Origin of the sequence: Nonomuraea sp. NPDC050478 (assembly GCF_044458265.1) — a bacterium.
Taxonomy (GTDB): Bacteria; Actinomycetota; Actinomycetes; order Streptosporangiales; family Streptosporangiaceae; genus Nonomuraea; species Nonomuraea ferruginea.
Genome location: NZ_JBITHT010000003.1, coordinates 57,279 through 509,872, shown reverse-complemented (window position 1 = coordinate 509,872; position 452,594 = coordinate 57,279). Strand labels below are relative to the sequence as shown.

At 71.6% G+C, this 452,594-nt stretch carries 424 protein-coding genes, 11 tRNA genes, 2 pseudogenes and 1 riboswitch (2 of these 438 cut by a window edge); of the genes and pseudogenes, 234 read left to right on the top strand and 203 right to left on the bottom strand.

The features are described from left to right. Both ACIBF7_RS16790 and ACIBF7_RS16785 read left to right on the top strand, forming a co-directional pair. On the top strand, positions 1-3,211 hold the 3' portion of the coding sequence (locus ACIBF7_RS16790) for an AAA family ATPase (protein ID WP_397197493.1). 653 nt of this gene lie to the left of the window's left edge; only the last 3,211 of its 3,864 coding nucleotides appear in the window; its start codon lies off the left edge, out of view; it ends in the stop codon at positions 3,209-3,211. Between the two features lie 195 nt (positions 3,212-3,406). After that, positions 3,407-4,966, top strand: coding sequence for an OmpA family protein (locus ACIBF7_RS16785; protein WP_397197803.1), 1,560 nt, complete (start codon positions 3,407-3,409; stop codon positions 4,964-4,966). Between the two features lie 3 nt (positions 4,967-4,969). On the opposite strand, the gene ACIBF7_RS16780 is transcribed toward ACIBF7_RS16785, so the two are convergent. Further along, the gene (locus ACIBF7_RS16780) at positions 4,970-6,184 is read right to left on the bottom strand and encodes a LeuA family protein (protein ID WP_397197492.1); all 1,215 of its coding nucleotides are present in this window, start codon (positions 6,182-6,184) and stop codon (positions 4,970-4,972) included. Positions 6,185-6,239: 55 nt separating this feature from the next. Between ACIBF7_RS16780 and ACIBF7_RS16775 the strand changes: the two genes are divergently transcribed. Then, complete coding sequence (locus tag ACIBF7_RS16775; RefSeq protein WP_397197491.1) at positions 6,240-7,841, top strand: citrate synthase; 1,602 nt, start codon at positions 6,240-6,242, stop codon at positions 7,839-7,841. Between the two features lie 9 nt (positions 7,842-7,850). Here ACIBF7_RS16775 and ACIBF7_RS16770 read toward each other — a convergent pair whose 3' ends face one another. Genes ACIBF7_RS16770 through ACIBF7_RS16760 form a run of 3 tightly spaced genes read right to left on the bottom strand, consistent with a single transcriptional unit; the run spans position 7,851 to position 13,394 of the window. Next, positions 7,851-10,934, bottom strand: a complete 3,084-nt coding sequence (locus ACIBF7_RS16770) for a chromosome partitioning protein ParA (protein WP_397197490.1) — start codon at positions 10,932-10,934, stop codon at positions 7,851-7,853. Positions 10,935-10,977: 43 nt separating this feature from the next. After that, entirely contained in the window at positions 10,978-12,198 is a 1,221-nt protein-coding gene (locus ACIBF7_RS16765) for a helix-turn-helix domain-containing protein (RefSeq protein ID WP_364232566.1), read from the bottom strand. After that, on the bottom strand, positions 12,195-13,394 hold the full coding sequence (locus ACIBF7_RS16760; RefSeq protein ID WP_364232564.1) for a hypothetical protein: 1,200 nt from the start codon (positions 13,392-13,394) through the stop codon (positions 12,195-12,197). The genes ACIBF7_RS16765 and ACIBF7_RS16760 overlap by 4 nt, the downstream gene beginning before the upstream one ends. Positions 13,395-13,482: 88 nt before the next feature. Between ACIBF7_RS16760 and ACIBF7_RS16755 the strand changes: the two genes are divergently transcribed. Continuing rightward, positions 13,483-14,205 carry a hypothetical protein gene (locus tag ACIBF7_RS16755; protein ID WP_364232561.1) on the top strand — a complete coding sequence of 241 codons (723 nt, stop codon included), beginning with the start codon at positions 13,483-13,485 and terminating at the stop codon, positions 14,203-14,205. 222 nt (positions 14,206-14,427) lie between these two features. Next, positions 14,428-14,859, top strand: coding sequence for a PPOX class F420-dependent oxidoreductase (locus ACIBF7_RS16750; RefSeq protein ID WP_364232559.1), 432 nt, complete (start codon positions 14,428-14,430; stop codon positions 14,857-14,859). A 9-nt stretch (positions 14,860-14,868) separates the two neighbouring features. Here ACIBF7_RS16750 and ACIBF7_RS16745 read toward each other — a convergent pair whose 3' ends face one another. After that, entirely contained in the window at positions 14,869-15,570 is a 702-nt protein-coding gene (locus tag ACIBF7_RS16745) for a M50 family metallopeptidase (protein ID WP_148030547.1), read from the bottom strand. 34 nt (positions 15,571-15,604) lie between these two features. Between ACIBF7_RS16745 and ACIBF7_RS16740 the strand changes: the two genes are divergently transcribed. From ACIBF7_RS16740 to ACIBF7_RS16730, 3 genes are read left to right on the top strand one after another with little or no spacing between them, the layout of a single operon-like run. Next, positions 15,605-16,492 (top strand): amidohydrolase family protein, encoded by an 888-nt coding sequence (locus ACIBF7_RS16740; protein WP_364232554.1) that lies wholly within the window; start codon positions 15,605-15,607, stop codon positions 16,490-16,492. A 19-nt stretch (positions 16,493-16,511) separates the two neighbouring features. Next, on the top strand, positions 16,512-16,967 hold the full coding sequence (locus ACIBF7_RS16735) for a nuclear transport factor 2 family protein (RefSeq protein ID WP_261808437.1): 456 nt from the start codon (positions 16,512-16,514) through the stop codon (positions 16,965-16,967). A 45-nt stretch (positions 16,968-17,012) separates the two neighbouring features. Beyond that, positions 17,013-18,131, top strand: coding sequence for a magnesium and cobalt transport protein CorA (locus tag ACIBF7_RS16730; protein ID WP_364232551.1), 1,119 nt, complete (start codon positions 17,013-17,015; stop codon positions 18,129-18,131). 12 nt (positions 18,132-18,143) lie between these two features. Here the strand turns inward: ACIBF7_RS16730 and ACIBF7_RS16725 are convergent, their stop codons facing one another. Further along, on the bottom strand, positions 18,144-20,351 hold the full coding sequence (locus tag ACIBF7_RS16725; protein ID WP_397197489.1) for a dehydrogenase E1 component subunit alpha/beta: 2,208 nt from the start codon (positions 20,349-20,351) through the stop codon (positions 18,144-18,146). Positions 20,352-20,561: 210 nt separating this feature from the next. On the opposite strand from ACIBF7_RS16725, the gene ACIBF7_RS16720 reads away from it, so the two are divergent. Next, complete coding sequence (locus ACIBF7_RS16720; protein ID WP_271279048.1) at positions 20,562-21,896, top strand: hypothetical protein; 1,335 nt, start codon at positions 20,562-20,564, stop codon at positions 21,894-21,896. Between the two features lie 51 nt (positions 21,897-21,947). On the opposite strand, the gene ACIBF7_RS16715 is transcribed toward ACIBF7_RS16720, so the two are convergent. From ACIBF7_RS16715 to ACIBF7_RS16695, 5 genes are all read right to left on the bottom strand, one after another. Further along, complete coding sequence (locus tag ACIBF7_RS16715; protein WP_271279049.1) at positions 21,948-22,262, bottom strand: hypothetical protein; 315 nt, start codon at positions 22,260-22,262, stop codon at positions 21,948-21,950. Positions 22,263-22,434: 172 nt separating this feature from the next. After that, on the bottom strand, positions 22,435-23,289 hold the full coding sequence (locus ACIBF7_RS16710) for an ABC transporter permease (RefSeq protein WP_148030553.1): 855 nt from the start codon (positions 23,287-23,289) through the stop codon (positions 22,435-22,437). Positions 23,290-23,292: 3 nt separating this feature from the next. Beyond that, positions 23,293-24,270 carry an ATP-binding cassette domain-containing protein gene (locus ACIBF7_RS16705; protein ID WP_397197488.1) on the bottom strand — a complete coding sequence of 326 codons (978 nt, stop codon included), beginning with the start codon at positions 24,268-24,270 and terminating at the stop codon, positions 23,293-23,295. Then, complete coding sequence (locus ACIBF7_RS16700) at positions 24,270-24,797, bottom strand: PadR family transcriptional regulator (RefSeq protein WP_148030555.1); 528 nt, start codon at positions 24,795-24,797, stop codon at positions 24,270-24,272. The genes ACIBF7_RS16705 and ACIBF7_RS16700 overlap by 1 nt, the downstream gene beginning before the upstream one ends. An 84-nt stretch (positions 24,798-24,881) precedes the next feature. After that, positions 24,882-25,478 (bottom strand): TetR/AcrR family transcriptional regulator, encoded by a 597-nt coding sequence (locus ACIBF7_RS16695; protein WP_397197487.1) that lies wholly within the window; start codon positions 25,476-25,478, stop codon positions 24,882-24,884. Positions 25,479-25,544: 66 nt separating this feature from the next. On the opposite strand from ACIBF7_RS16695, the gene ACIBF7_RS16690 reads away from it, so the two are divergent. The 7 genes from ACIBF7_RS16690 (at position 25,545) to ACIBF7_RS16660 (ending at position 35,840) form a co-directional block, all read left to right on the top strand. Further along, positions 25,545-27,125 (top strand): carboxyl transferase domain-containing protein, encoded by a 1,581-nt coding sequence (locus ACIBF7_RS16690; protein ID WP_148030557.1) that lies wholly within the window; start codon positions 25,545-25,547, stop codon positions 27,123-27,125. A gap of 2 nt (positions 27,126-27,127) precedes the next feature. Continuing rightward, a complete protein-coding gene (locus ACIBF7_RS16685) occupies positions 27,128-29,323 on the top strand; it encodes an acetyl/propionyl/methylcrotonyl-CoA carboxylase subunit alpha (RefSeq protein ID WP_397197486.1) in 2,196 nt (731 codons plus the stop codon). Beyond that, a complete protein-coding gene (locus tag ACIBF7_RS16680; RefSeq protein WP_397197485.1) occupies positions 29,320-30,234 on the top strand; it encodes a hydroxymethylglutaryl-CoA lyase in 915 nt (304 codons plus the stop codon). The genes ACIBF7_RS16685 and ACIBF7_RS16680 overlap by 4 nt, the downstream gene beginning before the upstream one ends. A gap of 3 nt (positions 30,235-30,237) precedes the next feature. Then, the gene (locus ACIBF7_RS16675; protein ID WP_397197484.1) at positions 30,238-31,374 is read left to right on the top strand and encodes an acyl-CoA dehydrogenase family protein; all 1,137 of its coding nucleotides are present in this window, start codon (positions 30,238-30,240) and stop codon (positions 31,372-31,374) included. 157 nt (positions 31,375-31,531) lie between these two features. Continuing rightward, positions 31,532-31,753: a hypothetical protein gene (locus ACIBF7_RS16670; protein WP_148030560.1), complete on the top strand. Its 222-nt coding sequence runs from the start codon at positions 31,532-31,534 to the stop codon at positions 31,751-31,753. 777 nt (positions 31,754-32,530) lie between these two features. Continuing rightward, on the top strand, positions 32,531-32,935 hold the full coding sequence (locus tag ACIBF7_RS16665) for a GNAT family N-acetyltransferase (RefSeq protein ID WP_261808438.1): 405 nt from the start codon (positions 32,531-32,533) through the stop codon (positions 32,933-32,935). A gap of 31 nt (positions 32,936-32,966) precedes the next feature. Beyond that, positions 32,967-35,840, top strand: a complete 2,874-nt coding sequence (locus ACIBF7_RS16660; RefSeq protein ID WP_397197483.1) for a helix-turn-helix transcriptional regulator — start codon at positions 32,967-32,969, stop codon at positions 35,838-35,840. Positions 35,841-35,846: 6 nt separating this feature from the next. Here the strand turns inward: ACIBF7_RS16660 and ACIBF7_RS16655 are convergent, their stop codons facing one another. From ACIBF7_RS16655 to ACIBF7_RS16640, 4 genes are all read right to left on the bottom strand, one after another. Further along, on the bottom strand, positions 35,847-38,018 hold the full coding sequence (locus tag ACIBF7_RS16655; protein ID WP_397197482.1) for a hypothetical protein: 2,172 nt from the start codon (positions 38,016-38,018) through the stop codon (positions 35,847-35,849). Between the two features lie 72 nt (positions 38,019-38,090). Beyond that, positions 38,091-39,032, bottom strand: a complete 942-nt coding sequence (locus ACIBF7_RS16650; protein WP_364232525.1) for a PfkB family carbohydrate kinase — start codon at positions 39,030-39,032, stop codon at positions 38,091-38,093. Further along, the gene (locus ACIBF7_RS16645) at positions 39,029-39,955 is read right to left on the bottom strand and encodes a pseudouridine-5'-phosphate glycosidase (protein WP_271280260.1); all 927 of its coding nucleotides are present in this window, start codon (positions 39,953-39,955) and stop codon (positions 39,029-39,031) included. The genes ACIBF7_RS16650 and ACIBF7_RS16645 overlap by 4 nt, the downstream gene beginning before the upstream one ends. A gap of 159 nt (positions 39,956-40,114) precedes the next feature. Continuing rightward, positions 40,115-41,179 carry a YeiH family protein gene (locus tag ACIBF7_RS16640; RefSeq protein WP_271280261.1) on the bottom strand — a complete coding sequence of 355 codons (1,065 nt, stop codon included), beginning with the start codon at positions 41,177-41,179 and terminating at the stop codon, positions 40,115-40,117. Between the two features lie 71 nt (positions 41,180-41,250). Between ACIBF7_RS16640 and ACIBF7_RS16635 the strand changes: the two genes are divergently transcribed. From ACIBF7_RS16635 to ACIBF7_RS16620, 4 genes are read left to right on the top strand one after another with little or no spacing between them, the layout of a single operon-like run. Beyond that, a complete protein-coding gene (locus ACIBF7_RS16635) occupies positions 41,251-42,144 on the top strand; it encodes a LysR family transcriptional regulator (protein ID WP_219545403.1) in 894 nt (297 codons plus the stop codon). Positions 42,145-42,203: 59 nt separating this feature from the next. Then, positions 42,204-43,709 carry an NAD(P)/FAD-dependent oxidoreductase gene (locus ACIBF7_RS16630; RefSeq protein ID WP_271280262.1) on the top strand — a complete coding sequence of 502 codons (1,506 nt, stop codon included), beginning with the start codon at positions 42,204-42,206 and terminating at the stop codon, positions 43,707-43,709. Positions 43,710-43,754: 45 nt separating this feature from the next. Continuing rightward, positions 43,755-44,453 (top strand): response regulator transcription factor, encoded by a 699-nt coding sequence (locus ACIBF7_RS16625; protein WP_345482535.1) that lies wholly within the window; start codon positions 43,755-43,757, stop codon positions 44,451-44,453. Next, complete coding sequence (locus tag ACIBF7_RS16620) at positions 44,450-45,814, top strand: HAMP domain-containing sensor histidine kinase (RefSeq protein WP_271278315.1); 1,365 nt, start codon at positions 44,450-44,452, stop codon at positions 45,812-45,814. The genes ACIBF7_RS16625 and ACIBF7_RS16620 overlap by 4 nt, the downstream gene beginning before the upstream one ends. Before the next feature lie 2 nt (positions 45,815-45,816). On the opposite strand, the gene ACIBF7_RS16615 is transcribed toward ACIBF7_RS16620, so the two are convergent. The 12 genes from ACIBF7_RS16615 to ACIBF7_RS16560 form a co-directional block, all read right to left on the bottom strand. Further along, the gene (locus ACIBF7_RS16615) at positions 45,817-46,083 is read right to left on the bottom strand and encodes a hypothetical protein (RefSeq protein ID WP_148030571.1); all 267 of its coding nucleotides are present in this window, start codon (positions 46,081-46,083) and stop codon (positions 45,817-45,819) included. A 69-nt stretch (positions 46,084-46,152) separates the two neighbouring features. Next, positions 46,153-47,004, bottom strand: coding sequence for a helix-turn-helix transcriptional regulator (locus tag ACIBF7_RS16610; protein ID WP_271278314.1), 852 nt, complete (start codon positions 47,002-47,004; stop codon positions 46,153-46,155). Positions 47,005-47,063: 59 nt separating this feature from the next. Continuing rightward, a complete protein-coding gene (locus ACIBF7_RS16605) occupies positions 47,064-47,324 on the bottom strand; it encodes a hypothetical protein (RefSeq protein WP_271278313.1) in 261 nt (86 codons plus the stop codon). Positions 47,325-47,420: 96 nt separating this feature from the next. Continuing rightward, positions 47,421-48,443 (bottom strand): phosphotransferase family protein, encoded by a 1,023-nt coding sequence (locus ACIBF7_RS16600; RefSeq protein WP_271278312.1) that lies wholly within the window; start codon positions 48,441-48,443, stop codon positions 47,421-47,423. 55 nt (positions 48,444-48,498) lie between these two features. Continuing rightward, positions 48,499-49,305, bottom strand: a complete 807-nt coding sequence (locus tag ACIBF7_RS16595) for a GNAT family N-acetyltransferase (protein ID WP_271278311.1) — start codon at positions 49,303-49,305, stop codon at positions 48,499-48,501. 42 nt (positions 49,306-49,347) lie between these two features. After that, the gene (locus ACIBF7_RS16590; protein ID WP_271278310.1) at positions 49,348-51,054 is read right to left on the bottom strand and encodes an acyclic terpene utilization AtuA family protein; all 1,707 of its coding nucleotides are present in this window, start codon (positions 51,052-51,054) and stop codon (positions 49,348-49,350) included. Next, complete coding sequence (locus tag ACIBF7_RS16585) at positions 51,051-51,812, bottom strand: enoyl-CoA hydratase/isomerase family protein (protein WP_271278309.1); 762 nt, start codon at positions 51,810-51,812, stop codon at positions 51,051-51,053. The genes ACIBF7_RS16590 and ACIBF7_RS16585 overlap by 4 nt, the downstream gene beginning before the upstream one ends. Beyond that, positions 51,784-53,706 (bottom strand): biotin carboxylase N-terminal domain-containing protein, encoded by a 1,923-nt coding sequence (locus ACIBF7_RS16580; RefSeq protein ID WP_397197481.1) that lies wholly within the window; start codon positions 53,704-53,706, stop codon positions 51,784-51,786. Before ACIBF7_RS16580 ends, ACIBF7_RS16585 begins: the two co-directional genes overlap by 29 nt. Then, positions 53,703-55,235, bottom strand: a complete 1,533-nt coding sequence (locus ACIBF7_RS16575; protein ID WP_364232647.1) for a carboxyl transferase domain-containing protein — start codon at positions 55,233-55,235, stop codon at positions 53,703-53,705. Before ACIBF7_RS16575 ends, ACIBF7_RS16580 begins: the two co-directional genes overlap by 4 nt. Positions 55,236-55,288: 53 nt before the next feature. Beyond that, the gene (locus ACIBF7_RS16570) at positions 55,289-55,915 is read right to left on the bottom strand and encodes a TetR/AcrR family transcriptional regulator (protein ID WP_187281064.1); all 627 of its coding nucleotides are present in this window, start codon (positions 55,913-55,915) and stop codon (positions 55,289-55,291) included. A gap of 79 nt (positions 55,916-55,994) precedes the next feature. Continuing rightward, a complete protein-coding gene (locus ACIBF7_RS16565) occupies positions 55,995-58,382 on the bottom strand; it encodes a protein kinase (RefSeq protein ID WP_397197480.1) in 2,388 nt (795 codons plus the stop codon). Between the two features lie 173 nt (positions 58,383-58,555). Then, on the bottom strand, positions 58,556-59,914 hold the full coding sequence (locus ACIBF7_RS16560; protein WP_364232506.1) for an FAD-linked oxidase C-terminal domain-containing protein: 1,359 nt from the start codon (positions 59,912-59,914) through the stop codon (positions 58,556-58,558). A gap of 54 nt (positions 59,915-59,968) precedes the next feature. Here ACIBF7_RS16560 and ACIBF7_RS16555 point away from each other — a divergent pair, with 54 nt between their 5' ends. Then, entirely contained in the window at positions 59,969-60,547 is a 579-nt protein-coding gene (locus ACIBF7_RS16555; RefSeq protein ID WP_148030579.1) for a hypothetical protein, read from the top strand. Here ACIBF7_RS16555 and ACIBF7_RS16550 read toward each other — a convergent pair whose 3' ends face one another. Further along, a complete protein-coding gene (locus ACIBF7_RS16550) occupies positions 60,548-61,753 on the bottom strand; it encodes an aminotransferase class I/II-fold pyridoxal phosphate-dependent enzyme (protein ID WP_271278305.1) in 1,206 nt (401 codons plus the stop codon). Between the two features lie 175 nt (positions 61,754-61,928). On the opposite strand from ACIBF7_RS16550, the gene ctaD reads away from it, so the two are divergent. The 8 genes from ctaD (at position 61,929) to ACIBF7_RS16510 (ending at position 70,990) form a co-directional block, all read left to right on the top strand. Then, a complete protein-coding gene (gene ctaD / locus ACIBF7_RS16545) occupies positions 61,929-63,617 on the top strand; it encodes a cytochrome c oxidase subunit I (protein ID WP_271278304.1) in 1,689 nt (562 codons plus the stop codon). 80 nt (positions 63,618-63,697) lie between these two features. Continuing rightward, complete coding sequence (locus tag ACIBF7_RS16540; protein WP_271278303.1) at positions 63,698-63,931, top strand: hypothetical protein; 234 nt, start codon at positions 63,698-63,700, stop codon at positions 63,929-63,931. A 4-nt stretch (positions 63,932-63,935) separates the two neighbouring features. After that, the gene (frdA, locus tag ACIBF7_RS16535; protein WP_397197479.1) at positions 63,936-65,669 is read left to right on the top strand and encodes a fumarate reductase (quinol) flavoprotein subunit; all 1,734 of its coding nucleotides are present in this window, start codon (positions 63,936-63,938) and stop codon (positions 65,667-65,669) included. Continuing rightward, a complete protein-coding gene (sdhB, locus tag ACIBF7_RS16530; protein WP_148030584.1) occupies positions 65,662-66,387 on the top strand; it encodes a succinate dehydrogenase iron-sulfur subunit in 726 nt (241 codons plus the stop codon). The genes frdA and sdhB overlap by 8 nt, the downstream gene beginning before the upstream one ends. Then, the gene (locus ACIBF7_RS16525; RefSeq protein ID WP_271278301.1) at positions 66,384-66,767 is read left to right on the top strand and encodes a hypothetical protein; all 384 of its coding nucleotides are present in this window, start codon (positions 66,384-66,386) and stop codon (positions 66,765-66,767) included. The genes sdhB and ACIBF7_RS16525 overlap by 4 nt, the downstream gene beginning before the upstream one ends. Beyond that, complete coding sequence (locus ACIBF7_RS16520) at positions 66,764-67,105, top strand: hypothetical protein (protein ID WP_219545417.1); 342 nt, start codon at positions 66,764-66,766, stop codon at positions 67,103-67,105. Before ACIBF7_RS16525 ends, ACIBF7_RS16520 begins: the two co-directional genes overlap by 4 nt. Positions 67,106-67,225: 120 nt before the next feature. Further along, a complete protein-coding gene (locus ACIBF7_RS16515) occupies positions 67,226-69,973 on the top strand; it encodes an immune inhibitor A domain-containing protein (RefSeq protein WP_271278300.1) in 2,748 nt (915 codons plus the stop codon). 78 nt (positions 69,974-70,051) lie between these two features. Further along, the gene (locus ACIBF7_RS16510) at positions 70,052-70,990 is read left to right on the top strand and encodes a diacylglycerol kinase family protein (RefSeq protein ID WP_148030588.1); all 939 of its coding nucleotides are present in this window, start codon (positions 70,052-70,054) and stop codon (positions 70,988-70,990) included. Positions 70,991-70,997: 7 nt separating this feature from the next. Here the strand turns inward: ACIBF7_RS16510 and ACIBF7_RS16505 are convergent, their stop codons facing one another. Both ACIBF7_RS16505 and ACIBF7_RS16500 read right to left on the bottom strand, forming a co-directional pair. Beyond that, on the bottom strand, positions 70,998-71,747 hold the full coding sequence (locus ACIBF7_RS16505; protein WP_397197478.1) for an SWIM zinc finger family protein: 750 nt from the start codon (positions 71,745-71,747) through the stop codon (positions 70,998-71,000). A gap of 1 nt (position 71,748) precedes the next feature. Continuing rightward, the gene (locus ACIBF7_RS16500) at positions 71,749-74,649 is read right to left on the bottom strand and encodes a DEAD/DEAH box helicase (protein ID WP_271278298.1); all 2,901 of its coding nucleotides are present in this window, start codon (positions 74,647-74,649) and stop codon (positions 71,749-71,751) included. 113 nt (positions 74,650-74,762) lie between these two features. Between ACIBF7_RS16500 and ACIBF7_RS16495 the strand changes: the two genes are divergently transcribed. The 13 genes from ACIBF7_RS16495 (at position 74,763) to ACIBF7_RS16435 (ending at position 85,805) form a co-directional block, all read left to right on the top strand. Beyond that, the gene (locus tag ACIBF7_RS16495; protein ID WP_219545421.1) at positions 74,763-75,806 is read left to right on the top strand and encodes a questin oxidase family protein; all 1,044 of its coding nucleotides are present in this window, start codon (positions 74,763-74,765) and stop codon (positions 75,804-75,806) included. A gap of 22 nt (positions 75,807-75,828) precedes the next feature. Continuing rightward, the gene (locus ACIBF7_RS16490; protein ID WP_187281066.1) at positions 75,829-75,993 is read left to right on the top strand and encodes a hypothetical protein; all 165 of its coding nucleotides are present in this window, start codon (positions 75,829-75,831) and stop codon (positions 75,991-75,993) included. A gap of 132 nt (positions 75,994-76,125) precedes the next feature. After that, on the top strand, positions 76,126-76,506 hold the full coding sequence (locus ACIBF7_RS16485; RefSeq protein WP_148030592.1) for a phage holin family protein: 381 nt from the start codon (positions 76,126-76,128) through the stop codon (positions 76,504-76,506). After that, positions 76,503-77,279 carry a DUF3618 domain-containing protein gene (locus ACIBF7_RS16480; RefSeq protein WP_148030593.1) on the top strand — a complete coding sequence of 259 codons (777 nt, stop codon included), beginning with the start codon at positions 76,503-76,505 and terminating at the stop codon, positions 77,277-77,279. Before ACIBF7_RS16485 ends, ACIBF7_RS16480 begins: the two co-directional genes overlap by 4 nt. Position 77,280: 1 nt before the next feature. Continuing rightward, complete coding sequence (locus ACIBF7_RS16475; protein ID WP_397197476.1) at positions 77,281-78,216, top strand: YihY/virulence factor BrkB family protein; 936 nt, start codon at positions 77,281-77,283, stop codon at positions 78,214-78,216. Positions 78,217-78,266: 50 nt separating this feature from the next. After that, a complete protein-coding gene (locus tag ACIBF7_RS16470; protein WP_148030595.1) occupies positions 78,267-78,680 on the top strand; it encodes an HIT family protein in 414 nt (137 codons plus the stop codon). A gap of 3 nt (positions 78,681-78,683) precedes the next feature. Beyond that, positions 78,684-79,862 (top strand): sensor histidine kinase, encoded by a 1,179-nt coding sequence (locus ACIBF7_RS16465; RefSeq protein WP_271280225.1) that lies wholly within the window; start codon positions 78,684-78,686, stop codon positions 79,860-79,862. A 33-nt stretch (positions 79,863-79,895) separates the two neighbouring features. Then, positions 79,896-80,645, top strand: a complete 750-nt coding sequence (locus ACIBF7_RS16460; RefSeq protein WP_148030597.1) for a LytTR family DNA-binding domain-containing protein — start codon at positions 79,896-79,898, stop codon at positions 80,643-80,645. Between the two features lie 57 nt (positions 80,646-80,702). Next, entirely contained in the window at positions 80,703-81,083 is a 381-nt protein-coding gene (locus ACIBF7_RS16455) for a hypothetical protein (protein WP_148030598.1), read from the top strand. Continuing rightward, positions 81,080-82,567 carry a cation acetate symporter gene (locus ACIBF7_RS16450; RefSeq protein WP_397197475.1) on the top strand — a complete coding sequence of 496 codons (1,488 nt, stop codon included), beginning with the start codon at positions 81,080-81,082 and terminating at the stop codon, positions 82,565-82,567. Before ACIBF7_RS16455 ends, ACIBF7_RS16450 begins: the two co-directional genes overlap by 4 nt. Before the next feature lie 38 nt (positions 82,568-82,605). Beyond that, on the top strand, positions 82,606-83,040 hold the full coding sequence (locus ACIBF7_RS16445; RefSeq protein ID WP_397197474.1) for a GNAT family N-acetyltransferase: 435 nt from the start codon (positions 82,606-82,608) through the stop codon (positions 83,038-83,040). A 64-nt stretch (positions 83,041-83,104) separates the two neighbouring features. After that, positions 83,105-84,799, top strand: a complete 1,695-nt coding sequence (locus ACIBF7_RS16440; protein ID WP_397197473.1) for a hypothetical protein — start codon at positions 83,105-83,107, stop codon at positions 84,797-84,799. Beyond that, complete coding sequence (locus ACIBF7_RS16435; RefSeq protein WP_397197471.1) at positions 84,792-85,805, top strand: SseB family protein; 1,014 nt, start codon at positions 84,792-84,794, stop codon at positions 85,803-85,805. The genes ACIBF7_RS16440 and ACIBF7_RS16435 overlap by 8 nt, the downstream gene beginning before the upstream one ends. Here ACIBF7_RS16435 and ACIBF7_RS16430 read toward each other — a convergent pair. Further along, the gene (locus ACIBF7_RS16430; protein ID WP_397197470.1) at positions 85,802-86,791 is read right to left on the bottom strand and encodes a LacI family DNA-binding transcriptional regulator; all 990 of its coding nucleotides are present in this window, start codon (positions 86,789-86,791) and stop codon (positions 85,802-85,804) included. The genes ACIBF7_RS16435 and ACIBF7_RS16430 overlap by 4 nt on opposite strands. A gap of 11 nt (positions 86,792-86,802) precedes the next feature. Between ACIBF7_RS16430 and ACIBF7_RS16425 the strand changes: the two genes are divergently transcribed. The 3 genes from ACIBF7_RS16425 to ACIBF7_RS16415 all read left to right on the top strand — a co-directional run bounded on the left by ACIBF7_RS16425 (position 86,803) and on the right by ACIBF7_RS16415 (position 90,123). Beyond that, entirely contained in the window at positions 86,803-87,963 is a 1,161-nt protein-coding gene (locus ACIBF7_RS16425; protein WP_397197469.1) for a trans-sulfuration enzyme family protein, read from the top strand. Positions 87,964-88,177: 214 nt separating this feature from the next. After that, positions 88,178-88,507: a DUF485 domain-containing protein gene (locus ACIBF7_RS16420; RefSeq protein WP_261808443.1), complete on the top strand. Its 330-nt coding sequence runs from the start codon at positions 88,178-88,180 to the stop codon at positions 88,505-88,507. Continuing rightward, positions 88,504-90,123 (top strand): cation acetate symporter, encoded by a 1,620-nt coding sequence (locus ACIBF7_RS16415; protein ID WP_148030603.1) that lies wholly within the window; start codon positions 88,504-88,506, stop codon positions 90,121-90,123. The genes ACIBF7_RS16420 and ACIBF7_RS16415 overlap by 4 nt, the downstream gene beginning before the upstream one ends. A gap of 58 nt (positions 90,124-90,181) precedes the next feature. Here the strand turns inward: ACIBF7_RS16415 and ACIBF7_RS16410 are convergent, their stop codons facing one another. From ACIBF7_RS16410 to ACIBF7_RS16380, 7 genes are all read right to left on the bottom strand, one after another. Next, positions 90,182-90,766 (bottom strand): ATP/GTP-binding protein, encoded by a 585-nt coding sequence (locus tag ACIBF7_RS16410; protein WP_148030604.1) that lies wholly within the window; start codon positions 90,764-90,766, stop codon positions 90,182-90,184. Further along, positions 90,747-91,124 (bottom strand): DUF742 domain-containing protein, encoded by a 378-nt coding sequence (locus tag ACIBF7_RS16405; RefSeq protein WP_148030605.1) that lies wholly within the window; start codon positions 91,122-91,124, stop codon positions 90,747-90,749. The genes ACIBF7_RS16410 and ACIBF7_RS16405 overlap by 20 nt, the downstream gene beginning before the upstream one ends. Then, complete coding sequence (locus tag ACIBF7_RS16400) at positions 91,121-91,540, bottom strand: roadblock/LC7 domain-containing protein (protein ID WP_148030606.1); 420 nt, start codon at positions 91,538-91,540, stop codon at positions 91,121-91,123. The genes ACIBF7_RS16405 and ACIBF7_RS16400 overlap by 4 nt, the downstream gene beginning before the upstream one ends. Then, positions 91,537-93,885: a nitrate- and nitrite sensing domain-containing protein gene (locus tag ACIBF7_RS16395; protein WP_148030607.1), complete on the bottom strand. Its 2,349-nt coding sequence runs from the start codon at positions 93,883-93,885 to the stop codon at positions 91,537-91,539. Before ACIBF7_RS16395 ends, ACIBF7_RS16400 begins: the two co-directional genes overlap by 4 nt. 135 nt (positions 93,886-94,020) lie before the next feature. Continuing rightward, a complete protein-coding gene (locus tag ACIBF7_RS16390; protein ID WP_397197468.1) occupies positions 94,021-95,538 on the bottom strand; it encodes a prenyltransferase/squalene oxidase repeat-containing protein in 1,518 nt (505 codons plus the stop codon). Next, on the bottom strand, positions 95,535-96,401 hold the full coding sequence (locus ACIBF7_RS16385; RefSeq protein ID WP_397197467.1) for a terpene synthase family protein: 867 nt from the start codon (positions 96,399-96,401) through the stop codon (positions 95,535-95,537). The genes ACIBF7_RS16390 and ACIBF7_RS16385 overlap by 4 nt, the downstream gene beginning before the upstream one ends. Then, positions 96,398-97,756, bottom strand: a complete 1,359-nt coding sequence (locus tag ACIBF7_RS16380) for a cytochrome P450 (protein ID WP_397197466.1) — start codon at positions 97,754-97,756, stop codon at positions 96,398-96,400. Before ACIBF7_RS16380 ends, ACIBF7_RS16385 begins: the two co-directional genes overlap by 4 nt. Before the next feature lie 245 nt (positions 97,757-98,001). Between ACIBF7_RS16380 and ACIBF7_RS16375 the strand changes: the two genes are divergently transcribed. Continuing rightward, positions 98,002-98,904, top strand: coding sequence for a polyprenyl synthetase family protein (locus ACIBF7_RS16375; protein WP_397197465.1), 903 nt, complete (start codon positions 98,002-98,004; stop codon positions 98,902-98,904). A 50-nt stretch (positions 98,905-98,954) separates the two neighbouring features. Here ACIBF7_RS16375 and ACIBF7_RS16370 read toward each other — a convergent pair whose 3' ends face one another. The 8 genes from ACIBF7_RS16370 to ACIBF7_RS16335 all read right to left on the bottom strand — a co-directional run bounded on the left by ACIBF7_RS16370 (position 98,955) and on the right by ACIBF7_RS16335 (position 108,778). Continuing rightward, entirely contained in the window at positions 98,955-99,884 is a 930-nt protein-coding gene (locus tag ACIBF7_RS16370) for an aldo/keto reductase (protein ID WP_397197464.1), read from the bottom strand. Between the two features lie 50 nt (positions 99,885-99,934). After that, positions 99,935-101,491: an MFS transporter gene (locus tag ACIBF7_RS16365; RefSeq protein ID WP_397197463.1), complete on the bottom strand. Its 1,557-nt coding sequence runs from the start codon at positions 101,489-101,491 to the stop codon at positions 99,935-99,937. Next, positions 101,488-102,063 carry a TetR/AcrR family transcriptional regulator gene (locus ACIBF7_RS16360; protein WP_397197462.1) on the bottom strand — a complete coding sequence of 192 codons (576 nt, stop codon included), beginning with the start codon at positions 102,061-102,063 and terminating at the stop codon, positions 101,488-101,490. Before ACIBF7_RS16360 ends, ACIBF7_RS16365 begins: the two co-directional genes overlap by 4 nt. Before the next feature lie 56 nt (positions 102,064-102,119). Further along, a complete protein-coding gene (locus ACIBF7_RS16355) occupies positions 102,120-103,679 on the bottom strand; it encodes a wax ester/triacylglycerol synthase family O-acyltransferase (RefSeq protein WP_219547643.1) in 1,560 nt (519 codons plus the stop codon). A gap of 144 nt (positions 103,680-103,823) precedes the next feature. Further along, on the bottom strand, positions 103,824-104,933 hold the full coding sequence (locus tag ACIBF7_RS16350) for a sulfite oxidase (RefSeq protein ID WP_246640623.1): 1,110 nt from the start codon (positions 104,931-104,933) through the stop codon (positions 103,824-103,826). A gap of 225 nt (positions 104,934-105,158) precedes the next feature. After that, positions 105,159-106,841 carry a DNA polymerase/3'-5' exonuclease PolX gene (gene polX, locus ACIBF7_RS16345; protein ID WP_397197461.1) on the bottom strand — a complete coding sequence of 561 codons (1,683 nt, stop codon included), beginning with the start codon at positions 106,839-106,841 and terminating at the stop codon, positions 105,159-105,161. Positions 106,842-106,872: 31 nt separating this feature from the next. Next, positions 106,873-107,757 carry a hypothetical protein gene (locus tag ACIBF7_RS16340; RefSeq protein WP_397197460.1) on the bottom strand — a complete coding sequence of 295 codons (885 nt, stop codon included), beginning with the start codon at positions 107,755-107,757 and terminating at the stop codon, positions 106,873-106,875. Between the two features lie 52 nt (positions 107,758-107,809). Continuing rightward, the gene (locus ACIBF7_RS16335) at positions 107,810-108,778 is read right to left on the bottom strand and encodes an aldo/keto reductase (RefSeq protein WP_397197459.1); all 969 of its coding nucleotides are present in this window, start codon (positions 108,776-108,778) and stop codon (positions 107,810-107,812) included. 170 nt (positions 108,779-108,948) lie between these two features. On the opposite strand from ACIBF7_RS16335, the gene ACIBF7_RS16330 reads away from it, so the two are divergent. The 6 genes from ACIBF7_RS16330 (at position 108,949) to ACIBF7_RS16305 (ending at position 119,105) form a co-directional block, all read left to right on the top strand. Then, positions 108,949-110,058 carry a sensor histidine kinase gene (locus ACIBF7_RS16330; RefSeq protein WP_397197458.1) on the top strand — a complete coding sequence of 370 codons (1,110 nt, stop codon included), beginning with the start codon at positions 108,949-108,951 and terminating at the stop codon, positions 110,056-110,058. Positions 110,059-110,178: 120 nt separating this feature from the next. Next, positions 110,179-112,719, top strand: coding sequence for a class III lanthionine synthetase LanKC (gene lanKC / locus ACIBF7_RS16325; RefSeq protein WP_219547633.1), 2,541 nt, complete (start codon positions 110,179-110,181; stop codon positions 112,717-112,719). Between the two features lie 4 nt (positions 112,720-112,723). Further along, the gene (locus tag ACIBF7_RS16320) at positions 112,724-112,855 is read left to right on the top strand and encodes a SapB/AmfS family lanthipeptide (protein WP_148030620.1); all 132 of its coding nucleotides are present in this window, start codon (positions 112,724-112,726) and stop codon (positions 112,853-112,855) included. Positions 112,856-112,952: 97 nt separating this feature from the next. Continuing rightward, on the top strand, positions 112,953-114,821 hold the full coding sequence (locus ACIBF7_RS16315; RefSeq protein ID WP_397197457.1) for an ATP-binding cassette domain-containing protein: 1,869 nt from the start codon (positions 112,953-112,955) through the stop codon (positions 114,819-114,821). 556 nt (positions 114,822-115,377) lie between these two features. Further along, entirely contained in the window at positions 115,378-117,024 is a 1,647-nt protein-coding gene (locus ACIBF7_RS16310; RefSeq protein ID WP_397197802.1) for an ATP-binding cassette domain-containing protein, read from the top strand. 17 nt (positions 117,025-117,041) lie between these two features. After that, the gene (locus ACIBF7_RS16305; RefSeq protein WP_397197456.1) at positions 117,042-119,105 is read left to right on the top strand and encodes a prolyl oligopeptidase family protein; all 2,064 of its coding nucleotides are present in this window, start codon (positions 117,042-117,044) and stop codon (positions 119,103-119,105) included. Here the strand turns inward: ACIBF7_RS16305 and ACIBF7_RS16300 are convergent. After that, complete coding sequence (locus ACIBF7_RS16300) at positions 118,998-119,591, bottom strand: response regulator (RefSeq protein ID WP_372452489.1); 594 nt, start codon at positions 119,589-119,591, stop codon at positions 118,998-119,000. The genes ACIBF7_RS16305 and ACIBF7_RS16300 overlap by 108 nt on opposite strands. 90 nt (positions 119,592-119,681) lie before the next feature. After that, entirely contained in the window at positions 119,682-120,719 is a 1,038-nt protein-coding gene (locus ACIBF7_RS16295) for a zinc-dependent alcohol dehydrogenase family protein (RefSeq protein WP_271278061.1), read from the bottom strand. A gap of 124 nt (positions 120,720-120,843) precedes the next feature. Here ACIBF7_RS16295 and ACIBF7_RS16290 point away from each other — a divergent pair, with 124 nt between their 5' ends. Both ACIBF7_RS16290 and ACIBF7_RS16285 read left to right on the top strand, forming a co-directional pair. Continuing rightward, on the top strand, positions 120,844-122,241 hold the full coding sequence (locus ACIBF7_RS16290) for a glutamate--cysteine ligase (protein ID WP_148030625.1): 1,398 nt from the start codon (positions 120,844-120,846) through the stop codon (positions 122,239-122,241). Positions 122,242-122,307: 66 nt separating this feature from the next. Beyond that, positions 122,308-123,330 carry a hypothetical protein gene (locus ACIBF7_RS16285; protein WP_397197455.1) on the top strand — a complete coding sequence of 341 codons (1,023 nt, stop codon included), beginning with the start codon at positions 122,308-122,310 and terminating at the stop codon, positions 123,328-123,330. On the opposite strand, the gene ACIBF7_RS16280 is transcribed toward ACIBF7_RS16285, so the two are convergent. Further along, a complete protein-coding gene (locus ACIBF7_RS16280; RefSeq protein ID WP_148030627.1) occupies positions 123,320-124,039 on the bottom strand; it encodes a PaaX family transcriptional regulator C-terminal domain-containing protein in 720 nt (239 codons plus the stop codon). The two genes, ACIBF7_RS16285 and ACIBF7_RS16280, sit on opposite strands and share 11 nt — an antisense overlap. A 31-nt stretch (positions 124,040-124,070) precedes the next feature. Between ACIBF7_RS16280 and ACIBF7_RS16275 the strand changes: the two genes are divergently transcribed. After that, positions 124,071-125,756 (top strand): acyl-CoA dehydrogenase family protein, encoded by a 1,686-nt coding sequence (locus ACIBF7_RS16275; protein ID WP_397197454.1) that lies wholly within the window; start codon positions 124,071-124,073, stop codon positions 125,754-125,756. Between the two features lie 24 nt (positions 125,757-125,780). Here the strand turns inward: ACIBF7_RS16275 and ACIBF7_RS16270 are convergent, their stop codons facing one another. Further along, positions 125,781-126,509: a LysR substrate-binding domain-containing protein gene (locus ACIBF7_RS16270; protein WP_397197453.1), complete on the bottom strand. Its 729-nt coding sequence runs from the start codon at positions 126,507-126,509 to the stop codon at positions 125,781-125,783. A gap of 55 nt (positions 126,510-126,564) precedes the next feature. On the opposite strand from ACIBF7_RS16270, the gene ACIBF7_RS16265 reads away from it, so the two are divergent. The 3 genes from ACIBF7_RS16265 (at position 126,565) to ACIBF7_RS16255 (ending at position 128,598) form a co-directional block, all read left to right on the top strand. Further along, entirely contained in the window at positions 126,565-126,936 is a 372-nt protein-coding gene (locus tag ACIBF7_RS16265) for a DUF5997 family protein (RefSeq protein ID WP_397197452.1), read from the top strand. Positions 126,937-127,016: 80 nt separating this feature from the next. Beyond that, positions 127,017-128,072, top strand: a complete 1,056-nt coding sequence (locus tag ACIBF7_RS16260; RefSeq protein ID WP_397197451.1) for a DUF6183 family protein — start codon at positions 127,017-127,019, stop codon at positions 128,070-128,072. Between the two features lie 232 nt (positions 128,073-128,304). Beyond that, entirely contained in the window at positions 128,305-128,598 is a 294-nt protein-coding gene (locus tag ACIBF7_RS16255) for an antibiotic biosynthesis monooxygenase (RefSeq protein ID WP_261808446.1), read from the top strand. A 48-nt stretch (positions 128,599-128,646) separates the two neighbouring features. Here the strand turns inward: ACIBF7_RS16255 and ACIBF7_RS16250 are convergent, their stop codons facing one another. Next, on the bottom strand, positions 128,647-129,054 hold the full coding sequence (locus ACIBF7_RS16250; RefSeq protein ID WP_397197801.1) for a MerR family transcriptional regulator: 408 nt from the start codon (positions 129,052-129,054) through the stop codon (positions 128,647-128,649). 58 nt (positions 129,055-129,112) lie between these two features. On the opposite strand from ACIBF7_RS16250, the gene ACIBF7_RS16245 reads away from it, so the two are divergent. Then, a complete protein-coding gene (locus ACIBF7_RS16245; RefSeq protein ID WP_397197450.1) occupies positions 129,113-129,820 on the top strand; it encodes an SDR family oxidoreductase in 708 nt (235 codons plus the stop codon). A gap of 147 nt (positions 129,821-129,967) precedes the next feature. Further along, positions 129,968-130,393: a DUF5980 family protein gene (locus tag ACIBF7_RS16240; protein ID WP_148030634.1), complete on the top strand. Its 426-nt coding sequence runs from the start codon at positions 129,968-129,970 to the stop codon at positions 130,391-130,393. 346 nt (positions 130,394-130,739) lie between these two features. On the opposite strand, the gene ACIBF7_RS16235 is transcribed toward ACIBF7_RS16240, so the two are convergent. From ACIBF7_RS16235 to ACIBF7_RS16220, 4 genes are all read right to left on the bottom strand, one after another. Further along, positions 130,740-131,177 (bottom strand): hypothetical protein, encoded by a 438-nt coding sequence (locus ACIBF7_RS16235; RefSeq protein ID WP_148030635.1) that lies wholly within the window; start codon positions 131,175-131,177, stop codon positions 130,740-130,742. 116 nt (positions 131,178-131,293) lie between these two features. Then, entirely contained in the window at positions 131,294-131,536 is a 243-nt protein-coding gene (locus ACIBF7_RS16230; RefSeq protein ID WP_148030636.1) for a hypothetical protein, read from the bottom strand. A 125-nt stretch (positions 131,537-131,661) separates the two neighbouring features. Continuing rightward, positions 131,662-132,063, bottom strand: coding sequence for a DNA-binding protein (locus ACIBF7_RS16225; protein ID WP_397197449.1), 402 nt, complete (start codon positions 132,061-132,063; stop codon positions 131,662-131,664). Beyond that, entirely contained in the window at positions 132,060-132,263 is a 204-nt protein-coding gene (locus tag ACIBF7_RS16220) for a hypothetical protein (RefSeq protein ID WP_397197448.1), read from the bottom strand. Before ACIBF7_RS16220 ends, ACIBF7_RS16225 begins: the two co-directional genes overlap by 4 nt. 247 nt (positions 132,264-132,510) lie before the next feature. Here ACIBF7_RS16220 and ACIBF7_RS16215 point away from each other — a divergent pair, with 247 nt between their 5' ends. The 3 genes from ACIBF7_RS16215 to ACIBF7_RS16205 are packed head-to-tail and all read left to right on the top strand — an operon-like array spanning position 132,511 to position 135,462. Continuing rightward, positions 132,511-134,562: a hypothetical protein gene (locus tag ACIBF7_RS16215; RefSeq protein WP_397197447.1), complete on the top strand. Its 2,052-nt coding sequence runs from the start codon at positions 132,511-132,513 to the stop codon at positions 134,560-134,562. A gap of 44 nt (positions 134,563-134,606) precedes the next feature. Next, entirely contained in the window at positions 134,607-135,155 is a 549-nt protein-coding gene (locus ACIBF7_RS16210; RefSeq protein ID WP_148030640.1) for a hypothetical protein, read from the top strand. Between the two features lie 4 nt (positions 135,156-135,159). Further along, the gene (locus ACIBF7_RS16205) at positions 135,160-135,462 is read left to right on the top strand and encodes a hypothetical protein (RefSeq protein WP_148030641.1); all 303 of its coding nucleotides are present in this window, start codon (positions 135,160-135,162) and stop codon (positions 135,460-135,462) included. 43 nt (positions 135,463-135,505) lie between these two features. Here the strand turns inward: ACIBF7_RS16205 and ACIBF7_RS16200 are convergent, their stop codons facing one another. Further along, the gene (locus tag ACIBF7_RS16200) at positions 135,506-135,727 is read right to left on the bottom strand and encodes a DUF397 domain-containing protein (protein ID WP_397197446.1); all 222 of its coding nucleotides are present in this window, start codon (positions 135,725-135,727) and stop codon (positions 135,506-135,508) included. After that, positions 135,724-136,539 carry a Scr1 family TA system antitoxin-like transcriptional regulator gene (locus ACIBF7_RS16195; RefSeq protein ID WP_397197444.1) on the bottom strand — a complete coding sequence of 272 codons (816 nt, stop codon included), beginning with the start codon at positions 136,537-136,539 and terminating at the stop codon, positions 135,724-135,726. The genes ACIBF7_RS16200 and ACIBF7_RS16195 overlap by 4 nt, the downstream gene beginning before the upstream one ends. 231 nt (positions 136,540-136,770) lie before the next feature. Between ACIBF7_RS16195 and ACIBF7_RS16190 the strand changes: the two genes are divergently transcribed. Next, on the top strand, positions 136,771-137,331 hold the full coding sequence (locus tag ACIBF7_RS16190) for an ATP-binding protein (RefSeq protein ID WP_397197442.1): 561 nt from the start codon (positions 136,771-136,773) through the stop codon (positions 137,329-137,331). A gap of 1 nt (position 137,332) precedes the next feature. Continuing rightward, entirely contained in the window at positions 137,333-137,614 is a 282-nt protein-coding gene (locus ACIBF7_RS16185; protein WP_397197441.1) for a hypothetical protein, read from the top strand. Between the two features lie 30 nt (positions 137,615-137,644). Here ACIBF7_RS16185 and ACIBF7_RS16180 read toward each other — a convergent pair whose 3' ends face one another. Next, positions 137,645-138,166: a tol-pal system YbgF family protein gene (locus tag ACIBF7_RS16180; RefSeq protein WP_397197440.1), complete on the bottom strand. Its 522-nt coding sequence runs from the start codon at positions 138,164-138,166 to the stop codon at positions 137,645-137,647. A gap of 16 nt (positions 138,167-138,182) precedes the next feature. Here ACIBF7_RS16180 and ACIBF7_RS16175 point away from each other — a divergent pair, with 16 nt between their 5' ends. Then, complete coding sequence (locus ACIBF7_RS16175) at positions 138,183-139,394, top strand: DUF6119 family protein (RefSeq protein WP_397197439.1); 1,212 nt, start codon at positions 138,183-138,185, stop codon at positions 139,392-139,394. 155 nt (positions 139,395-139,549) lie between these two features. Here ACIBF7_RS16175 and ACIBF7_RS16170 read toward each other — a convergent pair whose 3' ends face one another. After that, on the bottom strand, positions 139,550-140,473 hold the full coding sequence (locus ACIBF7_RS16170) for an NADP-dependent oxidoreductase (RefSeq protein ID WP_397197438.1): 924 nt from the start codon (positions 140,471-140,473) through the stop codon (positions 139,550-139,552). A 114-nt stretch (positions 140,474-140,587) separates the two neighbouring features. Here ACIBF7_RS16170 and ACIBF7_RS16165 point away from each other — a divergent pair, with 114 nt between their 5' ends. Both ACIBF7_RS16165 and ACIBF7_RS16160 read left to right on the top strand, forming a co-directional pair. Beyond that, positions 140,588-141,028, top strand: a complete 441-nt coding sequence (locus ACIBF7_RS16165) for a winged helix-turn-helix transcriptional regulator (protein ID WP_397197437.1) — start codon at positions 140,588-140,590, stop codon at positions 141,026-141,028. Positions 141,029-141,389: 361 nt separating this feature from the next. Further along, positions 141,390-141,734 carry a hypothetical protein gene (locus tag ACIBF7_RS16160; RefSeq protein ID WP_397197436.1) on the top strand — a complete coding sequence of 115 codons (345 nt, stop codon included), beginning with the start codon at positions 141,390-141,392 and terminating at the stop codon, positions 141,732-141,734. A 57-nt stretch (positions 141,735-141,791) separates the two neighbouring features. Here the strand turns inward: ACIBF7_RS16160 and ACIBF7_RS16155 are convergent, their stop codons facing one another. Further along, entirely contained in the window at positions 141,792-142,178 is a 387-nt protein-coding gene (locus ACIBF7_RS16155; protein WP_187281070.1) for a type II toxin-antitoxin system VapC family toxin, read from the bottom strand. Then, positions 142,175-142,411 (bottom strand): FitA-like ribbon-helix-helix domain-containing protein, encoded by a 237-nt coding sequence (locus tag ACIBF7_RS16150; RefSeq protein WP_397197435.1) that lies wholly within the window; start codon positions 142,409-142,411, stop codon positions 142,175-142,177. The genes ACIBF7_RS16155 and ACIBF7_RS16150 overlap by 4 nt, the downstream gene beginning before the upstream one ends. A gap of 85 nt (positions 142,412-142,496) precedes the next feature. Between ACIBF7_RS16150 and ACIBF7_RS16145 the strand changes: the two genes are divergently transcribed. Together ACIBF7_RS16145 and ACIBF7_RS16140 are read left to right on the top strand one after the other, a co-directional pair. Further along, entirely contained in the window at positions 142,497-143,129 is a 633-nt protein-coding gene (locus tag ACIBF7_RS16145; protein WP_397197434.1) for a TetR/AcrR family transcriptional regulator, read from the top strand. 42 nt (positions 143,130-143,171) lie between these two features. Then, positions 143,172-143,744, top strand: a complete 573-nt coding sequence (locus tag ACIBF7_RS16140) for a DUF1707 domain-containing protein (RefSeq protein ID WP_148030646.1) — start codon at positions 143,172-143,174, stop codon at positions 143,742-143,744. On the opposite strand, the gene ACIBF7_RS16135 is transcribed toward ACIBF7_RS16140, so the two are convergent. The 3 genes from ACIBF7_RS16135 to ACIBF7_RS16125 form a co-directional block, all read right to left on the bottom strand. After that, on the bottom strand, positions 143,722-146,133 hold the full coding sequence (locus ACIBF7_RS16135) for a DUF4132 domain-containing protein (protein WP_397197433.1): 2,412 nt from the start codon (positions 146,131-146,133) through the stop codon (positions 143,722-143,724). The two genes, ACIBF7_RS16140 and ACIBF7_RS16135, sit on opposite strands and share 23 nt — an antisense overlap. 1 nt (position 146,134) lies before the next feature. Further along, entirely contained in the window at positions 146,135-146,527 is a 393-nt protein-coding gene (locus tag ACIBF7_RS16130; protein WP_271278089.1) for a hypothetical protein, read from the bottom strand. Positions 146,528-146,602: 75 nt separating this feature from the next. Then, positions 146,603-147,262, bottom strand: coding sequence for a trimeric intracellular cation channel family protein (locus tag ACIBF7_RS16125; protein WP_148034449.1), 660 nt, complete (start codon positions 147,260-147,262; stop codon positions 146,603-146,605). 135 nt (positions 147,263-147,397) lie between these two features. Between ACIBF7_RS16125 and ACIBF7_RS16120 the strand changes: the two genes are divergently transcribed. Next, positions 147,398-148,660, top strand: coding sequence for an amidohydrolase (locus ACIBF7_RS16120; protein ID WP_397197432.1), 1,263 nt, complete (start codon positions 147,398-147,400; stop codon positions 148,658-148,660). A gap of 30 nt (positions 148,661-148,690) precedes the next feature. Beyond that, positions 148,691-149,440 (top strand): crotonase/enoyl-CoA hydratase family protein, encoded by a 750-nt coding sequence (locus tag ACIBF7_RS16115; protein ID WP_148030650.1) that lies wholly within the window; start codon positions 148,691-148,693, stop codon positions 149,438-149,440. 10 nt (positions 149,441-149,450) lie between these two features. Here ACIBF7_RS16115 and ACIBF7_RS16110 read toward each other — a convergent pair whose 3' ends face one another. Beyond that, positions 149,451-150,728, bottom strand: coding sequence for an FAD-binding oxidoreductase (locus ACIBF7_RS16110; protein WP_397197431.1), 1,278 nt, complete (start codon positions 150,726-150,728; stop codon positions 149,451-149,453). A gap of 55 nt (positions 150,729-150,783) precedes the next feature. Between ACIBF7_RS16110 and ACIBF7_RS16105 the strand changes: the two genes are divergently transcribed. After that, positions 150,784-154,200, top strand: a complete 3,417-nt coding sequence (locus tag ACIBF7_RS16105; protein WP_397197430.1) for a BTAD domain-containing putative transcriptional regulator — start codon at positions 150,784-150,786, stop codon at positions 154,198-154,200. Between the two features lie 131 nt (positions 154,201-154,331). Further along, positions 154,332-155,513, top strand: coding sequence for a non-homologous end-joining DNA ligase (ligD, locus tag ACIBF7_RS16100; RefSeq protein ID WP_271278173.1), 1,182 nt, complete (start codon positions 154,332-154,334; stop codon positions 155,511-155,513). On the opposite strand, the gene ACIBF7_RS16095 is transcribed toward ligD, so the two are convergent. The 4 genes from ACIBF7_RS16095 to ACIBF7_RS16080 all read right to left on the bottom strand — a co-directional run bounded on the left by ACIBF7_RS16095 (position 155,510) and on the right by ACIBF7_RS16080 (position 159,293). Further along, positions 155,510-156,925: an FAD-binding oxidoreductase gene (locus tag ACIBF7_RS16095; protein WP_148030654.1), complete on the bottom strand. Its 1,416-nt coding sequence runs from the start codon at positions 156,923-156,925 to the stop codon at positions 155,510-155,512. The two genes, ligD and ACIBF7_RS16095, sit on opposite strands and share 4 nt — an antisense overlap. 77 nt (positions 156,926-157,002) lie before the next feature. Then, positions 157,003-157,578 carry a cupin domain-containing protein gene (locus tag ACIBF7_RS16090; RefSeq protein ID WP_364232363.1) on the bottom strand — a complete coding sequence of 192 codons (576 nt, stop codon included), beginning with the start codon at positions 157,576-157,578 and terminating at the stop codon, positions 157,003-157,005. Between the two features lie 88 nt (positions 157,579-157,666). Continuing rightward, positions 157,667-158,509 carry an SDR family oxidoreductase gene (locus ACIBF7_RS16085; RefSeq protein WP_148030656.1) on the bottom strand — a complete coding sequence of 281 codons (843 nt, stop codon included), beginning with the start codon at positions 158,507-158,509 and terminating at the stop codon, positions 157,667-157,669. A 28-nt stretch (positions 158,510-158,537) separates the two neighbouring features. After that, positions 158,538-159,293 (bottom strand): IclR family transcriptional regulator, encoded by a 756-nt coding sequence (locus tag ACIBF7_RS16080; RefSeq protein ID WP_148030657.1) that lies wholly within the window; start codon positions 159,291-159,293, stop codon positions 158,538-158,540. Positions 159,294-159,373: 80 nt separating this feature from the next. Between ACIBF7_RS16080 and ACIBF7_RS16075 the strand changes: the two genes are divergently transcribed. The 6 genes from ACIBF7_RS16075 to ACIBF7_RS16050 all read left to right on the top strand — a co-directional run bounded on the left by ACIBF7_RS16075 (position 159,374) and on the right by ACIBF7_RS16050 (position 164,948). Further along, complete coding sequence (locus tag ACIBF7_RS16075) at positions 159,374-160,531, top strand: 4-hydroxybenzoate 3-monooxygenase (protein ID WP_148030658.1); 1,158 nt, start codon at positions 159,374-159,376, stop codon at positions 160,529-160,531. A gap of 14 nt (positions 160,532-160,545) precedes the next feature. Then, the gene (gene pcaH / locus ACIBF7_RS16070; RefSeq protein WP_148030659.1) at positions 160,546-161,211 is read left to right on the top strand and encodes a protocatechuate 3,4-dioxygenase subunit beta; all 666 of its coding nucleotides are present in this window, start codon (positions 160,546-160,548) and stop codon (positions 161,209-161,211) included. Beyond that, complete coding sequence (locus ACIBF7_RS16065; protein ID WP_148030660.1) at positions 161,211-161,702, top strand: protocatechuate 3,4-dioxygenase subunit alpha; 492 nt, start codon at positions 161,211-161,213, stop codon at positions 161,700-161,702. Before pcaH ends, ACIBF7_RS16065 begins: the two co-directional genes overlap by 1 nt. Positions 161,703-161,991: 289 nt before the next feature. Further along, positions 161,992-163,476 (top strand): lyase family protein, encoded by a 1,485-nt coding sequence (locus tag ACIBF7_RS16060; RefSeq protein WP_397197429.1) that lies wholly within the window; start codon positions 161,992-161,994, stop codon positions 163,474-163,476. Beyond that, the gene (pcaC, locus tag ACIBF7_RS16055; protein WP_219547589.1) at positions 163,473-164,606 is read left to right on the top strand and encodes a 4-carboxymuconolactone decarboxylase; all 1,134 of its coding nucleotides are present in this window, start codon (positions 163,473-163,475) and stop codon (positions 164,604-164,606) included. Before ACIBF7_RS16060 ends, pcaC begins: the two co-directional genes overlap by 4 nt. Positions 164,607-164,636: 30 nt before the next feature. Next, complete coding sequence (locus ACIBF7_RS16050) at positions 164,637-164,948, top strand: DUF6401 family natural product biosynthesis protein (RefSeq protein WP_219547587.1); 312 nt, start codon at positions 164,637-164,639, stop codon at positions 164,946-164,948. Positions 164,949-164,964: 16 nt separating this feature from the next. Here ACIBF7_RS16050 and ACIBF7_RS16045 read toward each other — a convergent pair whose 3' ends face one another. The 8 genes from ACIBF7_RS16045 to ACIBF7_RS16010 all read right to left on the bottom strand — a co-directional run bounded on the left by ACIBF7_RS16045 (position 164,965) and on the right by ACIBF7_RS16010 (position 170,919). Further along, positions 164,965-165,885: a ribose-phosphate diphosphokinase gene (locus tag ACIBF7_RS16045; RefSeq protein ID WP_397197428.1), complete on the bottom strand. Its 921-nt coding sequence runs from the start codon at positions 165,883-165,885 to the stop codon at positions 164,965-164,967. A 48-nt stretch (positions 165,886-165,933) separates the two neighbouring features. Next, entirely contained in the window at positions 165,934-166,203 is a 270-nt protein-coding gene (locus ACIBF7_RS16040; RefSeq protein ID WP_219547583.1) for a hypothetical protein, read from the bottom strand. 272 nt (positions 166,204-166,475) lie between these two features. Continuing rightward, positions 166,476-167,291, bottom strand: coding sequence for a hypothetical protein (locus ACIBF7_RS16035; protein ID WP_148034451.1), 816 nt, complete (start codon positions 167,289-167,291; stop codon positions 166,476-166,478). Between the two features lie 221 nt (positions 167,292-167,512). Further along, positions 167,513-167,584, bottom strand: a tRNA-Val gene (locus ACIBF7_RS16030). Between the two features lie 19 nt (positions 167,585-167,603). Beyond that, positions 167,604-167,675 (bottom strand) — tRNA-Gly (locus tag ACIBF7_RS16025). A gap of 51 nt (positions 167,676-167,726) precedes the next feature. Continuing rightward, positions 167,727-167,797 (bottom strand) — tRNA-Cys (locus ACIBF7_RS16020). 15 nt (positions 167,798-167,812) lie between these two features. Then, positions 167,813-167,884 (bottom strand) — tRNA-Gly (locus tag ACIBF7_RS16015). A gap of 86 nt (positions 167,885-167,970) precedes the next feature. Continuing rightward, positions 167,971-170,919 carry an N-acetylmuramoyl-L-alanine amidase gene (locus tag ACIBF7_RS16010; RefSeq protein ID WP_397197427.1) on the bottom strand — a complete coding sequence of 983 codons (2,949 nt, stop codon included), beginning with the start codon at positions 170,917-170,919 and terminating at the stop codon, positions 167,971-167,973. 170 nt (positions 170,920-171,089) lie between these two features. Between ACIBF7_RS16010 and ACIBF7_RS16005 the strand changes: the two genes are divergently transcribed. The 8 genes from ACIBF7_RS16005 to ACIBF7_RS15970 all read left to right on the top strand — a co-directional run bounded on the left by ACIBF7_RS16005 (position 171,090) and on the right by ACIBF7_RS15970 (position 179,868). Then, the gene (locus ACIBF7_RS16005) at positions 171,090-171,377 is read left to right on the top strand and encodes a hypothetical protein (RefSeq protein WP_148030665.1); all 288 of its coding nucleotides are present in this window, start codon (positions 171,090-171,092) and stop codon (positions 171,375-171,377) included. Positions 171,378-171,386: 9 nt separating this feature from the next. Continuing rightward, positions 171,387-173,207 (top strand): glutamine--fructose-6-phosphate transaminase (isomerizing), encoded by a 1,821-nt coding sequence (gene glmS, locus ACIBF7_RS16000; protein WP_219547579.1) that lies wholly within the window; start codon positions 171,387-171,389, stop codon positions 173,205-173,207. A gap of 97 nt (positions 173,208-173,304) precedes the next feature. Then, positions 173,305-174,027 carry an SAM-dependent methyltransferase gene (locus tag ACIBF7_RS15995; RefSeq protein ID WP_397197426.1) on the top strand — a complete coding sequence of 241 codons (723 nt, stop codon included), beginning with the start codon at positions 173,305-173,307 and terminating at the stop codon, positions 174,025-174,027. Positions 174,028-174,102: 75 nt separating this feature from the next. Further along, positions 174,103-175,020: a tripartite tricarboxylate transporter substrate-binding protein gene (locus ACIBF7_RS15990; RefSeq protein ID WP_397197425.1), complete on the top strand. Its 918-nt coding sequence runs from the start codon at positions 174,103-174,105 to the stop codon at positions 175,018-175,020. Between the two features lie 32 nt (positions 175,021-175,052). Continuing rightward, positions 175,053-175,250: riboswitch (cobalamin riboswitch) on the top strand. A gap of 90 nt (positions 175,251-175,340) precedes the next feature. After that, entirely contained in the window at positions 175,341-177,506 is a 2,166-nt protein-coding gene (locus tag ACIBF7_RS15985) for a ribonucleoside-diphosphate reductase subunit alpha (protein ID WP_397197424.1), read from the top strand. Positions 177,507-177,518: 12 nt separating this feature from the next. Continuing rightward, positions 177,519-178,514: a ribonucleotide-diphosphate reductase subunit beta gene (locus ACIBF7_RS15980; protein ID WP_148030669.1), complete on the top strand. Its 996-nt coding sequence runs from the start codon at positions 177,519-177,521 to the stop codon at positions 178,512-178,514. Between the two features lie 20 nt (positions 178,515-178,534). Further along, positions 178,535-179,617, top strand: coding sequence for a mechanosensitive ion channel family protein (locus ACIBF7_RS15975; protein WP_397197423.1), 1,083 nt, complete (start codon positions 178,535-178,537; stop codon positions 179,615-179,617). 176 nt (positions 179,618-179,793) lie between these two features. Next, a tRNA-Pro gene (locus ACIBF7_RS15970) sits at positions 179,794-179,868 on the top strand. A 125-nt stretch (positions 179,869-179,993) separates the two neighbouring features. Here the strand turns inward: ACIBF7_RS15970 and cysC are convergent. After that, complete coding sequence (cysC, locus tag ACIBF7_RS15965) at positions 179,994-181,829, bottom strand: adenylyl-sulfate kinase (RefSeq protein WP_397197422.1); 1,836 nt, start codon at positions 181,827-181,829, stop codon at positions 179,994-179,996. An 8-nt stretch (positions 181,830-181,837) separates the two neighbouring features. Then, complete coding sequence (gene cysD, locus ACIBF7_RS15960) at positions 181,838-182,728, bottom strand: sulfate adenylyltransferase subunit CysD (protein ID WP_148030671.1); 891 nt, start codon at positions 182,726-182,728, stop codon at positions 181,838-181,840. Positions 182,729-182,954: 226 nt separating this feature from the next. Here cysD and ACIBF7_RS15955 point away from each other — a divergent pair, with 226 nt between their 5' ends. Next, the gene (locus tag ACIBF7_RS15955) at positions 182,955-183,515 is read left to right on the top strand and encodes a GNAT family N-acetyltransferase (RefSeq protein WP_364232344.1); all 561 of its coding nucleotides are present in this window, start codon (positions 182,955-182,957) and stop codon (positions 183,513-183,515) included. Between the two features lie 20 nt (positions 183,516-183,535). On the opposite strand, the gene ACIBF7_RS15950 is transcribed toward ACIBF7_RS15955, so the two are convergent. Genes ACIBF7_RS15950 through ACIBF7_RS15910 form a run of 9 tightly spaced genes read right to left on the bottom strand, consistent with a single transcriptional unit; the run spans position 183,536 to position 196,429 of the window. Next, complete coding sequence (locus tag ACIBF7_RS15950; RefSeq protein ID WP_397197421.1) at positions 183,536-184,138, bottom strand: CGNR zinc finger domain-containing protein; 603 nt, start codon at positions 184,136-184,138, stop codon at positions 183,536-183,538. A gap of 40 nt (positions 184,139-184,178) precedes the next feature. Continuing rightward, positions 184,179-185,609 (bottom strand): MFS transporter, encoded by a 1,431-nt coding sequence (locus ACIBF7_RS15945; protein ID WP_364232339.1) that lies wholly within the window; start codon positions 185,607-185,609, stop codon positions 184,179-184,181. After that, the gene (locus ACIBF7_RS15940) at positions 185,572-186,939 is read right to left on the bottom strand and encodes an aspartate kinase (RefSeq protein ID WP_148030675.1); all 1,368 of its coding nucleotides are present in this window, start codon (positions 186,937-186,939) and stop codon (positions 185,572-185,574) included. Before ACIBF7_RS15940 ends, ACIBF7_RS15945 begins: the two co-directional genes overlap by 38 nt. 30 nt (positions 186,940-186,969) lie before the next feature. Continuing rightward, positions 186,970-187,905, bottom strand: a complete 936-nt coding sequence (locus ACIBF7_RS15935) for an acyl-CoA dehydrogenase family protein (protein WP_397197420.1) — start codon at positions 187,903-187,905, stop codon at positions 186,970-186,972. Further along, positions 187,902-189,038 carry an acyl-CoA dehydrogenase family protein gene (locus tag ACIBF7_RS15930; protein ID WP_364232334.1) on the bottom strand — a complete coding sequence of 379 codons (1,137 nt, stop codon included), beginning with the start codon at positions 189,036-189,038 and terminating at the stop codon, positions 187,902-187,904. The genes ACIBF7_RS15935 and ACIBF7_RS15930 overlap by 4 nt, the downstream gene beginning before the upstream one ends. Further along, complete coding sequence (locus ACIBF7_RS15925) at positions 189,035-189,856, bottom strand: alpha/beta fold hydrolase (RefSeq protein WP_397197419.1); 822 nt, start codon at positions 189,854-189,856, stop codon at positions 189,035-189,037. Before ACIBF7_RS15925 ends, ACIBF7_RS15930 begins: the two co-directional genes overlap by 4 nt. Then, entirely contained in the window at positions 189,856-193,149 is a 3,294-nt protein-coding gene (locus ACIBF7_RS15920) for an amino acid adenylation domain-containing protein (protein WP_397197418.1), read from the bottom strand. The genes ACIBF7_RS15925 and ACIBF7_RS15920 overlap by 1 nt, the downstream gene beginning before the upstream one ends. Positions 193,150-193,166: 17 nt before the next feature. After that, entirely contained in the window at positions 193,167-193,343 is a 177-nt protein-coding gene (locus ACIBF7_RS15915) for an MbtH family protein (protein ID WP_397197417.1), read from the bottom strand. Between the two features lie 5 nt (positions 193,344-193,348). Next, positions 193,349-196,429, bottom strand: a complete 3,081-nt coding sequence (locus ACIBF7_RS15910) for an amino acid adenylation domain-containing protein (RefSeq protein ID WP_397197416.1) — start codon at positions 196,427-196,429, stop codon at positions 193,349-193,351. A gap of 872 nt (positions 196,430-197,301) precedes the next feature. Between ACIBF7_RS15910 and ACIBF7_RS15905 the strand changes: the two genes are divergently transcribed. The 8 genes from ACIBF7_RS15905 (at position 197,302) to ACIBF7_RS15870 (ending at position 203,201) form a co-directional block, all read left to right on the top strand. After that, positions 197,302-198,447, top strand: coding sequence for an argininosuccinate synthase domain-containing protein (locus ACIBF7_RS15905; protein ID WP_271277417.1), 1,146 nt, complete (start codon positions 197,302-197,304; stop codon positions 198,445-198,447). 39 nt (positions 198,448-198,486) lie between these two features. Further along, positions 198,487-199,470 carry an aldo/keto reductase gene (locus tag ACIBF7_RS15900; RefSeq protein ID WP_219547545.1) on the top strand — a complete coding sequence of 328 codons (984 nt, stop codon included), beginning with the start codon at positions 198,487-198,489 and terminating at the stop codon, positions 199,468-199,470. After that, on the top strand, positions 199,467-200,195 hold the full coding sequence (locus ACIBF7_RS15895; RefSeq protein ID WP_271277416.1) for a sulfotransferase family protein: 729 nt from the start codon (positions 199,467-199,469) through the stop codon (positions 200,193-200,195). Before ACIBF7_RS15900 ends, ACIBF7_RS15895 begins: the two co-directional genes overlap by 4 nt. A 588-nt stretch (positions 200,196-200,783) precedes the next feature. Beyond that, positions 200,784-201,068, top strand: coding sequence for a hypothetical protein (locus tag ACIBF7_RS15890; protein WP_148030685.1), 285 nt, complete (start codon positions 200,784-200,786; stop codon positions 201,066-201,068). 6 nt (positions 201,069-201,074) lie between these two features. After that, complete coding sequence (locus tag ACIBF7_RS15885) at positions 201,075-201,599, top strand: MauE/DoxX family redox-associated membrane protein (protein WP_271277415.1); 525 nt, start codon at positions 201,075-201,077, stop codon at positions 201,597-201,599. Beyond that, positions 201,596-202,183 (top strand): hypothetical protein, encoded by a 588-nt coding sequence (locus ACIBF7_RS15880; protein ID WP_271277414.1) that lies wholly within the window; start codon positions 201,596-201,598, stop codon positions 202,181-202,183. Before ACIBF7_RS15885 ends, ACIBF7_RS15880 begins: the two co-directional genes overlap by 4 nt. Positions 202,184-202,338: 155 nt before the next feature. Continuing rightward, positions 202,339-202,821, top strand: coding sequence for a hypothetical protein (locus ACIBF7_RS15875; protein ID WP_148030688.1), 483 nt, complete (start codon positions 202,339-202,341; stop codon positions 202,819-202,821). Positions 202,822-202,874: 53 nt separating this feature from the next. Next, positions 202,875-203,201 (top strand): hypothetical protein, encoded by a 327-nt coding sequence (locus ACIBF7_RS15870; protein ID WP_148030689.1) that lies wholly within the window; start codon positions 202,875-202,877, stop codon positions 203,199-203,201. On the opposite strand, the gene ACIBF7_RS15865 is transcribed toward ACIBF7_RS15870, so the two are convergent. Together ACIBF7_RS15865 and ACIBF7_RS15860 are read right to left on the bottom strand one after the other, a co-directional pair. Then, positions 203,191-203,730, bottom strand: coding sequence for a hypothetical protein (locus ACIBF7_RS15865; RefSeq protein ID WP_271277413.1), 540 nt, complete (start codon positions 203,728-203,730; stop codon positions 203,191-203,193). The two genes, ACIBF7_RS15870 and ACIBF7_RS15865, sit on opposite strands and share 11 nt — an antisense overlap. Before the next feature lie 62 nt (positions 203,731-203,792). Further along, positions 203,793-204,071: a DUF3040 domain-containing protein gene (locus ACIBF7_RS15860; protein WP_271277412.1), complete on the bottom strand. Its 279-nt coding sequence runs from the start codon at positions 204,069-204,071 to the stop codon at positions 203,793-203,795. Between the two features lie 91 nt (positions 204,072-204,162). Between ACIBF7_RS15860 and ACIBF7_RS15855 the strand changes: the two genes are divergently transcribed. Beyond that, a complete protein-coding gene (locus tag ACIBF7_RS15855) occupies positions 204,163-204,609 on the top strand; it encodes a MarR family winged helix-turn-helix transcriptional regulator (protein WP_271277411.1) in 447 nt (148 codons plus the stop codon). Between the two features lie 36 nt (positions 204,610-204,645). On the opposite strand, the gene ACIBF7_RS15850 is transcribed toward ACIBF7_RS15855, so the two are convergent. Together ACIBF7_RS15850 and glgC are read right to left on the bottom strand one after the other, a co-directional pair. Beyond that, positions 204,646-204,945, bottom strand: a complete 300-nt coding sequence (locus ACIBF7_RS15850; protein ID WP_271277410.1) for a hypothetical protein — start codon at positions 204,943-204,945, stop codon at positions 204,646-204,648. A 24-nt stretch (positions 204,946-204,969) separates the two neighbouring features. Then, the gene (gene glgC / locus ACIBF7_RS15845) at positions 204,970-206,205 is read right to left on the bottom strand and encodes a glucose-1-phosphate adenylyltransferase (RefSeq protein ID WP_271277409.1); all 1,236 of its coding nucleotides are present in this window, start codon (positions 206,203-206,205) and stop codon (positions 204,970-204,972) included. A gap of 170 nt (positions 206,206-206,375) precedes the next feature. Between glgC and glgA the strand changes: the two genes are divergently transcribed. Then, complete coding sequence (gene glgA, locus ACIBF7_RS15840; protein WP_271277408.1) at positions 206,376-207,545, top strand: glycogen synthase; 1,170 nt, start codon at positions 206,376-206,378, stop codon at positions 207,543-207,545. Positions 207,546-207,611: 66 nt separating this feature from the next. Then, complete coding sequence (locus tag ACIBF7_RS15835; RefSeq protein ID WP_219547525.1) at positions 207,612-209,090, top strand: Nramp family divalent metal transporter; 1,479 nt, start codon at positions 207,612-207,614, stop codon at positions 209,088-209,090. On the opposite strand, the gene ACIBF7_RS15830 is transcribed toward ACIBF7_RS15835, so the two are convergent. Continuing rightward, positions 209,091-209,495, bottom strand: a complete 405-nt coding sequence (locus tag ACIBF7_RS15830; RefSeq protein ID WP_397197415.1) for a nitroreductase family deazaflavin-dependent oxidoreductase — start codon at positions 209,493-209,495, stop codon at positions 209,091-209,093. 152 nt (positions 209,496-209,647) lie between these two features. Between ACIBF7_RS15830 and ACIBF7_RS15825 the strand changes: the two genes are divergently transcribed. Further along, positions 209,648-217,435 (top strand): CHAT domain-containing protein, encoded by a 7,788-nt coding sequence (locus tag ACIBF7_RS15825; RefSeq protein ID WP_397197414.1) that lies wholly within the window; start codon positions 209,648-209,650, stop codon positions 217,433-217,435. Positions 217,436-217,461: 26 nt separating this feature from the next. Here the strand turns inward: ACIBF7_RS15825 and ACIBF7_RS15820 are convergent, their stop codons facing one another. Further along, the gene (locus ACIBF7_RS15820; protein WP_397197413.1) at positions 217,462-217,902 is read right to left on the bottom strand and encodes a hypothetical protein; all 441 of its coding nucleotides are present in this window, start codon (positions 217,900-217,902) and stop codon (positions 217,462-217,464) included. Positions 217,903-217,974: 72 nt separating this feature from the next. Beyond that, positions 217,975-218,929, bottom strand: a pseudogene (locus ACIBF7_RS15815) (helix-turn-helix transcriptional regulator). A gap of 44 nt (positions 218,930-218,973) precedes the next feature. On the opposite strand from ACIBF7_RS15815, the gene ACIBF7_RS15810 reads away from it, so the two are divergent. After that, positions 218,974-220,113: an epoxide hydrolase family protein gene (locus tag ACIBF7_RS15810; protein WP_397197412.1), complete on the top strand. Its 1,140-nt coding sequence runs from the start codon at positions 218,974-218,976 to the stop codon at positions 220,111-220,113. Position 220,114: 1 nt separating this feature from the next. On the opposite strand, the gene ACIBF7_RS15805 is transcribed toward ACIBF7_RS15810, so the two are convergent. Together ACIBF7_RS15805 and ACIBF7_RS15800 are read right to left on the bottom strand one after the other, a co-directional pair. Beyond that, the gene (locus ACIBF7_RS15805; protein WP_271280357.1) at positions 220,115-220,633 is read right to left on the bottom strand and encodes a GNAT family N-acetyltransferase; all 519 of its coding nucleotides are present in this window, start codon (positions 220,631-220,633) and stop codon (positions 220,115-220,117) included. A 73-nt stretch (positions 220,634-220,706) separates the two neighbouring features. Beyond that, entirely contained in the window at positions 220,707-221,474 is a 768-nt protein-coding gene (locus ACIBF7_RS15800; protein ID WP_148030703.1) for a sirohydrochlorin chelatase, read from the bottom strand. A gap of 200 nt (positions 221,475-221,674) precedes the next feature. On the opposite strand from ACIBF7_RS15800, the gene ACIBF7_RS15795 reads away from it, so the two are divergent. Further along, the gene (locus ACIBF7_RS15795; RefSeq protein WP_397197411.1) at positions 221,675-222,970 is read left to right on the top strand and encodes an MFS transporter; all 1,296 of its coding nucleotides are present in this window, start codon (positions 221,675-221,677) and stop codon (positions 222,968-222,970) included. Here ACIBF7_RS15795 and ACIBF7_RS15790 read toward each other — a convergent pair. Both ACIBF7_RS15790 and ACIBF7_RS15785 read right to left on the bottom strand, forming a co-directional pair. Further along, the gene (locus ACIBF7_RS15790) at positions 222,967-223,899 is read right to left on the bottom strand and encodes an SPFH domain-containing protein (protein ID WP_397197410.1); all 933 of its coding nucleotides are present in this window, start codon (positions 223,897-223,899) and stop codon (positions 222,967-222,969) included. The genes ACIBF7_RS15795 and ACIBF7_RS15790 overlap by 4 nt on opposite strands. Before the next feature lie 75 nt (positions 223,900-223,974). After that, positions 223,975-225,276, bottom strand: coding sequence for an MFS transporter (locus ACIBF7_RS15785; protein WP_397197409.1), 1,302 nt, complete (start codon positions 225,274-225,276; stop codon positions 223,975-223,977). Between the two features lie 91 nt (positions 225,277-225,367). Here ACIBF7_RS15785 and ACIBF7_RS15780 point away from each other — a divergent pair, with 91 nt between their 5' ends. Genes ACIBF7_RS15780 through ACIBF7_RS15760 form a run of 5 tightly spaced genes read left to right on the top strand, consistent with a single transcriptional unit; the run spans position 225,368 to position 228,965 of the window. Next, a complete protein-coding gene (locus tag ACIBF7_RS15780; protein WP_315970604.1) occupies positions 225,368-226,048 on the top strand; it encodes a GntR family transcriptional regulator in 681 nt (226 codons plus the stop codon). Between the two features lie 11 nt (positions 226,049-226,059). Beyond that, entirely contained in the window at positions 226,060-226,428 is a 369-nt protein-coding gene (locus tag ACIBF7_RS15775; protein WP_148030708.1) for a DUF2203 domain-containing protein, read from the top strand. 46 nt (positions 226,429-226,474) lie between these two features. Continuing rightward, positions 226,475-227,464 (top strand): hypothetical protein, encoded by a 990-nt coding sequence (locus ACIBF7_RS15770; protein ID WP_397197408.1) that lies wholly within the window; start codon positions 226,475-226,477, stop codon positions 227,462-227,464. Between the two features lies 1 nt (position 227,465). Then, entirely contained in the window at positions 227,466-228,413 is a 948-nt protein-coding gene (locus ACIBF7_RS15765) for a hypothetical protein (protein ID WP_397197407.1), read from the top strand. Between the two features lie 18 nt (positions 228,414-228,431). Beyond that, entirely contained in the window at positions 228,432-228,965 is a 534-nt protein-coding gene (locus ACIBF7_RS15760) for a CGNR zinc finger domain-containing protein (RefSeq protein WP_148030711.1), read from the top strand. On the opposite strand, the gene ACIBF7_RS15755 is transcribed toward ACIBF7_RS15760, so the two are convergent. Then, on the bottom strand, positions 228,966-230,339 hold the full coding sequence (locus ACIBF7_RS15755) for an MFS transporter (protein WP_397197406.1): 1,374 nt from the start codon (positions 230,337-230,339) through the stop codon (positions 228,966-228,968). 24 nt (positions 230,340-230,363) lie between these two features. After that, positions 230,364-231,122, bottom strand: coding sequence for a VOC family protein (locus ACIBF7_RS15750; RefSeq protein ID WP_148030712.1), 759 nt, complete (start codon positions 231,120-231,122; stop codon positions 230,364-230,366). A gap of 138 nt (positions 231,123-231,260) precedes the next feature. On the opposite strand from ACIBF7_RS15750, the gene ACIBF7_RS15745 reads away from it, so the two are divergent. Then, positions 231,261-231,890 (top strand): alpha-ketoglutarate-dependent dioxygenase AlkB, encoded by a 630-nt coding sequence (locus ACIBF7_RS15745; protein ID WP_148030713.1) that lies wholly within the window; start codon positions 231,261-231,263, stop codon positions 231,888-231,890. An 82-nt stretch (positions 231,891-231,972) separates the two neighbouring features. On the opposite strand, the gene ACIBF7_RS15740 is transcribed toward ACIBF7_RS15745, so the two are convergent. From ACIBF7_RS15740 to ACIBF7_RS15725, 4 genes are all read right to left on the bottom strand, one after another. Further along, a complete protein-coding gene (locus ACIBF7_RS15740; protein WP_397197405.1) occupies positions 231,973-234,726 on the bottom strand; it encodes a heparinase II/III family protein in 2,754 nt (917 codons plus the stop codon). A 173-nt stretch (positions 234,727-234,899) separates the two neighbouring features. Continuing rightward, positions 234,900-234,974, bottom strand: a tRNA-Val gene (locus ACIBF7_RS15735). Between the two features lie 4 nt (positions 234,975-234,978). Further along, positions 234,979-235,049: transfer RNA gene (locus ACIBF7_RS15730), tRNA-Cys, on the bottom strand. Between the two features lie 14 nt (positions 235,050-235,063). Further along, positions 235,064-235,135, bottom strand: a tRNA-Gly gene (locus tag ACIBF7_RS15725). An 89-nt stretch (positions 235,136-235,224) separates the two neighbouring features. Here ACIBF7_RS15725 and dusB point away from each other — a divergent pair. From dusB to ACIBF7_RS15710, 3 genes are all read left to right on the top strand, one after another. After that, positions 235,225-236,334, top strand: coding sequence for a tRNA dihydrouridine synthase DusB (gene dusB / locus ACIBF7_RS15720; RefSeq protein ID WP_271279275.1), 1,110 nt, complete (start codon positions 235,225-235,227; stop codon positions 236,332-236,334). 51 nt (positions 236,335-236,385) lie between these two features. Further along, positions 236,386-236,949, top strand: a complete 564-nt coding sequence (locus ACIBF7_RS15715) for a hypothetical protein (protein WP_219548271.1) — start codon at positions 236,386-236,388, stop codon at positions 236,947-236,949. 276 nt (positions 236,950-237,225) lie between these two features. After that, positions 237,226-237,687: a GNAT family N-acetyltransferase gene (locus ACIBF7_RS15710; protein ID WP_148030717.1), complete on the top strand. Its 462-nt coding sequence runs from the start codon at positions 237,226-237,228 to the stop codon at positions 237,685-237,687. Here the strand turns inward: ACIBF7_RS15710 and ACIBF7_RS15705 are convergent. From ACIBF7_RS15705 to ACIBF7_RS15695, 3 genes are read right to left on the bottom strand one after another with little or no spacing between them, the layout of a single operon-like run. After that, the gene (locus ACIBF7_RS15705) at positions 237,684-240,182 is read right to left on the bottom strand and encodes an RNA helicase (RefSeq protein WP_148030718.1); all 2,499 of its coding nucleotides are present in this window, start codon (positions 240,180-240,182) and stop codon (positions 237,684-237,686) included. The two genes, ACIBF7_RS15710 and ACIBF7_RS15705, sit on opposite strands and share 4 nt — an antisense overlap. Before the next feature lie 29 nt (positions 240,183-240,211). Next, entirely contained in the window at positions 240,212-240,715 is a 504-nt protein-coding gene (locus ACIBF7_RS15700) for a GNAT family N-acetyltransferase (RefSeq protein ID WP_271279276.1), read from the bottom strand. 6 nt (positions 240,716-240,721) lie between these two features. Then, positions 240,722-241,993: an acyltransferase gene (locus ACIBF7_RS15695; protein ID WP_397197404.1), complete on the bottom strand. Its 1,272-nt coding sequence runs from the start codon at positions 241,991-241,993 to the stop codon at positions 240,722-240,724. 187 nt (positions 241,994-242,180) lie between these two features. On the opposite strand from ACIBF7_RS15695, the gene ACIBF7_RS15690 reads away from it, so the two are divergent. Further along, on the top strand, positions 242,181-243,428 hold the full coding sequence (locus ACIBF7_RS15690) for a sensor domain-containing protein (RefSeq protein ID WP_148030721.1): 1,248 nt from the start codon (positions 242,181-242,183) through the stop codon (positions 243,426-243,428). Beyond that, positions 243,419-244,066, top strand: coding sequence for a response regulator transcription factor (locus ACIBF7_RS15685; protein ID WP_148030722.1), 648 nt, complete (start codon positions 243,419-243,421; stop codon positions 244,064-244,066). Before ACIBF7_RS15690 ends, ACIBF7_RS15685 begins: the two co-directional genes overlap by 10 nt. 350 nt (positions 244,067-244,416) lie before the next feature. On the opposite strand, the gene mihF is transcribed toward ACIBF7_RS15685, so the two are convergent. Beyond that, positions 244,417-244,722 (bottom strand): integration host factor, actinobacterial type, encoded by a 306-nt coding sequence (mihF, locus tag ACIBF7_RS15680; protein ID WP_101784984.1) that lies wholly within the window; start codon positions 244,720-244,722, stop codon positions 244,417-244,419. 563 nt (positions 244,723-245,285) lie between these two features. Between mihF and ACIBF7_RS15675 the strand changes: the two genes are divergently transcribed. The 10 genes from ACIBF7_RS15675 to ACIBF7_RS15630 all read left to right on the top strand — a co-directional run bounded on the left by ACIBF7_RS15675 (position 245,286) and on the right by ACIBF7_RS15630 (position 255,187). Beyond that, positions 245,286-246,335, top strand: coding sequence for a LacI family DNA-binding transcriptional regulator (locus tag ACIBF7_RS15675; protein WP_397197402.1), 1,050 nt, complete (start codon positions 245,286-245,288; stop codon positions 246,333-246,335). After that, positions 246,332-247,243, top strand: coding sequence for a carbohydrate ABC transporter permease (locus ACIBF7_RS15670; protein WP_397197401.1), 912 nt, complete (start codon positions 246,332-246,334; stop codon positions 247,241-247,243). The genes ACIBF7_RS15675 and ACIBF7_RS15670 overlap by 4 nt, the downstream gene beginning before the upstream one ends. Then, positions 247,240-248,058 carry a carbohydrate ABC transporter permease gene (locus ACIBF7_RS15665; protein ID WP_397197400.1) on the top strand — a complete coding sequence of 273 codons (819 nt, stop codon included), beginning with the start codon at positions 247,240-247,242 and terminating at the stop codon, positions 248,056-248,058. The genes ACIBF7_RS15670 and ACIBF7_RS15665 overlap by 4 nt, the downstream gene beginning before the upstream one ends. A 9-nt stretch (positions 248,059-248,067) precedes the next feature. Continuing rightward, a complete protein-coding gene (locus ACIBF7_RS15660; RefSeq protein WP_148030725.1) occupies positions 248,068-249,378 on the top strand; it encodes a sugar ABC transporter substrate-binding protein in 1,311 nt (436 codons plus the stop codon). After that, a complete protein-coding gene (locus ACIBF7_RS15655; RefSeq protein WP_261808457.1) occupies positions 249,375-250,565 on the top strand; it encodes an ADP-ribosylglycohydrolase family protein in 1,191 nt (396 codons plus the stop codon). The genes ACIBF7_RS15660 and ACIBF7_RS15655 overlap by 4 nt, the downstream gene beginning before the upstream one ends. Before the next feature lie 5 nt (positions 250,566-250,570). Next, entirely contained in the window at positions 250,571-251,539 is a 969-nt protein-coding gene (locus ACIBF7_RS15650; RefSeq protein WP_148030726.1) for an ADP-ribosylglycohydrolase family protein, read from the top strand. Further along, positions 251,536-252,678, top strand: a complete 1,143-nt coding sequence (locus tag ACIBF7_RS15645; protein ID WP_345482695.1) for an ADP-ribosylglycohydrolase family protein — start codon at positions 251,536-251,538, stop codon at positions 252,676-252,678. The genes ACIBF7_RS15650 and ACIBF7_RS15645 overlap by 4 nt, the downstream gene beginning before the upstream one ends. Continuing rightward, positions 252,675-254,003 carry an ADP-ribosylglycohydrolase family protein gene (locus ACIBF7_RS15640; protein WP_397197399.1) on the top strand — a complete coding sequence of 443 codons (1,329 nt, stop codon included), beginning with the start codon at positions 252,675-252,677 and terminating at the stop codon, positions 254,001-254,003. Before ACIBF7_RS15645 ends, ACIBF7_RS15640 begins: the two co-directional genes overlap by 4 nt. Continuing rightward, positions 254,000-254,896, top strand: a complete 897-nt coding sequence (gene rbsK / locus ACIBF7_RS15635) for a ribokinase (protein WP_397197398.1) — start codon at positions 254,000-254,002, stop codon at positions 254,894-254,896. The genes ACIBF7_RS15640 and rbsK overlap by 4 nt, the downstream gene beginning before the upstream one ends. Positions 254,897-254,959: 63 nt before the next feature. Further along, entirely contained in the window at positions 254,960-255,187 is a 228-nt protein-coding gene (locus ACIBF7_RS15630) for a hypothetical protein (protein WP_148030730.1), read from the top strand. Between the two features lie 181 nt (positions 255,188-255,368). Here ACIBF7_RS15630 and ACIBF7_RS15625 read toward each other — a convergent pair whose 3' ends face one another. The 5 genes and pseudogenes from ACIBF7_RS15625 to ACIBF7_RS15605 all read right to left on the bottom strand — a co-directional run bounded on the left by ACIBF7_RS15625 (position 255,369) and on the right by ACIBF7_RS15605 (position 260,691). Then, positions 255,369-255,626: a hypothetical protein gene (locus ACIBF7_RS15625; protein ID WP_261808458.1), complete on the bottom strand. Its 258-nt coding sequence runs from the start codon at positions 255,624-255,626 to the stop codon at positions 255,369-255,371. 388 nt (positions 255,627-256,014) lie between these two features. Next, positions 256,015-256,083: pseudogene (locus tag ACIBF7_RS15620) on the bottom strand (hypothetical protein); the annotation flags it as partial. A 467-nt stretch (positions 256,084-256,550) separates the two neighbouring features. Next, positions 256,551-258,191 carry an OmpA family protein gene (locus ACIBF7_RS15615; protein WP_397197397.1) on the bottom strand — a complete coding sequence of 547 codons (1,641 nt, stop codon included), beginning with the start codon at positions 258,189-258,191 and terminating at the stop codon, positions 256,551-256,553. A 106-nt stretch (positions 258,192-258,297) separates the two neighbouring features. After that, positions 258,298-258,432, bottom strand: a complete 135-nt coding sequence (locus ACIBF7_RS15610; protein WP_261808460.1) for a hypothetical protein — start codon at positions 258,430-258,432, stop codon at positions 258,298-258,300. A 138-nt stretch (positions 258,433-258,570) separates the two neighbouring features. After that, positions 258,571-260,691, bottom strand: a complete 2,121-nt coding sequence (locus tag ACIBF7_RS15605) for a hypothetical protein (protein ID WP_397197396.1) — start codon at positions 260,689-260,691, stop codon at positions 258,571-258,573. A gap of 168 nt (positions 260,692-260,859) precedes the next feature. Here ACIBF7_RS15605 and bla point away from each other — a divergent pair, with 168 nt between their 5' ends. Then, complete coding sequence (gene bla, locus ACIBF7_RS15600; protein ID WP_397197395.1) at positions 260,860-261,765, top strand: class A beta-lactamase; 906 nt, start codon at positions 260,860-260,862, stop codon at positions 261,763-261,765. 124 nt (positions 261,766-261,889) lie between these two features. Here bla and ACIBF7_RS15595 read toward each other — a convergent pair whose 3' ends face one another. After that, positions 261,890-262,105, bottom strand: coding sequence for a hypothetical protein (locus ACIBF7_RS15595; protein ID WP_148030734.1), 216 nt, complete (start codon positions 262,103-262,105; stop codon positions 261,890-261,892). 287 nt (positions 262,106-262,392) lie between these two features. On the opposite strand from ACIBF7_RS15595, the gene ACIBF7_RS15590 reads away from it, so the two are divergent. After that, positions 262,393-263,004 (top strand): hypothetical protein, encoded by a 612-nt coding sequence (locus ACIBF7_RS15590; protein WP_397197394.1) that lies wholly within the window; start codon positions 262,393-262,395, stop codon positions 263,002-263,004. Positions 263,005-263,143: 139 nt separating this feature from the next. On the opposite strand, the gene pyrF is transcribed toward ACIBF7_RS15590, so the two are convergent. After that, the gene (pyrF, locus tag ACIBF7_RS15585) at positions 263,144-263,950 is read right to left on the bottom strand and encodes an orotidine-5'-phosphate decarboxylase (protein WP_148030735.1); all 807 of its coding nucleotides are present in this window, start codon (positions 263,948-263,950) and stop codon (positions 263,144-263,146) included. A 68-nt stretch (positions 263,951-264,018) separates the two neighbouring features. Between pyrF and ACIBF7_RS15580 the strand changes: the two genes are divergently transcribed. The 6 genes from ACIBF7_RS15580 (at position 264,019) to ACIBF7_RS15555 (ending at position 270,267) form a co-directional block, all read left to right on the top strand. Beyond that, positions 264,019-264,495 (top strand): DUF6968 family protein, encoded by a 477-nt coding sequence (locus ACIBF7_RS15580; RefSeq protein ID WP_397197393.1) that lies wholly within the window; start codon positions 264,019-264,021, stop codon positions 264,493-264,495. 106 nt (positions 264,496-264,601) lie between these two features. Continuing rightward, positions 264,602-265,615 (top strand): LacI family DNA-binding transcriptional regulator, encoded by a 1,014-nt coding sequence (locus ACIBF7_RS15575; RefSeq protein WP_397197392.1) that lies wholly within the window; start codon positions 264,602-264,604, stop codon positions 265,613-265,615. An 8-nt stretch (positions 265,616-265,623) separates the two neighbouring features. Continuing rightward, entirely contained in the window at positions 265,624-267,228 is a 1,605-nt protein-coding gene (locus tag ACIBF7_RS15570; protein WP_397197391.1) for an FAD-dependent oxidoreductase, read from the top strand. Between the two features lie 16 nt (positions 267,229-267,244). Continuing rightward, entirely contained in the window at positions 267,245-268,504 is a 1,260-nt protein-coding gene (locus tag ACIBF7_RS15565; RefSeq protein WP_364232243.1) for a sugar ABC transporter substrate-binding protein, read from the top strand. A 1-nt stretch (position 268,505) separates the two neighbouring features. Then, entirely contained in the window at positions 268,506-269,447 is a 942-nt protein-coding gene (locus ACIBF7_RS15560; RefSeq protein WP_271279792.1) for a carbohydrate ABC transporter permease, read from the top strand. Continuing rightward, entirely contained in the window at positions 269,437-270,267 is an 831-nt protein-coding gene (locus ACIBF7_RS15555) for a carbohydrate ABC transporter permease (protein WP_397197390.1), read from the top strand. The genes ACIBF7_RS15560 and ACIBF7_RS15555 overlap by 11 nt, the downstream gene beginning before the upstream one ends. 5 nt (positions 270,268-270,272) lie before the next feature. Here ACIBF7_RS15555 and ACIBF7_RS15550 read toward each other — a convergent pair whose 3' ends face one another. Beyond that, positions 270,273-270,611 (bottom strand): helix-turn-helix domain-containing protein, encoded by a 339-nt coding sequence (locus ACIBF7_RS15550; protein ID WP_246640733.1) that lies wholly within the window; start codon positions 270,609-270,611, stop codon positions 270,273-270,275. Between the two features lie 82 nt (positions 270,612-270,693). Between ACIBF7_RS15550 and ACIBF7_RS15545 the strand changes: the two genes are divergently transcribed. Together ACIBF7_RS15545 and ACIBF7_RS15540 are read left to right on the top strand one after the other, a co-directional pair. Next, entirely contained in the window at positions 270,694-271,317 is a 624-nt protein-coding gene (locus tag ACIBF7_RS15545; protein WP_397197389.1) for an NADPH-dependent F420 reductase, read from the top strand. Between the two features lie 111 nt (positions 271,318-271,428). After that, positions 271,429-271,800 (top strand): hypothetical protein, encoded by a 372-nt coding sequence (locus tag ACIBF7_RS15540; protein WP_397197388.1) that lies wholly within the window; start codon positions 271,429-271,431, stop codon positions 271,798-271,800. Here the strand turns inward: ACIBF7_RS15540 and ACIBF7_RS15535 are convergent. Continuing rightward, positions 271,763-272,464 (bottom strand): endonuclease V, encoded by a 702-nt coding sequence (locus tag ACIBF7_RS15535; protein WP_397197387.1) that lies wholly within the window; start codon positions 272,462-272,464, stop codon positions 271,763-271,765. The genes ACIBF7_RS15540 and ACIBF7_RS15535 overlap by 38 nt on opposite strands. 86 nt (positions 272,465-272,550) lie before the next feature. Here ACIBF7_RS15535 and ACIBF7_RS15530 point away from each other — a divergent pair, with 86 nt between their 5' ends. From ACIBF7_RS15530 to ACIBF7_RS15520, 3 genes are all read left to right on the top strand, one after another. Beyond that, positions 272,551-273,984, top strand: coding sequence for an alpha/beta hydrolase fold domain-containing protein (locus ACIBF7_RS15530; protein ID WP_397197386.1), 1,434 nt, complete (start codon positions 272,551-272,553; stop codon positions 273,982-273,984). 38 nt (positions 273,985-274,022) lie between these two features. Continuing rightward, positions 274,023-275,321, top strand: a complete 1,299-nt coding sequence (locus ACIBF7_RS15525) for an FAD-dependent oxidoreductase (protein ID WP_397197385.1) — start codon at positions 274,023-274,025, stop codon at positions 275,319-275,321. 163 nt (positions 275,322-275,484) lie between these two features. Continuing rightward, a complete protein-coding gene (locus ACIBF7_RS15520; protein WP_397197384.1) occupies positions 275,485-276,225 on the top strand; it encodes a sulfite exporter TauE/SafE family protein in 741 nt (246 codons plus the stop codon). A 7-nt stretch (positions 276,226-276,232) separates the two neighbouring features. On the opposite strand, the gene ACIBF7_RS15515 is transcribed toward ACIBF7_RS15520, so the two are convergent. From ACIBF7_RS15515 to ACIBF7_RS15490, 6 genes are all read right to left on the bottom strand, one after another. Continuing rightward, complete coding sequence (locus ACIBF7_RS15515; RefSeq protein WP_148030746.1) at positions 276,233-276,910, bottom strand: type 1 glutamine amidotransferase; 678 nt, start codon at positions 276,908-276,910, stop codon at positions 276,233-276,235. 81 nt (positions 276,911-276,991) lie between these two features. Continuing rightward, positions 276,992-277,819 carry a bifunctional 5,10-methylenetetrahydrofolate dehydrogenase/5,10-methenyltetrahydrofolate cyclohydrolase gene (locus ACIBF7_RS15510; RefSeq protein WP_219548216.1) on the bottom strand — a complete coding sequence of 276 codons (828 nt, stop codon included), beginning with the start codon at positions 277,817-277,819 and terminating at the stop codon, positions 276,992-276,994. Between the two features lie 78 nt (positions 277,820-277,897). Further along, entirely contained in the window at positions 277,898-278,503 is a 606-nt protein-coding gene (locus ACIBF7_RS15505; RefSeq protein WP_364232235.1) for a cyclodeaminase/cyclohydrolase family protein, read from the bottom strand. A gap of 35 nt (positions 278,504-278,538) precedes the next feature. After that, positions 278,539-279,108: a hypothetical protein gene (locus ACIBF7_RS15500; protein WP_148030749.1), complete on the bottom strand. Its 570-nt coding sequence runs from the start codon at positions 279,106-279,108 to the stop codon at positions 278,539-278,541. A gap of 32 nt (positions 279,109-279,140) precedes the next feature. Beyond that, positions 279,141-280,187, bottom strand: a complete 1,047-nt coding sequence (locus tag ACIBF7_RS15495; protein ID WP_219548214.1) for a LacI family DNA-binding transcriptional regulator — start codon at positions 280,185-280,187, stop codon at positions 279,141-279,143. Continuing rightward, positions 280,184-281,482 carry a rhamnulokinase family protein gene (locus ACIBF7_RS15490; protein ID WP_364232640.1) on the bottom strand — a complete coding sequence of 433 codons (1,299 nt, stop codon included), beginning with the start codon at positions 281,480-281,482 and terminating at the stop codon, positions 280,184-280,186. Before ACIBF7_RS15490 ends, ACIBF7_RS15495 begins: the two co-directional genes overlap by 4 nt. 168 nt (positions 281,483-281,650) lie before the next feature. On the opposite strand from ACIBF7_RS15490, the gene ACIBF7_RS15485 reads away from it, so the two are divergent. From ACIBF7_RS15485 to ACIBF7_RS15440, 10 genes are all read left to right on the top strand, one after another. Then, positions 281,651-283,147: a sugar ABC transporter ATP-binding protein gene (locus ACIBF7_RS15485; protein ID WP_271279359.1), complete on the top strand. Its 1,497-nt coding sequence runs from the start codon at positions 281,651-281,653 to the stop codon at positions 283,145-283,147. After that, positions 283,144-284,175, top strand: coding sequence for an ABC transporter permease (locus ACIBF7_RS15480; protein ID WP_271279358.1), 1,032 nt, complete (start codon positions 283,144-283,146; stop codon positions 284,173-284,175). Before ACIBF7_RS15485 ends, ACIBF7_RS15480 begins: the two co-directional genes overlap by 4 nt. Next, positions 284,168-285,142, top strand: coding sequence for an ABC transporter permease (locus tag ACIBF7_RS15475; RefSeq protein ID WP_148030753.1), 975 nt, complete (start codon positions 284,168-284,170; stop codon positions 285,140-285,142). Before ACIBF7_RS15480 ends, ACIBF7_RS15475 begins: the two co-directional genes overlap by 8 nt. Then, the gene (gene rhaS / locus ACIBF7_RS15470; RefSeq protein WP_397197383.1) at positions 285,139-286,209 is read left to right on the top strand and encodes a rhamnose ABC transporter substrate-binding protein; all 1,071 of its coding nucleotides are present in this window, start codon (positions 285,139-285,141) and stop codon (positions 286,207-286,209) included. Before ACIBF7_RS15475 ends, rhaS begins: the two co-directional genes overlap by 4 nt. A 76-nt stretch (positions 286,210-286,285) precedes the next feature. After that, positions 286,286-286,597: an L-rhamnose mutarotase gene (locus ACIBF7_RS15465; RefSeq protein ID WP_148030755.1), complete on the top strand. Its 312-nt coding sequence runs from the start codon at positions 286,286-286,288 to the stop codon at positions 286,595-286,597. Between the two features lie 9 nt (positions 286,598-286,606). Then, on the top strand, positions 286,607-287,758 hold the full coding sequence (gene rhaI, locus ACIBF7_RS15460; RefSeq protein WP_397197382.1) for an L-rhamnose isomerase: 1,152 nt from the start codon (positions 286,607-286,609) through the stop codon (positions 287,756-287,758). After that, on the top strand, positions 287,758-289,797 hold the full coding sequence (locus tag ACIBF7_RS15455) for a bifunctional aldolase/short-chain dehydrogenase (RefSeq protein WP_148030757.1): 2,040 nt from the start codon (positions 287,758-287,760) through the stop codon (positions 289,795-289,797). The genes rhaI and ACIBF7_RS15455 overlap by 1 nt, the downstream gene beginning before the upstream one ends. A gap of 76 nt (positions 289,798-289,873) precedes the next feature. Continuing rightward, complete coding sequence (locus tag ACIBF7_RS15450) at positions 289,874-292,132, top strand: DUF4132 domain-containing protein (RefSeq protein ID WP_397197381.1); 2,259 nt, start codon at positions 289,874-289,876, stop codon at positions 292,130-292,132. A 46-nt stretch (positions 292,133-292,178) separates the two neighbouring features. Then, positions 292,179-292,775, top strand: a complete 597-nt coding sequence (locus ACIBF7_RS15445; protein ID WP_397197380.1) for a DUF1349 domain-containing protein — start codon at positions 292,179-292,181, stop codon at positions 292,773-292,775. Positions 292,776-292,850: 75 nt separating this feature from the next. Then, entirely contained in the window at positions 292,851-293,768 is a 918-nt protein-coding gene (locus ACIBF7_RS15440) for a superoxide dismutase (RefSeq protein WP_397197379.1), read from the top strand. A gap of 3 nt (positions 293,769-293,771) precedes the next feature. Here the strand turns inward: ACIBF7_RS15440 and ACIBF7_RS15435 are convergent, their stop codons facing one another. The 5 genes from ACIBF7_RS15435 to ACIBF7_RS15415 form a co-directional block, all read right to left on the bottom strand. Continuing rightward, positions 293,772-294,419, bottom strand: coding sequence for an FMN reductase (locus ACIBF7_RS15435; RefSeq protein WP_397197378.1), 648 nt, complete (start codon positions 294,417-294,419; stop codon positions 293,772-293,774). Beyond that, the gene (locus tag ACIBF7_RS15430; RefSeq protein ID WP_148030762.1) at positions 294,416-295,516 is read right to left on the bottom strand and encodes an LLM class flavin-dependent oxidoreductase; all 1,101 of its coding nucleotides are present in this window, start codon (positions 295,514-295,516) and stop codon (positions 294,416-294,418) included. Before ACIBF7_RS15430 ends, ACIBF7_RS15435 begins: the two co-directional genes overlap by 4 nt. A gap of 75 nt (positions 295,517-295,591) precedes the next feature. Then, positions 295,592-296,242: an epimerase gene (locus ACIBF7_RS15425; RefSeq protein WP_397197377.1), complete on the bottom strand. Its 651-nt coding sequence runs from the start codon at positions 296,240-296,242 to the stop codon at positions 295,592-295,594. Between the two features lie 9 nt (positions 296,243-296,251). Next, positions 296,252-296,962, bottom strand: coding sequence for an IclR family transcriptional regulator (locus ACIBF7_RS15420; protein ID WP_397197376.1), 711 nt, complete (start codon positions 296,960-296,962; stop codon positions 296,252-296,254). A 116-nt stretch (positions 296,963-297,078) separates the two neighbouring features. Beyond that, positions 297,079-297,723, bottom strand: a complete 645-nt coding sequence (locus ACIBF7_RS15415; protein ID WP_397197375.1) for a hypothetical protein — start codon at positions 297,721-297,723, stop codon at positions 297,079-297,081. Between the two features lie 259 nt (positions 297,724-297,982). On the opposite strand from ACIBF7_RS15415, the gene ACIBF7_RS15410 reads away from it, so the two are divergent. Next, positions 297,983-298,219: a hypothetical protein gene (locus ACIBF7_RS15410; protein ID WP_397197374.1), complete on the top strand. Its 237-nt coding sequence runs from the start codon at positions 297,983-297,985 to the stop codon at positions 298,217-298,219. A 352-nt stretch (positions 298,220-298,571) separates the two neighbouring features. Here the strand turns inward: ACIBF7_RS15410 and ACIBF7_RS15405 are convergent. From ACIBF7_RS15405 to ACIBF7_RS15395, 3 genes are all read right to left on the bottom strand, one after another. Further along, positions 298,572-298,646: transfer RNA gene (locus ACIBF7_RS15405), tRNA-Val, on the bottom strand. 14 nt (positions 298,647-298,660) lie between these two features. Beyond that, a tRNA-Gly gene (locus tag ACIBF7_RS15400) sits at positions 298,661-298,732 on the bottom strand. Between the two features lie 74 nt (positions 298,733-298,806). Further along, a complete protein-coding gene (locus ACIBF7_RS15395; protein ID WP_271278681.1) occupies positions 298,807-299,553 on the bottom strand; it encodes an SDR family oxidoreductase in 747 nt (248 codons plus the stop codon). Between the two features lie 86 nt (positions 299,554-299,639). On the opposite strand from ACIBF7_RS15395, the gene ACIBF7_RS15390 reads away from it, so the two are divergent. Genes ACIBF7_RS15390 through hutH form a run of 3 tightly spaced genes read left to right on the top strand, consistent with a single transcriptional unit; the run spans position 299,640 to position 302,410 of the window. Continuing rightward, complete coding sequence (locus ACIBF7_RS15390; RefSeq protein WP_148030770.1) at positions 299,640-300,095, top strand: DUF4383 domain-containing protein; 456 nt, start codon at positions 299,640-299,642, stop codon at positions 300,093-300,095. 43 nt (positions 300,096-300,138) lie between these two features. Next, the gene (locus ACIBF7_RS15385) at positions 300,139-300,843 is read left to right on the top strand and encodes an ArsR/SmtB family transcription factor (protein WP_397197373.1); all 705 of its coding nucleotides are present in this window, start codon (positions 300,139-300,141) and stop codon (positions 300,841-300,843) included. Between the two features lie 16 nt (positions 300,844-300,859). Then, positions 300,860-302,410: a histidine ammonia-lyase gene (gene hutH, locus ACIBF7_RS15380; RefSeq protein ID WP_397197372.1), complete on the top strand. Its 1,551-nt coding sequence runs from the start codon at positions 300,860-300,862 to the stop codon at positions 302,408-302,410. Here the strand turns inward: hutH and ACIBF7_RS15375 are convergent. Beyond that, on the bottom strand, positions 302,407-303,579 hold the full coding sequence (locus ACIBF7_RS15375) for a Rid family hydrolase (protein WP_397197371.1): 1,173 nt from the start codon (positions 303,577-303,579) through the stop codon (positions 302,407-302,409). The genes hutH and ACIBF7_RS15375 overlap by 4 nt on opposite strands. Positions 303,580-303,637: 58 nt before the next feature. Here ACIBF7_RS15375 and ACIBF7_RS15370 point away from each other — a divergent pair, with 58 nt between their 5' ends. From ACIBF7_RS15370 to ACIBF7_RS15360, 3 genes are read left to right on the top strand one after another with little or no spacing between them, the layout of a single operon-like run. Beyond that, entirely contained in the window at positions 303,638-304,552 is a 915-nt protein-coding gene (locus tag ACIBF7_RS15370) for a LysR family transcriptional regulator (RefSeq protein WP_261808465.1), read from the top strand. Continuing rightward, on the top strand, positions 304,528-305,532 hold the full coding sequence (locus tag ACIBF7_RS15365) for a chorismate-binding protein (protein WP_372452499.1): 1,005 nt from the start codon (positions 304,528-304,530) through the stop codon (positions 305,530-305,532). The genes ACIBF7_RS15370 and ACIBF7_RS15365 overlap by 25 nt, the downstream gene beginning before the upstream one ends. Next, positions 305,529-306,359 carry an aminotransferase class IV gene (locus ACIBF7_RS15360; RefSeq protein WP_148030776.1) on the top strand — a complete coding sequence of 277 codons (831 nt, stop codon included), beginning with the start codon at positions 305,529-305,531 and terminating at the stop codon, positions 306,357-306,359. The genes ACIBF7_RS15365 and ACIBF7_RS15360 overlap by 4 nt, the downstream gene beginning before the upstream one ends. A 41-nt stretch (positions 306,360-306,400) precedes the next feature. Here the strand turns inward: ACIBF7_RS15360 and ACIBF7_RS15355 are convergent, their stop codons facing one another. After that, positions 306,401-307,768: an LVIVD repeat-containing protein gene (locus ACIBF7_RS15355; protein WP_397197370.1), complete on the bottom strand. Its 1,368-nt coding sequence runs from the start codon at positions 307,766-307,768 to the stop codon at positions 306,401-306,403. Between the two features lie 55 nt (positions 307,769-307,823). Between ACIBF7_RS15355 and ACIBF7_RS15350 the strand changes: the two genes are divergently transcribed. Then, positions 307,824-308,465: a DUF305 domain-containing protein gene (locus ACIBF7_RS15350; protein ID WP_261808466.1), complete on the top strand. Its 642-nt coding sequence runs from the start codon at positions 307,824-307,826 to the stop codon at positions 308,463-308,465. Between the two features lie 5 nt (positions 308,466-308,470). Here the strand turns inward: ACIBF7_RS15350 and ACIBF7_RS15345 are convergent, their stop codons facing one another. Further along, entirely contained in the window at positions 308,471-308,887 is a 417-nt protein-coding gene (locus ACIBF7_RS15345; RefSeq protein WP_148030778.1) for an SsgA family sporulation/cell division regulator, read from the bottom strand. A 434-nt stretch (positions 308,888-309,321) separates the two neighbouring features. Between ACIBF7_RS15345 and ACIBF7_RS15340 the strand changes: the two genes are divergently transcribed. After that, positions 309,322-309,396, top strand: a tRNA-Val gene (locus ACIBF7_RS15340). A 401-nt stretch (positions 309,397-309,797) separates the two neighbouring features. Here ACIBF7_RS15340 and ACIBF7_RS15335 read toward each other — a convergent pair. From ACIBF7_RS15335 to ACIBF7_RS15315, 5 genes are all read right to left on the bottom strand, one after another. Further along, positions 309,798-310,208: a hypothetical protein gene (locus ACIBF7_RS15335; RefSeq protein ID WP_397197369.1), complete on the bottom strand. Its 411-nt coding sequence runs from the start codon at positions 310,206-310,208 to the stop codon at positions 309,798-309,800. Positions 310,209-310,607: 399 nt separating this feature from the next. Further along, positions 310,608-311,339 (bottom strand): rRNA methyltransferase, encoded by a 732-nt coding sequence (locus ACIBF7_RS15330; protein ID WP_397197368.1) that lies wholly within the window; start codon positions 311,337-311,339, stop codon positions 310,608-310,610. Next, a complete protein-coding gene (locus ACIBF7_RS15325) occupies positions 311,336-312,145 on the bottom strand; it encodes a TrmH family RNA methyltransferase (protein WP_397197367.1) in 810 nt (269 codons plus the stop codon). The genes ACIBF7_RS15330 and ACIBF7_RS15325 overlap by 4 nt, the downstream gene beginning before the upstream one ends. A 275-nt stretch (positions 312,146-312,420) precedes the next feature. Next, positions 312,421-312,618, bottom strand: a complete 198-nt coding sequence (locus ACIBF7_RS15320) for a hypothetical protein (protein ID WP_397197366.1) — start codon at positions 312,616-312,618, stop codon at positions 312,421-312,423. A 251-nt stretch (positions 312,619-312,869) separates the two neighbouring features. Continuing rightward, positions 312,870-313,769 (bottom strand): LysR family transcriptional regulator, encoded by a 900-nt coding sequence (locus ACIBF7_RS15315; RefSeq protein ID WP_397197365.1) that lies wholly within the window; start codon positions 313,767-313,769, stop codon positions 312,870-312,872. Between the two features lie 119 nt (positions 313,770-313,888). Here ACIBF7_RS15315 and ACIBF7_RS15310 point away from each other — a divergent pair, with 119 nt between their 5' ends. From ACIBF7_RS15310 to ACIBF7_RS15290, 5 genes are read left to right on the top strand one after another with little or no spacing between them, the layout of a single operon-like run. Further along, positions 313,889-314,425, top strand: a complete 537-nt coding sequence (locus ACIBF7_RS15310) for an FAD-dependent monooxygenase (protein ID WP_397197364.1) — start codon at positions 313,889-313,891, stop codon at positions 314,423-314,425. 57 nt (positions 314,426-314,482) lie between these two features. After that, positions 314,483-316,132 carry a serine hydrolase gene (locus tag ACIBF7_RS15305; protein ID WP_397197363.1) on the top strand — a complete coding sequence of 550 codons (1,650 nt, stop codon included), beginning with the start codon at positions 314,483-314,485 and terminating at the stop codon, positions 316,130-316,132. 17 nt (positions 316,133-316,149) lie between these two features. Continuing rightward, positions 316,150-316,962 carry an SDR family NAD(P)-dependent oxidoreductase gene (locus tag ACIBF7_RS15300; protein ID WP_148030813.1) on the top strand — a complete coding sequence of 271 codons (813 nt, stop codon included), beginning with the start codon at positions 316,150-316,152 and terminating at the stop codon, positions 316,960-316,962. 59 nt (positions 316,963-317,021) lie between these two features. Continuing rightward, a complete protein-coding gene (locus tag ACIBF7_RS15295; protein WP_397197362.1) occupies positions 317,022-318,611 on the top strand; it encodes an FAD-dependent monooxygenase in 1,590 nt (529 codons plus the stop codon). Positions 318,612-318,629: 18 nt separating this feature from the next. Next, the gene (locus tag ACIBF7_RS15290; protein WP_397197361.1) at positions 318,630-319,031 is read left to right on the top strand and encodes a VOC family protein; all 402 of its coding nucleotides are present in this window, start codon (positions 318,630-318,632) and stop codon (positions 319,029-319,031) included. Positions 319,032-319,298: 267 nt separating this feature from the next. Here the strand turns inward: ACIBF7_RS15290 and ACIBF7_RS15285 are convergent, their stop codons facing one another. Beyond that, a complete protein-coding gene (locus ACIBF7_RS15285) occupies positions 319,299-319,508 on the bottom strand; it encodes a hypothetical protein (RefSeq protein ID WP_364235730.1) in 210 nt (69 codons plus the stop codon). Between the two features lie 199 nt (positions 319,509-319,707). On the opposite strand from ACIBF7_RS15285, the gene ACIBF7_RS15280 reads away from it, so the two are divergent. After that, a complete protein-coding gene (locus ACIBF7_RS15280) occupies positions 319,708-320,379 on the top strand; it encodes a TetR/AcrR family transcriptional regulator (RefSeq protein ID WP_187281084.1) in 672 nt (223 codons plus the stop codon). Between the two features lie 12 nt (positions 320,380-320,391). Continuing rightward, the gene (locus ACIBF7_RS15275; protein ID WP_397197360.1) at positions 320,392-320,838 is read left to right on the top strand and encodes a hypothetical protein; all 447 of its coding nucleotides are present in this window, start codon (positions 320,392-320,394) and stop codon (positions 320,836-320,838) included. A gap of 57 nt (positions 320,839-320,895) precedes the next feature. Here the strand turns inward: ACIBF7_RS15275 and ACIBF7_RS15270 are convergent, their stop codons facing one another. Next, positions 320,896-321,561 (bottom strand): DUF998 domain-containing protein, encoded by a 666-nt coding sequence (locus tag ACIBF7_RS15270; protein WP_397197359.1) that lies wholly within the window; start codon positions 321,559-321,561, stop codon positions 320,896-320,898. Positions 321,562-321,703: 142 nt separating this feature from the next. Between ACIBF7_RS15270 and ACIBF7_RS15265 the strand changes: the two genes are divergently transcribed. Together ACIBF7_RS15265 and ACIBF7_RS15260 are read left to right on the top strand one after the other, a co-directional pair. After that, positions 321,704-322,201, top strand: coding sequence for a GbsR/MarR family transcriptional regulator (locus ACIBF7_RS15265; protein WP_397197358.1), 498 nt, complete (start codon positions 321,704-321,706; stop codon positions 322,199-322,201). Continuing rightward, on the top strand, positions 322,198-323,094 hold the full coding sequence (locus ACIBF7_RS15260; RefSeq protein ID WP_397197357.1) for an SAM-dependent methyltransferase: 897 nt from the start codon (positions 322,198-322,200) through the stop codon (positions 323,092-323,094). Before ACIBF7_RS15265 ends, ACIBF7_RS15260 begins: the two co-directional genes overlap by 4 nt. A gap of 238 nt (positions 323,095-323,332) precedes the next feature. On the opposite strand, the gene ACIBF7_RS15255 is transcribed toward ACIBF7_RS15260, so the two are convergent. Next, entirely contained in the window at positions 323,333-323,944 is a 612-nt protein-coding gene (locus ACIBF7_RS15255; protein ID WP_397197356.1) for a methyltransferase domain-containing protein, read from the bottom strand. A gap of 333 nt (positions 323,945-324,277) precedes the next feature. Here ACIBF7_RS15255 and ACIBF7_RS15250 point away from each other — a divergent pair, with 333 nt between their 5' ends. The 8 genes from ACIBF7_RS15250 to ACIBF7_RS15215 all read left to right on the top strand — a co-directional run bounded on the left by ACIBF7_RS15250 (position 324,278) and on the right by ACIBF7_RS15215 (position 332,238). Beyond that, positions 324,278-324,937, top strand: a complete 660-nt coding sequence (locus tag ACIBF7_RS15250; protein ID WP_364235718.1) for a glycosyltransferase family 2 protein — start codon at positions 324,278-324,280, stop codon at positions 324,935-324,937. A gap of 1 nt (position 324,938) precedes the next feature. Beyond that, positions 324,939-325,589 (top strand): TIGR04282 family arsenosugar biosynthesis glycosyltransferase, encoded by a 651-nt coding sequence (locus tag ACIBF7_RS15245; RefSeq protein WP_397197355.1) that lies wholly within the window; start codon positions 324,939-324,941, stop codon positions 325,587-325,589. After that, entirely contained in the window at positions 325,589-326,602 is a 1,014-nt protein-coding gene (locus ACIBF7_RS15240) for an NAD-dependent epimerase/dehydratase family protein (RefSeq protein ID WP_148030824.1), read from the top strand. Before ACIBF7_RS15245 ends, ACIBF7_RS15240 begins: the two co-directional genes overlap by 1 nt. Then, positions 326,599-327,993 (top strand): glycosyltransferase 87 family protein, encoded by a 1,395-nt coding sequence (locus ACIBF7_RS15235; protein ID WP_397197354.1) that lies wholly within the window; start codon positions 326,599-326,601, stop codon positions 327,991-327,993. The genes ACIBF7_RS15240 and ACIBF7_RS15235 overlap by 4 nt, the downstream gene beginning before the upstream one ends. 89 nt (positions 327,994-328,082) lie before the next feature. Continuing rightward, entirely contained in the window at positions 328,083-329,417 is a 1,335-nt protein-coding gene (locus ACIBF7_RS15230) for a molybdopterin-dependent oxidoreductase (protein ID WP_261808471.1), read from the top strand. Further along, the gene (locus ACIBF7_RS15225) at positions 329,414-329,923 is read left to right on the top strand and encodes a hypothetical protein (protein WP_397197353.1); all 510 of its coding nucleotides are present in this window, start codon (positions 329,414-329,416) and stop codon (positions 329,921-329,923) included. The genes ACIBF7_RS15230 and ACIBF7_RS15225 overlap by 4 nt, the downstream gene beginning before the upstream one ends. Continuing rightward, positions 329,920-331,758 carry a glycoside hydrolase family 15 protein gene (locus ACIBF7_RS15220; protein WP_397197352.1) on the top strand — a complete coding sequence of 613 codons (1,839 nt, stop codon included), beginning with the start codon at positions 329,920-329,922 and terminating at the stop codon, positions 331,756-331,758. Before ACIBF7_RS15225 ends, ACIBF7_RS15220 begins: the two co-directional genes overlap by 4 nt. Before the next feature lie 219 nt (positions 331,759-331,977). Next, positions 331,978-332,238, top strand: a complete 261-nt coding sequence (locus tag ACIBF7_RS15215) for a hypothetical protein (protein ID WP_397197351.1) — start codon at positions 331,978-331,980, stop codon at positions 332,236-332,238. 57 nt (positions 332,239-332,295) lie between these two features. Here ACIBF7_RS15215 and ACIBF7_RS15210 read toward each other — a convergent pair whose 3' ends face one another. Then, positions 332,296-333,618, bottom strand: coding sequence for a DUF2254 domain-containing protein (locus ACIBF7_RS15210; RefSeq protein ID WP_397197350.1), 1,323 nt, complete (start codon positions 333,616-333,618; stop codon positions 332,296-332,298). 259 nt (positions 333,619-333,877) lie between these two features. After that, a complete protein-coding gene (locus ACIBF7_RS15205; protein ID WP_397197349.1) occupies positions 333,878-334,327 on the bottom strand; it encodes a universal stress protein in 450 nt (149 codons plus the stop codon). A gap of 152 nt (positions 334,328-334,479) precedes the next feature. On the opposite strand from ACIBF7_RS15205, the gene ACIBF7_RS15200 reads away from it, so the two are divergent. Both ACIBF7_RS15200 and ACIBF7_RS15195 read left to right on the top strand, forming a co-directional pair. Continuing rightward, complete coding sequence (locus tag ACIBF7_RS15200; protein WP_397197348.1) at positions 334,480-335,115, top strand: TetR/AcrR family transcriptional regulator; 636 nt, start codon at positions 334,480-334,482, stop codon at positions 335,113-335,115. Beyond that, positions 335,093-335,620 (top strand): nitroreductase family deazaflavin-dependent oxidoreductase, encoded by a 528-nt coding sequence (locus ACIBF7_RS15195; protein WP_397197347.1) that lies wholly within the window; start codon positions 335,093-335,095, stop codon positions 335,618-335,620. Before ACIBF7_RS15200 ends, ACIBF7_RS15195 begins: the two co-directional genes overlap by 23 nt. Before the next feature lie 259 nt (positions 335,621-335,879). Here ACIBF7_RS15195 and ACIBF7_RS15190 read toward each other — a convergent pair whose 3' ends face one another. Further along, positions 335,880-336,797 (bottom strand): glycosyltransferase, encoded by a 918-nt coding sequence (locus tag ACIBF7_RS15190; protein WP_397197346.1) that lies wholly within the window; start codon positions 336,795-336,797, stop codon positions 335,880-335,882. Positions 336,798-337,216: 419 nt separating this feature from the next. On the opposite strand from ACIBF7_RS15190, the gene ACIBF7_RS15185 reads away from it, so the two are divergent. Both ACIBF7_RS15185 and ACIBF7_RS15180 read left to right on the top strand, forming a co-directional pair. Beyond that, a complete protein-coding gene (locus ACIBF7_RS15185) occupies positions 337,217-338,035 on the top strand; it encodes a DUF4259 domain-containing protein (RefSeq protein WP_397197345.1) in 819 nt (272 codons plus the stop codon). 490 nt (positions 338,036-338,525) lie between these two features. Beyond that, on the top strand, positions 338,526-338,954 hold the full coding sequence (locus ACIBF7_RS15180) for a hypothetical protein (protein ID WP_148030836.1): 429 nt from the start codon (positions 338,526-338,528) through the stop codon (positions 338,952-338,954). Between the two features lie 128 nt (positions 338,955-339,082). Here the strand turns inward: ACIBF7_RS15180 and fmdA are convergent, their stop codons facing one another. From fmdA to ACIBF7_RS15130, 10 genes are all read right to left on the bottom strand, one after another. Next, positions 339,083-340,330 carry a formamidase gene (fmdA, locus tag ACIBF7_RS15175; RefSeq protein WP_148030837.1) on the bottom strand — a complete coding sequence of 416 codons (1,248 nt, stop codon included), beginning with the start codon at positions 340,328-340,330 and terminating at the stop codon, positions 339,083-339,085. A gap of 70 nt (positions 340,331-340,400) precedes the next feature. After that, positions 340,401-341,051, bottom strand: a complete 651-nt coding sequence (locus tag ACIBF7_RS15170; protein ID WP_148030838.1) for an AmiS/UreI family transporter — start codon at positions 341,049-341,051, stop codon at positions 340,401-340,403. A gap of 94 nt (positions 341,052-341,145) precedes the next feature. Beyond that, entirely contained in the window at positions 341,146-341,421 is a 276-nt protein-coding gene (locus ACIBF7_RS15165; RefSeq protein ID WP_148030839.1) for an FmdB family zinc ribbon protein, read from the bottom strand. A gap of 269 nt (positions 341,422-341,690) precedes the next feature. Continuing rightward, the gene (locus ACIBF7_RS15160; protein WP_397197344.1) at positions 341,691-342,929 is read right to left on the bottom strand and encodes a GNAT family N-acetyltransferase; all 1,239 of its coding nucleotides are present in this window, start codon (positions 342,927-342,929) and stop codon (positions 341,691-341,693) included. A gap of 12 nt (positions 342,930-342,941) precedes the next feature. Then, positions 342,942-343,277 carry an ArsR/SmtB family transcription factor gene (locus tag ACIBF7_RS15155; protein WP_397197343.1) on the bottom strand — a complete coding sequence of 112 codons (336 nt, stop codon included), beginning with the start codon at positions 343,275-343,277 and terminating at the stop codon, positions 342,942-342,944. Between the two features lie 306 nt (positions 343,278-343,583). Then, entirely contained in the window at positions 343,584-344,810 is a 1,227-nt protein-coding gene (locus tag ACIBF7_RS15150) for a TetR/AcrR family transcriptional regulator (protein WP_397197342.1), read from the bottom strand. Between the two features lie 22 nt (positions 344,811-344,832). Then, positions 344,833-345,657: an SDR family NAD(P)-dependent oxidoreductase gene (locus ACIBF7_RS15145; protein WP_397197341.1), complete on the bottom strand. Its 825-nt coding sequence runs from the start codon at positions 345,655-345,657 to the stop codon at positions 344,833-344,835. A gap of 18 nt (positions 345,658-345,675) precedes the next feature. Next, a complete protein-coding gene (locus ACIBF7_RS15140) occupies positions 345,676-346,089 on the bottom strand; it encodes a MaoC family dehydratase (RefSeq protein WP_397197340.1) in 414 nt (137 codons plus the stop codon). Then, positions 346,086-346,523 (bottom strand): MaoC family dehydratase N-terminal domain-containing protein, encoded by a 438-nt coding sequence (locus ACIBF7_RS15135; RefSeq protein WP_397197339.1) that lies wholly within the window; start codon positions 346,521-346,523, stop codon positions 346,086-346,088. The genes ACIBF7_RS15140 and ACIBF7_RS15135 overlap by 4 nt, the downstream gene beginning before the upstream one ends. A 1-nt stretch (position 346,524) precedes the next feature. Further along, positions 346,525-347,712, bottom strand: coding sequence for a lipid-transfer protein (locus ACIBF7_RS15130; protein ID WP_397197338.1), 1,188 nt, complete (start codon positions 347,710-347,712; stop codon positions 346,525-346,527). Between the two features lie 145 nt (positions 347,713-347,857). On the opposite strand from ACIBF7_RS15130, the gene ACIBF7_RS15125 reads away from it, so the two are divergent. Genes ACIBF7_RS15125 through ACIBF7_RS15115 form a run of 3 tightly spaced genes read left to right on the top strand, consistent with a single transcriptional unit; the run spans position 347,858 to position 352,087 of the window. Beyond that, positions 347,858-348,793: an NAD(P)H-dependent flavin oxidoreductase gene (locus ACIBF7_RS15125; protein ID WP_397197337.1), complete on the top strand. Its 936-nt coding sequence runs from the start codon at positions 347,858-347,860 to the stop codon at positions 348,791-348,793. A 5-nt stretch (positions 348,794-348,798) separates the two neighbouring features. Then, positions 348,799-350,361, top strand: coding sequence for a long-chain fatty acid--CoA ligase (locus ACIBF7_RS15120; RefSeq protein WP_397197336.1), 1,563 nt, complete (start codon positions 348,799-348,801; stop codon positions 350,359-350,361). Between the two features lie 25 nt (positions 350,362-350,386). Then, complete coding sequence (locus ACIBF7_RS15115) at positions 350,387-352,087, top strand: tannase/feruloyl esterase family alpha/beta hydrolase (protein WP_397197335.1); 1,701 nt, start codon at positions 350,387-350,389, stop codon at positions 352,085-352,087. 423 nt (positions 352,088-352,510) lie between these two features. On the opposite strand, the gene ACIBF7_RS15110 is transcribed toward ACIBF7_RS15115, so the two are convergent. The 5 genes from ACIBF7_RS15110 to ACIBF7_RS15090 form a co-directional block, all read right to left on the bottom strand. Next, positions 352,511-353,122 carry a sigma-70 family RNA polymerase sigma factor gene (locus ACIBF7_RS15110; RefSeq protein ID WP_397197334.1) on the bottom strand — a complete coding sequence of 204 codons (612 nt, stop codon included), beginning with the start codon at positions 353,120-353,122 and terminating at the stop codon, positions 352,511-352,513. A 57-nt stretch (positions 353,123-353,179) separates the two neighbouring features. Continuing rightward, positions 353,180-353,317: a hypothetical protein gene (locus tag ACIBF7_RS15105; protein ID WP_397197333.1), complete on the bottom strand. Its 138-nt coding sequence runs from the start codon at positions 353,315-353,317 to the stop codon at positions 353,180-353,182. A 48-nt stretch (positions 353,318-353,365) separates the two neighbouring features. Then, entirely contained in the window at positions 353,366-353,767 is a 402-nt protein-coding gene (locus ACIBF7_RS15100) for a hypothetical protein (protein ID WP_397197332.1), read from the bottom strand. Then, positions 353,745-354,455, bottom strand: a complete 711-nt coding sequence (locus tag ACIBF7_RS15095; RefSeq protein WP_397197331.1) for a hypothetical protein — start codon at positions 354,453-354,455, stop codon at positions 353,745-353,747. Before ACIBF7_RS15095 ends, ACIBF7_RS15100 begins: the two co-directional genes overlap by 23 nt. A 144-nt stretch (positions 354,456-354,599) precedes the next feature. Continuing rightward, positions 354,600-355,661 carry a flavin-containing monooxygenase gene (locus ACIBF7_RS15090; RefSeq protein ID WP_397197330.1) on the bottom strand — a complete coding sequence of 354 codons (1,062 nt, stop codon included), beginning with the start codon at positions 355,659-355,661 and terminating at the stop codon, positions 354,600-354,602. 65 nt (positions 355,662-355,726) lie between these two features. On the opposite strand from ACIBF7_RS15090, the gene ACIBF7_RS15085 reads away from it, so the two are divergent. The 6 genes from ACIBF7_RS15085 to ACIBF7_RS15060 all read left to right on the top strand — a co-directional run bounded on the left by ACIBF7_RS15085 (position 355,727) and on the right by ACIBF7_RS15060 (position 359,969). Further along, on the top strand, positions 355,727-356,050 hold the full coding sequence (locus tag ACIBF7_RS15085; RefSeq protein WP_397197329.1) for an ArsR/SmtB family transcription factor: 324 nt from the start codon (positions 355,727-355,729) through the stop codon (positions 356,048-356,050). Positions 356,051-356,121: 71 nt separating this feature from the next. Then, positions 356,122-357,501 (top strand): FAD-dependent oxidoreductase, encoded by a 1,380-nt coding sequence (locus tag ACIBF7_RS15080; protein WP_397197328.1) that lies wholly within the window; start codon positions 356,122-356,124, stop codon positions 357,499-357,501. Positions 357,502-357,513: 12 nt separating this feature from the next. Next, the gene (locus ACIBF7_RS15075; RefSeq protein WP_397197327.1) at positions 357,514-357,777 is read left to right on the top strand and encodes a hypothetical protein; all 264 of its coding nucleotides are present in this window, start codon (positions 357,514-357,516) and stop codon (positions 357,775-357,777) included. Next, positions 357,774-358,550 (top strand): hypothetical protein, encoded by a 777-nt coding sequence (locus ACIBF7_RS15070; protein ID WP_397197326.1) that lies wholly within the window; start codon positions 357,774-357,776, stop codon positions 358,548-358,550. Before ACIBF7_RS15075 ends, ACIBF7_RS15070 begins: the two co-directional genes overlap by 4 nt. Before the next feature lie 28 nt (positions 358,551-358,578). Further along, positions 358,579-358,929 (top strand): metalloregulator ArsR/SmtB family transcription factor, encoded by a 351-nt coding sequence (locus ACIBF7_RS15065; RefSeq protein WP_397197325.1) that lies wholly within the window; start codon positions 358,579-358,581, stop codon positions 358,927-358,929. After that, positions 358,926-359,969, top strand: a complete 1,044-nt coding sequence (locus ACIBF7_RS15060; RefSeq protein WP_148030857.1) for an ArsO family NAD(P)H-dependent flavin-containing monooxygenase — start codon at positions 358,926-358,928, stop codon at positions 359,967-359,969. Before ACIBF7_RS15065 ends, ACIBF7_RS15060 begins: the two co-directional genes overlap by 4 nt. On the opposite strand, the gene ACIBF7_RS15055 is transcribed toward ACIBF7_RS15060, so the two are convergent. From ACIBF7_RS15055 to ACIBF7_RS15035, 5 genes are all read right to left on the bottom strand, one after another. Next, a complete protein-coding gene (locus ACIBF7_RS15055; protein ID WP_148030858.1) occupies positions 359,959-360,351 on the bottom strand; it encodes an arsenate reductase ArsC in 393 nt (130 codons plus the stop codon). The genes ACIBF7_RS15060 and ACIBF7_RS15055 overlap by 11 nt on opposite strands. Then, on the bottom strand, positions 360,344-361,414 hold the full coding sequence (gene arsB, locus ACIBF7_RS15050; RefSeq protein ID WP_315970609.1) for an ACR3 family arsenite efflux transporter: 1,071 nt from the start codon (positions 361,412-361,414) through the stop codon (positions 360,344-360,346). Before arsB ends, ACIBF7_RS15055 begins: the two co-directional genes overlap by 8 nt. 30 nt (positions 361,415-361,444) lie before the next feature. After that, positions 361,445-361,786: a metalloregulator ArsR/SmtB family transcription factor gene (locus ACIBF7_RS15045; RefSeq protein ID WP_148030859.1), complete on the bottom strand. Its 342-nt coding sequence runs from the start codon at positions 361,784-361,786 to the stop codon at positions 361,445-361,447. A gap of 48 nt (positions 361,787-361,834) precedes the next feature. Continuing rightward, positions 361,835-362,269, bottom strand: a complete 435-nt coding sequence (locus tag ACIBF7_RS15040) for a three-helix bundle dimerization domain-containing protein (RefSeq protein WP_397197324.1) — start codon at positions 362,267-362,269, stop codon at positions 361,835-361,837. A 456-nt stretch (positions 362,270-362,725) separates the two neighbouring features. Beyond that, positions 362,726-363,712, bottom strand: a complete 987-nt coding sequence (locus ACIBF7_RS15035; RefSeq protein WP_397197323.1) for an NAD-dependent epimerase/dehydratase family protein — start codon at positions 363,710-363,712, stop codon at positions 362,726-362,728. A gap of 161 nt (positions 363,713-363,873) precedes the next feature. Between ACIBF7_RS15035 and ACIBF7_RS15030 the strand changes: the two genes are divergently transcribed. Further along, positions 363,874-364,326 carry a MarR family winged helix-turn-helix transcriptional regulator gene (locus ACIBF7_RS15030; protein ID WP_219547281.1) on the top strand — a complete coding sequence of 151 codons (453 nt, stop codon included), beginning with the start codon at positions 363,874-363,876 and terminating at the stop codon, positions 364,324-364,326. A gap of 112 nt (positions 364,327-364,438) precedes the next feature. Here ACIBF7_RS15030 and ACIBF7_RS15025 read toward each other — a convergent pair whose 3' ends face one another. Both ACIBF7_RS15025 and ACIBF7_RS15020 read right to left on the bottom strand, forming a co-directional pair. Continuing rightward, positions 364,439-366,844 (bottom strand): ABC transporter permease, encoded by a 2,406-nt coding sequence (locus tag ACIBF7_RS15025; protein WP_397197322.1) that lies wholly within the window; start codon positions 366,842-366,844, stop codon positions 364,439-364,441. Then, positions 366,844-367,575: an ABC transporter ATP-binding protein gene (locus ACIBF7_RS15020; RefSeq protein WP_378525290.1), complete on the bottom strand. Its 732-nt coding sequence runs from the start codon at positions 367,573-367,575 to the stop codon at positions 366,844-366,846. Before ACIBF7_RS15020 ends, ACIBF7_RS15025 begins: the two co-directional genes overlap by 1 nt. Positions 367,576-367,691: 116 nt before the next feature. Between ACIBF7_RS15020 and ACIBF7_RS15015 the strand changes: the two genes are divergently transcribed. Together ACIBF7_RS15015 and ACIBF7_RS15010 are read left to right on the top strand one after the other, a co-directional pair. Then, the gene (locus ACIBF7_RS15015) at positions 367,692-368,366 is read left to right on the top strand and encodes a response regulator transcription factor (protein ID WP_271275056.1); all 675 of its coding nucleotides are present in this window, start codon (positions 367,692-367,694) and stop codon (positions 368,364-368,366) included. After that, the gene (locus tag ACIBF7_RS15010) at positions 368,359-369,432 is read left to right on the top strand and encodes a sensor histidine kinase (RefSeq protein ID WP_397197321.1); all 1,074 of its coding nucleotides are present in this window, start codon (positions 368,359-368,361) and stop codon (positions 369,430-369,432) included. Before ACIBF7_RS15015 ends, ACIBF7_RS15010 begins: the two co-directional genes overlap by 8 nt. Before the next feature lie 170 nt (positions 369,433-369,602). Here ACIBF7_RS15010 and ACIBF7_RS15005 read toward each other — a convergent pair whose 3' ends face one another. Next, positions 369,603-370,367, bottom strand: a complete 765-nt coding sequence (locus ACIBF7_RS15005) for a VOC family protein (protein ID WP_397197320.1) — start codon at positions 370,365-370,367, stop codon at positions 369,603-369,605. Positions 370,368-370,680: 313 nt separating this feature from the next. Between ACIBF7_RS15005 and ACIBF7_RS15000 the strand changes: the two genes are divergently transcribed. Continuing rightward, positions 370,681-371,169, top strand: a complete 489-nt coding sequence (locus ACIBF7_RS15000) for a hypothetical protein (RefSeq protein WP_397197318.1) — start codon at positions 370,681-370,683, stop codon at positions 371,167-371,169. A 169-nt stretch (positions 371,170-371,338) separates the two neighbouring features. Here the strand turns inward: ACIBF7_RS15000 and ACIBF7_RS14995 are convergent, their stop codons facing one another. Further along, positions 371,339-374,905 carry a hypothetical protein gene (locus tag ACIBF7_RS14995; protein ID WP_271275060.1) on the bottom strand — a complete coding sequence of 1,189 codons (3,567 nt, stop codon included), beginning with the start codon at positions 374,903-374,905 and terminating at the stop codon, positions 371,339-371,341. Positions 374,906-375,315: 410 nt separating this feature from the next. Between ACIBF7_RS14995 and ACIBF7_RS14990 the strand changes: the two genes are divergently transcribed. Both ACIBF7_RS14990 and ACIBF7_RS14985 read left to right on the top strand, forming a co-directional pair. Further along, positions 375,316-375,783 (top strand): hypothetical protein, encoded by a 468-nt coding sequence (locus tag ACIBF7_RS14990; RefSeq protein ID WP_271275061.1) that lies wholly within the window; start codon positions 375,316-375,318, stop codon positions 375,781-375,783. A gap of 100 nt (positions 375,784-375,883) precedes the next feature. Next, positions 375,884-376,408, top strand: a complete 525-nt coding sequence (locus ACIBF7_RS14985) for an RICIN domain-containing protein (protein WP_364235667.1) — start codon at positions 375,884-375,886, stop codon at positions 376,406-376,408. Positions 376,409-377,322: 914 nt separating this feature from the next. On the opposite strand, the gene ACIBF7_RS14980 is transcribed toward ACIBF7_RS14985, so the two are convergent. Next, on the bottom strand, positions 377,323-377,586 hold the full coding sequence (locus tag ACIBF7_RS14980; RefSeq protein ID WP_397197317.1) for a hypothetical protein: 264 nt from the start codon (positions 377,584-377,586) through the stop codon (positions 377,323-377,325). Positions 377,587-378,147: 561 nt separating this feature from the next. On the opposite strand from ACIBF7_RS14980, the gene ACIBF7_RS14975 reads away from it, so the two are divergent. The 3 genes from ACIBF7_RS14975 (at position 378,148) to ACIBF7_RS14965 (ending at position 383,107) form a co-directional block, all read left to right on the top strand. Continuing rightward, positions 378,148-378,699, top strand: coding sequence for an RNA polymerase sigma factor (locus tag ACIBF7_RS14975; protein ID WP_397197316.1), 552 nt, complete (start codon positions 378,148-378,150; stop codon positions 378,697-378,699). Next, entirely contained in the window at positions 378,692-379,864 is a 1,173-nt protein-coding gene (locus tag ACIBF7_RS14970; protein ID WP_397197315.1) for a CU044_5270 family protein, read from the top strand. The genes ACIBF7_RS14975 and ACIBF7_RS14970 overlap by 8 nt, the downstream gene beginning before the upstream one ends. 552 nt (positions 379,865-380,416) lie before the next feature. Continuing rightward, entirely contained in the window at positions 380,417-383,107 is a 2,691-nt protein-coding gene (locus ACIBF7_RS14965; protein WP_397197314.1) for an endonuclease/exonuclease/phosphatase family protein, read from the top strand. Between the two features lie 44 nt (positions 383,108-383,151). On the opposite strand, the gene ACIBF7_RS14960 is transcribed toward ACIBF7_RS14965, so the two are convergent. The 3 genes from ACIBF7_RS14960 to ACIBF7_RS14950 are packed head-to-tail and all read right to left on the bottom strand — an operon-like array spanning position 383,152 to position 385,800. After that, on the bottom strand, positions 383,152-383,643 hold the full coding sequence (locus tag ACIBF7_RS14960; protein ID WP_222708893.1) for a hypothetical protein: 492 nt from the start codon (positions 383,641-383,643) through the stop codon (positions 383,152-383,154). Beyond that, positions 383,640-385,118, bottom strand: a complete 1,479-nt coding sequence (locus ACIBF7_RS14955; RefSeq protein WP_148030870.1) for a HAMP domain-containing sensor histidine kinase — start codon at positions 385,116-385,118, stop codon at positions 383,640-383,642. Before ACIBF7_RS14955 ends, ACIBF7_RS14960 begins: the two co-directional genes overlap by 4 nt. Before the next feature lie 7 nt (positions 385,119-385,125). Then, positions 385,126-385,800 (bottom strand): response regulator transcription factor, encoded by a 675-nt coding sequence (locus tag ACIBF7_RS14950; protein WP_187281087.1) that lies wholly within the window; start codon positions 385,798-385,800, stop codon positions 385,126-385,128. 191 nt (positions 385,801-385,991) lie between these two features. On the opposite strand from ACIBF7_RS14950, the gene vanY-N reads away from it, so the two are divergent. Continuing rightward, positions 385,992-386,564, top strand: a complete 573-nt coding sequence (gene vanY-N / locus ACIBF7_RS14945) for a D,D-peptidase/D,D-carboxypeptidase VanY-N (RefSeq protein ID WP_397197313.1) — start codon at positions 385,992-385,994, stop codon at positions 386,562-386,564. A gap of 19 nt (positions 386,565-386,583) precedes the next feature. Here vanY-N and ACIBF7_RS14940 read toward each other — a convergent pair whose 3' ends face one another. After that, positions 386,584-386,823 carry a hypothetical protein gene (locus tag ACIBF7_RS14940; protein WP_397197312.1) on the bottom strand — a complete coding sequence of 80 codons (240 nt, stop codon included), beginning with the start codon at positions 386,821-386,823 and terminating at the stop codon, positions 386,584-386,586. Positions 386,824-387,427: 604 nt separating this feature from the next. Here ACIBF7_RS14940 and ACIBF7_RS14935 point away from each other — a divergent pair. The 3 genes from ACIBF7_RS14935 (at position 387,428) to ACIBF7_RS14925 (ending at position 389,469) form a co-directional block, all read left to right on the top strand. Beyond that, positions 387,428-388,030, top strand: coding sequence for a superoxide dismutase family protein (locus ACIBF7_RS14935; RefSeq protein ID WP_148030873.1), 603 nt, complete (start codon positions 387,428-387,430; stop codon positions 388,028-388,030). 168 nt (positions 388,031-388,198) lie between these two features. Then, on the top strand, positions 388,199-388,582 hold the full coding sequence (locus ACIBF7_RS14930; RefSeq protein ID WP_397197311.1) for a DUF3592 domain-containing protein: 384 nt from the start codon (positions 388,199-388,201) through the stop codon (positions 388,580-388,582). Between the two features lie 50 nt (positions 388,583-388,632). Next, positions 388,633-389,469 carry an alpha/beta fold hydrolase gene (locus ACIBF7_RS14925; protein WP_148030874.1) on the top strand — a complete coding sequence of 279 codons (837 nt, stop codon included), beginning with the start codon at positions 388,633-388,635 and terminating at the stop codon, positions 389,467-389,469. A gap of 82 nt (positions 389,470-389,551) precedes the next feature. Here ACIBF7_RS14925 and ACIBF7_RS14920 read toward each other — a convergent pair whose 3' ends face one another. Genes ACIBF7_RS14920 through ACIBF7_RS14910 form a run of 3 tightly spaced genes read right to left on the bottom strand, consistent with a single transcriptional unit; the run spans position 389,552 to position 393,158 of the window. Further along, positions 389,552-391,729 carry a xanthine dehydrogenase family protein molybdopterin-binding subunit gene (locus ACIBF7_RS14920; protein WP_397197310.1) on the bottom strand — a complete coding sequence of 726 codons (2,178 nt, stop codon included), beginning with the start codon at positions 391,727-391,729 and terminating at the stop codon, positions 389,552-389,554. Further along, the gene (locus ACIBF7_RS14915) at positions 391,726-392,709 is read right to left on the bottom strand and encodes an FAD binding domain-containing protein (RefSeq protein WP_397197309.1); all 984 of its coding nucleotides are present in this window, start codon (positions 392,707-392,709) and stop codon (positions 391,726-391,728) included. The genes ACIBF7_RS14920 and ACIBF7_RS14915 overlap by 4 nt, the downstream gene beginning before the upstream one ends. Further along, positions 392,706-393,158, bottom strand: coding sequence for a (2Fe-2S)-binding protein (locus ACIBF7_RS14910; protein ID WP_397197800.1), 453 nt, complete (start codon positions 393,156-393,158; stop codon positions 392,706-392,708). Before ACIBF7_RS14910 ends, ACIBF7_RS14915 begins: the two co-directional genes overlap by 4 nt. 501 nt (positions 393,159-393,659) lie before the next feature. On the opposite strand from ACIBF7_RS14910, the gene ACIBF7_RS14905 reads away from it, so the two are divergent. After that, positions 393,660-394,877: a pentapeptide repeat-containing protein gene (locus tag ACIBF7_RS14905; RefSeq protein ID WP_397197308.1), complete on the top strand. Its 1,218-nt coding sequence runs from the start codon at positions 393,660-393,662 to the stop codon at positions 394,875-394,877. A 72-nt stretch (positions 394,878-394,949) separates the two neighbouring features. Here ACIBF7_RS14905 and ACIBF7_RS14900 read toward each other — a convergent pair whose 3' ends face one another. Beyond that, on the bottom strand, positions 394,950-395,444 hold the full coding sequence (locus tag ACIBF7_RS14900) for a hypothetical protein (protein ID WP_397197307.1): 495 nt from the start codon (positions 395,442-395,444) through the stop codon (positions 394,950-394,952). A gap of 284 nt (positions 395,445-395,728) precedes the next feature. On the opposite strand from ACIBF7_RS14900, the gene ACIBF7_RS14895 reads away from it, so the two are divergent. The 4 genes from ACIBF7_RS14895 (at position 395,729) to ACIBF7_RS14880 (ending at position 400,130) form a co-directional block, all read left to right on the top strand. Then, positions 395,729-397,519 (top strand): AMP-dependent synthetase/ligase, encoded by a 1,791-nt coding sequence (locus ACIBF7_RS14895; protein WP_397197799.1) that lies wholly within the window; start codon positions 395,729-395,731, stop codon positions 397,517-397,519. 62 nt (positions 397,520-397,581) lie between these two features. After that, positions 397,582-398,697 carry an acyltransferase gene (locus ACIBF7_RS14890; RefSeq protein WP_397197306.1) on the top strand — a complete coding sequence of 372 codons (1,116 nt, stop codon included), beginning with the start codon at positions 397,582-397,584 and terminating at the stop codon, positions 398,695-398,697. Between the two features lie 168 nt (positions 398,698-398,865). Next, a complete protein-coding gene (locus ACIBF7_RS14885; protein WP_271275077.1) occupies positions 398,866-399,414 on the top strand; it encodes a hypothetical protein in 549 nt (182 codons plus the stop codon). Positions 399,415-399,449: 35 nt separating this feature from the next. Further along, positions 399,450-400,130: a hypothetical protein gene (locus tag ACIBF7_RS14880; protein WP_397197305.1), complete on the top strand. Its 681-nt coding sequence runs from the start codon at positions 399,450-399,452 to the stop codon at positions 400,128-400,130. 64 nt (positions 400,131-400,194) lie between these two features. Here ACIBF7_RS14880 and ACIBF7_RS14875 read toward each other — a convergent pair whose 3' ends face one another. Both ACIBF7_RS14875 and ACIBF7_RS14870 read right to left on the bottom strand, forming a co-directional pair. Further along, positions 400,195-401,031 carry an MBL fold metallo-hydrolase gene (locus ACIBF7_RS14875; RefSeq protein WP_397197304.1) on the bottom strand — a complete coding sequence of 279 codons (837 nt, stop codon included), beginning with the start codon at positions 401,029-401,031 and terminating at the stop codon, positions 400,195-400,197. Further along, positions 401,025-401,621 (bottom strand): dihydrofolate reductase family protein, encoded by a 597-nt coding sequence (locus ACIBF7_RS14870; RefSeq protein ID WP_397197303.1) that lies wholly within the window; start codon positions 401,619-401,621, stop codon positions 401,025-401,027. Before ACIBF7_RS14870 ends, ACIBF7_RS14875 begins: the two co-directional genes overlap by 7 nt. Before the next feature lie 73 nt (positions 401,622-401,694). On the opposite strand from ACIBF7_RS14870, the gene ACIBF7_RS14865 reads away from it, so the two are divergent. Then, a complete protein-coding gene (locus ACIBF7_RS14865; protein WP_397197302.1) occupies positions 401,695-402,189 on the top strand; it encodes a winged helix-turn-helix transcriptional regulator in 495 nt (164 codons plus the stop codon). A 90-nt stretch (positions 402,190-402,279) separates the two neighbouring features. On the opposite strand, the gene ACIBF7_RS14860 is transcribed toward ACIBF7_RS14865, so the two are convergent. The 4 genes from ACIBF7_RS14860 to ACIBF7_RS14845 form a co-directional block, all read right to left on the bottom strand. After that, complete coding sequence (locus ACIBF7_RS14860; RefSeq protein ID WP_397197301.1) at positions 402,280-402,792, bottom strand: hypothetical protein; 513 nt, start codon at positions 402,790-402,792, stop codon at positions 402,280-402,282. Between the two features lie 71 nt (positions 402,793-402,863). Further along, a complete protein-coding gene (locus ACIBF7_RS14855; RefSeq protein ID WP_397197300.1) occupies positions 402,864-403,175 on the bottom strand; it encodes a hypothetical protein in 312 nt (103 codons plus the stop codon). A gap of 38 nt (positions 403,176-403,213) precedes the next feature. Then, positions 403,214-403,408, bottom strand: coding sequence for a hypothetical protein (locus tag ACIBF7_RS14850; RefSeq protein ID WP_397197299.1), 195 nt, complete (start codon positions 403,406-403,408; stop codon positions 403,214-403,216). 169 nt (positions 403,409-403,577) lie between these two features. After that, positions 403,578-404,315 (bottom strand): aminoglycoside phosphotransferase family protein, encoded by a 738-nt coding sequence (locus tag ACIBF7_RS14845; protein ID WP_397197298.1) that lies wholly within the window; start codon positions 404,313-404,315, stop codon positions 403,578-403,580. 86 nt (positions 404,316-404,401) lie between these two features. On the opposite strand from ACIBF7_RS14845, the gene ACIBF7_RS14840 reads away from it, so the two are divergent. Continuing rightward, entirely contained in the window at positions 404,402-404,953 is a 552-nt protein-coding gene (locus ACIBF7_RS14840) for a DUF664 domain-containing protein (protein WP_364235614.1), read from the top strand. A 321-nt stretch (positions 404,954-405,274) separates the two neighbouring features. On the opposite strand, the gene ACIBF7_RS14835 is transcribed toward ACIBF7_RS14840, so the two are convergent. Then, positions 405,275-405,571, bottom strand: a complete 297-nt coding sequence (locus ACIBF7_RS14835) for a sigma factor (protein ID WP_187281091.1) — start codon at positions 405,569-405,571, stop codon at positions 405,275-405,277. Positions 405,572-405,786: 215 nt separating this feature from the next. Here ACIBF7_RS14835 and ACIBF7_RS14830 point away from each other — a divergent pair, with 215 nt between their 5' ends. The 3 genes from ACIBF7_RS14830 to ACIBF7_RS14820 are packed head-to-tail and all read left to right on the top strand — an operon-like array spanning position 405,787 to position 409,440. Next, positions 405,787-406,257, top strand: a complete 471-nt coding sequence (locus tag ACIBF7_RS14830) for a (2Fe-2S)-binding protein (protein WP_148030888.1) — start codon at positions 405,787-405,789, stop codon at positions 406,255-406,257. Next, positions 406,250-407,239, top strand: a complete 990-nt coding sequence (locus tag ACIBF7_RS14825) for a xanthine dehydrogenase family protein subunit M (RefSeq protein WP_148030889.1) — start codon at positions 406,250-406,252, stop codon at positions 407,237-407,239. Before ACIBF7_RS14830 ends, ACIBF7_RS14825 begins: the two co-directional genes overlap by 8 nt. After that, positions 407,236-409,440, top strand: a complete 2,205-nt coding sequence (locus tag ACIBF7_RS14820; protein ID WP_397197297.1) for a xanthine dehydrogenase family protein molybdopterin-binding subunit — start codon at positions 407,236-407,238, stop codon at positions 409,438-409,440. The genes ACIBF7_RS14825 and ACIBF7_RS14820 overlap by 4 nt, the downstream gene beginning before the upstream one ends. A 26-nt stretch (positions 409,441-409,466) precedes the next feature. On the opposite strand, the gene ACIBF7_RS14815 is transcribed toward ACIBF7_RS14820, so the two are convergent. Both ACIBF7_RS14815 and ACIBF7_RS14810 read right to left on the bottom strand, forming a co-directional pair. Then, positions 409,467-411,095 (bottom strand): ABC-F family ATP-binding cassette domain-containing protein, encoded by a 1,629-nt coding sequence (locus ACIBF7_RS14815; protein ID WP_397197296.1) that lies wholly within the window; start codon positions 411,093-411,095, stop codon positions 409,467-409,469. A 318-nt stretch (positions 411,096-411,413) separates the two neighbouring features. After that, a complete protein-coding gene (locus tag ACIBF7_RS14810) occupies positions 411,414-411,983 on the bottom strand; it encodes a MarR family winged helix-turn-helix transcriptional regulator (RefSeq protein ID WP_397197295.1) in 570 nt (189 codons plus the stop codon). An 89-nt stretch (positions 411,984-412,072) separates the two neighbouring features. Between ACIBF7_RS14810 and ACIBF7_RS14805 the strand changes: the two genes are divergently transcribed. The 3 genes from ACIBF7_RS14805 (at position 412,073) to ACIBF7_RS14795 (ending at position 414,929) form a co-directional block, all read left to right on the top strand. Continuing rightward, positions 412,073-412,648 carry an NADPH-dependent F420 reductase gene (locus tag ACIBF7_RS14805; protein ID WP_219547208.1) on the top strand — a complete coding sequence of 192 codons (576 nt, stop codon included), beginning with the start codon at positions 412,073-412,075 and terminating at the stop codon, positions 412,646-412,648. A gap of 98 nt (positions 412,649-412,746) precedes the next feature. Then, the gene (locus tag ACIBF7_RS14800; protein ID WP_397197294.1) at positions 412,747-413,646 is read left to right on the top strand and encodes a dioxygenase; all 900 of its coding nucleotides are present in this window, start codon (positions 412,747-412,749) and stop codon (positions 413,644-413,646) included. A gap of 113 nt (positions 413,647-413,759) precedes the next feature. Further along, on the top strand, positions 413,760-414,929 hold the full coding sequence (locus ACIBF7_RS14795; RefSeq protein WP_397197293.1) for an ArgE/DapE family deacylase: 1,170 nt from the start codon (positions 413,760-413,762) through the stop codon (positions 414,927-414,929). Positions 414,930-414,939: 10 nt separating this feature from the next. Here the strand turns inward: ACIBF7_RS14795 and ACIBF7_RS14790 are convergent, their stop codons facing one another. The 6 genes from ACIBF7_RS14790 to ACIBF7_RS14765 all read right to left on the bottom strand — a co-directional run bounded on the left by ACIBF7_RS14790 (position 414,940) and on the right by ACIBF7_RS14765 (position 418,838). Beyond that, positions 414,940-415,512 carry a TetR/AcrR family transcriptional regulator gene (locus tag ACIBF7_RS14790; RefSeq protein WP_397197292.1) on the bottom strand — a complete coding sequence of 191 codons (573 nt, stop codon included), beginning with the start codon at positions 415,510-415,512 and terminating at the stop codon, positions 414,940-414,942. A gap of 47 nt (positions 415,513-415,559) precedes the next feature. Further along, positions 415,560-415,919 (bottom strand): DoxX family protein, encoded by a 360-nt coding sequence (locus ACIBF7_RS14785; protein WP_148030899.1) that lies wholly within the window; start codon positions 415,917-415,919, stop codon positions 415,560-415,562. A 121-nt stretch (positions 415,920-416,040) separates the two neighbouring features. Beyond that, on the bottom strand, positions 416,041-416,646 hold the full coding sequence (locus ACIBF7_RS14780; RefSeq protein WP_271275098.1) for a helix-turn-helix domain-containing protein: 606 nt from the start codon (positions 416,644-416,646) through the stop codon (positions 416,041-416,043). Between the two features lie 41 nt (positions 416,647-416,687). Beyond that, a complete protein-coding gene (locus ACIBF7_RS14775) occupies positions 416,688-416,984 on the bottom strand; it encodes a hypothetical protein (protein ID WP_397197291.1) in 297 nt (98 codons plus the stop codon). A gap of 118 nt (positions 416,985-417,102) precedes the next feature. Further along, the gene (locus ACIBF7_RS14770) at positions 417,103-417,669 is read right to left on the bottom strand and encodes an SRPBCC domain-containing protein (RefSeq protein WP_271275100.1); all 567 of its coding nucleotides are present in this window, start codon (positions 417,667-417,669) and stop codon (positions 417,103-417,105) included. After that, positions 417,666-418,838 (bottom strand): MaoC family dehydratase N-terminal domain-containing protein, encoded by a 1,173-nt coding sequence (locus ACIBF7_RS14765; RefSeq protein WP_148030903.1) that lies wholly within the window; start codon positions 418,836-418,838, stop codon positions 417,666-417,668. The genes ACIBF7_RS14770 and ACIBF7_RS14765 overlap by 4 nt, the downstream gene beginning before the upstream one ends. Positions 418,839-419,103: 265 nt before the next feature. On the opposite strand from ACIBF7_RS14765, the gene ACIBF7_RS14760 reads away from it, so the two are divergent. From ACIBF7_RS14760 to ACIBF7_RS14705, 12 genes are all read left to right on the top strand, one after another. Beyond that, entirely contained in the window at positions 419,104-420,780 is a 1,677-nt protein-coding gene (locus tag ACIBF7_RS14760) for a thiamine pyrophosphate-binding protein (protein ID WP_397197290.1), read from the top strand. After that, entirely contained in the window at positions 420,777-422,858 is a 2,082-nt protein-coding gene (locus ACIBF7_RS14755) for an acetate--CoA ligase family protein (RefSeq protein WP_397197289.1), read from the top strand. Before ACIBF7_RS14760 ends, ACIBF7_RS14755 begins: the two co-directional genes overlap by 4 nt. A 29-nt stretch (positions 422,859-422,887) precedes the next feature. Next, positions 422,888-424,198, top strand: coding sequence for a M24 family metallopeptidase (locus tag ACIBF7_RS14750; protein ID WP_148030906.1), 1,311 nt, complete (start codon positions 422,888-422,890; stop codon positions 424,196-424,198). Positions 424,199-424,237: 39 nt separating this feature from the next. Then, entirely contained in the window at positions 424,238-425,209 is a 972-nt protein-coding gene (locus ACIBF7_RS14745; protein ID WP_397197288.1) for an LLM class flavin-dependent oxidoreductase, read from the top strand. Positions 425,210-425,619: 410 nt separating this feature from the next. Beyond that, positions 425,620-426,852, top strand: a complete 1,233-nt coding sequence (locus tag ACIBF7_RS14740; RefSeq protein ID WP_397197287.1) for a M24 family metallopeptidase — start codon at positions 425,620-425,622, stop codon at positions 426,850-426,852. Positions 426,853-426,854: 2 nt separating this feature from the next. Continuing rightward, complete coding sequence (locus tag ACIBF7_RS14735; RefSeq protein ID WP_148030909.1) at positions 426,855-428,141, top strand: Nramp family divalent metal transporter; 1,287 nt, start codon at positions 426,855-426,857, stop codon at positions 428,139-428,141. A gap of 37 nt (positions 428,142-428,178) precedes the next feature. Further along, positions 428,179-429,354 (top strand): ABC transporter substrate-binding protein, encoded by a 1,176-nt coding sequence (locus ACIBF7_RS14730; protein ID WP_271275108.1) that lies wholly within the window; start codon positions 428,179-428,181, stop codon positions 429,352-429,354. Between the two features lie 15 nt (positions 429,355-429,369). Then, on the top strand, positions 429,370-430,254 hold the full coding sequence (locus ACIBF7_RS14725; protein ID WP_397197286.1) for a branched-chain amino acid ABC transporter permease: 885 nt from the start codon (positions 429,370-429,372) through the stop codon (positions 430,252-430,254). Between the two features lie 33 nt (positions 430,255-430,287). Then, on the top strand, positions 430,288-431,244 hold the full coding sequence (locus ACIBF7_RS14720) for a branched-chain amino acid ABC transporter permease (protein WP_148030912.1): 957 nt from the start codon (positions 430,288-430,290) through the stop codon (positions 431,242-431,244). After that, positions 431,244-432,014, top strand: a complete 771-nt coding sequence (locus ACIBF7_RS14715; RefSeq protein ID WP_397197285.1) for an ABC transporter ATP-binding protein — start codon at positions 431,244-431,246, stop codon at positions 432,012-432,014. Before ACIBF7_RS14720 ends, ACIBF7_RS14715 begins: the two co-directional genes overlap by 1 nt. Beyond that, a complete protein-coding gene (locus ACIBF7_RS14710; protein ID WP_187281094.1) occupies positions 432,011-432,727 on the top strand; it encodes an ABC transporter ATP-binding protein in 717 nt (238 codons plus the stop codon). Before ACIBF7_RS14715 ends, ACIBF7_RS14710 begins: the two co-directional genes overlap by 4 nt. Before the next feature lie 33 nt (positions 432,728-432,760). Continuing rightward, positions 432,761-434,074: a Xaa-Pro peptidase family protein gene (locus ACIBF7_RS14705; RefSeq protein ID WP_271275111.1), complete on the top strand. Its 1,314-nt coding sequence runs from the start codon at positions 432,761-432,763 to the stop codon at positions 434,072-434,074. A gap of 49 nt (positions 434,075-434,123) precedes the next feature. Here the strand turns inward: ACIBF7_RS14705 and ACIBF7_RS14700 are convergent, their stop codons facing one another. Then, a complete protein-coding gene (locus ACIBF7_RS14700) occupies positions 434,124-434,294 on the bottom strand; it encodes a hypothetical protein (RefSeq protein ID WP_271275112.1) in 171 nt (56 codons plus the stop codon). A 143-nt stretch (positions 434,295-434,437) separates the two neighbouring features. On the opposite strand from ACIBF7_RS14700, the gene ACIBF7_RS14695 reads away from it, so the two are divergent. Next, positions 434,438-434,881, top strand: coding sequence for a CBS domain-containing protein (locus tag ACIBF7_RS14695; protein ID WP_187281095.1), 444 nt, complete (start codon positions 434,438-434,440; stop codon positions 434,879-434,881). 6 nt (positions 434,882-434,887) lie between these two features. Here ACIBF7_RS14695 and nhaA read toward each other — a convergent pair whose 3' ends face one another. After that, a complete protein-coding gene (nhaA, locus tag ACIBF7_RS14690; RefSeq protein WP_148030916.1) occupies positions 434,888-436,204 on the bottom strand; it encodes a Na+/H+ antiporter NhaA in 1,317 nt (438 codons plus the stop codon). 222 nt (positions 436,205-436,426) lie between these two features. On the opposite strand from nhaA, the gene ACIBF7_RS14685 reads away from it, so the two are divergent. From ACIBF7_RS14685 to ACIBF7_RS14670, 4 genes are all read left to right on the top strand, one after another. After that, positions 436,427-437,350: an NADP-dependent oxidoreductase gene (locus ACIBF7_RS14685; RefSeq protein ID WP_397197284.1), complete on the top strand. Its 924-nt coding sequence runs from the start codon at positions 436,427-436,429 to the stop codon at positions 437,348-437,350. A 100-nt stretch (positions 437,351-437,450) separates the two neighbouring features. Then, positions 437,451-438,761 carry an RNA-guided endonuclease InsQ/TnpB family protein gene (locus ACIBF7_RS14680; RefSeq protein ID WP_397197283.1) on the top strand — a complete coding sequence of 437 codons (1,311 nt, stop codon included), beginning with the start codon at positions 437,451-437,453 and terminating at the stop codon, positions 438,759-438,761. Next, entirely contained in the window at positions 438,761-439,210 is a 450-nt protein-coding gene (locus ACIBF7_RS14675; RefSeq protein ID WP_397197282.1) for a cupin domain-containing protein, read from the top strand. Before ACIBF7_RS14680 ends, ACIBF7_RS14675 begins: the two co-directional genes overlap by 1 nt. A gap of 424 nt (positions 439,211-439,634) precedes the next feature. Continuing rightward, entirely contained in the window at positions 439,635-439,913 is a 279-nt protein-coding gene (locus ACIBF7_RS14670) for a hypothetical protein (RefSeq protein WP_397197281.1), read from the top strand. Positions 439,914-439,921: 8 nt separating this feature from the next. Here the strand turns inward: ACIBF7_RS14670 and ACIBF7_RS14665 are convergent, their stop codons facing one another. Beyond that, entirely contained in the window at positions 439,922-441,751 is a 1,830-nt protein-coding gene (locus ACIBF7_RS14665; RefSeq protein WP_397197280.1) for a glycoside hydrolase family 15 protein, read from the bottom strand. Positions 441,752-441,969: 218 nt separating this feature from the next. Here ACIBF7_RS14665 and ACIBF7_RS14660 point away from each other — a divergent pair, with 218 nt between their 5' ends. The 4 genes from ACIBF7_RS14660 to ACIBF7_RS14645 are packed head-to-tail and all read left to right on the top strand — an operon-like array spanning position 441,970 to position 445,052. After that, positions 441,970-442,383, top strand: a complete 414-nt coding sequence (locus ACIBF7_RS14660; protein ID WP_148030920.1) for a molybdopterin-binding protein — start codon at positions 441,970-441,972, stop codon at positions 442,381-442,383. A gap of 9 nt (positions 442,384-442,392) precedes the next feature. Next, positions 442,393-443,184 (top strand): molybdate ABC transporter substrate-binding protein, encoded by a 792-nt coding sequence (gene modA / locus ACIBF7_RS14655; protein WP_397197279.1) that lies wholly within the window; start codon positions 442,393-442,395, stop codon positions 443,182-443,184. Between the two features lie 6 nt (positions 443,185-443,190). Beyond that, positions 443,191-444,024 (top strand): ABC transporter permease, encoded by an 834-nt coding sequence (locus ACIBF7_RS14650; RefSeq protein WP_148030922.1) that lies wholly within the window; start codon positions 443,191-443,193, stop codon positions 444,022-444,024. Continuing rightward, positions 444,021-445,052 (top strand): ABC transporter ATP-binding protein, encoded by a 1,032-nt coding sequence (locus ACIBF7_RS14645; protein WP_397197798.1) that lies wholly within the window; start codon positions 444,021-444,023, stop codon positions 445,050-445,052. The genes ACIBF7_RS14650 and ACIBF7_RS14645 overlap by 4 nt, the downstream gene beginning before the upstream one ends. A gap of 82 nt (positions 445,053-445,134) precedes the next feature. Here the strand turns inward: ACIBF7_RS14645 and ACIBF7_RS14640 are convergent, their stop codons facing one another. The 4 genes from ACIBF7_RS14640 to ACIBF7_RS14625 form a co-directional block, all read right to left on the bottom strand. After that, positions 445,135-445,890 (bottom strand): hemerythrin domain-containing protein, encoded by a 756-nt coding sequence (locus ACIBF7_RS14640; RefSeq protein ID WP_397197278.1) that lies wholly within the window; start codon positions 445,888-445,890, stop codon positions 445,135-445,137. A 152-nt stretch (positions 445,891-446,042) separates the two neighbouring features. Continuing rightward, complete coding sequence (locus ACIBF7_RS14635) at positions 446,043-447,284, bottom strand: MFS transporter (RefSeq protein ID WP_397197277.1); 1,242 nt, start codon at positions 447,282-447,284, stop codon at positions 446,043-446,045. Beyond that, a complete protein-coding gene (locus ACIBF7_RS14630; protein ID WP_271275124.1) occupies positions 447,281-448,372 on the bottom strand; it encodes a PLP-dependent cysteine synthase family protein in 1,092 nt (363 codons plus the stop codon). Before ACIBF7_RS14630 ends, ACIBF7_RS14635 begins: the two co-directional genes overlap by 4 nt. A gap of 67 nt (positions 448,373-448,439) precedes the next feature. Further along, positions 448,440-448,877, bottom strand: a complete 438-nt coding sequence (locus ACIBF7_RS14625) for a hypothetical protein (RefSeq protein WP_397197276.1) — start codon at positions 448,875-448,877, stop codon at positions 448,440-448,442. A 243-nt stretch (positions 448,878-449,120) separates the two neighbouring features. Between ACIBF7_RS14625 and ACIBF7_RS14620 the strand changes: the two genes are divergently transcribed. Then, positions 449,121-450,431, top strand: a complete 1,311-nt coding sequence (locus ACIBF7_RS14620) for an aminotransferase class V-fold PLP-dependent enzyme (protein WP_271275126.1) — start codon at positions 449,121-449,123, stop codon at positions 450,429-450,431. 80 nt (positions 450,432-450,511) lie between these two features. On the opposite strand, the gene ACIBF7_RS14615 is transcribed toward ACIBF7_RS14620, so the two are convergent. Together ACIBF7_RS14615 and fdhF are read right to left on the bottom strand one after the other, a co-directional pair. Beyond that, a complete protein-coding gene (locus ACIBF7_RS14615) occupies positions 450,512-451,390 on the bottom strand; it encodes a universal stress protein (RefSeq protein ID WP_148030927.1) in 879 nt (292 codons plus the stop codon). Further along, on the bottom strand, positions 451,387-452,594 hold the end of the coding sequence (gene fdhF, locus ACIBF7_RS14610) for a formate dehydrogenase subunit alpha (protein WP_397197275.1). It continues 1,489 nt past the right edge of the window; 1,208 of the gene's 2,697 nt are visible here — the last part of the coding sequence; its start codon lies off the right edge, out of view; its stop codon occupies positions 451,387-451,389. The genes ACIBF7_RS14615 and fdhF overlap by 4 nt, the downstream gene beginning before the upstream one ends.

Here is a 452,594-nt window from a genome sequence, read left to right as displayed (position 1 = left end):
CGAAGCCGCCGGCCCCGCCCTCCTCCACCCCACCCCTCCGGAGCCCACCCCCGCCCCTGCCGGCTTCCACCTCACCTCGGCGGAGAACGCGACCGGTTCCACTCCGCCGGGCGTCAGGTCCGTTCCGACGGAGAGGGCCGCTTCGCTGGAGGCCGGTGTCGCTCCTGAGCCGCCTGCTCCGGAGGAGGACCCCGTGTCCTGGGCGGGTCTCCTTCTGAAGGCCGCCGAGGCCGCCGTCTCCCGCGGCGCCGATGACCAGGCCGAGGCCGAGGAGGCGTGGCGGGCCGCGACCGGGCGGTTCGACCGGGCGTCCGCTCTCGCCGAACGGCAGCGCCGCCACGCCGAGGCCCTGACCCTGCGCCGCACCCTCGACGAGCGGGCCGAGGAACGCGCCGAGCTTCAGGCCATCCTCGACGACGCCCACCGCGCCGGCTCCGTCGTCCCGCTCATCGCCGCCGTCCGCCAGCGCACGGAAGCCGCGGCCAAGGCCCGCGCCCTCGCCGCCGACGCCCTGGCCCGCGCGCGGCCGATCCTCCTCCGTACCCCCGGAGGCCTCGACGAGCCGTCGGAAGTGGCCGGGTGGGTGGCTCCCGAGCGGCTCGCCGTCCTCGAAAGGGAACGCCGGAGCGAGATCGCCCGCCTGTCCGAGCTGCTCACCGAGGAAGCACGGCTGCTCGTCGTACGGCGGGACCGCGCCCGGGTGGAGGAGGAACTGACCGCTCTCGGACGCGAGGACGTGCAGGTGGGTGAGCGGCTGGCCGCCCTGCCGGCGCTCATCGAGGAGGGCGAGCGGAGGCTGGCCGGGGCGCGCGCCGCCGCCGCCCGGATCCCGGCGGTCGAGGCCGTACGAGAGGTCGCGGCCCGCCTGATCGAGACCGATCGGGAGCTCGCCCGGCTGGCCACCGAGCTGGAGGCGCTGGGGGAGCAGGAGGCGGAGGTCGCGGCCGCCGAGGCGGAGCTGCCCGAGCGGGTCGCCGAGGCCGCCGCCCGGCTGGCGGAGGTACGCGCCGAGGCAGCGGGCATCCCGGCGGCGGCCGCCGTCCTGGACTCGGCCCGCACGACGCTCGACCAGGCCCGCCGCCGCGACGCGCTCGCCGCCGAGCTGGAGGACGCTCGGGCCGTGCACCAGGAGGTCGTCGACCGGGCACAGAACCTGCGCGAGCGCTGGCTCGACATCCGTCAGGCCCGCATCGACGGGATGGCCGCCGAGCTGGCCCGCGACCTCGCCGACGGGCGGCCGTGCACGGTCTGCGGCTCCGACCACCACCCGCACCCGGCGTCCCCTGCGCCCAGCGCGCCCTCACCGGACGACGAGCTCGACGCCGAGCGCGAGCACGAGGCGGCGGTCGCCGAGCGCGAGTCCGCCGAGCGGGTGCTCGCCTCCCTGGACTCCCGCCACGCCGACGCGCTGGCCGCCACGGCGGGGCTGGCCGTCGAGGACGCCGAGGCCGGAGTGGAGGAGGCCGAACGGGAGCTGACCCGCCTCCGCGAGGTCGCCGACCGCGAGCCGCGCCTGGCGGCCGAGCTGGAGCGGGCGGAGGCGGAGCGCGAACAGGTCCGCGACCGCGCCCGCGAACTGGGCGAGACCCTCGCCGCCCACCGCACCCACACCACCCACCTGCGAGCCGAACGCGCCCGCCTCCACACCCGCCTCACCCTGCGCGACGTCATCGAGAACGCCGCCCCACGGCACCTTGAGAACGCGACACAGGCCCCGGACACCTCCGACGAGGCAAGAGGCCTCGATCAGGAGGACCTGCGTGGGTTGGCGGATGGCGAGGATGTCCGGCGGGAGAGCGTGCGTGAGTCGGGTCTGCTGGACGGTGAGAGCGCCCAGCGGGAGAAGGTCCGGCGGGAGAGCGTGCGCGAGTCGTCGCATCTGCTGGACGGTGAGAGCGCCCTGCGGGAGGGCGTGCGCGGGTCGGCGGACGGTGAGGAGGTCCGGCAGGAGGACGTGCGTGAGGCGTTGCGCCTGCTGGATCGGGAGGTCGCCCGGTTGCGGGAGGTCGCAGGGGAGGAGGGCGCGCTGGTCGCGGAGGTGACGCGGCGCGGGCGTGAGAGGGAGGCGCTCCAGGAGGAGGCGCGGCGGGTGGCCACGAGGCTGGCCACCCGCCGGACCCGCCAGGAGGAGCTGAGCGCCGATGCCGCGCGGCTGGGCGCCAGGCTGGACGAGGCGCGCGGCGACGACCCCACGATCACGGCCCGGCTGACCAGGCTCACCGACGAGGCCGAACTCCTGGGGGAGGCGCTGGAGGCGACCAGGGCGGCCGTGGCCGCGGAAGGCGAGCGGGTCACGGCACACGACGCCGCTCAGGAGGCAGCGCGTGAGGCCGGGTTCGCCGACACCGCCGACGCCTCGGCCGCCGCCAGGAGCGCCGCCGAGCTGGAGAGCAAGGCCGAGACGCTGCGCAGGCTGGACGACCAGCTCGCCGCCGTCACCGCCGTACTCGAGGACCCGGAGCTGATAGCGGCGGCCGCGGAGCCGGCGCCTGACCTGGCGCGGCTCTCTGCCGAGAGGGACGAGGCCGAGCGGGCCCGCACCGCCCTGGCCTCCGCCCGCGACCGGGCCGAAGCCAGGGCCGACCGGCTGGCCGAGCTGCGCGAGGAACTGGCCGGATGCGTGGCCCGGTGGCGGCCCGCCGCCGAGCGCCACAAGCTGGCCGAGCAACTGGCCGCGCTGGCCGCCGGCACGTCCGGCGACAACCAGTGGAGCATGAGCCTGTCCTCCTACGTGCTCGGCGAACGCCTCCGCCAGGTCGTGGACGCCGCCAACGACCGCCTCGACCACATGTCCGGCGGGCGCTACCTGCTCCGCCACGACCTGGCCAAGACCGCCGGGTCCCGGTCGCGCTCCGGCGGCGGCCTGGGTCTCCGGGTGTTCGACGGGTGGACCGGGGTCGAGCGTGATCCGGCCACGCTGTCCGGCGGGGAAAGCTTCATCACCTCTCTGGCGCTGGCTCTCGGCCTGGCCGACGTGGTGACGGCCGAGGCGGGCGGCGCCGAGATCGGCACGCTCTTCGTCGACGAGGGGTTCGGCACCTTGGACGAGGACACCCTCGACGGCGTGCTCGACATCCTCGACGGTCTGCGTGACGGCGGCCGCGCGGTGGGCATCGTCAGCCACGTGGCCGAGCTGCGCTCGCGCGTCCCCGCCCAGCTCAAGGTGACCAAGACCCGCACCGGCTCCACCTTGGCGGCGACCACCGGTTAGGCCCCGTTCCCGCGGATCACCGTAATCGCTGATCTGCGACGATGTGGCACGTGCGGAAACGCGGCAGGCCAGATGGGGCGGCCTGGACCCCGCGAATACCGCCGAATGCGACGTAACGGCCCAGGCGGCTCCGTATACTCCCGCACGTCGTCGATCGGGAGGTCTGATCGTATGCGTGGCGCCGGGTTGACAGCCGTGCTCCTGGTCACCGCGGTCGCGGGATGCGGCGGTGCCCCCGAGCGGGCCGGCCCGCCGTCGCCCTCTCCCGCCGCCGCGTCGCCCACTGCGGCGTCGCCCTCCGCCGCGCCTTCGGCCTCCGTTTCCGGAGCCGGTTACGTGCGCGAGGGCCTGGTCGGGTTCCACGCGTCCAACCCGTTCCGGGTCGAGGTCCGTGCGGTCGAACGGCACGAGGAATTGACCGTGCTGAGGATGGAGATCTCGACCACGGAGGACACCAAGACGCCAGGCGGGTTCGGGTACGACGGGCTCCCCGGACAGAGCGTCACCTTCGGCAGGTTCCGGCTGCTCGACCCCGTGGGCGGGAAGATGTACCTCACGTTGCGGGAGAAGTCCGGGGAGCGGGCGTTCGGCACCCGCCACGGCGACGGGTATCCCGAGGATTTCCAGCCGGGCGTGCGCTATCCGGTCGAGGTGTACTTCCCGCCGCTGCCCGGCGGCGTGAAGAGCGTCTCGCTCGTACCCGATCTGGCGATGGCCCCCACCACCGGCATCCCCGTCACCGACGGAGCCCCGCCGCCCGTGGCCAGGAAGCGCGGCGAGGGCGGGGAACATCAGTGGCCGGTGGTGCTCCCCGAGGGCGACCACTGGTCCGGGGTGTCCGGGCTGAACGAGCTGGTCGAGACCCCGGAGAAGACCACGTTCCAGGAAGGCGGCCAGGAGACCGTGGCGCTCCGTACCGACGTGCTCTTCGCCTTCGACAAGGCGACGCTGTCGGACAAGGCCGCGGCCATCCTGGACGAGGCCGTCGCGGAGACCCGCGAGCGCGCCGACCCGGACAAGCCGCCCATCCTCATCGAAGGGCACACCGACAGCAAGGGCGGCGGCACCTACAACCAGCGGCTGTCGGTCGAGCGTGCCGAGGCCGTCCGCGACTACCTGGTGGCCGAGCTCGGCGGTGACTACACGTACAAGGCCGAAGGCAAGGGTGAGAACGAGCCGATCGCCAGGAACGAGAAGCGGGACGGCGGCGACGACCCCGAGGGCCGGGCCCGCAACCGGCGGGTCGAGATCTCGTACACGATCAAGCGGGATCGGCCCGACGTCGCGGTCACCACGGGGACGGCGACGGACGTCAGGGGCTCCACCCGCGAGCCCGCCCCTTACCGGGCCGGGGCGGGGCCGGTCGTCGGTTCGCTGGAGTGGCCGCGCTCCGGGGGCCGGCTGCGGGTGGACTTCCACCCCTTCTACCGTGACGGGGCCTATTTGGTGGCGGTGTTCGACGTGGTGTCGGTGAAGGACCACTACATCCCGATACCCGACCCGTTCAAGGGGTTCGCCCACAACTTCTCGGCCGCGTCCGACTACGGGGCGTTCATCCTGGTGGATCCGGAGACCCAGGCGCGCTACCACCCGCTCAAGATGCACACCGAGTTCGTCGAGAACTCCGTGCTCGCCCTGGAGAAGGGTGAGGTCAACCGCTCGTACGTCTACTATCCGGCGCCCGCCGACGACGTCACGTCCATCACCCTGGAGGCGGCCGACCTGGGCGAGGTGAAGGACATCCCCGTGTCGTGACCGTCACAACTGGCCGGGGAAGAGCAGGGACAGCTCGCGCGGGTAGGCCGCGATCAGGCGCAGCTCGTCGTCCGTGAGCGGCCTGCCCGTCATCGCGTTGCAGAGTTGCACCAGCTTGAAGCTCAGGTCCTCGTCCGCCACCTCCGCCCCGAGCCCGTCCATCACGTGCCGGAACCCGGCCTTCCCGCCGTACTCGCCCGTCAGCACCACCCGGCCGTCGCGCGCGTGCCAGTCCTCCGGGAACGGGCCCAGCGTCGCCTCGTCGTACAGCTCGTAGTTGCCGTGGTCCTTCAGCGCCCCGTCGGCGTGGATGCCGCTCTCGTGCGCGAACGCGTTCCGCCCCACCCCGACCTGGTGGTACGGGAGAGGCTGGCCGAAGGCGTGGGCCGCCCACAGCCCGAACCTCCTGGCCCACGTCAGGTCCAGCGCGTCGCCCATCTCCGCGGCCAGCCCGAAGCCGTGCCGGAACGCCAGGATCGTCGACAGCAGGTCGGCGTTGCCGGAGCGCTCGCCGATGCCGTTGACGCAGGTGTTGATCCACGCGTCCTGGCCCGCGTCGAGGTCGCCGAGCGCGCCCGACACCGAGTTGGCCACCGCCATGCCGAGGTCGTTGTGGCAGTGCGTCTCCACCGGCAGCCCCACCGCCGAGGCCAGCTTGGCGAACCGCTCCCTGATCCGGTCAGGCGTGTCGCCGCCGATCGTGTCGCAGTAGCGGATCCGGTCCGCGCCCGCCTCCTTCGCCGCCAGCGCGAACTCCACCAGGAACCCGTCGTCGGTCCGCGACCCGTCCTCGGCGTTCACCCCCACGGTCCGCGCGCCCGCCGTCTTGGCGGCGCGCACCGCGGCGGTCATCTCCCGGATGATCGCGCCCCGGTCGAGCCGGCCGCGGAACTTGTTCTGGATCATGTAGTCGCTGGTGGAGATCGACAGGTTGTAGTGCCTGAGACCGAGCGGCGCCGCCTTCTCCACGTCCGCCGCCACGCCCCGGCACCACCCGGACAGCCGCAGCTCGCCGAACGCCCCCGCCTCGGCCAGCGCCACCTGCGCCCGCACGTACGGGACCTCGTGGAACAGGAAGGGGAACCCGATCTCGGACTGCGCCACGCCGAGCCTGGCCAAATAGAAGTTGACCATGGTCTTGCCGAACTTCGACAGGCCGGTGCGCGCGGTCTGCACGCCGTCCCGGTTCGTCACGTCAAGGAAGTGAACTTTGGGCATGCAGCAACGTTGACATGTTCCTTCAATGTGTATCAATATTGATTTTCATCAACATGTGGAGCTGGGTGTGGAGTGGATCGACGCGGCCACCGCCGCCGACCGGCTGGGCGTCAAACCGGCCACCCTGTACGCGTACGTGAGCCGGGGGGTGCTCAAGCGGCGCCACGAGGGCCGCCGCAGCCTCTTCGACGCCGCCGAGATCGAGACCCTGGCCCGGCGGGGCAGGCCCCGGGGCCAGCCGCCCGAGCTGGTCATCGAGTCCGCCGTCACCGCTCTGGGGGCCGACCGGCCCTACTACCGTGGCCACGACGCCCTCACCCTCGCCCGCACCGCCGGCTTCGAGGCGACGGCCGAATGGCTCTGGACCGAGCACGCCTCCCCGGCCGGCCCAGATAGCCACCCCGGCCCCTCGGCCGACAGCCCCGGCACGGTCACGAAGGATCGTTCCGGGGTCGGAAGGGACGATCCCCCCGACCGGGAGCCCGGGACGGCGCCCACCTGGCAGGCCGACGCGGACGCCGTCCAGGCCGCCGTCGCCGCGCAACGCGACCTCCCCGAGTCGCTCCTTCCGCTCGACCGCCTCCAGGTCATCACCACCGTCCTCGGCGCCACCGACCTGCTCCGCTTCCAGCTCGACCCGGCCTCGGTCACCGCCACCGCCCGCCGCCTCATCACCGGCCTCGTCGATGCCCTCCCGGTACTGGGCCCACCAGACGCCCATGACCCATCCAGGCCAGAGCCCGACGATGAGTTCAGCCGGCCCGCACCGGGATGGGCAGATGAGCCGGGACGGCCCGCACCGAGGTCGGGAGACGCGCCGGGACGGCTCAGACCCGGGGCGGGCGATGAGTCCGGCGGGTTCGGACCGGGACGCCGTGACGAGGGCGGGCGGCTCAGACCCGAGGTCGAGTGGCTCGGTGACGACGCTGGGCAGGCCGTGCCGGAACGCGGGCGGGGGGCCGGGCAGCGAGAGCCGGAAGCAGGCACTGCCGCGGAGAGCAGCAGTCCCGTGCCTCGCTCGATCGCCGAGCGGCTGTGGCCCCGCCTGACGCCGCACCCCCCGAGCCCGTCCCTGCTCCGGGCACTGGAAGCCGCGCTCGTGCTGCTCGCCGACCACGAGCTGGCCGCCTCCACGCTGGCCGCGCGGGTCGCCGCCTCCGCCAAGGCCGACCCGTACGCCGTCGTCATCACCGGTCTGGGCGTGCTGGGCGGCCCCCTGCACGGTGGCGCCTCCTACGCCGCAGAACGCCTCCTCGCCGAGGTCACCCGCCCCTCCGACGCGCCCCGCGTGATCGCCGACCGGATCCGCCGCGGCGAGCGCATCCCCGGCTTCGGCCACACCGTCTACAAGAACGGCGACGCCCGCGCCACCACGCTCCTCGACCTGGTGACGGAGGCCGCCCCCGGCCATGACCGGCTCGCCGCCGCCCGAGCCGTCCTGGCCGAGGCGCGCCGGCGACGGCTCCCCGAGCCCAACGTCGACTTCGGCCTCGCCACCCTCGCCGCCGTCGCCGGCATGACCCCCGGCGCGGGCGAGGCCATCTTCGCCGTCGCCAGGACCGCCGGCTGGCTCGCCCACGCCATGGAGGAATACGCCCGAGGTTCCCTCCTGCGGCTGCGCGCCTCCTACACCGGCCCGCCGATCCCCAGACCCTGAATCCGGCGCTCAGCCGGGCTGTTCGCCGGACCTGTCGACGTAGGCCGCCAGGGCCTTGACCCGGTCAGCGTGCTGGTCGTGGCCGACGATCACCGGGGGCTCGTTGTAGGGCATCGCGTCGGAGGAACGGCGCAGCTTGACGTACTGGCCGCAGGCGTCGATGGCGTACGGCTCCATGTCGTCCTGCAGCGCCCCGATCACCGTGATGCCGTAGGTCTCGCCGATCCGCCGGAACAGCGACACCGCCTCCCGCCGGTGCTCCTTGCCCAGGTTGCGGCCCAGCTCGTCGAGCACCAGGCACAGGTGGCCGCCTCCGGACGAGGCGATGGCCGCCGCGCACACCAGCTTGACCGCCTTCTCGTCCATCAGGGCGGTGTTGGCCCGCCGGTTGTAGGGCACGAAGCCCTGGCCCTCGCCGCGCCGCCACTTCGGCGTCACCCGCCACTGCCAGCGCTGCTCCGGGTCCGCGGGCGCGGGCGGCACCGGGAACTCCAGCGTCGCCCCGTAGCCGCCGTACGAGACGTCGAGCTTCTCGAACTCCTCGGCCACCCGCTCCAGCCTGGCCTTGATCGCGGCCGAGAGCGCCGCCCGGTGCACGGCCGTCGACTGCGCCGCCTCCTCCGCGCCCTTGTCGGCCGCCGCGAGGTCGCGCTGCCGCGACACCAGCTGCGCCTCGATCTGCCTGCGCTGGTGCTTCTCGTACTCCTCCTGGCCGCGCAGGTAGGAGGCGAGCGCGCCGCACACGCCCGCGAACGTCGCCTGCTCCCGCGCCGCGCTGCCGCCCCGCTCGGCCAGCAGGAACCGCAGCTCCTCCGGCACCTCCGCGTCCTCCTCGGGGAACGTGTCGCGCAGGGCCTGGTCGAGCCGGCGCTCGGCGACCCGCCACCACTCGTCGGTGGTGCGCGGGCGCTCCTCCTCGGGCAGCTCGCCCAGCCACTCGGCGGCCGACTCGGCGGTGCCGCCCCATTCGGCGGCCAGCGCGCCGAGCTTCAGCGCCTCCCGCTCGGCCGTGACCCGCGTCTCCTGCTCGCGGGCGCGCGCCCGCTCGCCGTCGAGCTGCCGGCGGCGGCTCTCCAGCCGCTCGATCTCCAGGTCTCTGGTGCGGGCGCGGAAGTCGAGCGCGGCGGTCTCCCGCTCGGCCTCCGCGACCCGCGGAGCCAGCTCCTCCAGGGCGGCGGCCAGCTCGCCGAGCCTGGCCCGCTGGCCGGTCAGCCGCCGCTCCAGCTCCTCCAGCCGCACGCCCGCCTTGGCCCCGTCGAGCCTGCGCTGGGCCAGCGTCACCGTCTCCTCGGCGTCGCGCACGGCCTCGGCGGCGGTGTCCTGAGAGTCGACGGCGCGGTTGAGGCGGTGCTCGGCGGCCTTGATGCGGGCCTCCCTGCCGGTCGCCACCCCCTCGAACGCCCCCACCACGCTCACTCCGGCCGCGCTGACCAGCACGGACCCGGGCAGCTCGCGCAGCGCCTCGGCCGCTTCCGCCAGCCGGCCGGCGTCGACGATCACGGCGTGCTCGCCGGGCCAGTTGCGCAGCTCGTCCAGCGCCAGCCCGCCTCCCGCCGCGCCGCCGGTGACGCCGGCGGCATCCGCCAGGCTGCCGGTCCTGCCGCCGGCGGACGCACGGCCGGAGGTCGAAGGCGGGGCGCTCGTGGCGTGGTCGCGCGCCTGTTCGGCGACGTCGAGGGCGTCCAGCAGGCCGGACGCCGGGACACCCGCCCCGGCGAGTGCGTCGAGCTGGGCGGCGGCAGGGCCGCCCTCGGCGTCGTCCAGCGCCGCGCGGGCCGAGGCCACCTCCTGGTCGGCCACGCCCAGCGCCTTGAGCGCCTCGTTGAGCCGCAGCCGGGACTCGCGCAGCTCGCCCTCCGCCGCGGGCACGTCGCGCCCGTCGGCGAACCTGCGTGTCTCCTCCAGCGCCGGGATCCGCCCGCGCAGCTCGTCGGCGGAGTTCTCCGCGACCGCACGGTCGGCGTCGAGCTTGGCCGCGCGCGCCTGGAGGGCGGCCAGCTCCTTGCGCGCCTCGGTGACGCGCCGGTCGAGCGTGTCGTCCTTGAGCGTGGCGATCTCCGCCTTGACCTCGGCGATCGCCTCGGCCGCCGTCTCTCCCGCCGCTTGGTGCCCGGCCAGCTCGGCGGCCAGCGCGGAGTCCTTGGCCGCCGCGTCGGCCAGCTTGCGCGCCTGGCGTCCCTGCCAGCACCGCAACGCCCCGGCCAGGCCCACCCTCGCCTGGTCGCGCCGGTCGAACGTGGACAGCAGCGCCCGCGACTCGGTCTCGAACTCGGCCAGCCGCTCCGCCGCCTGCGCCGCCCGCACCCGCTTGGCGTGCTCGTCGCGCCGCGCCTCCCGCTCCTGCTCCAGCTCCGCGTCGAGCCCGGTCAGCGCCGCGATCGCCTCGAACACCCGCTCCGGCGAGATCTCGTTGAGCGGCTGGGACAGGAGGTTGGTGGCCACCTTGCTGCGCACGCTCGTCGACAGGAACGACACGCACCGAACCCGGTCGCCGTAGAGGACCTTGGTGAGGTCGCGGGCCACGACGTCGCGCCGGCCCGCCGAACGGGGCAGCGACGCCCAGATCTCGTCGGCCCGCGCCACGCGTTCGGCCTCCGACGGCGCCGCCGCCAGCCGGACCCCCTCCCGCCAGCGGATCTCCAGATGCGGAGCCTCCTGGTTGACCCGCAGCCAGACGGTCAGCGGCGCGTCGGGCCGCCCGGCCACCCCGAACAGCTCGCCGTCGTCGTCGCCCGGATCGACCGTGTAGGCGTCGAGGCTCTCGCTGCCGGCGGCGGGCGCGAACACGCCCACGATGTAGCCGTGGCCGGCGCTCGCCCACTGACGCGCGCCCGCCCCGCTGGCCAGCTCCGCGTTGAACAGCAGCTCCGACACCGTCTTGGCGCCCGAGGCGAACCGCCACTGCTCGTCGCCGAGCAGCGCGGTGATCGACGCGATGAACGACGACTTGCCGGCGCCGTTGGAGTCCTTGGGGCCCGCTCCCGCCACGACGATCAGCGTGCCGGGCACGACGGGCACCGGATGGGTGGACAGCCGGGAGATGTTGACCGCCTGCACGGCGACCAGCACCCGATCTCCCACGACGTTCTCCACCTGCGCCACCACTACCCCCGTTTCCTTCGGTCGGCCGCCCCGGTCATCGGGCTGCCCTGCGTGCTCGTACGGCCACCGCCAGCGGCGTGTCGGGACCCGCCGCGAGGATCAGCTCCTCCTGCAGCCGCCTGCGCGCCTCCGGCGTGAGGCGGTGGAACTGCGGGCCGGGGACGTAACCCCCGGCCTCCTCGCCCGCCTTGACCTGGGTCACCAGCCCCGCGTGGCGCAGCGCGCGCAGCGCCGACTCCAGCTCGCCTATCGGGAGCTGGGTATGGCGGCGCAACTCGTCGACCGGTGCCGGGTGCGGCGACAGCCACGAGTCTTCGGGCAGGAGGCCCTCGGCGCGGGGGATGGCCACCGAGTGGACCAGCACCAGGGTCAGCACCGCCCGCTCGCTCTCGCCCGGCCCTCCTCCCGGCGGCTCGTCGCGTACGAGCTCGTCGGCGTAACCCGAGATCCAGCGCTCGCGCTGCTGGACGAGCGTGCGCCCGCGGCGGGCGAGCATCTCGGCGAGGGTGCGCCGCAGCGCCGGGTCGCGCAGCGCGGCGAACCTCGCCTCCTGCACGGGCTCGGCGGCGTGCTCCACCACCATGAAGGCGGACACCAGCTCGGCCCTGCGACGCTCGTCGTAGCCGCTCAGCAGGTCGTCGAACTCGGCCACGCCCGGCTCCGCCCGGCTCCCCGCGCCTTGGTCGGGAGCGGCGGGCTCCGGAAGGGCGGCGGCGACCAGGCCCGCGTCGGGGACCACCGGCACGGCGCGGCGCTCCGGCTCGGGGATGCGGCGCACCAGGTCTTTCAGCACCGCGTGGGACTCCACGGGCCACAGCGCGCACCGCGGGCCGAGCGAGACGATGCCGCCGGCCACCACCACCCACGCCGAGTCGTGCAGCCGGCGCAGCGCCCCGATGGCCCAGTTGCGCATGAGGTCGTCGGTGCGGCCGATCAGCGCGCGGTAGGTGTCGAGCACCCGCTCCAGCGGCGCCGGCTCGCCCGGCCACGGGTCGGCCGACTGGTCGGCCCAGCAGCACTTGAGCACCGCCGCCAGCACCCGACGGGTCTCGCCGGCCCGCTCCACCGGCATGGGCGGCACCTGGTGCTCCTCCAGCAGCGACGGCGTCACCCCGTCGGGCCACACGGGCAGCGCCACCCCCGAGGAGTCCGGGCCGCTCAGCCTGGTCATGCCCGCGGGGGCCGGCGCGCCGGGCCCGAGCCGCAGCGGGCCCTGCGCGCGCGCCCGCGCGTGCGCGGCCTGATCGGCGGTCACGGCGTACGCTCCAGGTGGCCGTGGGAGAGCCAGGACGGCTCGCGGGACGGGTCGATCGTCAGCCCGTCCGACCAGGTCAGCCGGTAGGGCAGCTCCGGCCGCAGGTCGACGGTCGTCAGGTCGGCGAGCACCCGCCGGGCCGTGGCCCAGTCGGGGCCGAGCACGTCGGCCAGCGCCACCCGCGACTCCCCGCCCAGCAGGGACTCGGCCAGCTCGCGCAGCCGCTCGACGGCCGCCTCCCGCGCGGCGCCGAGCGAGCCGTCGGGGCCCGGGTCGGGCAGCGTGGAGCGCGGCGGCGTGGGCTGGGCGGGCGCCGGCCGCGGCGCCTCGTCGACGGCGCGGGCGATCGCCGCCGGATCGTGCCACGGCGCCGGGGCGTCGAACACGAACCCGTCGAGCACCGCGGCCAGCCGCTCCTTGGTCGCCGTCTGGGCGAACGTGCGCCATGTCTCCGTCGGCAGCAGCGTCAGGTTGCGGGTGGTGCCGGCCGAGTCGGCCAGCCGCCCGGCCGCGCGGCGGGAGGCGTCGCTGTAGGCGTAGATCGCCGCCCGCAGGTCGGTGCAGACCCGGTCGAGCTCGGGCCAGCGGGTCAGGATCGTGCCGTGGACGCTCTGCGCGCGGCGGGCGATCTCCTCGGTGCCCCACAGCTTGGGGGCCTGCTCGCGCAGCTCCTCGATGGTGCCGGTGGTGAGCGTGATCAGCTCCAGCGCCCACAGCCGGAACGCCCGCGCCAGACCGGCCGCGCTCTGCCGGGCCTCCTCCATCGTGGTGCGCGGGTCGGCGACGTTGAGATCTTCGAGGGCGAGCAGCCGGTGCATCTCCGACTGGCCGCCGTCGTCCATCATCCGCCGGATGAACATCAGGCCGACCACGCTGGTGAACGACGCGCGGTAACGGAGCTGGTTGGGCTTGGGGAACACCTCGCGGATCGCGCCCAGCCCCTTGAGCACCCGCAGCCGGTTGTCGAACTGGTCGGCCGGATAGGCCCCGCAGGCCAGGCGCATCTGCTCGTGCGTCAGCCACTCCTCGCCCGCGTCGGCGAACGCGGCGAACAGCGTCTCGGCGATGTCGACCAGCACGGGGTCGTCGACCACCGCGCCGCTGTCGCGGGCCAGCGCCGCGAACATCCGGCGGTAGGTCGACAGCACCGCCTCATCGCTGAGCGCGGCGTCGAGGGTCAAGGGCTGCTCGGGCACGCGCACTAAGGTACGGCCTCCGGCCGACATTCTCCGCCGCGACCGGTCCGCCGCGCGCCGGGGGAGCGGGATGAGAGGGTGTGAGGTCGTGGGGGAACGGAAGAGCTGGGGCGTCGACCAGGTGCGGGCGCTGCTCGACATCGCCGAGGGCAAGGGATCCGACCGCGAGGAGGCCGAGAGCGCGGCCGCGCTGGCGGCCAAGATCCTTTACCGGATGGGGCTGGACGCGGACACCGTGCGCCGCGACGCCGCGAGCCCCGTCGGCACGTGGCGGCTGCCGATCGACACCAGCGGCGGTCACCACGTCGAGCGGGCCGAGGCCGTCTGGCTGGTGATCAGCGCGCTCGGCTGCATGGGCTGCCACGAGGGCGGACGCCGGCGCGACCGGGTGTCGCACGTGCGGCTCGTCGGCCCCGTGGAGGTGCTGAAGTCGCTGAAGATCCTGCTGCCCTCGGTGCTGATCCAGATGGAGCTGCGATTCGGTCTCGCCTGGCGGGCCGAGCGGGCCAGGCACCCCGGCCTGCCCGCGCAGCAGCTGCGCCGCAAGCGGACGCTGTACCAGCGGGGCTTCTACCGCGGCTTCGGCAAGGGACTGGCCGACAAGATGCGGGCCCGGGTGCGGGAGGTCGCCGACGAGGTCTCCGGCGGCGCGGGGGAGCTGGTGCTGGCCGGGCGCGAGGCGGCGGTGCGCGCGGAGTTCGAGCGCTGGGACACCAAGCCAGGCGGGTCCTCCTTCTACGACGAGACCGGGTTCGAGCGCGGCCGGGAGGCGGCCATGACAGCCGACCTCGGTGACAGGTCGATCAGCTGAGCAGGATGGGCGGGTGCGCGGCGTTGAGGGTCAGTTCCCCCCGGGCTGAGCGCCGGCGACGTCGTGCGGCGTCTCCTGAACCGGTGGTACGGCTCGCGCCCGCGTTCGACGAGCACGCCGGCGCAGTCCTGCTTCATGACCTGAGGGACACGAGGGTGGCCCTGACAGGGCCAGTCCTGACGTGGTCTCCCTCCCCATGAGCGCAGGGCCGAGACTCGGGGCATGAGCATGACGACCAACGAGATCGCCTACCTGAACGGCCAGCTGCTGGGCCGCCTCGCCACCGTGGGCCCCGGCGGGCGGCCGCACCTGGTCACCGTGGGCGTCTTCTACGACCCGGAGTCCGGCTGCGTCGTGATCGGGGGGCACGCCGGCACCGGCATGTCCGAGAGCAAGAAGTTCCGCGACGCGCGGCGGCATCCCGACGTGGCGTTCCTCGTGGACGACCTGGCCTCCGTCGACCCGTGGACGCCGCGCGGCATCGAGATCCGAGGGCTGGCGGAGACGCACACCACCGGCGGCGCCGAGCTGGGCGAGCGCATCGGCGCGAACATGCCGTTCGACCCGGCCTGGATCCGTATCCGTGCGCGCCGCGTCCGCAGCTGGGGGATCGACACCGGGCCGTTCGAGCTGTCCACCCGGGACGTGGTCTGACCGGCTTACTTACGCGAGCGGGTTCATCAGGTAGGCGCCCCCGACCACGGACGCCCCCGCCACCAGCAGGAAGAAGAACACGTAGAACCCGCCGGGCAGGAGGGTCAGCCGGGCCAGCTGGTCGGCGTCGGAGTCGCGCGCCTGGCGCCTGCGCCGCTTGCGCTGCAGCTCCAGGATCGGCCGGACGCCGCCGAACAGCAGGAACCACACCACCAGGAAAGCCACGATCTGCTGCACCTCGCCGGGCGCGTACATCGACAGCGCGAACACCGCCCCGCCCGACGCCAGCAGGATGAGCGCGCCGTACAGGTTGCGGATCAGCAGGAGCATGCACACCAGGAAGAGCAGCATCCCCCAGATCAGCAGCGTGATGTGACCCTGGTCGGTCAGCCAGGCGGCGGCCAGCCCGAGCAGCGACGGCGCCAGGTAGCCCGCCAGCGCGGTCAGCACCATGCCGGGCCCGGTGGGCCTGCCCCTGGTCAGCGTCACGCCCGAGGTGTCGGAGTGCAGCCGGATGCCCTCCAGCTTGCGCCGGGTGAGCAACGCCATGACGGCGTGGCCGCCCTCGTGGGCGATCGTGATCAGCCCTCTGGTGAGCTGCCAGGGCACGGTGAAGGTGACGATCGCCAGCGCGACCAGCGCGGAGACGACCACGACCCAGGGGTCGGGGTCAGGTTGCGCCTCGATCAGCTGAGCCCAGAGCTTGTCCATCGATTAGGAACCCTATCCGGGTAAAGTCACGGTCGTGGCCACAGAACTTGATTCTGATGAAGGGGTGCGCGCCTGGTGGGCGGCGCTCGGACTGCCCGGCCTGGTGGACCTGCACGTGCATTTCCTGCCCGAGCGGATGGAGCGCCGGGTCTGGCACCATTTCCACCACGGCGGCCCCCTCATGGGCAGCGGCTGGAAGATCGAGTACGAGTGGCCGGTCGCCGATCGCGTGACCCGGCTGCGGGAGCTGGGGGTGACGGCCTTCCCCGCGCTCGCGTACGCGCACAAGCCCGGCATGGCGGCCGACCTCAACGCCTGGACACTCGGCTTCGCCGGCCGCACGCCCGGCTGCCTGCCCTCGGCCACCTTCTATCCCGAGCCCGCCGCCCCCGCCTACGTCCGGCAGGCCCTCGACCAGGGGGCCAAGATCTTCAAGGTGCACCTCCAGGTGGGCGACTTCGACCCGCGCCTGCCCGAGCTGGACGGCATCTGGGGGCTGCTGGCCGAGGCCGGCGTCCCCGTGGTGGTGCACGCCAGCTCGGTGCCCGTGCCCGGCGGGTACGTCGGCGCCGAGCCGATCGGCGAGGTGCTGCGCGCACATCCCCGGCTGCGCGTGATCATCGCCCATCTCGGCATGCCGGAGTACGATCCGTTCTTCGCGCTGGCCGAGCGCTACGAGCGGGTGGCGCTGGACACCACGATGGCTTTCACCGACTTCGCCGAGCTCGGCATGCCCTTTCCCGCCCGGCTCCGTCCCGCCCTGCGTGAACTCGGGCTGGCGGGGAAGGTGGTCCTCGGCAGTGACTTCCCGACGATCCCCCACCCGTACGCACACCAGCTGCACGCCCTCGACCGGCTCGGCCTCGGCGACGACTGGCTCAGGGCCGTGTGCTGGGACAACGGCCTGACCATGATTCGATAGCAGAGTGAACGATCGGCACGTGGCGCTGATAAGCGCCTTCTACGAGGCACTCGGCCGTGCTGATGCGGCGGCCATGGAGAGCTGTTACCACCCCGAGGTCAGCTTCGGCGATCCCGTCTTCCAGGAGCTGGAGGGCCGCGACAGGGTGATGGCGATGTGGCGGCTCCAGCTCAGCCGGGGCGTCGGCATGAAGGCCGAGTTCCACGGGGCGACGGCCGACGACTTCTCCGGCACCGCCCGCTGGACGGCCCGCTACCGCATGCCCAGCACGGGCCGGCAGGTGGTCAACGAGATAGAGGCGATGTTCCGGTTCGAGGACGACCTGATCATCAGGCACCACGAGGAGTTCGACTTCAAACGCTGGTCCAAGATGGCGCTGGGCCGCCCGCACGGGTTGTTGTTCGGGTGGACGCCGAGATGGCGGCAGATGATCCGCGAGCGCGCCATGGCACAGCTCGACGACTTCGCGACCTAGGAGCGACACGGGGGGCGACACGGGGAGCGACACACAGGAGGTGGCATGACCAGGGCGAGAGGGCGCCGGCGCGGCAGGCTGACACGCGAGCCGGCTCCCGAGAAGTCGATGGACCCCCGGCCCAGCGAGGATCAGCCCTACCGTCCGACGGTCATCAACAACACGATCTACCAGGACGGCCGCGCCGTCGACAACCCCGGTTCGCTGGCCGACGCCTTCCAGTGCCTGAAGGACAAACCTGGCGCGCTCGCCTGGATCGGCCTGTACCGGCCGAAGGAGTGGGAGCTGGTCAAGCTCGCGGAGGAGTTCCAGCTGCACGAGCTGGCCGTCGAGGACGCCATCGTCGGCTCCCAGCGGCCCAAGGCCGACCGCTACGGCGAGACCCTGTTCGTGGTGCTGCGCGCGGCCACCTACCGGGACGAGGTGGAGGAGGTGGCCTTCGGCGAGCTGAACGTGTTCGTCGGCCCCGACTTCGTGCTGACCGTCCGCCACTCCGAGGCGCCCGACCTTCAGGTGGTGCGCAGGCGTATGGAGTCAGAGCCCGACCTGCTGCGCAAGGGCCCGCAGGCGGTGCTGTACGCGATCCTGGACGCGGTGGTCGACGACTACGCGCCGGTCGTGAAAGGGCTGCAGGAGGACATCGAGGAGATCGAGGTCCAGGTGTTCGGCGGCGACCCGGCCGTGTCCCGCCGCGTCTACGAGCTGTCGCGCGAGGTGATCGAGTTCCAGCGGGCCACCGCGCCGCTGGTGCGGCTGATCGACGGGTTCATCGCCGGCGCCGACAAGTACGGCGTCGACGAGGAGCTGCAGAGCTACCTGCGCGACGTGGCCGACCACGCCATCACGGTCAACGAGCGGGTGGCCTCCTTCCGCCAGCAGCTCCAGGACATCCTGGTGGTCAACTCCACCCTGGTCACCCAGGCGCAGAACGCCGAGATGGCCAGGATGACCGAGGTCAGCATCCAGCAGGGCGAGGAGGTCAAGAAGATCTCCGCCTGGGCGGCCATCCTCTTCGCGCCGACCGTGGTGGGCGGCATCTACGGGATGAACTTCGACCACATGCCCGAGTATCACTGGGCCCTGGGCTACCCGTTCGCGATCTCCCTCATGGCGGGGGTGTGCGTCATCCTGTACGTGATCTTCAAACGGCGCGGCTGGCTGTAGCGCAGGGCCAGGTCAGGAGAGCAGCTTGCGGGCGGCCTGCTCGATCTCCTCCTCCGACAGCAGCACGTGGTCGGCCGCCCCGCCCAGCGGGACGAAGCTGTCGGCCGAGGTCACCCGGGCCACCTGACCCTGGTAGCCGGCGTCGAGCAGCTCGGCCATGACGCCCTCGGACACGCCGCCCGAGTGGCGCGTCTCGTCCGCGATCAGCACCTTGCCCGTCAGCTCCGCCGCGCGCAGCAGGTCGGCCACCGGCAGCGGCGCCAGCCAGCGCAGGTCCAGCACCCGGCAGCTGAAGCCCTCCTGGGTGAGCCGCACCGCCGCCCGCAGGCTCATCCGCACCCCGTTGCCGAACGTCACGATCGTCAGGTCGCGCCCGTCGCCGTAGGAGCGGGCGCCGCCGATCGGCACGTGCGTCTCCGCCCAGCGCGACGGCGGGGCGTACGGGGACAGCCAGCCGCCGTCGCCCTCCTCGAACAGGTCTCTGGTGTGGTAGAGCGCGATCGGCTCCAGGAACACGCACACCGACCCCTGCGTGCGCGCGGCCGCCAGGCACGTGCGGAGCATGGCGGAGGCGTCGTCGGGCCGGGACGGCGAGGCGATGATCAGGCCGGGGATGTCGCGCAGCGCCGCGATCGCGTTGTCGTTGTGGAAGTGCCCGCCGAACCCCTTCTGGTAGGCGTAGCCCGCGATCCGCACCACCATCGGGTTCGGGTAGGCGCCCTGCGAGAAGAACGACAGCGTGGCGGCCTCGCCCCTGATCTGGTCGATCGCGTTGTGCAGGTAGGCCAGATACTGGATCTCCGGCACCGGCAGCAGCCTGGACACCCCCGCGCCCAGGGCCAGCCCGAGGATGGCCTGCTCGTCCAGATGGGTGTCGAACACCCGGGCGGGGCCGAACCTCTTCTGCAGCCCGCGGGTCACCCCGTAGACGCCGCCCTTCTTGGCGACGTCCTCGCCGAAGACCATCATCTCCGGGTAGACCGCGAGCGCGTCGGCGAGCGTGCGGTTGATCGACTGCGAGAGCGTCAGCGGCTTCTCCGACTCCGGCAGCGTCCCGGCGAACGTCCGCTCCCGCACCGCGCTCTCCGCCGCCACCGGGCTGATCTTGGCGACCAGGTCGGCGTCGTGCGGCGCGATCGGCTCCATGACCTCCTTCGCCGAGCGGAGCCGGGGCAGCCGGGTGGTCTCCAGCGCGATGCGCAGCACGTGCTCGCGGGCGAGCTCGTACCGTCTGAGCAGCTCCTCCGGTGTGGTCAGGCCCGCCTCGACGAGCAGCCGCGCGGTGCGCAGCAGCGGGTCGCGCGCCAGGTCGGCGCGGAGCTCGCGCTGGGTGCGGTACGCGGACTCGACGTCGGAGCCGGCGTGCCCCATCAGCCGCACCGTCGACAGATGCAGGAACGCGGGGGTGCGGTGGGAGCGCACGTGCTCCACCGCCCGCACCGCCGTGTCGTACGCGGAAGCCAGGTCACAGCCGTCGGCCGCGAAGTACTCGATGCCGGGCCGCCTGGCGGACGCCTCCACCCAGCCTCTGGGGGTCCTGACGCTGATGCCGATGCCGTTGTCCTCGCACACGAACAGGATCGGCACCCGCTGCCCCTGGTAGGTGGCGTAGGCGGCGGTGTTGAAGCCCGACAGGGCCGTGGCGTGGTTGACCGAGGCGTCGCCGAAACTGCACACGGCGATCGCGTCGTCGGGCCACAGGCCCGCCGTGTCGAGCGCGCGGGCCCGCTCGATGGCGAACGCCACGCCCACCGCCCTCGGCAGGTGGCTGGCGATCGTGGACGTCTGGGGGATGACGGCCAGCTCGGGATGGCCGAACACCTTGTGCCTGCCGCCCGCGATCGGCTCCTCGGCGGCCGCCGTCAGGCCCATCAGGACGTCCCTGATGCCCTGTTCGGGCAGCCGCCCGGCCTGCTCGGACCTGGTCAGGTAGAACGCGCCGGAGCGGTAGTGGAGCAGCGCGGGGTCGTCCGGGCGCAGCGCGGCGGCCACGGCCGCGTTGCCCTCGTGACCGGCCGAGCCGATCGTGTAGAAGCCCTCGTCCTGCTCGCGCAGCCAGCGGGCGGCGATGTCGAGCAGCCGGCTGTCGAGCTGGCGCTGGTAGAGCGTCCGGCACTGCTCTCCGGTGAGCGTGGCGCCCTCCCGCACCGGATCGCCGGGACCGCGGGCCGGGCCCGTCTGGAGGGTCTCCACTGCCTGGACGAAATGAGTCTCAACCATGTCGCGCGCCACATGCCGATTATGGCCGCTGAGCACCGTGTTCGTCTGCCAGTCACGGGCGACATGTGTTGGACCGGTCCTTTTGACATAGATCTATAACAGCTTGTCAGAATGGTGAACTTCGCCATTCGCCACCACGTCTACTGGTTTGACACGTGGCGCCCTCAAAGCCGCGTTGAAACCAACTGGGTATCCAGGAAAGGAACCCGAATGTCGTTACAACGCATCCGTACGATCGCCGTCGCGATGGCGGTGGGGGCCGGTGCGCTGGTCCTTACGCCACCCGCGTCAGCGCAGGTCAGCACTGCAGCAGCGCCGGCCGTCACCAAGGTGACGCTCAACCCGGCATCCCCGGTCGTGCTCTTCGAAAGCACCGCCAAGGTGACCTTCACGATCCAGGCGAAGGACGCCGAAAAGGCCACCATGGTCTTCACTCCGCCGGGTGTCAGCACCCAGCCGATCATCGAGGCCAAGAAAGTCGGGACGGACACCTTCCAGGTCGAGCACTCCGTCGGCACGGTGGGCACGTGGAACTACACCGCCACCGCCGTCAAGGGTGACGAGACGGGCCAGCTGAAGGGCACGTTCGACGTCAAGAAGGCGCTCGAGACCAAGATCGTCAGGTTCGACGCCAACCCCGACAGGGTCACGAAGGGCGACCGGGTCCGGCTCTCCGGCCAGCTCAGGGCCGGCGACCAGGGCTACGGCGGCCAGGAGGTCGCGATCAGCTTCCGCTCCCGCGGCTCCGACGACTTCCGCAAGGTCACCACGGACAAGACCAGCCGCAACGGCTGGTTCTCCGCGAGCGTGAAGCCGTGGCGCAGCGGCGAGTGGCGGGCCGAGTTCGCCGGCAACGCCGAGGCCAAGGCGTCGGTCAGCGACAGCGACGGCGTCCGCGTCCGCTCCCGGACCATCGACACCAGGATCGTCGGCTTCGACGCCTACTCGGAGCCCGTCGTCAAGGGCGACAAGCTGCGCTTCAAGGGCACCCTGCAGGCCGACGACCGGCGGGCGCTGCGCGGTGAGCGCGTGACCATCCAGTTCAGGGCCGTGACCTCCCGCCAGTGGACGGACGTCACCGGCGACCGCACCAGCCGGCACGGCCGCTTCCACGCCTCCACCACCGCCGAGCAGAGCGGCTGGTGGCGCGCGGTGTACGCGGGCGACCGCCGGGTCGACGGCTCGGTCAGCGGCCCCGACTTCGTGCGGGTCACCGAGCCGGTCGAGAAGGCCGACACCCGGGTCCTCGGCTTCAACGCCTACCCCGAGCCGGTCAAGCGCGGCCGTGACCTGAAGATCTGGGCCCAGCTCCAGGTCGACGACGACGGCACCTGGAAGGGCTACAAGGGCAAGGTGGACCTGTACTTCAAGTCCAACCGGTCCGACGAGTACAGGCTCGTGAAGTCCGCCTGGTCCAGCGACAGCGGCAGGCTGTTCACCGAGGTCCGCGCCTGGACCTCCGGCCGCTGGCGTTTCGTCTACGAGGGCGACGACAGGACGAACGGCGACACCAGTCGCTCCGACTACGTCCGCGTGCGGCGCTGACATCGACGAGGCCCGGGGCGCCGCATCAGCGCCCCGGGCCTCACCATGTCCTCAGTTGACCCGTCGCTCCGGCGCGGTCGCCCCCAGGCTCGCGAGCATGGACATGATGTCGACCATGCCCAGCTTGAGCTCGCCGACGTCCTGCTTGAGCTGGCTCACGTCCTGCTTGAGCAGGTTGACGTCTTGCTGGAGGTCGTCGAGACGCCGCTCGAACCCGTCCATACGTCGTTCGAACCCGTCCATGCGCTGGTCGAACTTGTCCATGCGCTTGTCCAGCTTGTCGATCTTGTTGAGAACGTTGCGCCCGACGTCGTCGACACGGTCGTGCAGGGCGGAGAAGCGCTGTTCGATGCTCAGGTTGGGCACACCGCTCACTGTAGACCGTTCGAGAGCCGAGAACCTGATTTCCAGGTCATCGAATTTCGCCTGCAGATCCAACATGGAGTGATCCTCTCGAGGGGGCGACGTCGCTCCTTGCATCGAAAAGAATACTCTCCGTGAAGGGTGCTTGTGTTCGAACCCGAGAGGGCCGCCCCGGCTAGTCGGCCCGCTTGAACTGGGCGATGCCCACCGCCAGCAGCCCCAGCCCCAGCGCCGCCACCAGCCCGAGCTCCACCGGCACGGGCACCTGCCAGCCGAACCACTGCACCCCCGGGTTCAGGGTCGCGTTCACCTCCGGCGGCACGTCCAGGTGGGAGAAGACGGCCTGGCGCATCGGGTCGACCGCGTACGTCATGGGGTTGACCACCGTCAGGGCGTGCAGCCACGACGGCAGGTTGGCCAGCGGGAACATGGCACCCGACAGGAACATCATCGGCATGATCGCCATCTGCATGAGCCCGAAGAACGACTGCATGTTCTTCATCCGCGCCGCCAGCATCACCCCGAAGGCGGTGATCGTGAAGGCCGCCAGGAACATCTCCGCCAGCAGCGTGAGCATCAGCGTGGGCGAGTACGGCACCCCCACCATCCCCGCCATGGCCAGGATGACGATGCCCTGGCCCGTGGCCACGATCGCGCCGCCGAGACACTTGCCCACGACGATGGCCGTGCGCGACACCGGCGCGACCAGCATCTCGCGCAGGAACCCGAACTCGCGGTCCCACACGATGGACCCCGCCGAGAACATGCCCGTCATGATCACCGTCATGGAGATCATGCCGGGATACATGAAGGTGCGGAAGTCCACGCCCGGGATCGACGCCTGGACCAGCGACCCCAGGCCGGTGCCCATGACGAACAGCCACAGCACCGGCTGCAGCAGCATCGAGAGCATGCGGGTGCGGTCGTTGAGGAAGCGCAGCATCTCACGGTGCAGGACCACCTTGATGGCCCGCAGGTCGTGCGCGGCGCTGCGGGCCGGCACCCGCACGCGGATCGCCTGTGTCGTCATCGTTCACCGCCTCGCCATCGCGCGCATGAAGGCCATCTGGTCGTCTCCGGACTCGGCGTCGCGGATCGTGGAGCCGGTGTAGTTCATGAACACGTCGTCCAGCGACGGCCGCGACACGCTCACCGACGTGATCGGCATGCCGAGCTCGGCGAACAGCCGCGGCACGAACTCCTCGCCCGAGGCCACGGCGAACGTCACCGCCCCCTCGTGCACCGCCGCCTCCAGCCCGAACCGCTCATGCAGCGCCTTGATCGCGGCCTCGTCGTCACGGGTGTGGATCTGCACCCGGTCCTTGCCGACGCTGGCCTTGAGCCGCTCGGGAGAGTCGATCACCACGATCTCGCCGTGGTCGATGATCGCGATCCGGTCGCAGTACTCGGCCTCGTCCATGTAGTGGGTGGTCATGAAGATCGTGATGTCCTCGCTGACCCGCAGCTCGTTGATGTAGCCCCAGATGGCCGACCGGGTCTGCGGGTCGAGCCCGACCGTCGGCTCGTCCAGGAACAGCACCCGCGGCGAGTGGAGCAGGCCGCGGGCGATCTCCAGCCGCCGCTTCATGCCGCCGGAGAACGTCATCACCTTGGCGTCCTTGCGGTCCCAGAGCGCCACCATCTCCATGACGCGTTTGATCCGCTCGTCGACCACGCTCTTGTGCACCCCGTACAGCTCGGCGTGGAAGCGCAGGTTCTGCTCGGCGGTCAGGTAGCCGTCGAGGGTGGGGTCCTGGAAGACCAGGCCGATGTTCCTGCGCACCTCGTCGCGCTCCCTGACCACGTCGTGGCCGGCGACGGAGGCGGTGCCGCCCGTCGGGTTCGCGAGCGTGCAGAGCATGCTGATCGTGGTGGTCTTGCCGGCGCCGTTGGGGCCGAGGAATCCGAAGACCTCGCCCGGCGACACCTCGAAGTCGACGCCCTTGACGGCCTCGACCTTCCCGTACGTCTTGGTCAGCCCTCGTACGACGACGGCCGCGTCCTCGCTCATCAATCCTCCGCCAGAATCTGGAACACGGACTTGCGCGTCTGCCTGAGCAGCTTCTTGGCCTCGGCGACCTGGCGGTCGTTGGCCGTCCTCGTCAGGTGGACGAACGCCTCGCCGAGCTGCCCCCACAGCAGGCGCAGCTCGTGCCGGTCCTCCGGCACGGTGCTCGCCACCTCGTCCCACGGCGCGGGGGCGGCGCTCAGGCGTCCCGCCTCGTCGCGGCCCTCCTCCGTCAGGCGGTAGGTGCGGCTGCCGCCGGCCTCGCCGCCGGTGACCAGGCACTCGTCCTCCAACTGCTGGAGCGCGGGGTAGACCGAGCCGGGGCTGGGCCGCCACACGCCGCGGCTGCGCGCCTCGATGTCCTGGATCATCTGGTAGCCGTTCTTGGGCTCCTCGCCGAGCAGCAGGAGCAGTGCCGCCCGGACGTCGCCGCGCCGCACCCGCGGCCCCGCCTCCATGCCGGGGGTGCCCGGCGGGGGCGGCGGCATCGGCGGGTGCGGGAATCCGTGTCGTCCATGTGGATCAATCATCACATCTCCCAACTATCGAGATGTTCTGACGATATATCTAGATAGTTGAGGCGGCAATGCCCTTTCTGGCGACTCTCGTCTGTGTTAGCGCTCGTTAACAGCTGCCCGGAGCGCAGCCCCGGCCATGGCGTGCAGCAGCGGGCGCATCGCCCCGGGCGCGAGCTCGCCCGCGCTGTGCGGCGTCGAGTTCAGCAGGCCGAAGACCGCGTGCGTGGCGGCCCGCAGCCGGGACGCCGGGCACGACGGGTGGAGCTCGGCCAGCACCCCCACCCACTCCTCGACGTAGAGCCGCTGCAGCCGCCGGATCTGGCGCCGCTCCGGCTCCGGCACGTTGCCCAGCTCGCGGTCGTGCACGGTGATCAGCGCCGGCTGCTCGAGCGCGAACGTGATGTGCGCGTCGAGCAGCGCGTCCAGGATCTCGGCCGGGCCGGCGGAGGCCGTGACGACCGCGACCGCCGACTCGCGCAGCCGCGAGCTGATGTCGAGCAGCAGCTCCGCCAGCAGCGCCTCCTTGCCGCTGAAGTGGCGGTAGAGCGCCGGCCCCGAGACGCCCACCGCGCCGCCGATGTCCTCGATCGGCACGCCATGGAAACCGCGCGCCGCGAACAGCCTCGCGGCGGCGTCAAGGATCTCGGCACGCCTGTTGCCGCGATTGCGGGTAGGTGTCGGGGCAGTCGTCACAGTCACATCATGCTAGACGGTTGAGTTAATGGCCACTAACATCACGACCATGACGAGAGGGCAGAGATGAGCGACTGGCCGATACTCAAGTCGGCCGCCGACCCCGGGAGCGAGGCGTACAGGAGCAACGCCGAGCTCAACGAGCGGCTCGCCGCAGAGCTCCGCGACCGCCTCGCCACCGCCGCGCTCGGCGGGCCCGAACGGTCGCGCAGCCGCCACGTCGAGCGCGGCAAGCTGCTGCCCCGTGAGCGCGTCGACGGCCTGCTCGACCCGGGCTCGCGGTTCCTGGAGCTGTCGCCGCTGGCCGCGAACGGTCTCTACGACGACCAGGCGCCCGCCGCCGGCATCATCACCGGCGTCGGCCGGGTCTCCGGCCGCGAGTGCGTGGTCGTGGCCAACGACGCCACCGTCAAGGGCGGCACCTACTACCCCATGACCGTCAAGAAGCACCTGCGCGCGCAGGAGGTGGCGCTGCACAACCACCTGCCGTGCGTCTACCTCGTCGACTCCGGCGGCGCGTTCCTGCCGAAACAGGACGAGGTGTTCCCGGACCGCGAGCACTTCGGCCGCATCTTCTACAACCAGGCCACGATGTCCGCGCGGGGCATCCCGCAGATCGCCGCCGTGCTCGGCTCCTGCACCGCGGGCGGCGCGTACGTGCCCGCCATGAGCGACGAGGCCGTCATCGTACGGAACCAGGGCACGATCTTCCTGGGCGGCCCGCCTCTGGTGAAGGCGGCCACCGGCGAGGAGGTCACGGCCGAGGAGCTCGGCGGCGGCGACCTGCACGCGCGCGTCAGCGGCGTCACCGACCACCTCGCCGAGGACGACGCGCACGCGCTGGCGATCGTCCGCGACATCGTCTCCACGCTCGCGCCGCGCGCCCCGCGCCCGTGGCCGGTGGCCGCGCCGGAGCCGCCCGCCCACGATCCGCGCGACCTCTACGGGATCGTCCCCGCCGACACGCGCCGGCCGTACGAGGTGCGCGAGGTGATCGCGCGGCTGGTGGACGGGTCGCGGTTCCTGGAGTTCAAGGCCGAGTACGGGCCCACGCTGGTCACCGGGTTCGCCCATGTCCACGGCCACCCGGTGGGCATCCTGGCCAACAACGGCATCCTGTTCGCCGAGTCCGCCCTCAAGGGCGCGCACTTCATCGAGCTGTGCGACCAGCGGCGGATCCCGCTGCTGTTCCTGCAGAACATCAGCGGGTTCATGGTCGGCAAGGCGTACGAGGCGGGCGGCATCGCCAAGCACGGCGCCAAGATGGTCACGGCCGTGTCGTGCGCCCGGGTGCCCAAGTTCACGGTGGTCATCGGAGGCTCGTTCGGGGCCGGCAACTACGCGATGGCCGGGCGGGCGTACGCGCCGCGCTTCCTGTGGATGTGGCCGAACGCCCGCATCTCGGTCATGGGCGGTGAGCAGGCGGCGAACGTGCTCACCACGGTGGGCTCCTCTGCGGGCGGGGCCGACCCCGAGGCGATCCGGGCCCAGTACGAACACCAGGGCAACCCGTACTACTCCACCGCCAGGCTGTGGGACGACGGCGTGATCGACCCCGTCGACACCCGCACCGTGCTCGGCCTGGCCCTGTCCGCGGCGGCCAACGCCCCGCTCGAACCCGCCGGCTACGGCGTCTTCCGGATGTGATCATGACTGATTCCCTGTTCGGCCGGGTGCTGGTCGCCAACCGGGGCGAGATCGCCGTCCGGGTCATCCGCACCCTGCGCGCGCTCGGCATCGGCGCGGTCGCCGTGCACACGGCCGCCGACGCGGGCGCGCGCCACGTGATCGAGGCTGACGAGGCCCACCAGATCCCGAAATATCTGGATATCGAGGCGATCGTGGAGGTGGCCCGGCGCTCCGGTGCGGCGGCCGTCCACCCCGGCTACGGCTTCCTGGCCGAGAACGCCGCCTTCGCCCGCCGCTGCGCGGAGACTGGGCTGGTGTTCGTCGGGCCGCCGGCGGACGCCATCGAGGCGATGGGCGACAAGATCCGCGCCAAGCGCACCGTGTCGGACGCCGGAGTGCCCGTGGTGCCGGGCGCGGCCGAACCCGGCGACGAGCTCTCGGCCTGGTCCGCCTTCCCCGCCCTGATCAAGCCGTCGGCGGGCGGCGGCGGCAAGGGCATGGTGCTGGTCAGGTCGGCGGCGGAGCTGCCTGACGCCCTGGAGTCCGCCCGGCGCACGGCCACGGCCGCCTTCGGCGACGGCACCCTCCTGATCGAGCGCTACGTGGAGCGGCCCCGGCACATCGAGATCCAGGTCCTCGCCGACGGCCACGGCACCGTCGTCCACCTGGGCGAACGCGAGTGCAGCCTGCAGCGCAGGCACCAGAAGATCGTCGAAGAGGCCCCGTCGCCCTTCGTCGACGCGGAGACCAGGGCCCGCATGGGCGCCGCCGCCGTGGAGGCCGCCCGCGCGGTCGGCTACGTCGGCGCGGGCACCGTCGAGTTCATCGTCGACGGCGCCACGGGCGCCTACCACTTCATGGAGATGAACACCCGTCTCCAGGTCGAGCACCCCGTCACCGAGCTGGTCACCGGCCTCGACCTGGTGGAGCTGCAGCTCCGGGTGGCGGCCGGCGAGCCTCTCCCGTTCACCCAGGACGAGGTGCGGCTCGACGGCCACGCGGTCGAGGCGCGCGTCTACGCCGAGGACCCGGCGCGCGGCTTCCTGCCCACCGGCGGCCGCGTCCTCGCCCTGCGCGAGCCCTCCGGCCCGGGGGTACGGGTCGACTCCGGGCTGCTGGAGGGCGGAGTGGTCGGCAGCGAGTTCGACCCGATGCTGTCCAAGGTCATCGCCTGGGCCCCGGACCGGGCGGGAGCGCTCCGTGCCCTCGACCGCGCCCTGAGCGAGACCGTGGTGCTCGGGGTCACCACCAACGTGCCGTTCCTGCGAGCCCTGCTCGCCCACGAAACCGTCCGCGCCGGCGACCTGGACACCGGCCTGGTCGAACGAGCCCTCCCAGACCTCCTCCTCACCGACCCAACCCGCGCAGAAGCGGCCCGCACGGACCAGACCCGCGAGGACGGGGGTCGTGCGGATGCGGCTCGCACGAACGCGGGTGGTGCGGATCAGGCCCGCGAGGACGGGGACCGTACAGATGCGGCTCACGCGGACGTGGCTGGGGTCGCCTTGCCTCGTATGGGGCGCGGGGTGCCCTTGGATGCGCTGGCGGCCGCCGCGCTCGTGTTTCACGATCAGCCGGTGGGGCGTGACCCGTGGGAGGTCATGGACGGCTGGCGGGTCGGGGAGCGGGCGTGGACGACGTGGCGGCTGGAGACGCGTGACGGCGTGCACGCCGTCCACGTGCGCGGCCTGCCCCGGGAGGGCGCCGAGGTCAGGGTGGCGGACGGCCCGCCCGTTCCGGCCGTACTCCGCACGTACGCGGACGGTCCCGGATCGCCGGGCGGACCTGCCGTCCGGCCGTATGGAGACAGGCCGGCGGGTGGAGCGGTCGGGCCGTACGGGGGTGGGGTCGTCGTCACTGTGGACGGTCGTACGACGCACTACGTGTGCGCCCGGGACGGTGAGACGGTCTGGCTCGGCCGGGACGGGCACGCCTGGCCCGTCACCCGCCATCTGATCGGCGACCCGGGCGACCGTGCCGGCGCCGCGGGGAGCGGCGACGGCGTGGTCAGGAGCCCGATGCCCGGCACCGTCCTGGTGGTCAAGGCCCAGGTCGGCGACCAGGTCAAGGAAGGCCAGCCGCTGGTGATCGTGGAGGCGATGAAGATGGAGCACACCGTCACCGCCCCACGGGACGGCCGCGTCGCCGAGCTGCCGGCGCAGGCCGGCCGGCCCGTCGACATGGACGCCGTGCTGGCCGTGGTGGAGGAGGGATGATGGCGCGCGCGTACCCGATGGAGGGCCTGCCGCAGCAGGTCACCGTCTACGAGGTCGGCCCCCGCGACGGCCTGCAGAACGAAGCCGCGATCGTGCCCGTCGAGGTCAAGGCCGAGTTCATCGACCGGCTCGCCGACGCCGGGCACAAGGTGATCGAGGCGACCAGCTTCGTGCACCCGAAGTGGGTGCCCCAGCTCGCGGACGCGGAGCAGCTGCTCGACCGGCTGCACCGCAGGCCCGGCGTCCGCTACCCGGTGCTGGTGCCGAACGAGCGCGGCCTGGACCGGGCGCTGGAGCGGGGCGTCGACGAGATCGCCGTCTTCGCCAGCGCCACCGAGACGTTCGCCGCCAAGAACCTCAACCGGAGCCTGGAGAGCCAGTTCGAGATGTTCGAGCCGGTGGTCGCCCGGGCGCTGGAGAACGGCGTGCGGGTGCGCGCGTACGTGTCGATGTGCTTCGGCGACCCGTGGGAGGGCCCCACGCCCGTCTCCCAGGTGGTCGCGGTCGGGGAGCGGCTGCTCGGGCTGGGCTGCTACGAGCTGTCGCTGGGCGACACGATCGGCGTCGGCACGCCCGGCCACGTCACCGCGCTCATCGAGGCGTTCACCTCGCCGGAAAAGCTCGCCGTCCACTTCCACGACACCTACGGGCAGGCGCTCGGCAACACCCTGGCCGCGCTCAGGGCGGGCGTCACCACCGTGGACGCCTCCACCGGCGGCATCGGCGGCTGCCCGTACGCCGAGTCCGCCACCGGCAACCTGGCCACCGAGGACCTCGTCTGGATGCTGCGCGGGCTCGGCATCGAGACCGGCCTCGACCTGGACAAACTCGTGGCCACCAGCACCTGGCTGGCCGCCCGGCTGGGCCGGCCCAGCCCCTCCCGCGTCGTCCAGGCCCTCGCGAAAGGCTGACCCATGCTGACACCCGAACACGAAGAGCTGCGCAAGACCGTCGAGGCCTTCGCCCGCGAGGTGGTCGCCCCCGTCATCGGCGGCTACTACGAGCGCGAGGAGTTCCCGTACGACATCGTCCGCCAGATGGGCGCGATGGGCCTGTTCGGCCTGCCCATCCCCGAGCAGTACGGCGGCATGGGCGGCGACTACTTCGCCCTCTGCCTGGCGCTGGAGGAGCTGGCCAGGGTCGACTCCAGTGTGTCGATCACCCTGGAGGCGGCGGTGTCGCTCGGCGCGATGCCCATCCTCCGGTTCGGCACCGGGGAGCAGCGCGAATACTGGCTGCCGAAGCTGGCCGCGGGGGAGATGCTGGGCGCGTTCGGCCTGACCGAGCCGGGCGGCGGCTCGGACGTGCCGGGCGGCATGCGCACCACCGCCGTGCTCGACGGCGACGAGTGGGTGATCAACGGGACGAAGGCGTTCATCACCAACTCCGGCACCGACATCACCGGCGTCGTCGGCGTCGCCGCGCTGACCGGCGAGCGGGAGATCTCGACCATCCTCGTCCCCTCGGGCACGCCGGGCTTCACCGTGTCGAAGAAGTACTCCAAGGTCGGCTGGAACGCCTCGGACACGCGCGAGCTGTCGTTCTCCGACTGCCGGGTGCCCGCCGCCAACCTGCTCGGCGAGCGCGGCCGCGGCTACGCCCAGTTCCTGCAGACGCTGGACGAGGGCCGCATCGCGATCGCCGCCCTCAGCGTCGGCCTGTCGCAGGGCTGCGTGGACGAGTGCCTGAAGTACGTGCGCGAGCGCCGCGCCTTCGGCCACCCGATCGGCCATTACCAGGCCATCCAGTTCAAGATCGCCGACATGGAGGCCCGCGCCCACACCGCCCGCCTGGCCTATTACCACGCGGCCGAGAAGATGCTCGCGGGCGTCCCGTTCAAGAAGGAAGCGGCGATCGCCAAGCTCGTCTCGTCCAACGCGGCCATGGACAACTCCCGCGACGCGACGCAGATCTTCGGCGGGTACGGATTCATGAACGAGTTTCCGGTGGGCCGTTTCTACCGCGACGCGAAGATCCTGGAGATCGGCGAAGGAACGTCCGAGGTGCAGCGCATGCTGATCGCCCGCCAGCTGGGATTGGGTGATCTGTGAATTGGCGGATGTCCTTCGCCGCAGGGCACTAGGATTCGGCGCATCGCACTCGATCGGCGGAGGGCGGACTCTGGGGTGAGCCCACAAGGAGCACACTGGTCCATCTCCGGCGCGGTGATGACGGACTGCCTCGTTTCCCCTTAACCATGAGGATGAAATGCTGGATCCGTCACAGGATCACCTGCGATGGTGGTTCCTGAAAATCTATATGATCATTCTGTCCGGTTTGATCATGGTCACGGTGCTCGCCGGGGCTTTCCTGGACGAGAAGGCATGGGCCCAGGTCAAGCCGGAGCTCGCGGATATCAGGCTCTGGACCTTCCAGATAGGCATGATCATCGTCGGGAGCTATCTGTTCTCCGACGGTAGAAGGAGTTGAACGCGCCCCGGTCGCCCGCAATCGGCGGGTGGCCGGGGCGTTCTCGTCGTGCCGGCGGGTTCGACCCGTCACTCTGCTGCTTGTCATAGGGGACATATCGCTCGAATGTCGTCAGAGTGGCGACATATGCGAATTTACGGGTAAGTAGGAACAATGCCCGTAGTGTGATTTTATGTACCCGAGTTGTACCTTTTTCTAGCTGACCCCGAAAGTCGCCACTTGTGGTGGCTGGGGCTTTTCTTCTACGCTGGGTTTGACGAAGACGGTCGCCAGGCGCGACTAATGTCGTTCTTGTGAAACCGCCGTCAGCGTCAGGGTATGAGTCCGTACAGCCGTATCCATCGAGTGCAACTGTCTCGGGGTGATCCTCCGAGCCGTACGGTTGTGTGTCTGTTTCAACCCATCCCTCCCGTAGCGAGGGAGGAGGGGCCTCCTGTCGGCCGACGTCGCATTGTGCGGACAGGAGGCCCTTTCTCATGAAAGCTTAGGCGAGGCAGAGGGAATATGAAAGAGTCTAGCTTTTCTTATGTTCTACCTCGGAGGGGCTATGCGTACCGGAGTGGTAAATCCTTGCCACCCCGGCCCGCCCGCGTTCCGTCGAAGGTGTCGCGGCACTTCTTCGTGTATGGTATGAATGTCGTTTTTGTGCCGCGCACCCTGTCGCCACCCTCGGCAGGCCGGGTCCGGGCGATCCGCGACTCATGAGTGTTGGACTCGGGAACGGGGCGCGATCTAGTGTCATACGTCATGACGGCTGACGATCTTCTTATCCGGAGGGTGGAGAAGTCCGACGCGGACGACGTGTTCGCGCTGGCGCGCGAGTTCGGTCTCACCTTCCGGCCCGAGCGCGAGGCCTTCGACGCCGCGCTGCCGCTCCTGCTGAAGGACGAAGACACCCTGCTGCTCGCCGCCGTCGTCGACGGGCGCGTCCACGGCTATCTGCTCGGCTACGTCCATCTGACGCTCTTCGCCAACGGGCCCGTCGCCTGGGTGGAGGAGGCGATGGTGCAGTCGGGGTCGCGCCGGCAGGGCATCGGGCGCGGCCTGCTCGTGGAGTTCGAGAAGTGGGCGCGCGACCGCGGCGCCCGCTACGTGGCGATGGCGACCCGGCGCGCGCCGGAGTTCTACCACGCGCTCGGTTACGAGGCTTCTGCCACTTTCTACCGTAAGGTGCTGCGCTGACCTTGTCGTAGGGGGATGGCATGCTTGGTGCGTGACCATCCACCAGGTGAGCCCCCTGTTCGTCGGCCGTGCCGGCGAGCTCGACCTGCTCCTGGGTGTGCTGGGTGAGACGCGCGGCGGCGCCGCGGCCACCGTGCTGGTCGGCGGCGAGGCCGGGGTGGGCAAGACCCGGCTCATGGGGGAGTTCACCGACCGGGCCGGCGACGCGCTGGTGCTCGTCGGCGGCTGCCTGGAGCTCGGCACCGAGGGCCTGCCGTTCGCCCCGTTCACCGCCGTGCTGCGCTCCCTGGTGCGCACGCTCGGCCGCGACCGGGTCGCGGAGCTGGTGCCCGGCGGCACGACCCGAGGACTGGCGCGGCTGCTGCCCGAGTTCGGCGAGCCCGACCGCGACGGCGCCGAGGCCAGGGCGCGGCTGTTCGAGCAGCTGCTCGGCCTGCTGGAGCGGCTGGCCGAGGACCGGCCGGTCATCCTGGTCGTGGAGGACGCCCACTGGGCCGACCGCTCCACCCGCGACCTGCTCTCCTTCCTGGTGCGCTACCAGCGCGGCACCGGCCGCCTGATGATCGTCGTCACCTACCGTTCCGACGAGCTCCACCGCGCCCACCCGCTGCGCCCGCTCCTCGCCGAGCTGTCCAGGGTCGCGTGGGTGACCCGGGTGGAGCTGAGCCGGCTCAGCCGCCGCGAGGTCGCCGCCCAGGCGGCGGGCATCCTCGCCCGCGAGCCGTCGCCCGCCGACATCGAGCGGGTCTACTCGCGCAGCGAGGGCAACCCGCTGTTCGTCGAGGCGCTGCTGAGCGAGGACGGCTCCGGCGGCCTGCTCCCGGAGTCACTGCGCGACCTGCTGCTGGCGAGCGTGGAGCGGCTGCCCGACGAGACGCAGGAGCTGCTGCGCATGGCCAGCGCCGGCGGCCAGCGCATCGAGCACGACCTGCTGGCCGCCGTCACCGGGTTCGACGAGGCGGCGCTCGCCGCCCGGCTGCGCCCCGCCGTGGCGGGCAACGTGCTCGCCGTCGACGGCGAGGGCTACGCCTTCCGCCACGCGCTGATCCGCGAGGCGCTCCACGACGACCTGCTGCCCGGCGAGCACACCCGGCTCCACACCCGCTTCGCCGAGGCGCTGGAGCGCGACCTGTCGGTCCTGCCCGCGCCGCGCGGCGCTATCGAGCTGGCCCACCACTGGCACGCCGCCCGCGACACCACCTGGGCGCTCACCAGCGCCTGGCACGCCGCCGCCGCGGCCCGTCGCTCCACCGCCTACGACGAGCAGCTGCGCATGCTCTCGCGGGTGCTGGAGCTGTGGGACCACGTGCCCGACGCGGCGGAGCGCACCGGCCGCGGCCACGCCGACGTGCTGCGCCAGACGGCCGTCGTGGCCCACCTCGCGGGCGAGTACGACCGCGCCGCCGCGCTCGCCTCGGCCGCGCTCGGCGAGATCGACCGCGCCGCCGACCCGGTGGCGGCCGCCCGCGTGCTGCGGCTGCGCGGCCTCATCCGCTACGACCTGAGCCGCCCCGGCCACATCGACGACCTGTACGAGGCGGCCGCCCTGGTCCCCGCCGAGCCGCCGAGCAGGTTGCGCGGCCAGGTGCTGGAGTCGCTGGCCCGCATGCTCCACCGGCCGGACCGGCGCGCGGAGCGGATCGCCACCGCCGAGCAGGCCATCGAGATCGGCCGCCGGGCCGGCGACGACACCGTCCAGGCGCAGGCCCTGATCAGCCTCACCTGGACCAGATGCCTGCGCTTCGCCGAGATCGACGAGCACCACGGCGGCTACGCCGAGGCACGCCGGCTGGCGGTCCGCGCCGACGCCTACAACGCGCTCATGCGCGTGGCCATCTCCGAGTCCGACAGCCTGGAGGGCGCCGGACGCCACGAGGAGGCGGCCCAGGTCGCCCGCGACGGCATCGCGCTGGCCGAGCGCTACGGGCTGGCCCGCACGTCCGGCACGTTCCTGTCGATCAACCTGGCCGAGCCGCTGATGTCGCTCGGCCGCTGGGACGAGGCGCTGGAGGTGATCGAGCACGCCCTGGAGCTGGTGCCGCCCCCGCCCCACCAGACCGGGCTGCGCGGCTTCGCCACCGACATCGCGCTGGCCCGCGGCCGGCTCGACCAGGCCGCGGAGCTGCTGGCGGCCATCGAGCGCATCGTGGTGCGCGGCTCGTTCCGCGAGCAGACCGTGCTGCCCCACGGCCGCCGCGAGGCGGAGCTCCTGCTGGCCCGCGGCCGGGTCGACGAGGCGCGGGAGGCGGGCCTGCGCCTGCTGCGCTCCCACGACCTGAGGGCCGAGCCGCGCTACTCGTGGGGGCTGCTGGCGTCGCTGGCAGAGCTGGGCGGCCCGGTGGTGGCCGAGGTCCGCGCCCTCGCCGAGCGGCTGCCCGCCGACGGCGATCTGCAGCAGGCCCAGCGGCTCACCGTCACCGCCATGACCGTGACGGAGGACGACCCCGAGGCCCGGCTCAAGGCCTGGGACGCGGCCGTGGCCGCCTGGGAGGCGCTGCGCAACCCGTACGCGCGAGCCCGGGTGTGCGAGGGGGCCGCGCACGCCGCGCTGGCGTGCGGCGACCGCGAGCACGCGGCGGCGCGGCTGGCCACGGCGGACGAGCTGGCGCGGCGGCTCGGCGCGCGGCCGCTGCTGGCGCGGGTCGACGCGCTGGCCAGGCGGGCCGGGATCGCCCTGGCGGACCAGTCCGCGCCCGGCGGGCCGCCGCTCGGCCTGACCGCCCGCGAGCTGGAGGTGCTGCGCCACGTCGCCAGGGGCCGGAGCAACCGCGAGATCGCCGCCGAGCTGTTCATCGCCGTCAAGACGGTCAGCGTGCACGTGTCCAACATCCTCGCCAAGCTCGGCGTCGCCTCCCGGGGCGAGGCCGCAGCCAAGGCCCACGCGCTGCGCCTGTTCGGCGAGTGAGCGGCCTCAGCCCGTGAGCTGGGCCTCCAGGCGGTAGCCGTCGACCGTCACGTACACCTGGTCGCCGGGGCGGGCGTTGAGCCTCATCAGCACCGGCTGGAGAGAGTCGAACACCGGCTGCTGACCCTGCCACACCAGCACGATCGCGTTGTCGCCCGGGCCGGTGACCGACAGCAGCGTGCCGGGGCGCATGCCGAGCTGGGCCGCGTAGTTCTGCGGCACCGGCACCGGGCCGCCGCGCAGGTGCTCGGGCTTGACCTCGATGCGCTGCCAGCGGCGCGGATCCGACGACGGGCTCGGAGGCGGCGGCGGGGGAGTGGCCGGGGTGCCGGCCAGGTGGCCCTGGAGCATCGGCGAGCGGCCGTTGGAGAGGGCCGACAGCGTCGCGAGCGCGGCCGACGGGTCGATGGAGTTGGCCGCGGCGGCGGGGATCGGCTGGCCGCCCCTGTGGTGGTGCCCGTTGGCGCCGGGGGTGCGGCGCGGCAGCGGCTGCGGCGGGCCCTCGGACGCGGCGACCGGGTCGTGGACCTGCTCGGGCGGCAGCGCGTCCAGCCACGCCTTGGCCGAGTGGGCGCGGATGCCCAGTTCCGCCATCAGCTCCACCATGTCCGCGTCCGGCTGGGCCGAGGCCAGCAGCCTGCGGGTACGGGCCTGCAGTCCCTGGATGTCGCCGACGACCAGCCAGCCGTCCTGGAGGCGGCGGTCCGGCATCAGCGTGACCAGCACCCGCCACAGCGGGGTGCGCAGGGACGGCACGGTCGCGGGATGGGCGGGGTCCGCGCCGATCAGCTGATCCTCGGTCGCGGCGGCGCCCAGCCACTCGGTGAGCCGGAACATGTGCCCGGTGATCGGGGCCGACTCCGACGAGCGCAGCCAGGTGAGCACCCGCTCCTCGGCGGTGCGCTGCGCCTGGGAGAGGATCTCGCGCTCGACGAGCATCTTGTGCGCGAGCGTGCGCAGGCTGACCGGGTCCTCGGCGAACAGGCGGTGCTCGGCCACGGCCAGCTCCAGCTTGTTCAGGCCGCGGAACAGGCTGTCGACCACTCTGACCATCGCGTGGTCGGTGTCGGACGGCACAGGGGCGGGCTGGGAGCCGTACGAGGCGGACCCGCCGGGGAGGCTCGGCAGGGAGCCGGTGTGCGGGCCGGAGGAGTCGGCCGCGGCGGGGCGCTGCGGCAGCGGGCTCTGGCCCCCGCCCACGGCGGGGAAGGAACCGGTGGACCGCTGGTCCCGGCCGACGGCGGGAAAAGAGCCCGTGGAGCGCTGGTCGCGGCCGACGGCGGGGAAGGATCCGGTGGAGCGCCGGCCCTCGTCCGGGGACGAGCTCTGCGACCGCTGGGGGTCGCCGGGGAACGAGCCGGGAGCGCGCCGGCTGTCGCCGGGGAAGGACCCGGGGGACCGCTGTTCCTCGGGTGGAAAGGAGGCCGCCGGACGCCGGGGTTCGCCGCCCGGCCGCGCGTCGTCGCCCACCCTGGGGAAGGAGCCGGTGTTCCGGCGCTCGTCGGCGGGGGCGGGGAAGGAGCCGGTGTTGCGGCGCTCGTCGGCGGGGGCGGGGAAGGCTCCGGTGTTGCGGCGCTCGTCGGCGCGCTGCGGCAGCGGCTCGCCCTTGGCGGGGCCGCCGTTCGGGCCGGCGAAGGCGCCGGTGCCCTCGAACGCGGCCGCCGGACGCTCGCCCGCGGCGGGGAAGGAACCGGTGCCGGACGCGCCGCGCTGGACCGGCCTGGTGACCTCGGGATGCCCGGCCACGGCTTCCGGCCGGGCCGCCAGCCTGCCGAGCACCTCGCGGAAGACCGTACCCATCACCGTCTCGGGGGTGGACCCCGGCGCCTTCAGGTCGGCCGGCGTCAGGCGGCGCAGGCGGTGCCAGCCGCCCAGGCCCACGATCGCCGTCCGGGCGGGCTCGGGATAGCCCGGCAGCGTCGGATCGATCGGATGCAGCGCCATGGCCGGCAGCACGTCGCCCAGCGGCAGATGATCCCAGCGCGAGGAGGCGAGGAGCGCGAGCCGCTCGCACACCCAGTCGAGACCGGTCGCGGCGAAGGCCCTCTGCAGCGGCATCGACGACCACCACGCGGACGGCAGGCGCGGATCGGACAGCGCCTCCGCGACCTGTTGCGGCCGACTCCAGCGCAGGGCAGGGACCAGGTCGCTCAGGCAGATCGATGACTCGACGTCCATCGGCGGGACCTTATCCTCCCCAGTGTGCCGCGATACGCATGTGACTGATGGTGCAGCCTACGCGGCAAGCTATCAATCGGTGTGAATAGGGTAAAGACGCTTCATGTCCAAACCGTACCGTGGACGACCCCCTACGAGGGCCACACACTCGGCACCCGCACGGCAACCTGACTCCAGAGCCTCCCTCTCGCCCGCCCCCGACAGGGCGGCGGCGAGGTAGCCGGCGGCGAACGCGTCACCGGCTCCCGTGGAGTCCACGGCCTCCGCGGGCACCGCGTCCGCCTTCGCCACGACCTGCCCGCCTACCGCCACGAGACCGCCCTGGGGCCCCAGCTTCACGACCGCTGTCCCGTAATGCTCGCTGAGCGTCTCGGCCGCCCGCTCGGGCGTGGCGGCGCCGCTGAGAAGGAGAGCTTCGTCACGATTGGGAAAGATCAATCCGGCGAGCGCCGTCTCGCCGAGGAACCGCGTCACGCCGAACCCGGCGAGCGGGCCCGTCGAGGCCGGGTCGACGCTGATCGAGGCCCCCGCGCCGGTCGCCTTCGCCATGGCCAGCCTGCTCAGGGCCAGGCCGGGCTCGCTGAACAGGGTGTAACCGGAGACGTGCAGGTGCGTCACGCCGTCGAGGAGCGCGTCGTCCCAGTCGAGGGGGGAGATCAGCTCGCCGGCCCCCCGGTTCGTCAGCATGGAGCGCTCGCCGGTGCTGTCGACCATCGAGATGACCACGGCGGTCGGGTTGGCGGCGTCGATCCGGATGTGCGGGCGCACCCCGGTCTTGGTCAGCTCGGTGATGTGCCACTCGCTGCTGTCGTATCCGCAGCGGGCCAGCAGGCTCGCGTCGGCGCCCAGGAAGGCCGCCCACGCGGCGGTGTTCGCGCCGGAGCCGCCGGGGCGCAGCGCGATGTCGGCGGCGATGTCAGAAGGGATGTCGGGGCCCGACATGACCGGGGCGCCGTGCATGGCCACCACGTCGGTGACCACGTCGCCGATGACCAGCAGGCCCTGGCCGTTCACGATCGTGACCAGGCCAGCGCGACACGGGCCGCGAGCGCGACGTTGCCGCGGACCGCGGCCAGGTTGGCCTCCAGGGAGGCCCCGCCGGTGCCGCGCACCAGGTAGCCCAGCAGGAACGGGGTGATCGCCTGGCCGGTGACGCCCTCGCGCTCGGCGGTGGCCAGGGCCTCGGCGAGCACGCGGTCGTGCAGCGCCGGGTCGAGCTGCTGGTCCTCCGGGATCGGGTTGGCCACGATCAGCGCCGTCTCCTGGCCGCCGAACGCGTCCTGGCCGCGCATGACCGCGGCCGCCTCCTCGGGCGTCTCGATCCGCCACTCCACGGGACGGCCGGAGGAACGCAGGTAGAAGCCGGGGAACTCGTCGGTCCGATAGCCGGCCACGGTCACGCCGCGCGTCTCCAGGCGCTGCAGCGTGGCGGGCACGTCCAGGATGGACTTGACGCCCGCGCACACCACGGTGACGCGGGTCCTGGACAGGGTGTCCAGGTCGGCGGACTCGTCCTGGTCGTCCGTCCAGCCGCGGTGCACGCCGCCCAGGCCGCCGGTGGCGAACAGGCGGATGCCCGCCCGGGCCGCCAGGAACGACGTCGCCGCCACCGTGGTCGCGCCGCTCACCTTCAGCGCGGCGGCGAGCGGGAGGTCGCGCTGGCTCAGCTTGCGCAGCCCCGGCTCCATCGCGACGCGCTCCAGCGAGGCCTCGTCCAGGCCGATCCTGGCCACTCCGTCCAGCACCGCGATCGTGGCGGGGACCGCGCCCTCGCGCCGTACGATCTCCTCCAGCTCGCGCGCGACCTCGAGGTTGCGGGGCCGGGGCAGGCCGTGCGAGATGATCGTGGACTCCAGCGCGACGACCGGTGCGCCCGAGTCGAGAGCCTCGGCGACCTCGTCGGACGGCTGGAGAAGGGAGTCGGTGGTGCGGCGCATGTGTGTTTCGTACTCCTTGAGTGGTCTTGTGGCGCATTGTCGGAACGGAGTGTTTCGAGGAAATTGTTCCGAACCGAGCAGCGTACGGGGGGACCGCGTCCGCGTCCACCCGTGCTCACCCGGACGGCGACACCCCCGCGCCGCCGTCCGCCCGGGGGATCACACGAGCAGCAGCACACCCGCGAGCGACACCCCGCCGACGAGCCCGGTGGCGATCCCGCCGAGCAGCACGGTCCGCCCCCCGCGCAGCAGTCTCCGCACGTCGATCCCGGTGCCGAGGCCGAACATCGCGGCAGCCAACAGGATATTCGCCGCCTGCCCCGCCACCGCGACGACCCCGTCCGGCACCATCCCCGTGCCGCGCACGCATGCCATGACGACGAACCCGGCCACGAACAGCGGCACCCCCGCCACCCGCCCCGCCTTCCCGCGCGGTGCCCGTGCGGGACGAACCGGTGGACCCGCGGGCAGGCCCACCCGTCCGGCATGCGCGTCCTGGAGCCGCCTCCCGGGCGTGGCGTGAGACCCCGTGTACGAGACGAGGGCGACCAGGGGAGCCAGGAGGAGGACCCGGCCGAGCTTGACCGTCACGGCCGTCGTCAGGACGCCCGTGGCGGCCCCGATGGCCGCCACCTGAGCCACCTCGTGAACCGCCGCGCCCGTCCAGACGGCGAGCTGCGAGGGGGAGAGACCGAGCCAGGAGGCGGCGAGGGGGATCGCGAGCAGGGCGCCCGTGCCGTACAGGACCACCACCGCCAGCGCGGCGGCCGCCTCGTCGTCCTCGGTGCCCGCGCTGTCGTGCATGGCCGCGATCGCCGCCGCCCCGCAGACGGCCACCCCCGTCGCCACCAGCAGCGAGGCGCCCGGCGGGACGCCGAGCCTGCGGCCGGCCACCGGCGTCACCGCGAACGTCACCCCGGTGGCCACCACCACGACCACCACCGTCTGCCAGCCCAGCCCCAGGATCTGCGGCACCGAGACCTGCAGCCCGAGCAGCACCACCGCCGCCCGCAGCACCGGCCTCGACACGAACCGCAGCCCCGGCAGCAGCCGCCGGCCGGCACCCCCGAAGCCCGCCAGCGCCGCCCCCAGCACCACCGCGACCACCGCCGCGCTCACCGCGGGCACCGCCGCGTTCACCGCCAGCGCGACCCCCAGCGCGGCAGCCGACACGAGCACCCCGGGCAGCAGGGCGGGCAGGGACCGGAGAGCAGGCAGGGGCACGGCATCCAGTCTTCGGCGGGACCGGGAACGCCGGTAGCCGCTCGCCGGATGGCAGGCCATAGCCTGGGGCTATGAGTGAATTGCCCGATCTCGTCTCGCTCAAGCTGCTGGTCGACGTCGGCGAGCTGGGCAGCCTCGGGCAGGCGGCCAGGGCGGCCGGGATCGCGCAGCCGTCGGCCAGCAAGCGCATCGCCCGGCTCGAACGCCGCCTCGGCCTGCCCCTGCTGGAGCGCACCCCGCGCGGGTCGGCGCTCACCGGCGAAGGGAAGATCGTGGCCGGCTGGGCCGCGCAGGTCGTCGGCGCCGCCCAGGAGCTCGTGCGCGCCGCCGAGGCCGTCCGGCGCGGCGGGGCCGGGCACCTCAGGGTCGCGGCGAGCATGACCGTGGCCGAGTACCTGCTGCCGCGCTGGCTGGGCGAGCTGCAGAGCCGGGAGCCGGACGTCGAGGCCGGGCTGGACGTGATGAACTCCGCCGACGTGGCGGCCCGGGTGCTGGCCGGGGAGGTGGAACTCGGGTTCGTGGAAGGGCCGGCCGTGCCTGACGGGCTGGCCGAGCGGGTGGTGGGCGGCGACCGGCTGGTGGTCGTGGTCGCGCCCGGCCATCCGTGGGCGCGCCGCCGCACCCTCCTGCGAGGTCCCGAGCTGGCTGCCACCCCGCTGGTGGTACGGGAGCGCGGGTCGGGCACCAGGGAGACGCTGGACGTGGTGTTCAGCGCGCTGCACCGGGCCAGGCCGAGGCTGGAGCTGGGGTCCAACGCGGCGGTCAAGGGCGCCGCCCAGGCGGGGGTGGCCCCCGCCGTGCTCAGCGCCTACGCGGTGGAGGCGGAGCTGACCACCGGGCGGCTGGTCGAAGTGCCGCTCTACGGGCTGGACCTGGCGCGCACCCTGCGGGCCGTCTGGCGCAGGGGCCGCCCCCTCACCGGCTCCGCCGCCACCCTCCTCTCCATCGCCGCCCGCCCGGCCTGACGGAAGAGAGGCCCGGGTCCGATGGCGGGGCCGGGATCGGAGGTCCTAGAGTGCGGAGAATGGGGACTTTCGACGTGGTCATCGCCGGAGGCGGGCACAACGGGCTGGTCGCCGCCGCCTATCTCGCCCGGGCCGGGCGGCGGGTGCTGGTGCTGGAGCGGCAGGACCACACGGGCGGCCTGGCGATCTCGGCCCGGCCGTTCCCGGGCGTGGACGTGCGGCTGTCACGCTACTCCTACCTGGTCAGCCTGCTGCCGACGAAGATCGTCAAGGATCTGGGCCTGAAGCTGGAGCTGCGCCGCCGCCGCTACTCCTCGTACACGCCCGTCGGCGACACCGGGCTGCTCGTCGACGGCGAGGACGCGGACCGCACCAGGGCCTCGTTCCGGGCCGTCACCGGCGGCGAGGCCGACCACGCCGCCTGGGAGGCGTTCTACGGCATGACCGCGACGGCCGCGCGGGCGCTGGCGCCGACGCTGCTGGAGCCGCTGCGGCCGGCGGCGGAGGTCGAGAAGCTGGTCGGCGCCGAGGCGTGGCGCGACCTGTTCGCCCGCCCCATCGGCGAGGCGGTGGACGAGCGGTTCGCCGACGACGTCGTGCGCGGCGTGGTGCTCACCGACGCGCTGATCGGCACGTTCGCCGACCCGGCCACCGACCTGCGGGCCAACCGCTGCTTCCTCTACCACGTGATCGGCGACGGCACCGGCGAGTGGAACGTCCCGGTGGGCGGCATGGGCGCCGTCTCCGGCGCGCTGGAGACCGCCGCCCGCGCGGCCGGCGCGGAGATCAGGACCGGCGCCGAGATCGTCGGCATCGCGCCGTCCGGCGAGGTGACGTTCCGTACGGACGACGGCGAGCACACGGTCACCGGCGGGCACGTGCTGGTCAACCTGCCGCCCACAGTGCTCGACCGGGTGCTCGGCCGCACGCCGGGCCTGCCCGAGGGGGCGCAGCTCAAGGTCAACATGGTGCTCTCCCGGCTGCCCCGGCTCAAGGACGCCGGCGTGGACCCGAAGGCGGCCTTCAGCGGGACGTTCCACATCAACGAGAGCGGCGGCCAGCTCGCCCGCGCCCACGCCCAGGCGGCCGGGGGCGACATCCCGGACCTGCCGCCCGCCGAGGTCTACTGCCACTCGCTCACCGACCCGTCCATCCTCGGCCCCGGCCTGCGCGGCAAGGCCGAGACGATGACGCTGTTCGGCCTGCACATGCCCGCCCGCCTGTTCCGCCAGGACCCGGACGGGGCCAGGGAGCGCGCGCTGCGCGCCACCCTCGCCTCGATCGACTCGGTGCTGGCCGAGCCGATCGGGGACTGCCTGCTGCGCGCCCCCGACGGCACCCCGTGCATCGAGGCCAAGTCCCCCGTCGACCTGGAGAACGAGGCCGGCCTGCCGGGCGGTCACATCTTCCACCGTGACCTGAGCTGGCCGTACGGGGAGGAAGGCGGCTGGGGCGTCGAGACCGAGCACGAGCGCATCCTGCTGTGCGGGGCCGGCGCCCGGCGCGGCGGCGGGGTGAGCGGCATCCCCGGCCACAACGCGGCCATGGCGGTCCTGGGGCGCTGACCTGCCTTCATCGGGTTCTCAGAATGTTCCTCTAGCGTGGTGCGCATGAACGAGGCTGCCCGGTTGCTGGTGGTGGACGACGAGCCCGCCTTGCGCGAGGCGTTGCAGTCGAGCCTGGAGTTCGAGGGCTACAAGGTCACCACCGCCGACGACGGGCAGGAGGCCCTGGACGAGCTGGCCGGCAGCCCGTACGACGCCGTGCTGCTCGACGTCATGATGCCCCGGCTCGACGGGCTGACCGCCTGCCGCCGGCTGCGGGCCGGCGGCAACCACATCCCCGTGCTCATGCTCACCGCCCGCGACGCCGTCGGCGACCGCGTGTCCGGACTGGACGCGGGCGCCGACGACTACCTGGTCAAGCCGTTCGAGCTGGACGAGCTGCTGGCCCGGGTGCGCGCGCTGCTCCGGCGCGGCGCGCTCAGCGGCCCGAACGCGCCCGGGGACGCGCTGTCCTTCGCCGACCTGCGGATGGACCCGGTGACCCGCGAGGTCACCAGGGGCGCGCGGCGGCTCGACCTGACCAGGACCGAGTACCTGCTGATGGAGCTGTTCCTGACGCACCCGCGCCAGGTCCTGACCCGCGACCAGATCCTGGCCGAGGTGTGGGGGTTCGACTTCGAGCCCACCTCCAACTCGCTCGACGTGTACGTGATGTACCTGCGGCGCAAGACCGAGGCCGGCGGCGAGCCGCGCGTCATCCAGACCGTGCGCGGCGTCGGCTACGTGCTCAGAGGCTCGCCATGAGGAAACGCAGTCTTCGCTCGCGGCTGACGCTCCTGGTCGCCGCGGCGGTGGCGATAGCCGTCGCGGTCTCCGCCGTGGGCTGCTGGTACTTCGTCCGGCGGGAGCTGTCCTGGCAGCTCAACCAGTCGCTGCGGGACATCGCCGTGCCGGTCAAGGCCATGCAGGGGGCGGTGCGCAACTGCTCTTCCGAGCCGGCGGCCGCGCTCGACGGGCACCCGGCGTTCACCGAGCCGATGCAGATCGTCTTCCCCGGCGGCGAGCGCTGCGTCATGGGCAACACCGCGATCAAGGTCACCCCCCACGAGAGGCGGATCGCGGCCGGCTACTACGGCCAGTGGGAGTTCTACGACGGCCGCGCCGACGACGGCACCCCGCTGCGCGTCTACGTCAGGAACGTGGACGAGAACGCCGCGTTCGTCGTCGGCAGGCCGGTGGAGGAGATCAACGACACCCTGCGCAGGGTGACGGTCCTGCTGGCCGGCGTCGCCGCGCTCGGCGTGCTGGTCGCCGCCTCGGTCGGGCTGCTCGTCTCCCGCGCCGCGCTGCGCCCTGTCGGCCGCCTGACCAGGGCCGTCGAGCACATCGCGCAGACCGAGGACCTCGACACCCGGATCCCGGTCGAGGGCGGCGACGAGATCGCCCGCCTGAGCGCCTCCTTCAACGCGATGACGGCCGCGCTGGCCGGCTCCCGCGACCGGCAGCGGCAGCTCGTCGCCGACGCCGGCCACGAGCTGCGCACCCCGCTCACCACCCTGCGCACCAACATCGACCTGCTGCTGCGCAGCGAGCAGACCGGCCGCAGCCTCGACCCCGGCGCCAAGGAGCGGCTGCTGGTCAACGTCAAGGCGCAGTTCGCCGAGCTGACCACGCTGGTCGGCGACCTGCTACAGCTCGCCCGCGGCGACACCGACCACGAGCCGCACGCCGAGCTCGCCTTCCAGCAGGTGGTCACCGCCGCGGTGGAGCGGGCGCGGCTGCGCGGCGCCGAGATCGCCGCCGACCTGGAGCCGTGGTACGTGGTCGGCGGGGCCGCCTCGCTGGAGCGGGCGGTGCTCAACCTGCTCGACAACGCCGCCAAGTTCAGCCCTGACAGCGAGGTGGAGGTCACCCTCCGGGACGGCGAGCTGACCGTACGGGACCACGGGCCGGGCATTCCTGAGGAGGAGCTGCCGCACGTGTTCGACCGGTTCTGGCGCTCGCCCTCGGCCCGGTCGCTGCCGGGCTCCGGGCTGGGCCTGGCCATCGTCCACCAGGCCGTCAAGGAGGTGGGAGGAGAGATCAGGCTCCACAATGCGGCCGACGGCGGCGTGGTCGCGACGATGACCCTGCCGGGCACGCCTGCCCCCGGCGCGCGGGCGTGAGCTCAGGCGGGCAGCGCGGCCAGGAGGAAGGCGAGGCGGGCAGCGGCGGCCTCCACGTCGTCGGCGGTGCCGAGACGGTAACCCCACGAGGTGATGAAACTTCCATCCTCGGAACAGGTGACGCTCTCGGCGAGCGTGGCCGAGAAGCGGTTGCGCACCGAGACGTAGGCGGGGTCGCTGGCCAGCGAGACATGCTGAACCGACAGGTCAGCGTGACGACCCGCATGCCAAGCGAATTGCTCGAGGCAGAGCGCGGAATCCAGCATCATGCATCACCTCCGCAACGTCTCGGGCAAAGAATTGCACGATCTTGATAGGAGGGCAAGCAATTGCGCCGGTTAATGTGATGAATGTTTTCGATACTGGTCAAGAACCTTGATGATGATGTCACGGCCAGGTTCGTCGAATTGCGCCGCCTCGGCGAAGTCCTCGAAGGCGTTGGTGTAGAAGGCGACGTCGTCCGGATCGCGGAAGAGCAGGTCCTTCGTCAGGGTGCCGACGGTGACCAGGGCCTCGTTGAAGATCCAGAAACCGTGCACCGGATTGGCCGGCAGCTCCCGGGTGAACGGGACGACGCCGAACTCGACGTTGGGCAGCGTGCTGACGGCGAGCAGCCGGTCGAGCTGGCCGCGCATGACGTCGGCCGGGGCGAGCCGGGTGTGCAGGGCGGCCTCCAGCATGACGAAGCGGAACGTGCGTGAGCGGTCGTAGAGGATCTCCTGGCGCTGCATGCGCACCCGCACCGCCGCGTCGATCTGGTCGGGCGCGCTGTAGAGGCGCTTGACCTTGCTGAACACGTGGCGCGCGTACTCGGCCGTCTGCAGCAGGCCGACCAGGATGCCCGGCTCGAAGGCGCGGAACAGCTTGGTGCGCGCCTCCAGGTCGCGCAGGTCCTCCTGGATGGCGGCCAGGCCGCTGCGGTGGCGCTGCTTCCAGCCGTCGTGCCGCTCCAGCAGCGCGATGGCCTGCGTGATGAGCTCGTCGGTGGTCTCCGGAGAGGCGGACACCGCCTGGGCCCACACCACCACGTCGTCCTCCGTCGCCGTCTGGCGGGCGTTCTCCAGGCGGGAGACCTTGGACGGCTGCCAGCGCAGCCGCTCGGCCAGCTCCTTGCCGGACAGGTGCGCCGACTCGCGCAACTGGCGGAGCTGGCTGCCGAGGTCGATGCGCGCCTGCTGAAACGAGCTCACGTCGCTAGAGGCTAGACCTGTGATCCCGGATCATGCCAGGCCTGTTCGCGCAATTGTGATCAGCCGGTCGCTGGTTGTGCGGGGGCACTGCCCTGGAAAGCGGTTGCCGTGATTTCGGGCAGGACCCGGGCCGCGATTTCGGTGAGCAGCTCGCGCGGCACCTCGACCGCCGTCTCGCCGTCGAGCACGTCACGCAGGTCCGCGAGCGCCTCGGGGTCCGAGACCTGAAGTCCCTGGACGACGATCGTGCCGCGATCCGTCTCGTAGAGGGTGGGGCAGGCGCCCGCCTCCGACGTGGACCCAAGGAACCGCATCCGCATGACGACCCTTCCCCGAACTACGCGGCAATTGCGCGCAATTGTACGGTCCATGGGCTGCCCTGTGATCGTTTTTCGGGAAAATCAGGATATTGGATGTTATGTGGGTGATTCGAGAGAGTTGCGCATGATGTGCCCTGCACGGGCGAAGAGGTCGAGTGTGGCGGCGTGCAGCAGGTCACCGATGTCCTTGGGGGCTTTCCCGGCGAATGCCCTCGCATGGGTGCCTTCGAGCACGATGCCCAGCTTGAAGCACGCCATGACCGCGTACCAGTCGATGGCGGACAGATCGCGGTCGGACAGCGCCGCGTAGCAGTCGACGATCTCGCGCGGCGAGGCCAGTCCGGGGACGTAGCCGTCGGCCATCGGCCACATCGCCACCAGCCACCCGAGGTCGAGCAGCGGATCGCCGATCGTGCACATCTCCCAGTCGACGATGGCCGCCACGCGCGGGCCGTCGGGCGCGAACATCAGGTTCGCGAAGTGGAAGTCGCCGTGCATGATCCCCGGCCGGAACGAGGCGGGCCGGTTGCTCTCAAGCCAGCGCGCCGTCTCCTCCAGGCCGGGGATGTCCGGCCCCGGATAGCCGGCGAGCTCGCCGTAGGAGTCGAGCTCGCGCATCCAGCGCGGCACCTGGCGCTCCAGGAACCCTTCAGGCCGGCCGAAGCCCGGCAGCAGGCCCGGGTCCACCCGGCCCAGCTCGGCCAGCGCCGAGGCCGCCTCCAGCGCCATCCGGTGGCGGATGGCGGCGTCGCTCGCGTGCGGCTCCGGCAGCCCGGTCGAGGGGTTGAACCCGTCGACCGGCTCCATCAGGTAGAAGACCGGCTCCCGCACGGTCTGCGCGGCCACCAGCCGGGGCGCCGCGACCGGCGTGTCGCGCAGCGCGGCCAGCACGCGGGCCTCGCGCCGCAGCACCTCGTTGCTCTTGGCCCGCGCGTGCTGCGGCGGCCTGCGCAGGATGTACGGGACCCCGCCGCGCTCGAAGCGGACCATCACGTTCTGGGTGCCGCCGGAGACCGGCGCGACCGCCGTGATCGGGCCTCCGGGCAGGCCCTGCTCGTCCATCCAGGCGCCGAGCTCATCGAGGTCGACGGCGCTGACGTCGATATGGGTGGAGGACATGGCCGCCTTTCGACCCGAATCACATTCTGGAACGCCTCATCCTAACGCTGCGGAGTCAGCCGAGCGCTTGCATGAACGGCAGGAACTGCCGCGACCGGTCGCCGGGCAGGTCGCCGCCCCGCACCATCAGCGACACCTCCCACGGAGCGCCGACGCCGTGCTCGCCGGCCCACCGCGTCAGGCCGTCCTGTGCCAGGTCGAGGTCCATCCGCACCTCGCCGCCCGCGTCCAGGGCCAGGTCGCCGATCAGGGCGCGGGCGGTCTCCTCGTCGCGGGCCACGACCGGGCCGATCACCACGTTGTCGTCGTTGCGCCAGCAGTGGCCGAACCCGCCCTCGGCCACCCGGACCCGCTCCCCGAACCCGTCCATGCGGCGCAGCAGCGCCGACCGGTCCGTGCCGAACACCTCCGCGTCCAGCGCCAGGATCGCGCCGAGATCCGCCTCCGTGGCGACCCGGGTGCGGCCCGAGGGCGCGCCGCGGAAGACGCCGGTGCGCTTGGCCACCCGGCCGGCCGTGCGGAACCCTAGGCTCTCGTACAGCGGTCTGCCGTACTCGGTGGCGTGCAGCGACACGACGCGGTCGCCCGCCCGCGCGAGCACGTGCTCCATCAGCCCGCGGGCCATCCCCTTGCGGGCGTACCTGGCGGCGGTGAGCACCATGCTGACGACCGCGTGGCCGTCGCCGTAACGGGTCAGGACGGTCGTGGAGGCCAGGCCGTCGCCGTCGGGCGCGTCGATCCCGTACACCTCGCCGACCTCGAACAGCAGCGTCCACTTGTGCCGCTCCGGCAGCCAGCCGCGGTCCTCGGCCAACCGGCCGCAGTCGTCCAGGTCGTCGAGGGTCAATCGGCGCATCGGCATGCCGGTCATCCTCGTGTACGGGGACATACCGGCTCAAATGGTTTACACGAGGCGCGCGGGCACCTCCACCGGGCAGGCACGCAGCTCCTCGCCGAGCGCCTTGGCCTGGGGGTCCATGCGCGGGCTGGCGGCCACGCCGCGGCCGAGCAGCCCGTGGATCACGAAGTTCAGCGCGTTGAGGTTGGGCAGCGCGTGGCGGTCGACTCGGTACGGGGCCAGCTCGGGCAGCAGGGACTTCAGGCGCTCGGTGGTGAGCTGGGCGGCCAGCCAGGCGTAGCGCTCGGGAGTGGTGGTCCACACGCCCAGGTTGGCGTTGCCGCCCTTGTCACCCGACCGCGCCCCGGCGATCCGCCCCAGCGGCATCCGCACACTCGCCCCGCCTTCCAGACGTTCGGGCGTCTCCGGCTCCCGGGGTGGCGGCGGCGCGTCCGTGGGCTCGCCGACGTCCTCGGGGGCGTCCAGCGGGACCCGCTCGCCGTCCACGTACACCTCCGGGCGGACCTCCGACGCCGGCACCAGGACCGGCCAGTAGACGCCGTACGGGGACGCCGGGCCTGGAGGGGTGAGACCGTAGAAGCCGGGGTAGCCGGCGAGCCCCGTCTCCACCACGGCGGAGGAGAACGCCCGGCCCGCCTTGCGCTGGTCGGCGTCCATGACCGTGATCCTGAGCAGGCCGTGGCCGGTGAGCGTGACGTCCACCTGGTCGAAGGAGTCCTTCGGGATCCGCGCCCAGATCGTCTCCTCCGCCACCCGGGCCTTGTCCTCGATGTCGAGCCCGGTGAGCACGAGGGTCATCGTGTTGCGGTAACCGGCCAGGTAGTTGACCGCGACCTTGAGCGTGTCAGGCGGCGGCTCGCCGCGGGCGCCCGTGACGCGGACCCGGTCGGGGCCGTCGGACGACAGGGCGACGGTGTCGAACCGGGCCACCACGTCGGGGCCGGGGTAGCGCGGGCCCGCGATCTCGTACAGCAGCTGCGCCGTGACCGTGCCCACCGAGACCAGCCCGCCCGTGCCGGGGTGCTTGGTGATCACGCACGAGCCGTCGGCGTGCAGCTCGGCGATCGGGAAGCCGCAGCGGGCCAGGTCAGGGACGTCCTGGAAGAACGCGTAGTTGCCGCCCGTCGCCTGGCAGCCGCACTCGATGATGTGGCCGGCGACCACCGATCCCGCCAGCGGGTCGAGATCGGCGGGCCCCCACCCGTACCGCCAGATGCCCGGACCCGTCACCAGGGCCGCGTCCGTGACGCGGCCGGTCACCACGACGTCGGCGCCCGCCGACAGGGCGGCGGCGATCGGCCGGCCGCCCAGGTAGGCGTTGGCCGTGAGCGGGGTGGCCGTCAGCCGCTCGCCGGTGTCGGCGTTGACCAGGTCCAGGTCGCGGCCGGTGAGATCGTCGCCGGTGACGTGCGCGACCCTGGGGGAGAGGCCGAGCCTGGCGGCGAGCTCGCGCACGGCGTCGGCGCAGCCCGCCGGGTCGAGGCCGCCCGCGTTGGACACGATCTTGATGCCGCGCTTCAGGCAGGTGCCGAGGACGTCCTCCAGCTGACGCAGGAACGTCGGCGCGTAGCCGGGCCGGCCCTTGAGCCGGTTGCCGGCCAGGATGAGCATGGTCAGCTCGGCCAGCCAGTCGCCGGTGAGCACGTCGATCGGGCCGCCCTCGACCATCTCGCGGGCCGCCGACAGCCGGTCGCCGTAGAAGCCGCTGCAGTTGGCCACCCGGAGCACGGCGCGGTCCACCGGGTGACTCACGGGACCCAGCGGGGCGGGCGCTTGTCCATGAAGGCGGCGATGCCCTCCTGCCCCTCCTCGGAGGTGAACCGCTCGGCCGACAGGGCGGCCATCCGGCGCACGCCCTCCTCGAACGACACCCCCGGCAGCTCGCAGAGCAGCATCTTGGTGATCGCCAGAGACTCGGGACCGCCCTTGACCAGCATGCCGGTGTAGTGGCGCACGGTCGCGTCCAGCTCCGCCTCGGGCACCGCCCGGTTGAGCAGGCCGATCTCCACGGCCCTGGCCGCGTCGAACACCTCGCCGGTCAAGAGGTACTCCGACGCCGCCCGCGGGTTCACCTTGCGCAGCACCGGCACCGCGATCATGGCGGGCACCACGCCGAGCCGCACCTCCGAGAACGCGAACGACGCCGTGTCGGGCGCGATCGCGACGTCGCACGCCGTCACCAGGCCGATGCCGCCCGCGCGGGCGGTGCCGTTGAGGCGGCAGACCACCGGCTTCGGGCTGTGCCAGATCATGGTCAGGATGTCCGGCAGCGACGTGGTCACCGGCGCGGCGGCCGGGTCGCGCTGCTCCTTCAGGTCCGCGCCCGAGCAGAACACCGGACCCGTGCCCGTCAGCACGATCACCCGCGCCGCGTCGTCGGCGATCGCCTGCTTCAGGTGGGACTCCAGGTCGCCCAGCAGCCTGGTGGACAACGCGTTGCGGTTCTTCGGCGAGTCCAGGGTCACGGTCGCGACCCCGTGCTCAAGGTCGCTGTGCACCAGCTCCGTCATCGTCACTCTCCCTGATCACCGCCAGCACGGCGCCCGCGTCGACCTGCCGGCCCTTCTCCACGTGCACGGTCGCGACCACGCCCGCCGCGGGGGCGGTGACCGCGTGTTCCATTTTCATCGCTTCGAGCACCAGGATCGGGGCGCCCTTCGCCACCCGGTCACCCGGCTCCACCTCCACCCGCAGCACGCTGCCCGGCATCGGGGCCAGCAGCGAGCCCGGGGCGACGTGCTCCACCGGCTCCGGCAGGCGTGGCACGGGCGTCAGCACGGCGGCGCCCTCCGGCCCGTCGGCGTAGACCTTCCCGTCCCCGTACCAGCACACCTCGAACGCCCGCCGCACCCCGTCCGTCTCCAGGACCACTCGATACGCCCCGCCGTCGGAGCCGGTCCGGACAGCGGGCAGAGGGCTCACCGCGACCACGGCGGTGCCGGGCGGGAGGGGGTCGTAGGTGGCCTCGGTCTCCTCGAAGCGGGCCGTACGAGGCTGCGAGCGGACGTTGCGCCAGCCGGAGGGAAGGCTGCGCAGGACCGGGGCGCGGTCGCGGCCGGCGCGGGCCATGGCCAGGGCGGCGGCCAGCGCCTCCCGGGCGCCGGGAGGCGGGGGAGGCACGGGCGGATGCTCGTCGAGGAAGCCGGTGTGGGTGTCGCCTCGCTCGAAAGCAGGATTTTTCAGGATTTGGAGGAGCATGTCCCGGTTGGTGGTGACCCCGTGGAGGCGGGCGCCCCGCAGGGCGGAGGCCAGCTTGCGCACCGCCTCGCCGCGCGTCGCCCCGTACCCGACGATCTTGGCCAGCATGGGGTCGTAGTGCGGGGACACCACCGACCCGCTCTCCACCCCCGCGTCCACCCGCACCACGCCGGTCACCTCGAACCGGTGCAGCACCCCCGACTGCGGCAGGTACGCGAGGTCCTCGGCGTACAGCCGGGCCTCCACCGCGTGCCCGCGCGGCTCGGGCGGCGCCTCCGGCAGGCGGGCGCCCTCGGCCACCTCCAGTTGCAGGCGGACCAGGTCGACCCCGTAGACCAGCTCGGTCACCGGATGCTCGACCTGCAGCCGGGTGTTCACCTCCAGGAACGCCACCCGCTCGCCCGCGACCAGGAACTCGACCGTCCCCGCCCCGGTGTACCCGATGGCGCGGGCGGCGCGCACGGCCGCGTCCGCCAGCCGGGCCCGCAGCTCCGGCGTCACCGCCGGCGACGGGCACTCCTCGACGACCTTCTGGTGCCTGCGCTGGACGCTGCACTCCCGCTCGCCCAGCGCCCACACGGTGCCGTGGCCGTCGGCCAGCACCTGCACCTCGACGTGCCTGGCCCGCTCCAGCAGCGGCTCGACGAACACGCCGCCGTCGCCGAACGCCGCCTCCGCCTCCCGCCGCGCCGACTCCACCTGCCGAACCAGGTCCGCGGGGTCGCGCACCACCCGCATGCCGCGCCCGCCGCCGCCCGCCGACGCCTTCACCAGCACCGGGAACTCCCCGGGCGCGGCCGGGTCGAGCGTCGGCAGCACCGGCACCCCGGCCTCCGCCATCAGCCGCTTGGCCCCGGTCTTCGAGCCCATCGCCGCGATGGCGTCCGGCGGCGGCCCGACCCAGGTCAGGCCCGCGTCCAGCACGGCACGGGCGAAGGCCGCGTTCTCCGACAGGAACCCGTATCCGGGATGGACCGCGTCCGCCCCCGACACCCGGCACGCCTCGATCACCCGGTCGATCGCCAGATACGTCCCGGCGGGCTTCACCCCGCTCAGCCGCACCGCGAGATCGGCCTCCGCCACGTGCGGCGCGTCCGCGTCCGCGTCGGAGTAGAGCGCCACGGTCTCGACGCCCAGCTCACGGCAGGTACGGAAGACGCGGCGGGCGATCTCGCCCCGGTTCGCCACCAGCAGACGTCTGATCATGGCCGGAACACCCCGAACCCGGCCGGCTCCGGCACCGGCGCGCTGTTGACCGCCGACAGGCACAGGCCGAGGACCGTCCGGGTGTCGCGCGGGTCGATCACCCCGTCGTCGTAGAGCCGGCCCGACAGGAAGAACGGCAGCGACTCGGCCTCCACCTGCGCCTCCACCATCGCCCGCATCGCCGCGTCGGCCTCCTCGTCGTACACCTGGCCGCGCGCCCCGGCCGCGGCGCGGCCGACGATCGACAGCACCCCGGCGAGCTGCGCCGGCCCCATCACCGCCGACTTCGCGCTCGGCCAGCTGAACAGGAACCTGGGCCCGTACGCGCGACCGCACATGCCGTAGTTGCCCGCCCCGTACGAGGCGCCCATGACCACGGTCAGGTGCGGCACGGTCGAGTTGGACACCGCGTTGATCATCATCGCGCCGTGCTTGATGATGCCGCCCTGCTCGTACTCCTTGCCGACCATGTAGCCGGTGGTGTTCTGCAGGAAGACCAGCGGGGTGCGGGTCTGGTTGGCGAGCTGGATGAACTGGGTGGCCTTCTGCGCCTCCTCGCTGAACAGCACCCCGCGGGCGTTGGCCAGAATGCCCACCGGATAGCCGTGCAGCCGGGCCCAGCCCGTCACCAGCGACGCCCCGTACAGCGGCTTGAACTCCTCGAACGCGCTGCCGTCGACCACCCGGGCGATCACCTCGCGCGGGTCGAACGGCACCTTCAGGTCCTCCGGCACGATCCCCAGCAGCTCCTCCGCCGGGTACGCGGGCTCCCGCACGGGGTACGGTTCGGCGCCCTGCTTGCGCCAGTGGAGCGAGCCGACGACGCGGCGGCCGATGCGCAGCGCGTCGTGCTCGTCGGCGGCGAGGTAGTCGGCCAGGCCGCTCACCCGGGCGTGCATCTCGGCCCCGCCCAGCGACTCGTCGTCGGACTCCTCGCCGGTCGCCATCTTCACCAGCGGCGGCCCGCCCAGGAACACCTTGGCCCGCTCGCGCACCATCACCGTGTAGTCGCTCATCCCCGGGACGTACGCGCCGCCGGCCGTGGAGTTGCCGAACACCAGCGCGATCGTCGGGATCCCGGCGGCCGACAGCCGCGTCAGGTCGCGGAAGATCCGGCCGCCCGGGATGAAGATCTCCTTCTGGGTCGGCAGGTCGGCGCCGCCGCTCTCCACGAGGTTCACGTACGGCAGGCGGTTCTCGAAGGCGATGTCGGCGGCCCGCAGCGTCTTGCGCAGCGTCCACGGGTTGGACGCGCCGCCCCTGACCGTCGGGTCGTTCGCGCTGATCAGGCACTCGACGCCCTCGATCACCCCGATGCCGGTCACCACGCTCGCCCCCACCGGGAAGTCGCTGCCCCAGGCGGCCAGCGGCGACAGCTCCAGGAACGGCGAGTCCGGGTCGACGAGCAGCTCGATCCGCTCGCGGGCGAGCAGCTTGCCGCGCCGGCGGTGGCGCTCGACGTACTTGGCGCCGCCGCCCGCGACCGCCTTGGCGTGCTCGGCGTCCAGCTCCGCCAGCTTGGCGAGCATCGCCTCGCGGCGGCGCGCGTAGTCGTCCGCGCCGGGGTCGAGCCTGCTGATGATCACGCTTCCTCCCCGGAACCTGACGGCGGCGTCAGCCCGATGGCCCGCGCCCACAGCCGCGTGAGATGGTCCACGGCGGCCTCCTCGCTCGCCCGCTCGCCGAGGTCCAGCCAGACGTGCGCGAACTGCTCCACCATGCCGCCCAGCATGATCGCCGTCAGCCTGGGGTCGAGCGACGCGTCGGCCAGGCCCTGCTGCTGCAGCCGCCGCAGCCCCTCCTCACCGCGCCGTACGAACACCTCGCGCAGCTCCAGCAGCAGGCCGCCGAACCGGTCGTCGACGGTGGCCGCGTGCTCCAGCATCCGCACCAGGCGCGAGTTCGCCGACCAGGCCCGCAGGTAGAGCCGGTTCGCGGCGGCTATCCGCGCGTACGGGTCGGCGGGCGCGGACGGGCCGACCACGTTCGCCGCGAACATCTCGCCCACCACCGCCTCCGCGACCTCGGCGAACAGCGCCTCCTTGGAGTCGAAGTACGTGTAGAACGTGCCATGGGAGACCCCGGCCCGCGCGCACACGTCGTCGACCCGTACCCCGTCGTACCCGCACTCCTCGAACGCGTCCCGCCCCGCCGTCAGGAGAGCGGCGCGGGTCCGCTTCCCCCGCTGGGTCAGAGACTTGACGATCACGTCAGGAACGGTAGCGCCATCCTGCCCGCATGAGAAGGGCCGCACTCCCTGAGGGAGCGCGGCCCGCGAGGCTCGCGGCTCAGCCGCAGTGGCTCCAGCCGGACTTCCAGCTCACGCCCTCGAAGGTGCCGCCCCAGATGACGCACTTCTTCTTGGCGGCCAGCCGGATCGGGCCGGCGTGCCGGGTGAAGCGGCCCGGGTCGTCGGCCTGCGCGCCGCCCTTGACCTGGAGGTGGGCGCTCATCGCGACCTTGTCGGTGTGCACGTAGAGCGACTTGGTCACCACGCAGTTCTTGCCCTGGCCGGTGTGGTAGAGCAGGTAGATCATGGCGGTGTCCCGGCCGGACTTGTCGGCGAGCTTGCGCTGGTTGATCACCTTGTAGCCGGTGCCGCAGAGGGCGACCACGTTCGTGGTGTTCTTGACCAGCGGCTTGGGTCGCGGCTTGGTCGGCAGGTCCGTCTGCTCGCCGCCGCTCGTGGGCTGCGTCGTCGGCTCCAGGTCCGGCTCGACGAGGGTGTTCCGCTTCTTCTTCTTTTTCGTGGGCGACGGCGACGGTGACGGCTTGGTGGTCGTCGGGCGGGTGGTGGGGACCGTGATCGTGTCGGGCCTGGCGGTGGCCTCGTCGGTCTTCTTCTTCCGGGTCTTGGTCGGCTTCGGCTCCTCCAGGTCCGGGGTGGGGACCGGGGAGTACGTGTCCGGGGTGGGCGGGGGCTGGGACGCGGGGGCGGTGGAGGCGGTGGCGTTGTCCACGTTCATCACGGGCGTGGACTTGGCGTTGGCCTGCACCACGACGGCGCCGACCACCACGAGCAGCGCCGCGGCCGCGGCTCCGGAGAGCGCGAACGTGAGCGACCGCCGCTGCTTGGACATCGGCTCACGCGGCGCCCGCCCAGGACCTTGCTGACCGGGGCCTTGCTGCCCGGGGCCTTGCTGACCGGGGCCGAAAGGCCCGCCCTGCCCCGGTCCACCTTGGCCCGCGGATCCCGGGTGCCCCGGTCCGCCCTGGCCCGCGGATCCCGGTCCGCCTTGCGCGACGGGACCGGCGTGTCCGGGGCCGCCCTGGCCGTGGGCGGCGGGTCCCGCCTGGCCGGGATGCTGCGCGCCCGGGAACGGAGGCTGCGCGCCCATGCCGGGCGACCCGTGCATCGCCGGGTGCCCGCCGGGAGCGCCGCCGCCGGTGGTCTCGGGCGCGCCTCCGGGCGGGCCGTACGCGCCCGTGTGCGGCATGGCGTCGGCCGCGGCCCCAGGCATCCACGGATTCTGCGGACCGCCAGGTCCGGGCTGCACGCCCGGCTGGCCCGTCCCGGGCTGACCGGCCGGGTATCCCGTGCCAGGCTGAGCGCCCGGCTGGCCTGTCCCAGGCTGGGCGCCCGGCTGGCCCGCTCCGGGCTGGGCGCCCGGCTGGCCCGCTCCGGGCTGGGCGGCCAGGTGGCCCGACCCAGGTTGGCCCGGTCCGGGTTGGTTCGTGCCGGGATGGGCGGCCAGGTGGGCTGCTGCCGCGTGGCCTGGGTGTGCGGGGGGCTGCCGCGTTCCAAGGCCCTCGGAGGGGCCCGCGCCGAAGGGGGTGGCTCCTTCGGGGGAGGGGTACGGGGCGGGCTCGTAGGGGCGCTGGGCCTGGGGGCCCGAGACCGGTTCGATGGCCGCGTTGGGCGCCGGCTGGCCCGTCAGCTCGACGATCAGCCGGTCGGCCGACGGCCGCTGGCCGGGGTCCTTCGACAGGCAGAGCGCCACCAGTTCGGCCAGCCGCCCCTCCATGCCGCCGAGCTGCGGCTCCTGGTGGAGGATGCGGTTCATCACCACCGGGATCGAGTCGGCGCCGAAGGCCGGCTTGCCGGTGGCGGCGTACACCATGGTGACGCCCCACGCGAACACGTCCGCCGCCTCCGACACCGGCGCGGTGCCGGTGAGCTGCTCGGGCGCGAGATAGGACGGGGTGCCCATGGCCATGCCGGTCGCGGTCGCGCCGGGCGCGTCGAGGGCGCGGGCGATGCCGAAGTCGATCACCACGGGCCCTTCGGGACCCATGAGCACGTTGGCGGGCTTGAAGTCGCGGTGCAGGATGCCCGCCCGGTGGATGGCCGCCAGGGCGGTCGCGGTGCTGATCGCGAGCCGTTCGAGCGCCGCCCCCCGGCGCGGGCCCTCGTTGATCACCAGCTCACGCAGCGACGGCCCCTGCACGAACTCGCTGACGATGTACGGCCGGCTGCCCTCCAGGTCGGCGTGGAGCACCGGCGCGGTGCAGAACCGGGCGACCCGCTGGGCCACCGCCACCTCGCGCAGGAAGCGGCTCCTGGCTTCCGGGTCGGCCGCCAGGGCATTGTGCAGAAGCTTGACGGCGACCTGCTCGCCGGACGCCGTCCGGCCAAGGTAGACCACCCCCTGGCCACCCTCGCCTAGCCGGGCGACGATCTCGAACGCGCCCAGCCGTTGCGGGTCGTCCGCCATCAACGGCTGGAACTGACTCACCCCGGACCCCCATACAGAACGATCGCTGGGGCAAAACGCTACCAGCGTGACTATTGGTATGAGTCGCTACCTGGAATATCTTCTCTGTCTGACGCTCGCGTGTCAGCGTTTTCACGCAGGTCGTTACGGGATTCGCGGCCGAGGTCACGTCTTGGTGAACAACCGGCCACCGGTCAGATCGCCTTGCCCGGGTTGAGGATGTTCAGCGGGTCGAAGACGGCCTTGATGCCGTGCTGCACCTCCCGCGCCACCGGCCCCGTCTCCAACGCCAGCCAGCGCCGCTTGAGCACGCCGACCCCGTGCTCGCCGGTGAGCGTGCCGCCCAGCTCCAGGGCCCGCGTGAACACCTCGTCCGCCGCGGCCCACACCTCGGGCGGCGGCTCGCTCGTACCGTGCTCGAAGACGAACACCGGGTGCAGGTTGCCGTCGCCGGCGTGCGCGACGGTGCAGATGCGCACGCCGTGCCGGGCGGCGGCGGCCTCGATCGCGCCGATCATGTCGGGCAGCACCGAGCGGGGCACGCACACGTCCTCGACCAGGCACGCGCCGAGCCGCTCCTTGGCCTGGTAGGCCATCCGGCGCAGCCCGATCAGTTCCTCGGTCTCCTGCGGGCTGGAGGAGACGGCCACGAACGTGGCGCCGTTGTCGAGGCAGAGCCGCTCCATGCGGGCGGCGGCGGCCTGGCCGTCGGAGGCGTCGGACTGGCCGATGAGCATGGCCATCGTGCCCGCCTCCAGGCCGATGTTGCGCCAGTCGTCGATGGCCTCCAGCGTGGCCCGGTCGAGCAGCTCCATCAGCGACGGCTGGCACCCCGCCGCCATGATCGCCGACACCGCCGCGCCCGCGTCGCGCAGCGAGCCGAACTCGGCCGCGAACGTCGCCGGAGCCGCCGGGACCGGCCGCAGCCGCACGGTGGCGGCGGTGATCACGCCCAGCGTGCCCTCGGAGCCGACGAACAGGCCGGTCAGGTCGTAGCCGGTGACGCCCTTCATGGTGCGCCGCCCGGTGTTCAGGATCCGCCCGTCGGCCAGCACCACCTCCAGCCCGAGCGCCGAGTCGCGGGTGACGCCGTACTTGACGCAGCGCAGCCCGCCCGCGTTCGTCGCCAGGTTGCCGCCGATCGTGGAGATCTCGTACGAGGAAGGGTCCGGCGCGTACATCAGCCCGTGCTGCCTGGCGGCCCGGTCGAGGTCGGCGGTGATCACGCCGGGCTCGGCCACGGCGATCTCGTCGGCGGGAGCGAGCTCCCTGATCTGGTCCATCCTGGCCAGGGAGAGGATGACCGCGCCGTCGCCCGCGGTCGCGCCGCCGGCGAGCCCGGTGCCCGCGCCGCGCGGCACGACCGGCACCCGGTGCTCGCTCGCCCAGCGCAGCGTGGCCACCACGTCGTCGCGCGAGCCGGCCAGCACCGCGGCGAGCGGTTTGCCGGGCTCCACGAACGTGCGGTCGCGGGCGTAGGAGTCGATCACGTCGGGGTCGGTCACGACCCGGCCGTCGGGCAGGGAACTCACCAGGGCGTCAATGGGTCTCACATGAAGAACCTTACGGTTTGCATGGAGTGTCGTTTTACGGAGAGACTGCGGCGGGTGGAAGTGAAGTGTCCGGCATGCGGGCTGGTAGATCAGGTCATCGCGGTGCCGGGGGTCGTGGCGGCGGGCACGACGTATCGGATCGGGCGGGTCAGGCTGCCCGGCGATCGTGAGGTCGCCGACCTGCCCTCGCGAGCCGCGCTGGGCGCGTCCAAACACCAGATGAGCCGTACGCAGCTCGCGGTCTGGTTGTCGTTCCCCAGCCGCCACTACACGCCCTGGACCAGGAACCAGGGGTACGTCCTGCTCGGCGTGGCGGCCCTGCTGCACCTGGTCGTGTCGCTGGTGATCGCGATGGGCAAGTTCTCCGGCTGGGCGGAGGTGCTGCTCGCGCCGTTCTGCCTGACCGGCGTGTTCTGGGGGGTCGGGCTGCTGCTCGTGCTCGGCGCGTACGGGGCGCGCAAGCGCGACGAGGCCGAGGGGCCCGCCCGGGAGAAGGCGTACGCCGTCTGGGAGAGCCTCTGCTACTGCTCCCGCGACAACGTCGCCTTCGAGCCCGGGGTCGACGTCACCTTCCACCCGCACGAGACGCGTCAGTACATCTTCGGCTTCCGGCCCCCCGCCGGGAAGCTCTGATCAGGCGCGCTCTTCCGCCACCAGCCGCACGCACACGGTCAGGCCGAGGATGGCCTGCTCCAGCTCGTCCAGCTCGGGGTAGGTGGGGGCGATCCGGATCACGCGGTCGTCCGGGTCCTCGCCGTACGGGTGGGTGGCCCCGGCGGGCGTGAGCGCGATGCCCGCCGCCTTGGCCCTGGCCACCACCTCGGCGGCGTGCGGCACCTCCAGGCTGATGAAGTAGCCGCCCCGCGGGCTGGTCCAGGTGGCGAGGCCGCCGAGCTCCTTGGTCAGCACCCGGTCGACCAGCTCGAACTTGGGCGCGATCAGCTCGGCGTGGCGGCGCATGTGGGCGGCCACCCCGTCGGCGTCGCGCAGGAACTCGACGTGGCGCAGCTGGTTGAGCTTGTCGGGCCCGATGGACTGCTTGCGGGTGTTGGCCAGGAACCACTCCACGTTCGCCGGGGACGAGCCGAAGAACGACACGCCCGCGCCGGCCAGCGTCACCTTGGAGGTGGAGCCGTACACGAGGGCCCGGTCGGGGTTGCCGTGGGCGGCGCAGAGCGCGAGCAGGTCGGCCAGCTCGGCCGGGGTGTCGGTGAGGTGGTGGACGGCGTAGGCGTTGTCCCAGAAGATCCGGAAGTCGGGGGCGGCCGCCGGCATGGCGGCGAGCCGGCGCACGGTCTCGTCGCTGTAGACGACGCCGGACGGGTTGCTGTACTTGGGCACGCACCACATGCCCTTGACCTTCGGGTCGCTCGCCACGAGCCGCTCGACGACGTCCATGTCGGGGCCGTCAGGGCCCATCGGGACGGCCACCATCGTGATGCCGAGCCGCTCGCAGATCGTGAAGTGGCGGTCGTAGCCGGGCACCGGGCACAGGAAGGTGATCTCCGGCTCCTCCACCCACCGCCGCTCGGCGCCCGGCACCTTGCCGAGCAGCGCGTGCACGACCGTGTCGTGCATGAGCGCGAGGCTGGCGTTGCCGCCCACCACGACCTGCGCCGGCGGCACCTGCAGCAGCGGGCCGAACAGCTCGCGCAGCTCGGGCAGGCCCTGCAGGTCGCCGTAGTTGCGGGCGTCGGTGCCGTCGGCCGCGTGGTAGGACTCCGGCAGCCTCAGCATGTCGTTGGAGAGGTCGAGCTGACGCGGCGACGGCTTCCCCCTGGTGAGGTCGAGCGAGAGCCCACGCTGGGCGAGGGCGGCGTAGTCACGCGAAGCGGTCACGAAATCTCTCCTCCGATCGGGTTGACACGAAGGATAGAAGATCCTGGGGCCGGTCCTGGCCCGCGTCCGCCATCCGAGAAGGGGACATATCGGCAATCTTCGAAAAACTCCTTCACGCACGTCGATCGTTGGCGTGGAATGGGTAGGCACGCCACCTCTACTGGAGGGAGCAGCCGTGACCACCGTTCGCGAGACCTCGATCGAACAGGTCAGGCGACGGCGCACCGGGACGGTCATCGCGTCCTGGCTGTCGACCACCGATCACAAGGTGATCGGCTACCTGTATCTGATCTCCTCGTTCGGGTTCTTCCTGATCGGCGGGGTCATGGCGATGATCATCCGGGCCGAGCTGGCGGCGCCGGGACTGCAGGTCGTCGACGCCGAGACCTACAACCAGATGTTCACCATGCACGGCACGATCATGCTGCTGCTGTTCGCCACCCCGCTGTTCGCCGGGTTCGCCAACGCGGTCATGCCGTTGCAGATCGGCGCGCCCGACGTGGCCTTCCCGCGGCTCAACGCGGTCAGCTTCTGGCTGTTCCTGTTCGGCGGCCTGATCGCGGTGGCCGGCTTCTTCACCCCGGGCGGGGCGGCGAGCTTCGGCTGGTTCGCCTACACGCCGCTGTCGTCGGCCACCTACTCGCCCGGCGTCGGCGGCGACCTGTGGATCATGGGGCTGGCCCTCGCCGGACTCGGCACGATCCTCGGCGCGGTCAACTTCATCACCACGATCATCGGCATGCGGGCGCCCGGCATGACCATGTTCCGGATGCCGATCTTCACCTGGAACGTGCTGCTGACCAGCATGCTCGTGCTGATGGCGTTCCCCGTGCTGGCCGCCGCGCTGCTGGTGCTGGAGTCGGACCGGCGGCTGGGCACCCAGGTGTTCGACCCGTCCAACGGCGGGCCGATCCTCTACCAGCACCTCTTCTGGTTCTTCGGGCACCCCGAGGTCTACATCATCGCGCTGCCGTTCTTCGGCATCATCACCGAGGTCATCCCCGTTTTCTCGCGCAAGCCGATCTTCGGCTACATCGGGCTGGTCGGCGCGACCATCGCCATCGCCGGGCTGTCCATGACCGTCTGGGCGCACCACATGTTCCCCACCGGGCAGGTGCTGCTGCCGTTCTTCTCGTTCATGACCTTCCTCATCGCGGTGCCGACCGGGGTGAAGTTCTTCAACTGGATCGGCACCATGTGGCGGGGACACCTGTCCTTCGAGGCGCCGATGATGTTCGCCATCGGGTTCCTCGTCACCTTCCTGCTCGGCGGGCTCACCGGCGTCATCCTGGGCTCGCCGCCGCTCGACTTCCAGGTCACCGACTCCTACTTCGTGGTGGCCCACTTCCACTACGTGGTGTTCGGCACGGTCGTGTTCGCCATGTTCGCCGGGTTCTACTTCTGGTGGCCCAAGATGACCGGCCGGATGCTGGACGACCGGCTGGGCCAGCTCCACTTCTGGACGCTGTTCATCGGCTTCCACACCACCTTCCTGGTGCAGCACTGGCTGGGCATGCTCGGGTTCCCGCGCCGCTACGCCGACTACTCGCCCGGCGACGGGTTCACCCTGCTCAACGAGATCTCCTCGGCGGGGGCGTTCCTGCTCGGCGCCTCGACGCTGCCGTTCCTCTACAACGTCTGGAGGACGGCCAGACGGGCGCCCAAGGTCACCGTCGACGACCCGTGGGGGTTCGCCGGCTCCCTGGAGTGGGCCACGAGCTGCCCGCCGCCCCGGCACAACTTCTCCTTCATGCCGCCGATCCGCTCCGAACGGCCCGCCTTCGACCTGCACTACCCGCCCGACGACAAGCCGGAGCTGAAGGAGGCCCAGCAGGCCGCGCTCAAGCGCCGCGAAACAAAGTGAGACCTTTCCCCCGAGAGGTCGCGGTGCTTCTGTTGATGTGACGATCCGCCCATTCAGTCGCCTGTCTAAGGAGATCGGCGATGACCGGCACCAAGATCCCCTTCACCCCCGAGACGGCCCCCTGCGGGAGGAAGTCGGGAGGCGAACGCCTCGTCGACGACGACGGCTACGGCCTCGTCATCCGCGACCAGTTCTTCGACTGCGGCTGCCGCCGGATCCGGCACGAGTACCACGACGGCAGCATCCACCTGTCCGCCGTCCGCCACGACGGCAGGCGGGTGAAGGACCCGATCCAGCCCGACCGCGGGAGCTGATCGCATGATCGACGTGCTCATCGTCGGGGGCGGCGGGGCCGGCCTGCGCGCCGCGCTCGCGGTCGCCGAGACCGACCCGTCCCTGACCGTGGCCGTGCTGTCCAAGGTGTATCCGATGCGCAGCCACACGGTCTCCGCCGAGGGCGGCGCCGCCGCGGTGATCGGCGCCGGCGACAGCCTGGACGAGCACTGCTACGACACGATCTCCGGCGGCGACTGGCTGTGCGACCAGGACGCGGTGGAGGCGTTCGTGGCCGAGGCGCCCCGCGAGCTCATCCAGCTGGAACACTGGGGCTGCCCGTGGAGCAGGGAGCCCGACGGGCGGGTCGCGGTGCGCCCGTTCGGCGGCATGAAACGGCAGCGCACCTGGTACGCGGCCGACAAGACGGGCTTCCACCTGCTGCACACGCTCTTCCAGACCACCCTGAAATATCCCGACATCGTGCGATACGACGAGTGGTACGTCACCCAGCTCATCGTCGACGACGGCCGGGTGCACGGCGTGGTCGCCGTCGAGATGAGGACCGGCCGCGTCGAGGCGATCCCCGCCAGGACCGTGATCCTGGCCACCGGCGGCTGCGGCCGGGCCTTCCCGTTCACCACCAACGCGACCATCAAGACCGGCGACGGCATGGCGCTGGCCTACCGGGCGGGCGCGCCGCTGAAGGACATGGAGTTCGTCCAGTACCACCCCACCGGGCTGCCGTTCACCGGCATCCTCATCACCGAGGCGGCCAGGGCCGAGGGCGGCTGGCTGATCAACAAGGACGGCTACCGCTACCTGCAGGACTACGACCTGGGCCGGCCCACCCCCGCCCCGAAGCTGCGCAGCATGGAGCTGGGCCCGCGCGACCGGCTCTCCCAGGCGTTCGTCCACGAGCAGCGCAAAGGGCGCACGGCCGACACCCCGTACGGGCCCGTCGTCTACCTAGACCTGCGCCACCTCGGCGAGGACAAGATCGACGCCCGCATCCCGTTCGTGCGCGAGCTCTGCCGCAGCTACCAGAACCTCGACCCGGCCACCGACCTCATCCCGGTCCGTCCCGTCGTGCACTACATGATGGGCGGCGTGCACACCGACCTCGACGGGGCCACCCCGGTCGCGGGGTTGTACGCGGCGGGGGAGACGGCCTGCGTGAGCATCAACGGCGCCAACCGGCTCGGCTCCAACTCGCTGCCGGAGATCCTCGTCTTCGGCAGGCGGGCCGGGACCGCCGCCGCCGAGTTCGCCCGTACCCACCGCGAGGGCGAGCCGCCCGCGGTGCGCAGCCAGGGCGACGACGAGCGGCGGCGGCTGACCCGCGCCCGCGAGGGCCGCGCGAACGGCGAGCGCGTCGCCGTCCTGCGCGAGGAGATGCAGCACACGCTGGAGGGCGCGGCCGGCATCTACCGCGGCGGCGACGTGCTGGCCAAGGCCGCCGACACCCTCGCCGAGCTGTGCGAGCGGGCCCTGAAGGCGCGGGCCGACGACACCAGCGCCGTCTTCAACACCGAGATGATCAACCTGCTGGAGCTGCGGGCCATGCTCGACGTCGCGCGGACCATCGTGGCCTGCGCGCTGAACCGGCAGGAGTCGCGCGGGGCCCACCAGCGCACCGACTTCCCCGTCAGGGACGACGGCGCCTTCCTGGCGCACTCGCTGGTCCACCGCGCCCCCGACGGCACCCCCTCGGTGGGGCTGCTGCCCGTCACCATCACCCGCTGGCCCCCAGGGGAAAGGGTCTATGGCCGTGACTGAGTCGATCCGGCTGGAGGTCGCCCGGTACCGCCCCGGGCAGGACGCCGAGCCCGTGTTCGCGTCGTACGAGGTGCCGCTCATGCCCGACTGGGCGGTGCTCGACGGGCTCACCTACGTCAAGGACCGGCTGGACGGCACGCTGTCGTTCCGCTGGTCGTGCCGGATGGGCATCTGCGGGTCGTGCGGCATGACCGTCAACGGCGAACCCCGGCTGACCTGCGGGACCTTCCTCACCGAGTACGGGGACGGACCGGTCAGGATCGAGCCGCTCAAGGGGTTCCCGGTCATCAGGGACCTGGTGGTGGACATCGAGGACTTCCTGGCCAAGCTGTCGTCGGTGCGGCCGTGGCTGGTCAGGGAGGGCGAGGAGCTGCCGCTGACCGCCGAGTACGCGCAGACCCCGGCGCAGCTCGACGCCTACAAGCAGTACAGCATGTGCATCAACTGCATGCTCTGCTACTCGGCCTGCCCGGTGTACGTGCTCGACCCGGACTTCCTCGGGCCCGCGGCGATCGCGCTGGCGCAGCGCTACAACCTGGACTCGCGCGACATGGACGACCGGTTCGACGTGCTGAGCCAGGAGGACGCCGTCTGGGGGTGCACGTTCGTCGGCGAGTGCACGAACGCCTGCCCCAAGCACGTCGACCCGGCCGAGGCCATCCAGCGCTACAAGCTGACCGCCGCGCTCCGCTCGGTGCTGCCGTGGAGCCGTCGATGACCGCGCCCTACGTACGCGGCCGCGACCGGCTCTGGTTCGCCCGCTCGCGGCGCTACACGATCTTCGTGCTCCGGGAGCTGACCAGCGTGTTCGTGGCCTGGACGGTCGCGTACCTGCTGCTGATGATCGCCGCCCTGACCGGCGGCGGGTACGCGGGCTTCGTCGCGCTCGCCGGGCAACCGTGGATGATCGCGGTCAACGTGGTGGCGCTGGCCGCGACCTGCTTCCACGCGATCACCTTCCTCAACCTCGCGCCCAAGGCCACGGTGGTGCGGCTGGACGGCTGGCGGGTGCCCGCCTGGATGATCCAGGGCGGCAACCACTCGGCCTGGCTGCTGGTCTCCGCGGTCGTCGCGTACGTCGTGCTGAGGTCGCCATGAGACGCGTGCTGGAACCGTACCTGTGGCTGCTCTTCAGCGGCGGAGGCGTGGTCGCCGCGCTGCTGCTGCCGGTGCTCGTGCTGCTGTTCGGCGTGCTCATGCCGCTGGGCGTGCTCGACTGGCCGTCCGCCGCGCACCTCGCGGGCGCGCTCGAACCTCTGCCGGTGCGGGTGGCGCTGGTGGCGGTCGTGGCGCTCTGCCTCTTCCACGCCGCGCACCGGATCCGCCACACCAGCGAGGAACTGCTGGGCCTGGCCCGGTTCGATCTGCCGATCGCCGTGGTGTGTTACGGCGGGGCACTGGGGGGTGCCGCCGTCGCGGCATGGCTGCTGTGGTGAATGTCCTGGTTTCGTGATATTTCGACCCGCGACTTTACGCCGAGTTTATCCGGGGTCTACCGTCCGGCTTGCGAAACCCTCCGGCCATCGCCCGGCGACCCCGGGCAGAAGGGGTACTCGGTGTCCCGAAAGACGCGCCTCTTAGCCACGATCCCGGCAGTAGCCCTGCTGGGCGCCACCCTCACGGCGCCCACCGCGCAAGCGTCCTCCGTGGCGCGCTACGAGCCCGGTCCGTCCGACTTCTACATCAACTACGCCCCGCCCAGGGACGAGGCCACGCCCGAGGAACCGGGCGCGCCGGGCGGTGACAAGCGCTCACGGTCGCGGGCACGGGAGATCGACCAGAAGCACAGCCTGGGCAACCCGGCGGCCGCCCGGGTGCTCGCCGCCCGCGAGCAGGAGGCCCTGAGGACCGGCCGCAACCCCGCCGACTTCATCTTCAAGAAGACCAAGCAGACCAGGACCGCCAAGCTGCTGACGCTGCTGGTCGAGTTCAACGAGAACGCCGACGACGACTTCTCCGGTTACAACCGGCTGCGAACCGTCGACAGCGCCCCCGACGACTGCCTCGTCGAGCCGGCCGGCACGCTCAAGAACGGCCCCCTGCACAACAACATCCCGGACCCGGCCACGCTGCCGAACAAGGACAACAACTCCTTCTGGGTCAAGGACTTCAGCCCCGAGCACTTCAACAAGATGCTCTACACCGACAAGGGCATCACCGAGCGCGTACGCAAGGACCTGAAGGACCCCCGCGACGGCAGGCCAGGCATCGACATCTCCGGCTTCACGCTGAAGAAGATGTACGAGGAGATGTCCAAGGGCGCCTACTCCGTCACCGGCTCCGCCGTCGGCTGGATCAAGGCCCCGCACTCCGAGGCCTGGTACGGCGCCGCGGCCTGCGGCGGCAACCCGCAGGACATGTCCGGCCACCCCGACAACCCGCTCGGCGCCGGCCAGCTCGCCATCGACGCCGTCGACGTGCTGGCCCAGACCCAGCCGGACTTCCCCTGGGCCGACTACGACCTTGAGGACGTCTCCGACGCCGACGGCGACGGGAACTTCGCCGAGCCCGACGGCGTGATCGACCACCTCGTGCTGGTCCACGCCGGCAAGGACAAGTCCTCCGACGGCGGCGCCGAGGGCACCTACGCCATCTGGGCCCACTCCAGCGCGGTCGCCGGCGGCTACCAGGTGCCCGGCACCGACATGAAGATCTCCAACTACATCGTGCAGCCCGAGGACTCCGGCGTCGGCGTCTTCGCCCACGAGTACGGCCACGACCTCGGCCTGCCCGACCTGTACGACACCTCCGGCGCGGGCAGCTCCGCGGTGGACTTCTGGGACCTGATGTCCAGTGGCTCCCACTCCGGCCCGATCTTCCAGTCCATGCCCACGCACATGGGCCTGTGGGACAAGTGGGTGCTCGGCTGGGCCAACCCGAAGGTGTTCGACCCGGGTGACCGCAAGAGCCTGGTCACCGTCGGCCAGTCCTCCCGCACGCCGAAGCTCACCCAGGACGGCGTCCGGGTGAACCTGGCCTCCGAGCCGCTCAAGATGGTCGACCCGCACAGCGGCGGCAACGCCTGGTGGTCCGGCATGGACCAGGAGTGGGCGAACGTCTCGGTGGGCCGCGACATCGACGTGCCCGCCGGGTCCGACGTGCGGTTCTGGATGTGGAACAACTACGAGATCGAGTCCGACTGGGACTTCGGCTTCGTCGAGGTGTCCACCGACGGCGGCTCGACCTGGGCCCAGCAGAAGGTCTTCGACGAGGCCGGCGACGAGATCACCACGCCCGACGACTACCCGGACCCGAACAAGAACCTCGCCACCTTCGGCGACAAGAAGTACGGCATCACCGGTGACACCGGCGGCTGGCGGCACGACTACGTCGACCTGACCCCGTTCGCCGGCCAATCGATCAAGCTGCGGCTGACGTACAACACCGACGCGGCCTTCACCCCGCGCGGCTGGCACGCCGACGACTTCGAGCTCACCAGCGACGGCGCCACCGTGTGGAGCGACGACGTCGAGGGCGGCGAGAACGGCTGGCGGGCCACCGGCGGCACCTTCACCAACACCAGCGGCCAGGGCTGGACGATCAACAACGGCGAGCGCGAGATCCAGCGGTTCTACCTCGCCGAGTGGCGCAACTTCGACGGGTTCGACAAGGGCCTGCAGTACGCCTACGACACCACGTACTCGCGTGACGGGGCGTGGAAGGTGGAGAAGGTCAAGTACAACGCGCCCGGCCTGCTGGTCTGGTACCGCGACTCGACCTACACCAACAACGTGCTGGTGAACAACCTGGAGGCGGCGCCGAGCATCGGCTCCAAGGGCACCCTGCTGCTCGTCGACTCCCACTTCGACCCGCTGCGCCGCACCGGCGAGGCGGCCGCGAAGGACCCGACCAGGCACAAGAACATGGAAGGCCGCACCCAGACGTCCAACGCGGCGTTCTCGTTCAGGAACACCTACCCGCTCAAGGAGTGCCTGGAGGCGCCGGACGAGCCGTTCAGCGAGTACTGCACGCAGATCGGCGGGCTGAAGGGCGTCAAGGAGTTCACCGACGCCAAGACCTGGTACCCCGGCCTGGAGGTCCAGGACGGCGGCCTGTTCTACCGGGACTTCGACGCCTCCACCGTCGTCCCGTCCAAGGGCGACCAGCCGTACAGCACCCGCGTGGTGAACGTGGACGGCGCCCCGGCCACCGAGTACTACGGCCTCGACATCGGCGGCGGCCACGTGCTCGGCTCCGGTAACCCGGGGGACGAGGGCAAGGCGCTGGGCGTGGGGATCAAGCTGATCAGCCCGCTCCCCGGCGACCTCGGCGCCATCGTCCAGGTGACCCCGCCGAAGAAGTAGATCAGGCGGGTCGCGAGCCCCTGTCTTCACACGGTCGCCGTGCGAAGGCAGGGGCTTCTGGACCTACGATTGATGACCATGAGCGAACTGCGCACCAAGGCCGAGCACACCGCGGCGATCCTCAAGGATCGCCGTGTGGCAGTGGTGATCAACACTCGCTCACGACGCGGCCGCCGCCACTACTTCGAGGTGATCGAGCAGGTCCACGAGCTGGGCTTCGAGCCGCTGGCCGAGATCGGCGTCTACAACCCGAAACGGCTGCGCGAGCTGCTCGACACGGCCCTGGCGACGGGGCCCGACCTGCTGATCGTCGGCGGCGGCGACGGCACGCTCTCCTCCGCCGTGCGCCACGTCGCCCACCGCGACGTGGCGCTCGGCGTCCTGCCGCTCGGCACCACCAACAACTTCGCCCGCAGCCTCGGCCTGCCGCTCGACCTCTCGGGCGCGATCCGGGTGTTCGCCACCGGCAAGGTGGCCGACATCGACCTCGGCATGGCCGACGACCGGCCGTTCGCCAACCTGGCCAGCTTCGGGGTGTCGGTGGAGGTGGCGGGCAAGGTCAGGCCGTGGCTGAAGCGGTGGGTGGGCCGGCCCGCCTACCCGCTGACCGCGCTCACGATCCTGCCCGGCCACCGCCCGTTCCGGGCCTACATCACGGTCGACGGGCAGCGCCACGAGCTCCTCACCCACCAGCTCAACATCGCCAACGGCCGCTTCCACGGCGGCTGGCAGGTGGCCCGCGACATCAGCATCGACGACGGCATGCTCGTCGCCTACCAGCTCGGCTCGGGCAAGAAGCTGCGGCTGCTGGTCGAGACGCTCGCCCGCGCCACCACGGGCCGGTGGCGGAGCCTGGCCGGCGGCCCCTTCGTGACCGGGCGGGAGATGCTGCTGGAGACCGACCCGCCGATGGCCGCCGACGTCGACGGCGAGGTGCGGCTCCGCACCCCGATCAGGCTCCGCGTGGTGCCCAACGGCGTACGCGTCATGGTCCCGGCCGACTTCGAGGACCGCTGACCCCGGCTCACTCACCCAGCCAGCGGTAGGCGACGCCGAGCGGGGCGGCCAGGTCCGCGGGCGGCGGGAAGAGCCGGGGGAGCAGGTCCGAGCCCGCCGGGCGGCGCTCCGGCGGGTGCGCGCTGCCGCCCGGCGTGTAGAAGTCCGCCAGCCGCTCCGCGAACGGCACGTCCGCCACCGCCGGGACGCCCGCGGCGGGCCGGGCGGCGAGCGAGCCCAGCAGCTCCGCGCGCCCCCGCCCGCGCCACGCCAGCACCAGGAACGGGTCCTCGTCGAACGACTCCGCCAGCAGGTACAGCACCGCCGACACGTGCTTGCACGGGAACCCCCAGTCGGGACACGAGCAGTCCATGCCGAGATCGCGCGGGAACAGGTCGACGCCGACCGAGGCGAACAGCTCCTCGATCTCCTCCGGCATCTCCCCGGCCAGCAGCTTGGCCCGGTAGACCGCCTGCTCGGCGATCGCCGACTCCAGCGTCTCCCAGCGCTCCTCGCCGTACGCCTCGATCGCGATCGTCACCTCGTACGGGGTGCGCCGCGAACCCTGCACGGCGGCCGACACCAGGCCGGGCGACAGGTCGATGGACAGCACCTGCCCGGCTCTGGCGTAGCCGCGCCCGCGTGAGAGCCTGCCCCGGTCGCAGACGCGCTCCAGGATGTCGATGAACCGCCGCGACCACCACGCCGACCCGATCGAGCCGCGCCTCGACCGGGCGCGGAGGCCGCCCTCGACCTTGATCGGGGTCCCGTACCGCATCTCAGGCCACCGCCTCCGAAGTCAGCCGGAACACCTCGCGCAGCTCCCGCGTCGACAGGTCCGTCAGCCAGTCCTCGCCGGTGCCCACCACCCGCTCGGCCAGCGCCTTCTTGCGCTCCATCAGCTCGTCGACCCGCTCCTCCAGCGTGCCGGCGCAGATCAGCTTGCGGACCTGCACGTTCTTGCGCTGGCCGATGCGGAAGGCGCGGTCGGTGGCCTGGTCCTCGACGGCCGGGTTCCACCAGCGGTCGACGTGGACGACGTGACTGGCGGCGGTCAGGTTGAGCCCCACGCCCGCCGCCCTGAGCGACAGCAGGAACAGCATCGGCTCGCCGTCCTCCTGGAAGCGGTCGACCAGCCGGTCGCGGGCCTTCTTCGGCAGGCCGCCGTGCAGCCAGAGCACCGGCCGGTCCAGCCGCCGCGCCAGGTAGGGCTGGAGCATGGCGCCGAACTCGGTGTACTGGGTGAACACCAGCGCCTTCTCGCCCTCGGCCAGGATCTCCTCGGCGAGCTGCTCCAGCCGCTGCAGCTTGCCCGACCTGCCGGCCAGCCTGGAGCCGTCCTTGAGCAGGTGGGCCGGGTGGTTGCAGACCTGCTTGAGCTTGGCCACGGTCGCCAGCACCAGCCCGCGCCGCTCGATCCCCTCACTGCCGTCGATCTTGCCCAGCATGTCGTCCACGACCGCCTGGTAGAGCGACGCCTGCTCGGTGGTGAGCGGGCACCACTCCTTGATCTCCAGCTTCTCCGGCAGGTCGCTGATCACCGACTTGTCGGTCTTGACGCGCCGCAGGATGAACGGCCCGGTCGCCCGTCTGAGCGCGTGCGCCGCCTCCTCGTCCTGCCGGGCCTCGATCGGCTCCTGGAACCGCTCCCTGAACCCGGCCCGCGTCCCCAGCAGCCCCTGGTTGGCGAACTCCATGATCGACCAGAGCTCGGCCAGGTGGTTCTCCACCGGGGTCCCGGTCAGCGCCAGCCGCTGCGCCGCCGGGATCGCCCGGACCGCCCTGGCCTGGAGCGTGCCGCTGTTCTTGATCGCCTGCGCCTCGTCGCACACCACCCGCCGCCAGGAGACCTCGCGCAGCGCCTCCAGGTCCCGCTGCGCCGTGCCGTACGTGGTGAGGACCAGGTCGGCGCCGGCGATGAGCGCGGGGTCGCGGCCGGGGCCGTGGTGGGTGTACACGCGCAGGCCCGGCGCGAACCGGGCCGCCTCCCGCTGCCAGTTGCCCAGCAGCGACATCGGGCACACCAGCAGCGTCGGCCCCGTCCCCTCGTGGACCAGCAGCGCCAGGGTGGTGATCGTCTTGCCCAGCCCCATGTCGTCGGCCAGGATCCCGCCCAGCCCCAGCTCCGACAGGAAGCTCAGCCAGGCCAGCCCCCGCTCCTGGTACGGGCGGAGCGTCGCGTCGATGCCCGCGGGCGTGCCGATCGGCCGCAGCCGCCGCTCCGCCTCGCCGGACAGCAGGTCGCCGAGCACCCCGTCGGCGTCCACCTCCAGCAGCGGCAGCTCGCCGTCGCCCCGGACCACCTGCCGCAGCAGGTCGGCCGCCGGGGCCTCACCGGCCCGCTCGCCGCCGACCACCCGCAGCGCGGCCGCCAGCTGCCGTTCGTCCAGCTCCACCCACCGGCCGCGCACCCGGACCAGCGGCACCTTCAACCGGGCCAGCTCGGCCAGTTCCTCCTCGCCGATCGTCTCCCCGGCCACGGCCAGGTCGACCCGGAAGCCGACCAGCTCGCGCAGCCCCAGCCCCTGCCCGGCCACCGCCCCCGGGTCCTTGCTCCTGGCCGTCACCTTCAGCCCCAGCCGGTTCCGCCCGGCCCAGCGGGGGAGCAGCACCCCGAACCCGGCGGCCTGCAGCAGCGGCGCCGCCTCCCTGAGGAACCCGAACGCGCCCGCGGTGTCGAGCACCAGCTCGCCCGGCTCGGCCACGCGCAGCGCCCGCTCCAGCTCCGGATAGAGCCGCACCGCCCGGCCGAGCCCGGCCAGCAGCTCCCGCTCCGCCGCCGGCACCCCGGCCACCGGCTCCCCGCGCCACACCCGCACGGCGGGCACGTACAGGCTCGGGTCCTCCACCCCCTGCAGAGCCAGCTCCACCCGCCACCCCGCGTCGAGGTCACGGTCGGCCTCGTCCTCCTCGACCGGCTCGACCAGCCGGAAGCACACCCGCGCGGCGCCCTCGGCGCTCACCACCGTCTCGCGCCACCGGTCCAGCTCCTCGCGCAGACCCGGCACGTCGGGGCACGAGCCGTCGGGGCCGGTCAGGGCGGCCAGCCACCGCTCGCGCGCCGTCACCGCCCGCTCGACGAGCGGCTCGGGCAGCGCCTCACGGACCAGCGCGTCGGTGAACGCCCCGAGCGCCTCCCACAGCACCTCCCCGGACGGCCGCTCCACCTCCGAGGTACGGGACGCGGGCGGCATCGCCAGGGCCAGCTCCCTGAAGTACGCCGCGTCACCCCGGGTGACCACCGGCTCCCAGACCGCACGGCAGGCGCCGCCGGGAGCCGCCACCAGCCGCGGGACCACCCGGCCGCGCCGTACCAGGTCGCGGGCGAACCCGGCGGCGGCCGCCCAGTGACGGACGGTGGCGCTGCCGTCGCAGGCGTCCACCACCCGCAGGGCGGCCGAGACGGGCGGCACCACGGCGGGCACCCGCCACACCCGCAACCGGGGCCGCGTCGCGGTCGCGGGCCGCCCCGTCTCGGGCGAGGGCATCGGCTCCTTCGCCGTCCCGGGCAGCAGCAGCGCCAGCTCCGGCTCGTCCCCGCCGTCGACGCCGAGCGCCTCCCGCAGCGCGGGGACCGGCGCGGCGAACGGATGCCGGCCGGGCCCGCCCGCAGCCCGCGCGGGCTGCTCCGCCCAGAAGGCCAGCCCTTCTCCCGCCCACACCCCGTGTACGACCAGCACCCCGGCAGGTTACCCGCCGGAGCTCCGGCGATCCGTCATAGGACGAACGGAGGAGGGCGCCTAGGTCCATGGACCGAGGCGCGGCGGGGGCGGGCGGGGCTAGCGTCGGGTGCATGGACGACAGCGGCACCCTGGAAGAGGCGTTCGAGCGGCTGCACCGCACCGGCCCCGAGTTCGACGGCTGGCTGAGCAACCACGGCCCGATGGCGGTCGAGTCGATGGTCAGGCGCGGGCACGCCCGCGAGGTCCACCGCTGGCTGGACGCCTACACCGCCCGCCTGGAGGAGGCTCCCGGCGGCACCCGCGCGATCGGGGACGACTGGCGTGAAGCGCTGGGCGACCCGCGACGGCTCGGCGACTGGCTGCGGTTCTTCGAGCGGGAGACGAAGGAACGGCCGTGGCGGGCCGTGCTGGAGGAGTGGTGGCCGCGGCTGCTGCCCGGCATCGCGGCCGGGGCGACCCACGGCGTCATCCGCACCGGCCACGCGGTCCACGCCCTGCTGGAGCTGGAGGACGGGCCGCGGCTCGCCGAGCTGGGGCAGGCGCTCGGCTACTGGGCGGCACGCTGGCAGCCCGTGGCCGGAGCGGCCCCGCCATCCGGCACGGAGACGCCGTCGGGCGCGCTGGCCGGGGTGCCGCGGGTGGCCGACCAGAGCCGGGACATCGACCACCGGCTCCGCCAGCTCGCCGGCACCGGCGGCTGGGAGCCGTCGGTCGCCGCGCTGGCCCCGGCCTCGGGCGCCGGCGAGGCCAGGGACCGGCTCGCCGCGCTGGCCGACGCCGCCACCCTGCGCTATCTCACCCACGCGCACGGCTCGCCCGTCATGCTGATCCACTCGGCGACCGCCCCCACGGCGGTGCTCCGCACGCTGCCCGCCCTGCCCGCCTCCCTCTGGGTGCCGAGCCTCGACGCGGCGTGGGCCGCCGCCGCCGCGGTCACGGCCGCGTACGGGCCCGCGGGGCCGGTGACCGGGCGGGAGCTGCCCGCCGCGCCCGGCTCCGCGCAGGAGGCGTTCGACCGGGCCGTCGCGCACGGCGACGAGCACGTGATCAAGCTGGCCGACACCGCGCTGGACGTGTACGAACGCACCGCCGACCCGGACGCCCTCGCGGCGGTCGTGCGCGCGTCCCGCTCCATTCAGCCGCTGAAAGCGTGATGCCCGGTTGTACAGTGGAAGTATGAATCCTCCCGGATCGTGGTGTGAGCGGCCCAAGCCGCAGGCTCCCTCGTGCGAGCTCCCCTCTCCGTGGAGCAAGCCGAAGCAGCCCGCCAACTGGTGCGAGGCGCCCGCCTCGCCCGTCGTACGGGTCGTCGGCTTCCTGCTGCGCGCCGCCAAGCGCTGAGAGAGCCCGCGCGGCCCGAGCGGTCGCGCGGCTTCTCGCTGCCCGGAATCCGCGCTGATCACCGGCCTGAAGGGTCGTGATAGAAGGCGGTATAGGTGGGTAGGCGCACTCCTCGACGGAGGAGGCGACGTCGTGAACGACACCCAGAAACTAGTCAGCGATCTGTCCGAGCAGGTCTCCCGGCTCGTCAGGGACGAGCTCCGGCTGGCCAAGCTCGAACTCACGCGCAAGGGCAAGCGCGCCGGCCTCGGCGCCGGCATCGTGGGCGCCGCGGGCATCGTCGGGCTCTTCGGCGGCGCCGTGCTCGTGGCGGCCGTCGTGATGCTGCTCGCGCTCGTCATGCCCGCCTGGCTGGCGGCCGCGATCGTGGCCGTGGTGCTGCTCGCGACCGCGGCGGTGCTGGGCCTGGCCGGCAAGAAGCAGGTCCAGCAGGCCACCCCGCCCGTTCCCAGGGAGACGATCGCCAGCGTGAAGGCCGACATCGGCGCGGTCAGGGAGGGAGCACACCGATGAGTGAGACGAACCCGGGATACTCCGACGACCAGTACGCGGGCGACGTGGGTTCACGCAGGGCGACGGTCGGCACCCCGACGGACCCCGAATCCATCAACGTGCCCGTCACGCGGGGCGGCGCGGCCGAGAACGCGCACGAGGCGGAGCTCCGCCGCGAGCCGCACGAGACGTTCATCCCCGAGGGGCCGGAGCCGGACGACCGCGCGGAGGCGATCCACTCCCGCGCCGTGGAGGAGGAGTCGCTGCGCGGCGGCGGCACGCGGGTCCCCGAGTCGACCACTCCCTACCAGGACCGGGGCTCCATCGCGACGCCGCTCACCGACCGCGCGCGCCGGGCCGCCGTGAGCGGGGACGAAGAGGAACAGGTCCGCGAGAGCATCAGGGAGACCCGCCGCGAGCTCGGCGAGACCGTGAGCGCGCTGGCCCACAAGGTGGACGTCAAGAGCCGGGCGGCCGAGGCGGCCGAGTCGGCCAAGGAGCGCGCCGCCGCGATGGTCGGCACCGCCAAGGCCAAGGCGGCCGAGATGAGCGGCACGGCGAAGGCCAGGGCCGGCGAGATGGGCGGCACCGCGAAGACCCGAGCGGCCGAGATGGGCGGGACCGCCAGGGTCAGGGCGGCCGAGATGTCCGGCAGGGCACTCGAACTGAAGGACAAGGCACGGGAGAACGCCGCCGGCAACGACTACCTGCGGCCGGTCCTGGGATTCGCGGTCGCCGGCGCGGTGGTCGCGCTGATCCTCCGCCGTGCCGACCGGCGCCGCCGGGGTCTATGACGTGACACCCCCCGAGACCCCCGCCGAGCTGACGGGCCGGTCCTGGTGGCGCGTCGTCAGGCGCACGGCCGTGGAGTTCAAGAACGACCGCGTCCAGGACCTGGCCGCGTCGCTCACCTACTACGCGGTGCTGTCCATCTTCCCCGCCCTGATCGTGTTCGTGTCGCTGCTCGGCCTGTCCGGCCAGCAGAACGCGAGCACGCTCTTCGGGAACGTGGTCACGCTGGCCCCCGCCGAGGTGCGCGACCTGCTGACCCAGGGCCTGCAGGGCGTCCAGCAGGCGAGCCGGCCGGGCCTGGCGGCGATCCTCGGCCTGGCCGTCGCGCTGTGGTCCTCGTCCGGTTACATCGCGGCGTTCATCAGGGCCTGCAACGAGATCTACGACATCGACGAGGGCCGCCCGTTCTACAAGCTCACCCCGCTCCGGCTCGGCCTCACGATCATGCTGATGGTCCTGCTGGCCGCCGCCGCCGTCGCCGTCACGCTGACCGGCGACCTGTCCCGCCTCGCCGGTGAGGCGCTCGGCCTGGGCGAGACCGCGGTGACCGTCTGGAACGTGGCCAAGTGGCCGGTGCTCGCGCTGATCGCGGTCGGCCTGATCATGGTGCTGTACTGGGCCGCGCCGAACGTGCGCCAGCCCGGGGTGCGCTGGCTGACGCCCGGCGGGCTGCTGGCGGTCGTCCTGTGGCTGATCGTCTCGACCGGTTTCGCCGTGTACGTGGCCAACTTCGGCTCCTACAACAAGACGTACGGGACGCTCGCCACGGTCGTGGTCTTCCTGATCTGGCTGTGGCTGTCGAACATGGCGCTGCTGTTCGGCGCCGAGCTGGACGCCGAGCTGATCAGGGAGCGCCGGGTGGCCGAGGGGAAGCCCGCCGAGCAGGAGCCGTACGCCGTCCCCAGGGACCCGCCCAAGCCCGATTCGCTGCCCGGGTGACCGTGCGGAGACAGGCGACCCCGGCGACGGCCGTGGAGTAGGGTGCGCCGGTGAGCACCGATCTGTTCTGCGAGATCATCGCCGGGGAGCGGCCCGCCACCCTGGTCCACGAGGACGAGGTGGCCGTCTCGTTCCTCGACGCCCGCCCGGTCTTCAAGGGCCACGTGCTCGTCGTGCCGCGGGCGCACATCGAGACGCTGGCCGACCTCGCCGACGTCGGCCCCTTCTTCGACCGGGTCCGCGCCATGGCCGGCGCCGTCGAGGAGGGCCTGGGCGCGGGCGGCACCTTCGTCGCGATGAACAACCGCGTCAGCCAGAGCGTCCCCCACCTGCACGTGCACGTCGTCCCGCGCAACCCCAAGGACGGCCTGCGCGGCTTCTTCTGGCCGCGCACCAAGTACGCCTCCCCCGAGGAGGCGCAGGACTACGCCGGACGCGTCGCCGGCGCGCTCACCGCGGGCTGAGCCGTGGAGCTCCTGGTCGGCATCGCGGTCGTGGCGGCGATCGTCGCCGTGCCCGCGATCGTGCTGTGGCGGGTCCTGCGCGGCCGGCGCGAGCTCGGCACCAGCCCGGCCGAGCGCGCCACGTTCGAGACCCTGCACACGGCCTCGCTCGCCGGCCCGCCGCTGCGCGCCGGCCTCACCGCCGACGGCGCCGACCGCGCCTCGCGCCACCTGCGCCGGCTGCTCGGCTCGCCCGCGCTGGCGATCACCGACGGCGAGCGGCTGCTGGTGTACGACGGCGAGGGCGAGCACCACGCGGGGGAGGCGTTCGAGCACGCCCGCGCGACGCTCGAAGACGGTCGCACGCAGGTGCTGAGCATCTCCTGCGACCTGCTCGAATGCCCGATCAGGCAGGCCGTGGTGGTGCCGCTGACCACCGACGACCGGGTCGTCGGCACGCTCGCCGCCTACGGCCAGCACGCCTCCGCCGGGCTGGTCCGCGCCGCCCAGGAGGTGGCGGGCTGGGTCGACTCCCAGCTGGAGCTGGCCGAGCTCGACCGCTCCCGCACGCTGCTGATGGAGGCCGAGGTGCGGGCGCTGCGCGCGCAGATCTCGCCACACTTCATCTACAACTCCCTCACCACGATCGCCTCGTTCGTCCGCACCGACCCGGAGCGGGCCAGGGAGCTGCTGCTGGAGTTCGCCGACTTCACCCGCTACTCCTTCCGACGGCACGGCGAGTTCACCACGCTCGCCGAGGAGCTGCGCTCCATCGACCGCTACCTGATCCTGGAGCGCGCCCGCTTCGGCGACCAGCTCCAGGTGACGCTGCGCATCGCGCCGGAGGTGCTGCCGGTCGCGGTGCCGTTCCTGTGCCTGCAGCCGCTCGTCGAGAACGCCGTCCGGCACGGCCTGGAGAGCAAGGACGGCGTCGGCCGCATCGCGATCATGGCGGAGGACGCCGGCGCCGAGTGCCGCATCAGCGTCGAGGACGACGGCCTCGGCATGGACCCCGACAGGCTGCGGCGCATCCTCGCAGGTGAGATCATGCCGGCGGGCGGCGTCGGGCTGGCCAACGTCGACCTGCGGCTGCGTCAGGTGTACGGCGACGAGTACGGGCTGGTCGTCGAGACGGGCCGCGGAGCGGGCACGAAGGTCAACGTCAGGTTGCCGAAATATCACCCAGGCGTCTCAGCCCGTTGACCTGGATCTTTGTTGTCGGTTTTATCACTGTACATGGCGCAACTTCGGGTGCTCGCGGTGGACGACGAACTTCCCGCCCTGGAAGATCTCTCCTACTTGCTCCGCGCCGACCCACGGATCGGCGAGGTGGCCACCGCCCGCGACGGGGCCGCCGCGCTGCGCCTGCTGGACCGGGCCATCGCCGAAGGCCGGCCGATCGACGCGGTCTTCCTCGACATCAGGATGCGCGGCCTCGACGGGGTGGTGCTGGGCAGGCTGCTGTCCCAGTTCGCCAACCCGCCGCGGGTGGTGTTCGTGACCGCGTACGAGGAGCACGCCGTCGACGCCTTCGAGATCAAGGCCGAGGACTACCTGCTCAAACCCGTGCGCCCGGAACGCCTGGCCGAGGCGATCAGACGGGTCGCGGTCTCGGCCGACGTGCCCGTCGACGGCGCCGAGACCGACACGATCCCGGTCGAGCTGGGCGGCGTGACCCGGTTCGTGTCCAGTGCCGACGTCATCTACGTGGAGGCGCACGGCGACTACGCCCGCCTGCACACCGCCACCGGCAGCCACCTCGTGCGCATCCCGCTGGCCACGCTGGAGGAGCGGTGGGCGGCGGCCGGGTTCGTCCGCGTGCACCGCAGCCACCTGGTCGCGGTCAAGCACATCGTCGAGCTGCACATCGACTCCGGCCGGTGCACGGTCCGCGTCGGTGACACCGAGATCCCCGTCAGCCGCCGCCACACCCGTGAGCTGCGCGACCTCCTCGTCCGCCGAGCCCGGCGGCACAGGCCCGAATGAGCCGCGCCAGGGAAGGGGAGATCCTATTGAGCCACTGCCCCAGGAGACGTCAGACCTGTGAGCCCTGAACCCCGTCCCGGCCGCCGGGTGGCGGTCACCAGCCCCCACACCGCCGCCACGCGCAGACCCCGCTTCCCGGCGACCCGGGAGATCGACGAGCAGACGGACCTCGGCGAGGTCTACATGCGCTCGCTGCTGCGCACCCAGTTCCGGCTGGCCATGTTCGTCTGCACCGTGCTGGCCTGCGTGGTGTGCGGGCTGCCGCTGCTGTTCCTGCTCATCCCCGAGCTCGCCGAGGTCGACGTGCTCGGGATCCCGCTGCCGTGGGCCGTGCTGGCGGGGCTGATCTACCCGGCCTTCGTCATCGGGGCCTGGCTGTACGTGCGCCAGGCCGAGCGCAACGAGCGCCACTTCGCCGACCTGGTCGACCGTCAGTGAGCCTGGCCGCCGTCCTCATCGTCGTGGTGGCGACCGTGCTCATCGGCGCGTTCGGCATCCGCGTCTCCCGCACGACCTCCGACTTCTACGTCGCCTCCCGCACCGTCAGCCCGCTGTGGAACGCCTCGGCGATCGGCGGCGAGTATCTGTCGGCGGCGTCGTTCCTGGGCGTCGCCGGGCTCATCCTGTCGTACGGCGTCGACATGCTGTGGCTGCCGGTCGGCTGGACCGGCGGCTACCTGGTGCTGCTCGTGCTGGTGTCGGCGCCGCTGCGCCGCTCGGGAGCCTACACGCTGCCCGACTTCGCCGAGGCCCGGCTCGAGTCCATGATGGTACGGCGCACCGCCAGCGTGCTCGTGGTGCTCATCGGCTGGCTGTACCTCATGCCGCAGTTCCAGAGCGCGGGCCTGGTGCTGCGGACGATCACCGGGGCGCCGGTGTGGGCGGGCGGGCTGCTGGTCGCCGGCGTGGTGGTGCTCAACGTGCTGTCGGGCGGGATGCGGTCCATCACGTTCGTGCAGGCGTTCCAGTACTGGCTCAAGCTGACCGCGCTGGCCGTGCCGGTGGTGTTCCTGCTGCTCGCCTGGCGGGCCGACGGGGCGCCCCCGCTGAGCGCGGAGGACACCGAACTCTGGCTCACCCCGCTGGGCGGGCCCAGGGAGTACGGGGTGTACTCGACGTACTCCCTGATCCTGGCCACCTTCCTGGGCACGATGGGGCTGCCGCACGTGCTCGTCCGCTTCTACACCAACCCCGACGGCCGGGCCGCCCGCCGCACCACGCTCGTCGTGCTGTCGCTGCTCGGCGCCTTCTACCTGCTGCCGGCCGTGTACGGCTGGCTCGGCCGGCTGTACGCGCCCGACCTGGTCCGCACGGACACCGTGGTGCTGACGCTGCCCTCCCGGATGATCGGCGGCACCCTCGGCGACCTGCTGACCGCGCTCGTCACCGCCGGAGCGTTCGCCGCGTTCCTGTCCACCTCCTCCGGGCTGACCGTCTCCGTGGCCGGCGTGATCGCGCAGGACCTGCTCAAGGGCGGGGTGCGCTCGTTCAGGATCGCCACGCTGATGGCGGTCGCGGTGCCGCTGGCGCTGGCCCTGTGGGCGCGGGCGCTGCCGGTGGCCGACGTGGTCGGGCTGGCGTTCGCGGTGGCCGCCTCGTCGTTCTGCCCGCTGCTGGTGCTCGGCATCTGGTGGCGAAGACTGTCCACGACCGGCGCGCTGGCGGGGCTGTTCGCCGGCGGCGGGCTGGCCTGCCTCGCGGTGCTCGTCACGATCACCGGCGGCCCGTACGACGGCATGCTGGGCGCCCTGCTGGCCCAGCCCGCCGCGTGGACCGTGCCGATCGCGTTCCTGGTCATGGTGGTGGTGTCGTTTGTCACCCAGCACCGCGTGCCCAGGAGCGTGGCCAGGATCATGGTCCGCCTGCACACCCCGGAGAACCTCGACCTCGACCGCGGCGACTGGCGTCCCCGTTCCTCCTGACGAGAGGCTGCGCGGATGACGGTTCTAGGCTGGCCCGCATGCTGATCCGTCCCAGAGACCCCGCGGACCTGGACGCCTGTGTCGAGGCGCTCTTCCAGGTCCATGGCGCCGACCGCTATCCGGTGGACTGGCCGGACGACCCCAGAGGCTGGCTGAGCCCGGCCGATCTGGCGTCGGCCTGGATCGCGGCCGAGGCCGGCGCCGTGCTGGGCCACGTCGGTCTCACCCGGGACGGTGAGGTCACCCGTCTGTTCGTGACCCCGGCGGCGCGCGGGCGCGGCCTGGCCGCCGGGCTGCTGGGCTCGGTCCGTGCCGCCGTGCGCGGGCCGCTGAAGCTGGAGGTCTCCGCCGAAGGCGAGGCGGCCATCGCGTTCTACGAGCGGTCGGGCTGGCGCAGGGTGCGCAGCAGCCGTGCCGACTGGATCAACGCCGCCGGTGAGCCGGCGCTGCTCCACCACTACGTGAGCCCGTAGCGGCAAGCCCATAGAAATCGGGCATATCGCCGGGCGATCGTCGCGTGGCCCTCCTACGCTCGGCTTGTCCACCGACAGGCGGGGGTACGCCATGGCCACCCCGGACGAGGCCGCGCGGGCGCTGCGCGCCGTCGCCCGCCTGGCCGAGGAGCAGGGCGACGCGCTCGACCGGGCTTTCCGGCTCTTCGGCGACGGTGCGCTGCTCGGCCCCAGGGCCGCCCGATTACACGCCGGCCTGGTGGACCGGTGCACTGAGGTCGGCCAGGCCTTCACCCGGGCCTTCCGCCAGGTCGAACGCCTCGCCACCGCACGCGGCGACCCGTCCCGTGTGCCCGCCCCGCACCCGCGCCGCCCGCCCGTGCCGCTCCGCGAGCCGCCCGGGGGCTTCGTGGGCGGCGACCCCGACCTCATGCAGGCCATCGACGCCGAACTGGCCGAGGTCGCCGAATCCTGGCAGCTTGCCGGTCAGAGCCTGGCGGCGACGCTCGTCCGCGTCGGCCTCGACAGCGCGCCCGGCCAGGACGTCGTCCGCGCCGGCGCCTGGCTGGCCGACCAGCGCCCCGACCTGCGCCGCCGCCGCGCCGACCTGCTCAAGACCACGCCCCAGCCGGAGCCGCCCCCGCGGTCGGCCACCGACCCGGCCACCGACCCGGCGACCACCCCTGGGACCAACCCGGCGACCAACCCGGCGACCAACCCGGCGACCGACACGGCGACCGACCCGGCGACCGACGCGGCGGCCGACCCGGCGACGGACGGGGCGACGGACGGGGCGACGGACAGGGTGACCGGCCCGGCGACGGACGCGGCCACCGGCACGGTGGGTGAGCCGGCGGCCGACGCGGTCACCGACACGCTGGCCCGTGTCGGCGCCTTCTGGGCCGACCAGGTGGACGGCCTCGTGCCCGCCGCGGGCGGCCTCGCCCACCAGTACGCGGAGCGCGTGGCCGTACCCCTGGCCCAGGGCGCCGCCGAAGCCGTCATCGGCGCCGCCCGGTTCGGCTGGGAGCACTCGCTGGGCGGCCTCATCACGAACCCCTCAGGCCCGGTGGAACGCGCACGGGCGGCGTACGACGCGGGCGAGTTCGCGGCCGAGCACCCGCTGGAGTTCGCCAAGTCGGCCGTCGACTGGGAGACGCTGACGGAGAACCCGGCCCGCTGGTTCGGCCGCCTCATCCCCGAGGTCCTGCTCGGGGCCGGCGCGGCCGCCACCCGCGCGGGCCGACTCACCGGCGCGGCCACGCGGGCCGGTCCCCGCCTCCCGGACGGTTCCCCGATCCCCCCGCCCAGGACCGCCGCCGACGGCCCGCCCTTGAGAACCATCCCGATGCGGCGCCAGCACGTGGGGGAGGAGCGCACCGGCGTGCGCTACCTCGACGAGAAGGGGTTGGCGAGCAGACGACTGGTGATCCACGACGGAAAGCTCTACGACGTCTACGGGAGGCCGTTCGACACCACCCGAGCGCATGCCCACTTCTCGGGAAAGGGACGCGCCATCTTCGTGATGGACCGATATGGGAACCTGTACGCGAACTCCAAGCACGTCGTAGGCGAATTCCATCACTCCAGCTTCCTGCGCGGCGGCGAAGTGGCGGCAGCAGGAGACGTTGAAGTGAAAGATGGAGTGCTGAAGGCGATTTCCCGACATAGCGGCCACTACCGCCCAGGTCCCGAGGCTCTACGGCAGGCTATCGACCGCCTGAGAAGTGCCGGAGTCGACTTCACGGGCGTGAGCAAGGAGGGATATACCAGTGGGTGATTTCCCGCCGCCTTGGGGCTGGCGCCGCGTGGTCTGGTCCCTGCTCTATACCGTGCAGTTCAAGCCGGTCCTCGACGACGACCTTGTCGAGTGGAGGGCCCGAGGGCTGGTGCTGGAGCCGTTCAGCGGCTTCGGGCGGGAAGAGCTGTACGAGTCGCTCCAGGAGGCGCTGAGCAGTGAGGAGCCGCTCCTCGATCTGATGCCGGATCCACCGGTACCGCGTAGCGAGCATGACGTCCGCGATTTCCTGCGCCGCGTGCTCGAGCGCATGGAATCCTTGCGACCCTGGCCGGAGCTGCCGTTCCTCGTCATGCGGGGGGACGCGTGGCCTGATCTCGGCGACTGCCGGGAGATCGCCCGGCTGCACCTGGACGAGCACCAGGTCGGGGACCGGCTCCATGCCATTTTCCACCGATCCGACGGCGGCGGCCTCTGGCTGCCGTTGCGCCTCAACTCCGGGGACGAGGTGGCGCTGGTGGAACGTCGGCGGCGGGACCGTCGCGACGTGGCCGTGCTGGCGCGTCCGCGTCCCGGGCGCGCCCCCGAGGACGTCCTGGCGGCGTTCCTGCACGTCACCGGCTTCGTCCCGGAGGAGATCGACGACCTCACGGACGGCCTGAACGCCGCCTCCAGGGGCGGCGCGGGCTCCGGCTGGCTCGCCTACCTGCTGCGGCTGGAGAACTCGATCGCCGCGTTGGCGGGCGAGGAGCCGGTCCGGGTGGGCAGGTCCACCTACGAAGCCTTCCTGCGCACCCGCCTCTACTGCCAGGCCACCGAGAGCCCCGGCGTCGTCGCCGTCGGGCCGCCGGGGGCCGGGCTGGTGCCGGCGTTCACCCTTCCCGAGGCGCTGGCCGCGTTCGCGGCGGCAGGAAAGGACGAGACGGAGCCGCGCTTCTTCTCGGCCACCGGAAAGGACCTGCTCGACCTCATCCCCGAGGGCTACGGCGTGCTGGTCGACCCCGGCACCGCGTACGCCACCGCCTTCGCCGCCGGAGGGCCGGGCTAGGGCGGCGGGATCTCGCCGGAGCCGCGCGCGACCAGCTCCACCGGGATCTTGACCCGGCGGCCCGCACCCGAGCGGTCCAGCAGCAGGTCCACCGCGCCGCGCGCGAGCCGGTCGACGTCGTAGCGGACCACCGTCACGCCGGGGTCGAACACGTCGGCCAGCGCGAAGTCATCGAATCCCACGTACGCGGGGCGTTCCGGGCGTTCGCGCAGCGCCTGCAGGATGCCGATCGCGGCCCGGTTGTTCGCGGCGAAGAAGGCCGTCGGCGGCGAGGGCAGGCCGAGCAGGCGCTCCACCTCGCGGGAGACCCGCCACGGGTCGAACACCCCGCGCACCACCAGGGACTCGTCCAGCGCCGCCCCCAGGGCCGTGCGGTAGCCGGTCGCGCGGTCGTGCACCGAGCTGAGCCCGTCGTCGTCGGAGATGAGCGCGATCCGGCGGTGGCCGCGCGCCAGCAGGTGCTCGGTCGCGATCCGCCCGCCCCTGACGTCGTCCAGCGCCACCACGTCGGCCCCGTCCAGCCCGGGCGGCAGCCGGTCCACGAACACCGCCTCCAGCCCAGGATGCCCGGCCAGCCACGAATGGTCGGCGGGGGAGGGGACGATGATGAGCGAGTCCACGCCCCGCGCGTACATGGACTCCACCAGCATGCGCTCGCGTTCCGGCCGCTCCTCGTAGGAGCCGAACACGACCAGCGCCTCGTGCTCGGCCGCCGCCGCCTCGACCGCCTTGGCCAGCCGGGAGTAGAACTCGTTGGAGATGTTCTCCATGATCAGCCCGAGCGTCAGCATGGTGGCGCCGCGCGCCAGCCGGCTGGCCGCCTCGTTGCGCCGGAAGCCGAGCGCGCTGATCGACGCCCGCACCCGCTGCCGCAGCGCCGCGCTCACGTGCGGCTCCTGGTTGACCACCCGGGAGACGGTCTTGAGGCTCACGCCCGCGTGCCGGGCGACGTCCACCATGGTCGGTTTCCCCGGGGTCGCTGTCATAGTGTCCCCTCATGGACGATGAATGGATCTGCGGACGCCTCGGCGAGGACGAGCCCTGGATGCTGGGCGCGGTCAACCCGCCGATCTTCGAGAACTCGCTGTTCACCTTCCCCAACGCGGCTGAGCTGGGCGAGGCGATCAGGAACGAGGACGAGCGGTACGTCTACTGGCGCGGCACCAACCCCACCGTCGACCTGGCGCAGCGCAAGCTGGCCGCGCTGGAGCGGGCCGAGCGGGCCAAGTGTTTCGCCTCCGGCATGGGCGCGATCTCCGCGACCATCTCCTCGCTGGTGTCGGCGGGCGATCACGTGCTGGTGCTGGGCGCGGTGTACGGGCCGACCACCCAGTTCCTGCGTTACCTGGAGAAGTTCGGCGTGACGCATACGCATGTGGTCGATCTCGACGCGTGTGACAGCGCTATCAAGGACCACACCCGCCTACTCTACTTCGAGTCTCCCTCGTACATGCGGTACGAGATCTTCGACATCCCCGCCGTCACCCGCTGGGCGGCCGGGCACGGCCTGGTCACCGTGATGGACAACACCTGGTCCACCCCGATCTTCCAGAAGCCGCTGACCATGGGCGTGGACCTGGTGGTGCACTCGCTGTCGAAGTACGCGGGCGGCCACAGCGACCTGGTGGGCGGGGTGGTGACGGGCCCGTCCCGGCTGATCAGGCCGCTGGCGCTGACCGAGTACCAGCTCTACGGCGCCGCCATGTCACCGCACGACGCGGCCAAGGTCATCAGGGGCCTGCGCACGCTGCCGGTGCGGATGGCCGCGCACCAGGAGCGCGGGCTGGCGGTGGCGGCGTTCCTGGAGGGCCATCCGGCGGTGCGCCGGGTGAACCACCCCGGGCTGCCCTCGCATCCCGGGCACCGGCTGGCGCTGCGCCAGATGTCGGGCTTCTCCAGCCTGTTCAGCTTCGAGCTGGCCACCGAAGAGCGCGACGAGGTCGCCGCCTTCCTGGACGAGCTGCGCCACTTCCGCGTCGGGGTGTCGTGGGGCGGTTTCGAGAGCCTGGTCAACGCGCCGGCGCTGTCCACCGAGGAGAGCGTGCGGGCGACCATGGGCATCCCGGCAGGGCTGGTGCGGCTCTCGGTCGGCCTGGAACCGGCCGAGACCCTGATCAAGGACCTGGGCGGCGCACTGGAGCGGATGGCAAAGGCCTGACAGCGCTGTCCATCCGCCTGCCGGCTCCCCGGCGAGCGGTGGGACGGTGAAAGGCCGATCTACCGTTCGTCGTACTCAATTGACCATTCACCGCAACGGCTCTCCAGTTGAACGCCGCTCGTCGGCGGCTCGGCGACAGGCGTCGCGCGAGATCTCCACGCGGGGCGCTCCGGGCTCTTACCGTGAGCGTGATCCTCATCACAATGGAGGTCTCGTGACGACCAGAGAACATGACGCGTCCGTCTATGAACAAATGCAGGAGAGCACTGAATTCCAAGAGCTGAAGCGGCGTTTCCGGCGTTGGACGTTCCCCATGACGGTGGCGTTCCTGGCGTGGTACCTGCTGTACGTGGTGCTGTCGGGCTGGGCCCGAGGCTTCATGGGGATCAAGTTGCTCGGTGACATCAATGTCGGGCTGGTCCTGGGCCTGCTCCAGTTCGTGTCCACCTTCTGGATCGCCTGGGCCTACTCCCGCCATGCGGAGAAGAAGCTCGACCCCATCGCCGACAAGCTGCGGCACGAGGTGGAGGAGAAGACTCAGTGAGCTCGACCACCCTCTCCACGATCCTCTTCCTGGCGTTCGTCGCGGCCACCCTCGGCATCACGGTCTGGGCCAGCCGCCAGACCAAGACGGCCGCCGACTACTACGCGGGCGGCCGGTCCTTCAGCGGCGCGCAGAACGGCCTGGCCATCGGCGGCGACTACATGTCGGCGGCCTCCTTCCTGGGCATCGCGGGCATCATCGCGCTGTTCGGCTACGACGGGTTCCTGTACTCCATCGGCTTCCTGGTGGCGTGGCTGGTGGCGCTGCTGCTGGTGGCCGAGCTGATGCGGAACTCCGGCAAGTTCACCATGGCCGACGTGCTCGCCTTCCGGATGAGCCCGCGCCCGGTCCGCACCGCCGCCGGCGTGTCCACCATCGTGGTCAGCATCTTCTACCTGCTGGCCCAGATGGTCGGCGCCGGCGCCCTGGTCGGCCTGCTGCTCGGCGTCACCTCCGAGGCGGGCAAGGTCTGGACGATCGTCGCCGTCGGCGCTCTGATGATCGTGTACGTGGTCTTCGGCGGCATGAAGGGCACCACCTGGGTCCAGATCGTCAAGGCCGTGCTGCTCATGACCGGCGCCGCCCTGGTGACCATCCTGGTGCTCGCCGAGTTCGGCTTCAACCTGTCGGGCCTGCTCGGTCAGGCGGCCGCGACCAGCGGCCCGGGGGCCAACCCCGACAGCTTCCTCAGCCCCGGCCTGAGGTACGGCACCGAGGAGCAGGGCCTGGCCGGCAAGATCGACCTGATCAGCCTCGGCCTCGCGCTCGTGCTCGGCACCGCCGGCCTGCCGCACATCCTCATCCGCTTCTACACGGTCCCGACCGCCAAGGACGCCCGCAAGTCCGTCATGTGGGGCATCGGCATCATCGGCACCTTCTACCTGCTGACGCTCGTGCTCGGCTTCGGCGCCGCCGCCATCGTCGGCCGGGAGGAGATCGTCGCCCAGGATCCGGGAGGCAACACGGCGGCGCCGCTGCTCGCGCTGCGGATCGGCGAGGAGATCTTCGGCTCGGTGGGCGGCACGATCCTGCTGGCCTTCATCGGCGCGGTCGCCTTCGCCACGATCCTCGCGGTGGTGGCGGGCCTCACGCTCGCCTCCTCCTCCAGCTTCGCCCACGACCTGTACGCGCACGTCTTCCGGCGCGGCCAGGCCAGCGAGCGGCAGGAGGTCGTGGTGGCGCGGATCTCCGCCCTGGTCATCGGCGCCGTGGCGATCGGCCTGAGCATCCTCGCGCAGAACCAGAACGTCGCCTTCCTGGTGGCCCTGGCCTTCGCGGTGGCGGCCTCGGGCAACCTGCCGGCGATCCTCTACAGCCTGTTCTGGAAGAGGTTCAACACGGCGGGCGCGGTCAGCGCCATCTACGGCGGTCTCCTCTCCGCCCTGCTGCTGGTCGTCTTCTCGCCGGTCGTCTCCGGCGGAGAGAGGGCCCTGCTCCCCGACGCCGACTTCGCCTGGTTCCCGCTCAGCAACCCGGGCATCATCTCGATCCCGTTCGGCTTCCTGTGCGGCTACCTCGGCACGATCATGAGCAAGGAGTACAACGCCGCCAAGTACGCCGAGATCGAGGTGCGATCCCTCACCGGCGTCGGCGCGGAGAAGGCCGTCAAGCACTAGAACCGCCGAGCGGGCCCGGCCGGGTGGCCGGGCCCGCTCGCACGGGGTCAGCCGAGGGTCAGCCCACCGGCTCCGCGCGCAGCCGCGCCGAGTGCTTCACCAGCGTGATCAGCACCTCGCGGCTGGAGTCGCGCTTGCGCGCGTCGCACATCACGATCGGGATCGACGGGTTGAGCTGCAGTGCCAGCCGCACCTCGGGCAGGTCGTACGAGGGAGCCCCCTCGAAACAGTTGACCGCGACCACGAACGGCGTGCCGCGCCGCTCGAAGTAGTCGACCGAGGGGAAGCAGTCGGCCAGCCGCCGGGTGTCGGCCAGGATGACCGCGCCCAGCGCCCCCTCCGCCAGTTCGTCCCAGACGAACCAGAACCGCTCCTGCCCGGGCGTGCCGAACAGGTAGAGCACGTACTCGTCGTTCAGCGTGATGCGGCCGAAGTCCATCGCCACGGTCGTGGTCCGCTTGGCCTCGACGCTGGACAGGTCGTCCACGCCCACGCTGCGGTCGGTGAGGATCTCCTCGGTGCGCAGCGGCCGGGTCTCGGACACCGCGCCCACCATGGTCGTCTTGCCCGCGCCGAAGCCGCCGGCCACGAGAATCTTGATGGCCCGCGGGAGGCGCGGCCGCTCAGAGCGATCGAAGACCATCGAGCACCGCCCTGTACATCTTCACGTCATGCATGTCCACCTCGGATTGCGGTTCCTGGGCCGAGACGAGCTCCCTGTCGAACAGGTCGCCGAGCAGCACGCGGATGGTGCCCGCGGGCAGGTTCAGATGGGCGGCGATCTCCGCCACGGATTTGGGCTCGCGGCAGAGCCGCAGGATCGACAGGTGCTCCGGGTCCAGCCCGGCGTCCGGGCCGGGCGGCGGGCCGATCGCGAGCGCCATGGAGATGAGGTCGAACCTGCCCCGCGTGGGGGCCGTCCGGCCGCGCGTCACCACGTACGGGCGGATGATCTCCGGGTCGATCCAGTGCTCGTCCGTGGGGCCGTCGGTGGCGCTCACCGTTCCCTCCCCGCCTCGACCTGCGCGGCCTCGACCCGCGCCCCCGAGGTGAGGTACTGGCCGACGCGGGCGACCATCATCGCCATCTCGTAGGCGACGAGGCCGATGTCGGCCTGCTGCCCGCACAGCACGGCCAGGCAGGCGCGCTCGCCGGCCGTGGTGACGATGAGGAACTGGGACTTCCACTCCACCACCGTCTGCTTGACCGGGCCGCCCTTCACGTGCTCGGAGACTCCCTTGGCCAGGCTCTGCAGCCCGGAGGCCACGGCCGACAGGTGCTCGCCGTCGGTGCGTACCAGCCCGGCCGAGGAGGCCATCAGCAGGCCGTCGGAGGACAGCACGATCGCGTGCTCGACGTCGCCGATCCGCCCGACCAGGTCGTCGAGCAGCCAGTTGAGGTCGGTGCCGGGGCTCATGAGTCACCTCCCGGCTGCTCGCCCATCAGCTTGGCGGCCTCGGTCCGGCCGAGACGGGTGCCCGACTGCAGGGATCCCATCATCGCCCGGATCTCCTCCGGCGAACGCTCATCGTCCTCCTCGGTGTCGTCCAGCGTGCTCGGCCCCTCCTCGCGCAGGGCGGGGGCCAGGTTGGCCTGCGGCACGCGCAGCGGCAGGCCTCCGGGGGTGAACTCGGGCTGCTTCGGCTCCACGGTCTCCTCGGACTCGCCGGTCCGCGCGGGCACGGCGCGCGGGGCCGGCTGCTGGTTCGGGGCCTGACGAGGCTGGTCGCGTACGGGCTGGGGCAGGGGCTGCGGCCGCGCCGGATCGGCCGCGACCTTGAGCTGGCGGACGTTGTGCGTCGCGGGCGCGCGCTCCGCCACCGCCACGGCCCTGCGCGGCAGGGCCGGCGACGCCTCGCCCTCGTGCGGATGCGGGTCGGTGTCGACCTCGACGAGGTCCTGCGGCAGCAGCACCACGACCGTCGTCCCCCCGTACGGGGAAGCCTTCAGCCTGACCTGGATGTCGTGCCTCCTGGCCAGCTGGCTCACCACGTACAGGCCCAGCCGTGCGGTGCCCGTGATCCGGAACTCCGGCGGGTCGGCGATGCGCTCGTTCGCCGAGGCCAGGTCCTCCGGCTTCATGCCGAGGCCCCGGTCCTCGATCTCGATCACGTACCCGTTGGCCACGAGCTGCCCGCTGACCTGCACCGCCGTGTACGGCGGGGAGAACGAGACCGCGTTCTCGATCAGCTCGGCGAGCAGGTGGATGACGTCGCCGACGGCGCGGCCGACGAGCACCACGTCGCCCAGCGGCAGGATCGTCACCCGGGTGTAGTCCTCCACCTCGGCCAGCGCGCCGCGCACCACGTTCAGCATCGGCACCGAGCGCCGCCAGGTGCGGGCGGGGGACGAGCCGGACAGGACGATGAGGTTCTCCGCGTTGCGGCGCATCCGGATGGCCAGGTGGTCCAGCCGGAACAGCTCCTTCAGCTCCTCCGGGTCGGTCTCGCGCCGCTCCATCACGTCCAGCACGGTGAGCTGGCGGTGGACCAGGCCCTGCGTCCTGCGGGCCAGGCTGAGCAGGATGTCGCGGATGCTGCGGCGCAGCTCGGCCTGCTCGGCGGCGACGCTGATCGCCGTGTGCTGCACGGCGTTGAACGCCTGGCCCACCTGGCCGATCTCGTTGTCGCCGAAGTCGAGGTCGGGCACCTCCTTCGAGACGTCCACCACCTCGCCGTGGCCGATGCGCTCGACCACGCGCGGCAGCCGCTCGTCCGACAGCTCGTGCGCGGCGTCGCGCAGCTTCCTGAGCTGGGCGAGCAACTGCCTGGTCGTGGTGATCGACAGCACGATCGAGGCGATGACCGCCACCAGGCCGAGGCCGCCGGCCAGGAGGAGCCGGACGACGACGCCGACGGCGATGGGCACGATGCGCTCCGCCAGCCGGTCACCGGCCGCGAGCGTCACCCGCTGCATGTCGGCCAGCGTCGACTCGGTCGCCTTGCGCCACTCCTCGGCGTCCACCGGCAGCGGCCCGACGCGGGGGTCGTGCTGGATGAGCCGCTGCTCCATCGCCTGCACGCGGGTGGCGGGGTCGCTCTTCATCCACCGGTCGAAGGCCGTCCAGTCCTCGTCCGGGAGCTGGGACATGGCCGTGGACAGCGTGTGGCGGAAGACGCCCGCGGTGGTGATGAACTCGGCGTGCTCGTCCGGGGTGAACCCGCCCCTGGCGAAGACGCCCGCCATGAGCGCGTCCCCGCGCGCCAGCCACTCGCGGGAGAGGTGGATCTGCGAAAGGGTCCGTCCGTCCTTGGCGATCTCCTTGTCGTCGAACGCCGCCACCGAGTCGTACATCTGGTAGAGGGAGTCGATCACGTTGTTGTACGGGGCGGCGGCGGCCTGCGCGCCGCCGGCCCGGCCGGAGTCGATCGACTTCCTGCCCTGGTCAAGCTTGGCCAGCTCGGCCCGCACGTCCGCGATGCGCTCCATCAGGGAGTCCTCGGCGGCCAGTGACACGGCGGTGCTGTCGATGGAGGCGGCGAACTCGGCGCGCGCGGCGTCCGTGCGCGCGCGCTGGTCGCGCAGCGCCTTGTCGGCGCCCCTGGACCCCGCGCCGATGCGGGCGATCGTCTGGCGGCGCTCGCGCTGCAGCTCGACGAGCAGCGGCTCGCTCGGCTCGACCACCTGCGAGTCGACGGTGGCGGCCCCGAGCAGGTTGACGCCCTCCCGCAGCGTGACCCAGGCGGCGAACGCCCACAGCAGGATGAGCGACACGATCAGCGCCGTGACCTTCGAGCGGACGCTGGCGTTACGGAAGCGCATCGGGCCCACCCGTCGGAAAAGCGCGGTAAGCATACCTTGTCAAGGCGGCGAAATGGGCAAACCAGGAATCTGACACTCGGGTCACCCTAGCAATGTACTATTGCTGCCTCAACACAAAACGGCGCGAATGAGACGCTATGTCCTGTTTTTCGGGTTAAATTCGTATTGCATGCGGGTCTCCGCGACGTGTAAGGCCGCCAGGACCGCGGCTCGCACGATCGCTGTCGGCGAGTAAAGGTCCTTGTCATGCCACAATGGTGTGAAATGCGGTAAATCGACCACCTGGAGAAGATAGTCGTATCCACGCCCTGCTGCCCGCTTGCACCGCTCGTCCGGCTCCGGTCCTGACAGCAGCAAGGTCTGCACGGCGTAGGCGGTCTCCTCCGGCACGCCCGCCCACCGCCCCCATGACCCGTCGTCCCGCTGGCTGGCCAGCACCCACTCCCGCGCCCGCAGCACCGCGCCGGCGTGCTCCGGCCCGCCGAACTCGCCCAGCGCCAGCGCGCAGCCCAGCGTCGCGTAGTAGGGGGAGGCGTGCCACCGGTCGTCCCAGCTCCCGTCGGGCCGCTGGAGCCCGGCCAGCCAGCCGGCCACCCGCGCCATCACCGGCCCGTACCGCTCGGCCGCGGCGGGCCTGGCCCGCACGTACTGGCCGAACGCGTCCAGCACGTGGGCGTTGACGCTGGGCGAGAAGCCGTCCTCGCCCTGCCAGGTGCAGAAGTGCGTGCCCGTGTCGAACAGCAGCAGCGACTCGGGATCGGACGGCACGCCGAGCAGGGCCAGCGCGTAGAGGGCGACGCTGGTGGTGTCGGCGTCGGCGGGCAGGCCGGCGCCCGCCGGCGTGCCCTGCGGGCCGATCGCCGCCCGCAGGTCGGCGATCATCTCCGGCGGCGCCTCCACCGGCACGCCCGCCCTGGCCAGCCAGCTCAGCACCCATCCGCGCTCGAACACGGTGATCGGCAGCCCGACCGGGACCGGCCCGCCGAACCGCTTGGCCACCGCCTCCAGGTGGTGCCTGGCGGAGTCGGACGAGTCGGCCGGCGCGGAACCGCCCAGCCACGCGGCCGTCGCCGCCGGCGAGGCGCCGACCGTGCCGATCGACGTGGGCAGCACGCCGTCCGCCCGCTGCGGCACCGCCGCCTCCAGCACGTGCAGCACCTTCTGCGGCGGCTGGGCGCCGGACTCCAGCAGGCGCTTGACCAGTTCGAGCCGGGATCCGTCCATCCCGGGCGGATGCGGCAGCGGCTCGCCGTACCCGTGCCCGTCGATGAGCGCCACCAGCGACGGCACGATCAGGTCGATGGCCGGTGTGTCCGGCAGCTCGGGCGGCTGCGCGAGCATGCGCCGCAGCGCCTCCAGCCCCGCCTTCGCGGCCGGCAGGAGCACCTCGCGGTCGCCGTCGCGCGCCGCGCTCATCAGCGCCTCCGTGGCGCTCAGCGTCGGTACGAGCCGGTATCCGCCGGGCGGGCCCCACGAGCCGTCCGCACCCTGCTCGGCCAGCAGGAACGCGATCCGCTCCGCATGACCGCCGAGCCAGGGGGCCAGCGTGACCAGCCGCCCCGTCTCGTACACCGAAGGGGAGACCTGGCCCCACGGCGTCACCATGAGGCCCGCGACCAGCTCGGCGGCACGCCGGGTGATGTCGGTGCTCATGCCGCCCCCGAAGCCCAGAAGTCGGACAGCCCGTAGAAGCCGGCGCTGTAGTGGATCTGCCACCAGAGGTGGTCCGCGGCCCGCGGGCGGCTGTCGCGCAACGGCTCGATCAGCTCGGCGGCCTCTCGCGCCAGCTCCGCCATCCGCGTCCTCACCTCGTCCGCCGTCATGCCGAGGGTGAGCGCGTTGACGTCACCGGACGCCGACTCCCTGCGGTGCGTGGCCAGGTCGTTGAGCAGCCGCAGGTAGCGCTGCACGGTCTCGCCCGCCGCCCGCAGCCCCGCCAGGTCCTCCGGGGTCGTGACCTCGCCGGTGTAGATCCAGTGCGAGACCGCGATGAACAGGGCGCCGCTGCTGTCGGCGTTCGACAGGTACTCCTCGGGGGAGGGCCTGCCGCCGCCCCTGCTCCACTCCCACTCGCGGGCCATCGCGGCGACCATGAGCTCCAGCCGCTCGCGCCAGGCCGGCTCCAGCGCGGCGAAGGCGGCCACGGTGCCCAGCTCGGCCCGCAGGTCCCCCACGAAGCGGGCGACGGGCGAAGCGGCCGGGAACCCGTCCGCGGCGGCCAGGCAGGTCCTGGTCAGCGCCGCCACGTCGTCCCGTGCGGCCGCCTCCTCGTCGAACAGCCGGTCCACGGCGAACACCAGCAGCGACGTCCGGTTGACGACGCGCAGCGAGGCCGGGCTCGCCCACGGCGAGCCGAACGCGCCGGCCATCGCCAGCGAGCCGAAGAGACCGGAGTCGAAGGACTCGCGGGGGAACAGGCCCTCGTAGCGCGCCGCGTGCCGTTCGAGGTCGCGCCCGCCCGCCACCGCGAGCGCGCACGTCCGCCCGGTGGCGAACAGCGCGCCGGGATCGTTCATGACCGGCCCGCCGGCACGAGGGTCATCGTCAGCCCGGGCGGGGGCCGCAGCGAGGAGGCCAGCCGCGGGGTCACCGGGCGGTCGACGTGCACCACCGGCCGGTACTTGCGCAGGATCCCGGCGATCAGCAGCGGCGCCTCCATCTGGAACAGGTGCTGTCCCAGGCACACGTGCGGCCCCGCGCCGAACGGCCAGTAGGCGTACCGGTGCCGCCCGGCCTCCCATCCCGGCGCGAACCGCTCCGGGTCGAACACCGTCGGCGACTCCCAGAAGTCCGGCATCCGGTGCGTCAGGTACGGGCTGAGCAGCATGGTGGACCCGGCCTCGACCTCGACCCCGCCGACCACGTCCGCCTCCACGGCCTTGCGCGGCAGGATCCAGCCCGGCGGGTAGAGCCGCAGCAGCTCGTTGACGAACATCCTCAGGTACGGCATGTGCGGCAGGTGACTGGTGCTGACCGGGTCGCCGCCCACCACCCGGTCGATCTCCTCGTACACCTTCGCGGCGATCCCCGGGTAGGCGTCGAGGACCGGCCAGACCCAGGTCAGCGCCGTGGCCGAGGTCTCGGTGGAGGCTCCGTGCATGGCCACCAGGTCGTCCCTGATCCGCCGGTCGCCCTCCTCGCCGGGGACGTCCTCGCGGGCGCTGACCAGGCGCGCGACGACGTCGGTGCTGTCCTGGTCCAGGCCCTCCCGCGCCCGTGCCCTGGCCTCGCGGATGCGGGGGTACACCACCGCGTCGATGTCCTTGATCGCGCGCCGGAACGCCCGGTCGCCGGGCATCGGCATGCCTTCGGGCACGAACGGCATCACCAGGCGCACGGCCTTGGCGGTGACCGCGACGTCGTAGGCCGGCACCAGCCGGGCGATGTCCGCCGCGGAGATCTTCGAGCCGAAGAACAGCCGGACGATCGTCGGGTGCACGATCGCCGAGACGCCGCGGGAGATGTCCATCGGCCGCCCCGGGACGATCGTCTCCTCGATCAGCTCGTTGATGATCACGGCCATCTGCTCGGCCAGCGAGTTGACGTACCTGGCCGTGAAGAGCGGCTGCAGGATCCGGCGGCTCTCCGCCCAGGTCTCGCCGTCCGACAGGATGCCTTCGCCGAGCAGCGGCGCCAGCGGGTCCCAGAACATGCCCTCACGGACGAAGTTGGTCTGGTTCTGGGTCAGCACGTGCTGGACGTGGTCGGGATGGGTCACCAGGTAGGGGCGGAACGGGCCCATGTGGAGCCGGACGAGCTCGCCTCCGGCCTGCACCGATGCCTCTTCGAGGGCGTTGACCGGGATCCGGTGGTGCTTGGTGAGTCTGGTGAGAAAGGGAACGGTTCTGGTCGGTGCGGCGCCGGTCGCCACAGTCGTGCCTCCAAGCCCACAGCACCCCGTCCCCACCGGGACGGACATTTGCCCACAAAAGCCAAATCTAGGATGGAGTATCACATGATCTTGGCGGTACATTCAAGATCGAGGCAGAAGGAGCACCAGTGGATCTCGGGGATCCTGGCACGCCGGGGAGCGACGCGGCGATAGCGCGTTGCCGGAGTCTCTTCGAGCCCGCCCTGCGTGAGGCGGTGTCCTCGCTGCATCCCTGGAGCGCCAGGATGGCCGCGTTCACACTCGGCTGGTCCGACGCCGACGGCAGGCCGTACGAGGGCAACAGCGGCAAGGGCGTGCGCCCGGCCATCGCCCTGCTCTGCGCCGAAGCCGCCGGCGCGCCCGCCGAGTCGGCGGTGCCCGCGGCGGTCGCGGTCGAGCTGGTGCACGCGTTCTCGCTGGTGCACGACGACATCATCGATCTCGACGAGCGGCGCAGGCACCGCCCGGCCCTGTGGAAGGCGTACGGCACCGGCCCCGCCCTGCTGGCCGGCGACGCCCTCCTGGCGCTCGCCGTCGCCCAGCTCGCCGGTTCCGGCGAGGCCATGAACTACCTGTCGAGGGCCCTCGTCGAGCTGGTCCAGGGCCAGACCGCCGACATGGCCTTCGAGGACCGCCCGTGGCGCGGCCCCGGCGCGGTGACCGCAGACGAGTACACCGAGATGACCCTAGGCAAGACCGGCGGCCTGCTCGGCGCCGCCGCGGCCACCGGCGTCATCCTGGGCGGCCGGGCGGACCTGGCCCCGCGCCTGTGGGAGATGGGCCGCGAGCTCGGCGTCGCCTTCCAGCTCGTGGACGACATCCTCGGCATCTGGGGCGACCCCGGCGTCACCGGCAAACCCGCCGACAGTGACCTGCGCCGCGGCAAGAAGACCTACCCGGTGCTCGCGGCCCTCGCCACCGACGGCGCCGCCGCCCACGACCTCGCCGCCCTCCTCCAGGCGGGCGCCGCCGACGAGCACTCGGTACGGCGCGCCGCCGGCCTCGTCGAGGAGGCCGGCGGCCGCGCCGAGGCCGAGGCCCTGGCGGACCGCTACCTGTCGTCAGCCCTGGCCACCGTGGACGACTGCCTCCCCGGCGCCGCCGACCTCCGCGCCCTGTGCGTCTCCCTCGCCGACCGCATCCACTGACCCGGCCGACCCCCGCCCTCGACAGGACCTCATCGGCCGGGCGCGTGCGGTCAGGGGCGGGAGGCCTCGTCGAGGCGCCGCAGCTCCTCCGGGGTCAGCTCCAGCGTGGCCGCGGCCATCAGCGGCGCCAGCTGCTCCACGCTGCGCGCGCTGGTGATCGGCGCGGCCACCGTGGGCTGCGCGGCCAGCCACGCCAGCGCCACCGTCGCGGGCTCCGCCCGGCGCTCGGCCGCCACCTTGCCCAGCGCCTCCAGCGTCCGCCGCCCGTGCTCCGTCCGCAGGTAAACGGCCGCCCTCGAAGCCCGCGGGCTGTCGACCGCCGCCCCGCCCGCGTACTTCCCGGTCAGGAACCCGCTGGCCAGCCCCCAGTAGGGCGTGCTGGACAGCCCTTCCCTGGCCACCACGTCGCGCAGCTCTCCCTCGTACGCGCGCTCGACCAGGTTGTACGGCTGCTGCAGCGCCACGTACCGGGGCAGCCCGTTCTCGTCGGCCACCTTCAGCGCCTCGGCCAGCCGCTCGGGCCCGTAGTTGGACGCCCCGACGTGGCGGACCTTCCCCTCGCGGATCAGCTCGCCGAACGTCTCCAGCGTCTCCCCGAGCGGGGTGTCACGATCGTCGACGTGCGCCCAGTAGAGATCGATGCGGTCGGTGCGCAACCGGCGCAGCGACGCCTCCACCGCCGTCCTGATCGTCCGCGGCGCCAGCCCCTTGAGCCCCTCCAGCATGCCGACCTTGGTGGCCAGCACGAGGCGGTCCCGGTTGCCCCGGCGCTCCATCCACTCGCCGATCAGCATCTCGGAGGTGGACTCGCCCGTCGCCCAGTACGGGTAGCTGTCGGCGGTGTCGATGAAGTTGCCGCCGGCCTCGACGTAGGCGTCGAGCACCGCCCAGGACGTCTCCTTGTCGGCGGTCCAGCCGAACACGTTGGTGCCGAGCGCGATGGGGTGGACGGACAGATCTGTGGTGCCTATCGATCTCATCACCCCATTATCCGCACCGGTCACCACGCGCCTCGCGCGGCACGGCGGCATCAGTGGCGCGACAGGTCGAGGCCTCGCGGCAGCATGAGCCACACTCCCAGCCCGGCCAGCAGCATGAGCACCCCGCCCGCCCCGGAGGTGAGCGTCAGCGCCTCGGTGAACGCGCTCCTGGCCTGCTCGGCGAGCCGCATCCCCGCCTGCCCGAGCTCGGCCGCCACGGTCAGCGCACCCCCGAGAGACTCGCTCGCGACCTCCGCCGACGGCCCCCGGTAGTCCAGCCCTGTGCGGTAGACCGCCGCCGCCACGCTCCCGAGTATCGCCACGCCGAGCGCGCCCCCGATCTCGTAGCTGGTCTCCTCGATGGCGGCGGCGCTCCCGGCCTTCGCCACGGGCGCCCCCGACATGATCGCCGCCGAGGCGACGGCCAGCGATCCCTGCCCGGCCCCGATCAGGGCCAGCGCGCCCGCCACCGTCCCGTATCCGAGCCCGTCGGACGCCACGGCTCCCGCCGCGAAGGACCCGGAGGCGTCCCCCAGGAGCGCCGGCGCGACGAAGAGCATCAGGAACCCCAGCCCGGACACCGCCAGCCCGCCCGCCAGCACCGCGCGGGCGCCCACGCGCGCCGCCAGCCGGGGCGCCAGCGGCGAGGCCACCGCGGCCGCCACCGCCGCGGGGAGCAGCCGGGCCCCCGTCTCCAGCGGGCCGTAGCCGCGCACGAGCTGCATCCACTGCGCCAGCAGCAGCAGCGTGGCCGCGATCGCGATCGACGTGGCCAGCGCCGTCACCACGCCCGCCGTGAACGGCCGGCTGCGGAACAGCCGCAGCTCCAGCAGCGGATCCGGCCGGCGCAGGCATCGGACGGTGAACCAGCCCAGGGCCACCACCGCCACCGCCCCCGCGGCCGTCCCGGTGAGGTCGCCCAGGCCGTACTCGCCCACGCGCTTGATCCCGTACACCAGCGACCCCATGCCGACGATGGACAGCACGGTCGCCGTCGCGTCCCACGCGCCCGGCCGGGGAGCGCGCGACTCGGGCAGCAGGAACAGCCCCGCCACGATGGCCACGACCATGATCGGCACGTTCACCAGGAACGCCGACTGCCAGCTGAAGACCTCCAGCAGCGCGCCTCCCAGGATCGGCCCGAGCGCCGCGCCGACGGCCGCCATCGCCGCCCACACGCCCAGCGCGGTGGCCCGCTCGCGCGGGTCGGTGAACAGGGTGCGGATCATCGACAGCGTGGACGGCATGATCATCGCCCCGCCCGCGCCGAGCACCGCACGCACCGCGATCAGCTCGGCGGACCCGCCGGCCAGCAGCACCGCCGCCGACGCCGCGCCGAACACCGCGAACCCGGCCAGCAGCATCCGCTTGCGTCCCCACCGGTCGCCCAGCGCCCCGGCCGTCACCAGCAGCCCCGCCAGGACGAGCGCGTACACGTCCACGATCCACAGCAGCTCGGCGGAGCCGGGCAGCAGCGCCTCCGAGATGGCGGGCAGCGCGACGTTCAGGATGGTCATGTCCATGACCACGATGAGCACGCTGGCGGACAGCACCGCCAGCCCGGCCCACCGCCGCCGCGTCGACGGCTCCGGCCCGGCCACGGTCATGCCCGCCCCCCGTCGCCGGCCGCGCCCTGGAAGAACGTGGTGGTGAGCAGGTGGCGGACGTCGCGGCGGGCCACCTCGCCCCGGCGCAGGCTCTCCCGGACCGCCACCAGCAGGCCGAAGACCGCGTTGCTGATCCAGCGGGGCGGCAGGTCGGCGCGGAGCAGGCCGGCCCGCTGGGCGGCGGCGAACAGCGCCACCTCCCGCTCCTCCAGCTCGTCCGACCGCCGCAGCAGGTCGGGGTGGACCGCCATGGCGTGGTCGGTCAGCCCGAACCCGTAGGCGTCCGCCACCTCGATCAGCCGCTCCAGCAACGCGTCGAGCACGCGCCGGATCTCCTCCGGGTCGGTCGAGGCCGCCCCCACGGCCACCCCGGCGGCTTCCTGGGCCTGCTCCCACTCCGCCAGCGCCCGGTGTCCCAGCGCCACCATCAGCTCGTCACGGCTGCTGAAGTGGCGGTGCAGCGTGGCCCGGCTGATGCCGACGGCTTCGGCCAGCTCCGCCATGGAGGCCGTCGGGTCCTCGTTCAGATGACGGATCGCCGCCGTGAGTATCTGCTCGCGGCCCACACTCATGAGACACCTTCATATCGTCTGAGACAATTATGTCTCAGACGATACAACAAAGACGCTCAGTGCGGGAAGGCGTCGCGTCCTCCGTGGTACTCGTCCGGCCTGTCCACGAGCTCGTCCAGCGCCCGCCGCAGGTGGTCGAGCAGGCTCCACACGTCGTCCATCCGCTCGGGACAGGCCACCACGCCGAAGTCGAGCATCCCGTCATAGGAGAAGCAGGTGATGTTGACCCCGCCGGTCGCGTCGCTCAGCACCGACATCGGGTAGTAGGACAGCACCCGGCTCCCGCACAGGTAGAGCGGGAACTGCGGCCCCGGCACGTTGCTGATGATCAGGTTGACCGGAGGGCGGGCCGCCGAGACGAACCGGAAGATCGCCGGCGTGACGAGGCCGGTGACCGGCGAGGGCAGCACGGCGCACAGCTCGCTCAGCCAGCTCGTCGGCGCCAGCGCGAAGCGCCGCTTGGCCGCGCTCATCGTCTGGCCGACGACCCGCAGCCGCTCCTCGGGGTCGGCCGTGGTGGTCGGCAGCGGGGCGATCATGGCGGAGATCTGGTTGCCGACGCGCTCCTGCGCGCCGGCCGAGCGCACCGCCACGGGGACGGCGGCGATCAGCGGCTCGTCCGGCAGCGCGTCACGCTCCAGCAGCCAGGCCCGCAGCGCGGTCGTGCACAGCGCCATCACCACGTCGTTGCCGCTCATGCCGTTGGCCCTGGCGACGTTCTTGACGTCCTTCCAGGACACCGACCCGAACGCGAGGTGGCGGCGCGGGCTGATCGGCCCGTTGAACGGGGTCCGCGGCGCGGTCAGGCTGGGCAGGGGCGGACGCTCGCGCGGGTCGCCCGCCACCTTCCGGGCGGCCCTGGCGATCAGCCTCGATCCGGGCACGGTCGCGGCCAGCGGGATGGCGTCGAGATCGCCGGCCGCCCGCATGACCGACCGCAGAGCCCGCCCGGGATGCGCCACCCCGTTGGCGGCGGCCCCGGCCAGCATCGCGAGCAGCCCGGGCGCCTCCTCGCCCGCCGCGCCCGCCTTCGGCCGCGCGGACGCCATCTCCCGCACCACCCCGTCGCCCTCGTCACCGGACACGGCCGCCGGCCTGGAGGTCTTGCCCGTACGGGTGGCGCAGTGGGGGAGCGGGCCGGTCTCGGGAGCGAGGTCGAGGAGGGCGGCGAGCGTCTCGGCGCCCGAGACGCCGTCGATCGCCGCGTGGTGGACCTTCGTGTAGACGCCGGCCTTCCCGCCCGCCAGCCCGTTGATCAGATGCATCTCCCACAGCGGGTGCGTCCGGTCCAGCCGGCGGGCGTGGATCTCCGCCACCGCCTCCGCCAGCTCCCGTTCGCCGCCCGGCGCGGGGAGCGTCATCTCGAACAGGTGGTTGTCGATGTCGAACTCCGGATCGCCGGCCCAGTACGGGTGATCCAGACCGAGCGGCACCTCCACCAGCCGGAGCTGGAGCGCCGGCGCCAGATGCAGGCGCTCCAGCAGGAGGTCGGCGAGCGCCTGACGGTTCAGGCGGCCGTCGGCGGCGTCGAGGATCGCCAGTCCGGCCACGTGCGCGGCGGTGGTCGCCGTCTCGACGTTGAGGAACTGCGCGTCGAGCGCGGTCAGCTGGCGCATCTGATCTCCCATTTCCCTAGGGTGTGGTCAGCATCACATGAAGGGATTTCCATAACGTTTCTGCGCGAGTCTTTCAGATGAATTGCCGGGGGCTGTGCGCGCCGTGCCCGAATACCCAGCTCAACCGAGATGCGTGACATTTTCCTAACCACGCACCACGTAAATGGGATGTTGCACGACGGCGTCGAAGTGATAGCCCGCCGGATGCCAGGGGGTGACCAGTGGCTGGGTGACACCCGACGCGTCGGTGGCCCTGGCCATGAGCACGTGCGGGCCCGGATGGTCGGGCACCCACATGACATGCCACGGCAACCAGGCGCCGACCAGGTGATGTCCGCGATGATCGGCGTCGCGCCAGCTCCAGCCGCCGTCGAAGCTGACCTCCACGCGCACGATCCGCCCCCGGCCCGACCACGAACGGCCGCGCAGCACCAACGGCTCGCCCAGTTGCACCCGGGCGTCCCAGGCGAGCTCGAAAGCGCTTTTCACCGGCTGCCGCGCGACCCCCCGGTAAAAGACCGTGTTCCATGGCGTGAGAACCGTGGTCGTACAGACTTCAATATCGCCGAGCCATTTGATGGACGCGATTCCGGCCCAGCCGGGGACGACCAGCCGGGCCGGAAATCCATGGTCCGGCGGCAGCGGCTCGCCATTCATTTCATAGGCCACGAGCACATCGTCCATGGCTTTCCACACGGGCAGCGGCCGGCGGACTCGCCCGTACCTCTCGAACGGCGCGTCCAGCCCGCAGGCCACCACGTCGACCGCCTCGTCACGCACCCCCGCCTCACGCAGCACCTCGCTCAGCGGCACGCCGCGCCACCGGGCCACCCCGATGGCGCCGAGCCCCCACTGCGCGCCGGGGGCGGCCGTGCCCTGCTGGGTCGCGTAGAAGCGTCGGCCGTTGCCCGCGCACTCGATGGCCGCGTCGAGGGTGCGGGCCGGCATGCGCAGCAGGTCGTCGTAGCCGAACTCGACCTGCCGCCGCACCCCCCGGCCGTGCACCCGCAGCCGCCACGTCGCCGCGTCGAGCCGCGGGGTGAAGGTGTGGTGGCGCACGAAGAAGCGGTCGGTGGGCGTGTGGTAGCCCTGCCCCGCCATGCTCTCCCACCGCATCTCGGCGTTCCCGCTGCCCAGAGCCAGGGCGCGCGAAGAGGGACCGCCGTCTTCGCCGACGCTGTCGGCGTCCGCGGCGTGCCGGATGAACAGCTGGTCGGGCAGCGGCTTGACGACCGCGCCCAGAGTCCCCCTCAACGCCTTTCACCTCCTGGCCATGTCACTGTGGGCGTACGAGGGGAAAACCGGCCGCAGTGGATCGCTCCAGCCGGATACGACCGGGACATACCCAAATCACCGGCAGGCGAACGGCCTCTGCGACGGCGGGACGTCCTGTTTGTTGCTTCTACCGAAGCCCATCATCGGCAACCCCATGGGAACTGCCGACATAGGTGACATCAACGGAGATTTCTTGCGGGCAGGTCAGCGCCCCAGGAACTTCAGCAGCCGATCGAGCGGCCAGGTGTTGATGACGTCGTCGGTCGTCAGCCACGCCCGCTGCGCGATGCCGATGCCGAACCGCTGGTGGGCGAGGTGCGGGATGGCGTGGGAGTCGCTGTCGATCGAGAACTTGACCCCGTGGTGCTTGGCCAGCCGCACCAGGTCGGCCGGCAGGTCGGAGCGGTCGGGGTAGGAGTCGATCTCCATGGCGGTGCCCGTGCGGGCGGCGGCGCGGAAGACGGCGTCCCAGTCGGCGTCGACCATGCCGCGCTTGCCGATCTTGCGGGTGGTCGGGTGGCCGATGATGTCGACGTACGGGTTTTCGCAGGCGGCGATGAACCGGCGGGTCATCTCGTCGCGGCCCATCGTGAAATGGGAGTGGACCGAGGCCACGCACACGTCGAAGCCGCGCAGGATCTCGCCGGGCCAGTCGACCGAGCCGTCGGGCGCGATGTTGAGCTCGGTGCCGTGGAGCAGCCGCATGCCGGGGCGGCGCGCCTGCAGCGCGGCCACCCGCTCGCGCTGCTCCAGCGCCTTGTCGAGGGTCATCCGCTGCATCGCCAGGTCGGGGGCGTGGTCGGTGACCGCGTAGTAGGAGTAGCCCAGGGCGGCCCCGGCCGCCACCATGTCGTCGAGCGACGCGATGCCGTCGGTCAGGTCGGTGTGGGTGTGCAGGTCGCCGCGCAGGTCGGACAGCTCCACCAGGACGGGCAGCTCGCCGGCCAGCGCCGCCTTCATCTCGCCGCCGTCCTCGCGCATGGGCGGCGGCACGAACCGCATGCCGAGCGCCGCGTAGATCTCCTCCTCCGACTCCGAGGCGATCACCCGCTCGCCCTCGAACAGCCCGTACTCCGAGAGCTTCCAGCCCTTCTTGACCGCGATCTCCCGGACGGCGACGTTGTGCTCCTTGGACCCGGTGAAGTACTGCATCGCCGCGCCCCACGACTCCGCGGGCACCACGCGCAGGTCGACCTGCATGCCGGAGGTGGTGCGGACGGACGTCTTCTTCGCGCCCGCCGCGATCACCTCGGCGACGTAGGGCTGGGCGCGGAACTCCTCCATGATCGACTCTGGTGCGACGGCCAGGATGTCGATGTCGCCGATCGTGTCGCGCATCCGGCGCAGCGACCCGGCGTAAGCGACGCGCTCGGCGGACAGCGAGGCCATCACCTGCTCGGCCAGGGCCATGGCGACCCCGATGTGGACCCGGCGGCCGGACTGCTCCAGCTGCTCGACGCCCTTGAGCAGGTTGGCCAGCGTCTTCGGGCCGAGACCCTTGACCCCGTCGAGCCGCCCACCGCTGATCGCCTCGGCGAGCGCGGCGGGCGAGTCGACGCCGAACTCCTCGTAGAGCATGATCGCGGTCTTCGGGCCCAGCGTCGGCACGCGCGTCAGCCGCCTGACCCCCTCGGGCACCCGGCCGCGCAGGTCGTCGAGCTGGCGGAAGCTGCCACGCCGGAGGAACTCCTCCATCTTCTTGGCGATCGCCTCGCCCACGCCGGGCACGCCGCGCACGTCGACCGCCGCGATGTCGTCGGGGTAGCCGGCGATCGCCTTCGCGGCCTTCTGGTAGCTCCGCACCCGGAAGGCGTCGCCGCCGGTGAGCGCGAACAGCTCCGCGTATTCCTGGAGAGCGGCGGCCGCCTCGTCGTTTGCCCGTGCCATGCGCCCCAGCTTAGGGGGCCGCTCCGACAATTCAGCGGCCGTTGCGGCGCAGCACGCCCAGCGCCCATACGGTGATCGCGCCCCGCCAGTCGAGCGCCCCGGCGGGCGAGATGCGGGCGTACTCGACGCTCCAGCCGCCGTCGTCGCGCTGCTCGCCGGCCAGCCGGTCCAGGTCCGCCTCGACCACGCCGGGCGCGAACAGCTCACGCGCCGGGCGGCCGGGGTACGGGGCGAAGTCGAGCGGCCGCAGCGCCTCGTCCGCCGTGCCGCCCGCCACCGGCACCCGCCCGTCCGCGGGCACCAGCTTCGCCAGCCGCGCCAGCAGCCCGGCGGCCTCCGGGCGCGACTCGTACACGGCGTCCAGGAAACGCACCGCGAACGCCAGCACGTAGGCGCCGGGCGGCTCCCGCAGCGCGCCGATCGCCTCCAGGCAGTGGTCGGTGGCCCGGCGCAGCCACGGGTGGGCGGCGACGGCCGGGTCGTGCGCGGCCACGCGGTGCGCCGCCGCCGCCGACACGCTGGTGATCTGCAGCGACGAGACCGACGGGTCGGCGCCCGCCCACCAGGGCGCGGTCGCGGCGGGCAGGCCGAGCGGCAGCGCGAACGGCAGCCCGCCGTCGTCGCGCGTCACCGACTCCAGCCACCCGCACAGCTCCGCCGCCCGCGGCGACGTCGCCGGAGCGATCTCCTCCAGCACCTCGAACGCGTGCAGCGCCGCGCCCGGCTGGCTCTCCGGCGAGCGCAGGTCGGGCTCCAGGCCCCACCCGTAGCCGCCGTCGGGATTGCGGTAGGCGTCGAGCGCGGCCAGCACGCCGGCCACGTCGCCGCCGCCCTCCATCAGCTCGAAGCGGCGGCGGTCGAGAACCCTGGCATGCCCCGCCATGAAGGAGGCGGCGGACGGACGGTCGTGACTCATGCGTCCATGCTCCGCCGTCCGCCGCCTCCGCGTCTTGTACCGATCGGACGTGTCAGAAACGGACCTCGCGCGGCCGGTACGGCTCCGCCAGGAAGGCCAGCTCCTGGTCCGACAGCGACACCCCCACGGCCGCCACCGCGTCGTCCACGTGGCGGTCCTTGGTGGCGCCCACGATCGGCGCGTCGACCGCCGGCTGGTGCAGCAGCCAGGCCAGCGCGACCTGCGCGGCGGGCAGCCCGCGCTCGCGCGACAGCTCCGCCACCCGGTCGAGCACCTGGCGGTCGGCCTCCGGCGCGTACAGGGCCTCGATGCGCGCGTCGGAGCCCGTCCTCGCCGTCTCGGCGGGCGCGCCCGCGCGGGCCAGCACGCCGCGCGCCAGCGGGCTCCACGGGATCACGCCCACCCCCTGGTCGAGGCAGAGCGGCAGCATCTCGCGCTCCTCCTCGCGGTAGAGCAGGTTGTAGTGGTTCTGCATCGACACGAACCGGGTCCAGCCGTGCAGCTCCGCCACGTGCTGCGCCTTGGCGAACTGCCACGCCCACATGGTCGACGCCCCGATGTAGCGGGCCTTGCCAGCCTTGACCACCTCGTGCAGCGCCTCCATGGTCTCCTCGATCGGCGTCTCGGGGTCCCACCGGTGGATCTGGTAGAGGTCCACGTGGTCGGTGCCGAGCCGGCGCAGCGAGGCGTCGATCGAGGCGTGCACGTGCTTGCGTGACAGGCCCCCGTCGTTGGCGCCCCTGCCCATCGGGAAGAACACCTTGGTCGCCAGCACGTAGTCGTCGCGGCTGCGGAAGATCTTGCGCAGCAGGTTGCCGGTGACGACCTCGCTGACGCCGCGCGAGTAGATGTCGGCGGTGTCGAAGAACGTCACGCCCGCGTCGGCCGCCCGGCGGACGATCGGCTCCGCCGCGTCCTCCGTCAGCGCCCATTCCTGCTTGCCCGGATCGCCATAGCTCATCATGCCCAGGCAAATACGAGAAACTTTCAAGCCGGTGTCACCGAGCCGTGTGTATTCCATGGGGCAACTTTAGGGCAGCCTGCGGCGTTGCGATGCGCCGGGAGGTTCTGTACAACGGAGTGTCCAAAAGCGGAAAGAACCCTTTACAGATCCGCTCGGATCGGGTCGATTGGGATGGGGGCGGGCCTTTTCCCGCCAGGGCGGGATCGGGCCACTCAACGGGGAGACGGGTGAACGTAGCCGACATCGTTCACCGTCTGCGCTCGTCGGCGTACTCACCGCTCGTCATCGGCGGCATCGGGCTGGCGGCCGGCGCGCTGGGGCTCTCCGCGGCGGTGTTCTCCGGCCTGGCGGGCTCCGGCGACGCCGTGGCCGGGTCGCTCACGCTGCTCGCCCTGCTGGCGGTGCACGCCTCGTTCGTGCTGGGCGTGCTGCTGGGCGGCGACGGGCGGTGGTGGATCTTCGGGGCGCAGGTCTGGCTGACGTACCTGCCGTTACCGCTGTTCGGAGCGGCCTGGACGCCCGTGTGCGGGCTGCTGGCCGGCGGGCTGCTGCTGCTGACCGGCCGGATCAGGTCGCCGGTCCTGGTGGCGCTCGCGCTGGCGTGCGGCCCGGTGCTGCTCGCGTTCCCGGACGTGGCCGACCGGGGCTGGGCCGTCGCCGCGCCGGCGGTCGGGTTGCTGGAGTACGTGATCGTCCACCTGGTCCTGCGCGGTGACAGGCTGTCGGACGCCCATGCCGAGGCCATCGGCAAGGCCGTGTCGCTGGAGCGCCGCCGCTTCACCAGGGACCTGCACGACCTGCTCGGGCACCGGCTCACCGCCCTGGTGCTCAAGCTCCAGCTCCTCCAGCGGCTGGTGGAGGAGGACGACGAGAAGGCGGGCGCCGAGCTGGAGGTGACGGTCTCCCTGGTACGCGGCCTCGCCGCCGACGTGCGGGCGGTGGCGCACGGCACCCGCGGCCTGTCGCTGGAGGCCGAACTGAGCTCGGCCTCCGCCCTGCTGGAGTCCGTCGGCGTGCGCTGCCAGGTGCAGGTGTCCTGCCGGGAGCTCTCCCCGGGTGAGGCCGAGGCGCTCACCCACGCGCTGCGCGAGGGCGTGACGAACGTGCTGCGTCACACGGAGGCCAAGGAGTGCTCGATCCATCTTATGGAACGTCACAATCTGGTCCGGCTCACCATCCGCAACGACGGGGCGAGCCCGCGGCGCAAGACCGAGAGCGCCGGTCAGGGGCTGTTCAACGTGGCCGAGAGGATGGCCATGCTCGGCGGCTGGCTGGAGGCGACGCCGGCGCCCGAGGGATCGTTCACCTTCACGGTTTATCTGCCGCACAACCGTTGATTGATGAAAAACACACAATAGAGAATTATTTTAACAGATATGAGTCATGTAATGTGCTACTAGACGTCAAGCGGGCTTCTGGAGCAATCTCATACGAGAACGCACCGGAGGTCGCACCTGATGGACCAGCACGAGCTGTACTGCCTGGCCGATCCCGTCTTCTACGACAACCTTGAGCACACTGACGCCGCGGATGCCGAATTCGCCATTCTCGGCCGGACCCTTCCCGCGAATTGGTTTCACGAGAAGACCGACACATGGTGTTATTTTGCTCCCACTGGCGCCCCGCCCCTGCCCGCCCAAGGCTGGAAGATCCACGTCTCCGCCCGGGTCGAGGACGCCGAGAAGGCGATCGAGACGGTCTGGGACTACTGCGTGCCCCGCGGGATCGCGTTCAAGTTCCTGCGCGGCCTCGCCGTGCTGGTCATGACGAACTCCAAGGCCGCCTCCCGCGCCTCCAGCGGCAAGCTCGTCACCATCTACCCCCGCGACGAGGCCCAGCTGGAGCTCGTCCTGAAGGAGCTGCGCGAGCTGCTGCAGGACGTGCGCGGCCCGTACATCCTGAGTGACCTGCGCTACGGCGAGGGCCCGCTGTACGTCCGCTACGGCGGGTTCGCCGAGCGGCACACCCTGTCCGGCTCCGGCGAGCGGGTGCTCGCCGTCGAGGACGGCGGCGGCCGGCTGGTGCCCGACGTGCGCGGCTCGACGTTCACGGTGCCGCCCTGGACGACGCTGCCCGAGTTCCTCCAGCCCCACCTGGCCGCGCGCAACGCCGTCACCACCTCGGAGCTCCCGTACCGGATCGAGAGCGTGCTCCACTTCTCCAACGGCGGCGGCGTCTACCTGGGCCGCGACTTACGCACCCAGGAACAGGTCGTGCTCAAGGAAGCGCGCCCGTACGCGGGACTGGACGCGGCCGGCCGCGACGCCGTGGCCCGGTTGGAGCACGAGCGGGCCATCCTCGAACGGCTGGACGGGCTGGCGGCCGTCCCCGCGCTCCGCGGCCACTTCGTCCTCGGCGAGCACCACTTCCTCGTGCAGGAGTTCGTCGACGGCGTGGCGCTGCAGCGGCGGCTCGTCCACCGCTTCCCCCTGACCCGCGCCACCTGCACCGAGCGGGACCTCGCCGAGTACACGGACTGGGCGCTGGAGACCCTGGAGCAGGTCGGGCGTGCCGTCGCCGCGCTGCACGAGCGCGGCGTGGTCTTCGGCGACCTGCACCCCGACAACATCCTGCTCACCGAGAGCGGGCGGGTGGTGCTCATCGACTACGAGGTCGCCACCCTGCTCGCCGACGACACCCGCCCCGCGCTCGGGCACCCGGCCTTCGCGGCCCCCGAGGACCGGCGCGGCGCCGGCGTCGACGAGTACGCGCTCGCCTGCCTGCGGCTGGGGCTGTTCGCCCCCCAGTGCACGATCATGCTGCCGCTGCACCGCCCCAAGGTCGTCCAGCTCGGGCGGCTCGTCGCCGAGACGTTCCCGGTCCCGCCCGCGTACCTGGACGAGACCGTCGGGATCATCGCGGGCGACGCCGGTGAGCCGGCGCCGATGCCGCTGCCGGGCTCCGCCCCCTGGCCGGAACTGCGCGACGCGATGTGCCGGGCCATCCTGGCGTCGGCCACGCCGCAGCGGGACGACAGGCTCTTCCCCGGAGACGTCACCCAGTTCCGGCCGGGCGGCGGGCTCAACATGGCCACCGGCGCCGCCGGCGTCCTCTACGCGCTGCACGCCACCGGCGCGGGCCGCTTCCCCGAACACGAGGAGTGGCTGCGCAAGCGGGCGCCGCACCCCGTCCCCGGCTCAGGCCTCGGACTGTACGACGGGCTGCACGGCATCGCGTACGTGCTCGACCTGCTCGGGCACCGGCAGGACGCGCACGACCTGGTCGAGATCGCCATGCGCGAGAACTGGGAGCGCCTGGAGTCCGCCCTGCACTCCGGACTGTCCGGCATCGGGCTGAACCTGCTGCGCCTGGGCCGCACCGACGAGGCGCTGCGCGCCGCCGGCATCTGCGCCGACCGGCTCGGCGACGTCGGCGACGTGCCCGAGACCAGCGGCGGCGAGCACCCGCGCGCCGGGCTCCTGTACGGCTCGTCCGGGCCCGCCCTGCTCTTCCTGCACGCCTACGAGCACACCGGCGACACGGCGCTGCTCGACCTGGCCGAGCGCGCCCTCCGGCAGGACCTGCGCCGCTGCGCCCACGCCGTGGACGGCTCGCTCCAGGTCAACCAGGGCTGGCGGCTGCTGCCGTACCTCGACGAGGGATCCGTCGGCATCGCCGCCGTCCTGGCCCGCTACCTGGCCCACCGCCACGACGACGAGCTGGCGACCGCCCTGGCCGAGCTCAAGCTGGTGGCCCGGTCCGGGTTCTTCGTCCAGCCCGGCATGTTCACCGGCCGCGCCGGCATCATCGCCGCACTGGCCGGCGACCCCGTGATCGAACCGCACATCAAGTCCCTGAGCTGGCACGCGCTCCCGTACGGGGAAGGGCTCGCCTTCCCCGGTGACCAGCTCCTGCGGCTGTCCATGGATTTCTCGACCGGAACGGCGGGCGTGCTGTTCGCCATCGGCACGGCCCAGGGCGAACGTCCGTGCCGTCTGCCGTTCCTCGAGGCCGCACCCGAGCGGCCTCTCGGCACCGAGTCCCCGAAGGAGGTGTAATCACATGGTTCTTCTCGACCTGCAGGGTCTGGAGGCTCCGGCGTCGACCGACGTGGCCAGCGGCGGCAGCTCGCTGACTGTCCTCACGTGCCACTCCGGCAAGCCCAGCAACCTGAGCGTCGCCATCTGCCACTGATCCTGTGTGGCCTAGGGTCCCCGTACCGCTGATACCGGCACGGGGGCCCTTCCCAACTCAGCCCCGTAGTACCAAGGTACCCCCAAGGAGGCTCCCGGTGCGGGCCCAAGACCGGCTGGTGCTGGACGCGGTGCGGCGCGGCGGCCCGTGGCCGGCCGTCCTGGCCGGCACCGCGATCGGCGGCGCCGCCGCCGAGCTGGCCCTGCCGTACGCGATCGGCCGCGCCGTCGACGCCCTCCTCGCCACCGGGCCCGACCGGGTCTTCTGGCTCGGGCTGTGCGTGGCACTGGTCGCCGCCGCGACGCTGTGCGAGAGCCTCGGCGTGTGGGCGCGCGGCGCCAGCGTCGCGCACGCCGCGTCCCGGCTGCGGCTGCGCGTGCTCCGGCACGTGCTCGGCGCCGGACCCCTGATGACCCGCCGGTTCCCCGAAGGGGAGCTGGTCACGCGCGCCGGCCTGAACGCCGAGGAGGTCGGCCGCGCGCCCGAGGCGGTGACCGGCGCGCTGTCGCTCATGGTGCCCACCGTGGGGGCGCTGGTCGCGCTCGTCCTCATCGACCCTCGGCTCGCGCTCGCCCTCGTCGGCGGGGTGGTGGTCATCCTGGTCGTGCTCCGCGCCTTCCTGCGCGCCAGCACCGCCATCGCGGGCGGCTACCAGGAGGCGCAGGGCGAGATCGCGGGCCGGCTGGTCGACGCGCTCGACGGCGCCCGCACCATCGCCGCCGCCGGCACCGCCGCCACCGAGGCGCGCCGCGTCCTCGCGCCGCTGCCCCGGCTCCGCGCGCACGGCATGGACCTGTGGCGGGCCAACGCCTCCTCCGGCGTGCGGGCCGGTCTCGTCGTGCCCCTGGTCGAGGTGGCGGTCCTCGCCGCCGGCGGCCTCCTGCTCGCGGCCGGCGACCTCACCGTCGGCGAGCTGTACGCGGCCGCCCGGTACGCGGTGCTGGGCGCCTCCCTCAGCTCTGCCCTCGGCTACTTCGGCGGCCTCGCCCGGGCACGATCGGCGGCATCCCGCGTCAACGACATCCTCACCACCCCCACCCCCTCCTACGGCACCCGAACCCTCCCCGAGTCCCCCAACGGACCCCCCTCTCCACAGACCGTTAACTCACCCACCGAGGTTCCGGCGTCGTCGAACGGGACCCCTTCTCCGCAGACCGCCACCTCACCCGCCGAGGTCCCGGCATCTCCGGAGGGTGGTGTTGTCTCCTCTTCGTCCACGGCAGGGGTGTCTGGCCCGTGCGGGGGGAAGGCGGCCGGTTCGCCTCGTATTCCTCCGGGGCACGGCGGGCGGGGGACGGTGGAGTTCCGGGATGTCGTCGTCGACGGGCTCGCCGTGCCGCGGCTGGTGATCCCCGGCGGGTCCGTCACCGCCGTCGTCGGTCGTTCGGGGTCCGGGAAGTCGTTGCTCGCCGCGCTCGCCGCCCGGCTGGCCGACCCGGCGCGCGGCACCGTACTGCTCGACGGGGTCCCGCTGCCCGAGCTGACGCGCGCCGGGCTGCGTCGCGCTGTCGGGTACGCGTTCGAACGGCCCGTCCTGGTGGGTGAGACCGTCGGCGAGGCCATCGGCCCCGGGTCCGTACAGGCGGCGGCACGGGCGGCCCGTGCGGACGACTTCGTGCGCCGGCTGCCGGCCGGGTACGACACCCCGCTGGACGCCGCGCCCATGTCCGGCGGCGAGCGGCAACGGCTCGGCCTGGCCCGTGCCTTCGCCCGCGGCGAGCGGCTGCTGGTGCTCGACGACGCCACCTCCAGCCTGGACACCGTCACCGAACGTCAGGTCTCCCTGGCGCTCACCGCGGACCCCCGCGGCCGCACCCGGATCGTCGTCGCCCACCGCCTCGCCACCGCCGCCCGCGCCGACCAGGTCGTCTGGCTGCACGACGGCGCCCTCCGCGCCGTCGCCCCGCACCACGACCTGTGGCCCGACCCCGACTACCGCGCGGTCTTCCAGGGAGCCACCCCATGACCCTCCACCCCACCCAGAACCCCGGCCGCCCTCCGGTCAGACCGTCCTCCCAGATCACCCCCGTTCGCGCCGCCCACCACCCGGTCACTCCTCGGAAGGGAACGCGGAGGCCCGGATCCAGGCCGGGCGTCGTCCGCCGGACCTCGGCCGCGCGCGCCACCCCGATCACCGCCGTTCGCGCGGCCCGGCACCCGGTCACTCCGCGGAAGGGAACGCGGGGGCCCAAGCCCCGGCCGCGCGCTGCCCGCTGGACCTCGGTCGCCCGCGCCACCCCGTTCGCGGCCGTTCGCGCGGCCCGGCATTCGGCAACTCCTCGGAAGGGGACGCGGAGGCCCGGATCCAGGCCGGGCGTCGTCCGCCGGACCTCGGCCGCGCGCGCCACCCCGATCACCGCCGTTCGCGCCGCCCGTCACCCGGTCACTCCTCGGAAGGGAACGCGGGGGCCCAAGTCTCGGCCTCGCGTTGTCCGCCGTATCTCGGTCGCCTGCGCCACGCCGATGGCCGCCGCTCGGCGTCCGGGCACTCCCTGGACGCGGGGAGGTGCAGGGTGACGGGGATGGTGTGGCAGGCGGTGTGGCGGCGGCCGGGGCAGGTCGCCAGGATCGCCGCGTGGTCCGTGCTGGAGGCGCTGCCCGCGTTCCTGATCGGGCACGCCGTGGCGCGGGCCATCGAGGACGGGTTCGCCGCCGGCAGCGTGGGGACGGGGCTCGGCTGGCTGGCGGCGCTGGGAGGCGCGTGGGTGGTGGCGGCGCTGGCCGCGCGCCAGGTGGTGCTTGCGGTGGCGGCCGTCGCGGAGCCGTTCCGCGACGACCTGCTGACCCGTGTGGTGGAGGGCGCCGTACGGGAAGGCCAGGACAGTTCGGCGGTCGCCAGGGCGGGGATGCAGGTCGAGCTGGCCAGGGACGCCTTCGCCGCCGTCGTCACCACCGTGCGCGGGTTCGCGTTCACCGCCGGCGGCGTGCTGCTCGGCATGCTGACCCTGGCCCCGGGGGCGCTGGTGCTGGTGCTGCCGCCGTTCGCCGCCGGGCTCGGGCTGTTCCTGATGTCGCTGCCGCTGCTGGCGCGGCGGCAGCGGGCCTTCCTGATCGCCGACGAGGAGCTGGCCGCGGCCATGGCCGTCACCGCCGGCGGCCTGCGGGACATCGTCGCGTGCGGGGACGAGGACCGGGTGGCCGACCGGCTGGCAGGCCGGGTGGAGGCGCAGGCCGCCGCCGCCCGGGCCCTCGCCCGCGTGACCGCCGTCCGCACCGCCGCGCTCGGGGTCGGCGGGTGGCTGCCGGTCGTGCTGGTGCTGGCCGGGACCCCGTGGCTGGCCTCCGGGGGAGCGGGCGCGGGCGTCATCGTCGGCATGCTCGCCTACCTCACCCAGTCGCTGGTCCCCGCGCTGAACGGCCTGGTCCACGGGCTCGGCGTGAGCGGGGTGCGGCTGGTGGCGACGCTGTCGCGGATCGTCGCCGGGGCGCCGCCGGAGCCGCCCGCCGCCCCGCGCGCGCGGCCCGCGGGCGCGGAGGTGACGCTGCGCGGCGTGACGTTCGCGTACGGGCCGCACTCGGAGCCCGTCGTGGACCGCCTGGACCTGCGGGTGCCGGAAGGCGACCACCTCGCCGTGGTGGGACCGAGCGGGGCGGGCAAGTCCACGCTCGCCGCGCTCATGGCCGGGGTGCTGCGGCCCGGCGCGGGGGAGGTGACGATCGGCGGCGTCCCCGCGCACGCGGCCGACCACTCCGCGCGGGTGCTCATCCCGCAGGAGGCGTACGTCTTCCGCGGCACGTTGCGGGAGAACCTCACCTACCTGAGCGACGGCGCGGACCCCGGACCGGCGGTGGCCGCGCTGGGCGCGGAGTGGCTCGTCGAGCGGATCGGCGGGTACGGCGCGCTGGTCGAGCCGAAGGCGCTGTCCGCCGGGGAACGGCAGCTCGTCGCGCTGGTGCGGGCCTACCTGTCGCCCGCCCGCCTGATCATCCTGGACGAGGCGAGCTGCCACCTCGACCCCGCCGCCGAGGCCCGCGTGGAGGATGCGTTCACGCGGCGCGGCGGCACGCTGGTGGTCGTCGCGCACCGGCTCACCTCGGCCCTGCGCGCCCGCCGCATCCTGCTCATGGACGGCTCACGTACGACAGTGGGCAGCCACGAGGAGCTGATCCGCCGATCGCCGCTCTACGCCGACCTGGCCGGTCACTGGCAACCGGAGACCGTCCCCTGAGAGACCCGGGATGTGCCATGAGATATCCAGAAACCGTGCGCCTGCCGCTCGTGGAAGACCTCCACGGCCACCGCGTCGCCGACCCGTACCGCTGGCTGGAGGACCCCGGCAGCCCCGAGACCAAGGCGTGGCTCGCCGAGCAGGACGAGCTGTGGCGCGGCGCCGCCCCGCCCCTGCGCGAGGCGTTCCACGCGCGGCTGACCGAGCTCGGCGCCGTCGGCATGGTCACGCCGCCCGTGTGGCGCGGCGAGCGCTGCTTCCACCAAAGCCAGTCCGCCGGCCAGGAGCACCCGGTGCTGTACCGCGACGGCGTGCCGGTGCTGGACCCGATGGAGCTCGACCCCGCCGGCCTGACCACCCTCGACGACTGGCACCCGGGCCCGGACGGCAGACTGCTGGCGTACCAGCTCTCCCGCAGCGGCGACGAGCGGGCGGACCTCTACGTGCGCGACCTCGACACGGGCCTGGTGCTCGACGGCCCGATCGGCGGCTGCCGCTACTCCCCGGTCGCGTGGCTGCCCGGCGGCGACGCGTTCTACTACGTGCGCTTCCACGAGGGCGTGTTCCTGCACCGGCTCGGCGTCGCCGAGGACGTGCCGGTGTGCGGCGCGGGCGCCGTGGGGTACGGGATCTCGATCAGCCCCGACGGCCGGTGGCTGCTCGTCTCCGCGGGCGGGTCCGCGTACCAGGACGTGTGGGTCGCCGACCTGGCGCGCGGCGGGCCGGAGGAGCCGTCGCTGCGCGCCGCCCAGCGGGGCGTGCGGGCGCGCACCGCGGCGGGGATCGGCCCGGACGGCCGGCTCTACCTGCTGACCGACCGGGACGCGCCGCGGCGCAGGCTGTGCGTGGCCGACCCGGCCGAGCCGGACCGCTGGCGCGAGCTGGTCCCCGAGGACCCGGACGCCGTGCTCGGCGCCTTCACCGTCCTGGAGGGCGGCAGGCTCCTGGTCTCGGCCGTCCGCCACGCCGTCGCGGAGATCAACGTGTACGACGCGGAGACCGGAGAGCCCGCCGGGCCGGTGCCGCTGCCGGGCAACGGCTCCGTCGGCGCGTTCACGTCCCGGCCGGGCCGCGGGCACGAGGCCTGGTTCAGCTACACCGACGCGGTCACCCCGCCCCAGGTGTGGCGGTACGACGCGCGCGGCGGCACGGCGGAGCTGTGGGCGGCCCCGCCCGGCCAGGCGCCCGCGCCGGACGTGGAGAGCTGGCACGTCGAGTACGAATCCGCCGACGGCACCCGCATCCGCATGATCGTCATCGCCCGCCCGGACACCGGGGGCGGGCCGCGCCCGGCGATCCTGAACGGCTACGGCGGGTTCGGCGTCCCCCTGCTGCCCGGCTACGCCGCGGACTCGCTCGCCTGGGTGGCGGCCGGCGGCGTGCTCGCCATCGCCAACCTGCGCGGCGGCGGCGAGGAGGGCGAGGCCTGGCACCGCGACGGCATGCTGGAGCGCAAGCAGAACGTGTTCGACGACTTCGTCGCCGCCGCCGAGAAGCTGATCGCCGACGGCTGGACCACCCCGGACCGGCTGGCCGTCTGGGGAGAGTCGAACGGCGGCCTGCTCGTCGGCGCCGCCATCACCCAGCGGCCCGACCTGTTCGCGGCCGCGGTCTGCTCGGCGGGCCTGCTCGACATGGTGCGCTACCACCACTCCGGCCTCGGGCCGTCCTGGGTGGCCGAGTACGGGTGCGCCGACGAACCGGAGCAGCTCCCGTGGCTGCTCGCGTACTCTCCCTACCACCGGGTCAGGGAGGGGGTGGACTACCCGGCGACGCTGTTCACGGTGTCGGCGGCCGACACCCGGGTGGATCCGATGCACGCCCGCAAGATGTGCGCGGCGATGCAGCACGCCACTTCGGGGGACCGGCCGATCCTGCTGCGGCACGAACCGGACGTCGGCCACGGCGCCCGGGCGGCGAGCCGCTCGATCGCGCTGGCGGCCGACGCGCTGGCGTTCATCGCGCGGCACACCTCAGATCCAGCCGGCCTCGCGGGCGATGCGGATGGCGTCGATGCGGCTGCGGGCGCCCAGCTTGGCGGTGGTCCGGTGCAGGTAGTTGCGGACGGTTCCCTCCCCTAAGAAGAGTGACGCGGCGATCTCCGGCACCGACGCGCCCTCCGCGGCCGCGCCGATCACGTCCAGCTCCCGCCGGGTCAGCGGCGCGTCCGGCGGCCGCATGGCGGCGATCGCCAGCTCCGAGTCGATCACCCGTTCCCCGTCGGCCACCCGGCGGATGGCGTCCGCCAGGTGGCCGGGCGGCGCGTCCTTGGCCATGAAACCCCTCACGTGCACGTCCAGCGCCCGCTTGAGCAGCCCGGGCGTGCCGACCCCGGTGAGGATCAGCACGCCGCACTCCGGCAGCTCGTCGTGCAGCTCGCCCGCCGCGACCAGCCCGTCCTTGCCGGGCAGCGCGATGTCGAGCACGGCCACGTCAGGCCGGTGCTCCAGCGCGGAGGGCAGGATCTTGTCGCCTCTGTCGACCTCGGCGACGATCTCGATGTCCTCCTCGTAGGCGAGCAGGGCGACGAGCGCCCCGCGGACCAGATGCATATCCTCAGCCAGCATGGTGCGGATCATCGCGGATTCCTCGCGGTCTGTGGGGTCCTGGTCACTGCGGGGCTACATACCCAGCCATGTAGGCCGGAAAAGCGCGATTCAGAACGGGCCGCGGGGCATGATCATGGTGACGCCCGCCACCGAGCCGATCGAGGCGAGCGCCTTGCCGGCGTCGGCCAGCCCGATCGTCCGGGTGACGAGCTGGTCGGGGTGGAGCACGCCCGCCCTGATCAGCTCCAGCATGCGCGGGTAGGCGTGCGCGGCCATCCCGTGGCTGCCCAGCAGCCGCAGCTCCTGGGCGATCACCCGGCCCATCGGCACCGGCGTCGCCGCGCCGGGCAGCAGCCCGACCTGCACGTGGCGGCCCCGGCGGCGCAGGCTCTCGACGGACGCGGCGCAGGTCCGCGGGCTGCCCAGCGCGTCGATCGACACGTGCGCGCCGCCCCTGGTCAGCTCGCGCACCTGGGTGGCGGAGTCGCCCGCGGAGCCGTCGACGAAGTGGGTGGCGCCCGCCAGCTCGGCCAGATGGAGGGCGTCGCCGCTGATGTCGACGGCCACCACCCTGGCCCCCACCGCGGTGGCGATCATGATGGCGGACAGGCCGACGCCGCCGCAGCCGTGCACCGCGACCCACTCGCCCGGCCGCACCTCGGCGACCTGGTCGACCGCACGGAAGGAGGTGGCGAACCGGCAGCCGAGCGAGGCCGCGGTCGCGTACGACATCTCCTCCGGCAGCGCGACCAGGTTGACGTCGGCGTGGTCGATCGACACCAGCTCGGCGAAGGAGCCCCAGTGGGTGAACCCCGGCTGCGTCTGCCGCTCGCACACCTGCTGCTCGCCGGCCTGGCACGCCGCGCAGGACCCGCACGCGCACACGAACGGGACCGTCACCCGCGCCCCCGGCCGCCAGCCGCGCACCTCGGCCCCGACCGCCTCCACGACCCCGGCCAGCTCGTGGCCGGGCACGTGCGGCAGCACCCGGATGTCGGGGTCGTGCCCCTGCCAGCCGTGCCAGTCGCTGCGGCACAGGCCGGTGGCCTCGACGCGGATCACCGCCCCGTGCGGGGCGGGCGCCGGGTCGGGCAGCTCGCGCAGGTCGAGCTCGCCACCGAATTCGTCGTAGGCAACAGCACGCATCTCATGAGCTTAGAGTGAGTCGCCGCAGCTCGCACAGGCCTCGCGTCACGGTCCCGTTCCGCAGGACAGCGCACTGTGACCTGGTGACGGGTGTCAACCCCCCTTCCCAGGACAGATGAGGGGCATGGGACAGGATCTGGATAAAGCACGGTTTACCGAGGACGAATTCCTGCGGTTCGGCGAGCGGCTCCACGAGCAGCTCACGGTGCTGCGCGAGCTGCTCGACCGCCCCGGCTTCGGCGAGGGGCCGGTCACGATCGGCGCGGAGCTGGAGCTCTTCCTCGTCGACGAGCAGGGCAGGCCGCTGCCGCGCAACAGCGAGGTGCGCGACCGGCTCGGCGATCCCCGCGTGGTGCTGGAGCTGGGCCGCTACAACATCGAGGTGAACCTCACCCCCATCCCGCTGGCCGGGCGGCCGTTCGAGCGGCTGGGGGCGGAGATCCAGGAGACGATGTGCATGGTTGACGAGGCCGTCGAGGGAGGCGGGGCGCTGCCCATCGGCATCCTGCCGACGCTCGACGTGGGCGACTTCACCGCCGACGCGATGAGCGAGGAGAACCGCTACGAGGCGTTGCGCAGGGGCCTGCGGCGGCTGCGGCTGGAACCGTTCCTGGTCAAGGTCGAGGACCTGGAACTGCGCGTGGAGAACGTCATCCTGGAGAGCGCCAACACCTCCTGGCAGGTGCACCTGCGGGTGCCGCCGAACCGGTTCGCCCGGCTGTTCAACGCCGCCCAGCTGGCGATCGGCCCGGTGCTGGCGGCCTGCGGGAACTCGCCGGCGTTCCTCGGCCGGACGCTGTGGGAGGAGACCAGGATCGCGCTGTTCGAGGAGGCGGCCGACGACCGCGACGTGGAGCGGCTCTACCGCAAGGACGGGCGGGTGACCTTCGGCTCCGACTGGGTGCGCGAGGGCGCGTACGAGCTCTTCGAACGGTACGTCAACGACTACGACCCGGTCGTGCCCAACCTCGTCGAGGACGGCGACCGTACGGACGTGCCCGAGCTGCGGCTGCACCAGGGCACCATCTGGCAGTGGAACCGGCCCGTCTACGACCCCGCCGACGGCGGCCACCTGCGCATCGAGATGCGCGCCCTGCCCGCCGGTCCGTCGTGCGCCGACATGACCGCCAACACCGCGTTCCTGCTCGGGCTGACGCTGGCGCAGGCCGAGCGCGACCTGACCGGCTACCGGTTCGCGGAGGCGTACCAGAACTTCTACCGCGCGGCCATGCACGGGCTGGACGCCAAGCTGTCGTGGCCGGGCCGCGACGGCGAGTTCGAGGCCGCCGACCTGGTGCTGAGCCTGCTGCCCGAGGCGCGCGCCGCGCTGCTGGCCAACGGCGTGTCGGTGAAGGACGCCGACGACGCGCTCGGCATCATCGAGCAGCGCACCCGGCTGCGCCGCACCGGCGCGGCCTGGCAGCGGGAGAAGCTGGCCGAGTTCGGCGGCGACCGGGCGCGGCTGGTGCGCCGCTACCGGGAGCTGGCACTGTCGGGGCTGCCGGTACACCTGTGGTCGTAGTGACGCAACCTTCTCGTCACCCCTTCCGTCAGACTCTTGCGTACAGACGGGAAAAGCGAGGGATGCATGGCTGACACGGGGATGAAACCCACCGACGGGACCCCCTTCCGGTTGGTGCGTGACACCGGGACCCTGGCGGAGGGGGCGGCGAAGCTGGCCGGCGAGATCCGCGCCGCCCCGATCAAGGATGTGCTGGCCCAGGCCAACAGGAAGGCCGTGCGCAAGGGCGCGCCCGAGGCGTTCGGGTCGATGCCCAAGCCGTCGGTGTGGTACGCGTTCGACCAGGGCGACCAGGAGACCGCCGACTGGTACCCGCAAGGGCTGACCTGCGGGGCGGACTCCGGGACGATCCCGGTCTCGGTGTTCGTCGCCACGTGGTACTACCGGCCGGAGGAGGGCGAGCGGGGGATCAGGGTGACGTTCTTAAGCCCCTCGACGCTGAAATACCGGCACGCGCTGCTGGTCGAGGCCGCCCCCGACGGGTCGTACAAGCCCATCGACATCCACGCGGGCGGCGTCGCCTGCTACGGCGACGTGCTCTATGTCGCCGACACCACCAGGGGCCTGCGGGTCTTCGACCTGAACAACGTGCTCGACCTGACCAGCGCGCAGGCCGGCGTGGGCGACGGGGAGCGGGTGGGCCGGCACGGAGGCCGGCTGCACGCCTTCGGCTACCGCTACGTCATCCCGCAGACCGACTTCTGGAGGGTCGCGGTCAAGGGCGCCAGGTTCTCGTTCGTCGGCCTGGACCGCAGCACCACCCCGCACACGCTGATCTCCGGCGAGTACGCCGAGGACCACCGCGAAGGCCGGGTCGTGCGCTGGAACCTGGAGCTGGACGGCGAGCCCGCGGACGCGTTCGTCATGGGGCACGAGAAGATCCAGGGCGCGATCTCCCGCGACGGCCGGTGGTACCTGAGCCAGTCCGCCGGCTCCGGCGCCAACGGCAAGCTGCTCGTGTACGAGAACGGGAAGCTCGCCCGGCGGCCGTTCCCGATCGGCCCGGAGGACCTGACCGCCCGGGGCGGCAAGGTGTGGAGCCTGGCCGAGTTCCGGCGCAAACGGGTGGTGTTCGGCGTCAATCTCTGAGATGCCGGTCCAGCAGCTCGCGGAAGCGGCGGTCGAAGTCGTCGTAGCGGGCCCGCAACCCGGCGCCCGGCCAGTCGTCCGGCAGCAGCTCGGGCGGCAGGAGCGGGTCGGCCAGCAGGTGGCGCAGCACCGCCGCCGACACCAGGAACCCCTCGGCCAGTCCCTCGGCGCGGTCGAGCGAGCGCCGCAGCCCGCGCGCCTCGGCCGCCCAGCCGTCGAGATCCCACAGCAGGGGAGTGGGGTCGGCGTGCGGGCGGCCGTCGATCAGCGTGCACTGGGCGGTCACGACCGCCGGCCACTCTTCCCGCAGCAGGTTGGCGGGCCGCATCCAGGTGCCCTCGCGCAGCTCGGCGAGGCGCAGCGTGGTCATGGCGTGCCGCAGCGCGGCCCGGTCGGCGGGCGCGCGCCGCTCGGCGGTGACCACGGCGATCTCCCACGTGCCGTCCCACGGCCGGGTGTGCGGGGCGCGGCTCTCGTCCTGCCTGGCCTGGCGCTCGGCCAGCCGCTCGGTCAGCGCGTAGCGGCCGCCGGACTGGACCAGGTCGCCGGCGGCCACCATGCGCGACAGCGCGACCCGTACGGTGCCCTCGGCGATGCCGAACAGCGCGCCGACGCGCACCAGGCGGCGGGCGGGCAGACTCGGCGGATGGCTGCCCAGCAGCGCGCTGAGCACGGCCGAGCGGGCGCTGAGTGTATTACGCTCTTCCATCGCGTGTCGATGATATGTAATGCTCGGTGGTATGGGCAGGTATCTCGTCGAACCCTTCGACTCCAGCGACCGCTACGCCACCGAGCGCTACCAGGGAGCCGCGGGGCGCAACTGGTGGCGCTGCGACCCGTCGCTCCAGCTGCTCATGCGCCGCCACCTCGGCGACGGCTACGCCTGGGCCGAGCCGCACCTCGACCGCCTCGGCGCGCTCATGGGCGGCCCGATCGCCGCGCACGCGGAGGAGACCGACCGCAACCCGCCCCGGCTGGAGAAGTACGACAAATGGGGGCGTGACATCAGCGAGGTCGTCATGCCGCCCTCGTTCCACGCCGCCCGCGACGCGCTCATGGCCGACAACTTCACCTCCCCGGCCTTCGCCGAGCAGGCCCGCGCCCACGGCGCCGACCCGGCCGCGCTCGCCGCCGCCTGGACCTACCTGCTCGACCAGGCCGACATCGGCATGGGCTGCGCGCTCGGCACCGGCGGCGACATGGTCGTCTCGCTCGCCGAACGCCACGCGCCCGACGACGTCAAGCAACGGGTACGGGAGATCTTCGCCAACGGCGACTACTCCGGCGAAGCCGCCCAGATGTTCACCGAGCGGACCGGCGGCTCCGACCTGGCCGCCCTGGAGACCACCGCCGAGCCGTCCGGCGACGCCTGGTCGCTGACCGGACTGAAATGGTTCGCCTCCAACGCCAACGGGTCCGCGTTCGTGGTGCTGGCCAGGCACGAAGGCTCTGTGGCGCCGTTCCTGGTGCTGTGGGAGCGCCGCGACGGCACCCGCAACGGCGTGCGCATCAGACGGCTGAAGGACAAGCTCGGCACCCGCTCGGTCGCCTCGGCCGAGGTCGAGTTCAGCGGCGCCGAGGCGTTTCTGCTGGCCGGGCCCGGCTCCGGCTCCGGCCTCGGCACGATGATGAAGCTCACCAACGCCTCCAGGCTCGGCGTCGCCATGATGGGCGCGGGCATCGCCCGGCGCGCCCTGACCGAGTCGCTCTGCTACGCCCGCGCCCGCGAGGCGTTCGGCCGGCCGCTCGCCGACCAGCCCCTCATGCGCCGCAAACTGGCCGAGCTCATCGTCGAGGTCGAGGCCGTCCAGGCGCTCGTCCTCGACGGCCACGTCGGGCCGCGCCTGCGCCTCGCCCCCGCCCTGATCAAGCTCCGCGCCGCCCGCCTCGGCCTCACCGCCGCCAGCGACGCCGTCGAGGTGCACGGCGGCAACGGCTACATCGAGCAGTGGCCGGTCGCCAGGCTGCTCCGCGACGCCCAGGTCAACCCCATCTGGGAGGGCGGCGACCACATCCTCTGCCTCGACGTCCGCCGGGCGATGCTGCGCGAGAACGCCCACGAGCCGTTCCTCGACCGCCTGGCCGCCGCCGTGGACCGGGCCCCCTCGGGCGACTGGTCCCTGGTACGCGGCCGCGTCGACGACCTGGGCAAGGCGATCACCGCCTGGTCCTCGCTCGACCCGGCCGTGGCCGAGGCCCGGCTCTACCCGCTGGCCCAGTTCATGGCCGACGTGTACGCCGCCGCGCTGCTGGTGGAGCAGGCGGGCTGGGAGGAGCGCGCGGGCCACGGCTCCCGCAAGGCCCTGGTCGCCCGCCTCTACGCCGACGCCCACCTCGCCGACCACGGCCCTCTCCGCGGCCTCGACCGCCCCGCCGACGACCTGGACCACTTCGACACCCTCACCCGAGGAGCCTTCACCTTCTGACCACCCGCACTTCTGTTCGAACGGTCAGCGGGACCGGCGGCCCTTCTTCCGGCCGCCGGTCGCCGTCCCCCGGCGTCCGGAGCCGCGCTGGACCGGCTTCGCCGCCTCCCGCCGCGCCGGCTTCTCCGCCGAAGCCTGAGGCGCACGGCCCCGCGAGCTGTTCGCCGTGCGCCCGCGGACGATCCCGATGAAGTCCTCCACCAGGTCGGTCGTCGCGTCCGTGAGCCAGGCCAGCCCCACCTGCGACTGCGGCGCGCCGGGCACCGGCCGGTAGGTGAGGTCCCTGCGATGGTGCAGCCGCGCCAGCGACTGCGGGACGACCAGCAGCCCCGCCCCGGCCGCCACCAGCCGGACCGCGTCCGCCGTCGTGGCCGGCCGCTCGAACGCGGGCCGCCCGGGGCGGACCGTCCACTCGATGGCGTCGTCCAGCGGGTGGAAGACCTCCTCGTCGGCCAGATCGGCGACGGTCACCTCGTCGGCCGCGGTCACCACGTGATCCTTCGGCACCACGACCACCGTGGTCTCCACGTACAGGGGAATCACGCTGAGCCCGTCACGGTCGACCGGCAACCGCACGAACCCCGCGTCGGCGCCCCCGCCGCGCAACAGGCCCACCACGTCGGCGGCGGCAGCCGGGACCAGGGTGAGCGGCACGTCGGGCACCCTCTCGGCCCAGACGCCGACCCATTTCGCCGGTGTCACGCCGGGCGGGTACGCCAGCCGGAACACCCCGCCGGTCTCCTCAAGAGTCACCCCGTCAGCGTACCGATGTGAGAAGGACCGGTTCCGCCTGACTACGCTGGACTCCATGACCACGCCCAAGCCCAAGACCACCCAGACGATGAAGCCCGCGACGGCGGCCAAGAAGCTGGGCATCCTCCTCTCGGCCACCCCCGCCGAGTTCCAGGAGGGCGTGGTCTCCCGGAGCGAGCTGAACGCGCTGCAGGCCTCACCCCCCGCCTGGCTCACCGACCTGCGCCGCAACGGCCCCCACCCCAAGCAGGTCGTCGCCGCGAAGCTCGGGGTGTCCATCTCCGGCCTGATGAGAAACGGCATCACCGACCCGCTCACCACCGCCGAGATCGACGCGCTCAAGGCGGAGAACCCCGCGTGGCTGGAGCAGGAGCGCTCCACCCAGGCCGAGGTCCGCAAAGAGGCGCAGCGCCTCAAGCAGCGCTAGCCCGTCCAGTCCGGTCGCGGGGCTCGCCGTAGATCACGTCCGCTTGTATGCTGCGTGGCCCGACCTACACGAGGACGCCCATGTCGCTGGATGAGCTGCCGGCCGGACTTCACGAGGCCGAGGACGTCACTCGCCACTACGACCTGGTGGAGCGGGCCGCCGCCGAGGGACGGGCCGGAGAGCTGTACGAGCTGGCCCTGACCCTGCGCGCCGCCGAGCCCGGCTGGCAGCGCGACGCCGTCCTGCTCCACATCCAGCAGGCCCTGGCGCTGACCCCCGGCCCCGGCAACGCGGCCTGCGCCGTGCGCCTGGCCGCGACCGAGCAGCTCGACTCCCGGGTCCGCCTGGCCGCCGCCCAGCTCGCCTCCGCCCAGCCGGTGGACAACCTGCTGCCGCTGTACGAGGAGTACGAGCAGGCGCCGGAGCTGTTCGCGTGCCTGACGCAGGAGCTGGTGCTGCGTCACCCGGACATCGGCCAGCACGGCGCCGTCCGCCGGGTGACCGCCCATCTGGCGGACGCGAACCACCCCCTGGCCATCCTCCCGCCGGCCTTGCTGCCTTTCGAGGACGCCTTGGACCTGCCCTCGTACAGCCTGCGCGGGGCGTCGTACGCGATCCCGTTCGGTCCCGTCGAGCGGTCCGGCTTCCCGCGGCGGCCCGGCCACCAGATGCCGGCGGTGGAGCTGCTCGCGCCCGGCCTGCTCACGGCAGCCGTGGAGAACTGGGTGGAGGACTCCAACGGCCGGATCGAGGCGCGGGCGTTCCGGCTCGCGATGCCGGCCGAGCTGGACGCGGAGCTGCTGGAAGGGCTCGGGCTGACCTGCCTCGCCGGCGAGGGCGAGGTGACCGTGCGCGCCGCCACGCTGTCGGAGGTGATGCGGGTCCTGTTCGCGGCGGCGGCCACCGGCTCCGCCTACGGCAGCGGCCGGGGCGGCGCCTACGGCAGGCTGCTGGCCTGGCAGTCGATGACCGCCCTGGCGGGCGGCACCCGCGTCGAGGACGCCGCCGACCGCACCTGGGTCCTGTTCGACGCCTCGACCGCCTGGTTCTACCAGGTCGCCTGGGACGTCGGCATCGCCGCCCTCGACCCCGACCGCCTCCTGGTCCACGTCCTCGCCGCCACCGACACCGACTGAGACGCGGCCGAGCCGGTCTCCCGGTCAGTCGCCGCCGTCGCCGCCGAAGCCGGCGCCACCGTCGGCGGCCTCGCACTGAGTTGGTACCCGCATCATCACCCAGGCGTGCCCAGTCGCAGGGTTCGCTTGCAACTCGGCGACCACTTATCGACGGTGCGTTGGTATCATCCCGACAGGGCGTCGGGAAAAGAGCCATGGCGCTACGGAGAAGGGCACCCCCATGCACATGATCATGAACCGCATCGACGTTCCCGCCGAGGACGCCAAGGCGTTCGAGGCCACCTTCATGGAGAGCATGCGCGCCACCCTCGCCGGCGTCCCCGGCCTGCGGCGCAGCTCCCTCCTGCGCCCCACGGAGGAAGGGCAGCCCTACGTGTCCACGATGGAGTTCGACTCCCGCGCGGACTTCATCGCCTGGCTGCGCTCCGACTCGTTCAAAGCCGCCCACTCCGACCGCGAGGCGCCCGGCATGGACACCACCTCCGCCATCGAGCAGTACGAGGAGATCGGGACGATCGAGACCTGACGCCACCCACCGGGCTTCGGGGCCGTGCCCTGCCCTGGCCGCACGGCATCACGGGGTCGTGGAGCGATCCGCTTCTGCGGGGACATCCTGATACGCGAGTCTGGTGCAGTCGCTGTCCGGGCTCTCGGAGACGCGGATGACCGTGTCCAGACGATCACGGGTACGGGTCAACTCCGCGATCTGGGCATCGATGCGATCGCGCTCGGCGGCGAGCCGGGCGCGCGTGGCGGGAGTGCTGACCTTGGATTCGACGCAGGGGAGCAGCTCGGCGATGGTCCGGCTGGACAGGCCGGCCGCGTACAGCATCTGGATCAGATGGACCCGGTCGGCCGCCGACTCGGGGTAGTGGCGCTGCCCGGAGCTGCTCCGGTGCGCCTCCAGCAGTCCCTGCTCCTCGTAGTAGCGCAGCGCCCGCACGCTGACGCCCGACCTCGCCGCCAGATCGCCGATCCGCACCATGACCTCCATCACAAGACTTGCCTCTGACGTCAACGTCAGGTCTTAGCGTATCGGCATGCAGATCAACGGAGCACATGTGCTGGTCACCGGGGCCAACCGCGGCCTGGGCCGGCAGTTCGTCCTGTCCCTCCTCGACCGCGGCGCCGGCAAGGTGTACGCCACCGCCCGTCGTCCCGACCTCATCGACGTGCCGGGAGTCGTCCCGCTGCGGCTGGACATCACCGATCCGGCATCGGTCGCCGCCGCGGTGACAGCGGCATCCGACGTCAAGATCGTCATCAACAACGCGGGAATCTCGACCGGGACGAATGTGGTCACCGGAGACCTGGACGCGATCCGCCGCGAGATGGACACCCACTTCTACGGCACTCTCCACGTGATCCGTGCCTTCGCGCCCCAGCTGGCCGACGGCGCGATCCTCAACGTTCTGTCCGCCATCTCATGGTTCGCCTCCGCCGGTGCGGGCGCATACCACGCGGCGAAGGCCGCGGAGTGGGCGCTCACCAACAGCGCACGCCTGGAACTGGCCGGACAGCGCACCCTGGTCACGGGCCTGCACCTGGGCGCCGCCGACACCGACATGATGGCCTGGTACGACGGCGACAAGAGCGCTCCCGAGGCGATCGTCGCGGCGGCCCTCGACGGCATCGAGGCGCACCGGCCTGAAGTGCTCGCCGACGACTGGAGCCGCCAGGTGAAGGCATGGCTGTCCGAGGACCCCGATGTCATCTACCGGGAAGCGGCGGCCGCCCTCTCGGCCTGACCGCCCTCGCCCGGCTGGACGATCTTCCCTTTACTCTCGAATGAAAATTTCATAAGAACACAGAAACTTTCTTGTCAGAAGGTTCTTTAATCATCAATGATTGCTGAGTCAGAGGTTTCTGTGGAACAAGAACCAAGGGAGGCAGCCGTGAAAATCAGTCACCGCGCCGCCAGAGCGGCGCTCGGCGCGACGGCAGGACTGGCCATCGCCTTGGCCGGCAGCACCCCCGCTTCGGCGGCGACGTGGGACCTCATGGGGGAAAACCAAATCTGCATCAAACACGGCCACTCTCACTGGACATACTTCGTGGCCGCTGTCGTCGGCAGCTGGTCGTCGACCGTCCATGTCACAGTGGAGAATCTGCCCCCCGGGGCTGTCGTCACCCAGGCCGACGAAATCCCACCCGGCTCGAATCACACCAACTCGAACGGTTCGACAACGATCAACGGCTGGGTCTTCGCAGAGTTCGACCCGCTCCCGATCGGCGTCTACACGGCGCAGATGACGGCTTCGGACGGGACGCAAACCCTGTCCGACCCCGTCACCATCACCGTCAAGGAGCGCTGCTACTAAGCGCGCATTCGAAAAGCCTGCTTGGAACAGGGCAAAAGGTTTGCTCTATCCGCCGGTGTGCACCAGCCCTCGCATGGCGGAAAAGCCCGGCAGGAATGCTCGGCAACGTAGGCCACGTACCTGTACGGATGCGTTCCCCTGCGAAGGTGAGCAGATCAACTGTCCGCGGCTCCCCCATGGGCCGCGGACAGTGGATCGCTTCGCCACAAGCTCCTGCGGCTCGACGGAAGCACCGTTCTCCCTTTTCGGTGCACCACCTGAGAACGCTTCGACCCTGAGGGGGAATCGCCGGGAGTCGCATGGCCGTAACGTCAGAAGTCGAAGATGCCGTTCTTCGCGCCTGCCGCTAACTTGGTCCAGACGGCCCGGCGGAGAACCCAGGGCAGGAGCAGCGGCTGTACGGGGAAGCCTTCCTGGCGCTCGAAGAGTTCGAACGCCAGGGTGCCGAACTGGGTGATCGAGCGGCCTCGCCGGCCCGCGACGGTCTCACCAGCGGCGCGCTGCGTCCTTCGGCGCGGCGCTGATCGGCAGGAACGGACTCGGCGTCCCGCTCCACGACACGTGCAACGACTCCCTCGCGGAAGACCCGCCACGCCGCGAACGGCTTCTCCAGGATGTCGGCCGGCCCCTGCGGCCCGGTGGCCAGCGTGATGTGGCTCATGGTGTTGGCGATCGCCATCTCCAGGCTCGGCTGGCCGACCTGATCGCCGCCGGGCCGTCGTTCGGCGACCATGTCCCGGTAGACCTCCTCGGGCGCGAAGCCCTCGGCGAGATACTGCAGCACCTCGAACTGGCCCTCCGGGAACAGGCTCGCGAAAGCCTCCGGCGCCGGGGTGGCGCTGTTGACGCTGACCCGGCGCTTCTTCGCCCACTCGTCGGCGTCGTCGTGCGGCAGGATGTTCAGCAGCAGGAAGACGTCGCTGCCAGCACCACACCTCGCCAGAAGCCGGTGATCCGTACGGTCCGGATGCGGGAGTCCTTCGCCTGTGCGACCGACTCCAGGTGCACGCCCTTCTTCCCGTGGAGCTGGTTGACGGTGAGTTCCTGGAACCGCCGCATCACCTTGCGCACCCCCGCCTTGACGTCCTTCTCCAGGGCGTCATAGCTCTCCCAGAAGGTGCTGGCGAAGGCGAGCTGTGGCACGAGGAGACCTCCTGGGGGAGTGAGTGGGGGATCACCAGGGTACGAGCGAGCCGCCTGTGGAGCCAGCCCTGAGCACTCGTCGCCGACTGATCCAGTCCTCCGGGCTCTATGTGCGACGGGCTTGGTCAGATGCCGATGATCTTGACCCGGTCGCCGCACAGCCGGGCCATGTCGTCGACATCGGATGTCAGCATGGCGACCGGAGCCGGTTGGCGCAGAGCTACTTCAGCGACCGTCGCGTCGATCGCGTGCCGGTGGCCGTGCAGCCCTGCGGTTTTGAGCAACTTCGCGGACACTTTCGCCGTGCCCTGGGTCACCGGCTCAACCTTCATCCGGGAGAGCACCCACTGCAGTCGGGACATGTTCACCCGGGCGTGGCTGACTTCGACGATGGTGTTGGCCCCGATGACGAAGTCGGCACCCATGGTGTGGAACACCTGCAACATCGCGAGGATCTTACGGTCCTCCGCGATCCAGGCGGACAGGCCCTGACAGTCCAGGACGACGGTCTCGACACGTTTGATCACGACGGGTCCGCCGCGCCGTCGTGGTCGGAGGACCCGAAGATCCTGGCGCGAGCGCGAGCCAGTTCCTCATCGGTGAACTCCCCGTGCTCTTCCTGGTGACGCCGCAGGTCTTCGCCGAGGAGTTGGTGCCGCAACTGGCGTGCCACCGCCTCGGCGACGTAGCCGGAGACGTTGTCGGTGAGCTTTCTGAGCTCGGTCACCTGATCGCTCGGCAAGGTCACAGTGATACGTGTCGTGTCCGCCATAGGGCAAGCATACTGCGGTATGCGGATAGGTGTGCTGAAGCTGTCTGAAGGAACGGCGAACCTTTGCGAGCACCGACTACGTACAGCATGGTGTCTGCGGCTGGGAGTCGGAAATGACCATGCTGTTCTGTTATGCGGCACCTATAGAGACCCCTGGGCCGGGGGATAATCCGGCTGTTCTCGACCGTGCCGGAGATTATTGATGACGACCCCGTCGCCGAATCCTCGGCCGTCACCCGAGCGGCCGCCGGACAAGCCCCAGGCACGCACCGAGAAAGGCCCGGCGGAGCCTTCCCGGACCCCACCGGCGGTCGCGCAGCCGCCCGATTGGGAGTATTCGGGGATCGACCCGGAACTGATGCACGCGTTCGAGCGCGATCTCGGCCAGGCGGAGAGCACGCTCGGCAGGCACGAACCGCGGATCCGCCGCACCCTGGAAGACCTCGATCTGGACACCTCACGGCTGAACGCGCTGCGGGAACTGGGCAACTGGATCGGCGCCAAGCGGCCGGAACTGCGCCGCCGCAACGAGACCATCCAGGCGGCGAAACCGGAGTGGGGCGCGGTGGGGGCCGGCGGGCTGGCGCCGTTCGACGAGCACCTGTACAGCGCCGCCTCCAGCCAGCCGGATGTGTACGCGGCGGCACTCAAGCTGCGTGAGGTCGACCGTAACGGCGAAGTTGACGAGAAGACCGTCGCCGAGCTGGAGAAACGGGCGGGCGACGCAGGATTCGCCACCTCCCTGATGTACGCGCTCGGGACGGAGAGGTTCCGCCACCTCATGGCGGCGCTGGTCTACCACAAGGACGAGCGGAGGCAGCGATTACAGGCGGCGCTGGGCAAGACGCTCGGCGCGGCCAGCCCGCGGCTGAGCGAGTCATGGCGGAAGGAACTGCTCGACCATCTGCGTGTGCCGGTGGATCAGCACGCGCTCGCGGCGGTGCTCCCGTACGGGAAGTTCAGCCGGGACTTCCTGGTGGCCGCCGCCAAAACGCTTGAGGGCCTGGACCGGAAGACCTGGAACGAGAAGCCAGCGACCGGCATTCCGCACGATCCGATGATCGGGGTCATGAAGGCGCTCGCCAACCACCCCAAGGCAGCCCAGGACGTCTTCGTCGGCGACCCCGGCATCATGAAGCGGTACGTCACCGAACGGCGGATGCATGACGACGGGGCGGCGTTCGGGGCGGCGCTGGAAGCGGCGACGATGACCTACCGCGATCGCGACGGCTCACCCCCGGAACCGTCGCCGGGATTCATCTCGGCCAAGATCGCCTCGGATTTCATCCGCTGGGAGGCCGAGCGCGTTCTGGCCGGAACCGAAGGGCCTGCCTTTGCCACGACCGGCAGTGCGGCACGTATCATCAGCGCGTATATAAACGATGTCAATCGTATTGCCGAAGCACCTAAGACCGGCGGGAAATCCAGCGTGTTCGTGAACGATCGTCCTCATTTGCTGGCGAGTGATCAGCTATGGGGCGCGCAGTTCGAGAAGCCGGCCCTCCACAAGGTCATGGAAGATGTTTTCAAGCATGATGCCAAGGCGCTGGCAACGGTGATGGCGGCTCAGATTGCGTGGTCGAGGAAACTGATCGACCATGGCGCCGCACAAGCAGCGGCAGGAAAGAGCACGAAATCGCTCCTGGCCAACATACGGGAAACCGGGGCGGGTCTCGGACTGATCACACATGCAAGCGGGCTAGCCAAAATCGAGCTGGGAACGAAACTGGACGAGCAGCAGGAGCGGAACATGAAGGTATTCATGGCTGCGGTCAACACAGGGCTCGGCATCCCGCAGACGGCTGCATGGGCGATAACGGCTACCACTCTGGGTTCGTGGACCAGCTTGATCGAGGACTCGGCCAAGACCGATCTGAACAGGGTCAAGGCCACGTACGAGGCCAACATCGCTATGGGTGAGGCACATTATCTGCACGATCAGTTGATTGCCGACGCCATGCTTAGAAACGGTTTGTTCGGCAAGAGCGAGCCTGCCGCTCCCACGCATCCATGGGGATCCCTGGATGGAGTGGAGAAGGGGGACGACCCGCGTAAGTCGCCGAACAACTTCCTGAAGGATGACGGAAATAGTCTGATGACACAGCATGAGATGGCACCTTATCCGGGGGGTGTCCAGCCTCGACTGGATGCCTACCAGACGTGGCTATACGACGGGCTCGCCGGTCAGCCATGGAATCGGGCCCGCAACGAGTCGCGCTGGGGCTTCGAGGATGGCAAGCCGGAGCACCAGTGATGTGGAGAATTCCTCGCACCGTATCGGTCGTACTGCTAAGCGCAATGATCTTACTCACCGCGTGCGAGCAGCAAAAAAGCCCGCCGGTCGACAGGAGGCCACTTCCGTCGATAGCTGCTGCGCCCTATGTCTGCGACTATGTGCCGCTCGATGCGGTGCGGCTCATGACAGGGCTACGGGATCCAATTGTCGAGGGGTTCTTCGACCTCACAGTGGGAAGGGAACTTGACGGTTTGGACTATGGCACGGGTTCATGCCGCGTCTACGAGCCCACCGGAAACAAGCCAAAAGTACTACAAATAACTCTTTCTCCCGCTGGATCGGAAAGTGAGGTCGCGTGGGAAGTCAGTCATGGAGCCCGGCGATTGCCAGAGATCGTTCCCGGTGCGATTGGCTCCTACGGGCAGAACGGCAGCGCCGATGAAGCTCAGGCGGCTGCGATGCTGGTGCATGGCTCCGACCGGGTGATCGTGGAACTCATCCAGGGCGTCAAGGGACGGGACAACGCCGCAGACGTGGTGGCCATGATGAAGCTGGTGGCGCCGAAGCTGATCCTCGACGCGACCCCCGCTCCCGAGAAGACCAAGGACTGAGCCGATGGCCGCGATGGTGCGCAATCCCCTGTACGAGGCGCTCCAGCAGGCCGTCAGCACCATCGGCCCGATGATCGAGCAGATCAACGCGGACGTCGACCGTCCCTGCCGGATGTTCCACTCGGCTAAGGTCTGGACCGGGCCGGCCGCCAAGCAGTTCGACGCCCAGCTCGCCCAGTTCAGCTCCCGTGCCCGCACTTCAGGGCAGGCGATCGTGGATGAGTTGCGTCAGGTCCTGAATCGTACGCCGAGCGAGGTGACCGAGGAGGAGGCCGCTTCGATCAGGCGGAAGTACAGGCTCGCCTGAGTTCGGGTGTCGGCCCCCAGCGGGTCGCCGAGGGCCGCTGACCCTAGAAGTCGAAGATGCCGTTCTTTGCGCCGGCGACGAACTTGTCCCAGACGGCGCGGCGGAGCACCCAGGGCTCGGTGTCTGGTTGCTCGGTGTCACGCAAGGCGACGCGGCCGTTGGACAGGTGCTTGGCTTCCAGGCATTCGCCTCCCTGGCCACTCGATGCGGTGACCCAGCCTGTAGGGTCCGAGATTTCCCTGGCGATGTCTTCGCTTAACTTCACGACGTCACTCTCTCCTTGATCCGCTGCATTGACAGGTACTCGGGAAGCGCGGCCTTACGCACGCATTCGAGCCGGCGTACGAGTCGCTTGATCTCGTCGGGTTTGTCGACAACGCGACCGTGGAGGGCTGATTCGACGTATCCGGCGATTGGCACGCCATCCTCCTGGGCCAGAACGATCGGCCCCACCAGCGCCGCCGTACATAGGGCCTCGTACGGGATGAGTTGGACGTTGAACCAGTTGTTCTCGGCCATGGTGATCAGATGCTCAAGCTGGCGCCGGATCACGGAGCCGTCTCCAATCGGACGATACAGGATGCCTTCGTCCATGACTGCGAGGTATTGAGGCGGTGTGGGGCGGTCGAAGATGGTTTGCCGTTCCAGCCGGGCCTGGATGGCCTCCTCGACCTGCTGGGGTGTCGCGTCCGGCTCTCCCTCGAAGACGGCGCGAGCGTACTCCTCGGTCTGCGCCAGCCCCGGCACGATGAGCGGCGCGACGCTGATGATCTGATCGGCTCGTCGCTCGATGGGTGGCCACTGCCGATACCACTCCGGAACTCGGCTCCCGCTGATGGCAGGCCAGTAGGTGAGGAGAACGCCCTCCAGCCCCAGTGCCTTCTCGCAGAGCTCGATCAACTCGCGGGTTGGATTCTCATCACCGCGTTCCACATTGCCGATACGGCTCTGGCTGTAGCCGATGCGTTGGGCGAGTTGCGCTTGAGTCAATTTAGCCGCATATCTGTGTTTTCGTAGTTCGGCACCAAAACGTGCTGTCGGGCCGGCGGTTGGATCGAGCTCTTTCGGTGCTGGCATCTCTGCTCCCGTTACCAGGTCTATCCCAGGTCTTCTGGGTTGGTAACAGTCGAAGTCTGGGATCGCTCTGGGAATGTTTCCGCAGACAATGTAGCGCTTAGCAGGCAGTGTGTGGAGTGCCGCAAGGAAACTGGTTCAGCAACCGGACATATAACAGCACTCCGCAAGGTCATCGCTGGTATGTATACCTATACGAATGGGGCATTGATGATCAATAAGGCTAGGCTTGGTATGCGGATCATCGGCGACATGCGATTTCCTGGACGTCCAGAAATCATGAGTGATGTCCGCATTTACGTGACGCGATGGCTCGTAGTCGAACTGCCCGAAGCGGCTGACGGTGGAGGGTTGCTGGACGACCTGCGTCTTCTCGCGACCGAACTCGCCGTAAACACGATAAAGCACACCATCTCCGGACGATGGAGCATAGGTTCATTTCGAGTTCGCATGTGGCTCGGCGCGGGGCGAGTCCGGGTCGAGGTGACAGACCAGGGGTGGTGGTCCGGGCCGCGACTTCGCGACGACCCGGGCGGGTCTGGCGGGCGCGGGCTGCAGATCCTTGGGGCCGTTGCCAAGAAATGGGGAGTGAAGAGGCGCTGGTTTGGCCGGGCCGTGTGGTTCGAGCTTCCCGTCTCTCTCCCAGCGGCCGCGCACACGGCCTACCTGGATTCGCCGTACTGGACAGGTACGAGACCGGCTCCTCCTGATGCGGGCCCCATCCGCGATTCTGCCGGGGCCCGCGTCGGCATCGCTCCTCAGAACCACGTCGAGATCGTCGAAAGGAGTGCGTGACGTGCAGATCGTCCACGACTTCCACGGCCCGCACGTCGAGCCGCCGATAGTCGGACACGTCAAGCTCACCTGGCACGAGCCCACGCCTCGGACACCACGCGTTCGGGTGATCTTGCATACCTGTGAGTGCCGCGAAACGACGTACGAACTCTGCGCTGCCGGCGGCCAAGCCTTCGTCCGCCGTACAGACCGCAAGGAGCAGACCATACACGAAACCTCGTGGACGTTGACCGCGACCACCGTACGGCTCTTCGCGCAGATCCTGCGCGGAGAAGCGAGCTGATCCCCATCTGGAGATGCGGAGAACAAGCCGTCAGCCGCACGAGAGATATTCGAGCATCTCCGCTATCTCCTGTGTCTCCTCGTGGCCTAATCCGTAGAGGACCTGGAGGTCGTCGAACAATGGTCTCAGCACCTCGCATGCTGCAGTGTCATTGCCCTCGCTGGCCAGGAGCATTCCGATGCTGCGCCGGACCTCGACGGCGGTTTGAGAAATGTCGCTCTCCTTCGTACGGACCAGATCCAGTACGTCTTGGTACTGCTGGAGTGCGCTGGTGGCGTGGCCGAGTTCGGCGCGGCAGTCGGCCGCATGGCGGCGACAGTCGATGACGTTGTTGCTTGCCGGTCCTTCGGTGACCTCGTAGGCACGGGCGAGGTCGTCGAACTCCGGTAGCGATTCGCGATAATCGCCGCCGACGAACAGAATCGCCGCCCTTTTCTTGCGCAGGGCGAGGACTCGCGGGTGGCGGGCACCGAGGGCGGCCGAACCCGAGTCGATCACTTCCTGGAGGGCGTCCGCGGCCTGGACGTAGCGCTCGTCGCGGCACGACTCCACTTACGTCCCGGCCGGCATGCCCATCGGCGGCGTCGGCATTCGGGACTATGCCGAGCTGGTCAAGAAGCTCGGCGGTCTGATCAAGGCCTCCGACCTCGGCCTCAGCCACCGGGAGACCGTCACCATCGAAGGCGCGGATGGCTTGCGTCTGCCGATCCCGCTGGATCCGGCAGAATTCCTGGCCCTGCTGCACCGGTTGAACCAGATCAGCGAGCGGCAGGTGCCACCCGACTTCGAGCGCCTGGAGGCCATCCGGCCGGTCAGCTCCGAGCCGCTCCTCAGCAAGCTGGACGCACTGCTCGACGAAGGGCTCCGAGGCCAGGGCGACCTCATGCTGCACCTGGTGATCCCGTCCGCTCTGGTCGACCGGCGTCACGAGGCTCGCTCGTACCGGATCAAGGTCGGTAGCGTCCCCCTCGTCCGAGAGGAGCTCGATTTTGACGATCTCCGCCGACGGTGCAAGGTGCAGTACTGCGTCAGTCCCTCTGCCGCGCTTCGTGACGGGACTGTCGAGATGTACGCCGACCGCGAAGGCAAGGAATCGATCGGCAAGGCCGGTGCCATCCAGTGGCTCAAGGCCGCCGTGGCGATCGGGCCGCACGTCTACCAGCTCAGCGACGGGAACTGGTACGAGTGCGGCGCCACCTACGTGGAGTCGATGAAGCGCCGGATGAAGGAGCTCATCGTGCCCGAGCCGGAGGTGGACATGCTGCCCTGGAAGGCCGGAGAGTCCGAGGAGGACTACAACATCCGCATGCAGGACACGCTCGGTCGAGGCCGGTACCTGTGCCTCGACCGCAAGTTCAATCGGACCCGGCAACAGAGCAGGGGCAAGGGTTACGAGGCGTGCGACGGGCAGACTGACCGGCACACGCTGGTGCACGTCAAGGCGGCGGAGAGCTCGGAGCCTCTCAGCCACCAGTTCGCCCAGGCGTTGATCTCGACCCGGACCTTGTACAACGAGCTGGACGCCCGCGCGAAGTTCAGCGCGAAGGTGACCGAGCTGAGCGATGGCCAGCTCACCGTGCCCGAGAACTTCGTGCCGGGCAAGGTCGTGCTGGCCATCCTCCTCAAGGGCAAGGAACTGACGCCCGACTCGCTTTACCCGTTCGCCCTTGTCGCGCTCGCCGATACGCTCCGGCGTGACCACGGGGTGATCGTCGAGGTCGTCGGGATACCCAGCGACTCCTCGGATAGCGCGGGCGAGACTATCCGAGCAGAAGGGTGATGTGGCGGCCGTACGGCGTGGTCGCCTGCTCGATGGCGCCTCGTTCCTTCCACAGCGAGGCTCGGGGCGCCGGTCGAAGATCACCAGTACGTCGATTGTTCCCATGCCCGCCGGTGGTGATCTTCCCGACCGGTGATGAGTGCGGTCACGTATTGTTAGTCCACCGCTGTGCCCGGCGTGAGAACGTACCTTCCGCGTACGCCGCCCTTGGCGACCGCGCGGTGGGCGGAGGCGACCTCGTCGAGAGGCACGACGGCGTGCACCCGAACCGGGAGGCGGCCATCGGCGGTGGCCTCCAGGAGCTGCGCGAGCCGGGCGCCGTCCGGCCGCGCCACCACCACGCGGACGGTGATGCCCCGCACCTCCGCCGGCGCCGCCCCCGGCTGCACGCCGACGAACAGGCCGCCGTCGCGGACCAGGGGCATGCCCTGCTCCTGCATCGCGGCGCCGTCGGCCACCGCGTCCCAGCCGGGCGTGGCCCGCGTGGTGAAGCCGGCGCCGAGGCCGCGCACGAACTCCTCGTCCTGCGTACGGGCCAGTCCGGTGACCCGCCACCCGCGATCCTGGGCCAGCGAGAGCACGTAACCGCCGACAGCGCCCGCCGCGCCGGTCACCAGCAGGCTCCGGCCGTCACCGTCGCCGAGCCGGTCGACGAGCTGGGCCGCGGCCAGGCTGTTGAGCGGGACGGCGGCCGCCGCGACCAGGTCGAGGCCGGCGGGCACGGGCGCGATGTCGTCGGCCGACACGATCAGCTGCTCGGCGTAGGTGCCGAAGTCGCGGTCGAACCCGTCGATCAGCCCCGCGACCCGGGTGCCAACCGTCCAGGCGACGCCCGGGCCGGTAGCGGCGACCGTACCGGAGAAGTCCCAGCCCAGACCGGTGTGGTGAGGCTGGTCGACCAGCCCGCGCCCGTGGAACACCCCGGCGGCGACCGCCAGGTCAACGGGGTTGACCGCGGCCCCGGCGATCTCGACCCGGACCTGACCCGGTCCGGGCTCGACGAGGGGCACGTCGATGATCTCGATGGAGTCGGGGCCGCCCGGAGTGCGGACGACGGCGGTGCGGAAGGTGGTGGACATGTCGCCTCCTATGGAGAAACGGGAGCTTTTGCACCACCATGGAGGGGTTACTCTCTGACGGGAAGTACACACTCCGGAGTGCGTATCTCACCCGGCGGTAGGAAGGAGCAGCCGATGCCGACGACGACGGCGGCCCAGCAGCGGGCGCAGGCGAAGATGGAGTACGACGCGTTCCTGGCCGGCTGCCCCAGCCGCCGGCTCCTGGACCGGATCTCCGACAAGTGGGTGTCCCTGATCCTCGCCGCGCTCGGGAGCGACGGCCCGCGCCCCGGCGAGGTCTGCGCCGGTGAGCCGAGACCGATGCGCTACTCCGAGCTGTCCCGCCGCCTGGCCGGAGTCAGCCAGAAGATGCTCACCCAGACCCTGCGCAGCCTCGAACGTGACGGCCTGATCACCCGCACGGTGACGCCGACCGTGCCCGTCACGGTCACCTACGAGCTGACCGACCTCGGCCTCTCGCTCCGCGACCTCATGCACGGCATCAAGGCGTGGGCGGAGACGCACATGGACGAGGTCCTCGCCAACCGGGAGCAGTACGACACCCGTACGTCGTGACCAGGGGTTGCAGATTGGCACGAGCGCGACGCCCTCGGAGCGGCTCTCCGGCGTCCGCGCGGCCGGGTCACGCCGTCGGCAACGGAGGCAGGCACGGCCATCGGACCCGGCTGACGCGACGCCACCTCGGCGACGTGCGGGACACCCCGAACACCGGAAGCACCGCAAGCACCGCGAGCATCTTGGTGCTCTGCGATCTGGGCGGAGAGCCCCGGCGGTCGAGGACGACGGTTCCGGCGCGTCAGATCGCGGCGCCCGCCGAACCGTTCAGTAGCCGCGCAGGTGAAGGCAGTGGAAATGACCGGCTGAAGTCCGGCTGTCGTCCTGGAGCCTCCTCTTGCGGTGACTCAGGCTTGGGCACATGGGATTTCCGAAGGTGACATTCATCGCCGGGGCGGCCCTGGCCGCTCTGACCCTGGCGGGCACGGGCACAGCCCATGCGGCGGACGGGCAGCTGACCTTGATCAGCGAGACCGGCAGCCGCACGATCGTCTACGACAGTTGTCAGCCTCCGAGACAGCTTCAGCCGCAGCTCTCTCAGCTCCAGTCGTTCCGCAACCAGCCGCCTCCCGGCTGCCAGGCCGTCCTCGTCAACCAGTCCGGCGCCGGCCTGGTGCTGTGCGTGGGGCGCGGGTTCGTACCGCCGGAATTCAGCCGCCCGTCATTCGTCCGCGTTCAGCCCGGCACCGCGCCGGCCTGCCTCTGAGACGGAAGGGCCGCGGGCCGTCACCCCGCTGGGGAGCGACGCGCCTGCGACGACAGATCAGCAGAAGTCGACGTTGACGTACTTGCGGGCCACCTTGTGGATTTTCTCGTCGGTGGTGACCAGAGTGCAGTCCAGTGCTTCGGCCAGGGCCACGTAAGTGGCGTCGTAGCCGTTGAAGTTGGCCCTCAGGTCCCAGGCGCGATCGGCGGTGAGGTCGTCGGCGTGACGGGTGAAGGGCAGGCCCGCCTTGACCATCCGGGCACCTTCGGCGCGGGCCTCACTGATCTTCCCGCCGAGGAGCAGGCCGCGCAGGGCGTTACGGAACTCGTAGTCGAGCAGGTGAGGGATGTGGAGCCGGTTCTCGGCGACGCGGGCGAGCAGTTCGTCGGCGGGGGAGTGTCCGGCCAGGGCCTCGACGAGCGCCGAACTGTCGATGACGATCACGATTCGCGGATCCTCCGTATCTCGGCGACGACGTCGTCGCGACTCGCGCCGCCGCCCAGCGACCGGAGGGCCTCCAGCCGTTCTCTGATCGTGTCCGGAGCCGGAGTGGCAGCGACTTCGGTGAGGATGCCGGCCACGTAAGCGGACAGCGACATCCGCTTGCGGGCGGCCCTCGCCTTGAGCTCGGCGACGACTTCCTCGTCCAGGCCTCTGACTTGCAAGGTGGCATCCATGCTGTAAGCATACTGCTTTTGGAACATGCTGAATAAGCGCCCTGCTGCCGGTCTTGATCGTCCGGCGGATCATAAACTGCCGGTCATGGCACCCAGACGCAGGCGGAGTCCCGCGGAATCGCGCGCCGAGCTGCTGGCGGCGGCGGCCGGGCTGATCAGGGAGCGAGGTCCGGACAACGTCAGCCTGCGGCAGATCGCCGAGGCCGCCGGGGTCGCGCACGGGCTCGCCTCCCACTATTTCGGCACCTATGCCGCCCTGGTCCGGGAGGTGCTGCGGGCCGAGAACGATCGCATCGAGGCGCGGGTGCGCGAGCGCATCCAGGCCGAGGACGGCGTGCCCACCGCCGCGGGGATCATGGGGGTGCTGTTCGACACCCTGGCGGACGAGCGCTATCTGCGTCTGTTCGTCTGGGCCGAGATGCACGCGGAGTACCGCGGCGCCGCGCGGCCGGAGCTGGTGGAGCTGGTCGACACGATGGAGGCCGGCATCCGCGCGGCGCTCGCGGGAGGGCCGGTGCCGAGCCGGGCGCGCATCGAGGCGGTCGTGCTGGTCGGGCTGTCGGCCGCGTACGGGTTCGCCATCGGCGGCCGGTCGTGGCTGGCGGGCCTGGGTCACGATCCCGACGACCCGGCGTACGAAGCGGAGTTCCGCGTTCAGCTCGCCCGGATGATGGGGGCGCACATGGTGGAGGAGGCTTGTTCTCCAGTTGGAGAATAAGATGGTGTGGTCACGCTGACCGCACAGACAGGACTCCGAAGCATGGTCGAGCACCCCCCGAGCCGGCAGGTACGCCCCTCCGACGAGGAGCGTGACCAGGCCGCCCAGCGGCTCCAGTCGGCCGCCGCCACCGGCAGGATCCAGCTGGGCGAGCTGGACCAGCGGCTGAGCGAGATCTACGAGGCGAGGACCCAGGACGAGCTCGCGTACGCGGGCCGCGGCCTCCCCGAGCCCGCCCGCGCGGAGACGCTGGTGGTACGGGACGAGCCGAGTTCCCGGTTCGCGCTGAGCGTGTTCGGCTGGTTCAGCCGCAGGGGCCGCTGGGTCGCACCGCCCGCGTTCACCTCGCTGGCGGTGTTCGGCGGCGGGGAGATCGACCTGCGCGACGCCCGCTTCGCGAGCCGGGAGATCCGGGTGCGCGCCTTCGCCCTGTGGGGCTACACCGAGGTGATCGTGCCCGACGACGTGGAGGTCGAGGTCAAGGGCTTCGGCCTGTTCGGCGCGTTCGACAGGAGCGCCGTGCGCCGGGAGCGGGGGGCGCCGCGGATCGTCGTCAGCGGCCTCGCCCTGTTCGGGGGCGTCGGCACGAAGGTCAAGAAGGCCTCCGGTTCGTGAGCTGCCGGGTGATCGACGGGTCGGCGATGGCTGTGTCGGCGGCCAGGAGGAACGCCTTGGACAGCACGACCGACAGCATGCCGCCGTCCTCCTCGAAGGGCAGGAAGACCTGGTCGCCGACGCCGCCGGGGACGATGCACAGGTAGGCGTCGTCGGGCTCCATGAGGATGTTTCCCGAGCCGAGGTGGATCTTGTAGGTGCGCAGGTCGCCGCGGACCCGGAGGAAACGTTCGGTGAGCTCGCAGCGGCTCGCGATGGAGAGGCGGGGCAGCAGCCGGGTCAGGGCGTCGCGGCGGATCCGGGCGGTCTCCGACAGCGCGCCGAAGCTGTAGGACTGCCAGTAGTCGCCGTCGCCCTGGAGGTCGAGGCCGGTGGAGGTGACGCCGACGGCCAGGTCCGCGTCGCGCAGCGTCTCGGAGAGCACCAGGGGAGGAACCCGCTCCAGGGGGATGGTCCGGCCGTCCGCGCCGGTGAAGCGGAGGTTTCCGCTGACGCAGATGGAGACCGTGCCGACGCCGTCGCGGTCGAAGGAGTGCTCGTCGAGGTGGAAGTCCCAGTGCGCGGCCAGCCCGCCGGGCAGTTCGCGGGTGGCTTCGGCCTGGTCGGAGCCGTACTCCCAGCCCCAGTGGCCCAGCGACATGCCGGTCCAGCCGCGCTCGGTCAGCAGCGCCTTGGCCGTGCCGTACCGCAGGAGGTGACCGGCGAAGCGGCGTGAGTGGTCGTGACTCGCCTCCTCGGCCGGGGTGAGCAGGTAGACCTCGCGGAAGGCTTGTTTGAACGGCTGGCGCAGGCCGGCGTCCATGAGATGGTCGCGCCAGGTTCGGACCTCCTCCACGCCGTGTGTGATGGGATGCCACAGATGGACCGGGGTGTCAGGGCCGGGCTGGACGCGGCGCCCGTCCGGGCCGGTCAGCTCCCAGCCGTCCTCGCGCCGCACCGGAATCCCGGCGGGGCCCTGGAGGATCTCCCAGATGAGCGTACGGGCGAGCGTGCCGGTGACCGGATGGTCCAGATAGAACGCACACACGTCGCGCCAGCGCCAGACGCGCTCGGTGGCCAGGGCCCGCTCGATCCGGAACCGTTCGGCCGGCAGGGTCTTCCTCAGCTCCTTGGCGGCGGCCCTGAACTCGGCCAGAAGCTCCCGGTCGACGCTCCTGGGGATGGTCTTGCGGATCTTGCCGGATGGATCGGTGAAGGTCACGGTGCCGTCGGCGGCCAGGCGCAGGCCCTGCTCGGTGCGGACGCCGTCGGGCCCCAGCCCGAAGCCGGGCACGGTGCGCTCCAGGAGCTGCTCCGGGGAGAGCCCGGCTTGCGCGGCCACCGCGCCGATCGTCCTGGCCACTCCGGCGAGAATGGTCTTCTTGCGCACCTTGGCCTGGACGCGGGCGAGCTGGGCGACCACCTCCAGGTCGCCGCGCCGGCCCAGCACGCCGACCGCGGCGTTGGCCAGCTTCTCGCTGCGGGCGTTGGCGCCCGTGCCGCCGATGCCGGTGCCGGTGGTCACGGCGACGTCACCCAGCAGCGAGGTCACCCACGGCTGGTCGACGAGCTCACACGTCCAGACCATGCCGCGCAGCGGCACGGCGGTGCGCTCGCGCAGGAAGACGGTCTCGGTCCATTCGCCGCCGCCGCGGTACTGGTGGCGGTGGGTGACCTCCCGGTGCGCGACGACCATCCGGAGCACGTCCCGGATCACCTCGTCCGCCTCCGGGGTCAGCAGCGCGGCGGCCCGCTTCAGCCACCGGGCGCTCGGCTTCGACGCGGTCGCCGTGTTCCAGTGGCGCAGCAGCGGCAGCACCTCGGGCGCGGCCAGCCGGGCGGCGTGCGCTTCGATCATGCGCCGGGCGAAGGCGTCGTCCTCCCACATGATGTTGCGGACGGTCGCGGCGGGGTCATCGGTCTCGGGCTCGGTGAGCAACGTCCCGATCGGCTCGCGCAGCACCTCCCAGGCGGGTTTCCAGTATTGGGCCAGCCATCTGGGCCGGTGGTTGAGCACGTCACGCCGTTCGTGGTACGGCAGCCGGGCGGTGGCGTCCAGCGGCAGCCTGTAGAGCTCGTGGAAGTTGGTGTGCGCCCAGGTCATGAGCCTGTCGGCCACGCCCCACAACTGCTTGACGGTCTCCATGGGCAGGTCCGGCATCCGGTCGATCACGTCGCGGATCACCGCCAAGCGGCGCTCGTCGTGCTCGTGGCCGCCGTCCCAGCCGAGGCTGAGCCGCATCTGCGCCCAGACGGCGAACGGGACGCGTTCGTCCTCCCCGCAGACCAGCTCCTCTTCCGCCGCGAAGGCGGCGTCGAGGCGGTCGAACAGGTCGCGGTGGTCGTTGGCGAAGTACACGGAGGTGTAGTCGTTGTTGAGCGGCGAGTCCTTGAGGATCTGATAGTCCACGTCAGCCTCCGACCAGCGGGACGAGCTTGACGAACGACACCACCGGGTCGGTCGTGAGCGCGATCTCCTCGTCCAGGTCCTCGATCTGCCGGTCGCCCACCAGCAGCAGGAACCCGTTGCGGGCGAACGCGGCCTCGGCCGCGTCGGCCTGCCTCTCCCAGTCGAGCCTGCGTGCGGTGCGCATCCGGTAGCCGTTCAGCTCGGTCTCGGCGTCGGTGGGCTTGACCAGGCCTCGGAAGTGGTGGCTGGGGGCGGCGTTGTGCCGGGCCACCTCCTCGCGTACGCGGAGCCGTACCAGCTCTCTGGCGGAGATCCGCTCCGGCAGCCCGGGCAGGGAGAACTCCTCCAGAGCCCGGCCTGTCGCGGTCTCATCGCGAAAGGTCACCGTCGTCATGAACGCACCCGTTCCGGTGGGGGTTTGGATGATCACGTTCTTCATAGCAGCGCCGGGTGACAAATCACGGTGGGCTCACGGGTCGCCGTCGCGCCGTCGCCTGCGGCGCAGCACCGCCGACGGACGCACCTCCAGCCCGCGTGGCACGGTCCAGCCGCGCCACTCGGCGACGATCCGCAGCAGAACGCCGAGCGTGATGGCGGCGACGGTGCCCGCGACCGGGAATCCGGTGGCGATGCCCAGCACCTCCACGGCGGCGACGAGGACGGCCACGGAGGCGTACCAGCGGGTGTCCTGCAGCACCGCGGGGACGCGCTGCAGGAGCAGGTCCCGGATCGCGCCGCCGCCGACCGCGGTGATCGTGCCGAGCAGGATCGCCGGGAGCCAGCCCAGGCCGACCCCCATGGTCTTCTGCGCCCCGACGGACGCCCACACGCTGAGCGCCGCCGCGTCCAGGAACTTGAACGCCGGGCTCCAGTCGGGCGGTGAGATGTCGAGCAGGAAGGCGACCCCGGTGCCGGCGAGCGCGGTGGGGATGTAGGCGGGGTCGGTGAGTGCGGCCGGAGGGCCGTGCTGCAGCAGCACGTCGCGGATCAGCCCGCCGCCGAGCCCGGAGGCGATCCCGATCACGAGGAAGCCGAACAGGTCCAGCCGGTCGCGCCGCGCCACCGTCCCGCCGAGCAGGGCGTTGAGGAACACCCCGACCAGGTCGAGGACCGTGGTGGCCGTGTCCATCCGCACCCTCCCGAGGGTAATGATCACCGTGTCCGGGGTCGCGGGTGTTGGTAAGGATGTTGCCGCAGGTTGGCGTATACGAACCGGCCCGTCGGGGATGACCAGGTATGTCCGTACTCATGAGAGGGGCACGGCATGCCGGGCGGCACAGAGATCCTCGCCGGCCTGGACCGGATCAGGCCCGGCCTGGAATCGCTCTACAAGGACCTGCACGCCCACCCCGAACTCGGCCACGCCGAGCACCGCACGTCCGCCGAAGCCGCCAGGCGGCTGACCGGCTGCGGCTACGACGTGCGCGCCGGGATCGGCGGCACCGGAGTGGCCGGCGTGCTGGAGAACGGCGACGGGCCGGTGGTGCTGGTCCGCGCGGACATGGACGCGCTCCCGATCCGGGAGCGGACCGGCCTGCCCTATGCCAGCACCGTCACCGCCCCGGGCGACGGCGGCGAGCCGCGGCCGGTGATGCACGCCTGCGGGCATGATGTCCACGTCACCTGCCTGCTCGGCGCCGCCCGGCTCATGGCCGAAGCCCGCGACGCCTGGAACGGCACCCTGGTGGCGCTCTTCCAGTGCGCTGAGGAGCCCGGCGACGGCGCCGACGCCATGCTCTCCGACGGCCTGGCCGACCGCGTCCCACGGCCCGGCGTGTGCCTGGCCCAGCACGTCCTGCCGTTCCCGTCGGGTCGGGTGGGCACCCGCCCAGGCCCGGTGCTCTCGTCGGCCGACAACTACCGGATCACCGTGCACGGGCGCGGCGCGCACGGCTCGCGGCCCGAGTCGGGGATCGATCCGGTGGTGATCGCGTCCATGATCGTGGTGCGGCTGCAGACCATCGTCTCCCGTGAGATCGGCATGCTCACCCCCGCCGTGGTGACCGTGGGCAGCCTGCACACCGGTACCAATCCCAACAACATCCCCGAGTCGGCCCGGATGGAGATCAACGTCCGCACCTACGACGAAGACACCCGGGCGAAGGTGCGCGCGGCCGTCGAGCGCATCGCCAGGGCCGAGTGCGCCGCGGCCGGCGCCCCCGAACCACCGGACATCGAGCGCTTCGGGAGCTTCCCGCCGACCGTCAACGACGAGGCGGCCACCCGCCGGGTCGCCGGCGCGTTCGCCCGGCACTTCGGCGACCGGGCCGGCACACTCGACCCGCAGACCGCCAGCGAGGACTTCAGCAGGATCCCCGACGCCTTCGGCGTCCCGTACACCTACTGGGGGATCGGCGGCACCGACCCCGGCCGGTACGCCCGCGCGGCGGAGCAGGGCACCCTGGACAGCGACATCCCGGTCAACCACAACGCCCGCTTCGCCCCGGTGCTCCAGCCCACTCTCGACACCGGGGTGCGGGCGATCGTGGCCGCCGCCGCCTCATGGCTCGTGACATCGGCGTCGTAGGCTCGGCACGGGTTCCCCCGAGGAGGCAGCATGACCGTACGCGTGGAGCGCCGGGGCCAGGTCACCACGGTGGTGATCAGCAGGCCGGAGGCGCGCAACGCGGTCGACCGCGAGACCGCCGGCGCGCTGGCCGCCGCCTTCCGTGAGTTCGACGCGTCCGACGCCGACGTGGCCGTGCTGTGGGGCGAGGGCGGCACGTTCTGCGCCGGAGCCGACCTCAAGAAGCTGGACAACCACGTCGGCGAGGAGGGCGACGGGCCGATGGGGCCGACCAGGCTGCGGCTGTCCAAGCCGGTCGTCGCCGCCGTCTCGGGCCACGCGGTCGCGGGCGGGCTGGAGCTGGCGCTCTGGTGCGACCTGCGGGTGGCGGAGGAGAGCGCGGTGTTCGGGGTGTTCTGCCGGCGGTGGGGGGTGCCGCTCATCGACGGCGGCACGGTCAGGCTGCCGCGCCTCATCGGCCGGAGCAGGGCGATGGACCTGATCCTCACCGGCCGCCCGGTCGGCGCGCGCGAGGCGTACGAGATGGGCCTGGCCAACCGGGTGGTGGCCGACGGGACGGCCCGCCGGGAGGCGGAGGCGCTGGCCCTGGAGATCGCCCGATTCCCGCAGGCGTGCCTGCGGGGGGATCGGATGTCCGTCCTGGAGCAGGAAGGGCTGGGGGAGCGGGAGGCCATGCGCAACGAGCTCCGGCACGGCCTGGTCTCCCTGCCGGACGCCGCCTCCGGTGCCGCGCGTTTCGCCGGGGGCGCGGGCCGGCACGGGGACTTCGGAGCGATCTGACCCCGGGCTCCTACGCGGTGCCCAGGACCGGGTAGTTGGCCCTGAGGACGCCGTGCGGGTCGCGGGCCCGCTTGAGGTCGCGCAGCCGGGCGAGGGTCCCGGCGTCGAAGGCGGACGCGGCCTGCTCCCCGCTGTGCAGCATCGTGTACGGCTTGCGCCCGCTCGTGTGCGGCACCAGGGCCTTCGACAGCACGTCCATCCGCTCGGCGGTGCCGGGCATGGCCGGGCCCACCATGTACAGCAGGTACGGCTCGGTCAGCTCGCCGGCCGCGCCGCCCGAGGGGCGGGTCAGGGCGCCGCCCAGGTGCCGCACCTGGACGTTGAAGAGCGGATCGATCGGGTCCGCGAGCAGCGCGGCCGCCACCGCGTCGTCCAGCCCGGTCAGCAGCTCCACCCGCCCGGCCGACGGGGTGGGGTCGGTCGGCTCGGCGCAGATGGAGCCGAGGTCGGCGACGGGCAGCACCGCCCTGGTGTCGCCGATCGCGCCGCCGACCGCGTCGAACGGGCGCAGCAGCTCACCGGGGTTCTCGCCCAGGTACGTGCAGTCCACCGCGACGAGCCCCGGGGCGCCGGGGAACTTCAGCAGGTCGAACCAGACCGTCAGCTCCTCGGGCGCGCCGGCCGTGACCTCGCGGAAGGCCGCCAGCACCTCGGGCGCCCGCTCGGCCGGCCACATCATCCGCCCGCCGTACAGGACGGGCGCAGGGCTCAGCGCGAACTCCAGCCCGGTCACCACCGCGAAGTCGCCGCCGCCCCCGCGCAGCGCCCAGAACAGCTCCGGGTCCGACTCGGCGGTCACCCGCACCCGCGCCCCGGTGGCGTCCACCACGTCGGCGGCCAGCACGCTCGCGGACGCGAACCCGTACTTCCTGCTGAACCAGCCCAGCCCGCCGCCCAGCGTGTACCCGGTCACGCTCACCACCGGGGAGCTGCCCGCGACGCCGGTCAGCCCGAGCGGCCCGGCCGCGGACAGCACCTGGCCCCACTTCGCGCCCGCGCCGGCCCGCGCGACGCCGTCCGCGATCTCGACGGTGTCCATCAGGTGGGTGCGCAGCAGGATCACGCCCTCGGCCGTCACCGCGCCGTGTCCGCTCGCCTGGGTGGTCACGGTGAGCCCGTGCAGCGCGGCGTGGCCGACCGTCGCCGCGACGTCGTCGGCGCCCGCCGCTTCCACGACCGCCGCGACCGGCTGGTCCACCGACAGGTTCCACGGCGTACGAGCCTCGTCGAACCCCGCGTCACCCGGGAGCCACAGCCTGCCCTTGATCATGTTCTTCAGCTCGTTCATGGGGACAAGCATGCGTTTTCCTGTTTGCGGCTGACTTGGGGTTGACTTGGGGTTCGTGGACGTGCGACTGCTCGGCCCCCTGGAGGTGGCCGACGCCTCGGGGGCGCGGCTGGACCCCGGCACCCGCAAGCAGCGGGCCGTGCTCGCCATGCTCGCGCTCAGCCCCGGCCGCCCGGTCTCGCTGGACCGGCTCGTCGAGGAGCTGTGGGCGGGCGAGGCTCCGGCCAAGGCGACGGCCACCCTCCAGGCGTACGTCTCCCACCTGCGGCGGGTGCTGGAGCCCGGCCGCCGGCCGCGCACCCCGCCGCGCCTGCTGCTCACCCGCGAACCCGGCTACCTGCTGGACATCACCCCCGCCCAGACCGACGCGGGCCGGTTCGCCGCGTGGGCGGCCGACGGACGCCGGCTGCTGGCGGCGGGGCGGCCCGCCGAGGCGGCGGGCGTGCTGGACCGCGCGCTCGGGCTGTGGCGCGGGGAGCCGCTGGCGGAGTTCCCCGGGCTGGGGTTCGCCGGGGCGGAGGCGGCCCGGCTGTCGGAGCTGCGCTCGGGCGTGGTCGAGGACCGGCTCGCCGCCCGGCTGGAGCTCGGCGAGGCGAGCGTGCCCGAGCTGGAGGAGCTGGTCTCGGCCGGCCCGTACCGGGAGCGGGCCTGGTCGCTGCTGGTGCTGGCCCTCTACCGGGCGGGACGGCAGGCCGAGGCGCTGTCCGCCCTGCGCCGGGTGCGCGCGCTGCTGTCGGACGAGCTCGGCATCGAGCCGGGACCGGCGCTCCGGCGCCTGGAACAGGCTGTCCTCACCCAGTCGCCCGAGCTGGAGACCCCTTCGGCGACCGAGGCGGGGCCGCAGCCGGGTGCGGCGGCCGGGGTGGCGCGGCATCGGGAGGGCGGACGCGAAAGGCTGGTCGGGCGGGAGAGAGAGGTGCGGGCGCTGGAGGAGCGGCTCGCCGAGGCCAGGGGAGGGCGTGGCGGGCTGGTCATCGTGAGCGGCGAGGCGGGCATCGGGAAGACGAGCCTGGCCCGCGCCGCCGCCGACGTCGCCGGGTCCCGAGGGTTCCGGGTCGTCTGGGGACGGTGCCCCGACGAGGGCGGGGCGCCCGCGTTCTGGCCCTGGCGCCAGGCGGGGGTGCTGCCCGCGCGGCCGCGCGCCGAGCTGTTCGACCTGTACGACGACGTCCTGGCGTACCTGCGCGAGGAGCCGACCCTGCTGGTGCTGGAGGATCTCCACTGGGCCGACGCCTCGTCGCTGAAGCTCCTGGAGTACGTCTCCGCCGAGCTGCCGCGTACCGCCACGCTGGCGATCGTCACACTCCGGCCGGACGAGCAGCGGGAGCGGCTCGGCGAGACGCTGGGCGCGCTGTCGAGAGAGGGGCTGCGGCTGCCTCTCGTTCCCTTCGGCGCCGACGAGGTACGCGCCTACCTGCGGCAGCGGGACGTGCGCGCCGACCCGGTGGCGCTGCTCGACCGGTCCGGCGGGAACCCGTTCTACCTGGAGGAGCTGCTCCGGCTGCCGGAGAGCGAGCGCGACCGGGTGCCGCCCGGCGCCCGCGACGTCATCGGCCGCCGCCTGGCCAGGCTGCCCGGCCCCACCCAGGACCTGCTCAAAGCCGCCGCCGTGGCGGGCCGCGAGGCGGACGTGGACCTGCTGTCCGCCCTCGCCGGCCGTCCGGTCGAGGACGTCATGACCACCCTGGAGCCCGCCCTCGCCACCGGCCTGATCACCGAGTCGGCCACCGGCTACCGCTTCTCCCACGCCCTGGTCCGCGAGGCCCTCGACACCGGCCTCACCCGCCTCGACCGCGCCCGCCTCCACCTCCGCGCCGCCGAACACCTCGAACGCGCGTCGGCTATCGGCCCCGCCGACCGCCTGGAAGGCGTGTCGGCTCCCGGCCCCGCCGACCACCTGGAAGGCGCGTCAGCTCCCGGCCCCGCCGACCACCTGGAACGCCGCCCCGACGGCGCTGTTGGACGGCGCCTTGAGCGGGCGTCGGGCGCCGATGCCGGGGGCCGGTCGGCGGAGCGGGCGTGGGGCGGGGATCTCGGTGGGCGGAGCGCGGGTCCCGATCCCGCGGTGCTCGCGGCGCACTTCGCCGCCGCCGCTCCGCTGGCTCCCGCCGGGAAGGCTGTCGCGTACGCCACCGAGGCCGCGCGCCAGGCAGCCGGGCGGCACGGTTACCAGGAGGCCGTCGCGCTGTGGGAGCTGGCGCTGGCCCACCTGCCGCCCGGCGACTCGGCCGCCCGCTGCCGCACGCTCACCGGCCTGGGCCAGGCCAGGCGTGCGGTCGGCGACGCCGAGGGCGCGTTCCGCGACCTGGCCGAGGCCATCGCGCAGGCGCAGCGGATCGGCGACCGGGCGGCGCTGGTGCCGGCGGTGACGGCGTTCGGCGCACCCGCCGTGTGGAACTGGCGGCCGTACGGGTTCGTCGACGACGACCTGGCCGACGTGCTGGAGAACCTGCTCGCCGGCCCGCTCGGCGACCACGACAGGGCGGCCCTGCTCGGCACGCTCGGCGTCGAGCTGCACTACGGGCCGCGCCGCGCGGAAGGGGAGCGCCGGGCCGCCGAGGCGGTCGAGCTGGCCCGCGCCACCGGCGACCCCGCCCTGCTGGCCAGGACGCTGAACAACTACCTCCTGGCCGCGTTCGTACCGGGACGCAACCACGAGCGGCTGCGCGCCGTCGACGAGCTGCTCGCCATCCCGTGCCTGCGCCGCGAGGAGAGGCTGGTCGCCCGCGCCATCCGCATGTCGTGCCTGCTGCGCGCCGGCGACCTCGCCGAGTGGGAGCACGAGCTGTCCCGCTGCGAGCAGCTCCTGCGCGAGCTGCGCAGGCCCGAGCTGGAGGCGATGGTCCGGGTGGCGCAGACGGGCGGGCTCATGCTGCGCGCCCGCTGGGCGGAGGCCGAGTCGCTGCTGGAACGCTTCCCCGCGCCCCGCTACGGCGCCAGCCTGTGGGGCCTGGACGCGCGCCGCCTGATCGCCCGCTACCTGTGCGGGCGCGCGCGGGGCGAGGCCGCCGGGCTGGTGGACGAACTGGTCGCCGCCGCCGAGCCCGCGCTGATGGCGCCGGTACGCCCCGTCGCGATCCTGGCCGCCCTGGAGAACGGCCGCGAGGTCCTGGCCCGCGAGCTGCTCGCCCGATGGGGCGGCACCCTGCGGGAAGACTGGTCCGCCGACTTCCTGTGGCCGGTGTGGGGCCTGGTCGCCGCCAGGCTCGGCACCCCCTCGCCCGGCGACCTCTACGCCCGGCTGCTGCCCATCGCCGACCAGCTCGTGGTGATGGGCTCGGGCAGCGCCGTCTTCGGCTCGGTCCGCGACGCGCTGGCCCAGCTCGCGCTCCGGCTCGGCCGTACGGAGGAGGCGGCGGAGCACGCGCGGGCCGCGATCGCCGCGCACCAGCGGCTGGGCCTGCCGTACTGGGAACAGCACAGCCACGACCAGTGGCAGTCCGCCACCGAACGAGCGAACCTCCGGTCATAAAACCTGCCCCAGCCGGAACGGCACGCACCCCGTCCAGCCCGCGCCGATCGGGCCGGGACAGCGTCTCCCTGTCCGGAAGCGCGTCGTGCCGGTGCCGTGGGGATGTCGGGGGGTGCGCGTATCGTGACCACATGTCTGACATCGAGGTCGCCGGCCGCGAAGTCCGCATCACCAGCCCCGACAAGGTGATCTTTCCCCGCACCGGCCACACCAAGCTCGACCTGGTGCGTTACTACCAGGCCGTGGGCGAGGCGGCGCTGCGCGGCGTCCACGGGCGGCCGATGGTGCTCAAGCGGTTCGTGCGCGGCGTGGAGGAGGAGCCGTTCTTCCAGAAGCGCGCCCCCGCCAAGCGGCCCGGCTGGATCGAGGTGGCCGAGCTGAGATACCGGTCAGGGCTCAGCGCGGAGGAGGTCGTCTGCACCGATCTGGCCCAGCTCGCCTGGGTGGTCAACCTCGGGTGCGTCGACCTCAACCCGCACCCCGTGCGCGCCGACGACCTGGCCCACCCCGACGAGTTGCGCATCGACCTCGACCCGGTGCCCGGCGTCGAGTGGGACGACGTGCTGCGCACCGCCCAGGTGGCCCGCGAGGTGCTCGCCGACCACGGCCTGACCGCCTGGCCCAAGACGTCCGGCTCGCGCGGGTTCCACGTCTACGCCCGCATCGACCGGCGCTGGCCGTTCGCCCAGGTGCGCAAGGCGGCCGAGACCGTGGCCCGCGAGGTCGAGCGGCGCGCCCCCGACCTGGCCACCAGCCGGTGGTGGAAGGAGGAGCGCCACGGCGTGTTCGTCGACTTCAACCAGAACGCCTACGACCGCACCGTCGCCTCCGCCTACTCGGTGCGCGCCGTCCCCGACGCCCGCGTCTCCACCCCGCTCACCTGGGACGAGGTGCCGGGCTGCCGGCCGGAGGCGTTCACCGTCGACACCGTTCCCGCCCGGCTGGCCGAGTCGGGCGACCCGTGGGAGGACATGGACCTGCACCCCGGCTCCCTCGACGGCCTGCTCGCGCTGGCCGAGGAGCTGGGCCCGCCGGCCAAGCCGCCCAAGGGCACCGGCCGCAGGCGGCAGACCAGACCCGTCATCGAGATCGCCAAGGCCCAGCACAAGGACGAGGCGCTGGCCGGCCTCGAACGCTGGAAGGCCCGCCACCCCGGCGTCGCCGCCCGGCTGGAGCCCGCCGACGTGCTGGTCGACGGCATGCGCGGGCGCAGCAGTGTGTGGTACCGGATTCGCGTCAACCTCCAGCACGTCCCCGAGGCGGAGCGCCCGCCGCAGGAGCCGCTGGAGGTCGACTACGACCCCTGGAGTTAGCGGCCGGAGATCAGGTCGGCGATGCGGGCGTAGGGCGAGGTGGTGGTGCCGTGGTCGTTCTCGCTCCGGTCGGCGGCCCTGTAGAGGGCGTAGATCAGCTGCACGCCGATCCAGCGCAGCGGCTCCGGCTCCCACTGCCGCACCTGGCGGCCCACCCACGGCAGCGACGTCAGCTCGGTGTCGCGCCGCAGCACCAGGTCGCGCAGCGTGCGCCCGGCCAGGTTGGTGGTGGTCACGCCGCTGCCGACGTAGCCGCCCGCCCAGCCGAGCCCCGTCTCGTGGTCCAGGTGCACCGTCGAGCACCAGTCGCGCGGCACCCCGAGCACGCCGCACCACGCGTGCTGCACCCGCGCGTCGGCGGTGGCGGGGAACAACTTGACGAGCATCCGCCAGAGCGACGCGACCGTCTGCGCCTGCGTGGCCCCCCAGACGTCGGTACGCGACCCGTACCGGTAGGGCACGCCCCGCCCGCCGATGGCGATCCGGTCGTCGGCCGTGCGCTGCGCGTAGATGTAGCCGTGCGCCTGGTCGCCGAGCAGTTCGTTGCCCGACCAGCCGATGTGCTTCCACATCTCGGCGGGCAGCGGCTCGGTGACGATCATCGAGCTGTTCATCGGCAGCCACTGCCGGTGCTGGCCCGTCAGGCTGGCGGTGAAGCCCTCCGTCGCGCGGATCACGTACTCGGCCGTGACCGTGCCGCGCGTGGTGACGGCCGACGCCCGGCCCGCCTCGCGCGGGCGGATCTCGGTCACCGTGGTGCTCTCGAAGATGTCCACGCCCAGCGCCTCGGCGGCGCGGGCCAGCCCGATCGCCAGCTTGGCCGGCTGGATGCGGGCGCAGTGCGGCGAGTAGGCGCCCTCGATGGCGCCGGCCACGTGCAGCCGCTCGCCCATCTCGTCGCGGTCCATCAGGCGCATGTCGTCCTCGCCGTACCCCCACGTGCGCAGGTCGGCGACCTCGGCGCGGAGGCGGCGGCGCTGCGCCGGGTTCGTGGCGGCGTGCACCAGCCCGCCCTTGTGGACGTCGGCGTCGATGCCCTCCTCGCGGGCCACGTCGATGACCTCGTCCACCGCGCGGAACATGGCGTGCTGCAGGTCGATCATGGCCTGGCGGCCCCGCGCCCTGGCGTGCCGCTTGCGCGACCCGGCGAACTCCGCCGACAGCCAGCCCCCGTTGCGGCCGGACGCGCCGAATCCGGCGAACTCCTTCTCCAGCACGGCGATCCGCAGGTCAGGCTGGGCCTTCTTCAGGTAGTAGGCCGTCCACAGGCCGGTGTAACCGCCGCCCACGATCGCCACGTCGTACACGCGCGGGCCGGGCAGCGGCGCCCGGCGCGCCGGCAGTCCGGCCTGCCGGTACCAGAACGAGACCCCGCCGTTGGCGAAGTCCCCCGTCAGCGGGATCCCATTCACGTCTGAAACCGCCTTCCATGTCAGGCTAGTGGGGAAGAGAGGAACGGAGCCGGGCGCCCCGTCGGTGATCCGGGTGCTCAGGCCGGGGTGGGCGGGCTGATCACCCAGATGACCTCGGCCGGCTGGTCGCCCTCGTTGGCCACGCGGTGCGGCACCGAGGTCCGGTACTCCACGCTGTCACCCGGCCCGAGCACGTGCGGGGAGGCAGAGCCCGACGGGCCGAGCCACACGGTGATCCGGCCGTGGAGCACGAGGAGGATCTCCTGCGACTCGCCGTGGGAGTACGGCTCGTCCCCGGTGGAGGCACCGGGGTCGAACTCGCCCGCGTACACCTCCACGTTCTGGAGGGGACGCTGGGAGATCAGGTACTTGCGGGTGCCGGGGGCGGTGCGTAACTCGGGACGCGACGGGCGGCGCACCACGCGGTGCCCGATCTCGTCCTCCTCGCTGAACAGGTCGGCCACGGTCAGGCCGAGCGCCGTGGCGATCCGCCTGAGCATGCCGATGCTGGCGCTGGTCCGGCCGCGCTCAAGCTGGCTGATGAAGCTCGGGCTCGCTTTCGCCTCGACGGCCAGTCCACGCACGGTCATGCGGCGCATGTTCCGGTACGTCCGGATGCGCGCACCCAGGCGGGCGGTCTCTTGCTCCGTCATCGAACCCTCGGTCGGCGGCACTGAACAAGGTGTTCAGTGTAACGGAAGGGACCGTACAGGTTAGGAGAAACCCCAGCAAAACGGCATACTACGCCCGGGTCTGCCGCTGGTAACCCTCGTCGCCGCCGTACACCCGCACATCCGGATCGCGCTCCGGCTGGTTCGCCGGGCTGGTCGGCGACGCGGTGTGCTCCTCGGCGAAGTCGTCCGACAGTTCGGCCGCCGGCGTCAGCCACTCCCGCCACCCGAGCGTGCCCAGCGGGGCGTTCCTGACCATCAGCCGGCCCGCCCGCTGCTCGGCCGCCGCTTTGCCGGGATAGCGCACCCGCGGGCACAGACGGCGCAGCCCGCGCGCCCTGAGCCAGGTCCTGACCAGCTCGGAGGTGCTGAGCACCTCCGGTCCGCCGTACGCGAGCGCCGCCCGGCGCGGCTCGCCCGCCAGCAGCCCCGTCAGGTAGCCGGCCACCTCCCGGGCGTCCACCGGCTGCCAGGGCAGCGACGGGTCCACCGGGAGCACGGGGGAGGCGGCCCACTGCCGCAGCAGCAGGTCCAGCGACTGGTGCAGGTGGCTGTGGCGGACGAGGGTCCAGCCCAGGCCGCTGCTCCTGACGACGCGCTCGGCGTCCTCCCGGCGCCGGCGCTCCCGCCCGGTCGCCGGCGCCGCCACCCGCAGCAGGTGCGGCACGCCCGCCCCGCACGCGGCGGCCACCAGCGCGCGAGCGGCCGCCGGGTCCGCGCGCCGCTCAGGCAGGAGCAGGACGGCGTCGCAGCCGCGCACGGCGTCCTTCACCCGCTCGCCGGGGAACCACCGGGAGTCGCCGCCTTCACCAGGTCCCCGGCCCAGCGCTCGGACCTCGTGACCCGCCTTGACCAGGGCGGGCACGGTGGCCCTGCCCAGCGCCCCGCCCGCTCCCGACATCAGAATGCGCATGCCGGGCTACTACCCCCCACCTGCGGGTTCAGGCGGCAGCGGAGTACGACTCGGCGATGCCCCCCGCCGCCGTGCGCAGGATGTCGACCAGGCGCGGCAGCTCGCGGGCCCGGCGGGACGCCAGCACGATGCCCAGGGCGGCGATGGCCCGGCCCTCCACCAGCACCGGGGCGGCGGCCGAGCAGGAGCCCAAGGTCATCTCCTCGTACGTGAGCGCGTATCCCTGGGCGCGGACCGTGGACAGCTCGCGGGCCAGCCGGCCGGGCTCGGTGATGGTGTGCGGCGTGGGCCGCTCCAGCTCACGCGCCAGATAGGCGCGGACGAACCAGTCGGGCTCGTAGGCCAGCAGCGCCTTGCCCACCCCGGTCGGGTGCATCGGCAGCCGCCCGCCCGCCCTGGACACGATCGGCACCGCCCGCCGCCCGTACACCTTGTCGACGTACAGCACCTCCAGGCCCTCGCGGACGGCCAGGTGGACGTTCTCGCCGGTGCCGGCGAACACCTCCTGCAGCCACGGGTGCGCCAGGTCCTGCAGCCGGCCGGGCGCGAGCTGCCCCAGCTCCCACAGCCGCAGCCCCACGCTCAGCCGCCCGTCGGGGCCGCGGCCGAGCGCCTGCCACCGCTCCAGCTCGCCCACCAGCCGGTGCGCCGTCGTCAGCGGCACCCCGCTGCGCGCCGCCACCTCGGTGAGCGTCAGCCGTGGGTGCGCGGCGTCGAACGCGCCGAGGATCGCCAGGACCTTGGACGTCACGCTCCTGCCCGGCTCCCGTGCTCCACCTGCCATGCGCCCATCCTCGCAGGATTCTTCCGCTCAGTGGAAGCGCCCCCTCGATCCGCGGGGCGGGAAGGCAGGATGCTTTCCGCATGCGGACTCAGGTAGGGATCATCGGAGCCGGGCCCGCCGGCCTGCTTCTGTCTCACCTGCTCCACCTGCGCGGCATCTCCTCGGTGGTGCTGGAGAGGCGTAGCCGCGACTACGTCGAGCGGCGCGTCCGCGCCGGGGTGCTGGAGCAGGGCACGGTGGACACGCTCGTCGAGGCGGGCGTCGGCGGGCGGATGCTCCGGGAGGGGCTGCCCCACCACGGCATCGAGCTCAGGTACGGCGGCGCGGGACACCGCGTCCCGTTCGAGAAGCTGGTGCCCGGCCGGGCCATCACCGTGTACGGGCAGCAGGAAGTGGTCAAGGACCTCATCGCCGCCAGGCTGGAGGCGGGCGGCGACATCCGGTTCGAGGTCGAGGACGTGGCGCTGCACTCCCTGGAGGACCGGCCCTACCTGACCTTCGGCGGCGAGCGGCTCGACTGCGACGTGATCGCCGGCTGCGACGGCTTCCACGGCGTGTCCAGACCGGCCGTGCCCGAGGGCGTGCTGACCGCGTACGAGCGCGAGTACCCGTTCGCCTGGCTCGGCATCCTCGCCAACGTCGCGCCCTCGTCCGAGGAGCTCATCTACGCGCGCAACGAGCGCGGCTTCGCCCTGCACAGCATGCGCTCACCCACGGTCAGCCGGTTCTATCTGCAGGTGCCGCCGGACGCCGACGTCGACGACTGGCCCGACGGGCGCGTCTGGGACGAGCTGAAGGCCCGCCTGGAGACCGTGCCCGGCTTCACCCTCACCACCGGTGAGATCGTGGAGAAGGGCGTCACGCCGATGCGCTCCTTCGTCGTGGAGCCCATGCAGTACGGCAGGCTCTACCTGGCCGGCGACGCCGCCCACATCGTGCCGCCCACCGGCGCCAAGGGCCTCAACCTGGCCGTCGCCGACGTGCGCGTGCTGACCGAGGCCCTGGCGGCGTACTTCGAGGACGGCTCGGCCGAACTGCTCGACGGCTACTCCGCCGCCTGCCTCAAGCGGGTCTGGCGGGCCCAGCACTTCTCCTGGTGGATGACGACGCTGCTGCACACGTTCGACTCCGACGACGCCTACGGGCGGCGGCTGCAGCTCTCCTACCTGGACTACGTGACCTCGTCCGAGGCGGCGGCGACCACCTTGGCGGAGAACTACGTCGGCTACGAATGGTGACCGAAGGACAGACCATGACTCATCCGCCCTACCTGTATCCCGGCTACCAGAGCACCGTGCTGCGCGCCCCGTCGCGGCCCCCGGTGGCGTTCAAGGCCGACCCCGACGCGATCGAGCTGAGCAGCCCCGTCTTCGGGCACGATGAGGTCGGCTCCCTGGACGCCGACCTGACCCGGCAGCACGCCGGCGAGCCGATCGGTGAGCGGATCATCGTCACCGGCCGCATCCTGGACGACGGCGGACGCCCGGTCCGCGGCACGCTCGTGGAGGTCTGGCAGGCCAACTCCGCCGGACGGTACGCGCACGCGGGCGACCAGCACCCGGCGCCGCTCGACCCGAACTTCACCGGCGCCGGCCGCTGCCTCACCGACGACGAGGGCCGCTACCGGTTCGTCACGATCAAGCCGGGCGCGTACCCGTGGCGCAACCACCCGAACGCCTGGCGGCCCGCCCACATCCACTTCTCGGTGTTCGGCACCGCCTTCACCCAGCGGCTCGTCACCCAGATGTACTTCCCCGGCGACCCGCTCATGCCGTTCGACCCGATCATGCAGTCCATCCCGGACGAGGCGGCCCGCCAGCGGCTCGTGTCCTCGTACGCGCACGACGTCACCCAGCCCGAGTGGGCGCTCGGCTACACCTTCGACGTCGTCCTCGGCCGTACCCCCATGGAGTCCTGATGCCCGCGACCCCCTCGCAGACCGTCGGCCCCTTCTTCGCGCACGCGCTCCCGTACGAGCACGACTGGGAGCTCGTCCCCGAGCGGCACCCGGAGGCGATCACGCTCACCGGCCGCGTCTGGGACGGCGCCGGCGAGCCGGTCCCGGACGCGCTGCTGGAGTTGTGGCTCGGCCGCACCGGCGACCGGGGCGCGCTCCGCCGCGGCGACGGCGGCGTGTCCGGATTCGGCCGCTGCGCCACCGATCCCGACGGCCGCTACCGCTTTCGAACCATCCGTCCCTCCGGGCCGTACCTCTCCTTGCAGATCTTCGCCCGCGGCCTGCTGCGCTCCGTCCTGACCCGCGTGTACCTGGAGGACCTTCCTGACCCGCTCCTGGACGGACTCGACCCGGCCAGGCGTGCGACACTCCTCGCGACGGGGAAGGGGGACACCTACGAGTTCGACGTACGCCTGCAGGGCGAAGGGGAGACGGTGTTCCTTGACTTCTGACGACACCCCCGACAGCGCATCGGGGGGTTCCGGCGCTCCCACCGGGGGTTCTGGTGCTGCCTCCGGCGGTGCGGCAGCGGGCGCGTCGGGGGGTTCCGGTCCTGCCTCCGGAGGCTCCGGTCGCGCGGCAGCGGGCGCCTCCCGAGGTTCTGGCGCCGCTTCCGGGGGTTTCGGCGGTGCGGCAGCGGGCGCGTCCCGAGGTTCCGGTGCCGCCTCCCGGGGGACCGCCGCCGGCGCGGGTAGCTCCGGAGAGGTTTCGGGGGCGCTCGATACCGGGCTCCTGGCGCCGGTGCGTGCGGGCGTCCGCGTCGAGGAGTTGACGTCCGACCAGGCTTGGGTACGGGCGATGCTGGACGCCGAGGCGGCCTTGACCCGAGCGCAGGCGCGGGCGGGTCTGGTGCCGGAGGAGGCGGCGGCGCTGATCGGCCGCGCGGCGGCGGAGCTGGACGTGGACGTGCCCGCCCTGGCCCGACGCGCCCGCCGGTCGGCCAACCCCGTCGTGCCGCTGGTGTCCGACCTGCGCGAGGCCGCCGGCGCGGCGGCCTCCCACGTGCACCTGGGCGCCACCAGCCAGGACATCCTGGACACCGCCGCGATGCTGGTCGCCCGCCGGGCGTCCGAAGCCATCCTCGCCGACCTCGACGCCGTCGCGGCGTCCCTGGCCGGGCTGGCGGAACGGCACCGCACCACGGTGATGGCCGCCCGCACACTGGGCCAGCAGGCCGTCCCCACCACCTTCGGCCTGAAAGCGGCCACCTGGCTGGCAGGCGTCCTGCGCGCCCGCGACCGCCTGGCGGCCGTCCCCCTCCCCGCCCAGCTCGGCGGGGCCGCCGGCACCCTCTCCGCCCTCACCGAAGCCACCGAAGGCCCTCCCACGAGCGCCCAGTCTCCCGAAGGAGCGGAGGCCGCGGGGACATCCCTTCCAACTCCACACCAGCCCGGCGAAGGCCGTTCCCCTTCCGCCCTCACCGAAGCCGCCGAAGGCGCTTCCGCGAGGGCGCAGTCTTCCGAAGGAGCGGGAGCCGCAGAGACCCCCTCTCCCACTCCACACCAGCCCGGCGAAGGTCGTACGAGTGAAGGGCGGGCGGCCTCTGGCGTCGGTGAACACCCGCCTTCGGTAGGGGAACGGGCCCTGCGCGTCGTCGAGTTGTTCGCCCAGGAGACCGGGCTGGTCGCGCCCGAGATCCCGTGGCACGCCGAACGGTCGGTCGTCGCCGACCTGGGCGCGGCGCTGGCCGGGGTGTCGACGGCGCTCGGCAAGATCGCCGCTGACGTCGTGCTCATGTCGCAGACCGAGGTCGGCGAGGTGGCCGAGGCGTCACCGGGCGGCTCGTCCGCCATGCCGCACAAGCGCAACCCCGCCCTGTCCGTCCTGATCCGCGCCGCCTCGCTCCAGGTCCCCGTTTACGCGCAGGCGCTGGCCCAGGTGGGGGAGCACGAACGCGCGGCGGGCGCCTGGCAGGCCGAGTGGAGCCCGCTCCGCGAGTGCCTGCGGCTGACCGGCGGCGCCGCGGAGACCGCCGCGGAACTGACCGCCGGCCTCCAGGTCTTCCCCGGGAAGATGCGCGCCAACGCCGGGCTCACCGGAGGCCGCATCGTCTCCGAACGCCTGGCCGCCCACCTCGGCCGGGACGCGCTCACCGAGACGCTCCGCCGGGACGGCCCCCTCGACGCCCCCGCCGACCTGCTGGACCCGTCCGGCTACCTGGGCGCGGCCCCGGCCCTCACCGACCGAGTCCTGGCCGCGTACCGAGACAGAGAAGGACACCAGTGAAGCTCCATCATCGCGTCGACGGCCCCGCCGGCGGGCCGCTGCTCGTGCTCGGCCCGTCGCTGGGCACCACCTTGGACGTCTGGAAGCCGCAGCTGCCGGCGCTGACCGACCGGTGGCGGGTGCTCCGGTACGACCTGCCGGGACACGGCGGCTCGCCCGCGGCCGGCGGGTTCACGCTCGACGACCTGGCCCTGGCCGTGCTCGACCTGGTGGACGAGCCGTACTTCGCCATCGGCGGGATCTCGGTCGGCGGCGCGGTCGCCGCGACCGCCGCGCTCAGGGCGCCGGAGCGGGTGCGGAGCCTGATCATGTGCTGCTCGTCCGCCAGGTTCGGCGAGCCGGGCCCCTGGCGGGAGCGGGCGGCACAGGTACGGAACGCGGGCGTGCGGTCGCTCGGGCCCGTGCTGGCCTCACGCTGGTTCACCGACGGGTACGACGGAGGCTGGGTCATCGACATGCTCGGCCAGGTCGACGACGAGTCCTACGCCGCCTGCTGCGAGGCGCTGGCCGGTTACGACCTGAGGACCGGGCTGCCGGAGATCGCCGCGCCCGCGCTGATCATAGCGGGGGCCGACGACCCGGCGACGCCGCTGGAGCACGCGCTCACCCTGACCACCGGCATCCCGGGCGCCCTGCTCGCGGCCATCCCGGCGGCCTCGCACCTGGCGACCGTCCAGCGTCCGGTCCCGGCGACGGCCGCGATCCTGCGCCACCTCTCCGACACCTGGCCGGCGGGCGCGGGCAAGGCCGCGGGGGAGAGCCGGGCCGACGGGATGCGGACCCGGCGCGAGGTGCTCGGCGGCGCGCACGTCGACCGGGCCAACGCCGCCATCACCGACTTCACCCGCGACTTCCAGGATCTCATCACCCGCTACGCCTGGGACGAGATCTGGAACCGTCCCGGCCTCGACCGGCGCGCCCGCAGCGTCGCCACGCTCACCGCGCTGGTGGCGCGCGGCCACATGGAAGAGCTCGCGATGCACGTACGGGCGGCTCTGCGGAACGGGCTCACCCGCGAGGAGATCAAGGAAGTGCTGCTGCAGACCGCCGTCTACTGCGGGGTCCCGGCGGCCAACTCGGCCTTCGCGGTGGCGCAGCGCACGCTCGCGGACATCGACGCCGAAGGGTAAAGGGGTTTTGGGGTGGTTTATGGTTTAAAGGTGCATTTCGAGGATGGGTGGGCGGCTGCGCCCCTGCAGTGGGTGATGGGGGAGCTGGGCCAGGACCAGCTCGCCAGGATGGCCACCGACCCCGCGCTGGTCGCCGCGGTGGACCAGCACGCCGCGATCCTGCGGGACACGATCCCGCTCGACCCCGAGATCCTGGGCGACTACGTGCTGGGCTTCCTGGACGGACTGCGCGAGTGGGGCTGGTTCTACGACGGCCTGCCCGACCCCCCGGCGCTCCGCCTGACGGCCGCGTGCTGGCTCGCCCACCGGCACGGCTTCCTCACCGGCGACCTCCCCGCCTAGGCCGTCCGCCTGACCGTCATGCCCGCGCCGGCAGCTGGTCCAGCGGCTCGTTCCGGTACAGGCGCCCGATGGCATCGGCCAGGAGCGGCGCCACCGAGCACACATCAAGCGGCATTCCCGAGTCGGGCCGTTGTGCGACGGTGTCGGTGACCAGGATCCGCCGGATCATGGCACGGCTGAGGCGCTCGGCCGCCGATGCCACGAACAACCCGTGCGTCGCCACCACCACGATCTCCGGCGCGGCACCGTGGCCGGCCACCACCTCCGCGGCAGCCTCGATAGTGCCGCCGGTACTGATCATGTCGTCGACGATGACCACCGGACGATCCCGTACATCCCCCACCAGTTCCTCGGCGACCACACGTGTCCCGCTCAGCCTGGTCTTGCGCACCACCGCCACAGGACACGACAGCAGAGCGCCGTAATGCTCCGCCAGCTTGACCGCGCCGAGATCAGGCGCCACCACCACGGCCTCGTCCGGCACCTGCTCACCCAGCACGCGGGCGAGGGACGGCACGGCCGTCAGCATCTCCACCGGAACAGCGCAGATCGCCTCCAGCGCGGTCGTGTGCGGATCCGTCACGATCAGACGCCGCATCCCGGCCGACGCGAGCGCGTCCGCGACGACGCGGATTCCGATCGCCTGCCCGGACCGGCCACGACGGTCCTGACGGGCGTACCCGAAGTACGGCATGACCGCGGTGATCTGCGCCGCGCCCGCCCGACGGCAGGCGTCGATCAGCAACAGCGACTCCATCACGTGCTCGTTGACCGGCGGGCTCGTGGGTTGGACCAGATAGACGTCCGCACCCCGCATCCCACCCACGACGGGCCGGAGCTCTCCGTCCGGAAATCGCTCCACCGCCGCGGAGACCGGCGCGATGCCGAGAATCCCGGCCACGGAGCCGGCCAGCGCGTGGTTGGCCGTTCCCGCCACGATCTGCAGTGTCATCGGTGTGGTCCACCTCCGCTCCTGGCGGGGCGCCTACCCCTCGCTGCCCTCGCTCCCCCTCCGGCCCAGGCCGGCCGCGAGCAGCAGCTCGTGGGCGAGTCGTGCGGCCCGCTCCGCATGCGGCTGCCCGGGCTCCTCCACCGGAGGGCTCTCCAGGCCGCGGGCCAGGGCCAGACTCGCCTCCGCCAACGCCTGGAGCTGCTGGTCGACTTTGTCGGCCCGGGCCCTGAGAGCGTTCAGCTCGGCCTCGAGCGCATGAGTTCGTTCTTCTGAAGAAACCACGTCAGGCTGGGGCTCGGACATCTGACCCACCTCTCAGGAAGCGCTCGCTCTGCTTTCCCCCTGCCCAGGGTCGGCGCGGTGTCACAGCGTCCAGACCTCCTTACCGCCTGTTGATGATGCGGAGGGGTCGGTGGGCGGGATCTCGAACCGCCCGCTCGCCTCTGCCATGAGCTCGTTCAGCCTTCGGGTGCGGGTCCGTCGCCTGTGACCAGCACGGCCCCCGGTGAACGCGGGGTCGCGGCCGGGCCGAGTCGGCCCGGCCGCCCCTGCATCGTCCCGGAGGGCGGCGGGAGTCAGGGCTCCCGGATGTCCGGCCGGGTGGAGCCGACCGTCCCGGTGCCGGTCTGCGGCGTGATCCGCTGCTCCGACGTGCCGCGCTCGGCCATCTCCTCGGGCGTCATGGCACGGGCGTGCTCACGCCCCTGCTGGTACGCCTCCGCGTGCGCCCTGGCCTGCGGCGCCTCCTCCTCGATCCGGCTGAGCCAGCGCTCCCACCGCTGCTGCATGGGCCGCACGAGCCCGCCGCCGACGCCGATGGCCGCGATCGCGCCCACTGTGGCGAGCGCCGCGATCAGGACCGGGGTGGTGACCGCCGTGGCCACGCCGATCTGGTTGAGCGCGGCGATGATCCCCAGCGCCCAGATGAACACTTCCGCGGCCACGGCCAGCAGGCGGCCGTAGGACAGCCCGCCGAGCGCGCCCCTGATGATGTCGCCGACGGCCTTCGCGATCGCGCCGGCCACCACGATGATCACGATGGCCACGATCGCCATGGGCAGCCACGCCACCACGGCGTTCAGGAGCGCGGAGATCGGGTTCGGCCCGAACACGCTGAACGCGATCTGCAGGGTGACCAGGATGATCGCATAGAAGACGATCCTGGCGAGCAGGCTGCTCGCGTCGTACTGGCTGCGCTCCAGCCACCTCTGCACGCCACTGCGCTGGACGGCCCGGTCGAACCCGACCCGCTCCAGAACCTTGTCGACGACCTTCTCCAGCAGCTTCGCCACGATCCAGCCGATGATGAGTATGACCAGGAACGCGATGAGTCTTGGTACGAATGTCGCGATCATTCGCCAGGCATCGGATATGCCCTGGCCTATGTTGATGTCCACGGTTTCCCCCTCCGAGGAGCCAATGTCAGCGCGCTACCCGCTCGGAGTGGCTATATGCACGCAGCGTGACATAATCTGCGCAGAAGCGGCTAAATGGTAAACGGAGCGTGATGATGGACGCCCTTGAGGTCAAGGCCGCTCGATGATTCGCCCTGGCCCGGTGCAACGAGAAAGCCCCAGACCTGGCGGGTGCCAGAATCTGGGGCTTTGTGGGGTGGACGATACTGGGATTGAACCAGTGACCTCTTCCGTGTCAGGGAAGCGCTCTCCCGCTGAGCTAATCGTCCGTATTGAGTTGTCACTCAGAGCGGAAGACGGGATTCGAACCCGCGACCCTCACCTTGGCAAGGTGATGCTCTACCCCTGAGCCACTTCCGCATGGCACTGCTCTTACCTTAGCGGATCTCGTGAGATCCGCCGAACCTGCCGAGGTGGAGACGGGATTTGAACCCGTGTAGACGGCTTTGCAGGCCGCTGCCTCGCCTCTCGGCCACTCCACCAGGAGTTGAACTCCGAGCGGAAGACGGGATTCGAACCCGCGACCCTCACCTTGGCAAGGTGATGCTCTACCCCTGAGCCACTTCCGCGTGTCTCCGGCGCCAGCCGGTTACGAAGAAAACCATATCGCTTTCCGGGAGTGCCCGTGTCCATGGAGCAGCTCCCGGGGCGGAAATCAGCGGATGAGGCGGACGTCCTCCGCCTTGACGAACGCAACGCGGTGACCGAGCTGGATCTGGTGGTAGCGCTGCCTGCCCCTCACGGTGACGTGGCTCGCGGGCTTGTATCCGGCCGCATGGTACGAACCGGTCAGGGTGTCGCCGACCGTGTACGCCTCGCCGGGGCCGATCCGGTACGGGAGCGCGACGTGAGGCTGGTAGGCGACTCCCGTGCCGCGATAGGCCGACTTCTCCGGGTAGGCGCGCCCGTACACCTTGACGTCCGGGTTGCGCGGGACCACCACGGGGCCGCGGGCGCGGACGGCGGTCGGGTGCTCGTGCGGGTCGTGGAACCAGGCACGGCGGCCGAGATACCAGATGGCCGTCCAGTCGCCGCGCCGCCCGGCCACCGCGAACCGCTGCCCGGCGGAGACGCGGGCGCTGTGGTCGTAGACGCTGTACGTGCTGGGCTCGCCGACTCGCTTGCCGATGTCGTCCACCAGCGGCGCGTCGTGGCGGGGCGCCGTGTGCAGCCACACCGCGGACGCGCCGTGCGGCGGGCACGGGCGGTCGGGCTTGGCGCTCTTGCAACCGGTGAAACGCGGCCGGTGCTCGTCGTACTCCGGCAGGATCAGGACGGATCCCCCACGCCTGGGCCGCTCCCGCACAACCCTGCCGAACCCGACCCCATCACGCACGACCGAGCTTGCGGCGGTCTGGTCGCGCATGGCCGAGCCCGTGGAGTCCTGGTCACGCACCACCGGGCCGCTCTGACCGCGCACGACCGCGTCCGCTGCGGCCTGATCAAGCCCGATGGTGTCGGCGGCGGTCTGATCACGCGCGGCCGGATCCGCGGCGGGCCGGTCAAGCGCGGCTAGGTCTGCAGGGGTGTGGTGGTGGGTGGCGGGGTCCGCAGTGGTCTGGTCATGTGCGGCCGGATCCGCAGGGGTGCGGTGATGCATAGCAGGGTCCGTGGCGGTCCCGTCGTGCGCGGCCGGATCTCCAGCGGTGTGGTGGCACATGGCGGGGTCCGTGGCGGTTCGGTCATGCGCGGCTAGGTCTGCAGCGGTGGGGTGGTGCGTGGCACGGTCCGCGGTGGTCTGGTCATGCGCGGTCGGATCTCCAGCGGTGTGGTGACGCATGGCGGGGTCCGCGGCGGTCCGGCCATGTGCGGCCGGATCCGCAGGGGTGTGGTGGTGCGTGGCAGGGTCCGCGGCGGTCCCGTCGTGCGCGGTCGGGTCCGCGGCGGTGTGGTGCATGGGCAGGTCTGCGGTGGTGTGGTCGCGTATGGCTGGGGCCGCCGGAGGCTGGGCGTGGGAGGGACTGGTGGTGTCGGGGTGGTCTGGTTCTTCGCCGTACGAGGTCGCGGGCTCGTCGGTGGCTGCCTTCCTCAGGGTGTCGAGTCGCCGGGGGCGCTTGTCGAAGGGGGCGTCGAGCAGGTCGAAGTAGTGGGCCCAGTCCCAGTAAGGGCCGGGGTCCTCGTGCATGGTCGCGAGGGTGTCCGGGGTGGTGCCGGGGACGTTGTCGTGGCCCAGGATGTGGGCCCGGTCGAGCGGGATGTCGTGCTCGGCGGCCAGGTGGCGGACCAGCCGGGCCGAGGCGCGGTACATGGCCTCGGTGTACCAGGTGCCGCCCCTGGCCAGGTAGCCCTCGTGCTCGATGCCGACCGAGCGGGTGTTGACGTCCCAGTTGCCGGCGTGCCAGGCGATGTCGCGGGTCTTCACATGCTGGGCGATCTGGCCGTCGCGGGAGCGGATCGTGTAGTGCCAGCTCACGTACTCCGGGTCGCGGATCAGGCGCGGGATGCCCCGGAAGGGGCCCTCGGTGTCGTGGATGACGATGTAGTCGATTCGGCGGGGGCGGCTCATGCGGTCGTGGTTGCCGTAGTCCTGCTCGCCGGTCCTGGCGTACGCGGCGGGCATCCACCGGCACTCCAGCGACGGCGGGCACTCGGCCCCGTCCTCCGGAGCGGTCGGACGGACGGGGGAGCGGAGCGCGGGGTGCGCGGGCAGCCGGACCAGGGAGCCGTCGTCCGCCCGTCGGGCCGCGCCGTCGCGGATCACCCGCAGCACCTCGTCGGCGAACGCGGGCGAGCCCGAGTAGCGGGCGACCGCGGCGTGCCAGCGGGCCGGGTCGGCGCTGGGCACGCCCTGGTAGGACGCGAGCAGGGCGGCGCCGGCCCGGATGTTCGCGGCGGCGTCCCTGCGCAGCCGCTCGACGCTGACCCCCGTCAACCGCGCGGCCTCCCCAAGAGTCGCCCCCCAGTCGCCTCCGGACGAGGCCGCCTCTCCCGAGGTCACTCCCCGATCGCCGCTTCCGGTCCGCGCCGCTTCGCCCGCGGTCGCGCCCTGGCCGCCGCTTCCGGACCGCGCTGCTTCGCCCGTGGCCGCGCCCTGGCCGCCGCTTCCGGACCGCGCCGCCTCGCCGCGGGTCGCGCCCCGATCGCCGCTTCCAGGGCGCGCCGCCTCCCTCCGATCGCCGCTTCCGGGCGGCGCCCCCTCTCGCCGATCGCCGCTTCCGGTCCGCGCCGCCTCTTTCGAGGTCGCTCGCGGGGAGCCGGATGCCGGCCGGGTGGTCTCGTGGGGTGTCGTCCCCTTGCCTTCCGCCGGGCCCGTCGCGGGTTCGCCCCGGGGATCCAGGTGCGGGCGGGGGCGGGCAGCGTCGCCGCGGGCGTCGCCGTGCTGGTGGCCCGGTGCGGCGGCGCGGGGGAGGGGGCCGTGCGGCCGGCCGCCGGAGCGGGGACCGGCGCCCGTGATGAGCGCGGGGTCCAGCAGGTGCATGGGGCCGTAACCGCCCGCCGTGGAGGGCTCGCCCGCGTGCGCGTCCCAGCGCGACTGCAGGTACGACACGCCCAGGAGCACGCTGACCGGCACCCCGTACTCCCTGGCCGCCGAGGCGAAGTCGTCCTGGCGTCCCCCTGGCTGGCCGGCCAGGACGGCGGCGGCGACGGCGACCTGCAACAGCATGACGGACCTCCACGCGACGGTACGACGCGAACACTGTGCGTCACCATTCCCGCGCCCGCATGGGATCTACCTAAAGCCGCACACCTGATTGGGAGAAGCTGAGCCCTCGCCGGAGCTGATTTCTGCCCGATATCGGGCAGGATGTTGGCGTGTCTCGTTCCATCTGCGTAATGTCCTCGTCTGTGTCTACGGCGCGGCATCCCTACGAGGACCTCATCGTCCACCTCACCCGGACGAGCCCGCTCGGGCCCGGCGAGGCGGCGCGCGTGGTGGCCGACGTGCTGTCGTACTTCTCCGAGCCCTCGGAGGAGTTCGTCCGGCGTCGCCACGGGGAGTTGCAGGCCCGCGGCTTCACCAACGATGAGATCTTTCCCCGGATCGCCGCCGAGTTGAGGGCCCGCCGGGTGGCGGCGCCCGAGCTGTCGCTGCGGCAGCTGCGCCGGATCGTCTACGGATAGGAGACTCGGATGTGCGGAATCGTCGCGTACGTGGGGCCGAAGGACGCGGCACCCATCCTGCTCGAAGGGCTGCAGCGGCTGGAGTACCGCGGCTACGACTCGGCCGGGATCGTCGTCTCCAGCAAAGGACTCAAGGTCCGCAAGGTCAAGGGCAGGGTCGCCGACCTGGCCAAGGTGGTGCCGGCCAGGTTCAAGGGCGCTCTCGGCATCGGCCACACCCGGTGGGCGACGCACGGCGTGCCCAGCGACGAGAACGCGCATCCGCACCTGTCGGGCGATGAGCGCATCGCGGTGGTGCACAACGGCATCATCGAGAACGCCGGGGAGCTGCGCGCCAAGCTCGTCGCCGACGGCGTGGAGTTCCGGTCCGAGACCGACACCGAGGTGCTCGCCCACCTGATCGCCGCCGCCGTCGACGAGAACGACTCCCTTGAGGAGGCCGTACGCAAGTCGCTCAAGAGCGTCGTCGGCACGTACGGGATCGCGGTGATCGACGCCGAGCGGCCGGGCGAGGTGGTCGTGGCCCGCAACGGCAGCCCGATCGTGCTCGGCATCGGCGAGAAGGAGATGTTCGCCGCCTCCGACGTGGCCGCGCTCGTCCGCTACACCCGCCAGGTGGTCCACCTGGAGGACGGCGAGCTGGCCGTGCTGCGCGCCGACGGGTTCCACACCTTCGCCAGCGACGCCCGCGAGACCGCCAAGGAGCCGCTGACCGTCGACTGGGACGCCGGCCACTACGACACCGGCGGCTACGAGCACTACCTGCTCAAGGAGATCTCCGAGCAGCCCGAGACCACCGCCCGCACGATGAGCGGCCGCCTGGACGAGCGCTTCAACGTGGCCCACCTGGGCGGGCTCAACATGAACGCCCGCGAGACCCGCTCCTTCCGCCGGGTGAAGGTCATCGGCTGCGGTTCGGCGTACTACTCCGGCCAGATCGGCGCCCAGCTGATCGAGGAGCTGGCCCGCATCCCGGCCGACGCCGAGCCCGCCAGCGAGTTCCGCTACCGCAACCCCGTCGTCGAGCAGGACACGCTCTACGTCGCCATCAGCCAGTCCGGCGAGACCTACGACACGCTCGCCGCCGTGCAGGAGCTCAAGCGCAAGGGCGGCCGGGTGATCGGCATCGTCAACGCGGTCGGCAGCGCCATCGCCCGCGAGGTCGACGGCGGCGTCTACCTGCACGCGGGCCCTGAGGTGTCGGTGGCCTCGACCAAGGCGTTCACCTCGACCGCGGTCGCGTTCGCGCTGCTGGCGCTGCACCTGGGCCGGGTGCGCGACCTGTCGCCGGCCGACGGCCGGCGCATCTGCGAGGGCCTGCGCAGGCTGCCGGGCCAGATCGAGGAGATCCTCACGCAGGGCGACAAGATCGCCGAGCTGGCGCAGAAGTACGCCAAGCACGCGAGCATGATGTTCGTCGGCCGGGTCCGCGGCTATCCGGTGGCCCGCGAGGGCGCCCAGAAGCTCAAGGAGATCTCGTACGTGCACGCCGAGGCCTATCCGGCCAGCGAGCTCAAGCACGGCCCGCTCGCGCTGATCGGCCCGGAGATGCCGACGGTGGCGGTCGTCCCCGACGACGAGCTGCTCGACAAGAACCTCACCACGCTCGGCGAGATCCGCGCCCGCGGCGGCAGCGTGCTGATGGTCGGCCACCGCGAACCGGACACCAAGCTGGCCGAGGACTGCATCGTGGTGCCCAAGAACGAGATCGAGCTGGACCCGATCCTGCTCACGATCCCGCTCCAGCTGCTGGCCTACCACGCCGCGGTGGCCCTCGGCAGGGACGTGGACAAGCCGCGCAACCTGGCCAAGAGTGTCACGGTGGAATAGCGGCAAGAGGGGGTTAGCAAACCCTTACCGTTCGGCTGGGTCATAGTCGGAATCCGGCCGGTGTCGCCCCGGGAGGGGAGCGCCTAGGGTCGAAAATGTGCCCCAGTCCGACCCCGACACTCCCAATCTCGCCCGAATGTACGACTACCTGCTCGGCGGCAAGGACAACTTCGCGGTCGACCGCGAGGCCCTGGACCGGCTGGCGGACCTGATACCGGAGGCGGTGCCGCAGGCGCGCGCCGCCAGGGAGTTCCTCCAGCGTGCGGTACGCTACGCCGCCGCGCAGGGCGTCACCCAGTTCCTGGACGTGGGCAGCGGCCTGCCCACCCAGGGCAACGTGCACGAGGTGGTCCCGGACGCCAGGGTCGTCTACGTCGACCACGACCCGGTGGTGGCCGCGCACGGCCGCGAACTGCTGGAGGAGCAGGCCGGGGCCGTCTTCGTGGAGGCCGACCTGCTCGACCCCGCGCGGATGCTGGACGGCGCCGCCGGCTTCCTCGACCCGGCCAGGCCGGTCGGGGTGCTGCTGGTGTCGGTGCTCCACTTCGTGCCCGACAGCATGAACCCGCACGCCGTGGTCGCCCTCCTGCGGGAGGCGCTGGCGCCGGGCAGCTACCTGGCGATCGCGCACGCCACCTCGTCCGGCGACGCCCCGGCGGGCGGCACCGGCCGGGGACCGGAGGAGATCCAGGCGTTCTTCGGTGACTTCGTCATGATCGAGCCCGGTCTGGTGCAGGCCCACGAGTGGCGGCCCGACCGGCCACGCCTGGTCGGCGCCACACGGCTGCCGCTGCTGGCCGGGATGGCCTGGAAACCTTAGTAGGTGATATCCGGCATGTGTAACTCTGCGTGATCCGTAAATAACCTGAAGTGGACACTTCGGGGGAGGCGGGTCATGCGGCGCAGGCGGTTCCTCGTGACAGGCCTGGGAGTGGCCGCCTGCCTGGCCGGCTGCGGTGACCGTCACGCCGGACGCGCGCCCGGCGCGTACGAGATCCTCGGCGGCGGCGAGCGCTGGAGCCGCGTCGCCGAGGCGTTCACCCAGGTGGCCCGCGGGGCCGGCTACCCGGTCGGCGGGGCCGGGCCGGTCACCACGATCACCATCACCGGGCTGCCCGCGCTCGCCGCCGCCGAGCTGAACGCGGCCGAGTCGCCCCTGCACGGCACCACCCCGCTGGCCCGGCTGGCCGGCGAGGTCGAGGTGGTGCTGGTGCCGCGCGACTCGGGTCTGGCCACCTTCGACGCGTTCGGCGCCCGCCTGCGCGCCGACCCCACGGGCACCCCGCTCGCCGGCGGGCCGCAGGGCGCCCCCGACCACCTGCTGTTCGGGCTCATCGCCCGCGGGCTCGGCGCCGACACCCGGCAGGTGGACTACACCGGCTACCCCGGCATCTCCGAGGTCGCCACCGCGCTGCTCGCCGGCCGCGCCGTCGCCGCGACGGGCCCGCTCGCCGGCTGGCGCCCGTACATCGACCGGGGCCGGGTCCGGGTGCTGGCCGTCTCCTGCGCCGAGCGGTTCCCCGGGCTGGACGCGCCCAGCCTGCTGGAGCTCGGCGTCCGGGTGGACTTCGCTAGCTGGTGCGCCGCCGTCGGGCCCGGCGGCATGCCGCAGGAGAGCCGGGAGGCGGCCATCGGCATGTGCGAGGAGGTGACCGGCTCGCCCGGCTGGCAGCGTACCTGCCGGGAGGGCGACTGGATGCCGATCCCGCTGGCCGGCGACCGCTTCGCCGCCTGGGTCGTCTCCGAGGTCCGCCGCACCAAGGCCGTGCTCCGCGATCTCGGCCTCCTCGAAAGCGGCAAGGGCACAACATGATGTGGCGGTTGCGAAAGCAGCCACTAGATGTAGGATCTCGATCGTTCGCCGGTTCGCCCCCGCCCGGGGCGGAGCAAAAGGGAACCCGGTGCGATTCCGGGGCTGCCCCGCAGCGGTGAGCGGGAACGACCGCCGTCAACGAGCACTGGAAAGATCCGGGAAGCGACGGCCAGTAGGAGAGTGCGAGACGCCCGCGAGCCCGAAGACCTGCCGGCGATGGACCATGTCCAGGGCCTCGAGGGAGGGCCCGGGGGCCTAGCGGCGTGCGCCGCCGTGCTCTCGCGCGCCCTCACGGGGATGAGCTCGCGAGGAGAGAGCACGTGACACAGATCGTCGAGGGTGATCGGCGCCTGGCCATCGAGGAGGCCGCCGCCCGGGTGATCGCCGACCCGGCGAACTCGCGGGTGGCCGCCGGGCTGCTCGCCGAGGAGATCGCCGAAGAGGCGGCCGCGCACGGGGTGCGTTCGTTCTCCGGCTCGATCGCCGCCACCCACGCGGCGGGGCTGATCCAGGACGGCCTGGCGGAGTTCGTCGCCGCGCACGCCGCCGAGCTGGACGCGCTCGTCTCGGACGCCGCCGACGAGCGGTTCGAGTACTTCGGGCTGCGCACCGTCTACGACCGCTACCTGCTGCGCCACCCGGTCACCCGGACCGTGCTGGAGCGGCCCCAGCACTTCTTCCTGCGGGTCGCCTGCGGGCTGTCGGAGACCGTCGCGGAGGCCGCCGAGCTCTACCGGCTGATGGCGACGCTGTCCTACCTGCCCAGCTCGCCGACGTTGTTCAACGCGGGCGCGCGCCGCCCGCAGCTCTCGTCGTGCTTCCTGCTCGACTCGCCGCGCGACGAGCTGGAGGCGATCTACGACCGGTACGCGCAGGTCGCCCGGCTGTCGAAGTACGCGGGCGGCATCGGCATCTCGTGGACCCGGGTGCGCTCACGTGGCTCGCTCATCCGGGGCACCAACGGCCACTCCAACGGCATCGTGCCGTGGCTGCGCACCCTGGACGCCTCCGTTGCGGCGGTCAACCAGGGCGGCCGGCGCAAGGGCGCGGCCTGCGTCTACCTGGAGACCTGGCACGCCGACATCGAGGAGTTCCTGGAGCTGCGCGACAACACCGGCGAGGACGCCCGCCGCACCCACAACCTCAACCTGGCCAACTGGGTGCCGGACGAGTTCATGCGCCGCGTCGAGGCCGGTGAGGACTGGTCGCTGTTCGACCCCAAGGACGTCCCCGACCTGCCCGACCTGCACGGCGAGGCGTTCACCCGCGCCTACCGGGCCTACGAGGCCGAGGGCCGGCACACCCGGCGGATCCCGGCCAGGACCCTCTACGGGCGGATGATGCGGACGCTCGCGCAGACCGGCAACGGCTGGATGACGTTCAAGGACACGGCCAACCGCACCTCCAACCAGACCGCCCGGCCGGAGAACGTCATCCACCTGTCCAACCTGTGCACCGAGATCCTGGAGGTCACCAGCGACGCCGAGACCGCGGTGTGCAACCTCGGCTCGGTCAACCTCGCCGCCCACCTGGACGGGCGCGACGGCCTCGACTGGGAGCGGCTGCGCGCCACCGTCCGGACGGCCGTGCGCTTCCTGGACCGCACCATCGACCTGGGCTTCTACCCGACGCCCGAGGCCGGGGCGGCCAACCGGCGCTGGCGGCCGATCGGGCTCGGCGTGATGGGGCTGGCCGACGTGTTCTTCGCGCTCCGCCTCCCGTTCGACTCGCCCCGGGCGCTGGAGCTGTCCACCCGCATCGCCGAGGAGATCGCGCTGGCGGCCTACGACACCTCGGCCGACCTGGCCGCCGAACGCGGGCGGCATCCCTCGTACGACGACACCCGCGCCGCGGCAGGCGTGCTGCACCCCGACCACTACGCCGCCGCCGGCTCGCCGCGCTGGGACGCGCTCCGCGAGAAGATCGCCGCCACCGGGCTGCGCAACTCGCTCATGATCGCCATCGCGCCGACCGCCACCATCGCGTCCATCGCCGGCTGCTACGAGTGCATCGAGCCGCAGGTGTCCAACGTGTTCAAGCGCGAGACGCTGTCCGGCGAGTTCCTCCAGGTCAACCGCTATCTGGTGGCCGACCTGCGGGAACGCGGGCTGTGGACGCAGGCGACGCGCGACGGGCTGAAGCGCGCCGACGGGTCCGTGCAGCACCTGCCGGGCATCCCCGACGACCTCAAGCTGCTCTACCGCACCGCCTGGGAGCTGCCGCAGAAGGCGCTCATCGACCTGGCCGCCGCCCGCCAGCCGTACGTCGACCAGGGCCAGTCGCTCAACCTGTTCATGGCCGCCCCCACCATCGGCAAGCTCTCGTCGATGTACGCCTACGCGTGGAAGCAGGGCCTGAAGACCACCTACTACCTGCGTTCCCGCCCGGCCACCCGCATCGCGCAGACCACCGTCCAGCCGGCCGCCGCCGTCGAGCAGGTGGCCTGCTCGCTGGAGAACCCCGACGTCTGCGAAGCCTGCCAGTAAGGAGATCCCCTCATGCTTCTCGACCCCGGAATGGACCTCACCCTGCGCCCGATGCGCTACCCGGACTTCTACGAGCGCTACCGGGCCGCCATCCGCAACACCTGGACGGTGGAGGAGGTCGACCTGCACTCCGACGTGGCCGACCTGGCAAAGATGACCGCCCAGGAACGGCACCTGATCAACCGGCTGGTCGCGTTCTTCGCCACCGGTGACTCGATCGTCGCCAACAACCTGGTGCTCAACCTCTACCAGCACGTCAACGCCCCCGAGGCCCGGCTCTACCTGAGCAGGCAGCTGTTCGAGGAGGCGGTGCACGTGCAGTTCTACCTGACGCTGCTCGACACCTACCTGCCCGACCCGGACGAGCGGGTCAAGGCGTTCGCCGCGATCGAGCACATCCCTTCGATCCGCGACAAGGCCGAGTTCTGCTTCCGGTGGATCGACTCCATCGGCGACCTGCGGAGCCTGGAGAACGCGGGCGACCGGCGGCGGTTCCTGCTCAACCTCATCTGCTTCGCCGCCTGCATCGAGGGCCTGTTCTTCTACGGCGCGTTCGCGTACGTGTACTGGTTCCGCTCCCGCGGCCTGCTCAGCGGGCTGGCCACCGGGACGAACTGGGTGTTCCGCGACGAGTCCATGCACATGGAGTTCGCGTTCAGCGTCGTCGACACCGTCCGGGCGGAGGAGCCCGAGCTGTTCGACGAGGAGCTGGGCGAGCAGGTCGGCCGCATGCTGGAGGAGGCGGTCGCCGCCGAGCTGGCCTTCGCCCGCGACCTGTGCGGTGACGGCATGCCCGGGATGTCCGCCGAGCAGATGCGCGCCTACCTGGAGTACGTCGCCGACCAGCGGCTGGTCAGGCTGGGCATGCCCCGCCGCTACGGCACCGAGAACCCGTTCGCCTTCATGGAGCTCCAGGACGTGCAGGAGCTGGCCAACTTCTTCGAACGCCGGGTGTCCGCTTATCAGGTGGCGGTTGAGGGCAATGTGAGTTTTGACGAGAACTTCTGAATCTTCGGGGGGTCGCTCACGTGCAGTTCTCCAGCGCCTGGCTGAACCTGGCCGGCGCGATGATCGGGGCGGTCATCGTCCTGGAGCTGACCCGGCAGGTGCTCCTCAGGGTCGGGCGCAAGTGGACCTTCAGCAGCCGCCTGGTCAAGCACTGCCACTGGCCGGTGGTGACGACCGTCCTGCTGATGACGTTCAACATCATGTTCTACCCGCTGATGATCGGCCCTGAGCCGCAGCAGCGGGCGTTCGGCGAGTCCGTCGAGCGGGTCGTCACGCTGCTCATCATCGGCGCGGCGACCTGGTTGATCATCCAGGCGACGTACGCGTTCACGGACGTCGCCCTGGAGCGCCTGGACCTCGTGGAGGGGGAGCGCAACCAGCGGGCCCGCCGCATGAAGACGCAGATCACGCTGGTGCGCCGGGTCGCCACCGCGACCGTCGTGGTGATCGCGTTCGGCGCGATGCTGTTCACCTTCCCGCAGGTGCGGGCGCTGGGCGCGGGTCTGCTCGCGTCCGCGGGCATCGCCGGCGCGGTCGTCGGCATCGCCGCCCAGCCGACGCTCGGCAACATGCTCGCCGGGCTGCAGCTCGCCTTCAGCGACGCGCTGCGCCTGGACGACGTCGTCGTGGTGCAGGAGGAATGGGGCAGGATCGAGGAGCTCACGCTCACCTACGTCGTGGTGCGGCTGTGGGACGAGCGGCGCCTCGTCCTGCCGGTCTCCTACTTCACGCAGACCCCGTTCGAGAACTGGACCCGGCACGGCAGCCGGGTCCTCGCCGTCGTCTACCTGCGCGTCGACTGGTCGGTGCCGGTCGAGAAGCTGCGCGAGGAGCTCTACCGCTACCTGCAGACCAACCCGCTGTGGGACCAGAAGGACTGGACCCTCCAGGTCACCGACATCCAGCTGAACGGCCTGGTCGAGCTGCGCGCGCTGATGAGCGCCGCGGACTCGGCCTCCGCCTGGGACCTCAAGTGCGACGTGCGCGAGCACCTCATCACGTACGTGCGCGAGAACCACCCCGAGGCCATGCCCCGCTTCCGCGTCGAGTCGCCCGAGACCCGCGCGGGCGTCCCCTGGCCCGGCGAGCCCGGTTCGCCGTAAAACCGCTGGCGCTCCGGCCGATCATCGGTCTAGCGTTGACAGCGTCAAGACCGAGGAGAAAGGGGGCGAGCAGTGACCGGCCTGAAGCGCGAACCGCTTCCCCCGTCTCCCGGCGCCTGCCCGGCATCCGGCTGACCCGACCCGGCCGCCGGGGTTCACAGGCGGTTCTTCACCACCCGAGTGTGGGGCAGCTTGGCAGCCCGCCTGCCTTGGGAGCAGGAGCGTCGCAGGTTCGAATCCTGCCACTCGGACACCGGCCCTGAAAGAAGAGGGCCGCGGGCACTGATCTGGACCGGCGGGAGTGGCGACCCCCGGCCGGACACGGCCCTCCGCCCCGGGCACGGCCCACGCCAGCCCGGCCCGGGGCCCACCTCTCTTAACCCTGCAGCAGTCCGGCCAGCTTCTCCGCCACCTCGTCGGGCGATCCGGAGCCGTCGACCACCAGGTCAGGGTGCTCCGGCGGTTCGTAGGCCTGGCCGAGGCCGGTCATGTTGGGCAGCCTGCCGGCCTTCGCCTGGGCGTACAGGCCCTTCGGGTCCCGGCTCGCGCACACCTCGGGCGGGGTGTCCACCCAGACCTCGGCGAAGTCGCCCGGCGGGAACAGGCTCCGCGCCGCCGCCCGGTCCGTCCGGAAGGGCGAGACCAGCGCGACGATCACGATCAGCCCGGCGTCCAGCAGGATGCGGGTCAGCTCGGCGACCCGGCGCACGTTCTCCGCCCGGTCTCCCGGGGTGAACCCGAGGTCTCTGTTGAGTCCGCTGCGGACGTTGTCGCCGTCGAGCACGTACGTGTGCAGCCCCATGCCGTGGAGCCGCCGCTCCAGCGCGTTGGCGATGGTCGACTTCCCGGACCCCGGCAGACCGGTCAGCCACAGCACCTTGGCCCGCTGCCCCTTCAGCTCCTGCCTGGCGTCGCGGTCGACGGTGAAGGTCTGCCGGACGACGTTGCGGCCGCGCCGCAGCGCGTGCCGGACCATGCCGGCCGCCACCGTCTCCTTGCTGACCCGGTCCACGAGCAGGAAGCTGCCGGTGTCCCGGCACTCCTGGTAACCGTCCAGGCAGAGAGGGGTGTCGGTGGCCAGCTCGACCGTGCCGATGTCGTTGAGGCCGAGGGTGCGCGCGGCGAGCCGCTTGCCGGACACCACCTCCATCCGGCCGCGCACGGCCGTGACCGTGGCGGGCACGGTCCGCGGCCCGGCCAGCATCAGGTAGGAGCGGCCGTGCCGCAGCGGCTCCTCGGCGGTCCAGATCAGGGTGGCGGAGTACGCCGTGGCCGGGGACAGTCCGTCGCCCAGGGCTTCCAGCGTGGTCAGCAGGTCCCCGCGCCGGACGTCGACGTCGTCGGCCAGCGTCACCGTCACCGGGGTGCCGGGGGCGGCCCGGTCGAGGTCGCCGCCGCCGGGGCCGATCAGCCGGTCGATCCTGGACGCGACCCCGCTGCCGGCGACCGCGACGGCGTCGCCCCGCCGGACCGGGGCGCCGATCACCGTGCCCGCGAAACCGCGGAAGTCGTCCGCCCGGATCACGTACTGGACGGGCAGCCGGTAGCCGCCGGCGTCGTCCGCCCGCGCCCCATCGGCCGGCTCCCACTCCGACAGCGCGCCGAGCAGCGTCGGCCCGTCGTACCAGGGCAGGTTCGGCGAGGGCTCGACCACGTTGTCGCCCTGGACGGCGCTGGCCGGAATCACGCTCGCCGCCATGTCGAGGCCGTTCGCCGCCGCCAGGACCTCGCTCGCGAGCTTCTCGAACACCGTCTGGTCGTAGTCCACCGCGTCGAGCTTGTTCGCCACCGCGATGACCGCCCGCACACCCATCAACGCGCAGATCGCCAGGTGTCTGTGGGTCTGCTCGCGGACCCCCTTGGTGGCGTCGACGAGTAACACGGCGACGTCCGCGGTGGACGCCGCGACCGCCATGTTGCGGGTGTACTGCTCGTGTCCCGGCGCGTCGGCGATGATCACCCGGCGCCCGGACGGCAGGTCCAGGAAGCGGTGGGCGACGTCGATGGTGATGCCCTGCTCGTGCTCCGCCTCCAGCCCGTCGGTCAGCAGTGAGTAGTCCACCGCGCCCGCCGCGATCGTGGAACCGCCGCGCCTGGTCCGCCGCGCGTAGTCGAGCTGGTCGTCGGTGGCGCCGCCGGTGCCGGCGAGCAGCCGGCCGATGAGGGTGGACTTGCCGTCGTCGACCGAGCCGCACGCGACCACTCGAAGCATGGAGATCATCAGAAGTATCCCTCCGACTTCTTGCTCTCGATGGAGGTGCCGCCCTCACCGTCGATGAGCCGGCCGGCGCGTTCGGACCTGCGGTCGCGTCTCATCTCGTCGATGACCTCGTCGACGGTCGCCGCCTTCGACTCGACCGCCGCGGACAGCGGGTAGCAGCCGAGTGTGCGGAACCGTACGTGGCGCAGCCGCGGCTCTTCGCCGGGCTCCAGTGGTAAGCGTTCGTCGTCCACCATGATCAACGAGCCGTTCCGCTCGACGACCGGGCGGGGCGCGGTGAAGTACAGCGGCACCACGGGGATGTCCTCTCGCTTGATGTAGCGCCAGACGTCCAGCTCCGTCCAGTTCGACAGCGGGAACACCCGCATCGTCTGGCCCTCCGCCAGCTCGGTGTTCGCCCGCCACCAGAACTCCGGACGCTGCGAGCGCGGCTCCCAGCGATGACCGGGCTCACGCAGCGAGAAGATCCTCTCCTTGGCCCGTGACCGCTCCTCGTCGCGTCGCGCGCCGCCGATCGCGGCGTCGAACCCGCCGTCGTCGAGCGCCCGGCGCAGCGTGACGGTCTTCATGATCCGGGTGTACTCGTGAGCGCCGTGGGTGAACGGCGTGGCTCCCTCAGGGTTGGTGTGCACCCGCAGGTCGAGCCCCAGCCGCTCGGCCGTCTCGTCCCGGAAGGCGATCATCTCGCGGAACTTCCAGCCGGTGTCGACGTGCACCACGGGGAACGGCATCCGGCCCGGCGCGAACGCCTTCATCGCCAGGTGCAGCAGCACCGAGGAGTCCTTGCCGATCGAGTACAGCAGCACCGGGCGGCGGAACGCGCCGGCGACCTCGCGCAGCACATGGATCGCCTCGGCTTCGAGCATGTCCAGGACGTCTTCTCCGGCCATGTGCAGACCCTCCGTCGTCGCTGTGCCAGATAGACCGTCTTCGCGGCCGTACATGTCTATAGTAACCTATAAATAGGTGATATCGGGTTACTCGGTCTCACGCAAGACCCGGACCGGCCGAGCGGAGGAGAGGTCATCAACTTCCCAGGACGCGCGGCCGGAAACGCTACGAACAACCAGATCGGCGGTGTGGCGGATGAACGCTCGTGGCAAGCGGAACGGCTCTTTGACCGTCGAAGAGCTGTCCAAGAAGACCTGGAACGACTTCGAGACGGTTCTCGGCGACAACGGAGGCGCCCGGGGGTGCTGGTGCATGCACTGGCGGCTCTCCATCGCGGAGTGGACGGAAGGAAAGGGCGAAGGGAACAAGAAGGCCATGAGCCGTCTCGCCCAGCGGAAACCGGTGCCGGGCGTCATCGTCTACGACGACGGCGCGCCGGTGGCGTGGTGCTCACTCGGGCCGCGCTCCGCGTTTCCGAGGCTCGAACGCTCGCCGCTCCTGTCGAGCGTGGACGACGAGCCGGTCTGCGCGCTCGCGTGCGTCTTCGTCCACAAGAAGCATCGTGGCTCCGGGCTGCTGCCGGGCATCCTCGAAGCCGTCTGCGCGTACGCGGCGTCCGAGGGTTACACGACCGCCGAGGGGTATCCGGTCGAGCCTCCCGAGGGGAAACGCGCGGGCTCGGACACGGCGATGACGGGGATAGCCAGCGCCTTCCTCAAGGCCGGGTTCTCCGAGGTGGCTCGCCCGCGCAAGGACCGGCCGATCATGCGGCGGCAGCTCACCTGATCCCTGGGAAGGCGCGCCGGTCAGGGCGTCCGGCCCTGACGGTGGCGGCGCGCCTTCTCCCGGTTCCCGCAGATGCTCATGTTGCACCAGCGGCGGCGTCCGCCCCGCGAGGAATCCAGGAACAGCCAGCCGCACCTCCCGCAGGCCCTGACGCGGCCGGACGGAAGGGTGAACACCGCGTGGACCGCCAGCAGCGACAGGACGGCCGGAATCGCTCCCGGCGCCGTCCAGTCCGCGGTGAACCGGTCGAGCGCGGCGTCGATCCGCTGCGCCTGGTCGGCTCCCACGCCCTTTCCGGCCCGTTCGAGAAGCGCGCCGAAGGGCCCGGCCGGCGCCGCCTCGCCGCGCGCGATCGCGCTGAACACGGCCCACGCCTGTTCCCTGACGGCCTGGACCTCGGGTACGAGATCCTTGGCGGACGCCTCCGGCAAGGGCGGCGTCTCCTCGAACAGCCCCGCGGACGCGCACCACGTCAGGACGTCCGAGGGCGTGTTCAGCAGCTCGCCGTCCTCCGCCGGGTGGTTGCGGTCGAAGACGGTGTTCGTGAGGTCCAGGACCGGGTGGCCGCCGACGAAGTGGGCGTCCTGCCAGGGAGACTGGGCCTTGATAGCTAGAGTAACCATTACGTCTAGTTTAAATGGTTACGCGGCCCTTGGCTAGGCGTCAGGCCGGAGCCGTGGCCTCCCCCTGGAAACGCTTCCGGAGAAGGACGGTCGCGACGATCGCCCCCACCGCGAACACGACCGAGCACCAGAGCGCCCAGCGCCAGCCGTCGACGGCTCCGCCGGAGGCCGCGGCGAAGTGGGCCGCCACCGAGGTGACCACTCCCACCCCCACGGCCAGTCCCAGCTGCTGGGAGACGTTGAGCAGCGCGCCGGCCGTGGCCCGCCGCCCTTCCTCGGCGCCGTTCGTGCCGGCGATACTCGTCGTGACCAGGGCGATGATGTGGCCGAACGCGTTCACGGAGGTGCCGATCAGGACGAGGGCGAACCCGTAGCCTTCCGGCAGGCCCACCATGATGAGAATGCCGGCCGTCTCGATGACGATCCCGCACAGGAGCACGCGGTAGAGCCCGAAGCGCTCGACGTACCTGCCCGCGTAGATTCCGACGACGATGGCGATCGCGCCCGAGACCGCGAACGTGAGGCCGGTCTGGAGCGCGCCCAGACCGAGATGCGTCTGCAGGTAGAGCGTGAGGACGAAGAGCATTCCCCCGTAGGAGCAGATCAGCAGGACGTTGACCAGGTTGGCCGCGCCGATGGCGGCCGTGTGGAAGATGGAGATCGGCACGAGGGCGTTGTCCTTGCGGGACTCCACCCAGACGAAGAGGGCGACGGCCGGCACCGCGACCGCCGCGCAGGCGAGGATCGGGACCGACGACCAGCCGTACTTCTCCCCTTCGGTGAGGGCGAACACGAACGCGACCATGCCCACGGTCGCCAGGACGACGCCGGTGAGGTCGAGGTGGCGGGACGCGTGCCTGTCCCGGCTCTCCTCAAGATGCGCTCTGGCCAGCAGACCGAACGCCACGACGATGGGCACGTTGATCAGGAAGACGGACCTCCATCCGGCGAACTCGGTGAGGACGCCCCCGAGGACCATGCCCGAGACGAATCCCGCCGACAGCGCCGACCCGTAGATGCCGAGGGCGCGCTCCCGTGGCGGTCCTTCCGGGATGGCCGCCTGGAGGAGCCCCAGACCCGCCGGAGCGATGAACGCGGCGGCGACCCCCTGCAGGGCGCGGCCCGCGATGAGAGCCGCCGGCGACCAGGCGAGGCCCGCCAGCAGCGAGGCGAGCAGGAATCCGGCCAGGCTCCAGATGAACACCCGCTTTCTTCCGTACAGATCGGCGATCCTCCCCCCGAGAAGGAGGAAGCCGCAGAAGGCGAGCGGATAGGCGGAAAGAACCCACGCGACGCCTCCACCGGAGGAGAAGTCCATGGATTCGCGGATGCTCGGAGCCGCGACATTGATGATCGAATAGTCGAGGGCGACCAGGAACTGGGTGCCGCAGATGACCGTGAGCTGCCAGAGATGCCGGGACCGGAACGCGCTCTCATCCCTTCCGGCCGTGCGCGCCGATGCTTCCTTCATGGCGTATCCCCTCTGCTTCTGTCGACTGCGGGTCCGGATGTCTCCGCTGCGGTCCCGGCGCGTGGGCGCGGTGTTCCGCGTGGCGGCGACCGCCGTGCGGATGGGCGTCCGCGAGCGTGCCGGGGCCGAGGAACATGCGGTGGAGATGCGTCACAGCGTTGAGCACGTCGTGCTCGGCGCAGGTGATGGAGATGCGCCGGGCGCGGACGATCACGTCCGTCACGGTGACGCCGCGGGCCTTGAGCGCGTCCACGAGGAGCCGCACCTGCGGATGGTGGGCACAGAAACCGCAGCCCACCAGCGACACCTTCGCCATGGGGCCGGACCAGTGGCATCCGGTGAAGGCGTCGGCCGCGCGCAGGCCGGCGAGCGCCTCGTCCACCTTGTCCCGGTCGGCGGCGTTCACGATGAACCCCAGCGAACCGGCGGAGGCGTCGGCGGCCGGCTGGCCGAGCATGTCCACCGGCGGCATCGGATCGGCCAGCGCGGCGGCGATCGTGGTCAGGGCGCCGGGGTCGACCCCGTCGAGCCGGCAGCGGAGCTGACCGGTCCGGTGCGCCACGCCGACGGCGGTGAACCGCTCCCCGTCGAGCGGGGCGGCCGAGCGGAAGCCGGTCACCCAGGTGCCGGCGGCCTCGGTCGTGCTGGAGCGGACGTGCACGGGAACGCGGTGGGCGCCGGCGTACTCCACGCTGGGATGCGCGAGCACCGTGGCGCCGCAGGCGGCCAGCTCGGCCATGTCCTCGTAGAAGAGGCGGTCCACCTTGCGGGCGTCGGCGACGTGTCGCGGGTCGGCGGTGAACACGCCCTCGACGTCGGTGAAGATCTCGCACACCCTGGCCCGTAACGCCGCCGCCAGGGCGACGGCGGTGGTGTCGGAGCCGCCCCGGCTCAGGGTGGTGAGCTCGCCGTTGTCGGCGGACAGGCCCTGGAAGCCGGAGACGACGGGGACGTGGCCGTCCTGGACGCATTCGCGGATGCGTACGGGATCGACGTTGACGATACGCGCGCGGCCGTGCACTCCGTCGGTGATGATGCCGCAGTCGTGGGCGCTGAACGAGCGGGCGGGCACGCCCAGCTCGTGCAGCGCTATGGCGAGCGCGGCGGCGGAGGCTTGTTCACCGGTACTGAGCAGGAGGTCCAGCTCCCGGGCGTGCGGCGTGTCGGTGAGGTCCCGGGCCAGCTCGATCATGGAGTTGGTGGTGCGGCCCATCGCGGAGACCACGGCGACCACGGACCCGTCCGCGGCGGCGATGCGCCGCGCCACGCGACGGATCTTGCCCGCGTCACCCAGTGATGTTCCGCCGTACTTCTGTATCACCAGGTCCATTGGTTTCCTCTTCCTGCGCCACGACGATCGTCATCGCGTCTCCCGGCTTTCGCGTCGCAACTGGTCCGGCGTGCCGAGGCGGACCGATTCGGCCGCGGCCCGCCGGTAGTACAGCTGGGCGTCGTCGTCGGACCGCATGCCCGCGGCGCCGTGGACCTGCATGGTCCGCGTCGTGACGGTGCGGGCCAGGTCCGACGCCGCCGCGAGGTCGGCCGCCGCGTGCGCCGCCGCGTCGCGGTCGTGCACCAGCAGGCGCGTCGCGTCGATGTGCATCGCCAGCTCGGCCAGCCGGAACGCCAGGCCCTGGAACTTGCCGATGGGCTGGCCGAACTGGCGGCGGGTCTTCGCGTAGCCGACGGCGTGGTCGAGCGCCGCCTGGGCCAGGCCCACCAGGTACGCGGCCTGGCGCACCCGTGCGCCGGCCAGCGCCGCCTCCCACCGGGTGGGGTCGGCCCACGCGGTCACGGGGGCGCCGTCGAAGACGACCTCGTACGCCTCGCCCCGGCTCGTCTCCTCGTACCGGCGCGTCGTGATGGCGGGATGGCCGGCGGGCACGAGCGCCAGGCGCGGTCCGGCGCCGCCCAGGAGGAAGTGGTCCACCTCCGAGGCGAACCCGACGAAGGTCCGCCGCGCGGAGACCACGCCGTCCTGCTCGGACAGCGGCTCGTCCGCCACCGCCAGCGCCACCGGGGACCGGCCGATGTGGTCGTCCCCGAGCAGTTCCCGCGCGGTGAGCGTGTCGAGCAGCGGGCCCTGGTACAGCACGGACCCGAGGAGCTCGGCCAGCCGCACGGCGTCGGGGCCGGACGCGTCGAGCGCGCCGAGCTCGGCCAGCCCCTGCCACACCATCGCGCGGGTCTCCCGGCTGTCGTCGTCGTCCCAGCCCTCCGCGCGCGGCCGGTCGGCCATCCGCCGCACCAGCGGGGCCAGTTCCTCGTCGAAGAAGTCGGCGATCATCGTGGTCATGACGGCAACCCCAGTTTCGATGTGGCGACGAAGAAGAGCATGATCTCCGAGGAACCCTGGGCGAGCGTGAGCCCCGGCGCCTCCCGGAACGCGGCGTCCAGGACGCCGTCGGCGATCGCGTCGGGATCGCGTGCGTCCAGCAGCGCCCGCGGCCCGAGGAGCTCGACCGCCGCCACCGACACCTCCTTGGCCGTCTCCGACGTGTACCATTTCGCGGTCGCCGAGTGGACCTCGTCGGGCCGGCCCTCGTGAAGGTTGGCCACGCACCGCCAGGCCAGGAGCCGGGCCGCGCGCACCCGCGTGTCCAGTTCGACGAGCCGCTGCTCGCACCCCGGCGGGGCGTGCTCGCGCAGCGCGGCCAGCGTGCGTTCCGCCTTGGCGGAGTGGTCGAGCCCGGTGCGCTCCAGCGGGAGCACCTTGCCCAGCACCTGCCAGCCGTCGTCGGCCTCGCCGAGCACGTCCTCGGGCCCGATCCGGATCCCGTCGAGCGTCACCAGGTCGAAGCGTTCCTCGGACAGGTTCCACACCGGCTCGATGACCACGCCCATGGACTGCAGCGGCACCAGGAACAGCGTGATCCCGGCGAAGTTCACCGGCCCGGTCGACGTGCGGGCCGCGCACAGCGCGAAGTCACTGTGCTGCGCCTTCATGTTGTAGATCTTCCGGCCGTGCAGGCGCCAGCCGTCGCCGTCGGGTTCGGCGCGCGTGGTCAGCGACGCCAGGTCGGACCCGATGTCCGGCTCGCTGAAGAGCACGTTGGCCGTGATCTCGCCGCGTGCGAGTCCCGGCAGGAACCGCTCCTTCTGCTCCTCGGTGCCGAACAGGTGGATGGCGTTCCCGACGATGTCGACGCCCAGCGAGTGCACGTTGTCGGGCACGCCGTGGCGGATCATCTCCTCGGTGAGGATCGCCTTCTCCACGATCGTGGCGTCCGCTCCGCCGTAGCGCTCGGGCCAGTTGATCGCGAGCCAGCCGAGCTTGCCCAGCCGCCGATGCACGTCGAGCAGACCGGACTCCTGCCCGTACGGCGTCCGCCGGGACTGCGCGATCTCCGCGCGCACCTCGTCCTCGCACAGGAGCTTGCAGACTTCTTCCCGGAAGTTGTCCTGTTCCGGCGTGAAGGCCGGGATCATCGGACACTCACCTCGCTCAATCTGTGGCGCATGGCCTCCGCCAGCGCCTCGATGTGTGGGGGCCGGAGCATGGTGTAGTGGTCGCCCGGCACCACCTGGATCTCGTCGGCGTAGGGCCGCCACCGGCTGAGCTTCTCGCCCTCGGACTTCTCGGCGCACAGCAGCACGACCCGGCTGTCCACCCGCGACGGACGGAACGTCAGGAGCGCGCGCACGTTCGCGGCGAACACCGGGAACCGCTCGGCCAGCTCGGCCTCGCCCGGTTCGGCGCCCATGGCCGCGACGTCGGAGGCGAACCACGCGCTCAGCTCGTCGTCGCCGGGACGGGACGGCGCGTCCGGGACGGCGGTGTCGAGCACGAACGTCAGCGCGACGTCGCCGTCCTGGCGTGCCATCTCCAGCGCCACCGCGCCGCCGACCGACCAGCCGCCCACGTGCAGCGGCCCGTCGGGCCGGGCCTCGCGGACCGCGGCCAGATAGGTGGCCGCGAGGTCCGCGAGCGAGCGTTCCCCGATCGCGCCGCCGTGCAGGCCGGGGTCCTCCAGGGCGCAGACCTGACGGTCGTCGCCGAGGAGCCCGGCCAGCGCGACGTAGGGGGCCACCGATCCGCCGGCCGCGTGCACCAGGAACAGCGGCGGCTCGGTGCCCGCCGGGCCGAGCGGCACGAGCGGGGACACCGTCCGGCCGGAGGGCCGCGGCCGCCCTTCCGGCGGCGCGGCCTCCTGCTGGGCGAGGACCTCCTCCCGCCGGCGCCGCAGCCGCAGGTCCAGCAGCGCGCGCCGTTTCTCCGCCAGGGCGGAGGGGTGTGACCCGGCCATCAGCTCGACTCCTTCAGCAGCCGATCGACCTCCTCTTCGGGCAGATCGGCGACCTGCGCCTCCAGCTTCGCCACCTCGTCCTCGCCGAGCAGCGCGTGCTGCGCGTCGTCGATCTGGGCGGCGAACTGGCTGAGCAGCGGGTAGCTGAACAGCCGCCGCGGGTCGAGCGTCACCTGGAAGGCGTCGCGCACCCGCGAGATCATCTGGGTCACCTGCAGGGAGTTGCCGCCGAGCAGGAAGAAGTTGTCCTGCGCGCCGACGCTGCCGGGGTCGAGGCTCAGCAGGCTCTGCCAGATCTCGGCCACCCTGCGCTGCGTCTCGGTGGTCAGCTCGGCCTGACCGGCGCCGCCGTCGGGGCGGGGGTCGGGCAGCTTCCCGTGGTCCACCTTCCCGGTCGAGGTCAGCGGGAGCTGGTCCAGCCGCACGTAGTCGGTGGGCACCATGTGCAGCGGCAGCCGCCCGCTCAGGAACTCGCGCAGCTCGTCCGGCTCGACGTCGCCGACCACGTAGGCGGCCAGCCAGGCCGAGGGCGTGCCCGCGTCGCGTACGGTCACGACGCACTGCCGCACGCCGTCGAAGCTCTCGATGGCGTGCTCGATCTCGCCCAGCTCCACGCGCAGCCCGCGCAGCTTCACCTGGCGGTCGACCCGGCCCAGGAACTCCAGGTTGCCGTCACCGTTCCAGCGCACCAGGTCGCCGGTGGCGTACATGCGCTCGCCCGGGGTGGTGGCGAACGGGTCGGGCAGGAACTTCTCGGCGGTCTGGTCGGGCCGGCCGAGGTAGCCGACGGCCAGCCCGGCGCCCGCCATGTAGAGCTCCCCGGGCACGCCGACCGGCACCGGCCGCAGGCCCTTGTCCAGGACGTAGGCCCGCTGGTTGGCCATCGCCCGGCCGATGGGCGGCGTCCCTTCCAGCGGCTCCGGCGGGCACAGGTAGTCCACGCACGTCACGGTGACCTCGGTCGGCCCGTACCCGTTGTGGAACTCCCGCCCCGGCTTGCTCCACCGGTTGACCAGGTCGGGGCCGAACGGCTCCATGCCGATGAAGCACACCCGCAGGTCGTCCAGCTCGGACGGGTCGAGCAGCCCCAGGACGGCGGGCGGGATGTCCACCATCGTCACCCGCTCGCGGGCCAGCAGCCCCTGCAGCGCCTCCGGGTCGAGCAGTTCGGAGCGCGGCGCGCCCACGATGGTCCCGCCGGCGGTCAGCGTCGAGAACACGTCCGACACGCTCACGTCGAAGGCGGGGTTGGAGAACTGCAGGATCCGGTCGTCCGGCGTCACCGAGAACATCCGCTGGAAGGTGGTGCAGAAGTTCACCACCGCCCGGTGGGGGACCATGACCCCCTTGGGGGTGCCGGTCGAGCCAGAGGTATAGATGACGTACGCCGTGTCCTCCTGCGCCACCTGCACGGAAGGCGGCGAAACCGGCCGTCCGTCGAGCGTGTCGGAGTCCAGCAGGATCCGTTCCACCTCAGCGGGCAGGCGGTCGGCGAGATCCGAGGTCGTCACCACCGCGGCCACGTCGGCGTCGCCGAGCTGGTAGGCCAGCCGCTCCGCCGGGTACTGCGGGTCGAGCGGCAGCCACGCGCCGCCCGCCTTGAGCACGCCGAGTTCGGCGGCCGGCAGGTCGAAGCCGCGTTCGAGCAGCACGCCGACCACGCGTCCCGGCGTCACCTTGAACTCCTCGACCAGCGCGTGCGCCAGCCTGCTGGACCGCTCGTCCAGCTGCGCGTAGGTCAGGTCCTCGCCCGCGAAACGCATCGCGACCGCGTCGGGCGCCTCGGCCACGCGCGCCGCGAACAGCTCGTGCAGCAGGCGCTCGTCGCGCTCACCGGGCTCGGGGTTCCACGCGGTGAGCACGCGCAGGTACTCGCTGTCGGGCATGATGTCCAGCGAGCTCGCCCGGGCGTCCGGCCGGGACAGCGCGTCGGCCATGACCGTGCTGAAATGCTCCACCAGCTGCTCGATGCGCTCGTGGTCGAACAGCTCGGAGGAGTACTCGATCCACACGCCCAGGCCGCCGTCCGGCAGGTCGTTGATCTGGAACGTGATGTCGAACCGGGTCGTCTCCGGCTGCGGGGTCAGCATCTCGACCTCGACGCCGGGCAGCCGCCAGCGCGCGATCATCGGCTCGGGCAGCAGCGTGAACAGGTGGGCGACCAGCGGGTTCCGCCCCGGCAGCCGCTCCGGCTTGAGCTCCTCCACCAGGCGGCCGAACGGCACGTCCTGGTTGGCCATCGCCTCCAGGATGTTGTCGTTGGCGGCGTGCACCAGGTCGCGGAACACCGGATCGCCCTCCAGGTTCCCGCGGACCACCACCGTGTTGGCGAAGAACCCCATCATGGGCTCGACTTCCGAGCGGGTCCGCCCGGAGAGTACCGACCCGAGCGCGATGTCCTGCTGACCGGTGTAGCGGTTCAGCAGCACCTGGTAGCCGGCCATCGTCAGGGCGAGCAGGGAGACCCCCTCGGCCTGGGCCATGTCGCGGATCTTCCGCGCCAGGTCGTCGGGCAGGCGGGTCTCGTAGATGCGGCCGGCCCCGGTGGGCGCCGACGGGCGCTGCCGGTCGGTGCGCCACTCCAGCGGTTCCATCCCGTCCACCGCGGAGTGCCAGTAGTCGATCTGCTTGGCCGGTCCGTCGCTGAGCAGCCAGAGCCGCTGCCAGGCCGCGAAGTCGGCGGGCTGGAGGGTCAGCTCGGGGAACTCCGAGCCGTCCGGATCGGTGTAACGGGCCGTCAGCTCCTCGGCGAACTGCCGCGAGGACCATCCGTCGATGACGATGTGATGCCAGACGATGGACAGCACATGCTCCTCGGGGCCCAGCCGCAGCAGGGCGAACCTGTACGGCGGGTGGTTGCGCAGGTCGAACTCCTCGCGCACCTGCCCGTCGATCCAGTCCTGGACGGACTCCTCGGTCCCGTCGGTCACCGGCAGGTCCCACGTCTCGGGCGGCGGATCGACCGTCTGGAAAGGCACGCCGTGCTCGTCGCCGAACCGGGTGCGCAGGCTCTCGTGCCGCGTGACGATGCCGCGCAGCGCCTTGGAGAGGGCGGGCACGTCGAGCGGCCCGCGCAGGCGCATCGCGAACGGCACGTTGTACACCGGTGCGCCCGCGACCATCTGGTGCAGGAACCACAGGAACCGCTGCTGCTCGGCGATGGCCATCTTGCCCGTACGCGGGACGGGGACGATCCGCTCCCGCTCGGCCTTCTCCGCCACGCGCTGGCGGACCTTCCTCTCCAGCAGGGCGCGTCTGATGTCGGCTGCGTCACGCTTGTCGGGTGTGGACATGATCTCGTTCTCCTCCTTCACCGTCGCACGCTCATCGGGCGCAGGTCGGTCCACACCCGCGCGATGTGTGCAAGGCAGTCGCTCTTGCTTCCCTCCGCACCGGCCTCGGTCCAGCCGGCCGGAATCTCCCGGCCCGCGGGCCAGATCGAGTACTGCTCCTCGTGGTTGATCACCACGACGAATCTCGCTTCCATGACGCTCACCTTTCTTGTGGTACGAAGGCGTGAATGCCGGTCAGTTCACCGAGGTAGCGGTCGAGCGTCCTGAGCCCGTCCGTCTCCGGCCTGGCCAGCGAGGTCGCGTGGCGGCTGAACCGCCGGGTGTCGAAGTGCCGGGAGCCGTCGGTGAACATCCGGTCGAACTCGGCCGGTGCCGCGTCCTGGTCGGCGACCGGGGGCGGCAGCAGCAGGAGCAGCCCGGCGAGCCGCTCGTCGGTCTCGGCGATGGCCTCCAGGCGGTCGCGGAACGGGGGGTAGCCGACCCGGTCGAGCGCGCACCGTTCGGCGAGCACGCCGAACGCCTCGGCGAAGCGCAGCCTGGCCGGCCACAGCACGTGCATGGCGCCGTCGGGCACCTCGATGTCGCCGGTCGCGGCGCGGGCCACGAACTCGGCGACCACGTCGACGGGCGTCACGTCGATCTCGGCCTCGGTCGGGAACACGCATCCGGTGCGCGCGCACGCGTACAACAGGTTGTGCGCCAGCGAGTCCGGGTTGGCCACGCCGGTCGCGCGGTGCGGCCAGACCTCGCCGAGGCGGTACACCACGGATCTGACGCCCTGCCGGTGCGCGTCGGCGAGCAGGGACTCGGCGACGTACTTCGATCGGTTGTAGCCGTCCGCGGCGACCTCCTCCGTCGCCGGGAGCCGGTCCTCGGTGACGGGCGGCGCGTCCGGCCCGGCGGGCGGGAAGATGCTCAAGGTCGACAGAGTGTGCACGCGCGCGCCGCCCGAGGCGAGTTTGATGATCTCCTGTACGCCGAGCACGTTGGCGGGGCGGTGGTCCAGATAGCCGGACAGGAAGTTCACCGCGCCCGCGGCGTTGACGACGCCGGACACCGTGGAGGCGATCGCGTCGAACCGCCGCTGCGGCAGGCCGAGCAGCTCGCTGCCCAGGTCGCTGGGGATCACCTCGACCCGTCCGGTCTTGAGCGCCGTGGGCAGCAGCTGCCAGGCGGACGTCAGCCCGTACTGTTCGAGGACCTCGGTCAGCCGCCGGGCGCCGTCGGCGGGGTCGGCGCACCGCACCAGGCAGATCAGCCCGGCGTTGGAGCGCGTCAGCAGCTCGGCCAGGACGTGTGCCCCGACGAAGCCGGTCGCGCCCGTGAGCAGCAGGGTCTGCGGCGGGCTCCAGGCCAGGTCGTGCCTGATGTAGGCGAGTTCGGCGCAGTCGTCGTCGACGCCCTGGGTGAGCCGCGCCGCCTGCGCGCGTACGGTCGAGGCGACGAGCAGGTCCCGGGGCGGCACCGGCTTCCCCAGCCGTTCGCTGATCGCGGCGGTGAGCCGGTAGGCGAGCAGCGAGGTGCCCCCGTAGTCGGAGAACGGCACGACCACCGAGACCTGCTCCCGGTCGAGCACGTCGCGCCAGGCCGAGCAGACCAGCTCCTCCATCGGGTCGGCCGGCGGCTCGACAGGCTCCGCCGGGCCCTCCCGCGTCGCCGTCTGGGCCACGATGAGGGCGGCCAGCGCCTTGCGGTCCGCTTTGCCGTTGTGGTTGAGGGGGAGCGCGTCGAGCACCACGATCCGGTGCGGCACCTGCTCGGCCGGCAGCTTCTCCGCCGCGTACCCGCGAAGCAGCTCCGGCGACGGCGGGTCGTCCGGCGAGCGCGGCGTGACGCAGCAGACGAGCGTGGACTCGGGCGCCTCGCCGAGCACGATCGCCACCGCGTTGCCCACGAGCGGATGGTCGGCCACGGCCGAGGCGACATCGCCCAGCTCGACGCGCACCCCGCCGAGCTTCACCTGTTCGTCGCGCCGGCCGATGAAGTACATCAGGCCGTCCTCGTCGACGCGTGCCAGATCGCCGGTCCGATAGAGCTTCTCGCCCGGGATCTGGGGGAACGGGTTGGCCACGAGCACCCGCGCGGTGCGCTCGGGATCGTTGAGGTAGCCCGCTCCGACGCACTCGCCGCCGAGATACATCTCGCCAGGAGTGTTCACCGGGACGGGCTTGAGGTCGTCGTCGAGCAGGATCGCGGCGGTGTTGTCGATGGGCCGCCCGAGGGGGATCCGGTCGGCGTCGGCGTCCGTGACGTCGTGGAACACCGACCCGATCGAGCACTCCGTCGGCCCGAACGTGTTGGTGACCTCCAGCCCCGGCAGCAGCGCGCGCAGCCGGTGCACCACGCCGGCGCCGGCCGCCTCCCCGCCGATCAGCATGCGCCGCAGGCTCGACGTCGCCTCGCGCAGGTCCTCGCGCACCTCCAGCAGCGACACGAACGCCTCGAGCACGGACGGCACGAAGTCGGTCATCGTGACGCCGTAGCGGCCGATGGTCGTGGCCGTCTCCTCAAGGTCGAGGATGCCGTCGCGGTGCGGCAGCACGACCTGCCCGCCCGACACCAGCGGCCACAACACCTGCCACATCGAGGAGTCGAACGTGGACCGGCTGTTCTGCAGCGTCACGTGTTCGGCCCCGTCACCGAACCGGCGCGACATGGTGGTCAGCCTGTTGACCAGGCCGCGGTGGTGGTTGAGCGCGCACTTGGGTGTGCCGGTCGAGCCGGAGGTGTAGAACCCGTAGATCAGGTCTTCCGGCCCCGGCGCGCGGCCGGCCGGCGGCGGTTTCCGGTCGGCGTGATCGGGCGGCTCCGCGCAGTCGACGATCACCGTCGGGAGGGCCTGCTCCAGTTCGCCGATGATGCCCGCGGTCGCCGGCGACACCACGACGACGGGCGGCGACAACTCGGCCACGATCGCGCGGAGACGGTCGACCGGCCAGGCCGGATCAAGCGGTACGAACGCCGATCCTGTCTTCATCACCCCGAAGAGCGAGATCGGGAATTCGGGGCCGTCCGCTATCAACACGGGTATCAATTGTCCGGCCCGGACACCGCCGCTGATCAGTCGATTGGCCGTCACATTGGCCCAGGCGTCGAGGTCGGCATAACTCACCGTGATGTCCCGATAGCGGATCGCGGGGCGGTCCGGCGCGTTCTCCTTTTGTGCGTGGAACAGATCGAGAACGGTGCTCCGCCGGGGGAAATCGTGGTGCGGCCCAAGGAATAAGTGAATGGCGGCCAGATGGTGTTCGTCTGGATTCTCATGCGGTTGGCGTGTCATCGTGCTCCCGATGTTCTCGACGGCAACAGATCGTCGTGTCAGGCAGATCGGTGACCATTCGGCTTTGTGGTTTCCGGACAGCGGAAACCGGTCCTTCGGCAGGCATGGCGAGGCTTCTGATGAAATTCGGAGTTTTCGGCGGCCGGACACGGGCGCCGGAAATCCACAGAATTGCCGCGGGCATGAGCGGCCCGCCGGATATCGCGAGCCCGGCCGATCAAGCGGGTGGCGCCTTCGGGCGTGCGCTGACCACGTGTTTCCTCCTTTCGTCAGACGACTGGAGTGCCGCACGTTCGAGCCGAAGTAACCGATATCAGTTGGATTACAAGTTACTCACATCTTGGAACATGAGACCGGGATGCGCAACCCGGGTGTCGCCGCCGCGGGCCAGGATGCCGGTGTGTGAGGCGGTATGGCCTGCGGGAACGAGAATGTGCCGCGGACTGAAATCGGTGTGGAGCGACGACCGGGCCGGCCGGACGCCGTGCGGCGCCGGGCACGCCGGACAGGCACGGCCTGGGGGAAGTCGCGAAGAGCATATTCGGCGTTACCCGAGGCGGCGCGCGCCAATCTGCGGTCGCGCTGTTTTGTGACAATCTGCCGAAGAGCGAAAAATGATCAGCGGACGTCCGCGAAATGATCGTCTCCTGTCAATGACCAGGTAAGCGCACATCCCGGCCCGAAGAATGAGGCCGGAAGCGAGCCGCAGCAGAACGCCTTGACGGCGCTGAAAATCGACAAGGGCCGGACAGTTCACGTCCGCGATCCCGGGCGCTCCGGACGTGAAGGTCCCGAATCCATGGGTAGGGTCGGTGACGGTCGGCCCATTCAGCGCCGGCATCGCGCCCCATCTGTCGACGTAAGGGGGAGTCGTGCGGCAAACCGGCGACAACGCACCTGTCGGATTATTCCAATCGGGAGGACTTTCCTCCCTGGCCGTCGGGGTCTGGCTTCGTGAACTGCCGACGCCGGCGAGGCACTATATCGCCGACATCGGCCAGGCGGATCCTCCGGAATTGGACGCGCTCGCTTCTTCGGTGCGACGATTCGGGGACGAATCCGTGGTCGTGGATCTACGGCCGTCCATCGCCGCCGTGGCGTCGGATCTCCTGCGGTACCGCGCCCGCCACGACGGCGGCTACTGGAACACGACCGGCGCGGCGCGCTTCGTGCTCGTCAGCGGGCTCGCGCCGCTGATGCGGGCCGACGGATGCGGGGCACTCGCGCACGGCTGTGTCGGCGGGGGCAACGACCAGCGCCGCTTCGCTCGTTACGGCGCCCACCTCGCGCCGGACCTGCCGGTCGTCGAGCCGTGGACCGATCCGCGGGCGCTCGAACGGTTCCCCGGCCGCGAGACCATGCTCGCGGCCGTCGCCGAGCACGGGCTGAGCCTCGACCCGGGCAGCGGCGCCGAACGGTCCACCGATGCCAGCCTCGCCGGCGTCTCGCACGAGTCGGCGGAGCTGGAGGACCTCGAAACGCCGGTCACCCGGCTCGACCCCCGGTGGAGTGAGTGGCCCGAGCAGGCCACGGCCGAGCCTGAGACCGTCACGGTCCTCTTCCGCGAAGGACGGGTCGCCGACCTCGACGGGAGCGGGCCCGACCCGGTCGAGTGGATGAAGCGCGCCAACGACCTCGGCGCGCGGCACGGGGTCTGGCTGCGCGACGTGGTCGAGCGGCGCATCATCGGCACGGTCTGCCGGGGCGTCTACGAGGCGCCCGGCCTGGAGCTGCTCGACCGCGCGTGGACCCGCGTCCTGCAGGCGAGCCTCGACGGGGCGAGCCGCGAGCTCTACGACCGGCTGTCCGCCGTCCTGGGCTCGGCGATGTACGAGGCGCGGTGGCTCGAACCCGCCGCGCGGGCGGCGCGGGAGGCGATGGACCGGCTCGTCGGCGAGATCGACGGCAGCGTGACCCTGTCCGTCCACCGGGGCGTCGTCCGGGTCGAGCGGATGAAGGTCGCCGGCCCCGTGGTGCGGCAGACCCGGTTCGGCTCCGGCGGGAACCGCTGGAGCTAGACGGCAAGAGAAGGCTTACAGACAAGGAAGGAGCAGGTGATGCGTGAGCGTCGATTCGGCCGGCTCGGCTGGAAGGTCAGCGAGGTCGGCTACGGAATGTGGGGGATAGCGGGCGGCGAGGGCGGCTGGACGGGCGCCGACGACCGGACCGGCGACACCGCGCTGGACGAGGCCGTGCGGCTCGGGTGCACCTTCTTCGACACCGCCTGGATCTACGGCCGGGGACACAGCGAGAGGATGCTCGGGCGGCTGGTCGAACGGCACCCGGAACGCCGCCTCCACCTGGCCACCAAGCCGCCGCCCATGGACCGCGCCTGGCCGTCCACCCGCGACTCCAAACTGTCCGAGGTCTACCCGCCCGATCACCTGTGGGAGTACCTGCACCGGAGCCTCGAAGGGCTGGGCACGCCGTCCGTCGACCTGTTCCAGTTCCACGTCTGGGAGGACGCCTGGGCGCACGACGCGGCCTGGCAGGACGCGATCATCGAGATGAAGGAACGCGGGCTCATCAGAGGCGTCGGGATCAGCGTCAACCGCTGGGAGCCCTGGAACGTCCTGGAGACCCTGCGCACCGGGCTGATCGACACGGTGCAGGTCATCTACAACATCTTCGACCAGGCCCCCGAGGACGAGCTGTTCCCGGCATGCCGGGAGCTGGACGTCGCGGTGATCGCCCGGGTGCCCTTCGACGAGGGCACCCTCACCGGCACCCTCACCCGCGACTCCCGCTGGCCCGAAGGCGACTGGCGCAACACGTACTTCGTCCCCGAGAACCTCGTCCCGAGCGTGGAGCGCGCCGAACGGCTGGCGCGGATCGTGCCCGAGGACATGACCATGCCCGAACTCGCGCTCCGCTTCATCCTCCAGAACCCCGACGTCGCCACCGTCATCCCCGGCATGCGCAAACTCACGCACGTACGCGCCAACATCGCCACCAGCGACGCCGAACCGCTGAGCGAGGAGCTGATGGCGCGGTTGCGCGGATTCCGCTGGGACCGCCGGCCCACGGAGTGGTCGCAATGAGCGCCGCGCGCAAGCCCATCCTGCTGTGGGCCGTGCCCCGATCGCGATCCACGGCGTTCCTGCGCGTCATGATCGAGCGCGGCGATCTGGAGGTGGCCCACGAGCCGTTCTCGTACCTCCAGGCGGACGGCCACGTCGAGTTCGCCGGCAGGCGGGTCACCTCGCCGATCGAGATGCTCGACCTGATGCTCGACGTCAGCGCCGGCGAGCGCCGGGTGTTCGCCAAGGAGACCTCCGACTACACCTACACGCCGCTGCTCGAGGACAAGCGCCTGTTCAGCGACGTCGTCAACACGTTCATGATCCGGGAGCCGCGGGCCGCGATCTCCTCGCACTACGCCATGAACCCCGGGGCCACCCTGGACGAGTACGGCTTCGAGTACCTGCACACCATCTTCGACGCCGTGCGGTCGGCCACCGGCGAGATCCCGCTGGTGATCGACGGCGACGACCTCGTGGCCGATCCGGAGCCGACGGTCCGGGCGTACTGCGAGCGGGTCGGGCTCGACTTCAAGCCCGAGGCGATGCGCTGGGAACCCGGTCGACGGGACAACTGGCGGCGCACCGACCAGTGGCACGCGGAGGTGGCCGAGAGCAGCGGCCTGGTGGCCGGGAAGGCGCCCGAGCGACGTGAGACGCCCGACACGAACGAGCACCTGCGCCGGGTCGCCGAGCACCACCAGCCGTTCTACGACGCGCTCGCCCGCCACCGCCTCGCCGGTTGACGCAGATCCTCGTCGCGTTCGCGGTCGTCGAGCCCGGCTCCGCCGTGAAACCGCTGGCGCCCGGACCGATCAGCTGGCGAGGCCGCTGTCCGGCCGAAGAAGAGCGGGAATCGAATTCCTGAAGGTCGTTGCAGCCTGACCTTAATAGGTGTTTTACGTTAACACAGAAAGTCCGACTCCTCCAAAAAGATATTCTTGTTGATGGGTGAATGATGTTGTACTCTCCTGAAGAGATCAATTCAAAACGATCGACTCTGATGGAGTGGCCGTGGCAGTTCATGAGCCCCCGCAGCGCAACCGCCGGTTGACTCGTCGCTTCTTCACCCGGGCCATGGGCGCCAGCGCGCTGGCCGCCGCCACGACCGTCGCCACTCAGGCGCGGCCCGCTTCCGCACAGGCCATCTGTGAATACCTGTGCTGCCGCCTGGTCTACTGCCCGACCTTCCCCTACAGCACGTGCGCGAACAACGCGTACTACATTTGGGGCTGCTATTCGGGGGCGTCCTTCTGTCAATGCTGTGAGGCCTCCGGAAGGGCCTCCATCAGCTGCTATCCCTGAGCAACGGACGGACGATCCGGAGGCCCGCAATGTCGATCACCCCGACGAATCACGGCTACGCCTACATCTTCGAGAACGAAGGCTCGGTGAACGTGGCGGTATGCGCGCGCATCGAGGACGAGAAGCCTGTCGACGTCATCGCCATTCATTTCCGTACCAAGCAGATCAAGGTCGATACGGCCGTTCAGCTGACCGGGGAGAAGGGCGCCCGCTACTCGACCGCGCCCGTCGCCGTCTACGGCGAGGACCACGTGGTCCACCTCCGCAAGGTAGCCGTGGGCGAAGGGCTGACCGCGGCCGGGCTCCGGTCGTAGCCGGCGATGGGGGTGCTGCCTGCCGTCCTCAGCGCGCTGCTCGCAGCGGCCCTGCTCAGCTCGGGCGCCGGCAAGCTGGTCAGCCCGCACGGTCTGGCCGAGGCTCTCGGTGAGCTGACCGGCGCACGGAGACCGCCGCCTGTGGCCCTGGTCCGGGCGGTCGCCGCCGCGGAGATCGCGCTGGCCGTCCTGGCCGTGTTCGGCCAGGAGCACCTGCTCACCTTGCTGCTGGCGGCCCTGCTGGGAACGGGATTCGCGGTGGTGGGGGTCCTGGGACGGCTGCGGGCGAGCTCACTGCCCTGCGGCTGTTTCGGCCGGAGCGGTTCGCGGTCGTTCGGGGCCTGGAACGTGCTGGCCGGCGCCGCGATCCTGGCCTGGGCCTTGGTGCCGGCGCTGCGTGAGACCGCCTACGATCAGGCTGTCCTGCTGCTCGCGCTGAACACGGCGCTGTTCGTCCCCGTCTGGGCGAACCGCCGCCATCTGATCGTCTTCGTGAGAGGGACCATGGCGCGCGAACGGACCGAAACATGATCACGGCACTGATGGTCACCCTGCTCGTGCTGCTCAGCCTGGCGGTCGTGATCCTCTTCGCGATGCTGGGCGAGCTCAACGCGCGGATCTCCGAGTCGTCCGCGGGCGGCGGGACGAGGCGCCCCGAGTCCGTGCAGCCGCTGCCCGACGCCAAGCTCGGCGCGACGGTCATCGAGTTCCCCGACGGGCTCGCCCGGCCGCCGGGCGTGCTCCTCGTCCTCAGTACGACCTGCGGGGCGTGCCAGGAACTGGCTCCCGAGGCGCGTGGCTTCTTCGCCTCCTCGGGCGTGGACCTCGTCGGCGTCGTGGTGTCGTGCGCGTCGGCCGCCTCAGGGAGGGAGTTCGTGGCGCAGTACGGGCTGGCTGACCTGCCCGGCTACGTGGACGTCTCAGGACAATTCAGCATGTCGGCGCTCGGCGTCGGCATGAGCCCGGCGGCGGTGGCGCTCTCCCCCGATGGGGTCGTGCGGTCCGCTGTGGTGTTCAGCTCCTTCAACGCCCTGTCGAGCTGGATCGCCTCCCTCGACGACCCCTCCGGCGCAGCGGGCGGCGTGAGCGTCGCGCCGGGAAAGGACCTCGTCTGATGGACGTCCCGGCGATCGTGGCACTGGCCCTGGCCGGCTTCGTCCTGCAGTACTGGAGCCCTTGAGGCCGCTCGATGGTCGGCGTGGCCGGTCCATTGTCCAGGCGGTCGCCTGGCGCAGCACGCCGCTTCATCGCGGGCTACTCCGTGGGTCTCGTGGTGGGCGGAACGGTCATCGCGCTGCTGGCCGCCGTCGTGGCGGAAGGGCTCGGGAGCGTGCTCCCGCTCCGGTGGCGCGAGGTGGCGGCGGGCACGCTGCTGGTCGGGGTGGGCGTCGCGGACGTGCTGAACCGCACTCCGCACGTGATGCGGCAGGTGCCCCAGGACTACGCGCGGGCGCTCCGGCCCGGCTGGCGCGGTGTGCTCTGGGGCGTCGACCTCGGTCTGCTGTTCACCACGCAGAAGACCACGTCGCTCATCTGGGGCGCGCTCGTGGTCACGGTGCTGCTCAACCCCATGGCGGCACCGGTGTTCCTGGTCGGAATGGTGATCGGCTCGGTGGCGGGGACGGTGATCGGGACGGCACTCAACCACGTTCCCGGCCGGGCGTTCCTGGGCGGAGAGCGGGTGTTCATCCGTACTGTACGGGCCTTGAGCGGAGTAGTGCTGATATGCCTGGGTTTGCTCCAGATCGTGTAGTGGCCGCCGCCGCCGGGCGCTGTGCCCCGGATCCAGACGGTGGCGTCGTCGTCGTGACCAGGTTCGACTGTGGCGGGCTGTGGCGGCTGCTCGCCTTCCGGATCGCGCACGCCTGGATCTCGGCGCGCATCACGCCGCGGCTCGAAGGGCTCGTCTTCATCGCGACCCGTACGGACGTGGCGGCACGCAGGGTGCTGAGCGTCACCCTCTTCCACAACCTCGGCCAGGTTTACCAGATGGGGAGGATCCCGGCGCACATCAAGGCCGCGCGGGTCACCCGCCGGTTCGGTGTCCGGACCCGCGGCGCCGTTTTCGCCAATGTCGGGGACTGGCGGACGGTGCTGTTCGACGCGGCGGCGGGGGAGCCGGTCATCGACTGACGAACTCCAGGTCGATGGAGTCCGTGTGAGAGCTCCACGCGAGGTCCAGGCGCCAGCATCCGGGGCTCGGCAGGTCGACCGCAGAAGGCCCGGGGCCGCCCTCGACGGTGATGCGCGTCGGCGCGCCCACGCCGTTCAGCCGGGCCTCGATGCGCAACGGCTCGGACGGAACCAGCGGCGCTCTGGAACGCCACAGAATTTTGTTGCCCCGGTCCGGCAGCGGTGGGCTGTAAAGCGGATAGCCGAAAAGGATGGCGAGCATGTCACCGCGGCTGCTGGAGGCATAATGCATCTCTACGCCGGGGGTGAATCCTGTCCGGGCCCAGGATGGCGGTTCGCCCTTGACGGCCCGGAACTCGCACGGCGCCGTGGTGACGGAATCGACGGCGGCCTGGGTCGGCTGTGGCCGAGTTGGAGAGCTGTCATTCATGCAGGCGGCGGAGAGAAGGAGCGTTGCAGCCACCATGACGTGGCGCGACCGCATCAAGCGGACCCCCAGAAAAGGCGGATGAAAGGAAATCACCGCCAACGTACTACAACACCGAGCGATGCCGAAGACCTCAAATCCTCATGCGCCGAGGTCCGCGGTCGTCACTGGTCGTGCTCGTAGGGGTGGGCGCGTGCGTACCAGACCCACGCGGCCAGCCCGGCGAACAGCAGGGCGATGAACGGCGACCCGGCCGCCATCATGATCAGGCAGGACGTGGAGCTGATGGCGAGCAGGACCGTGTAGGTCCGTCTGGACAGGTCGGGCGCTCGCCGGGGCAGGTGCCGCGCGTCGCTGTGGAATGACTCGGTGAAATCCGGATCCTCGTCGCGCAGCCGGCGCTGGATCCTACGCAACTCGTCGCGTTCGCGGTCGTCGAGCACGACACACCTCCTGGGCGCTCGCGCCAGGTGCGATCTCATCTCGTATCCCACCTGAATGATTTACATCGTAGCACGATATAAAATGGATCCCATGGATGGTCACGGGGGGATTCGGGAGGCGGCGGCAGAGAGCGAGCCGCTGTCGAAGCAGGATTTCGAGGCGCTCGCCCGGTTCCGTTTCGGGATCCGCAGCTACCTGCGGTTCAGCGAGGACTCGGTGCGCGCGGCCGGCCTCGCCCCCCAGCAGTATCAGCTCATGCTGGCGCTGAAAGGGTTCCCCGGCCGCGACTGGGCGACCGTGCGGGAGCTGGCCGAACGGCTGCTCCTGCGTCACCACAGCGTGGTCGAGCTGGTCAGCCGCGCCCAGCGGCAGGGCCTCGTACGCCGGAGCGCCCACCCCGACGACGGCCGGGCGGTCCGCGTGCTGCTGACCGCCGAGGGGGAGCGGGTCCTGGCTCTGCTGAGCGCCCTGCACCGCGACGAGCTGCGCCGCATCGACACCATGCTCACCCCGCCGACCTGGGACGCTAGCGGGTGACCAGGGACCACGCCCACCGGCCGGCCCCGGCGCGGGTCACTCGCCGGCGGCCCAGACGGCCTCGAACGCGGCCCCGTCGATCTCGGTCAGGTCCCAGATGTCGAGCGGCTGGTCGGTGAGGAACCCGTGCTCGTCCTGCGGGTGGCGCCACCAGTAGCGGCGTAGCCGCCGGGCCCCGTCGATCTCCGCCTGCCGGATCGCCCAGTGTTCGCCGTCGCCCTCGACGCTCTCGAACAGCCACACCCCGCCGCGCTCGTCGTCGCCGCGCCAGTAACGCCGCGGCCGCTCCGACTCGCTCAGCTCTTTGACCAGGGACCGGCGGAGATCAGGATGCACGCCGCCCACTTTAGGGGAACGCCCTCAGCGGTCGACGATCTCGTTCTTGCCGATCACGACCACGCCGCTCCGGGTCAGGGCGAAGCGGGTGCGGTCGTACTCCAGGTCGAAGCCGATGCGGGCGCCGTCGGGGATGACGACGTTCTTGTCGATGATGGCCTTGCGGACGATCGCGCCCCGGCCGACCTTGACGTTCTCCATCAGCACCGAGTCCTCCACCAGCGAGTGGGAGTGGAGGACGACCTTGGGCGACAGGATCGACCGGACGGCCGTGCCGCCCGAGACGATCACGCCGGGGGAGACCAGCGACTCCAGGGCGCGCCCGACCCGGTCGCCGTCGTTGTGCACGAACTTGGCCGGCGGCAGCGGGTCGTGACCGGTGTGGATGGGCCACTTGTCGTTGTAGAGATTGAAGATCGGGTGGGCCGAGATGAGGTCCATGTGGGCCTCGTAGTAGGCGTCGAGCGTGCCGACGTCGCGCCAGTAGCCGCGGTCGCGCTCGGTGGAGCCCGGCACCATGTTGTGGGCGAAGTCGTAGACGTCGGCCCCGCCCGACTTGACCATCATCGGGATGATGTTGCCGCCCAGGTCGTGTCTGCTGGTCGGGTCGAGCGCGTCCTCGCGCAGCGCGTCGATCATCGCCTGCGTCTTGAACACGTAGTTGCCCATCGAGGCGTAGACCTCGTCGGGGGAGTCGGCCAGCCCCACCGCGTCCTTGGGCTTCTCGCGGAAGGCCACGATGCGCTTGCCCTGCGGGTCGGTCTCGATCACGCCGAACTGGTCGGCCAGCGACAGCGGCTGGCGGATCGCCGCCACGGTCACGTCGGCGCCCGACTGCTCGTGCTGCTCGACCATCTGCCGGGGATCCATCCGGTAGATGTGGTCGGCGCCGAACACGATCACGTGCTCGGGCATCTCGTCGTAGATCAGGTTGAGGTTCTGGAAGAGGGCGTCGGCCGACCCCGAGAACCAGCGCGGCCCCAGCCGCTGCTGCGCGGGCACCGGGGTGACGTAGTTGCCCAGCATGGCCGAGAGCCGCCAGGTGCGGGAGATGTGGCGGTCCAGGCTGTGGTTCTTGTACTGGGTCAGCACGACGATCTTCAGGTAGCCGCCGTTGGCCAGGTTGGACAGCACGAAGTCGATCAGCCGATACATCCCGCCGAACGGCACAGCCGGTTTCGCCCGGTCCGCCGTGAGAGGCATCAGCCTCTTTCCCTCTCCACCCGCCAGCACGACCGCAAGCACCCTCCGGGACCTCATGTCCAGGACGCTACCCCCAATCGGCGCATCTATCGACGTAACTCTGTCCGGCCCTCTCCCGAGGTGTCCGGAGTGATCCCTCTATGTGCCGCCATCAGCGCACCGGTTGTTTCCCGCTCGGGCGCCTGTCACCGTGTCCGGACGCCCGCGATTCCTCGTAAAGTCGAGTCATGCGAGTGGATCTGCTCAGCCGCGAATACCCGCCGGAGGTCTACGGCGGCGCGGGCGTGCACATGGAGTACCTCTCCCGCGAGCTGCGGGAGCTCGCCGACGTGCGGGTGCGGTGCTTCGGCGCCGCCAGGGAGGAGCCCGGGGTGTCGGCCTACCGGACGCCCGCCGGGCTGGCCGGCGCGAACGCCGCGCTCCAGGTGCTCGGCGTCGACCTGGAGATCGCCGCGGCCTGCGAGGGCGCCGACCTGGTCCATTCGCACACCTGGTACGCCAACTTCGCCGGGCACGCCGCCAAGCTCCTCCACGGCATCCCGCACGTGGTCACCACGCACAGCCTGGAGCCGCTGCGCCCGTGGAAGGCCGAGCAGTTGGGCGGCGGCTACGCGATCTCCTCGTGGGCCGAGCGCACCGCCCTGGAGGCCGCCGACGCGGTGGTCTCGGTGTCGGCCGGCATGCGCCGCGACGTGCTGGCCGCCTACCCGCGGATCGACCCGGCCAAGGTGAGCGTGATCCACAACGGCATCGACACCGCCGAGTACGCCCCGGACCAGGACCATCAGATCCTGAAAAAGTACGGCATCGACCGCGATCGACCGTACGTCATCTTCGTCGGCCGGATCACCCGCCAGAAAGGCCTGGTCCACCTTCTGCACGCGGCGCGGTCCTTCGCCCCCGACGCGCAGCTCGTGCTCTGCGCGGGCGCGCCCGACACGCCGGAGATCGCCGCCGAGGTGGCCGGGCTGGTGCGCGGCCTCGACCGCAAGGGCGTGTTCTGGATCTCCGAGATGCTGCCCAAGCCCGAGGTGATCCAGCTGCTCACGCACGCCTCGGTATTCGTCTGCCCGTCGGTCTACGAGCCCATGGGCATCGTCAACCTGGAGGCCATGGCCTGCGAGACCGCCGTGGTCGCGACGACCACCGGCGGCATCCCCGAGGTGGTCGCCGACGGTGAGACGGGCCTGCTCGTACCGATCGACCAGGGCCCCGACGGCACTCCGCACGACCCCGAGCGGTTCGCCGCCGACCTCGCCGGGCGGGTGAACACGCTGCTGGAGGACCCGGCGCGGGCCCGCGCGATGGGGCTGGCCGGACGGGCGCGGGCCGTCGAACACTTCTCCTGGCCCGCGATCGCCCGCCGCACGATGGAGCTGTACGCGTCACTTATGTGACGTAGGTCTCATTTGGGCCTTGTCCTGCCCGCCGTACGGGATCACCCTGAACGGCAGGAGGCAGAGATGACGCATCCCCTCGGAGTCAGCCGCCCGGACCTCGAAGTCACCGATCTGCCGACGCCGGAGGAGGTCTTCAAGGTCCCCCGGATCGGCAAGGTAGAGCTGTTCAAGTTCGCCGTGGGGCCCAGCCTGATCGCCCTCGGCATCTCCATCGGCAGCGGCGAATGGCTGCTCGGCCCGCTCAGCGTCGGTCAGTACGGCTTCGTCGGCGTCGGCTGGGTCATCCTGGTCTCGGCCGTGCTCCAGACGTTCTACAACGTCGAGTGCGCCCGCTACGTGACGGCCACCGGCGAGACCCCGGTGGTCGGCTGGGGGAGGGTGCCGCCGGGCTGGAAGCTGTGGGTCCCGCTGTCGGTGTTCATCGTCATCTTCGCATTCATCGCCGGCGGCTGGGCCGCCTCCGCGGGGCAGGGCGTGTACGCGCTCGTCCACGGCGACATCCCGCCCGCCGGGGCCGAGGAGCCCCGGCTGTGGGCCATCGCGCTGCTCGTGCTGGTCTTCCTGATCACCGCGGCGGCCCGGCGGGTCAGCCGCGCCCTGGAGCTGGCCAACTGGATCATGGTCGGCTCCATCCTGGTCGCCCTGCTGCTCATCGACCTGTTCGTGGTGCCGTGGGAGCTGTGGTGGGAGGGCATCAGGGGCTTCTTCACCCCGGCCGCGCCGCCCGCCGGGATCACCGCCACCCAGCTCGGCGGCCTGGCCGGCTTCACCGCCCTGGCCTCCGGACTGAACTGGTACGTGATGGGCCACTACCGCGACAAGGGCTACGGCATGGGCCACCGCGCCGGTTACATCGCCGGCCTGCGCGGCGGCCGGCAGGAGATCCTGGCCAGCGGCGTCACCTTCCCCGACGACGAGCGCAACCGGGGGCTGTGGCGGCGGTGGTACCGGCTGATCATGGTCGACATGTGGGGCGTGTTCTTCGTCGGCGCCATGCTCGGCATGCTCCTGCCGACGATCCTCATGGCGCACGCGGTCAACCTGTCGGGACAGCAGCCCACCCGGGCGACGGTGCCGACCTTCGTCGCCGCCGCGCTCGGGGACGAGTACGGGCAGGCGATGTTCGTCCTCGCGCTGATCCTGGGCGTGCTCATCCTGTTCAGCACGCAGCTGGGGATCTTCGAGGCGATGGTGCGGGTCACCACCGACGCCGCCCATGCCACCAGCCCCAGGCTGCGCAGGCTCATCGAGGGCGACCCGCGACGCTTCTACTACCCGTTCATGATCGTGCTGCTGATCGTGATCGCGGTCGTCATCCACCTGTCACTGCCGGTGGCGCTGGTGGAGTGGTCGGCGAACATGTCGAACCTCGGTGCGCTGATCTACCCGTTCATGCTCATGTATCTCAACAGCAAGCTGCCCAAGCCGGCGCGGGCGCGCTGGTGGCACCACGTCATCCTGGTGCTCAACTTCCTGTTCTTCGGGTTCTTCTTCGTCAACTTCATCGCGGACTTCGTCGGGGAGCCGCTGGTGACGTTCTGATCAGCGCCGGGGCTCCAGGACCACCACCGGGATCTTGCGGTCGGTCTTCTTGGTGTACTCGTCGTAGTCGGGCCACGTGGCGGTCATCAGCCGCCACAGCTCCGGTCGCTCCTCGTCGGTGGCGGTGCGGGCGCGCGCCTTGAACCGGTCGCTCCTGACCTGCACCTCGACCTCGGGGTCGGCGGCCAGGTTCTTGTACCAGTCAGGATGCGACGGGTCGCCGCCCTTGGAGGCGACCACCACGAAGTCGTCGCCGTGCGGCTGGTAGATGAGCGGCGTCGTGTACGGCTCGCCGGATTTGCGGCCCTTCGTGGTGAGCAGGAGGGTCGTGGTGCCGTTCCAGTCGTGTCCTTCGGCGCCGCCGGTCTCGCGGTAGCGCCGGACGTGTTCCTCGCCATAGAGCATGCCCAGGCACCTACCCCGGCGCGCCCGGCACTCACCCGGGCACGCCGGGGCGTCTGCGAGATGTTGACCCCGCCGCCCATGCGCCAGGCTCGCGGTGGTTCGTCCGGGACGGTGCTGTACGTGAAGGACGGGCTGATGAGAGCCTAGGCCCCATGAAAGATCCGGCCAGGGTGCTCGCTGCCCGAATCGAGGAGTTCGAGCGGGCGGCGGACCCCCGGCTGGTGCTGGACGACGCGGCGCTGGACGACGCCGAGGAGGCCATGCTGGCCTGCGACGGCGGGCCACGCGACGCCGCCGTCTGGCGGCTCGCCGGGGTGCTCCACCTGGCCCGCTACCGGCTCGCCCCCGAGGAGGACGGCGAGGCGGCCGTGGCAGGCGTGTTCTTCGCCGCCGTCGCCGTACTCGACCCCGACGGGCTGCCGGAGCGGCTGCGCGGGACGCACGTCCCGGCCGCCGCCACCGCGGAGACCTGGGCGGAGCTGGCGGAGCAGGTCTTCCGCCACGTGGACGTGGACGCGTACCCGCACGTGGGCCTGCTCCTGCACGCCATACTCCGCCGCGCGTTCGCCGCGCCCAAGGCGGAGGTGTGCGACCGGCTCGGTCAGGTGCTGCTGGAGCAGGCCCTGGACGTGCCCGCACCCGCCTGGGCCGCCGAGTCGCTGGCCATCCTCGGCAACGGCCTGGTGCGGCTGTACCGGACGGCCGGCGACGGCGGCGCGCTCGACGACGCGGTGCACGCCCTGTTCCGGGCCGCGCTCGCCGGCCCAGGCCACGTGACTGACCTGGCGGCGGCGCTCGGGCACGCGCTTCCGGGCGACACCCCCCTGATCAGGGCGTACCTCCTCGCCGCCGGCCGCCCTCCGGGACCGGAACGCTCCGCGGCGCTCCTGGACCTCCTCTTCCTGGCCTCCACCCGCGCCGCCGCGTCCTGCGCCGACGCCGACCTGCTGGCGCTGCTGCGGGTGGGCCAGGCCTGCCTCGACCACTGGCACGAGGCCGGCGCCCACCCGGCGGTCCTGTCCCGCTACGGCACGGCCCTGGTGGAGTGGTACGTGGTCACGGGCGACCTCCGCTCCCTCGAAGCCGGCCGCGACATGCTCGCCGCCCTACCTCCCGCTCCGACCCTCCCGGTGCCTCCCGCCCATCCCGCATCCCGTCCGCACGACCCGGCATCCCCAGCCCCGCTGGATGCCCCGGAAACCGCCCCGAGACCGGACCGTTCCGCAACCCAGCCTGTGGGCCTTCCGGGTTCGTACGGTCACAGCGACGGCTGGCCGGAGGATCCGGTGAGCCATCCGGGATCGTACGGCTACGCCGCCGCCTGGTCGGTGGGCCTTTCCGGTTCGTACGGTCACACCGCGGCCTGGCCGGAGGATCCGGTGGCCTGGACGGGACCATCGGAGCTGGGGAACGCCGCCGCCAGGTTGGACGACGCGGCGACCCGCCTCGACCTGCTCGGCCGCCGCCACTGGCGGCGTTACCGGGGGAGCGGCGACCTGGCGGACCTGGAGATCGCCGTACAGACCCTGCGGCAGGCGGTGGTACGCGCACCGGAGGGACATCCGGAACGGCCCGCGTTCCTCACCGGCCTGGCCGGGGTCCTCCTCCACCGCGCCACACGAACAGGAGACGCCCGCACCGCCATCTCCGCCGCCCGCGCCGCCGTCGCAGCCTGCCCAGGCCGCCACCCCCAGCGCCCCCGAGCCCTCCTCCTGCTCGGCCAAGCCCTACGCCTGGACCTCACCGCGCACACCGCCGCCGAGGCCGTGACAACCCTCCGAAAGGCACTAGCGGCGGATACCGACCCGCGCTTCCAGGCGGAAGCGCACACAGTCCTCTCCGACGTACTACGCCACCGCGCCACCCTCGTCGGCGCAGCCCAGCAGGTACGCGAACCCGCCGAGCCGGACGTGACGGTGCAGACGACCGGGCGCCCTGCGGATTGGGACGCTGAGGCCCTGGCGGGACGCCGGCCGGCCGCCTGGGACGAGGCGGTGCAGGCCGCCGGGCGCCCTGCGGATTGGGACGCTGAGGCCCTGGTAGGACACCAGCCCGCCGATTGGGACGCTGCGGCCCCGGCGGGACGCCGACCCGCCGATTGGGACGCCGTGGAGGCGGCCGGGCGCTCTGCGGACTGGGATCCTGCGGCTCGGGAGGTACGCGGACCCGCCGAGTCGGGTGTGGCGGTGCAGGCGGCCGGGCGCTCTGCGGACTGGGATGGTTCGATCCAGAAGGCTCGCAGCTCCGCCGACGCGGGGGGTGCCGTTCAGGCGGCCCGTCAGATCGCGGACTTGGACGCTGCCGTTCAGGCGGCTCGCAAAGCCGCAGAGCTTGCCTACCTCGCCATCGGAACCACCGCGCCTCCGTCGGGCCCTCCCTCAGCGGTACCGCCGCCGGGCGCATCACCCACATCGCAGACTGTGACTCCGAGGGACCCGTTCGGCGGCTTGCCCTCGGCGCAAGGCACCCCGGCTAGTGCGGCGCGAGAGCCGTCGCCTCGGCCACGCACCCTCGAAGCACCGCCGCCCACGGGGCCGGGAGCGTCGCCCGTACCGCTTGCGCTGGTCAAGGGGTTGCTGGTGCGGTTCACCGTACGAGGTGACGAGCAGGACCTGGTCGAGGCGCTGGAACTCGCCGGGAACGTGCCCGGGGGCGATCCCGAGCTCACCTCGCTGCTCCGCCTGGCGCTCGGCACCTTGACAGGTACGCCGGACAAGCCGCTGGCCGAGGCAGCGACCCGGCTCGCCATGGTCTGCGACGACGAGGAAACCACCCGAGACCTGCTCCGCCTCGGCGAACGCCACGCCAGGGCAGCCAGAGACTCCCGAACCGGCGGCCAGACCAGAACCCCGGGCGCATCGCAGTCACGAGCCACCACCGATACCAGCACAACCACCGACGTTGCCGGTACCGCCGACATCTCCGCCGGAACCGATGGCGTCGCCAGAACGGACGACAGCGACAGTTCCGTCGACACCACTGCTACTGCCCACGTCGCTGGAGCCGGAGGCGTTTCCCGGACCGACGATGGCGCCGTATTCGGGACCGGCGGCGGCGCCGGTTCCTGGAACGTCGCCAGCCCAGCCGATGTCACCGCCGGGACCCCCGACGTCGTCACCGGCCCCGCCAATGCCACTGCCGGCCCCGCCGACGGCATTGCCGGACCCACTTACGTCGCCGCCAGAAGCGGGGACGAGGCCGGAACCGGCGACAGCGCCGATCCCGGTCGCGCTACCGGGATCGGCGGGAGAGCCGCGGAGGAAGGCCCCGGCGACGAAAGCAAGAAGGTACGCGCCGCGACGTATCTGGTGAGGGCCGCAACGGGCCTGGCCGGGCGTGGGCGCCGGAGAATGGCGATCGAACTGCTGGAGCGGGCCGGAAGGGCCTTCGCCGAGGCGGGTGAACCGGTCCAGGCGGCCGACACGTACTCCAGGATCGGGAACGAGCACGAGGAACTCGGCGCCTGGGAGGCCGCGTTACGGGCGTTCGAACACGCCGCCGACGGCTACGGAGCCCTCGGACACCCTCGGGAGGAGGCGGCTCAGCGGGCCGCCATGGGGAACGCCTGCGCCCGGGCAGGGGAGCCACGCCGGGCCGCCGCCTGCTACCGGCGGGCCGCCGAACTGTGCCGGGAAGCGGGCCTGCACGCGGACGAGGCCACGTACCAGGAAAGGGCCGCCGCGGCGTACCTCGACGCGGGCGACCGGGCGGAGGCGCTGGAACGTGCGGGCCGCGCCCGCGAGCTGCACCTGACCCGCGGCGACGCCGAGCGGGCGGCGCGGGCGCTCATCCCGGGCGCGCGGGCCGGCGCCGAGCTGGGCCACCTGCCCGCCGCGGCCGAGCTGATCAGCACCTGCGCGTCCGAACTGGAGGCCATCGGCAAGTGGGACGACGCCTGCCAGGCGCTGGACGGGCACGCGGTGCTGCTGTACGAGCTCGGGCACGCCGATCACGCGGCGGCGTGCGAGGCCGCCATCGTGGACGTGGTCCGGCGGCGCGGCCAGCGGCGCGAGGCCGCCGACGAGTGGTACCACATCGCCCGCCGCCGTCTCTCCCGCGCCGACGTGCCCGGGGCCAGGCGGGCGTTCGAGCGGGCCGAGCGCGCCTACAACCAGCTCGGCCACCGGGACGGGGTCGCCGCCGTGCGCTACCACCTCGGCGTGATCGGCTTCACCGGCGCCGGGATGGAACAGGCCACCCAGGACTTCGGGACGGCCGCCGAGGCGTTCGCGGCCCTCGAACGCGTCGCCGCCGCCCGGACGATGCGCGCCGCCTGCCTGGTTGAGCTGGGCCGCTGCGACGAGGCCTCGGCCGAGCTTGACCTGGCGATGCGCCCCGCCGTGGCGGAAGGCGACATCGGCGCCCTGTTCTCCATCGCCCTGGTACGCGCCACCGCCGACCTCCGCACCGGCCACCCGGACGACGCACTCGACCGGCTCCGAGCCGCCCTCGGCCTGGCAGCGGGCGACCCCCTGAGGGAAGCGGTAGTCCACGAACGCCTCGCGGTAGTCCACGCACACAACCGCCCAGCGCCGAAGCACCGCCCAGCCCAAGTCGGCCAGCATCCCCCCACAGGTTCCGGGCTTGGTCCGGCGGCGGGGGAACGTTCGTCGGTCGGTTCGGCGGGGGACCAGGCAGCCGCAGCAGGGGACGAGCGTCCGCCGGTGAGTTCTGGCGGTGGTGCGGCGGGGGAGCGTCCGTCGGTTGGTTCTGCAGCGGACCGCGCAGCGAGGGCGGGGGAGCGTCCGCCGGTGGGTTCTGTGGGCGACCGCGCAACCGAAGTCGGCCATCATCCCCCGGCGGGTTCCGAGAGTGGTGCGGCGGCGGGGGAGCGTCCGTCGGTTGGTTCTGCGGTGGACCGCGCAGTGGGGGTGGGGGGGCGTCTGCCGGTGGGGCCCGGAGGTGGGCCGGTCGCCGGGGTGGGCGGGCTGGGGGAGCGGGAGGACGGTGGCTGGGGGGCTGCTCGTGCGGGGGGATCGGCGGCTGTGGTGGAGCATCTAGGGCTGGCCGCCGACGGCTTTCGCGCGACCGGGCACGCTGGTCTGGCCGCGCTCGCCTCGTTGCGTCTCGGCTTCGCGCTGGAGGAGCGGGGCGACCTGCGCCGGGCGAGGAAGGCGCTGGAAGAGGGGCTCAGTGGCGCGGTGACCGGGCCTACGGGGGACGCACCGTACGAGGTGATCCCGGTCGGGGGAGCGGATCCGGCCGTGCTGGTGCGGCTGGCGGAGCTGCAGTTCGCGGCGGGGGAGGTCGCGCGGGGACGGGCGGCGCTGGCGCAGGCGCTGGCCGCGGTGCGGCGCGGCGGCGCGGACCCGGAGCTGGCCGAACGGCTGGCCGAGCGGGTGCGCATCGAGGAGGCCGAGGCGGCAGGCGATCTGTCCGGGGCGCTCGCGCTGGCACGGCAGGCGGCCGGCGCCGCCGCCGACCCGCGCCGCCGCTCCGGGCTGCTGGCCAAGCTGTGCGCGCTGGCGCTGGAGGCGGACGATCCTGAGGCCGCGTACGAGTACGCGAAGCATGGGTGCGACCTGCGTGACGGCCTGCTGAGCGAGCACCTGCGCGGGCGTGGCGCCGCCGCGGTCGCGCTGGGGCGCACGGCCGAGGCGATCGGTCACCTGGCGGAGTCCGTCCGGCTGGCGCGCGAGTCCGGGCAGGCGATGCCGGTGCGGCTGGTGGCCGCGCTCGGGGCGCTCGGCGCGGCGCTGGCGGAGGACCGGCGCTGGTCGCACGCCGGGGCGGTGCTCGCCGAGGCGCTCGCGCTCGCCGCCGGCCCCGTCTGGCGCGGCATGCGGGCGTCGCTGCTGGCCGTACGGGCGAGGACGCGCTTCCGCCAGGGAGACGTGGACGAGGCCGCAACTCTCTACCAGGAGGCGCTGGCGCTCGGGGAGGCCGTCGGCGACGACGCGACCGTGGCCACCGTGTGCGGGGAACTGGCCCCCGTACACGCGGCCAGAGGAGAACGCGACAGCGCGGCACGGCTCGCCGAACGGGCCCTGGACATCGACCGGGCGCGCGGACGGCAGCGAGCCGTGGTGCGCGACCTGATCGCGCTGGGCCGGCTGGGCGACGTCGACCGCCTGGCCGAGGCGCTGTCGCTGGCACAGCGGATCGGCTTCGGCGAGGGCCAGGCCGTGGCGCTGGCCGAACTCGGCGCTCTGGACCTGCGCGCCGGCCGGTTCACCGCCGCCCGCGCCCGCGCCTCAGCAGCCATCGACCTCCTCGAAGCCGGCACCCAGCCAACAACGGGGAACGTTCAGCGGCCGGCGCCGTTCAGCGGCGGCACCCTGCGACCGACTGCCGCCGCCGGCGGACAGCCGCCGGAGCCGAGCGTCGGCGGCCTACACCAGCGGGAACCGGTTGGCGATGAGTCGCAGGGATCCGGGCCGGTTGTCGAGGGCGCGCGGCAGCCGGATGGTGAGGTGCAGAATCCGCCCGTCGAGAGCGCGGTGCGGTCGGACTTGGCTGCAGGTGAGCAGCAGAGGTCGGTTGTCGAGGGCGCAGGGCGGTCGGACTTGGCTGCAGGTGAGCAGCAGAGGTCGGTTGTCGAGGGCGCGCAGCAGTCGGATGGTGAGGTGCAGAGTTCGGCCGTCGAGAGCGCGGGGCGGTCGGACGTGGTTGCAGCTGAGCCCCAAGGGTCGGTTGCCGGGGGTGTGGGCCGGTCGGGTCTGGGTGGGCAGGGGCCGGGGGCGGCTGTGGGTGGGGTGTTGTGGTCGGACGGGGACGACGGCGGGGGGCGCGTGCCGGGGCTCGGCGGGGCGCATCGGGCGGAGCTGGCCGCCGCGTATGCGACCAGGGCCGCGGCGGGCGAGGAGCTGGGTGAGCTGGCGGCCGCACTGGCGGACGCCGAGCGGGCCGGTGAGCTGGACGACACGGGTTCGGCGGCGGCCGAGCGGCTCCGTTCCAGGGCGGTGGGGCTGGCCGTCCGTCTGGGGCGCGGGGCCAGGGCCTGGGCGCATGCGGAACGGGCCAAGGAGACGCTGCTCGGGCTGGAGGAGAACGTCGCGCGGTCCATCGGCGTCGACCCGGGCCGGCTCCTGGACCTGCTGCCGGAAGGAAGCGGCGTCGTAGCGTTCCACACCGGCGAGGCGCTCGTCAGCGTGGTGGCGCACCGCGCGGGATGGGCGAGGCCGCGCGCGTTCGCCACCTCGGCAGGGCCGGAGCTGCTGGCCGAGTTCGCCGCGACGGCGAGGGCCGGCGACGGCGGGCGGCGGCGGGCCGAGCTGTGGCGGGTGGTCGCCGACCTGCTGCTCGGCGAGGCGATCGAGGCGCTCGGCGACGATCTCGACGTGCTGTATCTGCTGCCGCACGGCGACCTGCACGGGCTGCCGCTGCACGCGCTCGCCCCGGGCGGGCGGCTGCTGCTCGACCGCTACGCCGTGGCATACGCGCCGTCGGCGGCCGCGCTGGCCCGGCAGGCGCTGCGCCGCGCCGGTCACGGCGGCCGGACGCTGGTGGCGGGCCAGGGCGAGGACGCGGCCGCCGTCGCCGCGGTGCTGGGCAGCCCGCCGGTCACCGCGGCCGCCCGCGATCTGGAAGGCGTCTGGGACACCGTGCACCTGGCCTGCCCGGCCTGCTACGACGGCGCCGACCCGTACGGCTCGGGGATCCGCCTTCCCGGCGGGCTGCTGAACGCCCGCGCGCTCATGGACCTGAGCATCGAGGCCCGGCTCGTCGCCGTGAGCGGCTGCGAGCCGACACCCGGCGGCGCGGGCGTGACAGCGCTCGGGCACGCCCTGCTGCGCGCGGGCGCCGCCGCCGCGCTGCTGCCGCAGTGGCCGGCGCACCCCGAGGTGGCGCGGGAGCTGCTGCCGTCCTTCCACGCCAGGCTGGCCGCCGCGGGCCCGGGCAGGGCACTCAGGGCGGCGATGCTGGAGTCACGCGAGCTGTACGGGTCGTCGCGCCCGGACCTGTGGGCCCCCTACACCCTGATAGGACTGGCCGCCTGAAGGGCCACGACAAGCAGGCCGGGCCGTCAGAGGTAAGGCCGCGCTACCGTCACCAGCTCGGCCGGGGCGTCGCGGGTGCCGACGTGGAGCGCCGTGTCGGGGGTGCGCTCGCGGACGTCGCGGTCGCGGATGGCGAACACGGCGGGCGGCGCGCCGGCGTCGCCGTAGCGGACCGAGACGGCCGCGCCGATCGCCGTGCGCAGGTCGGCCACCACCTCACGGACCGGATGCGCGTCCCCCGAGACCGCCAGGTGGCCCAGCATCCCGGCGAAGCGCGACTCGGTCTCGGCGGCGGGCCGCTGCCCGGGCAGCACCGGGCGGTCGAGCCAGAACACCTTGCCCGACAGGAAGGCGTCGTAGCCGAGCGTCCGCGCCGCGCCGGCGACCAGCTCGCCGAACTCCGCCAGCTCGGCCCGGGGCGGCAGGTCGGTGGTGACGAACAGGGGAACGATCAGCGAGTCGAGCATGGGCCATCCCTCCGTGAGGAGGCTCATGGTAGGGCCCGCCACCGACAATTCCCCGCGCCGACACCCGGCGTCTCAGCCGTCAGCCGCGTCGGCCAGCCTGCGGGCCAGCACTCGCAGGTGCGCCGCCAGCTCGGGCGGCTCGCGCACCTCGAAGGCCATCCCCAGCGACACCAGCCAGAACGCCAGCTCGTCCAGCGAGTTGGAGCCGCTGGTCAGCAGGCAACCGCCCCCGTCGAGCGGCTCCACGGCGGCCACCGACGGCGGCATGCGCGCCACGACCGTCTCCGCGGGCGCGTGCACGATGACCTGGCACCGGTAACGGTACGGCGCGCTGGAGATCCTGTGTGAGGCGTAGGCGGCCAGGTCGTCGGCAGGCGGCTCCCGAGGCGTGAACCGCGGCCCGTTCGGCGTGCGCAGCCGCAGCCGGTCGACCCGGAACACCCGCCAGTCGTCCCGCCCGGGGTCGAACGCGACCAGATACCAGCGCCGTCCCGACGCCACCAGCCGGTGCGGCTCCACCCGCCGCTCCGTGACCGTCCCGTCCCCGGCCCGGTAGTCGAAGCGCAGGCCCTCGTGGTCGCGGCAGGCGGCCGCGATGGCCGACAGCGTGCCCGCCTCGACCGCGGGCGCGCCGCCGGTCAGCGGCACGGTCATCGACTGCAGCGCGTTCACCCGGTGGCGCAGCCGCGACGGCAGCACCCGCTCCAGCTTGGCCAGCGCCCGCACCGAGGTCTCCCTCGATGCCCGCCACGCCGCCCTGCGCGGCCGTGCGCAGCCCGACGGCCACCGCCACAGCCTCCTCGTCGTCGAGCAGCAGCGGCGGCAGGTCGCTGCCCGCGCCGAGCCGGTAACCGGGCACCCCGGCCGACGCGTGCACCTGGTAGCCCAGCTCCCGCAGCCGCTCCACGTCGCGACGCACCGTACGGGCCGAGACGCCGAGCCGCCCGGCCAGCTCCGCGCCGGGCCAGTCGCGCCGCGTCTGCAGCAGGGACAGCAGTTTCAGCAGTCGAGCCGAGGTCTCCAGCACACCTAGGACCGTACCTGTCCTAACCGGCTTCTAGCGTGGGCGTCATGGACAACGACATCCGGCCCTTCCGCATCGACGTCCCGCAGGCCGACCTGGACGACCTGCGCGAGCGCCTCGCCCGTACCCGCTGGCCCGACGAGCTCGACGACGCCGGCTGGTCGTACGGGGTGCCTGTCCCGTACGCGCGAGCACTCGCCGAGTACTGGCGCACCGGCTACGACTGGCGCGCGCACGAGGCGGCGCTCAACGCGTTCCCGCAGTTCACCACCGAGATCGACGGGCAGAACGTGCACTTCCTGCACGTGCGCTCACCCGAGCCGGACGCGCTGCCCCTGCTGGTCACGCACGGCTGGCCGGGGTCGGTGGCCGAGTTCATGAAGGTCGTCGGCCCGCTCACCGACCCCCGCGCGCACGGCGGCGACCCGGCCGACGCCTTCCACGTCGTCGCCCCGTCCCTCCCCGGCTTCGGCTTCTCCGGGCCCACTCGTGAGCGCGGCTGGGACATCGCCAGGGTCGCGGCGGCGTGGAAGGAGCTGATGCGCAGGCTCGGCTACGGGCGGTACGGCGCGCACGGCGGCGACACCGGCGCCGTCATCTCCCCGATGGTCGGCAGGCTCGACCCGGAACGAGTCGTCGGGGTGCACGTCAACGGCGGGCTCGGCTTCCCGAGCGGGGATCCGGCCGAGCTGGAGGGCCTGACCGAGGCCGAGCGGGCCCGTCTGGCCGTCTACGGCGACCAGGACGGCTCCGGCTACGCGATGATCCAGTCCACCCGGCCGCAGACGCTCGCGTACGGCCTGCACGACTCCCCGGCAGGGCAGCTCGCCTGGATCGCCGAGAAGTTCAAGGAGTGGACCGACCCGGCCCGCGAGCTGCCCGAGGACGCGGTGGACCGCGACCAGCTCCTCACCGACATCAGCATCTACTGGCTCACCGGGACCGCGGGCTCCTCGGCCCGGCTGTACAAGGAGAGCGCCGCGTCCTGGGGCCGAGGGCAGGAGCCGTCGGCGCTCCCGCACGGGGTGGCCGTCTTCCCGGGCGACCCCGGGGTCCGCCGCGTCGCCGAGCGCGAGCACAAGATCGTGCACTGGTCGGAGTTCGACCGCGGCGGGCACTTCGCCGCGATGGAGGCGCCCGACCTGCTGGTGGGGGACGTCCGGGCGTTCTTCGGGCTGGTCCGCTGAGTCAGCGGCCGCGCCACTCGTCCTCGATCGCGGCGTGGATCACCGAGTCGCGCCAGCCGTCGGGGGCGGCCACGTGGTGGCGCAGGCGACCCTCCTCGACCATGCCCGCCGTCAGCATGGCCAGCTGGGCGGGCAGGTTGGCGGGGGCCCGCGCGCCCCAGATGCGGTGCAGGCCGAGCTGCTTGAAGCCGAAGGTCAGCAGCAGCCGTACCAGGTCGGTGCCCATGCCCCGGCCCCAGTGGTCGGGGCGCAGGCCGAGGCCGATCTCGGCGCAGTGCGGGCGTTCGGCGTCGATGTGCAGCCGCGCGACGCCGATCACGCTCCGGTCGTGGGCGTCGAGCACGGCCAGCGCGTACAGGCGGCGCGGCTTCTCGGCGGCGGCGGCCACCGCCTCCCGCACAACCTCGGCCACCTGCCCGACCGTGCGGGGCGGGAACGGCATATGTTGGGTGGCCGCCGGATCTCCGTAGATCGCGTGCAGTGGCGCGGCATCCGACTCGGTGACCTCACGAAGCCACAAACGCTCACCTTTGCACACGACCTCGCACATGGGCCGACGGTAACGCTACTTGAGTGATCTCTACAAGCCCTTGTCAAGTGGCCAGTTGACTGCCGTAAGCGCGGGCGACAAGTTCGGCGATCATGCTGTGCGCGCCGATCGGCTCCGCGTGGCCGGCGCCGATCGCCTCCGCCGCGCGTCGCCCCAGGTCAGCCGGGGCCTCGTGGCCGATCACACACGGCGAGAGCGCCAGCCGCTGGGCGCCGGCCGCACGCAGCCGGTCCGCGGCCACGGCGACTCCGGGCTCGCTGTCAAGTGAGGCGGCCACCACCGGGAGCGTCAGCCGGGAGGCCAGCAGCACCGCGGTCGCCTGTGCCGCGTGCACGGCCTGCTCGCCACCGGTCGTGCCGAGGATGACCGCGTCGACGGGGCTGTGGACGTTGAGCAGGCGCACCCGGTCGGCCCTGGCCAGGCCGCGTTCGGCCAGCTTGATGTGGAGCGCCTCGGCCAGCAGCGGGTGCGGGCCGAGCGCGCCCGTCACGACGGCGCCCGAGCCGCTGTCGGCGACGGCCCGGCCGATCTGGCCGAGGACGGCCGGATCGTCCCAGGTGAGCAGGGGCACCACGATCGCGTCCCGGCCCTCCGGCAGCGCCGGGGCCAGCTCGTCCACGGTGGTGAGCCGTACCTCGATCTGGGGGTTGTCGACGCGCACCACGGCGGCGATGTCCGCCGCCACGCCGGTGGCGCTGCCGGGCGCGGCGAGCACGAGTACGGGCGCGTCCGGCGGGAGGGACGTGGGGACCGGCCGCCGGTGCCGGCCGCCGCCCGGGCGGGGGGAACGTTCACGTACAGGGAGGCTCACAGGCGCGCAGTTTATGCGTAAACGGTCGATCAGGTTCTGGGAATCGGCGGCGATTGCGTTACAACGTGCGAAATGGTGACCGAGATCACATCGTGACGCTCGTGGGCGTTGACTTGCGCGCGTTCAGCAGCAAACTGTGGATCTACTAGAAACGCGTTCTAGAGCGACCCTTTGTCCCGCTCGTGCCCCGGAGGTTGGGGATGAAGCCGTTCTACGTCCGCGAGCTCAGCGTCTATCCCGTCGGCGCCCGCCGCGTCCGCCTGCTCGCCATCGCGGTGCTCGCCAGCCTGGTGGCCAACTTCGAGACCACGATCGCCACCATCCTGCCGCTGCTGATGACCGACCTCGGCATGTCGCTGGAGGAGTACGGGCTCATCGCGGCGCTCTCGGTGCTGGTGGGCGGGGTGTCCGCCGGGTTCGGCGGCATCCTGTCGGACCGGTGGGGCCGGGTCGCCATCCTGGTGCCCACGCTCACCGTCACCGCCGCCTGCAACTTCCTGCTCGCCACCGTGGACTCGGTGAGCGGGCTGCTCGCGGTCCGCTGCCTGATGCTGTTCATCGAGGGCGCGGGCATCACCATCACCGCCTCGCTGGTGCGCGACTTCTCGCCCCGGATGGGACGGGCGCAGGCGTTCGCGTTCTGGACCTGGGGCCCGGTCGGCGCCTCGTTCCTGGCCTCCGCGCTGGCGAGCCTGACGCTGCCGCTGTTCGGCAACGCCTGGCAGTCGCAGGCCATCCTCATGGGCGTCGTCTCGCTCACCCTCTGCGCGATCATCATCTGGCAGATCGCCGAGCCGTCCGCCGCGCTGCGGGCCCAGGTCATGGACGCCGAGGCGGAGGTGAGCGCCGAGGAGAAGATCGACCCGGGCAAGCTGAGAGAGCTGTTCCGGCACCCGCACCTGTGGGCGCACGTGCTCGGCAACACCGGCTGGCAGGTGCTCTACTGGACCTTCGCCATCTTCGGCCAGACGATCCTGGTCACCGCGTTCGGCATGGCCGCGGCGGCCGCCAACGGCGTGGTCGCGCTCGGCATCGTGCTCAACGCGCTGGCCGTCATCGCGGTCGGCCGGATCTCCGACCGGCTGCGGCTGCGCAAGCCGTTCACCGCCGCCGGGACCGTGCTGACCATCGCCGCGCTGGCCTACTTCATCGGCCTGGTCGGCGCCGGCGCCTCGGCCACCCACGTGGTGGTCGTGTACGCGCTGCTGTTCCTGGCCCTGGGCATCGCGTACGTGCCGTGGATGGCCAACTTCTCCGAGAACGCCGAGGACGTGGACGCCCGTCTGCAGGGCTCCGCGCTCGGGCTGTGGGGGATGGTCGTCCGCGTCATGATCGTGGCGATGCTGGTGGTCTCGCCGCAGGTCGTCGCCGCGGCCGGCTGGGAGACGTGGCTGATGGTCGGGCTGGGCGGCCAGGTGCTGTTCCTGCTGACCCTGGCCGCCTTCAAGGGCCCGTGGCTCACCCGTGCCCCTGTTCCGGGCGAGCCCCGGACCTAGCGGGTGGGCACGACGACCGCGTCCTGGTTCCCCGGGGCGTAGACGGTGATCCCCTGGGGGAGTGACTTCAGCTTGTCGATCTCGGCGCAGGCGGGGCACTTGTCGTAGCCGTCCTGCCTGGCCTGGTTGGCCCTGGCCTCCGCCTCGGCCTGCGCCACCCTCGCCTGCGCCTCGGAGACGGCGGCGCCGGCCGCCAGCGAGCGGTCCACCGACTTCTGCACCTCGGCCGGGAGCGTGATCCGCGACAGAGAGAAGGTCATGCCGGTGAAGAACGCGCCGCCGAGCGTGCGCGGCAGGTCGCGGGCGAGCGCGGCGTTCACCCCGTCCTGCACCGCCCTGATGTTCGTGTTGCTGTCGCGCGGCTTCAGCGCCGAGCTCTCCAGCAGTGCGCACGACGGCACCAGCTCGGCGCAGCGCCGGGCGCCCACCTCGGTGCGGAGCGCGTTGTCGATCACCGGCCGGACCGCCTGGCCGAAGAACGCGGTCCACCCCTCGTCGCCCTCCCACGCGTACAGGAAGGAGTCGTCCTGGCCGCGGAAGGTACGGGTGCCGTACTTGTCGTCGAAGGTCTTCAGCGTCGCCGGATCCAGGTTGAGCGTGAAGTACAGGGTGCCCTCGACGCCCAGGTTCACGCCGTCGCCGCTGGGCACCGTCACCACGTCCACGCCCAGCGTGGTGGCGCGCCTGGCGTCCGCGGTGATCGTGTAGAAGCGCTGCTGCGCCGGGTACGGGTGCACCGACGACCACAGGCCGGCCCAGGTCAGGCCGGAGCCGGGCGGGATGACCTCGCGCACCTGGTTGTCGTCGAACCAGCCGCCGTCGCGGACCACGGCCACCTCGCCGGCGTCGGTCCTCTCGAGGCCCCCGACGAGTCCGACGAGCGTCGGCACGCAGATCAGCGCGGCGATCACGAGCAGGGCGGTTCGCATGGTCGTCCTTCCCCCCGCGGGCGGCGGTGGCAGCCGCCGCCCGCGGCTCTCGCGGCAACTCCAGGAGGGGCGGTCTCAGGTGCGCTGCGGCATCGGTTCGGCGGCCAGGTCCAGGTCCCGCGTCTCCGGCGCGATGGCCAGGCCCAGGGTGGTGATCGCCAGCGCGATCACCACGTACACCGACACCGCGAGCGTGGTGCCGAACGTGTCGACGAGCTTGATCGCGATGACCGGGGCGAGCGCGCCGCCCGCGATGCCGGCCACCTGGTAGCCCATCGAGGCTCCGCTGTAGCGCAGCCGGGTGCTGAACAGCTCGGCGATGAACGCCGCCTGCGGCCCGTACATCGCCGCGTGGGTGACGAGCGCGACCACGGCGGCCACGATGATCAGGAACGTGGACCGGGTCTCCAGCAGCGGGAAGAACGCGAACACCCAGACCGCGGCGCCCACGACGCCGGCGAAGTACACGGGGCGCCTCCCGTACCGGTCCGACAGCGAGCCGAACAGCGGGATCAGCCCGAGCTGCAGCGCCGAGGCGATCAGCACCGCGTTCAGCCCCACCTGCCGGTCCAGCTCCAGCGGGCCGGTCAGGTAGACGAGGATGTACGCGGTGAAGGTGTAGAAGGCGACGTCCACGCCGATCCGGGCGGTGAAGGCCGACAGCAGCGCGCGCGGGTGCGTGCGCAGCACCTCCAGCAGCGGCATCCGCGCCTTGGCGCCCTTCTGCTCGACCTCGGCGAACAGCGGCGACTCGGTGATCTTCAGGCGCACCCACAGGCCGACGAGGACCAGCAGCCCCGACAGCAGGAACGGCACCCGCCAGCCCCACGACATGAACGCGGCGTCGGGGAGCGTGAACGACAGGATCGCGAGCAGGCCGGTGGCCAGCACGTATCCCGCCGGGACGCCGACCTGGGGCCAGCTCGCGTTGAATCCGCGGCGGCGCGGGTCGCCGTGCTCCAGCGACATGATCACGGCGCCGCCCCACTCGCCGCCGAGCCCGAGCCCCTGCACGAACCGGAGCGTGGCGAGCATGACAGGCGCCAGCACGCCCAGCGTGTCGTATCCGGGCAGCACGCCGATGAGGAACGTCGAGACGCCCATCACGAGCAGCGTCACGACCAGGACCGTCTTGCGCCCGGTGCGGTCGCCGAAGTGGCCGAACACGATCCCGCCCAGCGGCCGGGCGACGAACGCCACCGCGTTCGTGGTCAGGGCCAGCAGGGTCGCGTTCAGCGGGTCGAAGGTAGGGAAGAACAGCTTGCCGAAGACCAGCGTGGCGGCGGTCGTGTACAGGAAGAAGTCGTACCACTCCAGCGATGTGCCGATCAGGCTGGCGAGGATCACCCGCCGGGATTGGGGGGTGGAGCCGGACATCGATCGCTCCTTCGTTCAGAGGGTCACCGTTTCAACGTAAGGATCGTTGAACGATTCGACAAGAGGTTTGTTCGATGATTTCCTGTTGCCTGTGGACGACGCAGTAGCCGGCCTCGCACAAGACCGATCCCGCCTCGGGCGCAGCAGCACCGCCGAGCGGGTCGCCGACATCCTGCGCGACCGGATCATCGAAGGCCTCTTCATGCCCGGCCAGCGCCTGTCGGAGGAGTCGATCTGCGAGGCCCTCGGCGTCTCGCGCAACACGCTGCGCGAGGCGTTCCGGCTGCTCAGCCACGAACGGCTGCTCGACCACCGGCTCAACAGGGGCGTGTTCGTCCGCGTGCTGTCGGCCGAGGACGTCTCCGACCTCTACCGCGTGCGCCGGGTGCTCGAAGGCGCGGCCGTCCGCCGCCCCCCGACGCCGCAGGCGCTGGCGCAGATCAGCGAGGCGATGACCGACGCCGAGCGGGCCGCCGAGGCCGGCGACTGGCGGGCCGTCGGCACCGCCAACATCCGCTACCACCAGGCCCTCGTCACCCTCAACCAGAGCCCCAGGCTCGACGAGGCGATGCGCCAGCTCCTGGCCGAGCTGCGCCTGGTCTTCCACGTGATGGAGAACCCGCGCGACTTCCACGAGCCGTTCCTCGACCGCAACCGCGAGCTGCTCAAGCTCATCGAGGCCGGCGAGCCCGACCGCGCCGCCGCCTACCTCGACGGCTATCTCGACCACGCCGAGCAGCTCCTGCTCCGCGCCTACGAGCCGAACCGCTAACGTTCCCGGCTATGGACAGGCTCTTCTCCGTCGCCGAGGCGCGCTCGCTGATGCCGCGGATCCTCGCCGAGGCCCGCGAGCTCGTCGCCGCCCGCGCCGACCTCGCCGAGATCACCTACGACCGCGACACCGGCGGCGTCTCCCCGCTCGGCGGGCTGCCCGAGATCAAGGGCATCGAGGCGGGCATGCAGGAGATCCTGTCCCGCTGGGCCGGCCTGGGCCTGGAGGTGAAGGGCATCGCGCCCGTGCTGCTCGACTTCCCCGCCGTGCTCGACGGCGCGTCCGTACGGCTGTGCTGGATCGAGGGCGAGCCGGAGCTGGGCTGGTACCACCGCTCGGAGCTCGGCTTCCCCGGCCGCCGGCCGTTGCCCCGAACGTGACGCATCCGTGATCCGCGGGGACGGCCCGCCGGTTGTCCAAGTGAGCATGAGAATCTGCTCGGCGACCGCCGCCCTCCTGGCGTCCGCGGTCCTCGGCGGGGTCGCCTGGGCGCCCGCCGCGCACGCCAGGCCCGCTCAGGTGGGCCTGGCGTGGATACCCACCTGTACGGAGAGATCCGGCATCACGGTCCCGTGTCCCACCTGGCGGCTGCTCGCCCCCGGCGGCGGCGTGACCACCAGCTCCGCCGTCGCCGGGGTCAGCGTCGACCGGCGCGGCAGGAGCACCGGCGAGGCCGCCCCGCTCGCCGTCAGCGCCGACGGCCGGTCCGTCGCCCACCAGCGGTCCGGCGACCACCGCCTGGTCGTGTGGCACCTGCCCAGCGGCCGCCGCACCGAGCTGCCCAGGTCGCTGCTGCCCAAGGGCGCCGGCACCGACCTGGTCTCGCTCACCCTGTCGCCCGCCGGCGACCGGGTGCTGGTCGACTACCTCGACCAGGCCGAGCGGGTGCCCACCAAGCTCTACACCCTCGCCACCCGGCGGACCGCCGAGCTGCGCGGGGGAGACACCCCGATCGGCTTCAGCCCCGGTGGCGACCGGGTGCTCACCGAGCGCGTCACCGCCGACAACACCACCGCGCTCGTCGTGCACGAGCCCGACGGCACCTCCGTCAGGCGCACGCCGCCGCAGGTCGTGGCCAACGCGCCGGTCAAGGCGCTGGCCCGCGACGGGCGGACTGTCGCGGTCGTCGTCTCCGGCCACCCCGAACGCGGCAAACCGCCCCGGCTGCGCCTGTACGACCTGGCGACCGGCAAGCTGACCGAGGGCGTGGACCTCGCGCTCGACCCCGGCGACACCCCGTTCACCGCCCGGTGGGGCGAGGGCGGCAAGCTCACGGTCGCCGTGCCCGGGAGAGGGAAGGGCGGCACGGCCGTGGTCCGGGTGCTCACCGCCGACCCCGCGACCGGCGCCGTCAAGCAGACCGAGCGCTACACGACCGGCAAGGACCCCTACTTCTACACCGTCGCGGGAGAGTGACATGAAGGTCATCCTGCTGGCCGCCGCCTTGCTGGCGGTGCCACTGACCGTGCCCCTGACCGCGCCCGCCCAGGCCGCGCCGCACCACGACGCCGTCCGCTACGCCTCCATCAAGGGCTGCGACAGGGGCGACGACGGCCGGCTGCCCTGCGGCCCGTGGCGGCTGGTCATGCACAGCGGCGAGCAGCGCGTCCTGGCCGACGCGCAGACCGTCGCGCTCAAGGCCGACGGCAAGCCCTACAAGTACCTCCCCGCGCCCGTCGCGGTCAGCGGCGACGGCACGAAGGTCGCGTACTTCGCGAAGAACTCCCACCGCCTCGCCGTCCGCACCCTCGGCGGCGGCGTCACCCTGCTGCCGGCCGGCGCGGTGCCCCGGGTGCCGCAGTACGAGGTCGGGCTCGTCCTGTCCGACAACGGCGGCCGGCTCGCCGTCACGATCGGCACCGGCCAGGTGCGGATCTTCGACACCTCCGACGGCGCCCGCCTCGGCACGCTCCCGCGCGGCGAGACCTTGGTGGACTTCAGCGGCGACGGCGGCGAGGTCCTCACCACCGTCGACGCCGACGAGTCCGTGACGGACGTCGTGGTCCGCGCCGACACCGGCGAGCTCGTCTCCCGCGCCACCCCGCCGCAGCTCGTCTCCGCCAACATGCCGCTCGCCCTGGCCGCCGACGGGCGCACCGCCGCCGCGTTCGTCGCCGGCAAGTCCCAGCTCGTGCTGTACGACGTCGAGACCGACCAGGTGCTCGGCCGGGTCCCGGTCAAGCTGCCCAAGGGCGACCTCAACGCCATCGACTGGACCGGCGACCGGCAGGTCACGCTCCACCTCACCACCCAGGCCGGCCGGATGAACGTCGTCCAGATCGACACCGGGACCGGCGCGGTCAGGCTCAGGGACCGCTACACGGTGCTGAAGGACTCGCTCGTGGTCGCCGCCTGCGGCGGCTGACCCTCTACGCTCGGGAACGTGGAGGATCACTCGACCAAGGCGATCGCGGCCAGGGCCGTCGACCTGTGCACGGTCCTGCTGTACGAGGACGCGACGGCGGAGTCGGTGGCCCGGGTGCTGCGCGCCCACGGGGAGCGGGGGCCGCTCGACCTCACCGGGGCCGACGTGCGGGCGATGCGGGAGGCGGCCGGGCGGCTCGTCGAGGTCCTCGCCGCGCCCGGCCCCGGCGCGGCGGCGGCCCTGCTCAACGGCCTCCTGGCGACCGCCGCCGGGCCGCCCCGCCTGACCAGCCACGACGGCACGACCGGCTGGCACGTGCACGTCGACGGCCACGACGACGCGCCCTGGGGCGAATGGTTCCAGGCGTCCTCGGCGATGGCCTTCGCCGTCCTCCTGGCCGACCACCAGCGCGTCCCCGGCGGCCTGTGCGCGTCGGCGACCTGCCGCCGCCCCTTCCTGCACGCGGGCGGCGGCAGCCCCCGCCGCTACTGCACACCACGCTGCGCCACCCGCGAACGCGTAGCCGCCTACCGCTCCACCCGCCCAGCCTGATCACCCCGACTGTGTTTCTTCGTCAGGACCGTACGGCGTAGGTCCTTCCAGGGCCGACCGGGGGAGCGAGAGCAGACCGTACGCCGCCACGGCCAGAAGCTGGACGCCCGCCCCCGCGAGCAGCGCGGCTCCCGGGGACAAGGCCACCAGCGGCCCCGCCAGCGCCGAACCCGCCGCGAACGAGGTGATCTTCAAGCTGGCCCCGGTCGTGAACACCTGACCGCGCACCCGCTCAGGCGCCTCCCGATGCCGCACCGCGAACAGCGCCGTGAGCTGCGGCCCCTCACCCACGCCCACCACCACGGCTGCCACCACCGCCACCGCAAAGGACCCCGCCACCGCCGCCACCAACGTCCCCACCCCGATCAACAGGGTGGACACGACCATCACCGTGTCCCACCCCATCCCCGCCCGCGCGACCCCGGCACTGCCTTGCCGTCCCGCCCGGAGAGGCCGCCACCGTAACCTCGCCCGCGCGTCCACGGCACCGGCTTGTCGTCCCGCCCGGAGAGGCCGCCACCGCACCCCCGCCCTCGCGACGCCAGCTTGCCGTCCCGTGCGGAGAGATTGCCATCGCACCCCGACCCGTGCGATCACGGCGTTGGCCGCGAGGGCCGCTCCCGCCGTCACCGCCAGCAGGAGCGCCCCGTACCCGGCGTCGCCCGCGAGCCGCAGCCCCAGCAGCGGCGCGGCCACGATCAGCATGGCCAGACCCGCCATCGACACCATGGACGTCACGGTCGCCCGCCGCAGCGCCCGGTTCCCCGCGATGGCGCGGAACCCGGCCGCGAGCTCCTCCCGGACCGCCCCTGGCTTCCCGAGCCTCTCCTCCCGCGCCGGCAGCACCCGGGCCGCGGGCATGGCCGCCACCAGCAGCACCACGCCGGCCACGACGGCCGCCTCTCCTCCGGTGGCGGTCGCGATCACCCCCACCAGCGCAGGCCCGGCCAGCGCGGCCACGTTGTAGCTCATCGCGTCCAGCGCGTTCGCCCGCGGCAGCCGCCCGGCCCCGACGACCGACGGCAGCTGCGCCGTCCACCCGCCGTTCAGCGAAGGCCCCAGCAACCCCGTCAGCACCGCCACCCCGATCAGCGCCGCGTCCGGCAGCCGCCCCAGCCCGGCCAGCACCACGAGCAGCCCCGCGCCGTAACCCACCAGGCACCACCCGAGCACCCGCCCCGGCCTGCGGGTACGGTCGAGCATCACGCCCAGCAGCGGCCCCCCGGCCGCCGCCGACACGGTCAGCCCCGCCAGCAGCGACGACGCCAGCACCGGCGACCCCGTGACAGCCAGCCCGGCGACCAGCAGCGCGGGCCCGGACATCTCGTCGCCGGTACGGGAGGCGAGGGCGCCGAGCATGTAACGTGTCAACACCCCGAAGACGTTACACCGGCGCGCTCAGGCCGTGCTGGTGATCACCGCGAACCGCGCCCCGTGCGGATCGGACAGGTACGCGATCCGCCCCACCCCCGGCACGTCGTCCACCGGCGTGCGCACCGTGCCGCCGAGCTCCTGGCACCTGGCCACCACCCCGTCGCAGTCGGGCACCTCGAAGAACGGCACCCAGTGGGCCCGGTCACCCGGCGGCAGCCCCACCAGCCCCGCCATCGACGAGTCGGCGCCGCCCTCGGCCGGCGAGACCACCGGATAGGTCAGATCTCCCATGTCGACGTCGTCGAACCGCCAGCCGAACACCGACCGGTAGAAGCCGCGGATGCCGTCGGTGTCGGGCACGAACAGCTCGGCCCAGGCGAACGACCCCGGATCGGTCACCACGTCGAGGCCGCGCGTGCCACCCGGCTGCCAGGCCGCGAACTCCGCCCCCGCGGGGTCGGTGAACTGCGCCATCCGCCCCTGCCCCTCGATGTCGAACGGCTGGGCGCGGACCAGCCCGCCGGCCAGCTCGACCGCCTTGGCGGTGGCGTCGCAGTCGGGCGTCTGGAAGTAGACCATCCAGGACGCGGCGGCCCCTTCCTCCATCACCGACCCGGCCGCGGCGACCGTCTTGCCGTCGGCCTGCCAGAAGCCGTATCCCTCCATCGCCGGCTGGAACCGCCAGCCGAACAGGTCGCTGTAGAAGCCGGCGGTCGCCTCGATGTCGGGGCTGCCGACATCGACCCAGCACGGGCTGCCCGGCAGGAACTCAGTGGTGAGCATGACGTGCTCCTCGATCGGATGTGGCGGCCCCGCTGCGGCCCGGGACGACGCCACGCGATTCTTCTCGTCCTTCATGCCCCGCCCGCGGGATCCGGCACAGTCGAAAACATGTTTGAACGATCACCTACACTCGGTGGTATGGCGGCTGTTTACCAAGCATCTCTGCTGAGCCTGAACGAGGAACTCGCCGTGGGGCCGCTCGGCTCGACGGTCCGCCGCGTCCCTCTCGACCGGGGCGCCTGGGTCGACGTGCGGCCGGGCTGGCTGTCGGGAGCCGACGAGCTGTTCGAGCGGCTGGCGGAGTCGGTGCCGTGGCGGGCCGAGCGGCGCAAGATGTACGACCGCGTCGTCGACGTGCCGCGGCTGCTGAAGTTCTACGACGAGGGCGAGACGCTGCCGCACCCGGTGCTGGCCGACGCCAGGCGCGTCCTCGACGAGCACTACCGCGAGGAGCTGGGCGAGCCGTTCGCCACGGCCGGCCTGTGCTACTACCGCGACGGCCGCGACAGCGTGGCCTGGCACGGCGACACCATCGGCCGCGGCGCCGCCCACGACACCATGGTGGCGATCCTGTCCGTGGGCTACGCGCGCCCTCTGCTGCTCCGCCCGCGCGGCGGCGGCTCGTCACTCCGCTACGACCTGGGTCACGGCGACCTCATCGTGATGGGCGGCAGCTGCCAGCGCACGTGGGAACACGCCGTCCCCAAGACCACCCGCCCGGCGGGGCCGCGCATCAGCATCCAGTTCCGCCCCCGCGGCGTCCGCTGACGGCCCGGGTCACCGGCCCGCCTGAGCCGCGCGGCCGCGGCCCACTCGCCCGCCATGAGGGCAAGCCCGGCCGAACCCGTCGTCACGCGACGGCCGCCGCGTAGATGAGTGCGCCGTCGCGGGTGAAGGGCACCTGCGTGCCGTTGAGGACCACCTTCGTGGCCCCCGGCGCGGCGATCGCGATGGCGCGCGCCTGGTCGGTACTCGCGGTCAGGCCGCTGCCGTCGATGCGGCCGGTGCCGTCGGTCCCGACGCGCACGGCCAGGTCCGGCACCTCGACGGGCGACTTGACCAGGGTGGCGCCGTCATGCTCGATGGACGTGCCGCTCATCATCACGACCGTCTGACCCGCGGCGCCGGTCTCGGTGTAGAACATCTTCCCGTCGTAGTCGTACGGCCCGAACGACCGGGACGCCTGCTTGTTCCAGGACTTGTAGTACACCCCCTCGCCGCGCGCGCCCAGGTTCAGGTTCAGCGCGGTCGCCTCGAACGGCGTGGCGCCGCTGACGGGGAGGCGTTTTACGGCGACCGATGGGTCCGCAGCTCCGGTGGAGGGCAGCAGGAGGGTGTCGAAGGTGGTCCCGCCCGTGACCGTCTTGACGTACGACGCGTACTTGGCGTCCTGCACCTGGTACATGTACGGAGCGTGGTAACCGGCCCGCAGCGAGGCGCTGACCTGGCCCGGGTCGGCGGGCACCACGGTGATGTTCGCGCCCGTACCGAAGGCCGTGGCCGCCGCCTTCGAACCGGACCGCAGCGAGGGCTCGGCGTCCGAGGCGAAGTGCCAGTTCTGCTCGTAGCGGTGCGCTCCGCCGCTCTTGGGCTTCAACCGGTCGGAGACCAGCCACAGGCCCGAGTGCAGGGCCAGGATGGACCGTTCGTGGAGCGCCCCGGCGGAGGCTTCGCTGTGGGCTCCGATCCGGTCGAAGACCGGGTTGGTGACCATGTGCGTGATCGCCCCCGGAGCCTTCGAATCCTGCGCCTTGTTGTCGATCTCGATGGTGTTGTGCGCTTCCGTGCTCTTCCTCAGCCATTCCGCCCGCGGGTCCTGGCTGTAGGTGAACGTCCCCATGTCGGGCAGCAGCGGCCTGCCGTGGGCGTAGACGGTGACCGCCAGCTCGTCCGGGTGACTGTGGTTGCCCCGGTCGATGTTCAGCCGCAGGTACGAGTCCTGGGCGTGCCAGCCGGACCTGCTGACCGCCACCCGGGTGTCGGGATACAGCGACGAGGTGTGCGCGGGCTTTCGCCCCGAGCCGCCCGAGGTGCCGACGTAGATCAGCTCCTGGTCGCCCAGCAGTTCGCCCAGCCTTCTCAGCGTCGAGCGCATGTCCTTCGTGTCGCTGTCGCCGTACATGGCGTTGTAGCCGCTGGGGAAGGTCTGATCCATCAGGAAACGGGCCAGCTTGCGCAGCTTGCCCTTGGTGGCGGAGCTGAACTCGATCCCGTGCTGGCGCATGAACAGGGCGATGTCCACGTACTGGGAGGCGTAACCGCGGGCGTACCCGTCCGTCGCCTCCCAGTAGCCGCCGTCGGGGTAGGTCGAGTCGTCGAGCTGCCCCTCCAGGAAACCGAGAGCGTCGGCGCGCCACTTGTCCGCCACGCGGAACTCGGGGAAGTACACCGCGAGGTGCAGCAGCACGACCTTCTGGGTCTGCCTCCAGTTCGGCGCGCCCTGGGTGCTCTCCTGCAGATGCAGGCCCGCCCTGTTGAACGCCTTGAGGATCTCGGCGTTGGCCTCGGGGGTCAGCGACGGGCTCTTGCGCAGGATCTCGTACGCGGGGATCCAGTTCTGGATGCGGCGCGCCACGGAGAGGCTGTTCGGGTACGAGCCGGCGCCCTCGTCGGAGTCGTAGGCGTCGGCGTCCTTGATGAAGTCGGTCATGATGCCGATGAGGGCGCGGGCGTGCTTCTCGTCGCCGGTGCGCTGGTAGGCGGCGGCCAGCGGCCCCGCGAAGTAGAAGCGGGGGAGCTGGACGTAGTACTCCTTGTCGGCGCCGGCCGGCTGCTTCCAGTCGAAACCGTCGGGGTCGCCCTGCCAGGAGTAGGTGTACTGCACGGTGTTGTTCCAGGTACGGGTGTCCTCGTCGAAGGATTCGCCGTTGCCGAACAGCATGACCTGTTTCCTGGCGTCCGCCTTGCCGGTCAGCGTCAGCTCGGCCTTCTTCACCTTGGGCAGCCCGTCGAGGTCGAACTGCAAGTAGGCCTTGCTCGTCGCGGCCGTGAACGGGCCCTTGCCCTGGTCGGCGACCCGCAGCAGGTACTTGTCGCCGTAGACGTTGCCCGGGTGGCCCGCCCAGATGTGGGTGTCGTCGGTAGGCACCAGGGTCTTCGCCGAGCCGTCGGTGAAGGTCAGCCGGAGGGTGGGCTTGCCCTCTCCCTTGCTCCTGCTGTGGAAGTTCGCGACGACCGCGTCCTTGTACCGGCTCATCAGGAAGAAGCCGCTCCGGCCGCCGGTGACGCTGCTCGTCACGTCGGTGGTGACCGTGGTCTCGGCGGGGCCGACCGTCAGCGTGTCGATGTAGACCTCGCCGCCGGCGAGCGTCCAGATGTGGTCCGCGGTCAGTTCCACGGCTCCCGGCCAGTCGGGGTGGGAGAAGGTCCCGGCCGAGATCGGCGGACGGGTCCGGAAATATTCGAGCAACCGCCGTTTGGCCAGGGCATGGTCGCCGGCCTTGACCGCGTTCTGCATGGCCGTCAGTCCCGGCTCTGTGTACGACAACCGCGACCCCGCGACCCAGGCGCCGTTCTTCCACTCGCCGAAGAAACTCCTGTCCGACAGGGGTCTCGCCTCGGCGGGGGAAACCGTCACGAGCAGGGGAGCGCCGAGGAGCAACACGGCAGCGGTTCTGGTCCAGCACCTGTGAAAACGCACCCGCGCAAGAGTACGAGCGCCCGGTATGTCACCGGTATGCCGACGCTCCCCGGCCCTCGGAACACCCCGGGGCTCGCGGACTTGACCATGGTCCGTACATGCGGAAGCCCCCGGGTGGTCCGGGGGCTTCGTGGAGATGGTGGACGATACTGGGATTGAACCAGTGACCTCTTCCGTGTCAGGGAAGCGCTCTCCCGCTGAGCTAATCGTCCGTCGAGGTGGAGACGGGATTTGAACCCGCGTGCACGGCTTTGCAGGCCGCTGCCTCGCCTCTCGGCCACTCCACCGGGCAACCTGTCCGAGCGGAAGACGGGATTCGAACCCGCGACCCTCACCTTGGCAAGGTGATGCTCTACCACTGAGCCACTTCCGCGTTGCCCGACTACTCTAGCGAATTTCCCGCCGCCCCGCCTCACCCGTGCGAATACCGCTTCCCGCCGGACCTGCGCTACAACTTCAAGGATGAAGATTGGGCCGATCGAGGTGTGGCCGCCGGTGGTGCTGGCGCCGATGGCGGGCATCACGAACGCGCCGTTCCGGGTGCTCTGCCGCGAGCAGGGCGGCGGGCTGTTCGTGTGCGAGATGATCACCTCCCGCGCCCTGGTGGAGCGGAACGCCAAGACCATGAAGATGATCCGCTTCGCCGAGCCGGAGCGGCCCAGGAGCCTCCAGCTGTACGGGGTCGACCCGGTGACGGTGGGCCGGGCGGTCAAGATGGTCGCCGAGGAAGACCTGGCCGACCACGTCGACCTCAACTTCGGCTGCCCCGTACCCAAGGTCACCAGGCGTGGCGGCGGCTCCGCGCTCCCGTACAAGCGCAACCTGCTGCGGCGGATCCTGCGTGCGGCGGTGGCCAACGCGGGCCCGCTGCCCGTCACCATGAAGATGCGGACCGGCATCGACGACGACCACCTCACCTACCTCGACGCCGGCCGCATCGCGGCCGAGGAGGGCGTCGCGGCGGTGGCGCTGCACGCGCGCACCGCGCTCCAGCACTACGGCGGCACGGCCGACTGGGACGCCATCGCCCGGCTCAAGGAGGCGGTGCCCGACATCCCGGTGCTGGGCAACGGCGACATCTGGTCCGCCGACGACGCGCTGCGGATGGTTGCCCGTACGGGATGCGACGGCGTGGTCGTGGGCCGCGGCTGCCTCGGCAGGCCGTGGCTGTTCAGGGATCTGCGGAGTGCGTTCGACGGCAGCGCCGAGCGGGCCAGGCCGTCGCTCGGCGAGGTCGCGCGAACGATGGCCAGGCACGCCACGATGATGGTCGAGGCGTTCGACACCGAGCGCTACGCCATCGCCGACTTCCGCAAGCACATCGGCTGGTATCTCAAGGGCTTCACCGTGGGCGCCGAGGCGCGGCGGCGGGTGACGACGGCGGACTCGCTCGACGAGCTGCGCGCAGGGCTGGCCGAGCTGGACCCTGACCAGCCGTGGCCGCCGCACACCGACACGCCGCGCGGCAAGTCCGGCGAGCGGACCAAGGTCCACCTGCCTGAAGGCTGGCTCGACGACGCCTGGGACACCGTCGTCCCCGAGGACGCCGAGTCCGACATCTCCGGCGGCTGAGCAAGCGGGCTGCAAGAATCCCTGCATCGGCGGCTCGTACCATCGGGGACCATGATCTCCATACTCCTGTTAGCCGCAGCGGTCGCCATTCCCGACGGTTTCATGCTGTACGAGAAGGCCGCCGCCAAGAAGGATGACAACCCCGAGCACAGCTGGGCGGTGAGCGGTCGGACCGCCGCGCGGCTCGTCGTCAACCCGTGTGACAGGGCGACGCTCGCCCGGTCCGGCCGGAAGGCCGCCAAGACCCTCATCTACACGGCCGTGCCCGACTACTCGAAGTCCGAGCAGGTGATCCTCTACACCTCGAAGGCCGGGGCCAAGAAGGCGATGCGGGACATCCGTTCCGCGGTCTCCGCCTGCGGCACCAAGAGCTACCGGTTCACGGGCAAGCGGGTGAAGCTCGGCGACGAGTCGATCGCCGTCACCGGCCAGGCCTACAGCGGCAGGCGGGTGGCCATCGGCGGCGAGCGCGGCATCGTGACGCGGCGGGCGAACGCGCTGGTGATCTACACAGTCGCGGGGGAGTGGAGCAAGCCCGCCACCTCGGACTTCAAGATGCAGATCAAGGACAGCAAGAAGATGCTGGGCAAGATCTGCAGGATTGCCGCCTGCTGAGAGGCCCGGAAGGCCGAAATGTCACGATCTTGGGACATTGTCATGACGAGACGCCGAACATCGTGAAGCGATTATGAATTAACAGGCGTGTGCCGGAATGCCCTTGCCAGTCCATTCCGGCACACGGCTTTTTCTTTCCCCGCCGGGAGCCGGGGCTGCTCTTCGCGGGGGCCAGCCCAGGACCCCGGGGAGAGAGTCTCCCTCCGTGAAAACGCCGAAACATCCCCTTAACGCGGGAGATGTACCGTCAATCGGCGAGCGGAGGGGGCGGCAAAAATGGAGATCGTGGTCGACGACCTCACCGGCGACGAGATCGCCAAATTCCTGGACGAGCACGTCAGAGAGATGTTGTCCACCACGCCGCCCGAGAGCAAACACGCCCTCGACCTCGACGGCCTGCGCCGCCCCGAGATCACGTTCTGGTCCGTGTGGGACGACGGCACGCTGGTCGGCTGCGGCGCGATCAAGCGGCTCGACCCCGGACACGCCGAGCTCAAGTCCATGCGCACGGCCACCGCCCGCAAGCGCGGTGGCGTGGCGTCCTTCCTGCTCGCCCACATCATCGCCGAGGCGGAGCGGATGGGGATCCGGCGGCTGAGCCTCGAGACCGGCTCCGCCGAGTTCTACCTGCCGGCGCGGCGGCTGTACGAGAAATTCGGCTTCACCTTCTGCGAGCCGTTCGCGGACTACCGCCCCGACCCCAACAGCGTGTTCATGACGAGGGCGCTGACTTCCTAGAGCCGGTTGAGCCCCTGCACGTGGATGACGGCGTGGCCCTCCTCGTCGGACGCCGTCAGGTCGACCTGGGCGTCGATGCCCCAGTCGCCGTCGCCCGCGGGGTCCTTCACAGTCTGGCGGACCTTCCAGACGCCGGGCTCCTCCTCGATGCGCAGCAGCGCCGGCCCGCGGGCGTCGGCGTCGGTGAGGATCTCCTCGTGCTCGTCGTAGTAGGCGTCGAGCGCGGCGCCCCAGTCGACGTCGGGAGCGAGCTCCTCCAGCTCCGCCTCCTTCTCCAGCGCGCACAGCTCGGCGAGCCTGAACATGGCGTTGCGCACCAGCACCCGGAACGCCCGCGGGTTGCCGGTGACCGGGCGCACCTTGGTCTCCAGCTGGTCGCGCCGCTCCAGCGCCTCGCCGGGGTTGGCGAGCTTCTCCCACTCGTCGATCAGGCTGGAGTCGACCTGGCGCACCAGCTCGCCGAGCCACTCGATCAGGTCGACGAACTCCTCGGTCTTCAGGTGCTCGGGGACGGTACGCGAGAGCGTGCGGTAGGCGTCGGCCAGGTAGCGCAGCACGGTGCCCTCGGAGCGGGCCAGCTCGTAGAACTGGATGTACTCGCTGAACGTCATCGCCCGCTCGTACAGGTCGCGGACCACGGACTTGGGGCTGACGGTGTAGTCGCCGACCCACGGGTGGCCGCGCCGGTAGGTCTCGTACGCGCCGAGCAGCAGGTCCTCCAGCGGCATCGGGTACATGATCTCGGCGAGCGCCTCCATGCGCTCCTCGTACTCGACGCCGTCGGCCTTCATCTCGGCGACGGCCTCGCCGCGCGCCTTCTTCAGCTGGGCCGACAGGATCTGGCGCGGGTCGTCCAGGATGGACTCGACGATCGACACCATGTCGAGGGCGTAGCCGGGCGACTCGCGGTCGAGCAGCTCGAAGGCGGCCAGCGCGAACGTCGACAGCGCCTGGTTGAGCGCGAAGTCCTCCTGCAGCTCGATGGTCAGCCGGGCGCGGCGGCCCTGCTCGTCGGGCTCGCGGAGCTGCTCGACGACGCCGCCGGCCAGCAGCGACCGGTAGATCGCGATGGCCTGGCTGATGTGCCGCCGCTGCCACTTGCGGTCTTCGTGGTTGTCGGTGAGCAGGTGCTTCATCGCCTGGAAGCAGTCGCCGGGCCGGTTGATGACGGCCAGCAGCATCGCGTTGCTCACCTTGAACCGGGACTGGAGCGGCTCGGGCTCGGCCTGCTGGAGCTTCTGGAACGTCTCCTCGCTCCAGCCGACGAACCCCTCCGGCGGCTTCTTGCGGGCGTAGCCGCGCCGCCGCTTCGGGTCGTCGCCGATCTTGGCCAGCGCGCGGGCGTTCTCGATGTCGTGCTCGGGGGCCTGGCAGGCGACGTAACCGATGGTGTCGAACCCGGCGCGGCCCGCCCGGCCGGCGATCTGGTGGAACTCGCGGGCGCGCAGCCGCCGCACCTTGTTGCCGTCGTACTTGGACAGCGCGGTGAACAGCACCGTGCGGATCGGCACGTTGACGCCCACGCCGAGCGTGTCGGTGCCGCAGATGACCTTGAGCAGCCCGGCCTGGGCCAGCCGCTCGACCAGCCGCCGGTACTTGGGCAGCATGCCCGCGTGGTGGACGCCGATGCCGTGGCGGACCAGCCTCGACAGGGCGCGGCCGAAGCGCGTGGTGAACCGGAAGCCGCCGATCATCGTGGCGATCGCTTCCTTCTCGGCCTTGGTGCACATGTTGATGCTCATCAGCGACTGGGCGCGCTCCATGGCGGCCGCCTGCGTGAAGTGGACCACGTAGACGGGCGCCTGGGAGGTGGACAGCATCTCCTCGAGCGTCTCGTGCAGCGGCGTCATCCGGTAGGAGTAGACCAGCGGGACGGGCCGCTCGGCGTTCTTGACCACGGCCGTGGGGCGGCCGGTGCGCCGGGTCAGGTCGCGCTCGAACATGGACACGTCGCCGAGCGTCGCCGACATCAGAACGAACTGCACGTGCGGCAGCTCCAGCAGCGGCACCTGCCAGGCCCAGCCGCGGTCGGGCTCGGCGTAGAAGTGGAACTCGTCCATCACCACCTGGCCGATGTCGGCCCTGGCGCCGTCGCGCAGCGCCACGTTGGCCAGGATCTCGGCGGTGCAGCAGATGATCGGCGCGCCCGGGTTGACGCTGGCGTCGCCGGTCATCATGCCGACGTTCTCGGTGCCGAAGACGGCGCACAGGTCGAAGAACTTCTCCGACACCAGCGCCTTGATCGGCGCGGTGTAGAAGGTCCGCTGGTCGCGGGTCAGGGCGGTGAAGTGGGCGCCGGCGGCGACCAGGCTCTTGCCGGAGCCGGTGGGGGTGGCCAGGATCAGGTTGCTGCCCGAGACCACCTCGATCAGCGCCTCCTCCTGGGCGGGATAGAGCGTGAGCCCCCTCTCGGCGTTCCAGGAGGCGAACGCTTCGTAGATGGTGTCGGGATCGGCGTCGATCTCGTCGGGCAGGCGGTCGATGAGAAGGCTCACACCTCTATCCTGCCGAAGTCTGCGGGATGCTAGGACCCCAGGCCGAGTTGGAGCAGCGTGGTGTCGATCCAGCGGCCGTGTTTGAACCCCACCCGGCGCAGCCGTCCCGCCTCCACGAACCCGAAGGCGGCGTGCAGGTTGAGCGACGCCGTCTCCTCGCCGCTGCCCGCGACGACCGCGACAAGCTGGTGTGCGCCCGCCTGCCGGGCGGCGGCGATCAGCTCGGCCAGCAGCATCCCGCCGAGCCCGCGCCCGGTCGCCCCGGGCGCGAGGTAGACGGTGTCCTCCAGCGTGTGCCGGTAGGCGGGCTTGGGCCGGTAGCGGGCGGCGTAGGCGAACCCGAGCACCTCGCCGTCCTCCTCGGCCACCAGGAACGGCAGCCCCGCCCCGGTGATCGCCGCCGCCTTCGCCCGCCACTCGTCCACGGTCGGCGGCGTCTCGTCGAAGGTGGCGACGGTCTCGGTGACGTAGTGGGCGTAGACCGCGGCCACGGCGGGCAGATCGGACTCGACCGGCGGGCGGATGGTCGTCATGGCGTGTCATTCTGCCCCGGCGAGATGACGGTCGCGTTTCGGCGCGCTCACCCTCGTCAGCCACAGCCCGCCCGCGATCGCCGCGACCGCCGCCACCGGCGCCGCCCCCGGCGCGAACCCCGCGACGGTCAGCGTCAGCAGCCCGCCGCCGACCAGCGCGGCCGCCGCCAGCGCGATGCCCCAGCCGGCGATCCCGTACGCGAACGCGGGCGGCTCCTCGTACCGGGCGAACCACCGCATCAGCGGCCACAGCACCAGGCACAGCAGCCCGAACCAGAGCGGCCACCCCGCGAACCAGTCCCCGCCGCCGGGTTCGGGCGTGCGCACGCCCAGCCCCACCACGACCACGCCCGTCACCGCGAACAGCGCCGGCATGTGCCACAGGTACGCGGTCATCATCCGCGGCCCCGCCCAGGCGAGCAGGCGGCGCAGCGGCAGCCGCAGGATCCGCTCCCGCAGCAGGACGGTCAGCCCCACCTGCCCGAACCCGACGGCCATGATCGCCAGCGTGGGCGGCGCCATGTTCGAGGTCTCGGCGCCGGGCAGCCCGATCATGCTGCCCGGGTACGGGCCGAACGCGACCAGCAGCGCCGCCGCCCCGTACCCGCAGGCCGCCATCAGGCCCGGCCGCGCCAGCCGCCCGTCCGCGTACAGGAATCCGAGCTGGTGCACCGCCAGCCACACGAAGACCACGTTCAGGTAGCCGGCCGCGTCGATCCCGGACGCGAACCGGGCCACGTCCGTCAGCACCGCCCCGGCGGCCAGCGCCATCGGCACGCGCGCACCGTACCGCTCGTGCAGGCCCAGCAGGTACGGGGTCGCGACCACGGCGATCAGGTAGACGGCGAGGAACCACAGCAGCTGGCCCGTCAGCCGGGCCCCCACCTGCAGCGGCTGCTCGGGCACGCCCAGCGCGAGCAGCAGGTGCGGCAGCGGGATCCAGACCGCGGCGAGCGGCAGCAGCGGCCAGGCCAGCCGCCGCAGCCGGCCCGTCAGCCAGCGCGGCCCGCCGGCGGTGGAGCGGCGGAAGCTGATCGCGTTCGCCGCCCCGCCCGCGAAGAACACCAGCGGCATCACCTGGCTGATCCACGTCACCACCCACACGCCCGGCGTGGCCAGCGCGTTGCCGGTGGTCAGCCGGGCGCCGTCGTAGCCGAGCACCGGGATGGTCCAGTGCTGCAGCACCACCAGCGCCATGCCGAGCACCCGCAGGACGTCGATGAACGGATCGCGTGCGGCGGGCGGCGCGGTGCGCGGCCGCTCCAGCAGGACGGTCATCGGGGATGCCTCGATTCATCGGGGGAACGATGGGTTCAAGGCTTCCGTCCGCGGCTCCCGGGCACACTGACGCGCGCCACCGTCTTCCGGGCAGGCCGGCAGGACCGCCGGGGGTAGGGCTGTCCCCACCCCCTGACACCGGCAGACCGGGTCGAAAAGGGCACGCGGGGGCCTTAGCGTTTGGGGCATGCGCTCCCTGACAAGGCGGGTTCTGCTGGACACCCGCTACACGCTCGTGGGGTTCCCCGCGACGGCGCTCGCCTTCGTGATCTCGATCGCCGGGCTGGCCGCGGGCCTCGGCGGCATGGTCGTGTGGATCGGCGTGCCGGTGCTGGCCGGGACGATGCTGGCCGCCCGCCTGTTCGCCGACGCGGAGCGCGGCTGGCTCTCCGACGTGCTCAAGCGCCCGCCCGTACGCCCCCGCTACAAGGCGCCGCCGCCGGGCGCCGGCCGCTTCCGCCGGATCATCAACCCGCTCACCAGCGGCCAGTCCTGGCTCGACCTGCTGCACGCCATCGTGAACTTCCCGCTCGCGCTGGTGTCGTTCGTGCTCACCACGGTCTTCTGGGCGGTGCCCCTGGCCGGCCTGACCTATCCGATCTACGGCCTGGTCACCTCGCGCATCCCGGGCAACGTCGAGCTGCCCGAGCTGCTCGGCCTGGGCGACGGCTACCTGGTCAACCTGGTCTTCTACGTGACGCTGGGGTTCCTGTTCCTGCTGATCATGCCGTTCGTGGTGCGTGGCTCCTCGCTGCTGCGCGCCGGTCTCGGCCGGGTGCTGCTCACCGGCGTGGCCGAGCTGCAGGAGCGCATCGACGACCTGGCCGAGGGGCGTGCCGCCGCGGTCTCCGCCGAGGCCAACGCGCTGCGCAAGCTGGAGCGCGACATCCACGACGGCCCCCAGCAGCGGCTGGTGTCGCTGGCCATGGAGCTGTCGCGGGCGCAGCGGCAGCTCGACAAGGACCCCGAGGCCGCCCAGGCCACGATCAGGTCCGCGATCACCTCGACCCGCGAGACGCTCGACGAGCTGCGCGCCCTGTCGCGCGGCATCGCCCCGCCCGTCCTGTCCGACCGCGGGCTCGCGCCCGCCCTGGCCGCCCTCGCCGGCCGCTGCACCGTCCCCGTCGACCTGGACGTGCGGGCCACCGGCCGGTACGACGCCGCGGTCGAGAACGCGGTCTACTTCGTCGTCGCCGAGTCGCTCACCAACGTGGCCAAGCACAGCCGGGCATCCCATTGCACCATCCGGCTGGTGCACACCGGTGATCGCCTGGTGCTGAGCATCGGGGATGATGGGGTCGGCGGCGCGCACGTCGCCAAGGGACACGGTCTCGCCGGGCTGGCCGACCGGCTCCGCGCCGTCGACGGGGAGCTCGCGGTGAGCTCGCCGGAAGGCGGGCCGACGGTGATCGTAGCGGAGGTGCCGTGCGTGTAGTCGTGGCCGATGACGCCGTGCTGATCAGGGAGGGCCTGGTCAGGCTGCTTGAGGAGTTCGGCTGCGAGGTGGTGGCGACCGTCGGCGACGGCGACGCCCTCGTCGAGGCCGTCGCCGCCCACCGGCCGGACGTGTCGGTGGTGGACGTGCGGATGCCGCCGAGCTTCACCGACGAGGGGCTGCGCGCCGCCGTGCGGGCCAGGGAGCTGGTGCCGGGGGCGCCGGTGCTCATCCTGTCGCAGTACGTCGAGGTGTCGTACGCCGACGACCTGCTCGCCGACGCCAGGGGCGCGGTGGGTTACCTGCTGAAGGACCGGGTCGTCGACGTGGAGGAGTTCCTGGAGGGCCTGCGGCGGGTCGCCGCGGGCGGGACCGTGTTCGACCCGCAGGTGGTGTCGCAGTTGATGGTGCGCAGGCGCAGGGACGACCCGCTCGCCTCGCTCACCCCGCGTGAGCGCGAGGTGCTGGGCCTGATGGCGGAGGGGAAGTCCAACCCCGCCATCGGCAGGCAGCTCGTCATCAGCGACGGGGCCGTGGAGAAGCACATCAGGAGCATCTTCAGCAAGCTCGGCCTCTACGCCGACGACAGCGACCAGCATCGCCGGGTCCTGGCCGTCCTGGCCTACCTGCGCTCCTGAGCGCGCTGTGATGATGACGCGCGCCTGAGCGCGTCGCTCTGCCGCGCGGCTCCTGAGCGCGTGTCACCCCCGCGGCGCGACCCGGGGCCGCCCTGGGCGGCGGTCGTGCCGGTGCGGCGGGCGGCCGTGCCGACCGCCGGGCCTGCCCCGGCGAGGGCCGGAGCAGCTGGCGTGCCCGTTGGTCGCGCCAGCCGGAACCGGGCCCGCCTCGGGGCGGTGACATCCGCCCGTCAGCCCCCACTTGGCCCGGTCATCCCCTTTGTGCGACGGCCGGCATCCCTCGGCGCCGGCCGATCCCGGTGTCGCCGGCCGGTCCGCGCGGGCATCGCGCGGACCTGGCCGCCCGGTGGTCAGCCGAGCGCTTCGACCAGCTTCTTGCGCTGCTGGGCGCCCAGGCCGCCGAGGCGGCGCTTCTCGTCGACGCCGGCCTCCTCCATCAGAGCGGTGGCCTTGGCCGGGCCGACGCCCTTCACGGCGCGCAGGGCCTGCGACACCTTGATCTTTTTGGCGATGTCGTCGTCGCGCTCGAGCAGCTGCGAGAACGACAGCTCGCCCGCCTTGACCTTCGCCAGCAGGGCGGTGCGGGCGGCACGGGCCTCCGCGGCCTTCTCCAGCGCCGCCTTGCGCTGCTCGGGGGTGAGAGTAGGAAGTGCCATCAGTAGTTCTCCTCGGGGAGTTAACGATCGGGGATTCTGTTACCCGTAGTGCAGTGGCTAATCATGGCGGATACCAGCGGTTCGTGTAGCGGAAAGCGCCGCTCAACGTGTCCGCGGCGCCGTGGCGGCCGCTCCGCCGCACGGCGTCTCCCACCCGGGCGCGCCGTCGCGTACGACCGCGCCGCCCGCCATGCTTTACGTCTCACCGTAGCCCCGATGTGCCGGGATGCGGCGTCAGATGGTGCTGAAAGGGCCTTTGACCAGGCATGACGCCCTCGGATTCGGGCTCGCGGCGGAGACTCGCGCGGGTGCCGCCCGCCGGTCCGGGACGCCCGCCATCTGATGATCGTCCCGCTCGGCCCGCGCACCCTGCGCGTCATGCCCCCGAAGCCCGGTTTTGCCCCTGAAGCGTGGTTTTCATCACACTTCTGTTTTCCGGGCGTGTCGCGCGTGATGGGATCGTGACTTGACCGGGGACGTGGCGGGCGGGTTACATGGCGCACACGCAGTAAACGTTTACAGTCTCTTTGCTGAAATCGTTTACGTACATGGAAGGGACAGCCTTGGCCGACGGACCCACGATCACCACGATCGCCGAGCGCGCCGGTGTCTCCATCGCCTCGGTGTCGCGGGTGCTCAACGGCCTGCCCACCCGGCAGGAGACCGTGCGGAAGGTGATGGCCGCCGCCGAGGAGCTCGGGTATGTGCGCAACGCCGTCGCCCGCTCCCTGAAGTCCCGCCGCACCCACCAGGTCGCCTTCGCCATGGCCGACGTCGGCAACCCGGCCTACCTGGCCATGTTGCGCCAGATCCAGCCGGTGCTCAAGTCCGCCGGCTACCGCCTCGTCCTGCACTCCACGGACGCGGTGGTGGCCGACGAGATCGACGTGCTGCACAGCCTGGGGGAGCGGTACGTGGACGGGCTGATCATGAGCCCGCTGCGCGTCACCGAGCAGCACCTGGACATGCTGGCCGCGGCCCGCGCCCCGGTGGTGATCATCGGGTCGGTGCCGGAGGGCACGCCCGTGGACAACGTCAGGGCCGACTCGCGCACCGGCGTGAAGCTGGCCATCGACCACCTCTACCGGCTCGGCCGCCGCACGATCGGCATGGTCAACGGCCCGACCGACACGGTGCCCGGCGCCGCGCGCGGGGCCGCGTACCGGGAGGCGCTGGAGGACCTCGGGCTGCCGTACGACGAGGAGCTGGTCGAGATCGGCGACTTCTACCGCGCCGAGGGCGGCAGGGCCGTCGCGGCGCTGCTGGAGCGGCGGCCCGACGTCGACGCGCTGATGTGCGCCAACGACCTGATCGCGCTCGGCGCGCTGGACGTGCTGCGCGCGGCCGGGCGGCGGGTGCCGCAGGACGTGGCGGTGGCCGGCATGGACGACACCGACCTGGCGGCGGCCTCCTGGCCGTCGCTCACCAGCGTCTCGCTGGGGTCGGCCGAACGTGGCAAGGCCGCCGCCGAGCTGCTGGTCGACCGGCTGAAGAACGGCGACAGGGAGCCCCGCAGGGTGACCGTGCCGCCGCGCCTCGCGGTACGGGCTTCGACGACGGGGGAGGAGCCCGCACCGTACCAGGCGCCAGGTGCGGAGAGGGGGACGCCGTGACGGCCACGGCGACGCGGCCCGCGCCGCCCGCCGGTCATCGGCGGAACGGGCGCGGGCCGCGCGAGAACCGCGAGATGTGGGTGCTCCTGCTGCCGGCACTGGTGCCGGTGCTGATCTTCAGCGTCGGGCCGCTGCTGTACGGGATCTCGCTGGCGTTCACCGACGCCGAGTCCGGCAGGAACCACGTCACCAGCTTCGCCGGGCTGGACAACTTCACCGCGCTGCTCGGCGACGACGACTTCTGGCAGTCCATGCAGGTCGGGATGATCTGGGCGGTCTCGGTGACCGCGCTGCAGTTCCTCGCCTCGCTGGGGCTGGCCCTGCTGCTCAACGAGCGACTGGCGCTGCGCGGCGTGGCCCGGGTGCTGGCCATGGTGCCGTGGGCGATGCCGCCCGTGGTGATCGGCCTGATGTGGCGGCTGGTCTACCATCCCGACGCCGGCATCGTGAACAGCACGCTCGGCACCGACATCAACTGGCTGGCCGACTTCACCTGGGCGTTGCCCGCCGTCATCGTCATGGGCGTCTGGAGCGGCATGCCGCAGACCACGGTGGTGCTGCTGGCGGGCCTGCAGACCGTCCCCAAGGAGCTGTACGAGGCTGGCGCGATGGACGGGGCGGGCACCTGGCGCCGGTTCTGGAACATCACGCTGCCCCAGCTCCGCCCGGTCATCGTGGCCATCACCTCGCTCGACTTCGTGTGGAACTTCAACCAGTTCAGCCTGGTCTACGTGCTCACCCAGGGCGGGCCCGGCGGGCGGACGAGGCTGCCGATGCTGTTCGCGTACGAGGAGGCGTTCCGCTACGGCTTCTTCGGCTACGCGGCCGCGCTCGGCGTCGCCATCGTGGTCGTCGTGCTCGCCCTGCTCGGCGTCTACCTGTGGCGGCAGCTGAGGGAGGCGTCATGAGAAGGATCCCCCAGTACGCGGCGCTGCTGGTCTACCTGGTCTTCCTGGGCTTCCCGCTGGTCTGGCTGCTGTCGACGGCGCTGAAGACGCCGCAGGAGATGGCCAGCCTGGACCCCGCCTGGATCCCCCGGGAGCCGACGCTGGCCAACTTCGCCGCAGCGTTCGGCGAGCAGGACCTGGTCGGGGCCGGGCTGCGCAGCCTCGTCGTGGCGCTGGCCAGCGCGTTCCTGACCGTGGCGGTCGCGCTGCCCGCTGCTTACGCGCTGGCCCGCTACCAGGGCGTGCTGAAGCGGATCGCGCTCGGGTGGGTGCTGGTCAGCCAGGTGTTCCCGTTCATCCTGATCATCATCCCGCTGTTCATGGTCATGCGGGAGCTCGACCTGGTCAACACGCTGGCCGGGCTGGTGGCGGTGCACGTGACGTTCACGCTGCCGTTCGCGCTGTGGATGCTCCAGGGGTACGTGCGCTCCGTGCCGCGCGAGCTGGAGGAGGCCGCGGCGGTGGACGGCGCGGGCCGGATACGGGCGATCGTCAAGGTGGTCGCCCCGCTGCTGGCGCCGGGCGTGGTGGCGACGCTGCTGTTCTCGTTCATCTCGTCGTGGAACGAGTTCCTGTTCGCGCTCGTGGTCCTGAAGGACCCGGACGTGATGACGCTCCCGCTGACGCTGGTGCGGTTCACCGGCCCCGAGGGAGTGGCAAGGCTCGGCCCGCTGGCCGCGGCGTCGCTGATGGCGACGATCCCGAGCTTGATCTTTTTCGCAATCATCCAGCGACGGCTCAGGTCCGGCCTGATGGCCGGCGCTGTGAAGGGCTAGGAGGCTCAGATGCGTATCAAATCCGCGTTGGCGGCGGTGGCGGTCGTCGCGCTGGCCGCCGCGTGCGGCAGCGGCGGCGGGGACACCGGCGACTCCTCGGGCGGGTCGGGCGAACCGGTCAAGCTGGACTTCCTCAGCCTCGCCTGGCAGAAGGAGTCGGTGGAGGCCAACAAGGCGATCGTCGAGGAGTGGAACAAGGCCAACCCGGAGATCCAGGTCACCTACGTCCAGGGCAGCTGGGACAACGTCAACGACCAGCTCGTCACCTCGTTCGAGGGCGGGGACGCGCCGGACGTCTTCCACGACGACTCGCCCGCGCTGGCCGGCTTCGCGTCCAAGGGCTACCTGCTCGACCTGAAGGACAAGCTGCCCGCCTCCCTGCAGAACGACATCCCGCAGGCCGCCTGGGACACCGTCACCTTCGACGACGGCAGCGGCAACCAGGGTGTGTTCGGCGTGCCGTTCCTCCAGGAGTCGCAGGTCATCATCGCCAACAAGAAGCTGCTCACCGAGGCCGGGGTGCGCATGCCCACGCCCGCGGAGCCGTGGACGTGGAACGAGTTCGCCGACGCGAGCAAGAAGCTCACCAAGGGCGACACGTACGGCGTCGCCTGGCCGATGAAGTCGCCGGTCAACAAGGTGCTCAACCTGGCGCTGAACTTCGACGGCACCTTCTTCCAGACCGCCGGCGGCAAGACCACCGTCAAGGTCGGCCCCGAGGAGAAGGCGGTCCTGCAGCGCATCCACGACCAGCTCTACAAGGACAAGACGGCCGACCCGGCGGCGCTCGGCATGGGCACCGCCGACCCGCTGCCCGGCTTCTTCGCCGACAAGTACGCGATGCTCCCGGTCGGCGTCTACCTGCGCCAGCAGGTGGCCGAGCAGGCCCCCGACGGCTTCGAGTGGGTGACGCTGCCGCCGCTCAAGGGCACCACCTCCAACCAGGGCGCGGTGTCGCAGACCCTGTCGGTGTCGGCCGACAGCGAGCACCAGGAGCAGGCCATCCAGTTCATGTCGTTCTTCCTGAACGGCAAGAACCAGGCCCGCCTCGCCAAGGGCGACTGGCTGCTGCCGACCTCGCAGGAGGCCGCCTCCGACCCGTCGATCACCGGCCAGGAGGACGGCTGGGACGTCGCCACCGCCTCCGCCAAGGACCTCGTGGTGGCGCCGTTCCTCAAGGTGAACGGCTACGACGAGTGGAAGAGCAAGGTGGCGACGCCGGTGCTGCAGGAGTTCTTCGCCAACAAGGTCACCCTGGACGAGGCGGCCAAGCGGCTCGTCGAGGAGGGCAACGACGTGCTGGAGCGGTATCAGCGGTGACGTATCGCGACAGGGCCCGGGGGTGTCTGCTCGGCCTGGCGGCCGGCGACGCCCTCGGGGCGCCCGCCGAGAACCTCACCCCGGCGGAGATCCGTCACCGCTGGGGGCGGCTCACCGAGATCGAGGGCGGCGGCACCGACGACACCGAGTACGCGATCTTCGCCGCCGGGCTGCTGGCCGAGCACGGGCACGGGCTGACGTCCGCGCTGGTCGCGGCCGCGTACCGGGAGCGGGTGATCCCGGCCGTGACCGGGCCGATGCGCGGGGCCGGGTTCTCCGAGCTCGGCACCGTCCAGGCGCTGCGGCGCGGGCTGGAGCCGCCGCTGACCGGGCTGGTCCACCAGCACGGGTGGTCCGACGGGCTCGCCATGCGGGCCGCCCCGTACGGGATGTTCTGCCCGGGGGACCCGGCGGAGGCGGCCCGGCTCGTGACTGAGGACGGGCGGGTCAGCCAGTCGGGCGAAGGCATACTCGGCGGCCGCGCGGTCGCCGCGGCCGTCGCCGCCGCGATGGCCGGGGCCGATCCGTCCGACGCGGTGGAGGCGGCGCTGTCGGCGGTGGCCGCCGACTCGTGGACGGCGAGGAACATCGTCCGGGCGCGCGCCGCGCTCGCCGCCCCCGACCCGGCCGTCGCGCTGCATGAGGCCGTCGTGGTCAGGCACTACCCGTGGACGGACCTCGCGCCCGAGGCGGTGGCGCTGGCTCTGGCCGCCTACCTGTACGGCGCGGGCGACGTGGAGGAGTCCGTCACCTTCGGGGTGAGCCTGGGCAGGGACGCCGACACCATCGGCGCCATCGCGGGCGCCGTCGCGGGCGCGTCGCGGGGCGAGCGCGGCGTGCCCGCGCGCTGGGCGGCCAGGATCGGCCCCGCCACCGGGAAGTGCCTGCCGGTCGTAGCGGGCCGGGACATACGGGACGTCGCTGACGACCTCGCCACCGCTCACGCAACCGCGAGCACCCGGGCGACGCGACCCGGCCGTGCCGGCGAGAACCCGGCGGGATCGGGGCCTCCCGGGGGAACCACGACGGAATCCGCGGGTACGCCGGGATCGGCGGCACTTCCCCGCCCGGCGGGATCTGCCGGTGCGGCTGGACGGCCTCCGGCGGGGCCGGGCGGATCCGCGGATGCGGCCGGAGGCGGAACGGCGGGGCCGGATGCCGGCGACGAGCGGATGGAAGGGCTGTAGGACGCATGTCGGGGGACAGGATCGCGGGAGCCGTCATCGGGCTCGCCGTGGGAGACGCCGCGGGCTGGCCCGCGGCCAGGCATCGGGCCGCCCTGCACGCCCCCTGGAGCCGCAGGCTCCACCGGGAGCTGGACGCCTTCGCCGAGGAGCACCGGGTCACCACGCTGCCGGTGCCGTTCGCGCTGAACCAGCCGACCGCGCCGCTGGCCGTCGGCCCGTCCGACGACGCGGAATGGCTCGCCTGGACGCTGCTCACCATGGGCACGCCGCGCGCCGACGCGTTCCGGGCGCTCGTCGGCCGCGACGACATCAGAGCCCGCGTCTCGGTCGCCACCGCCCTGGACAACCTGGCCAGAGGCGTCGAGCCGCCCGCCAGCGGCCACGACAACCCGCACCACTTCGACGACGCCGCCGCCGTGAGAGCCGTCGCCTACGGCCTGCGCGGCGCGGCACCGGACGAGGACGCCCAGGTCACCAACGCCGGAGACGGCCTGCTCGGGGCCCGCGCCGTCGCCGCCGCCGTGGCCGAGGCCGTCGCCACCGGCTCGGCGGCCGAGGCCGTCGGCGCCGCGCTCGCCGTACTGCCGGAGGACACCGCCATCGGGCACAACGCCCGCCTGGCGCTGGCCGCCGCCCGCGCGGCGGGCGACCCGTTCGGCGCGGTGCCCGCGCTGGACGCGGCCCTGCTCGACCATGTCTACAGCTACGGGGTGGGCGCCGCGCTGACCGTGCCCGCCGCGCTCGCCCTGACCGAGGCGTCGGACGGCGAGCTCGGCCGGGCCGTGCCCGCCGCCGCGTGCCTGGCCGCGCTGGCCGACTCGGCCCCCGCGCTCACGGGCGCGCTCACGGGGGCCTGCGGGGGGTACGGTGCGATCCCGGAGGGGTGGATCACACCGGCCCGCACGCTCGCCGGCTGTTGCCTGCCGGAGCTGGCGGGCAAAGATCTCATCGAACTTCTGAAAGGACTCTCATGACGCCGCTTGAAGACAGGGCGACTGGCTGCGTGGCGGGGGCGGCGGTCGGTGACGCGCTGGGCGGCGCGACCGAGGGCTGGACCCCCGAGCAGATCGTGGAACGCTACGGCGGCCGGGTCGAGGGCATCGTGCCGCCGTTCAACGACGACTGGCGCAACGCCCGCCCCATCGCCCCGTACCACAAGGGCGACGGCCACATCACCGACGACACGCTCATGACGCACGCGCTCATCCGCGTGTACGAGAAGGCGCGCGGCCACCTCGACGCGTACGCGATGGCCGAGCACATGGTGCCCGAGCTGATGGCCGAGCGTCAGTGGATCCCCGAGCTGGAGGCCGAGGCGCTGCCGCTGCAGCGGATCTTCCTGGCCGAGAAGTGGATCGTCGCCCGCCTCCACTACGGCCACGCCGACCCGCGCGAGGCCGGCACCGGCAACATCGTCAACTGCGGCGCCGCCATGTACGTGGCCCCCGTCGGCGTCGTCAACGCGGGCGACCCCGACGCCGCCTACGCCGAGGCCGTCGACCTGACCGGCGCGCACCAGTCCAGCTACGGCCGCGAGGCCGCCGGGGTGATGGCGGCGGCGGTGGCCGAGGCGATGCGGCCGGGCGCCACCGCCGACTCGGTCGTCGCCTCCTGTATCCGGCTGGCCAAGGACGGCACCCGCGCCGCCATCGAGGCCGTGTGCGAGACGGCTCGCGGGCTCGGCCACTGGGACGGCTCGTTCGAGGCGCTCCGCGCCGCCGTGCGGCCCTACGACACGGTCGCCGACACCTACCGCGACCAGGGCCTCGGCGCCCGCAGGCCGAGCCGCGTGCACAGCATCGAAGAGCTGCCGCTGGCCCTGGCCTTCCTGGTGATCGCCAAGGGCGACTACCGGGAGACGGTGCTGGGCGGCGTCAACTACGGCCGCGACGCCGACTCCATCGCCTCCATGGGCGGCGCCATCGCGGGCGCGCTGGGCGGCCTCGGCGCGGTCCCGCAGGAGTGGATCGAGCGGGTGGGCATCGCCAGCCGCACCGACCTGGTGGCGCCCGGCCGCGCCCTCGCCGCCGTCGCCCGCCGCGTGCACGCCGGCGACGTGGCCCGGCGCCGCGCCCACGAGGCCGCGTTCGCCGCGCTCCTGGAGGATCGATGATCCGGCTCACCTGGGTCCAGCCCGAGGACCTAGTCGGCCACGAGCTGAGGCAGGCGGCCGAGGACGGCAGGGACGCCACGCTGGTCGCGAAGCGCTGGCACGCCGCCGGCGGGCACGACGCCCCGCCCCGCGCCGGCGCGTCCGAGCCCGGCGCGGGGGCGCTGCGCCCGCTCGCCGAGGAGCTCCTGGACGAGCTGGCCGCCCTCCCTTCGCCGCTCGACGAGCCCGGCGACCTGCTCGCGATCATCGCCGCCTGCCCCGGCTGGCCGCGGCCCGCGCGCGGCGTCGTCGCGGCCCACGACCGGGTGCTGGGCGCCTGGCAGGGCCGCGCCGCCGGGTGCGTGCTCGGCAAGCCGGTCGAGAAGATCCCGCGTACGGGCATCAGGGAGATCGCCGAGGCCACCGGCAACTGGCCGATCCGCGGCTGGTTCACCGCCGAGGGACTGCCGGACGAGGTGGCCGCGCGGTGGCCGTGGAACCGGCGCAGCGCCGTCAACTCCCTGGCCGAGAACATCGACGGCATCCCCGAGGACGACGACCTCAACTACCCGTTGCTCGCCCTGTCCGTGCTCGAACGGCACGGCCGCGGGTTCTCCACCGACGACGTGGCCAGGCTCTGGCTCGACGAGCTGCCCGCCGGGCGCACGTTCACCGCCGAGCGCGTCGCGTACCGCAACCTCCTCGACGGCGTCGAGCCCCCGCGGACCGCCACCCGCCGCAACCCGTTCAGGGAGTGGATCGGCGCGCTGATCAGGGCGGACGTGTACGGGTGGGTCAACCCTGGCGATCCCGGCACCGCCGCCGAGTACGCCTGGCGGGACGCCCGGCTCACCCACACCGCCAACGGCCTCTACGGCGCCATGTTCGCGGCCGCCATGTGCGCCTCCTCGATGGTCGCCGGCTCCGCCGAGGAGGTCGTCGAGGCGGGGCTGTCGGTGGTGCCGCCCCGATCCCGGCTGCACCGGGCGGTCCGGCAGGCGGCCGAGGACGCCGCCCGCGAGGACGACTTCGAGCGCGTCGTCGACCTGCTGCACGAGCGGCACGGCGACCTGCACTGGGTGCACACGATCAGCAACGCCGCCCTCATCGCCGCCGCCCTCGTGCACGGCCGCGGCGACTTCACCGCCACCGTCGCCGGAGCCGTCGCCGGAGGCTGGGACACCGACTCCGCCGGCGCCACCGCGGGCTCCATCGCCGGCGCGCTGAACGGCGGCGTCCCCAGCGAGTGGGCGCTGCGCGACAGCCTGGCCAGCAGCCTGACCGGCTTCGACGGCGTCGGCCTGGAACAGCTGGCCCGCCGCACCCAGGAGTTGATGCACCCGTGATCACCGTCTTCGGCAGCGCCAACATGGACCTGGTCGCCTACGTCGGCCGCGCGCCCAAGCTGGGCGAGACCGTGACCGGGCGCGACTTCCGCACCGTGCCCGGCGGCAAGGGCGCCAACCAGGCCATCGCCGCCGCCCGCGCGGGCGCTCCGGTGACGTTCCTGGGCGCGGTCGGCGAGGACGCCTTCGGGGCCGAGATGCGCGACACCCTCGCCGGGGCGGGCGTCGACGTCGGGCTGCTGCGCCGGGCGCCCGGCGTGAGCGGCATCGCGCACATCGTGGTCGACGACGAGGGCGGCAACTCGATCATCGTCGTCCCCGGCGCGAACGGCACCGTCACCGGCCCCACCGCGGCCGAGCGCGCCGTCATCGCCGCCTCGCGGGCGCTGCTGCTCCAGCTGGAGCTGCCGATGCCGGCCGTCACCGCCGCCGCCCGCGCCGCCCGCGAGGCCGGCGTGCCCGTCATCCTCACCCCCGCCCCCGCCCAGGCGCTGCCCAAGGCCCTGCTGGACGCGGTCACCCTGCTGCTGCCCAACGAGCACGAGGCCGCCGGCATCACCGGCGCCGCCGACCCCGGCGCCGCCCTGGACAAGCTGCTCGAACGGGTCGAGGAGGCGGTCATCACGCTCGGCTCCCAGGGCGCGCTGTACGGGTCGCGCGCGGGGGAGCGGCTCCATGTGCCCGCCGTACCGGTCAAGGCGGTCGACACCACGGCGGCGGGCGACACGTTCGCCGGGGCGCTCGCGGTGGCCCGCGCCGAAGGGCGTCCGGCGGCCGACGCCCTCCGCTTCGCCGCGGCGGCGGCGGCGCTTTCCGTGCGGCGCGAGGGGGCGTCCACCTCGATGCCGCTCCGCGCCGAGATCGACGCCGAGCTCGCCGCCGCGCCCGGCTGACGCCGGCCCCATCGGATCCGGGCCCGCCCGCATCGAACCATGAGGTGAGGGCACGGGGAAGGTATGAGCGAGAACCCCGGCGACACGCCCCCTGCGGCGGACGGCCTCGGCGCGGAGAGCGACGTGGTCGCGGAGCGCTCCGGCGCGAGCACCGAGAAGTCCCGCCGCCCCATCCCCGCGGACCCTCCCGAGGCCCGCGACGAGCCGGAGCGGCCCGACGAGGACCGCCCCGAGGAACGAGACCACGCCGAGGGCGAGGAGGAACGCCCCGACATCGGCCCCACGGGCTGATCGCCGAGGAGGTCTTTCCGATGCCGTAGCCGGTGGACGCGGATGGGCCCGACCTCGACCGTGAACGGGGTCAGGAAGTGGCGCCCAGGCGGCGGGTCACCACGCCCAGGAGCCGCCCCGGGGGCATGGTATCCGGCCTGGCGGCGGCGCAGCCACAGCACGGCCGCGAGCCCCGCCGCGATCATGGCAGCTCTGCGGGCGAGACGTACCCGGCGGCCTGGAGGGCGAACATGCGGGCGTAGGGGCCGTCCGCCCTCATCAGGGAGTCATGGTCACCCTGCTCCGCGATCCGTCCGTCGTCGAGGCCGACGATGAGGTCGGCGCCGAGCCGGTGCGTGATGAGCAGGGTGGTGCCGCCCCGCCGGAGCCGCCGCAGCCGCGTGTGGATGTCGTGCTCGGCCTCGGCGTCCAGCCCGGCGCTCGGCTCGTCGAGGATCATCAGGTCGCGGTCGCGGCGCAGGAAGGCCCGGGCGAGCGCGACCCGCTGCCACTGCCCGCCCTACAGCATGGCCCCAACCTGCGGGTCCTCTTCGGGAAACGTGCCGGCGAAGATACGGGTCAGCAGCGTGTCGTAGCCGTGCGGCAGGCTCACCAGCACGTCGTGCACCCCGGCGCGGCGGGTCGCCTCCTCGATCCTGGCAGGGGAGTTCGCCGCCGACAGGTCGCCGACGGCCAGGTTGTCGGCGGCGCTGAAGTCGTACGCGACGAAGTCCTGGAAGGCGGCGCCGATGCGGGCGCGCAGTTCGGTGGCCGGGACGTCCCGGATGTCCGCTCCGTCCCACAGGATCGCGCCTCGCGCGCAGCGGCTTGACCAGCATGCTCTTGCCGGCTCCGTTGCGCCCGACGAGCGCCGTCGAACAGCCGTGCGGGATGCGCAGGCTGACGCCACGCAGCACCCACGGGTGCTCGTCGCTGTAGCGGAACCAGCCGTCGCGCAGTTCGATGCCGCTCCGAAGCGGCGGCAGGGCGCGAGGCTCGGCCGGCTCCGGCAGGTCGGAGCCGCTCCTGACGATCGCGGTGTAGTGACCGAACAGCAGCAGCCGGTGCGCCGAGGCGGCGGCGGTGACCGAGCCGCCGAGCGAGCCCTGCACGCCCGCGACCGCGGCGATGAAGACGGACACGTCCCCGACGGTGAACCGTCCCTCGGCGGCGCCGGCCAGCAGCCAGACCAGCCCGCCGCCGGAGACGGCCGCGGCCAGCAGGGCGAGCAGCCAGTTCCCTGCGGTCCATCGCGCGGCGGGCGGCGTTCATCCGGCCGCGCGGGAAGGGCCCGAGGCCGAACAGCCGCACCTCCTTGGTCGCTACCCGGAACGCGACAGTTGCGGAGGCACTCGTCGCGTAACGCGCCGCGGCGGCTGGCGGTCTAGATGACCGGCACATCGGCCAGAGGCGGGAACTCCGCTACTCGGACCCGCACGCTCGACGGGTCCCGCGGCAGGCTGATGACGGCCCAGTGCTCCTTGGTCTCCTGCGCTAGGTGGTCGCTCTTGTACTTGGTGGGGGTGCACAGGCAGTAGAGCCGGGAGCCTTGCCGGCCGTAGACGACCGCGGCCCCGTGGAGGGTCTCGCCCCGGGGGTCCACCACGTCGACGTTCGTGGCGCCGCCGATGCCGCCCCTGCCCGGCAGGGCCGTCGGGCGATCGCTGAGGTCGTGCAGCCAGGTCTCCTTGATGCCGTTGTTGGTGGTCCTGAAAACCATGAGGCCGATCCCCTCGCCGATGACGCGGATGGGGTCGACCTCGACCGTGAAGGGTTGTCCCTTGACGTTCGTGCTGCTGCTACCGCCGGGACGCCCCGACTCGACAGGGCTCGGCGTGCTGCTCGGGGAAGGCGCGGGCAGTGTCCCCGGCCGGTCGAAACTGACCGTTACCCGGCGGTTCTTGCGCCGGCCGTCCGCGTCGGCGTTGGAGTACAGCGGCTGGGCGGAACCGTGGCCCCGCGCACGGAACGTCACCCCTTCCCGGGTGACCAGCGATGCGAGATCCTTGCGCACGGTGTCGGCCCTGCGTTCGGAGAGCGGCTGGTTGATGGCGTCGGTGCCGGTCGAGTCCGCGTGGCCGTCGATCGCGACCTCGGCGGCATCCGACTCGTCGATCTGGCCCGCGGTGCGTTCGAGCATGTGGCGCGCGCCCGCGGACAGGTCCGCCTTGTTCACCTTGAAGAGCACGTCGGAGGAGAGGTTGATGCGTACCCGCCGATCGTCCGTGGTCGTCTCCATGCTGTTGTCCAGGCTGGCCGAGGGCAGTTCCACCGGATAGGAGAGCGGCGTGAGCTGGGCTGTTGCCGGGTCCGGGATCTGCTGGTTGGGCGGCGGCTGCGGTGGTTCGTCGCTGATGGGGACGTTGACGAAGGGCGGGGCGAACGGGGTGTACACGGTCGCCGAGGTGGCGCCCCCAGAGGGCGCGGGCACCAGCGCGAAGAAGGTGCGTGGCTTGCCCGGTTCGAGCCACGGCCTCTCGAAGTCGTCCTCCACGGTGCAGGCGCAGCCACCGTCAGGCGTGGTCGACGGCATGAGCAGGCGGCCGGCGGCGGCGTCGATGATGCCGAGGCCGGATGCCATGTCGTCCTTGTCGCGCCCGCTTGCCATGCGGTCCTCGACGTGGTGCCACACGTACATGGAGCGTTCGCCCGTTTCGGTGAGACGTACCTGGACCGCGACATGGTCGCCGATCCGGTTGAGTCCGACGAGGTCGGCCCGGACGGTGCGTTTGCCGTGGTCCGCGTGGGTGGCGAGGGCGCCGGCGAGGGGTCGGCGGGCGTCGGAGTGCGGATCGCTGTAGGAGGGGCTCGTGGAAGCGGCAGGGGGGGCTGTGCCTTGCGAGGGCTGGGGCGTGTCGGGCTCAGCCGGAGCGGGCGCCGACGCGTCCGCGGCCGGAGAGGCGGCGCGATCCGGCTGGGGCAGCACACCGCAGGACGTCAACACGGCCAGGGCGCACGCGGCGGCGGTGAGTCTCAGCGGACGTGACTTCCCACGGACATCATGGGCCACAGGGGTGTCAGTCATCGGGGAACTCTATAGAAGAGGATCTCTGAAAAGCGGCCAGTTCGCCGCAATTGCCGGCGAGCGTCCGTACGGCATGGCCTGGCCGATGGTGAGCAGGTAACCAGGGTCAGCGCGACAGGTGCAGGAGGCACTCGTCGCGGTAACGCTCCGCGCGCGCCCGCAACCCCGACTGGTCCGCCAGCAAGGACCGGGACACCGAGGGCAGCACCGCGTGCCGCGCGGCGGCGAACACCCGCCCCACGTCGGCCGGCGTCGTTCCCTGGGCGCCCAGCCCCGGCGCCAGGATCGGGCCGTTGAGGCCGAGCGGGTCGCGCCCGGCGTTCGCGGCCCGTACCCCCTCGTAGATCTCCCCGGCATCGGCCTCGTCGGCTGATGCCGGTCAGTCGGTGAGGTTGAGTGGTGTGGTGATGACCAGCTCCCAGCCGGGTTCCGGGGCGGCGTCGTAGTCCAGCCACACGATCACCGGTCTGCCCCTGTCGTCCAGGGTCATCGCGAGGGTTTCGCCGGCGCCGCCGCGGATCCTGGCCACCGGAGTGCTCGTGCAACGGCCTCCGGTGCACGTCGCCAGCATGATCCGGGTCCCCTCGGCGTTCTGGAAGGCGACCAGGAGTCGGCCCGCCCGGTCCAGGATTAGCGCCGGGGTGGCCAGGTCCGTGTCGCCGGCGTCCAGGGTGACGACGTCCGCCCGCGCGCAGTCCGGGGTGCGGCAGTCCAGCAGCTTGGCCGCACGGTCGCGTACGTCCCGGTACGCGATCACCGGGCGGCCGTCCGCCCGCACCGCCAGCGTGAGCCCGGTCTCCTGGCGCAGCCCCGCGTCCTCCCGCGCCGGATACGGCGGCACCGGCCTGGTCACGCGCGGTCGCCGGCAGCCCGCGTCCGCGCACGAGATGACGTGGATCTGGCCGGTGACGACGTCGAACCGGGCGGCCACCGGCCGGTCATCGGGCCCCGCCGCGACCGCCAGGACGGGCGGGCCGTGCAGATACGCGGCCGGGGCCAGCCGCGCGGCCTCGCTCGGCTCCGGCCGGGAACAGGCCGCGTCCGCACAGGAGACGAGGGTGACGAGGTCGTCGCCGTCGTCCGCCCGCTCCCTGTCGGCGAAGGCCACGACCAGCCCGCCGTCCCGTCGTACCGCCATCGCCACCCCCGCGTGGAACGGCCGGTCGCGCGCCTCCGCGACGGCCGCCCCGCCGGGGGCCGCCGCGCAGGCGAAGGTCCCGCAGTGTGACACCCTGAGCCGCGGCCCCGACCAGGTGGTCACCGCCATCCTGCCGTCCGGCAGCCGCGCGGCGGCGTACCCGTTCCTCGCCTTGTCGGAGAGAGCCGCCACGTCGTCCGCCCAGGCGAGGCCGGCCCGTTCGCAGGAGGGATCGCCGCACGTCAGCACGCCCGCGGCGGTGTACAAGCCGTCCACCACCACCTTCAGCTCGCCGTCGTGACCGGCGTGCGCGCTCCGCAGCTCCCACGGCCGGAACGACGGCAGGCGGGAGAGCGCCCCGGCCCCCGATCCCAGGGCCACGGAATCCTCGCCTCCGGACACCACCGTCTCGGTGACCTCCGTCCACCCGAACGGGTTGACCAGCACGATCCCGCCGAACAGCAGCCCCGGCGCCAGCACCACCGGCCACAGCGCCGCCCTGACCGGCCGCGCCGTCCCGGCCGGCACGCCGTGCTCCAGATCCTCGTCATGCGTCTCGGTACGCCAGGCCACGCAGTGCAGGAACTGCCGCGCCACCACGGCCGCCTGGACCGGCGTCACGGCCAGCGCCAGGACCGTCCCGGCCACCGCCCACCCCGCCGTGGACAGCGGCCCCGGCAGCGGCGCCAGGGCATGTTCCGCCGCCCGCGCCACCGCCACGGGCACCACGACCATCCCGAGAGCCAGCGTGCAGGCCGTCGGCAGTTCCCGGTAGCGGACCAACCGGTAGGCGCGGACGACCGCGCCCGTCGCCGTGCACCCGTGCAGCATGACCGACGGCACGGCCAGCAGACCGGGCATCGCCACCAGCCCCAGCACCGCCATGACCACGGTGGCCGGCCATTCCCGGCCGGTCACCACCAGCACGCCGAACCCGGCGGCCGTGATCGCCGCGTACGCCACCGAGGCCAGCACGACCAGGAGGAGCATGGCGGGGAACCGCCGCGCGGCCATCCGCAGCGCCACCACCGGCGGAACCCGGCGGCCCACCAGCCACCCGGCCGCGAGCACCACCGTCGCCGGGAACACCACCGCCTGCGCGAGCACCACCAGCGCGGCCAGTGTCACCGTCCAGGCCAGCAGTTCCCCGCCGGACGCCCCGATCAGGTCCAGCCGCCCGTCGACCACCGCCGCCGACCCGCCCGCCCACACCACCATCACCAGCAGGACGAACCCGGACAGAGGCGCATGCACGAGCGCGCCGGGCACCGCGAGCGGCACCAGCCGCCGTACCCCGTCCAGAGAGCCCCGCCACAGCACCCCGGAGCCGCGCATCCGCTCCACCAGCTCGATGCGTGTCATGGGGGAACGGTGACAGAGGGCAGCCTCCGTCCACGTCTCATGTGTCGCGAACGGTCTGATTTCGCTCGGCAGCCCGCCCTGTACAGGCGACGATATCCACACCGTTATGAAAGCCGGTCGAATATCACTATTGGACGGACCCGGCCGGTTTCTGATCTTCTTCTCGGCATGACACGACTGCGACTCGGGGTCCTGACATCGGCCATCGCCGTGCTGCTGGGCGGTCTCGCGCCCGGGGCGGGCGCCGCCACCGGCTCCGAACTGGACAAGACGCTGCGGGAACTGGAGAAGACCTACGACGGGCGTATCGGCGCGGTCGGCATCGACCTGGCGACCGGCAGGACAGTCGGCTACCGGGCCGGCGAGCGCTTCCCGTTCAACTCCAGCTTCAAGGTGTTCGCGTGCGCGGCCGTGCTGCACAAGGCGCGCACCAGCGCCCCCGGGCTGATGGACAAGGTGATCCGCTGGAAGCCCGCCGACATGGCCGAGCTGACCGGGAACTCCCCGGAGACCACCGAATACACCGACACCGGGATGACACCGGCGCAGCTGTGCCGCGCCGGGATCACCAAATCGGACGGCTTCGCGGGCAACACCCTGCTGAAGCAGATCGGCGGGCCGCCCGGCCTCACCCGGTTCTTCCGCGCCACCGGTGACCAGACCAGCCGCCTGGACCGTACGGAGCCCACGCTCACCCACTGGGCGCCCGGCGAGAAGCGCGACACCACCACCCCCGCGGCGGCCGCCCGGACCTTCGCCGAGCTGACCACCGGCAAGACCCTCCACGCCCAGGACCGGGCGCGGCTGGTCGGCTGGCTGAAGGCCAGTCTCACCGGGGCCAACCGGATCAAGGCGGGACTTCCCAAGGACTGGACGGTCGGCGACAAGACCGGCACCGGCGGCGCGAGCAACCACGGCACGGCCAACGACGTCGCGATCGTCTGGACCCCCGGATCGAGCGCGCCGATCATCCTTTCGGTCTTCACCAACCGCAACGACGACGACACTCCGCACGACGACAAGGTGATCGCCTCCGCCGCGACCGCCCTGGCCAAGGCCCTCGGCAAGCTGTAACAGCCACCGGGCAGTCGCGACGCCGTCCCTGTCAGGGGGGCACAGTCCGTGCGGCAGCCCTTCGGAGAGACGTACGCGGGACAGCCGGTCACGCGCAGCCGGGGCGGGAACGCGCCGGGCGTGCTCACAATGCCCGCTCCGCCGCCTCCTGCTGCCGCAACAGCTCGGCGAGCTGGGCGACGTCGTCAGCGTCGATCGTCTGGCAGAGACCGTGTCGGATCTCGTGCTGCGACAGGCGTCGGCCGTTCCGGGTCGCCCACAGGCGTCCTGCGGAACTGCGCCACATGCACCAATCAGGAAAAGTCACCTGGAGGTCTTCGAGAATTACCGGTGTGGACATGCGGTAAGACTGCTTACTCAAGAGTGACGAATCCACCACGTTATTCAGACGTCCGGGATGTGATGGCGTTACGCTCAGAACGTCCCTGGCGTCCTCCAGTCCGAGGTGTATCGTGACCAACGTCTCTCTACGCGCCGCCATGCTGAACGCCCAGGTCGCGAACCAGAGCTTGGCCGACCGGTGGAGTTGACGTCAAGACGGTCGAACGCTGGTTGCAGGACGAAGCTCGTATCCCGCACCTGCGGCACCGGTGGGCCGCCGCAGAGGCACTAGGAGTTGAGGCAGCCGTGCTATGGCCAGACGCAATCCGCAACACGGTGAAAACGGGGCCGGACAAAGAAGTCTTGTCAGTTTATCCGTATCGCTCTGCATGCCCGAAATCGATTTGGCGCAATCTCATCAACGCGGCACGCAACGAGATCGTGTTCGCCGGTTACACGAATTACTTCCTGTGGCTGGAACATCCCAACCTGGCGAAGGCGCTCAAGCGGAAGGCTCAACAGGGCTGCAAGATCCGCTTCCTCGTCGGCGACCCGGAGAGTGACGTCACACGGAGCCGTGAGGAAGCGGAGAACGTCCCCTTGACCGTGTCCACACGCATCCGGATCACGCTGTCGGAGATCGAGCGGCTACGCGACGTCCCTGGGATCGAGGCCAGGTACGGCGACGAGCACATCGCCATGAGCGTGTTCCGGTTCGACTCCGAGATGCTTGTGACGCCTCACCTGGCCAAGCTGGTCGGACACGACTCGCCCATGCTGCACCTGAGGCGTCATCAGGACGACGGCCTGTTCGATCGGTTCGCCTTTCACGCCTCGGACCTGTGGAGCAGCGGCAGGGACGTGTGGCAGCAGCCCCGGACGCCGGGTCAGCCCGGACGGGACCGGGTCCAGGAATGATCGGGGATCGTCTCACCGGGGGCGACAGCCGCCGGGCGGAGCCCGGCACGGCAGGACGTCCGAGCGTCAGCGAGGGCTTTTGTGGACGGGTGGGCTGACGGGGGCAAGGGGCGGGCGTGTGGGAAAGCGACGGGTGGTGTCAGGGGCTCAGGTGGTGGGCGCACTCGTCGCGGTAGCGTTCCGTACGGGCTCGTAGGCCGGTCTGGTCCGCCAGCAGGGACCGGGAGGCAGACGGAAGCACCGCGTGCCGTACGGTCGCGAACAAGCGTCCGACGTCGGCCGGAGTCGCTCCCTGGGCGCCCAGCCCCGGCGCCAGGATCGGGCCGTTGAGGCGGTCGAGCGGGTAGCCGGGGTCGGTGACCGTCGCGCCCACCACCACGCCCACCGAGCCGAGCGGGTCGCGACCGGCGTTCGCGGCCCGTACCCCCTCGTAGATCTCCCCGGCCACCGCCTCCTGCAGGCGCGCGCCCTCGGGGTTGGAGGTGCGGGCGAGGACGAACACGCCCGCGTCGGCGGCCAGCGCCGAGGTGATCGCGCCCGCCAGGCTGCCGAACCCGAGATAGGGGCTGAGCGTGACCGCGTCGGCCGCCAGCGGGCTGCCCCGGTCGAGGTAGGCCTCGGCGTAGGCGGCCATCGTGGCGCCGACGTCGCCGCGTTTGACGTCGAGCAGCACCAGCGGGCCGGCGTCGCGCAGGTCGGCGACGGTGCGCTCCAGCACCGCGACGCCCCGGCTGCCCCAGCGTTCGTAGAAGGCCGACTGCGGCTTGACCACGGCGGCCAGGTCGCTCACCGCGTCGACCACACCCCGGCTGAAGTGCTCCAGACCGGCGGGGGAGTCGTCCAGCCCCCACGCGTGCAGCAGCTCGGGACTGGGGTCCAGCCCCACGCAGAGCGGTCCGTACTTGTCGATCCTGGCTCGTAACCGTGTTCCGAACGACTCGGTCATCACACGCCCCCTTCGTGAAGTCGCATGGGCAGTCTTCCCGAGCGGGCGCTCCGGGTAAAGCGACGAACATGTACGAGATCGCTCGCCGCACGCTGACGTTGCGCACCGAGCCCCCTCGGGAGGTGGTCGCCGCCATCGGCATGCCGTACGCGGAGCCCGGGGGAGACTGGTCCTGCCCGTACCGGATCGACGGGCTGGCCGGCTGGGAGCACGAGCGGAAGGCCACGGGCGCCGGATCCATGCAGGCAGTGGAGCTGGCGATGGCGATGGTGCGGGCGGCGCTGGCTGGCTCGCACGAATCCAGGGAGGGCCTGCTCGCCTCGGAGGAGGAGCCGGGCGGCAGACGCCCCTGCACCGTCTACACCAGCTGGGACCGCTACCACAACATCGCCTATATATCGATGAAGCATGAGATCGTGGCGGGCGAGGCGGCGCGGCAGGTGGTCGCCGACGGCGTGGTGCTCGACTTCGGCGGCGGCGGCGAACTATTGGGCGTGGAGCTGTCCGACGCCGAGACCCTGATGCCGGCGCAGATGCGGCTGTAGGTCGGCACCGCACTCTAGCTAATACGAATTAGTCCTTGACCGCGCAGTATGCGCGGTCGCACAATGTCGCACTAATGCGCATTAGCAACGGAACGGGTGACGGACTGTGACGAGTTCGGGGCGGCGTCTGACGCAGCAGGACATCGCGCGGATGGCCGGGGTGAGCCAGACCACGGTGTCCCTGGTGCTCAACGGAAAGGCCGAGAGCGAGGTGCGGATCTCGCCCGAGACCCGCGACCGGGTGCTCCAGGTGATCCGCGACACCGGCTACGTGGCCGACCCGGCGGCGCGCCGGCTGGCCGAGCGGCGCAACCGCATCTACGGCGTGTTCACCTACGAGGCGGTCTTCCCCGCCGAGAGCGCCGACTTCTACCACCCGTTCCTGGTCGGCATCGAGGAGTGCGCCGAGGAGGCGGGCTGCGACCTGCTGCTGTTCACCAGCGCCAAGGCGGCGCCGGGGGAGCGGCGGCGGATCTTCAGCGCGGAGAGCCGGATCCGGCTGGCCGACGGCTGCGTGCTGCTCGGCCGCACCGTCGACCGCGACGACCTGGCCAGGCTGCTGGCCGAGCGCATCCCGTTCGTCTCGGTCGGCCGCCGCGACGACGCGGGCGGGCCCGTGCCGTACGTGGGCGCCGACTATCCGCCGGCGGTGCGCGCGCTGGTCGCGCGCGCGGCCGCCCTCGGGCACCGGCGGATGGCCTACGTCGGCGTGGGCCGGGGCGCGGAGTCGTACGCCGACCGGCTGCGCGGCTTCACCGCGGGCGTCGCGGAGACCGGCGCGGAGGGCCTGCACTTGACCACCACCGCCGGGCTGTTCGAGTCCGCCGCGACCGTGGTGTTCGCCGAGGAGCTGGCCGACGGCGCGGCCATCGCCGAAGCGGCCCTGGCCCGGGGCCTGGACGTGCCGCGCGACCTGTCGATCGTCGCGCTCGGCGCGCCCACCAGGCCGGTCTCCACCGACATCGACTTCACCGGGTTCCGCATCCCCCGGCGCGAGATGGGCCGCAGGGCCGTCGAGCTGCTCACCCGGGTGCTGGAACGCGGCGGCAACCCGCAGGAACTGCTGGCGTGCGAGCTCGTCGACGGATCGACGCTGGCGCCCGTCCCCGACGAAAGGTGATCCCCCACGTGGTTGAGATATCGGCAGACGCGCTCGTCGTGGGCGGCGGGCTGGGCGGCGTGGCCGCCGCCCTCGCCCTGCTGCGGGCGGGCCGCTCGGTGGTGCTCACCGAGGAGTACGACTGGCTTGGCGGCCAGCTCACCAGCCAGGCGGTGCCGCCGGACGAGCACACCTGGGTGGAGAGGTTCGGCGTCACCGCCAGCTACCGGGCGCTGCGCGACGGCATCCGCCGCTACTACCGCGACCACTACCCGCTGACCGAGCGGGCGCGGGCGTGGGGCGAGCTGAACCCCGGCGCCGGCCACGTCAGCAGGCTCTGCCACGAGCCCAGGGTCGCGGTCGCGGTCATCGAGGCCATGCTCGCCCCGTACCGCGGGTCGGGCAGGCTGCGCGTGCTGCAGCCGTACCGCCCGGTGGCGGCCGAGACCGACGGCGACCGCGTGACGGCGGTGCGGCTCGCGCACCGCGACGGCGGCGGCGAGATCACCGCGACCGCCGCGTACGTGCTGGACGCCACCGAGACCGGCGAGCTGCTGCCGCTGGCCGGGGTCGAGTACGTCACCGGGTTCGAGTCGCAGGCCGAGACGGGCGAGCCGAGCGCGCCGCAGGAGGCCCAGCCGCTCAACATGCAGGCCGTGTCCGTGTGCTTCGCGATGGACCACGTGGACGGCGACCACACCGTCGACAGGCCGGCCTCGTACGACTTCTGGCGGTCCTACCAGCCGCCGTTCTGGGGCGGCAAGCTGCTGTCGTGGCGCTGCCCCAGCCCGCGCACGCTGGAGATCGTGGAGCGTTCCTTCACCCCCAACCCCGGCGACGACCCCCGGCTGGTGGAGGCCGACCAGCGGGTCAACCCCGGCGACGCCAACCTGTGGACCTTCCGCAGGATCGCCGCCCGCGACAACTTCCTGCCCGGCGCGTACGAGAGCGACATCACGCTGGTCAACTGGCCGATGATCGACTATCTCGAAGGCCCCGTCATCGACGTGCCGGACGCCGGCCGGCACCTGGCGGCGGCCCGCGAGCTGTCCCTGTCGGTGCTCTACTGGCTGCAGACGGAGGCGCCCCGCCACGACGGCGGCACCGGCTACCCCGGCCTGCGCCCGCGCGGCGACGTGACCGGCGGCGCCGACGGCCTGGCCATGGCCCCCTACATCCGCGAGTCCCGGCGCATCCGGGCCCTCACCACCGTCACCGAGCAGGACCTGTCCGCGGCGGTGCGCGGCGACAAGGGCGCCGTCTCCTACCCCGACTCTGTGGGCGTCGGCATGTACCGCATCGACCTGCACCCCTCGACCGGCGGCGACAACTACATCGACGTCGCCTGCTCCCCGTTCGAGATCCCCCTCGGCGCGCTCATCCCGCGGCGGACGGTCAACCTGCTGCCCGCCTGCAAGAACATCGGCACCACGCACATCACCAACGGCGCCTACCGCCTGCACCCGGTGGAGTGGAACGTCGGCGAGGCCGCCGGCGCGCTCGCCGCGTTCTGCCTGGACCACGCCACCACCCCGCACGCCGTGCGGGAGGACGAGCGGCTCCTGGCCGACTACCAGCACCGCCTCACCCGCGACGGGGTGGAGCTGCGCTGGCCCGACGTCACCGGATACTGACGAAGGAGAACCCCCCATGAAGACGAAGCTGGCCGCCCTCACGCTGAGCGCCCTGCTCACGGTCACCGCCTGCGGCGGCGGAGGCGGCGACGCGCCGGCCGCGCAGGGCCCGCAGCCGCTCCGGATGACGATCTGGACCTCGAACGAGGCCCACCTCAAGCTGTTCAAGGAGATCGCCGACGACTACCGCAAGACCCGCCCGGAGACCGGCGAGATCACCTTCGACCCGCTGCCGTTCGAGAACTACACGACCACGCTCACCACCCAGATCGCCGGCGGCAACCCGCCCGACCTGGCCTGGATCCTGGAGAACTCGGCCCCCGACTTCGTCGGCTCCGGCGCGCTCGTCCCGCTCAAGAGCAAGATCCAGAATCCGGGCGAGCTGGTCCCCGCCGCGACCAAGCTGTGGGAGAAGGACGGCGAGCTGTTCGCCTACCCGTTCTCCACCTCGCCGTTCGGCGTGTTCGTCAACACCGACCTGGTCAAGGCCGCGGGCCAGAAGACGCCCCAGGAGCTGATCAAGGCGGGCCAGTGGGACTGGGAGCACGCCAACGAGATCAACAAGGCGGTGGCCGCCAAGGGCAAGCACGGCCTGACCATCTGGGACTTCGACTACAAGGGCTGGGACAACCTGGCCACCATCTGGCGCGGCTGGGGCGCCACCGCCTACAGCGAGGACGGCACCGCCTGCCGGTTCAACAGCCCCGAGATGGTCGAGGCGATGACATTCCTGCACACGATGATCTTCAAGGACAAGGCCATGCCCGCCCCCGGCACCGTCGCCGACTTCTTCGCCGGCGACGCCGCCATGGTCGTCGCGCAGATCTCGCGCGCCGCCATGCTGGAGGACGGCGAGTTCGGCTGGGACCTGGTGCCGCTGCCCGCGGGGCCCAAGGGTGAGTACGCGGTCATCGGGCAGGCCGGGATCGGCGTGCTGAAGAAGTCGCCCAACGCCGAAGCGGCCGCCGACTTCCTCGCCTTCTTCACCGACGAGGCGAACTCCGCCAAGCTCGCCGCCTACTTCCCGCCCGCCCGCGACTCCCTGCTCACCGCCGAGACCATGGCCAAGACCAGCCCGCTGCTCAAGCCCGAGCAGCTCCAGGAGGTCGTGATCGACGGCATCGAGACCGGCGTCGTCAAGCCGAGCCACACCGGCCAGGCCGAGCTGGCGCAGACCGTCCGGGCCTCGCTCGACGCGCTGTGGGTGGCCGACGCCGACGTCAAGACCGTGCTGGACGGCGTGTGCGCGAAGATCCAGCCCATGCTCGGCGCGTGACATGACCGCGACGGACATCGGCGACCGGGTGGCGGGTCGCGCCGCCGCCCGGCGCCGCCCCTTCTGGACCATCCCGCGCCGCGACGCCCTCGTCGGCTACCTGCTCGTCTCGCCGCAGCTCGCCGGCAGTGTCCTGTTCGTGCTGCTGCCGCTCGGCCTCGTCGTCTGGTACAGCCTCCAGGAGTGGAACGTGCTGGCAGGGACGTTCGAGTTCGTCGGCGGCCGGAACTACGAGAAGCTGCTCGCCGACCCCAACATGGGCGCGGTCCTGACCAGCACCGCGCTGTTCTCAGTAGGCCTGGTCGTGCTCAACCTCGCCCTCGCGCTCACCCTGGCCATCCTGCTCAACCAGAAGCTCGCCGGCACCACGTTCTTCCGCACCCTGTTCTTCTCGCCGGTGCTGGTGTCGCTGGTCGCCTGGACCATCGTCTGGCAGTTCCTGCTCCAGGGCGAGGGCGGCGTCAACGGGCTGCTCGCCGTCGCCGGCGTCGACGGGCCCAACTGGCTGCGCGGCGAGGGCACCGCGCTGCTGTCGGTCGTCGTCGTCCAGGTGATCAAGAACGTCGGCCTCAACATGGTGCTCTTCCTGGCCGCGCTGCAGGGCGTGCCCCGGCAGCTCTACGAGGCCGCGCACCTCGACGGGGCCGGCGCGTGGACCCGCTTCCGCCGCGTCACGGTGCCGCTGATCAGCCCCACCATCCTGCTCACCTCGATCATCACCGTGGTCGGGTCGCTGCAGGTGTTCGCCCAGATCGCGGTGCTCACCCAGGGCGGGCCCGGCATGTCGACCACGGTCCTCGTCTACTACCTCTACCAGCAGGCCTTCCAGTTCCGGCACTTCGGGTACGGGGCGACGCTGTCGGTCCTGCTGTTCCTGATCGTCGCCGTGCTGACGCTGGTGCAGTGGCGGATGCGCCGGAAGTGGGTCTTCCATGAGTCGTAGGGTCAAGCTCGCGTTGTACGGGGCGCTGTGCGCGCTGTGCGTGCCGTTCGTCTTCCCGACCTGGTGGATGGTCACCTCGTCGGTCAAGCCGATCAGCGACATCTTCTCCTTCCCGCCGTCGCCGCTGCCCGGCCGGTGGGACTTCTCCTCGTACGGACGGGTGTTCGAGCTGCAGCCGTTCGCCCAGCAGTACTGGAACAGCCTCTACATCGCGGCCGTCGTCACCGTGGGCACGATGGCGGTCGCCGCCATGGCCGGCTACGCCTTCGCCCGCATCCGCTTCCCCGGGCAGAACGCGCTGTTCGTGGTCGTGCTCGTCGGGCTGCTCATCCCGAGCGAGGTGACGATCGTCCCGTTGTTCCAGATGTTCCACACCGCCGGTCTGACCGACACGCACTGGCCGCTGATCCTGGTGCCCATCCTGGGCGCGCCGAGCGTGCTGGCCACGTTCATCATGCGGCAGTTCTTCATCGCGCTGCCCGGCGAGCTGGAGGAGGCGGCCCGCGTCGACGGGCTCGGCCGGTTCGGCACCTTCGCCAGGGTCGCGCTGCCGCTGGCCCGGCCCGCGCTCGGCGCCGTCGCCATCTTCACCTTCCTGCACTCGTGGAACCTCTACCTCGAACCCATCGTCTACCTGTCCACGCCCGCCAACTTCACGCTCCCGCAGGCGCTCACCCAGTTCGTCGACGCCTACGGCGGGCCCATGTGGAACGTGCAGCTCGCCGCGGCCAGCATGACGGCGCTGCCCGTCCTGGTGGTGTTCGTGCTGGCGCAGCGCCAGTTCATCGAAGGACTGGCGCACACCGGGCTGAAAGGCTGACCACGTCACGCGCCCGCCCTGTCCTGCGCCGCCATCACCTCCTCGGCATGCTCGAACGCCCACGCGCCGAGCGCGCCGATCGGCTCCACGAGGCTCCGGCCCAGGTCCGTCAGCTCGTACTCGACGCGGGGCGGCGCCTCGGCGTAGGCCCGGCGGTGGACCAGGCCGTTGAACTCCAGGCGGCGCAGCGTCTCGGTGAGCACCTTCTGGCTGATGCCGCCGATCTGGACGCGCAGGTCGGCCGGGCGGCGGGGGCCGTGGCGCAGCGACCACAGGACGACCGCGTTCCAGGTGTTGGCCAGCAGGTCGAACGCGAGCCTGGCCTGGCAGTCGGCGAGGAACAACGCGGCCTCCGTAAGGCACCGGATGGTGCGTATCGGGCTTTCTAGGGTCTCTCCTACATGTATCAGCACGTGGAGGAGTGACATGCGGATCGGGATCCTGGGAGCGGGGAACATGGCCGGCGCCCTCGGCGCCCAGTGGACGAGGGCCGGGCACGAGATCATGGTCAGCGGGCGCGACCCGGCCAGGGCGGCGGCCCTGGCCGCGACGACGGGCGCCCGGGCGGGGACGTTCCGGGAGGCGGCCGGGTTCGGGGAGGTCGCCGTGGTGGCGGTCCTGGCGGAGGCGGTGCCCGCGGTGCTGGCCGAGGCCGGGGACGCGGCGCGGGGGAAGCCGGTGATCGACGTCACCAACGACGTGGGACCGCACGGTTTCCGGCCCGTCGCCCGCGAGATCGCCCGGCGGAGCGGCGGGCACGTGGTCAAGGCCTTCAACCTGTGTCACGTGGACGTGTGGCGGATGACGCCGCCCGTCTTCGGCGGGCGCCCGCTCGCCGTGCCGCTCTGCGGCGACGACCCGGACGCGCTCGCGCTCGCCCGCAGGCTGGCCGAGGACCTGGGGTGCGCACCGGTCGACGGCGGCGGGCTCGCGCGGGCCGAACTGCTGGAGGCGACGGCCGCGTTCATGATCGGCCTCTGGTCCGGCGGCGCCGACGCCCAGGCGGTGCTGCCGCCCCTGGAACACTCCGGCGCCCACCCGCCCGCCTGACGGGCCCCGGATACGACTCCTGGTGTACACGCGATGACGACCGACGGCGGATGCCCGTGAGGGCGGGGGCCGCGATCCTGGTGATCTCGGACGAGGTCGAAGGAGAAACCAGTGGTCACCCAGGTCGTGCAGCGCAGCGGATATCTGACGGCGTTCCGGGCGGCGGCGCTGCTCAACGCGGCGGCGGTGCTCTTCCAGGCCGTCACGGCCGGCCAGATGCTCGGCGGCGCGGGGGCGGGCATGCACGGGGCGGGCTCGGGGGCCGTCCACGTGCTCGGCCTGGTCCTGCTCGTCACGGCCGTCCTGTTGTGGCGGCCGGGGCGCGGCGCGGGCTGGCCGGCGCTGGTCAGCCTGGCGGCGCTGCTGCTCGGGTTCGTGCAGACCATGCTGGGCGGTTCCGGCCAGGTGCTGGTCCACGTCCCGCTCGGGGCGGCGCTGTTCGGGGTCAGCGTGTGGCTCGTGACCTGGTCGTGGCGGCCCTAGCGGCCGGGTCCCGATGCCTGGCCAGGTGGTCGGCTCTGCGGACCGGCTCGGGCAGCCGGTAGCGCGGCGTCAGGGCCAGCACCTGGTCGGTCGCCGTCTCCAGGGAGATGCGGTGCCCCTGCGACACGTACACCGGCTTGACGCCGTCACGGGTGCGCAGGGCGCGTCCGACCACGGCGCCGTCCAGCTCGATGGGCGACCACGCGCCGCGCTCCGGGGGCGGCGGCTCGTGCGTGCCCACGAAGGGGGTCTTGCCGACGCCCAGCGCCGGCAGGCCCGTCAGCACGCCCACGTGGCAGGCCAGGCCGAAGCCGCGCGGGTGCGCCAGCCCGTACCCGTCGCACACCAGCAGGTCCGGTGTGACGGTGAGCCGCTCCAGCGCCTCCACCAGCACGGGCAGCTCGCGGAAGGCGAACAGGCCGGGCACGTAAGGAAAGGCCGCCTTGCCGTTCACCACCACCTGCTCCACCACGGACAGCGTGGCCGCGTCCAGCACCACCACGGCGGCGGACAGGTCGTCGTCGCCGTGGTAGTGCACGTCCAGGCCCGCGACCGTGGCGAACCGGTCCGGGCCGGTCAGCTCGACGCGCGGGCGGAGCAGTTCCTGGACGGCCTCCGCCTCGGCGACGCTCTCCGGCCAGGGATGAAGAAGATCGACACGCACCCGGTCAACCTATGCCGGGCCACTTCTATACCGATACGAGATTAAGCAAAGGCCCAGATGGTGAAACTTCTGTAGTGTCGGAAGTCATGAGCGATGTCCTGGTGCTGATCGGCCCTGGACTGGCCGCGGACGAGGCCCTCCTGGGCGAGATCGCCGAACGCGAGTTCGTTTCCCTGGGCGTGCGCGGGGTCATCACCCGCGTCCGCGACCCCGACGACGTCCGGGCCCGCACCCGCCGCCGCCATCCGGGCTCGGGCGGCGGGCAGGGGGAGCGGCACAACTCGGCCGGCCACGCGGTCGTCATCCTGCCGGGGCCCGGCGAGCTGCGGACCCTGATGGCCGAGCCGCTCGGGCCCGTCACCTGGCTGGACATCTGGCGGGCGGACGGCGTCGAGGTGGCCGAGGACGCCACCCACCTCCACGGCCGCGGCCTCGCCGGCCTCCGGTGGGCCGTCCGCCACGCGGTCCACCGCATCAGACACCCCCACGTCCGCATCCCGTACGGCCCGCATCGAGACCAGTGGGGCCACCTCTACCTCCCGTCAGCGCGCGACGCGGGGCCCGCGCGTGCGGTTCCGGAGGGCGGCGCCCCTTCGGGGGCCGCACCCAAGGACGGGCCCGCGAGCGCGGCTGCGGAGCCCGGCGCCCTTTCGGGGGTGGGTGCGGGGTCCACGCGCGCGGTTCCGGAGGGTGATGTCCCTTCGGGGGATCCCTCGCCGGCCGGCGACGTGGGGTCCGCGATCCCGGTCGCGGAAGGTGATGCCGCTTCGGGGGAGCATGGGGTCCCCCTGCTGCCCCGCAGGCGTGCCGCGGTGCTGGGGGTTCGTGCAGGGGAGGTGGCCGGGGGTCCGTCGCCGGTGGTGGTGCTGGTGCACGGCGGATACTGGCGGTCCGTCTGGGCGGCCGACCTCATGGAGGCGCTCTGCGCCGATCTGACCGCCCGCGGGTTCGCCGTCTGGAACCTCGAGTACCGCCGCCCCGACCTGCACGGCTGGGACGCCACCACCGCCGACGTGGCCGCCGGGATGGAGGCGCTCACCCGCCTGGACGCGCCGCTCGACCTGGGACGCCTGGCGGTCGCGGGACACTCGGCCGGGGGCCAGCTCGCGCTGCGGGCCGCCGCCGACGGCGCCGGGGTGGCGCTGGCCGTGTCCCTGGCCGGGGTGCTCGACCTGGTCGAGGGCGACCGGCGCTGGGTCGGCACAGGCGCGGTGGCCGCCGCGCTCGGCGTCACCACCTGGGACGACCTCCCCGAGAGGGAACGCTCCACCGCCGAACGGGTCTACGGCGGGGCGTCGCCGCTGGTACGGGTGCCGATCAAGGTGCGGCAGCTGATCGTGCAGGGCTCCGGCGACGACCTTGACCTGGTGGACTTCGGCCGCCGGTACGCGCGCGCCGCGGCGAACGCCGGAGACGAGGTGACCTATCTGGAAATGGTGGGGGACCACTTCGCCGTCATCGACCCCCGCACCCCCATCTGGGAAGCCACCGCCCACGCCATCGCCGAAGCGCTCCACTAGCTCTGGACATCACGCGGCCTCGCCCGTACGAAGGAGTGATGGAGGTCACGATCGTCGGCGCGGGGCTCGTCGGGTGCCTGCTCGCCTGCTTCCTCGCCCGCCGCGGACATGAGGTCACCCTGTACGAGCGACGCCCGGACCTGAGAAGGGCCGGGGCCGGCGGCGGCAGGTCCATCAACCTGGCGATCTCCGAGCGGGGCGTCGACGCGCTGCGCCGGCTGGGCCTGGACCGGGAGGTGCTCGGAGCCGCGATCCCGATGCCGGGCCGGATGATGCACGCCCTCGACGGCGAGCTCACCTTCCAGCCCTACAGCGCCGACCGCGGGCACGCGATCAACTCCATCGGCCGCGCCGAGCTCAACAGGATCCTGCTGGACGCGGCCACCGCCATGCCGGGGGTCAAAGTGCTGTTCGAGCACCGGCTGACCGGGCTGGACGAGCGGACCGGCAGGCTGGAGTTCGGCTCGGGCGCCACCGCCCGCGCGCGGGTGGTGATCGGCGCCGACGGTGCCCACAGCGCGGTCCGGGCCCGGTTGCAGGCCCTGCCGGGCGTCGGCTTCACGCAGGAGTACCTCGACTACGGCTACAAGGAGCTGACCATCCCGCCCAGGGACGGCGCGTACGCCATGGAGCCGGGGGCGCTGCACATCTGGCCGCGCGGCCGCGCCATGATGATCGCCCTGCCGAACCCCGACCGGTCGTTCACCTGCACCCTGTTCTGGCCGCACGACGACCTGGCCGCCCTCGACACCCCGCAACGGATCAGGGCGCGCTTCGCCGGTGAGTATCCGGACGCGTTCGAGCTGATGCCCGGCCTGGTCGAGCACTACCAGGCCAATCCCGTCGGCCACCTCGTCACCATGCGCTGCAGCCCCTGGCACGTGACCACCGGCGAGGTGACGGCGGGGCTGATCGGCGACGCCGCGCACGCCATCGTCCCCTTCTACGGCCAGGGCGCCAACTGCGGCTTCGAGGACTGCGTCGAGCTCGACCGGTGCCTCGACGAGACGGGCGACGACTTCGCCGCGGCGCTGGAGCTGTTCGAGCGGCGCAAGGCCGACACCGACGTGATCGCCCGGCTGGCGCTGGACAACTTCGTGGAGATGCGCGACAAGGTCGGGTCCCGCCTGTTCCTGGCCGGCAAGCGGCTGGAGCACGCGCTGGAGCGGGCGCTGCCCGGCCGGTACGCGTCCCGCTACGAGCTGGTGTCGTTCTCCACGACCCCGTACTCCGAGGTGGAGCGGCGCGTCACCCGCCAGCGCCGCTGGGCCGCCGCCGCCGGACTGGCCGCCGCCCTCCTGGCGGCGGGACTCACCCGTACGGCGCGCCGCAGGTGAGGCGATCCTGACAACCCCGGCCACCGCGAGCCCGTACGGCGCGCCGCAGGTGAGGCGACCTTGACGGCCCCGGCCACCGCGAGCCCGTACGGCGCGCGGCAGGTGAGGCGATCCTGACAGCCCCGGCCACCGCGAGCGGACGGACGCCGCCTAGCATGTCCGGGTGATCGTGGGAGAGGTGCTCGGCCTGCTCGCCGTCGGCGCGTTCGCCGGCGTGGTCAGCACCGTGGTGAGCCTCGCCTCGATCGTGTCCTATCCGGCGCTGCTCGCGTTCGGGCTGCCGCCGCTCACCGCCAACGTCACCAACACGGTCGCGCTGCTGTTCACCGGCCTCGGCGCGGCCTTCGGCTCACGGCCCGAGCTGGCCGGGCAGGGGCCGCGGGTGCTCAGGCTGGGCTGGCTGACCATGCTCGGCGGCGCGACGGGCGCCTTCCTGCTGCTGGTCACCCCGTCCGAGACGTTCGAGCAGATCGCCCCCTGGCTGATCGGCCTGGCCTCGCTGCTGCTGATCCGCCCGCCCCGGGGAGAGCTCAACAGCGAGCACGGGCCGCTCATGCGCTGCGCGCTGTTCGCCGTCGCGATCTACGTCGGCTACTTCGGGGCGGCGGGCGGCATCCTCATGCTGGCGGTCCTGTCGTCGATGCTGGAGGGCACCCCGGCCAAGCTGAACGCGCTGAAGAACGTGCTGTCCGGGATGGCCAACGCGGTCGCCGCCACCGGCTTCGCGGTGTTCGGGCCGGTCGACTGGGGCGCGGCGGTCCCGCTGGCCCTGGGGTTCCTGCTCGGCGGCTGGTTCGGCCCCAAGATCGCCCGGCGCCTCCCCGGCCAGAGCCTCCGCTACCTCGCCGCCGCCTGCGGCCTGGCGGTCGCGGTGAAGCTCGGCTACGACGCGTACACGAGCTGACCGCCGTTCAGACGAGCCCGGCGAAGCGGCGGGCCACCTCCCGCCAGATCGGCGCGGAGACCGGCTCGTCCGCCACCGCCCGCGCGTACACCTCGTCCGGGTCGAACCCGTCGGCCCGCCACTCCCTGATCCGGGCCGGCGGCACCTCCGGGTGGAACTGCACCCCCCACGCCCGGCCGCCCACCCGGAACGCCTGGTACGGGCAGCGCGCGGTCTCCGCCAGCCACACCGCGCCGGGCGGCAGCGCGGTGATGGCGTCGACGTGGTGCTCGATGGCCGGCACCACGCCGGGCAGGTCGTGGAAGAGCGGGTCATCGGCGGCCTCCGGCCGGATGGTGACCGGCAGGCTGCCGTTCTCGGGGGCGCCCGCGTCGGCGGTCACCTCGCCGCCCGCCACCTCGGCGATCATCTGCCCGCCCAGGCAGATGCCGAACAGCGGCACCTCCGCCGCCAGCGCCTCGGCCACCAGCTTGCGGGTCGGCGCCAGCCACGGCGCCCGGTCGTCGTCGCCCGGCAGGTAGCCGCCGCCCAGCATGATCATGGCGTCGTGCCGCAGCCGGTCGGGCACCGGCTCGCCGTCGTAGGCGTGCACCACGTCCAGCCGCAGCCCTGCCTCCTCCAGCCAGCCGCCCCACCGGCCCGGGCCGCCGCTCCGGCTGTTCTGCACCACCAGGACGTCACGCATCGCGGGCCTCCGCCATCGAGCCGAGCATCAGTTCGTCCACGTCCCCGGCCCGGCCGAGCCCGAAGCCGCCGGAATGACGGCTCACGGAAGGTTCGCCGCCCTCGCGGTGTGGCGCAGCAGCAGCGCCGTGGTCACCGGCCCCACGCCGCCCGGCACCGGGGTGAGGGCCCCGGCCCTGGCCGACACCGGCTCGAAGTCGACGTCGCCGGCCAGGCCGCCGTCGTCGGTGGGGTTGGTGCCGACGTCGATGACGACCGCGCCAGGGGCCACGTGATCGGCGCCGATCAGCCCCGCCCGGCCCACGGCCGCGACCAGCACGTCGGCGGTGGCGGTGACGGAGGCCAGGTCGTGGGTGCGCGAATGGCACACCGTCACCGTGGCGTGCCGGTCGAGCAGCAGGTGGGCCAGCGGCTTGCCGACCACCGTGGAGCGGCCCACCACCACCGCGCGCCTGCCCTTCAGCTCGACGCCGTAATGGTCGAGCAGCGCCATCACCGCCGCCGCCGTGGCGGGCGCGAACGCGGGCAGCCCGGCGGCCAGCCTGCCCAGCGAGAGCGGGTTGGCGCCGTCGACGTCCTTGCGCGGGTCGATGGCCCCGGCCAGCTCCTGCGCCGAGGCGCCCGGCGGCAGCGGCGTCTGCAGCATCAGGCCGTGCACGCCGCCGTCCCCGCTGAGCCTGACGAGGCTCTCGCGGATCTGCCCGGGGCTCGCGGCGGGGCCGAGGTCCACGATGTCGGCCGCGATGCCCACCCCGGCCGCCGCCTTGGCGATCGAGCGCACGTACCACAGGCTCGCCTCGTCGTCGGTCGCCACCACCACGGCCAGCCGCGGCTGCGGCCCGGCCGCCACCTCGGCGGCCGTCTGCGCCCTGATCGCCTGCGCCAGCTCCTTGCCGGTCAGCTTCCTCACGCGCCCGCCCTCTCGCCCGCCAGTGTCCTCAACTCCCGTCCGTTTCCCTGCGCCAGTCCTACGGCGCGAAGGGGTCGCTCACGTCTTCAGACCGGTGCGTACCTCGGCCGTCACCCGCTCGGCGCGTGCGGCGGCGGAGTCGACCTCGGCCAGGCGTGACAGCAGCGCGCCGCGGGTGCCCTCGTCGGTGATGCCGCCCAGGTTGACCTCGACGTTCACCCGGGCCGTGGTCAGCGCGGCACGCGCCGCCTCGGCCGCCGCCGCGACGTCGGTGAGCAGGTTGCGGTTGCCGATCGGCAGCAGCGCCTCGCAGAGCTCCACCAGCCGGTACGCCGTCTCGGCCACCCGCGCGGGCGGCTCGGCCGCGCCGGCCAGCGCGCGGGCGATGGAGAGGCTGCGCTCCTCGCCCTTGGGCAGCCGGTAGGCGTCGGTCACCGCGGTGAACGCCGCCGCGTCGGCCTCCGCCAGGTCCAGCGCCCGCGCCCGCAGCTCGTCGGTCTCGCCGATCACGGCGTAGACGACGGCCGCGTGCTCGGCGTACTTCTCGCCGGTGGAGTAGCGGGCCACCATGCCCAGCAGCGCCGCGGCCTGCGCCGCGTGCAGGGCGGCGGTGGCGCCCCCGCCCGGCGCGGGCACCTTGCCGGCGAGCTCGGACAGGAAGGCGGCGATGGTGGTGTCACGCATGCCAGGCATTCTGCCAGCCCTGTGCCACCGGCCGGTCAGTCGCGGCGCATCGGGCGGGTGGCGTCGTCCCCGCGCCACGGCTCACCGGCGTACGGGTCGCGCTCGGCGGCGGGCGGCGGGCCGGAAGGACCGGCGGGACCGGAGTAGGCATGCGGACCGGGGGCGTAGTAGGGCGCGGGCTGGCCGTCCGTTCTGGGCCGGCCGCGCCACCGCGACGGGAACGCCGACGCCGCCAGCAGCAGCACGCCGAGGAGCAGCAGGAACCCCAGGTAGCCGGCGTTCATGTAGCCCCTGGCCAGGGGCAGCGGCAGCCAGTTCGTCGGCAGCAGGCGCGTGCCGCCCAGCTCCAGGATCGGCAGCAGGCCCAGCACCGTGTACTGCAGCCCGCCCAGCAGCGACGCGACGGGGGACAGCCGCGACCCCACCAGGAACGCCAGCCCGATCGCGGTGACCACCAGCACCCCGATCGCCGCCCAGGAGACGGCGAAGAACCGCTGGGCGGAGAGGGTGATCTCGCCCGTGCCGTACAGCAGGCCGACCAGAATCAACGACGGGAGGAACAGGCCGGCGACGAACCCGAGCACGTGACGAACACCGTTGGTCATGACATTCCCCGTTGTTCGGTTGGCCCCCCAAGCTACCGCGTGGATTCCCGCACGACGAGGTCGGGCTGGAACATGATCTGCTGGTGGGCGTGCGTGTCGGGGTTGTCGCACTCGTCGAGCAGCAGCTCGGTGGCCGCCCGCCCGAGCTGGTAGGTCGGCTGCCTGATGGAGCTGAGCGACACGGTCGAGGCCGAGGCGAAGTCGATGTCGTCGTACCCGATGAGCGACACCTCCTCCGGCACCCGGACCCCCGCCTGCAGCAGCCCGCGCAGGACGCCCAGCGCCAGCAGGTCGTTGGCGCAGAACAGCGCGTCCGGCAGCACGTCCTGGGCCAGCAGCTTCTCGGCGGCCTGCTGCCCGGCGGCGGCGGTCATCGCCGGCATGGCCACCTCGCGCAGGTCGCGCGGGTCGCGCCCGGCGGCGGCCAGCGCTCGCTCGGCGCCGCGCCGCCGGTCCTGGCACTGGCGCATGGCGGCCGGCCCGGTGACGTAGGCGACCCGGTCGGCGCCGCCCGCCAGCAGGTGCTCGACGGCCATCGCCCCGCCCGTCACGTCGTTGACCGCGACCGCGCACTGGTCGGGCCGCTCGGCCGGGTGGTCGACGAGCACCACGCTGATGCCGCGCTCGCGCAGCCGGTCGAGCCGGATCGGGTCCTGGTCGGAAGGGGTGATGAGCACCCCGCGCACCCGCTGCTCGGCGAAGACGAGCAGGTTGCGCTCCTCCTTGACCCGGCTGCCCGAGGAGTTGCCCAGGATGACGGCGTAGCCGCGCTCGCTGGCCAGGTCCTCGACCCCGGCGGCCACGTCGGTGAAGAACGGGTTGCCGATGTCGATCACGGACAGGCCGATGGTGCGGCTGTGGCCGGCGCGCAGCGTGGACGCCGAGCCGTGCCGGACGAAGCCCAGCTCCCTGATCGCGCTCTCCACCCGGTCGCGGGTGGCCCCGGCCACCTTCTCGGGCCGGTTGAGCACGTTGGAGACGGTGCCGGGCGACACCCCCGCCAGGGCCGCGACATCCTTGATGGACGGGCTCGGCCGGGTTGCCCCGGCCGGCGCCTCGTCCCAACCGTCGATACTCATCCGCGTTCCCGTGGTTCGTAGGTGCGCACGCCCGCGCTGCGCCGGACCAGCTCCCGCATCTCGGCCAGGCCGCCGACCAGGCCGCGCGCGCGAGCCTGCACCAGCGCGTTGCCGAGCGCGGCCGCCTCGACGGGACCGGCCACGACCGGCAGCCCGGTCGCGTCGGCGGTGAGCCGGCACAGCAGCGTGTTCAGCGACCCGCCGCCCACCAGGTGGACGACCTCGACCGGCCGGCCGCTGAGCCGGACGGCGTCGGCGATCGCCCGCTGGTAGGCGAGGGCGAGGCTCTGCAGGATGCATCGTACGACCTGCGCGCGCCCCTCCGGCGCCGGCTGCCCCGTGCGGGCGCAGTAGGCGGCGATCCTGGCCGGCATGTCGCCCGGCGGCAGGAACGACGGATCGTCCGGGTCGACGACCGTGTCCGTGCGCGCGGTCTCCGCCTCGGCCAGCAGCGGCTCCAGGGGCGGGCCGCCCCAGGCGCGCAGGCACTCCTGGAGGATCCACAGGCCCATGACGTTGCGCAGATAGCGGGTGGTGCCGTCGATCCCGGCCTCGTTGGTGAAGTTGGCCAGGCGGCTCTCCTCGGTGAGCACGGGCGCGGGCAGCTCGACGCCGACCAGCGACCAGGTGCCGCAGGAGACGTAGGCGAAGCGGTCGGTCCCGGCGGGCACGGCCACCACGGCCGAGGCGGTGTCGTGGGAGGCGACCTTGACCACGTCCGTGCGGTAGCCGACCTCTTCCGCCACGTCCTCCCGCAACGGGGAAGCGCTTTCCAGAAAGTCCGGGAAAATCCGCCGGGGCAGCCCCAGCTTGTCGATCAGCTCCCAGGCCCACTCCCGCCCGCTCACGTCGTACAGGGCGGTGGTGGAGGCGTTGGTCCGCTCGGCCCCGATGGTCCCGGTCAGCCAGTAGCCGAGCAGGTCCGGGATCAGCAGCATGGTCTCGGCCCGGTCGAGCGGCTCGCAGAGCAACTGGTTGACGGTGTTGAAGGGCAGGAACTGCATCCCCGTCACCTCGTACGGGTCCACCCGCTCGGTGAAGCGGGCGGTGCGCGCGTCGCGGTAGTGCACCGGGTTGCCGATCAGCCTGCCGTCGCCGTCGAGCAGCCCGTAGTCCACCGCCCACGAGTCGACCCCGACGGACTCGGCCGGGCCGGCCTCGCGCAGCCCGTCGAGCACCCCCTGGTAGAGGGAGAGGATGTCCCAGTGCAGGGTTCCCCCCACCCGTACGGGCCGGTTGGGGAACCGGTGCACCTCCTCCAGCTCGATCCGTCCGCCGGACACGCCGGCGCTCATCACCCGCCCGCTGGAGGCGCCCAGATCAACAGCTGTGAATCGCACGACCTTGATTAAAACGTAGCAACTCCATCTGCGCCAGACATCGGCTGAAGGCATTGACGGCCACGGGTGCAGCACCTAGATTCCGGAAACATCCAGTTAAAACGTTTGTCGTCCGGAGGACGCATGAGTGGTCCCCCCGCCCTCGCGCTCGCCAACGTCAGCAAGTCGTTCGGCGCCGTGCGGGCCCTGCGCGAGGTGTCGCTGGAACTGTTCGCAGGGGAGGCGCACGCGCTCGCGGGGGAGAACGGCGCCGGCAAGTCCACCCTCGTCAAGACGCTCGCCGGGGTCCACCGCCCGGACAGCGGCCAGGTGCTGCTGAACGGCGAGCCCGTCGTCTTCCACAACCCGGCCGACGCCCAGCGGGCCGGCGTGGCCGTCATCTACCAGGAGCCGACGCTCTTCCCCGACCTGTCCGTGGCCGAGAACATCTTCATGGGCCGCCAGCCCCGCACCTCACTGCGCCGCATCGACCGCCGCGCCATGCGGGCCCGGTCCGCTGAGCTGTTCGCCCGGCTCGGCGTCACCGTCGACCCCGAACAGCCGGCCCGCGGCCTGTCCATCGCCGACCAGCAGCTCGTCGAGATCGCCAAGGCCATCTCCAGGGACGCCCGGGTCCTGATCATGGACGAGCCGACGGCCGCGCTGTCGGGCAACGAGGTCGCCCGGCTGTTCTCGGTCGTGGAGGCGCTGCGCGGGCAGGGATGCGCCGTCCTGTTCATCTCGCACCGGCTGGACGAGATCTTCTCCCTCTGCCAGCGGGTCACGACCCTGCGCGACGGCGCCTGGATCGCCAGCGAGCCCGTCGGCGGGCTCACCCACGACGACCTGATCCGCCGGATGGTCGGCCGCGAGCTCGGCGCCCTCTACCCCAAGCAGGACACCGAGGCGGGCGCGGTGGCGCTCCGGGTCGAGCGGCTGACCAGGGAGGGCGTCTTCACCGACGTCTCGTTCGAGGTGCGGCGCGGCGAGATCGTCGCGCTCGCCGGCCTGGTCGGGGCCGGCCGCAGCGAGGTGGCCAGGGCGGTCTTCGGCATCGACCGGTGGGATGCCGGAGCCGTGCACGTGGACGGCCGGCCGCTGCCCGCCGCCAGCCCGACCGCCGCCATGGCCGCCGGGCTCGCCCTGGTGCCGGAGGACCGGCGGCAGCAGGGCCTGGTCATGGAGCTGTCCATCGAGCGCAACATCGGCCTGACCGGGCTGCGCTCGCTGCGCCGCGGCCTCACCATCTCCCGCGCCGCCGAACGCGACCGGGCCAGGGACTGGGCGGTCCGGCTCCGGCTGAAGTTCGCCGGTCTCGGCGACGGCGTCGGCGTGCTGTCCGGCGGCAACCAGCAGAAGGTCGTGCTCGCCAAGTGGCTGGCCACCGGCCCGTCGGTGCTCATCGTCGACGAGCCCACCCGCGGCATCGACGTCGGCACCAAGGCCGAGGTGCACCGGCTGCTGTCGGAGCTGGCCGGGCAGGGCATCGCGGTGCTGATGATCTCCTCCGACCTGCCGGAGGTGCTCGGCATGGCCGACCGGGTGCTGGTCATGCACGAGGGCCGGATCACCGCCGAGATCCCGCGCGCCGAGGCCACCGAGGAGAGCGTCATGTCCGCCGCCACCGGGAGGGCCGCGTGACCGCCACCACCACCCGGCCCGAACCCGCGGCCCGCGACCGCAGCGCCCGCAACCTGGTCGACCTGGTGTTCAGGGCCCGCGAGCTGAGCCTGGTCCTCGCGCTGGCCGCGCTCGTCGGCGGCACCGCCGCCGTCAACCCGAACTTCCTGTCCGGGCAGGGCGTCGAGGACATCCTGCTCAACACCGCGATCCTGGCGCTGCTGGCCGTCGGCCAGTCGATGGTGGTCATCACCCGCAACCTCGACCTGTCCGTCGGCTCCGTGGTCGGGCTGGTCGCGTTCGTGGTGGGCGACGCCCTGGCGAGCGGCTGGGGGGTCGTGCCGGGCGTCGTGCTCGGCATCGCCATCGGCGCCGCCTGCGGCCTGCTCAACGGGCTGCTGGTCAGCTTCTGCCGGGTGCCCGCCCTGGTCGTGACGCTCGGCACGCTCTACGTCTTCCAGGGCGTGTGCCACTACGTCGCGGCCGGTCGCCAGATCAACGCGGTCAACCTGCCGCCCGCGCTGCTGTCGCTGGGCAACGGGGCCGTGCTGGGTGTGCCGTACCTGCCGCTCATCACCGTGGTGATCATGTTCGCGATCGGCTACTACCTGCGGGCCTACCCGAGCGGGCGGGAGTTCTACGCGATCGGGTCCAGCCCGGAGGCCGCCCGGCTGGCCGGCGTCCCGGTCCGCCGCCGCGTCCTGGCCGCCTACCTGGTCAGCGGCTGCCTGGCCGGGCTCGCCGGAGTGCTCTGGCTGGCCCGCTTCGGCACCGTCGTCGCCGACTCCGCCAACGGCTGGGAACTGCTGGTGATCAGCGCGGTCGTGGTCGGCGGCGTGGCCATCACCGGCGGCGTGGGGAGCGTGTACGGGGCGGCGCTCGGCGCGCTGCTGCTCACCGTGATCGGCGGCGCCCTGGTCGTGCTCCGGGTCAACCCGTTCTGGCAGCAGGCCATCACCGGCGCGCTGCTCCTGATCGCCATCAGCGTCGACCGGGTGCTGGCCCTGCGGGTCGCCCGGCTGCTCAGAAGGAGGAGCCGCCATGGCTAGAGTGCTCCGCTGGGACGTGATCATCGGGCTGCTGCTGGTCGCGGTGTTCGCGGGCGGCGCCCTCGGCTCGCCCTCGTTCGCCACCGCGGGCAACCTGTCGTTCGCGCTCGGCGACCTCGGCGAGATCGCGCTCATCGCGCTCGCCATGACCATGCTCGTGGTGGCCGCCGAGGTCGACCTGTCGGTCGCGTCCGTGCTGGGCCTGTCGAGCGCGCTGGTCGGCGCGCTGTGGGACGGCGGCATGGCGATCGAGACCATCATCCCGCTCGTGGTGCTCACCGGCGCGCTCTGCGGGCTGGTCAACGGGCTGCTCGTGACCCGGCTCGGGCTGCCGTCGCTGGCCGTCACGATCGGCACCCTCGCCCTCTACCGGGGGCTGGCGTACGTGGTGCTCGGCGACAAGGCGGTGGCCCAGTTCCCGCCCCAGTACACGGCGCTGGCCGTGGACGACGTGCCCGGCACGTTCGTCCCGTACCCGGTCGCGCTGTTCGTCCTGCTGGCCGTGGTCGTCGCGGTGGTGCTGCACGCCACCGGCTTCGGCCGGGCGCTGTTCGCGATCGGCGCGCAGGAGCAGGCCGCGTTCTTCAGCGGCATCCGGGTCAAGCGGATCAAGCTGCTGCTGTTCGTGTTCTCCGGCACGGTCGCCGCCTTCGCCGGGGTCGTCTTCACCCTGCGTTACGGGTCCGCGCGCGCCGACAACGGGCTCGGCATCGAGCTGGCGGTGATCGCGGCCGTGCTGCTGGGCGGCGTCGACTTCGACGGCGGCAAGGGCACGCTCGGCGGCGTCATCGCCGGCGTGCTGCTCATCGGGCTGCTGCGCAACCTGCTCATGCTCAACGACGTCTCGACCGAGATCCAGTCGATCGTCACCGGTCTCCTGCTCATCGTCTCGGTGCTCACCCCCCGTCTCATCTCCCTGCTCAGACCGGTCAGATCCGGCACGTCGGCACTGAAAGGAACCCCATGAGACCGATGCGCCTCGCCGCACTCACGGCAGTGCTCGCCCTCGGCGTCGCGGCCTGCGGCGGCACCACCAAGTCGAGCGTCACGTCCGCGCCCGCGCAGCCGCCCGCCTCGTCCGCGGCGGCCGCCGCCGACCCGGACGCGCCGATCAAGCAGGGCCTGAAGCTGGCCTTCCTGCCCAAGCAGATCAACAACCCCTACATGACGATCGTCGCCGAGGCGGGGGCCGAGGCCGCCGGGGAGTTCCAGGGCGAGGCCAAGGAGGTCGGCCCGTCCGACGCGTCCGCGTCCTCGCAGATCTCCTACATCAACACCCTCACGCAGCAGGGCCACGACGCCATCCTCATCTCGGCCAACGACCCCAACGCCGTGTGCGGCCCGCTCCAGCAGGCGAGGGACAAGGGCATCAAGATCGTCTCGTACGACTCGGACGCCGCGCCCGAGTGCCGTGACCTGTTCATCAACCAGGCCGGCTCCGAGGAGGTCGGCCGCAGCCAGGTCCAGCTGCTCGCCGGGATGATCGGCCACAAGGGCGAGATCGCGATCCTGTCGGCCACGGCCAACGCCACGAACCAGAACACCTGGATCGAGTTCATGAAGGACGAGCTGACCAAGGCCGAGTACAAGGACATGGAGCTGGTCAAGGTCGCCTACGGGGACGACGACGACCAGAAGTCGTTCACCGAGACGCAGGGCCTGCTGCAGGCCTACCCCGACCTGAAGGGCATCATCTCGCCCACCACCGTCGGCGTCGCGGCGGCGGCCCGCTACATCTCCGGCTCCAAGTACAAGGGCGAGGTCGTGCTCACCGGCCTCGGCACGCCGAACCAGATGCGCCAGTTCGTCAAGGACGGCACCGTCGAGAAGTTCGCCCTGTGGAACCCGAAGGACCTCGGCTACCTGGCCTCCTACGCGGCCGCCGCGCTGGTGTCCGGGCAGATCACCGGCGCCGAGGGCGAGACGTTCAAGGCGGGCAAGCTCGGCGAGCGGACCATCGGCGCGAAGGGCGAGGTCATCCTCGGCCCGCCGTTCACCTTCGAGGCGTCCAACATCGACGACTTCGACTTCTGACCCTCACGCATCGACACACAGTGCGCGCGCGTCCCGGGACCGGCCCGGGGCGCGCGTGCGCGGGAAGGAGAGATCTGTGGAGCGGGTGTGCTTCCTGCTGAAGGTCCGGCCGGACCGGCTCGACGAGTACCGCGAGCGGCACCGGCACGTGTGGCCGGAGATGCTCGACGCGCTGCGCGGGGCCGGATGGCGCAACTACTCGCTCTTCCTGAGCGACGACGGCCTGCTCGTCGGCTACCTGGAGACCGACGACTTCGAGGCGGCGCAGCGGGCGATGGCGGCCACCGGGGTGAGCACCCGGTGGGAGACCGACATGGCGCCGTTCTTCGAGTCGGGCCGGGCCGACCAGGGCCGGGTCCTGCTCGGAGAAGTCTTCCATCTGGATTGAATCGGGGATATGAGAATGATCAAGGAATCGCTCCGCGCCCAGCGGATCGAGACGCCGTCGTGGGCGTACGGCAACTCCGGCACGCGCTTCAAGGTGTTCGCCCAGCGGGGGGTGCCGCGCGACCCGTACGAGAAGATCGCCGACGCCGCCCAGGTGCACGCGTTCACCGGGGTGGCGCCGACGGTGGCGCTGCACATCCCGTGGGACAAGGTCGACGACTACGCCGACCTGGCAAGTCACGCCGCCGGGCTGGGGGTGGGCATCGGCGCGATCAACTCCAACGTGTTCCAGGACGACGACTACAAGCTGGGCAGCGTCACCCACCCGGACCCGAAGGTGCGGGCCAAGGCGCTGGCGCACCTGCTCGAATGCGTGGACATCATGGACGCCACCGGGTCCGACACGCTCAAGCTGTGGTTCTCCGACGGCACCAACTATCCGGGGCAGGACGACATCAGGGCCAGGCAGGACCGGCTGGCCGAGGCGCTGGCCGCCGTCTACCAGCGGCTCGGCGACGACCAGCGGTTCCTGCTGGAGTACAAGCTGTTCGAGCCCGCCTTCTACATGACCGACCTGCCCGACTGGGGCACCGCGTACGCGCACTGCGTCAAGCTCGGCCCGAAGGCGCAGGTCGTGGTCGACACCGGCCACCACGCGCCGGGCACCAACATCGAGTTCATCGTGGCGTTCCTGCTGCGCGAGGGGAAGCTCGGCGGCTTCGACTTCAACTCCCGCTTCTACGCCGACGACGACCTCATGGTGGGCGCCGCCGACCCGTTCCAGCTCTTCCGGATCATGTACGAGGTGATCGGCGGCGGCGGGTTCACCGAGCGGACCGCCTTCATGCTCGACCAGTGCCACAACATCGAGCCGAAGATCGCCGGGCAGATCCGGTCGGTGATGAACGTGCAGGAGGCCACCGCCAAGGCGCTGCTCGTGGACCGGGAGGCGCTGGCCGCGGCCCAGCGGGCCGGTGACGTGCTCGGCGCGAACGCCGTGCTGATGGACGCCTACAACACCGACGTGCGGCCGTTGCTGGCGGAGCTGCGGGAGGAGTCGGGGCTGGCGCCGGACCCGATGGCCGCGTACGCCAAGTCCGGATATTTCGAGAGAATCGCCGCCGACCGGGTGGGCGGCGCCCAGGCCGGGTGGGGCGCCTGATGACCACGCCCGACGAACTCCTGGCCCGCTCCCACCGGCTCGGCGCCGACCCCCGCAACACCAACTACGCCGGCGGCAACACCTCCGCCAAGGGCTCCGCGACCGACCCGGTCACCGGCGGCGACGTCGAGCTCATGTGGGTCAAGGGCTCCGGCGGCGACCTCGGCACGCTCAAGGCCGCCGGCCTCGCCGTGCTCCGGCTGGACCGGGTCCGCGCCCTGGTGGACGTCTACCCGGGCGTCGAGCGCGAGGACGAGATGGTCGCCGCGTTCGACTACTGCCTGCACGGCAGGGGCGGCGCCGCCCCGTCGATCGACACCGCCATGCACGCCCTGGTCGACGCCGCCCACGTGGACCACCTGCACCCCGACTCCGGCATCGCGATCGCCACCGCCGCCGACGGCCCCGAGCTGACCGAGCGGATCTTCGGCGACCGCGTGGTGTGGGTGCCGTGGCGGCGGCCCGGCTTCCAGCTCGGCCTGGACATCGCCGCCATCAAGAAGGACCACCCCCGAGCCATCGGCTGCGTGCTCGGCGGCCACGGCATCACCGCCTGGGGCGCCACCAGCGAGGAGTGCGAGCGCAACTCGCTCGACATCATCCGCACCGCCGAGGCCCACATCGCCGCGCACGGCCGTCCCGACCCGTTCGGGCCGGTGGTCCACGAGCCGCTGCCGGAGGAGGCCAGACGCCGCCGCGCCGCCGAGCTGTTCCCCGTCGTCCGGGGCCTGGCCGGCACGGACGCCCGGCAGGTCGGCCACTACACCGCCACCCCCGAGGTGCTCGACTTCCTGTCGCGCGCCGAGCACCCCCGGCTGGCGGCGCTCGGCACCTCCTGCCCGGACCACTTCCTGCGCACCAAGGTCGCCCCGCTCGTGCTGGACCTGCCGCCGGACGCCCCCCTGGCCGACGCGGTGACCCGGCTGCGCGAGCTGCACGCCCGCTACCGCGACGACTACGCCGCCTACTACCGGCGGCACGCCACCCCGGACTCGCCGCCGATGCGCGGCGCCGACCCGGCCATCGTGCTCGTGCCCGGCGTCGGCATGTTCAGCTTCGGCAAGGACAAGCAGACCGCCCGGGTGGCCGGCGAGTTCTACGTCAACGCGATCAACGTGATGCGCGGCGCGGAGGCGCTGTCCAGCTACCGGCCCATCGACGAGGCGGAGAAGTTCCGCATCGAGTACTGGGAGCTGGAGGAGGCCAAGCTCCGGCGGATGCCGAAGCCCAGACCGCTGGCCGGGCGGGTCGCCCTGGTGACCGGCGGCGGGTCCGGCATCGGCGCCGCCACCGCCCGCCGGCTGGCCGCAGAGGGCGCCTGCGTGGTGGTCGCCGACCGCGACCTGGCCGCCGCCGAGAAGGTCGCCGCCGAGCTGGGGGCCGCCGCCCACCTGCGGCGGGACGTGGCGATCGCGGCCGGCGTGGACGTGACCTCCGAGGAGCAGGTCCAGGAGGCGATCCGGCAGGCCGTGCTCGCCTTCGGCGGCGTCGACCTCGTCGTCAACAACGCCGGGCTGTCGCTGTCGCGGTCGCTGCTGGAGACCACGCTCGACGACTGGGACCTCCAGCACGACGTGATGGCGCGCGGCTCGTTCCTCGTCTCCCGCGAGACCGCCCGCGTGCTGATCGACCAGGACCTGGGCGGCGACATCGTCTACATCTCCTCCAAGAACAGCGTCTTCGCCGGGCCGAACAACGTCGCCTACGGCGCCGCCAAGGCCGACCAGGCCCACCAGGTACGGCTCCTCGCCGCCGAACTGGGCGCCCACGGCATCCGGGTGAACGGCGTCAACCCCGACGGCGTGGTCCGCGGCTCCGGCATCTTCGCCTCCGGCTGGGGCGCCAACCGGGCGGCCGTGTACGGGGTCGAGGAGGAGAAGCTCGGCGAGTTCTACGCCCAGCGGACACTGCTGAAGAAGGAGGTGCTGCCGGAGCACGTGGCCGCGGCCGTGTTCGCGCTCACCGGCGGCGACCTGTCGCACACCACCGGCCTGCACGTCCCCGTCGACGCCGGGGTGGCCGCCGCGTTCCTGCGCTGATCCGTACCGGAACCCGCCCCCGGCAGGACAGCCGGGGGCGGCGTCTTTGTCGGTGCCGTCGGGCATGATCGGCGCCATGCTGGAATGGCTTGACAAGCTCGAGACGCTCGACCGCGCCATGGACGACCTCCACATCACCGCCCACGACGAGCGGGAGCGGATCCGCGCGAAGGCGCACACCGTGCTGGAGGTGGTCCACCGCCACCTGGCGAAGGCGGACCGGGCCACCTGCCGCGAGGCCGCCGTCCGCCTCGCCCGGCTGCGGGCCGACGCATACGGCCGCGAGCTGTCGCTGGCCGTCCACCGCGGCGGGGCGTGGACCCCGGCCGAGATGACCGAGCTGTTCGCCGCCGCCAGGAAGCGCCGGCTCGACCACGGCGACGTCGGCTGGATCAGCCATCTGGCCGGCGAGAGCGCCGCGCTCCCCGCGGAGGCGCGGCACGAGCCGTGGAAGGCGGTCGAGCCGCTGTTCGACGCGATCGAGGAGTGCCCGCTCAGCCCCGACGAGCGCAAGGGCATGCAGCGCGCGCTCGCCCGGGTCAATCCCAGCCCGCTCGCTCTTCCCCTGGGCAGAGACGGCTGGGGCGCTGCCGTACGCGACCACCTGGGCGAGCCGCCCGCCCCGCACCTCGTCGCCCTCGTCGACCACCTGAGCGTGGCCGGCGGCCCGCGCCCGGCCAAGGCGTGGCGCGCCCGCTGCCTGGAGCTGCTGGCGGGCGAGGGCGCCGGCGAGCTGGTCGCGGCCGGTCTGCGCGCCTTCGACGGCGCCCGCTACGAGGGCGGCCGTCACGGGGGCCCGGCCCGCCTCCTCATGACCGACGTCAACACCGACGTCGCCCGCGGCTTCGCCTGGGCCGCGGCCCTGGCCCGGGCCGGCGGGGCGGCGCCCGCCCTCACCCGGCTGGTCCTCGCGGCGGGCGGCCACGGCAGCGGCACGGAGCCCGACCTCAAACTGGCCAGCGGCGTCGTCCACGCCCTGGCCGAGTGCGAGGGCGCCGTCGACGCGCTGCGCCGCCTCCAGCAGGACGTCAGGAGCAGATCCCTGCTCAAGCAGATCGCCGCCGCCCTGGCCACGGCCGCCGCCCGCCACGGCGTCACCGCCGCCCAGCTCGTCGAGCGCGGCGTCCCCGGCCACGGGCTGTCCGCCGACGGCAGCCGCGACTGGGCCGACGGCGCGTGGACCGTCACCGTCACCGTCGAGGACGCCAGGACCGTGCGCGTCACCGCCCGCGACGCCGGCGGGCGCACCAGGCGCGGCCTGCCCTCCGGCCTCGCCGTCGCCGGCGAGATCAAGGCCCTGGTCAAGGAGGTGCGGCACACCCTGTCGGCCGAGCGTGACCGGCTGGAGGCCCTGTTCGGCGTCGAACGGTCCTGGCCGCCGGGGGAGTGGGCCCGCCTCTACCGCGACCACCCCGTCACCGGCGCCGTCGCCCGCGCCCTCATCTGGCACGACGGCGCCCCGTTCCTGCCCGGCGACCGCGAGCCCGGAGGCGAGGTCACCCTCTGGCACCCCGCCCGCGCCCCGATGGAGGAGATCCGCGCCTGGCGCGAGACCGTCGCCGAGCGGCGGCTGCGCCAGCCGTTCAAGCAGGCCTACCGCGAGGTCTACGCGCTCACCCCGGCCGAGGAGCACGCCGCCTCCTCCGGCAGGTTCGCCGCCCGCCTCGTCGGCCACGACCGCCTCTACGCGCTCGCCAAGCAGCGCGGCTGGCAGCCCGCCTGGCTGCGCCACCACGGCGAGCCGGGCGAGGCGTGGAAGGAGCTGGCCGAGGGCGCCTGGCGGGTCCGGTTCGGCTACGAGCTGACCGGCGACGCCGCGTACGCGACCACCGCCCAGGTCCGCTTCGACCGGCGCGACGGCCGCCAGTGGCGGGAGACGCCCCTGGCCGGGGTGCCGCCGTTGGTCTTCAGCGAGGCCATGCGCGACGTCGACCTGTTCGTGGCCGGCCCCGCCCGGGACGGCGACCGCCACGCGCGCTCCGCCGAGGCGTACGAGCTGCCGGCGTCGGCGCGGGTGCGCCGCGACGCGCTGGAGCACATCCTGCCCGGCACCGCCATCGCCGGCCGGTGCACGCTCACCGACCGCCACCTGGTCGTCCGCGGCGACCTGCGCACCTACAAGATCCACCTGGGCAGTGCGGGCGTCCTCATGGAGCCCGGCGACGTCCCCCTGTCCATCGCCGGCGCACGCAAGCCCGGCGGGCGGATCTTCCTGCCCTTCGAGGAGGACGGCACGCTCGCGCTCATCCTCGCCAAGGCGTTCCTGCTGGCCGCCGACACCGGGATCACGGACGAGAGCGCCAGATCTATTGGGAGCGCTCCCAATCAGGGCTAGGGTGAGGGCGGACCGGTCGCGTGACGACTCTGGAGGAAGACGCCTGATGGCTGCCGTATCCCTGCCCGCGTTCCCCGCCCCGCTGCGCTGGCTGAACGAGCCCGAAGGGTGGCGCGCCGACGGCGACGACACGCTCGTCATCACCGCGGCGGCGGGCACCGACCTGTTCTCCGACCCCGGCGAGCCGAACCGCTACGCCAACGCACCCGCCCTGGTGGGACGGCTCGACGGCGACTTCACCCTCAGCGCCCGGGTCAGGCTCGACCTCCGCTCCACCTTCGACGCGGGCGTCCTGCTGCTGTACGCCGACGGCGACCGGTGGGCCAAGCTCTGCCTCGAACTCTCCCCGCAGGGCACGCCCACCGTCGTCTCGGTGGTCACCCGGGGCGTCTCCGACGACTGCAACTCCGTGCCCATGACCGGCGAGGACATCAGGCTCCGCGTCTCCCGCGTCGGCGCCGCCTTCGCCTTCCACGTCGCCGAAGGGGCCGGCGCCTGGAGCCTCATCAGATACTTCGCGCTCGACGGCGACCCCGGGGCCGGCTTCCTCGCCCAGAGCCCCACCGGACAGGGCGCCACGGTCCGCTTCGAGGACATCCGGTACGCGTCCGAACGGCTGACCGATCTGCGCAACGGGGAGTGAGCAATCCTCAGAGGTCGCTGTGAAGCCCGCTCCTGGGCCTTTGCGGCGGCCCGCGGCAGGGGGATCGTGGGCCGCATGAGATCAGCGATCCTCAAGACCGCACTCTGCGCGGCGCTCGCGGGCGCGCTCCTGGCTCCGCCCGCCCAGGCGGCCGCCCCGCCCGCCGCCTTCCCGCTGCCGGCGGGGTTCCAGCCGGAGGGCATCGAGATCGGCCCCGGCCCGCACGCCTACTTCGGATCGCGGGCGACCGGCGACATCTACCGCGCCGACCTGCGCACCGGCCAGGGGAAGATCATCAGCAAGGGCCCGGGCACCCAGTCGCTCGGCCTCAAGTCCGACGACCGCGGGCGGCTGTTCGTCGCCGGGGGCAACGCCGGCGACGCACGCGTCATCGACCTGCGCACCGGCGCGGTGATCAGGTCGTACCAGCTCGCCACCGGCACCGCGTTCGTCAACGACGTGCTGCTCTTCCGCGACGCCGCCTGGATCACGGACTCGGCCAACCCGGTGCTCTACAAGCTCCCGCTCGGCCGCCACGGCGGGCTCCCGCGGGAGGCGGTGACCATCCCGCTCACCGGCGCGATCCAGTTCGCCACCGGCACCAACGCCAACGGCATCGCCCCCACGCCCGACCACAGGAACCTGCTCGTCGTGCAGTCCAACACCGGCAAGCTGTTCAGGGCCGACCCGCGCAGCGGCGTCACCACCGAGGTCGACCTCGGCGGCGAGTCGCTCGCCAACGGCGACGGCCTGCTGCTGCGCGGCCGCACCCTGTACGTGGTGCAGAACCGGCTGAACACGGTGGCCGTGGTCCGCATGAGCGCCGACGGCTCGTCGGGACGGGTCGTCGACCGGCTGACCGACGACCGGTTCGACGTGCCGACCACGGTGGCGGCCTTCGGCGGGCGCCTCTACCTGCCGAACGCCCGCTTCACCACCCCGCCGGCCCCCGACACCGCCTACGACGTGGTGTCCGTCAAGGCCAGGCGCTGACCGTCAGGAGGAGGGCCGGATCGAGGCCAGATACTCCTCGAACGGGACGACCTCCTCGGCCTCCGCGCCGCCGGCCCGCTTCCCGTTCCCGTTCACCGTCGGCGCGGCGTGCGGGGCCCGGTGGCCCATGAGGTCGGCCAGCTCCGACGCCGCGCGGGCGATCCGGTCGGACAGCCCGTCGGTGAAGGCGTCGTCGCCGCCGCCCCAGTCCTCCGAGGCCGCGTACACGGCGGTCGGCGTCACCACGGCGCGCAGGTACGCGAAGAGCGGACGCATCGCGTGCTCCAGCACCAGCGAGTGCCGGGGCGTGCCGCCGGTGGCGCCGATCAGGACCGGCTTGCCCGCCAGCGCCTGCGGGTCGAGCACGTCGAAGAACGACTTGAACAGCCCGCTGTAGGAGGCGGTGAACACCGGGGTCACGGCGATCAGGCCGTCGGCCCCGGTGACGGCGTCGATCGCCTGCCGCAGCCGCGTGTTCGGGAAGCCGGTGACGAAGTTGTTGGCGATGTCCACCGCCAGGTCGCGCAGCTCGACGACGGTCGTCTCGGCCGCGCCGCCGAGCCGCTCGCCGGCGGCCTGCGCGAGGCGGTCGGCGAGTAGGCGGGTGGAGGACGGCTGGGTCAGCCCGGCCGTCACGACGACGAGCTTCATGCGTTGACCTCCTTGACGTTCTCGGCTTCCCGGGCGGCGACCAGGGAGGCGTGGGTGGGGGCGTCGGGGACGCCGGCCGGGCGGCCGATCGCGAACTCCCTGCGCAGCACCGGCACGACCTCCTCGCCGAGGATGTCGAGCTGCTCCAGCACCGTCTTCAGCGGCAGCCCGGCGTGGTCCATGAGGAACAGCTGCCGCTGGTAGTCGCCGAAATACTCGCGGAACTGGAGCGTACGGTCGATGACCTGCTGCGGGCTGCCGACCGTCAGCGGCGTCTCGGCCATGAAGTCCTCCAGCGACGGCCCGTGGCCGTACACCGGGGCGTTGTCGAAGTACGGGCGGAACTCGCGGATCGCGTCCTGGGAGTTCTTGCGCATGAACACCTGCCCGCCGAGCCCGACGATGGCCTGCTCCGGCGTGCCGTGCCCGTAGTGGGCGTACCGCTGCCGGTAGAGGCTGATCAGCCGGATGAAGTGCTCCTTCGGCCAGAAGATGTTGTTGGCGAAGAACCCGTCGCCGTAGTAGGCGGCCTGCTCGGCGATCTCCGGAGTGCGGATGGAGCCGTGCCACACGAACGGCGGCACCCCGTCCAGCGGGCGCGGCGTCGAGGTGAAGCCCTGCAGCGGGGTCCGGAAGCGGCCTTCCCAGTCGACCACGTCCTCGCGCCACAGCTTGTGCAGCAGCGCGTAGTTCTCGACCGCCAGCGGGATGCCCTGCCGGATGTCCTGCCCAAACCACGGGTAGACCGGCCCGGTGTTGCCGCGCCCCATCATCAGGTCCACCCGGCCGTCGGCCAGGTGCTGCAGCATCGCGTAGTCTTCCGCGATCTTGACCGGGTCGTTCGTGGTGATCAGGGTGGTGGCGGTGGACAGCACCAGCCGCTCGGTCCTGGCGGCGATGTAGCCGAGCATGGTCGTCGGCGAGGACGGCACGAACGGCGGGTTGTGGTGCTCCCCGGTGGCGAACACGTCCAGGCCCACCTCCTCGGCCTTGAGCGCGATCCGCATGATCGCCTTGATGCGCTCGCCCTCGGTGGGGGTCCGCCCCGTGGTCGGATCCGTGGTCACGTCGCCGACGCTGAAGATCCCAAACTGCATTTTAGTCACCCACCTGTACTGTTGAAGTTTCAACAGCTATGTAAGCGTCCGGGCATACCGCGTTATTCCAGGGTGTCACAGAGCGTTGATCGCGGCCGCGTCGAGAACCCGGACGGGCGCACCGTGCGCGGCCACCGCGATCATAGCCCGCCCGATCTGCTCCGTCGTGGTCACCGACGACGGGAACACCCGCCGCAGGATCGGATAGAACGGCGCCGCCACCACGTACGCCAGCCGGTAGAGCCGGGTCCTGGACGTGGCCCCGTGCAGCGGCTGGATGTATCCGGGGCGGAACACGAAGGCCTCCAGCGGCAGCGCCAGCAGCGCGTTCTCCGTCTCGCCCTTCACCCTGGCCCACATCGTGCGGCTCCGGGCGTCGGCGCCGATCCCCGACACGTACACGAACGTCGAGCCCGGGCTGAGGCCGGCCAGCGTGCCCGCCACCGACAGCGTGAAGTCGTACGTGACGCGCCGGTACTCCCGCTCGCCCATCCCCGCCGAGGACACCCCCAGGCAGTAGAAGCAGGCGTCGTACCCGGCCAGCTCGCCCGCGACGGGCGCCAGGTCGAGCAGGTCGGCGTGGCGGATCTCGCGCAGCTTGGGATGCGCGAGCCCGGTGGGGGAGCGGCCGACGGTCAGCACCGCCTCCACCCGGTCGTCGGCCAGGCACTCGCGCAGCACGCCCTGCCCGAGCATGCCGGTGGCGCCGAACACGACGACCCTCATGACCGCAGCCTAACCCCCCAGGTCGGCGGCCGCCTCGCGCAGCCTGCGGCGGACCCACGGCGGGATGTCCAGCCCTCGCGTCGAGATCGCGAGGGCCCAGCGCGGGTCCGCGGTCGCCCCCGGCACCGCGACGCCGGCGCACGCCACCTCCTCGCGGAACTGCCCGTGCTCCTCCACCACCTGGTCCTCGCGCATCCCGCCCAGCTCCGCCTCCAGCTCCTCCGGCCGGACCGGCGTCGCGGGCGTGAACCGCCGCATCCCGGTCTCGGCGAGCAGCGCCCGCCGCGCGTCCCGGGGGAGCGTCAGCATCAGCGCCTTGCCGAGCGCCGTCGCGTGCGGCGCCGCCTCCAGCCCTGTCTGCAGATCCTCCAGGTACGGCGACGCCGGCCCTTCCGCCACCCCCGCGACCACCAGCCGGCTGTCGGCCAGCCGCGCCAGATAGGCGGTGTGCCCGGTGGTCGCCGCCAGGTGGGTGAGCACCGCCCACGCCTCCGGAGGCCGGCGGAAGGCGTCCAGCATGTCGTGGAAGCGCTCGGCCACCTGAGGCCCGAGCAGGTAGTCCCCGGTGGGCCGCCGATGCAGGTAACCCTCGTAACAGAGCGTGCGCACCAGATGGTAGGACGTCGATAGATTCAGCCCGCACCGGCGCGCGATCACCTTGACCGTCAGCGGCCGGTCGGACTGGGAGACCTCCTCCAGCACGCGCAGCGCGCGGGACACGCTACGGATGAGATCGCTGGGTTCCTCGCCATTCATGCACACCAGCATCCGCCGGACCTCCGGTGTGCGCCATCTGAAAACCGGCAGGCTACCCCCGGCGACACCCCGCCGACCCCTCACCGGCCGAGTGTCAATCCTGTGGTCACGGCCGCGGCCATGATCGCGACCAGCACCCCCGCTCCGATCTTCATCGTCCTGGACCTCATCAGGAGGCCGAGGCAGAACAGCAATATGGCCGGCGTGAGCAGGACGACACTCATCACCGGGACGGCCCTCCACACGCCTCGGGCCCCGGTGGGGAGGGCCTGGTCTCCCTGCGGGCCGATCGCGGCCGGGAACGTCTCGCCCACCTCCACGTCCGCCACGGTTTTGATGACGATCGGCGCTCTGGCCGGGTCCTCGAACACGAACCGGGCCTCGCAGTCGTAGCGGGTGCTGCGTCTGACCCGGTACGCCCTGCAGGACAGGACGGTCGCGGTCCCGGGCGTCCCTCTTATCCCGAGCGCCGTCTGCACCTCGGGCACGTTCGAGTCGAGGATGAGGAACGGAATCCCCACCAGTGCGAAGACCAGCATGAGCACCCCCAACCCGGCGAACACTTTCGCGCTGGCCTCACCCGCCGGAGAGGAGCCGTCCGCGGTGAGCCGCTGCTCGCGCGCCCGCGCACCGGCGGCCTTCCGCCGCTCCCGCGCTCCGGCGTAAGCTCGGGCCGCCTCCCACCGCTGCCGCCTGTTACGGCGCTCCCGCGTCCTCTTCCCCATGATCAGATCGTGGACGGCGGCACTTGAGGACTGGTTGTGATCGACTAGTGCGCCCGGGCGGCTTAGTTCCAGTCGTGATCATTCGGGAGGAGGTCCCGGCGGAACCCCGGTCGAGCGGCTGTGCCGTCACCTCGTCCGGTCACCTGCGGTTCCTGGACGAACGAGGACGTCGCCCTGAGCCTGGTCCTGCGCCGCGCCGAGGCCGCCGTCGTCGTCTGGGAGCCTGCGAGGGGACGCGCTGCGAAGGGCTGCACGCCGTTTGCGGGCTGCTCGGCCTCGACGCCGACGACCCCGCCTCCGGCTGCCGCTGCGCGGGTTCGCCGCGGCCTGCGACGAGACGGCACTCCACTGGCTGAGAAGCGACCGTCCTTGCCAGATCGAGACCCTGGCCGGCATCTGGATCACCTTTCTGCCGGCCGCGATCCGCGCCGCCCGTGACCTGTCGCCGACCCCTGCTCTGAACGACGCGTACGACCTGCTCCAGCCCGGCCACTGACCCGGCGACGCACTCGCGTCGGCCGGCCAGTCGTCAGAGCGGCGCTCCCGGCGGCCAGGCGCCATGGACCGGCTGATCGGGCCGGACGCCTTCGACCTCGTCCAGCCTGCGGGGTCCAGCCTGTGGTGGAGGATGGACGCGGTGGCCGACGGCTTCGAGGCAGGTGTCTCGGAAACGACCTCATGTGGAGCGCCGCCAGGCGCGAGCGACGGCCTCCAGGGGTCGGCCGACAGGCCGGCTGGAAGGAAACGCCTGAGCTGTCATGGCGCGGAGCGCCTGGTGGGCGAAGCCCTTTGGGAGAACTGGAATGGCGCCAAACGTTGAAAGCCCTCGGCGGAGGGCCGAGGGCTGGTGGTGGACGATACTGGGATTGAACCAGTGACCTCTTCCGTGTCAGGGAAGCGCTCTCCCGCTGAGCTAATCGTCCGCGTGGGGAAACCGAGCGGAAGACGGGATTCGAACCCGCGACCCTCACCTTGGCAAGGTGATGCTCTACCACTGAGCCACTTCCGCGCCCGCCCGGATGAACACCGGGTGACGAGAGAACCATAGCGAATACTCGCCGACTCCCCAAACCGGATTGTCCGTCAGACGGGGATCGACGTGTGCCCGCCGTTGACGGTGACGCGCTGCCCGGTCAGGTACGCGGCCTCGTCGGAGGCCACGAACGCCACCGCCGCCGCGACGTCCCTCGGCGTCCCGATCCGCCCCACCGGCACCTCCGCGACGTAGTCGCCGGCCTCCAGACCGGCGTGCCGCTCGACCGGGATCCAGCCGGGCGCGACCACGTTCACGGTGATCCCGTACGGGCCGAGCTCGCGCGCCCAGCAGCGGGTCATCGCGTGCTGCGCCGCCTTGGCGGCGGTGTAGGCGGAGGTACGCGGCAGCGACCGGTCCACGATGTCGGAGCCGATCTGGATCACCCGGCCCCGGGCGCGCTCCCGCATCGCGGGCAGGCAGGCCTGGACGAGCAGCGTGGGGCTCTTGACGAAGAACGTGAGCTGGTCGAGCTGCGCCTGCCAGGTGAGCTCCTCGACGCCGACCTCGGGCTGCGGGCCGGTGGCGTTGAGCACCAGCGCCTCGACCGGCCCGAGCGCCCGCGCGACCCGGGCCACCAGGCCGGTGACGGCGGCCTCGTCCGTCACGTCCGCCTGGAACGCCTCCGCGTGCCCGCCGGCCGCCCTGATCTCACCGGCCACCACCTCGGCCCCCGCCGTGTCGGAACGGTAGTTGACCGCGACGGCCCACCCGTCGGCGCCCAGCCGGCGCGCGATCGCGGCGCCCAGGCCGCGCGATGCGCCGGTGACCAGCGCGACTCTTCCCTGCTCATGCACGTCCGCCACCCTATCGAGGCGCATGCGGCGCGCATCGCGGGGTAGCGGTGTGTGAGCCGGAAACCCGTACGAGGGGGAAGGGTCTCATGGTCACCCCGAAGTCTCACGCCGGTACCACGCGCTCGCCCGTACAGAAGGCGGCGCTGCTCGTGGGGGTGGCGTTCCTGATCGTCGGCCTGCTCGGCTTCGTGCCGGGCGTCACCACGAACTACGACACCATGCAGTTCGCCGGGCACCACTCCGACGCGCGGCTGCTCGGCCTGTTCCAGGTGTCGGTCCTGCACAACATCGTGCACTTGCTGTTCGGGGTCGCCGGTCTGCTCATGGCGCGCACGGCGGCCGCGGCCAAGGCGTTCCTCATCGGCGGCGGGGTCATCTACCTGCTGCTGTGGGTCTACGGGCTGCTCGTCGACAAGGAGAGCGCGGCCAACTTCGTGCCGCTGAACACCGCGGACGACTGGCTGCACTTCGTGCTGGGCGTCGGCATGATCGTGATCGGCGGGCTGCTCGGCCGCCGCACCCTCGGGACCCGGCACCGGTGACGCTTCGACCGGCGTCGAAACGTACCTGGGCTACGGTCACGGTATGGGTAACCCATCCGATGCGGACATCGCGCCGGTCGCGGCGCTCATCGCCGACCCGACCAGGGCCGCGATCCTTACGGCGCTGCTCGGCGGGCGCGCGCTGGCGGCCGGCGAGCTGGCCCGGGTGGCCGGGGTGAGCGCGGCCACCGCCAGCGCCCACCTGGCCCGGCTGCTCGACGGCGGGCTGGTCGGCGTGGTGCGGCAGGGCCGCCACCGCTACTACCGGCTGGCCGGGCACGAGGTCGCGGAGGTGCTGGAGGTGCTGGCCAGGGTGAGCGCGCGGCCGCCCGTGCGGTCGCTGCGGCAGTCGCGGCAGGCCCGGCTGCTGGAGGAGGCGCGCACCTGCTACGACCACCTGGCCGGGCGGGCCGGCGTGGCCCTGCTGGACGCGCTGCGCGGGCAGGGCTGCCTGGACGGCGAGCGGGTCACCCCGGAGGGGGAACGGCTGCTGGCGGAACTGGGCGTGGACGTCGCGCGGGCGCGCCGGGCCAAGCGCAGATTCGCGCCCGAGTGCCTCGACTGGACCGAGCGCCGCGCCCACCTCGGCGGCGCGCTCGGCGCGGCCGTCACCACGGTGCTGCTGGAGCGCGGCTGGTACCGCAGGGGCAGCCTGCCGCGCGCGGTCGTGCTCACCGGGGAGGGACGGGAGGGGCTGGCCGCGTTGTTCTCCGGTAAGGAGCTAACATCGCATTCGCCGGTTACCTAAGCGGGAGAAGCACATCATGCGCGACAACGAGGTCGTGAACGTCGGTCCCGATCCGCTCACCTTCGACGACGTCATCCGGGTGGCCAGACACGGCGCCCCCGTCCGGCTCACGGACGACGCGGTCGCCGCGGTCGCCGCCGCCCGTCAGCGGGTGGACGACCTGGCCGAGGCCCCCGTTCCCGCGTACGGGATCTCGACCGGGTTCGGCGCGCTGGCCACCCGCCACATCGACCCGGCGCTCCGCGCGCAGCTGCAGCGCTCGCTGGTGCGCTCGCACGCCGCGGGCAGCGGCCCCGAGGTGGAGACCGAGGTGGTGCGCGCGCTCATGCTGCTGCGCCTGCACACGCTCGCCACCGGCCACACCGGCATCCGCCCGACCACGGCCAAGACCCTCGCCGCGCTGCTCAGCGCGGGCATCACGCCGGTGGTGCACGAGTACGGCAGTCTCGGCTGCTCGGGCGACCTCGCGCCGCTCGCGCACGTCGCCCTCACGCTCATGGGCGAGGGCGTCGTACGCGACAGAACCGGAAATGTCACCCCGGCGGCCGAGGCGCTCAAGCAGGCCGGCATCGAGCCGGTCGAGCTCGCCGCCAAGGAGGGCCTGGCCCTCATCAACGGCACCGACGGCATGCTCGGCATGCTCATCCTCGCCATCGACGACCTGACCCGCCTGGCCAGGACCGCCGACGTCAGCGCCGCGATGAGCGTCGAGGCGCTGCTCGGCACCGACCGCGTGTTCGCTCCCGAGCTCCAGGCCCTGCGCCCGCACCCCGGCCAGGCCGCGGCCGCCGCCAACATGGTCAGGATCCTGGCCGGCTCCGGCATCATGGCCAGCCACCGCGACCCCGAGGCGTGCACCCGCGTCCAGGACGCCTACTCGCTGCGCTGCGCCCCGCAGGTCGCCGGCGCCGCCCGCGACACGATCGCGCACGCCGCCGCCGTCGCCGCGCGCGAGCTGGCCAGCGCCGTCGACAACCCGGCCGTGCTCGACGACGGCCGGGTCGAGTCCAACGGCAACTTCCACGGCGCGCCGCTCGCGTACGTGCTGGACTTCCTCGCCATCGTGGCCGCCGACCTGGCCTCGATGTCCGAGCGGCGCACCGACCGCTTCCTGGACGTGGCGCGCAACCACGGCCTGCCCGCGTTCCTGGCCGACGACCCCGGGGTCGACTCCGGCCACATGATCGCCCAGTACACGCAGGCCGCCATCGTCTCGGAGCTGAAGCGGCTGGCCGTGCCCGCCAGCGTCGACTCCATCCCCAGCAGCGCCATGCAGGAGGACCACGTCTCGATGGGCTGGTCGGCGGCCCGCAAGCTGCGCCGCTCCGTCGACGGCCTCACCCGGGTGCTGGCCGTCGAGGTGCTCACCGCCGCCCGCGCGCTCGACCTGCGCCGCCCGCTCACGCCCGCCCCGGCGACCGCCGCCGTGGTCGGGGCGCTGCGCGAGACCGTGCCGGGGCCGGGTCCCGACCGGTTCCTCGCCCCGGAGATCGACGCGGCGGTGCGGCTGGTGGCCGAGGGCGGCGTGGTCGCGGCGGCCGAGTCCGTCACCGGCCCGCTGGGTTAGGACGGCAGCGCGACGATCGCGTCCACCTCCAGCAGCAGCCCCGGCATGAACAGCTTCGACACCTCCACGGTCGTGCTGGCCGGGGGAGTGCCGGTGATGTACTTCCTGCGCACCTGCCCGTACTCGACACGGTCGTCCATGTCGGTCAGGTACGTGCGCAGGAACGCGATGTCGCCGAACCCCGCCCCCTGGTCGGCGAGGATCTCGCCCAGGCACCGGAAGACGTGCTCGGCCTGCTCGGTCATCGACCCCTCGCCGACCAGCCGGCCCCGCTCGTCGAAGGCCGCCTGGCCGGACACGTAGAGCATGTCGCCCACGCGCACCGCGTGCGAGTACATCCCGTTCGTGGTCGGCACCGTCGCGGGGTTGAGCGGCACCGCCCGCCGTTCTCCCCCGACCGGGTCACGCCCGCCCTCGACGTGCCCGGCGACGGCGGTCAGGTCCCGCTCGCCCAGGCCCGCCGCCTCGGCCTCCCGCAGCCGCCGGTGGGCCGCGGTCGCCAGCGTCGCCCCCGGCCACGCGGCCAGGCCCAGGTCCTTGGCCGCCAGCCCGAGCGCGTAGCGGGTCTCCCGCGCGGGCTCGCGCAGCCGCTCCGCCACCGGTCCGAGCGGGGTGCCCGCCAGCACCTCCAGCAGCGCCGCACGATCCACCCCGTGCGCGGTCCCGTACGCGAGCGTCTCCGCGACCAGCACCTGGGCGGGCACGAGAGCGCTCATGACGGCGAGCTTCATGGCCGCGCCCGCGCCGAGCGGGCCGCACTCGCGCACCGTGCCGAACACCTCCAGCACCTCGCGGCAGCCGGACACGTCACCGCCGGCCAGCACCGTCAGCGCGCCCTCGGCGGCCGGGCCGACGCTCCCCAGCACCGGCGCGTCCACCAGGCGCACCTCCGGCGGCAGCAGCGAGCGCAGCCCGCGCACCTCCTCCGGGCCGATCGTGGACATCTCCACCACCGTCGCCCCGGGCCGCAGCCCCGGCAGCGCCGCCGCCAGCACCTCACGCACCGCGGCCGGGTCCCGCAGCATCGTGATGACGAGGCCGGCGCCCTCGACGGCCGAGGCGGCCGTCACCCCGGTCCCGCGCCGCCACGTGGTCACCTTGTGCCCGGCGCGCTCAAGCCGCCGGGCCATGGGGACGCCCATGCGTCCCTGTCCGAGAAATGCGATCACGTCCCACAGTGAAGCCGAACGCGTGGTATTCCACCAGCGACTAGATTGCATGGCAGCCATGCCTGATACGAATGCCTTCGACACCGCCACGCTCCGCCTGTTCGACGAGGTCGCCAGGAGCGGATCGTTCACCGCCGCCGCCGAGCTGCTCGGCTACACCCAGTCCGCCGTCTCCCGCCGCGTCGCCGCGCTCGAACGCGCCGCCGGCGGGCCGCTCTTCGAACGCCTGCCCAGAGGCGTCCGGCTGACCCCCGCCGGCCACCTGCTGCACCGCCACGCCGCCGGGGTCCTCGACCGGCTCGAACGAGCGGGGGAGGAGCTGGCCGCGCTGCACCGCGGCAGCGGCGGCACGCTGCGCGTCGGCTCGTTCGCCACCGCGAACGCCGACCTGGTGCCCGCCACCCTCAAACGGTTCGCCGACCGCCGGCCGGCCGTCGACCTGCGGCTCGCCGAAGCGCTCAGCCCTCGCCTGATCGAGCGCCTGCACGCAGGGGCGCTCGACGTGGCCGTGATCAGCGACTACCTGGTCACGCCGCCCGGCGGGCTCCGCCTGGTCCCGCTGCTGGAGGACCGCCTGCTGGTCGCGCTGCCCCGCGACCACCCGCTGGCCGGCCAGGACGACGTCGACCTGCGCGACCTGGCCGGGGAGTCGTGGATCGAGGCCGCCCCGCGCGGCCAGCCCACCCTGCTCCTGGCCGCCTGCGCCGCCGCCGGCTTCACCCCGCGCGGCGGGCTGCGGGTCGCCGAGTGGTCGGGCAAGTTCGGCTTCGTCGCCGCGGGGCTCGGCGTCACGCTCGTGCCGGAGCTGGCCGCCCGCGCCGTGCCGGCCTCGCTCGTCCTGCGCCGCCTGCGCGGGCAGCTGCCCGCGCGGACCGTGTACGCGGCCCTGCCCGACCCGGCGCTCCCGGCGGCGACGGAGCTCGCCGGAATGCTGGGAGAATGGAAGGCGTGTACGACGGATACGCGCACTTAGGAGATCGGTTCGCCTCCGGGCTGCGCGACGTGACGACCGACCTCGCCGCGCTCGACGGCGAGGGCTGGTGGGCCGTCGTGGTCGACTACGAGGGCAAGGTCACCTGCGCCCGCTTCGACCGGGTGCGCCGGGCCCCGCTGCCCCCGCCGCGCGGCCCCTGGCACGGCCCGCGCCCCGGCGAGTGGCACAGCTCCCTAGACCGGGCCGCCTACGAGGCCGGCGTGCGCGCCATCCGCGACCACATCGAGCAGGGCGAGGTCTACCAGGCCAACCTCTGCCGCGTCCTCACCGCCCCGCTGCCCGCCGGGTCCGACCCGCTGGCGCTGGCCGCCCGGCTCGCCGCCGGCAACCCCGCCCCGCACGCCGCCGTCATCCACCTGCCCGGCCTCGACGTGGTCTCCGCCTCGCCCGAGCTCTACCTGTCGCGCGACGGCGACGTGGTCGAGTCCCGCCCCATCAAGGGCACCGGCGTCACTGCCGGCGACCTGCTGGAGAAGGACCACGCCGAGAACGTCATGATCGTCGACCTGGTCCGCAACGACCTCGGCCGGGTCGCCGTCCCCGGCAGCGTCGAGGTGCCCGAGCTGTGCGCCGTCGAGGAGCACCCGGGCCTCGTCCACCTCGTCTCCACCGTCCGCGCCCGGCTGGAGCCGGGAGTGGGCTGGGCCGAGCTGTTCGCCGCCACGTTCCCGCCCGGCTCGGTCACCGGCGCGCCCAAATCCTCGGCTCTGCGCATCATCAATCAACTCGAACCCGAGCCGCGCGGGCCCTACTGTGGGGCCGTGGGCTGGGTCGACGCCGACCGGCGCACCGCGGCGCTGGCCGTCGGCATCCGCACGTTCTGGATCCGCGCCGGCCAGATCCGCTTCGGCACCGGAGCGGGCATCACCTGGGGCAGCGACCCCGGGCGGGAGTGGCTCGAAACCGAGCTCAAGGCGTCCAGGCTGATCACACTGGCATCCTCAGGAGGAAAGCGATGAACGTCCCGGTCTGGGTCAACGGCGAACTGCACGACCCCGCGCGGGCCACCGTCTCGGTCTTCGACCACGGCCTCATGGTCGGCGACGGCGTGTTCGAGACGATCAAGATCGTCAACGGCAGGTCCTTCGCCCTCACCCGCCACCTCGACCGGCTCAGGCTCTCGGCTCGGCGCATGGACCTGCCCGAGCCCGACCTGGATGCCATCGCCGGCGGCATCGAGCAGTGCCTGGCCGCCGCCCCCGCCTGGCCGCTCGGCCGCATCCGCGTCACCTACACCAGCGGCCCCGGCCCGCTCGGCTCCGACCGCGGCAACCAGGGCGCGACCTCCGTGGTGATCGTCGACGAGCAGAAGCCGTTCCCCGCCGCCGCGGACGTCACCGTCGTGCCCTGGCCGCGCAACGAGCGCGGCGCCCTGTCCGGCGTCAAGAGCACCTCCTACGGCGACAACGCCAAGGCTCTGGCCTACGCCAAGGCCCGCGGCGGCGGCGAGGCGATCTTCGGCAACCTGGCCGGCAACCTGTGCGAGGGCACCGGCTCCAACATCTTCATCGTCCGCGACGGGCGGCTGCTCACCCCGACGCTGGAGGCGGGCTGCCTGGCGGGCGTCACCCGCGCGCTGGTCGTCGAGTGGTCCGGGGCCGAGGAGGCCGACGTGCCGCTGTCCGCCCTCTACTCCGCGGAGGAGGCGTTCCTCACCTCCACCACCCGCGACGTCCAGCCGATCGCCCGCGTCGACGACACCGTGCTGCCCGTCGCCCCCGGCCCGATCACCGCCAAGGCCATGCGGGTGTTCGCCGAGCGCGCCGCCGCCGACCTCGACCCCTGAGTCCCGCGCCGGGCCGCCCCGCCGGGGCGGCCCCGCTCAGGTCAGTAGCTCTTCTGGGTCTGGACGTTGAAGTCGTCCATCTTGACGTCCTTGGCCGGATCCGTCAGCGGGTCGTCGATCTTCAGGACGTCCAGGCCCATCTGGATGTCGGCCGAGTACACGTACCCGTTGTAGTAGTACGCCGACCACGACCCGGCGATGCCCTCCTCCGGGTACGGGCCGCGCTCGAAGAAGCCGATCTCCTTGATGGCGTTGGAGTCGGTGAAGTCGAGGAAGGACACGCCACCCTGATACCAGGCCTGGACCATGATGTCCTTGCCCGGGATCGGCAGCAGCGAGCCGTTGTGGGCGACGCAGTTCTCGGTCTCCTGCTGCTCACGCGGGATCTTGAAGTAGCCGCGCTTCTCCAGCTTGCCGCCGACGATGTCGTACACGGCGTTCGCGCCCTTGGTGGCGGGGATCTCCGAGGTGCAGGTCGGGGACGAGCCGCCGCCCAGCTCGTCGGTGAACAGCACCTTGGTCGCGTCGTTGTTGAAGGTGGCCGAGTGCCAGATCTGGAAGTTCTCCTGGTCGGTGACCTGCTGGATCAGCTTGGGGCTCACCGGGTCGGTGATGTCGAGCAGGAAGCCGTCGCCGAAGCAGGCGGCCGCGGCCAGGTTCTTCTCCGGGTAGGCGGTGATGTCGTGGCAGCCGGTGCCCTCACCCTGGTTCTCGATCGGGAGCTCCGGGGTCGCCAGCACCTTCGCGGAGGCCGGGTCGTCCATCGGGATCTCGACGATCTGCAGCAGCTGGTGAGGCGGCGGGCAGGTGTCGGAGGAGGGCTCGGGCCCGGGGGAGGAGACGTAGACGAGCAGCTTGTCGTCCGTGGGCACCATCGTGTGCGTGTGCGAGCCGCACTCGGTGGCGACGGCTCCCACGTACTTCGGGTTCTTCTTGTCGCTGACGTCGAAGATGCGCAGGCCCTCCCACGCGCCCCGGTCCTCCGTCGAGTCGCAGCCCTCGCCGCTGCGCGGCGCGTCGATCGACAGGATCACCAGGTTCTCGTGCACCGACACGTCGTTCTGCTGCGCCGGGCAGGTGACCTGGCTGACGATCTTCGGGGCGGTGGGGTCGCTGATGTCGAAGATCGAGAACCCGCCGAAGTTCCCCATGTAGAGGTAGTCGCCCTGGAAGGCGAGGTCGGTGTTCCAGTCCATCGGGCCGTTGAGCGGGGCGGTGCGCGGCACGTTCGCCACGTGCGTGACGTTCTCGCTCGTCATCACCTCACCCGGCGAGGCCTCGCTCTGCGACGACTGAGGCCGCTGGCTGGCGGGCGGCGCCTCCGCCTCCGGCTCTGGGCTCCCCGCGCATGCGGTGACCAGCAGAAAGGCCGCCCCCAGCGCGGCCCATCGAACCTTGGCGAAGATCACGCCTGTCCCCCTCGTTTCATAGCTCAGTATGGAAGCTATGCCAGAGAGGTCCGGAATGCGCGCGCTATTGGTCACAGTTCTGCTGACATCGTCGGCCCTCGCGGCCTGCGGTGCGGAGGCGCCGCAGCCGTCACCGGTCGGCACCGAGGCGCCGGTGATCGTGCCGCAGAGCCCCGGCGCGACAGCCCGCACCGCGACCCCCGGCGAACGGATCGGGCAGGTGCCGGCCACCCCCACGGCGGCGGACGTGCGCTTCGCCGAAGGCATGATCCCCCACCACCGGCAGGCGCTGGAGATGACCGCCCTGGCGGCGAACCGCACCACCACGGCCTCGGTGCTCGGCTTCGCCGAGCAGATCGCGCTCAGCCAGCAGCCCGAGATCACCATCATGTCGGACTGGCTGGCCGCCCTGGGCCGCCGCGTCCCGTCCGGTCACGACCACCAGGGCATGGAGGGCTACGGCATGGCGACGGAGGAGCAGTTGAAAGCGCTACGCGCGGCCGAGGGCGGCGTCTTCGACCGCATGTTCCTGCAGCTCATGATCAGGCACCACGAGGGCGCGCTCAAGATGGCGGAGGAGGAGCTGGCCGGGGGCAGGGACCAGCGGATGCGTCTCATGGCCAGGGACATGTACGCGGGCCAGGGCATCGAGATCGCCAGGATGCGCAAGATCCTGGACAAGCTGCCCGCCCGTTGACCCGCTCAGCTGGACCAGAGCATGTTGGACAGCTCGGAGTCGAGATCCATGTAGTCGGTCTCCCGCCCGGCCGGCACCTTCTCGTAGGTGCGGTGCAGGAACTCCGTCAGCGGGGCCAGCGGCACCTCGAACAGCGCCTGCCCGAAGGGGGAGGTCAGACTGATGTGCAGCGTGCGCTCGCCGTCGGCGCGCGCCGGCCACACCTGCACGTCGCCGTCGCCGACCCGCCGGACGATGCCGACGGTCAGCAGCTCACGGGCGAAGATCCACTCGACCGGCTCGTCGTTCCCCACGTGGAAGGCCATGCGGATGGCGTACGGGTCGTCGGCTGTGTAGCTGAGCCCGGCGAGAAGGGGGACGGTAGTACGGTCGGGGACCACAAGCCGAAGGCCAAGCTCGGCGGAGACGGTGGTGCTGTTCATCGTCAGCCAAACCTTTTCGTCGTAGGTCCCCTCTACGGGGCTTTCACTGCTCGGGCGTACTTCGTCCTCGTCCGAGCTATGACGGCGGAACGAAGAAACCCGTTGGAAAGATTCCGCTCCGAGGGCCTTCTGTAACGCAACTCACAGCTGGACATTTAGGCATCTACCTGGCTAAACGGGATCAGTTGGGCCGTATTTGCAAGGGTTTTGCGTGCAGTGGATCTCGTTCAGGGAGCCGCCGACGACCGTTCTCGATAGTGAGCACGTCGGGCGTCTACCCGGGACACGACGATGGTATGCCACGAGCCTGCCACGGCGGTGGGCAACCGCCGCGTTTCACCCCGAATCCTCACCCTGCCGTCTATCGTTTCGCCAGCGGGTGCCGGAGTGCGGTATGGTTTTCCCCGTCGGGCCCCACGGGGGCCAGGCGGGGCGGGCGATTAGCTCAGCGGGAGAGCGCTTCGTTCACACCGAAGAGGTCACTGGTTCGATCCCAGTATCGCCCACCACATCGCAGCAGGTCAGAGGCCGGTTCTCCAAGGGAGCGACCGGCCTTTTCGCTGTCTGGACCGTCGTTGGACCGTGGTCCGAACGGTCAGTCGCCAGGTCGGACCGTTACGGAGCGGCAGGTCCCGGCATCCTCGCCGCGGTCCGGCCGGTCCGCGATGTTCAACTGGCAGGCTTTCTCTCGGGTCACGGTTCCGTGAGGTGCGTCCTCAGTGAGGGACGCGCGAACTGGCGATCTACAACGTAAAAGCTGTCGGCACCACTCAACGGGTGCCTCCACTCGCATGACTGCGACATGATCCGTCAACCGACGGAGCAAGTGATCGTCATGCGTCAAGGAGGACGGATTCGGGTCCGCCGTCGTGGATTGCAGGGTGACGGTCCTGTCCTGTGGACGGCATCGCTACTGAACGGTCTTCGCCCAACAGGTGTATGGCTCCGGTTGGTGTTCATCCACCTTTATTGCTCGGTCATGCCGGTGAAGAGATTGGTCGTTGGCGTCCATCCGAGCAGCCGACGCGCGTGAGATGAGTCGGCACGGGTGCCGGGCACATCGCCACCCGGTGATCTGGCGGGCTTGGTCGACGATGTCGTTGAGGGAAGTGGTGCCGCCGGCTCCGACGTTGATCAGGCTGTTTGGTAGATGGGCGGTTCCTGCGGCGATGCTGGCGGCGATGGCGTCGTCGACGCGTGGGCCGCGCTCGGCGCCATCGATGACGCCTGCGGCGCTCTGGCCCATGCCGAAGCCGCGCGCGACCAGATGGAAGGAGCCGACGAAGTCGCCGGGCTGTTCGCCTGCTCCGACTTTCGGCACGCTCTCGCGTCCAAGGTCAGAGCAGCCTGTGCCGAGGAGGCCGCCCGTGCGGTGGTGTGTCCGCACGCCACCACCCGCCGAGCGTGCACCTGTCCTGCTGGGCACGGGTCGACGCGCTCGACATCGATAGGACAGCTCGGTCGGGTGCCTGCGCGAGGACGATCTCGCGCGGTCGTCGCCGCCGGGGACTTGTCGTCATAGCCAGCGCCGTCGTTTGTGGAACTCACGCTATCTGTCGGCGATTGAAGACCAGTTACGCGCCGAGGGCGTGCTGCTGTCGTGGATGAGGACGGCGTCTCAAGCGTGAACCGTTCGCATCGCCGACGCCCGCGGGCAAGGACCTCACCACGCATGTGTGCCGTCCTCCGGCTGTCACGCACGTGCGGAAGCACGAGAACTTCAGGAGGTTCGAAACAGCGCGACGGCTCGGGTACCGATTTTGAAGGACGCCTGGGGCCGCGGCCCGCGGTCCATGGGAACCTTGCGGCCCCGCACCGTCACCGCGATCACGCTGTCGTGCGGGAGCACGGCCGATAGAGCCTCGACCATGCCGCTGACCCCTGCCGCCGCGCTGGGACCGCGCCAATGGGTCTGTTCGCCGTAGGGGACGTCGGTCATCACGATGTCGGGTGCGTGCCGGCCGAGTGTCCGCTGGAGCTGGGCAGGGTCGAACACGTCGGCTTGGCGCACCGCGTGCGGCACGTCCCCTCCGGCGGCGTCGAGTTCGGCGGCGAGACGGCAGGCGGCACGCGCGGCCGAGTCGTAGGCCGGTTTGCCGAAACGGGCAGCGCGGGCCTTGAGATCGGCGGCTCGAGCCGCCAGACCGGCCTGGCTCAGCAGGGCGAGATTGCGTTCGGCCAGGTTCCGTGCTTCAGGATCGAGGTCGCAGGCCAGCACCGCAGCGATCTGGCGCCGGTGCAGCAACGCCAGCACGGTCAGCAGGTAACCGCTGCCGCAGCACGGGTCCCAGAGCACGGCGGGCTGGTCGCCGCCGCGCAGAGCCAGCGCCCGCTGGAAGATCTCGCTGGCCAGCCGGACGGGGAACGCGGGATAGCCCGGGGCTGAATGCAGCACCGCGCCGCTGGCCAGGTCCTCATGGCTGGTCCGGGCAATCGCGTGACGGTAGGTCATGCTGTGGGGCCGCGATGCTCACGGGCGGCCTCGTACGACACCACGGTCGCCGCGCTGGCGACGTTCAGGGAGCTGGCTGAACAGGCCATCGGGATGCGCGTTATCGTGCCGCACGCTTGTCGCCATCCCGCGCTCAGTCCGTTGGTCTCGTCGCCGATGACCAGCAGGGTGAGGTTGGTCAGGCCCGGCTCGGCGACGTCGCAGGTGCCGTTCTCGTCAGTGCCTACCACCGTCGGCGGCTGCCTCTGGGCGCGCAGCCGCTCCGCCCATGCCAGTACTTGCCGGGAGGGGGACCGCACCAGCGGCAGCGTCAGCAGCGACCCGGGCAAGGCTCGCACCGATCGGGGATCGTAGGGGTCGGCGGTGTGCCCGGTGACGATCAGGCCTCCGCCGCCGAAAGCGTCCAGTGAGCGCGCCATCGTCCAGATGTTTGCGGGGTTGCTCGGCTGGTCGAACACCGCGCACAGGAAGGACGGGCCCACCTGGATGCGGGACAGCTCAGCGTCCCCCGGGCTGGCCACCACCAGTTCGGGTGTGTCCTCGTCTTTGCCGCCCAGCTCACCCAGCAGGCCGGGGGCCACGGCCACCCGCTCGCCGCCGGCCGTCTGCGGCATCTGCTCGGCCCAGTTCGACAGCGGCCGCTCGGCGTGGCCGATCAGCGCTCGCACCGGCCAGCCGAACTCCACCACCAGGCTGATCGGGCGCACTGCCTGGACCACGAACTGCCCGGCCCGCTGCCGCATGGCCCGATAGCTCAGCAGCGCCCGCCACTGCGGGAACCGCGCGTTCGCACGCGTGATGCGCACGCTCCCCGATGCCGAACGCCCTCGATTCCCCACGAACGACAGAATAAGGTGATTTCCCCCACGCTTACTGTGCCTCCCCGCATCCAGGCGGTGGCGCCAGGTTCGCTGAGCCGAGAGATCAGGCTGTCTCTCCGTTCGCAGAGCTCGACTACGCCGGAGCGTTTCAAGCGCCGCGACCACCGACCGTCCTGCCGCTCAGCGCCAGGTGACGCCCGCTAGCTAGGTCGTGTCTTCAAAGTGATCCAGGTAGGGGATCACGGTGTGGTGATCCGGCGTCATGAGCTCACTGCCGGCTGACCGCCGATCGCGATTTGGGCCAGGAGCAGGACGACGTCGCCGGGGACCAGCAGGCCAGGGCCGCCGGCGATCGGCTGGCCAGCGGCCCGGGACCGGAGCCGGGCGGCGCTGGACCGGCTGGAGGCGAGCACCGACCGGCAGATCGCCTCCGGATGGCGCACCCGCAAACGCGTCACGTTCGACCAGAGCCGGGCTGCCGGGTCATGCCGCCGCCAGCAGGCCGTGACGACGTACGCCTGGTCCAGGGTTTGTGCGGCGGGGGCGGTGCGACTTCGGGTGGTTGTCCCACCGTCGCGTATTTTTCCTGGTCAGCCGTCTGGTCATCAGGGTCACGGTGGCCCAGTTCAGGTGTGCCTCGCTGTGCTGGGGCTTGCGTTCGTATTATTCCGCTGCCGGCGATCGCGGTCGCTGTGGCGCCGAGGCCGCCTCAAGGGGCAGGGGCCGACGGAAGAGGGCCCAGATCGCGGATGACCCCGGCCAGGGCCCGGATGGGTTCGCTCTCAGCCTCGCTCCGCCACACCAGGGCGTACGACAGCGGCTCCATATCGGTGACCGACAGGTAGGCGATGTCCGGCCGTACCCAGTAGCGGGTGACGTGGGCGGGGAAGAGCACGACAAGCCCGTCCATGCTGGCGAGGGTCATGGCCTCTTCCGCGTCCCGCACCACGGGACCGCGCTCGATCTGACGGCCTCGCCGGGTAAGGCGCGGGGCGTAGGCGTCGTACCAGTAGCCTGGCCCGGTGTCGGCGTGCGGGTGCTGGAAGTCGGAGACCATCTCCAGCGAGACCGACGCGCGCGAGGCGAGCTGGTGGTCGGTGGCGACGGCCAGCACGCGCTGCTCGGCGAACACGACCGGCCCCACGGTGAGGTCGGGTTCGTCGACGGGGAGCCAGCTCACCAGGACGTCGATGTCTCCGCGCCGCAGCGCGGGAAAGGCTTCGCCCACCTGTGCTTTGTGGACGCGCAGCTTCCACAGCGGGTGGCGCAGGCGGAAGACGTCCCAGTAGGGGCGAAGGTCGTGGGCGTTGAGCGGGAGCATGCCGACCCGCAGGATGCCGGTGATGCCCTGGCCGGCGAGCTGGGCGCGTTCCATGCTGTCCCTCAGCCCGGCATACAGCGGCCGGAGGTCGTCCCGGAGCTGCCGCCCGACCTGTGTCAGCCGGACCGTGCGGTTGTTGCGCTCGAACAGCGGAGCGCCGACCTGCCGTTCCTGCTTCTGGATCGTCTGGGTGACGCGAGCGGGTGACAGGCACAGCCGGGTGGCGGTGCGGCCGAAGTGCAGTTCCTCGGCCAGGGTCAGGAAGATCTCGATGTCCCGCAGTTCCACGCCTGACCTGCTCCGTTCACTCCCGCTGAAGGTGATCTTTCGGGGTTCGTCGTTGTTTCGGGTGTTCACCGTACTTGATCCTCGATGCGTACGATTCGCCTGGTCGAGGGAGCACGTGGATGGTCGTCCTGGTTTGCGGTGCCGGCGTCGCCGGGGCCGCACTGGCGTACTGGCTGCGCCACCACGGGTTCACCCCGACCGTGGTGGAGCGCGCCCCGCGGGTGCGCGCGGGCGGGTATGCGGCGGGCCTGCGCGGCGAGGCGCTGGACGTGCTGGACCGGATGGCTCTGCTGGAGCGGGCCGAAGCGCTGGACCTGCGGCTGGGTGATGCGGCGATGGCGGACGAGTACGCCGCGCTGCCCGTGGCGGTCCGTGCGGGCGACCTGGGGATCCTCAGGGACGACCTGGTGGCCGGCACTGACGGGCTGCATTCGGGGGACCCGCTCGCTGGTCTTCTGGCCGCCCGAGCGCTTTGTCCGGCACCTGGGCCTCTGCACGGCGGTCTTCGGCCTGCCCGGCCATTGCGGCGCCGAAGACGGCGGCCGGGTCCACCGCGTACCGGGCAAGGCGACCTCGGTGCTCGGCACCCGCGACGGCGCCCGAGCCCGGGCGGCGCTGCACGTCGCCTCCGGGCCGCTGGCCTACGACCGCGATGACGCCGGGCAGCACAAGCGCATCGTGGCCGGGCGCTGGTCCGGCGCCTGCTGGAGGAGATGCGGGGGGCGAAGGACCTCTTCTTCGAGGCGAACGCCCAGGTGGAGATGCACCGCTGGTTCTCGGGCCGGGTGGTGCTGCTCGGGGACGCCGGGTACCGTGCGGCGCCGGCGTCGGGTCGCGGCGCCTCCCAGGCGTTGATCGGCACCTACATCGTGGCCGGCGAGCTGGCCGCCGGCGGCGGCCACGCGCGGGCGTTCGCCGCCTACGAGCGGGAGACGCGCGGCTTCGTCGCCGAGCACCAGCACCTGGGGCGCGAAGGCGCCGACCAGTTCTTCCTGGGCGCGCCTCCGCAGGAAGGGCTCGATCGCACGACGGCGGCACGGCCCGATGTCAGGCCCATTCGCGAGGGTGAACGCACGAACGCCGGATCGGAACGGAACCGGCGGACCAATCATGACGACAAGGAGACAAGGATCATGGTAATCGGCGGAAACGGCTTTTCTGAGCAAGGGCTGCGCAGGCTGCGTGAGGTGCTGGCACGGCATGTCGACTCGGGGAAGATCCCCGGCCTGGTGGCCCTGGTCAGCCGCGGCGGCCAGACCCACGTGGAGACGCTGGGCACGATGCGGCACGACGGCGGCGCGCCGATGCGCCGCGACACGATCTTCCGGATGGCCTCCACCTCCAAGCCGGTCTCGATCGCGGCGGCGATGGTGCTGCTGGACGAGTGCCGGCTGCGGCTGGACGACGTGGTCGACCCGTGGCTGCCCGAGCTGTCCGGCCGGCAGGTGCTCAAGAGCATCGACGCCGAGCTGGACGCCATCGTGCCGGCCCGCCGCCCGATCACCGTCCGCGACGTGCTGACCTCCACCTTCGGCCTGGGCATGGACATGACCGCGCTGGGCACCCCGATCCTGAACGCCATCTTCGAGCGGGGGCTGACCCCGAACCTGCCGACCGAGGTTCCGGAACAGGACGAGTGGATGCGCCGCCTGGGCGAGCTGCCCCTGATGCACCAGCCCGGCGAGCAGTGGCAGTACCAGATCAGCAGCGACCTGGTCGGCGTGCTGGTGTCCCGGGTGACCGGCCAGAGCTTCGAGGACTTCCTGCGCGAGCGCATCTTCGAGCCCTTGGGCATGAAGGACACCGGCTTCCACGTGCCCGCCGGCCAGATCGACCGGCTGCCCACCCTGTACGCCCCCGACCCCGTCACGGGTGAGTTCCTCGCGTGGGACGAACCCGAGGGCGGCAGGTGGAGCAAGCCCCCGGCGTTCCAGGGCGGCGGTGGCGGCCTGGTCTCCACCGCCGACGACTACCACGCCTACTTCCGGATGCTGCTCAACGGTGGGGTTCACGAGGGCCGGCGGATCCTGTCGCGGCCGGCGGTGGAGCTGATGACCACCAACCGGCTCACCCCGGAGCAGAACGCCGCCCGTACCGCGCTGGCCCGCAACGCCGTGCACATCTCCTTCGGCCAGGGCCAGCAGGGCGGCTGGGGCCTGGGCATGGCGGTGCGCACCTACCGCGGCGACTACGCCCCGATCGGCCAGTTCGGCTGGGACGGCGGCAGCGGCACCTCCGCCTACGCCGACCCGGCCAACCAGCTCACCGGCATCCTGCTCTGCCAGCTCGGCTACAGCGTGCCCGACCCCGCCCACCTGATGAGCGACTTCTGGACCACCGTCTACCAGGCTCTCGAAGACTGATGCAAGGAGTGAGTGTCATGCGTGTCTGGTTCATCACGGGCGCGTCCAGAGGGCTGGGCAGGGCGTTCGCGGAGGCCGCGCTGAGCAGGGGAGATCGCGTCGTGGCCGCGGCCCGCGACATGGCGCCGCTGGAGGGCCTGCGGGCCCGCCATCCCGACACCCTGGCGTGCGTTCCGCTCGACGTCTCCAACCGCGCCGCGGTGCGCGAGGGTGTGGATCGGGCGGTGGCCGCGTTCGGCAGGCTCGACATCGTGGTCAACAACGCCGGCGCGATGTTGTACGGCATGGTTGAAGAGGCCACGGAGACCCAGATCCGAGCCCACTTCGACGTCAACGTCCTCGGGCAGATCTGGGTCATCCAGGCCGTGCTGCCCCACCTGCGCGCCCAGGGCTCGGGCCACATCCTCCTGGTGACGACGATGGGCACGGGCGGCGGGATGGCCTCGGCCGGCCTGTACGCGGCCGGCAAATCGGCCATCGACTCCCTCGGCCAGGCGCTGGCCATGGAGGTCGAACCCTTCGGCGTCAAGGTCACCATCGTCCAGCCGGGCGGCTACGACACCGGCCTGTTCACGATCGGCACGACGGCCACCATGCCCGACCCGGCGTACGACCCGCTGCGGGCGAAGCTGACCGAGATGTGGGGCGACGAAGCGGGTTCCGACCCGAGCACGGCCGCGCCGGTCGTCATGCGGCTCGTGGACCTGCCCGACCCGCCCCTGCGGCTGATCGTCGGCAGCCGGTCCTTCGATCTGGTTCAGCAGATGAACCAGGCCAGGGCCGAAGAGTACCGCGCCTGGGAACACCTCAGCCGCCTGGCACCCGGCTGACAGCTCCGTCCCGATTCGCGCGTTCCGACGCGACGAACGACACGATCGAAAGGTCATAGATGATGAAGCACCACGATGCCGCCCGGCCCGCGGAAGAAGACCTGCGAGAGGAGCGGCCGGCGGGGGACGCCGACGTGATCGTCGTGGGGGCCGGTCCGACGGGTTTCATGCTGGCCGCCGAGCTGTGCCTGGCCGGAGTGCGGCCGCTGGTGCTGGAACGACAGCCGCGTCCCCGCGACACCCCCAAGGCCGGGGGCCTGGGCGGGCAGATCCTGGAGCTGCTGCGCTACCGGGGGTTGCTGGAACGCTTCGAAGCGGCCTGCACCGGCCCTGCGCCGGCTCCCCGGTTCCCGTTCGGCGGCGTGCACCTGGATTTCACCCAGCTGCCGGATCCCCCGATGCACGCCCTGCCGCTACCGCAGCAACTGCTCGAGCGGCTGCTCGGCGAACGAGCAGGCGAACTCGGCGTCGACCTCCGCCGAGGACACGAGGTGACCGGGGTAAGCCAGGACGACGACGCGGTCACCGTGGACGTGCGCGGCCCGGACGGCCCTTACCGGACGAGCACGCGGTACCTCGTGGGGTGCGACGGCGCGCGCAGCCGCATCCGTGGCTGGGCCGGCATTCCGTTCCCCGGCACCACCTATCCCGAGGTCAACCGCCTGGCCCAGGTCACCCTGCCCCACACGGTCACCGTTCTGGGCAACGGCGATCTCGACATCCCCGGCTTCGGCACGATCCGCGCCGGTTTCACCCGCACGAACCATGGCCTGCTCGGCGTCGGCTCCTCACCCGGCACCCAGTCTGTCTCCCTCTACACCGTCGAGGACGAGACCACCGAATACGACGACGACGTCCCCATGACCCTGGCCGAATTGCAGGACAGCGTCCACCGCGTGCTCGGCGCACACCTGCCCCTGGCCGGATCGACCCGGTTGTCCCGGTTCACCTTCAAAGCCCACCAGGCCGAGCGATACCGTGCCGGTCGCATCCTGCTCGCCGGCGACGCGGCACACCTGTTCCCCGCCACCGGAGTGGCGCTCAACGCCGGCATGCTGGACGCGGTCAACCTGGCCTGGAAGCTGGCCGCCGACCTCCACGGCACGGCCCCGGCCGGCCTGCTGGACACCTACCACACCGAACGTCACCTGGCCGGCGCCCGCACCCTGCTGCATACCCGAGCGCAGGTAGCGCTGCGGCGCGGGCACGACGCGGCCGCCGAAGCACTCCGCGACGTCTTCACCGAACTGCTCACCGACGAGCAGCCGCTACGCCGGATGGGAGCCCTCGTCGCCGGAACCGACATCCGCTACCCGATGCCCGGCTCCCACCACCACCCGCTGACCGGCACCTTCGCCCCCGACCTCACCCTGCACACCGACCAGGGCGTCACCAGCGTCGCCGACCTCCTGCACACCGCCCGGCCCGTCCTCCTCGACCTGGCCGACCGCCCAGAGCTCCGCCAGATCGCCCGGGACTGGCGGCATCTCCTCGACGTCCACACCGCCAAGACCGACGATCGGCCGGCTGACGCGCTGCTGATCCGCCCGGACGGCCACGTCGCCTGGGCTGCCGGCCTCGACGAATCCACGGACAGCGCCATGCCCCCGCTGCGCGCGGCACTCTCCGCATGGTTCGGAACGTTTTGAAACAGAGGGAACTGAGACATGACCAGTAGATTCACCGAGTTGGCCGTCGACTGCCACGATCCGGAGAGACTCGCGGCCTTCTGGTGCGCGGTCCTGGACTTCAAGGTGATCGACCGGAACGAGGGCAAGGTCGAGATAGGCTCCTGGGAGCCGACCATCGAGGAAGTCCGGGCCCGTCAGATGCCGCCCACCCTGGTGTTCATTCAGGTGCCCGAGGGCAAGACCGTGAAGAACCGGCTCCACCTCGACATCAGCCCCATTGGCGGCAGCACCGACGACGAGGTGACCAGACTGCTGGGCCTCGGCGCCACCAAGAGAGACGTGGGCCAAGGCCCAGACCGAAGCTGGGTGGTCATGGCCGACCCCGAGGGCAACGAGTTCTGCGTCCTGCGCACCCTGGCGGTGACGCGCCACGGTTAGCGTCGCTGCTCCTGCCAGATGCCCGGGCCTCGTGATCATGGCTCTTTGACACAGCCGGCGGCGATGTCGTCGGGTGGAGTGGTGTACAGGCTCCGGGGCCTGGCGTGCGCTCGGCAGGGTCCCAGGTGGTGTCGTGGCCCAGGCTGATCAACGGCACCAGCAGGTCCAGGCAGTACATGAAGGGATCCAGGCCGCTACTCGTCGGCCTGCACCGGGCACACGCCCGCACGTCGCGCAGGAGAAGAGGCTGTGCCAGCCAGTAGCAGGCTAGTGATCCAGGTGCCGGGCGATCTTGGCGGAGACCTCCGCCGAACGGACCCCACGCACGGCCAGCTCGAGGTAGCGCTCGATCCACTCACCGAGGCTGTCGTCGGCCCCGGCGAGGGCGTCGGGCAGGCCGACGACCTTTCGTGAAGTGATTTTGCGGCGATCCTGCCCTTGGGCCGGAACGGCCGAGCTGGGCTTCTGTGAAGGCACCAGACCGGGTTACTTCACGGAAGAGGGGGCTCCCGAAGAGAAACGGCATGTGCACCCGTGACTGTTGTCCGGTGGGCCAAGACGCGCCCGGGGCCCTCATGCTATTAATAAACCGGCAGCCGGTTTGCTAATGGAGTGGGAGGACCGAGTGGCGCGAACAGTTGATCAGGCCGCGCATGCCGGACGGCGGACGCAGTTCTTGGACGCGGCAGAGATCCTGCTGCGCACCAAGGGCTACGAACGGATGAGCGTGCAGGACGTGTGGTCCCAGGTGGGCGCCTCCAAGGGCGCCTTCTACCACTACTTCGACTCCAAGCAGGCGCTCGTCGAAGCGGTGATGGAACGCATGGCCGACCAGATCGCCGCCGCCTTGGCGCCACTGGCCACCGACCCGGACGCACCGGCGCTGCAGAAGCTGCAGAGCTTCCTCACCGGGCTGGGCCGCTGGAAGGACCAGCGGCGCGACCTGCTCGTCGCGCTGCTACGCGTCTGGCAGTCCGACGACAACGCCGTCGTCCGGCAAAAGCTGCGCCCGACCATCGCCGACCGCATCGCGCCGCTGCTGGCCGGCATCCTTGAGCAAGGCGCGCGAGAGAACACGCTCGCCGTCACGCATCCGGAGGCCACCGGCCGCGTCCTCGTCGCGCTGATCCAGGACCTCAACGACCGGCTGGCCGAGTTGGTCCTTTCCTTCGACGCCACCGGCCGGCCGGACCTGTCCGGCGCCCAGGATACGGTCGCTGCCCACACCCAGGCCTTGGAGCGGATCCTCGGCCTGGCCGAGGACTCCGTCGTGCTGGTCGAGCCCGCCGTGCTGAGCCCATGGTTCACCGCCGCCCCCACCGGCGGCGACGACATCCCGACCTTATGAAAGGACGTCGACATGACCATCGCGCTGGGTATCGTGATCGCGCTGTTCTATCTGCAGGCATTGGCCAAGTTCGGCCTGTGGCTGTTGGTCCCCTATGACGTCCGGATCAAGCGGATCGCCGCCTACTACGCGCGCTCGCAGCGCCTCATCGGCATCTACGACACCCTCACGCTGCTGTGCGTCGTGGCCATCATCGCCCTGCAGTTCGCCGCCGGGTTGAGCGCGCTGAGCTTCGCGGCGGGGCTGGTCGCCGGCATGAACCTCATCCAGATCTTCATCCACCGCTTCAACGAGCCCCTGGCCGGGAACCGGCGCCCGCCCGCGCCGGCGGCGCCCAACATCACCATGTCGTACGCCATCCAGGCCAGGCCCGCTCTCGGCTGGCGCGAGATCGTCATCATGGCCGGGTTGTCGCTGTGGGCGCTGTACGTCGTCGTCACCGAGATCCTGGCCGGTTGAAGGTCGAGCATCGACACCTAGATAGTGATCTTGGAATGGACACCTTCGGCAAGCTGATCATCTGGAAGTGTCGTCAAGGATGTGCCTGCGCAGCAGGTGGGTGGCGACGGCGGTGATCCAGCAGAAGCCGGTCAGCAGGGACAGGTGTTCGAGCAGGCCGGCGGGGGCGGGCTGCCATCGGCCGAGGGTGTCGAGCCGGTAGGCGATGCCGGCGGCGAACGCGAAGGCGATGATCAGGAGACCGGACAGGCGCGAGTAGCGCGCCCAGCCGCGGCTGTGCTCGCGCAGCCGTCGGGCCAGGACAACGGCGGCCGCGCTGAGCCCGGCGAAAAGCGCGAAGCCGGCCGCCTGGTGGATGAGGCCGCTCGTGGTGACGCCGGTGGGCTGCCCGGGCGGATAACCGAGCGCGGGGTCGGTCGGCACCAGCCCGGCCACCACCAGGCCGACCGCGGCGGTTGCGAGCAGGATCGGCCCCCAGGTGGCGCCGCGACCGGCGCGCAGCACCTGGCGCAGCCCGAGCGCGAAGGCCGCCAGAAGCAGCCCGCCGAGGGTGAAGTTGATCGTCTGCAGCCAGGCGCGCTCGCCGGTGCCGAGCTGGCTGGCGCCGTGGTGCCACAGGCTGTAGCCCGGGCGGGTGGCGCCGTCGGCCCACAGCAGCGCCGGCATCAGCACACCGGCGACGACCCCGCTGCCGAGCAGCGCGTTGAGGGTGCGGGTGGTCATGCGGGAAGTCCTCCTGTTTCTCCGCGACGGCGTCGCGGGCCGACCAGACTTCCCGGCTCACCACAGCACCCCAGCTGGGCGCATCCTTGATCAATGCAGGTATTTTAGCTCATACTGAAATAGCTGCAAGAGGGGAGGCTGGATGACCAGCCGACGGGATCAGCAGGTGGAGTGGGCGGAACGGATCGCCATGTATCTCGCGCGTGACGGCGTGCCTCCGATCGCCGGCCGAGTGCTGGGCTGGCTGATGATCTGCGATCCGGCCGAGCAGTCAGCGGGGCAGATCAGCGAGGCCATCGGCGCCAGCCGCGCCTCCCTGACCTCCAACCTGCGGCTGCTGACCAGCATGGGATTCCTCGCCTGGCGAACCCGGCCGGGTGAGCGGACCGTCTACTACCGGATGGCCGAGGACGCCTGGTCGATCGTGGTGCAACGGCAGATCGCCTCGATCGCCGCGTTCCTGGACATCACCCGGGACGGACTGGCGCTGGCCGGCCAGGAGGAGGGCCCGGAGGAGCGGTCCGCCCGGGTGCGGCAGGCGCACGCCATGTTCGAGTGGATGGCCAAGGTGTTCGACGACGCCCCGCCGCCACCCTCGCAACCGGACCGTTCAGAGGGATTTCGGAGGGATGACGCATGACACGACGGCCCGCAGCGGCGCAGACGGCGCTCGGCCCCATGGTGATCGCCGCCGTCGAGCAGTACGAGCCGCCCGGCCGGCGGCTGGTCGAGGACGGGCTGGCGGCCGGGCTCCTGCCGGTGGCCGCGCGCGCTGCCGTGCGGGCGTGCCGGTGGAAGGCCGTGCGCGCGTGGATGGCCGGCGCGTCCGACCGGCGCGCGCCGGGGGTGTGGGGCGGCGTGCTGTGCCGCAAGCGGTACGCCGATGACAAGGTCGCCGAAGCCTTCGGCGCCGGGATCGAGCAGTTGGTGGTGCTCGGGGCCGGGTTGGACACCCGGGCCTGCCGGCTGACGCCGCCGGGCGGGCGGGCCTATGAGCTGGACCTGCCGGTGAACGTGGCCGGCAAGCGGCAGGGGCTGCGGGCGCTGCCCGGCGGCGTGCCGGAACGGGTGCGGCTCATCGAGGTCGACTTCGAGACCGCCGAGCTGGCCGACATACTGGCCACGGCGCTGGCCGTGCACGGCTTCGAGGCCGACCGGCCGGCGGTGTTCGTGTGGGAGGCGGTCACGCAGTACCTGAGCGAGGAGGCCGTGCACGCCGCCTTGGCGTTTCTGTCCCGGGCGGCCCCGGGAAGCCGTCTGCTGTTCACCTACGTGCTGGCCGACTTCCTGCACAGCGGCGGCCACGGGGCGGCGGCGCTGCATGAGGAGTTCGTGACGAAGCGGCGGGTGTGGCGGTTCGGCCTGGCTCCGGACGAGGTGGGCGCTCTGCTGGGACGCTATGGCTGGATCGAGCGGGAGCAGGTCGGCAGCGCCGAATACCGGCACCGCTACCTGGCGCCGGCCGGGGAGCTGGCCGGGCGGGAGCTGACGGTGTCGGATCTCGAGCGCTTCGTCGAGGCCGTGAAGCCGTAGCCGCCGCCCAGGTCACGCAGCAGCAGGCGCAACCCCAGGGACGGCGCGAGCTGGATCAGCGTTCGTAAGACCGCCCCCGGACCGGTTCAGTCCCGGCCGGCCGCCCCTCGATGAGCGTCGCCGATGCGGGCCTGGCTCTCTCTCGTGCGCTGGGCCGCCTTCTCCGCGCGCAGTAGGCTGGCGGTCACCTTTGGGCACCCCGTCGTCGGCTGGGCGCGGGGCCGCGCGGCCGGACGGGTCATGAGAGGGATGCGAACCATCGCCCCGCCGCGTTCCAGCGTTCGACGGTGGGGAACCCGGATCGCCCGGCAAGGGCGGCGATATCGTCGATCGAGACGGTCGCCCAGGTGAACCAGTCGCCCGTACGCCCGGCCTGGCGCAGCCGTACGGTCTGGACCTTGCTCGGTGACCTCGGTGGTGAGAGCTCGGCGATCACTGTGCCTCCTGGCCTGACCAGCTCGCGCATGCGCCGGAGGAGGGCTGCCGGGTCGCCGCCGATGCCGATGTTGCCGTCGGCCAGGAGCGCCTCGGCCCACCGCCCGGTTCCTGGAAGGGGCTCGAAGACGCACGTGCGCAGCGCCAGACCGCCGGCGCGGCGGGTCAGCTCCACGGCCAACGGCGCGATGTCGATGCCCATGGCGGGAATCCCCATCCGGGTGAGCGCAACGGTCAGTCTTCCGGGTCCCGAACCGACATCGAGCGTGGGGCCGCCGCATCGGGCCAGAATGTGCTCGTCGCCCTCGTTGTACCGGAGCCAGCGCTCGGCGGAGAGCGGTCGTATCAGGCCGTCGGAATATTCGATTTCTACGTCTCCGCCTTTGAGACAGTCTTCATAGAAAGCGCCGATCACGCGGCTTTTCCCCAGTGGAGGACGACGTTCGCACGGCTACCGATGATCACGCTGCAGACACTACCCCGACGGGTCGGAGCCGATCCTTACGAGGCTGTTACGGCACGAGGCCACGACCGTCGGGCAAAAGTGCGTCCAACATGCCCTCAGTGGAAAGCCAACATATGACCGATTAGGACACGTCGTATGTCCTGCCAGGGCACGGGGCCCAGCGGCCCAAACCGCGAGGCCGACCATGAAACTGTGTTTCCGCGGACCCGAGCCGGTCATTTCTCGGAACGACGTCATCCTTTCGTAAGAAGAACGGCGCTGTCGCCGCGTTAGCGTCGGCCCATGGAGATCGACGTGGTTCTGCCCTGTCTGAATGAGGAGGCGGCCCTGCCCTGGGTGCTCGGGCGGATGCCGTCCGGCTTCCGCCCGATCGTGGTCGACAACGGTTCGACCGACGGATCCGCGAGAGTCGCGACGGAGTTCGGCGCGATGGTGGTGGCTGAGCCCCGGCCCGGATTCGGTGCCGCGTGCCACGCGGGGCTGACGGCCGCGACGGCGGACGTGGTGTGCTTCATGGACGCCGATGCGTCCCTCGATCCTGGGCAGTTGCCGCGCGTCGCCGGCCCGGTCCGGGCGGGTGAGGCCGATCTTGTCCTCGGTCGCCGCGTCCTTGGACCGGGCGCCTCCTGGCCGGTGCACGCCCGGCTCGGCAACGCCGTGCTGGCTCGCGAGCTGCGCCGCCGTACCGGCGCAGACCTGCACGACCTGGGGCCGATGCGGGCGTGCGGACGTGCCGCCCTGTCGGCCCTGGAACTGGTGGACCGGCGGTTCGGCTACCCCCTGGAGATGGTGCTGCGCGCCGGTGCGGCCGGCTGGCGGATCGCCGAGGTCGAGGTGGACTATCTGGCCCGTACGGGGAGGTCGAAGGTGACCGGTACGGTGCGCGGCACGCTACGGACGATCGGTGACATGCGCCGGGTCATGGCAGACAGGGCGGTATGACGTGAGTTCGCACCATGCCGACGGCGCGCAACTCCTGGTGATCGCCAAGGAGCCCGTACCAGGGAGAGTGAAGACCCGCCTGACCCCGCCCTGCACGCCGCGCGAGGCCGCGGCACTGGCCGGCGCCGCCCTGGAGGATACGCTGCGGACGGTCGCCCGGGTTCCGGTGGCCCGCCGCGTGATCGCTCTCGACGGGTCTCCCGGGGCGTGGCTGCCCACTGGGTTCACGGTCGTCCCGCAGCGCGGCGACGGCCTGGACGAACGACTCGCCGCCGCGTTCGACGACGCCCACCGGCTCTCGCCCACCCCGATCGTGCTCATCGGCATGGATACCCCGCAGGTGACCGCCGGCCTGCTGGCCGACGCCGTGTCGTTGCTCGACGCCCACGACGCGGTGTTCGGCCCCGCGACGGACGGCGGGTTCTGGCTGCTCGGGCTGCGCGCCCCCGACCCCGATCTGCTGCTCGGTGTGCCGATGTCCGAGCCGATCACGGGAGAGATCCAGTTGAACAGACTGACCGAGGCAGGGATGAGCGTCGCCTGCCTGCCCTGCCTGACCGACGTGGACACCATGGCGGACGCGATCGAGGTGGCGGCGCTGGCTCCCCACTCCCGCTTCGCCGCCGCGCTCGCCGGGACGGCGGTGTCGTGATGACCCCTTCTCGCGAGGCGAAGGTGCTGGTCACCGGCGCGGCCGGGTTCATCGGAAGCCATGTGGCGGAGGCGCTGGAAGCGGCCGGGCACGAGGTGATCCGTCTCGACCTCAGGACCGGCGACGACGTGCGCGACGGCGCCGCGCTCGACCGGTCGATGACAGGGGCCGACGTCGTCGTGCACCAGGCGGCCAAGGTCGGGCTCGGCGTGAACGTGGCCGACCTGCCGGACTACGCCTCGGTCAACGTGTACGGCACGGCCGTGCTGCTCGCCGCGATGGCCCGGCACGAGATCGGGCGGCTGGTACTGGCCTCCTCGATGGTGGTCTACGGCGAGGGTGCCTACGACTGCCCAGGTCACGGCCGGGTACGGCCCGCGCCGCGTTCCGCCGCCGCTCTGGCACGCGGGCACTTCGAACCTCGTTGCCCCCGGTGCGACTCGGAGGTGGTCCACGCCACCATCGATGAGAACGCGCCGACGGATCCCCGCAACGCGTACGCCACCAGCAAACTGGCGCAGGAGCATCTGGCCGCCAACTGGGCGCGCGAGACCGGCGGCACGGCCGTCGCGTTGCGATACCACAACGTGTACGGGCCGCGGATGCCACGGGACACGCCGTACTCCGGGGTGGCGGCGATCTTCAGATCCGCGTTGGAGGCCGGTCGAGCACCCAGGGTGTTCGAGGACGGCGGGCAACTGCGGGATTTCGTCCACGTCCGCGATGTCGCCCGCGCGAACGTCGCCGCGCTCTCCGGCGGCCGGCCCGGCCTGCTGGACGCGTTCAACATCGCCAGCGGGGAGCCGCGCAGTATCGGCGACCTGGCGGCGGCACTGGCCGGTCAGCGTGGCGGGCCGGAGCCGGTGACGACGGGGGAGTACCGGTTGGGTGACGTCCGGCACATCGTGGCAGCTCCGCACAAGGCGGGCGCGGAGCTCGGCTTCCACGCCCGGATCGGGTTCGACGAGGGAATGAAGGAGTTCGCCACCGCACCCCTGGCCTGCCCGGCGTGATCCGCCGCACGGCGGGAACGGCCGTCCTGCTGGTCGCCCTGGCCGGGACGCTCGCGTGGGCGATCGGCCAGGACGCCGTTCCGGCGGACCGCCGCGGCCTGTTCTGGCCGTACGCGCTCGCGTGGGCGTTCTTCTACGCGGCCGTATGGGCTGTGCGCGGGCTGCCGACACGCCAGGCGACGTGCCTGCTGATCGCCGGTGGGATCGCCGTGACCGCCACCGGCCTCCTCTCGCCGCCCGCCACCAGCACCGACTCCTACCGCTACGTCTGGGACGGACGGGTGCAGGCCGCGGGCGTCTCCCCCTACGATCACACACCGGCCGAGGCGGCGCTGGCGCGGCTGCGTGACCGCTGGCTCTTCCCCAGCGGCGATGGCTGCGAGGGGCCCGATCGTTACCCGATCCCCTCCGGAGACACGGTCGCGTCGTGCACGCGGATCAACCGTCCCGGCGTGCACACGATCTATCCGCCGCTGGCGGAGGCGTACTTCCTGCTGGTGCACGGGCTCTCTCCCGAAGGGGCACGGCACAAGCCGTTGCAGGTCGGCGGTGCGCTCCTGGCGCTCGCGACCTCAGCCGTGTTGCTGATCGCGCTCGGCCGGCGGGCCGGCACCCGGGGTAACGCTCCGGCGTACACCGCCTGCTACGCGTGGTGTCCCGCCGTCCCGCTCGAACTGGTGAACAACGCCCACGTCGACGGGCTCGGCGTCCTGCTCACCGTCATCGCGCTGACCACGGTGAACAGGCACAGGGTCCTCGGCGGCACGCTGCTCGGCGCGGCGGCCGCGGCCAAGTTGCTGCCCGCCGTCACCGTCCCCGGAGCGCTCTCCGGGGTCCTCGCGGCAGACGGAAGGACGCCGGCGCGCCGGATGCTCGACACTCTGGCCGTCCTCGGCCCCGCCGCCCTCGTCGTGGCGCTCGCCTATCTGCCGTACGCGCTCGCCTCGCGCGGCTCGGTACTCGGATACCTCTTCGGGTACCTGACCGAGGAGGGTTACGACGACGCCGGCAGCAGGGACCGGTATGCGTTGCTGCGACTGGTCCTTCCCGACTCGTGGGCGTTGCCCGCGGCCCTGGTCATCGTCGGGATCGCGATCTTCCACGTCCTCCGCCACGGTGACGCGGACCGGCCGTGGCAGGGCGCGCTGGTGGTGACCGGGGTGGGGTTCCTCGTGTTCACACCCGGCTATTCCTGGTACGCGGTGCTGGTCGTCGCGCTGGTCGCCCTCGACGGCCGGTGGGAGTGGCTCGGCGTCCCGCTGGCGAGCGGCGCGGCGTACCTGGGCACCGGCTCGGGGACCGTCGCCTACGTCCTTGCCGCGCTGGCGGTGGCCGCAGGGGTGGTCGTACGCGTGGTCCGTCCCTCACCGGCAGCACGGCGGACGGCCTGATATTGCCGAATGGGTGCGAGGGCGTGGCATTGGAAAGACCGCTTCCGGTAAGGAGACCGGACAGTCGACGTGGGATTTCGGGGGGATCGGTGCCGGATGTGTGGCGCGGCGCGAAAGCCGGCAAGAAGGGCCGCCTGGCCGCGCGCCTCAAGGGGTGGAGCGGGCCGCCCGGGCCGTTCCGGCCGGAGTTCTGGCGCAGTCCGCTCCGCGGCCCCTGGCTGACCTCGGTGCTCGGACTGGTCCTGCTGGCCGGGATCACCCTCGTCGCGATCACCGGGCTGGTGTCGTACGCCGCGTACGAGCCCCGGCTGCCGGGCAACGACACGACCCCCGGCAGGGGACTGCTGGGCTTCTATCTGTTCGACTGGCCCACGGACCCCGTCTGGTTGTACCGGGTCACCCAGGGCGTGCACGTCGTCGGCGGGTTGACCCTGGTGCCGATCCTGCTGGCCAAGCTGTGGTCGGTGATCCCCAAGCTGTTCTCCTGGCCGCCCGCCCGCTCCGTCGCGGAGGCCGTCGAACGGGCCAGCCTGCTGCTCCTGGTCGGCGGCGCGGTCTTCCAGTTCGTGACCGGAATCCTCAACATCCAGCTCTTCTACGTCTTCCCGTTCTCCTTCTACCCGGCCCACTTCTACGGCGCATGGATCTTCCTGGCCGCCTTCGTCGTCCACGTCGTCATCAAGCTGCCCCGCGTCATCCACACCCTGCGGACGTACGGCCTGCGCGACCACCTGCGCAGCTCTGTGGCGGACACCCGCCCGGAGCCGCCGGACCCCGATGGCCTGGTCGCCGTCGACCCGGCGCCCCCCACGATGTCCAGACGCGGCCTGCTGGCCTTCGCCGGCGGCGGTTCGCTGATCATGTTCGGCCTGTCCGTCGGCCAGTGCATCGACGGGCCGCTGCGCCGTACCGCGCTGCTCGCTCCTCATGGGCGCCTCTACGGTCCTGGCCCCAACGATTTCCAGGTCAACAAGACGGCGGCGAGCCTCGGCGTGACAGCAGCTCAGACCGGCGCGTCCTGGCGGCTGGCACTCGTCGGACCACAGCGGGTGCACCTCTTCCGTGAAGACCTGCTGGCGATGCCGCTGTACACCTACGCCTTGCCGATCGCCTGTGTGGAAGGCTGGTCGACCGTCCAGACCTGGACCGGTGTACGGCTGGCCGACCTCGCCCGCCTCGCCGGGATCCGGGCCGGCTCGACAGGTGTCACCACCAGTTCTCTGCAACGCGGGGGCTATTTCGGTCGGGCCTCGCTCAGCGGCGCGCAGGTCGCCGACCCGCGCTCGCTGCTGGCGCTGCGGGTCAACGGCGCCGACCTGTCTCTCGACCACGGCTATCCGGCGCGGGTCATCGTCCCCAACGCCCCCGGCGTGCACAACACGAAGTGGGTGCGCGAGCTCGACTTCATCCAGGAGCGATCGTGAACGGCCACAGCCGGTGGGCCAGGACCTACGGCGCTCCGCCGTGGCACCTGCTCGTCCTCGCCCTCTGTTTCCTGGTCGCCGGCTACGCCGCCACCCGGGTGGTCGAGGTGGGGATCTGGCGGGGCTTTCTGGTGTGGCTCGTGGGGGCCGTCGTCCTCCACGATCTGGTGCTGTTCCCTCTCTACTCCGCCGCTGACCTCGCCGCACGGTCTGCCGCTGCCCGTACCCGCCGCCGTCGTACGACTGCTCGGCGCAGGCCCCGGCCGGCGGGGCGGCGGCCGGCTCCGGTCAACTACCTGCGCGTGCCGGCCGCGTTCTCCCTCCTGCTGCTGGTGGTGTGGTCCCCACTCATCCTGCGCGGCGCCGAGCCCAACTACAGGGCGGCGGTCGGTTTGAGTACCCTCCCTTACCTCCACCGATGGATCCTGGTCACCCTGGTGCTCTTCGCCGTCTCGGCACTGCTCCACGTGCTGCGACGCCTGGACGTGGGGCGGGCCGGACATTGAGTGCCCGGCCGATCGGCGACTACGCGATGCTGTCGGACTGCCGGTCCGCCGCGCTGGTCACGTCCGACGGTTCTGTCGACTGGCTGTGCCTGCCGCGTTTCGACAGTCCGGCGCTCTTCGCCCGGCTGCTGGACGAAGAGGCCGGATTCTGGACGATCCGGCCGACATGTCCGGCCGAGGTGACCCGTCGGTACGTCGAGGACACCCTTGTGCTGGAGACCACGTTCCGGACGCGCGACGGCACCTTGGTGCTCTTGGACGCGCTCGCGCTGGGTCGTGGCGAACGCGCCCACGCGCTGGGCACGTCTTCCCCTGGCCTGCTCCTCCGTCGGCTCGCCTGCACCGAAGGGCGAGTGCCGGTGGAGATCGTGTACGCGCCCCGGCCCGAGTTCGGGCTCGTCCGCCCGCTGATGCAACCGGTCCGCGGCGGCCTGATCGCCCGTGGGGGCTCCGACGTGCTCACCCTGTCCAGTCCGGTGGAGTTCCGTACCAGCGGCTCGGTCGCGGACGCCGCTCTCACCCTGCGCGCGGGACAGAACGTGGGCCTGGCCCTGCAGACCGGCCGGGCCTGGGCGCCCGACCCGCCGCGCCGTACCTCCCGGGCCGTCGCGCGCCGGATCCGCGACACCGTCGCGGGATGGCGCTCCTGGTCACGCGGGCACGGCGACTACGAGGGCCCCTGGCGCCGGCAGGTCAACCACAGCGGCCGGGTTCTGCGCGCGATGACCTACGCCCCGACGGGGGCCATCGTGGCCGCGGCCACGACCTCCCTGCCGGAGAGCATCGGCGGGGAGCGCAACTGGGACTACCGCTACACCTGGGTCCGCGATGCCAGCTTCACCCTGCACGCCCTGAACACGGCCACCTGCGAGGAGGAAGAAACCGCCTTCTTCACCTTCCTGTCCCGCGCCTGCGCGACCCAGGTCGACGCGGACCCGGACCTGCAGATCATGTACGGCATCGGCGGCGAGCGCGACCTGAGCGAACGGCAGCTGTCGCATCTGCGGGGATGGCGGGACAGCGCCCCCGTACGGGTCGGCAACGACGCCTGGCGCCAGCGCCAACTCGATGTGTACGGCGAACTGCTCGATGCCGCCCACCAGACCTACCGGGACATCGGCCCGTTCGACCCCCTCACGCGCTCGCTGCTGATCGGAGTGGCCGAGACCGCCGCGCGCCGCTGGCAGGAGCCGGATCAGAGTCTGTGGGAGGTCCGTGGCCCCAGCCGGCACTTCACGCACTCCAAGCTGATGTGCTGGGTGGGACTCAACAGAGCGATCACCTTGGCCCCCGTGCTGGGGGCCGCCTCCCGGGTCGCCGACTGGACGCGCGTCCGGGACGAGATCCACGCCGCGATCCTGACCCACGGATGGAACGAGCAGGCGGGTGCCTTCACCCAGACGTTCGGTGGCACCCATGTCGACGCCGCCACCCTGATGATGCCTCTGGTCGGATTCCTGCCGCCGGACGACCCGAGAATCCGCTCCACCGTGCAGGCTGTCGCCACCCGGCTGACCGACGCGAGAGGGCTGGTGTACCGCTACCGTTCCGCCGACGGGCTGGCGGGCCAGGAGGGCCCGTTCCTGCTGTGCACCTTCTGGCTCGCCCACGCGCTGGCCCTCATCGGTCAGGACGCCGCGGCCAGGCGGGCGTTCGAGACCGCCGCCTCCTGCGCCAATGATGTCGGCCTGCTCAGCGAAGAGGCGGACCCCACCACAGGAGAGGCGATCGGCAACTACCCTCAGGCCCTCAGCCACATCGGCCTGATCAACGCAGCCCGCGCCATCGGGGACGCCCGGCGCTCCTCGGACCGAGCGCCTTGCGGGGGCTCTTGAAGCAATACCCGGCGGCCTGCTTGTCCCGGGGCGGCCATCGCTTGCCTTGGGCGGACCGCCGGGGCCGCTTGTCGGAGGAGCGGGGTGTCTGGCAGGAGGCGTGCTGTAAGTGGGTGTTTGATCCTGGGGTTCTGCCGGCAGGGTCTCGTAGTCGCGCGCCAGGCGGCGGACGTGACCACCGAACTGCGGCCTGAGCTGCCAGGATGGGCATCGGCGCCGATGCCTTGGCCTGCATGCTCGTGGTGTCGAGGGCTGCGGCAGGAGGAGTGCTGCGGCATCGCCGCAGTGCTCCTGGCCGGCGCCGCCATGCCGTCCCAGCCGCAGCGCCGTCTGACCTCGGACGCGCTCGCCGACGCCATACGCCTGGCCGCCACCCACACCAGGATGGCGGCCGCCGCCGACGGCCCGCGCGCCGGATCCGCCGCACGAGGCCTCCCGGAGGACATCCTCAGCCTGGCCGGAGAGTCACGGAGCCGGTAGGCGAGATCGATCGATCGCCGCCCCGCCACCGTCGCGGCGCTTCAGGGAGGAGCATGTTCACGACGGAATCCACGCGGGTGCCCAGCGGCCGGTCAGTGCCTGTTCGACCTGATTGGACAGCATGTCGAAACGCGCCATCTCCCTCGATCCGAATCGTTGCCCGGCGGCTTGGGCACGCAGGACCTCCAGCTGATGGGTGATTGCCGGGCGCTGGTCGGCGGAAACGTGCCAGGCGAGGTCACGCAGCAGGGAGAACATCTGGGCCAGGACGGTGGAGTCGTGAGCGCCGTAGTGGAGGGGTTGCACCAGCGTCATCGTGAGCAAGTCGGCGATGTTCGGCTGATACAGCATGACCCGTACGTCGCCCCGCTCGTCACGCAGCGGCCGTGGCCCGAGCTGACGGCCTGCCAGCTCGCACAGGACGATCGACACATGGCCCAGGGCGTGGACGGCCGTGGTGGGATCGTTGATCCCCGGCGACAGCGCCTTGACGGCCACGTCGATGAGCTGCCGCAGCCCGTACGTCACGTCTTGAGCCGCGGTGCGTTCGGGCCCCGTGCTTATCGCCCTGGCGACCTGCCGGGTGAGCCGGAGTTCGACATCGGTGTCGAACGATCCCGCGGCACGCGGCCAGCCGGCTCCCAGCGGGGTCCCTGCGACCAGCAGACTGCCCGGACAGCAGTCGATGAGCAGGACGGCGTCGGCCTCCACCGCCGCGGACAGCAGTGAGCTCGCATCCATCCTCAGCACGAAACCGGAGGCCCCAGCGCGCAGGGGCAACGTGTCAGGAGGCGGCGACACGGGTGTCACATCCAGCGACGTGGAACTCCGCGGCGGAAGGACCCGGCGGATGGTCTCGTTCGCCTCGGCGTGCACCCTGAGCAACGTCGTTTCCGCCCGCAACTCCCGGGCCAGGTGCGCGAGAAACAGCACGAGGGCGAGAACGCTGACCAGAGCCAGGACGAATCCCGTGGTCACCGCTATCTGGGGCACGAAGATGTCTCTTGACTCGCCGGGAGATCGGATCGTGCGCAACACGGTGAGGGCATAGGTGAAGGTGGCCAGGAACAGCGCCAGGGTGGACTGGACGACCCGGTCCCGGGTGAACGTGCGTAGGAGGCGCGGCGAAAACTGACTGCTCGCGAGTTGCAGGGCCACCACCGTCATGGAGAAGGTCAGCGACGTCACCGTGATGAGAGAGCCGGCGATCGCGCCCAGCACTGCCCGGGCCGCGCCGGCACCCCCGCCGAACAGGTAGGGCGCCGCCCACGAGGGGACGTCGGGTCCCAGCCTCGCATCCAGTCGGGGTAGTCCCACTCCAAGACCCAGAGCAAGACCCACGCCGAGGGAGGGCAGCAGCCAGAGCTGGGTGCGCAGCATGTCTCCCAGGACAGCCAGCCTGCCCCGAAGATCGGATGGCCCCATCGTCTATCCCGTTCCTTGGACGATCGTCCGCAGACTCCGCTTTGATCACCTGGCCGGTGTTCGCCACGCCACACATGACCGTTTTGGCGGTTGAACGGTAGCGATGTCGCGGCCGGCGAGACGGAGGAGTTCACTCCCTGACTCGAGAAGCACCCCGATCCCCGTTTCCTGTCTGACGCCGCGGCATGCCTTGAATACCCTGCGTGCGCCGTTCCTACCGTTCGCTTCCAGTGGGGCTGACTGCGTCGGGCGGGTGCCGGAACACGACGACCGGACACGGTGCGTGGTGCACGCAGTGCAGGGCCACCGATCCCAGCAGCGTGCCGATGACCGGCCCGTGCCCCCGGTTGCCCACGACGAGCAGAGAGGCGTCACGCGCGGCGTCGATCAGCACCGTGGCGGGATGGCCTTCGAACACCTGGAGGGTGACCGGTACGGACATGGAATCGCCCAGGACCTCGTCCGCCACCTGCTCCAGGAGTTTGCGCGCCGCACCGGCGAAGTCCACGGAGTAGCCATAGCTGGTTGGAAGGCGCCAGGCGTGGATGACGTGGAGTTCGGCTCTGGTCAGTTCGGCCTGGCGTGCCGCCCAGCGCAGAGCATCCTTGCTGGTGTCCGAGCCGTCCACTCCCACCAGGACGAAGGGTGCAGGAAGGTTCGCCATGGAGAGACCTCCTCACTGCTCTCACTCCATCATCGCTCGCTCTGTCCTGGGGACGCTGACCGGGAGGTCGGGGCGCTGATGGAGGTCGGGCGCCTGTCCACCAAAGGGGGACGGGGGGTGAATGGCCGAGAGGTGAGTGGTATCTTGGCCACATGGCCAAGTTGGTCGAACGACCAAGTTCCGCCCGCGGGGACCGCCGCCGGGAGCAGCTTGTCGACGCTGGTGTCGCGCTCCTGTGCGAAGGAGGCTGGCCGGCCGTCACCACGCGCGCCGTGGCCGAGCGGGCCATGACCAAACCGGGCCTGATTCATTACCACTTCGGGGGCCTGCCGGGATTGCGGACGGCGATCGCCCGCAGGGCCGGTGAACTGATCATCGGCCCGCTCCTGGACGAGTTGCTCGCCGCCGAGGACGACCGGCAGGCGCTCACGGTCGTCCAACGGCTCACCTCCGAGACCGCCGGTGACGAACGGATGATCCGGATGGGCGTCGAGCTCATCGCGGGGGCGATGCGCGACCCCGCGCTCGGCGAGGTGCTGCGGGACGAGCTGCGGCGGGCGCGTGAGCGGCTCGGGCGGCGGCTCGGTGAGCTGCATCCGGACTGGTCGACGGGGCGTCGCTCCGGCGCGGCCACCCTGGTCGCCGCGTTGATCGACGGACTGATGCTCCACCGCATGCTCGACCCCGGCCTGGACACCGGCGAGGCGATGGCGGCCGTCGAGGACCTGCTGAGCCCTCAATCGGAAACAGTCAGGAAGGAACAGCATGGACATCGTGAAGAGGCCTGATCCGCCGTCGGGGCTGCGGCGCACGTTGTGGCGGCTGCCCATTCACCTGTACCGGCTGGGGCTGGGTCGGCTGCTGGGGAGCAGGGTGATGCTGCTCATCCATGTCGGCCGCGTCTCGGGAAAGCCCCGCCAGGCCGTCATCGAGGTCGTGGAGCGCGACGGGCGCGGCTACGTGGCGGCCTCAGGCTTCGGCCCGCGCGCCGACTGGTACAGGAACATCACGAAGACACCGGAGGTCGTCCTCCAGGTGGGCGGCAGAACCTTCCCCGCCGTCGCCCGGCTGCTGCCTGCTGAGGAGGGTGGTGAGATCATGGCTCGGTACGCGCCACGCCATCAGGCCGCCGCCCGCCGGCTCTGCGCCATCATGGGCTTCGCAGTGGACGGCAGCGTGCAGGATTACCTCGAGGTCGGGCGGCAGATTCCCTTCGTACGCTTCGTGCCGCAGGCCATGCCCGCTGCGGCTGCGGCGGGAGCGCGAGCCGGCCAACGTCAGGCTGGTCACTGAGGCCGCCCAGCGCGTGCTGCTGCGGCCGGTGCCCCGCAGGGCGGCCGACCTCCGCAGCGGCCGAGACCTGGATCGGGGGAGACCTGTACGAGGTCGTCACCGCCCCGCACGGGGTGCGTCTGCTCGTCGGAGACGTCCAGGGCAAGGCCTGGAGGCGGTGGCCTGGGTTCTGGGCGCCTTCCGCTGAGCCGCTCACGACGAGCCCGACCTGGCCGAGGTGGGAGACCGGCTGATCGACTTCGTGGCCGGCGGCCTCGCCTCAGGGCAAAGGTGATGTGTCACCGTCGGTTCGCGGAGCCGGGCCTCGCGCTCCTTTCGCGCGAGCGATGCGGGCGACAGCGGTGGTCACGCCGTCCTCGGCCCCGACCTGTGCGGCGAGCGCGCGGGCGGCCGAGGCCAGCACGGCCGAGGCCTCGACGGCGGCGGCAAGCTTGCCGGGCGTGAGGCGGCCGGTGACGGGAGCCGGCGCGACGCCGATGCGGTGCAGCCGATCGGCCCAGAACGGCTGGTCCCCGAGGAAGGGCCGGATCACCTGAGGGACGCCCGCGCGCAGCGCGGCGGCCACCGTGCCGATCCCGCCATGGTGCACCGCGGCGGCCACACGGGGCAGCAGCCAATCGTGCGGAGCTTCGTCGATCATCAGAACGCCGTCCGGCTCCGAGCCCTGTCGCAGGGCGCCCCAACCGGTGGCCAGGACCGCGCGGCGCCCGGTCAGCCGGACGGCCTCCAGCACCGTCGCGGTCAGCCTCTCCGCGTCGCCGCTGTATGAGCTGCCGAAGCCGACGTACACGGGCGGGTCGCCGTCTTCCAGGAACCGGGCCAGCCGTTCGGGCGGCGTCCAGCCGCCGGGAGTGGGCAGCGTCCAGAACCCGGTGGGCTGGGCGTCGGCGGGCCAGTCGGCGGGGGCAGGGAGCAGATAAGGGCTCCAGGCGTGCAGCACGCCGCCGGCCCTGACCAGGTCGGCCACCGGCCGGCACCGGCCGCGCAGACCGAGCGGCCCGGCCCGCCATTCCCGTACCGTGCCCCGATAGGGCGCCTCGACGGCGGAGGAGATGCGCCAGCTCGCCCGGTTGAGTGCGCGCGGCACGCGTACGGGAAGGATGGGGGAGGGGAAGGCGGCGGTGGGAAGGTAGAGCGGGAGCAGCAGTCCGGCGAGGGCGGGTCCCGCCCGCCGCACAGGGATGAAAACGGCTCAGTGATCGACAAGCACGCGAAGGCGCAGATCACGTGCGGGCGTAGGCCTCAAAGCAGCGGGAGCGGGAGCGGCGGTAGCCGTAACCGGCCCTGCCGGCCCGTTTCGAGCGCTGCGCCGTGGGCGCGAGCGGCCGCATTCGACCAGGGCGGAGCCGGCCAGCAAGAGCGGCACGGCGCATCCCCGCCCTCGGGCGGGACCTGTCACGCGTGCGGAGTCGACGGCGAGCACGCCCGCCTGGTCGTCGCTCACCTGGGACCATCCCCGTTCGCGCGGGGCCGACAAAACCATGACCTGGGAGCCCTATCTCCACGGTTGAGGATCGGCTTACGTACACCACTTCGCCCGACATGACCGTGACCCCTGCCCATACCCTGATCGCCTCTTCGCTAAGGAGCCGCAGCATGGATGACCCGACGCCCTTCTTCGAAGGCCCCTTCGACAGCGACGAGGCCGCCGACGCCATCGCGGAATTGGAAGAAGGCGATGACATCGCGGCGGCGATGATCGAGGTGCTCGACGAGTTCGTCCGCGACAGCGAGGACTATGCCGAGGAGGGCCAAGTGGAGGCCGCCCTGGCGATCGCCTGTCTGATCGCGGCCCGCATCTCGGGAATCGCTCCCGATGAGGCCGCTCATCACTGGCTGGACCGCAACCCCTTCACCGTCTCCGACGACCTGCGTCGCCTGGCCGCCGTGGCGTTCAATGTGGCCACCCGTGCCGACGACAACTATCTCCGCGAGGTCCGGGCCGCGGACTGGCCGGTGTTCCTGGAGCATCTGGAGCCCTACCGTAAGGCCCTGTTCGGTGAACCTCAGGAGCCGGCGGCCCCGTTCGTTGTGGACTTCTCCCGCCCCGGCAAGCACTGGCTCCAGGTGTTCTGGAGCACCACCGACCAGAGTCTGCCGCACGACAGCGCCTACGCCGATGTCGCCGGACACCTTGTCCAAGCTGTCAACGAGGCTCCGGAGTGGCTCGCCTGGTGGCGTCAGGCCGGCCTGCAGCAACTGCTCGTCTTCGGGGAACTCGTGCCGGGCGTCTACAGCGAGCGGATCTCTCGTGGCCGCACCACAGCCGAGGTCTGGATCGGCTTCGGTCACTCCCCTGAAGTCTCCAGGGACTCCGCCATTCAGCAGGTCGCCGATGATGTTCGTACGGCTCTGAGCGCGGCAGGCCGTTATCTCGGCCTCGCCCCTGTTCCCTCGCTTCCCGCCCTTGACTGAGACATCCCGAAACCACCGGCTGGCAAGCGGAGCGATCGATCACGTCCGTCACCAGAGGCGACACATCAGCGTGCGGATGCCCAAGGCGCCGGTTTCGGCCGCCCGCGCCGCCCTGCGCGACGCCTTTCTGGACATCTCTGGCATCGGCGTGGTGACCACGCACAACCCGTTCGCCGTGAACGACCGGATTCCCGCTGGACCGGATGAACCCGTACGGATCGAGCCTGGTCTACGGCTGCGCGGCCGGGGACACGGCAAGGGCTGTGGTCGTGGTGGTCGGCGACTCCTGAACACCCGCACACCGGCGTGCAAGCCACCTTGGATGGGATGGCCACTGGGGCCAAATTCTGGCAAAGCTATTTCAAAGTCACATCCACCACCCACGGCTAACCTCACAAATGCGGCAATTCACCCACAATTCCAGTTACCCTCGTTGGCAGCCTCGTACAACTCCGGAACAGGAGCGCTCGCACCTTCGAAAGGTTGATCAATGAACAACGACGCCGTGTGGGTTCGGGGCGTGACAGGTATGCAGCTGCACCACTCCACGGACCTCCAGGACGCCGGCCGCTTCCTGGGCAACGCCATGATGGCGCTGCGGGCGGCCCACGTACGAACCGGCGACGACCGGTACTCCGACCTCGCCTCCCAGCTGAAGACCCTGGTGGCGGAGGCCCGCACGCTGGAGACCCAGGCTCGGACCCGCCTGGAGGGACTGCACGCGACGCACCCGGAGCAGTTCGTACGCTGCCGCGAAGGCGAAGACCCGTGGCCGGACGAGATCCAGGCGGGGTTCATTCCCCGTCACACCTGCTACGACCAGTGCCTCTACCACGACCACGGTGTCCTCGATGCCATCACGCAGTGCACCTGCGGTCGTCCGCCGTGCCGCGCATGCGCTATCGGCGGCACGCCGTGAGGTGAAGCTCGCCTCGCATCCTGGCATTCAGCCACAGCACCGACCTGATCGCCGACCTCTCGGGGTCCAAGCGACGAGCGGCGAGGCCCGGCCGGCCCCGCCGTCGTGGTCTCGGTGATGTCCCCCGCTCAACTCGTCACGGCGCACTTGCCCCGGTCCTGCTTGACGGGCCCTTCCATGTTCGGACGTACGTCGAAGTCGAAGATCTCGGTGGGCAGGTAGAGCGAGCAGCAGGCGTTGGGAATGTCGACGATCCCGCTGACACGCCCTTCGATCGGCGCCGAGCCGAGGAGCAGATAGGCCTGTTCGCCGCTGTAACCCCACCTCTTGAGATACTCGACGGCGTTGAGGCAGGCCCTGCGGTAGGCCACCGTCGCGTCAAGGTAGTAGTTGGTGTCGGTGTCGTGGTCCACCGAGATCCCGATGAACGAGAGGAACTCGGAGTATCTCGGCTCCACGTTTCCCGGCATGAACAGCGGATTGGTGGTGACACCGTACTTCTCCATGCCGCCCTTGATGAGGTCGACGTGGAAATCGATGTAGCCGCCCATCTCGATGGCGCCGCAGAAGGTGATCTCCCCGTCGCCCTGGCTGAAGTGCAGGTCGCCTCCGGAGAGTTTGGCGTCACGGACGTGGACCGGGTAGAAGACCCGGGCGCCGCGGGTGAAGTTCTTGATGTCGTGGTTACCGCCGTTCTCCCGCGCCGGCACGGTGCGTGCTCCCTCGGCGGCGATCCGCTGTGCCAGGTCGCCGTTGGCGGTGCCGGCGAGCGTGTGCTCGGGCAACGGCGGCAGGCCGAGCGGGGGAACGCGTCCCGCGTCGGTGTCGATGAGCGCCTGCTCCCGGCGGTTCCAGGAGCTGAGCAACTCGGCCGACGGCGCGGTGCCGAAGAGTCCAGGGTGGGTGATCCCGGTGAACCGGACTCCCGGCAGGTGGCGGGATGTCGCGACCTGACCGTGGAAGTCCCAGATCGCCTTGTACGAGTCGGGGAAGTAGTCGGTCAGGAATCCGCCGCCGTTCCGCTTGGCGAAGATGCCGGTGTAGCCCCAGCCCTGCCCTGGTGCGTCCCCGACCTGCTGCGGCACCGGGCCGAGGTCGAGGATGTCGACGATGAGGAGGTCTCCGGGCTCGGCTCCTTCGACCCCGATGGGCCCGCTCAGCATGTGCGCGAAGCTCAGGTCGACATCGCGCACGTCGTTCGCCGAATCGTTGTTGCCGATCTGGGCGTCCGTCCATTCGCGGCACTCGACCCGGAACTCCTCACCGGGACGTACCATTTCCACCACGGGAATATCCGGGTGCCAGCGGTTGTGGCCTGGGGTCGCCTGGTCCTTCATCGGCTTCGACTGGTCGACGCTGAATACGACTTTCGGCATGACAGCTTCCCCTCCTTTGTCGATGACTCCTTCGCGGTCAGCGTGTCGCCTCACCTCCCTTCGAGCTCGGTCACGTCCGGTGGAAGCGATGCGTGCCGGTGGTCCCCTGCGCCTCCGAAGTTTCGCCGGCCGGTTCCCCGTGTCTCGTCAGCGGCCACAGCACGGCGAACACCACCAGGCCGAACACGGCGAGAACGATCGCGAAGAGGGCTGTGGTGCGCCAGGATCCGGTGAGGATCATGAATGCCGGGATCGCCGCCGTGACCCATCCCTGGATAGCCGCGACCCAGCCCGTGTACCTGGTGATCTGCGTGCGTTTCAAGCCGAGCAGGACGAAGAAGAGCGTCCACAGGAAGGACCAGTAGAGCCAGATGACTCCGAAGCCCGGATCACCGAGGAGCTGGAAGTTGGCGTAGGAGTATCCGAGCGCCATGATGGCCACGAAGAGCGAGAAATAGCCGACACCTGTGGTGTCGAATCCGCCCAGCAGATTGATCCCCACATAGAGATAGGTGAACCCGAAGAGGTAGAGTCCCGACGCGTTCAGGAGTACGGCCGGATCGCCGGGGCTGAAGACGATCAGCAGGGTCGGTGTGACCACCTGCAAGGCTCCGACGAAGAGATTGAAGATCCCGGCTGCGCGCGGCTCGACCTTTCCCAGGAGCATCAGACCATTGAGGAAGAGCACTGCGCCCACGTACAGGAGTCCGACGGCTCCCATCCCCACACACCTCCTCACGCCCCGGACGGGCGGTGTGTTCAGGAACGCCACGAGTCCAGGCGTACGCAACGTTCGGATCGATCGTCATGTCTGCTCAAGGCCGAGGCAGGCGCGACAGCGCCGGGTGCTGCGGTGTCCGCCGCCGCTCGGGAGTCACGTGCGTGACCACCTCGGGTGCTTCCTGACTCTGTTCGTCCCGGGCCAGCGCGGCGGACATCGCCGGGGACTGCCGGGCGAGGCTCGGCGCGGTGAAGACGCGACGAGCCGGAGACCGGCACGCCGGGCAGTCGGCAACCGCCTCAGCGGTCCCTATCGGCAGGCGCACCTCGAACGGCCCGCACTCCAGACAGCGATACGCATAAGTCGCCATGACGCCCCCGTCGAGATCCTCATCGCCTCACTGACATGCGGCGATATAGGCCTTACATCCAGCACACCTCGGGGGTTGTCGCCATGTCAAGACAAGAGTCAGGGGCGCGTGGGGCGGGGGTCGACCCGTCGTACACGACATGGGCTGCACCAGGGTGGACCACCCTCGCTTTCACATGAGGGAGCACGCATGCTCACCACCCGGTTCGTGCCCGGCTCGCCGTGCTGGATCGAACTCGGCAGTCCGCACCTGGAGACCGCGAAACGGTTCTACGGCCGTCTGTTCTTGGTTGCGGGGCTGCGGCGCTCAATCAGCAGGACGTTCCGCCAGACGCCGTGGTGGCGGCCGATGCGTTCCCGGGTGCCGACCACCCGGAAGCCGAGCGCCTGGTGCAGGGCCAGGCTGGCGGCGTTCTCGGCGAAGATGCCGGACTGGATCGTCCAGATTCCGGCGTCCTGGCCGGCGGCGATGAACGCCGACAGCAGCGCCCGGCCGATGCCCTGGGCCTGGCATCCCGGGTGGACGTAGACGCTGTGCTCGATCACCCCGGCGTACACGGGCCGGGCCGAGACCGCGGAGGCGGCCACCCAGCCGAGCACCTGGCCGGTGCCGGTGTCGAAGGCCACGTAGCGCAGGTGGGGGAGCCTGGCCGCGGTGAAGCCCTCCCAGCTCGGGGCGGTGGTCTCGAAACTGGCCTGGCCGGTGTCCAATCCGGCCTGGTAGATGGCCAGCACCTGGTCGGCGTCGTCGTCGCGCATGGGCCTGATCTCCGTCCCCGGCGGGGCGGCGGGCTTGGCGGCCTGGACGATCGCCGAATGCACGCCGTCGCCGTGGCCGGCGGTCAACGTGATGTGCAGGTCCATGAACCCCGACGCGGCCAGCAACCGCCGGTACTCCGCCACCGGCAGCGCCCCGGCCGCGCAGCCGACCCGCTCTTCGACGGCCGCCCGCCGATCGGGGTCCGGTTCGCCGTCCGTCACGACGTCGCTGACGCCGAACCGGCCGCCCGGCCGCAGCACCCGGAACGCCTCGGCCAGCACCGCGGCCTTGTCGCTGGACAGGTTGATGACGCAGTTGGAGATGACCACGTCCACCGACCGGTCCGGCAGCGGCACCCGCTCGATCGTGCCGTGCAGGAACTCCACGTTGCGCGCGCCCGCCTGCTCGGCGTTGCGGCGGGCCAGGGCCAGCATGTCGGCGCTGGCGTCGAGCCCGTAGGCCTTGCCGTGCTCGCCGACGCGACGGGCGGACAGCAGCACGTCGATGCCGCCGCCCGAGCCCAGGTCGAGCACGGTCTCACCGGGCCGCAACTCGGCGACGGCCACCGGGTTGCCGCAGCCCAGACTCGCCCGTACCGCCGCTTCGGGCAGCAGGCCGAGGTCGTCGTAGCCGGCGGCGCCGAATCGGCCCTGGTCGAAGGCTTCGGGGCCGCAGTCGGCGACCGTCCGGCCGGCCGCGGCGTCGCGGGCCAGCGCGGAGTAGCGCCTGATGATCTCCTCTTGCGCCATGGCATCGCTCCTCTACTCGCAGGTGGGCGGGGCCGGGGCGGAGTTGCCCATGACCACGTCGGCGGCGGTCGGGAAACAGCTCACGCAGACCTCGTTGATCCGGTACAGGCCGGCGGTGCCCCGCCGCTCCACCAGCACGAACCGCACCTCGGCCAGAATCTTCAGATGGTGCGAGACGGTGGACTGGCCCACCCCTGAGGCGGCCACGATCTCGCCCACGCTCATCGGCGCGCGCCGCCGGGCCAGGAGCGACACGATCTGGATCCGCGACGCGTCTGCCAGTGCCTTGAACCAGCTCGCGTACTCTTCGGCCTCCGCGCGCGGCAGCGGCCCCGTTTCCTCGCTCATCGTTAATCGACGATAATAGATCAAAGGGAAGAGCGAAAGCCCTGGGAAGCACGTTTGTCGAACTTGCGCCGGCCGCGCCATGCCGGCGGCGAGGACAAAGCGCGTGACGCATCGCCTGCATCACCTACGAACAAGGCGCAACCCTTGCGTCATGAGCGTCCCCGTGTGGCTTGAGTACGTCAACGCCGGAGGCGCCGCCGTGGCTCTTCGAACTGGACGTTCTCGCCAAGCTCGCGGAGCGCCACTGAGCCGGCTCGACGCAGAACCGGTCACTGGTTCGTCGACTCCGGCGCCCGGCCGCTGACCTCACCCGGTGCGTGCGAGCAGGAGAGCCTGGCAGGCGGCAAGAAGATCGCCAGACAGATCACCCCGTTCGCGCAGATGGTCGATCCGGGCGAGGTCGTTGATGGTGGTGAAGACCGCGTGCACGACGACCCGGGCCTCAGCTTCGATCAGCTCGGGTCGCTCGGCGGTGAGCAGGTGCACCCACTCGCTGACGTAGTCGTACTGGAGGCGCCGGATCGTGTGGCGTTGCTCGGCGGGAAGGTGGATCACCTCGGTGATCAACGTGCCGGTGAGGTGGCTGTGGCTGACCGTCAGGTCGATGTAGGAGCGCAGCAGCAGGTCGAGAGCGTCCCGGGGGCTGGTGGCGGTGGCGAAGGCGCGGGAGGCGTCGAGCTGCAGGGCGTCGGCGGCGCGGGTGAGCGCGGCCACCAGGAGGTCGGACTTGGCGGTGACGTGGTTGTAGATGCCCGCGCCGCTGATGCCCGCGGCAGCGCCGATGTCCTCCATGCTCACGGCCTGGTAGCCGCGCTCGTTGAACAGCCGGGCGGCCGCGTCCATGAGGACTTCCCGGCGGGAGGCGCGAGCCAGCCCCGGGCGCGGTCGATCGGACGGGGCCGCGTCGGCTGACGGGCCCTGCGCCTGAGGCAGGGCGACTTCGGTGAGGGTGCTGCCCATCGCGTGCAGCAGGTCTTCGAAACGGGCGCGCGGCAGGCTCACCGAGTGGTGGGACGGGCTGGCGAACGTGGCGAAGATCGCCCACACCAGCAGGTCGGCGTCGGCGGGGGAGAGGCCGGGACGGGCAGCGACGAGGGTCGTCGCCGCACGGGCCGCGATGGAGCGAAAGCGGCGGCGGAGCTGGTCGCGCTCGGGCACCGGGAGATTGCGGGACTCCCGCTGCCACAGCACGCCGAGGTCGCGCCGGTCCAGCGTCAGGGCGGCCATGGCGCGCAGGAGGCCGTCGACGTCACCGGCGGTGTGGTTGTCGACGAGGGTCTCGAACGCCAGGAGCCCGTCGAGGACGGTGCGCGCCAGCAGTTCCTGCTTGTTGCGGAAATGCCGATAGAGGGCACCCGCCGTGATGCCGACCGCGCTGGCGATCTCTTCCATCGTCACGGCGTGGTAGCCCTGGCGATGGAAGAGCTCGGCGGCGATGGAGACGATCTGCGCCTTGCGGTTGCGGGGACGGCTGCCCCGGGCCGGCGCCGCCGCGGTCCGCGCCTTCATCGTCTTCCCCTCGGTCGAAGCCACCTGCGCATCGTAGGCCGGTACGTCAGCGGTACCCGCCCCCGCAGACGATCACTTCGCCGCTGATGTAGTCGGACTCGGGCGTGCACAGCAGGTAGACCGCGCCGGCGGCCTCCTGCGGGGTGCCGGCCCGTCCGAGCGGGATCATGCGTTCCATGGCGGACAACAGGTCGGGGTTCACGCCCACCTTGATCTCCCGGCCCTGGACGTCGATGGTGGCGTCGCCGCCGGCCGTCGCCTCGGTGAGCCGGGTGCGGATGAGACCGAAGGCGACAGCGTTGACGTTCACCCCGTACCGCCCCCATTCCTTGGCCAGAGTCCTGGTCAGCCCGACGACGCCGGCCTTGGCCGCGCCGTAGTTGGCCTGCCCGGCGTTCCCGCTGAGCCCGGCGATGGAGGAGATGTTGACCACCTTGCGCTGGACGTGCACACCCCGGGCGCGTTCCTCCTTGACGCGGGCGCTGATGATCGGCTGGACCGCGCGCAGGATCCGGAAGGGCGCCTTGAGGTGGACGTCGATGATCGCGTCCCACTGCTCGTCGGTCATCTTCTGGACGACGTTGTCCCAGGTGTATCCGGCATTGTTGATCACGATGTCGACGCCGCCGAAGGTGTCGGCGGCCGTGGCGGCGAACCGGTCGGCGAAGCCGTCGTCGGTGACGCTGCCGACGCAGGCGACGGCATCACCGCCGCTGGTTTTGATCAGTCGTACGGTCTCCTCGGCCGGGTCGGGGTCCAGGTCGTTGACGACGACGCGGGCTCCCTGCTGGGCGAGCTTCAGGGCGATGGCCTGGCCGATGCCGCGCCCTGAGCCGGAGACGAGGGCGGTCTTTCCGTCGAGCGTTCCCACGGGTGTCCTTTCGATGGTTCAGGTGAGGGCGACGAGGGCTTGGCCGGCGAGGGTGACGGTGCCGTCCTCCAGCATCACTCGCAGGTCCAGCCGGGCCCGCCGTTCGCCGTCGGCCTCTTCGATCGCCGTGACGCGGCCGGTGCAGGTCGGCTGTCCGTGGACGGGGGTGATGGCGGCGAAACGGACGCTGTAGGAGCGGATGCGCTCCTGGGGCACCCAGCCGGTCAGCAGCCGGCCGAGGTAGGCCATGGAGAGCATGCCGTGAGCGAAGACGTCGTCCATGCCTGCGGCCCGGGCCGCGTCCAGGTCGATGTGCATGGGGTTGTGGTCGCCGGAGGCGCCGGCGTAGAGCGCGAGCGTCGTACGCGAGATGGAAGGCACGCGCAGCGGCGGCAGCTCCGTTCCCACGGCGATGTCATGGAGATTGTTCACGCGGCTGCCTCCCCGCGGACGACGATGACGTTGGTCAGGTCGGCGACGGGCTCGCCGGCTCGGGTGACGCGCGTTTCCCGGACGAGGAAGCGCAGGGCACCGCCCTTCTTCTCGTACGTGTCGGCGATGTGCGACTCGAAGGTCAGCTCGTCGCCGGCGTGAGCCATGGCGTGGTAGGTGAAGCGCTGTTCGCCATGCAGGACTCGGGCGAGATCGATCCCGGCCTCGGCGAGGAAGGAGAAGGGGTCGGGCCGGTCCATCTCCAGGCAGAACAGGAACGTGGGCGGAACGGGGAGGTCCGGGTGCCCGGCCTTGCGGGCGGCGTCGAGGTCGCTGTAGACGGGGTCGTGCTCGCCGATGGCCTGGGCGAAGAAGCGCAGGCGGCCTCGCTCGGCGGGCACGGTGAAGGCGGGTATGCGCAGGTCCGCGGTCATGTCAGGCCGCCCGCTCGTAGAGGGTGACGACGCAGGCGCCGCCGAGTCCGAGGTTGTGCTGGAGGGCGAGCCGGGCGCCGTCGACCTGGCGGTTTTCGGCCTGCCCGCGCAGCTGCCAGACCAGTTCGGCGCACTGGGCGAGGCCGGTGGCGCCGAGCGGGTGGCCCTTGGACAGCAGCCCGCCCGAGGGGTTGGTGACCACTTGGCCGCCGTAGGTGTTGTCGCCGTCGAGCACGAACTTCTCGGCCGTTCCCTCCGGGGTGAGGCCGAGGGCCTCGTAACTGATGAGCTCGTTGGTGGTGAAGCAGTCGTGCAGCTCCACCACGGGAATGTCCTGCGGGTCGACGCCCGATTCCTCGTAGACGCGGGTCGCGGCGGCCCGGGTCATGTCATAGCCGACGACCTTGGTCATGTCGCCGCTGTCGAAGGTGGTCGGGGTGTCGGTCGTCAGCGCCTGCGCCCGGATCGTCACCGTGGCGTCCAGGCCGTGCCGGCGGGCGAACTCCTGGCTGCACACCACGGCGGCGGCCGCGCCGCAGGTCGGCGGGCAGCACTGCAGTCGGGTCAGCGGCCCGTAGATGGGGGGAGAGCCCAGCACCTCCTCCTCGCTCACGGGGGTGCGGAAGACGGCGTAGGGGTTGTTCGCGGCGTGCCGGCGGGCCTTGACCGCGATCTTGGCGAAGGTCTCGGGAGCGGTGCCGTACTTGCCGGCGTAAGCCATCCCCGCGCCGCCGAAGTACTGCGCGGCGATCGGGGCGTGGTCGTCGATGCCCTGGATGGCGGTCATGGCGTCCGCGCTCCGGGCAAGCGGGCTGGGGCGGTCGTCCCAGACGTTCGCCAGCGCGCCGGGGCGCATCTGCTCGAAACCCAGGGCGAGCACGCAGTCGGCCACCCCGGACATGACCGCCTGCCGGGCGAGCCAGAGCGCCGAGGAGCCGGTCGAGCAGTTGTTGTTCACGTTGACGATGGGGATGCCGCTCTGGCCCAGGTCGTAGAGGGCCGCCTGTCCGCAGGTCGAGTCGCCGTACACGTAGCCGGCGTAGGCCTGCTGCACCTGGTGGTAGTCGATACCCGCGTCGGCCAGCGCGGCTCGCGCGGCGCTCCCGGCCATCACGTCGTAGGGCTCGCTTGCGCTGGGTTTGGCGAACGGGATCATCCCGACGCCCGCGATCTGGACGGTACGGTCCATCTTCTGTCCTCCACGGGACTGGAGCCGACGACTCACTCTTGCCAAAGCGACATTAATCCATATTTACTTACGACATCAAATACGCAGCGAAGCAGGCATGTGAGCCTCATCAGCGCAATATTTGATCTTCACTAGTGGAGGGACGATGGCCCTACCGTCGCCGCTGTCGCGGCTGGCGCTACCGCTCATGGCCGCGCCGATGACCGACGTCTCGGGACCGGAACTGGTGATCGCGGCGTGCCGCAGCGGGGTCATCGGCGCCTTCCCGACGCACAACGCCCGCTCATCGGAGGAGCTCGAAGCCTGGCTCGGGAAGATCACCGCCTCGATCGCCGAACAGGATCACGCCGCGCCGTTCGCCGCGAACCTGGTGGTCCATCGCTCCAACGAGCGATTGCGAGCCGACGTCGAGTGCCTGGTCCGCCACGGCACCCGGCTGGTCGTCACCAGCGTGGGCTCCCCGGTTCCGGTGCTGGAGCCGCTGCACGACGCCGGTTGCCTGGTCTTCGCCGACGTGGCGAGCCTGCACCACGTGGAGCGCGCGATCGAGGCAGGCGTGGACGGGCTGGTGCTGCTGACCGCCGGGGCGGGCGGCCAGACCGGCTGGGCCAATCCGCTGTCGTTCGTCCGCGCTGTCCGCGCTCGGTTCGACGGGCCGATCGTCCTGGCGGGAGGGGTGCCGGACGGAGCCGCCGTCTGGGCAGCGCAGGTCCTCGGCGCCGACCTGGCCTACATGGGGACCAAGTTCGTCGCCACACACGAGAGCCTCGCCGGTGAGCGTTTCCGGGCCGCGCTGGTCGACGCGACCCTCGACGACGTCACCTTGTCCACTGCGCTCAGTGGCCTGCCCGCCAACTTCCTGCGCGCCTGGCTCGAGGAGCAGACGGTGGAGGCCGCGGCCCCGGTGAAGGGCTTCACCCAGCATCGCCTGCTGACCCGGCGCCACGTGTGGAGCGCCGGCCACAGCGTCTCGGGGGTTACGGAGATCACCAGCGTCGCGGAGCTCGTCCGGCGTACCCGCCGGGAGTACGAGCAAGCGCGACAGGCGACGGCGGCCACGCTCGCCGGAACAGGGAGGTAACCATCATGTGGGGTTCGACACCGAGAGTGTTCGACATGGCGTGCGCGTACTACGCCGAGCGCACCGCACTCGTCGACGGAGAACGCCGCCTCACCTACCAGGAGATGAGCGGCTGGGCCAACCGCATCGCCAACGGCCTGTCGGAACTCGGCGTGGGCAAGGGCGACCGGGTGGGGCTGCTGATGCCCAACTGCCTGGAGTTCGTCCCCGCCATGGTCGGCATCTGGAAGTCCGGCGCGGCGATGACCCAGATGCCCGCCCGGGCCACGGCCGAGGACTTCTGCTTCTTCCTGGAGGAGGTGCAGGCCTCGACGCTCATCTACCACCAGGCCTTCGACGACGCCATCGCCCAGATCCGGGATCGGCTGCCCAACCTCAAGCACGTCGTCCGGCTGGCCAGTGGAGGCGACACCATTCCCGGCATCCTGGACTACCAGGAGACGTTCGCCGCTCAGCCGACCGCGCCGCCCGCTATCGAGCTCGCCGACGACGACCTGGCGTTCGTCGGCTTCACCTCCGGCACCACCGGCGTGCCCAAGGGCGTCTTGCAGACGCATGCGACCTGGTCGCACTACGCCATCACCGCGGGGCTCGAGATCGGCGACATCCGGCCGGGCGAGGTGTTCGCCCACGGCGCGCCCCTGACCCACTTCACGCAGACCTTCGTCATGCCGGTCTTCATGCGCGGCGGGACGAACGTCATCCTGCCCGGCCTCGACCTCGATCTGCTCCTGGACGCCATCGAGCGCGAACGGGTCACCGCCACCGCCGTCGTGCCCACGATCGTCTACATGCTCCTGGACCACCCGCGCCGGGCCGACGCCGATCTGTCGTCGCTGCGCACGGTCATCTACGCCGGATCGCCGATGGCCCCGGAGGGCCTGCGCCGGGCGCTGGAGGCGTTCGGCCCGATCTTCGTGCAGACCTACGCCGGCACCGAGCCCGGCTACATGACCTGCCTGCGCAAGGAGGACCACCGGCTCGACACCCCCGAAGGGGAGGAACGGCTGGCCTCCGCGGGACGGCCGATGTACCACGTCGAGCTCACCATCCGCGACCCCGAAGGCCGCGCCCTGCCCGCCGGCGAGATCGGCGAGATCTGCGCCGCCCAGCCCGGCCAGATGGCCGGCTACGTCAACAGCGGTCTCGACCCGGAGGTGATGCAGGACGGCTGGGTCCGCTCCGGCGACATCGGCTTCGTCGACGAATTCGGCTACGTCTTCATCGTCGACCGCAAGAAGGACATGATCGTCACGGGCGGGTTCAACGTCTTCCCCCGGCAGATCGAGGATGTCCTGGCGACCCATCCCGCCGTCGCCCAGTGCGCCGTCATCGGCGTCCCGGACGACAAGTGGGGCGAGGCCGTCAAGGCCGTCGTCGTCACCCGGCCCGGCGCCGAGGTCGCCGCCGAAGAGCTCATCGCCCTGGTCAAGGAGCGCAAGGGCAGCGTGTGGGCGCCCAAGAGCATCGACTTCGCCCCCGCCCTGCCGGCCAACCCCTCCGGCAAGATCGACAAGAGATCGCTGCGCGCCCCGTACTGGGCCGGGCGCCGCCGCCAGGTCAACTGACCGCACCCCCGAAAAGGACAAGGCCATGAAAGGCACAGCCCGGCTCTTAGCTTCCGTCCTGCTGCTGATCCTCGCCACGGGCGCCGTCCCCGGCCAGGTCGCCGCCAGCACGAGCACGGACCTCACCCCCGCCATCACCTGTCAGCGACTCGGCGGGATCGACCTCACGGGCCTCCCCGAAGCCCCCACCCGAATCCTGAGCGCGACCGCGGTCTCCGCCACTGCGCAGAAACCCGCGTACTGCCAGGTCAAGGGGTACGTCTCACCACAGGTGCAGTTCGAGGTCCGGCTGCCCTCCGAAGCCTGGAGCGGCCGCTACCTGCAACTCGGCTGCGGCGGCTTCTGCGGGTTCGCCGACCCGGACGACTCCAACCACCACCTGCCCGGCAACTGCGCCCCACCCGACGACGGCAAGGTCGTCATCGGAGCCGACAACAGCGGCCACATCGGGGCAAGCTCCGTCGACGGGCTGTGGGCGCACTCCAGCCCACAGCTGCGGGTCGACGCCGGCTACCGCTCCGAACACGTCACCGCACTGGCCGCCAAGGCCCTCATCAAGGCGTACTACGGCCAGGCGCCCAGGTACTCCTACTTCGCCGGCTGCTCCAACGGCGGACGCCAGGCCCTCATGGAGGCCCAGCGTCACCCCGAGGACTTCGACGGCATCATCGCCGGAGCGCCGGGCAACAACCTCACCGCGCTGGCCGGCATGTTCTTCCCGTGGATCGCCAACGCCAACACCGCCCCCGACGGCGGCCAGATCCTCGGCGTGAACAAGATACAGCTCCTGCACCAGAAGGTGCTGGACGCCTGCGACCCCGTGGACGGCCTGCAAGACGGCCAGATCGACGACCCCCGCCGGTGCTCGTTCGACCCAGCGAGCCTGCGCTGCACGGCCGGCCCACAGGCCGACTGCCTGACGGACGCGCAGGTGGACGTGGTCCGCAAGTTCTACCAGGGGCCGGTGGACGACAAGGGCCGTCGCCTGTTCCCCTCCGGCCTCCCCAGGGGCACCGAGCTAGCCTGGCTCGGGTACGTTGTCGCCCCCGCCGGCCAGCGCGCCGTGCTCGCCTCACTCGGACTCGACTATCTGAAGTACTTCGGCTCCTGGCGCAACCCGCCCGCATCCTTCACGCTCGCCGACCACCGCTTCGACCGCAAGACCCTCGACAAGCTGCGTGACATGCGCGGCGTCTACGACTCCACCGACCCTGACCTGCGCGCCTTCAAGAATCGCGGCGGCAAGCTCATCCTCTGGCACGGCTGGTCCGACCCGGCCATCCCGGCCGGCAGCACGCTCGCCTACTACGACGCGGTGACCAAGCGGATGGGCGGCTCGCAGGCCACCCAGCAGTTCGCCCGCCTGTTCATGTTCCCCGGCGTCTACCACTGCACCGGTGGCCACGGCCCCGACACCTTCGACCTGTTCAGCCCGCTGTACGACTGGGTGGAGAAGGGCATCGCCCCGCAGAAGGTCATCGCCGGCAAGAAGAACGGCGACGACGTCGTACGCACCCGCCCCGTCTACCCGTATCCCATGCAGACGAAGTACACCGGCAGCGGCAGCATCGACGACGCGGCCAACTTCACCGGCGTCATGCCCGCCGAGCTCCCGGACGACAGATATCCGTGGGTGGGCGCGCCCTTCACCTCCGGCTACCAGGAGTGGTGCCGCTGGGAAGGCACGACACTCAAGTGCGGCCGATCCCAGCCGAAGTCCGGCTGACGCCACAGCGGGTGGCACGGCCCTGCGCCGTGCCACCTCGCCAAGTCAGCAGGCGCAAATCTCACCGAGCACGGTGAGGGTCGCATCGCAGGAGCCGCAGGAGGACTGGCCCTCCATGGCCACTGTCCAGTACTCAACAGCGAGGCGAGGTCTGGATGGTGAGACGTCGGAATGGGTGAGATCTGCGTCGTGATCGACGACTGTACTGGTCATTTTTCGTTGTGGCCGTCGGCTCGCATGCGCCGGCGCGGTTGTACTCGTCGTGCGCGCGGTCGAGAGCGTCGGCGATGCCCCGGAAGACCTCGGCGAGTGCGTCCAACTGGATCTCGTAGAGGACGGTCCGGCCGGTCTTGGTCGCTCGCAGCACACCGCCGGCACGCAGCAGCGCCAGACGGAAAGTCGCACAGCGGCAGCGAGGAGCTGTTACGGGTCACTCGTGTCGGAGGGGTGAGCTGACAGGGGAGCGCAGGTGCAAGGGCCTGAGGGGCGGATCGCGCGTACGTCGCCGCGGACGTCCACGGCGATCTGGCAGCACTGCGTCAGAAGATCGCGCAGGCGGGCGCGGGCGCGCTGGACGCGTGACTTCATGCCCGACGTCGAGATGCCCAGGCGTCGTGCCGCCTCGGTCTGGGTGAGGCCGTCGTACTCCACCATGGTGATCGCCTGCCGGTCGCGCTCGCCCAGGAAGGCGAGCAGCGGGGCCACGCAGCCGGTCAGCGAGGTCAAGGCTTCGCGCTCGTCCGGCTCTTCCGAGGTGGTGAGCCGTTCCTCGGTCGCTGCACGGACTTCGGCGTTGCGCATGCGTGCCGCGGCCCGCTGGTGGTCGATGATCGCGTTGCGCGTCACCTGGTAGATCCACGCCTCCAGGCGCTTGCCGTCACGGAGTCCGTTGATGCCTTTGCCGACCTTGATGAACACGTCCTGGACGATGTCTTCCGCGTCCGGGCGGCTGCCCACGCGGACGATGACGAAGGCGAGCAGCTGATCGCGCATCGCCTGCCACGCATCGACCAGGTCCTCGGTTCTGGAGAGCATGAGGGGGCCTCCTGTCGAGGGAGGGGCAGGAACTGCTCCGGGCCCCTCCCTCCATGGTTACCGGCAGCCGCAGGTGCTCGGCGCCTCGTTCTCCGCGGTCCCCCCGGTCGTGGTCTGCCGGGTGCCGCAGCACTCGGCCTTGGCCTCACCCTCGCAGCAGGTCGTCATCGTGGTGGGCGGGCAGCATGCCGTCATGGTCGTGCCTTCCTCGTGATGGATTCGTACGTCAGATAGACGCCGCTGTCACGAGATGGACGCACTGCCGAACTGGTCGGCGGCGAAGGCCGCGAGCTGGAGGGCCGCACTCTTGTCGATGCCGAGTTCGGCAGCCGCTGCGAGCACCGCGTCGGCCGCGCTGGTGTGGCCGACGAGATGGCGGGTGGTGGCGGCGATCAGCCGGGCAGGCGTGTCATGGGCGAGGCCGAACTGTTCGGCGACGGCCTTGACGCCCAGGGTGGCCGAGCAGACGCCGGTGGCGGGCAGGTCCAACTGGACGTCGCGGGCCGCTTGCCAGTCACCGGCCAGGGCGGCGACGACCGAGCGGGCCTGCTCATATCCGGTGGCCAGCAGGAACGTGGGGGCGCGGCCGTAGCTCTTCATGCCGATCGCGTAGTAGCCGGGCTCAGGGTGGGCCAGCTCGTCCACCCCGTGCGGTCGCACCGTGCCGCAGGAGTGGTCGTTGGGGTCGATCAGCGGGGCCAGCAGGCGGGTGGTGCCCAGGATCGGATCCTGGTCTCCCGGCGTGCCGGGAGACCAGCTCGACACCGGTCCCGTCCGGTCGTGCGCGTACGCCTCGGACCTTGAAGGACGCGGCCAGCTCCACCACACCCTTGTCGACCAGCAGCCGCAGGCCGGAGCCGAGCGAGCCGCGGGCGGGCAGCGCGTCGTCGTCCCCGCCGCCGTAGGCCCGTTCGGGCGCGTCGGCGCGGATCGCCCAAGTCAGCCGTGTGTCCGGTTCCCGGTTGGCCAGCTCCGCCAGGGCGAGGAGCGTGGTGGCCGCCGAGTGACCGGCGCCCACGACGACGGTGTGCCTGCCCGCGTAGCGGTGACGCTCGGCGCCCAGAACGTCGGGTAGCGCATGGTCGATCCACGGCCCGGCGTCGGCCTCTCCTGCAGCCGGGAGTCCGTTGGCGCCCATCACGCTGGGGGTGAGCCAGGCGCCTGACGCGTCGATGACGGCGCGGGCGAGCAGCTCTTCGCCGTCGTTGAGGAGCAGCACGAACGGTGCCGTCTCCCGTCCATGGGTACGCAGGCGGTCGGTGTCCAGGCGGCTGATCCCCTCAACCCTGGTTGAGTAGCGGACGTACGGTGCGATGCCGGGAACCTGGGCCACGGGTCGTAGATAATGATCGGCCAGTTCGGTGCCGGTGGGCAGTTCGTCCGGATCCGGGGCGGTCCAGCCCGCGGCGTTCCGACGGTCAGCATGGTCGCCACCAGGAGCAGCACCAGAGCGACCGTGACCAGAGGGGATTCCACGTCAGAAGCCGTATGCCGCCAGGGCCTCGCCGGCGTAGACGGCCAAGGGCGTGGCGAGGTGGGCGGCGTCGCGGGCCACGCCACGCAGTGTGTTGGAGGCGAACGAGCGCTGGAACTCCAGCCCGACATACGCGAGCCCGAGATGCGTGGTGGACAGGCCTTCGACCTGCAAAGGCAGCCCATGGGCGTCGAGGGCGCCGAGCGGGCGCAGGTAGTCCAGGCTGGGCCGGTAACCAGTGGCGAAGATGACGGTGTCCACGACTTCTCGGGTGCCGTCGGCCCAGACGATCTCGTCGCCGTCGAAGGCGGTGAACATCGGCCGCCGGTCGAACCGTCCAGCCTGCAGGGCGGTGGCGTAGTCGCCGGTGTCCAGGACGAGGGTGCCGCCGGCCAGGCGGGCCAGCCAGTGCGGGGGCAGGTCGTCGAAGCCGGTGGCGGTGTGCCAGTGGTGGATGTCGTGGCCGCCGACCATCTGCGGCATGAACTGGACCGGCTGCCGGGTCGCGAGGGTGACGGTGGCGACCTCGGCGAGTTCGTAGCCCACCTGGACGGCCGAGTTGCCGCCGCCGACCACGACGATGCGTTGCCCGGCGTACTCCTTGGGGTTGCGGTAACCGGCGACATGCAGCGACTGTCCGGTGAAGTGTCCAGGCAGGTCGGGGATGTACGGGTTGCCGAACGAGCCGCTTGCCGCGACGACGCCACGGGTTCGCAGGGTCTCGCCGGCCGTGGTGTGGACGAGGAACCCGCCCGCGCCGTCGGATTCGACTGTGGCGACCTTGGTGCCGGTGCGGATCTCGGCGTCGAGGGTGGCGGCGTAGCTCTCCAGGTACGCGACGGTTTCGTCACGGGTGGGGTAGCGGTCGGGGTCGCCGGGGAAGTCCTGGCCGGGCATGGCGCTGTGGCGGGCGGGCGAGAAGAGGGTGAGGCTGTCGTAGTAGCCCGCCCAGGAGCCGGTGGGCCGCTCGCCGGCTTCGAGGATGACGGGGGCCAGGCCTGCGTGGCGCAAGGCGCGGGCGGCGGCCAGCCCTGACTGTCCGCCGCCGATGATGATCGTGTCCATGTTCGGCATCGTATCGTCAAATCGTGAAATCATGAACTGACAATACGAGGCGGTAGAGTCGGCCTGTGGAGACGACGAACAGGATCGAGCTGACCGACGCCGCGCGCGGCTTCCTCAAGGCGCTGGCCAGTGATACCCGCCAGCAGATCCTGCTGCTGTTCGGCGGCGAGTCCGAGCTGACGGTCGGCGAGGTGGCCGAGCGTCTCGGTCTGGCTCAGTCGGCCGCGTCCGCGCAGCTGGCGACGTTGCGTGACAGTGGCGTGCTGGTGGCGCGACGGGAATGGAAGACCGTCTACTACCGGGTCGATCCGAGCGGGATCGCGCGGGCGCTCGCGGATCTGCAGGCGACCCTGCGGGCGTGCTGTCCACCGGACGGCTCATGCGGCTGATTTGACATTCTTCTAACCAGGGCCGCATGATGGGCTCTGTTTAGAAGGATATCTAATCAGGAGCGGTGATCATGAGCGACGCATGCTGCGGCACCACCACGTCCCTGGAGAGCGAGCAGCCCGGGATCTCCATCGACGCCGAGGCGCTTCCCGTGGTCGTCATCGGCGCGGGCCCGGTCGGGCTGGCCGCTGCCGCCCACCTGGCCGAGCGTGGCCTGCACTTCCTCGTGCTCGAAGCAGGCGAGCAGGCGGGCGCGTCCATCGCGCAGTGGGGACACGTGCGGGTCTTCAGCCCGTGGAAGTACGACATCGACGCCGCCGCCCGCCGCCTGCTGGAGGCGCACGGCTGGACCGCCCCCGACCCCGAGTGGCTGCCCACCGGCGCCGAAATCGTCGGCCGCTACCTCGCCCCACTCGCCAAGGCCCTCGGCCCGAACGTCCGCTTCCGCTCCAAGGTGACCGCGATCAGCCGCCTCGGCTACGACCGCGTCCGCACCAATGGGCGCGATCAGGCGCCCTTCCTGATCCGGCTCGACGACGGAGGGGAGATCAGGGCCCGCGCGGTCGTCGATGCCTCCGGCACCTGGACCACTCCCAACGTGCTCGGCGCATCCGGCCTGCCCGCGCGCGGCGAGGACGAGGTCGAGATCGAGCACGCACTGCCCGATGTGCTCGGCGCCGACCGGGAGGCCTACCAGGGCAAGCACACCCTGGTCGTGGGTGCCGGGCACTCCGCGGCCACCACCCTGCTCGCCCTCGCCCAGCTCGGCGACACCGAGATCACCTGGGCCATCCGCGCTGGTGACGCCGCCCGCGCCTACGGCGGCGGCGGGGCCGACGCGCTTCCCGCCCGCGGCGCTCTCGGCACCCGCCTGCACGCCCTCGTCACCTCCGGCCGCGTCCGCCTCCTCACCGGCTTCTTCACGCACGCCGTCGAGAAGGCCGGCGAGCGGGTACGGGTGACCAGTCTCGACGGGCGAGACATCAGCGTCGACCGGATCATCGGCGCGACCGGCTTCCGTCCCGACCACTCCATCGCCTCGGAACTGCGTTTGGACCTGGACCCGATCCTCGGCTCCACCCGTGCTCTGGCCCCGCTCATCGACCCGAACCAGCACTCCTGCGGCACCGTCCCTCCGCATGGCGCCGACGAGCTGGCCCACCCCGAGCCGGGCTACTACGCGATCGGCGTCAAGAGCTACGGCCGCGCCCCCACGTTCCTGCTGGCCACCGGATATGAGCAGGCCCGCTCGGTGGCCGCCGCGCTGGCGGGGGACTGGGAGGCGGCCCGCGACGTCCAGCTCGAGCTGCCGGAGACCGGCGTGTGCTCCAGCAACCTGGCCGAGGCACAGGAGCAGCGGATCGGCCTGGCCACCGGTATCAGCGGCGGGCTGCTGGCCACACCTCTCCCGCTGGCGACTGTCTCCTCCGGTGGAAGCTGCTGTGGCTGAAAGGAGCGCGACATGTCCGACGGCCATCCCACGGCAGCGCGGAAAGAGGCCCTGCGCCTGATCTGCACGCATGGTCTGATCCCTGGTGATCTGCTGGCCGAGGAACTGCTCGCCGCGCGCGAGCCGGGCGCCCACCCCGGCTATGCCGCGGCCATCCGGCGGATGGCCGGCACCCTGGCTTGGCGCTTGGAGGCTCAGGGCTTCATCGCCGAGGCGGGCGCCGGCACGTGGCGGACGACGGCCGCCGGTCGCGACGTGATCGCCTGTACGACGTGAACCCCGGCGTCGAGACCACCGCCCCCGGAGCCGGGGGCGGTGGCCGCCTCGATCACGGGTGGCGCATCGTGGCCGCCCTCGCCGTCACCCAGACCATCGGCTACGGCGTGCTCTACTACGCCTTCTCGGTCTTCCTCATGCCGATGAGCCGTGACCTGCGCGCCACCGGCACGCAGATCGCCGCCGCGCTCACCCTCGCCGTGCTGACCACCGCGCTGTGCGCGCCCCGGGCCGGGCGATGGCTGGACGCCCTGGTCGTGCGGCGGTCCAGGATGCCGGCCGCCAAGCCCGGGCGGCGAGCGGACCTGGTGCGGGAGGCGGTGCGGGCCCGGCCGTTCTGGTTCCTGGTCGCGGCCTTCACCGCGCACGGCGGCGGGGTCGCCGTTATCGGTGTCCTGCTGGTCACGTACCTGATCCACCTCGGTCACGCGCCGGTGTTCGCCGCGACCGTGGCCGGGCTGCTCGGCGTGCTGTCGGTGACAGGCCGGGTGGTCACCACGGGGCTGCGCCGTCGCTGGGCGGCCGCTCCGGTGGCCGCCGCGGTCTTCGCCGTGCAAGGGCTGGGCGCGCTGCTGCTGCCGGTGGTGGCGGGAGAGCGCGGCGGGGGCGATCGGGTGCGTGCTGCTGTTCGGGATCGGGTTCGGCGTCGGTACGATCACGCTCCCGTACCTGCTGGCCGAGCGGTACGGCACCGCCGCCTACGCCAGCCTGTCGGGGCGGATCGCGATGTTCTCCGGCATTCGCCCTGGTCGCCTACCATCGCCTACGATTAGACATCCTTCTAAATAAGAGGTGTCTTCGATGACCGTCAGCCCCGTCGCGTGCTGTGCCCCGATCGCCAAGCAGCCGCTGGAGGAGTCCGAGGCTGTCGAGCTGGCCGCGCTGCTCAAGGCCGTGGCCGACCCGGTACGACTGCGCCTGCTGTCAATGATCGGCTCGCATCCCGATGGCGAGGCCTGCGTGTGCGACCTGACCGGCGCCTTCGACCTCAGCGCGCCCACCATCTCGCACCACCTGAAGACCCTGCGCAATGCTGGACTCATCGACGGCGAGCGGCGCGGCACCTGGGTCTACTACTGGATCGTGCCCGCCCAGGTCGCGAGGCTCGGCGAGCTGTTCAGCCCGTTGGCCGAGCCCGCGGCCAACGCGTGATCCGCCAGGTCGACGTCCTGGTCATCGGCGGCGGGCAGGCGGGGCTGGCGGCAGGCTACTACCTGCGCAGAGCCGGAGCCGACTTCGTCATCCTCGACTCCGGGGAGCGGCCGGGCGGAGCGTGGCAGCACGCCTGGGCATCGCTACGCCTGTTCTCGCCCGCCCAGTACAGCTCGCTGCCGGGCCGTATGATGCCCGTCCCGCCCGATGGCGGCTACCCGAGCGCGGCCGACACCGTCGCCTACCTCACGGACTACGAACGCCGGTACGAGCTGCCCGTGCTCAGGCCGGTCATCGCGAACGCCGTGAGGAGAGGCGATGGCCACCTCGTCGTGGAGACCGATCGGGGAGTCTGGCAGGCCAAGACGGTGATCAGCGCGACCGGAACCTGGTGGCGTCCGTACGTGCCGCACTACGCCGGCATGCGCCACTTCGGAGGCGAGCAACTCCACACCGTCGACTACCGGGATCCGGAGTCCTTCCGCGGCCGTCATGTGGTGATCGTCGGTGGCGGTAACTCCGCGGCCCAACTGCTCGCCGACATCTCCACGGTCACCACGACGACCTGGGTGACCCGGCGCCCGCCGCGCCTGCTGCCCGACGAGCTCGACGGACGCGCGCTGTTCGAGCTGGCCACTCGCCGCCACCGCGCCGCCCTCGCGGGGGAGACCGTCCCGGGTATCGGAGACCTCGGCGACATCGTGGCAGTGCCGCCCGTGCGCGAGGCACGCGAGCGGGGCGTGCTCAAGGCCGAGCCGATGTTCACGCGCATCACCCCGAGAGGCATCTCCTGGGCCGACGGCAGCGAACTGGCCTGCGACGTCATCCTGTGGTGCACCGGGTTCCGGCCCGCGCTCGGCCATCTGGCACCGCTGCGCCTGCGCGGTCCCGACGGGCTCATCCCCACCGAGGGCACCCGCGCCATCGGCGAGCCCCGGCTGCACCTGCTCGGCTACGGCGACTGGACCGGACCCGCCTCGGCCACCCTCATCGGCGCCGGCCGGACCGCGAGAGACACGGTCGCCCAGATCAGCCGGTGAGCTCGGCGATGAGCTTCTCCACGCGGGCGCGGATGGCGTCACGGATCGGCCGGACGGCCTCGATGCCCTGACCGGCAGGGTCGTCGAGCTTCCAGTCCTCGTACCGCTTGCCCGGGAAGATCGGGCAGGCATCCCCGCAGCCCATGGTGACCACCACGTCGGATGCCTCGACGGCCTCGGTGGTGAGGACCTTCGGCTGTGCGGCGGCGATGTCGACGCCGACCTCCCGCATCGCCTCGACGGCGATCGGGTTGATCCGGTCCGCCGGGGCCGAGCCGGCCGAGCGGACCTCGATCCGGTCGCCGGCCAGGTGCGACAGCCACCCGGCGGCCATCTGGGAGCGGCCGGCGTTGTGCACGCACACGAACAGGACGCTAGGCATGAACGGTCTCCTCGCCTCGGAACAATCGGCGGCCCCACAGGCTGACGTAGACGAGCGCGACCAGCACGGGCACCTCGATCAGCGGCCCGACCACCCCGGCCAGCGCCTGCCCGGAGGTGACACCGAAAACGCCGACCGCGACCGCGATGGCCAACTCGAAGTTGTTGCCCGCCGCGGTGAAGGCGAGCGTGGTGGTCCGCTCGTACCCGAGACCGATCACGCGGCCGGCGAGGAACGAGCCACCGAACATGAGGAAGAAGTACGCCAGCAGGGGAAGGGCGATACGGGCCACGTCACCGGGCCGGGAGGTGATCGTCTCGCCCTGGAGTGCGAACAGGATCACGATGGTGAACAGCAGACCGTACAGTGCGACGGGGCCGATCCTGGGCAGCAAGCGGGACTCGTACCACTCCCGGCCCCGAGCGCGTTCGCCCAGCTTGCGGGAGAGATAGCCGGCGATCAGCGGGATGCCCAGGAAGATCAGCACGTACTGGGCGATGTCCCACATCGAGACGTCCAGCGCCGCCTGTGGCAGACCCAGCCACCCGGGCAGGATCTGCAGATAGAACCAGCCGAGGGCGCCGAACGCCACCACCTGGAAGATCGAGTTGAGCGCGACCAGGACGGCGGCGGCTTCACGGTCGCCACAGGCCAGGTCGTTCCAGATGAGGACCATGGCGATGCATCGGGCCAGGCCGACAATGATCAGCCCGGTGCGATATTCCGGCAGGTCGGGCAGGAGGGCCCAGGCCAGGGCGAACATCAGAGCCGGGCCCGCGACCCAGTTGAGGACCAGGGAGGCCGGCAGCATCCGGCGGTCGGCGGTGACGGTGTCGAGCCGGTCGTAGCGGACCTTGGCCAGCACCGGATACATCATGAGCAGCAGGCCGAGCGCGATGGGCAGCGAGATCTCACCGATCTTGACCGCTTCCAGGGCCGCGTCGAGGCCGGGCACCGTCCGTCCGAGCAGCAGTCCGGCGCCCATCGCCAAGCCGATCCACAGTGGCAGGAACCGGTCGAGCGTGGACAGGCCGCCGATGACCGCCGGGGTTCTGGCTGTCACGTCGGTCGATGACAAAGCCGCTTTCCTTCCTCAGACGGCGGCGGGGGTGTCGAGCAGGGCCGACAGCTCGCCGAGTCGTTCGGGCACCAGGCGGTAGTAGACCCAGGAGGCGCGGCGCTCGGAGGTGAGCAGGCCGACGTCCTTGAGCACCTTCAGGTGATGGCTGATCGTCGGCTGGGACAGCTCGAAAGCGTCGGTGATGTCGCACACGCACACCTCGCCGCCCTCGTGACTGGCCACGATCGACAGGATGCGCAGCCGTACGGGATCGCCCAGCGCTTTGAACACCCGCGCCAGGCCGGCGGCCTGTTCGGCGTCGAGCGGTTCGCGCGCCAGGGGCGGGCTGCACTGGAGCACCTCGAGTGGTTCCATCGCGTCTCCTCACATCTGACATGGACCACTGTCTATATTGACAGACATCTATTGAGCCTCGATACCTGGGGTTCGGCTCGCTGGAATCTCGAGGTCGGCGAGGAGCCGGCGGACCCGGTGCTCGATCTCGTCGCGGATCGGCCTGATGTCCTCGACGCTCTTGCCCGCGGGGTCGTCGAGCTCCCAGTTGAGGTAGCGCTTGCCGGGATAGACCGGGCAGGCGTCGATCGGACGACCGTCGTGATGTCCCTCGACCCGGGCCAGCGCGTGCAGGCGCTGGCGGGCGAACCGCTCGGCGAGCAAGGGCAGGTAGTGGGGCACGACCGCTTTGCCGGCGAACTGGTCGTAACTGGTGTGAAGGAACCGCTCGATGGTCTCCGCGCCGAACGTGCCGGCGAACGCCTCGGCCAGGCGACGGGCGGCGGTGGCGAGAGCAAGCCGTTGGTCGATTGCGAGATCGCCTCGCTTGTGCGTGCTGGACATCGTTCACTCCCGAATGGCATCGACTGGCGTCTATATTGACCGAGGTCGATGTAGCGTGCGCGAACGCGAGATGAACAGTAGAGCGCTCGCGCGTCTCACCGAGTGAGGTCGCAGCTATCTCCCGTGGGGTCTTGGGTGTCGTGCGCGGCGCCGACCACACCCCCACCGGTGCCGCGCCCTACGTATGTGTGGATGGGGCCGTCTCAGGTGAGCGGGGAAGTCTGGTCGGCGCGTCATGCTGTCGAGGCTTGAGGATGCACTGTGCGCGCTCGTGACCTGATCATCGACCTTCCCGTGCTCGACCTGAACGCATCTGTCGGCGACGCGGTGCGGCTGCTCGCCGAGCGGGATCTGCCCGGACTCATCCTGGTCGGCGACGACGGATCGCCGTACACGGTCCTGCCGGGCACCGAGGTTCTGCGGCTGGCCCGCGAGTACGGGCTCTTCGTCGTCACCTCACGAGAAGCTCATCTCCGCCAGGCCCTTCTCCAGCGTCACGTCAGGCGAGTAGCCCAGCTCCTTCCTGGCGGCGGTGATGTCGTAGGAACGGTCACGGCCGGTGAAGCTGACGAGCCAGTTCGTCAGCGGCGGCGCCGTCTTCCGGCGAAGCAGGCGTGCCGTGCGGTCCATCATCGCCGCCATGGGCGCCGCCATCGCCAGGGGGACGCTGCGGCTCTTGGACAGATCCACGCCGCGGGTCGCCAGCAAGGGGGTCAGGAAGTCTCGGATGGGCATCGGCGTGCCGTCCGTCACGTAGTAGACCCCCTTGTGGCGGCCCCGCGTGAGCGCGAGGATCGCGGCACTGGCCAGGTTCTCGACGTGGACGAAGTCGACGATGTGCTTGCCGTCGTCGATCCAGGCGAACCGTCCGGCCTCGGCGACCTCGACCATCTCGTTGATCGTCTTCATTCCGCAGCCCCAGATGAACGGCGGGCGGAGCACCACCAGCTCGGTCTTCCCGCTGCGGGCTTCCAGGAGCGCGCGCTCGGTGGCCAGCTTGACCCGGCTGTAGGCGATGTTCGGCCGGCCCTCCGGCGTCGACTCGTCGACGACGGGACGGCGTTGGCTGCCCGTGGAGACGGACGCGGCGCTGGTGAGCACGAAGCGTCGCACCCCGGCCGCGACGCTCGCGGCGTGCAGGGCGGCCGTCGGCACGTGATTGGCCTGTTCGAAGAGCGAGTCGGGCCCCCAGAACTCCATGTACGCCGCGACGTGCACGACCGCGTCGGCCTCGCGCAGCTTGGCGAGCCAGTTCGGCGCCGGGGAGCCGGCCTTACCGAGCTCGGCGAGATCGCCGGACACGGGTTCGGCGCCGGCCGCACGTACCCGCTGGCTGCTCGAGCCCGATCTGGCCAGTGCCATGACCTCATGTCCCTCGGCGAGGAGGCGGTTGAGGAGAGTTCCGCCGACGAAACCGCTGCCGCCGGTGATGAAGATCTTCATGTGTTCACTCCTTGTGATTGAGTGCGCACTTATCGCGCGCCCTGGGGTCCTGAATGTGGCTCCGGCCACCTCGGATGCATCGGCACCAAATAGTTTGATGTCAATGCATTGATGCCTATGTAACCTCCCGTACGATGGGGGCGTCAAGTGGGAGGTGGGCGATGCCACACGCGGACAAGGGCGTGACCGCAGCACAGGTCGCCGACGAGTTCAGCCGTACGGCGAAGGTTCTCGTACGTCACTTCAACGAGCGTCTGGGCGAGCACGGGGTGTCGACACCGAGATCCCGCCTGGTGGTGGAGGTGGCGCGGTCGCAGCCGGTTCGTCTCACCGAGCTCGCTCTCGCGGTCGGCATCGCGCAGGGGACCGCCTCCACCCTGGTCGACGCGCTCGTCCGCGACGGACTGCTCGAACGCCAGACCAGCGCGGACGACCGCCGGTCCGTACTCCTTCGAGTGACGGCGCAAGGGGCCGCCCTGGCTCAGGACTGGACGGCCGGCTATGAACTGGCGGCGGAAGAGCTGTTCAGGCCGCTCACCCCCGAGCAACTGTCAACACTGGTCGACATCTTGCGGACGCTCAGCGCCGACGAGGCGCCGGCCGCCGGCGACTGAAGAAGGCCTTGCCTGCGCGTGGACCGCCGGAGCGCCTCGCCGCCGATGATCCGCGATCGCGAAGTCGCAGGTGGTCTACGTCTTCCCTGAACCTCCGGTCATCCGTAGACCCTCAGTCGAGTGACAGTCCTGCGACCGGACTCACCCGGGCGGCCCGGCGTGCGGGGAGAACGGCGGCGAGGAGTCCGGCCAGGGCGGCGATGAGGACGACGACGCCGAGCGACAGCCAAGGGACGTGCATGGTGGCGTCGCGGAGGGCCGGTTTCACGATCGTCTCGCAGGCGGCCCAGGCGAAACCGACGCCGAGCACGGTGCCGAGCACGGTGGCCACCAGCGACAGCAGGACGGCCTCGGCCGCGAGCATCCGCCGGAGCTGCCCGCGGGTGAGCCCGAGCGCGCGCAGCATCGCGTGTTCGCGGGCACGTTCGAGCACGGAGAGCCCGAGGGTGTTCGCGATCCCGATCAGGGCGATCACGATGGCGATGCCGAGCAGGCCGAGCGCTGACCAGGTGTAGATCTGCAGCTGCTGGTCCAACGACTCCCAGGTGCGCAAACCGTTCTCGATCGTCGCGCCGACGGGATCGGCCAGCTCGTCCAGGTCGGCGCCGAGCCGAGCCGGGTCGGCGCCGGTGGAGGCGCGGATCCAGACGGCACGCGGCTCGGGGGCGTCGGTGAGCGTCGCCAGCGTCTCGGGCGCGACCACGCCGGCCGGGCCCCAGCCGGTGCCGACGGCCACCTGCAGCTGGATTCGCCGGTCGCCGGCGCGCACCGTGACCCGGTCACCCGGCCGCGGAGTCAGGCCCTTGCCGAAGGCGTCAAAATCAATTCTGATCTTCCCTGGCTCGACCCGTGCGAACACTCCGCCGTCGCGGGCCACCTGCCCGGCGGTGGGCGCGGCGACGACCGGGATGGGGTCGTGGAGCCCGGCCACCTGGGCCACGGCGCCATACACCGGAATCGCCTGCTCCACACCGGGAGTGCGACGTATCCGGGTGAGGAGGTCAGTGGTGAGCGGACCCTTGGGCGAGGTGAGCGCGATGTCTATGGGGTGGTCTCTGCCGATCTGCTCGTTCAAGGACGTCCGCCATGTGGCCATCCCGGTGAGTACGGCGATCGTCAGGGTGACGCCGACCAGCAGGGAGGCGGTGGTGGTGGCGGTCCGGCGCGGATGGTGTGCGGCGTTCTCGGCCGCGAGCCGTACGGTGGGGCCGAGCGGCGCGCCCGCGATCCGGACCAGGCGGGGGACGAGCACCGGACCGAAGAGCAACACCCCGGCGAACACCGTTCCTCCGCCTGCCAGCATGAGCGCCGTGCTGCTCCTGTCCATCGCCACCTCCAGCAGGGCCAGTCCGATGACCAGCAGGAGCGCGGGCCGCGCCAGGCCGGTGCGGGTGCGCGCGTCCACTCCGGCGTCCGGGCGCAGCGCCGCCAGCGGGCTCACCCGGATCACGCGCCGGGTCGGCAACCAGGACGCGACCATGGTGACCGCCAGGCCGACGGCGAACCCTCCCAGCAGCCAGGGCACGGGCAGCTCGGCGGCGCCCATCGGCACGGCGGACGCGAGGGCGTCGATCAGGGCGATCAGCCCGTAGCCGAGACCGACGCCGGCCAGTGTCCCGGTCAGCGACGCGAGCACGCCGACGACGGCCGCCTCGCGGCGTACGGAACGCACCACCTGCCGCCGGGTCGCGCCGACGCAGCGCAGCAGCGCGAAGTCGCGGAGTCGTCGCGCGAACAGGATGGAGAAGGTGTTCGCGATGACGAGGATCGAGACGAAGAGCGCGATGCCGGCGAACAACAGCAACATCACCGACAGGCTGTCGACCCTGTTCTGCACGTGGGTCAGCCGCTCAGCGGTGAACGCCTCCGGCGACAGCGCCTTCGCGCCTTCAGGGAGCGGGCCCACCTCGCCGCGCACCGCCACCGAGCCCAGATGGAGGTGGTCGCGCCACAGCAGCAACTGGGGCCAGGTGACGTACATCGAGGCCTGGGCCGGGGGAGAGGGCGACTCCACGAGCCCGACCACCTGGACGTCGGCCGCGGCGGCTCCCACCCCGATCGTGATCCGGTCGCCGACCGCGAGGTCCTCGGCCAAGGCGGCATACACGTCCACCGCGGCCTCGCCCGTACGCGCAGGGAAACGGCCCGAGCTGAGCTCCTGCCAGCGCCACACCTGCGAGGTGGCGATCGGCCCTACGGTCGTCGTGTCCGAGAGCTTCCGGCTCCCGGCGCGCGCCGGAAGCGTCGCCCGGCCGATCGCGGACGCGTTCTCGCCGTGCCGCTCGGTGAAGGCGATCACGGCCGCCGGGTCCAGCTCGGACGACGGCCACCCCTCGGGGGAGACCACGTGCTCGGCATTGCGGTACGGCGCACCCAGGCCGTCCATGAGCCCGCTTCGCGCGCCGGAGGTGAGTATGCCGACCACGACGACGAAGGCGACGGCGACGGTGACCGCGACCGCCGCCGCGACGTACCTGCGGCTGTACGTGCGCAGCGACGCGAGGAAGACGGCACGCATCAGGCGATCCGCCCGTCCTGCATGGTGACCACGTGGTCGGCGTACGCCGCCGCGTCCCGCTCGTGGGTGACCATCACGACGGTCTGGCCGAGTTCGCGTGCCGAGCGGCGCAGGTGGTCCAGCACCTCCGCCGACGTGGTGCTGTCCAGGTTTCCCGTGGGCTCGTCGGCGAACAGCAGGTCCGGCTGTGTGATCAGGGCGCGCGCGATCGCGACCCGCTGCTGCTGGCCGCCGGACAGCTCCGCGGGCCGGTGCGCGAGCCTGTCGGCCACGCCGAGGATGTCGGAGAGCAGGCGGACGCGTTCCCGCGCCGCGTCGTCGATCCGGCGGCCGCCCAGTTCGAGGGGGAGCACGATGTTCTCGCCCGCGGTGAGCATCGGCAGCAGGTTGAACGACTGGAACACGAAGCCGACGTGCTCGCGGCGGAAGATCGTGAGCGCGTCGTCGTCGAGCGATCCGAGGTCGGTGCCTGCCACCGTGACGGTGCCGCCGCTGGCCTGGTCGAGTCCGGCCAGGCAGTGCATCAGCGTGGATTTACCCGATCCGCTCGGGCCCATGATCGCGGTGAACCCGCCTCGCGGGAGGTCGAGGTCGATGCCGCGCAGTGCATGGACCTGGGTTTCGCCCCGGCCGTAGGTCTTGGTCAGGTTCCGCGCGCGGGCGGCCACGGCGCCTGGGCTCGCGGCCGTCCCGGAAAGCCGCGGGGCCGGGTCATGTCGTGAGCCGGTCACTGCCGGGTCCTCGCTTCGCTGTGGGCCATGCCCGCAGTCAAGGCGGCGCGGTGTTGTCAGCACGTATGCGGTTTCCGATACGCCGGCGATACGCCCGGGCTCCTAGCATCGAGTGCATGCGTGTGTTGATCGTCGAGGACGAGCCCTACCTGGCAGAGGTCATCCGCGACGGGCTGCGCCTGGCGGCGATCGCGGCTGACATCGCCGGTGACGGCGACACCGCGACGGAGCTGCTGAGCGTCAACGCCTACGACATCGCCGTCCTCGACCGCGACATCCCCGGCCCCTCGGGCGACGAGATCGCCAAGCGCATCGTGGCCTCGGGCAGCGGCATGCCCATCCTCATGCTCACCGCCGCCGACCGGCTCGACGACAAGGCCTCCGGGTTCGGGCTCGGGGCCGACGACTACCTCACCAAGCCCTTCGATTTCCAGGAGCTCGTGCTCCGCCTCCGGGCACTCGACCGCAGGCGCGCGCACAACAGGCCGCCCGTACGCGAGATCGCCGGCCTGCGCCTGGACCCGTTCCGCCGCGAGGTCCACCGCGACGGCCGCTACGTCGCGCTCACCCGCAAACAGTTCGCCGTGCTCGAAGTCCTCGTCGCCGCCGAAGGCGGTGTCGTCAGCGCGGAGGAACTCCTGCGGCGGGCGTGGGACGAGAACGCCGACCCCTTCACCAACGCCGTCCGCATCACGGTCTCGGCGCTGCGCAAACGGCTCGGCGAACCGTGGCTCATCGCCACCGTGCCCGGAGTCGGCTACCGCATCGACGCGGGAGACGAGGGTGGATAGGGCGCGCGGCATGAGCGTCCGGCTCAAGCTCACCCTCAGCTACGCCGGGTTCCTCATGCTCGCGGGCGCGTTGCTGCTCGCCGCCGTGTGGGTGTTCCTCCTGCGGTACGTGCCCGACGGCTGGCCCGCCCTTCTCTACGTGGCGCCCAACCGCATCCTCCTCCTGGGAGCCTTCGCCCCCGCGGCAGCCGCGGTGATGGCGTTCCTGCTGGTGTTCGGCCTGCTGGGAGGATGGATTCTCGCCGGACGCATGCTCGCCCCCCTGACCCGCATCACCGACGCCACGCGCATGGCCGCGAACGGATCGCTCTCCCACCGGATCCGGTTGCCTGGCCGCGCGGACGAGTTCCGCGAACTCGCCGACGCCTTCGACGCCATGCTCGTACGGCTCGAAGCACACGTCGCCGAGCACCAGCGATTCGCGGCCAACGCCTCACACGAACTCCGCACCCCGCTGGCGATCTCACGGACGCTTCTCGACGTGGCCCGCCGCGATCCCGACCGTGACACCGGCGAACTCGTCGAACGCCTGCACGCCGTCAACACCCGGGCGATCGACCTCACCGAGGCGCTCCTCATGCTCAGCCGCGCCGACCGGAGATCCTTCGTACGGGAACGCGTCGACCTGTCCCTGGTCGTGGAAGAAGCCGTCGAGACACTGCTCCCGCTCGCGGAGAAACGCGGTGTCACCATCGAGATCTCAGGTGAGATCACCCCGGTTGAGGGGTCGCAGGCGCTCCTGCTGCAACTGGCGACGAACCTGGTGCACAACGCGATCGTGCACAACCTGCCCGTACAGGGAACCGTGTGGATCAAGACCGGCATCGGCCCCGAGGCGCTCACCGTCGAGAACACCGGCGAGAAGCTGTCTCCAGAGGTGGTCCCGGCACTCACGGAACCGTTTCAGCGCGGCACGGGAAGAGTACGCGACGACCACGCGGGCGTCGGACTCGGCCTGGCCATCGTCAAGAGCATCACCCACGCGCACGACGGAACACTCACCATCGTCGCGCGCCCTGCGGGCGGGCTCGGCATCGCCGTTCAACTACCCGCGTGCAATCGATGAGCTGCGACTGCGGAAACCAATCGCCCGTCGATCAGCGTCGCCTGTCGATACCGGACGTGAGTACGGACTTCGGGCGGGAGGCTGTCCCCGGTGCTTCGAGCACGGCTCACGCCCCAGACGACGAGGCCGGCAGCGCGGTTCCGCCCAACCCGCCGGCCCGGCGCGGTGCATCAGCCGGAGCTGGTGATGACGGCGAAACGGGCACCGTGCGGATCGGACAGGGATGCCATCCGGCCCACGCCCTTCACCTCCTCCGCCGGGCTGCGGACCGTGCCGCCGAGCTCCTGGCACCGGGCCACTGCCGCGTCGCAGTCGGGCACTTCGAAGTAGGTCAGCCAGTGGGGCCGGTCGCCGGGTGCGAGCGGCGCCAGACCTGCCACAGACGAGCCGGTGCCCGGAGCGCTGCCGAACGGAGAGATCAGCTGATAGGTCACATCACCCATCCGCGCGTCCTCGAACCGCCAGCCGAAGACAGACTTGTAGAAGCCGCGGACGGCCGAAGTGTCGGACTCGCGGAGCTCGATCCAGGCCATCGAGCCAGGCTCGTTGACCAGGTCCACGCCCGGCACGTCGCCGGGCAGCCAGATCGCGAACTCGGCGCTGGCCGGATCCCTGAACCGTGCCATCTGTCCCTGGGACGCCATGTCCACCGGCGGCATGAGGACGGTGCCGCCCGCCCGCTCGACCGTCTGGCTGGTGGCCTCGCAGTCCGACACCAGGAAGTAGGGGGTCCAGGCAGTGGTGACCGCCTCTCCCATAAGCGCGCCGATTCCCGCGACGTTCCTGCCACCGAGCTGGCAGAAGGCGTATTCGGGCACCTGCTCCTCGAACTCCCAGCCGAACAGGCCGCCGTAGAACCGTTCGGCGGTCTCCAGGTGCGGGCTGTCGAGCTCGACCCAGCACGGTGAGCCGGGCACGAACCGGGTGGTGAGCATCGGTGCTCCTTCATCGCCATGTGCGGGTGGACAGCCTCGCGGAGCGGTAGGCAACTCCAAGCGTGGCATGACTACCTGCGAAGACACGGGTGACACGCTTTCCCGAGAAGAGGTACGAACGATCACGTGAACAGGCCGCCGCCCACGGCGGGCAGCAACGTCGGGAGCGCGGCGAGGATCATTCTCATTTCTCTGGGGAGCACGTATCCGGCCTTGTGTGGCCGGCTCGAAGCAAAAGGGTGAGCCGGCAATGCCGACCTGATCTTCAGGACGCTCCTTGTGGCGTGCAAGTCCCCCACAAGATCAATTGATCATGACGGTCAGGATCCCCCCGGGGGCCCTGCCGCAGTCGACGGCGCCGCAGTCGATCGCCACGGTAAGTCCCACGCCGTTTCCCACCAGCGGAGGCGTCTGCGGGGTCCGTGAGCGGGAGATCACCTGGAACCGGTCCGGCCCGGTCGGCCCCGCGGGCCCGCAGGGAGACATCGGTGCCCAAGGACCACAGGGGGATCGCGGGGCTCCCGGTCTGTCGGAGGTGGAGACGGTGATGGGGTCGACGGTGTCCATCGCCCCCGGCGGTTCCGATAACTCCACCGCGCAGTGCCCGCCGGGCAAGATCGTCATCGGGGGCCGGTACCAGCTGCTTGAGGAGACCCGTGAGCTTTACAGTGATGCCGAGGTCCGGATCCCGGACATGGGTACCGGTCCCTTCAACACGTACTGGCACGTGCGTGTGAGTAACGTGAGCGACGAGGTGGTCCGGATCCGGCCCTGGGCGACGTGCGCGAAGGTCGGCCAGTAGCCGAGCCGGCAACGGCTGTAACGCTGGGTGGTGGCCGGCGGTGTGGCCGAACAGCTCCTGGACCTCGGCCGGCGGCACCCCGGCATCGGAAGCGGCGGTGGCGGCGTCGCTCTCGCGGTGTACTGGGATTCGCGCTGCTGAGCCAGCGTGGCCCTCTTCGGCAGCCTCCTCAGCCGTGGTCATCGGGGGAACAGAGCACTGGCTTCGGCCATGTCGGCACGTATCTGTGCCATTCCTGGTCGGACAGGTCGGAGCGGGTGGCCGCGCATACCTGCCCGGCCACCCGCTCCGGATCGGTGGTCCACAGCAGGACGTCGCCGGTGACTCCGCCGGTCATCAGGCCGTTCGGGGTGTACGCGACGCCTGCGAAGCCGGTGCCCGCGCTGAGGATCGTCGTCGTCGACCGATCGGCCGTGTCCCACAACCGGACTGTCTTGTCCAGGGATGTGCTGGCCAGTTCGCGGCCGTCCGGGGAGAAGGCCAGTTTGAGGACTTCGCCGGTGTGGCCCGTCAGCGTGGCGATCAGCCTGCGGCCGGGGATGTCCCACAAGCGAACGGTCTTGTCGTCACCCGCGCTGGCCAGCAGCCTTCCGTCAGGGCTGAAGACGACGTCACGCACCACGCTGGTGTGGCCTGTCAGCGGCTCCCCGGTCGCGGTCCGAGTCGTCACGTCCCACAGGCGGACCGTCTTGTCGTTGGCGCCGGTGGCGAGGGTGCGGCCGTCAGGGCTGAACGCGATCCCGGTCACGGAGTTCGTGTGCCCGGTGAGCGGCGCCCCGGAGGGCGAGCGAGTGGTGGTGTCCCACAGCCGGACGGCCATGTCCATGCCCGCGGTGGCCACCAGGCGTGCGTCAGGGCTGAACGCCAGGCCGCGGACCCAGTCGACATGCCCGGTGAGCGGCTTGCCTATCGGTGCGCGGCTCGCGGCGTCCCACAGCCGCAGCGTTCCGTCCCAGCTGCCCGTCGCCAGGATCCCGCCTTGCGGGCTGAACGCCATCGCACGCACTTCGGCGGTGTGCCCGGTGAGGGGCGCTGCGAGGGGTGCGTGGGTGGTGGCCGCCCATAATCGCACCGTCCGGTCATCGGCCGCGGTGCCCAGGACGTGACCGTCAGGGCTCACCGCCACGGCGTAGACAGCGTCGGTGTGCGCGGGCATGAGGTTCTCCCGCAGGGGCCAGATCAGTGTCATGCCGTCCGAGTCGCCGCCCGCGAGCGCGGAGCCGTCAGGGCTGAAGGCGATGTTCAGGACACTGCTCGTCGATCCGATGAGTGCGGTGCCCCGCTGCCGTCCGCTGGTGATGTCCCAGATCCGCACCGTCTTGTCCCAGCCGCTGGAGGCCAGCGTGCGGCCGTCCGGGCTGAACGCCACGCCGTACGTGACGTTGGTGTGCCCGGTCAGCGGGCCGCCGACCGGGGTCCTGGTCGCCACCTCCCACAGGCGCACTGTCTTGTCAGCGCTGGTCGAGGCGAGAAGTTCGCCGTCCGGGCTGAACGCGACACCGTTGGTGACGTTGGTGTGCCCGGTCAGCGGGCCACCGGCCGGGGTCCGGGTCACGACGTTCCAGAGGCGCACCGTCTTGTCGTTGCTCGATGTGGCCGCCGTGACGCCGTCGGAGCTGAGCGCTATCCCGGTGATCGGACCCCTGTGACCGACCATCGGCTCGCCGACCGCGGTCCGGCGGACGGTGTCCCAGGTCCGCAGGACGCCGTCGGCGCCGCCGGTGACGAGCAGACGTCCGTCGGGGCTGAACGCTATCCCGGTGATCGGCCCCGTATGCCCGGTCATGGGCTCACCGAGCGGTGCCCGGCGGGCGACGTCCCACAGCCGTACGGTCCGGTCGTAGGAGGCGGTCGCCAGGACGGATCCGTCCGGGCTGAACGCCAGGCCGTTCACCACCGCGGTGTGACCGGTCAAGGGGGCACCGGCCTGGGTTCGGGTCGCCAAGTCCCACAGGCGCACGGTCGCGTCTCCCGCCGAGGTTGCCAGGATGCGGCCATCCGGGCTGTACACCACGTCGCGTACCTCGCCGGTGTGCCCGCGCAGCCGGGTGGGCAGCGGGTACGCCTGGGTGCTGATCAGGCTGTCACGAGTGGCCGCGACGTCCGGCGCCGTCCGCCACGCGGCGAGGCTGAGCTGGGCGGCACGCAGGGGATCGGTCTCACGCAGCGCGGTGGCCTCGGCGACCAGTTGACGCGCGACCGCCACCCGGTGCTGGTCGCGGGCGTCGGCACGCTGCTGCAGAGTGATCACGGACGCCGTGGCGAGCAACGTCACCACCGTCGCGGTGGCCACCCGCAGGTGAAGCGTGCGCCGTCTGCGGGATCGGGCCTGCGTGTCCCGCGAGTGAATCGCGGCGTCGAGAAACTCCCGTTCGCCGGCGTTGAGGCGGACCGCCCGGTGCGCCGGGCCGGCCCACGCCAGCACCTGGTCGAGCTGGGTCGCCCGGTAGAGCAGCTCAGGGTCGCGTCCGGAGGACTGCCAAGCCTGGGTCGCGTCCGTGAGCTTGCGATGGAGCAGCACACTTTCGCGGTCGTCGGTGAGCCAGCGACTCAGCCGGGGCCAGGCGCGGATCAGCGCCTCGTGCGCGACCTCGACGCTGTCGGTGCCGATGACGACGAGCCGGGCGGCGGCGAGCTTGTCCAGCACCCGGTTCACGGTGCGGGGATCGCCGACGGTGGCCAGTTCGCCGTGGCGTGCGCGGCGCCGGGTGTCGCCGATGCCATCGCCGAGCGCGGTCAGCCGCACGAAGACCTGGCAGGCCACCTCCTGTTCCGTGGCGTCGAACTCGGCGTAGAGGCGCTCGGCGGTCTGGGCGAGGGCGCCGTGCACACCGCCGCACACCTGGTAGCCCGCCTTGGTCATGGTGTTGTTGCGCCGGTGCCGATAGGTCTCCAGTAGCGCGTGCGACAGCAGCGGCAGCCCGCCGGGTTCGTCGGTGATGTCGGCGATCATGGTCGCGACGAGTTCCCGCTCGATGGTCAGCCCGGCCATCGCCGCGGGCTGGGTGATCGCGGAGCGCAGCTCGTCCCGGGTCATGGGGCCGACGAGCACCTGGGCACCTTGCCCCAGCACCTCCAGCAGGCCGGGGTGGGTCGCGCAGTGCCCGTAGAAGTCGGCGCGGACACCCAGGACGACCTTGGCCACCCGGCCAGGTCCGCGAGCGGCGTCAAGCAGGACGTCGATGAACTCGGCCCGTTCGCCCGCGTCCGGGCACAGCGTGAACAACTCCTCGAACTGGTCGACCAGCAACAGGACCCGGGTTCCGCCGGTGGGGTCGGCATGGCGCAGCGCCCGGTCGAGCCAGCCGGGTTCGCCGCGGCCGGGTTCACCGCCGCACAGCTCCGCGACGGCGCGGGTGAGCTCCCGTAGCGGCTGCCCGGTGGGCGTCAGCAGAACCCAGGACCACTCGTGCCCGGAGAACGCGGGATGCGCCCGGGTCGCGGGAACGAGACCCGCGCGGATCAGCGAGGACTTCCCGCTTCCCGACGCGCCGAACACCGCGACGACCGGCGCCTGGGCGACCTGGTGGACCAGGCGCTCGACCAGGCTGGCGCGCCCGAAGTATCGATCGGCGTCCTCGGGCTGGAACGCGGCCAGGCCGAGGTAAGGCGACGCGCCATCACCGGCCGGATCCGTCCGGTCGCGTGCCGATTCCTCGGCCAGCGCCCGGTAGCGCGTCTCCCATTCCCGGCGATCGCCGCCGCACGCCTGCACATATGCCAGCGTGACCGTCAACGACGGCAGTGTCCGCCCGCCGGCCGCCTCGGCCAACGCCGTCGCCGAGTAATGCGCACGTTTGGACAACTCCCGATAGCTGGGCTGTCCCGCTTTCGACCGTAACTGCCGCAGCTCGAACGCGAAACGCTGTAACGAATTCGCATCTGGATCAAGCGGACGCTCACGTCTGCCCATGCCCCCACTCCCCGGCGGCCCATCTTTGTTTGTTCAGCGGCACGAGCGGTCCTGAACAATCTCCCTGATGCTATGTCTGGAATCGGCAGGACGCGGCGACCCCTCGCCGTGAGAGCTCATCGCGGGGTGGAGATCACGAGTAGGTGACCTTTCCTGCCTGATCACGCAGAAAAATGTCCATGCCAAACACACGGCGCCCCTCGGGGAGGGGACTGATTTCGGGGAGACGACAAGTGTCGAAAGCGAAGATCGCGGTGCTCGCCGCAGCGGTGACAGGAATGGCGGCCGGCCCCGTGCTCGCCGCGGCGGCTCCGGCCCACGCTGTTTCGTGCAGTTCTTCGGGGATTTTCACCGCGGCGGTCCGCGAACTGTCTCAGGACATCGGGTACAACGGGCCGCGGACTGTCAAGCTGCAACTGGTCAACATCAGGAGCAGCGACTACAGCTACGCCTTCCTGACGGGAGCCGGAGGCACCGGGGTGCAGCGGGGGGACTCGGTCTGGGTCGAGTGGAAGAACACCAGTACGAGTCCATGGGAGAAGTGCCCGGCGTCGACGGCGGCCACGGACGCCACGGCGGCCGTCAGATCCACCGGCGCCCACAACATCAACCACCCGATGCGGGCGTGCCTGTCGTACTGGGCTACGGCGATCTACCGCAGCACCGTGTGCACCGGATCCTTCACCGATCACCCTGAGTAATGAACCGCGGCGCCCGGCGGCGCCATCACGGACAGCGGTGCGTGCCACCGACGGAGACGGGAGAATTCAGGTGCGAACATCTCACAAAGTGATCAGTGCCGTGTCAACGGCGTTGCTGGTCGTCGTGGGCGTCGGCGCGAGCAACGCCGTCGCGGAGGCGGTCCCTACCGCCACCGCCGGTGTGGCGGCCGTGGGCTCCCGGCTGATCAACGGCGACGGAGACACTTCCGGAACCTGCCTCGAGATCGAGTACGGCGGTACGGGCACAGGAGTCCGCATGGCCGGGTGCCACGTCAACGCCCACCAGAGCTGGCGCTTCACCACCCACACCGGGGGCTACGTCGCCATCCGCAGCCATGACCCCGACCAGGCGGGCAACTGTCTCAGCGCCGGTAGCGTCGTGTCGGAGTCGCCGTTCATGAGGGACTGCACGGACGGGGTCGACGCGGACATGGCCTGGACCCAGATCCACCGCTCGAACGGGTGGTTCCAGCTGCACAGCAAGGCCTACCAAGGCCTGTGCCTCGCAGTGATCGACATCGGCGCGAGAGATCTGGTGACGATGCACCAGTGTGGTGGCGCGACCCAGGGCAACCAACTCTGGCACTGGGCCTCAGTCGGCTGACCCACGGACGGCGCTGATCGAGGAGATCGGCGTACGGCAGGACGGGAGCGGGCCTGCGCTCGCCGAGAACTTCGTCCATGCGGGCCAAGCCGCATGTGAGTACTCGTGGAGTACGGCGACGACGCGCTGATTCTCCCGGTCGACGTGGAAGATCCACTATGCCGACCTGCCGGTCATGCCGACCCGGACACCGATCGGGACGGGTGGCCGGCAGTGGTCGTCCGCGGACAGGTGGATCTTGGTTGTGCAGCCGTTACGGGAGCGGCCTAAGCAGTTTCCAGTCTGACTACCTCCACCAGTCGGGCGGCCAGCGTGGCCAGCACCGGATCGCCCCGGTTTGTCCCGCCGTGAATCCCCACAACCTTCCCAGAATATGATGGTAAGAGGAGAAACAAGCGGGGCTGTATGGGAGTATTGCCCGGTGCGGTCGATGGTCGAGCGATAGGCGAAGTCCAGAAGATTGGAACGGTGCTAGCGGAAGCGGAGTCGAGATTCAATGAGTCGAATTCCGTCGTCGTAACACACTACGTAATCGTAGATATGGGGTCTTCTGATCCTCGGGCCGCCCTTGAGCAGGCGATAGGCAACTTGCGGGAAGCTCGCTGGCGGGTCGAGACTGACCGCGGCCGGCATGGGTGCAAATGATGTCTCATCGATGGAAAAATGTTCTGCTAACGGTGGAGACAGCGGATTCATATTTGGCTGGAGGTTCTATGTCTAAGGCTTCAGTATGGCTGAAATTGCAACCTGATGCTGAAGATCGCAACACTCTGCTCGTCCTTTACCTGCGTCGCATGGACACTTAGGGGTATCTGCTAAGCATTGTCAGTTTGTTCAGTGGGTGCGTCTATTCGGTGCCACCGAACCTTGAGCGCGTGCCGGCTAAGGCCGAGCGGGTCCAGGACGGCCAAGCATCAGTCCCACGAGTTGAAGAGCGTCGCGCCAAGGGTCCGCGGCTTCCAGTGCTTGATCTGGCTCCACTCCGCGGTGGACAGAGCAGCAGTGTCCGCCTCTGCCAGGGGTGACATGAGCAGCGACGCGCTCAAGACGGTGAAGCCGAAGTCGTTGAGGGAATCTGCCCAGGCAGGTGGGTCCTGGAACCCGTCGGCGTACCAGTAGCGCAGGTCGTCCACGAAGGCGATCAGGGGATACTGGGCGTGGAACAGCGCAACGTGCACTCCATCTCGATCGTTGATCGTCGCGCTGTGAAAGTTCTGCGGATACTGCTGTTCCGCGAAAGTCCCGACCTGCCCGCAGGCGGCCCGGGCTGCGGCGTACCAGACGGTACGACACGCCCGAGGATCAGTCTCTGGCAGCGGCGAGTCTCTGGAGTGACGAAACCCCGTTGAGCCCCGCTCCAGCCGGAAGGCAACCTGTGGGCTGTCCGCCTTCAACCCCCTCGGTCCTCTTCGCCGTCATAGGACAGCCGGCAACTACTGAAACCTACTTCCGCAGCTCAGAGTACGGTGATCGTGTGATCGTGGGCCAGGCACTGATCCGGCCAGCGGTCACAGTGATCCCTGATTGAGAGTCGACCTGAATGAATGCCCAATGCCGGGGATGCCAGCGCCCCGAGTGAGTGTCAAGCTGCGCTACCGCCGACTCACGCACTGTCCAAGGACTTTCCCCTGATCAGGCGGTGACCTGAACCGAGGCTCAGCGACGGTCCGTGAAAGCATCACGGCACTTCGGGCAAGAACGGGCGACCATCGTTCACTTGACCCAGCGGAGACGCCTGTATGGCCGTTCCACCTGACCTGGCCGACCCACCCGATCTACGGGTGGACTTCGAGCAGATCTTCAATGCGCACTTCACCGAGATCCACCGCTACATCGCCAGGCGGTTGTCCGACGACGTCGCCGACGACCTGGCCGCCGAGGTGTTCCTGGCGGCCTATCGGGGCGGCTACGACGCCTCGCGCGGTGGGGTGCGTCCGTGGCTGTACGGGATCGCCACCCACCTCATCGCCCGGCATCGCCGTACCGAGATCCGCAGATGGAAGGCGCTCAGCCGGACGGCCGAGCGCGACGCGTACAGTCCCGAGGACGCTGCTCTGGCCCGCGTGGCCGCGGGTCAGCTGACCGGCAAGCTGGCGGGGGCGCTGGCCGGACTCAACCGCGGGGACCGCGACGTCGTGCTGCTGAGCATGTTGGGCGACCTCAGCCACGCCGAGGTCGCCGCAGCCCTGCAGATCCCGGCGGGTACGGTCGCCTCCCGGCTCAACAGGGCCCGCAGGCAGCTCCGCAAGGCACTCGGCGACGTCAACCCTTTGGAGGACACCCATGGATGAGCTGAGCCTCCTGGCGAGAGCACTGCCTGACGCTCCGCCGCCATCGGCGGAGGTGGTCGAGAAGGCCCGCGCCCGGCTGGCCGCCGCCCAGCACAAGCCGGTACGGCCAGGCAGAGCGGATCGGCGTGGCCTCGCCTGGGGATGGGCCCTGGGAGCGGCCACGGCCACGGTCGCCGTCGTCATGGCCGTCGTCACGCTGGCGTCGAACGGGACCGCCGTCCCCCCGCCGGTGCTCGTGCCCGCGGGCGGCAACGATGCCCTGCTCCGCCTGGCGGACCAGATTGCGAAACTGCCGGACGAGAGCGGCGACTACTGGCGCAGGCCCTTGCTCAACAACGGGCTGATGAGGGTCCGGGCGGGCGGAGAGACGTTCAACGTCCTCTCCTCGTCACGGATCGACCTCTGGCAGCCGCGCGACCCCGGCGACCCCGTCCAGGTGGAGCAGCGGCAGCAGTTCGTCCGCCCCGCCACCGAGGCTGACGAGCGCGCCTGGCAGGCGGCGGGTTCTCCGCGCACGGTCCAGCGAGTGTGCGCGCCGGGCACCCGAGCAGGCGACTGCGCGAAGGTCCGGCTGCAGGCCAAGCCCTCACAGTGCGTGTACACGCGCGCGGCCGAGCCGGGCGGCGTGCTCGGTGATTCACGACTGGCTGAACTCACGCTCGCTGACCTCGCGGCACTGCCCGGCGACGCCGAGCAACTCCGGGAGAAACTGCGAACCTACTGGGAGGCCCGTCAGGACGGCCCGTCCAAGGACAGCTTCGAAGAATTCCTCTCCACTTCCTCCGCCCTTCTGGAGCTTCCGGTCCAACCCTCGGTCAGGGCAGCCGCCCTGCGTCTCCTCGCCGGACTGCCGACGACCAAGGTGCTCGGCTCGATCACCGACCCTCTGGGACGACCGGGAATCGAGGTCACCTTCATGAAGAGCGAGGGTTTCGTCCGGCAGTTCGGCACTGACGACGAGGTGGCGGAGCGGTACTCCACCATCCTCGACCCGCGGACCGGCACCGTCCTGACGGCCAACGCCGCGATCGCGGTCGAGAGCTCGGCGGGGCTCGCCAAGGGGACATTCATCAACTATCAGGCATGGGCCCCTGAGGCCGGCTGGACCGGCGAACGCCCCGAGCGGCCACACGGCTGCCGGCTCAGCGACCGCCCGCTCCCGTGACAGGCCGCCCTGGGCAGGCGCGCTCACCACTTTCCTTGTGAACGTTTCTCCGGAGACCCGGGAGTGGCGTGCCGGGGCCAAGTCACTTCGCCGATGGCCGGAGAATGTCGGACAGCCCTGAGAACACGTATGCGTCGTGGCAAGCGGCTTCTGCCCGGGCCCCGAAACGCTATACCCAGAAACTGATTTACGGGCTCGGGAAAAACTAGCGGCCGTCGGTGGGCGCGCCTGCGCCCACCCAGGTCACCACGTGACTCTTGGATCGATCCTTCCTCGATGAATGGTGACCTGCGAAAGCACGTCCCAGGGCGACAGGCCCGTCAGGCAGCCCCCGTATCACCCGGATTTCCCCTGGACAGGAAGTTCGGCATGACAAACACTTCCTCTGGTCGTCAGATCGACGGGATGAGCGGAACATCAACGGGGAGAACAGTGTCTGGAATTACGCGTGTCAGCCGTGTCCTCACTTCCTTAGCCATGCTCGTGGCGCTTTTGGCGGCTCCTCTGGGTGAGCGGCCGGCGATGGCGCAGGCCGAGCGACCCCTGAAAATCATGAATTACAACCTGTGCGGCGCCGTGTGCAACCACGGCGAGACCGGCGTCGTGGACATGGTCCACAGCAAGATCCAGGCCGAGCAGCCCGACGTCGTCACCCTGCAGGAGACGTGCCGCAGCCAGGCGGAGAGGCTCCAGGAGCTGCTCGGCGACGCCGGCTACAAGTCGTACTTCTCCAGCTCCCGATTCTGGCCTCCGGCGGAGTGGGAATGGTGGCCCCCCGATCTCACGCCGACGTGTGACACCGTAGCCCCGTACAGCGCGGGCAACGCCATTTTCGTGCGAGCGGACATCAGTGACGCCGACGACCTGCAGTTCTCGACGGGCCGCGGCATCGGGTGCGTGACGGCGGCCTTCGAGATCAGGACGCGAGTGTGCACCCTGCACGGCACTCCCGACGACCCGACCGCCGCCAAGGAGATCGAGGAACTCGCCACCGACCTGTTCCCGCCGCACCTCAGGCGGATGCCCTTCATCCTGACCGGGGACGTGAACGTGGCCCCTGACTGGCCCTCACCCGAGAATCCGGCCGTCGGCCGGTTGTACGCGCCGGAGGCGGGGGGCACCGGAGACTACTGGGAGGTGGACCAGTTCGCCGGATGCCCGGGCTGCCCGCCCAAGCCGGGCGGCGCCAAGACCCACCCCAGCGAGGGGAAGATCGACTACATCTTCGTCAGCAAGGCGCACTTCGACCGTGACGTGTCCGCCCGCGTGGAGAACGAGGGCGACTGCGTGGTCACCGGGGAAGACCCGAAGCCCGACGACGGGCGCTGCTCGGACCACGACATCCTGTGGGGAGAGGTGACGCTCCGCGTCAACGAGCCGGTCCGGGTCTTCCAGTTCAACGTCTGCGGTGCCAAGCAGATACCCCAGCCGTCCTGCGCGAACAGCGCGGTGAGCGGGGCGGTTCCGGCCATCGCCTCCTCGATCCTGGACTTCCGCCCCGATCTGGTCACGTTGAACGAGGTGTGCCGCGACCAGTACGACAAGCTGCTGGAGACCGTACGCGCCAACGGCTACGACCTGCACGGCGAGTTCGCGATCACCCGGAGTCCCGCGTCGAAGTGCGGCGGCTCCCAGGAGCTGGGCAACGCGCTGCTCAGCCACACACCGCTGACGAATCCGGCCGTTACCCCGCTGCCCCAGGGCGGGGAGCCCGAGACGTACAACCTGACCTGCGCCGACACCACGCTGCGGGAGCAGTCGGTACGGGGGTGCGTCACGCAGCTGAGCGCCGAGGCCGGCCTCCGCGCGGAGCAGGCAGGGGCGGTCGCCGCTCAGGTGGACGCCGGCGTGCCGGTGATCCTCGGCGGCGACTTCCAGGACCGGCCCTGGGAGGCGGCGCTGACCCCGTTGTACGCCCACCACGGCGGCACCGGTGTCCTGCACGAGGTGGACGAGACCGACACCGCGTACTTCGCGAGTCCCGAGCACAGCTGCCCGGTCACCGATCGGACATGCCGGACAGGCGAGGGTACGGTTCCGCTGCCGGTCGCCCTGCAGCACAAGCGGGACTACATCTTCGTCAGCGATCATTTCGCGGCACTCGACGGCGATGCCACGCGCACGTCGGTCTCCAGCCACGTCCCGCTGCGCGGCTGGGCGACGCTGATGACCGGTGACGGAGGAGTAGGTGGCGGGGTGCCATCCGATCCGCCGCCGGGGCAGAACCTGCCGCCCACTGTCTCGGCCGGCCCGGACGTCTCCGGCACCGAGGGGCAACGGCTGCGGCTGCACGGGTCCGTCGGAGACCCGGATTCCACTCCCACGATCACCTGGAGCTACACGGCGGGCGAGGCGGACCCGGGCACGACGTGCTCCTTCGGCGACGCCCACGCCGCGTCCACGACGATCTCCTGCACGGACGACGGCACGTTCACCGTCACGCTCACCGCGAGCGACGGGGTCAACGCGCCGGTGAGCGACTCGGCGCGGGTCCGGCTGCGCAACGCGCCGCCGCGGCCGTCCATCACCGGTCCCGCGCCGTGGTCGGTCCATCGCGCGGGCACGCCGGTCAGCCTCACGGCGCCCTTCACCGATCCGGGCGCCAACGACACCCACACCTGCGCGATCGTCTGGGACGACGGTCGTACGGACTCCTTCGCGGCGACGAGCGGCGGCTGCGATCGCGCCCACACCTTCACCGACGCCGGCATGTACACGGTCACGGTGAAGGTGACGGACGACGACGGCGGCGAGGGCACCGCCAGTGTCATGGTCATCGTGTACGACCCGGAGGCGGGATTCGTCACGGGCGGCACGCATCTTGAGTCGCCGGCCGGGGCGCTGACCTCGGATCCGTCGGCGACGGGCCGGGCGCACTTCCAGTTCAACCCGAAGTACCACAAGTCAGACACAGGCCCGGTGCCGAGCGGCGGCAAGGTGAGCGCCCGCCTCACCGGCACCGATTTCGACCTCGACGCCACCGAACTCGAGTGGCTGGTGATCACGCCGGACGGCAAGGCGGCGGTCAAGGGCAAGGCGACCGTGGCCGGTCGGAGCGGGTACGGCTTCGTCCTGTACGGCCATGACGAGCCGGACAGACTGCGTCTGGTCGTGTGGCCGCTCAGCCAGGCACCGTACCCGGGCGGCCCGCCGGCGTACGACAACCGGCGGGTCGACGAGTTCGACATCGACCGCTTCGATCCTCAGACCGTCACCGGAGGGAACATCACGGTGCACCACTGAGCTACGCCCGCCCTGTCATGCGCGAGCGTGACAGGGCGCAGCCGTCACTCCGGGCACGTCCGGGGGCCGACGCTCTGCCCGGCACCGACGACGGTGACCTGGAGGAGCTTCTCCGGCGACGTGGCGCCGGCCGTGCACACGATCTGGTCGACGGCCAGCGGGGACAGTTCGCCGGCAGGAGTGGACAGGGTCACCGTCACGTGGCCGACCGGCTCGGCGGTCACCGAGAACGGGCCGGCCTCGGACGGGACGTCGGTGGTGAATCCGCGCGCCTGTTCCCTCGCGGTGGGTCCGGCCGCGAGCAGCGCGAGCGTGTCCGCTTCGAACAGTGGACGACCACCCGGTCCGGGCCGCGTCACCGCCAGGAGCCGGCCGTTCCTCACCAGGTAGAGGGTGATCGTCGTGGTGGGCGCGACGCCTCCGCTCGGCGGGTCGCCGGCGGGGATGACGTCGCTGGGCCGCACACCGCAGCCGGCCACGGCGACGAGCGCTACGAGACCCGCGGCGAGCACGCGGCGGGCCGGCCCGGTCCTCACGCGGAGCCTCCGTCCGGATCGTGGGTCCGGCAGGGCAGGCGCAGCGTGAACACGGCGCCGCCGTCCGGGGCGTTGACGACAGTGAGGTCACCTCGGTGCAGGCGCGCGTTCTCCCGCGCGATGGCGAGGCCGAGGCCGCTGCCTTCCGACCTGGCCCTGGCCGCGCTGGCCTTGTAGAACCGGTCGAACACGTGCGGCAGCACCGCTTCGTCCAGCCCCGGTCCGTGGTCGCGGACCTCGAGAGCGACCCACCGCGGATCGGCGGAAAGCCGTACCGACACCGGCGGCTCGCCGTGCCGCAGGGCGTTGCCGACCAGGTTCGCGAGGATGACGTCCACTCGGCGCGGGTCCAGGCGCGCCGTCACCCCGGGGGGAAGCTCGGTGTGCACGGACTCCGACCAGCCCCGGGCACGCAGGGTCGCGCGCACCAGCTCGGCCACGTCGACCTCGTTCAGCGCGAGGGTCGCGACGCCCGAGTCGAACCGGCTGATCTCGATGAGGTCGTTCACCAGCCCGGTGAGGTTGAGCGTCTCCTGGCTGACCAGCCTGGCGGCCCTGCCGGCGTGCTCGGGCAGCCCGGCCGCCTCCTCGTCGAGGACGTCGGCGACCGCGGCGAGCGCGGCCAGCGGGGTGCGCAGCTCGTGGGACACGTCGGCCACGAACCGGCGCGAGTCGGCCTCCATCTCACGGAGTTGCTCGACGTGCCGTTCCAGCTCCGCGGCGGTGTCGTTGAACGTGCGCGCCACGTCGGCCAGCTCGTCGGAGCCTCGGACCGCGACCCTGGCCCGCAGGTCGCCCTCGCCCAGCAGGCGCGCCGCCCGGCCGAGCTCGCGCACCGGGCGCAGCACGCCACGAGTGGCCAGCGACGCCAGGACGACCGCGAACACCAGGGCCGCCCCGCCGGTGAGCCAGGCCCAGGCGGCGAGCCCGTCGATGCTGCGCTGTTCGGGAACCAGGCTGTGGGCGGTGTAGACCTCGATGCCCGACACCCGCGTCGTCCGGTCCGGCTCGGTGATCACCAGAGGCGCGCCGATGATCAGGAAGGGCTCGCCCTGCCACACCACGCGTTGCCACGCCATGCCGCCCTCGGCCACCGTCCGCCGCAGCTCGGGTGAGATCGTTCCGGGAGCCAGGCCCGGCGCACGCGGCGGACGGCCCGGCACCGCCTGTCCCGGCGGCGGGCCGGCCGGTGACTGCGCACCCTGGTAGAAGGCGACCGCGGAGCTGTTCCGGTCGGTCATGGCACGGGCGATCTCGCCGAGCTCGGCCGGGCCCGGCGTCGCACTTCGCAAGGGGTAGAGCGCCTCCAGCCGGCTCCGCATCGCCTCCACCGCGGCATCCTGGGTCCGCTGCAGGATGTCGTTGCGGGCATGGACGTAGATCCCGCCGGCCACCCCTGCCGCGGTGACCACACACAGCAGGGCGAACGCGGACAACAGCCGGGCACGCAACCCCAGGCTCGGCCACCGTGCCACCGGCGGCTCACACCGGCCCGAACCGGTACCCGAACCCACGCACCGTCTGAACGTAGACGGGCGCCGCCGAGTCGTCCTCGATCTTCGCGCGTAACCGCTGCACGCACGCGTCCACGAGACGCGAGTCGCCGAAGTACCCGTGCTCCCACACCGACTCCAGCAGCTGCTGGCGGCTGTGCACCCGGCCGGGCGTGCCGGAGAGTTCGAGCAGCAGGCGCAGCTCGGTCGGGGCTAGGCTGACAGGCGCGCCGCGCTTGGCGACCACCAGCCCGGCGCGATCGATGGTCAGGTCCCCATACCGCTCCAGCTCCGCCTGGTCCCGCCCGATCCGCCGGAGAACCGCGCGAATGCGTGCCTCCAGCACCCTGGGCTGCACCGGCTTGACCACGTAGTCGTCGGCGCCCGCCTCCAGCCCGGCCACCACGTCCATGTCGTCGCCGCGCGCGGTCAGCATGATGATCGGCACCTCCCGGGCGGCCCGGATGCGGCGGCAGACCTCGAACCCGTCGATGCCAGGCAACATGAGATCGAGCACGACGACGTCGGGAAGGTCCACGCGCAGCCGGTCCAGCCCCTCCTCGCCGGACTCCACCGCCCGCACCCGGTGTCCATGCCGGGTCAGGGCCAGCTCCAGGCCCTCCCGTACGGCCGGGTCATCTTCGATCAGCAACACTCGCGACACGCCGCCGAGTTTCACAGCACGCTCCGTACCTCGCCCGCCGGTCAATCCCTCCACTGTCGGCCAGCCGTGTCCCCGCCTCGTCAGCACCGTGTCATGGTTGTATCACGGTCGCACCCGGCGCCGGCCGCCGTCGACGAACGGTGACATGCGGCGGACGGCGCGCGCGCATCCGGCGCCGATCGTTGTTCGTCATGAACGAACCGCGAACCATCCCACTCCGGCCCCGTGACCGGCTGTTCGCCGCGGTCACGCTGGTGCTCGCCGTGCTCCTGCTGCCCGTGGGGTTCGTCCGCCATCCGGGCCGTGCCCGCGAACTGGCGTGCCGCTGGGCGTTGGGGATGCGATTCCCCGCCGAGGACCTCACCGGGCTCACCGACGGCGCCATGGCGGCGTTCACCGCGGCACGCACCGAGGCGCTCTGGCGTCACGGCCAGCTCGTCGGCCTCACCTCGGGATACCGCGATCCCCAGGTCCAGCAACGGATGTTCGACGAGGAGGTACGCCGCTCCGGCTCCCCGGCCTCGGCCCGCATGCTCGTGTTACCGCCGGCGGAATCCGGCCACGTCAAGGGCATCGCGCTGGACGTACGCCCCCGCGAAGGCGCGCGCTGGCTGGAGGAGCACGGCGCCCGCTACGACCTCTACCGCGTCTACGACAACGAGTGGTGGCACTTCGAGCACCGCCCGGACCGCCGCGGCACGCCACTGCCACGACGCCCCCACCCCGGCGTGAACCCCATGGCCGAGAACGGGGACCAGGTGTAGCCCCTGTCCGTCAGGACGTTCAGCCGTCGGGATACGAAGGCGTGTCGAAGTCGCGGATGCGCGAGTGCCGCGCCTGGAACCAGTCGGTGGCGAGGTCGGTTCCGGTGATCCGTCCGATCAGTGCCAGGGCGGAGCTGACGCTCTCGTCCGCTTCCACCGGGTCGACGTTGTCATCGGTGATCTCGAAGCGCAGCCTTCTGCATGGCCGCCTCTCGACTTGGGGCGTTCCCCAAGACGCCTCCTCCGGATGATGCGTCATGGAGTGCTTTCGATGGCTGTGATCTTTTCACACCGAAGAAGTCACGCGCGGGAACCGGTTGTCGCAGCCCGGGGCCCGGCTGGTAAAAGCCCAGCCAGCAGCCCCGTTCAGGGGATATCTGGGGAAGGTGCGGGTGAGCCGTTGGGTTTGTACCTACGGGAGGGTGCTGAAGCGGTACCCGACTGTGGGCCTGGTGCTCTCCCAGCCGCCGATCGCTTTGGGGGGATGACCATGGCTATCCGCTACTACCTAGTCGGCGCGTCCATCCGCTTGGTGCAGCCAGAGCCGGGAGACGGCTTCGAAAACGGCGAATCAGCGTCACGCCGCCGTCGCCGTAGCAGACGACGCCGCCGTTGAGCGGTCCAGTGTCAGGGCATCCCTGCGTCTCAGGGGAGCCCTGACGGCACTTCTGTGACGAGATCCCAAGGCTTCGAGGGGACGCTCTGGCGATGGCGAACTTTTACCTCCGGCATCGGGGCAGTGGACGAAGCCGGGGGGATTTCTGTGGCGAGGCCCCTTGGACGTCGCGGCTCGCCGTTCTCGCGTCCAACGGTGCCGCCGTCGTCTTCACCTGGGGAAGACGCCACACAGGGGGAGACTTCCGATGGTACGAAAGGCTCGTCTGGCTCTGGTCGTGATGCTGGGCGTGGGAGTGGTCGCCCTGAGCGCGGCCGCGCTGGGAGCGATGATGCCGGCGCGGGACGGTGCGCCGGCCGGTGCCGTGATCAAGAATGCCGAAGGCCAGACGGTCGGCTCGCTCCAGGTGGAGGACGCCGGGAACGGCAAGTCCAGGATCACGGTCGGGGTGACGAACTTGCCGGCCGGTTTTCATGGCTTCCACGTCCACGCCAAGGGCGTCTGCGACGCGCAGTCGAAGGACCCCGACACCGGCAGCCCCTTCTTCAGCGCGGGAGGACACTTCGACCTGGGCTCGCAACCGCACGACCGCCACACCGGGGACCTGCCCAACCTGCTGGTCGGCGCGGACGGCACCGCCACCGCCTCATCGGTGACCGACCGTTTCCAGGTGGCACAGCTCTTCGACGGCGACGGCAGCGCCATCATGATCCACTCTCTGGCCGACAATTACGCCAACATCCCCGACCGCTACCGGAACGCGGAAGGTGAGGCCGGGCCCGACGCCGAGACGCTGAAGGCCGGCGACTCCGGCAGCCGCATCGCCTGCGGTGTGATCACCAGAGGCTAGCGGGGTCCATGCCCTCCCACGCGCCTTGACGTCGGGAGCCTGAAAAACGTCGATGTGGTGTTGAACCAAACCGCCGGTGGCGTAGTCGATCAGATAGAACCCTTGGCAACGGCGGATCGCCGCCCGAGCGAAAGGTGATCCTTAGTGGAATCGACATCTTCGCCCGGCATGCTCTTCGTTCTCGGGTTGGCGAACCTGGCGTGCGGCGTCTGGCTCCTGCGCAGGGCACGGCGGTTCCGCGCCCGCGGGGTCCGGGTGCCCGGCCTGGTCACCGGCCTGGAGAGGAGCAGGGACCCTGACAGCAAGGCGTGCTATCCCGTCTTCCGCTTCACGACCCGCGATGGCCAGGAGGTCGAGATCACCTCGCGTTACGGCGAGAGCAGGCCTCCTCGACCAGGAGATCGCGTCACCGTCCTCTACGACCCTGAGAAGCAGCGGAACGCTCGCATCGACACCGGCGGCCAGGACGGTTCCACGATGGGGAGGTGGGTCGTGGGCATAGGCCTTTTCCTCATCACCCTCGGCGCGCTCACCGCCTTCACCATCATCTGATTCCGGCTGGCTCCGCGGCCGTCGTTCACCCGATCACTCAAGGAGTGTTCATGTCCACGCTGGTGTTAGTCCACGGTTTCTGGCACGGCGCCTGGTGCTGGAACGAAGTCGTCCCCCATGTGGTGGCCGGCGGCCGCCTGACCGTCGCGGTGGACATGGCGGGGCATGGGCTGTACGCCCGCCGTCCTCGATGGTCAACCGAACAGCCGTACACCCCCGAGGCGGTCGGGACCGAGGTCTCGCCCGTGGCGGACGTGACTCTCGACGAGGCGGCCGAGTTGTTGACCTCGCAGATCAAGCGGATCGGCGGTGGCGAGCCGGTCACGGTGGTCGCCCACAGCGCGGCCGGTCCCGTACTGACGCGAACGGCGCAGCGGACACCCGAACTGGTGGCGCACGCCGTGTACCTCACCGCGTACATGCCGGCGTCGGGCGTGTCCGCGGCGGCGTACACGCGGCTTCCCGAGGCCGCCGACGACCGGGTCGCGCCGTTGCTGCAGGGTGACCCGGCCGCCATAGGCGCGCTGCGGCTCGACTTCGCCACGGACGACGCGGTCTACCGGCAGGGGCTTCGCGAGGCGTTCTACGGAGACGTGGACCCGGTCCTCGCCGACGCCGCCACCGGCTTGCTGACACCCGACGGCCCGATCGGCGTCATGCTGGGCGCCACCACCCTGACCCGCGACGGCTGGGGGTCGGTGCCGCGCACGTACATCGTCTGTACGCGGGACATGGCCATCCGGCCGGGCCTGCAGGCGAAGTTCGTCGCGGAGGCCGACGCGGCGTTCCCGGACAACCCGACCTCCGTCGTCACGCTCGACGCCTCCCACTCGCCTTTTCTCTCCAAGCCCGGCGAACTGGCCGGCATCCTCACCCCGCTCGGCTGAAACGACGGCGTAGGACACCCATGTACGGCCGGCCCACGGACGAGCTCCTCGACAGAGCCGCTGACCCCCGCGCGCGCAGGGGTCAGAGCAGCTTGTCCTGGGTGAAGGGGACGTCCCTGAGGCGCCGGCCGATGGCGTGGTAGATCGCGTTGCCGATGGCCGCGGGCACGCCGGTCCCGGGCGTCTCGCCGAATCCGCGGATTCCGGCCAGTTCGGCGTCCGGTTCAAGCCGGTCCACGAACAACGCCTCCACCGACGGCGCGTCCGCGCAGACCGGGACCAGGTAGGTGGACAGGTTCGGGTTGACGACCCGCGCGGTGGCCGGGTCCACCATCGTGTGCTCCATCAGCGCGAAGCCGAGCCCCCACATCACACCGCCGATGACCTGCCCGCGCGCGGTCCGGCGGTTGAGCACCCGCCCCAGGTCGTGCGCGGTCACCACCCGGGTCACGCGCAACCTGCCCAGCCTCGGCTGGATCCGCACCTCCAGGAACACCGCGCCGAACGAGTGCCCGGGCGTGCTGTTCCGCTTGTCGCCGGTCACCTCGACGGAGCGGCCGTGGCGGGTCATGACCGCGCGGTAGGTGTCCACGCGGTCGCCCCCGGCGGACAGACGGCCGTCCCGGGCCACGACCTCCTCGGCGGGCACGCCGTGCAGCGGGGAGCGCGGGTCGGCGACGGCGAGCGCGATCACGGCGTTCCGCGCCTTCGCCGCCGCGTCGGCCGCCGGGGCGGCCACGCTGGGCATGGTGGACGACCCCGCCGACAAGGACGCGTCGGGGTAGGCGGTGTCGCCCAGCAGCGTCGTGACCTGGTCGAGCGGCATGCCGAGCCCTTCGCAGACGATCTGGGTGAGCACGGTGTAGGTCCCGGTGCCGATCTCCTGGGTGGCGGCCCGCAGGGTCGCGCGCCCGTCGGGGCCGATGGTGAGGCGAGCCTGTGACGGGATGACGGTGTGCGTGTGGGTCTCGGTGGCCATGCCCCAGCCGACGTACTCGTCCCCGTCCCTGGTGGTCCCCGGCCTGGGGCTGCGCCGGGCCCAGCCGAACGCCTCGGCCGCGGCCCGGTAGCACTCCAGCAGTCGCTTGTCGGCGTACGGCACGGGAGGATCGGGCTGCTGGTCGACCTCGGTGTGGTTGCGTATCCGGAGCTCCACCGGGTCGATGCCGAGCTCGTAGCTCAGCTCGTCCATGGCGGTCTCGAGGCCGAAGTGAGCGGTCGTCTCCGGCGAGCGCATGTAGCTCGACGTCGGCAGGTCGAGCCGCACACCCAGCTGCCGTACGTGGACGTTCGGGCAGGCATACAGGCGCACCGTGGAGTCACCGCCGTTGTAGACGTTCTCGTCGACGCGGGTCATCTGAGCCGTCGAGGTGCTGACGACGGCGGTCAGCGCGCCCTGCCGGGTGGCGCCGAGCCGGAGGTGGTGGCGGTACTCGGCGCGGTGACCGTTGGAGGTGTACATCTGCGCGCGCGTCAGCACCAGCTTCACCGGCCGGCCGCAGAGTCGCGCCGCCGCCGCGGTGAGCAGCGTGTGCGGATAGGTGGGGCCCTTGGCGCCGAAACCACCGCCCAGGTAGGGGGACACGACCCTGACGCTCCCCTCGGGCATCCCGAACGCGATCTGGACGGTGTTGCGGGCGAAGACCACGCCCTGGGTGCTCTCGTACAAGATCAGCGTGCCGTCGTCCTCCCAGACGGCGGTGGTGGTGTGCGGCTCGATCGGGTTGTGGTGCTGCATCGGGCTGCTGTAGGTCCGGTCGACGCGTACCGCGGCCTGTCCGAGCGCCGCGGCGGCATCGCCGCGGCTGTACTCGTTGGGCCGGTCGCGGAAATCGTCCGGCAGGAACGCCTCGTCGAGCACGTCGGCCATCCGCGCGACCGGATCCTCCGCCCGATAGCGCACCTTCACCAGGCCGGCGGCCTCCTGCGCCTGCTCCAGGGTCTGGGCCACGACGTACGCGACGGGCTGCCCGTGGTGGTGCACCCGCGTGTCCTGCATGGGGATGAAAGGCCTGTTGTACGGGAAGTTCGGCAGGTTCAGCCGCGGCATGTCGGCGTGGGTGTGGACCGCGACGACGCCGGGACGCGCGAGCGCCGCCCTGCGGTCGATCTCCAGGACCTCGCCGCGGGCGATCGTGCTCATCACCAGGGCGCCGTGCAGCACACCGGGCACCTCCTGGTCCGCGGCGTAGCGGGCCGCGCCGGTGACCTTCGCCCGGCCGTCCACCCGCGCCACGCCCTGCCCCACCAGCCCGCTCATCGGAGCCCTCCCAGCTCGCCGAGAACGCTCACCAGCGCCCGCTGGACGAGCTCGACCTTGAACCTGTTCCCCTCGTACGGCTTGGCGTCCTTGACCAGGATCCGGCCCGCCTCGTCGATCGCCTGCCGGGTGAGCGGCCGGCCCCGCAGCGCCGCCTCGACGCGGGTGTCCCGCCACGGGCGGGTGCCCACGCCGCCGAAAGCCAGCCGTACGTCCCGTACGACATCGCCCCTCGTCCGCAGCGCGGCCGCCACCGACACCACCGCGAACTCGAACGTGGCCCGGTCGCGCAGCTTCAGGTAGCGCGACTGCCCGGCCAGGGCGGTGCGCGGCACGTCCACCCTGGTGATCAGCTCGCCCGGGCGCATCGCGGTCTCCCGGTCCGGCGTGGACCCGGGGAGGAGGTAGAAGCCGGCGATGGGGACGGCGCGCTCGCCGGCGGGACCGAGCAGGCGCACGGTCGCGTCCAGGGCGGTCAGCGCCACCGCCAGGTCCGACGGGTGCGTGGCGATGCAGTGTTCGCTGCCTCCCAGGATCGCGTGTCCCCGGTTCTGCCCGGTGATCGCCGGGCAGCCGCTGCCCCGTACCCGCTTGGCGCAGGGGGACGCCGCGTCGCGGAAGTACCCGCACCGGGTGCGCTGCAAGAGGTTCCCGCCGATCGAGGCCATGGTGCGGATCTGCGGGGACGCGGAGGCCAGCAGCGCCTCGGACAGCATCGGGAACTCCCGCCGCACTCCAGGGTGCTCGGCGACCTGCCGCATCCGGGCCGCCCCGCCTATCCGCAACGCGCCGGAGCCGACGGTGATCCCGCCGAGGTCCAGCCGGTTGACGTCGACGAGGTGGTCGTGCGCCTCCGCGCCGTCGCGCATCAGGTTCAGCAGGTCCGTGCCGCCTGCCACGAACGTCGAGCCGGGGGTGGTCGCGGCCAGCCGCACCGCCTCGGCCGGATCGCGCGCGACCGTGTAACCGAAGGCCCTCATCGCCGCACCTCCTTCGCGGCGTCGGCGACGGCGGCGACGATGTTCTGGTACGCCGCGCACCGGCACAGGTTGCCGCTCATCCACTCGCGGATCTCCGCCTCCGAACCCGCATGCCCCTCGTCGATGCAGGCCACGGCGGACATGATCTGACCGGGAGTGCACGCGCCGCACTGGAAGGCGTCGTTCCGGATGAACGCCTCCTGTACGGGGTGCAACTCCTCTCCCCGCGCCAGCCCTTCCACCGTGGTGATCTCGGCCCTCTGCCGCATCACCGCCAGCGTCAGGCACGACTTGACCCGCTCGCCGTCGGCCAGCACCGTGCACGCCCCGCACTCGCCCCGGTCGCAGCCCTTCTTGGTGCCGGTCAGGCCGAGCCGCTCCCTTAACGTGTCCAGCAGCGTCACCCGCGGCTCCAGGACGACCTTGCGCAGCCGCCCGTTGACCGTCATGGCGACCTCCACCGACGCCCCCGGGGCGACGGCGTACGCCTGAGCGGTGGCGGCCGGGGGAGTCGCGGCGGCGGGAGCGGCGACGCCCGTGGCGGCCACGGCCGTGCCCGCCGCGGCGGCCTTGAGCACCGCACGGCGGCTGGGCGCGGGCGTGTCGAGGGCTTTCGTCCGTTGTCCCGGTGGCACGTCCGGTTCAGAGGTGGATCCGCTGCCGTGGAAGATCATCATGCTCCTTCTCCGTACGGAACCGGCTCTGCGACAGGGCCCGGTCCCTGGTCCCGGGAGAGCCTTCCGGCCGGTGACCGGATGACATGTAATCGATGGCAACAGTATTTCGTTAACGATGATGCGGTCAAGAGGCGCTAACGGGAAAGTGTTAACGGCGATATGGCGCGGCCTTCCCCGAGGGGTCACGATCTTGTCACGCGACCTCCGGCGTCCCGGCCGCTTGAGCATCATCAAGCCCATGGCCAAGAAGAGCGCGAAGCGGCAGTCCGGACGGTGAAGCCTTCGTCGATCATCGTGGTGGCGCTGGTGCTCGTGACCGTCCCGGCGCTGGTGTGGATGCTGGGCCCGGGAGCCACCTGGGTTCTGGAGAACATCGACGGCGTCACCCTCGATGACGGCATCCCACCACCGGCGAGCTCGCCCCCGAACGAGCTGACCGGCACCGACTGGGCCGCCGCCGTCGCGGCCGTTCGCGGCAACGTCCTGGCCGTGGCCACCGGCCTGGCCGCGTTGCTGGCGGTGTTCTACACCGCGCGCAACGCCGACACCGCGCGGCGCACCTTCCGGCTCGGCGAGCGCGGCCATGACACCGACCGCTTCAGCAAGGCGGTCGAACAGCTCGGCGGCGGCCCGGCCCCGGTCCGGCTCGGCGGCCTGTACGCGCTCGAACAGCTCGCGCAGAACAACCCGAGGCTGCGGCAGACGGTCGTGGACGTGATCTGCGCGTATCTCCGGATGCCGTGGACGCCGCCGCGCGAGGAGGACCGGCAGCAGCGGATCCGCGCCGCCCAGCGCGCCGCCCGCACCCGTTCGCCTGACCGTACCGAGACCCGGGCCGGCCGGGCGCCGGAGGAGGAACGCCAGGTTCGGCTCACCGCGCAGCGCCTTCTCGCCGACCACCTGGCCTGGTGCGAACGCCGCTGGTGGCAGCGCCCCGCCTCGGTCAACCCGCGCTTCTGGCCGGGCATGCGCCTCGACCTGTCCTACGCCACCTTGCTCGACTTTGGTCTCGCCAACTGCCGTGTCCTTCACGCGGACTTCCACGGGGCGACCTTCATCGGCCGCACCTCGTTCAGCCGCGCGACCTTCGTCGGCGACGCCTCGTTCACCGGCTATGCCTCGTTTCACAGCGCGACCTTCACCGGCCACGCCGACTTCGGCGGGGCGGCCTTCACCGACTACACCGCGTTCCGGGGCGCGACCTTCGCCAGTCACGCCGACTTCTACGGAGCGACCTTCGGCGGCTCGACCTGGTTCGAGAAGGCGTCCTTCAGCGAGGAGGCTTCGTTCCTCCTGGCGACCTTCAAGGGCACCACCTCTTTCGATCAGGCGACCTTCAGCGGCACTGTCTCGTTCGACAAGGCGACGTTCGCCGGCCGCGTCACCTGCACAGACGTCCGGGTGACGCACCCGAATCCTGGGAGCACATGGCCGCCGGGATGGCGTCTGGAGTACGGGCGCGGCGGCGCGGTATTGAGGCGGGACGGTTAACCGTCGAGAAGACGAAGACGCCCCCACCTGGTGACGGGCGGGGGCGTACGTCGTCGTTCCAATGAGGCTGGTTCAGCAGACGCTGATCCACTCCGTCGCGTACAGGATTTCGTTGGGGATGCCGTGCCTGCCGTTTCCGTAGGACGCGATCTCCGCCTGTGAGGCGTTGTAGAGCCGCACCCTCGCGCCGCCGTACTGGTTGTTCACGACAGCGCCCGCGTTGATGAAGTTGTAGACCTTCCGCCAGCCGCACTTGAACATGGGGAAGCCGGTGTGCGTTCCGTCGCCGTCTCCCACGGTGATGCATGCGTAACCATTGAATTGCTCGGTCTCGCAGATATCCAGGAACTCCTCCCGCATCTCAGGGAAACTCAGGTCCATGCGAGGCTCGCCGGAGTAGAGCGGAACGACCCGAGGGGTCCAGGCCGCGGTCGCGACGGCCGTCGATGTGGCCGTCGCCGACGTCGTCGACGCGACGATCATGGTCGGCACCACCAGTGCCAACCCGATGAGCATGACAAGTGCCCTGAGCGCGCGCCTGGGGCTGGGAATGCTGCGAGTTCCCATCAGTCCTCCTGACTGTCAGTTCTGGGCTTCATCCTCATGCGATACGGATAGATCAGCCCAGGACACCCTGAGGACATTCACCGGACACAGCGGCCCCGCCCGAAGGCGTCGATGGGACGCCGGTGCCCGCGGCCCACCACGCGTCGACCGCGGCGATGTCGGCGTCGGTGGGATGGGCGAGCCGGTTCACCAGGTCCACGGTCGGCGACGGCTGTCACGTGTGTGCCCGGTGACCTGGGGAAGCAGGCTAATTGCTTCGCCCCTTCTGCACAGGAGGACGGATGATGCGTGTCCGTGAAGTCCCGGCCCCGATGACCGTTGCCCCCGACGCCCAGCTCGCCGACGTGGTGTTCGCCGACGACCGGGTCGACGGCGACATGGTTCTGTTCCGGCGCCGGTCGGCCGGCGGCTGGCGTCCGGTGACGGCCGGGCAGTTCGCGGCCGACGTCCGCGGCCTGGCGGCCGGCTTCCTCGCTGCCGGGATACAGCCCGGCGACCGGGTCGCGCTGCTGGCCGTCACCAGCTACGAGTGGACGCTGGTGGACTACGCATTGTGGGCGGTGGCGGCGCTGCCGGTCCCGATCTACGAGACCTCCTCGGCCGAGCAGGTCCGCTGGGTGCTGGAGGACGCCGGCCCGGTCGCGGCGGTGGTCGAGCACGAGACGTATCGCCGCTTGGTCGAGGACGCGGCCGAGGGCCTGCCCGGGCGGCCGCGGGTGTGGCAGATCGACGACGGCGGGCTGGACCGTCTCCGCGAAGACGGGCTGGCCGTGGACGAGGCCCGGCTGCGTGAGCGCCGCCGGACGGTGTCGGCCGACGACCTGGCGACGATCATCTACACCTCGGGCACCACGGGCCGCCCGAAGGGCTGCATGCTGAGTCACGGCAACCTGCTGTACGAGGCGCGCGTCGCGATCGACAGCCTGGAGCGGATCTTCGGCCGGGACGCCTCGACCCTGCTGTTCCTCCCACTGGCCCACGTGTTCGCGCGGGTGATCCAGGTGGCCTGCGTGGAACGGGGTGTGTGCCTGGCGCACAGCGCCGACCGGGCCAGGCTGACCGAGGACCTGGCCGCCCTGCGACCGACGTTCCTGCTGGCGGCGCCCAGAGTGTTCGAGCGGGTCCACAACAGTGCTCAGCAGCGGGCCCAGGCCGAGGGCAAGGGCAGGATCTTCGACTGGGCCGAGCGGACCGCCGTGGCCTACAGCCAGGCGCTGGACGACGGGCGGCCGGGCTTGCGCCTGCGGCTGGCACACCGCCTGTCCGACCGGCTGGTGTACGGACGGCTGCGGGCCGCGCTCGGCGGCCGGGTCGGCTACGCCATCTCCGGCGGAGCGCCGCTGGGCGCACGGCTGGGCCACTTCTTCCGAGGAATCGGCATCACCGTGCTGGAAGGCTACGGGCTGACCGAGACCAGTGCCGCCGCGACCGTCAATCTGCCCCACGCCCAGAAGATCGGCACGGTCGGGCCGCCCCTCCCCGGGGTCGAGGTCCGGATCGACGACGACGGGGAGATTCTGATCAGGGGCCCGATCCTGTTCCAGGGCTATTGGCGCGACGAACAGAAGACCAGGGAGAGTCAGACCGCCGATGGCTGGCTCCTCACCGGCGACCTCGGCGCCCTGGACGAGGACGGGTTCCTGACGATCTCAGGCCGCAAGAAGGAGATCATCGTCACCGCCGGCGGCAAGAACCTCGCCCCGGAGCCGCTCGAGGACCGCCTGCGCACCCACCGGCTCATCAGTCAGGCCGTGGTCGTGGGCGATCGGCGGCCGTACACCGCCGCCCTGATCACCCTGGACGCCGAGGCGCTGGCGTCATGGAAGCGGGCCGCCGGCAGGCCCGAGCACGCCGGCCCGGCCGAGCTCCGTGACGATCCGGATCTGCTGTCCAGGCTGCAGACGGCCGTGGACGAGGCCAACAGGGCGGTGAGCCGGGCCGAGTCGATCCGCAGGTTCCGGATCCTCGCGGTCGACCTGACCGAGCAGAACGGGTATCTGACCCCGACCCTGAAGGTCAAGCGTTCCTTGGTCCACAAGGACTTCGCGGCGGACATCGAGGAGCTGTACCGCTGAGCGCCGGACGCCAGGACCGGCAGACCGGCCGCGTCGCGGGCAGGCGATCGACGCTGGACCGGATGGTGGCGGACACGCCGGCGTCCCGTGACCGGGTGGTCGACGCCGCCCGCGCGCTGTGCATCGTGGTCGTCACCCTCTGGCACTGGACCTTGTCGGTCAACCATCGCACCGCCGACGGCAGCCTGGCCATGCCCAACCCGATCGATGCCGTGCCCGGTGGCTGGCTGGCCACCTGGGTGCTGCAGATCATGCCGGTGTTCTTCCTGGTCGGCGGGTACGCCAACCTGGTCGGCCGGCAGCGGGCCCAGGCACGCGGGACGACCGCCGGCCAGTTCGTCCGGGGCCGGTTGCGCCGGCTGCTGTGGCCGACCGCCGTCTGGGCCCTGGTCTGGCTCGCCGGCGAGCTGATCGCCGCCGCCCTGCCCGGCCCGCACCGATGGATGTGGGAGTGGTTCCCCGGTTACCTGACGCCGCTGTGGTTCCTGGGCGTGTACGGCCTGCTGATCGCCGTGGTGCCGATCACCGCGAGCCTGCACGACCGCTACGGAGCCGGAGTCCTGGCGGCGCTCGTGCTGCTGATCGCTCTCGGCAGCGTGGCGAACCGCGGCGCCGGCCTGGCCTGGGCGGGCTGGGTGACCGCCGCCCTGGTGTGGCTGTTCTGCCACCAGCTCGGCTACGCCTGGCGCGGCTGGGAGCTGGGGCGGCGGCCGCCGGCGCAACGGCTGGCCGTCGCCGGGATCGGGCTGGCCGTGCTGGCCGGGCTGACCGTGGGAGCGGGCTACCCCCTCTCGATGGTGGGCACCACCGGCGCCGAATCCAACATCTTCCCGACCAACGCCGCCATCGCCGCCCTGGCCGTCTTCCAACTCGGGCTGCTGGCCCTGATCACGCCGGCCGCCGAGCGCCTGCTGCGCCGGCCGGCTGCCTGGAAGCCGGTGGTGGCCCTCAACGTGGCCGCGTTGACCATCTTTCTCTGGCACATGACCGCCTACCTGGTGGTGCTGTGGGCCTATGAAGGGCTGGGCGGCACCCTGTCGGCGGAGCCCACCGCCGGCTGGTGGGCCCAGCGCTGGCTGTGGCTCCTGGCCCCTTCGGCCGTGCTGGCCGTGCTGGCCGCCCTGTTCCTCCAGGTCGAGCTGGCCGCCCGCCGGCCCCGTAAAGAGGCAGGTCGCTGACCTCGGCACGCTGATCCGCTCGCCGTGACGGCCCCCTTGCGCCGGGATACCCCACCGCCGGTCCGAGGGCGTCAGCCGTGCGGCGTAGTCGCATCAGCCTCCGGTCGTACGAAGGCGGCGCTCCCGTGGTGGACGCGCCCGGCCGCCGCCGCTTCCTACCGTGACGCCGTGACCATCAACGAAACGGCGCAGAGCGGGCGGGTGGCGGCGGGGCTGGCGGCGTCCGCCGGCGGGCTGGCCATGGCCGTCACGGGCGTGATGCAGGCGATGCGGCCCATGGACGATGATCCTCGCGTGCTCGGTGAGGAGCACCTCCTTCTGGGCCTGTTCGCGGCCTCGCTGATCCTTCTCGTCCCCGGCCTCGTCGCGCTGGCCCGCCACGGCGGCCGTACCGCCCTCGTGGGAGCCGTCGTCGTCTCGGCCGGCCACGTCCTGCTGGCGTTCGGCGCCACGTCGTCGAACCTGCGCGGCGAGGACTACGCGTGGTTCCCCTTCGTGGCCGTACCGGCGAACCTCGGCATGCTCGTGGGGGCGATCATGATGGCGGTGTCGCTGTGGCGGGCCGGGCAGGTGCCCCGCGCCGTGGCGGCGGCCCTTCCGGCCCTCTGGGCGTGCGAGATCATCCTCGCCCAGCTCGGCGGCGGGCTGATCGCCGGCCTCTACTGGCTCGTCGTGGGCGTCCTGCTCACCTCCGGCACCTGGCGGACTCGCCGGTGAGCTCGCGTTCGGTGGTCCGGACGAGCCCTGATGGAGTGCAGACATCTCCGTCTTCCGAGGGTGACCCCGGGCGGGGCGAGCAGAACCGGCCGCCGGCCGAGACGCTTTTCGCATGGGGGTCGGAGCTCCTCAGGGGGTTCGCCGCCGGTGCGAGCGTCGTGCTCGCCGTCATGTTCGGGTGGGCGATCGTCGTGGGCCTCATCCTCGGACTCGTCGGCGCGCTGCTCGGCATGGACCCGAACACCCCCGAGCTGGACAAGTTCTTCGACGGCTACTTCGAGCCGGTGTACTACGGCCTGCCGGGCCTCGCGGTCCTGGTCGGGGGCGGCGGCTGGGGGATACTCCGCCTGCTGGAGCGGCGCGAGGAGCGGGCGGACCGGCACGCGATCGTGCTGGAGAGCAGGGCCAAGGCCGTCCAGGACGTGGTGCGCGAGTCGGCGAGCGTGTCGGAGGACCTCGACCGGGAGATCACGGAGAAGCTCGCCCGGCTCACCGAGCTCAACATCCGTCTCGAAGCGGTGCGCAAGGAAGTCCAGCTGACGGAGGAGCAGACCAGGATGGTGGACGTCGTCATCGGCAAGCACCTGGTCGGCCAGGCCAGGGCGCAGCTCGTGCAGCAGGTGGTCTTCCTGGTCCTGGCCTTCCTGCTCGGCTTCGTCGTCAACTGGCTGTCCACGCCGGCGCTCGACACGCTGCGGGGCTGGTGGACCACCTGAGCGTCCCCCAGGCCGCCGGAACGTCCTCGCGTTCGCGCGTACCGGCTGTGCCGCACGCCGAGAGCTAGCCGGGCGTCCCGTCGCGCTCGCTTCTCCGGGCGAGGCTCTGGGCTTGGCCCGCGTGTATGTCGCTCACCCATTCCCAGCCGGGCTGGGCCGACGGGCCGAGTCGTGGGTCGTCGGGAGTACGGCCGTCACGCAAGGCGTGCACGTACGCGCGGTCCAGTTCGATCCGCGCGCGTACCTGGTCGGCTCCGCCGACGGACCCGTGACCGGGGACGAGGACATCGGCGTCGCCCGCCACGTCCTCAAGCAGTCGCAGCCCGGCGAGGTACTCCTCGACCGGGTCGTTGGTGCCGTTGAAGTCGTCGAGCATCGGAACCAGGACGTCGGACAGCATGTCGCCGGCGACGAGAACCCCACGCTCCTCGATCAGCAGCGCCGCGTGGCCCGGGGAATGAGCCGGATGCTCGATGATCCGGACTTGAGGGCCATCCCACGGAATCCGGGTGGTTCCGGCAGGCAGAGCGGTGATGAGGCCGAACAGGTCCAGCGGTGTCTCGTCAGCGATCTCCGGCGGCAGCCCTTCGGCGACCCGGGCCTTCCAGCCCTCGTTCGAGCGCAGATCTCGCATGGAAGCCGCACAGCGGGCCGTACCGTAACGGGGCGCGTCGCCGAGCTCGGCGTGCCAGAGCACGTGATCCCAGTCAGGATGCGTCGAGAAGCCTGCCACAACAGGCCGGCCCAGCTCGCGAAGGTCGTTCGCGAGGCACGCCATTTCGTCGCCCGTTATCCCGGCGTCGATGAGCATCACGCCGGCCCGGCCCCGCACGACGACGGTGTTGTTCTGGAGCAGCTCGCTCTGATGGACGAGCACACCCTCCGCGACCTGCCTCAGCACGAGCTCGTCTCCTTCGCGTCCCGTACGGCGTAGTGATGCATCGTGACGCCCTGCTCGAACGATCGCTGCTCCAGCAGGTCGAGATCGATCGGCAGGTCATAGTCGTCGAACAGCGGCCTGCCGAAGCCGAGGATCGAGGGATGGGTGAAGAGCAGCAACTCGTCAAGAAGCCCCGCCCGGAGCAACTGCGTCGCGAGCGCCGCGCCGCCCACGCTGATGCTGCCGTCGGTCTCGGCCCGCAGCGCGGCGAGCCGCTCGATCGCGTCGTCCCCGCCGATGATCCGGGTGTTGTGGGCGGCGCTGCGGCGGGTGCGGGAGACGAGCACCTTGGGCTTGGCGGTCCAGATCTCGCCGTACTCGCGCATGACGTCCGGCAGCGACGCGTCCTCGCTTGACCGTGGCCAGTATTCCTCCATGGCCTCGTAGTAGACCCGGCCGTGGACCATGAGCGCGAGCGCCCGCGTCCGCGCGTTGGCCTCGCGGTGCAGCTCCTCGTCGACGCGCAGCCACTCGCCGGCGCCGTTGTCCCCCGGAACCTGCTCGATCCGCAGGTCGAGGGATACCTGCATCGAGTAGATGAAGCGACCCATCAGCTCCTCTTCCAAAGTGGTTGCAGTGTGCAACTACTATATGGGGGGCGAAATACCTGTCAAGGAGGAACAAGTGGAACCACGGTCCGGGTGTCCGATCAACGTCGCCGTCGAGGTGCTCGGAGATCGCTGGTCGCTGCTCGTGCTGCGCGACGTCATCTTCGGCGACCGCCGCTACTTCCGGGCGCTGCTCACCGGGTCGATCGAGGGCATCGCCTCGAACATCCTCGCCGACCGTCTCGTACGGCTCGTCGAGGCGGGGATCCTCACCCGCGGCACCGCCGTGCGGGGGCAGCGCGCCCGCTACAGCCTCACCGAAGCCGGTATCCGGACCCTTCCGATCATCTACGCCCTCGGCAACTGGGGCCTCGACTGGCGGCCGGGCGGCGACGAGCTCCGCAGCCGGCAGCGGCTCATGCGCGATGAGGGCCCGGCGTTCATCGAGGAGCTGATGGACGAGCTTCGCGTCCGCCACCTCGGGGCCCCGCCGAAGCCGCACGACGGTCCGGGGCCGTTCGAGCGCCTCGACGCCGCCTGTGCCGCGAGTGACGGAACGGCCCCGCCCTGACCTTCCCGGGCTCCGGTGGCTTGCCGTCACGTCGTTCGGCGTGAGGGGCTGCCCCGTCGTCCGGGGGAGCCCCTCACCTGCGGTCGGCGTTCAGGCGCAGCCGCGCGCCTTCACGGAGAAGGCCGGGATGGTCAGGCTGGCGCTGCTGGAATGCGGGGTGACGTGGACCGTGCCGCCTTCGAACCGCAGCTCGTACTCGCCCCGTCCCCGGCACGCGTAGTGGTCGGTGTAGGTGCTGGTGTTGCCGGAGCGGGCGATGTACACGCTGTTGCTGCGCGACTCGGTCCAGGCGGGGACGCCGTCCTTCGACAGGGACAGCTTCGAGCTCATCGAGCAGTCGGAGTTGGACCACAGGGCGACGCCGTGCCAGCACTCCAGGGTGAGCGTGTTGGTCGGCTCCAGGGTGCGTTCGCCGAAGGTGTGGGTCTTCCACGCCTCGGTGAGGCAGATCGTGGCCCTGGCGGAGTAGTTGCCGGAGGTGATCTCTTTCATGGCGCAGCCGCGGGGAGGGTTCTGCGAGGACGCGGAGGCGGCGTGCGGGGCCGCCGTGAGGGCCAGTGCGGCGGTGAACAGCATGGTCAAGCTGCGGAACGGTCTCGTCATGGACGCATGTTACTCAGGGCGACTGCATGAATGCGAAGAGTGGTCGGCCGTCTTCTTTCGTGGAGCCGGTGTCAGTGGGTGCAGGTGGCCGAGACGGTGACGTCGTAGATCCACCACGCGCCGCCGGGCGCGGTGTAGACCAGGGACGACGTCGTGGCGTAGCCCGGGCACGCCTGGCCCGCGGCCAGGAGCGCCGCGCGGGCGGCCTGCGCGCCGTTCTCGACGGCGACGTTCGGGCTCGTGCCGCCGGCCTGACGGGTCTCGGTGCGCGGGACGGTGTACGACACCGGCGGCGGGACCTCGCAGTTGCCTGACGCGGTCGCCTCGTAGATCCACGCCGAACCGTCGGGCGCGGTGTAGAGGTGCCTGGTGGTGACAGACACGCCCGAGCAGACCTCGCCGGCCGCGGCGGCCTGCTGGTTCAGCGCGGCGCGGGCGTTGGCCTCGGCGGCCGCCTTTCCCGCCGCCGGGCTGGGCCCCAGCCCGAGGAGGTGGCCGAGCGGTAGGCGGCGGCGAGCGCGGCGGGAGCGGACAGCACCGCGCCGGCGGTCAGCGTCAGGGCGAGGACGAGGGCGAGGCGCAGAACCTGGGCAGGACGACGAGCGCTGAGTGCCATGGTGCCCCTCTCGCAAGGAGGTTCGAGATCGTCACCATAGAACCGGGCAGGCCGGGCCGACCAGCGCCGGGGGCGCGGGCAGGCGTCCGCGCACGTCGAGACTGAAACTTTCAGCTGGGTGTGCGCCGCTCGCGTCAGGACATGGCGTAGTCGTCGGTCTCGTGCGGCCTCACAGCCGGGAGTTCAGCACGGCGACCTCGGGCCACGGGTCGAAGCCGTGCTCGATCAGCCAGCGGACCGCCCGCAGGCTCCGTAAGGACCACCACGCGCGGATCACGTCGAGGTCGACCTCGGTGCCGTAGCCGGCGACGACGTCGCCGAGGCGCTCCTCGTGTCCGAGCGTCAAGGTGGCGAGGTCGAACAGGGCGTCGCCCGGCCCCGCCTCGGACCAGTCGATCACGCCGGTGATCTCGTCACCGTCGGCGAACACGTGGGTGACCTGCAGGTCGCCGTGCGTGAACACCGGTGTCCACGGCCGGAGCGCGGCCTCGGCGACCCGGCGGTTCCGCGTGACCACGTCGGCGGGGAGGACGCCGTTCGCGACGAGCCACGCGCATTCGCCGTCGAGGCGCGATGCGACCTCGTCGAGGCTCCGGCCGGGCCAGGGCGGCGGCGGCGCGTCGTGCAGCGTGCGTGCGGCGGCACCCGCCGCGGCCCACGCCGCCGACGACGCGGTCGACGGTTCGCCGAGGCGGCCGAGCGCCGTCCCCGGCAGGGCGGCGAGGGCGAGCACGGGCGGCTTCCGCCACAGGACCTCCGGGGTGGGGATCGGCGCCATGGCCATCGCCTCGACCTCGACGTCGGCGCGCGTCCGATCAGCGTCGATCTTTAGGAACACGTCGCCGACGCGCAGGGTCGCGCGCTCCTGATGGGCGACGACGACCTCGACCTCCTCCACATCGGCCATTATCTCAGGATGATCGCCGACATAGCCGGATTTATCGCGTACGACCGGGCGGCTGACCGCCCTCGATCCCATGCCAGGGTTACGACATGACCGATACGCCATGGGAACCGCCGCTGGCCGGTGACGAGAGCGCCCACCTGCTCGGCGCGCTCGATCGGCTGCGCACCACCTTCCGCTGGAAGGCCGACGGCCTGGACGAGGACGGGCTGCGGACCCGGGTGGGCGCCTCCGCGCTCACCCTCGGCCGCCTGCTCAAGCACCTGGCCGTGGTGGAGGACCACATGTTCAACGTCAAGTTCCGGGGCAAGCCGATCGGCTCGGCGTGGGAGGACTGGGAGGGCGGCGACGACTGGCCGTTCACCTCCGCAGACACCGACAGTCCAGAGCACCTGTACCGGCTCTGGGACGACGCGGTCGCCCGCTCCCGCGCCACGCTCGCCGCCGCGCTGGCCGACGGCGGCCTCGACCAGCTCGCCCATGTCTCCACCCCCGACGGACGGCACGCCAGCCTGCGCCGCCTGGTCTGCGACCTGATCGAGGAGTACGGCAGGCACACCGGTCACGCCGACCTCCTGCGCGAGGCGGTCGACGGCCGGGCCGGTGAGGACCCCCCACCCGGCTGGCGCCAGGTGAGCTAGGCACCGAACGCCTCGGACTGACGATCAACCTGGCTGGTCGTCGTACCACTTGGGTGTGGCGACCTCCAGAGGGTCGGGGGCGGTACCGGATCCGGGGATGACGTAGAGGTCGACGGTGTCGGAGCTGTGGTCGCGCGATCCGTTGACGATCCGCCTGCGTCCCGATGCTTCCGTGCCAGTCGAAGCCCTCCGGCACGGCCGGGCCGATCAGGTTGCCGACCTCGTCCGGCGCCACCGGAATGACCTTCACCGTGACGTTCAGCCCGACCGCGCGGAATGCTTCCTCGAAGCGCCGGCGGTCGGCCGTGGGGTCGGTGATGGTCACGGCGAAATAGTCGCCGGACTTGTTGATGGAGACCGCCGCGTTGGCGTACTCGGTCGCCGGACCGCCTGGCGATCTGCTCGCTGGTCAGCCCCTCCCAGCAGTCCAGCGCCGGCACCTCGCGGCCACGCCGTACAGCCACAGCAGCCCCGCTCACCGTCGGGCCAGGCGGTGAGGAACGTCTCGGAGATGACATCGGCGGTGTCGTCGGCCGAGTCGGTACGGCGGGCTGCGTACTGATGGATGGCCGGGTAGTACGCGTCATAGATCGCCTCGAAGCGATCTTGATGTGTCACAACGTCTCCTCGCGAAAAGTGCCGGACACCTTGGTAAATGTCCGGCACCCTTCAGCGTGTTGCAGGTGACCGAAAAGGAGTCCGGTCCGAGACGCTCGGGGGACGTCGGGTACATCATCGGAGTACGCGGGTACCGTACGAAACGGATCTCCCCCCGGAAGGCCCGGCGCCGCCTGAGCGCCGGGACCGGCTCGGCGTTCGGGGGATTCGGGGACATGACGACGTTGACCGTCAACGGCAGGGACTATCCGCTCGACCTGGATGACGCCCGCCTCACCCTGCTGGACGCGCTCCGCGACCGGCTGGGTCTGACCGGCACGAAGAAGGGCTGCGACCAGGGCGCCTGCGGCGCGTGCACGGTGATCGCGGACGGCAGGCGCATCCTGTCCTGCCTCACGCTCGCCGCCCAGTGCGACGGCCGGGCGATCACCACGATCGAAGGGCTGGGCTCCGAAGGCGGCCCGCACCCCATGCAGGAGGCGTTCGTGCGGCACGACGCCTTCCAGTGCGGCTACTGCACCTCCGGGCAGATCATGTCGGCGGTGTGCCTGCTGGCCGAGGGGCGCGCGGGCTCGGACCCGGACATCAGGGAGTTCATGAGCGGCAACCTCTGCCGCTGCGGCGCCTATCCGAACATCGTGGCGGCCATCCGGGAGGTCGCCGGGGCGGGTGGCGGCGATGCGTGAGTTCACCTACGTCCGGGCGGCCGAGGTGGGGCAGGCCGTCGCCACGGTGAGCGCGGACCCGGGAGCCTGCTACCTGGCAGGCGGCACGACCCAGCTCGACCTCATGAAGGACGGCGTGCTGGAGCCCGGACGGCTGGTGGACATCACCAGGCTCCCGCTGCGCGGTGTCCGGCTCGACGGCGACACGCTGCGGGTGGGGGCGCTGACCACGATGGAGGAACTCGCGGCCGACCCGTACGTGAGCGCGCGGGCGCCGTTCGTCCGCGAGGCGCTGCTGCTCGGCGCGTCGGTCCAGCTGCGCAACATGGCCACCATCGGCGGCAACCTGCTGCAGCGCACCCGCTGCCGCTACTTCCGCGACCCGACCGTGCCCGACTGCAACAAGCGCCGCCGCGGCACCGGCTGCGCGGCCGTCACCGGCGCCGCCCGCATGCACGCGATCCTCGGAGCGAGCGAGCACTGCATCGCGTCGCACGCCTCCGACCTGGCCGTCCCGCTGGTGGCGCTCGACGCGATCGTGCGCGTCCGGGGGTCCGCGGGGGAGCGGACCATCCCGCTCACCGACTTCTACCTGCTACCGGAGGCCACGCCCGATGTGGAGCACATGCTCGGCCAGGGTGAGCTGATCACCGCCGTGGACGTCCCGCTGCCTCCGGAGGGCACCCGGTCGGGCTACCTGAAGGTCCGCGACCGCATGTCCTACGAGTTCGCGCTCACCTCAGCGGCTGTGACCCTGCTGCTCGACGGCGGCCTGATCCGGGAGGCACGGGTCGCGCTCGGCGGGGTCGGCACCGTACCGTGGCGGGCCCGCGACGCGGAGGAGATCCTGCGCGGCGCGCCGGCGGGCCCGGCCGCGTTCCGGGAGGCCGCCGAGCGGGCGGTGCGTGACCCGTTCACCGTGCCGGGCACGGCTTTCAAGGTGGAGCTGGCCAAGCGCACGCTGACGCGCGCGCTGCGTACCGTCGCGGGGGTGGCGTCATGACGACCGTCGAACGGCCCCGGATCGTCGGCGCCGGAACGGACCGGGTGGACGGCCCGCTCAAGGTGACCGGCGCGGCGCCGTACCCCAACGACGTCAGCCTGCCCGGCATGGCCCACGCCGCCGTCGTGCGGGCCACCATCGCCTCAGGGCGGATCACCCGGCTCGACACGGGCACGGCCGAGAGCGCCCCGGGCGTGCTGGCGGTGCTCACGCACCTCAACGCGCCGCGACTCGGCTCCGGCCCGGAGTCCCTCCTGCGTACGCCGCCGCCCCCGCTGCAGGACGACCGGATCCTCTCCTACGGCCAGTACGTCGCCGTCGTCGTGGCGGACACGCCCGAGCAAGCCAGGGCGGCGGCGCGGCGGGTCGAGGTCGGCTACGAGCGGGCCGAGCCGCTGCTGGATCTCGACGACCCGCGGGCGGAGCGGGTGGCGGACCCGTGGGGCAGCGACGCCTCATGGGGCGACGTGGCCGCCGGGCTCGCCCGCGCGGACGCCGTCGTCGACGCGTCGTACACCACCGCCGAGAACACCAACAACCCGCTCGGCCTGTTCACCACGCTGGCCGCGTGGGACGGCGACGCGCTCACCGTGCACGACTCCACCCAGTGGCCCGTCCTGGTGCGGGCCACGCTCGCGCGGATGTTCGGCGTGCCGGAGGCGGGAGTGCAGGTGCTGGTCCCGTACGTCGGCGGTGGCTTCGGCGCGGGGCTGCGCGTCTGGCCGCACGTCGTGCTCGCCGCGATGGCGGCCCGGCGGACCCGGCGGCCGGTCAGGCTCGAACTGGCCCGCCCGGAGATGTTCACGGGCATCGGCCACCGCCCGGCCACGGCGCAGCGCGTCCGGCTCGGCGCCACCCGCGACGGCCGGCTGACCGCGATCGAGCACGAGAGCGTGTCGACCCTCTCGATCGAGGGGGACAACATCGAGCCGTGCTCGTCCGTCTCCACGACGGCGTACGCCTGCCCGAACGTCTCCGCCCGGGACCAGCAGGTCCGGCTGAACATCCCGTGGACCAACTCGATGCGCGCGCCGGGCGAGGCCCAGGGCAACTTCGCGCTCGAGTCGGCGATGGACGAACTGGCCTACATGCTCGGCCTCGACCCGCTGGAGCTGCGGCTGCGCAACTACGCCGAGGTCCACCCGCGCTCCGGCCTGCCGTGGTCGAGCAAGGCGCTGCGCGAGTGCTACGAGGTCGGCGCCGACCGCTTCGGCTGGGCCCGGCGCGGGGCCGAACCCGGCTCGATGCGCGAGGGTGACTGGCTCGTCGGGTACGGCCTGGCCGGGGTCAGCTACTTCTGGTACCAGGCGCCCTGCCGGGCCAGGGTGACCGTGCGCGGCGACGGGACGGCGTACGTGCGCAGCGCGGTGACCGATATCGGCACCGGCACGTACACGGTCATGACGCAGCTGTCGGCCGAGCTGCTCGGCCTGGAGCCGGGGAGCGTCACGTTCGGGCTCGGCGACACCGGCATGCCCCCGGGGCCCCAGGCGGGCGGCTCCGGACTCACCGCGGCCCTGGGCAACGCCGTGCACGCGGCCTGCCGTGCCCTTCTGCGGGCCTTCCTCGACCTGGCGGGCGCCGACCCGGCCTCGCCGCTGGCCGGCTGCGGGGCCGACGACGTCACCGTCACGGACGGGCGGATCCACCGCGCCGGCGAGCCCGGGCGGGGCGAGTCCTACACCGGCATCCTGGCCGCGCACGGGCTGGAGGAGCTGAGCGCGGACGGCGACAGCGAGCCGCGCCGGGCGGAGGAGGCCGGGATGGCTCCCGCCGGGCCCTTCGGCGCGCGGTTCGTGGAGGTCCGGGTGGATCCCGAGCTGGGGCGGCTGCGCGTGGCGCGGGTCGTGTCGGTGATCGACGGCGGCCTGATACTCAACGAGAAGCTGGCCAGGAGTCAGATCATCGGCGGCACGGTCGGCGGGATCGGCATGGCGATGTTCGAGGAGACGGTCACCGATCCGGGCACCGGCCGGATCGCCAACGCCACCCTGGGCGACTACCTCGTGCCGGTGAACGCCGACGTCCCGGACCTCGACGTGACCTTCGTCGGGGTCCCGGACGCGTACAACCCGGTCGGGGTGAAGGGCGTCGGCGAGATCGGGCTCGTCGGGATGGCCGCCGCCATCGCCAACGCCGTCTTCCACGCCACGGGCAGGCGCATCCGCTCCGTGCCCATCACGATCGACGATCTTCTCTGAGCACCGCGACCCGGCGGCAGCCCTCGCTACGGCGGGCCTATCTCCAGACGCGGCCAGCCGGCGAGGTCCCGCAGGAGCTGCCGGTCGTGCGTGGCGACGACCACGGCGGCGCTCGTCTTGAGCATCGCGTCGGTCAGCTCGTCGACGAGCGCCGGTGACAGGTGGTTGGTCGGCTCGTCCAGCAGGATCAGGCCGGGCCGGCCGGCCAGCGCGAGCGCCAGGTCGAGGCGCCGCTGCTGTCCCTGGGACATCCGCCCGACCGGCGTGCGCATCGCCTCGGAGTCCAGCAGTCCGAGCGATCCCAGCGGGACGGCGTCGGCGTCGCGCAGTCCCTTGTGGGCCACCAGTCGTCCCACGTGGCGGGCGTACACCTCGCGGGCGGTGAGCGCGGGGTCCTGCCCGGCGGTCTCCTGGGTGACCTGGGCGATCCGTGCCCCCTGCGCCGTCCAGACGTGCCCGTCGGTGGGTTCGAGCGCACCGGCCAGCACCGCGAGCAGCGTGGACTTCCCGGCGCCGTTCGGCCCGGTGACGAGCAGCCGGTCGCCCCCGTCGAGGGTGAGATCGACCGGCCCGGCCAGCCGCCCGCCGACGGCGACGCCATGCGCGCGCAACTGCGGCGCCCCCGGCCGGACGCCCAGGTCCGGCCACCGCAACGACGGCGGCGGTTCGGGCACGTCGATCCGGTGCGCCAGCAGGGCTTCCCGCTGACGGTTCAGGGCCTGCACGACGCCCGGCGCGCGGGACTGGCGCTGGTGCTTGCCGGTCCCCTTGTCCGGCCGCCAGCCGGTGGAGAGCCGGTCGCGGGCCTTCGACACCGCGTCCTGCAGCCGCCGGTGCTCGGCCTGCTGCTGCTCGTGGTCCTGCTCCCAGCGCTCACGCTCGCGACGCCGGGCGTCCTGCCAGGCGTCATAGCCGCCTGCGTACAGCCGCGGCTTCCCGTCGCGGGCCGGGTCGAGGTCGAGGAACCGGTCCGCGACGTCGCGCAGCAGCGCCCGGTCGTGGCTGACGACGGCGAGGCCGCCATCGTGCTCGCGCAGCCTGCGGGTCAGGAAGTCCAGCCCGCCCGCGTCGAGGTGGTTGGTCGGCTCGTCGAGCAGCAGCACGTCGTGCCGCGCGCCGAGCAGGCAGGCCAGCCGCACCCGGTAGCGCTGACCGACCGACAGCGTCGCCAGCGGGCGGTCGCGGTCGGTGCAGGCGCCGAGGGCCTCAAGGGCGACGTCGACGCGGCGTTCGGCGTCCCACGCGTCGAGCCGGGTGGCGGCGTCGAGCGCGGTGGCGTAGCGGTCGTCGGCGGCGGGGTCGCCCTCGGTCATGGCGAGGGTCGCCTCCTCCAGCGCGTCGAGGGCCGCGAGCGACGCGGCCAGCGCCTCGGACGTCAGGGTGCCGACGGTCTCGCCCGCTCGCGCGGACAGCTCCTGGCGGGCCAGTCCGATCGTGCCGGCACGGTGCACGGCGCCGTCGTCCGGTGTGATCAGTCCGGCGAGGACGTGCAGCAGCGTCGTCTTGCCGCGGCCGTTCTCGCCGACGACGGCGACCCGCGACCGGGCGGAGACGGTGATCGAGACGTCGTTCAGGACACGCCGGGACCCGCGGGTGACGGTGACGCCCGTGGCGCGTACGTGTGCGCTGTCGCCCGCCTCGACGGGCAGGGACATGGTTTCGGTATTGGGGATGAGGTTCAACGGTGCTCCGCAGCTCGCAGTGGAGCCGGGCAACAGCAAAGGGCCGCCCGGCGGGAACCGGGACGGCGAGCGCGGATTCAGCAGGAAGAAGGCGCCGCCGTCAGCGGGCGGAGCGGATCTTCTGCGACCAGATACCTCGTGCCATGACGGCCACGTTAGCAGCCTTGAGTCGCCACACTCATCCGGATTTAGCCCCAGGGCGCTGGGGGTCCGCCCTGGTAACCGGCCCTCGACGACCCGTTCCCGTTCGGCGGGGCGCGATGTCGGGCGGCTGGACGGGCCGGCCGGCTCCTACGCCTGTGAGCTGTCCGTCCTGCCGTCGCCGCGCCGCGCTTCGGCATCGTCTGGTGAGCCGTCGTCCCCGTCTGAGGCCTCGTCGTAGCGGGTGTAGAGCGCGGCCACGGCCCGCGACGGGTCCAGCTCGGCCAGGATGGCGTCGCTGATGGCGGTGACCTGGGCGAGCTGCTCGTCGGTGAGCACGTCGACGATGTGGTGCCGGACGGTGGCCACGTGCCCGGGCGCCGCCTGCCGCACCTTGGCCCACCCGTGGTCGGTGAGCCGGGCGTTGATCGCCCGGCGGTCCTCCGGGCAGGGGACGCGCTCCAGCAGGCCGCGGCCCTCCAGGCGGGTCACCACGTGCGAGAGCCGGGGGAGCGTCGCGTTGGTCTGCTGGGCCAGCTCGGTCATGCGCAGCGTCCGGCCGGGCGCCTCGGACAGCATCGCCAGCGTGTAGTACTCGAACTCGGTCAGCCCGGAGTCACGGCGGAGTTGCGCGTCCAGGACCCCGGGGAGCAGTTCGAGCACCGCCCGCAGGCGGATCCAGGCGCGTAGCTGCCGCCGGTCGAGCCACGGAGTGTCCACGGTCAGGTCCCTCGTCCAGGAATAGTTGTAGCGACAAGTTTGCTCTCATGGGTACCAGTCGTGCAACGACCACCACAAGGAGCACCGACATGACACAGGTGAGCATCATCGGCCCCGGCGCCATGGGTTCGGCCATCGCCGACCTGGTCCGCAGAAGCGGCAACACCGTCGAACTCCTCGGCCGGGACGACACGGGCAAGCCCGTCACCGGTGACATCGTCGTCCTCGCCGTCCCGTACGGAGGGGTGGCCGGAGTCATCGCCCAGCGCGAAGGACAGTTCGACGGCAAGGTCGTCGTCGACATCACCAACCCGGTGGACTTCTCCACGATGGACTCCCTGACGGTCGCGGCCGACGGCTCGGCCACCGCCGAGATCGCCGAGGCGCTGCCCCGCTCCCAGGTGGTCAAGGCGTTCAACACCAACTTCGCCGCCACCCTGTCCCAGGGCAGCGTCGGCGAGCAGCCCACGACCGTGCTGATCGCCGGCGACGACGCGGGCGCCAAGGCCGCGCTCGCCCAGATCGTCACCGACGCGGGCCTGCGCGCCGTCGACACCGGCCCGCTGAGCCGGGCCCGCGAGCTGGAGGCCCTCGGCTTCCTGCAGATCGGCCTCGCGGCCGGCGAGAAGATCGCCTGGACCGGCGGGTTCGCCGTCGTCGCCTGACAGCCGCCCCGCGCCCCCGCGCGGGATGACCGACGGCCGCGCCCCCGGCGGCCCTCGGCCCGATGAGACACCCATGATCTCCCCGACGAGGAGCCCCGATGACCACCACCACGACCGCCGCCGACGCCCGCATACCCGCCGCGCACCCGTTCGCCACGCACCTGAAGCGCGCCGCCGCCCTCGAGGCCGCCGAACCGCACCGGCCGTGGACGGCCCAGGACGGGCCGCTGCCCAGCCTCTACCTGTCCCACGGCGGCGGACCCATGCCCTTCGAGAGCCCCGATTGGCTCACTCCGCTGCACGGCTGGGCCAGGGCCCTGCCCAAGCCGAAGGCGATCCTGGTCGTCTCCGCGCACTGGGAGTCAGCGCCGCTGTCGGTGAGCGCCGAACGACCCAGCGAGCTGGTGTACGACTTCGGCGGCTTCGACGCGTTGTACTACACCTTCCGCTACGACACGCCCGACGCCGGTGAGCTGGCGCGGCAGGTCGTGGGGGTCATGCCGGACACCGGGCAGGTGCACCGGCACACCAGCCGCGGGCTGGACCACGGCGCCTGGGTCCCGTTGAAGATCATGTACCCGGCCGCCGACATCCCGGTGCTGCAGCTGAGCCTGCCCACCGAGGACCCCGATCGGCTGCTGTCCATCGGCGAGCGGCTGCGGCCGCTGCGCGAGCAGGGCGTGCTGGTGATCGGCTCGGGGCACATGACGCACGGCCTGCCGTTCCTGACCAGGGAGATGTTCCTGGAGAACAAGGTGCCCGGCTGGTCGGCCGACTTCGACGCCTGGGCCGCCGACGCGCTGGCCCGCGGTGACGTCGCCGAGCTCGCCCGCTTCCGCACCGCCGCCCCCGGCATGCCGTACGCGCACCCGACCGTCGAGCACTTCACCCCGCTGTTCGTCGCCCTCGGCGCGGCCACCGACCCCACCGCCCCGGTGGTGACCACACTCGACGGCTACGGCGTCGGCCTGTCGCGGCGCTCCTTCCAGGCGGCCTGAGCGTCCGTGTGATCGCCGGAGCCCGCCTGACGCCTCCCACGAAGATCCCCGAGATGCCGGAGACGCCGATAATCGAACAGTCGATCCACCGCACCGCCCTTCGGAAGGTCCGCATGCCCCCTGCCCCTCCCTCCGCCCCTGACCCCCTGGACCCCCACGACCTGCTGGCCAGCCTGATCGCCATCGACTCCGTCAACCCGGACCTCACGGCCGACGGCGCGGGCGAGAGCGCCATCGCCGGTTTCTGCGGCGAGTGGCTGGCCGCGCGCGGTTTCGAGGTGCACCGTCTGGACAAGCGCGGCGGCCGGCCGTCGGTGGTCGCGATCGCTCGCGGGGCCGGTGGCGGCCGGTCGCTGATGCTCAACGGTCATCTGGACACGGTGGGTGTGGCCGGCTACGACGGTGACCCGTTCGATCCGGAGATCCGTGACGGGCGGATGTACGGCCGCGGGTCCTTCGACATGAAGGGCGGGCTCGCGGCGATGATGATCGCCGCCGTCCGGGCCATGGCCGGCGGTCCGCTGCGCGGCGATGTGCTCCTCGCGTGCGTCGCGGACGAGGAGCACGGCAGCACCGGTACGGAGGAGGTGCTGGAGTCCTTCACCGCGGACGCGGCGATCGTCACCGAGCCGAGTCATCTCGAAGTCACCCTGGCGCACAAGGGCTTCGCCTGGTTCGACGTGGTGATCGAGGGTCGTGCGGCCCATGGTTCGAGGCCCGACCTGGGCGTGGACGCCATCGCCAAGGCCGGGCACTTCCTGGTCGCGCTGGAGGAGCTGGGCACGCGTCTAGCTCAGGGCCCGGCGCACCCCCTGCTCGGCACCGGTACCGTGCACGCCTCGGTCATCGCCGGCGGCCAGGAGCCCTCCACCTACCCGGCGCGCTGCCGCATCACCCTGGAGCGGCGCACCGTACCGGGCGAGAACGCCGACACGGTGGAGGCGGAGCTGACGGCCGTGCTGGATAGCCTGGCCGCCGCCGTGCCCGGCTTCCGCTACCGCCTCACGCGAGGACTGCACCGCGAACCGTTCCAGGCCGACCCGGAGGCGCGGATCGTCCGCACGCTGACCCGCCATGCGGAGGCGGTCCTCGGGCGTCCGCCGGTGGTGCGCGGGGAGCCCTTCTGGACGGACGCGGCCCTGCTGGACCGCGCCGGCATCCCCTGTCTGCTGTTCGGCGCCGACGGCGAGGGCGCGCACGCGGCCCGCGAGTGGGCGGACCTGGCCTCGCTGGACCGTCTCACCCGCATTCTCACCGACACCATCACGGACTTCTGTTCCTGACCGATGCGGGTCACGGCAGCGGCGTCGTGCCGTCCGGTACGAGGGGCAGGAGGATCTCGTAGAGCTCGCGAAGCCGGTCGGCGTCGACAGGAGGGTAGACGACGCTCGCTCCGACCGCGAGCAGGTAGGGCAACAGGGCCGCGGTCCGGGCCTCCTCGTCGCCGGCGACGGCTGATCGCCACACCCGCTGGAGCGCGGACAGTCTGGCCTCGTCCAGGCGGGTCTGCACGACCCGCACATCCGCGTCCCACGTCGCCCACGCCCGCAGGGCGGTGTCGATCTCCGGCCGGTAGAGCCCGGTGTCCCCGGGGCGGACGAGCTCCGTCAGCCGGGTGAGGATCGCCCGGGCACCGGCCGATTCCCCGATCTCGGAAATCGCGCTGTTGAGCGCTTCGACCGACAGGCGCTCGAAATGGGCGAGAAGCGCCTTCTTGTATCCCTCGGCGCCATCGAAGTGATGGTGGAACGACCCTTTCGACAGGTTGAGCCGAGCGGCGATCCGGTCGATGCGAATCCCCGCCGCACCTTCTTCTGCGAGGATCTTCAGGCCTTCGTCCAGCCACCGGTCTCGTGCCGTGCTCATCGGATCAACGTACCATCTGGTATGGAACGCTCCGCGCTCGCGGAGAGTCACGTCATGAAGCTGTAGACGCCCACGGCGACGCAGATCAGCAGCATCCCGGTGGCGTTGAGGAAGAGGTTGCGGCCGAAGTCCCGGGCCGCGATGTGCATCGCGATGGCGACCAAGAAGTAGAGGACGAGCGCGGCACAGGTCACGGCGGCGAGGTAAGGCAGCCAGATGCCCAGGATCAGTCCCGCCGCGGCGGCGAACTTCAGCGGCGGCATGATCCACCAGTAGCGCCGCGGCCAGTTCACGTCCTCGAAGCACCGGGCGATGAACGGAACGGGCTTGACGCACATGACGGCGTCCCCGGCCTGGATGATCGCCAGGACGACGACCGGCCAGACCGGATCGGGCAATGCTGACACGTCTGTCCCTCGGTCGATGGATACCTGCACCGTACCATACCGTATAGTACGGTTCTGGTACGAGCTGATGTCCCGGATCAGACGTGGGCTATCTTGACACTCCGAGCCGGTGAAGGCTCCTCTAGAAGGTCGGCGGTGTGATCATCCAGACGGCGACCAGGGGCTCGGTGCCGGTGGCGACCCAGCGGTGGGGCACGGTGGAGTCGAGATAGATGGAGTCTCCGGCGGCGAGTTCCAGATCGGCGTTGCCCACCCAGAAGCGCATCGAACCGAAGATGACGACACCGCACTCCTCTCCCGCGTGCGAGTGGGGATGGCCGCCGCTGGTGGCCCCCGGCTGCGCCTCCACCCAGATCGCTTCGAACTGGCGTTGCAGGTCCGGCGTGAGCAGTTCGTTGAGGATGCCGGACCCCGGATAGCGGATCTGCTTGCGCATGCCCCGCTTGGTCACGAAGAAGCGGGAGCTCTCCGGGGACCCGTCGCCCTCATCGACGAACAGGTCGCCGATCCGCATGCCCACGGCGTCGGCCAGCCTCTTGAGCGACTCGAGGGACGGGTTGGCCAGGCCCCGCTCGACCTGGCTGATGTAGCCGGGGGAGAGGCCCGACGTGTCAGCCACCTTGTGCAGAGAAAGGCCCGAGGCCAGCCGCCAGCTGCGCAGCCTGGACCCGATCTGGATGGACTCCAGACTTCCCGGCTCTTCCTTCATCGCCTTGCCCCCGAGCATGTCATGGTCGTATTGCGTTCGGCGCCCGGACAACCGGAGGTTCAATCACCCGGCGGGCCATCGGATGTCGCGAGGCCGGCGGACGCCGACCGGCGGAGGTTCTCACGGAGCAGTCCTTTTTGGATCTTACCGGTGGAGGTCTTCGGCAACTGCCCGAAGAGTACGGTCTTCGGGGCCTTTAAATGTGCCGTTCTCGCTCGGACGTACCGCACCAGTTCAGCCTCCGTCGCCGCCTGTCCGGGCCGGATCGTCACATAGGCGACGGGCACCTCGCCCCACGTGCTGTCCGGGCGGCCCACGACCGCGCACTCCAGCACCGCGGGATGGCTCTCCAGCAAAACTCTCGGTAGGTGAAACGGCGGTCGCGTCGACGATCGCCGTCCTGTGGGCGTGGACCACGGCCGAGCGCTCCAGGAACGCGGTCGGCGTCAGGGGAGTGAAGGTGTATCCGGCCATTCATCGCCCCTCGGGGGTCGGGGAGTCTCCGCCGCCGCGCCGCCACGGCCACCGCGAGAAGCGGGCGAGCCAGGCGGCCAGGACCTCGCGCAGCGACAGCCGCACGGTGCCGGGAGCCGGACGCTCGTCCCGCAGCCGGGCGGAGACGTTGGCCGCCATCCCCGCGAGCAGCTGCTCGACCACGTGCCGCCCGCCGCTTTCCGCGAAACCGGCCAGCGGCCCGCTGATGGCGACGTCCGCCGAGGAGACGAGCCGTACCGAACCGTCGCCGGGGACGAGGCGGAACCGCAGCGTGCCCGACGCCCTGCTGCGGCCCTGCCGGTCGGCGCCCCGCGCGACGATGGTCCCGCTCATGTCCTCCGGAGCCATGACGATCTCCGCCACGCCGGAGAACGCCACCCGCGTCGGCCCGAAGCTCACGGTGAGCTCGCCCCGGTGGTGTCCGTCGTCGTCGCGCCCGTCGAGCCGGACTCCCGGCACGCAGCCGGCGGCCGACTCGGGTTCGCACAGCAGGGCCCAGACGCGGGCCGCGTCGGCGTCGATGACGACGGACTGCTCCAGCTTCACCGCGTCTCGTCCGCCGGCTCGACGGGCACATCCGACGGCGTCAGGGAGCAGAGCACCTCGGCGGCGCCGGTGGCGACGACCTGCCGGAGCTGGTTGACGGCTTCCAGCCGGATGCCGATCACTCCCAGGCCGTCCTGCTCGGTGAGCGTCTCGACCTCCCCGCCGATCCAGACGGTGTCCCCCAGGATGTCGGGCCGCCGGAGCCGGATCGACAGCGTCCGCAGGAAGGCGGTGTCTCCCATCCAGTTGGTGACGGCGTGGGAGAACCACCCGCACCGCTGAGGGCCGTTGTCGTAGGCGTTGGGCATGCCGATCTCGCGCGCGACGTCGGCGTCCTGGTGACCGAGGCTGGGCAGCACGGTCTCGGCGAAGTAGCTCGGGTCGTAGTTGGACGGCAGCCGGGAGGGGTCGTTGAGCGCCCAGTCGCGGTACTTCCAGGCGACCTCGCACGCCTTGTAGCCGGGCGATCCGATGCATCCGGCGTAGTACGAGGTCATCGTGATGCGGTCGATCGGCCCCTTGACCACGGACGGGATCGGTGTGCCGGGCGCGAGCTCGCCGAAGACCAGGGGCGCGGAGCCCCGCCGGTACTCCGACAGCGCGTGCTCGCGGATCCGGTCGAGCTCCGCGTCGGAGTAGACGTACTCCTCGCGGGGCTCGTAGGCCAGCCCTCCTCCGGAGGCGTCCCGGCGCGGCAGGCGGAAGGTGTGGGCGCGGGCGGTCGCGACGGGCGAACCGGCTACGCGGTACCCGATGTCGCAGCTCTGCAGGACCATGTCGCTGCTCGTGGAGCCGCTCAGCCGGCGGACACCGCTGAAGACGGCACTCGGATCGACCTCGTCACCGCGGCGTACGCGCCGATGGAACACCCACTCGGTTCCCGCGTACACCGGCTGCACGCCGGGCAGGCCTGCGCCGATCGCGCCGTCGAAGGCCGAATAGAGGAACGTCGGCGGGGCGAGCAGGTCGCCGTGCGGCCCGGCGGCTGCGTAGGCGGGGTCGCACCACAGGGGATTGTCGTCCCCGATGCCCAGCGCGTAGTGGCGGATGGTGTCCCGGGTCGCCTCGTGGTTGAAGGGCTCGATGCGGATCGGTGTGCCGACCAGGCTTTCGATGTGGGCGAACTGCTCTGGATCGATCTGGGGCGCGAGTCCGAGTCTGGATGCCATCGCCTGCTACCTCCTGGGGCGGAGACCGGCCGGTCTCCGCCGGCACGGGTCGAGGGGTCCTCGACGGAGTCTTGTATAGCAACATATTTTCTCTGAGCGAAGAGTCAAGCTAGAACTTTCGTCGGCTCGCCACGTTTTCCCTGTTCTACGAGGCGTGATCGGCAGGAGATCTCCACTGCCTCTTGACGCGGTGTTTCCTCTGACTCAATATTTGCTGCTAGCAAACACGTCGAGGCCCGCACCTCGACGGGCACCGGGAGGACTCGTGCTCCTGTACGACTACCTGGCATCCGCCTTCGAAGCCGAGGGCGTCGACACACTCTTCGGGCTCATGGGCGACGGCAACATGTTCTGGATGACCGCCATGGCCGAGCGGCCCGGCGTCACCGTCATCCACGCCCGTCACGAGAACGCGGCGGTCGCCATGGCGGACGGTTACGCCAGAGCCACCGGACGCGTGGGCGTCGCCACGGTGACCTGCGGCCCCGGCCTCACGCAGGTTCTCACCTCGCTCACGGCGTCGGTACGGCACCGCACCCCGATGGTGATCCTGACCGGGCAGACACCGGTCGAGGCCGCCTTCCACTTGCAGGAACTCGAACAGGAACCCCTGGTGCGCGCCGCGGGCGCGGAGTTCATCAGGGTCTCCACCGTCAACCAGGCCCTCGACGCGGTCGCGCGGGCCTTCTTCACCGCCCGCATGCACCGGGCGCCGGTCGTGCTCAGCGTGCCGTACGACCTCCAGGAGACCGACCAGCCCTGGACCGAGGTCATCACCACCTCCGCCGCGCTGGTGCCTGAGCAGGCGCCGCTCCGGCCGTCACCCGAGTCCGCGGCCGAGATCGCCCACCTGCTCGGCGCCGCGACCTCTCCCGTCATCGTGGCGGGCGCCGGAGCGGTCCGGGCCGGTTGCCGGGCCGACATCCTCGAACTCGCCGAACGGGCGGGCGCGCGCGTCGCCACGACCCTGCCGGCCAAGGACTGGTTCGAAGGGGAGCCGCGTGACGTGGGACTCGCGGGCGCCTTCGCGTCCGAGGCGGCCAGGGAGATCTTCGCTGGAGCGGATCTCGTGCTCGGCGTGGGGGCCCGCATGGGCTACTACACCACCGAGGGCGGATACCTCTTCCCCGCCGCCCGCGTCGTCCAGATCGACACCGATCCGGCCGGCTACCTCGACGGTCAGCGGGTCGCGGACTCCTACACGCGGGCCGACGCGGCCGAAGCCGTCGCCGAGATACTCAAACTGATGCCACCACGCGGCGCGGCCCGTGACGCCCCCTCCGGGCGGCCCCGGCCCGACCGGGCGGACGATCAGCCGGACGGCCCGGCGCCCGGCACGCACCGTCCCGAAGCCGCAGTCGCGACGATCGACCGGGCCCTGCCGAAGGACGCGTCGATCACCGTCGGGGTGGGCCACTTCTGGAACTACGTGGTGCCCGGGATGACCGGCCGGGGCCCGGCGAGCTACCACTTCACCTACGACTTCGGCGCGATCGGGCAGGCGGTGCCCACGGCCATCGGCGTGGCCGTCGCCCGGAGATCCGCCGGGATCGACACTCCCTGCGCGGTGATCGAGGGCGACGGCAGCCTGCTGATGAACGTGCAGGAACTGGAAACCATCGCAAGGCACGACATCCCGCTGCTGGTCATCGTCATGAACGACGGCGCGTACGGCGCGGAGTACCACAAGCTCGCCGCCCGCGGTATCAGCGGCGAGCAGGCGGTGTCCGGCCGGACCGACCTGGCCCGCACCGCGCGGTCCTTCGGACTGCGGGCCGAGCGTTGCGACTCCGACGAGGAACTCCGCGCGGCCGTCGCCGCCTTCGTCGCCGAGCCGGCGCCCACCCTCGTCGACGTCCCCATCGACCATCGCGCCGTGAGCGTCCAGTACCGCCGCCTGCACTACGGGACCGGAACCGTCTCCTTCGGGGGTGACGAATGAGCGTGACCGACGCCCGCGAAACCGCCGGGAGCTCGCGTCTCGACGGCGCCGGGCTGGTGGACCTGATGTGCGCGCCCTCCGAGGTGGTCGTGGTGGGCGCCTCCGCCGACGAGTCGAAGCTCTCCAGCCGCGCGCTGGCCTTCCTGCTGCGGTACGGCTACCGCGGCGGACTGCACGTCGTGCACCCGCGGCACGAGTCGATCCTGGGGGTGCCGTGCGTGCCCAGGACCAAGGCGCTGCCCCGGCTCGAACGCGCCGTCGCGATCGTCAACCTCCCCGCGCACCTGGTCCCCGCGGCCGTATCGGACCTCGACGAGGCCGGCGCGGGCGCCGCGGTCGTGATCGGCAGCGGCTTCGAATCGCCGTCCAGCCGGCCACGGCGGGAACTGGAGGAGGTGATCCGGCGGCCCGGCTTCCGGATGCGGGTCATCGGCCCGAACTGCGTGGGCACCATGTCGGTCGGCTCGGGGGCGCATCTCAACTTCTCGACCGTGCTGACGCGGCGAGCCCCCCGCCTGGGCCGGATCGGCCTGGTGACCCAGAGCGGCGCGCTGGGCAACGGCCTGCTGATGGGCCTGCTCCGGCGCGGGGCCGGGATCGCCCACTGGTTCAGCACCGGCAACGAGATGGACACCGGCGCCATGGAGCTGACCGCCGGCCTGCTGGCCCGCGACGACGTCGACGTCGTCGGGATTTTCCTGGAGGGCCTGACCGACATCGACTGGTTCGACCGCGTGTCAGCAGCGGCCCGCGCCTGCGGCAAGCGGCTGTTCGTCTACAAGGCCGCGCGTACGGCGGCCGGTCGCGCGGCGGCGGGCGGACACACCGGGCGGCTCGTCGGCCCCAACGACGCCACCGCGGCCGTCCTGGCGGAGGCGGGATTCACCGAGGTGGACGACCTCGCGACCCTCGCCGACTGCCTGGTCGTCTCCGCGGCGTGCGGGACCGGGCACCGCGACGCGGCCGTGGGCATCGTCACCGTCTCGGGCGCGAGCGGCGTGATCGGCGCCGACCGGGTCCACGAGGCGCCCGGCCTGAGGCTCGCCGAACCCGGCCGAGACCAGCAGGCCGTACGGCTCGACCCGCGGCTGGAGTCCGCCAACCCGCTCGACATCCCCTTCCTGAACGAGACCGGCGTGTTCACCTCCGCCATTGGCGCCTACCGCGCCTCCGGGATCTTCGACGTCACCGTGGCGGTGACCTCCGGTCTGGCTCACGATCCCGCGACGCTCGTCTCCGATCTGGTGGCCCAGGATCGCGGGCCGTCCGCGCCCGTGGCGCCGCTCGTCCTGTGCCACCTGTCCGAGGACGACCGGCTCGGGGAGGAGGAGACGGCCAGGCTCGCGGCCGCGGGAGTCGCGGTGGTCCCCACGGTCGAGCGGGCCGTCGCCGCACTCGCCCTCACCTCCGCCCCCCGCACGCGAGCGCCGGACGGCGGCTCGGGCGCACATGTCCCGAGCCGCGGCGGAGGTCTCGGACTGGACGAGGCGCGTGCCGTCCTGCCGGGCCTGCCCTGGGTGGACTGGGCGCCCGCGCCGACGGCGGAGGCCGCCCGCCGGTTCGGCTTCCCGGCCGTCGTCAAGGCCGCCGGCCGCGGCATCGTCCACCGGTCCGAGCTGGGCGCGGTCGCCGTCGTGACGGGCGAGGACGAGCTGCGGGAGGCGTTCGCGAGAGTCGCCGCCGCCTGCCGGGAGCACGACGACGACGTGCTGGTGCAGCGCATGGCGCCGCCGGGCGGGACGGAGTTCTTCGTCTCGGCGATGGAACACCCCGAAGTCGGGCCGTTCGCGCTCGTACGACCGGGAGGTCTGCTCACCGAGCTGATCCCCGGCCAAGCGATCATCTCGCACCGATGGAACGCTCCCACCCGCCGGCGCCGGCTGCTCGACTCACCGGTGGGGCGGCTGTGCGACGGATACCGGGGCCGGCCCGTCCTGGACGTCGACGCGTTGCTCGACGTCGTCGCCACGGCGCTCGACGCGGTGGCCGCCGGCCGGCTGGGCTTCGTGGAGCTCAACCCCGTCTTCCTTTACGAATCCGGCGCCGCCACCGTCGACGTGGTCGCCGGTCAGGCGTGACCCCCAGGAGATCAGCCGAGGAGAACAGCATGGAACCTGCCCAGGTCAAGCGGCGGAACCTGCCGGAGTTCGGGCACCCCGTCCGGCCGGCGAAGTTCTGCAACACCGACCGCATGTTCGAGGTCATGGAACAGCGGGGGATCGACGGATTCGTCAGCTACTACGACACCAACGTCTACTACTTCTCCGGCTTCACCCCGTCCGCGAGGCACGCGCTCCAGGAGGCCAACGGCCTGGCCGCGATCGTGCTGTCGCGGCACGCCCCCGACCACCCGATCATGCTGGTCGGTGACCAGCAGTTCCCCTTCTTCCTGAACCAGCCCACCTGGATCACCGACATCCGTGCGTACGCGGGCGGCATCCGCCAGCTCGACCTGCCGGACGAGCACAACGGGCTGCACCGGTTCCTCCCGAAGGCCTGGGCGGAGACCGAGGCCGGCAAGCACGCCGCCGCGAACTACTACATCGGGCTCAAGGCCGCCGTGATGTCGGCGATCACCGACCTCGGGCTGGGGCGGGGCCGGGTCGCCACGGACAACCTGTCCTTCGCCGGCTCGCTCGACCTGCCCGACGCCGAGATCGTCGACGGCTACGGGATGATGAAGTTCGTACGGTCGGTGAAGACCGCCGAGGAGCTCACCATGCTCCGCCAGGCCACCCGGATCAACCAGCTCGCCATCGAGCGGACGGCGGCCGGCTGGGAGCAGGGCCAGACCTGGCAGGAGATCAACCACTCCTACTTCCGCCATGCGGTCGAGCTGGGCGGATTCGTCCGCGGTCCCTCCCCGCTGGCCGTCGCCAACCCCCTGCCGGGAGAGCCCGACGCGCTGCTGATGCAGAGCCTGCGTGAGATGGACTACGTGATCCCCGAGGGGGCGCACATCGTCATCGACGGTCACGGCGAGTGGCTGGAGTACTGCTGGGACGGTGGCAAGACCTGGATCGCCGGCAACGAACCGACCCGAGAGGGACAACGGGTGGCGGACGCCTGCGGCGCGGCCCTGGAGGAGATCAACGCGGCGCTGGTGCCGGGAAGCACGGTGAGCGGTCTGCAGGCCCTGGGCCGTGACGTGCTGCGGCGGCACGGGCTGCCGCGTCCCGAGGCCGCGTTCATCTACTTCCACGGGATGGGTCTGGAACACGGCGAGCTGGAGGCTCCGCGAGGGGGCGGCTACACCACCGGCGGCGCCCTCGACTGGCGGATGGAGAAGGGGATGGTCGTCGCGACGCACATCTTCTACCCCGGGGACATCCGCACCCGTCACTGGCTGGAGGACATCACCCTGGTCACCGACCACGGAGGCGAGACCTTCTTCACCTGGGGCACCGACTTCATCTAGCGGCGTCCCACCGTCCATCCCCCCAGGAGGTGGGACCCCATGACACGACTGAGCCTGCTCGTCGTCCCCCAGATGCTCCGTGAGCAGGACGAGCATCGCGACAGCCTGGCGCGCGCCGTCGAACTGGCGGAGGCGGCCGGCCAGGCGGGCTTCGACGCCTGCTATTTCCCTGAACACCACGGCAGGGACGACGACTACCCGTCTGCGCCGCTCACGCTGGCCGCCTATGTGGCCGGCCGGACGCCGCGCATCGGGATCGGCACCGGTGTCGCCCTGCTGCCGCTGCACAACCCGCTGGCCTTCGCCGAACAGATGAGCACTCTAGGCGCGCTCGTGGGTGACCGCCTGCACCGGGTCGGCGTCGGGATGGGAGGACTGGACGGCGACTACGCCGCCATGGGCGTGCCCCGCGCGGAGATGAGACGCAGGTTCGCCGACTCCCTCGCGGTGATCCGGCGGCTGTGGGCAGGTGAGACCGTCACCGCCGACGTGGGTTCGCTGCGCCTGACCGAGGCGCGGCTGTACCCGCGGCCGTCCCGGCCGCTCCCTCTCGCCGTGGGCGCGATGGCCGAGCCGAGCGTGCGCCGCGCCGGCCTGCTCGGCCTGCCCTGGATCACCGACCCCAGCCATTCGCTGACGACCCTGGAGCGTCTCGCCGAGATCTACTGGTCCGCCGCCGGATCGGAGGGCGAGGTGATCCTCATGCGCAACGCCTGGCCGGCCGCCGACCACGAGTCCGAGCGGATCTGGTGGCCGCATGTCGAGCGCTCCTTGGTGGAGTTCAGCGTGGGCGCCGGCCGGCTGAGAGAGGAGCCGGGCGTGCGGATCGGCTGGTCCGACTTCCGCGACAGGCTCCTCTGCGGCCCTCCGGAACAGCTCGTAAAGGAGGCGTGCGCGGCCGCGGCACGGCTCGACGCGGCCGAGGTCGTCATCCGCCTCGGCTTCCCCACCGGCCCCGGTCATGACGCCGTCCGGGCCGCGATCCGTTCCTTCGGCCGTCGCTCCCGCTGAGCGCTTCCCGGGCGAGGCCGTAAACGACTATAGAGTCACCCGTTCCCAGGAAATTCATCTGTCAGATGAAAGCGCGGAGGGATGGGCGCGCCGCGAACAGTGCCGGCGGTGTGCTTCGTCGTGCCTGATTCCCCGGAATTTGCCAGGCAGTAGACCCTCTCCGATGCCGATATGTCAATACGCGACAGCTATTGACACTCATGGCCCAGCCGCCCAATGTTAGGTACCAGTAAAAATTATGTGTCGATGAGATGTCCTCGACCCCGAGCGCATCTCCATCCGGTGTCCAGCGCACAGCCCTGACACCGTTCCCCGCCCACCCCCCACCGAGGTCCCGCCGCGGCCGTGCCGGGCCCGCGGGCTCGAAGCAATCAGCCGTAGCCACGGGAGACACCACCAAGGAGCGCGCGTTGAACATCGACCGCCTACTCGCGACCATGAAGGAGGTCGGCGCGGACGCCGTCCTCGCCACCAGCTATCCGAACGTCCGATACGCCGGGGGCTTCGCGTCCGCGACGGGGAGGCTGTACCCGCAGAACTCCTACTGGGGTCTCGTCACCGCCGACGACCCCGAGCGCCCGCACTTCGTGATGCCCTCCGCCGAGATCGCCGACATGGTCGACGCCGGCATCGGCACCGACCGGATGCACGTCTACGGGCGTCCGATCCTCGCAGTGGCCGATTCCGGTCCCGGCCCCGACGCCGGCATCCTGGAGGTCGAGGGGCGGCTGCACGCCGACCCGGTCTCCGCGTTGCGCGCGCTGCTGACCGAGCTCGGCCTGGAGCGGGCCGCGATCTGGGTCGACACCGACGACGGCGGAGTGGCATGGCGCCGCCTCCGGGAGGAGGACGTCGCCGCACGCTGGAGCGACGGCGGCGCGGACATCCTGCAGTGGACGCGGATCATCAAGACGCCGGCCGAGGTCGAGGCGTTGCGCAAGGCCGGCGAGATCAGCCAGCAGGCGCTGACCGAGGCGTTCGCCGTGCTCGGGACGGGCGGCACCGACGTGGACGTGGAACTCGCCTGGCGGCAGGCGATCTCCAGGCGACGAGCCCTGCCGACGTTCTTCATGGCCGGAAGCGGCGACCGCAGCGCGGTCTTCCGCCGCCCCGGCCGCCGGCGGGCGAGCCCAGGCGAACGGTTCCGCTGGGACTGCGGCCTCGTCGTCGACGGCTACTGCGCCGACACGGGCGGCGTCGTGCAGGTCCTCGCCGAGCCGTCGCCGTCCGAGCTGGACCACTACCGGGCCGTCACCGCCGCCGTCGACGCCGTGCTGGCGGCCGCGCGGCCCGGCGTGACGGCGTCCGCTCTCTACACGCTCGCGCGGGACACGATGTACGCCGCCGGAATCACCCGCTTCCGGCACTCGCACGTGGGGCACGGGATCGGCGTCGAGGCCCGGGACGCGCCGCTGCTCGCCCCGGCCCAGCCCTGGATGCCCCGGTTCCGGCCCGGGGAACGGGACCTCACGCTGCGCGAGGACATGGTCCTCAACGTGGAGGTGCCTTTCGGCATCCTCGGTGAGGGCGGCTACCAGCACGAACTCACCTTCCTCGTGGTCCGGAACGGCATCCGGCTGCTCACCCGCCGCCACCCCTACTACGTGGCCATGAGCGACCACGTCGACGAGATCGAGGTGTAGACATGGACACGTCCAGGGAAGTGCGCGCCGCCGAGGAACCGCGGATCCCCGCTTCGACCGGGGCCTGGTTGCGGACGATCGGCCCCGGCCTGGTGCTGGCCGCCGCGGCGGTCGGATCCGGTGACATGATCACGGCGCTGGTGGCGGGCGGACAGTACGGCATGGGCCTGCTGTGGGCCATCCTGCTCGCCGTCGTGCTCAAGTTCTTCATGACCGAGGGCATCGCGCGGTGGACGCTGAGCTCGGGCACCACCCTCATCACCGCGTGGCAGTCGCTGTCCCGCTGGGTGCTGGTGCCGTTCGCCGCCTATGTCCTGGTGCTGGCGATGGTGTTCGGCGCGGCCGGTCCGAGCGCGGCCGGGCTGGCGGCCAACGCCATGGTCCCCGGGCTGTCGCCGACCGCCTGGGCCATCGTGCACGCCGTCGTGGCGTTCATCGTCGTGCTCGTCGGCCGCTACCGGCTTTTCGAGCTGGTGATGAAGATCCTCGTCGGCATGATGTTCGTCTGCGCGGTCGCGGTCGCCGTCGCGATCCGGCCCAACGTGGGCAACCTGCTGTCGGGATCGATCCCGTCGCTGCCCGACGGCTCGCTGCTCTACGTCGTCTCCATCATCGGCGGGTTCGGCGGCACCCTCTCGATCATCGCCTACGGCTACTGGGCACGGGAGAAGGGCTGGCGCTCGCCGCCGTGGGTGCGGGTGATGCGCGTGGACGTGATCATCAGCTACGTCCTCGCCGGCATCTTCGCGGTCGCGATGCTCATCGTGGGCGCGGAGTTCCTGACGATCGCCAAGTTCGGCATCGAGGGCAACGCCGACCTGGTGGGCGTGGCGAACCTGCTCGGGCAGAGCTACGGCGCCCCGGTCGAGTGGCTGTTCCTCCTCGGCTTCTGGGCGGTGGTCGCGAGCTCGGTCCTGGGCGTCTGGAACGGATTCGGCTACCTCTTCGCCGACGCCGTGCGGGCCTTCCGTGGAGTGCCGGAGGAAGAGTCCGAACAGCACACCTCGACCCGCAGCCCCGCCTTCCGCGTCTTCCTGGTCCTCATCACGTTCCCGCCGATGATCCTCGCCGCGGTCGGGCAGCCGGTGTTCCTGGTCATCCTCACCGGGGTCCTCGCCGCGGTCTTCGCGCCGTTCCTGTGCGCGACCCTCCTGTGGCTGCTCAACTCCCGCCGGATCGACGCCGTGTACCGCAACCGCCCGCTGTCCGTGTCGAACCTCGTGCTCGGCGGCGCGATCCTGCTGTTCGCCGTGCTGGGCGGACAGTCCCTCCTGTCGATGTTCGGGTAACCGGCCGACCACCCCCCACCGAGAAGGGAGCCACGCCGTGAGAACCATCACGAGGCGTGCCGGCGCGGTCGCCGCCATGCTCGCCCTGACGGCCGCCTGCGGGTCCGGCGGCACGTCCGGCGGCACGCAGGACGCGGACGGCAAGATCACCGTCCCCATCGGCGTGTCGCTGGCGCTCAGCGGCCAGTACGCCTCCGTCGGACAGTCGTTCCGCGAGGCCATCGAGCACGCCGTCGACGCCTATCCGTACAAGAACTTCAAACCCGAGATGACCTACGAGGACAACCGGCTCGACAACGGCGCGGCCGTCCAGGTCTTCACGAAGTTCGCCTCCCAGGCGAAGGTGCCGGTGGTGCTCGGCGGCTTCGCCGGGCCGTCCATCGCGGTGGCCCCCGTGGCCGACCGCACCAGGACCGTCTACATCAACCCGCTCGCCCCGACCGACAAGCTGGCCGGCCACGAGTACCTCTTCAACACCCTGCCGATGACCTCGGAGGAGATGCGCACCGTCGCCAAGGCGATGTGGGACGCCGGGCACCGGAAGATCGGGGTCGTCTTCGCCCCCGACATCGACGGCGGATCGGCCACCGACGTGCTGGCCGAGACGTTCACCCGCCTCGGCGGCACGGTGGCGGAACGCCAGAGCGTCGCCGCCGACGCGGTGGACTTCTCCTCCCAGGTGGCCAAGCTGAAGGACGCCGATCCCGACGCGATCTTCGGTTTCGCCGCCTACAGCGTCTTCGCCCAGGTCGCCAAGCAGATCAGGGAGGCCGGAGTCGACGTACCCCTGTGGAGCTACCGCGGGTTCGGCGAGCCGACGATCTTCACGATAGCCAAGGAGGCCGTCGAGGGCACCAAGTACTCCGACCCGAGCTACTCACTCGACGGCACCCCGGAAGCGGCCGCGGCCACGCGGAAATACCGCGAGAAGCACGCGGGCAAGGACCCGGGCGCCTTCTTCACCTCGATGTACGACGCGACCTGGGTCGCGCTGAGCGCCATCGACGCCATCGCGGGGGAGACGAAGGCGGCGCCCACCGGCGAGGACGTCAAGAAGCTGTTCGACTCCCAGGCGTTCGAGGCTCCCTACACGGGCACCACCCGGTTCCTGAACAGCGGACCCGAGCGGGGCACGGTGAAGAAGCCCTTCGCGCTCTTCGAGGCCCGCGACGGAGCGTTCGTCCGTGTCGAGACGCTCGAACCCGTTTCCTGAGCCAGGTGAGGGAAAGTGGAACTCCTCCTGCAACTGCTGGTCAACGGCATCGCCGTCGGAGCGGTGTACGGCCTGTTCGCCGTGGCCTTCGGGACGACCTACCTGGTGGCCAAGGTCTTCCACGTCGCGCTGGCCGCGGTGTTCGCCACAGCGGCGTTCGCCTACCAGACCGCGCTGGCAGCAGGACTTCCAGCCGCCGCGGCGGTCTTCGCCGCGGCGGCGGCGGCGGCCCTGGTGACCGGGCTGTTCTGCGAAGGCGTGGTCTACCGTACGCTGCGCCGCCGGGGCGGCGACGAGATGATGCTCCTCGTCGGATCACTGGCCGTGATGGCCATCGTCTCCTCCACCATCGCCCTGGTCTGGGGACACACGCCGCTGCCCGTGCCGGGGTTCGGCGACGGAACGTCGTACACGTTCGGCGGTGTGAACATCACCCTGCGGCAGATCATCATCGTCGCCTGCGGCGTGCTGGCCACCGTCGGCGTCGCGGCCTTCATGAACGGCACCGCCGAAGGACGCAAGATGCGGGCGGTCTCCGACAACCCCGTGCTCGCGGGCGCGGCGGGCATCTCCGTCCAGCGCTCCTACCTGTGGGCGTTCGCCATCGGATCACTCGTCGCCGCGGTCGCGGCGATCCTGTTCTCGTCGGGACGGACGATCACCCCGTTCCTGGGCCTCCAGCCCACCCTGGTGGGCGCGGTCGCCGTCATCTTCGGCGGCACCGGGCGGCCCGTACCCAACTTCCTGGTCGGCATCTTCCTCGGCATCGTCCAGAGCGTCGCGCTCTGGCGCGTGGAGTCGATCTGGGAGACGGCCATCCTGTTCGGCATCCTCTTCCTCGTCCTGCTTCTGCGCCCGCACGGACTGTTCGGCAACGCGCGCACGGCGATGGAGACCTGACCCCGGGTTCACGGAGAGGAAGGGAAACCGGCTATGGAATACGTCATCAGCCTGGCGATGTTCGCCGCCGTCTACATCATCGTGGTCACCGGGTACGGCCTCAGCGCCGGTCTCGGCAAACAGTTCCTCATCTCACAGGCGGCCATGTGGGGTGTCGGCGCGTACGTCTACGGCATCCTCTCGCTCGAGACGGACTGGCCCACCGCGGTCTGCGCCCTGCTCGGCGTGGCGGGAGGCGTCGTCGCGAGCGCGGTCATCGCGCTGACGGCACTGCGGGTCAGCGGCATCTACCTGGCGATCGTCTCGTTCGCCTTCCAGATCGTGTTCGTCACGGTGCTGCAGAACCTGGAGATCACGGGAGGGCAGAGCGGGCTCGCCGGCATCCGCGGGATGTCCTCCATCGGGCCGCTGACCGAGACCGAGTCGGCGCTGCTCGTCGCCGTCGCCGCCTGCGCGGTCGTCGTGCTGGCCTACCGGGTGCTGCACGGCAGCGCCTTCGGCCTCACCGTGCGGGCGCTGGGGGAGGACCCGCAGGTCCTGGAAGGACTGGGGGTGCGGCCCGCCGTACTCAAGATCAAAATCATCTGCCTGAGCGGGGGCACGGCCGCCCTGGGGGGCGTTCTGTACGCACAGTACCTGTCGTACATCGACGCGAACGCCTTCAGCATCCACGTGTCGATCACCCTGTTGTCCATGCTCATCGTCGGGGGATCGCGGGCGGTGCTCGGGCCCGCGGTCGGCGCGCTGTTCTACCAGCTCATCCCGCAGCTCCTGCAGTATCTGGAGATCCAGGCCGCCGAGGCCGCGGATCTGCTGCAGATCCTGTTCGGGCTGCTTCTTCTGCTCTTTCTCCTGTTCCGGCCCGAGGGCATCGTCGCGCCTCCCGCGCCGGCCCTGCGGGCGGCGCGCACGAGCCGCCCGCCCCCGTCACCGCCCCCCGGCCCCGGCGTCGACCGTGACCGCGTGGCGGCGGCCGAAGGGAGGTCCTGATGGCGACCATTGCCAGCCTGTCCGGAGTGACGGTCGCCTTCGGCGGCATCGTGGCCATGAACGACGTCTCGTTCGACGTCCCGTCGACCGGGATCATGGCGCTCATCGGCCCGAACGGCGCCGGCAAGACCACGGCGTTCAACGTGCTCTCGGGTCACATACGGCCGAGGTCGGGCACCGTCGAGGTGTTCGGGACCGCCGCCTCGGCTCTCGGCCCCGCGGGACTGGCCGGCCGGGGTCTGGCCCGCTCCTGGCAGGACGGCCGTGCCTTCCTGGACATGACGGTCCTGGAGAACCTCGTCGTGGCGGTGCGGTGCCCACGCGCGGAGAGCCCGTTCTGGCGGCTCGCCCGCCCGCGCCGGGCGGCCCGCTTGGAGGCCGGCCTCGTACGGCAGGCCGACGAGGTTCTCGAGACGCTCGGCCTGTCGGCGTTCCGGGACCACAGAGCGGGCGACATCGGCTACGCGGAGCAGCGCCTGGTCGGCATCGGCCGGCTGCTGATCCGGCGGCCGAGGCTCCTCCTCCTCGACGAGCCCGCGGCGGGGCTGGACGGCGAGAGCATCGACCGCGTCGTGGGGATCGTCCGCGACATCGCCGCCGGGGGCCTCCCGGTGGTCCTCGTCGAGCACAGCCTGTCCGTGGTGCGCTCCCTCGCCGACTCCTGCGTCTTCATGAGCAACGGAGAGGTCGTCGCCCGGGGCACCCCCGAGAACCTGTTCCGCAGGGACGAACTGATCGACATGTACTTCGGGAAGGGGTGGCGGGCGTGAGCGGCACGGCGACGGCTCTGCGCGTGACGGGTCTGGCCGCCGGATACGGGCGCGGCGACGTCGTCAAGGACATCACCTTCGCCGTGCCCAGGGGCGGCAGCCTGCTGCTCGTCGGCCACAACGGCGCGGGCAAGACCACGATATTCAGGGCGATCATGGGGCTCTGCGCGGTCAGCGCCGGCAGCGTGGAAGTCACCGGCGCCTCGCTGGACCGGCGTTCTCCTGCCGAGCGCGCGCGTGACGGTCTGTCCTATGTCATGCAGGAGCACGGCACCTTCCGCGGCATGACCGTCCAGGAGAACCTGGAAGTGATCATAGGCCTGTCCGGAAAACTGAGCAGGGCACAGCGGTCCGAGGCGTTCACCCGCGTCTACGACTGGTTCCCGCGCATCCACGAGCGCCGCGACAGCCCGGCACGCGCCCTGTCGGGCGGCGAGAACCGGATGCTCGCGATCTCCCTCGGGCTCATCCGGAAACCCGCCGTCATGCTGCTGGACGAGCCGACCCTGGGCCTCGCCCCGGCCACCGCCGAATCCATGGTCGAAGTCGTCCGGCGGATCCAGGAGGAGACCGGCGTCGCCCTCGTCATCACCGAGTCGAGCCTGACAGCCGTGCGAGCCCTCGCCACCGAGACCAAGGTCGTCCGACGAGGTGGGCTCAGCCACACCATCGACGACCGCACCGACATCACGAGCCTCGACGAGATCCTCTGACCTCGTCCTCCAACCCACACCCGGAGGCTGACCATGACCGATGCGATCCCGGCCATCCGACTGGACCACGCGCGCACCGAACGGGAGTCCCTGCTCCCCGAACGGCTGTGCAACCTCGAACGGCTGCTGGCGACCATGGAGGCCCGCGACATCGACGGCCTCGTCTCCTATTACGTGCCCAACGTCCTCTACCTGAGCAGCTTCTACGCCGCCGGAGGCCACGCCCACCTGGAGGCCAACGGCCTGGCCGCCTTCGTCTTCTCCCGGCACCACCCCGACCACCCCATCCTGGTCGTCCAGGACACCGAGCTGGCGTTCTTCCGCCACCAGCCGAGCTGGGTGTCCGACATCCGGCCGTTCAGCAGCCTGGTCCGCCAGCTCGACCTGCCGGACGACCCCGACTTCATCGACAACTTCCTCCCGCGGGACGCGCTGAACACCGACTGGGCGCGCAGGATGCGGGAGAACCTCACCCCCAGCCTCGTGCTCGGCGTCCGCAAGGCCGTCGGCGACCTCGGCCTGTCCCACGCCCGCGTCGCCTTCGACAACCCGAGACTGGCCCGGCAACTGCGTCTCGACGACGTCGAGGAAGTAGACGGGTACGGTCTGATGAAGCACGTGCGGCTGGTGAAGACCCCGCAGGAGCTGGAGATCCTCAAGACCGCGGCCGACATCAACCAGCGCGCGCTGCAGGCCACCGTGGACAGCTGGACCCGGGGCATGACCTGGCGCGACCTCGCCAGGGAGTACGCGCGCAACGTAACCGCACGCAGCGGACTGTGCCGTGACCCCTACCCCTTCGTCGTGTCGAACCCGCCGCACGGTGACCCGGCCTTCCTGGTCCACGCGGGCCTCGACCCCGACTACGCGATCGAACCCGGCATGCGGATCATGTTCGACTGCCACGGCACCTTCAAGGAGTACGGCTGGGACGGCGGGAAGACCTGGATCGTGGACGGCGGCGACGATCCGGCTTCCGTACGGACCGCGAACGCGTTCTCCGAGGCCCTGCAGGAGATGGAGGCCCGCATGGTCCCCGGCACCAAGATCAGCGAGCTGCAGGGGACCGCACGCGCCGTGCTGCGGCGCCACGGTCTCGCCGACCCCGAGCGGGCACTGTTCTTCTTCCACGGCGTCGGCCTGGAGCACGGCGAGATCGAGCTGCCGGCCGAGGGGGAGAACCAGAGGCTCGCCGACTGGTCGGTGACCGAGGGGATGGTCATCTCCACCCACCTCTACTACGGCGGCTCCGTACGCGAACGGTACTGGCTGGAGGACGTGGCGATCGTGCACGACGACGGCGCCCGATCGATCTACGACTGGGGTTTCCAGCCACTCACCCGGTGAACCCGGGCGGCTTCGGCTCGTGCTTCCGCCGCCGACCCGCGGGCGCCGGTCAGGCCGGCCTGGCGGTGAGGTAGCGCAGCATCTCGGCGGCGTCCGGCGGGTCCGGCTGCGGGTCGCGGTACGTCACCGCGCCGGCCATCAGGTCGATCAGCACGTCCAGGTCGGCGTCGGCGGCCACCACGCCGTCCTGCTGGGCGCGCCGGAACCTCCCTTCGTTCACGGGACGTGCTCGTGAACGAAGTCGTCCGCCCGTCGATCCGTTATGTCCAGGGGTACAGCTCGGCGAATTTGTGGATAGGGTCGTCTCAGGTGAGCCGGGAAGTCTGGTCGGCGCGTCATGCTGTCGAGGCTTGAGGATGCACTGTGCGCGCTCGTGACCTGATCATCGACCTTCCCGTGCTCGACCTGAACGCATCCGTCGGCGACGCCGTGCGGCTGCTCGCCGAGCGGGATCTGCCCGGACTCATCGTGGTCGGCGACGACGGATCGCCGTACACGGTCCTGCCGGGCACCGAGGTTCTGCGGCTGGCCGTCCCGCACCACTTCCAGGTTGATCCGAACCTGGTCCGGGTGGTGGACGAGGCGGGTTCTGACGATTTCCCGCATCGGATGAGCGGCCGGGCCCTGCGCGACTGCCTTTCCGCCCGCCCCGGGAATCTGCCGATCTGCGGCCCCGACGCCACCACGCTGCAACTGGCGGTCCTGATGACGCGCACGCGCAGCCCGCTGGTCGCGGTCGTGGAAGGGGGCCGTCTCCTGGGCGCGCTCACGCTCAACACCCTGCTGGAGGGGACCCTAGCCGCGTGACGGCGGTCAGTTCTGCCGGGCCTGGCCGGGCTCGTACACGTCCGGGACGCCGTCCTGGTCGAGGTCGGCGGTCTCGATCTCGTGGATGCGCCGGTAGGCGCGGTTGCGCAGGCGCAGGACCACCGTCGCCAGGAGCGCGGCGGTGACCGATGCGGCCAGCACCGCCACCTTGACGTGCGCGTCGTCACCCACGCCGAAGGCCAGTTCGCCGATCAGCAGGGAGACGGTGAACCCGATCCCGGCCAGCAGCGACAGTCCCAGCATGTCGACCCAGGACAGGTTCTCGTCCAGGTCGGCGTGGGTGAAGCGGGCCATGAGCCAGGTCGCCGTCATGATGCCGATCGGCTTGCCCGCGATCAGGCCCACGACGACGCCCAGCACCACCGGGTCGCGGAAGGCGCTCATCAGGCCGTCCGCTCCGCCGAGGGTCACTCCCGCGGACAGGAACGCGAACACGGGCACGGCCACCCCGGCCGAGAGGGGACGGAAGCGGTGCTCGAAGTGCTCGGCCAGGCCGGGGCCCGCGTCCGGGCCGCCGGACTTGGGGCTGCGCAGGACGGGTACGGCGAAGCCGAGCAGGACGCCGGCGACGGTGGCGTGCACGCCCGAGGCGTGCACCAGCGCCCACGTGATGGCGGCCAGCGGAAGCAGCAGCCACCATGAGCGCACGCGGCGCTGCACCAGCACGGTGAACAGCGCCAGCGGCGCCAGCGCCGCAAGCAGCGGGACCGGCGAGAGGTGGTCGGTGTAGAACAGCGCGATGATGACGATGGCCACCAGGTCGTCGACCACGGCCAGGGTGAGCAGGAAGGTGCGCAGCGCCGTGGGCAGGAACCGGCCGATGACCGCCAGCACCGCCAGGGCGAAAGCGATGTCGGTGGCCGTCGGGATCGCCCAGCCGCGGGCCGCGCCTTCCACGCCCCCGGCGAAGAGCAGATACAGCAGAGCGGGGACGATCACCCCGCCCAGCGCGGCCGCGATCGGGACCGCGGCCCGCCGCGCGTCGCGCAGGTCACCGGCGACGAACTCTCGTTTGAGCTCCAGCCCGGCCACGAAGAAGAAGATCGCCAGCAGGCCGTCGGCGGCCCAGGTGGCCAGGCTCAGGTTCAGATGGAGCGCTTCGGGCCCGAACGTGACGCCGCGCAGCGTCTCGTAGGCGTCCGCCCAGGGGGAGTTGGCCCAGACCATCGCCACCACCGCGCCGACCAGGAGCAACGCCCCGCCGACGGTCTCCTTGCGGAGGATGGCGCCGATCCTCAGTGTCTCGCCCCAGGACCCCCGGCCGAGCAGGGCAGGCTTGCGGGGCGGGACAGGGTTGGTCATGAGGCGCTCCGGGATTCGGGTACGGGTCGGTCATTTGCCGACCAGACTTCCCGGCGCACCTCATCCCACTGTACCGACCGGCCGGGAGTGCCTGTCGAGCGGAGGGTGCCCGGAGCCATCGCGTGCGGATCCGCGCGGCACGTCGTGGCGGGGCCGGGTCCGGGAGGGGAACGCCTGTACGTTCGTCCTGTTCGATGTCTCCACCACGAGCGAGGAGCCGTCATGCGGGCCATCACCGTTCGAGACCGCGCCGCCGGGCTGGCCGGGCTTTCCCTGACGGAAGAGCCGTACCCGCACGCCGCCGAGAACGACGTCGTCGTCCGGGTGCATGCAGCGGGGTTCACCCGCGGCGAGCTCGACTGGCCGGCGACGTGGTCCGATCGCGCCGGCCGCGACCGGACGCCCAGCGTGCCCGGGCACGAGGTGTCGGGTGTCGTCGCCGAGCTGGGATACGGGACGACCGGCCTGACCGTCGGCCAGCGGGTGTTCGGGCTGACCGACTGGGCCCGCAACGGCTCGCTGGCCGAGTACGTCGCGGTGGAGGCCCGCAACCTCGCGCCGCTGCCGGCCGGTGTCGACCACACCGTGGCCGCCGCGCTGCCGATCTCAGGACTGACCGCGTGGCAGGGCCTGTTCGACCACGGCCGTCTGGCCGCCGGCCAGACCGTCCTGATCCACGGCGTCGCGGGCGGTGTCGGCTCTGTCGCGGCGCAACTCGCGCGCGAGGCGGGAGCCCGGGTGATCGGCACCGGCAGGGTCGACGACAGGGACACCGCGTTCGGGCTCGGCGTGGACGCCTTCCTGGACCTGCGGGCCGATCCTCTCGAAGACGCCGGTCAGGTCGACGTGGTGTTCGACGTGATCGGCGGTGACGTTCTGGACCGCTCGGCCGCGCTGGTGCGCGCCGGCGGCACGCTCGTCACCATCGTCTCCCCGCCCGCCGTCCGGCCCCCCGACGGGCAGGCGATCTTCTTCGTCGTCGAGGCCGATCGCGCCCGGCTGGCGGACTTGGCACGGCGGGTCCAGGACGGACGGCTCCGCCCGATCGTCGGGGCCGTGCGGACGCTCGCCGAGGCGCCCTCCGCGTTCGCGCCGACCCAGCGCGTCTCCGGCAAGACGATCATCCGGGTCACGGAAGGCGGATGACCGGGCCGTCACCAAACACCTACAGCGTGGATGCCCCGTCCTTCAGGGCGGGGAGGAAACGCGGAACAGCCGGACACTTCTGTCTCCTGAATCATTGTCGGTGACAGTCAGTAGTGTGATCGGCGTGTCCCGCTACCGACTCCAGCCCAGGCCTGCCCAGGAGCAGGCGCTGCTGGAGCACTGCGGGCACGCCCGATACGTGTGGAACCTGGCGGTCGAGCAGCACGCCCACTGGAAGCCAGGGCGTAAGAGCGCGCCCGGTTTCGCCGAGCAGTGCCGCCAGCTCACCGAGGCGCGGGCGGCCTGCGCGTGGCTCCGTGCCGGGTCGACCATCGTCCAGCAGCAGGCGCTCAAGGACTTCGCCCAAGCCATGGCGAACTACTTCGGCGGAACCCACCGGCGCCCGACGTGGCGCAAACGCGGGCGGGGGGAAGGCTTCCGGATCGTCGCCGTCAAAGCGGGTGACGTGCGCCGCCTGTCCCGCCACGTCGGCGAGGTCAAGATCCCCAAGGTGGGCTGGGTGCGGTTCCGCTGGTCCCGCACCGTCCCCGAGGGCGTCAAGTCGTTCCGGGTGACCCGCGACCGCGTCGGGCGCTGGCATGTGGCGTTCGCCGCGATCCCGGAGCCGATCCCCGCGCCCGGCACGGGCGACATCGTCGGCGTGGACCGGGGCGTTGCCGTCTCGGCTGCGCTGTCCACCGGCGAGATGCTGAACGCACCCACCTTGCGTGATACCGAGCAGAGGCGGCTGGCGCGTCTGCTGCGGAAGTTGGCGCGGGCCAAACGCGGGTCGAACCGGCGCGACCAGGTGAAGGCGGCGATCGCGAAGCTGAAGGGGCGTGAGACTGACCGGCGCAAGAACTGGGTGGAGAAGACCAGCACGGACCTGGCCCGCAGGTTCGACGTGATCGCCGTCGAAGACCTGAAGATCCGTAACATGACCCGGTCGGCGTCCGGCACCCTCGAAGCGCCGGGCCGCAACGTCCGCCAGAAAGCGGGCCTGAACCGGGGCATCCTCGCCAACGGGTGGGGCCGGCTGGTGGCGCGGCTGGAGCATAAGGCTCCCGGCCGCGTCCAGAAGATCAACCCCGCGTGTACGAGCCAGCGGTGCTCGGCGTGCGGGATCGTGGACCGGGCGGCGCGTGAGAGCCAGGCGCGCTACCGGTGCCGGTCCTGCGGATACGCTGGCAACGCCGATGTGAACGCGGCCAGAAACATCGCACACGCGGCAGGGCATGCCGTTGCTGCGCGGGGAGGCTTGCCGTTGGGCGAGCCGGTGAACCGCGAACCTCAACCTGTCTCCTCTCAGCGTGAGACGGGTTGGAATCCCACGCCTTCAGGCGGGGGAGGATGTCAATCCTCCTGCCCGATCCCCGCTTCGTACGTGCGAAGCAGGACAGGAGAGCCGTGATGATCCGCGTACTGTCCGCCGGTGGGCTTCTGGCCGCGTCCGTCGCGTGCGCGCCCGCGGTGGAGCGCGCGACCGCCCAGCCGCCGGTGGCCGCCACGGTTTCGCGGCCGCCGTCCGAGACGCTGTCGCCCCTCCTGGAGCAGCCGCTGCCCAACGTCGAGGGCAAGACGTTCACCTCGGCGATCGTGGACTTCCCGCCCGCCGCACGCGCGGCGCCGCATCGGCACGGCCAGGCTTTCGTCTACGCGTACGTACTCGAGGGCACGGTGCGCAGCCGGCTCGGCGGCGAGCCGGTGCGTACGTACCGCCGGGGCGAGAACTGGGTCGAGCCGCCGGGCGCCCACCATGTGCTCACGGAGAACACCAGCCGGACGCGGCCGGCGAAGCTGCTGGTCGTCTTCGTCTCCGACACGGGAGACAAGCTCAAGGCCGACGACCCGCCAAGATAGGCCATCGGCCGGGCGGGCTCGGTCAGCGCGGTCCCCGCATCGCGTACCGACCGCCGCATGCGGCCGAGGCCGGACCTCGGCGGCCTGACGACCGGATGACAAGCTGGGCCCATGTTCCCGGAGACTCCCGCCGCCGCGGCGGCGCTGTCGGTGGCCAGGCGTTTCTACTCGCCCGCGTTGTTCAACCACTGCGTCCGCTCCTACCTCTGGGGGACGATGTACGGCACGGCGCACGGGATCGCCTTCGACGACGAGCTCTACTACGTCTCGGCCCTGCTCCACGACATCGGGCTGACGGAGCCTTTCGACAGCCACAGGGCGCCGTTCGAGGAGGCCGGAGGACATCTGGCCTGGGTCTTCGGCGTGGGCGGCCGGCTGGCCGGCGGAGCGGGCCGCCAGGGTCGGCGAGATCATCGTGCTGCACATGCGCGACGACGTGTCCCCGGCGACCGACCCCGAGTCCCACCTGCTGCAGGTCGCCACGAGCTGGGAGGTGGTGGGACGGCGGCCGGAGGAGTTCTCGCCGGAGGCCAGGGCGGAGATGCTCGCCCGCCATCCCCGGCTGGGATTCGGCGCGGAGTTCCTGGCGTGCTTCGAGGACCAGGCGAGGCGCAAGCCGGACAGCGCCACCGCCGCGTCGGTCGGGAACGACGTCGCGGGACGGATCGCCGCCAACCCCCTCGAAGACCGCCGGCCCGCCTGACCTCGCCGTCAGCCGAGGGCGTGGTCGAGGTTGAAGGCCGCGCTGATGAGCGCGAGGTGGGTGATGGCCTGCGGGAAGTTGCCGAGCTGCTCGCCGGTGTGGCCGATCTCCTCGGCGTACAGGCCCAGATGGTTGGCGTACGTGAGCATCTTCTCGAAGGCCAGGCGGGCCTCGTCGACGCGGCCGGCGCGGGCCAGGGCCTCGACGTACCAGAAGGAGCAGATGGAGAACGTGCCCTCCGAGCCCCGCAACCCGTCGGAGCTGACCGCCGGGTCATAGCGGTAGACCAGCGAGTCGGAGACCAGCCCGTCGCCGAGCACGTCGAGGGTGGACAGCCACTTGGGGTCGGTCGGCGAGACGAACTTGGCCAGCGGCATCATCAGCAGGGACGCGTCCAGCACGTCCTCGTCGAAGTGCTGGACGAACGCCCGCAGCTTGGCCGACCAGCCGCGCCGCATGATCTCCTGGTAGATCGCGTCGCGTGCCTCGCGCCAGCGCGGGATGTCGGCGGGCAGCCCGCGCTGGATCGCCACCCGCATGGCGCGCTCGATGGCCACCCAGCACATCAGCCGTGAGTAGACGAAGTTCTTACGGCCGCCGCGGGTCTCCCAGATGCCCTCGTCGGGCTGGTCCCAGTGCAGGCAGACCCAGTCGACCAGGGTGCAGAGCTCGTCCCAGCGGTCGCTGGCGATCGGGTCGCCCCACTTGTTGTAGAGGTAGATGGAGTCGATGAGCGCCCCGTAGATGTCGAGCTGGAGCTGGTCGGCGGCGGCGTTGCCGATCCGCACCGGGGCGGAGCCCCGATAGCCCTCCAGATGGCCGAGTTCGTGCTCGGGCAGGTCGCTGCGCCCGTCGATGCCGTACATGATCTGCAGCGGGCCGGTGCCGCTGTCGCTGCTGAGCGGCACGTGCGTGGACAGGAAGCCCATGAAGGCCTCCGCCTCCTTGGTGAAGCCCAGCCTGAGCAGCGCGTACACGCAGAACGCGGCGTCGCGGATCCACACGTAGCGGTAGTCCCAGTTGCGCTCGCCGCCGAGCTGCTCGGGCAGGCTGGTCGTCGGCGCGGCGACGATCCCGCCGGTCGGGGCGTAGGTGAGCAGCTTGAGCGTGAGCGCGGAGCGGTGGACCACCTCGCGCCACCGGCCGCGGTAGCGCGAGGACGACAGCCAGCGCCGCCAGTAGCGGACCGTGGCGGTGAACTCGTCCTCGGCCTCCGCGATCGGGCAGCCGCGCGCCGCCAGGTCGCCGCCGACCCGGTCGAGCGCGAACACCGCCTGCTCTCCCTCGCTGAGCTCGAACTTCGCCCACGCGTCCTGCCCGTCGGTCTCCATCGGCACGCTGGCGGTCAGGGACAGCGACAGCGACGCCGACTCGAACAGCACGCGATCCTCCTGCGGGATCACGGCGTGCGGCTGCCTCGCGTAGTCGAAGCGGGGCGCGACCCGGGCGCGGAACGGGAGCGAGCCGCGGACGCAGGACACCCGGCGGATCATCCGGTGCCGGTCGGCCTCGCGCGAGTCGTCCGCGATGGGCATGAAGTCCTGGATCTCGCCCACCCCGTCGTCCGCGAAGAAGCGGGTGATGAGGACGTTGGTGTCGGGGAAGTAGAACTGTTTGGTCCTGGCCGGGGTGTCGGCGGCCAGCTCGAACGAGCCGCCCCGGTCGGCGTCGAGGATCGCGGCGAACACGCTGGGCGCGTCGAAGCGCGGGCAGCAGTACCAGTCGATGGTGCCGTTGGTGCCCACGAGCGCGACCGTCCGCAGGTCGCCGATGAGACCGTGGTCTCCGATCGGCAGGTAGCGGGAGTCGCCTGAGTGACCGGGTTCTCCAGCAGTCATGGCCGCCCTTTCTCCCTGTCTGTCCCTCAAGGTAGACATGTTGGGTTCGTGACGGCCTCTGAGGTTCGCCAAGGGGCGGCAGATCTTCCTCGGGTGTTCTCGCCGGCCCGGTCACGTCGGGGATCTCGTGGATGCCATGGCAGATCCGTAGGGAGCGCCGCTGTTGCGGGGGAAGACCGGTATTCAGATTGGCATGTGCGAAGGGTATGGTGAGGGCTGTGACGACGTTCCGGATCAGTGAGGCCGCGGCGCTGCTCGGGGTCAGCTCCGACACGGTCCGCCGGTGGGTGGACGCGGGCCGGCTGCGGGCGGAGCGCGACGAGCACGGCCACCGGCGGGTCAACGGCGCCGATCTGGCCGCCTTCGCCCGCGCCCAGGTCGAGTCGGTCGGCGACGGCGGCCGCACGTCGGCGCGCAACCGTTTCCGCGGGATCGTCACCGAGGTGATCCGCGACGCGGTGATGGCGCAGGTGGAGATCGCCGCGGGGCCGTTCCGGGTGGTGTCGCTGATGAGCCGCCAGGCCGCCGACGAGCTGGGCCTGGAGCCGGGGGTGGTGGCGGTCGCCGTGATCAAGTCCACCAACGTCGTCGTGGAGATCCCCGGTCACGAGCGCGTGGCCAGCCATTTGTGAGGAGCCCCCTTGGTCTTTCGTCTTTCCCGGTGGGCGGTCGCCCTGCCCGTCGCGCTCGCGCTGGGGTTGTCGGGGTGCGGCTCCGGCGCCACGTCCTCCGCTTCGGAGGCGGCGTCCGCCGGCGGCGACGCGAAAGAGGTGACGGTGTTCGCGGCGGCGTCGCTGACCGGGACGTTCACCGAGCTGGGCAAGGCCTTCGAGGCCGCGCATCCGGGCACGACGGTCCGGTTCAACTTCGGCTCCAGCGCCACGCTGGCCCAGCAGCTCGTCCAGGGCGCCCCGGCCGACGTGTTCGCGGCGGCGAGCCCGGCCACGATGAAGACCGTCACCGACGCCGCGCTGGCCGGTGCGCCGGTCACGTTCGTACGCAACAAGCTGCGGATCGCCGTCCCCGCCGACAACCCCGCGCAGGTGGACGAGCTCAAGGACCTGGCCGGCCCCGAGGTGAAGGTGGCGCTCTGCGCCGAGCAGGTGCCGTGCGGGGCGGCGGCCGCCAAGGCGCTGGACGCGGCCGGGCTGAAGGTCACCCCCGTCACCCTGGAGCAGGACGTCAAGGCCACGCTGACCAAGGTGCGGCTGGGTGAGGTGGACGCGGCGCTGGTCTACGCGACCGACGTGATCGCCTCGGACGGCAAGGTGACCGGCATCGAGTTCCCGGAAGCGGACCAGGCGATCAACGACTATCCGATCGCCACCCTGGCCAAGGCGCCGGCCGGTGAGGCGGCCCGGCAGTTCGTCGACCTGGTGCTGTCGCGGCAGGGCAGGGACGTGCTGACCAAGGCCGGCTTCGAGGCGCCCTGATCAAGGATGAGTTCTTCCGCGCCGGAGCGCCTCGACCTGCCGGGCCCGCGCCGTGAGGTCTCCGGGCGGCTGCCGTGGATGCTGGTGCTGCCCGCCGTGGTGGGGCTGGTCTTCCTGGTGCTGCCGCTGGCCGGGCTGCTGATCCGTGCCCCGTGGCCGACGCTGCTAGAGCGGCTGGCCGAGCCGCAGGTGCTGGAGGCGCTGCGGCTGTCGCTGGTGTCGGCCACCGTCGCCACCGTCGTGTGCCTGCTGCTCGGGGTGCCGCTGGCCTGGCTGCTGGCCCGGGTGGAGTTCCCGGGCCGGAGGCTGGTGCGGGCGCTGGTCACCGTGCCGCTGGTGCTGCCGCCGGTGGTCGGCGGTGTCGCGTTGCTGCTGGTGCTGGGGCGGCGCGGGCTGGTCGGGCAGTGGCTGGAGGCGAGCTTCGGGATCACGCTGCCGTTCACCACCGCGGGGGTGATCGTGGCCGAGGCGTTCGTCGCGATGCCGTTCCTGGTGATCAGTGTCGAGGGCGCGTTGCGCGGCGCCGACCGGCGCTTCGAGGAGGCCGCCGCCACGCTCGGCGCCTCCCGCTGGACGGTGTTCCGGCGGGTGACGCTGCCCATGGTCATGCCGGGGGTGGTGGCCGGGGCGGTGCTGTGCTGGGCGCGGGCGCTGGGCGAGTTCGGCGCGACGATCACGTTCGCCGGCAACTTCCCCGGCACCACCCGCACCATGCCGCTGGCCGTCTACCTGGCCCTGGAGACCGAGCCGGAGGCCGCGATCGTGCTCAGTCTCGTGCTGCTGGCCGTCTCCGTGGTCATCCTGGCCAGCCTGCGCGACCGGTGGGTGAGCGCGCCATGACCCTGCGCGCCCGCCTGGTCGTCAAACGGCCCGCGTTCACCCTCGACCTCGACCTCCATGTCGCCGCCGGGGAGGTGGTCGCGCTGCTCGGCCCCAACGGCGCGGGCAAGACCACCGCGCTGCGCGCCCTGGCCGGGCTCACCCGCATGTCCGGCGGGCAGATCAGCCTGCGCGGCCGGCCGCTGCACACCCTGCCCGCCGAGAGCCGCCCGATCGGCATGGTCTTCCAGGACTACCTGCTCTTCCCCCATCTGTCGGCGCTGGACAACGTCGCCTTCGGGCCGCGCTGCCAGGGCGTCTCCAAGGCCGAGTCCCGCCGTGCCGCCGCCGCCCTGCTGGAGCGGGTCGGCCTGGCCGACCGCGCGAGCGCCAGACCGGCGCAGCTGTCCGGCGGGCAGGCACAGCGGGTCGCGCTGGCGCGGGCGCTGGCCGTGCGGCCGGAGCTGCTGCTGCTGGACGAGCCGCTGGCCGCGCTCGACGCCCACACCCGGCTGGAGGTCCGCTCCCGGCTCCGCCGCCACCTGGCCGACTTCGACGGCGCGACGGTCCTGGTCACCCACGACCCGCTCGACGCGATGGTGCTGGCCGACCGGCTGATCGTGATCGAGCACGGCGCGATCGTCCAGCAGGGCGCGCCGGGCGAGGTCGCCCGGCGTCCGCGCACCGACTACGTGGCCCGGCTGGTCGGGCTCAACCTGTATCGCGGCACCGCCGACGCGGGCCGGGTCAAGGTCGGCGAGCTGCTGCTGCACACCTGCGAGCAGCTCGACGGGCCCGCGTTCGTCGCCTTCCCGCCCGCCGCCGTGGCGCTCTACCGCTCCCGCCCGGACGGCAGCCCGCGCAACCTGTGGCGGGCCACCATCGACGGCATCGAACGGCACGGCGACAACGTCCGGGTGCACCTCGACGGGCCCGTCACCGCGTTCGCCGACATCACCCCCGCGGCCGTGGCCGACCTGGACCTGACCCCGGGCCAGCGGATCTGGGCCTCGGTCAAGGCCACCGAGACCCACGCCTACCCGGCATGAACGACGACTGCGACGGCGGTTCGCCCTCACGGGCGTGCCGACTCAGTCCTGCCTGTGCCGGAGCATGTCGCTCTCAGCAGGGTCATACGCGAGGCGTGAACTGGTTCAGGTCATAGATCCCGAGCGTCTTCTCGATGTCGGCCACCTGCCCGACGATGCCGGTGAAGCCGGCCGCGCCGAAACGGCGGTGCTCCTCGTCTTCGAAGGTCTCGGCCATCTCGGTGAATTCCCTGGGCGGGATGACCTCGCGCATGGCGGGGAAGACCACGGTGTCCTCGCGTGCCTCGTGGGGCTCGTACATGCGGATGAAGGCGGCCATGTCGGCGGTCAGGTCCCGGCGGGCCCGCTGGGGGGCGGGTTTGGCGGTGACGTCCAGGATGCGGCCGGTCAGCACGCGGCCGCGCTGGTGCTGCCGGACCAGGATGGGCACGGTGTCGGTCAGTTTGCCGGCCTTGACCAGGCGCGGGAAGACGTAACGTTCTTCAAGTTGCTCGTGGTACTCCTCGATGAAGGTGCGGATGATGCCGGCCCCGGCATGCAAGGGCTGGGCGGGCACCGGCTCGCCGGCGTTGATCCGCCGGATGCCCTCCCGGTAGATCAGCAGGATGCGTTTGAGTACCCCGTGCTCGCGCATGAGGTCTTCTGGTGGCGTGACCGGCACCTCTTGGGTCTGCTCCGTGCTGGGGGCAGGGGTGGATGTCGCGGCGCCGCCGGCTTGCCGGATCGTCCCGCACGCGGTCAGCACCGCCGAGCCACAGGCCAGGGCGACGGGCAGGCTGAGCATCTCGCGGCGGCGCACGCTCGGTGTTTCGCGGTCGTCCCACGCTTCGTCGCTCATCTTCGGTCCCGGCCCCCCAACCAGCCCGATACGGCCGGCTGGACCGCATCACCCCAGATGCTGCCCAGCCACCGGTGATCCGACGTGACAACGGAGGTAATGCTTCCCTCTGTCCGGGCCGGCCGCCCGGCGCTCCCCGCCGGCGGTCGTGGTCAGCCGGCCGGGACCCGGCCGGCGACCGGTAGCCGCTCCCTCCGGTCCAGCCGCCTGACGGCCGCCGCGGAGGCCAATCCCGCGGCGGCCAGCAGCGCCCACGGCAGAGCTGCCATGCCGTTGGAGCGGCCCGCGTCGACCAGGGCGCCCGCCAGCAGGTTGCCGGCCAGGATCCCGATGCCGGACAGCAGGTTGTACACGCCGTAGTAGGTGCCGATCAGCCGGTCTCCCGCCAGGTCGGCGATGGTGGCCATCTCGAACGGGAAGGCGGCCAGCGTCCCCAGGGTGAGCAGCAGCGTGCACGCCACCAGAGGCAGCAGCGCCCAGCCCGGGGGCAGGGCCAGGTGCGCCGTCGCCGCCGGGGGCAGGAACGCGACCCCCATGAGGGCCAGGCCCCGGCTGATCGCCTGTCCCCGGCTCCACCGGGCCGAGCACCAGGCGGTCAGCCGTACCTGCCCGGCGATGCCGAGCAGCGCCGACAGCGCGTACAACGCCATCACGCCGCTCTCGCCGCCGCCGACCCGCTCCACCTCCAGCGGCAGCGCCAGGTACATCTGGAACGACAGCGCGTAGGAGGCGATCATCGCCGCGGCGAAGGAGACGAAGGCCCGGTCGCCGAACGCCCGCCGCCAGTCGCTCAGCACCGGCTGCTGCTCACCGGCGGGCCCGCGCCGGGCCGGCAGCCACAGGCCCTGCATGACGGTCAGCACCGCGAAGACCCCCGCGGCGGACAGGCACACGGCGGCGAAACCGGCGTTCAGCAGGGCGATGCCGACCAGCGGGCCGAGCAGGATGCCGCCCTGGTAGAACACGTTGAACACGGCGAACGCGGCCACCTTGCGCTCACCCGCCTCGCACGCCAGGTAGGCGCGGGCCGCCGGGTTGAACAGCGCCCCGGCGACCCCGGTCACGGCGGCCGCCACGAGGAGCCACGGCAGCGACGTGGTCAGCCCGAACAGGGCGAACCCGATCGTACGGAGCGCGCACCCCAGCATGATCAGCGGCTTGTAGCCCAGCCGGTCGGCCAGGGTGCCGCCGATCAGGAACAGGCCCTGCTGGCTCAGGTTCCGCAGGCCCAGGACGAGCCCGATCGTCCAGGCGGCCAGACCGGCTCCGGTCGACAGATGCTGGGCGAGGTAGGGCATGAGCATGTAGAAGCCGAGGTTGATGCCCGCCTGGTTGATCTGCAGGAGCTGGATGGGCCGGTCGAAGGAGCGGAACTCGGCCAGGGTGCGCCTCATCGCCCGGCTGCCAGCGGGGCGCGCACGCCTGTGCAGCGCGTCCAGCGGTGGACTTCCCGCTCGTCCGGAGCGAGCAGCAGGTCCGGCTCGCCGGCCGGGACGGCGCCGAGCAGGCCGTGGGCCCGGCAGTAGTCGTCGTCGTAGATGCTCTCCCAGTAACGCCACGGCCCGTCCGGGAAGATCGCGACGATGGTCCGGCCGGGCTGCGCACGGGCCAGCCACCGGGCCACGAGGGCGACGGCGCCGGTGCTCCAGCCGCCGGAGACGTAGTGCAGGGCGGCCAGGGTGCGGCAGGCCCAGACCGCTTCGGCGGGGGCGACCCAGTGGACCTCGTCGAAGGCGTCGTAGGCGACGTTGCGCGGGTAGATGCTGGAGCCGAGCCCGCGCATCAGCCGCGGCCTGGCGGGCTGGCCGAAGATGGTCGAGCCCACGGTGTCCACGCCGACGAGGCTCAGGCCGGGGAAGTGGCGGCGCAGCACGCTGGAGATGCCCGCGCTGTGCCCGCCCGTGCCGACCGAGCACACCAGCGTGTCGATCTGGGGGACCTGGTTCAGCAGTTCGTGGGCCAGCCCGGCGTAGGCGTCCACGTTGTCGGGGTTGTTGTACTGGTCGGGACAGTAGGCGCCGGGGCTCTCCGCGAGGAGCTGCCGCACCCGTTCGCGGCGGGCCTGCTGCCAGCCGCCGACGGCGCAGGGCTCGGTGACCATCTCCAGCCGTACCCCGTAGGAAGCCAGCAGCCGGCACATGAGCGGCTCCATGCCGGGGTCGGCCACGAGCACGACCGGATGGCCGAACACGATGCCGGCCAGTGCCAGGCCGAGCCCGAGGGTGCCGCTGGTCGACTCGACGACGGTCGCGCCCGGCTGGAGGTCGCCGCGCGCCCGTGCCCGGCGCACCATGTGCAGCGCCGGGCGGTCCTTGATGCCGCCCGGGTTGAAGCCTTCGAGTTTGGCCCAGAATCCTCCGCCGCCCGGCACGAACGGCTCGGATATGAAAGTCAACGGCGTATTGCCGACCGAGAGCGGCAGCGTCGAATATCTACCGGACGGCGCCTCTTTCAGGCGCGCGGAAACAGCTTGCGATGACATGATGGAGATCCCCGAAATGAATGGACGCGATAGCGGACGGTTGACGGCGCGTGAAAGGCCGCGCGTCCTATATGCGCATCACACAGAGATCTTCCTGACAGGACGTGGGGCGGCCCGCCACGGCCGCCGGGACCGTGCCGCCCACGGCGGCGGGAGGGGAGACGACGATCGCGGCCGGCATGGGCGCGCCGGTCGGCGGGCCGGCCGGATGGGTCGCCGAGCCGTCCTGCTCCGTGCTGTGCCTGTGTCTCTCGGGCAGCTGGTGATGCCAGCAGTGCGCACGGTGCTGAGCTGCGGCGACGTGCCCCTGGTCCGCGGCGTGACCGCCGTCGCCGAGCTGGGCGCTGTGGCTGGCCTGCTCCGACAGCTCCAGTGCGGCGCAGGCGCCGCCGTGGGCGAAGACCGCGACGATCAGCCAGACGACCGCCAGCAGCGCGTGCGACACGAGCCGCCCGGCGCGAGATCCGGCCGGGCGGCGCGAAAGGGTCGTCCGTGTCGCTGACATCACCTGAAATAGTGCCCGGAAGGCGGCCGGGCGCGCTCGGCAGGAGCAAACTTTCCGGTAAAGCTACCGCCGGACACAGGTTATGGCGGGCTTTCTCGCGCGAGCGCGCCCGGTCATTCGTCTTGTCTGCGCGACACGGCGCCGGGGGTTTGCCCTGTCCGCCGGAATATCGGCCACACTGGACAGCGCGGCGGTCCTTCTCGTCCGCCGCCCGTCAATTCCCGCTTATATCAGGAGTGCGCCATGGCCCTGTCCAGACGACGGATCGTCGCCGGCTTCGGCGCCATGGCGGTCGGCGCCGTGGCATGCCCCTATGACCGGGAGCGCGCGTACGCGCCGGCGACCCTGGCCGTGCCGACCGGCGTCGCCCCGGAGCGGCTCGCGCGCGACGAGCGCTTCTGGGCGACCGTCGCGCGGCAGTTCCGGGTGAGCCCGGACTTCGTGAACCTGGAGAACGGCTACTACGGGGTCATGCCGGAGCCGGTCCGGCGGGCGTACCACCACAACGTCGACCATCTCAACCAGCACAGCTCCCACCTGCTGCGGACCACCTACAAGCCGCGGGCCGACGAGGTCCGCGACCGGATCGCCGCCCTGCTCGGCGTGACGAGGAACGAGATCGCGCTCACCCGGGGCGGCACCGAGGCCCTGCAGAACCTGATCTCCGGCTACCGCCGCCTGCGCCCGGGCGACGCCGTCATGTACGCCGACCTCGACTACCACAGCGGGCAGTACGCCATGAACTGGCTGCGAGCCCGGCGCGGCGTCACCGTCGAGCGCATCGTCATGCCCGAGCCCGCCACCCGTCAGGCGGTGCTCGACACCTACGAGCGAGCCCTGCGCCTGCACCCGAAGGTGCGGCTCCTCTTGCTCAGCCACATGAACAACCGCACCGGCCTGGTCACCCCGGTACGCCAGATCATGGCCATGGCGCGTGAGCGCGGCGTGGACGTGATCGTGGACGCCGCCCACTCCTGGGGCCAGCTCGACTTCAGCATCGCCGACCTCGACGCCGACTTCGGGGTGTTCTCGCTGCACAAGTGGATGGGCGTGCCGCTGGGCGCGGGGTTCCTCTACATCCGCGCGGATCGCCTGGCCGACATCGATCTTCTGTACGACGACGAGACCTACCCGGCGTCCGACATCCGCTCACGGGTGCACTCGGGCACCATGAACGTGGCCCCGTTCCTGACCGCTGACGCCGCCCTGGACTTCCACGAGACCCTGGGCGCGAAGGTCAAGGAGGCCCGCCTGCGTTTCCTGCGCGACCGCTGGGTCCGCCGGGCGCACGAGCTCGGCGCGCGGGTCCTCACCCCGGACGAGCCCGGCATGTACGGCGGCATCACCGCGTTCCGGCTGCCCGGCCGCGACTCGGAGGCTGACAACGTCGCGATCGCGGACGAGCTCATGACCAAGCACCGGATCTTCACCGTCGCCCGCAGCGGCATGAGCGGCGGCGACGCCGTCAGGGTCACCCCCGCCCTGTTCACCTCCACCGACGACGTCGACCGCCTGGCAGCGGCCCTGAGCGACCTCGTCACCCGGCCTCGGTGAACGCTTCCGCGGGTCAGGGCGTCAGCGCGAGCCGTACGGCCAGGCAGCGTGCCTGACAGATACTCCAGGTGACGGCAGGGTCACGGGGCCGGTGGGACCACCGCGACCGGGCACCTGGCCTCGCGCAGCGCGGTCTGGGTCACCGGTCCCAGCAGCAGGCAGGCGGGTGACTCGTTGCCGCGGCTCCCCAGCACGAGGAGCGTCGCGTCCTGGGCCGTCTCGATCAGCGCGCGCTGGGGCCGCTCGGCCACGAAGGCGGTCATGACCGGCACCTCGGGGTGCCTGCGGGCCAGCTCCGACGCGACCTCGCGGAAGCGGGCCTCCGCCCCCCTGCGCAGCGCGTGCGAATCCACGAAGGGCAGCGGATCCTGCCAGGCCGACGAGCCGCACTCGGTCCAGCAGCAGAGTGCCTGCACCGTGCCGCCGCGCAGGGCGGCCTCGTCCAGGGCGAAGTCGAAGGCCGCCAGGCTCGGGGGCGAGCCGTCGAGCCCGACCACGATCCGGACCTCCGGGCTGCTCGGCGGCGGGACGGGCCGTACGATGACGACCGGCCGCGCGCTGTGCGCGGGCACCTGCACGGCGGCCGACCCCACCTGCAAGCTGTCGAACCCGCCCTGCCCGCGGGACCCGAGCACGGTCAGCTCCGCGTCGCGCCCGGCCTCCAGGATCACCGCCGCCGGCGTGCCCTTGCCGAGCAGTTGCAGGACATTCACGTCGGGAGCCAGCTCCCGGGCACGGCGGACGCCCTCCTCCACGACGGTCAGGGCGACGTGCTCGATCTGCGCCATGATCTCGTGGGTGACGGGCCGGAAGGCGTAGGGCCAGTGCAGGGCATGGCAGACCAGCACCGGCAGCCCTCGGATGCGCGCCGCGTCGAGCGCCCAGCTCAGCGCCTGGTGGCTCCCCGGCGAGTCGTCGTAGCCGACCAGTACGGGCCGACCGGCGTATCCATCGCTCATCGCCGCCTCCGGAGAAGTTCTGTGTCCTTCGTCAGCGCCGTCAGCCGCACGGCGGTGACCTTGTATTCAGGGCAGGAGGTCACGGTGTCCGCCCGGTCGGAGGTGAGGGCGTTGACCCCGCTGGAGGGGAAGTGGAAAGCGCAGAAGACCTGGCCCGGAGCCACGTCGTCGCTGAGGCGGGCGATCAGGGAGGCGCTGCCGTGGCGGCTCTCCACCCTGACCCGGTCGCCGTCGCGCAGGCCGTGCCGGGCCGCGTCGTCCGGATGGACGTCGAGCCGGTCGACGGGGTCGAGCCGCAGATTGTCCGTACGACGGGTCATCCCGCCGGAGTTGTAGTGCGCCCAGCGCCGTCCAGTGACCAGGACCAGAGGGTAACGGTCGTCGGGCTGCTCGCCCGGCGGCAGATAGGGCGCGGCGCTGAGGTGGGCGAGCCCGTCGGGGGTCGCGAACCGTTCCCGGTAGAGCGAGGACTCGCCGGGCCGGTCGGGGTCCGGGCACGGCCAGCAGACCGCGCCTTCGCGGTCGAGCCGTACGTGCGACAGCCCCGCGAAGGCGGGGACCAGGCGGGCGCACTCGTCCAGAGCGTCAGCCGGGGTGGGGCACCCCAGGTCGGCGCCGAGCGTCGCGGCGAGCGCGTGGATGACCTCGAAATCGGTGAGCACCCCTTCCGGCGGGCGGAGGGCGGCGCGCACCCGCTGGAAGCGGCGGTCGAAGTTGACGAAGGTGCCTTCCTTCTCCAGCCAGGACGCGACCGGGAACACGACGTCGGCCCTGCGGGCGGTCTCGGACAGGAACAGCTCGCTGCAGACGACGAGCGGGCAGGCGTCGAGCGCCTCGGCGACGAGGGTGCTGTCGGGATCGGTGGCGCAGACGTCCTCGCCGATGACCCACAGCGCGCGGAGCTCTCCCGACCGGGCGGCGGCGAACATCTGCGGGATGCGCAGCCCCGGCCGCGGGGGAACCGGGGCGCCCCACACCTCCTCGGCCCTGGCCCGCCCGGCGGGGTCGGTCACCTTCCCGTACCCGGGCAGGAGGTCCGGCAGCGCGCCCATGTCGGAAGCGCCCTGGACGTTGTTCTGGCCGCGCAGCGGGTTCACCCCGAAGCCGCGGCCGGTCCCGACCGCTCCGCGCAGGATCGCGAGGTTGGACAGGGTGCGCACGCCGTCGGTGCCGTGCAGGTGCTCGGTGACGCCCAGCCCGTAGA

Bases quoted from the DNA above. Each gene is read 5' to 3' on its own strand.
- ACIBF7_RS15515 (WP_148030746.1), bottom strand. From the start codon at position 276,910: ATGCGTGACGTCCTGGTGGTGCAGAACAGCCGGAGCGGCGGCCCGGGC.
- ACIBF7_RS15625 (WP_261808458.1), bottom strand. From the start codon at position 255,626: ATGATCCTCGACGAGCCGAGCGCCGGGCTGGACGCCGAGGCCGAGCAC.
- ACIBF7_RS16190 (WP_397197442.1), top strand. From the start codon at position 136,771: ATGCGGATCATCGGCGACATGCGATTTCCTGGACGTCCAGAAATCATG.
- ACIBF7_RS15005 (WP_397197320.1), bottom strand. From the start codon at position 370,367: ATGCTCACCACCCGGTTCGTGCCCGGCTCACCGTGCTGGGTCGAGCTC.
- ACIBF7_RS15710 (WP_148030717.1), top strand. From the start codon at position 237,226: ATGGAGATCGTGGTCGACGACCTCACCGGCGACGAGATCGCCAAATTC.
- ACIBF7_RS15370 (WP_261808465.1), top strand. From the start codon at position 303,638: ATGCCTGATACGAATGCCTTCGACACCGCCACGCTCCGCCTGTTCGAC.
- ACIBF7_RS16430 (WP_397197470.1), bottom strand. From the start codon at position 86,791: ATGACAGCGACCCCGGGGAAACCGACCATGGTGGACGTCGCCCGGCAC.
- ACIBF7_RS14940 (WP_397197312.1), bottom strand. From the start codon at position 386,823: ATGACGCATCATCCGGAGGAGGCGTCTTGGGGAACGCCCCAAGTCGAG.
- ACIBF7_RS15890 (WP_148030685.1), top strand. From the start codon at position 200,784: ATGTCGATCACCCCGACGAATCACGGCTACGCCTACATCTTCGAGAAC.
- ACIBF7_RS15500 (WP_148030749.1), bottom strand. From the start codon at position 279,108: ATGACCAACGGTGTTCGTCACGTGCTCGGGTTCGTCGCCGGCCTGTTC.
- ACIBF7_RS16710 (WP_148030553.1), bottom strand. From the start codon at position 23,289: ATGACGACACAGGCGATCCGCGTGCGGGTGCCGGCCCGCAGCGCCGCG.
- ACIBF7_RS15485 (WP_271279359.1), top strand. From the start codon at position 281,651: ATGAGTGGTCCCCCCGCCCTCGCGCTCGCCAACGTCAGCAAGTCGTTC.
- ACIBF7_RS15345 (WP_148030778.1), bottom strand. From the start codon at position 308,887: ATGAACAGCACCACCGTCTCCGCCGAGCTTGGCCTTCGGCTTGTGGTC.
- ACIBF7_RS15825 (WP_397197414.1), top strand. From the start codon at position 209,648: ATGAAAGATCCGGCCAGGGTGCTCGCTGCCCGAATCGAGGAGTTCGAG.
- ACIBF7_RS15015 (WP_271275056.1), top strand. From the start codon at position 367,692: ATGCGTGTGTTGATCGTCGAGGACGAGCCCTACCTGGCAGAGGTCATC.
- ACIBF7_RS16195 (WP_397197444.1), bottom strand. From the start codon at position 136,539: ATGCCAGCACCGAAAGAGCTCGATCCAACCGCCGGCCCGACAGCACGT.
- ACIBF7_RS15390 (WP_148030770.1), top strand. From the start codon at position 299,640: ATGGTCACCCCGAAGTCTCACGCCGGTACCACGCGCTCGCCCGTACAG.
- ACIBF7_RS15830 (WP_397197415.1), bottom strand. From the start codon at position 209,495: ATGCTCTATGGCGAGGAACACGTCCGGCGCTACCGCGAGACCGGCGGC.
- ACIBF7_RS15425 (WP_397197377.1), bottom strand. From the start codon at position 296,242: ATGAGGGTCGTCGTGTTCGGCGCCACCGGCATGCTCGGGCAGGGCGTG.
- ACIBF7_RS15055 (WP_148030858.1), bottom strand. From the start codon at position 360,351: ATGCCTAGCGTCCTGTTCGTGTGCGTGCACAACGCCGGCCGCTCCCAG.
- nhaA (WP_148030916.1), bottom strand. From the start codon at position 436,204: ATGACCAACCCTGTCCCGCCCCGCAAGCCTGCCCTGCTCGGCCGGGGG.
- ACIBF7_RS14935 (WP_148030873.1), top strand. From the start codon at position 387,428: ATGGTACGAAAGGCTCGTCTGGCTCTGGTCGTGATGCTGGGCGTGGGA.
- ACIBF7_RS14670 (WP_397197281.1), top strand. From the start codon at position 439,635: ATGCGCGACGACGTGTCCCCGGCGACCGACCCCGAGTCCCACCTGCTG.
- ACIBF7_RS15205 (WP_397197349.1), bottom strand. From the start codon at position 334,327: ATGGCGAACCTTCCTGCACCCTTCGTCCTGGTGGGAGTGGACGGCTCG.
- ACIBF7_RS15495 (WP_219548214.1), bottom strand. From the start codon at position 280,187: ATGAGTATCGACGGTTGGGACGAGGCGCCGGCCGGGGCAACCCGGCCG.
- ACIBF7_RS15075 (WP_397197327.1), top strand. From the start codon at position 357,514: ATGTCCGACGGCCATCCCACGGCAGCGCGGAAAGAGGCCCTGCGCCTG.
- ACIBF7_RS15700 (WP_271279276.1), bottom strand. From the start codon at position 240,715: ATGACGACCATCCGCCCGCCGGTCGAGTCCGATCTGCCCGCCGTGGCC.
- ACIBF7_RS16120 (WP_397197432.1), top strand. From the start codon at position 147,398: ATGCCGGGCGGCACAGAGATCCTCGCCGGCCTGGACCGGATCAGGCCC.
- ACIBF7_RS16510 (WP_148030588.1), top strand. From the start codon at position 70,052: ATGAGCGAACTGCGCACCAAGGCCGAGCACACCGCGGCGATCCTCAAG.
- ACIBF7_RS16160 (WP_397197436.1), top strand. From the start codon at position 141,390: ATGGGATTTCCGAAGGTGACATTCATCGCCGGGGCGGCCCTGGCCGCT.
- ACIBF7_RS15750 (WP_148030712.1), bottom strand. From the start codon at position 231,122: ATGCTCACCACTGAGTTCCTGCCGGGCAGCCCGTGCTGGGTCGATGTC.
- ACIBF7_RS15045 (WP_148030859.1), bottom strand. From the start codon at position 361,786: ATGGAACCACTCGAGGTGCTCCAGTGCAGCCCGCCCCTGGCGCGCGAA.
- ACIBF7_RS15305 (WP_397197363.1), top strand. From the start codon at position 314,483: ATGCGGGGGGCGAAGGACCTCTTCTTCGAGGCGAACGCCCAGGTGGAG.
- ACIBF7_RS16110 (WP_397197431.1), bottom strand. From the start codon at position 150,728: ATGAACGAGCTGAAGAACATGATCAAGGGCAGGCTGTGGCTCCCGGGT.
- ACIBF7_RS15000 (WP_397197318.1), top strand. From the start codon at position 370,681: ATGACGGTCAGGATCCCCCCGGGGGCCCTGCCGCAGTCGACGGCGCCG.
- ACIBF7_RS16615 (WP_148030571.1), bottom strand. From the start codon at position 46,083: ATGATGCTGGATTCCGCGCTCTGCCTCGAGCAATTCGCTTGGCATGCG.
- ACIBF7_RS15935 (WP_397197420.1), bottom strand. From the start codon at position 187,905: ATGACCACGATGATCGCCGACTTCTTCGACGAGGAACTGGCCCCGCTG.
- ACIBF7_RS15120 (WP_397197336.1), top strand. From the start codon at position 348,799: ATGTGGGGTTCGACACCGAGAGTGTTCGACATGGCGTGCGCGTACTAC.
- ACIBF7_RS16385 (WP_397197467.1), bottom strand. From the start codon at position 96,401: ATGAACGATCCCGGCGCGCTGTTCGCCACCGGGCGGACGTGCGCGCTC.
- ligD (WP_271278173.1), top strand. From the start codon at position 154,332: ATGTCTGACATCGAGGTCGCCGGCCGCGAAGTCCGCATCACCAGCCCC.
- ACIBF7_RS16075 (WP_148030658.1), top strand. From the start codon at position 159,374: ATGCGGACTCAGGTAGGGATCATCGGAGCCGGGCCCGCCGGCCTGCTT.
- ACIBF7_RS14635 (WP_397197277.1), bottom strand. From the start codon at position 447,284: ATGAGGCGCACCCTGGCCGAGTTCCGCTCCTTCGACCGGCCCATCCAG.
- ACIBF7_RS16355 (WP_219547643.1), bottom strand. From the start codon at position 103,679: ATGCGCCAGCTGACCGCGCTCGACGCGCAGTTCCTCAACGTCGAGACG.
- ACIBF7_RS16525 (WP_271278301.1), top strand. From the start codon at position 66,384: ATGACCGCGCCCTACGTACGCGGCCGCGACCGGCTCTGGTTCGCCCGC.
- ACIBF7_RS15415 (WP_397197375.1), bottom strand. From the start codon at position 297,723: ATGGGGAAGAGGACGCGGGAGCGCCGTAACAGGCGGCAGCGGTGGGAG.
- ACIBF7_RS14910 (WP_397197800.1), bottom strand. From the start codon at position 393,158: ATGACGGTCAACGGGCGGCTGCGCAAGGTCGTCCTGGAGCCGCGGGTG.
- ACIBF7_RS15350 (WP_261808466.1), top strand. From the start codon at position 307,824: ATGCGCGCGCTATTGGTCACAGTTCTGCTGACATCGTCGGCCCTCGCG.
- ACIBF7_RS14845 (WP_397197298.1), bottom strand. From the start codon at position 404,315: ATGGCCGATGTGGAGGAGGTCGAGGTCGTCGTCGCCCATCAGGAGCGC.
- ACIBF7_RS16275 (WP_397197454.1), top strand. From the start codon at position 124,071: ATGGGCAGGTATCTCGTCGAACCCTTCGACTCCAGCGACCGCTACGCC.
- ACIBF7_RS15640 (WP_397197399.1), top strand. From the start codon at position 252,675: ATGATCCGGCTCACCTGGGTCCAGCCCGAGGACCTAGTCGGCCACGAG.
- ACIBF7_RS16040 (WP_219547583.1), bottom strand. From the start codon at position 166,203: ATGTCCGAGCCCCAGCCTGACGTGGTTTCTTCAGAAGAACGAACTCAT.
- ACIBF7_RS15930 (WP_364232334.1), bottom strand. From the start codon at position 189,038: ATGATCCCGGCCTTCACGCCGGAACAGGACAACTTCCGGGAAGAAGTC.
- ACIBF7_RS15445 (WP_397197380.1), top strand. From the start codon at position 292,179: ATGGCTGCCGTATCCCTGCCCGCGTTCCCCGCCCCGCTGCGCTGGCTG.
- ACIBF7_RS16245 (WP_397197450.1), top strand. From the start codon at position 129,113: ATGCAGATCAACGGAGCACATGTGCTGGTCACCGGGGCCAACCGCGGC.
- ACIBF7_RS15250 (WP_364235718.1), top strand. From the start codon at position 324,278: ATGGAGATCGACGTGGTTCTGCCCTGTCTGAATGAGGAGGCGGCCCTG.
- ACIBF7_RS15880 (WP_271277414.1), top strand. From the start codon at position 201,596: ATGATCACGGCACTGATGGTCACCCTGCTCGTGCTGCTCAGCCTGGCG.
- ACIBF7_RS16280 (WP_148030627.1), bottom strand. From the start codon at position 124,039: ATGGAAGAGCGTAATACACTCAGCGCCCGCTCGGCCGTGCTCAGCGCG.
- ACIBF7_RS15855 (WP_271277411.1), top strand. From the start codon at position 204,163: ATGGATGGTCACGGGGGGATTCGGGAGGCGGCGGCAGAGAGCGAGCCG.
- ACIBF7_RS16720 (WP_271279048.1), top strand. From the start codon at position 20,562: ATGTCGTTACAACGCATCCGTACGATCGCCGTCGCGATGGCGGTGGGG.
- ACIBF7_RS16205 (WP_148030641.1), top strand. From the start codon at position 135,160: ATGGCCGCGATGGTGCGCAATCCCCTGTACGAGGCGCTCCAGCAGGCC.
- ACIBF7_RS14840 (WP_364235614.1), top strand. From the start codon at position 404,402: ATGACCGATACGCCATGGGAACCGCCGCTGGCCGGTGACGAGAGCGCC.
- ACIBF7_RS15105 (WP_397197333.1), bottom strand. From the start codon at position 353,317: ATGACGGCATGCTGCCCGCCCACCACGATGACGACCTGCTGCGAGGGT.
- ACIBF7_RS16150 (WP_397197435.1), bottom strand. From the start codon at position 142,411: ATGGATGCCACCTTGCAAGTCAGAGGCCTGGACGAGGAAGTCGTCGCC.
- ACIBF7_RS14745 (WP_397197288.1), top strand. From the start codon at position 424,238: ATGACACGACTGAGCCTGCTCGTCGTCCCCCAGATGCTCCGTGAGCAG.
- ACIBF7_RS15980 (WP_148030669.1), top strand. From the start codon at position 177,519: ATGCTTCTCGACCCCGGAATGGACCTCACCCTGCGCCCGATGCGCTAC.
- ACIBF7_RS15790 (WP_397197410.1), bottom strand. From the start codon at position 223,899: ATGCGAACCGCCCTGCTCGTGATCGCCGCGCTGATCTGCGTGCCGACG.
- ACIBF7_RS15910 (WP_397197416.1), bottom strand. From the start codon at position 196,429: ATGACACGCCAACCGCATGAGAATCCAGACGAACACCATCTGGCCGCC.
- ACIBF7_RS15580 (WP_397197393.1), top strand. From the start codon at position 264,019: ATGTACGAGATCGCTCGCCGCACGCTGACGTTGCGCACCGAGCCCCCT.
- ACIBF7_RS15135 (WP_397197339.1), bottom strand. From the start codon at position 346,523: ATGACCGCGGACCTGCGCATACCCGCCTTCACCGTGCCCGCCGAGCGA.
- ACIBF7_RS16690 (WP_148030557.1), top strand. From the start codon at position 25,545: ATGAGCGACTGGCCGATACTCAAGTCGGCCGCCGACCCCGGGAGCGAG.
- ACIBF7_RS15615 (WP_397197397.1), bottom strand. From the start codon at position 258,191: ATGACTGACACCCCTGTGGCCCATGATGTCCGTGGGAAGTCACGTCCG.
- bla (WP_397197395.1), top strand. From the start codon at position 260,860: ATGACACGACTGCGACTCGGGGTCCTGACATCGGCCATCGCCGTGCTG.
- ACIBF7_RS16725 (WP_397197489.1), bottom strand. From the start codon at position 20,351: ATGGTTGAGACTCATTTCGTCCAGGCAGTGGAGACCCTCCAGACGGGC.
- ACIBF7_RS15475 (WP_148030753.1), top strand. From the start codon at position 284,168: ATGGCTAGAGTGCTCCGCTGGGACGTGATCATCGGGCTGCTGCTGGTC.
- ACIBF7_RS15275 (WP_397197360.1), top strand. From the start codon at position 320,392: ATGACCATCGCGCTGGGTATCGTGATCGCGCTGTTCTATCTGCAGGCA.
- ACIBF7_RS14795 (WP_397197293.1), top strand. From the start codon at position 413,760: ATGCCCCCTGCCCCTCCCTCCGCCCCTGACCCCCTGGACCCCCACGAC.
- ACIBF7_RS15765 (WP_397197407.1), top strand. From the start codon at position 227,466: ATGAAGGTCATCCTGCTGGCCGCCGCCTTGCTGGCGGTGCCACTGACC.
- ACIBF7_RS16575 (WP_364232647.1), bottom strand. From the start codon at position 55,235: ATGCTCGCCAAGCTGGCGGAGCTGGACGCCGAGCACGCCAAGGCGGTC.
- ACIBF7_RS15455 (WP_148030757.1), top strand. From the start codon at position 287,758: ATGACCACGCCCGACGAACTCCTGGCCCGCTCCCACCGGCTCGGCGCC.
- ACIBF7_RS16210 (WP_148030640.1), top strand. From the start codon at position 134,607: ATGATCTTACTCACCGCGTGCGAGCAGCAAAAAAGCCCGCCGGTCGAC.
- ACIBF7_RS16310 (WP_397197802.1), top strand. From the start codon at position 115,378: ATGGTGTGGCAGGCGGTGTGGCGGCGGCCGGGGCAGGTCGCCAGGATC.
- ACIBF7_RS15130 (WP_397197338.1), bottom strand. From the start codon at position 347,712: ATGGACCGTACCGTCCAGATCGCGGGCGTCGGGATGATCCCGTTCGCC.
- ACIBF7_RS16305 (WP_397197456.1), top strand. From the start codon at position 117,042: ATGAGATATCCAGAAACCGTGCGCCTGCCGCTCGTGGAAGACCTCCAC.
- ACIBF7_RS15080 (WP_397197328.1), top strand. From the start codon at position 356,122: ATGAGCGACGCATGCTGCGGCACCACCACGTCCCTGGAGAGCGAGCAG.
- ACIBF7_RS15990 (WP_397197425.1), top strand. From the start codon at position 174,103: ATGCGGCGCAGGCGGTTCCTCGTGACAGGCCTGGGAGTGGCCGCCTGC.
- ACIBF7_RS16625 (WP_345482535.1), top strand. From the start codon at position 43,755: ATGAACGAGGCTGCCCGGTTGCTGGTGGTGGACGACGAGCCCGCCTTG.
- ACIBF7_RS14805 (WP_219547208.1), top strand. From the start codon at position 412,073: ATGACACAGGTGAGCATCATCGGCCCCGGCGCCATGGGTTCGGCCATC.
- ACIBF7_RS14780 (WP_271275098.1), bottom strand. From the start codon at position 416,646: ATGCTCGGGGGCAAGGCGATGAAGGAAGAGCCGGGAAGTCTGGAGTCC.
- ACIBF7_RS16635 (WP_219545403.1), top strand. From the start codon at position 41,251: ATGAGTGAATTGCCCGATCTCGTCTCGCTCAAGCTGCTGGTCGACGTC.
- ACIBF7_RS16490 (WP_187281066.1), top strand. From the start codon at position 75,829: ATGAATCCTCCCGGATCGTGGTGTGAGCGGCCCAAGCCGCAGGCTCCC.
- ACIBF7_RS15195 (WP_397197347.1), top strand. From the start codon at position 335,093: ATGGACATCGTGAAGAGGCCTGATCCGCCGTCGGGGCTGCGGCGCACG.
- ACIBF7_RS16505 (WP_397197478.1), bottom strand. From the start codon at position 71,747: ATGCGGTACGGGACCCCGATCAAGGTCGAGGGCGGCCTCCGCGCCCGG.
- ACIBF7_RS14890 (WP_397197306.1), top strand. From the start codon at position 397,582: ATGGTGGCGGACACGCCGGCGTCCCGTGACCGGGTGGTCGACGCCGCC.
- ACIBF7_RS15795 (WP_397197411.1), top strand. From the start codon at position 221,675: ATGAAGCCGTTCTACGTCCGCGAGCTCAGCGTCTATCCCGTCGGCGCC.
- ACIBF7_RS16460 (WP_148030597.1), top strand. From the start codon at position 79,896: ATGGCGCAACTTCGGGTGCTCGCGGTGGACGACGAACTTCCCGCCCTG.
- ACIBF7_RS15155 (WP_397197343.1), bottom strand. From the start codon at position 343,277: ATGAGCGAGGAAACGGGGCCGCTGCCGCGCGCGGAGGCCGAAGAGTAC.
- ACIBF7_RS14630 (WP_271275124.1), bottom strand. From the start codon at position 448,372: ATGTCATCGCAAGCTGTTTCCGCGCGCCTGAAAGAGGCGCCGTCCGGT.
- ACIBF7_RS16255 (WP_261808446.1), top strand. From the start codon at position 128,305: ATGAACCGCATCGACGTTCCCGCCGAGGACGCCAAGGCGTTCGAGGCC.
- ACIBF7_RS16445 (WP_397197474.1), top strand. From the start codon at position 82,606: ATGCTGATCCGTCCCAGAGACCCCGCGGACCTGGACGCCTGTGTCGAG.
- ACIBF7_RS16340 (WP_397197460.1), bottom strand. From the start codon at position 107,757: ATGAGTCACGACCGTCCGTCCGCCGCCTCCTTCATGGCGGGGCATGCC.
- ACIBF7_RS15560 (WP_271279792.1), top strand. From the start codon at position 268,506: ATGACCGCGACGGACATCGGCGACCGGGTGGCGGGTCGCGCCGCCGCC.
- cysC (WP_397197422.1), bottom strand. From the start codon at position 181,829: ATGCTTCGAGTGGTCGCGTGCGGCTCGGTCGACGACGGCAAGTCCACC.
- ACIBF7_RS15565 (WP_364232243.1), top strand. From the start codon at position 267,245: ATGAAGACGAAGCTGGCCGCCCTCACGCTGAGCGCCCTGCTCACGGTC.
- ACIBF7_RS16320 (WP_148030620.1), top strand. From the start codon at position 112,724: ATGGTTCTTCTCGACCTGCAGGGTCTGGAGGCTCCGGCGTCGACCGAC.
- ACIBF7_RS16080 (WP_148030657.1), bottom strand. From the start codon at position 159,293: ATGGCAGGTGGAGCACGGGAGCCGGGCAGGAGCGTGACGTCCAAGGTC.
- ACIBF7_RS16670 (WP_148030560.1), top strand. From the start codon at position 31,532: ATGCTGGATCCGTCACAGGATCACCTGCGATGGTGGTTCCTGAAAATC.
- ACIBF7_RS15360 (WP_148030776.1), top strand. From the start codon at position 305,529: ATGAACGTCCCGGTCTGGGTCAACGGCGAACTGCACGACCCCGCGCGG.
- ACIBF7_RS14920 (WP_397197310.1), bottom strand. From the start codon at position 391,729: ATGAGCGGGCTGGTGGGGCAGGGCGTGGCGCGGGTGGACGGCCGGGCG.
- ACIBF7_RS16425 (WP_397197469.1), top strand. From the start codon at position 86,803: ATGGACGATGAATGGATCTGCGGACGCCTCGGCGAGGACGAGCCCTGG.
- ACIBF7_RS14970 (WP_397197315.1), top strand. From the start codon at position 378,692: ATGGATGAGCTGAGCCTCCTGGCGAGAGCACTGCCTGACGCTCCGCCG.
- ACIBF7_RS15895 (WP_271277416.1), top strand. From the start codon at position 199,467: ATGAGCGCCGCGCGCAAGCCCATCCTGCTGTGGGCCGTGCCCCGATCG.
- ACIBF7_RS16395 (WP_148030607.1), bottom strand. From the start codon at position 93,885: ATGCGCTTCCGTAACGCCAGCGTCCGCTCGAAGGTCACGGCGCTGATC.
- ACIBF7_RS15270 (WP_397197359.1), bottom strand. From the start codon at position 321,561: ATGACCACCCGCACCCTCAACGCGCTGCTCGGCAGCGGGGTCGTCGCC.
- ACIBF7_RS15110 (WP_397197334.1), bottom strand. From the start codon at position 353,122: ATGCTCTCCAGAACCGAGGACCTGGTCGATGCGTGGCAGGCGATGCGC.
- ACIBF7_RS16365 (WP_397197463.1), bottom strand. From the start codon at position 101,491: ATGACCGTGGCCGGGCCGGAGCCGTCGACGCGGCGGCGGTGGGCCGGG.
- ACIBF7_RS16645 (WP_271280260.1), bottom strand. From the start codon at position 39,955: ATGCGCCGCACCACCGACTCCCTTCTCCAGCCGTCCGACGAGGTCGCC.
- ACIBF7_RS16620 (WP_271278315.1), top strand. From the start codon at position 44,450: ATGAGGAAACGCAGTCTTCGCTCGCGGCTGACGCTCCTGGTCGCCGCG.
- ACIBF7_RS14705 (WP_271275111.1), top strand. From the start codon at position 432,761: ATGACCGATGCGATCCCGGCCATCCGACTGGACCACGCGCGCACCGAA.
- ACIBF7_RS16745 (WP_148030547.1), bottom strand. From the start codon at position 15,570: ATGGACAAGCTCTGGGCTCAGCTGATCGAGGCGCAACCTGACCCCGAC.
- ACIBF7_RS15295 (WP_397197362.1), top strand. From the start codon at position 317,022: ATGATGAAGCACCACGATGCCGCCCGGCCCGCGGAAGAAGACCTGCGA.
- ACIBF7_RS16675 (WP_397197484.1), top strand. From the start codon at position 30,238: ATGCTGACACCCGAACACGAAGAGCTGCGCAAGACCGTCGAGGCCTTC.
- ACIBF7_RS15090 (WP_397197330.1), bottom strand. From the start codon at position 355,661: ATGGACACGATCATCATCGGCGGCGGACAGTCAGGGCTGGCCGCCGCC.
- ACIBF7_RS14715 (WP_397197285.1), top strand. From the start codon at position 431,244: ATGGCGACCATTGCCAGCCTGTCCGGAGTGACGGTCGCCTTCGGCGGC.
- hutH (WP_397197372.1), top strand. From the start codon at position 300,860: ATGCGCGACAACGAGGTCGTGAACGTCGGTCCCGATCCGCTCACCTTC.
- ACIBF7_RS15490 (WP_364232640.1), bottom strand. From the start codon at position 281,482: ATGAGCGCCGGCGTGTCCGGCGGACGGATCGAGCTGGAGGAGGTGCAC.
- ACIBF7_RS15745 (WP_148030713.1), top strand. From the start codon at position 231,261: ATGGCGGCTGTTTACCAAGCATCTCTGCTGAGCCTGAACGAGGAACTC.
- mihF (WP_101784984.1), bottom strand. From the start codon at position 244,722: ATGGCACTTCCTACTCTCACCCCCGAGCAGCGCAAGGCGGCGCTGGAG.
- ACIBF7_RS15650 (WP_148030726.1), top strand. From the start codon at position 250,571: ATGTCGGGGGACAGGATCGCGGGAGCCGTCATCGGGCTCGCCGTGGGA.
- ACIBF7_RS15835 (WP_219547525.1), top strand. From the start codon at position 207,612: ATGACGCATCCCCTCGGAGTCAGCCGCCCGGACCTCGAAGTCACCGAT.
- rhaS (WP_397197383.1), top strand. From the start codon at position 285,139: ATGAGACCGATGCGCCTCGCCGCACTCACGGCAGTGCTCGCCCTCGGC.
- ACIBF7_RS14965 (WP_397197314.1), top strand. From the start codon at position 380,417: ATGAATTACAACCTGTGCGGCGCCGTGTGCAACCACGGCGAGACCGGC.
- glgA (WP_271277408.1), top strand. From the start codon at position 206,376: ATGCGAGTGGATCTGCTCAGCCGCGAATACCCGCCGGAGGTCTACGGC.
- ACIBF7_RS14830 (WP_148030888.1), top strand. From the start codon at position 405,787: ATGACGACGTTGACCGTCAACGGCAGGGACTATCCGCTCGACCTGGAT.
- lanKC (WP_219547633.1), top strand. From the start codon at position 110,179: ATGGACCAGCACGAGCTGTACTGCCTGGCCGATCCCGTCTTCTACGAC.
- ACIBF7_RS16295 (WP_271278061.1), bottom strand. From the start codon at position 120,719: ATGCGTGCTGTTGCCTACGACGAATTCGGTGGCGAGCTCGACCTGCGC.
- ACIBF7_RS15785 (WP_397197409.1), bottom strand. From the start codon at position 225,276: ATGTCCGGCTCCACCCCCCAATCCCGGCGGGTGATCCTCGCCAGCCTG.
- ACIBF7_RS15545 (WP_397197389.1), top strand. From the start codon at position 270,694: ATGCGGATCGGGATCCTGGGAGCGGGGAACATGGCCGGCGCCCTCGGC.
- ACIBF7_RS16335 (WP_397197459.1), bottom strand. From the start codon at position 108,778: ATGGAATACACACGGCTCGGTGACACCGGCTTGAAAGTTTCTCGTATT.
- ACIBF7_RS15265 (WP_397197358.1), top strand. From the start codon at position 321,704: ATGACCAGCCGACGGGATCAGCAGGTGGAGTGGGCGGAACGGATCGCC.
- ACIBF7_RS16705 (WP_397197488.1), bottom strand. From the start codon at position 24,270: ATGAGCGAGGACGCGGCCGTCGTCGTACGAGGGCTGACCAAGACGTAC.
- ACIBF7_RS16750 (WP_364232559.1), top strand. From the start codon at position 14,428: ATGAGCATGACGACCAACGAGATCGCCTACCTGAACGGCCAGCTGCTG.
- ACIBF7_RS16370 (WP_397197464.1), bottom strand. From the start codon at position 99,884: ATGAGATCGATAGGCACCACAGATCTGTCCGTCCACCCCATCGCGCTC.
- ACIBF7_RS16090 (WP_364232363.1), bottom strand. From the start codon at position 157,578: ATGACGGAGCAAGAGACCGCCCGCCTGGGTGCGCGCATCCGGACGTAC.
- ACIBF7_RS15170 (WP_148030838.1), bottom strand. From the start codon at position 341,051: ATGGGAGCCGTCGGACTCCTGTACGTGGGCGCAGTGCTCTTCCTCAAT.
- ACIBF7_RS16010 (WP_397197427.1), bottom strand. From the start codon at position 170,919: ATGCTGTTGCAGGTCGCCGTCGCCGCCGCCGTCCTGGCCGGCCAGCCA.
- ACIBF7_RS16585 (WP_271278309.1), bottom strand. From the start codon at position 51,812: ATGACGGAGCTGGTGCACAGCGACCTTGAGCACGGGGTCGCGACCGTG.
- ACIBF7_RS15180 (WP_148030836.1), top strand. From the start codon at position 338,526: ATGAACAACGACGCCGTGTGGGTTCGGGGCGTGACAGGTATGCAGCTG.
- ACIBF7_RS16730 (WP_364232551.1), top strand. From the start codon at position 17,013: ATGACCAGGGCGAGAGGGCGCCGGCGCGGCAGGCTGACACGCGAGCCG.
- ACIBF7_RS14825 (WP_148030889.1), top strand. From the start codon at position 406,250: ATGCGTGAGTTCACCTACGTCCGGGCGGCCGAGGTGGGGCAGGCCGTC.
- ACIBF7_RS16360 (WP_397197462.1), bottom strand. From the start codon at position 102,063: ATGAGTGTGGGCCGCGAGCAGATACTCACGGCGGCGATCCGTCATCTG.
- ACIBF7_RS16290 (WP_148030625.1), top strand. From the start codon at position 120,844: ATGGGACAGGATCTGGATAAAGCACGGTTTACCGAGGACGAATTCCTG.
- ACIBF7_RS14800 (WP_397197294.1), top strand. From the start codon at position 412,747: ATGACCACCACCACGACCGCCGCCGACGCCCGCATACCCGCCGCGCAC.
- ACIBF7_RS14735 (WP_148030909.1), top strand. From the start codon at position 426,855: ATGGACACGTCCAGGGAAGTGCGCGCCGCCGAGGAACCGCGGATCCCC.
- ACIBF7_RS14750 (WP_148030906.1), top strand. From the start codon at position 422,888: ATGGAACCTGCCCAGGTCAAGCGGCGGAACCTGCCGGAGTTCGGGCAC.
- ACIBF7_RS16125 (WP_148034449.1), bottom strand. From the start codon at position 147,262: ATGGACACGGCCACCACGGTCCTCGACCTGGTCGGGGTGTTCCTCAAC.
- ACIBF7_RS16170 (WP_397197438.1), bottom strand. From the start codon at position 140,473: ATGTCCACCACCTTCCGCACCGCCGTCGTCCGCACTCCGGGCGGCCCC.
- ACIBF7_RS15030 (WP_219547281.1), top strand. From the start codon at position 363,874: ATGCCACACGCGGACAAGGGCGTGACCGCAGCACAGGTCGCCGACGAG.
- ACIBF7_RS15810 (WP_397197412.1), top strand. From the start codon at position 218,974: ATGGACAACGACATCCGGCCCTTCCGCATCGACGTCCCGCAGGCCGAC.
- ACIBF7_RS14650 (WP_148030922.1), top strand. From the start codon at position 443,191: ATGAGTTCTTCCGCGCCGGAGCGCCTCGACCTGCCGGGCCCGCGCCGT.
- ACIBF7_RS16580 (WP_397197481.1), bottom strand. From the start codon at position 53,706: ATGATCAGACGTCTGCTGGTGGCGAACCGGGGCGAGATCGCCCGCCGC.
- ACIBF7_RS16375 (WP_397197465.1), top strand. From the start codon at position 98,002: ATGGCCGCGTTCACACTCGGCTGGTCCGACGCCGACGGCAGGCCGTAC.
- ACIBF7_RS16700 (WP_148030555.1), bottom strand. From the start codon at position 24,797: ATGATTGATCCACATGGACGACACGGATTCCCGCACCCGCCGATGCCG.
- ACIBF7_RS16145 (WP_397197434.1), top strand. From the start codon at position 142,497: ATGGCACCCAGACGCAGGCGGAGTCCCGCGGAATCGCGCGCCGAGCTG.
- rhaI (WP_397197382.1), top strand. From the start codon at position 286,607: ATGAGAATGATCAAGGAATCGCTCCGCGCCCAGCGGATCGAGACGCCG.
- dusB (WP_271279275.1), top strand. From the start codon at position 235,225: ATGAAGATTGGGCCGATCGAGGTGTGGCCGCCGGTGGTGCTGGCGCCG.
- ACIBF7_RS15595 (WP_148030734.1), bottom strand. From the start codon at position 262,105: ATGTCCACACCGGTAATTCTCGAAGACCTCCAGGTGACTTTTCCTGAT.
- ACIBF7_RS16085 (WP_148030656.1), bottom strand. From the start codon at position 158,509: ATGCGCATTCTGATGTCGGGAGCGGGCGGGGCGCTGGGCAGGGCCACC.
- ACIBF7_RS15525 (WP_397197385.1), top strand. From the start codon at position 274,023: ATGGAGGTCACGATCGTCGGCGCGGGGCTCGTCGGGTGCCTGCTCGCC.
- ACIBF7_RS15820 (WP_397197413.1), bottom strand. From the start codon at position 217,902: ATGCTCGACTCGCTGATCGTTCCCCTGTTCGTCACCACCGACCTGCCG.
- ACIBF7_RS15260 (WP_397197357.1), top strand. From the start codon at position 322,198: ATGACACGACGGCCCGCAGCGGCGCAGACGGCGCTCGGCCCCATGGTG.
- ACIBF7_RS15690 (WP_148030721.1), top strand. From the start codon at position 242,181: ATGCGCTCCCTGACAAGGCGGGTTCTGCTGGACACCCGCTACACGCTC.
- ACIBF7_RS16780 (WP_397197492.1), bottom strand. From the start codon at position 6,184: ATGCCCAAAGTTCACTTCCTTGACGTGACGAACCGGGACGGCGTGCAG.
- ACIBF7_RS15310 (WP_397197364.1), top strand. From the start codon at position 313,889: ATGGTCGTCCTGGTTTGCGGTGCCGGCGTCGCCGGGGCCGCACTGGCG.
- ACIBF7_RS15950 (WP_397197421.1), bottom strand. From the start codon at position 184,138: ATGGTTACTCTAGCTATCAAGGCCCAGTCTCCCTGGCAGGACGCCCAC.
- ACIBF7_RS14640 (WP_397197278.1), bottom strand. From the start codon at position 445,890: ATGAGCGACGAAGCGTGGGACGACCGCGAAACACCGAGCGTGCGCCGC.
- glmS (WP_219547579.1), top strand. From the start codon at position 171,387: ATGTGCGGAATCGTCGCGTACGTGGGGCCGAAGGACGCGGCACCCATC.
- ACIBF7_RS16390 (WP_397197468.1), bottom strand. From the start codon at position 95,538: ATGAGCACCGACATCACCCGGCGTGCCGCCGAGCTGGTCGCGGGCCTC.
- ACIBF7_RS14615 (WP_148030927.1), bottom strand. From the start codon at position 451,390: ATGAGCGATGGATACGCCGGTCGGCCCGTACTGGTCGGCTACGACGAC.
- ACIBF7_RS15900 (WP_219547545.1), top strand. From the start codon at position 198,487: ATGCGTGAGCGTCGATTCGGCCGGCTCGGCTGGAAGGTCAGCGAGGTC.
- ACIBF7_RS16215 (WP_397197447.1), top strand. From the start codon at position 132,511: ATGACGACCCCGTCGCCGAATCCTCGGCCGTCACCCGAGCGGCCGCCG.
- ACIBF7_RS16495 (WP_219545421.1), top strand. From the start codon at position 74,763: ATGGACGACAGCGGCACCCTGGAAGAGGCGTTCGAGCGGCTGCACCGC.
- ACIBF7_RS15695 (WP_397197404.1), bottom strand. From the start codon at position 241,993: ATGACCGTCCTGCTGGAGCGGCCGCGCACCGCGCCGCCCGCCGCACGC.
- ACIBF7_RS16685 (WP_397197486.1), top strand. From the start codon at position 27,128: ATGACTGATTCCCTGTTCGGCCGGGTGCTGGTCGCCAACCGGGGCGAG.
- ACIBF7_RS16400 (WP_148030606.1), bottom strand. From the start codon at position 91,540: ATGAGCCCCGGCACCGACCTCAACTGGCTGCTCGACGACCTGGTCGGG.
- ACIBF7_RS15115 (WP_397197335.1), top strand. From the start codon at position 350,387: ATGAAAGGCACAGCCCGGCTCTTAGCTTCCGTCCTGCTGCTGATCCTC.
- ACIBF7_RS15035 (WP_397197323.1), bottom strand. From the start codon at position 363,712: ATGAAGATCTTCATCACCGGCGGCAGCGGTTTCGTCGGCGGAACTCTC.
- ACIBF7_RS15945 (WP_364232339.1), bottom strand. From the start codon at position 185,609: ATGAAGGAAGCATCGGCGCGCACGGCCGGAAGGGATGAGAGCGCGTTC.
- ACIBF7_RS14915 (WP_397197309.1), bottom strand. From the start codon at position 392,709: ATGAGGGCCTTCGGTTACACGGTCGCGCGCGATCCGGCCGAGGCGGTG.
- ACIBF7_RS14930 (WP_397197311.1), top strand. From the start codon at position 388,199: ATGCTCTTCGTTCTCGGGTTGGCGAACCTGGCGTGCGGCGTCTGGCTC.
- ACIBF7_RS16480 (WP_148030593.1), top strand. From the start codon at position 76,503: ATGAGTGAGACGAACCCGGGATACTCCGACGACCAGTACGCGGGCGAC.
- vanY-N (WP_397197313.1), top strand. From the start codon at position 385,992: ATGAACGAACCGCGAACCATCCCACTCCGGCCCCGTGACCGGCTGTTC.
- glgC (WP_271277409.1), bottom strand. From the start codon at position 206,205: ATGAGGTCCCGGAGGGTGCTTGCGGTCGTGCTGGCGGGTGGAGAGGGA.
- ACIBF7_RS16175 (WP_397197439.1), top strand. From the start codon at position 138,183: ATGCCCATCGGCGGCGTCGGCATTCGGGACTATGCCGAGCTGGTCAAG.
- ACIBF7_RS15065 (WP_397197325.1), top strand. From the start codon at position 358,579: ATGACCGTCAGCCCCGTCGCGTGCTGTGCCCCGATCGCCAAGCAGCCG.
- ACIBF7_RS14765 (WP_148030903.1), bottom strand. From the start codon at position 418,838: ATGGCATCCAGACTCGGACTCGCGCCCCAGATCGATCCAGAGCAGTTC.
- ACIBF7_RS15665 (WP_397197400.1), top strand. From the start codon at position 247,240: ATGAGAAGGATCCCCCAGTACGCGGCGCTGCTGGTCTACCTGGTCTTC.
- ACIBF7_RS14925 (WP_148030874.1), top strand. From the start codon at position 388,633: ATGTCCACGCTGGTGTTAGTCCACGGTTTCTGGCACGGCGCCTGGTGC.
- ACIBF7_RS14870 (WP_397197303.1), bottom strand. From the start codon at position 401,621: ATGGGTCGCTTCATCTACTCGATGCAGGTATCCCTCGACCTGCGGATC.
- ACIBF7_RS15290 (WP_397197361.1), top strand. From the start codon at position 318,630: ATGACCAGTAGATTCACCGAGTTGGCCGTCGACTGCCACGATCCGGAG.
- ACIBF7_RS15530 (WP_397197386.1), top strand. From the start codon at position 272,551: ATGAGCGATGTCCTGGTGCTGATCGGCCCTGGACTGGCCGCGGACGAG.
- ACIBF7_RS16005 (WP_148030665.1), top strand. From the start codon at position 171,090: ATGTCCTCGTCTGTGTCTACGGCGCGGCATCCCTACGAGGACCTCATC.
- ACIBF7_RS16065 (WP_148030660.1), top strand. From the start codon at position 161,211: ATGCCCGCGACCCCCTCGCAGACCGTCGGCCCCTTCTTCGCGCACGCG.
- pyrF (WP_148030735.1), bottom strand. From the start codon at position 263,950: ATGACCGAGTCGTTCGGAACACGGTTACGAGCCAGGATCGACAAGTAC.
- ACIBF7_RS14625 (WP_397197276.1), bottom strand. From the start codon at position 448,877: ATGTCAGCGACACGGACGACCCTTTCGCGCCGCCCGGCCGGATCTCGC.
- polX (WP_397197461.1), bottom strand. From the start codon at position 106,841: ATGGCACGGGCAAACGACGAGGCGGCCGCCGCTCTCCAGGAATACGCG.
- ACIBF7_RS14900 (WP_397197307.1), bottom strand. From the start codon at position 395,444: ATGGGAACTCGCAGCATTCCCAGCCCCAGGCGCGCGCTCAGGGCACTT.
- ACIBF7_RS16605 (WP_271278313.1), bottom strand. From the start codon at position 47,324: ATGCGGATGCGGTTCCTTGGGTCCACGTCGGAGGCGGGCGCCTGCCCC.
- ACIBF7_RS15440 (WP_397197379.1), top strand. From the start codon at position 292,851: ATGAGATCAGCGATCCTCAAGACCGCACTCTGCGCGGCGCTCGCGGGC.
- ACIBF7_RS14860 (WP_397197301.1), bottom strand. From the start codon at position 402,792: ATGACGAGACCGTTCCGCAGCTTGACCATGCTGTTCACCGCCGCACTG.
- ACIBF7_RS16140 (WP_148030646.1), top strand. From the start codon at position 143,172: ATGGTCGAGCACCCCCCGAGCCGGCAGGTACGCCCCTCCGACGAGGAG.
- ACIBF7_RS15940 (WP_148030675.1), bottom strand. From the start codon at position 186,939: ATGGACCTGGTGATACAGAAGTACGGCGGAACATCACTGGGTGACGCG.
- ACIBF7_RS16655 (WP_397197482.1), bottom strand. From the start codon at position 38,018: ATGGACGTCGAGTCATCGATCTGCCTGAGCGACCTGGTCCCTGCCCTG.
- ACIBF7_RS15330 (WP_397197368.1), bottom strand. From the start codon at position 311,339: ATGACCTACCGTCACGCGATTGCCCGGACCAGCCATGAGGACCTGGCC.
- ACIBF7_RS16285 (WP_397197455.1), top strand. From the start codon at position 122,308: ATGGCTGACACGGGGATGAAACCCACCGACGGGACCCCCTTCCGGTTG.
- ACIBF7_RS14850 (WP_397197299.1), bottom strand. From the start codon at position 403,408: ATGGCACTCAGCGCTCGTCGTCCTGCCCAGGTTCTGCGCCTCGCCCTC.
- ACIBF7_RS15215 (WP_397197351.1), top strand. From the start codon at position 331,978: ATGCCTTGGCCTGCATGCTCGTGGTGTCGAGGGCTGCGGCAGGAGGAG.
- ACIBF7_RS15645 (WP_345482695.1), top strand. From the start codon at position 251,536: ATGACGCCGCTTGAAGACAGGGCGACTGGCTGCGTGGCGGGGGCGGCG.
- ACIBF7_RS14820 (WP_397197297.1), top strand. From the start codon at position 407,236: ATGACGACCGTCGAACGGCCCCGGATCGTCGGCGCCGGAACGGACCGG.
- ACIBF7_RS14665 (WP_397197280.1), bottom strand. From the start codon at position 441,751: ATGACTGCTGGAGAACCCGGTCACTCAGGCGACTCCCGCTACCTGCCG.
- ACIBF7_RS14675 (WP_397197282.1), top strand. From the start codon at position 438,761: ATGATCCGCGTACTGTCCGCCGGTGGGCTTCTGGCCGCGTCCGTCGCG.
- ACIBF7_RS15885 (WP_271277415.1), top strand. From the start codon at position 201,075: ATGGGGGTGCTGCCTGCCGTCCTCAGCGCGCTGCTCGCAGCGGCCCTG.
- ACIBF7_RS15660 (WP_148030725.1), top strand. From the start codon at position 248,068: ATGCGTATCAAATCCGCGTTGGCGGCGGTGGCGGTCGTCGCGCTGGCC.
- pcaH (WP_148030659.1), top strand. From the start codon at position 160,546: ATGACTCATCCGCCCTACCTGTATCCCGGCTACCAGAGCACCGTGCTG.
- ACIBF7_RS16540 (WP_271278303.1), top strand. From the start codon at position 63,698: ATGACCGGCACCAAGATCCCCTTCACCCCCGAGACGGCCCCCTGCGGG.
- ACIBF7_RS14815 (WP_397197296.1), bottom strand. From the start codon at position 411,095: ATGTCCCTGCCCGTCGAGGCGGGCGACAGCGCACACGTACGCGCCACG.
- ACIBF7_RS16520 (WP_219545417.1), top strand. From the start codon at position 66,764: ATGAGACGCGTGCTGGAACCGTACCTGTGGCTGCTCTTCAGCGGCGGA.
- ACIBF7_RS14720 (WP_148030912.1), top strand. From the start codon at position 430,288: ATGGAATACGTCATCAGCCTGGCGATGTTCGCCGCCGTCTACATCATC.
- ACIBF7_RS16630 (WP_271280262.1), top strand. From the start codon at position 42,204: ATGGGGACTTTCGACGTGGTCATCGCCGGAGGCGGGCACAACGGGCTG.
- ACIBF7_RS15915 (WP_397197417.1), bottom strand. From the start codon at position 193,343: ATGGAAGCGAGATTCGTCGTGGTGATCAACCACGAGGAGCAGTACTCG.
- ACIBF7_RS16595 (WP_271278311.1), bottom strand. From the start codon at position 49,305: ATGCCGATGCGCCGATTGACCCTCGACGACCTGGACGACTGCGGCCGG.
- ACIBF7_RS15430 (WP_148030762.1), bottom strand. From the start codon at position 295,516: ATGCAGTTTGGGATCTTCAGCGTCGGCGACGTGACCACGGATCCGACC.
- ACIBF7_RS14755 (WP_397197289.1), top strand. From the start codon at position 420,777: ATGAGCGTGACCGACGCCCGCGAAACCGCCGGGAGCTCGCGTCTCGAC.
- ACIBF7_RS15555 (WP_397197390.1), top strand. From the start codon at position 269,437: ATGAGTCGTAGGGTCAAGCTCGCGTTGTACGGGGCGCTGTGCGCGCTG.
- ACIBF7_RS16260 (WP_397197451.1), top strand. From the start codon at position 127,017: ATGTCGCTGGATGAGCTGCCGGCCGGACTTCACGAGGCCGAGGACGTC.
- frdA (WP_397197479.1), top strand. From the start codon at position 63,936: ATGATCGACGTGCTCATCGTCGGGGGCGGCGGGGCCGGCCTGCGCGCC.
- ACIBF7_RS15770 (WP_397197408.1), top strand. From the start codon at position 226,475: ATGAGAATCTGCTCGGCGACCGCCGCCCTCCTGGCGTCCGCGGTCCTC.
- ACIBF7_RS15450 (WP_397197381.1), top strand. From the start codon at position 289,874: ATGCTGGAATGGCTTGACAAGCTCGAGACGCTCGACCGCGCCATGGAC.
- ACIBF7_RS15925 (WP_397197419.1), bottom strand. From the start codon at position 189,856: ATGGCCGGGTCACACCCCTCCGCCCTGGCGGAGAAACGGCGCGCGCTG.
- ACIBF7_RS16600 (WP_271278312.1), bottom strand. From the start codon at position 48,443: ATGTCCTCCACCCATATCGACGTCAGCGCCGTCGACCTCGATGAGCTC.
- ACIBF7_RS15385 (WP_397197373.1), top strand. From the start codon at position 300,139: ATGGGTAACCCATCCGATGCGGACATCGCGCCGGTCGCGGCGCTCATC.
- ACIBF7_RS14975 (WP_397197316.1), top strand. From the start codon at position 378,148: ATGGCCGTTCCACCTGACCTGGCCGACCCACCCGATCTACGGGTGGAC.
- ACIBF7_RS15240 (WP_148030824.1), top strand. From the start codon at position 325,589: ATGACCCCTTCTCGCGAGGCGAAGGTGCTGGTCACCGGCGCGGCCGGG.
- ACIBF7_RS16115 (WP_148030650.1), top strand. From the start codon at position 148,691: ATGACCGTACGCGTGGAGCGCCGGGGCCAGGTCACCACGGTGGTGATC.
- ACIBF7_RS15505 (WP_364232235.1), bottom strand. From the start codon at position 278,503: ATGCGTGACACCACCATCGCCGCCTTCCTGTCCGAGCTCGCCGGCAAG.
- ACIBF7_RS16410 (WP_148030604.1), bottom strand. From the start codon at position 90,766: ATGGTCTTCGATCGCTCTGAGCGGCCGCGCCTCCCGCGGGCCATCAAG.
- fmdA (WP_148030837.1), bottom strand. From the start codon at position 340,330: ATGCCGAAAGTCGTATTCAGCGTCGACCAGTCGAAGCCGATGAAGGAC.
- ACIBF7_RS14620 (WP_271275126.1), top strand. From the start codon at position 449,121: ATGGCCCTGTCCAGACGACGGATCGTCGCCGGCTTCGGCGCCATGGCG.
- ACIBF7_RS14895 (WP_397197799.1), top strand. From the start codon at position 395,729: ATGCGTGTCCGTGAAGTCCCGGCCCCGATGACCGTTGCCCCCGACGCC.
- ACIBF7_RS14685 (WP_397197284.1), top strand. From the start codon at position 436,427: ATGCGGGCCATCACCGTTCGAGACCGCGCCGCCGGGCTGGCCGGGCTT.
- ACIBF7_RS15630 (WP_148030730.1), top strand. From the start codon at position 254,960: ATGAGCGAGAACCCCGGCGACACGCCCCCTGCGGCGGACGGCCTCGGC.
- ACIBF7_RS16130 (WP_271278089.1), bottom strand. From the start codon at position 146,527: ATGACGACGGTGACCTTTCGCGATGAGACCGCGACAGGCCGGGCTCTG.
- ACIBF7_RS15185 (WP_397197345.1), top strand. From the start codon at position 337,217: ATGGATGACCCGACGCCCTTCTTCGAAGGCCCCTTCGACAGCGACGAG.
- ACIBF7_RS15160 (WP_397197344.1), bottom strand. From the start codon at position 342,929: ATGGCGCAAGAGGAGATCATCAGGCGCTACTCCGCGCTGGCCCGCGAC.
- ACIBF7_RS15125 (WP_397197337.1), top strand. From the start codon at position 347,858: ATGGCCCTACCGTCGCCGCTGTCGCGGCTGGCGCTACCGCTCATGGCC.
- ACIBF7_RS14645 (WP_397197798.1), top strand. From the start codon at position 444,021: ATGACCCTGCGCGCCCGCCTGGTCGTCAAACGGCCCGCGTTCACCCTC.
- ACIBF7_RS15715 (WP_219548271.1), top strand. From the start codon at position 236,386: ATGATCTCCATACTCCTGTTAGCCGCAGCGGTCGCCATTCCCGACGGT.
- ACIBF7_RS15920 (WP_397197418.1), bottom strand. From the start codon at position 193,149: ATGTCCACACCCGACAAGCGTGACGCAGCCGACATCAGACGCGCCCTG.
- ACIBF7_RS15040 (WP_397197324.1), bottom strand. From the start codon at position 362,269: ATGTCCAGCACGCACAAGCGAGGCGATCTCGCAATCGACCAACGGCTT.
- ACIBF7_RS15300 (WP_148030813.1), top strand. From the start codon at position 316,150: ATGCGTGTCTGGTTCATCACGGGCGCGTCCAGAGGGCTGGGCAGGGCG.
- ACIBF7_RS16165 (WP_397197437.1), top strand. From the start codon at position 140,588: ATGCCGACGACGACGGCGGCCCAGCAGCGGGCGCAGGCGAAGATGGAG.
- ACIBF7_RS14790 (WP_397197292.1), bottom strand. From the start codon at position 415,512: ATGAGCACGGCACGAGACCGGTGGCTGGACGAAGGCCTGAAGATCCTC.
- cysD (WP_148030671.1), bottom strand. From the start codon at position 182,728: ATGGCCGGAGAAGACGTCCTGGACATGCTCGAAGCCGAGGCGATCCAT.
- ACIBF7_RS16680 (WP_397197485.1), top strand. From the start codon at position 29,320: ATGATGGCGCGCGCGTACCCGATGGAGGGCCTGCCGCAGCAGGTCACC.
- ACIBF7_RS15025 (WP_397197322.1), bottom strand. From the start codon at position 366,844: ATGCGTGCCGTCTTCCTCGCGTCGCTGCGCACGTACAGCCGCAGGTAC.
- ACIBF7_RS15605 (WP_397197396.1), bottom strand. From the start codon at position 260,691: ATGACACGCATCGAGCTGGTGGAGCGGATGCGCGGCTCCGGGGTGCTG.
- ACIBF7_RS16265 (WP_397197452.1), top strand. From the start codon at position 126,565: ATGACCACGCCCAAGCCCAAGACCACCCAGACGATGAAGCCCGCGACG.
- ACIBF7_RS15200 (WP_397197348.1), top strand. From the start codon at position 334,480: ATGGCCAAGTTGGTCGAACGACCAAGTTCCGCCCGCGGGGACCGCCGC.
- ACIBF7_RS16300 (WP_372452489.1), bottom strand. From the start codon at position 119,591: ATGCTGGCTGAGGATATGCATCTGGTCCGCGGGGCGCTCGTCGCCCTG.
- ACIBF7_RS15210 (WP_397197350.1), bottom strand. From the start codon at position 333,618: ATGCTGCGCACCCAGCTCTGGCTGCTGCCCTCCCTCGGCGTGGGTCTT.
- ACIBF7_RS15165 (WP_148030839.1), bottom strand. From the start codon at position 341,421: ATGGCGACTTATGCGTATCGCTGTCTGGAGTGCGGGCCGTTCGAGGTG.
- ACIBF7_RS15435 (WP_397197378.1), bottom strand. From the start codon at position 294,419: ATGAAGCTCGTCGTCGTGACGGCCGGGCTGACCCAGCCGTCCTCCACC.
- ACIBF7_RS15775 (WP_148030708.1), top strand. From the start codon at position 226,060: ATGGACAGGCTCTTCTCCGTCGCCGAGGCGCGCTCGCTGATGCCGCGG.